General features: G+C 68.2%; 423 protein-coding genes, 6 tRNA genes, 1 other RNA gene and 4 pseudogenes (2 of these 434 cut by a window edge). 279 read left to right on the top strand and 155 right to left on the bottom strand.

The genetic code is table 11. From position 1 onward, the window contains the following. Positions 1-142: the final stretch of a CDP-glycerol glycerophosphotransferase family protein gene (locus tag ACWGO6_RS03255; protein WP_452325829.1), read on the top strand. It extends 1,295 nt beyond the left edge of the window; the window shows 142 of its 1,437 coding nt (coding positions 1,296-1,437); the start codon falls outside the window, past its left edge; its stop codon occupies positions 140-142. A 27-nt stretch (positions 143-169) separates the two neighbouring features. Here ACWGO6_RS03255 and ACWGO6_RS03250 read toward each other — a convergent pair whose 3' ends face one another. Beyond that, a complete protein-coding gene (locus tag ACWGO6_RS03250; protein WP_452326104.1) occupies positions 170-1,195 on the bottom strand; it encodes a glycosyltransferase family 2 protein in 1,026 nt (341 codons plus the stop codon). A 169-nt stretch (positions 1,196-1,364) separates the two neighbouring features. Here ACWGO6_RS03250 and ACWGO6_RS03245 point away from each other — a divergent pair, with 169 nt between their 5' ends. From ACWGO6_RS03245 to ACWGO6_RS03220, 6 genes are all read left to right on the top strand, one after another. Continuing rightward, positions 1,365-2,648: a CDP-glycerol glycerophosphotransferase family protein gene (locus ACWGO6_RS03245; protein ID WP_452325828.1), complete on the top strand. Its 1,284-nt coding sequence runs from the start codon at positions 1,365-1,367 to the stop codon at positions 2,646-2,648. Next, the gene (locus ACWGO6_RS03240) at positions 2,645-3,421 is read left to right on the top strand and encodes a biotin--[acetyl-CoA-carboxylase] ligase (protein ID WP_452325827.1); all 777 of its coding nucleotides are present in this window, start codon (positions 2,645-2,647) and stop codon (positions 3,419-3,421) included. The genes ACWGO6_RS03245 and ACWGO6_RS03240 overlap by 4 nt, the downstream gene beginning before the upstream one ends. Positions 3,422-3,507: 86 nt before the next feature. Next, positions 3,508-4,026 carry a PH domain-containing protein gene (locus ACWGO6_RS03235; protein ID WP_452326103.1) on the top strand — a complete coding sequence of 173 codons (519 nt, stop codon included), beginning with the start codon at positions 3,508-3,510 and terminating at the stop codon, positions 4,024-4,026. Positions 4,027-4,129: 103 nt separating this feature from the next. After that, entirely contained in the window at positions 4,130-5,254 is a 1,125-nt protein-coding gene (locus ACWGO6_RS03230) for a 5-(carboxyamino)imidazole ribonucleotide synthase (RefSeq protein WP_452325826.1), read from the top strand. Positions 5,255-5,398: 144 nt separating this feature from the next. Then, entirely contained in the window at positions 5,399-5,866 is a 468-nt protein-coding gene (gene purE, locus ACWGO6_RS03225) for a 5-(carboxyamino)imidazole ribonucleotide mutase (protein ID WP_136043664.1), read from the top strand. Beyond that, positions 5,863-7,317, top strand: a complete 1,455-nt coding sequence (locus tag ACWGO6_RS03220; protein ID WP_136043607.1) for an LCP family protein — start codon at positions 5,863-5,865, stop codon at positions 7,315-7,317. The genes purE and ACWGO6_RS03220 overlap by 4 nt, the downstream gene beginning before the upstream one ends. Positions 7,318-7,519: 202 nt before the next feature. On the opposite strand, the gene ACWGO6_RS03215 is transcribed toward ACWGO6_RS03220, so the two are convergent. Beyond that, positions 7,520-8,107, bottom strand: a complete 588-nt coding sequence (locus tag ACWGO6_RS03215) for a hypothetical protein (RefSeq protein WP_136043608.1) — start codon at positions 8,105-8,107, stop codon at positions 7,520-7,522. 143 nt (positions 8,108-8,250) lie between these two features. Beyond that, entirely contained in the window at positions 8,251-10,014 is a 1,764-nt protein-coding gene (locus tag ACWGO6_RS03210) for a DUF4012 domain-containing protein (RefSeq protein ID WP_452325825.1), read from the bottom strand. A gap of 121 nt (positions 10,015-10,135) precedes the next feature. Between ACWGO6_RS03210 and ACWGO6_RS03205 the strand changes: the two genes are divergently transcribed. The 5 genes from ACWGO6_RS03205 (at position 10,136) to ACWGO6_RS03185 (ending at position 17,414) form a co-directional block, all read left to right on the top strand. Further along, complete coding sequence (locus ACWGO6_RS03205) at positions 10,136-11,209, top strand: glycosyltransferase (RefSeq protein ID WP_452325824.1); 1,074 nt, start codon at positions 10,136-10,138, stop codon at positions 11,207-11,209. A gap of 100 nt (positions 11,210-11,309) precedes the next feature. Continuing rightward, positions 11,310-13,772, top strand: a complete 2,463-nt coding sequence (locus ACWGO6_RS03200; RefSeq protein WP_452325823.1) for an FG-GAP repeat domain-containing protein — start codon at positions 11,310-11,312, stop codon at positions 13,770-13,772. Positions 13,773-13,855: 83 nt separating this feature from the next. Next, on the top strand, positions 13,856-14,794 hold the full coding sequence (locus tag ACWGO6_RS03195; RefSeq protein WP_240745170.1) for an ABC transporter permease: 939 nt from the start codon (positions 13,856-13,858) through the stop codon (positions 14,792-14,794). Next, positions 14,791-15,528 (top strand): ABC transporter ATP-binding protein, encoded by a 738-nt coding sequence (locus ACWGO6_RS03190; protein ID WP_136043613.1) that lies wholly within the window; start codon positions 14,791-14,793, stop codon positions 15,526-15,528. Before ACWGO6_RS03195 ends, ACWGO6_RS03190 begins: the two co-directional genes overlap by 4 nt. Beyond that, positions 15,528-17,414 carry a DUF6541 family protein gene (locus ACWGO6_RS03185; RefSeq protein ID WP_452325822.1) on the top strand — a complete coding sequence of 629 codons (1,887 nt, stop codon included), beginning with the start codon at positions 15,528-15,530 and terminating at the stop codon, positions 17,412-17,414. Before ACWGO6_RS03190 ends, ACWGO6_RS03185 begins: the two co-directional genes overlap by 1 nt. Here the strand turns inward: ACWGO6_RS03185 and ACWGO6_RS03180 are convergent. Continuing rightward, positions 17,398-17,751, bottom strand: coding sequence for a DUF2304 domain-containing protein (locus ACWGO6_RS03180; protein WP_136043665.1), 354 nt, complete (start codon positions 17,749-17,751; stop codon positions 17,398-17,400). The two genes, ACWGO6_RS03185 and ACWGO6_RS03180, sit on opposite strands and share 17 nt — an antisense overlap. A gap of 2 nt (positions 17,752-17,753) precedes the next feature. Next, the gene (locus ACWGO6_RS03175) at positions 17,754-18,449 is read right to left on the bottom strand and encodes a glycosyltransferase family 2 protein (RefSeq protein ID WP_136043615.1); all 696 of its coding nucleotides are present in this window, start codon (positions 18,447-18,449) and stop codon (positions 17,754-17,756) included. Between the two features lie 117 nt (positions 18,450-18,566). On the opposite strand from ACWGO6_RS03175, the gene ACWGO6_RS03170 reads away from it, so the two are divergent. From ACWGO6_RS03170 to ACWGO6_RS03130, 9 genes are read left to right on the top strand one after another with little or no spacing between them, the layout of a single operon-like run. Then, positions 18,567-19,178: an acyltransferase gene (locus ACWGO6_RS03170; RefSeq protein WP_240745171.1), complete on the top strand. Its 612-nt coding sequence runs from the start codon at positions 18,567-18,569 to the stop codon at positions 19,176-19,178. Further along, on the top strand, positions 19,175-20,272 hold the full coding sequence (locus ACWGO6_RS03165) for a DegT/DnrJ/EryC1/StrS family aminotransferase (protein WP_136043617.1): 1,098 nt from the start codon (positions 19,175-19,177) through the stop codon (positions 20,270-20,272). The genes ACWGO6_RS03170 and ACWGO6_RS03165 overlap by 4 nt, the downstream gene beginning before the upstream one ends. Continuing rightward, positions 20,269-21,255: a Gfo/Idh/MocA family protein gene (locus ACWGO6_RS03160; protein ID WP_205820429.1), complete on the top strand. Its 987-nt coding sequence runs from the start codon at positions 20,269-20,271 to the stop codon at positions 21,253-21,255. Before ACWGO6_RS03165 ends, ACWGO6_RS03160 begins: the two co-directional genes overlap by 4 nt. A 3-nt stretch (positions 21,256-21,258) precedes the next feature. Beyond that, entirely contained in the window at positions 21,259-22,425 is a 1,167-nt protein-coding gene (locus ACWGO6_RS03155) for a glycosyltransferase family 4 protein (RefSeq protein ID WP_452325821.1), read from the top strand. A 48-nt stretch (positions 22,426-22,473) separates the two neighbouring features. Further along, complete coding sequence (locus ACWGO6_RS03150) at positions 22,474-24,255, top strand: ABC transporter ATP-binding protein (protein ID WP_136043620.1); 1,782 nt, start codon at positions 22,474-22,476, stop codon at positions 24,253-24,255. After that, on the top strand, positions 24,252-25,337 hold the full coding sequence (locus ACWGO6_RS03145) for a glycosyltransferase (RefSeq protein ID WP_168429552.1): 1,086 nt from the start codon (positions 24,252-24,254) through the stop codon (positions 25,335-25,337). Before ACWGO6_RS03150 ends, ACWGO6_RS03145 begins: the two co-directional genes overlap by 4 nt. After that, positions 25,330-26,487: a glycosyltransferase gene (locus ACWGO6_RS03140; RefSeq protein WP_452325820.1), complete on the top strand. Its 1,158-nt coding sequence runs from the start codon at positions 25,330-25,332 to the stop codon at positions 26,485-26,487. The genes ACWGO6_RS03145 and ACWGO6_RS03140 overlap by 8 nt, the downstream gene beginning before the upstream one ends. Beyond that, the gene (locus tag ACWGO6_RS03135; RefSeq protein ID WP_136043623.1) at positions 26,484-27,608 is read left to right on the top strand and encodes a glycosyltransferase family 4 protein; all 1,125 of its coding nucleotides are present in this window, start codon (positions 26,484-26,486) and stop codon (positions 27,606-27,608) included. Before ACWGO6_RS03140 ends, ACWGO6_RS03135 begins: the two co-directional genes overlap by 4 nt. A gap of 53 nt (positions 27,609-27,661) precedes the next feature. Then, positions 27,662-29,842 (top strand): glycosyltransferase, encoded by a 2,181-nt coding sequence (locus ACWGO6_RS03130; RefSeq protein WP_168429553.1) that lies wholly within the window; start codon positions 27,662-27,664, stop codon positions 29,840-29,842. 19 nt (positions 29,843-29,861) lie between these two features. Here ACWGO6_RS03130 and ACWGO6_RS03125 read toward each other — a convergent pair whose 3' ends face one another. Beyond that, the gene (locus ACWGO6_RS03125) at positions 29,862-31,370 is read right to left on the bottom strand and encodes a cell wall-binding repeat-containing protein (protein ID WP_168429554.1); all 1,509 of its coding nucleotides are present in this window, start codon (positions 31,368-31,370) and stop codon (positions 29,862-29,864) included. A gap of 126 nt (positions 31,371-31,496) precedes the next feature. Here ACWGO6_RS03125 and ACWGO6_RS03120 point away from each other — a divergent pair, with 126 nt between their 5' ends. From ACWGO6_RS03120 to ACWGO6_RS03095, 6 genes are all read left to right on the top strand, one after another. Further along, positions 31,497-32,723: a glycosyltransferase gene (locus tag ACWGO6_RS03120; protein WP_452325819.1), complete on the top strand. Its 1,227-nt coding sequence runs from the start codon at positions 31,497-31,499 to the stop codon at positions 32,721-32,723. Beyond that, on the top strand, positions 32,720-33,823 hold the full coding sequence (locus ACWGO6_RS03115) for an acyltransferase (protein ID WP_452325818.1): 1,104 nt from the start codon (positions 32,720-32,722) through the stop codon (positions 33,821-33,823). Before ACWGO6_RS03120 ends, ACWGO6_RS03115 begins: the two co-directional genes overlap by 4 nt. Positions 33,824-33,860: 37 nt before the next feature. Continuing rightward, positions 33,861-35,165, top strand: a complete 1,305-nt coding sequence (locus tag ACWGO6_RS03110) for a nucleotide sugar dehydrogenase (protein ID WP_136043628.1) — start codon at positions 33,861-33,863, stop codon at positions 35,163-35,165. Positions 35,166-35,342: 177 nt separating this feature from the next. Next, positions 35,343-36,479: a UDP-galactopyranose mutase gene (gene glf, locus ACWGO6_RS03105; protein WP_136043629.1), complete on the top strand. Its 1,137-nt coding sequence runs from the start codon at positions 35,343-35,345 to the stop codon at positions 36,477-36,479. Positions 36,480-36,489: 10 nt separating this feature from the next. Next, complete coding sequence (locus tag ACWGO6_RS03100; RefSeq protein WP_452325817.1) at positions 36,490-37,308, top strand: ABC transporter permease; 819 nt, start codon at positions 36,490-36,492, stop codon at positions 37,306-37,308. Further along, positions 37,308-38,042: an ABC transporter ATP-binding protein gene (locus ACWGO6_RS03095; RefSeq protein WP_376104702.1), complete on the top strand. Its 735-nt coding sequence runs from the start codon at positions 37,308-37,310 to the stop codon at positions 38,040-38,042. The genes ACWGO6_RS03100 and ACWGO6_RS03095 overlap by 1 nt, the downstream gene beginning before the upstream one ends. Positions 38,043-38,075: 33 nt before the next feature. Here the strand turns inward: ACWGO6_RS03095 and ACWGO6_RS03090 are convergent, their stop codons facing one another. The 3 genes from ACWGO6_RS03090 to ACWGO6_RS03080 are packed head-to-tail and all read right to left on the bottom strand — an operon-like array spanning position 38,076 to position 41,547. Beyond that, positions 38,076-38,681: a hypothetical protein gene (locus ACWGO6_RS03090; RefSeq protein WP_168443202.1), complete on the bottom strand. Its 606-nt coding sequence runs from the start codon at positions 38,679-38,681 to the stop codon at positions 38,076-38,078. Further along, the gene (locus ACWGO6_RS03085) at positions 38,678-39,640 is read right to left on the bottom strand and encodes a glycosyltransferase (protein WP_136043633.1); all 963 of its coding nucleotides are present in this window, start codon (positions 39,638-39,640) and stop codon (positions 38,678-38,680) included. The genes ACWGO6_RS03090 and ACWGO6_RS03085 overlap by 4 nt, the downstream gene beginning before the upstream one ends. Beyond that, positions 39,637-41,547, bottom strand: a complete 1,911-nt coding sequence (locus ACWGO6_RS03080; protein ID WP_136043634.1) for a glycosyltransferase — start codon at positions 41,545-41,547, stop codon at positions 39,637-39,639. The genes ACWGO6_RS03085 and ACWGO6_RS03080 overlap by 4 nt, the downstream gene beginning before the upstream one ends. A 148-nt stretch (positions 41,548-41,695) precedes the next feature. Here ACWGO6_RS03080 and galE point away from each other — a divergent pair, with 148 nt between their 5' ends. Next, entirely contained in the window at positions 41,696-42,685 is a 990-nt protein-coding gene (gene galE / locus ACWGO6_RS03075; RefSeq protein WP_136043635.1) for a UDP-glucose 4-epimerase GalE, read from the top strand. 21 nt (positions 42,686-42,706) lie between these two features. On the opposite strand, the gene ACWGO6_RS03070 is transcribed toward galE, so the two are convergent. Both ACWGO6_RS03070 and ACWGO6_RS03065 read right to left on the bottom strand, forming a co-directional pair. Next, positions 42,707-44,005, bottom strand: coding sequence for an O-antigen ligase family protein (locus ACWGO6_RS03070; protein ID WP_376104715.1), 1,299 nt, complete (start codon positions 44,003-44,005; stop codon positions 42,707-42,709). After that, on the bottom strand, positions 44,002-45,417 hold the full coding sequence (locus tag ACWGO6_RS03065; protein ID WP_136043637.1) for an O-antigen ligase family protein: 1,416 nt from the start codon (positions 45,415-45,417) through the stop codon (positions 44,002-44,004). Before ACWGO6_RS03065 ends, ACWGO6_RS03070 begins: the two co-directional genes overlap by 4 nt. A 68-nt stretch (positions 45,418-45,485) precedes the next feature. On the opposite strand from ACWGO6_RS03065, the gene manA reads away from it, so the two are divergent. The 4 genes from manA to ACWGO6_RS03045 all read left to right on the top strand — a co-directional run bounded on the left by manA (position 45,486) and on the right by ACWGO6_RS03045 (position 51,626). Next, entirely contained in the window at positions 45,486-46,616 is a 1,131-nt protein-coding gene (gene manA / locus ACWGO6_RS03060; protein WP_452325816.1) for a mannose-6-phosphate isomerase, class I, read from the top strand. A 162-nt stretch (positions 46,617-46,778) separates the two neighbouring features. After that, on the top strand, positions 46,779-47,099 hold the full coding sequence (locus tag ACWGO6_RS03055; RefSeq protein WP_136043639.1) for a WhiB family transcriptional regulator: 321 nt from the start codon (positions 46,779-46,781) through the stop codon (positions 47,097-47,099). Positions 47,100-47,205: 106 nt separating this feature from the next. Next, a complete protein-coding gene (locus ACWGO6_RS03050; protein ID WP_452325815.1) occupies positions 47,206-50,247 on the top strand; it encodes a glycosyltransferase in 3,042 nt (1,013 codons plus the stop codon). Further along, positions 50,244-51,626 carry a DUF5719 family protein gene (locus ACWGO6_RS03045; RefSeq protein ID WP_136043641.1) on the top strand — a complete coding sequence of 461 codons (1,383 nt, stop codon included), beginning with the start codon at positions 50,244-50,246 and terminating at the stop codon, positions 51,624-51,626. Before ACWGO6_RS03050 ends, ACWGO6_RS03045 begins: the two co-directional genes overlap by 4 nt. A 30-nt stretch (positions 51,627-51,656) precedes the next feature. Here ACWGO6_RS03045 and ACWGO6_RS03040 read toward each other — a convergent pair whose 3' ends face one another. Continuing rightward, a complete protein-coding gene (locus tag ACWGO6_RS03040) occupies positions 51,657-52,085 on the bottom strand; it encodes a hypothetical protein (RefSeq protein WP_240745172.1) in 429 nt (142 codons plus the stop codon). Between the two features lie 78 nt (positions 52,086-52,163). Between ACWGO6_RS03040 and ACWGO6_RS03035 the strand changes: the two genes are divergently transcribed. The 5 genes from ACWGO6_RS03035 to ahcY all read left to right on the top strand — a co-directional run bounded on the left by ACWGO6_RS03035 (position 52,164) and on the right by ahcY (position 56,896). Beyond that, positions 52,164-52,370, top strand: a complete 207-nt coding sequence (locus ACWGO6_RS03035) for a DUF3499 family protein (protein WP_029261978.1) — start codon at positions 52,164-52,166, stop codon at positions 52,368-52,370. A 99-nt stretch (positions 52,371-52,469) separates the two neighbouring features. Continuing rightward, entirely contained in the window at positions 52,470-53,396 is a 927-nt protein-coding gene (locus ACWGO6_RS03030; RefSeq protein ID WP_136043642.1) for an efflux RND transporter periplasmic adaptor subunit, read from the top strand. Further along, the gene (locus ACWGO6_RS03025) at positions 53,393-54,196 is read left to right on the top strand and encodes an ABC transporter ATP-binding protein (protein WP_136043643.1); all 804 of its coding nucleotides are present in this window, start codon (positions 53,393-53,395) and stop codon (positions 54,194-54,196) included. Before ACWGO6_RS03030 ends, ACWGO6_RS03025 begins: the two co-directional genes overlap by 4 nt. Next, positions 54,193-55,407, top strand: a complete 1,215-nt coding sequence (locus ACWGO6_RS03020) for an ABC transporter permease (protein WP_452325814.1) — start codon at positions 54,193-54,195, stop codon at positions 55,405-55,407. Before ACWGO6_RS03025 ends, ACWGO6_RS03020 begins: the two co-directional genes overlap by 4 nt. A gap of 43 nt (positions 55,408-55,450) precedes the next feature. After that, positions 55,451-56,896: an adenosylhomocysteinase gene (ahcY, locus tag ACWGO6_RS03015; protein ID WP_136043436.1), complete on the top strand. Its 1,446-nt coding sequence runs from the start codon at positions 55,451-55,453 to the stop codon at positions 56,894-56,896. Positions 56,897-56,928: 32 nt separating this feature from the next. On the opposite strand, the gene ACWGO6_RS03010 is transcribed toward ahcY, so the two are convergent. Then, positions 56,929-57,738 carry an RDD family protein gene (locus ACWGO6_RS03010; RefSeq protein WP_452325813.1) on the bottom strand — a complete coding sequence of 270 codons (810 nt, stop codon included), beginning with the start codon at positions 57,736-57,738 and terminating at the stop codon, positions 56,929-56,931. A 16-nt stretch (positions 57,739-57,754) separates the two neighbouring features. Between ACWGO6_RS03010 and ACWGO6_RS03005 the strand changes: the two genes are divergently transcribed. Then, entirely contained in the window at positions 57,755-58,747 is a 993-nt protein-coding gene (locus ACWGO6_RS03005) for a stage II sporulation protein M (protein ID WP_136043450.1), read from the top strand. Between the two features lie 38 nt (positions 58,748-58,785). Here ACWGO6_RS03005 and ACWGO6_RS03000 read toward each other — a convergent pair whose 3' ends face one another. Genes ACWGO6_RS03000 through ACWGO6_RS02980 form a run of 5 tightly spaced genes read right to left on the bottom strand, consistent with a single transcriptional unit; the run spans position 58,786 to position 64,308 of the window. After that, a complete protein-coding gene (locus ACWGO6_RS03000) occupies positions 58,786-60,093 on the bottom strand; it encodes a DUF58 domain-containing protein (RefSeq protein ID WP_136043434.1) in 1,308 nt (435 codons plus the stop codon). Then, positions 60,094-61,017, bottom strand: a complete 924-nt coding sequence (locus ACWGO6_RS02995) for an AAA family ATPase (protein WP_240745165.1) — start codon at positions 61,015-61,017, stop codon at positions 60,094-60,096. Between the two features lie 44 nt (positions 61,018-61,061). Beyond that, positions 61,062-62,270 carry a DUF4350 domain-containing protein gene (locus tag ACWGO6_RS02990; RefSeq protein ID WP_452325812.1) on the bottom strand — a complete coding sequence of 403 codons (1,209 nt, stop codon included), beginning with the start codon at positions 62,268-62,270 and terminating at the stop codon, positions 61,062-61,064. After that, the gene (locus ACWGO6_RS02985) at positions 62,267-62,908 is read right to left on the bottom strand and encodes a DUF4129 domain-containing protein (RefSeq protein ID WP_136043431.1); all 642 of its coding nucleotides are present in this window, start codon (positions 62,906-62,908) and stop codon (positions 62,267-62,269) included. The genes ACWGO6_RS02990 and ACWGO6_RS02985 overlap by 4 nt, the downstream gene beginning before the upstream one ends. Then, positions 62,905-64,308, bottom strand: coding sequence for a hypothetical protein (locus ACWGO6_RS02980; protein WP_136043430.1), 1,404 nt, complete (start codon positions 64,306-64,308; stop codon positions 62,905-62,907). Before ACWGO6_RS02980 ends, ACWGO6_RS02985 begins: the two co-directional genes overlap by 4 nt. 94 nt (positions 64,309-64,402) lie before the next feature. On the opposite strand from ACWGO6_RS02980, the gene mtrA reads away from it, so the two are divergent. The 5 genes from mtrA (at position 64,403) to hpf (ending at position 70,026) form a co-directional block, all read left to right on the top strand. After that, positions 64,403-65,083 (top strand): MtrAB system response regulator MtrA, encoded by a 681-nt coding sequence (gene mtrA, locus ACWGO6_RS02975; RefSeq protein WP_136043429.1) that lies wholly within the window; start codon positions 64,403-64,405, stop codon positions 65,081-65,083. Between the two features lie 7 nt (positions 65,084-65,090). Continuing rightward, positions 65,091-66,773, top strand: coding sequence for an MtrAB system histidine kinase MtrB (gene mtrB / locus ACWGO6_RS02970; RefSeq protein ID WP_452325811.1), 1,683 nt, complete (start codon positions 65,091-65,093; stop codon positions 66,771-66,773). Next, positions 66,770-68,488 carry a GerMN domain-containing protein gene (locus tag ACWGO6_RS02965; RefSeq protein WP_240745163.1) on the top strand — a complete coding sequence of 573 codons (1,719 nt, stop codon included), beginning with the start codon at positions 66,770-66,772 and terminating at the stop codon, positions 68,486-68,488. Before mtrB ends, ACWGO6_RS02965 begins: the two co-directional genes overlap by 4 nt. A 266-nt stretch (positions 68,489-68,754) precedes the next feature. After that, positions 68,755-69,234, top strand: a complete 480-nt coding sequence (locus ACWGO6_RS02960; protein ID WP_452325810.1) for a ComF family protein — start codon at positions 68,755-68,757, stop codon at positions 69,232-69,234. 135 nt (positions 69,235-69,369) lie between these two features. After that, positions 69,370-70,026: a ribosome hibernation-promoting factor, HPF/YfiA family gene (gene hpf, locus ACWGO6_RS02955; RefSeq protein ID WP_136043426.1), complete on the top strand. Its 657-nt coding sequence runs from the start codon at positions 69,370-69,372 to the stop codon at positions 70,024-70,026. Between the two features lie 73 nt (positions 70,027-70,099). Here hpf and ACWGO6_RS02950 read toward each other — a convergent pair whose 3' ends face one another. After that, complete coding sequence (locus tag ACWGO6_RS02950; protein WP_136043425.1) at positions 70,100-71,425, bottom strand: coiled-coil domain-containing protein; 1,326 nt, start codon at positions 71,423-71,425, stop codon at positions 70,100-70,102. A gap of 96 nt (positions 71,426-71,521) precedes the next feature. Then, positions 71,522-72,142, bottom strand: coding sequence for a PadR family transcriptional regulator (locus ACWGO6_RS02945; RefSeq protein WP_136043424.1), 621 nt, complete (start codon positions 72,140-72,142; stop codon positions 71,522-71,524). A gap of 187 nt (positions 72,143-72,329) precedes the next feature. On the opposite strand from ACWGO6_RS02945, the gene secA reads away from it, so the two are divergent. Further along, positions 72,330-75,128 carry a preprotein translocase subunit SecA gene (secA, locus tag ACWGO6_RS02940; protein WP_136043423.1) on the top strand — a complete coding sequence of 933 codons (2,799 nt, stop codon included), beginning with the start codon at positions 72,330-72,332 and terminating at the stop codon, positions 75,126-75,128. A gap of 65 nt (positions 75,129-75,193) precedes the next feature. Next, positions 75,194-76,420 (top strand): pyridoxal phosphate-dependent aminotransferase, encoded by a 1,227-nt coding sequence (locus ACWGO6_RS02935; protein ID WP_136043422.1) that lies wholly within the window; start codon positions 75,194-75,196, stop codon positions 76,418-76,420. On the opposite strand, the gene ACWGO6_RS02930 is transcribed toward ACWGO6_RS02935, so the two are convergent. Then, positions 76,344-77,591, bottom strand: coding sequence for an AAA family ATPase (locus tag ACWGO6_RS02930; protein WP_452325809.1), 1,248 nt, complete (start codon positions 77,589-77,591; stop codon positions 76,344-76,346). The two genes, ACWGO6_RS02935 and ACWGO6_RS02930, sit on opposite strands and share 77 nt — an antisense overlap. After that, entirely contained in the window at positions 77,588-78,211 is a 624-nt protein-coding gene (locus ACWGO6_RS02925; RefSeq protein ID WP_136043420.1) for an SAF domain-containing protein, read from the bottom strand. Before ACWGO6_RS02925 ends, ACWGO6_RS02930 begins: the two co-directional genes overlap by 4 nt. Positions 78,212-78,309: 98 nt before the next feature. On the opposite strand from ACWGO6_RS02925, the gene ACWGO6_RS02920 reads away from it, so the two are divergent. Beyond that, positions 78,310-78,588 (top strand): helix-turn-helix domain-containing protein, encoded by a 279-nt coding sequence (locus ACWGO6_RS02920; protein ID WP_136043419.1) that lies wholly within the window; start codon positions 78,310-78,312, stop codon positions 78,586-78,588. Here the strand turns inward: ACWGO6_RS02920 and ACWGO6_RS02915 are convergent. Next, entirely contained in the window at positions 78,576-79,199 is a 624-nt protein-coding gene (locus ACWGO6_RS02915) for a hypothetical protein (RefSeq protein WP_136043418.1), read from the bottom strand. The two genes, ACWGO6_RS02920 and ACWGO6_RS02915, sit on opposite strands and share 13 nt — an antisense overlap. A gap of 129 nt (positions 79,200-79,328) precedes the next feature. Between ACWGO6_RS02915 and ACWGO6_RS02910 the strand changes: the two genes are divergently transcribed. After that, on the top strand, positions 79,329-79,715 hold the full coding sequence (locus ACWGO6_RS02910) for an Rv3235 family protein (protein WP_136043417.1): 387 nt from the start codon (positions 79,329-79,331) through the stop codon (positions 79,713-79,715). A 24-nt stretch (positions 79,716-79,739) separates the two neighbouring features. Next, positions 79,740-81,224: a sensor histidine kinase gene (locus ACWGO6_RS02905; RefSeq protein ID WP_136043416.1), complete on the top strand. Its 1,485-nt coding sequence runs from the start codon at positions 79,740-79,742 to the stop codon at positions 81,222-81,224. 66 nt (positions 81,225-81,290) lie between these two features. On the opposite strand, the gene ACWGO6_RS02900 is transcribed toward ACWGO6_RS02905, so the two are convergent. Then, a complete protein-coding gene (locus ACWGO6_RS02900; RefSeq protein WP_017203224.1) occupies positions 81,291-81,539 on the bottom strand; it encodes a WhiB family transcriptional regulator in 249 nt (82 codons plus the stop codon). A 228-nt stretch (positions 81,540-81,767) separates the two neighbouring features. Here ACWGO6_RS02900 and ACWGO6_RS02895 point away from each other — a divergent pair, with 228 nt between their 5' ends. Continuing rightward, on the top strand, positions 81,768-82,154 hold the full coding sequence (locus ACWGO6_RS02895) for a hypothetical protein (protein WP_136043415.1): 387 nt from the start codon (positions 81,768-81,770) through the stop codon (positions 82,152-82,154). A 34-nt stretch (positions 82,155-82,188) separates the two neighbouring features. On the opposite strand, the gene bcp is transcribed toward ACWGO6_RS02895, so the two are convergent. From bcp to aroA, 3 genes are read right to left on the bottom strand one after another with little or no spacing between them, the layout of a single operon-like run. Beyond that, a complete protein-coding gene (gene bcp, locus ACWGO6_RS02890) occupies positions 82,189-82,662 on the bottom strand; it encodes a thioredoxin-dependent thiol peroxidase (protein ID WP_452325808.1) in 474 nt (157 codons plus the stop codon). Positions 82,663-82,671: 9 nt separating this feature from the next. Next, a complete protein-coding gene (gene rsgA / locus ACWGO6_RS02885; protein ID WP_136043413.1) occupies positions 82,672-83,742 on the bottom strand; it encodes a ribosome small subunit-dependent GTPase A in 1,071 nt (356 codons plus the stop codon). A 2-nt stretch (positions 83,743-83,744) separates the two neighbouring features. Further along, the gene (gene aroA, locus ACWGO6_RS02880; protein WP_452325807.1) at positions 83,745-85,061 is read right to left on the bottom strand and encodes a 3-phosphoshikimate 1-carboxyvinyltransferase; all 1,317 of its coding nucleotides are present in this window, start codon (positions 85,059-85,061) and stop codon (positions 83,745-83,747) included. A gap of 70 nt (positions 85,062-85,131) precedes the next feature. Here aroA and ACWGO6_RS02875 point away from each other — a divergent pair, with 70 nt between their 5' ends. The 3 genes from ACWGO6_RS02875 to ACWGO6_RS02865 are packed head-to-tail and all read left to right on the top strand — an operon-like array spanning position 85,132 to position 87,373. Beyond that, entirely contained in the window at positions 85,132-85,794 is a 663-nt protein-coding gene (locus ACWGO6_RS02875; RefSeq protein ID WP_136043411.1) for a sigma-70 family RNA polymerase sigma factor, read from the top strand. Beyond that, a complete protein-coding gene (locus ACWGO6_RS02870; RefSeq protein ID WP_136043410.1) occupies positions 85,791-86,036 on the top strand; it encodes a zf-HC2 domain-containing protein in 246 nt (81 codons plus the stop codon). Before ACWGO6_RS02875 ends, ACWGO6_RS02870 begins: the two co-directional genes overlap by 4 nt. A 32-nt stretch (positions 86,037-86,068) precedes the next feature. Beyond that, a complete protein-coding gene (locus ACWGO6_RS02865) occupies positions 86,069-87,373 on the top strand; it encodes a GNAT family N-acetyltransferase (RefSeq protein WP_452325806.1) in 1,305 nt (434 codons plus the stop codon). Positions 87,374-87,430: 57 nt separating this feature from the next. Here the strand turns inward: ACWGO6_RS02865 and ACWGO6_RS02860 are convergent, their stop codons facing one another. Beyond that, entirely contained in the window at positions 87,431-91,105 is a 3,675-nt protein-coding gene (locus ACWGO6_RS02860; protein WP_452325805.1) for a multifunctional oxoglutarate decarboxylase/oxoglutarate dehydrogenase thiamine pyrophosphate-binding subunit/dihydrolipoyllysine-residue succinyltransferase subunit, read from the bottom strand. Between the two features lie 161 nt (positions 91,106-91,266). Between ACWGO6_RS02860 and guaB1 the strand changes: the two genes are divergently transcribed. The 3 genes from guaB1 (at position 91,267) to ACWGO6_RS02845 (ending at position 95,208) form a co-directional block, all read left to right on the top strand. Continuing rightward, on the top strand, positions 91,267-92,721 hold the full coding sequence (gene guaB1, locus ACWGO6_RS02855) for a GMP reductase (protein WP_136043407.1): 1,455 nt from the start codon (positions 91,267-91,269) through the stop codon (positions 92,719-92,721). Positions 92,722-92,833: 112 nt separating this feature from the next. Continuing rightward, positions 92,834-94,150: a hemolysin family protein gene (locus tag ACWGO6_RS02850; RefSeq protein WP_136043406.1), complete on the top strand. Its 1,317-nt coding sequence runs from the start codon at positions 92,834-92,836 to the stop codon at positions 94,148-94,150. Then, entirely contained in the window at positions 94,147-95,208 is a 1,062-nt protein-coding gene (locus tag ACWGO6_RS02845; protein WP_452325804.1) for a hemolysin family protein, read from the top strand. The genes ACWGO6_RS02850 and ACWGO6_RS02845 overlap by 4 nt, the downstream gene beginning before the upstream one ends. 59 nt (positions 95,209-95,267) lie before the next feature. On the opposite strand, the gene ACWGO6_RS02840 is transcribed toward ACWGO6_RS02845, so the two are convergent. After that, on the bottom strand, positions 95,268-96,335 hold the full coding sequence (locus ACWGO6_RS02840; protein ID WP_136043404.1) for an NADH:flavin oxidoreductase/NADH oxidase: 1,068 nt from the start codon (positions 96,333-96,335) through the stop codon (positions 95,268-95,270). A gap of 56 nt (positions 96,336-96,391) precedes the next feature. Between ACWGO6_RS02840 and ACWGO6_RS02835 the strand changes: the two genes are divergently transcribed. The 6 genes from ACWGO6_RS02835 to ACWGO6_RS02810 are packed head-to-tail and all read left to right on the top strand — an operon-like array spanning position 96,392 to position 101,129. Further along, positions 96,392-97,231 carry an NAD(P)H-hydrate dehydratase gene (locus tag ACWGO6_RS02835; protein WP_452325803.1) on the top strand — a complete coding sequence of 280 codons (840 nt, stop codon included), beginning with the start codon at positions 96,392-96,394 and terminating at the stop codon, positions 97,229-97,231. Further along, positions 97,228-98,466: a hypothetical protein gene (locus tag ACWGO6_RS02830; protein ID WP_452325802.1), complete on the top strand. Its 1,239-nt coding sequence runs from the start codon at positions 97,228-97,230 to the stop codon at positions 98,464-98,466. Before ACWGO6_RS02835 ends, ACWGO6_RS02830 begins: the two co-directional genes overlap by 4 nt. 4 nt (positions 98,467-98,470) lie before the next feature. After that, positions 98,471-98,800, top strand: a complete 330-nt coding sequence (locus ACWGO6_RS02825; protein WP_136043402.1) for a thiamine-binding protein — start codon at positions 98,471-98,473, stop codon at positions 98,798-98,800. After that, positions 98,793-99,269, top strand: a complete 477-nt coding sequence (locus ACWGO6_RS02820; RefSeq protein WP_452325801.1) for a GNAT family N-acetyltransferase — start codon at positions 98,793-98,795, stop codon at positions 99,267-99,269. The genes ACWGO6_RS02825 and ACWGO6_RS02820 overlap by 8 nt, the downstream gene beginning before the upstream one ends. A gap of 9 nt (positions 99,270-99,278) precedes the next feature. Further along, the gene (locus ACWGO6_RS02815; RefSeq protein WP_136043400.1) at positions 99,279-100,508 is read left to right on the top strand and encodes an MFS transporter; all 1,230 of its coding nucleotides are present in this window, start codon (positions 99,279-99,281) and stop codon (positions 100,506-100,508) included. 9 nt (positions 100,509-100,517) lie between these two features. After that, positions 100,518-101,129, top strand: coding sequence for an NUDIX domain-containing protein (locus ACWGO6_RS02810; RefSeq protein ID WP_136043399.1), 612 nt, complete (start codon positions 100,518-100,520; stop codon positions 101,127-101,129). 10 nt (positions 101,130-101,139) lie between these two features. Here the strand turns inward: ACWGO6_RS02810 and metX are convergent, their stop codons facing one another. The 3 genes from metX to ACWGO6_RS02795 all read right to left on the bottom strand — a co-directional run bounded on the left by metX (position 101,140) and on the right by ACWGO6_RS02795 (position 104,827). Further along, positions 101,140-102,345: a homoserine O-acetyltransferase MetX gene (gene metX / locus ACWGO6_RS02805; protein WP_452325800.1), complete on the bottom strand. Its 1,206-nt coding sequence runs from the start codon at positions 102,343-102,345 to the stop codon at positions 101,140-101,142. Positions 102,346-102,442: 97 nt separating this feature from the next. Then, complete coding sequence (locus ACWGO6_RS02800; protein ID WP_452325799.1) at positions 102,443-103,375, bottom strand: endonuclease/exonuclease/phosphatase family protein; 933 nt, start codon at positions 103,373-103,375, stop codon at positions 102,443-102,445. Positions 103,376-103,504: 129 nt separating this feature from the next. Continuing rightward, entirely contained in the window at positions 103,505-104,827 is a 1,323-nt protein-coding gene (locus ACWGO6_RS02795; RefSeq protein WP_136043396.1) for a bifunctional o-acetylhomoserine/o-acetylserine sulfhydrylase, read from the bottom strand. Positions 104,828-105,022: 195 nt separating this feature from the next. Here ACWGO6_RS02795 and ACWGO6_RS02790 point away from each other — a divergent pair, with 195 nt between their 5' ends. The 7 genes from ACWGO6_RS02790 (at position 105,023) to ACWGO6_RS02760 (ending at position 110,319) form a co-directional block, all read left to right on the top strand. Beyond that, positions 105,023-105,805 (top strand): SDR family oxidoreductase, encoded by a 783-nt coding sequence (locus ACWGO6_RS02790; RefSeq protein WP_205820403.1) that lies wholly within the window; start codon positions 105,023-105,025, stop codon positions 105,803-105,805. Between the two features lies 1 nt (position 105,806). Next, a complete protein-coding gene (locus ACWGO6_RS02785) occupies positions 105,807-106,526 on the top strand; it encodes a uracil-DNA glycosylase (RefSeq protein WP_452325798.1) in 720 nt (239 codons plus the stop codon). Between the two features lie 73 nt (positions 106,527-106,599). Beyond that, complete coding sequence (locus ACWGO6_RS02780; RefSeq protein WP_452325797.1) at positions 106,600-107,370, top strand: hypothetical protein; 771 nt, start codon at positions 106,600-106,602, stop codon at positions 107,368-107,370. Next, entirely contained in the window at positions 107,360-108,133 is a 774-nt protein-coding gene (locus ACWGO6_RS02775; RefSeq protein WP_136043393.1) for a hypothetical protein, read from the top strand. Before ACWGO6_RS02780 ends, ACWGO6_RS02775 begins: the two co-directional genes overlap by 11 nt. A 57-nt stretch (positions 108,134-108,190) precedes the next feature. After that, a complete protein-coding gene (locus ACWGO6_RS02770) occupies positions 108,191-108,661 on the top strand; it encodes a hypothetical protein (RefSeq protein WP_136057593.1) in 471 nt (156 codons plus the stop codon). A 585-nt stretch (positions 108,662-109,246) separates the two neighbouring features. Then, positions 109,247-109,636, top strand: coding sequence for a hypothetical protein (locus ACWGO6_RS02765; RefSeq protein ID WP_452325796.1), 390 nt, complete (start codon positions 109,247-109,249; stop codon positions 109,634-109,636). A 71-nt stretch (positions 109,637-109,707) separates the two neighbouring features. Then, entirely contained in the window at positions 109,708-110,319 is a 612-nt protein-coding gene (locus tag ACWGO6_RS02760; RefSeq protein WP_136043391.1) for a GNAT family N-acetyltransferase, read from the top strand. A 22-nt stretch (positions 110,320-110,341) separates the two neighbouring features. Here ACWGO6_RS02760 and ACWGO6_RS02755 read toward each other — a convergent pair whose 3' ends face one another. The 6 genes from ACWGO6_RS02755 to ACWGO6_RS02730 form a co-directional block, all read right to left on the bottom strand. Beyond that, positions 110,342-111,151, bottom strand: coding sequence for an ABC transporter ATP-binding protein (locus ACWGO6_RS02755; RefSeq protein ID WP_452325795.1), 810 nt, complete (start codon positions 111,149-111,151; stop codon positions 110,342-110,344). After that, a complete protein-coding gene (locus ACWGO6_RS02750) occupies positions 111,148-111,939 on the bottom strand; it encodes an ATP-binding cassette domain-containing protein (RefSeq protein ID WP_452325794.1) in 792 nt (263 codons plus the stop codon). Before ACWGO6_RS02750 ends, ACWGO6_RS02755 begins: the two co-directional genes overlap by 4 nt. Beyond that, complete coding sequence (locus ACWGO6_RS02745) at positions 111,936-112,805, bottom strand: ABC transporter permease (RefSeq protein WP_452325793.1); 870 nt, start codon at positions 112,803-112,805, stop codon at positions 111,936-111,938. Before ACWGO6_RS02745 ends, ACWGO6_RS02750 begins: the two co-directional genes overlap by 4 nt. Further along, on the bottom strand, positions 112,802-113,752 hold the full coding sequence (locus ACWGO6_RS02740; RefSeq protein WP_452325792.1) for an ABC transporter permease: 951 nt from the start codon (positions 113,750-113,752) through the stop codon (positions 112,802-112,804). The genes ACWGO6_RS02745 and ACWGO6_RS02740 overlap by 4 nt, the downstream gene beginning before the upstream one ends. 17 nt (positions 113,753-113,769) lie before the next feature. Further along, positions 113,770-115,290 (bottom strand): ABC transporter substrate-binding protein, encoded by a 1,521-nt coding sequence (locus tag ACWGO6_RS02735; protein ID WP_452325791.1) that lies wholly within the window; start codon positions 115,288-115,290, stop codon positions 113,770-113,772. A gap of 93 nt (positions 115,291-115,383) precedes the next feature. Beyond that, complete coding sequence (locus tag ACWGO6_RS02730; RefSeq protein WP_452325790.1) at positions 115,384-116,364, bottom strand: alpha/beta fold hydrolase; 981 nt, start codon at positions 116,362-116,364, stop codon at positions 115,384-115,386. Between the two features lie 117 nt (positions 116,365-116,481). Here ACWGO6_RS02730 and ACWGO6_RS02725 point away from each other — a divergent pair, with 117 nt between their 5' ends. The 3 genes from ACWGO6_RS02725 to ACWGO6_RS02715 all read left to right on the top strand — a co-directional run bounded on the left by ACWGO6_RS02725 (position 116,482) and on the right by ACWGO6_RS02715 (position 118,213). Continuing rightward, positions 116,482-116,958, top strand: coding sequence for a carboxymuconolactone decarboxylase family protein (locus ACWGO6_RS02725; protein WP_136043385.1), 477 nt, complete (start codon positions 116,482-116,484; stop codon positions 116,956-116,958). Further along, a complete protein-coding gene (locus ACWGO6_RS02720) occupies positions 116,955-117,668 on the top strand; it encodes a tyrosine-protein phosphatase (RefSeq protein WP_452325789.1) in 714 nt (237 codons plus the stop codon). Before ACWGO6_RS02725 ends, ACWGO6_RS02720 begins: the two co-directional genes overlap by 4 nt. A gap of 74 nt (positions 117,669-117,742) precedes the next feature. Then, positions 117,743-118,213, top strand: coding sequence for an SIP domain-containing protein (locus tag ACWGO6_RS02715; RefSeq protein WP_452325788.1), 471 nt, complete (start codon positions 117,743-117,745; stop codon positions 118,211-118,213). A 16-nt stretch (positions 118,214-118,229) separates the two neighbouring features. Here ACWGO6_RS02715 and ACWGO6_RS02710 read toward each other — a convergent pair whose 3' ends face one another. The 4 genes from ACWGO6_RS02710 to ACWGO6_RS02695 form a co-directional block, all read right to left on the bottom strand. Next, entirely contained in the window at positions 118,230-118,673 is a 444-nt protein-coding gene (locus tag ACWGO6_RS02710) for a Fe-S oxidoreductase (RefSeq protein ID WP_376104875.1), read from the bottom strand. Beyond that, positions 118,670-119,473, bottom strand: a complete 804-nt coding sequence (locus ACWGO6_RS02705; RefSeq protein ID WP_452325787.1) for an arginase family protein — start codon at positions 119,471-119,473, stop codon at positions 118,670-118,672. The genes ACWGO6_RS02710 and ACWGO6_RS02705 overlap by 4 nt, the downstream gene beginning before the upstream one ends. A 65-nt stretch (positions 119,474-119,538) precedes the next feature. Continuing rightward, positions 119,539-120,282 carry a PspA/IM30 family protein gene (locus ACWGO6_RS02700; protein WP_029261911.1) on the bottom strand — a complete coding sequence of 248 codons (744 nt, stop codon included), beginning with the start codon at positions 120,280-120,282 and terminating at the stop codon, positions 119,539-119,541. A 58-nt stretch (positions 120,283-120,340) separates the two neighbouring features. Beyond that, positions 120,341-122,380: a TPM domain-containing protein gene (locus ACWGO6_RS02695; RefSeq protein WP_452325786.1), complete on the bottom strand. Its 2,040-nt coding sequence runs from the start codon at positions 122,378-122,380 to the stop codon at positions 120,341-120,343. Between the two features lie 122 nt (positions 122,381-122,502). Between ACWGO6_RS02695 and ACWGO6_RS02690 the strand changes: the two genes are divergently transcribed. The 5 genes from ACWGO6_RS02690 (at position 122,503) to ACWGO6_RS02670 (ending at position 126,556) form a co-directional block, all read left to right on the top strand. Next, the gene (locus ACWGO6_RS02690) at positions 122,503-123,342 is read left to right on the top strand and encodes a DUF3097 domain-containing protein (protein WP_452325785.1); all 840 of its coding nucleotides are present in this window, start codon (positions 122,503-122,505) and stop codon (positions 123,340-123,342) included. Positions 123,343-123,397: 55 nt separating this feature from the next. Continuing rightward, positions 123,398-124,123, top strand: a complete 726-nt coding sequence (gene trmB / locus ACWGO6_RS02685; protein WP_452325784.1) for a tRNA (guanosine(46)-N7)-methyltransferase TrmB — start codon at positions 123,398-123,400, stop codon at positions 124,121-124,123. Then, positions 124,120-125,010 carry a CPBP family intramembrane glutamic endopeptidase gene (locus tag ACWGO6_RS02680; protein WP_376104890.1) on the top strand — a complete coding sequence of 297 codons (891 nt, stop codon included), beginning with the start codon at positions 124,120-124,122 and terminating at the stop codon, positions 125,008-125,010. Before trmB ends, ACWGO6_RS02680 begins: the two co-directional genes overlap by 4 nt. 12 nt (positions 125,011-125,022) lie before the next feature. Next, the gene (locus ACWGO6_RS02675) at positions 125,023-125,415 is read left to right on the top strand and encodes a DUF1304 domain-containing protein (protein WP_452325783.1); all 393 of its coding nucleotides are present in this window, start codon (positions 125,023-125,025) and stop codon (positions 125,413-125,415) included. A gap of 64 nt (positions 125,416-125,479) precedes the next feature. Next, complete coding sequence (locus ACWGO6_RS02670) at positions 125,480-126,556, top strand: DNA polymerase IV (protein WP_452325782.1); 1,077 nt, start codon at positions 125,480-125,482, stop codon at positions 126,554-126,556. Positions 126,557-126,590: 34 nt separating this feature from the next. On the opposite strand, the gene ACWGO6_RS02665 is transcribed toward ACWGO6_RS02670, so the two are convergent. From ACWGO6_RS02665 to ACWGO6_RS02655, 3 genes are read right to left on the bottom strand one after another with little or no spacing between them, the layout of a single operon-like run. Then, the gene (locus ACWGO6_RS02665; protein WP_452325781.1) at positions 126,591-126,992 is read right to left on the bottom strand and encodes a RidA family protein; all 402 of its coding nucleotides are present in this window, start codon (positions 126,990-126,992) and stop codon (positions 126,591-126,593) included. A gap of 55 nt (positions 126,993-127,047) precedes the next feature. After that, positions 127,048-128,025, bottom strand: coding sequence for a zinc-binding dehydrogenase (locus ACWGO6_RS02660; protein ID WP_452325780.1), 978 nt, complete (start codon positions 128,023-128,025; stop codon positions 127,048-127,050). A gap of 25 nt (positions 128,026-128,050) precedes the next feature. Further along, the gene (locus ACWGO6_RS02655) at positions 128,051-128,518 is read right to left on the bottom strand and encodes a MarR family winged helix-turn-helix transcriptional regulator (protein WP_452325779.1); all 468 of its coding nucleotides are present in this window, start codon (positions 128,516-128,518) and stop codon (positions 128,051-128,053) included. Positions 128,519-128,686: 168 nt separating this feature from the next. On the opposite strand from ACWGO6_RS02655, the gene ACWGO6_RS02650 reads away from it, so the two are divergent. From ACWGO6_RS02650 to ACWGO6_RS02640, 3 genes are all read left to right on the top strand, one after another. Further along, a complete protein-coding gene (locus ACWGO6_RS02650) occupies positions 128,687-130,360 on the top strand; it encodes a SulP family inorganic anion transporter (protein ID WP_452325778.1) in 1,674 nt (557 codons plus the stop codon). 124 nt (positions 130,361-130,484) lie between these two features. Next, a complete protein-coding gene (locus ACWGO6_RS02645) occupies positions 130,485-131,465 on the top strand; it encodes an FUSC family protein (RefSeq protein WP_240745158.1) in 981 nt (326 codons plus the stop codon). Between the two features lie 98 nt (positions 131,466-131,563). Continuing rightward, positions 131,564-134,155, top strand: a complete 2,592-nt coding sequence (locus ACWGO6_RS02640; protein WP_452325777.1) for a LuxR C-terminal-related transcriptional regulator — start codon at positions 131,564-131,566, stop codon at positions 134,153-134,155. A 26-nt stretch (positions 134,156-134,181) separates the two neighbouring features. Here ACWGO6_RS02640 and ACWGO6_RS02635 read toward each other — a convergent pair whose 3' ends face one another. The 6 genes from ACWGO6_RS02635 to ACWGO6_RS02610 all read right to left on the bottom strand — a co-directional run bounded on the left by ACWGO6_RS02635 (position 134,182) and on the right by ACWGO6_RS02610 (position 141,965). Continuing rightward, complete coding sequence (locus ACWGO6_RS02635) at positions 134,182-136,524, bottom strand: arylsulfatase (RefSeq protein WP_452325776.1); 2,343 nt, start codon at positions 136,522-136,524, stop codon at positions 134,182-134,184. A gap of 148 nt (positions 136,525-136,672) precedes the next feature. Further along, positions 136,673-137,389, bottom strand: a complete 717-nt coding sequence (locus tag ACWGO6_RS02630) for a GAP family protein (RefSeq protein WP_136043369.1) — start codon at positions 137,387-137,389, stop codon at positions 136,673-136,675. A gap of 35 nt (positions 137,390-137,424) precedes the next feature. Further along, positions 137,425-138,096, bottom strand: coding sequence for a GAP family protein (locus tag ACWGO6_RS02625; protein WP_136043368.1), 672 nt, complete (start codon positions 138,094-138,096; stop codon positions 137,425-137,427). Then, positions 138,096-139,775, bottom strand: coding sequence for a SulP family inorganic anion transporter (locus tag ACWGO6_RS02620; protein ID WP_136043367.1), 1,680 nt, complete (start codon positions 139,773-139,775; stop codon positions 138,096-138,098). The genes ACWGO6_RS02625 and ACWGO6_RS02620 overlap by 1 nt, the downstream gene beginning before the upstream one ends. Positions 139,776-139,893: 118 nt before the next feature. Next, positions 139,894-141,060, bottom strand: a complete 1,167-nt coding sequence (locus tag ACWGO6_RS02615) for an AI-2E family transporter (protein ID WP_240745157.1) — start codon at positions 141,058-141,060, stop codon at positions 139,894-139,896. Between the two features lie 71 nt (positions 141,061-141,131). After that, positions 141,132-141,965, bottom strand: a complete 834-nt coding sequence (locus ACWGO6_RS02610) for a mechanosensitive ion channel family protein (protein WP_136043366.1) — start codon at positions 141,963-141,965, stop codon at positions 141,132-141,134. A gap of 146 nt (positions 141,966-142,111) precedes the next feature. Between ACWGO6_RS02610 and ACWGO6_RS02605 the strand changes: the two genes are divergently transcribed. From ACWGO6_RS02605 to ACWGO6_RS02595, 3 genes are all read left to right on the top strand, one after another. After that, a complete protein-coding gene (locus tag ACWGO6_RS02605) occupies positions 142,112-142,741 on the top strand; it encodes a hypothetical protein (RefSeq protein WP_136043365.1) in 630 nt (209 codons plus the stop codon). A gap of 72 nt (positions 142,742-142,813) precedes the next feature. Continuing rightward, a complete protein-coding gene (locus tag ACWGO6_RS02600) occupies positions 142,814-143,881 on the top strand; it encodes a DUF998 domain-containing protein (RefSeq protein WP_452325775.1) in 1,068 nt (355 codons plus the stop codon). A gap of 58 nt (positions 143,882-143,939) precedes the next feature. Then, the gene (locus ACWGO6_RS02595) at positions 143,940-146,483 is read left to right on the top strand and encodes a LuxR C-terminal-related transcriptional regulator (protein WP_452325774.1); all 2,544 of its coding nucleotides are present in this window, start codon (positions 143,940-143,942) and stop codon (positions 146,481-146,483) included. A 37-nt stretch (positions 146,484-146,520) separates the two neighbouring features. Here the strand turns inward: ACWGO6_RS02595 and ACWGO6_RS02590 are convergent, their stop codons facing one another. Then, positions 146,521-146,964, bottom strand: a complete 444-nt coding sequence (locus tag ACWGO6_RS02590) for a DUF6325 family protein (RefSeq protein WP_452325773.1) — start codon at positions 146,962-146,964, stop codon at positions 146,521-146,523. 4 nt (positions 146,965-146,968) lie between these two features. Continuing rightward, positions 146,969-147,355, bottom strand: a complete 387-nt coding sequence (locus ACWGO6_RS02585; RefSeq protein ID WP_136043362.1) for a PLDc N-terminal domain-containing protein — start codon at positions 147,353-147,355, stop codon at positions 146,969-146,971. A 175-nt stretch (positions 147,356-147,530) separates the two neighbouring features. Between ACWGO6_RS02585 and ACWGO6_RS02580 the strand changes: the two genes are divergently transcribed. The 5 genes from ACWGO6_RS02580 to ACWGO6_RS02560 all read left to right on the top strand — a co-directional run bounded on the left by ACWGO6_RS02580 (position 147,531) and on the right by ACWGO6_RS02560 (position 153,439). Beyond that, complete coding sequence (locus ACWGO6_RS02580) at positions 147,531-148,673, top strand: AI-2E family transporter (RefSeq protein WP_452325772.1); 1,143 nt, start codon at positions 147,531-147,533, stop codon at positions 148,671-148,673. An 87-nt stretch (positions 148,674-148,760) separates the two neighbouring features. Next, positions 148,761-149,195 (top strand): DUF6325 family protein, encoded by a 435-nt coding sequence (locus tag ACWGO6_RS02575; RefSeq protein WP_136043360.1) that lies wholly within the window; start codon positions 148,761-148,763, stop codon positions 149,193-149,195. Between the two features lies 1 nt (position 149,196). Continuing rightward, positions 149,197-149,544: an SHOCT domain-containing protein gene (locus tag ACWGO6_RS02570; RefSeq protein WP_452325771.1), complete on the top strand. Its 348-nt coding sequence runs from the start codon at positions 149,197-149,199 to the stop codon at positions 149,542-149,544. A gap of 58 nt (positions 149,545-149,602) precedes the next feature. Next, positions 149,603-150,988 (top strand): hypothetical protein, encoded by a 1,386-nt coding sequence (locus ACWGO6_RS02565; protein ID WP_452325770.1) that lies wholly within the window; start codon positions 149,603-149,605, stop codon positions 150,986-150,988. A 117-nt stretch (positions 150,989-151,105) separates the two neighbouring features. Next, positions 151,106-153,439: an arylsulfatase gene (locus tag ACWGO6_RS02560; protein WP_452325769.1), complete on the top strand. Its 2,334-nt coding sequence runs from the start codon at positions 151,106-151,108 to the stop codon at positions 153,437-153,439. A 52-nt stretch (positions 153,440-153,491) separates the two neighbouring features. Here the strand turns inward: ACWGO6_RS02560 and ACWGO6_RS02555 are convergent, their stop codons facing one another. Beyond that, positions 153,492-154,445, bottom strand: a complete 954-nt coding sequence (locus ACWGO6_RS02555; protein ID WP_452325768.1) for an HAD family hydrolase — start codon at positions 154,443-154,445, stop codon at positions 153,492-153,494. A 288-nt stretch (positions 154,446-154,733) separates the two neighbouring features. On the opposite strand from ACWGO6_RS02555, the gene ACWGO6_RS02550 reads away from it, so the two are divergent. Beyond that, on the top strand, positions 154,734-155,078 hold the full coding sequence (locus tag ACWGO6_RS02550) for a hypothetical protein (protein ID WP_136043355.1): 345 nt from the start codon (positions 154,734-154,736) through the stop codon (positions 155,076-155,078). Between the two features lie 218 nt (positions 155,079-155,296). Here the strand turns inward: ACWGO6_RS02550 and ACWGO6_RS02545 are convergent, their stop codons facing one another. After that, positions 155,297-156,232, bottom strand: coding sequence for a hypothetical protein (locus ACWGO6_RS02545; RefSeq protein ID WP_452325767.1), 936 nt, complete (start codon positions 156,230-156,232; stop codon positions 155,297-155,299). Between the two features lie 502 nt (positions 156,233-156,734). On the opposite strand from ACWGO6_RS02545, the gene ACWGO6_RS02540 reads away from it, so the two are divergent. Further along, on the top strand, positions 156,735-157,064 hold the full coding sequence (locus ACWGO6_RS02540) for a hypothetical protein (protein WP_240745155.1): 330 nt from the start codon (positions 156,735-156,737) through the stop codon (positions 157,062-157,064). 236 nt (positions 157,065-157,300) lie between these two features. Here ACWGO6_RS02540 and ACWGO6_RS02535 read toward each other — a convergent pair whose 3' ends face one another. From ACWGO6_RS02535 to ACWGO6_RS02525, 3 genes are read right to left on the bottom strand one after another with little or no spacing between them, the layout of a single operon-like run. Further along, a complete protein-coding gene (locus ACWGO6_RS02535; protein ID WP_452325766.1) occupies positions 157,301-157,639 on the bottom strand; it encodes a MoaF-related domain-containing protein in 339 nt (112 codons plus the stop codon). 27 nt (positions 157,640-157,666) lie between these two features. Next, positions 157,667-158,356 carry an NADPH-dependent F420 reductase gene (locus tag ACWGO6_RS02530; protein WP_452325765.1) on the bottom strand — a complete coding sequence of 230 codons (690 nt, stop codon included), beginning with the start codon at positions 158,354-158,356 and terminating at the stop codon, positions 157,667-157,669. Positions 158,357-158,376: 20 nt separating this feature from the next. Next, positions 158,377-158,757 carry a DUF2255 family protein gene (locus ACWGO6_RS02525; RefSeq protein ID WP_452325764.1) on the bottom strand — a complete coding sequence of 127 codons (381 nt, stop codon included), beginning with the start codon at positions 158,755-158,757 and terminating at the stop codon, positions 158,377-158,379. 186 nt (positions 158,758-158,943) lie between these two features. On the opposite strand from ACWGO6_RS02525, the gene ACWGO6_RS02520 reads away from it, so the two are divergent. Next, the gene (locus ACWGO6_RS02520; RefSeq protein WP_452325763.1) at positions 158,944-159,798 is read left to right on the top strand and encodes a helix-turn-helix transcriptional regulator; all 855 of its coding nucleotides are present in this window, start codon (positions 158,944-158,946) and stop codon (positions 159,796-159,798) included. Positions 159,799-159,841: 43 nt separating this feature from the next. Here the strand turns inward: ACWGO6_RS02520 and ACWGO6_RS02515 are convergent, their stop codons facing one another. The 3 genes from ACWGO6_RS02515 to ACWGO6_RS02505 form a co-directional block, all read right to left on the bottom strand. Then, a complete protein-coding gene (locus tag ACWGO6_RS02515) occupies positions 159,842-160,720 on the bottom strand; it encodes a helix-turn-helix domain-containing protein (RefSeq protein ID WP_452325762.1) in 879 nt (292 codons plus the stop codon). A 66-nt stretch (positions 160,721-160,786) separates the two neighbouring features. Further along, positions 160,787-161,491: an SDR family NAD(P)-dependent oxidoreductase gene (locus ACWGO6_RS02510; protein WP_452325761.1), complete on the bottom strand. Its 705-nt coding sequence runs from the start codon at positions 161,489-161,491 to the stop codon at positions 160,787-160,789. A gap of 1 nt (position 161,492) precedes the next feature. Further along, on the bottom strand, positions 161,493-161,858 hold the full coding sequence (locus ACWGO6_RS02505; protein WP_452325760.1) for a cyclophilin-like fold protein: 366 nt from the start codon (positions 161,856-161,858) through the stop codon (positions 161,493-161,495). Positions 161,859-161,986: 128 nt separating this feature from the next. Here ACWGO6_RS02505 and ACWGO6_RS02500 point away from each other — a divergent pair, with 128 nt between their 5' ends. The 5 genes from ACWGO6_RS02500 to ACWGO6_RS02480 are packed head-to-tail and all read left to right on the top strand — an operon-like array spanning position 161,987 to position 165,600. Beyond that, positions 161,987-163,228 (top strand): multidrug effflux MFS transporter, encoded by a 1,242-nt coding sequence (locus ACWGO6_RS02500; RefSeq protein ID WP_452325759.1) that lies wholly within the window; start codon positions 161,987-161,989, stop codon positions 163,226-163,228. Positions 163,229-163,250: 22 nt separating this feature from the next. Then, positions 163,251-164,276 (top strand): zinc-dependent alcohol dehydrogenase family protein, encoded by a 1,026-nt coding sequence (locus ACWGO6_RS02495; RefSeq protein WP_452325758.1) that lies wholly within the window; start codon positions 163,251-163,253, stop codon positions 164,274-164,276. A gap of 57 nt (positions 164,277-164,333) precedes the next feature. Then, complete coding sequence (locus tag ACWGO6_RS02490) at positions 164,334-164,744, top strand: cupin domain-containing protein (RefSeq protein WP_452325757.1); 411 nt, start codon at positions 164,334-164,336, stop codon at positions 164,742-164,744. After that, positions 164,741-165,064, top strand: coding sequence for a carboxymuconolactone decarboxylase family protein (locus ACWGO6_RS02485; protein WP_194764287.1), 324 nt, complete (start codon positions 164,741-164,743; stop codon positions 165,062-165,064). Before ACWGO6_RS02490 ends, ACWGO6_RS02485 begins: the two co-directional genes overlap by 4 nt. Then, the gene (locus ACWGO6_RS02480; RefSeq protein ID WP_452325756.1) at positions 165,061-165,600 is read left to right on the top strand and encodes a cyclophilin-like fold protein; all 540 of its coding nucleotides are present in this window, start codon (positions 165,061-165,063) and stop codon (positions 165,598-165,600) included. The genes ACWGO6_RS02485 and ACWGO6_RS02480 overlap by 4 nt, the downstream gene beginning before the upstream one ends. A gap of 49 nt (positions 165,601-165,649) precedes the next feature. On the opposite strand, the gene ACWGO6_RS02475 is transcribed toward ACWGO6_RS02480, so the two are convergent. Beyond that, a complete protein-coding gene (locus tag ACWGO6_RS02475) occupies positions 165,650-166,219 on the bottom strand; it encodes a TetR/AcrR family transcriptional regulator (protein ID WP_136043342.1) in 570 nt (189 codons plus the stop codon). Positions 166,220-166,310: 91 nt separating this feature from the next. Between ACWGO6_RS02475 and ACWGO6_RS02470 the strand changes: the two genes are divergently transcribed. The 3 genes from ACWGO6_RS02470 to ACWGO6_RS02460 are packed head-to-tail and all read left to right on the top strand — an operon-like array spanning position 166,311 to position 168,573. Further along, positions 166,311-167,150, top strand: coding sequence for an SDR family NAD(P)-dependent oxidoreductase (locus tag ACWGO6_RS02470; RefSeq protein WP_452325755.1), 840 nt, complete (start codon positions 166,311-166,313; stop codon positions 167,148-167,150). A gap of 27 nt (positions 167,151-167,177) precedes the next feature. Next, the gene (locus tag ACWGO6_RS02465; protein ID WP_452325754.1) at positions 167,178-168,284 is read left to right on the top strand and encodes an SDR family NAD(P)-dependent oxidoreductase; all 1,107 of its coding nucleotides are present in this window, start codon (positions 167,178-167,180) and stop codon (positions 168,282-168,284) included. Then, positions 168,256-168,573: a hypothetical protein gene (locus ACWGO6_RS02460; RefSeq protein WP_452325753.1), complete on the top strand. Its 318-nt coding sequence runs from the start codon at positions 168,256-168,258 to the stop codon at positions 168,571-168,573. The genes ACWGO6_RS02465 and ACWGO6_RS02460 overlap by 29 nt, the downstream gene beginning before the upstream one ends. Positions 168,574-168,809: 236 nt before the next feature. Here ACWGO6_RS02460 and ACWGO6_RS02455 read toward each other — a convergent pair. Both ACWGO6_RS02455 and ACWGO6_RS02450 read right to left on the bottom strand, forming a co-directional pair. Next, positions 168,810-168,882: transfer RNA gene (locus ACWGO6_RS02455), tRNA-Arg, on the bottom strand. Positions 168,883-168,898: 16 nt separating this feature from the next. After that, positions 168,899-169,714, bottom strand: a complete 816-nt coding sequence (locus ACWGO6_RS02450; protein ID WP_452325752.1) for an SGNH/GDSL hydrolase family protein — start codon at positions 169,712-169,714, stop codon at positions 168,899-168,901. Positions 169,715-169,806: 92 nt separating this feature from the next. On the opposite strand from ACWGO6_RS02450, the gene argS reads away from it, so the two are divergent. Both argS and ACWGO6_RS02440 read left to right on the top strand, forming a co-directional pair. Then, positions 169,807-171,471 (top strand): arginine--tRNA ligase, encoded by a 1,665-nt coding sequence (argS, locus tag ACWGO6_RS02445; RefSeq protein ID WP_452325751.1) that lies wholly within the window; start codon positions 169,807-169,809, stop codon positions 171,469-171,471. Between the two features lie 40 nt (positions 171,472-171,511). Further along, positions 171,512-172,360: an LmeA family phospholipid-binding protein gene (locus ACWGO6_RS02440; protein WP_452325750.1), complete on the top strand. Its 849-nt coding sequence runs from the start codon at positions 171,512-171,514 to the stop codon at positions 172,358-172,360. Positions 172,361-172,379: 19 nt separating this feature from the next. Here ACWGO6_RS02440 and ACWGO6_RS02435 read toward each other — a convergent pair whose 3' ends face one another. The 4 genes from ACWGO6_RS02435 to ACWGO6_RS02420 are packed head-to-tail and all read right to left on the bottom strand — an operon-like array spanning position 172,380 to position 175,679. Then, positions 172,380-173,117, bottom strand: coding sequence for an alpha/beta fold hydrolase (locus ACWGO6_RS02435; protein WP_452325749.1), 738 nt, complete (start codon positions 173,115-173,117; stop codon positions 172,380-172,382). Next, entirely contained in the window at positions 173,114-173,698 is a 585-nt protein-coding gene (locus ACWGO6_RS02430) for a TetR/AcrR family transcriptional regulator (protein ID WP_452325748.1), read from the bottom strand. The genes ACWGO6_RS02435 and ACWGO6_RS02430 overlap by 4 nt, the downstream gene beginning before the upstream one ends. After that, positions 173,676-174,575, bottom strand: coding sequence for an alpha/beta fold hydrolase (locus ACWGO6_RS02425; RefSeq protein WP_136043230.1), 900 nt, complete (start codon positions 174,573-174,575; stop codon positions 173,676-173,678). The genes ACWGO6_RS02430 and ACWGO6_RS02425 overlap by 23 nt, the downstream gene beginning before the upstream one ends. A gap of 57 nt (positions 174,576-174,632) precedes the next feature. Continuing rightward, positions 174,633-175,679 (bottom strand): YihY/virulence factor BrkB family protein, encoded by a 1,047-nt coding sequence (locus ACWGO6_RS02420; protein WP_452325747.1) that lies wholly within the window; start codon positions 175,677-175,679, stop codon positions 174,633-174,635. 148 nt (positions 175,680-175,827) lie between these two features. Here ACWGO6_RS02420 and lysA point away from each other — a divergent pair, with 148 nt between their 5' ends. The 6 genes from lysA to ACWGO6_RS02390 all read left to right on the top strand — a co-directional run bounded on the left by lysA (position 175,828) and on the right by ACWGO6_RS02390 (position 183,196). Next, a complete protein-coding gene (gene lysA / locus ACWGO6_RS02415) occupies positions 175,828-177,246 on the top strand; it encodes a diaminopimelate decarboxylase (protein WP_136043232.1) in 1,419 nt (472 codons plus the stop codon). A 21-nt stretch (positions 177,247-177,267) separates the two neighbouring features. Then, positions 177,268-178,572, top strand: coding sequence for a homoserine dehydrogenase (locus ACWGO6_RS02410; RefSeq protein ID WP_136043233.1), 1,305 nt, complete (start codon positions 177,268-177,270; stop codon positions 178,570-178,572). Between the two features lie 2 nt (positions 178,573-178,574). Continuing rightward, a complete protein-coding gene (thrB, locus tag ACWGO6_RS02405) occupies positions 178,575-179,537 on the top strand; it encodes a homoserine kinase (RefSeq protein WP_136043234.1) in 963 nt (320 codons plus the stop codon). Positions 179,538-179,701: 164 nt separating this feature from the next. Next, positions 179,702-181,669 (top strand): transcription termination factor Rho, encoded by a 1,968-nt coding sequence (gene rho / locus ACWGO6_RS02400; RefSeq protein WP_136043235.1) that lies wholly within the window; start codon positions 179,702-179,704, stop codon positions 181,667-181,669. An 11-nt stretch (positions 181,670-181,680) separates the two neighbouring features. After that, positions 181,681-182,760 carry a peptide chain release factor 1 gene (gene prfA / locus ACWGO6_RS02395; protein ID WP_136043236.1) on the top strand — a complete coding sequence of 360 codons (1,080 nt, stop codon included), beginning with the start codon at positions 181,681-181,683 and terminating at the stop codon, positions 182,758-182,760. Positions 182,761-182,788: 28 nt separating this feature from the next. Further along, positions 182,789-183,196, top strand: a complete 408-nt coding sequence (locus tag ACWGO6_RS02390) for a hypothetical protein (protein WP_452325746.1) — start codon at positions 182,789-182,791, stop codon at positions 183,194-183,196. A 21-nt stretch (positions 183,197-183,217) separates the two neighbouring features. Here ACWGO6_RS02390 and epsC read toward each other — a convergent pair whose 3' ends face one another. Together epsC and cysK are read right to left on the bottom strand one after the other, a co-directional pair. Beyond that, positions 183,218-183,787, bottom strand: coding sequence for a serine O-acetyltransferase EpsC (gene epsC, locus ACWGO6_RS02385; protein WP_136043237.1), 570 nt, complete (start codon positions 183,785-183,787; stop codon positions 183,218-183,220). Between the two features lie 8 nt (positions 183,788-183,795). Further along, positions 183,796-184,734, bottom strand: coding sequence for a cysteine synthase A (gene cysK / locus ACWGO6_RS02380; protein WP_136043238.1), 939 nt, complete (start codon positions 184,732-184,734; stop codon positions 183,796-183,798). Positions 184,735-184,834: 100 nt separating this feature from the next. Between cysK and prmC the strand changes: the two genes are divergently transcribed. From prmC to ACWGO6_RS02300, 16 genes are all read left to right on the top strand, one after another. After that, a complete protein-coding gene (gene prmC, locus ACWGO6_RS02375) occupies positions 184,835-185,695 on the top strand; it encodes a peptide chain release factor N(5)-glutamine methyltransferase (RefSeq protein WP_136043239.1) in 861 nt (286 codons plus the stop codon). Positions 185,696-185,747: 52 nt separating this feature from the next. Beyond that, positions 185,748-186,479: an L-threonylcarbamoyladenylate synthase gene (locus ACWGO6_RS02370; RefSeq protein ID WP_136043240.1), complete on the top strand. Its 732-nt coding sequence runs from the start codon at positions 185,748-185,750 to the stop codon at positions 186,477-186,479. Further along, positions 186,476-188,179, top strand: a complete 1,704-nt coding sequence (locus ACWGO6_RS02365; protein ID WP_452325745.1) for an MraY family glycosyltransferase — start codon at positions 186,476-186,478, stop codon at positions 188,177-188,179. Before ACWGO6_RS02370 ends, ACWGO6_RS02365 begins: the two co-directional genes overlap by 4 nt. Before the next feature lie 260 nt (positions 188,180-188,439). After that, positions 188,440-189,108, top strand: a complete 669-nt coding sequence (gene atpB / locus ACWGO6_RS02360; protein ID WP_376105004.1) for a F0F1 ATP synthase subunit A — start codon at positions 188,440-188,442, stop codon at positions 189,106-189,108. A gap of 43 nt (positions 189,109-189,151) precedes the next feature. After that, positions 189,152-189,388: an ATP synthase F0 subunit C gene (gene atpE, locus ACWGO6_RS02355; RefSeq protein ID WP_017830994.1), complete on the top strand. Its 237-nt coding sequence runs from the start codon at positions 189,152-189,154 to the stop codon at positions 189,386-189,388. A 27-nt stretch (positions 189,389-189,415) separates the two neighbouring features. Further along, positions 189,416-189,970, top strand: coding sequence for a F0F1 ATP synthase subunit B (locus tag ACWGO6_RS02350; RefSeq protein WP_136043244.1), 555 nt, complete (start codon positions 189,416-189,418; stop codon positions 189,968-189,970). Beyond that, positions 189,970-190,761 carry a F0F1 ATP synthase subunit delta gene (locus ACWGO6_RS02345; protein ID WP_136043245.1) on the top strand — a complete coding sequence of 264 codons (792 nt, stop codon included), beginning with the start codon at positions 189,970-189,972 and terminating at the stop codon, positions 190,759-190,761. Before ACWGO6_RS02350 ends, ACWGO6_RS02345 begins: the two co-directional genes overlap by 1 nt. 47 nt (positions 190,762-190,808) lie before the next feature. Then, entirely contained in the window at positions 190,809-192,449 is a 1,641-nt protein-coding gene (gene atpA / locus ACWGO6_RS02340) for a F0F1 ATP synthase subunit alpha (RefSeq protein WP_136043246.1), read from the top strand. A 19-nt stretch (positions 192,450-192,468) separates the two neighbouring features. Next, positions 192,469-193,365: a F0F1 ATP synthase subunit gamma gene (locus ACWGO6_RS02335; protein WP_452325744.1), complete on the top strand. Its 897-nt coding sequence runs from the start codon at positions 192,469-192,471 to the stop codon at positions 193,363-193,365. A 21-nt stretch (positions 193,366-193,386) separates the two neighbouring features. Further along, a complete protein-coding gene (gene atpD / locus ACWGO6_RS02330) occupies positions 193,387-194,841 on the top strand; it encodes a F0F1 ATP synthase subunit beta (protein WP_017830989.1) in 1,455 nt (484 codons plus the stop codon). A 2-nt stretch (positions 194,842-194,843) separates the two neighbouring features. Further along, on the top strand, positions 194,844-195,104 hold the full coding sequence (locus tag ACWGO6_RS02325) for a F0F1 ATP synthase subunit epsilon (RefSeq protein WP_136043248.1): 261 nt from the start codon (positions 194,844-194,846) through the stop codon (positions 195,102-195,104). 77 nt (positions 195,105-195,181) lie between these two features. After that, positions 195,182-195,928: a YaaA family protein gene (locus ACWGO6_RS02320; protein WP_452325743.1), complete on the top strand. Its 747-nt coding sequence runs from the start codon at positions 195,182-195,184 to the stop codon at positions 195,926-195,928. A 113-nt stretch (positions 195,929-196,041) separates the two neighbouring features. Further along, a complete protein-coding gene (locus ACWGO6_RS02315) occupies positions 196,042-196,848 on the top strand; it encodes a large exoprotein (RefSeq protein ID WP_452325742.1) in 807 nt (268 codons plus the stop codon). Between the two features lie 89 nt (positions 196,849-196,937). After that, positions 196,938-197,921 carry an aldo/keto reductase gene (locus ACWGO6_RS02310; protein ID WP_452325741.1) on the top strand — a complete coding sequence of 328 codons (984 nt, stop codon included), beginning with the start codon at positions 196,938-196,940 and terminating at the stop codon, positions 197,919-197,921. 81 nt (positions 197,922-198,002) lie between these two features. Beyond that, entirely contained in the window at positions 198,003-198,800 is a 798-nt protein-coding gene (locus ACWGO6_RS02305) for a PP2C family protein-serine/threonine phosphatase (RefSeq protein WP_376105029.1), read from the top strand. A 57-nt stretch (positions 198,801-198,857) separates the two neighbouring features. Further along, positions 198,858-201,608 carry an FtsK/SpoIIIE domain-containing protein gene (locus ACWGO6_RS02300; RefSeq protein WP_452325740.1) on the top strand — a complete coding sequence of 917 codons (2,751 nt, stop codon included), beginning with the start codon at positions 198,858-198,860 and terminating at the stop codon, positions 201,606-201,608. Between the two features lie 38 nt (positions 201,609-201,646). Here ACWGO6_RS02300 and ACWGO6_RS02295 read toward each other — a convergent pair whose 3' ends face one another. Beyond that, a complete protein-coding gene (locus ACWGO6_RS02295) occupies positions 201,647-202,642 on the bottom strand; it encodes an asparaginase (protein WP_452325739.1) in 996 nt (331 codons plus the stop codon). Between the two features lie 67 nt (positions 202,643-202,709). On the opposite strand from ACWGO6_RS02295, the gene ACWGO6_RS02290 reads away from it, so the two are divergent. Next, on the top strand, positions 202,710-203,204 hold the full coding sequence (locus ACWGO6_RS02290; RefSeq protein WP_205820250.1) for an OsmC family protein: 495 nt from the start codon (positions 202,710-202,712) through the stop codon (positions 203,202-203,204). 18 nt (positions 203,205-203,222) lie between these two features. Here ACWGO6_RS02290 and ACWGO6_RS02285 read toward each other — a convergent pair whose 3' ends face one another. Next, on the bottom strand, positions 203,223-204,023 hold the full coding sequence (locus ACWGO6_RS02285; RefSeq protein ID WP_136041189.1) for a lysophospholipid acyltransferase family protein: 801 nt from the start codon (positions 204,021-204,023) through the stop codon (positions 203,223-203,225). Between the two features lie 123 nt (positions 204,024-204,146). Here ACWGO6_RS02285 and ACWGO6_RS02280 point away from each other — a divergent pair, with 123 nt between their 5' ends. Continuing rightward, positions 204,147-205,103 carry an FKBP-type peptidyl-prolyl cis-trans isomerase gene (locus tag ACWGO6_RS02280; protein WP_136041190.1) on the top strand — a complete coding sequence of 319 codons (957 nt, stop codon included), beginning with the start codon at positions 204,147-204,149 and terminating at the stop codon, positions 205,101-205,103. A 37-nt stretch (positions 205,104-205,140) separates the two neighbouring features. Next, positions 205,141-206,223 (top strand): 1-deoxy-D-xylulose-5-phosphate reductoisomerase, encoded by a 1,083-nt coding sequence (dxr, locus tag ACWGO6_RS02275; RefSeq protein ID WP_136041191.1) that lies wholly within the window; start codon positions 205,141-205,143, stop codon positions 206,221-206,223. Between the two features lie 40 nt (positions 206,224-206,263). On the opposite strand, the gene ACWGO6_RS02270 is transcribed toward dxr, so the two are convergent. The 3 genes from ACWGO6_RS02270 to ACWGO6_RS02260 form a co-directional block, all read right to left on the bottom strand. Further along, complete coding sequence (locus ACWGO6_RS02270; protein WP_205820251.1) at positions 206,264-207,886, bottom strand: Mur ligase family protein; 1,623 nt, start codon at positions 207,884-207,886, stop codon at positions 206,264-206,266. 95 nt (positions 207,887-207,981) lie between these two features. Continuing rightward, positions 207,982-208,662 (bottom strand): YcnI family copper-binding membrane protein, encoded by a 681-nt coding sequence (locus ACWGO6_RS02265; protein ID WP_136041192.1) that lies wholly within the window; start codon positions 208,660-208,662, stop codon positions 207,982-207,984. 108 nt (positions 208,663-208,770) lie between these two features. Beyond that, on the bottom strand, positions 208,771-209,355 hold the full coding sequence (locus ACWGO6_RS02260; protein WP_136041193.1) for a hypothetical protein: 585 nt from the start codon (positions 209,353-209,355) through the stop codon (positions 208,771-208,773). A gap of 65 nt (positions 209,356-209,420) precedes the next feature. Here ACWGO6_RS02260 and ACWGO6_RS02255 point away from each other — a divergent pair, with 65 nt between their 5' ends. Then, positions 209,421-210,734, top strand: coding sequence for a M50 family metallopeptidase (locus tag ACWGO6_RS02255; RefSeq protein WP_136041194.1), 1,314 nt, complete (start codon positions 209,421-209,423; stop codon positions 210,732-210,734). 34 nt (positions 210,735-210,768) lie between these two features. On the opposite strand, the gene ACWGO6_RS02250 is transcribed toward ACWGO6_RS02255, so the two are convergent. Both ACWGO6_RS02250 and ACWGO6_RS02245 read right to left on the bottom strand, forming a co-directional pair. Then, positions 210,769-212,652: a chorismate-binding protein gene (locus tag ACWGO6_RS02250; protein ID WP_452325738.1), complete on the bottom strand. Its 1,884-nt coding sequence runs from the start codon at positions 212,650-212,652 to the stop codon at positions 210,769-210,771. A gap of 171 nt (positions 212,653-212,823) precedes the next feature. After that, positions 212,824-213,450, bottom strand: coding sequence for a pyroglutamyl-peptidase I family protein (locus ACWGO6_RS02245; protein ID WP_452325737.1), 627 nt, complete (start codon positions 213,448-213,450; stop codon positions 212,824-212,826). 81 nt (positions 213,451-213,531) lie between these two features. Between ACWGO6_RS02245 and ispG the strand changes: the two genes are divergently transcribed. Both ispG and ACWGO6_RS02235 read left to right on the top strand, forming a co-directional pair. Then, entirely contained in the window at positions 213,532-214,662 is a 1,131-nt protein-coding gene (gene ispG / locus ACWGO6_RS02240; protein WP_136041210.1) for a flavodoxin-dependent (E)-4-hydroxy-3-methylbut-2-enyl-diphosphate synthase, read from the top strand. Positions 214,663-214,766: 104 nt separating this feature from the next. Beyond that, positions 214,767-215,636 carry a hypothetical protein gene (locus tag ACWGO6_RS02235; protein ID WP_452325736.1) on the top strand — a complete coding sequence of 290 codons (870 nt, stop codon included), beginning with the start codon at positions 214,767-214,769 and terminating at the stop codon, positions 215,634-215,636. A gap of 74 nt (positions 215,637-215,710) precedes the next feature. Here ACWGO6_RS02235 and ACWGO6_RS02230 read toward each other — a convergent pair whose 3' ends face one another. Continuing rightward, complete coding sequence (locus ACWGO6_RS02230) at positions 215,711-217,126, bottom strand: RNB domain-containing ribonuclease (protein ID WP_452325735.1); 1,416 nt, start codon at positions 217,124-217,126, stop codon at positions 215,711-215,713. Between the two features lie 104 nt (positions 217,127-217,230). Between ACWGO6_RS02230 and ACWGO6_RS02225 the strand changes: the two genes are divergently transcribed. Genes ACWGO6_RS02225 through ACWGO6_RS02215 form a run of 3 tightly spaced genes read left to right on the top strand, consistent with a single transcriptional unit; the run spans position 217,231 to position 220,908 of the window. Further along, entirely contained in the window at positions 217,231-218,286 is a 1,056-nt protein-coding gene (locus tag ACWGO6_RS02225) for a zinc-dependent alcohol dehydrogenase family protein (RefSeq protein WP_452325734.1), read from the top strand. Between the two features lie 48 nt (positions 218,287-218,334). Continuing rightward, complete coding sequence (locus ACWGO6_RS02220) at positions 218,335-219,105, top strand: isocitrate lyase/PEP mutase family protein (RefSeq protein ID WP_136041200.1); 771 nt, start codon at positions 218,335-218,337, stop codon at positions 219,103-219,105. 42 nt (positions 219,106-219,147) lie between these two features. Continuing rightward, entirely contained in the window at positions 219,148-220,908 is a 1,761-nt protein-coding gene (locus ACWGO6_RS02215; protein ID WP_452325733.1) for a proline--tRNA ligase, read from the top strand. Positions 220,909-220,925: 17 nt separating this feature from the next. Here the strand turns inward: ACWGO6_RS02215 and ACWGO6_RS02210 are convergent, their stop codons facing one another. Further along, positions 220,926-221,429, bottom strand: coding sequence for a pyridoxamine 5'-phosphate oxidase family protein (locus ACWGO6_RS02210; protein ID WP_452325732.1), 504 nt, complete (start codon positions 221,427-221,429; stop codon positions 220,926-220,928). A gap of 135 nt (positions 221,430-221,564) precedes the next feature. On the opposite strand from ACWGO6_RS02210, the gene ACWGO6_RS02205 reads away from it, so the two are divergent. Next, positions 221,565-222,605, top strand: coding sequence for an LOG family protein (locus tag ACWGO6_RS02205; protein ID WP_136041203.1), 1,041 nt, complete (start codon positions 221,565-221,567; stop codon positions 222,603-222,605). On the opposite strand, the gene ACWGO6_RS02200 is transcribed toward ACWGO6_RS02205, so the two are convergent. Then, positions 222,574-223,929, bottom strand: coding sequence for a flavin monoamine oxidase family protein (locus tag ACWGO6_RS02200; RefSeq protein ID WP_452325731.1), 1,356 nt, complete (start codon positions 223,927-223,929; stop codon positions 222,574-222,576). The genes ACWGO6_RS02205 and ACWGO6_RS02200 overlap by 32 nt on opposite strands. Positions 223,930-224,056: 127 nt before the next feature. Here ACWGO6_RS02200 and nusA point away from each other — a divergent pair, with 127 nt between their 5' ends. From nusA to ACWGO6_RS02175, 5 genes are all read left to right on the top strand, one after another. Beyond that, positions 224,057-225,040, top strand: coding sequence for a transcription termination factor NusA (gene nusA / locus ACWGO6_RS02195; RefSeq protein ID WP_136041205.1), 984 nt, complete (start codon positions 224,057-224,059; stop codon positions 225,038-225,040). 62 nt (positions 225,041-225,102) lie between these two features. Further along, on the top strand, positions 225,103-225,357 hold the full coding sequence (locus ACWGO6_RS02190) for a YlxR family protein (RefSeq protein ID WP_136041206.1): 255 nt from the start codon (positions 225,103-225,105) through the stop codon (positions 225,355-225,357). Between the two features lie 94 nt (positions 225,358-225,451). After that, positions 225,452-228,202 (top strand): translation initiation factor IF-2, encoded by a 2,751-nt coding sequence (gene infB, locus ACWGO6_RS02185; RefSeq protein WP_452325730.1) that lies wholly within the window; start codon positions 225,452-225,454, stop codon positions 228,200-228,202. 94 nt (positions 228,203-228,296) lie between these two features. Next, on the top strand, positions 228,297-228,722 hold the full coding sequence (gene rbfA, locus ACWGO6_RS02180) for a 30S ribosome-binding factor RbfA (protein WP_136043668.1): 426 nt from the start codon (positions 228,297-228,299) through the stop codon (positions 228,720-228,722). A 114-nt stretch (positions 228,723-228,836) separates the two neighbouring features. After that, complete coding sequence (locus ACWGO6_RS02175) at positions 228,837-230,960, top strand: response regulator transcription factor (RefSeq protein WP_452325729.1); 2,124 nt, start codon at positions 228,837-228,839, stop codon at positions 230,958-230,960. Positions 230,961-230,965: 5 nt separating this feature from the next. Here ACWGO6_RS02175 and ACWGO6_RS02170 read toward each other — a convergent pair whose 3' ends face one another. Beyond that, the gene (locus tag ACWGO6_RS02170; RefSeq protein WP_452325728.1) at positions 230,966-231,862 is read right to left on the bottom strand and encodes an A/G-specific adenine glycosylase; all 897 of its coding nucleotides are present in this window, start codon (positions 231,860-231,862) and stop codon (positions 230,966-230,968) included. 55 nt (positions 231,863-231,917) lie between these two features. Between ACWGO6_RS02170 and ACWGO6_RS02165 the strand changes: the two genes are divergently transcribed. From ACWGO6_RS02165 to ACWGO6_RS02135, 7 genes are all read left to right on the top strand, one after another. Continuing rightward, a complete protein-coding gene (locus tag ACWGO6_RS02165; protein WP_136043670.1) occupies positions 231,918-232,571 on the top strand; it encodes a hypothetical protein in 654 nt (217 codons plus the stop codon). A gap of 44 nt (positions 232,572-232,615) precedes the next feature. Further along, complete coding sequence (gene truB / locus ACWGO6_RS02160; protein ID WP_136043671.1) at positions 232,616-233,515, top strand: tRNA pseudouridine(55) synthase TruB; 900 nt, start codon at positions 232,616-232,618, stop codon at positions 233,513-233,515. Next, positions 233,512-233,880 carry a hypothetical protein gene (locus ACWGO6_RS02155; protein ID WP_452325727.1) on the top strand — a complete coding sequence of 123 codons (369 nt, stop codon included), beginning with the start codon at positions 233,512-233,514 and terminating at the stop codon, positions 233,878-233,880. Before truB ends, ACWGO6_RS02155 begins: the two co-directional genes overlap by 4 nt. Before the next feature lie 57 nt (positions 233,881-233,937). Beyond that, on the top strand, positions 233,938-234,375 hold the full coding sequence (locus ACWGO6_RS02150; protein ID WP_240745179.1) for a hypothetical protein: 438 nt from the start codon (positions 233,938-233,940) through the stop codon (positions 234,373-234,375). Further along, complete coding sequence (locus ACWGO6_RS02145) at positions 234,372-235,325, top strand: bifunctional riboflavin kinase/FAD synthetase (protein WP_136043674.1); 954 nt, start codon at positions 234,372-234,374, stop codon at positions 235,323-235,325. Before ACWGO6_RS02150 ends, ACWGO6_RS02145 begins: the two co-directional genes overlap by 4 nt. A 232-nt stretch (positions 235,326-235,557) precedes the next feature. After that, a complete protein-coding gene (locus ACWGO6_RS02140; RefSeq protein ID WP_452325726.1) occupies positions 235,558-237,702 on the top strand; it encodes a DEAD/DEAH box helicase in 2,145 nt (714 codons plus the stop codon). Positions 237,703-237,904: 202 nt separating this feature from the next. Then, positions 237,905-238,933 carry a 6-phosphofructokinase gene (locus tag ACWGO6_RS02135; RefSeq protein WP_029263659.1) on the top strand — a complete coding sequence of 343 codons (1,029 nt, stop codon included), beginning with the start codon at positions 237,905-237,907 and terminating at the stop codon, positions 238,931-238,933. Positions 238,934-239,043: 110 nt separating this feature from the next. Here the strand turns inward: ACWGO6_RS02135 and ACWGO6_RS02130 are convergent, their stop codons facing one another. Together ACWGO6_RS02130 and ACWGO6_RS02125 are read right to left on the bottom strand one after the other, a co-directional pair. Further along, entirely contained in the window at positions 239,044-239,895 is an 852-nt protein-coding gene (locus ACWGO6_RS02130; RefSeq protein ID WP_452325725.1) for a DUF559 domain-containing protein, read from the bottom strand. A gap of 199 nt (positions 239,896-240,094) precedes the next feature. Next, the gene (locus ACWGO6_RS02125; protein ID WP_452325724.1) at positions 240,095-242,194 is read right to left on the bottom strand and encodes a S9 family peptidase; all 2,100 of its coding nucleotides are present in this window, start codon (positions 242,192-242,194) and stop codon (positions 240,095-240,097) included. 155 nt (positions 242,195-242,349) lie between these two features. On the opposite strand from ACWGO6_RS02125, the gene ACWGO6_RS02120 reads away from it, so the two are divergent. From ACWGO6_RS02120 to ACWGO6_RS02105, 4 genes are all read left to right on the top strand, one after another. Next, on the top strand, positions 242,350-243,720 hold the full coding sequence (locus tag ACWGO6_RS02120; RefSeq protein WP_136043678.1) for an inorganic phosphate transporter: 1,371 nt from the start codon (positions 242,350-242,352) through the stop codon (positions 243,718-243,720). Next, positions 243,717-244,052 (top strand): peptidase, encoded by a 336-nt coding sequence (locus ACWGO6_RS02115; RefSeq protein ID WP_136043679.1) that lies wholly within the window; start codon positions 243,717-243,719, stop codon positions 244,050-244,052. The genes ACWGO6_RS02120 and ACWGO6_RS02115 overlap by 4 nt, the downstream gene beginning before the upstream one ends. A 54-nt stretch (positions 244,053-244,106) precedes the next feature. Then, on the top strand, positions 244,107-245,027 hold the full coding sequence (locus ACWGO6_RS02110) for a phosphodiesterase (RefSeq protein WP_452325723.1): 921 nt from the start codon (positions 244,107-244,109) through the stop codon (positions 245,025-245,027). Between the two features lie 61 nt (positions 245,028-245,088). Continuing rightward, positions 245,089-246,549, top strand: coding sequence for an aspartate ammonia-lyase (locus ACWGO6_RS02105; RefSeq protein ID WP_452325722.1), 1,461 nt, complete (start codon positions 245,089-245,091; stop codon positions 246,547-246,549). A 69-nt stretch (positions 246,550-246,618) separates the two neighbouring features. Here ACWGO6_RS02105 and ACWGO6_RS02100 read toward each other — a convergent pair whose 3' ends face one another. Further along, a complete protein-coding gene (locus ACWGO6_RS02100) occupies positions 246,619-247,488 on the bottom strand; it encodes a fumarylacetoacetate hydrolase family protein (protein WP_452325721.1) in 870 nt (289 codons plus the stop codon). Positions 247,489-247,577: 89 nt separating this feature from the next. On the opposite strand from ACWGO6_RS02100, the gene ACWGO6_RS02095 reads away from it, so the two are divergent. From ACWGO6_RS02095 to ACWGO6_RS02080, 4 genes are all read left to right on the top strand, one after another. After that, positions 247,578-248,807, top strand: coding sequence for a PrsW family intramembrane metalloprotease (locus ACWGO6_RS02095; protein WP_452325720.1), 1,230 nt, complete (start codon positions 247,578-247,580; stop codon positions 248,805-248,807). Between the two features lie 39 nt (positions 248,808-248,846). Beyond that, a complete protein-coding gene (locus ACWGO6_RS02090) occupies positions 248,847-249,527 on the top strand; it encodes an alpha/beta fold hydrolase (RefSeq protein WP_136043683.1) in 681 nt (226 codons plus the stop codon). A gap of 208 nt (positions 249,528-249,735) precedes the next feature. Further along, a complete protein-coding gene (locus ACWGO6_RS02085; protein WP_452325719.1) occupies positions 249,736-250,104 on the top strand; it encodes an FKBP-type peptidyl-prolyl cis-trans isomerase in 369 nt (122 codons plus the stop codon). Between the two features lie 181 nt (positions 250,105-250,285). Continuing rightward, on the top strand, positions 250,286-250,840 hold the full coding sequence (locus ACWGO6_RS02080; RefSeq protein WP_452325718.1) for a YceI family protein: 555 nt from the start codon (positions 250,286-250,288) through the stop codon (positions 250,838-250,840). Between the two features lie 34 nt (positions 250,841-250,874). Here the strand turns inward: ACWGO6_RS02080 and ACWGO6_RS02075 are convergent, their stop codons facing one another. Continuing rightward, on the bottom strand, positions 250,875-252,167 hold the full coding sequence (locus tag ACWGO6_RS02075) for an MFS transporter (protein ID WP_452325717.1): 1,293 nt from the start codon (positions 252,165-252,167) through the stop codon (positions 250,875-250,877). 186 nt (positions 252,168-252,353) lie between these two features. Between ACWGO6_RS02075 and rpsO the strand changes: the two genes are divergently transcribed. After that, entirely contained in the window at positions 252,354-252,623 is a 270-nt protein-coding gene (rpsO, locus tag ACWGO6_RS02070) for a 30S ribosomal protein S15 (RefSeq protein WP_005048780.1), read from the top strand. Positions 252,624-252,702: 79 nt separating this feature from the next. On the opposite strand, the gene ACWGO6_RS02065 is transcribed toward rpsO, so the two are convergent. The 8 genes and pseudogenes from ACWGO6_RS02065 to ACWGO6_RS02030 all read right to left on the bottom strand — a co-directional run bounded on the left by ACWGO6_RS02065 (position 252,703) and on the right by ACWGO6_RS02030 (position 260,995). Continuing rightward, positions 252,703-253,911 (bottom strand): MFS transporter, encoded by a 1,209-nt coding sequence (locus ACWGO6_RS02065; protein WP_168429594.1) that lies wholly within the window; start codon positions 253,909-253,911, stop codon positions 252,703-252,705. Beyond that, positions 253,895-255,103, bottom strand: a complete 1,209-nt coding sequence (locus tag ACWGO6_RS02060; protein ID WP_452325716.1) for an amidohydrolase — start codon at positions 255,101-255,103, stop codon at positions 253,895-253,897. Before ACWGO6_RS02060 ends, ACWGO6_RS02065 begins: the two co-directional genes overlap by 17 nt. After that, complete coding sequence (locus ACWGO6_RS02055; RefSeq protein ID WP_452325715.1) at positions 255,090-256,121, bottom strand: ABC transporter ATP-binding protein; 1,032 nt, start codon at positions 256,119-256,121, stop codon at positions 255,090-255,092. The genes ACWGO6_RS02060 and ACWGO6_RS02055 overlap by 14 nt, the downstream gene beginning before the upstream one ends. After that, complete coding sequence (locus ACWGO6_RS02050) at positions 256,118-257,140, bottom strand: ABC transporter ATP-binding protein (protein ID WP_452326102.1); 1,023 nt, start codon at positions 257,138-257,140, stop codon at positions 256,118-256,120. Before ACWGO6_RS02050 ends, ACWGO6_RS02055 begins: the two co-directional genes overlap by 4 nt. Further along, positions 257,140-257,472 carry an ABC transporter permease gene (locus ACWGO6_RS02045; RefSeq protein WP_452326101.1) on the bottom strand — a complete coding sequence of 111 codons (333 nt, stop codon included), beginning with the start codon at positions 257,470-257,472 and terminating at the stop codon, positions 257,140-257,142. The genes ACWGO6_RS02050 and ACWGO6_RS02045 overlap by 1 nt, the downstream gene beginning before the upstream one ends. A gap of 376 nt (positions 257,473-257,848) precedes the next feature. Then, positions 257,849-258,139 (bottom strand): annotated as a pseudogene (locus ACWGO6_RS02040) (ABC transporter permease); the annotation flags it as partial. A 69-nt stretch (positions 258,140-258,208) separates the two neighbouring features. Beyond that, positions 258,209-259,933, bottom strand: coding sequence for an ABC transporter substrate-binding protein (locus tag ACWGO6_RS02035; protein WP_452325714.1), 1,725 nt, complete (start codon positions 259,931-259,933; stop codon positions 258,209-258,211). A 48-nt stretch (positions 259,934-259,981) separates the two neighbouring features. Beyond that, positions 259,982-260,995, bottom strand: a complete 1,014-nt coding sequence (locus ACWGO6_RS02030) for an ABC transporter permease (RefSeq protein ID WP_376105168.1) — start codon at positions 260,993-260,995, stop codon at positions 259,982-259,984. A 192-nt stretch (positions 260,996-261,187) separates the two neighbouring features. Between ACWGO6_RS02030 and ACWGO6_RS02025 the strand changes: the two genes are divergently transcribed. Next, positions 261,188-262,654: a chlorohydrolase family protein gene (locus ACWGO6_RS02025; protein WP_452325713.1), complete on the top strand. Its 1,467-nt coding sequence runs from the start codon at positions 261,188-261,190 to the stop codon at positions 262,652-262,654. A gap of 18 nt (positions 262,655-262,672) precedes the next feature. Beyond that, positions 262,673-263,338: a GntR family transcriptional regulator gene (locus ACWGO6_RS02020; RefSeq protein WP_136043695.1), complete on the top strand. Its 666-nt coding sequence runs from the start codon at positions 262,673-262,675 to the stop codon at positions 263,336-263,338. Between the two features lie 15 nt (positions 263,339-263,353). On the opposite strand, the gene ACWGO6_RS02015 is transcribed toward ACWGO6_RS02020, so the two are convergent. Beyond that, complete coding sequence (locus ACWGO6_RS02015) at positions 263,354-264,358, bottom strand: isopenicillin N synthase family dioxygenase (protein WP_136043696.1); 1,005 nt, start codon at positions 264,356-264,358, stop codon at positions 263,354-263,356. 169 nt (positions 264,359-264,527) lie between these two features. Here ACWGO6_RS02015 and efeU point away from each other — a divergent pair, with 169 nt between their 5' ends. The 3 genes from efeU to efeB are packed head-to-tail and all read left to right on the top strand — an operon-like array spanning position 264,528 to position 268,044. After that, the gene (efeU, locus tag ACWGO6_RS02010) at positions 264,528-265,472 is read left to right on the top strand and encodes an iron uptake transporter permease EfeU (RefSeq protein WP_452325712.1); all 945 of its coding nucleotides are present in this window, start codon (positions 264,528-264,530) and stop codon (positions 265,470-265,472) included. Next, positions 265,469-266,701: an iron uptake system protein EfeO gene (gene efeO / locus ACWGO6_RS02005; RefSeq protein ID WP_452325711.1), complete on the top strand. Its 1,233-nt coding sequence runs from the start codon at positions 265,469-265,471 to the stop codon at positions 266,699-266,701. The genes efeU and efeO overlap by 4 nt, the downstream gene beginning before the upstream one ends. A 38-nt stretch (positions 266,702-266,739) precedes the next feature. Beyond that, positions 266,740-268,044 carry an iron uptake transporter deferrochelatase/peroxidase subunit gene (gene efeB, locus ACWGO6_RS02000; protein WP_452325710.1) on the top strand — a complete coding sequence of 435 codons (1,305 nt, stop codon included), beginning with the start codon at positions 266,740-266,742 and terminating at the stop codon, positions 268,042-268,044. A 6-nt stretch (positions 268,045-268,050) separates the two neighbouring features. On the opposite strand, the gene ACWGO6_RS01995 is transcribed toward efeB, so the two are convergent. Both ACWGO6_RS01995 and ACWGO6_RS01990 read right to left on the bottom strand, forming a co-directional pair. Next, entirely contained in the window at positions 268,051-268,929 is an 879-nt protein-coding gene (locus ACWGO6_RS01995) for a serine hydrolase domain-containing protein (protein ID WP_452325709.1), read from the bottom strand. Beyond that, positions 268,926-270,068 (bottom strand): acyltransferase family protein, encoded by a 1,143-nt coding sequence (locus tag ACWGO6_RS01990; protein WP_452325708.1) that lies wholly within the window; start codon positions 270,066-270,068, stop codon positions 268,926-268,928. Before ACWGO6_RS01990 ends, ACWGO6_RS01995 begins: the two co-directional genes overlap by 4 nt. 111 nt (positions 270,069-270,179) lie before the next feature. Here ACWGO6_RS01990 and ACWGO6_RS01985 point away from each other — a divergent pair, with 111 nt between their 5' ends. Then, entirely contained in the window at positions 270,180-271,406 is a 1,227-nt protein-coding gene (locus ACWGO6_RS01985) for an LLM class flavin-dependent oxidoreductase (protein ID WP_136043701.1), read from the top strand. A 1-nt stretch (position 271,407) separates the two neighbouring features. Continuing rightward, positions 271,408-272,052 carry an FMN reductase gene (locus ACWGO6_RS01980; RefSeq protein ID WP_136043702.1) on the top strand — a complete coding sequence of 215 codons (645 nt, stop codon included), beginning with the start codon at positions 271,408-271,410 and terminating at the stop codon, positions 272,050-272,052. Positions 272,053-272,192: 140 nt separating this feature from the next. Here the strand turns inward: ACWGO6_RS01980 and ACWGO6_RS01975 are convergent, their stop codons facing one another. Further along, on the bottom strand, positions 272,193-272,909 hold the full coding sequence (locus tag ACWGO6_RS01975) for a response regulator (protein ID WP_452325707.1): 717 nt from the start codon (positions 272,907-272,909) through the stop codon (positions 272,193-272,195). Continuing rightward, on the bottom strand, positions 272,906-274,195 hold the full coding sequence (locus ACWGO6_RS01970; RefSeq protein ID WP_452325706.1) for an ATP-binding protein: 1,290 nt from the start codon (positions 274,193-274,195) through the stop codon (positions 272,906-272,908). The genes ACWGO6_RS01975 and ACWGO6_RS01970 overlap by 4 nt, the downstream gene beginning before the upstream one ends. A gap of 144 nt (positions 274,196-274,339) precedes the next feature. Between ACWGO6_RS01970 and ACWGO6_RS01965 the strand changes: the two genes are divergently transcribed. Further along, on the top strand, positions 274,340-275,776 hold the full coding sequence (locus ACWGO6_RS01965) for a cation:dicarboxylate symporter family transporter (protein WP_452325705.1): 1,437 nt from the start codon (positions 274,340-274,342) through the stop codon (positions 275,774-275,776). 55 nt (positions 275,777-275,831) lie between these two features. Here the strand turns inward: ACWGO6_RS01965 and ACWGO6_RS01960 are convergent, their stop codons facing one another. Together ACWGO6_RS01960 and ACWGO6_RS01955 are read right to left on the bottom strand one after the other, a co-directional pair. Beyond that, on the bottom strand, positions 275,832-276,008 hold the full coding sequence (locus ACWGO6_RS01960) for a DUF5302 domain-containing protein (protein WP_017830923.1): 177 nt from the start codon (positions 276,006-276,008) through the stop codon (positions 275,832-275,834). 31 nt (positions 276,009-276,039) lie between these two features. Then, a complete protein-coding gene (locus ACWGO6_RS01955) occupies positions 276,040-276,624 on the bottom strand; it encodes a DedA family protein (protein WP_452325704.1) in 585 nt (194 codons plus the stop codon). Between the two features lie 140 nt (positions 276,625-276,764). On the opposite strand from ACWGO6_RS01955, the gene ACWGO6_RS01950 reads away from it, so the two are divergent. Continuing rightward, positions 276,765-278,705, top strand: a complete 1,941-nt coding sequence (locus ACWGO6_RS01950) for a GDSL-type esterase/lipase family protein (protein WP_452325703.1) — start codon at positions 276,765-276,767, stop codon at positions 278,703-278,705. A 16-nt stretch (positions 278,706-278,721) separates the two neighbouring features. On the opposite strand, the gene ACWGO6_RS01945 is transcribed toward ACWGO6_RS01950, so the two are convergent. Next, positions 278,722-280,032 carry a UDP-glucose dehydrogenase family protein gene (locus ACWGO6_RS01945; protein WP_452325702.1) on the bottom strand — a complete coding sequence of 437 codons (1,311 nt, stop codon included), beginning with the start codon at positions 280,030-280,032 and terminating at the stop codon, positions 278,722-278,724. A 360-nt stretch (positions 280,033-280,392) separates the two neighbouring features. Here ACWGO6_RS01945 and ACWGO6_RS01940 point away from each other — a divergent pair, with 360 nt between their 5' ends. From ACWGO6_RS01940 to ACWGO6_RS01920, 5 genes are all read left to right on the top strand, one after another. Further along, entirely contained in the window at positions 280,393-282,669 is a 2,277-nt protein-coding gene (locus ACWGO6_RS01940; protein WP_136043708.1) for a polyribonucleotide nucleotidyltransferase, read from the top strand. A 221-nt stretch (positions 282,670-282,890) separates the two neighbouring features. Next, entirely contained in the window at positions 282,891-283,916 is a 1,026-nt protein-coding gene (locus ACWGO6_RS01935; RefSeq protein ID WP_452325701.1) for an aldo/keto reductase, read from the top strand. 69 nt (positions 283,917-283,985) lie between these two features. Further along, the gene (locus ACWGO6_RS01930; protein WP_136043710.1) at positions 283,986-284,588 is read left to right on the top strand and encodes a histidine phosphatase family protein; all 603 of its coding nucleotides are present in this window, start codon (positions 283,986-283,988) and stop codon (positions 284,586-284,588) included. Between the two features lie 82 nt (positions 284,589-284,670). Next, entirely contained in the window at positions 284,671-285,411 is a 741-nt protein-coding gene (gene dapB, locus ACWGO6_RS01925) for a 4-hydroxy-tetrahydrodipicolinate reductase (RefSeq protein ID WP_452325700.1), read from the top strand. Beyond that, positions 285,411-285,845, top strand: a complete 435-nt coding sequence (locus ACWGO6_RS01920) for a hypothetical protein (protein WP_136044035.1) — start codon at positions 285,411-285,413, stop codon at positions 285,843-285,845. The genes dapB and ACWGO6_RS01920 overlap by 1 nt, the downstream gene beginning before the upstream one ends. A gap of 15 nt (positions 285,846-285,860) precedes the next feature. Here ACWGO6_RS01920 and ACWGO6_RS01915 read toward each other — a convergent pair whose 3' ends face one another. The 3 genes from ACWGO6_RS01915 to ACWGO6_RS01905 all read right to left on the bottom strand — a co-directional run bounded on the left by ACWGO6_RS01915 (position 285,861) and on the right by ACWGO6_RS01905 (position 287,381). Further along, on the bottom strand, positions 285,861-286,286 hold the full coding sequence (locus ACWGO6_RS01915; RefSeq protein ID WP_452325699.1) for an OsmC family peroxiredoxin: 426 nt from the start codon (positions 286,284-286,286) through the stop codon (positions 285,861-285,863). 84 nt (positions 286,287-286,370) lie between these two features. Next, positions 286,371-286,946, bottom strand: a complete 576-nt coding sequence (locus tag ACWGO6_RS01910) for a DUF4395 domain-containing protein (RefSeq protein ID WP_452325698.1) — start codon at positions 286,944-286,946, stop codon at positions 286,371-286,373. A gap of 21 nt (positions 286,947-286,967) precedes the next feature. Then, positions 286,968-287,381, bottom strand: a complete 414-nt coding sequence (locus tag ACWGO6_RS01905) for a thioredoxin family protein (protein WP_452325697.1) — start codon at positions 287,379-287,381, stop codon at positions 286,968-286,970. A gap of 117 nt (positions 287,382-287,498) precedes the next feature. Here ACWGO6_RS01905 and ACWGO6_RS01900 point away from each other — a divergent pair, with 117 nt between their 5' ends. The 18 genes from ACWGO6_RS01900 to dapF all read left to right on the top strand — a co-directional run bounded on the left by ACWGO6_RS01900 (position 287,499) and on the right by dapF (position 304,050). Next, positions 287,499-288,308, top strand: a complete 810-nt coding sequence (locus tag ACWGO6_RS01900) for a thymidylate synthase (protein WP_136043715.1) — start codon at positions 287,499-287,501, stop codon at positions 288,306-288,308. Then, complete coding sequence (locus ACWGO6_RS01895; RefSeq protein WP_452325696.1) at positions 288,305-288,781, top strand: dihydrofolate reductase; 477 nt, start codon at positions 288,305-288,307, stop codon at positions 288,779-288,781. Before ACWGO6_RS01900 ends, ACWGO6_RS01895 begins: the two co-directional genes overlap by 4 nt. Then, positions 288,781-289,542: an SDR family NAD(P)-dependent oxidoreductase gene (locus tag ACWGO6_RS01890; protein WP_136043717.1), complete on the top strand. Its 762-nt coding sequence runs from the start codon at positions 288,781-288,783 to the stop codon at positions 289,540-289,542. The genes ACWGO6_RS01895 and ACWGO6_RS01890 overlap by 1 nt, the downstream gene beginning before the upstream one ends. A 51-nt stretch (positions 289,543-289,593) precedes the next feature. Beyond that, the gene (gene dapA / locus ACWGO6_RS01885) at positions 289,594-290,571 is read left to right on the top strand and encodes a 4-hydroxy-tetrahydrodipicolinate synthase (RefSeq protein ID WP_029263611.1); all 978 of its coding nucleotides are present in this window, start codon (positions 289,594-289,596) and stop codon (positions 290,569-290,571) included. A gap of 53 nt (positions 290,572-290,624) precedes the next feature. Further along, positions 290,625-292,301, top strand: a complete 1,677-nt coding sequence (locus ACWGO6_RS01880; protein WP_452325695.1) for a ribonuclease J — start codon at positions 290,625-290,627, stop codon at positions 292,299-292,301. Positions 292,302-292,365: 64 nt separating this feature from the next. Next, positions 292,366-292,860 carry a GNAT family N-acetyltransferase gene (locus ACWGO6_RS01875; protein ID WP_136043719.1) on the top strand — a complete coding sequence of 165 codons (495 nt, stop codon included), beginning with the start codon at positions 292,366-292,368 and terminating at the stop codon, positions 292,858-292,860. Between the two features lie 74 nt (positions 292,861-292,934). Beyond that, positions 292,935-295,655: a DNA translocase FtsK gene (locus ACWGO6_RS01870; RefSeq protein WP_452325694.1), complete on the top strand. Its 2,721-nt coding sequence runs from the start codon at positions 292,935-292,937 to the stop codon at positions 295,653-295,655. Beyond that, positions 295,655-296,233 carry a CDP-diacylglycerol--glycerol-3-phosphate 3-phosphatidyltransferase gene (pgsA, locus tag ACWGO6_RS01865; protein ID WP_452325693.1) on the top strand — a complete coding sequence of 193 codons (579 nt, stop codon included), beginning with the start codon at positions 295,655-295,657 and terminating at the stop codon, positions 296,231-296,233. The genes ACWGO6_RS01870 and pgsA overlap by 1 nt, the downstream gene beginning before the upstream one ends. Next, complete coding sequence (locus ACWGO6_RS01860) at positions 296,230-296,718, top strand: CinA family protein (protein WP_452325692.1); 489 nt, start codon at positions 296,230-296,232, stop codon at positions 296,716-296,718. Before pgsA ends, ACWGO6_RS01860 begins: the two co-directional genes overlap by 4 nt. Before the next feature lie 141 nt (positions 296,719-296,859). Then, positions 296,860-297,168: a helix-turn-helix domain-containing protein gene (locus tag ACWGO6_RS01855; protein WP_017830901.1), complete on the top strand. Its 309-nt coding sequence runs from the start codon at positions 296,860-296,862 to the stop codon at positions 297,166-297,168. 20 nt (positions 297,169-297,188) lie between these two features. Then, on the top strand, positions 297,189-297,413 hold the full coding sequence (locus ACWGO6_RS01850; RefSeq protein ID WP_452325691.1) for a DUF3046 domain-containing protein: 225 nt from the start codon (positions 297,189-297,191) through the stop codon (positions 297,411-297,413). 269 nt (positions 297,414-297,682) lie between these two features. Continuing rightward, the gene (gene recA / locus ACWGO6_RS01845; RefSeq protein ID WP_105668419.1) at positions 297,683-298,732 is read left to right on the top strand and encodes a recombinase RecA; all 1,050 of its coding nucleotides are present in this window, start codon (positions 297,683-297,685) and stop codon (positions 298,730-298,732) included. A gap of 464 nt (positions 298,733-299,196) precedes the next feature. Beyond that, a complete protein-coding gene (locus ACWGO6_RS01840; RefSeq protein WP_452325690.1) occupies positions 299,197-299,592 on the top strand; it encodes a regulatory protein RecX in 396 nt (131 codons plus the stop codon). A gap of 49 nt (positions 299,593-299,641) precedes the next feature. Continuing rightward, a complete protein-coding gene (miaB, locus tag ACWGO6_RS01835; protein WP_452325689.1) occupies positions 299,642-301,189 on the top strand; it encodes a tRNA (N6-isopentenyl adenosine(37)-C2)-methylthiotransferase MiaB in 1,548 nt (515 codons plus the stop codon). Beyond that, positions 301,186-302,112: a tRNA (adenosine(37)-N6)-dimethylallyltransferase MiaA gene (miaA, locus tag ACWGO6_RS01830; RefSeq protein WP_136043726.1), complete on the top strand. Its 927-nt coding sequence runs from the start codon at positions 301,186-301,188 to the stop codon at positions 302,110-302,112. Before miaB ends, miaA begins: the two co-directional genes overlap by 4 nt. Before the next feature lie 42 nt (positions 302,113-302,154). Further along, positions 302,155-302,694 (top strand): dihydrofolate reductase family protein, encoded by a 540-nt coding sequence (locus tag ACWGO6_RS01825; protein WP_452325688.1) that lies wholly within the window; start codon positions 302,155-302,157, stop codon positions 302,692-302,694. Further along, on the top strand, positions 302,691-303,155 hold the full coding sequence (locus ACWGO6_RS01820; protein ID WP_136043728.1) for a GNAT family acetyltransferase: 465 nt from the start codon (positions 302,691-302,693) through the stop codon (positions 303,153-303,155). The genes ACWGO6_RS01825 and ACWGO6_RS01820 overlap by 4 nt, the downstream gene beginning before the upstream one ends. Positions 303,156-303,177: 22 nt before the next feature. Further along, entirely contained in the window at positions 303,178-304,050 is an 873-nt protein-coding gene (gene dapF, locus ACWGO6_RS01815) for a diaminopimelate epimerase (protein WP_136043729.1), read from the top strand. A 48-nt stretch (positions 304,051-304,098) separates the two neighbouring features. Here dapF and ACWGO6_RS01810 read toward each other — a convergent pair whose 3' ends face one another. Then, positions 304,099-304,746 (bottom strand): class I SAM-dependent methyltransferase, encoded by a 648-nt coding sequence (locus tag ACWGO6_RS01810; RefSeq protein WP_136043730.1) that lies wholly within the window; start codon positions 304,744-304,746, stop codon positions 304,099-304,101. A 69-nt stretch (positions 304,747-304,815) separates the two neighbouring features. Between ACWGO6_RS01810 and hflX the strand changes: the two genes are divergently transcribed. Then, positions 304,816-306,327, top strand: a complete 1,512-nt coding sequence (gene hflX / locus ACWGO6_RS01805) for a GTPase HflX (RefSeq protein WP_452325687.1) — start codon at positions 304,816-304,818, stop codon at positions 306,325-306,327. A gap of 6 nt (positions 306,328-306,333) precedes the next feature. On the opposite strand, the gene ACWGO6_RS01800 is transcribed toward hflX, so the two are convergent. Beyond that, positions 306,334-306,999 carry an SIMPL domain-containing protein gene (locus tag ACWGO6_RS01800; RefSeq protein ID WP_136043732.1) on the bottom strand — a complete coding sequence of 222 codons (666 nt, stop codon included), beginning with the start codon at positions 306,997-306,999 and terminating at the stop codon, positions 306,334-306,336. Between the two features lie 141 nt (positions 307,000-307,140). On the opposite strand from ACWGO6_RS01800, the gene ssrA reads away from it, so the two are divergent. Then, positions 307,141-307,510: a transfer-messenger RNA gene (gene ssrA / locus ACWGO6_RS01795) on the top strand. A 77-nt stretch (positions 307,511-307,587) separates the two neighbouring features. Here the strand turns inward: ssrA and ACWGO6_RS01790 are convergent. After that, on the bottom strand, positions 307,588-308,187 hold the full coding sequence (locus ACWGO6_RS01790; RefSeq protein ID WP_136043733.1) for a hypothetical protein: 600 nt from the start codon (positions 308,185-308,187) through the stop codon (positions 307,588-307,590). Positions 308,188-308,322: 135 nt separating this feature from the next. Here ACWGO6_RS01790 and ACWGO6_RS01785 point away from each other — a divergent pair, with 135 nt between their 5' ends. Next, entirely contained in the window at positions 308,323-311,184 is a 2,862-nt protein-coding gene (locus ACWGO6_RS01785; RefSeq protein ID WP_452325686.1) for an HAD-IC family P-type ATPase, read from the top strand. 24 nt (positions 311,185-311,208) lie between these two features. On the opposite strand, the gene ACWGO6_RS01780 is transcribed toward ACWGO6_RS01785, so the two are convergent. Both ACWGO6_RS01780 and ACWGO6_RS01775 read right to left on the bottom strand, forming a co-directional pair. Further along, complete coding sequence (locus ACWGO6_RS01780; protein WP_452325685.1) at positions 311,209-311,781, bottom strand: hypothetical protein; 573 nt, start codon at positions 311,779-311,781, stop codon at positions 311,209-311,211. A 20-nt stretch (positions 311,782-311,801) separates the two neighbouring features. Continuing rightward, positions 311,802-312,599: an inositol monophosphatase family protein gene (locus ACWGO6_RS01775; RefSeq protein ID WP_452325684.1), complete on the bottom strand. Its 798-nt coding sequence runs from the start codon at positions 312,597-312,599 to the stop codon at positions 311,802-311,804. Between the two features lie 154 nt (positions 312,600-312,753). Between ACWGO6_RS01775 and ACWGO6_RS01770 the strand changes: the two genes are divergently transcribed. Next, positions 312,754-312,826, top strand: a tRNA-Lys gene (locus tag ACWGO6_RS01770). A gap of 319 nt (positions 312,827-313,145) precedes the next feature. Further along, entirely contained in the window at positions 313,146-314,633 is a 1,488-nt protein-coding gene (locus ACWGO6_RS01765) for an Ig-like domain-containing protein (RefSeq protein ID WP_452325683.1), read from the top strand. A 109-nt stretch (positions 314,634-314,742) separates the two neighbouring features. Here the strand turns inward: ACWGO6_RS01765 and ACWGO6_RS01760 are convergent, their stop codons facing one another. The 4 genes from ACWGO6_RS01760 to ACWGO6_RS01745 form a co-directional block, all read right to left on the bottom strand. After that, a complete protein-coding gene (locus ACWGO6_RS01760) occupies positions 314,743-315,225 on the bottom strand; it encodes a YbaK/EbsC family protein (protein ID WP_452325682.1) in 483 nt (160 codons plus the stop codon). A gap of 70 nt (positions 315,226-315,295) precedes the next feature. Then, positions 315,296-316,525 carry an MFS transporter gene (locus ACWGO6_RS01755; RefSeq protein ID WP_452325681.1) on the bottom strand — a complete coding sequence of 410 codons (1,230 nt, stop codon included), beginning with the start codon at positions 316,523-316,525 and terminating at the stop codon, positions 315,296-315,298. Continuing rightward, the gene (locus ACWGO6_RS01750) at positions 316,522-316,959 is read right to left on the bottom strand and encodes a MarR family winged helix-turn-helix transcriptional regulator (protein WP_136043740.1); all 438 of its coding nucleotides are present in this window, start codon (positions 316,957-316,959) and stop codon (positions 316,522-316,524) included. Before ACWGO6_RS01750 ends, ACWGO6_RS01755 begins: the two co-directional genes overlap by 4 nt. A 37-nt stretch (positions 316,960-316,996) precedes the next feature. Further along, positions 316,997-317,785 carry an IclR family transcriptional regulator gene (locus ACWGO6_RS01745; RefSeq protein ID WP_136043741.1) on the bottom strand — a complete coding sequence of 263 codons (789 nt, stop codon included), beginning with the start codon at positions 317,783-317,785 and terminating at the stop codon, positions 316,997-316,999. A gap of 105 nt (positions 317,786-317,890) precedes the next feature. On the opposite strand from ACWGO6_RS01745, the gene ACWGO6_RS01740 reads away from it, so the two are divergent. Genes ACWGO6_RS01740 through ACWGO6_RS01730 form a run of 3 tightly spaced genes read left to right on the top strand, consistent with a single transcriptional unit; the run spans position 317,891 to position 320,511 of the window. Next, positions 317,891-318,664: a CoA transferase subunit A gene (locus ACWGO6_RS01740; protein WP_452325680.1), complete on the top strand. Its 774-nt coding sequence runs from the start codon at positions 317,891-317,893 to the stop codon at positions 318,662-318,664. Between the two features lies 1 nt (position 318,665). Then, entirely contained in the window at positions 318,666-319,334 is a 669-nt protein-coding gene (locus ACWGO6_RS01735) for a CoA transferase subunit B (RefSeq protein ID WP_205820436.1), read from the top strand. Beyond that, entirely contained in the window at positions 319,327-320,511 is a 1,185-nt protein-coding gene (locus ACWGO6_RS01730; RefSeq protein ID WP_136043743.1) for an acetyl-CoA C-acetyltransferase, read from the top strand. The genes ACWGO6_RS01735 and ACWGO6_RS01730 overlap by 8 nt, the downstream gene beginning before the upstream one ends. 24 nt (positions 320,512-320,535) lie before the next feature. On the opposite strand, the gene ACWGO6_RS01725 is transcribed toward ACWGO6_RS01730, so the two are convergent. Both ACWGO6_RS01725 and ACWGO6_RS01720 read right to left on the bottom strand, forming a co-directional pair. After that, positions 320,536-320,835, bottom strand: coding sequence for a hypothetical protein (locus ACWGO6_RS01725; protein ID WP_136043744.1), 300 nt, complete (start codon positions 320,833-320,835; stop codon positions 320,536-320,538). Positions 320,836-320,844: 9 nt separating this feature from the next. Beyond that, the gene (locus ACWGO6_RS01720) at positions 320,845-322,047 is read right to left on the bottom strand and encodes an aminotransferase-like domain-containing protein (RefSeq protein ID WP_452325679.1); all 1,203 of its coding nucleotides are present in this window, start codon (positions 322,045-322,047) and stop codon (positions 320,845-320,847) included. 208 nt (positions 322,048-322,255) lie between these two features. On the opposite strand from ACWGO6_RS01720, the gene ACWGO6_RS01715 reads away from it, so the two are divergent. The 7 genes from ACWGO6_RS01715 (at position 322,256) to ilvC (ending at position 331,043) form a co-directional block, all read left to right on the top strand. Further along, positions 322,256-323,518 (top strand): MFS transporter, encoded by a 1,263-nt coding sequence (locus ACWGO6_RS01715; protein WP_452325678.1) that lies wholly within the window; start codon positions 322,256-322,258, stop codon positions 323,516-323,518. Between the two features lie 66 nt (positions 323,519-323,584). Then, positions 323,585-324,991, top strand: coding sequence for an alpha,alpha-trehalose-phosphate synthase (UDP-forming) (locus ACWGO6_RS01710; RefSeq protein WP_452325677.1), 1,407 nt, complete (start codon positions 323,585-323,587; stop codon positions 324,989-324,991). 52 nt (positions 324,992-325,043) lie between these two features. Then, a complete protein-coding gene (gene otsB, locus ACWGO6_RS01705; protein WP_452325676.1) occupies positions 325,044-325,841 on the top strand; it encodes a trehalose-phosphatase in 798 nt (265 codons plus the stop codon). Positions 325,842-325,850: 9 nt separating this feature from the next. Continuing rightward, the gene (ilvD, locus tag ACWGO6_RS01700) at positions 325,851-327,569 is read left to right on the top strand and encodes a dihydroxy-acid dehydratase (protein WP_091027444.1); all 1,719 of its coding nucleotides are present in this window, start codon (positions 325,851-325,853) and stop codon (positions 327,567-327,569) included. A gap of 50 nt (positions 327,570-327,619) precedes the next feature. Continuing rightward, positions 327,620-329,422: an acetolactate synthase large subunit gene (locus ACWGO6_RS01695; RefSeq protein ID WP_136043748.1), complete on the top strand. Its 1,803-nt coding sequence runs from the start codon at positions 327,620-327,622 to the stop codon at positions 329,420-329,422. Between the two features lie 3 nt (positions 329,423-329,425). Further along, entirely contained in the window at positions 329,426-329,935 is a 510-nt protein-coding gene (gene ilvN, locus ACWGO6_RS01690) for an acetolactate synthase small subunit (RefSeq protein WP_091027442.1), read from the top strand. Next, on the top strand, positions 329,835-331,043 hold the full coding sequence (ilvC, locus tag ACWGO6_RS01685) for a ketol-acid reductoisomerase (RefSeq protein ID WP_452325675.1): 1,209 nt from the start codon (positions 329,835-329,837) through the stop codon (positions 331,041-331,043). Before ilvN ends, ilvC begins: the two co-directional genes overlap by 101 nt. Positions 331,044-331,102: 59 nt before the next feature. Here ilvC and ACWGO6_RS01680 read toward each other — a convergent pair whose 3' ends face one another. Then, the gene (locus tag ACWGO6_RS01680) at positions 331,103-333,937 is read right to left on the bottom strand and encodes an FAD-binding and (Fe-S)-binding domain-containing protein (RefSeq protein WP_452325674.1); all 2,835 of its coding nucleotides are present in this window, start codon (positions 333,935-333,937) and stop codon (positions 331,103-331,105) included. 74 nt (positions 333,938-334,011) lie between these two features. Between ACWGO6_RS01680 and ACWGO6_RS01675 the strand changes: the two genes are divergently transcribed. After that, positions 334,012-334,674 (top strand): GntR family transcriptional regulator, encoded by a 663-nt coding sequence (locus tag ACWGO6_RS01675; RefSeq protein WP_136043750.1) that lies wholly within the window; start codon positions 334,012-334,014, stop codon positions 334,672-334,674. Between the two features lie 13 nt (positions 334,675-334,687). On the opposite strand, the gene ACWGO6_RS01670 is transcribed toward ACWGO6_RS01675, so the two are convergent. Further along, complete coding sequence (locus tag ACWGO6_RS01670) at positions 334,688-335,629, bottom strand: hypothetical protein (protein WP_136043751.1); 942 nt, start codon at positions 335,627-335,629, stop codon at positions 334,688-334,690. An 85-nt stretch (positions 335,630-335,714) separates the two neighbouring features. Here ACWGO6_RS01670 and ACWGO6_RS01665 point away from each other — a divergent pair, with 85 nt between their 5' ends. The 3 genes from ACWGO6_RS01665 (at position 335,715) to serA (ending at position 338,239) form a co-directional block, all read left to right on the top strand. Then, on the top strand, positions 335,715-336,179 hold the full coding sequence (locus ACWGO6_RS01665) for a hypothetical protein (RefSeq protein ID WP_136043752.1): 465 nt from the start codon (positions 335,715-335,717) through the stop codon (positions 336,177-336,179). Then, on the top strand, positions 336,176-336,511 hold the full coding sequence (locus ACWGO6_RS01660) for a hypothetical protein (RefSeq protein WP_136043753.1): 336 nt from the start codon (positions 336,176-336,178) through the stop codon (positions 336,509-336,511). Before ACWGO6_RS01665 ends, ACWGO6_RS01660 begins: the two co-directional genes overlap by 4 nt. Before the next feature lie 123 nt (positions 336,512-336,634). Continuing rightward, positions 336,635-338,239 (top strand): phosphoglycerate dehydrogenase, encoded by a 1,605-nt coding sequence (serA, locus tag ACWGO6_RS01655; RefSeq protein WP_136043754.1) that lies wholly within the window; start codon positions 336,635-336,637, stop codon positions 338,237-338,239. Positions 338,240-338,303: 64 nt separating this feature from the next. On the opposite strand, the gene ACWGO6_RS01650 is transcribed toward serA, so the two are convergent. Further along, positions 338,304-338,846 (bottom strand): TetR/AcrR family transcriptional regulator, encoded by a 543-nt coding sequence (locus ACWGO6_RS01650; RefSeq protein ID WP_452325673.1) that lies wholly within the window; start codon positions 338,844-338,846, stop codon positions 338,304-338,306. Positions 338,847-338,941: 95 nt separating this feature from the next. Between ACWGO6_RS01650 and ACWGO6_RS01645 the strand changes: the two genes are divergently transcribed. The 11 genes and pseudogenes from ACWGO6_RS01645 (at position 338,942) to ACWGO6_RS01595 (ending at position 351,256) form a co-directional block, all read left to right on the top strand. Further along, a complete protein-coding gene (locus tag ACWGO6_RS01645; RefSeq protein ID WP_136043756.1) occupies positions 338,942-340,477 on the top strand; it encodes an MFS transporter in 1,536 nt (511 codons plus the stop codon). A gap of 79 nt (positions 340,478-340,556) precedes the next feature. Further along, entirely contained in the window at positions 340,557-341,600 is a 1,044-nt protein-coding gene (locus tag ACWGO6_RS01640; RefSeq protein ID WP_452325672.1) for a 3-isopropylmalate dehydrogenase, read from the top strand. Between the two features lie 60 nt (positions 341,601-341,660). Continuing rightward, positions 341,661-342,761 (top strand): branched-chain amino acid aminotransferase, encoded by a 1,101-nt coding sequence (locus ACWGO6_RS01635; protein ID WP_136043758.1) that lies wholly within the window; start codon positions 341,661-341,663, stop codon positions 342,759-342,761. Between the two features lie 830 nt (positions 342,762-343,591). Continuing rightward, on the top strand, positions 343,592-343,921 hold the full coding sequence (locus tag ACWGO6_RS01630) for a hypothetical protein (protein ID WP_452325671.1): 330 nt from the start codon (positions 343,592-343,594) through the stop codon (positions 343,919-343,921). 169 nt (positions 343,922-344,090) lie between these two features. Beyond that, positions 344,091-344,867: a fumarylacetoacetate hydrolase family protein gene (locus ACWGO6_RS01625; protein ID WP_452325670.1), complete on the top strand. Its 777-nt coding sequence runs from the start codon at positions 344,091-344,093 to the stop codon at positions 344,865-344,867. Further along, a pseudogene (locus ACWGO6_RS01620) lies at positions 344,864-346,122 on the top strand (MFS transporter). Before ACWGO6_RS01625 ends, ACWGO6_RS01620 begins: the two are co-directional and overlap by 4 nt. Positions 346,123-346,193: 71 nt before the next feature. Continuing rightward, positions 346,194-346,883 (top strand): class I SAM-dependent methyltransferase, encoded by a 690-nt coding sequence (locus ACWGO6_RS01615; RefSeq protein ID WP_240745184.1) that lies wholly within the window; start codon positions 346,194-346,196, stop codon positions 346,881-346,883. A 53-nt stretch (positions 346,884-346,936) separates the two neighbouring features. Then, positions 346,937-348,442 (top strand): glutamate--tRNA ligase, encoded by a 1,506-nt coding sequence (gene gltX / locus ACWGO6_RS01610; protein WP_452325669.1) that lies wholly within the window; start codon positions 346,937-346,939, stop codon positions 348,440-348,442. A 98-nt stretch (positions 348,443-348,540) separates the two neighbouring features. Next, positions 348,541-348,612, top strand: a tRNA-Gln gene (locus tag ACWGO6_RS01605). A gap of 140 nt (positions 348,613-348,752) precedes the next feature. Then, positions 348,753-350,117 (top strand): MFS transporter, encoded by a 1,365-nt coding sequence (locus ACWGO6_RS01600; protein ID WP_136043764.1) that lies wholly within the window; start codon positions 348,753-348,755, stop codon positions 350,115-350,117. 125 nt (positions 350,118-350,242) lie between these two features. Then, the gene (locus tag ACWGO6_RS01595) at positions 350,243-351,256 is read left to right on the top strand and encodes a DNA topoisomerase IB (protein ID WP_136043765.1); all 1,014 of its coding nucleotides are present in this window, start codon (positions 350,243-350,245) and stop codon (positions 351,254-351,256) included. On the opposite strand, the gene ACWGO6_RS01590 is transcribed toward ACWGO6_RS01595, so the two are convergent. Together ACWGO6_RS01590 and ACWGO6_RS01585 are read right to left on the bottom strand one after the other, a co-directional pair. Next, on the bottom strand, positions 351,222-352,208 hold the full coding sequence (locus ACWGO6_RS01590; RefSeq protein WP_452325668.1) for a hypothetical protein: 987 nt from the start codon (positions 352,206-352,208) through the stop codon (positions 351,222-351,224). The two genes, ACWGO6_RS01595 and ACWGO6_RS01590, sit on opposite strands and share 35 nt — an antisense overlap. A gap of 23 nt (positions 352,209-352,231) precedes the next feature. Further along, positions 352,232-352,729: a hypothetical protein gene (locus ACWGO6_RS01585; RefSeq protein ID WP_136043767.1), complete on the bottom strand. Its 498-nt coding sequence runs from the start codon at positions 352,727-352,729 to the stop codon at positions 352,232-352,234. A 144-nt stretch (positions 352,730-352,873) separates the two neighbouring features. Between ACWGO6_RS01585 and ACWGO6_RS01580 the strand changes: the two genes are divergently transcribed. Together ACWGO6_RS01580 and pepN are read left to right on the top strand one after the other, a co-directional pair. Then, positions 352,874-355,330 (top strand): tetratricopeptide repeat protein, encoded by a 2,457-nt coding sequence (locus ACWGO6_RS01580; RefSeq protein WP_452325667.1) that lies wholly within the window; start codon positions 352,874-352,876, stop codon positions 355,328-355,330. A gap of 50 nt (positions 355,331-355,380) precedes the next feature. Beyond that, on the top strand, positions 355,381-357,879 hold the full coding sequence (gene pepN / locus ACWGO6_RS01575) for an aminopeptidase N (RefSeq protein WP_136043769.1): 2,499 nt from the start codon (positions 355,381-355,383) through the stop codon (positions 357,877-357,879). On the opposite strand, the gene ACWGO6_RS01570 is transcribed toward pepN, so the two are convergent. Both ACWGO6_RS01570 and ACWGO6_RS01565 read right to left on the bottom strand, forming a co-directional pair. Further along, positions 357,876-358,406, bottom strand: a complete 531-nt coding sequence (locus ACWGO6_RS01570; protein WP_240745185.1) for a GNAT family N-acetyltransferase — start codon at positions 358,404-358,406, stop codon at positions 357,876-357,878. The genes pepN and ACWGO6_RS01570 overlap by 4 nt on opposite strands. Further along, a complete protein-coding gene (locus tag ACWGO6_RS01565; protein WP_136043770.1) occupies positions 358,403-359,041 on the bottom strand; it encodes an MBL fold metallo-hydrolase in 639 nt (212 codons plus the stop codon). The genes ACWGO6_RS01570 and ACWGO6_RS01565 overlap by 4 nt, the downstream gene beginning before the upstream one ends. Positions 359,042-359,190: 149 nt before the next feature. Between ACWGO6_RS01565 and ACWGO6_RS01560 the strand changes: the two genes are divergently transcribed. Further along, positions 359,191-359,263, top strand: a tRNA-Glu gene (locus ACWGO6_RS01560). 112 nt (positions 359,264-359,375) lie between these two features. On the opposite strand, the gene ACWGO6_RS01555 is transcribed toward ACWGO6_RS01560, so the two are convergent. Both ACWGO6_RS01555 and ACWGO6_RS01550 read right to left on the bottom strand, forming a co-directional pair. Further along, complete coding sequence (locus ACWGO6_RS01555; protein WP_136043771.1) at positions 359,376-360,494, bottom strand: DUF4349 domain-containing protein; 1,119 nt, start codon at positions 360,492-360,494, stop codon at positions 359,376-359,378. Beyond that, a complete protein-coding gene (locus tag ACWGO6_RS01550; protein ID WP_136043772.1) occupies positions 360,491-361,051 on the bottom strand; it encodes an RNA polymerase sigma factor in 561 nt (186 codons plus the stop codon). Before ACWGO6_RS01550 ends, ACWGO6_RS01555 begins: the two co-directional genes overlap by 4 nt. Before the next feature lie 263 nt (positions 361,052-361,314). Here ACWGO6_RS01550 and ACWGO6_RS01545 point away from each other — a divergent pair, with 263 nt between their 5' ends. Continuing rightward, positions 361,315-362,319, top strand: a complete 1,005-nt coding sequence (locus ACWGO6_RS01545) for a TerC/Alx family metal homeostasis membrane protein (RefSeq protein WP_136043773.1) — start codon at positions 361,315-361,317, stop codon at positions 362,317-362,319. Positions 362,320-362,342: 23 nt separating this feature from the next. Here the strand turns inward: ACWGO6_RS01545 and ACWGO6_RS01540 are convergent. Further along, positions 362,343-363,657 (bottom strand): annotated as a pseudogene (locus ACWGO6_RS01540) (LLM class flavin-dependent oxidoreductase). Further along, on the bottom strand, positions 363,654-364,949 hold the full coding sequence (locus ACWGO6_RS01535; RefSeq protein WP_136043775.1) for an O-acetylhomoserine aminocarboxypropyltransferase/cysteine synthase family protein: 1,296 nt from the start codon (positions 364,947-364,949) through the stop codon (positions 363,654-363,656). Before ACWGO6_RS01535 ends, ACWGO6_RS01540 begins: the two are co-directional and overlap by 4 nt. A gap of 189 nt (positions 364,950-365,138) precedes the next feature. On the opposite strand from ACWGO6_RS01535, the gene leuC reads away from it, so the two are divergent. From leuC to ACWGO6_RS01505, 6 genes are all read left to right on the top strand, one after another. After that, a complete protein-coding gene (gene leuC, locus ACWGO6_RS01530) occupies positions 365,139-366,611 on the top strand; it encodes a 3-isopropylmalate dehydratase large subunit (protein ID WP_452325666.1) in 1,473 nt (490 codons plus the stop codon). After that, positions 366,611-367,207, top strand: a complete 597-nt coding sequence (gene leuD, locus ACWGO6_RS01525) for a 3-isopropylmalate dehydratase small subunit (RefSeq protein ID WP_136043778.1) — start codon at positions 366,611-366,613, stop codon at positions 367,205-367,207. Before leuC ends, leuD begins: the two co-directional genes overlap by 1 nt. A 66-nt stretch (positions 367,208-367,273) precedes the next feature. Further along, on the top strand, positions 367,274-368,641 hold the full coding sequence (gene murA / locus ACWGO6_RS01520; RefSeq protein ID WP_136043779.1) for a UDP-N-acetylglucosamine 1-carboxyvinyltransferase: 1,368 nt from the start codon (positions 367,274-367,276) through the stop codon (positions 368,639-368,641). A gap of 5 nt (positions 368,642-368,646) precedes the next feature. Then, on the top strand, positions 368,647-369,402 hold the full coding sequence (locus ACWGO6_RS01515; RefSeq protein ID WP_446724535.1) for a lysophospholipid acyltransferase family protein: 756 nt from the start codon (positions 368,647-368,649) through the stop codon (positions 369,400-369,402). Next, positions 369,368-370,525 carry an NAD(P)H-dependent glycerol-3-phosphate dehydrogenase gene (locus ACWGO6_RS01510; RefSeq protein ID WP_136043782.1) on the top strand — a complete coding sequence of 386 codons (1,158 nt, stop codon included), beginning with the start codon at positions 369,368-369,370 and terminating at the stop codon, positions 370,523-370,525. The genes ACWGO6_RS01515 and ACWGO6_RS01510 overlap by 35 nt, the downstream gene beginning before the upstream one ends. Further along, complete coding sequence (locus tag ACWGO6_RS01505) at positions 370,431-371,513, top strand: D-alanine--D-alanine ligase family protein (protein ID WP_452325665.1); 1,083 nt, start codon at positions 370,431-370,433, stop codon at positions 371,511-371,513. Before ACWGO6_RS01510 ends, ACWGO6_RS01505 begins: the two co-directional genes overlap by 95 nt. Positions 371,514-371,534: 21 nt before the next feature. Here ACWGO6_RS01505 and ACWGO6_RS01500 read toward each other — a convergent pair whose 3' ends face one another. Continuing rightward, a complete protein-coding gene (locus ACWGO6_RS01500) occupies positions 371,535-372,020 on the bottom strand; it encodes a DUF3515 family protein (protein WP_136043786.1) in 486 nt (161 codons plus the stop codon). 23 nt (positions 372,021-372,043) lie between these two features. Here ACWGO6_RS01500 and thiL point away from each other — a divergent pair, with 23 nt between their 5' ends. Continuing rightward, positions 372,044-373,039, top strand: a complete 996-nt coding sequence (thiL, locus tag ACWGO6_RS01495; protein ID WP_452325664.1) for a thiamine-phosphate kinase — start codon at positions 372,044-372,046, stop codon at positions 373,037-373,039. Here the strand turns inward: thiL and rsmD are convergent. Then, a complete protein-coding gene (gene rsmD / locus ACWGO6_RS01490; protein WP_136043789.1) occupies positions 373,009-373,623 on the bottom strand; it encodes a 16S rRNA (guanine(966)-N(2))-methyltransferase RsmD in 615 nt (204 codons plus the stop codon). The genes thiL and rsmD overlap by 31 nt on opposite strands. 62 nt (positions 373,624-373,685) lie before the next feature. Here rsmD and ACWGO6_RS01485 point away from each other — a divergent pair, with 62 nt between their 5' ends. The 6 genes from ACWGO6_RS01485 (at position 373,686) to mutM (ending at position 378,775) form a co-directional block, all read left to right on the top strand. Then, complete coding sequence (locus ACWGO6_RS01485) at positions 373,686-375,860, top strand: ATP-dependent DNA helicase RecG (RefSeq protein WP_452325663.1); 2,175 nt, start codon at positions 373,686-373,688, stop codon at positions 375,858-375,860. A 27-nt stretch (positions 375,861-375,887) separates the two neighbouring features. Next, positions 375,888-376,385, top strand: coding sequence for a pantetheine-phosphate adenylyltransferase (gene coaD, locus ACWGO6_RS01480; protein WP_136043793.1), 498 nt, complete (start codon positions 375,888-375,890; stop codon positions 376,383-376,385). Positions 376,386-376,455: 70 nt separating this feature from the next. After that, the gene (locus tag ACWGO6_RS01475; RefSeq protein ID WP_452326100.1) at positions 376,456-377,004 is read left to right on the top strand and encodes a YceD family protein; all 549 of its coding nucleotides are present in this window, start codon (positions 376,456-376,458) and stop codon (positions 377,002-377,004) included. Positions 377,005-377,006: 2 nt separating this feature from the next. Continuing rightward, positions 377,007-377,216, top strand: coding sequence for a 50S ribosomal protein L32 (gene rpmF, locus ACWGO6_RS01470; protein ID WP_017830754.1), 210 nt, complete (start codon positions 377,007-377,009; stop codon positions 377,214-377,216). A 10-nt stretch (positions 377,217-377,226) separates the two neighbouring features. Then, positions 377,227-377,919 carry a ribonuclease III gene (gene rnc / locus ACWGO6_RS01465; protein WP_136043795.1) on the top strand — a complete coding sequence of 231 codons (693 nt, stop codon included), beginning with the start codon at positions 377,227-377,229 and terminating at the stop codon, positions 377,917-377,919. Then, entirely contained in the window at positions 377,912-378,775 is an 864-nt protein-coding gene (gene mutM, locus ACWGO6_RS01460) for a bifunctional DNA-formamidopyrimidine glycosylase/DNA-(apurinic or apyrimidinic site) lyase (protein WP_136043796.1), read from the top strand. The genes rnc and mutM overlap by 8 nt, the downstream gene beginning before the upstream one ends. A gap of 39 nt (positions 378,776-378,814) precedes the next feature. Here the strand turns inward: mutM and ACWGO6_RS01455 are convergent, their stop codons facing one another. The 4 genes from ACWGO6_RS01455 to ACWGO6_RS01440 all read right to left on the bottom strand — a co-directional run bounded on the left by ACWGO6_RS01455 (position 378,815) and on the right by ACWGO6_RS01440 (position 382,353). Further along, entirely contained in the window at positions 378,815-380,137 is a 1,323-nt protein-coding gene (locus ACWGO6_RS01455; RefSeq protein ID WP_136043797.1) for an ABC transporter permease family protein, read from the bottom strand. After that, entirely contained in the window at positions 380,134-380,829 is a 696-nt protein-coding gene (locus ACWGO6_RS01450; protein ID WP_136043799.1) for an ABC transporter ATP-binding protein, read from the bottom strand. The genes ACWGO6_RS01455 and ACWGO6_RS01450 overlap by 4 nt, the downstream gene beginning before the upstream one ends. Positions 380,830-380,930: 101 nt before the next feature. After that, the gene (locus tag ACWGO6_RS01445; protein WP_136043801.1) at positions 380,931-382,010 is read right to left on the bottom strand and encodes a GNAT family N-acetyltransferase; all 1,080 of its coding nucleotides are present in this window, start codon (positions 382,008-382,010) and stop codon (positions 380,931-380,933) included. Positions 382,011-382,071: 61 nt separating this feature from the next. Beyond that, positions 382,072-382,353, bottom strand: coding sequence for a hypothetical protein (locus tag ACWGO6_RS01440; protein WP_136043803.1), 282 nt, complete (start codon positions 382,351-382,353; stop codon positions 382,072-382,074). A 526-nt stretch (positions 382,354-382,879) separates the two neighbouring features. On the opposite strand from ACWGO6_RS01440, the gene smc reads away from it, so the two are divergent. From smc to ACWGO6_RS01425, 3 genes are read left to right on the top strand one after another with little or no spacing between them, the layout of a single operon-like run. Further along, positions 382,880-386,425 (top strand): chromosome segregation protein SMC, encoded by a 3,546-nt coding sequence (smc, locus tag ACWGO6_RS01435; protein ID WP_452325662.1) that lies wholly within the window; start codon positions 382,880-382,882, stop codon positions 386,423-386,425. 54 nt (positions 386,426-386,479) lie between these two features. Next, a complete protein-coding gene (gene ftsY / locus ACWGO6_RS01430; protein ID WP_136043805.1) occupies positions 386,480-387,352 on the top strand; it encodes a signal recognition particle-docking protein FtsY in 873 nt (290 codons plus the stop codon). Between the two features lie 44 nt (positions 387,353-387,396). Further along, the gene (locus ACWGO6_RS01425; RefSeq protein WP_452325661.1) at positions 387,397-387,897 is read left to right on the top strand and encodes a DUF2004 domain-containing protein; all 501 of its coding nucleotides are present in this window, start codon (positions 387,397-387,399) and stop codon (positions 387,895-387,897) included. Positions 387,898-387,933: 36 nt separating this feature from the next. Here the strand turns inward: ACWGO6_RS01425 and lipA are convergent, their stop codons facing one another. Both lipA and lipB read right to left on the bottom strand, forming a co-directional pair. Further along, on the bottom strand, positions 387,934-388,923 hold the full coding sequence (lipA, locus tag ACWGO6_RS01420; RefSeq protein ID WP_136043809.1) for a lipoyl synthase: 990 nt from the start codon (positions 388,921-388,923) through the stop codon (positions 387,934-387,936). Further along, entirely contained in the window at positions 388,920-389,573 is a 654-nt protein-coding gene (lipB, locus tag ACWGO6_RS01415) for a lipoyl(octanoyl) transferase LipB (RefSeq protein ID WP_136043812.1), read from the bottom strand. The genes lipA and lipB overlap by 4 nt, the downstream gene beginning before the upstream one ends. A gap of 94 nt (positions 389,574-389,667) precedes the next feature. Between lipB and ACWGO6_RS01410 the strand changes: the two genes are divergently transcribed. The 4 genes from ACWGO6_RS01410 (at position 389,668) to ffh (ending at position 393,031) form a co-directional block, all read left to right on the top strand. Beyond that, positions 389,668-390,255 (top strand): TetR/AcrR family transcriptional regulator, encoded by a 588-nt coding sequence (locus ACWGO6_RS01410; RefSeq protein ID WP_452325660.1) that lies wholly within the window; start codon positions 389,668-389,670, stop codon positions 390,253-390,255. A gap of 64 nt (positions 390,256-390,319) precedes the next feature. Beyond that, positions 390,320-390,955, top strand: coding sequence for a hypothetical protein (locus tag ACWGO6_RS01405; RefSeq protein ID WP_452325659.1), 636 nt, complete (start codon positions 390,320-390,322; stop codon positions 390,953-390,955). Further along, on the top strand, positions 390,952-391,458 hold the full coding sequence (locus ACWGO6_RS01400) for an RNA polymerase sigma factor (protein ID WP_136043816.1): 507 nt from the start codon (positions 390,952-390,954) through the stop codon (positions 391,456-391,458). Before ACWGO6_RS01405 ends, ACWGO6_RS01400 begins: the two co-directional genes overlap by 4 nt. A 13-nt stretch (positions 391,459-391,471) precedes the next feature. Continuing rightward, positions 391,472-393,031 carry a signal recognition particle protein gene (gene ffh, locus ACWGO6_RS01395; protein WP_136043817.1) on the top strand — a complete coding sequence of 520 codons (1,560 nt, stop codon included), beginning with the start codon at positions 391,472-391,474 and terminating at the stop codon, positions 393,029-393,031. A 7-nt stretch (positions 393,032-393,038) separates the two neighbouring features. Here ffh and ACWGO6_RS01390 read toward each other — a convergent pair whose 3' ends face one another. Then, the gene (locus tag ACWGO6_RS01390; protein WP_452325658.1) at positions 393,039-393,956 is read right to left on the bottom strand and encodes an EamA family transporter; all 918 of its coding nucleotides are present in this window, start codon (positions 393,954-393,956) and stop codon (positions 393,039-393,041) included. A 78-nt stretch (positions 393,957-394,034) separates the two neighbouring features. Here ACWGO6_RS01390 and ACWGO6_RS01385 point away from each other — a divergent pair, with 78 nt between their 5' ends. Continuing rightward, positions 394,035-394,961: a LysR family transcriptional regulator gene (locus tag ACWGO6_RS01385; protein ID WP_452325657.1), complete on the top strand. Its 927-nt coding sequence runs from the start codon at positions 394,035-394,037 to the stop codon at positions 394,959-394,961. A 7-nt stretch (positions 394,962-394,968) separates the two neighbouring features. Here ACWGO6_RS01385 and glpK read toward each other — a convergent pair whose 3' ends face one another. From glpK to ACWGO6_RS01370, 3 genes and pseudogenes are all read right to left on the bottom strand, one after another. Then, on the bottom strand, positions 394,969-396,483 hold the full coding sequence (glpK, locus tag ACWGO6_RS01380; protein ID WP_136043820.1) for a glycerol kinase GlpK: 1,515 nt from the start codon (positions 396,481-396,483) through the stop codon (positions 394,969-394,971). A 44-nt stretch (positions 396,484-396,527) separates the two neighbouring features. After that, positions 396,528-397,277 (bottom strand): annotated as a pseudogene (locus ACWGO6_RS01375) (MIP/aquaporin family protein); the annotation flags it as partial. Positions 397,278-397,370: 93 nt separating this feature from the next. Next, positions 397,371-399,080 (bottom strand): FAD-dependent oxidoreductase, encoded by a 1,710-nt coding sequence (locus ACWGO6_RS01370; RefSeq protein WP_452325656.1) that lies wholly within the window; start codon positions 399,078-399,080, stop codon positions 397,371-397,373. Positions 399,081-399,183: 103 nt separating this feature from the next. Between ACWGO6_RS01370 and ACWGO6_RS01365 the strand changes: the two genes are divergently transcribed. Next, entirely contained in the window at positions 399,184-400,155 is a 972-nt protein-coding gene (locus tag ACWGO6_RS01365) for a sugar-binding transcriptional regulator (RefSeq protein WP_376105594.1), read from the top strand. 24 nt (positions 400,156-400,179) lie between these two features. Here the strand turns inward: ACWGO6_RS01365 and ACWGO6_RS01360 are convergent, their stop codons facing one another. Continuing rightward, positions 400,180-401,331, bottom strand: a complete 1,152-nt coding sequence (locus ACWGO6_RS01360; RefSeq protein ID WP_452325655.1) for a glutamate--cysteine ligase — start codon at positions 401,329-401,331, stop codon at positions 400,180-400,182. Positions 401,332-401,541: 210 nt separating this feature from the next. Between ACWGO6_RS01360 and rpsP the strand changes: the two genes are divergently transcribed. Genes rpsP through trmD form a run of 4 tightly spaced genes read left to right on the top strand, consistent with a single transcriptional unit; the run spans position 401,542 to position 403,553 of the window. Beyond that, the gene (rpsP, locus tag ACWGO6_RS01355; protein WP_376105600.1) at positions 401,542-401,976 is read left to right on the top strand and encodes a 30S ribosomal protein S16; all 435 of its coding nucleotides are present in this window, start codon (positions 401,542-401,544) and stop codon (positions 401,974-401,976) included. Between the two features lie 6 nt (positions 401,977-401,982). Continuing rightward, positions 401,983-402,213, top strand: coding sequence for an RNA-binding protein (locus tag ACWGO6_RS01350; protein ID WP_136043826.1), 231 nt, complete (start codon positions 401,983-401,985; stop codon positions 402,211-402,213). A gap of 1 nt (position 402,214) precedes the next feature. Then, positions 402,215-402,814 carry a ribosome maturation factor RimM gene (rimM, locus tag ACWGO6_RS01345; RefSeq protein WP_452325654.1) on the top strand — a complete coding sequence of 200 codons (600 nt, stop codon included), beginning with the start codon at positions 402,215-402,217 and terminating at the stop codon, positions 402,812-402,814. A 19-nt stretch (positions 402,815-402,833) separates the two neighbouring features. Then, positions 402,834-403,553: a tRNA (guanosine(37)-N1)-methyltransferase TrmD gene (trmD, locus tag ACWGO6_RS01340; protein WP_452325653.1), complete on the top strand. Its 720-nt coding sequence runs from the start codon at positions 402,834-402,836 to the stop codon at positions 403,551-403,553. Positions 403,554-403,589: 36 nt separating this feature from the next. Here the strand turns inward: trmD and ACWGO6_RS01335 are convergent, their stop codons facing one another. Next, positions 403,590-404,183: a histidine phosphatase family protein gene (locus tag ACWGO6_RS01335; protein WP_452325652.1), complete on the bottom strand. Its 594-nt coding sequence runs from the start codon at positions 404,181-404,183 to the stop codon at positions 403,590-403,592. Positions 404,184-404,229: 46 nt separating this feature from the next. After that, positions 404,230-405,012, bottom strand: a complete 783-nt coding sequence (map, locus tag ACWGO6_RS01330; RefSeq protein ID WP_136043829.1) for a type I methionyl aminopeptidase — start codon at positions 405,010-405,012, stop codon at positions 404,230-404,232. A 109-nt stretch (positions 405,013-405,121) separates the two neighbouring features. On the opposite strand from map, the gene ACWGO6_RS01325 reads away from it, so the two are divergent. The 9 genes from ACWGO6_RS01325 (at position 405,122) to ACWGO6_RS01285 (ending at position 412,191) form a co-directional block, all read left to right on the top strand. Further along, positions 405,122-405,610 (top strand): MFS transporter permease, encoded by a 489-nt coding sequence (locus ACWGO6_RS01325; protein ID WP_452325651.1) that lies wholly within the window; start codon positions 405,122-405,124, stop codon positions 405,608-405,610. A gap of 169 nt (positions 405,611-405,779) precedes the next feature. Further along, positions 405,780-406,127: a 50S ribosomal protein L19 gene (rplS, locus tag ACWGO6_RS01320; protein ID WP_017830722.1), complete on the top strand. Its 348-nt coding sequence runs from the start codon at positions 405,780-405,782 to the stop codon at positions 406,125-406,127. Between the two features lie 118 nt (positions 406,128-406,245). Then, positions 406,246-406,968, top strand: a complete 723-nt coding sequence (lepB, locus tag ACWGO6_RS01315) for a signal peptidase I (protein WP_452325650.1) — start codon at positions 406,246-406,248, stop codon at positions 406,966-406,968. Further along, positions 406,965-407,624 carry a ribonuclease HII gene (locus tag ACWGO6_RS01310; protein ID WP_452325649.1) on the top strand — a complete coding sequence of 220 codons (660 nt, stop codon included), beginning with the start codon at positions 406,965-406,967 and terminating at the stop codon, positions 407,622-407,624. The genes lepB and ACWGO6_RS01310 overlap by 4 nt, the downstream gene beginning before the upstream one ends. Before the next feature lie 62 nt (positions 407,625-407,686). Further along, positions 407,687-408,013, top strand: coding sequence for a DUF2469 family protein (locus ACWGO6_RS01305; protein ID WP_017204525.1), 327 nt, complete (start codon positions 407,687-407,689; stop codon positions 408,011-408,013). Positions 408,014-408,143: 130 nt separating this feature from the next. Then, on the top strand, positions 408,144-408,506 hold the full coding sequence (locus ACWGO6_RS01300) for a YraN family protein (protein ID WP_136043833.1): 363 nt from the start codon (positions 408,144-408,146) through the stop codon (positions 408,504-408,506). Beyond that, positions 408,503-410,029 carry a YifB family Mg chelatase-like AAA ATPase gene (locus ACWGO6_RS01295; protein ID WP_452325648.1) on the top strand — a complete coding sequence of 509 codons (1,527 nt, stop codon included), beginning with the start codon at positions 408,503-408,505 and terminating at the stop codon, positions 410,027-410,029. Before ACWGO6_RS01300 ends, ACWGO6_RS01295 begins: the two co-directional genes overlap by 4 nt. Next, entirely contained in the window at positions 410,026-411,222 is a 1,197-nt protein-coding gene (dprA, locus tag ACWGO6_RS01290) for a DNA-processing protein DprA (RefSeq protein WP_452325647.1), read from the top strand. The genes ACWGO6_RS01295 and dprA overlap by 4 nt, the downstream gene beginning before the upstream one ends. Before the next feature lie 66 nt (positions 411,223-411,288). Continuing rightward, the gene (locus ACWGO6_RS01285) at positions 411,289-412,191 is read left to right on the top strand and encodes a tyrosine recombinase XerC (protein ID WP_452325646.1); all 903 of its coding nucleotides are present in this window, start codon (positions 411,289-411,291) and stop codon (positions 412,189-412,191) included. Positions 412,192-412,238: 47 nt separating this feature from the next. Here the strand turns inward: ACWGO6_RS01285 and ACWGO6_RS01280 are convergent, their stop codons facing one another. Continuing rightward, positions 412,239-412,763, bottom strand: coding sequence for a murein hydrolase activator EnvC family protein (locus ACWGO6_RS01280; RefSeq protein WP_452325645.1), 525 nt, complete (start codon positions 412,761-412,763; stop codon positions 412,239-412,241). 305 nt (positions 412,764-413,068) lie between these two features. Between ACWGO6_RS01280 and rpsB the strand changes: the two genes are divergently transcribed. The 9 genes from rpsB (at position 413,069) to ACWGO6_RS01235 (ending at position 419,809) form a co-directional block, all read left to right on the top strand. After that, positions 413,069-414,019, top strand: coding sequence for a 30S ribosomal protein S2 (rpsB, locus tag ACWGO6_RS01275; RefSeq protein ID WP_136043837.1), 951 nt, complete (start codon positions 413,069-413,071; stop codon positions 414,017-414,019). Positions 414,020-414,061: 42 nt separating this feature from the next. Next, positions 414,062-414,889: a translation elongation factor Ts gene (gene tsf, locus ACWGO6_RS01270; protein ID WP_021200481.1), complete on the top strand. Its 828-nt coding sequence runs from the start codon at positions 414,062-414,064 to the stop codon at positions 414,887-414,889. Between the two features lie 92 nt (positions 414,890-414,981). Then, positions 414,982-415,698: a UMP kinase gene (gene pyrH / locus ACWGO6_RS01265; protein WP_017830711.1), complete on the top strand. Its 717-nt coding sequence runs from the start codon at positions 414,982-414,984 to the stop codon at positions 415,696-415,698. A 68-nt stretch (positions 415,699-415,766) separates the two neighbouring features. Further along, positions 415,767-416,321 (top strand): ribosome recycling factor, encoded by a 555-nt coding sequence (frr, locus tag ACWGO6_RS01260; RefSeq protein ID WP_452325644.1) that lies wholly within the window; start codon positions 415,767-415,769, stop codon positions 416,319-416,321. 5 nt (positions 416,322-416,326) lie between these two features. After that, complete coding sequence (locus tag ACWGO6_RS01255) at positions 416,327-417,475, top strand: phosphatidate cytidylyltransferase (RefSeq protein ID WP_452325643.1); 1,149 nt, start codon at positions 416,327-416,329, stop codon at positions 417,473-417,475. Continuing rightward, the gene (locus ACWGO6_RS01250; protein WP_136043839.1) at positions 417,475-418,053 is read left to right on the top strand and encodes a DivIVA domain-containing protein; all 579 of its coding nucleotides are present in this window, start codon (positions 417,475-417,477) and stop codon (positions 418,051-418,053) included. Before ACWGO6_RS01255 ends, ACWGO6_RS01250 begins: the two co-directional genes overlap by 1 nt. A 95-nt stretch (positions 418,054-418,148) precedes the next feature. Continuing rightward, on the top strand, positions 418,149-418,793 hold the full coding sequence (locus ACWGO6_RS01245) for an aggregation-promoting factor C-terminal-like domain-containing protein (protein ID WP_136043840.1): 645 nt from the start codon (positions 418,149-418,151) through the stop codon (positions 418,791-418,793). A gap of 9 nt (positions 418,794-418,802) precedes the next feature. Further along, entirely contained in the window at positions 418,803-419,090 is a 288-nt protein-coding gene (locus tag ACWGO6_RS01240) for a hypothetical protein (protein WP_136043841.1), read from the top strand. A 2-nt stretch (positions 419,091-419,092) separates the two neighbouring features. Further along, the gene (locus ACWGO6_RS01235) at positions 419,093-419,809 is read left to right on the top strand and encodes an alpha/beta hydrolase (protein ID WP_452326099.1); all 717 of its coding nucleotides are present in this window, start codon (positions 419,093-419,095) and stop codon (positions 419,807-419,809) included. Between the two features lie 15 nt (positions 419,810-419,824). Here the strand turns inward: ACWGO6_RS01235 and ACWGO6_RS01230 are convergent, their stop codons facing one another. Then, on the bottom strand, positions 419,825-420,886 hold the full coding sequence (locus ACWGO6_RS01230) for an AI-2E family transporter (protein WP_136043842.1): 1,062 nt from the start codon (positions 420,884-420,886) through the stop codon (positions 419,825-419,827). Positions 420,887-421,066: 180 nt separating this feature from the next. Here ACWGO6_RS01230 and ACWGO6_RS01225 point away from each other — a divergent pair, with 180 nt between their 5' ends. Beyond that, entirely contained in the window at positions 421,067-422,998 is a 1,932-nt protein-coding gene (locus ACWGO6_RS01225; protein WP_136043843.1) for a glycosyl transferase, read from the top strand. Beyond that, entirely contained in the window at positions 422,995-423,918 is a 924-nt protein-coding gene (locus ACWGO6_RS01220; RefSeq protein ID WP_136043844.1) for a tetratricopeptide repeat protein, read from the top strand. Before ACWGO6_RS01225 ends, ACWGO6_RS01220 begins: the two co-directional genes overlap by 4 nt. A 28-nt stretch (positions 423,919-423,946) precedes the next feature. On the opposite strand, the gene glgB is transcribed toward ACWGO6_RS01220, so the two are convergent. The 3 genes from glgB to glgX form a co-directional block, all read right to left on the bottom strand. Then, complete coding sequence (gene glgB, locus ACWGO6_RS01215; protein WP_452325642.1) at positions 423,947-426,151, bottom strand: 1,4-alpha-glucan branching protein GlgB; 2,205 nt, start codon at positions 426,149-426,151, stop codon at positions 423,947-423,949. Continuing rightward, positions 426,148-428,220, bottom strand: coding sequence for a maltotransferase domain-containing protein (locus tag ACWGO6_RS01210; protein ID WP_452325641.1), 2,073 nt, complete (start codon positions 428,218-428,220; stop codon positions 426,148-426,150). The genes glgB and ACWGO6_RS01210 overlap by 4 nt, the downstream gene beginning before the upstream one ends. 65 nt (positions 428,221-428,285) lie before the next feature. Next, positions 428,286-430,358 (bottom strand): glycogen debranching protein GlgX, encoded by a 2,073-nt coding sequence (gene glgX, locus ACWGO6_RS01205; RefSeq protein WP_452325640.1) that lies wholly within the window; start codon positions 430,356-430,358, stop codon positions 428,286-428,288. Between the two features lie 100 nt (positions 430,359-430,458). Between glgX and ACWGO6_RS01200 the strand changes: the two genes are divergently transcribed. Genes ACWGO6_RS01200 through ACWGO6_RS01185 form a run of 4 tightly spaced genes read left to right on the top strand, consistent with a single transcriptional unit; the run spans position 430,459 to position 435,577 of the window. Beyond that, positions 430,459-431,634, top strand: coding sequence for a cysteine desulfurase family protein (locus tag ACWGO6_RS01200; RefSeq protein ID WP_452325639.1), 1,176 nt, complete (start codon positions 430,459-430,461; stop codon positions 431,632-431,634). 9 nt (positions 431,635-431,643) lie between these two features. Then, positions 431,644-432,741, top strand: coding sequence for a tRNA 2-thiouridine(34) synthase MnmA (gene mnmA, locus ACWGO6_RS01195; RefSeq protein ID WP_376105672.1), 1,098 nt, complete (start codon positions 431,644-431,646; stop codon positions 432,739-432,741). Between the two features lie 38 nt (positions 432,742-432,779). After that, positions 432,780-435,113 (top strand): NAD-dependent DNA ligase LigA, encoded by a 2,334-nt coding sequence (ligA, locus tag ACWGO6_RS01190; protein WP_376105675.1) that lies wholly within the window; start codon positions 432,780-432,782, stop codon positions 435,111-435,113. Further along, positions 435,110-435,577: a hypothetical protein gene (locus tag ACWGO6_RS01185; RefSeq protein ID WP_452325638.1), complete on the top strand. Its 468-nt coding sequence runs from the start codon at positions 435,110-435,112 to the stop codon at positions 435,575-435,577. The genes ligA and ACWGO6_RS01185 overlap by 4 nt, the downstream gene beginning before the upstream one ends. 23 nt (positions 435,578-435,600) lie before the next feature. On the opposite strand, the gene ACWGO6_RS01180 is transcribed toward ACWGO6_RS01185, so the two are convergent. Then, the gene (locus ACWGO6_RS01180; protein WP_446724540.1) at positions 435,601-437,445 is read right to left on the bottom strand and encodes a DEAD/DEAH box helicase; all 1,845 of its coding nucleotides are present in this window, start codon (positions 437,443-437,445) and stop codon (positions 435,601-435,603) included. A gap of 47 nt (positions 437,446-437,492) precedes the next feature. After that, positions 437,493-439,193, bottom strand: a complete 1,701-nt coding sequence (locus tag ACWGO6_RS01175) for a long-chain-fatty-acid--CoA ligase (protein WP_136043851.1) — start codon at positions 439,191-439,193, stop codon at positions 437,493-437,495. Between the two features lie 67 nt (positions 439,194-439,260). Between ACWGO6_RS01175 and gatC the strand changes: the two genes are divergently transcribed. Genes gatC through ACWGO6_RS01145 form a run of 6 tightly spaced genes read left to right on the top strand, consistent with a single transcriptional unit; the run spans position 439,261 to position 444,812 of the window. Beyond that, complete coding sequence (gene gatC, locus ACWGO6_RS01170; RefSeq protein ID WP_029263463.1) at positions 439,261-439,560, top strand: Asp-tRNA(Asn)/Glu-tRNA(Gln) amidotransferase subunit GatC; 300 nt, start codon at positions 439,261-439,263, stop codon at positions 439,558-439,560. Continuing rightward, entirely contained in the window at positions 439,557-441,074 is a 1,518-nt protein-coding gene (gene gatA, locus ACWGO6_RS01165) for an Asp-tRNA(Asn)/Glu-tRNA(Gln) amidotransferase subunit GatA (protein WP_136043852.1), read from the top strand. Before gatC ends, gatA begins: the two co-directional genes overlap by 4 nt. Then, positions 441,074-442,588 carry an Asp-tRNA(Asn)/Glu-tRNA(Gln) amidotransferase subunit GatB gene (gene gatB, locus ACWGO6_RS01160; protein ID WP_136043853.1) on the top strand — a complete coding sequence of 505 codons (1,515 nt, stop codon included), beginning with the start codon at positions 441,074-441,076 and terminating at the stop codon, positions 442,586-442,588. The genes gatA and gatB overlap by 1 nt, the downstream gene beginning before the upstream one ends. 47 nt (positions 442,589-442,635) lie before the next feature. Further along, positions 442,636-443,892 (top strand): DNA polymerase IV, encoded by a 1,257-nt coding sequence (gene dinB, locus ACWGO6_RS01155; RefSeq protein WP_452325637.1) that lies wholly within the window; start codon positions 442,636-442,638, stop codon positions 443,890-443,892. A gap of 37 nt (positions 443,893-443,929) precedes the next feature. Further along, the gene (locus ACWGO6_RS01150; RefSeq protein ID WP_029263459.1) at positions 443,930-444,247 is read left to right on the top strand and encodes a hypothetical protein; all 318 of its coding nucleotides are present in this window, start codon (positions 443,930-443,932) and stop codon (positions 444,245-444,247) included. After that, entirely contained in the window at positions 444,231-444,812 is a 582-nt protein-coding gene (locus ACWGO6_RS01145; protein WP_452325636.1) for a hypothetical protein, read from the top strand. The genes ACWGO6_RS01150 and ACWGO6_RS01145 overlap by 17 nt, the downstream gene beginning before the upstream one ends. A 1-nt stretch (position 444,813) precedes the next feature. Here the strand turns inward: ACWGO6_RS01145 and ACWGO6_RS01140 are convergent, their stop codons facing one another. The 6 genes from ACWGO6_RS01140 to orn all read right to left on the bottom strand — a co-directional run bounded on the left by ACWGO6_RS01140 (position 444,814) and on the right by orn (position 447,448). Further along, a complete protein-coding gene (locus tag ACWGO6_RS01140) occupies positions 444,814-445,317 on the bottom strand; it encodes a DUF2017 family protein (RefSeq protein WP_452325635.1) in 504 nt (167 codons plus the stop codon). Further along, positions 445,314-445,610, bottom strand: a complete 297-nt coding sequence (gene clpS / locus ACWGO6_RS01135; RefSeq protein WP_205820441.1) for an ATP-dependent Clp protease adapter ClpS — start codon at positions 445,608-445,610, stop codon at positions 445,314-445,316. The genes ACWGO6_RS01140 and clpS overlap by 4 nt, the downstream gene beginning before the upstream one ends. Further along, positions 445,607-445,954, bottom strand: coding sequence for a metallopeptidase family protein (locus ACWGO6_RS01130; RefSeq protein WP_091036179.1), 348 nt, complete (start codon positions 445,952-445,954; stop codon positions 445,607-445,609). The genes clpS and ACWGO6_RS01130 overlap by 4 nt, the downstream gene beginning before the upstream one ends. Before the next feature lie 38 nt (positions 445,955-445,992). After that, positions 445,993-446,622: a LysE family transporter gene (locus tag ACWGO6_RS01125; RefSeq protein WP_136043858.1), complete on the bottom strand. Its 630-nt coding sequence runs from the start codon at positions 446,620-446,622 to the stop codon at positions 445,993-445,995. Positions 446,623-446,712: 90 nt separating this feature from the next. Beyond that, positions 446,713-446,785: transfer RNA gene (locus ACWGO6_RS01120), tRNA-His, on the bottom strand. A gap of 36 nt (positions 446,786-446,821) precedes the next feature. Next, complete coding sequence (gene orn / locus ACWGO6_RS01115) at positions 446,822-447,448, bottom strand: oligoribonuclease (RefSeq protein WP_136043859.1); 627 nt, start codon at positions 447,446-447,448, stop codon at positions 446,822-446,824. Positions 447,449-447,535: 87 nt separating this feature from the next. On the opposite strand from orn, the gene ACWGO6_RS01110 reads away from it, so the two are divergent. Next, a tRNA-Arg gene (locus ACWGO6_RS01110) sits at positions 447,536-447,608 on the top strand. An 80-nt stretch (positions 447,609-447,688) separates the two neighbouring features. On the opposite strand, the gene ACWGO6_RS01105 is transcribed toward ACWGO6_RS01110, so the two are convergent. Continuing rightward, a complete protein-coding gene (locus ACWGO6_RS01105; protein WP_136043860.1) occupies positions 447,689-447,958 on the bottom strand; it encodes a hypothetical protein in 270 nt (89 codons plus the stop codon). 209 nt (positions 447,959-448,167) lie between these two features. On the opposite strand from ACWGO6_RS01105, the gene ACWGO6_RS01100 reads away from it, so the two are divergent. The 3 genes from ACWGO6_RS01100 to ettA all read left to right on the top strand — a co-directional run. Beyond that, on the top strand, positions 448,168-448,683 hold the full coding sequence (locus ACWGO6_RS01100; RefSeq protein ID WP_452325634.1) for a single-stranded DNA-binding protein: 516 nt from the start codon (positions 448,168-448,170) through the stop codon (positions 448,681-448,683). Positions 448,684-448,769: 86 nt separating this feature from the next. Next, a complete protein-coding gene (locus ACWGO6_RS01095; protein WP_205820443.1) occupies positions 448,770-449,267 on the top strand; it encodes a DUF6993 domain-containing protein in 498 nt (165 codons plus the stop codon). 63 nt (positions 449,268-449,330) lie between these two features. Then, positions 449,331-450,013: the start of an energy-dependent translational throttle protein EttA gene (gene ettA, locus ACWGO6_RS01090; protein ID WP_136043861.1), read on the top strand. Its footprint extends 997 nt past the window's final position; only the first 683 of its 1,680 coding nucleotides appear in the window; the start codon lies at positions 449,331-449,333; the stop codon falls past the right edge of the window.

Genomic DNA, 450,013 nt, shown 5'->3' with positions numbered 1-450,013 from the left:
CGCCCTCGACGACCGGGGCCACGAGGCTGCCTACGCCGAGCGCTATGAGGCATGGCGCCGGCAGTTCAACTCCCGAGAAGACGGCCATGCTGCTCAGCGCGTGGTCGACCGCATCCTCGATCTCGGCTTCGTCACGCTCTGACGTCGCTGCCCGCGCCGCCGGATCGGTTCAGGGGAGCGGGGTGTTGCGGGTGCCGAGGCGAGACGCGTCGACGGTGTCGCGAGCCCCTCGGAGGACACCGCCGATGAACCCGATACCCCAGGAGAGGTGCATCGTCGGCAGGACGAGCATGGTCCACAGCCGTTGGCGCACACCGCCGCCTCCCGGTGCCAGAGCGACTCCCAGGACCAGGAGCACATACAGCGCGAGGGGTCCGTACAGGATGATCGAGACGATCAGTGAGACTGCGCCGCCGAGCACTCCGGTGAGTTGGAGGATCCCCACCACGAGGGCGAGCAGGACCAGGACCACGAGCGCAGGCGGTGCGAAGTAGCGGATGCCGTTGCGGCGACCGAATCGCCGGACGAGCTCACCGCGCCAGGCGCCGGTCGCGCGGAACTGACGCGCCAGCCGAATCCAGCTCTCGCGGGGCCAGTAGGTCACGGCGAGTTCGGGGTCGAACCAGACGCGGTGCCCCGCCTGGCGGATGCGCAGGTTGAGCTCCCAGTCCTCGCCTCGCCGGATCGACTCGTCGAAATGTCCGACCTCGTCCAGCACTGCGCGGCGCATCACGCCCAGATAGGCGGACTCGGCCTCACCCTCCTGGGAGCTTCCGTGATAGGCGCCACCGCCCAGGCCGACCGGCGAGTTGTACAGGCGGGCGACGGCCTTCTGGAACGGCGTGCGCCCCTCGGCATGCATGACGCCGCCGACGTTGGCCGAATCGGTGCGCTCGAGCGTTCGGAGCGCCCGGGCGGCATAACCGGGGGAGAGCTCCGAGTGCGCGTCGACGCGCACGATCGTCGAGTAGCGGCTCGCGCGGATCGCCGCATTGAGCCCGACGGGGATGTGCGCTGCAGGGTTGTCGACCAGTCGGATGCGCTCGTCGTTCTCCGCCAGCCGCCGAGCGAGCTCCGTCGTGCCGTCGTTGGACGGCCCCAGTGCGAGGACGAGCTCGGTGGGGACATCGACGTCCTGAGCGAGGACGGATTCGACCGCGTGCTCGAGGTACGCCCGCTCGTTGAGCACCGGCATCACGAAGGACACCCCGGATGGGGGAGCGGCGGTTTCGTCGGCTGGCACATGACGATCATGTCACGGTGGCTCTCGGTGATCCTGAGCAGGACGCGGACTATCGGCCTTCCGGCGCCGGATCCGGCCGCAGGCGCCGGATGATGCCGCCTCGACGAACTATTCTGGAGGGATGGGTGCACTGTCTGATGCGAAGAAGGCGTACCGACTGCTGAAGCGGGCGCTCGCATCCCGCACGGCCGTGCAGCGCGTGCGGCGACGGCTCTCCGAACGCGAACCGCTGCCGACCGAGCACTTCCAGGTGGCGGTGTATTTCGCCGACGGCGCCGTGAACATGTACCAGATGCGCCAGTGGTACCGCCCGCTCGCCGAGCTCTCGAAGCGGTGGCCCGTCGTCGTGCTCTCGCGACAGGCGACCGGTACAGAGAGGCTGCTGGACGAGGATTCCCCTCCGGTCGCATTCGTGCCGAAGGTCCGCGACCTGGAACGGTTCATCGCGACGCAGGACATCCGCGTGGTGCTGTACGTGAATCAGAACACCCGCAACTTCCAGATGTTCCGCTACGGCCGGCGGTGGCACGTGTTCATCAACCACGGCGAGTCCGACAAGATGTACATGACCACGAATCAGTACAAGGCGTACGACTACGCCTTCGTGGCCGGTCAGGCTGCCCGCGACCGGCTGTCGCGCACGCTGTGGGACTACGACGTGGATCGCCGCACCATCGAGATCGGCCGGCCCCAGGCGGATCACTACTCGGGAACGCTGCCCTTCGTGCCGGATGAGCGGACCGTCGTGCTCTACGCGCCCACGTGGGAGGGGGATCGGCCCAGTGCCCACTACGGTTCGATCGCGACCCACGGCGAGGCGCTCGTGACACGGCTGCTGGCGACCGGTGCACATCGGGTGATCTACCGTCCGCATCCGCGCAGCGGAGTCGTCGACGAGGCGTACGGCGCCGCCCACCGGCGCATCATCGCGGCGATCAACGCCGCGAACGCCGCCGACCCGACCGCCCAGCACGTGTACGACCACGCGCCGGAACTCGGCTGGCAGCTGACGGCGGCCGACGTCGCCGTCGTCGACATCTCCGCGATGGTCTACGACCGGCTCGCGGCGGGGAAGCCGCTGATGATCACCCGACCGACGGATGAGCGTGCCTCCATCGACACGCAGGGGTACCTGGCTGATTGCGAATGGCTGACGGCCGAGGCCGCGGACGACATCGTCGCAGAGGTCGAACGGGTGCGAGCCGATGAGGCAGCCATCGCTCGTCTGCGGATGTGGGTGCAGCACTACTTCGGTGACACGACGCCGGGCGTGGCCACCGAGAAGTTCCACGCTGCGGTCGACGGACTCATGCAGGAGTGGGAGCGCTGGCAGGCCCACGAGGTGGGGGCGATCCGCGAGGACGAGGACGACGACGACGAGGAAGTCGACGACGAGGAGGCATGACGGTGGAATTCCCGCTGGCGCAGACCACGGTCCCTCGCCTGGAGGCGCTGGCACGCACCGGGTCGACGAACGCTGATCTTCGTGCGCACGCGGGGGACGCTGTCGGGTGGCCGCATCTGTCGACGATCGTGACGCGCGACCAGACCGCAGGTCGCGGCCGTCTCGACCGCAGCTGGGTCGCCCCGGCGGGCAGCGCCTTGGCCGTCTCCGTGCTTCTGCGCACGTTGCCGGTCGATCCGGCAGCCCGAGGCTGGGTTCCGCTCGCCGCAGGTGCGGCGATGACCGAAGCGGTCGCGTCGCAATTGCCCGAGCACGACGTCAGGATGAAATGGCCGAACGACGTGCTGGTCGACGGGCGCAAGATCTGCGGCATCCTCGCTGAGGCGACCGCGGACACCGTGGTCGTCGGCGCCGGCGTGAACACGGCGATGACGACCGAGCAGCTTCCGGTGCCGACGGCCACCTCGTTCGCGGTGCTCGACGCCGACGTCGACGAGGACCGCCTCCTGGCCGACTATCTCTCCGCGCTGGATCGTCTGCTCTCGAGGCTCGTCTCGACGAGTGACGCGGGCAGCAGCGGGCTGCACGCGGCGGTGACCGACCGATGCGCGACGATCGGACAGTCGGTCCGCGTGTCTCTGCCGGCTGGTCGGATGCTGGAGGGCGTGGCCACAGCGCTCGATCCGGAGGGGCGCCTGCTGGTGGCCGTCGACGGTGAACAGCAGACGATCTCGGCGGGCGACGTCGTGCACGTCCGCCCCGCGGGATACTGACACGCCGTCGCCCAGACGACGATGTCGCAGATCACAGGCACAATGGTGGGGTGACCCAGCCTGTGACGCTCGGCGGGCGGCCCCTGATGCCGCCGCCCGGTACACCCTCGGAGGAGTTGCTGATCGCGCGCTTCCGGGGTCACGCGCGTCGGCTGTTCTGGTCGGCTCTGGTCCTCATCGCGACTTTCGGCGCGACAGCGTACTTCTATGGCAACCTGCCCGCCGGTCTCGAGGATTGGATGCTGCTCGCAGCGGCGGCCGTCGTGGTGCTCCTCGCGGTCGTCATCCCGTTCGTGGTCTGGTATTCACGGAGCACCACGGTCACCACCAGGCGCGTCATCGCCCACCACGGCATCGGCGCTCGCGGGCGTCGCGAGATGTCGCACGCGCGCGGCTACACGATCGCGGTTCGCCGTGGTCCGCTGCAGCGGCTGTGGGGTTCGGGGAACATCACTCTCTCGAACGGCGTCGATGCACCGCTCCGACTCGCGAACGTCCCGAACGTGACGCTCGTGCACGAGACGCTCGCCGACCAGATCGAGGTCGGGCAGATCCTGGCGCATCGCGACGCACAGGCCGGCGGAGACGAACAGTCCGCGTCGTGATTTCGTCGCACACTGCGTGCGGGAGCAGCGTCCGCTGACCCGGAGAGTGTCGAATCCGGCTGTCCCGGTGCGCGAGAATGGGACAGACGAATGGAGACGGCACATGGCGTTGCGTGTTGGTGTGATCGGCGGAGGACAGCTGGCCCGGATGATGATCGCGCCCGCGGTGGAGCTCGGTCTCGACCTGCGAGTGCTCGCAGAAGACGAAGGCATGTCCGCCGCGCTCGCGGCGACCGCGATCGGTGACTACCGCGATCTCGACACGGTGCGCGCTTTCGCCGCGGATGTCGATGTCGTCACCTTCGACCACGAGCACGTGCCACAGGAGGTCCTGCGGGCACTCGTCGCCGACGGCGTCGTCGTCCACCCGGGGCCTGACGCCCTGCAGTTCGCCCAGGACAAGCTCGTCATGCGCGCACGTCTCGCCGAACTCGGCGTGCCGCAGCCGGACTGGGCTCCCGTGCGGAGCACCGCCGAGCTGCAGGACTTCCTCGATGCGCATGCCGGCGCGGGCGTCGTGAAGACACCGCGCGGGGGATACGACGGGAAGGGCGTGCGGGTCGTGCGTGCAGCCTCCGAGGCGCGGGACTGGCTCGATGCGCTGGCCGGAGATGACGCGCTCCTCGTCGAAGAGCTCGTGCCCTTCGTGCGCGAACTCGCGCAGCAGGTGGCCCGTCGCCCGAGCGGGCAGATCGTCGCGTACCCCGTGGTGGAGACGGTGCAGCGCGATGGAGTGTGCGCCGAAGTCATCGCCCCTGCCCCCGCCGCCGCCGACCGCCTCGTGGAGGTCGCCGAGGAGATCGGCCGCACGATCGCGGAGGGACTCGGCGTCACGGGCATGCTCGCCGTGGAGCTGTTCGAGACCGACGACGAGCGAATCCTCGTCAACGAACTCGCGATGCGACCGCACAACAGCGGGCACTGGAGCCAGGACGGCGCCGTTACCGGACAGTTCGAGCAGCATCTGCGGGCGGTCGCCGATCTTCCGCTGGGAAGCACCGCGCCCCGCTCTGCCTGGTCCGTCATGGTGAACATCCTCGGCGGTCCCGTGGAGGGCACGCTCGATGAGCGCTTCGCCGCGGCCATGGCCGAGCACCCGCAGGCGAAGATCCACACCTACGGCAAGGCTCCGCGACCCGGCCGGAAGGTCGGTCATGTGAACGTCGTCGACGATGACCTCGACGATGCCGTGTACGTGGCGCGGGCGGCTGCCGCGCACTTCGATTGAGCAGTGCCCGCTGTCGGCGCCATCACACCGGAGACATGCGCACGAAGAGGCGCGGCGTTCGGGGTTTCTCCCAGCGGCAGACCGTAGCCTGATCTGGTGACCGAGCCACTGCACTCCTCCGCCGCTCCTCTCGTCGGCGTCGTCATGGGATCCGACTCCGACTGGCGCGTGATGAGCGATGCGTCCGCCGCTCTGACGGACTTCGGGATCCCGCACGAGGTCGAGGTCGTCTCGGCGCATCGCACCCCCGACAAGCTCATGTCGTACGCTCGTGACGCGCGGTCTCGGGGAGTCCGCGTCATCATCGCGGGCGCCGGGGGAGCTGCGCACCTTCCGGGTATGCTCGCCTCGATGACCCCGCTTCCCGTCGTGGGCGTCCCCGTGCCGCTCGCCTACCTCGACGGCATGGACTCGCTGCTCTCGATCGTGCAGATGCCTGCCGGGATCCCGGTCGCCACGGTGTCCATCGGCGGCGCACGCAACGCGGGTCTCCTCGCCGCGCGGATCCTCGGAACGGCCGACCCCGACCTCGCCGACCGCGTCGAGGCGTACGCGCGCGAACTCGAGGCCCAGGTCGAGCAGAAGAACGAACGGCTGAAGGGGTCGCTGTGACCCTTGCGCCTCCGCGCGCATCAGGGCGCCCGCTGATCGAGACCCGGCCGCTGCGGCACCCGGATGTCTCCGATCAGGGCACCATGGCGAAGCGCGGCTGGTGGCTCGTCGCGATGAATGTCCTGCTGCCGGGCTCGGCTCAGGTGCTCGCCGGCAATCGTCGGCTCGGTCGCTTCGGTCTCGGCGCGACCCTCCTCGCCTGGTTCTTGGCCATCATCGCCGCCGGCCTCGCACTGTTCGCACGCCCTGTCCTGCTGTGGCTCACGATCGGCGGCGGGTTCTTCTCGGCCGCGATCCTGACGCTCGTGCAGGTGCTGCTCGTCGGATACGTCGTGCTCTGGATCGTGTTGACGTTCGATGCGCTCCGCCTCGTGCGCCTCGTGAAGGTTCCCGGGTTGTCGCGCTTGGCCATTCCCGTCGTCGCGCTCGTCCTGCTCGGTCTCGTCGGGGGTGGAGCTGCCTATGCGGCGACCGCGGTGGGCTCGGTGCGAAGCACGATCGGCTCGATCTTCGGGCAGAGCGGCCCGAGCGTGGAGCCGAGCGACGGCTATTACAACATCCTCCTGCTCGGCGCCGACAGCGGTGACGGACGCGACTCGATGCGGTTCGACAGCATCTCGGTCGTGTCGGTCAACGCCGACACCGGCGCCGTCACCATCACCGGCATCCCGCGCGAGCTCCCGAACGCGCCGTTCAGCGAGGGCAGCCCGATGCAGGAGCTGTATCCGAACGGCTTCGAAGGGCACAGCTCATCGTCGTGTGGCTGGAACGGCTGGATGAATCACGTGCGCAACGCGGCCGAGGTCTGCCGCGAAGACGGGGGAGCCGGGCTCTATCCCGACGCCGTCGCCCACGGCTCGGAGCCGGGTATCGAGGCGACCAAGGACGCGGCGGAAGGTGTTCTCGGCATCGAGATCCCGTACTACGTGTTCGTGGACATGCACGGTTTCGCCGAGCTCGTCGACGCCTTGGGTGGTGTCGAGATCGACGTGACCGAGCGCCTGCCGAAGGGCGGACCGCCCGAGGGCTGGTCGGGCACCGATGTGAACGAGTGGGCCATCGGCTGGATCGAGCCCGGGAAGCAGCGGATGGACGGGGACACCGCCCAGTGGTACGCCCGGTCCCGCTACACGACCAGCGACTGGGACCGCATGAAGCGTCAGCGCGAGCTCCAGGAGGCGATCCTCGCCCAGTTCACTCCGCAGACCGTGCTCACCCGATTCAACGAGGTGGCAGCGGCGGGCACGGCACTGATCAGTACCGATCTGCCCTCGGACAAGCTGCCGGAGTTCTTCGATCTGATGCTGAAGGCGAAGGAGCAGCCGGTGACGTCGATCGAGCTCACGCCCGACTTCGGTGTGGACGAGCACCAACCGGACTACGGCTTCATCCACGACCTGATCACACAGTCACTGCATCCGCCGACCCAGACCCCGGCACCCACTCCCTGAGCGCGAGTCCGCGTCGACCGGAAGGTCACGGGCGGTGCGACGTTCGTCCTCGCGGGCGCGTCAATGCCCACGGCCGTCCCCTCCCAGAAGGGGGCGTGCCGTGGGCTTCCGGTGGGTGCCACCGGATGCACCAGACGACGGTGATCGGAGGGGGAGGGATCACCGTCGTCCAGTCGACCACCGCGCGAGGCGGCAGCCGGACCTAGGCGCGCTTGCGGCGAGAAGCGCCGACCGCGACGAGAGCACCGCCGGCGACGAGCGCCGCAGCGCCGCCTCCGAGGACCCACGGCGAGACGCTTCCGCCGGTGAGGGCGAGTTCGAATCCGTCGCCCGTGAGCGGCATCTCGGCACCCGCCGGTGCGACCGCAGGATCGTGGTCGCACGTCGAAGCCGCATCGTGACCGTGCGCGACGGTGACCGTCGCGGTGTACGACCGCGAGCCGCCGAAGGAGACGGCGTAGGAGCCCTCTCCGTCAGACGGTGGGCGGAAGGTGAGCGTCAGGCCGCCGTCGGTCGCGGCGGTGTTGCCCGAGACGGCAGCGTTCCCCGCGTTGAGGCCGGAGACGGAGACGTTCACGTTCTCGGACGGCAGGAAGTAGCCCGGCCCGAACACGATGGTCGAGACTTCGCAGGTGTCGATGACCGGGTCGCCGACCTTGACGCCGGGAGGCGTCGTGTACGAGTCGGAGGACGCGGTCGGAACAGACGAAGGCGCAGCGGTTGCGACGGCGGGCGCCATGAGTACGAGCGCGCCGGCGGTGAGGCTGATGGCAGCCAGTTTTTTCAGCATGATTTCTCCCCAGAATTTCACGCGGAATCGCCTTCGGACACACCCCTGCGTCCGACTGCGTGGAGTCATCTTGCCCCCACGGCAAGATTGCAGACTCCAGATATTCCCCAGTGAGTCGACACTACCCTATCGAGCCCGGAATGTCACGATGCGCAGTTGAGCGGTTCGCGCGTGATCTCCGGAGCCTCGATGAGCGGCGTGTGTCGCACCTCGGTGAAACGTGCGCCGGCACCGATGCCCTCGAACTCGACCGTGATCGTCGTCGATTCCCCGGGCGCGAGGGACACCTCGTGCTGCACCACGGAACGGTCGCCGAGCATGGCAGTCTGCACGCCCTCTTTCTTGCCGTCCCTGTCGACGTGAGCGGGTGTCGCGCCTTCCGGTCCGTAGACCGCGATCAGCGTGCGCACCGTGCCGGCAGGGACGCCGTAGAAGCCGTCGGCCGTGACATAGGCGGGCAGCGACGTGGCCGCGTCCGCCGGGGCCGTGCTCGTCCACGTGATGCGCACCTGCGTGGTCGGGGCACCCTGGCACGTGCCGATCGAGGTCACGATGGATGCGCGGGTGTAGTAGTCCATCTTCCCGCCGGTGGTGTCATTCATCAGCACGCCGACATAGGTCGCGTCGTCGCTGTCCGTGGGGATCGTTCCGCCCAGTTCGGTGGCGGCGAGCACGGCCTCCTCTTCCGGATGTGCGCTCCAGATGCGGATACGACTCTCGTCCGCCGATGTCGCCAGCGCCCCGATGAGAGCCCGGGGATCGCCGCCGGACAGGGCGGCGCTGAACAGGCCGCCCGCCGCCTGGGCGAAGATCGCGTCCTGTGCGGCGGGGTCGGGGACGGCGGCGTAGATCTGCGACAGCAGGATGTCGGTCACGGTGTCCGCTGTGGCCGTGAAGGGGCCGAAGGAGAGATCTCCCGTGGCCTTCATGAGGTGCTCCGCGACGACCGCGTCCACGGCGATGACGCCGTCGACGGTGCCGCCGAACCGACCCGTCCACCGCGCCGCGATGATCTCGCCCGCTTCGGCGAAGTCCGGGATGGCGGTGATGTTCTGGAGGTAGCGCCCTGGGCGGTCCTCGAACAGGGCGATCGTGGACTCGCTGAGCGGCAGCGCGGTGTCCAGCGGCGGGAAGTCCCGCGTCGACGCCTGCCGCTGCAACGTTATCGTGCCGTTCTCGGCGTGGAGGAGAGCGATGGACCCGATGATCCCGCCAGAGGATCGCAACTCGGCGTTGTTCTGCATGGCCAGCACGTAATTGCGCGGGCCTTCGCCGCCGAGCATCGTCGGCAGCAGCACGGAGGCGCCGTGCAGGGCACCGACCGCCGTCGCCGCTCCGGTGACCGCGGATCGCAACTCGCCGACGGCATCGGCGAGGGGCGGGAGCGTCGCGTCCGCGTCGATCCGCTTGGCCTGCAGTTCGGCAGCCGTGAGCGCAGTGCTCGCCGTCTCGAGCGGTTCCTGGATCTCGGCGAAGGGGGCGAGATCGATCGTGCCGCCTGAGACGCCCAGGCCCGCCAGATCGAGTCCGTCGGCCACATCGAGCAGGGGGGTGAGCGCGTCCGTCGAGACGTCGTGCGCTATCTCCGCCATCTCACTCACCGCGCGGAAGTTGGGTCCCAGCCACGGCACAGCGCCGAAGGCCTGCCAGACGAAGTCGGAGGTGAGGTCGTCCGCCGATGCCGCGTTGCGCTCGATGCTCCCCGAGATCCGCTCCGCCTCGTCCAGATCCCCCTCGGCGATCGAAGCCTTCAGCTGCGTGGCGCCCGTGGCCACCTGCTGAAGATCGTTGACCGCGCCGATCCCGCGGACCGCCACCCAGCCGATCGCGATGAGCAGGATCGCCAGCAGAACGCCGACGGTCCACCCGATCCATCGGCGCCGGACGGGAAGACGACCATCGCTCACCCGAGCATTCAAGCATGAACCGCTGGGGCGGCGGTGGGGAAAACTGTGGGAACGCTGACATTCGCGCGGCGCGGTCGGTGCGCTCCACGGGGGAGCGGTGCGGCGAGGATAGCCTGATCACATGGGTGCTCGGCTGCGTGTAGTTCTGGATCAGCTCGTGCATGTCGTCGACCCCGACCAGGCCTCCGCGTCCGTCGATCTCGCCCGCGGCCTGATCGCCACGGCGCCCTCGGGGTGCGCGGTGGACGCCATCGTGCCTGCCGGGGCCGAGGTGCCGATCGCCGGCGTCGGCGAGGTGCGGACCCTCGCGCTCGGGCGTCGCGAACTGGCCGCCTCCTGGCAGCTGGGGATCGCCCCGGGCGTCGGCGGGGGAATGATCCACTCGCCGACGCTGATGGCCCCGCTCGTGCGTCATGATCGCGTGCACGACAACGACCAGACCACCGTCACACTGTGGGACCTGCGCGCGTGGGATGCGCCGGAGGAACTGCCCAAGACCGTCGTCGGCTGGCAGCGTGGGATGCTGCGACGTGCGGTGAAGCACGCCGACGCCGTGATCGTTCCCTCGCATGCGGTTGCCGAGAGACTGTCGGAACTCGCGCGCCTCGGCGACCGCGTCCGCGTGGTCGCGGGCGCTCCGCCGCACGGGTTCGCAGCGCCGGCGGACGCCGCCGAGCGCCGCGCGGCATTGTCGTTGCCCGCGCAGTACGTGGTGTTGGCGGGGTGCGTTGCTGATCTGCAGGAGGGTTTCCGCGGCGCCGTCGCAGCGGGGATCGATGCGGTCGTCGTGGGGGTTGCCGAGGGTGCGGAGCCCCGTTACGCCGAGCTCGCCTCGGCCGCAGGGCTCCCCGAGCGCCGTGCGCACATCAGGGGTGCCCTGGACCCCGCAGACCGCGCAGCGGTGCTGGCGGGGGCGTCGGTGTTCGCCGCAACCGGTGGGTCCGCCGGCTGGCCGTGGCGAGCGGTCGAGGCGATGGCTCTCGGAATCCCCGTCGTCGCGGTCGACAGCGGCTCGCATCGGGACGTGATCGCCGACGGCGGCATGCTGGTCGCCGCCGATGAGGTCGCGGACGCCATGGCTGAGGCGACCGATGCGGCGGCGGAGCGGCTGCGCGTCTTGGCTGCGGATCGATCCCGGGCCTTCTCCTGGGCGAGTTCGGCGGAACGGCTCTGGGGTTTGCACGCCGATCTCTGAGTGCTGGGAGCCACCTGCACATCGATGCGACACGCCGGTGTGGTGTGGCCAAAAAGGCGCAACAGTGGCATCATCCTGCAACTTCCGTCACACTGGTCACATGTCTCGACGTGCCCCACGCTCGCGAAACACCCTGAGGACCGCCCCACTCCTCACCTGTGTCCTCGCTGTCTCCGCCCTCATTCTCGGAACGGTCGTTCCCGCCGCCGCTGCACAGGCGACGGTCGCGTCGCCCGTGGCGACAGCCGCGAACGCCCCCGCCGCGCCCGTCGATTCGGGGGTCGTGAAGACCTCACTCGCGGGCTTCACCCCGGGCAACATCATCAGCGACGCCGTGTTCACCAACAAGAGCACGATGACCGAGGCGCAGATCCAGACGTTCTTCAACGGCAAGGTCGCGCGCTGCCTGGGCGGCCGCGACGAGAACAACGAGCCGATCGTCTGCCTCAAGGACTTCAAGATGACCACGGTCACTCGTCCCGCAGACGCCTATTGCTCCGGCTACAAGGGTGCCGCGAACGAGTCGGCCGCGCGCATCATCTATCGCGTCGCGCAGGCCTGCAACATCAACCCGCAGGTGCTGATCGTGATGCTGCAGAAGGAGCAGGGCCTCATCACGCACACGTGGCCGAGCGCCTGGCGCTATCGGATCGCGCTGGGACAGGGGTGCCCCGACACCGCACCGTGCGACCCGAACTACATCGGCTTCTTCCACCAGATCTACGGCGCCGCCCGCCAGATGCAGATCTACATGGAAGGCAAGTGGTTCCAGTGGTATGCACCGGGGAAGACCTGGAACATCCTGTACAACCCCAAGGCATCCTGCGGCTCCGCGCCGGTGTACGTCGCGAACAAGGCGACCTCGGCTCTCTACTACTACACGCCGTACCAGCCCAACGCGGCAGCTCTGCGCGCCGGCTACGGCGAGGGCGACGGCTGCTCGGCATACGGCAACCGCAACTTCTACAACTACTTCACCGACTGGTTCGGGTCGACGCAGAAGCCGTCGGTGCCGGCAGGGGCGCCGCCGACACTCGCCTCGGCCAACACCTCCCCGTATGTGCTGGCGACATCCGCCGACGGCACCGTCTGGGGCTACCCCTTCGCTCGTGGGGTCTGGGGCAAGGCGGTCTCGCTCTCCACCGGTCTGACGGACGTTTCATCGGTTCACCTCGTGGGCGACATGAACGGCGACGGCAACCGCGACATTCTCGCTGTCGGCAAAGACAAGCGCGCATGGTCTCTGCTGGGCGCGGGAGACAAAACTTTCTCCGCTCGCACCCAGATCGCCGTCGACTGGTCAGGGAGCGTCATGGTGACGCCCGCGGGAGACTTCGACGGTGACGGTGTTCCCGACATGTTCACCACCGACAAAGCCGGAGCCCTGCTGCTCTGGCGTGGCGACGACCGCGGGGGCTTCCGCGCACCGGTGACCGTCGGCTCGGGTTGGAACGGGATGAACATGCTCGTCGGCGGCTTCGACTTCAACGGAGACGGCCGGCCGGATCTCATCGGACGCGACTCCGGGGGACGACTCACGCTTTACACGGGGGACGGCCGCGGAAAATGGGGGGGATCGGTCCGGATCGGAACCGGCTGGCAGAACATGACCGCGATCATGAGTCCAGGCGATTTCGACGGGGACGGGCGTCCCGATCTGCTCGCACGCGACGCCGCCGGCGCATTGTGGCAGTATGCCGGCGACGGCCGAGGAGCCGTGAAGGCCGGCAAGAAGGTCGGGACCGGATGGCAGTCGATGGTCTCGATTCAGGGGCCGGGCGTTCCCGTGACGAAGGCTCGGCCCATGAAGCCCGGAGTCGGCGACGTCGACAACGACGGGAAGACGGACGTCGTCGCCACGGCAGCCGACGGCTCCGCGATTCTGTACACGGGGAGCGGAGCGGGCGGGTGGCTGAGCTCGCGGACGATCGCGAGCGGCTGGGGCGCGAAGGACAGGGTTCTGCCCCTGGGGGACTTCACCGGCGACGGCAAGCGTGACATCGGGCGCATCGACGAGTCCGGGCGGTTCCTCCTTCACAGCCAGGTGGGGGTCAACGGCGATTCGCAGCAGATCGGCCAGGGGTGGGCGGGTCTCGACCTCCTGATCGGGACGGTTGACTTCGACGGCGATCGGCTCCCCGACGTGCTCGCCCGCGACGCCTCGGGAAATCTCATCCTCTATTCCGGCAACGGCAAGGGGAGCTGGCTGGGTTCCCGCGTCGTCGGCAAGGGGTGGTCGAGCATGGATGCTGCCTTCTACGCCGGTGACTTCGACGGCGACGGCAAAGCGGGAGACATCATCGCGCGTCGGACGGATGGGACCCTGTGGCTGTACTCGCTCGCCGGCGACGGGACGTGGGGGGATTCGCGCCAGATCGGAAAGGGCTGGGGCGCCATGGCTCAGATCATCTCTCCCGGCGACTTCGACGGTGACGGAAAGATCGATGTCCTCGCACGCACAACTGCCGGTGAGCTCTTGCTCTACAGCGGCGACGGACGCGGCGGATGGCTGTCTTCGCGGGCCGTGGGCAAGGGCTGGGTATCGGTCGCGCCGATCGGGTGAGCACACAGGACACCGGCGAGGGTGTGGCATAGGATGGGGAAGTTCTGGGCGGCATCCGTCGCCGTCGCTGAATGAGTAGGCCTGTGACCGACACCCGAGATCTTTTCGCCACCGTCCCGCGTTCCGAATTCGACACACCCGGCAAGAGCCGCGGGCTGATCGACGTGGTGCGCTGGCGCTATCTGCTGAACCTGCTCGTGCGCACGGGCGTGACGACGCGCTACCGGAACTCGGTCCTCGGCTGGACATGGTCCTACGTGCGACCGGCGGCGCAGTTCCTCGTGTTCTGGGTCGTCCTGGGGCTGTTCATGAACCTCGACCGCGGCATCCCGAACTACGCGGTCTATCTGTTCTCGGGCATCGTCGTGATCAACCTCTTCTCCGAGGCGTTCAAGAACGCCACGACGTCGATCGTCGGGAACGCCGCCCTGGTGCGGAAGGTCTTCCTCCCGCGTCAACTGTTCGCCGTCTCCGCCGTCATCGTCGCGTTCGTGCATTTCCTTCCTCAGGTCGGTCTCTTGCTCGTGGTGTGCCTGTTCCTGGGCTGGGCTGTGCACATCTCCGTTCTGTCGGTGCTCGCCATCTTCGCCGGCATGATCATCGTGATCGTGTTCGCGCTCGGTCTGGGACTGTTCTTCGGCGCCATCAACGTGCGCTACCGCGACGCGGAGAACATCGTCGAACTGATGCTCCTCCTCGCCACATGGGCATCGCCGGTCCTCTATTCCTGGGTCATGGTGCAAGATGCGGTGGTGAAGACGCTCGGTTGGCCGCAGTGGCTCGTCGAGGTGTATCTCCTGAATCCCATCACGCAAGGCGTCGAGCTCTTCCACTACGCGTTCTGGCGCCCGGCGACCGAGGGAATGATCTCCGCAACCGGTTATGCCGGGCTGCAGATGGATGCGATGCCGCCGGGACTGGCCTGGAACACCCTCTGGACATTTCTCATCGCCGTCGGCACGCTCCTGATCGGTCAGCTGGTGTTCCGCCGCCTCGAAGGAAGATTCGCACAGGACCTATGAGTGCTCCGCAGACGCTCCGACCGAGCATCGTCATCGACGGCGTGAAGAAGCGCTTCACGCTCAACCATGCCTTCTCTCTCAAGGACACCGTCGTGTCCTGGATCAAGCGCCGCAAGCTGACGAGCGAGTTCGAGGCGCTCAAGGGTGTCGACATCGTGATCGGCGAGGGCGAATCGGTCGCCGTCCTCGGACTCAACGGCTCGGGGAAGTCGACTCTCCTCAAGCTCGTCTCCGGTGTGATGGAGCCCGATGAAGGAGAGGTCCTCACCCGAGGGCGGGTGGCCGGTCTGATCGAAGTCGGCGCCGGGTTCCACCCTGAGCTGTCCGGTCGCGAGAACGTGTTCCTCAATGCCGCGATCCTCGGAATGAAGCGGCACGAGATCGAGGCACGTTACGACGAGATCGTGGCCTTCAGTGAGATCGAGCAGTTCATCGACCAGGAGGTCAAGCACTACTCCTCGGGAATGTTCATGCGACTGGCCTTCTCAGTGGCCATCCACGTCGAGCTCGACGTGCTCCTGGTGGATGAGATCCTCTCCGTCGGTGACGCGCCGTTCCGCGAGAAGTGCCGCTTGAAATTCGAGGAGTTGATCGCGCAGGGGAAGACGCTCGTCGTCGTCAGCCACGACATGGAGATGGTGCGCCAGCTCTGCGCCCGAGGAGTGGTCATCAGCAAGGGTGAGGTCATCTACGACGGCGAGGTCGAAGGCGCGATCGCTCTGGTGGACGCGTGATGGCGGGGTGGATCGGGCAGGTGCCTGCCCTGCTCGTCGCGATCGCGATCATCGTGCTCCCCGGCCTTCCCGCTGCCCTCTGTCTCCGTGCGAGCGGACTCCAGCGCCTGGGCGCGGCGATCGCGCTCTCGCTCGCGATCGTCGCCACCGCGAGTGTCGTCGCGCCGGTGCTCGGCCTCGGGTGGTCTCCGCTGCCGGTCGCCATCGTCGCGTCGATCGTCACGGCCGTCGCGGCCGTGTTGCGCTGGACCGGCCGCCGGGTACCGCCGGTCGCACGCTCGCGCCGTCCCCTCGTCTGGGTCGCCCTGGGCGCGGCTTTCCTCGGATGGACCGCCATCCTCACGGTCGGGATCGTCGATCCCTCCCACCCCAGTCAGCTGTATGACGGCCTTTTCCATCTGAACGCCGTCGAGTTCATCATTCAGAACAGCGACGCATCGCCCCTGCACATGACGATGGTGACCCCGGGGGCGAGTACCGCCGTCTACCCCACGCTGTGGCACGCCGTGGTGGCACTCGTGGTCCCGGTTTCAGGCGGCGTCGTGGCGGCGACCAATATCGTCACGGTCGCCGTGATCGCCGTGATCTGGCCGGTCGCACTTGCATGCCTCGCGTCGATCGTGTTCCGGGCGCACCCCGCCGCGGCGTTCTGGGCGCCCCTGGTCGCCTTCGCGTTCAGCGTCTTCCCGCTCGGATTCCTGAACTGGGGCGTGCTGTACCCGAACCTCCTGGGCAACGTGCTGTTGCCCCTCTTCCTCGCTTTCGTGATCCGGGCGTTCTCGTCCGGCGACGGACCCGCGGGACGAACGCTCTGGATACTCACCGCTGCCGCCGCCGCCGGAGCATCCGCCGCTGCGCATCCGTCGTCTCTGCTCGCCGGCGTGGTACTCGTGGTGCCGTTCGTCGTGTGGCAGGCGCTGCGGCCGTGGCCGAACGCGTCACGGACCCGCCGTGTGCTCACCATCTCGGGGCTCCTCGTCGGATTCGCACTCCTCGTGATCATCTGGCTCGCGGCGAACGTCACGACCCACGAGTGGTTGCCCGGAGTGACGATGAGCCAGGCCCTCGGCGAGGTGGCATTCCTCAGCCCGGTCGGCCGCTCCACGGGCCTTCTGATCGGGTTGCTCGCCGCGATCGGAGTATGGCGCGTCGTGAAGGACCGCCAGTGGTGGGTGCTCTTCGCCTATGGCGTGAGCATCGCGTTCTATCTCGCAGCTGCCTGGCTGCCCCTGCTTTCCTTGCGGAGCCTGTTCGTGGGCGTCTGGTATGACGACACCACCCGGGTCGGCGCGCTGCTGGCGATGTGGGGCATCCCTCTCGCCGGACTCGGTGCGGCCGTGGTCGTGGCGTGGCTGCGCGCGCACTGGGCGGCCGGCTCCCGGGCGCTCGTGGTCGTCATCGCGGCGCTCCTCGTGCTCGGCGCGGCGACCCACCTTCGCCCGCTGGCCAATGATGTCTCGTACATGCGGAACTCGAGCTACTTCTTCACGTCGGACTCCCAGGGGCTGTCCTCTGACGAAGCCGCGCTCTTCGAGGACATCGCGGATCGGCTCGACGACGATGACATCGTGCTCGGCGACCCCCTCACCGGGGCGGGGCTGCTGTTCGCCTACACGGGCAACGACGTCGTGTTCCCGCATGTCACAGGTCGATATGGTGCGGATGCGGAACTGCTCGCACGCGACTTCGCAACCGGTGGCGCTGCTGTATGCGACGCGATCACCCGTCTCGGCGTCACGCACGTGCTCGACTTCGGAGACCGTCAGCTCTTCGAGAATCATTGGACGACGTTCGACGGGCTGCACCACCTCGGCGATTCGGACCTGCTGAGCGAAGTCGACCGGGTCGGCGACGCAGTCCTCTACGAAGTCACCGGTTGCGCGTAGGGCGCTGTTCCTCGTTCTCCGCGTCGAGCAGTGCGATCCTCCGTGCCAGCAGCGTGAGCTGGCGCTGGAGGGCCAGGTTCCTGCGGTACTGCGTGTAGACGAATGTCAGGAACATGACGACGAGCGCGTACAGCAGGAGATCCGTGCCGCGTCCCACGCCGATCAGCGAAGCGACCCAGGTGAGCCACTGCGGGAACAGCACGGACAGGATCGCGGCGACGATGAAGAGCATCATCAGAAGACGACGGATCGCGAGGTGGCTGTCCGCACCGGTGCGGCGCATCACGACCAGTCCGAGGACGATGATCGCGGCGATGAGGAGCAGTTGGATCCACATGGTCACCTCACCACCAGATCGACGAGGATGTTGACGGAATTGAGCACGCTCTGCCCCTTGCCCTTGGAATAGTCGGTGTAGAGCAGCTCCACCGGATGCTCGCGCCAGGGGAGACCCGTGCGTCCGAGCTCGAGGACGATCTCGGTGGCGTGCGCCATCCGATCCTGCTTGAGGTCGATCTTCTCCGCGGCATCGCGACGGATCACGCGGAGGCCGTTGTGGGCATCCGTGAGCTTCATGCCCGTGGTGAGATTCGTCACCCGGATCGCGGTCTTCAGCACGACCTTCTTGACCCATCCCGGGTCGGTACGGTCATCGAGGAATCGGGAACCGAAGACGATCGCGACGTCCTCTGAGCGGGCGAGCTCGAGCATCTCCATCGCATCCTCGATGCGGTGCTGCCCGTCGGCATCGAACGTGACGATGTACTCGCACGAACTGTGGGCGAGGGCATACTCGATCCCCGTCTGGAGTGCCGCGCCCTGTCCGAGGTTGACGGGATGCTTGACGAGGTGGGCTCCGGCATGCGCGGCGACGTCGGCGGAGCCATCTGTCGAACCGTCGTCGACGCAGACCACGTTGGGGAAGTGCGGCAGCAGGCTCGTGATGACGTCGCCGATGACGCTGGCCTCGTTGTAGAGCGGTATCACGATCCATGCGGTGCTGTCGGCCACGGAGCCGATCGGTATTTCGCTCATACATCCATTCTGACAGGGCCTGTCTGTGCTCTCGGCCATTCATCAGGTGTCGCGTCGTCTGCCGATAGACTCGATCGTGCGACTGCCATGTCACGGCGGCGCAGGAAGCGTGTGAAAGTGACTCAGTCTCCCCGGGTGCGGATCGTCGATTCCGCAGATGTCTCACCTGACGCCACGATCGGCGACGGCTCGTCCATCTGGCATCTTGCGCAGGTCCGCGAGCAGGCGCACCTCGGCGAGAACTGCATCGTCGGACGTGGCGCGTACATCGGAACCGGTGTCGTCATGGGCGACAACTGCAAGGTCCAGAACTACGCGCTCGTCTACGAGCCGGCCCGCCTGGGCGACGGCGTCTTCATCGGCCCGGCGGTCGTGCTCACGAACGACACCTACCCGCGCGCGATCAACGCCGATGGGACCATCAAGAGCGCACACGACTGGGAGCCTGTCGGCGTGACGATCGAGCGCGGAGCGGCCATCGGCGCACGCGCGACGTGCGTGGCCCCCGTGACCATCGGAGCGTGGGCGACGGTCGCTGCCGGCGCGGTGGTCGTCAAGGACGTTCCTGCTTTCGCGCTGGTCGCCGGCGTTCCCGCTCGACGCATCGGATGGGTGGGGGAGTCCGGTGTTCCTCTGGTCGCCGGCACCGACGACAAGACCTGGGTGTGCCCCTCCACGGGTGCCCACTACCTCGAAACCGACGGAACATTGACCAAGGAGATCGTGTGAGCGAATTCATTCCCCCCGCGAAGCCCATCATCGGAGACGAAGAGCGTGAGGCCGTCGACCGAGTCCTGCGCAGCGGCATGGTCGCTCAGGGACCCGAGGTCGCGGCGTTCGAGCAGGAGTTCTCGGCGCACTTCGTCCCCGGGCGTCCATCCGTCGCGGTGAACTCCGGTACTGCGGGCCTGCACCTCGGCCTGCTGGCGGCGGGCGTCGGCGCCGGCGATGAAGTCATCGTGCCGTCGTTCACCTTTGCTGCCACGGGGAACTCGGTCGCTCTCACCGGCGGTACACCGGTATTCGTCGACATCGAGCCCGAGACGTTCTCGCTCGACCCCGAGGCGGTCGCGGCTGCGATCACGCCGAAGACCAAAGGCATCCTGCCCGTGCACCTGTACGGCCACCCCGCGCGCATGCGGGAGCTGGAGGCACTGGCTGCTGAGCGCGGGGTCGCGCTGTACGAAGATGCGGCTCAGGCCCACGGTGCCTCACTCGACGGGCGACCGGTCGGGTCGTTCGGCGAGTTCGCGATGTTCAGTCTCTACCCGACGAAGAACATGACCAGCGGCGAGGGCGGCATGGTCACCACGGCGACCGACGAGATCGCCCGCCGGGTCAAGCTTCTGCGCAACCAGGGCATGGAGCGTCAGTACGAGAACGAGGTCATCGGCTTCAACGCCCGCATGACGGACATCCACGCCGCGATCGGACGTGTGCAGCTCACCAAGGTCGATGCCTGGACGAAGACCCGGCAGTCCAACGCCGCGTTCCTCGACGCCAACCTCGAGGGCGTCGTGGTTCCGCCGGTCGCAGACGGCGCCGTGCACGTCTACCACCAGTACACGATCCGCGTTCCCGAGGACCGCGACGGTTTCGTCGCCGCTCTCAAGAACGAGTACAACGTGGGCGCCGGAGTGTACTACCCGATCCCGAACCACCGTCTGCCATCACTGACGCATTTCGCACCGGGCCTCGATCTTCCCGAGACCGAGCGCGCCGCACGGGAGGTCGCCTCGCTCCCGGTGCACCCGTCGCTGAGCCGGGACGACCTCGAGCGCATCGTCGCTGCGGTGAACGCTGTCGCGAAGGCCGGCGCCTGATGGCGCTGCGTGCCGGCTTGCTCGGCGTTGGCATGATGGGGCGTCATCACGCCCGCGTGCTTCGTGAGATCGACGGCGTCGAACTCGTCGCGATCGCCGATCCGGGCGGAGACCCGCACGGAGTGGCGGGAGATCTCGACATCCTTCCCGACATCGAGGCGCTGATCGGCGTCGGCATCGATCTCGCCGTCGTCGCCGTGCCGACGCGATTCCATGAGGACGCGGCGCTCAAGCTCGCCGCAGCCGGTGTGCACACGCTGGTCGAGAAGCCGATCGCGCACAGCGTCGATGCGGGCCAGCGTATGGTCGAGGCCTTCGACGCGGCAGGGCTCGTCGGGGCCGTCGGTCACATCGAGCGCTTCAACCCGGCCGTGCAGGAGCTGCGTCGTCGCATCGCCGGGGGAGACCTCGGAGCCGTCTACCAGGTGGTCACCCGTCGCCAGGGCCCCTTCCCGTCGCGCATCGCCGACGTCGGGGTCGCGAAGGACCTGGCGTCGCACGACGTCGACCTCACTGCCTGGATCGTGCAGAGCGACTACGAACGCGTGTTCGCGCAGACCGCATTCAAGAGTGGCCGTGAGCACGAGGACATGATCACGATCACGGGTCGCACCGCTTCCGGCGTGATCGTGAACAACATCGTCAACTGGCTCAGCCCGATGAAGGAGCGGCTGACCGTCGTCACCGGAGAGAAGGGCGCCTTCGTCGCCGACACCTCCACCGGCGACCTCACCTTCTATGCCAACGGCACGATCCCCCTCGAATGGGAATCCGTGTCCTCCTTCCGCGGGGTCTCCGAAGGAGACGTCACGCGCTACGCGTTCGCCAAGCGCGAGCCGCTGCGCGTCGAGCATGAGGCCTTCCGCGATGCTGTGCTCGGGCACGAGACCGACGTCGTCACGATGGCCCAGGGCCTGCGCACACTCGCGGTGGTCGAGGGTGCCCTCGAGTCCGCGCGCACTGGCGCGGCGGTCGCGCTCTAGGTGATGCGTCTCACGATCGTCAGCCGGATCTTCGCGCCGGAGCCCAGCGCGGCGTCCTTCCGTCTGCGGGCGATCGCGGATGCCGCCGCCAGGGCGGGACACGGTGTCGACGTGATCACGTCGACACCGCCTGCGTCCCTGGCGGGGGCACCTGACGGGACCGATCCGCGCGTGCGGATCCGACGTGCCAGGGTGCTGCGCGACCGTGCGGGCTATGTGCGGGGGTACCTGCAGTACCTCAGCTTCGACGTCCCGCTGGTCGTCCGGGTGCTGCGGCGTCCGCGTCCGGGAGTGGTGCTGGTCGAACCGCCTCCGACGACCGGTGCGGTGATGCGCGTCATGTCGGCGATACTCCGACGTCCATACGTCTACTACGCCGCGGACATCTGGTCCGATGCGGCCGCCTTGACAGGCGCCTCGGGCGTCGTCGTCTCGGTCGTCCGCATGATGGAGAAGTTCTGCCTGCGTGGGGCCCGGCGGGTGCTCGCAGTGAGCGACGGAGTCGCGGAGCGGTTGCGCGAGCTCGGGGTGGAGCGCATAGAGACGATCGGCAACGGCACGGATCTCGCGGACTTCGCGGTCGACGGACCGGACATGGGGGTGCAGGCGCCCTACTTCGTGTACACGGGCACCGCATCTGAAGTGCACGGAGCCACGGTGTTCGCAGAGGCTTTCGCCGCCGTGCACCCGGAATATCCCGACGCCCAGCTCTTCTTCATCGGTCAGGGGACCGACTGGCCCGCGATCGCCGAGATCGCCGAGCGGCTGCCGACCGGTGCGATGTCGGTACTTCCCCGCACCGAGCCGAGTGAGGTCGCCCGGTGGCTTCGTGGAGCGCGAGCCGCTCTGGCCTCGGTCATCCCTGGCAAGGGCTACGACTTCGCCTTCCCGACCAAGATGTACGCAGCGCTCGCCTGCGGCACCCCGGTCGTGTATGCCGGTGTGGGACCTGGGCGAGACTTCGTACAGTCGACGGGCGAGGGCATGGCGGTTCCTTACGGGGTGGACGAGGTGGCGGCCGCCCTGCACCGCATCCTGTCCGACGACCACCCGCGCACGCCCGAGGAGCGCCACGCGGCGGCCCGGAAGGCCCGCGATGGCGCGGACATCGACGCGGTGGCGGAGCGCGCGGTCAGAGTGCTCGAATCCGTGGACGCAGGCGAACGTTGAGGTTGATGTGATGAGGTATTCGATGGTTCTGATCTCGGCGGGAGCAGCATGAAGCTCATCTGGAAGACTCTGCGGTCCATCGTTCCCCTGCTTCCGGCGCGGGCACAGCGGTTCCTGTGGATGTACGTGATCTCGACGAGCGCACTCGCGATCCTCGACGTCGCGGCGCTGATGCTGCTCGCGGTATCGGTCACCTCGATGGTGCAGCTGGACGACGTGACGCTCCCGGTGATCGGCACGATCACGAGCGACGGCTACATCTGGATCATCGCGACCGTCGCTATTCTCATCATCACCAAGTCAGCTCTCGCGGTGACGTTGCAGTGGTTCGCCACGCGCCGTTTCGCGACATTCGAGCTCGAAATCGGCGATCGGCTCTTCGACGCGTACATCCGCGCTCCGTGGACCGAGCGCCTCAAGCGCAACACCTCCCAGCTCGTGCGCCTGGCGGACGTCGGCATCGCGAACGTGACGTCGGGCTTCCTGCTCCCGGTGCTGGGGCTCCCGCAACTGCTGTGCACGTCGGCGGCGGTCATCCTCGTGCTCGTGGTGGCGAACCCCGTCACGGCGCTCGTCACGATGGTGTACCTCGGTTTCATCGCCCTCATCCTTTACTTCTGGATGTCGCGAAAGTCCGTCGAGGCCGGCCGTGTGAACCGGGACTACTCGTTCCGCGTGGCATCGCTCATGACCGACATGGTCGCGGCGCTCAAAGAGATCACGCTGCGCAACATGGCACCGGACGTGGCCAAGGTCGTGCACGACAACCGCATCCACACCACCAGGGCGCGCGCGAACCTCGGCTTCCTCGGCGCATTCCCTCGTTTCGTGCTCGACGCGGCCCTCATCGGCGGGTTCCTCCTCGTCGGTGGCGTCGCCTTCGTCATGGGCGGTGCCGCGCAGGCGATCTCCGCCGTCGCGGTCTTCGCCGTCGCGGGCTTCCGGCTCGTGCCTTCGCTCACCGGTTTCCAGGCTGTTCTCACGCAGGCCACCTCGAACGTGCCGCACGTCACGGCCGTGATCAGCGATATCGAGGCGGCAGAGGGCTACCTGGAGCGTGCCGAGCGCATCGGGCACGATCCGCTGTCGTCCGAGCCGCGCAGCCTCGTGCTCACCGATGTCGCCTTCACCTACCCGGGAAGCGAACACCCGGCGCTCAGCGGCGTGAACCTCACGCTCCCCATCGGCAGCACCCTCGCTCTCGTCGGTTCGTCGGGAGCTGGCAAGTCGACGCTCGTCGACCTCATCCTCGGGCTGCTGGAGCCGACCGAAGGCACGGTGCGCCTGGATGACCAGAACCTGCATGACGTCATGGCGGCGTGGCGCTCGAAGGTGGGCTACGTGCCGCAGGATGTCGCGCTGTTCGACGGGACGATCGCTCAGAACGTGGCACTCTCGTGGACGAGCGACTTCGATCGAGACCGTGTCGAGACCGCACTGCGCCGCGCCCAGCTCTGGGACATCATCAGCAAGCGGGCCGGTGGCATGGACGGCAGGGTCGGCGACCGCGGCATGTCCCTCTCCGGCGGGCAGCGTCAGCGTCTCGGCATCGCGCGGGCGCTCTACAGCGACCCGCTGGTGCTGGTTCTCGACGAGGCTACGAGCGCGCTTGACACCAAGACCGAAGCCGACGTGACCTCGGCGATCCAGGAGCTGCGCGGCGATGTGACGCTCATCTCGGTCGCCCACCGCCTCGCGACGATCCGCGACCACGACCAGATCTGCTACATGCGCGACGGCGGGATCGCGGCGACCGGAACTTTCGACGAGGTCATCGAAGCCATGCCCGACTTCGCCGTGCAGGCACGTCTCGCAGGACTCGTGCGGTGACAGCCCCCCTCCTCGACGTCGTGATCGCGGTGCACGCCACCACGCGTCCGATCGGTCGCGCTGTGTCATCGATCCTCAGCGACGGGGTGGACGACGTGCGGGTGACCGTGGTGTGTCACGGCGTCGACGTCGGCGAGATCGCTGCCGCTGCGGGGCGCCCGGAGGGGCCCACGCTCCGGTTCGTCGAGTACCGCGACGGCATTCCGAGCCCGGCGGGACCTTTCAATCACGGCATGCGGCTGGCCGAGGGAGCGTACGTCGCGATCATGGGGTCGGACGATTTCGCCGACCCCGGAGCTGTACGCGCCTGGAGCGACTACGTGCGCACGCAGCGACCCGACGTCGCCCTGATGCGGCTGCGTCGCCAGAACGGTCCCGTGCTGGCGAGCCCGCTGACACGCGTCGGGCGTGCGCGTGCTCTGGATGCCGTTCGCGACCGCCTGTTCTATCGCACGGCACCGCTGGCGCTCATCCGCCGGGACCTGCTGTCGGACCCCGCGCTCCTGCTCACGGAAGGTCTGCGCACCGGCGACGACATGGCGATGTCCGCCCGGTTGTGGGCGGACGGTGCGCGGATCGACGTGATGCACGAGGCCCCCTGTTACGTCATCGGCTCGGATGCGGGCGACCGCATCACCGAATCCAGGATGACCATCGGCGAGCAGCTCCGCGCGGTCGAGCTCCTCATCGAAGGCGATTGGTGGCGGGGTCTCCCTGATCGCGTGCGCACGTCGCTCGCGATCAAGATGCTCCGCGTGCATGTGCTCGACGCCCTCCTCGGACGCGCGACGACCGACGCGTGGACCCCCGAGGGCCGCGCCGACCTCGCGCGGATCGTCGACGCGATCGTCCGCGATGCGCCGCGCGCGCTGGTGCCGCTGTCCCGAGCGGACCACGCCCTGATCGAGGTCGCCCGGCACGCGAGCGCGGACGAACTCGTCGCGGCGATCGCGCGCCGTCGCACGGCGGGGCGACGGGAGACGATCCTGCCGCAACAGTGGTGGAAGGCATTCGACCGGGAGAGCACCCTCGTGCGGTTTCTGCTCTACCGGGTGAGACGAGGAGGAACCGAGCGTGGTTGATTCCACATCAGATGCAGGCGAGACCCCGACGGTCCTCGTGCTGTCGTTCTCGCCCATTCGTCGCGATGCGCGGGTGTTGAAGCAGGTGCGCCTGCTCGAGAACGACTACCGCGTGGTGACGTGCGGCTATGAGGCGGCGCCGAGCGATGACGTCGAGCACATCGAGATCCCCGCTGACGCCCGGGTCGACAACCCCTACGGACGCTTCGTGTCGCTGCGGCAGTATTCGCTCGCGTACTGGCGTCTCGCGGGAGTGCAGTGGGTGCGTGAGGCCCTCGCCGGCCGACGGTTCGACGTGATCATCGCGAACGACGTGCAGGCGGTGCCGATCGCCCTGGCCTTGCGCCCGCGCGACGGCGTGCTGGCCGACCTGCACGAGTACTGGCCGCGTCTGCACGAGGAGAATCGGGCGTGGATGCGCTGGATCTCGCCGTACTACCGCTGGATGTGCCGTAAGTACGTGCGGCGGGCCGACGCCGTCACGACGGTGAGCCCCGGTCTGGCGAAGGAGTACGAGCGCGAGTTCGGATTCGCGCCCGAGGTCGTCACGAACGCCACGCCGTTCGCGGATCTGCAGCCCTCATCGGTCGACGCACCGTTGCGCCTCGTTCACAGCGGAGCGGGCCTGCGCAATCGCGACCTCGGGCTGATGGTCGACGCGGTCAACCGTTCGACGGCAGACGTGACGCTCGACCTGTACCTCACGCCCAACCACCCGGACTACCTCGACGAGCTCCGGCGTCAGGCAGAGGAGTCGGGTCGCGCCCGACTCCGCGATGCGGTGCCCTACGACGAGCTGATCACGACGCTCAACGACTACGACGTGGGAGTGTTCGTGCTCCCGCCCGTCAACTTCAGCTACGCGCATGCGCTGCCGAACAAGTTCTTCGATTTCGTGCAGGCGCGTCTCGGTGTGATCGTCGGTCCGTCGCCGGAGCTCGCTCCCACGGTGGATCAGTACGGACTCGGCAGGGTCACCACAGGGTGGGGTGTGGAGGCGCTCGCGGCGACGATCGACGCGCTGACGCCCGAGGACGTGCGGGCGTTCAAGGTCAACGCCGCCCGCGCGGCCCACGAGCTCTCTGCCGAGGAGGCGGTCGGCCCATGGCTGCGCGCCGTGCAGCGTCTCGTCGCGGGTGATACCCGATGACGCAATCGCTCCTCATCCTGTCGTTCTCGGACATCTCTGCCGACGCCCGCGTTCTGAAGCAGGTCGCGGCGTTCCGCGACCGCTACGAGGTCACGACCTGCGGATACGGACCTGCCCCGGAGGGCGTAACCGATCACGTGCAGCTGCCGTCGGACCAGGAGGTCTGGCGATACTCGCGTGCGCTGCTGATCCTGCGGCAGTATGCGCGGGCATACCGGGAGAACGGTGCGGTGCGCGCCGCATCCGCCGCGCTCGACGGCCGTCGATTCGACATCGTGCTCGCGAACGACGTGGACGCCGTCCCGCTCGCCCTGAGCCTGCGTCCGCGCCAGGGGGTGCACGCCGACCTGCATGAGTTCGCTCCCGCGCAGAAGAGCGAGCTGTTGCGCTGGCGGCTTTTCGTGGCGCCGTTCATGTCGTGGATCTGCCGCACGTCCGTGACCCGAGCGACGAGCGTGACCACGGTCGCGCACGGGATCGCGCGCGAGTACCGTCGGCGGTTCGGCATCGCCGCGGGTGTGGTGACGAACGCCACCCCGTTCGCGGATCAGCCGCCGACCGAGGTGCATTCGCCGCTCGCGCTCGTGCACAGCGGCGCGTGCTTTCGCAACCGTCACCTCGACATCATGCTGGACGCCCTGGAGCTGACGCGAACGCCGGCCACTCTCGACCTGTACCTCACTCCCAACGACCCCGCCTACCTCGCGGAGCTGACCGACCGGGCACGGTCGCTGCCGAGCGTGCGAGTGCACGATCCGGTGCCGTACCGGGAACTGGTGCGTACGCTGCACGGGTACGACGTGGGGGTCTTCGTCCTTCCGCCGGTGAACGTCAACTATCGGTGGGCGCTGCCCAACAAGCTGTTCGACTTCGTACAGGCCCGTCTCGGTGTGGTCGTGGGGCCGAGCCCCGAGATGGCCGACCTGGTGCGCGAAGAGGGTTTCGGGCTGGTTGCGGACGACTTCACGGCTGTAGGGCTGGCGCGGGTGCTGGACACGCTGACCCCGGAGTCGGTTGCGGCGCTGAAGCAGCGCTCTGATGAGGTCGCGGTGCCGTTGTCGAGTGAGACCCAGGTGGCCCTCTGGGTCGCCGCGGTCGACCGCATCGCTTCAGGGGGATGAGCTCGAATCAGCGGGGGCCGGGTCCCGCGGGGGAGGATGCTACCGTCGGGGCCATGAAGGTTCTCGTCGTCACGACCTGGTTCCCCAGCGTGGAGGCACCGCAGACCGGAACCTTCGTCGCCGATGACGTGCAGCTCCTCTCCGCGTCACATGAGGTCGTCGTCCTGCACCTCGCGCCACCCGGACAGGTGCGCGACGCGCGCACGGACAGGGTCGACGGCGTCACCATCGTCCGCGTGCCGATGTCGCCGTCGCGCCCGGATCAGCTCCTGCGCGTCGGTCCTGTCATCCGCCGTCATCTCGCCGACGCCGACGTGCTGCACACGATGGCATTGTCGTCGCTGCTGCCGTTCTCGCCGATACGCGTCCGCATCCCCTGGGTGCATACGGAGCACTGGTCCGGACTGATCGCGCCCGAGACCGTCCCCGCCGCGATGCGCGCCACTCTGCCGCTGACCGAGCGTGGGCTCGCGCGTCCTGATGTCGTCGTCGCGGTGAGCGACCTGCTCGCCGCGCGGATCGCCGCGATCCGTCGAGGGCCGGTCGTCGTCATTCCGAACCACGTCGAGTCGCCGGCCGAACCTGCACCTCCGCGGTCGCGAACAGCCGCGGTGCGGCTCATCGCCGTGGGCGGCCTTGTGCCGCACAAGGGCCCGTTGCTCGCGGTCTCCGCCCTGGCTGAGCTGCGACGTCGCGGCGTCGATGCCTCACTCACCTGGCTCGGCGACGGCCCGCTGCGCGCCGAGGTTTCGGCGGCGGCAGAGCGTGCAGGCGTCGCGGAGCACCTGCGTCTGGCAGGAGCGGTCGCGAAAGCCGAGGTGACGTCCGCGCTGCAGCAGTCGGATGTCTTCCTGCTGCCGACCGAGTCCGAGACGTTCGGCGTCGCCATCGCGGAGGCCCTCGTCGCGGGTGTCCCTGTCGTGGTCGGCGCCCGCGGCGCGCAGAGTGCGTTCGTCGATGAGCCCGACGGTGCCCTGGTTACGGAACGCACTCCCACTGCCTACGCCGATGCGGTGCAGCGCATCGTGGAGCTCAACAGCGACCGGACGCCGGAGCAGATCGGTGCCGACGCCCGTGAACGGTTCTCGCCGTCCACCCGCGCGGACGCTTATCTCACGGCGTACGCGCAGGCGGGGGTGCCCGTACCTGCGGCGCCTCGCGTCGATGTGGTGATCCCCGTGCACGAGGTCTCCCGCCCGATCGAGCGCGCCGTCGCTTCGGTACTGCGCAATGACGTGCCGCTGCGTGTCACCGTGGTGGCGCATGACCTGGATTCGGACTCGGTGCGCACGCGCCTCGGGGCGCTCGCGGACGACCCGCGCGTGCGATTGACCGAGCATCGGGACGGGCTCCGACGACCGGCCGGCCCGTTCAACCACGGTCTCGACCTTGCCACCGCCGCATTCGTGTCGGTGATGGGCTCGGACGACGAGCTCGAGCCACATGCGATCGACTCCTGGCACCGTCGCGCCGTGCGGGACGGCGCCGAGGCGGTGATCCCGGTGCTGGCGCATGCGGGAGGGCGTCCGGTGCCGACCCCGCCCACGCGGCCTCTGCGGGTGCGCAGACTCGCGCTCACGAAGGATCGTCTGTCCTATCGCAGCGCCCCGCTCGGTCTGGTATCGCGCTCGCGGTTCTCCGATCTGCGTTTCGACACGACCGTCGCGACGGGGGAGGACATCGGCTACGTGACGACCGTGTGGTCGCGTGCGACCGGGGTGAGCTTCGACCGTCGCGGCCCCGCGTACCTGGTGCATTCCGACGCCGAGACCCGCACGTCCACGACCACGCGACCCGTCACCGCCGACCTGGGCTTCATCGACCCGCTGCTCGCGTCCGACGACTTCCGTGCGCTTTCGGCGGCGGCGCGGGCGAGCGTCGTCGTCAAGATCCTGCGAATCAACGTGATCGGCGCCGTGCACAACCGCCGTGCCGCGGCGTGGCCGGGCGCCGATCGCGCCTCGCTCGCTCGGGTGGTCGGCGCCCTCCGCGCGGCAGCCCCTGCGGCGGAGCACCCGTTGTCGCTCGTGGATCGCCGCATCCTCGACCTCGCCGCCGACGAGGGCTCCGCGACCGCGAGCCTGCTCGCTCAGACTTCTCGACGCACGAACCGACTCGCGCCCGCATCACTCGTCGCGCGGACCCTCACCGGAACACTGCACCGGGAGGGGCCGTTGCGGATGGCCGCGGCGTCCGTGTTGGCGCTCGTCCGTGTGCGGGGGTGGCGGGCTTAGACGGGGCCCGCCACCGTGCTCATACCTTCGAGGCGCGGTATCCCGCAGCCCGTGCAGCGGCCTCAGTGCGGAAGCACTCCTCCGGGTCGGTCTTCGCATAATCGCGGCCGGTGGGCACGTGGTAGATCCACTCACCCTTGCTGTTCTGGTTGCCCTTGATCGGTGCCCAGGCCGGGCAGGTCGAGAACGACGCAGGCGGCGTGCGGTCAGGGTAGGCGATCCGCGCGGTGGCGGACGAGACCCGGGCGACGGTCGTGTAGCCGGCCTGGGTGCCGGTCACGCGCACGGAGAGCGTCTTGTTCACATACGCGGTCGTGACGGAGAGGGAGGGACCGGTCGCGCCGCTGATCGCCGTGCCGTTCGCGAGCCACTGGTACGCGAATGCCGTGCCGGTCGTCCATGACCCGGGGTTCACGCTCAGCGTGTTTCCGACGCGCGCCGTGCCCGAGATGCTCGGAGCGGCGGACGTGAGGCAGCCGGTGCCCGCGGCCGCGGCCGCGCTCACGGAGGACGTGCCGCCGAGCACGACGCGCGAGGTGAGCCCCAACGCTGCGGCGCCGCTGCGCACGGGCTCGGGCACGCACGCGGGACTCGTCACGTACAGAGGAGCCCCCAGACGCCCGGCGAGTGCCGCGCCCGAGAGCGCGTCGGGGAATGTGAGACCCGTGGCGAAGAAGCCGGTTGTCGTACCGACCTCGAAGTAGGCGGAGTTGATGCCCGCGGCCACGGCGTAACGGTCCGCGCCGCCGTAGCGCTGGACGGTGTAACCCGCGGAGCGGAGCTGAGCCTCGATTCCGGATGACACGGAGGCGGCGCCGCCCGCGATCGAGATGGTCGTCGCCTCAAGGTCCTTCAGCAGGTCGAGGGTGGCCTCCGGGACGCTGCTGCGCGTGCCGTCGACGAGCACGACCGGTGCTTTCGCCTTTCCGGCCGCTCCGGACGCAGCCAGCGCGTCGGCGAACGTACGACCCGTCGCAAGGAACACCTCGGTCGAGGACTCTTCGGAACTCAGGAACGCGGTGCCCGTGATGTTGCGGCTGGCCTCGTATCGGTCGGCGCCGCCGATGCGCTGGGTGGGCGCGATGCGCTGGAGTTCCGCGAAGACGGATGCGGAGACCGATCCCGTGCCGCCGACGACGACGATCCGCTCCGGCTGCAGGTCGCGCAGCGCCGCAGCGACCGACGTGTGCAGCTGGTTGGTCGGGGTGAGCAGCAGCGGGCCGCCCTCGAGGGCCGCGGCCGCTGCGGCGGACAGTGCGTCGGGGAAGTCGGAGCCCTTCGCCACGTAAGCGACCGGAACGCCCGGGGCGTACTTGCGAGCGATCTGCACGGAGACCGCATACCGGTCGGCACCGCTGAGACGCGTCACCCCGTCGGGGAACGGCTCGATGACAGGTCCGGCGGCAGTAGCCACCGATGAGACCGTGGTGGATGCGGAGGCGCTCGCGGGCGCTGCGATCGCGCCGGGCGCGAGCGCGGAGGCTCCCAGCGCCAGGGCAGTGACGAGGGACGTGAGGGTGAATGTCATGACGCTCCAGTGCGCGACGAAGAGGTGGAGGACGCACGGAGTGCTCTGTCCGGCCGAGGGAGGTCGGTTGCGGCCAGCATACGATGGACACGGTGCCTTGCGCACTGTCGGCGAGGAGAGGCAAGGATGACGCGACTGCTGCTGTTCACGAACGAGTATCCGTACCGTACGGGGGATGTCGTCTTCGTGGAGAAGGAGATCGGCGAGCTCGCTGAGGCCTTCGACGATGTCGTGATCTTCTGCCATGCCCGCGACACGTCTGCCGGACTCGTCGAGATGCCCGACAACGTCACGCTCGGCGCCAACCTCTTCCTCCCCGCGCCGGAAGATAGCCCGCGCGCCATCCTCCGCCCGCACGCTCTGCGGATGCTGATCGCGGCCGGGTGGCGGGAACTCATGGCGGGGAGGCTGATGCGCAATGCCCTCGCGTTCGTGCTCGGCTCCCGTGTCGGGTTGACCCAGGCCGACCGCATCGCCGTGCGCTCCGCGATCGAGGGCGCCGACGACGTCGTGGCATACGCATTCTGGGGGATGGGCGGGGGACAGGCTCTGCCGTGGCTGCGCGGGGTGCGTCGCCGTGTCGCCCGCGTGCACGGCTACGACCTGTACGAGGAGCGCGCGGCGTCGGGCTATCTGCCCGCCCGGCCCTATTACTACGCGAGGGCAGACCGCATCCTGACGATTTCCGAGCACGGACGGGACTACCTCCGCGGGAGGTTTCCGTCGCTCGCCCGCACCGACAAGGTCATGGTCAGTCGACTCGGGGTCGACGGGCCCGATGACCTGCAGCGCGGCGAGCAGGAAGACGCCGTCGCCTTGGTCTCGTGCTCGACCCTGAGTGGACTCAAGCGGGTGCCGCTCATCGCGGACTCGGTCGCCGCCTACGCGCGTGCCGCAGGACGCCCGGTCGAATGGATGCACTTCGGCGACGGCCCCGAGCGCGCGGCCGTGGAAGCCCGCGTCGCCGACGCGCCGGAGAACCTCACCGTCACTCTCGCAGGGAGCACCGCCAACGCGGACGTCCTGCGTTACTACGAGACGCACCGCATCGACGCCTTCGTGAACTTGAGTACGACCGAGGGTGTGCCGGTGAGCATCATGGAGGCGATCGCCAGAGATATCCCGATCGTCGCGACGCGCGTCGGCGGAACCCCCGAGATCGTCGGCGAGGAGCATCGAACCGGCCGACTCGTGGAGCGTGACACCACCGCGGAAGACGTCGCGGCCGCGCTCGCCGCCGTGATCGATGCGCCCGCCGGCGCGTTCGCGCCGCGCGCGCGCTGGGAGACGGAGTTCGACGTCCGCTCCACCGGTGCCAGGGCGGCGCGGCTCGTCGCCGGTGCGGACTCGTGACCCCGTCGACGAACAGCGGACCGGCCGCGACCGTTCCCGGGCGCCCGGCAGTCCCGCAGCGTCGATGGGCGCTGGACGTGCTCCGCATCGTCTCGGTGATCGGAGTGGTGGCCATCCATGTGTTCGGGAACATGGTCGGCAACGACGCCGTGCACGGCAGCGCGCGTTGGTGGGGTGCCGTCGTCGTGGACCTCGGCTTCGTGTGGGTTGTCCCCGTCTTCGTGATGATCAGCGGCGCCTTGATCCTGGAACCGCGCCAATACGCCAAGGGACCCGCAGATTTCTATCGCCGCCGCCTGCTGCGCCTCGGGCCGGCGTTCGTCTTCTGGCCGCTCTTCTACGTGTTCGTCGTCAGCAGCGTGATGGCGGGACGCCTCGCGGACTGGCGGGGGTTCCTGCTCGGTGTCGTCGACGGCCGTAGCTACACGCATCTGTACTTCCTCTGGCTGATCGTCGGACTCTACGTCGCGGCACCGGTGTTGGCGGCGTTCCTCCGCGACGGTGGTCGTCGCCGCGCCGCGGTGTTCGCCGGCGTCGTGCTGGCGGTGACCGTCGCGACCCTGGTCTCGGCCACCGTGCTCACGGCTGCCGGGTACGACCGTTCGCTGTCGCAGAGCGCACTCACACAGTGGCTGCCCTATGTCGGTTTCTTCCTGGCGGGATGGGCGCTCCGTGACACCGTTCTGCGGGGATGGAAGCTGATAGGGGTCACCGCGGTGGCGGTCGTCGGCACGGCATCCGTGATCGTGCAGTACGGCCGTCAGGACGACCTGCCGCTGCTCGGCGTGCTCTTCCCGATCAGCTACTACGGCCCGATCGTGGCGATCGTGGCGCTTGCATGGTTCGTCGTGGCGATCAGCGTGCTTCGTGACTGGCAGCCCGGTCGTGCCGCGGGCGTCGTGCGGGTGCTCTCAGACGCCTCATTCGGCGTCTTCCTGGTGCATTTCGCGGTGATCCACCTGGTGCGGACGGTGCCGGCCCTCGCGCCGACCGACGACGACCTGCGCATCACCGTCCTGGTCTGGGTGCTGGTGTGCGTCATCTCGTTCGCGCTCGTCGCCGCGCTACGACGCGTTCCGTGGGTCAACCGTCTCGTGTAGCGGTCGAGGGGTGTGCGGCGGCCATAGACTAGAACCCATGCGCATTGCTGTCGTCGCCCTCGGAAAGATCGGGCTTCCCCTCGCTGTCCAGTTCGCCTCCTCCGGTCATGACGTCATCGGCGTCGACGTCAACCAGCACGCGGTCGACACGATCAACAAGGGGATCGAGCCGTTCCCCGGTGAAGCGGAACTACAGGAGCGCCTCGCCGAGCTGATCCCGTCGGGACGTCTGCGTGCGACCACCGACTACGCCGAGGCGATCCCCGGCGCAGACGCGGTCGTCCTCGTCGCGCCGGTCTTCGTCGACGACGACACCTGGGAGCCCGACTTCCGGTACATGGATGCCGCGACCACCTCGCTCGCCGAGCACCTGACCCCCGGAACCCTCGTCTCGTACGAGACGACGCTGCCCGTCGGCACGACGCGCGAACGCTTCACCCCGATGCTCGAGGCCGGCTCCGGTCTCACCGAGGGCACCGACTTCCACGTCGCCTACTCGCCCGAGCGGGTGCTCACCGGACGCGTGTTCGCCGACCTGCGCAAGTATCCCAAGCTCATCGGCGCACTCTCCGATGAGGGCAACCGTCGCGCACGCGAGTTCTACGAGGCCGTGCTGCAGTTCGACGAGCGCCCCGACCTGCCGCGCCCGAACGGCGTGTGGGATCTCGGTTCGACTGAAGCGTCCGAGATGGCCAAGCTCGCCGAGACGACCTACCGTGACGTCAACATCGGTCTCGCGAACCAGTTCGGCCTCTTCGCGGCCGCGAACGGCATCGACGTCTACAAAGTGATCGAGGCCTGCAATTCGCAGCCGTACAGCCACATCCACCGCCCGGGCATCGCCGTCGGCGGACACTGCATCCCGGTCTACCCGCGTCTGTACCTCTCGACCGACCCCGACGCAGACATCGTTCGCGTCGCGCGTCAGTTGAACGCCTCGATGCCGGACCGCTTGGTGGCACAGGCCGAGGGAATTCTCGGTGATCTGAGCGGTCAGCGTGCCGTCGTGCTTGGTGCCGCATACCGAGGAGGCGTCAAGGAGACGGCGTTCTCCGGAGTCTTCCCCACGGTCAAGGCACTGAAAGACCGAGGAGCGGAGGTCGTCGTGCACGACCCGCTGTACACCGACGAGGAGTTGCGCGGTCTCGGGTTCGAGCCGTACGCCATCGGCGGCGAGGTCGACCTGGCGATCCTGCAGACCGATCACGCCGACTACAAGGAGCTGACTCCGGCGCAGCTTCCGGGTATCAAGCTCATCGTCGACGGCCGTGCGGCCACAGATGCCGCGCGCTGGGCCGGTACGCCGCGCATCGTCGTGGGCGCGGCGCAGGCCGGGGTCTGACGCCGACTCTCCACACGGTTCGCGCCGACGACGTCGCGAACGGGTCTGCGTCCTGCCATCCAGGCGTTGCCGGGCCGTGGCGATCCTCGCGGTCGTGCTCAATCACCTCCGTCCCACCAGGTCACGGGAATCCGCGCTGGCTGAAGCTCACAGCCGGACGCCGATACGATGGAGTACATGGATCTTCTCGTCGTCGGGTCGGGTTTCTTCGGCCTCACCATCGCTGAGCGTGCCGCCGAAGCCGGCCGCAAGGTAACCGTCATCGACCGCCGCCCTCACATCGGCGGCAACGCCTACAGCGAGGCAGAGCCCGAGACGGGTATCGAGGTCCACCGCTACGGTGCGCACCTCTTCCACACGTCGAACGCGACGGTGTGGGAGTACGTCAACCGCTTCACCAGCTTCACGAACTACGTTCACCGCGTGTACACGACGCACAAGGGCACGGTCTTCCCGATGCCGGTGAACCTCGGCACGATCAACCAGTTCTTCCAGTCGGCCTACACCCCCGACCAGGCACGGGCGCTGGTCAAGGAGCAGGCGGGCGAGTTCGATGCCAAGACGGCCGCGAACTTCGAGGAGAAGGGCATCGCCCTCGTCGGGCGCCCCCTCTTCGAGGCGTTCTTCCGCGACTACACCGCGAAGCAGTGGCAGACAGACCCGCAGAAGCTCTCCGGCGACATCATCAGCCGCCTCCCCGTGCGCTACACGTACGACAACCGCTACTTCAACGACACCTGGGAGGGCCTTCCCACCGACGGCTACACGGCGTGGCTGGAGCGGATGGCGGACCACCCGAACATCGAGGTCAAGCTCGGCGTGGACTACTTCGACGACGCGCAGCCGCTCAGCAAGAAGGCCACCGTCGGTCAACTCCCGGTCGTCTACACCGGACCGGTCGACCGCTACTTCGACTACACCGAGGGCGCGCTCAGCTGGCGCACGCTCGACTTCGAGCAGGAAGTGCTGAACGTGGGCGACTTCCAGGGCACGAGCGTCATGAACTACCCGGACATGGATGTGCCGTACACCCGCATCCACGAGTTCAAGCACTTCCACCCGGAGCGCAAGGACGTCTACGAGCAGGACAAGACGGTGATCATGCGCGAGTTCTCGCGTTTCGCCGAGCGGGAGGACGAGCCGTACTACCCGGTCAACACCCCGGCCGACCGCGAAGGCCTGCTGGCGTACCGCGAGCTCGCCAAGGGGGAGAAGGGCGTCCATTTCGGCGGCCGACTCGGCACGTACCAGTACCTCGACATGCACATGGCCATCGGCTCGGCGCTGTCGCTCTGGAACAACTCTCTCTCCTAGACTCGACATCGTGAGTCACGCTGCTGTCGGGGCGCCCGGGACGCCCCGGCGCTATCTGCATTCGCTGTGGCTGCTGTCGGCCCGCGACCTCAAGGTCCGCTATTCGACCAGCTTCCTCGGCTACCTCTGGTCGGTGCTGGATCCGCTCGTGATGAGCGCGATCTACTGGTTCGTCTTCACGCAGATCTTCCAGCGCGACGTCGGTGAAGAGCCGTACATCATCTTCCTGATCAGTGCGCTGCTCCCATGGGTGTGGTTCAACGCCTCCGTGTCCGACTTCACCCGGGCGTTCAAGAAGGATGCCCGTCTCGTGAGATCGACCTCGATCCCGCGGTCGATCTGGGTGAACCGGATCGTGCTCAGCAAGGGCATCGAGTACCTTTTCTCGTTGCCGGTTCTCGTGCTGTTCATCATCGTGAACTTCGTCGTGGAGCTCGACCCGAATCAGACGGTGCAGGTCGGCTGGGGAATCCTCTGGATGCCGGTGGCCGTGCTCCTGCAGACGATCCTGCTGGTCGGGCTGGGGCTCCTGGTGGCGCCCCTGTGCGTGCTCTTCGTCGACCTGGAGCGCACGACCGCGCTGATCCTGCGAGCGATGTTCTATGCGACGCCGATCATCTACAACGTGACCGATCTCCCCGGCATCTTCCAGACGCTCGGAGCATTCAACCCGCTCGCGGGAATCTTCATGCTCTACCGGATGCCCTTCTTCCCCGACCAGTGGAACCCGTTCACGCTGACGATCAGCGTCCTGATGAGTCTGCTGATCCTGGCGCTCGGCATCTGGACCTTCCGCAGCCTGGAGCGACCAGTGCTGAAGGAGCTGTGATGTCCTCGGCGATCGAAGTGCAGAATCTCGGCGTCCATTTTCGTCGGAACAGGCGGGGCAGCCGCAGCTTCAAGGACCTTTTCGCTGGTGCTTCGCGGCGGTCGCGTCCCGGCGAGTTCTGGGCGCTGCGCAACGTGTCGTTCTCGGTGCAGCCGGGCGAGTCGATCGGGGTCGTCGGACGCAACGGGCAAGGAAAGTCCACGCTTCTCCGGCTGGTCGCCAAGGTGTTGCTCCCCGACGAGGGCACGGTCACGGTGAACGGGGGAGTCGCCCCCCTGATCGAGATCACCGGTGGCTTCGTCGGAGACCTCACGGTGCGGGAGAACGTGCGCCTGACTTCGGGACTCCACGGGATGTCGCGCGAGGAGGTCTCGCGCCGCTACGACGGCATCATCGAGTTCGCCGAGCTCGCCGGGTTCGAGGACACGCCCTACAAGCATCTCTCGAACGGCATGAAGGTCCGCCTCGCGTTCGCCGTCGTTTCTCAGCTCGATGAGCCGATCCTGCTGGTCGACGAGGTGCTCGCCGTGGGGGACAAAGCCTTCCGCGACAAGTGCTACAAGCGCATCGACGAACTGCTCGCCGAGGGGCGGACGCTGTTCTTCGTCAGCCACAACGAGCGCGACCTCCGACGTTTCTGCACTCGCGGGCTCTACCTCGACAAGGGCGCGCTCGCGCTCGATGCGCCGATCGCCGAGGTGCTCGACCGCTACAACGCCGACTACGCGGTGTAGCGGTCAGCACTCGAGAGCTGATCGGTGGTCCGCTCAGAGCCCCGCCAGACTCCGCAGCGCGTTGACGGACTGCCGTGCGGCATCGACGGCCCCGGCGACACCGGACTCGTTCGTGATCGCGGTACGGAGTTGCGTGAGACGCTGTGCGTAGTCCGTCACGCCGTCGTACCACTTCGAGGCGATGGAGGAGGGCGCCTGCGCGTCCGACAGCCGCTGCGCATCCTGCTGCAGCGTGTCGACGACGGGGAGCGCGTCCTGCCCGCTCGCGCCCGCGATGATGTCGAGCCCGCGGGGTGCCGAGTTCAGCCAACCGCTCACCTGACCGCGGAACACCTCCATGGTGGGGTCGGTCGCGGGGGGAGGCGTGAGGGCTGGGGTCGGCTCCGGCTCAGGAGCGGTGGTCGCCGTCGGGGTGGGCGTGGGTGTCGGCGTCGACGTGGGAGTCGCGGTCGGCGTCGGTGATGCGGACTCGGATGGGGTGGGAGAGTCGCCCCGCGGCAGGAGGAAGAAGAGCAGCAGGCCCACGGCCACGAGAGCGGCCACCGAGAGACCGACGATGAGCCACACCCGTCCGGTCCGCTTCGGCTGCGGAGGCAGTGGCGCCCAGCGCAGCTCCGGCTGCGATTCGTCCACCGTCATCCCTCCAGAGGCGGCATCGGCTGCCAGCTGCGGTCGCGGCCGGCCTTGCCGCCGTCGCGGATGCCGCGGAAGAGGTTGCTCGTGCCGCGCACGGTCCTCTCGACGAACACGAGCCGGATGAGTTCCTTGAAGAAGGTCGCCGCGGTACCGAGGCCGAAGAGCACCGGGTTGTAGACGCCGTGGACGCGGTAATACTGCTTGATGAATCCGCGGTTGCGCATGATGTAGTAGCGATACGCGTTGCTCGACGCGTTCATGTGGCGGATGCCCATGTCCCACTGCTTGATCTCACGGGTGCGGCGCAGCACGAATTCGTCCACGATCACGGCGGTGGTCAGGCGCGAGGCCAGCCAGCCGTACATCTGGTCGTCCCAGTAGATGAAGAACCGGGGATCGGGCAGGCCGATCTGCTGCACGATCGAGCGATGGATGAACATGCCCTCGAAGCAGCCGCTGTTCATCTCCTTGTAGCCCGTCTCGTCGAAGCCGGACGGAGCGAAGGGGATCGGGATGCCCATGCGCTCGGCGATGCGGTACTGCCAGTAGAACTCGCTGCCGTCGTAGTCGAAGCGGCGGCCCTGGATGCTCTTGAACCTGCTGCTCCAGGCCCCCATCTTCGCGAGCCCTTCGGTGAGGACTTCGACGTCGTCGTCCATCATCCAGATCCACTCGGAGCCGAGCTCGTACGCGGTGCGCATGCCCTCGCTGAAGCCGCCGGAGCCGCCGGTGTTCTTCTCGAGTCGCCGGTACACGATCTCGGTGCCGATGTCCTCGCGGAACGACTCGACGACGTCGGTGGTGTCGTCCGCCGAGGCGTTGTCGATGACCACGACGTGGCCGGGTTTGGGGTCCATCGCGGTGATGCTCGTGAGCAGACCCGAGAGCAGGTGAGAGCGGTTGAAGGTGACGATGACGATCGTCGCGGACGCGGGGTCGAATGCAGCGGGCGCCGCGGTCATGCCTTCTCCTCGAAGATCTGCTGCCAGGATTGGGGTGAGACGAGATCGGGCAGCGCCTCGCGGTACTGCTTCTGCAACTCCGGCCAGCGCCGGCGGAGTTCCGCATGCAGCCGCACCGTGTCTCGCAGCATCCGTCGGTACTTCGCGCGGTCGCGCGTGTAGATGTTCTTCCCGGAGCCGTCGGCGGCGCTCACCAGCGCGCTGTCGAACGCCGGGACACGCCACCAGTGCGCATCCTCCTTGCCGAATTCGACCTCTGGCTGCGCGATGTTCGCCGGGGCCGGGCGGTGGAGGAAGTGCGAGGTCAGGGTGGAGAGGGTGAACAACCGCAGCCGGAGCCCCTTCGGGCTGTCCAGGTCGTTCTTCGGGAGCTGCTTGTACACCTGGCGGCCACGTCGCGAATGCAGCACGGCGGACGGGTCGCGGTGCACGATCGTCTCCGGGAAATCGGCCGCGAGGGAACGCGCGGCGGGCATGGCGGTCGCGAGGTTGCGGCGCATGTGCTCGGGCCCGGACAGGATGTCGCGCAGGGCTTGCGCACGCAGTGCCACGGGGTAGTACTGCATCATCATGAGGTGCTTGAGGTCGACGCGGCGACTGTGGACGAGCAGCCGGCCGCCCCTCGGCGCGTTCGAGTGCAGGAGCCCGGCCACGATGCGGTTTCGGGCATGGAAATACGCCTGCCAGTCGATCGAGTCGTCCTTGTTGACCCACGAGATGTGCCAGAGCGCGACGCCGGGCATCGACACCGTCGGGAAGCCCGCCTCACCCGCACGGAGACAGAATTCGGCATCGTCCCACTTGATGAAAGCGGGAAGCGACAGCCCCACCTTGCGGATCGCGTCGAGAGGGATGAGGCACATCCACCAGCCGTTGTAGTCGGCATCCATGCGCATGTGCAGGAGCGTGGACTGCCGCAGGTTCGAGACGCCGAAGTCGTGCGGCATCTTCTCCTGGTAGAGGTTGCGCCACATGAAGGGGTGATCGTCCACGACCTCGGCCCAGCCGTGGAGCTTCGGGCGGTCGAGCAGGTCGAACATGTGCCCGCCGACCAGCACCGGGGTGGTCGCGTACTGGCCGAAGACGATCGAGCGACGCAGGGACTCCGGTTCGAGGCGCACATCATCGTCGAGCAGCTGCACGAAGTCGCTGTCGGGGCGCTGAAGCGTCTCGTGCATGGCCCGGGCGAATCCTCCGGACCCACCGAGGTTGTCCTGACGGATCACCTGGAGCGTCTCACCGAGGGTCGCGGCGACGTCGTCGTAGCCCTCCTGATCCGCGACGAGCTGGGTCCCCTGATCGATCAGGAAGATACGATCCACGAACTCCAGCGCATCCGGCGACGCCGCCAGTGCGCGAAGAGTCTCCACACAGTAGTCCGGCTTGTTGTAGGTGGTGATGCCGAGCGAGGCCTTGCCGGTGCGCGTCGGTTCCTGCTCTGTCGTCCACTCCGCACCCTCGAGCACGGCCGGCTTCTCATCGGCGACGATGTCGAACCAGATCCAGCCGCCGTCGCTGTACTGCGTGAGCTCGAGATCGAAAGACGTCGTCGCCTCGCCCGTCACCTCACGCGTGGCGACGCGCTGGCGGACGCCAGATCCGTTGGAGCGGTACACCAGGATCGTCGCCGGCCCGGTCGTGCGCACCGTGAGCTGCACCTGTCGGACGCTCGTCCAGTGCTGCCAGTAGGACGCGGGGAAGGCGTTGAAGTACGTCCCCATCGACACGCGCCGCCCGGCCACGATGCGGGCGCGATGCCGACCGAGGATGTTCCCGAGGTGGGCGCGATTCGAGACGCGGACGGGTTCGTCCTCGATCACGGACCAGGTCTCCGGGTCGGCGTAGAGCGGAAGGAGGTCGGGGTCGCGATCAAGTGGGAAGACGACGTTCTGAAGGACGTGGGCCACTGGCAGGTTCTCCGATGTTGGTGCCGCAGACCACTGTCAGAGGACAGTGCGGGACTCGACGAGCAGTGAGTAGCCTACCGTCGATGACCTTCGCATCTGCGGAGAGTCGCCCGGTGACCCCTCGGATGCGCTGGGTAGACTGACCGCGATGAAGGTACTGATCACCGGCGGCGCCGGCTACATTGGCTCAACCGTCGCGACGGCATGCATCGAAGCCGGAATCGAGGTCGTCATCCTCGACGACCTCTCCACGGGGCTTCGATCCTTCGGTGAGGGCCGCAACCTCTACGTCGGCGACATCGCCGACGGAGCCACGGTGGATGCCCTGCTCGCGGATCACCCCGACATCGACGCGGTGATCCACTGCGCTGCCCGCATCGTGGTTCCGGAGTCGGTCGCCGACCCCCTCGGGTATTACGACGCCAACGTGGGCAAGACGATCCTGTTGCTCCAGCGCCTGCGCGACGCCGGGATCCCACGCATCGTGTTCAGCTCTTCGGCATCCGTCTACGCGGGTGAGACGGGCGACGGCGTGGACGAGGGCGGCAGGCTCGCACCGTCGAGTCCGTACGCCAAGACGAAGGCTATGGTCGAGCAGATCCTCGACGACGCCGCGACGGCGGGCGACTTCCGTGCGATCGCGCTCCGCTACTTCAACCCGATCGGCGCTGACCCGCGACTGCGCACCGGTCTGCAGAATCCGACACCCTCGCACGCGCTGGGGAAGATCATGCAGGCGCGCGCGACCGGGGAGCCCTTCACGATCACGGGAACGGACTGGACGACGCGCGACGGCTCCGGTCTCCGCGACTACATCCACGTCTGGGACCTCGCTCTCGCGCATGTCGCAGCCGTGCAGAAGTTCGACGAGGTCGCCACGCCCGACGGCCCGTATCAGGTGATCAACCTCGGTACAGGAGACGGCGTGACCGTGCGCGAGCTCGTCGCGGCGTTCGAGCGGGTGACGGGCGAGCCGCTTCCGGTGACGGAGACCGACCGCCGCCCCGGGGATCAGGCCGGTGCGTTCGCGATCGTGGACCGCGCGGCAGCGGTCCTGCAGTGGCGCGCACAACGCTCGGTCGACGACGGGGTCCGCGACGCGATCGCCTGGGCGGAGAAGCTGCGCGCCACGCTCTGACCGCCGGGGTCCTCCGGCTGGTCACACCTCGGAGCGCAGCGTCGGGATCGTGCCCGTGTGGGCGGCGTCGATGTTCTCCCGCCAGGAGCGCGACTGTCCGGCGCGCAACGCGCACAGCACGAGCATGAACCACCCGGCGCCCACCAGGGTGAAGCTCTCGAACATCGAGTCGACGGCGAGCGTGACCAGGATGATCGGCGTCCATGCATAGACGACCGAGCGTCGCACGCTCGCGACCAGCCAGGACCGGATCAGCGCCACCCCGCCGAGGAGAAGGAAGAGAACCAGCCCGGCGGCCCCGAGTTGGAGCAGCACGTCGAAGAACGCGTTCAACGCGCTCTGGTGATGGTCCTCGAGCTGGAAGTTGATGTACGTGAACGGGTACTCGCCGCGTGCCCAGTCGCCGAACCAGCCCCACCCCTGGATCGGTTTGACGGCGACGAAGTCGAGGATCGTGTTCCAGAGCGACGCGCGCATCGAGAAGTCCGAGCCGGCGTCGAGCAGCGCGATGATCTGATGGCGCAACGCGAACGCGATCGTGAGTGCGAGCGCGACCAGGATGCCGAGCATCCACTGCACCAGATTGCGTCGCGCCGGCGACGTGTGCCGCACGATCGTGAGGGCGAGCGTGACGATTCCGACGGCGACGGCGAGCACGAGCACCGTGGGGGAGGCAGAGAGGAAGGCGAGCGACCCCGCGAGACCGATCGACACCACGGCGAGGGGAGAGTTCACAGACTGCGTCCGCCACTCGATCACGAAAGTGATCAGGGCGATCACGGCGACGAACCCGAGCATGTTGCGGCTGCCGAACAAGCCCTGCACCGGGCCGCCGGCGGCGAGATTGCCCTGGATCGAGAGGAAGGTGAACGGCAGGTCGAGTAGCACCCCGGAGAGGATCTCCACCCCGAGTGAGACGGCCAGGAGCACGCGCAGGGTGTCGCCGATGGCTCGCACGGTCTGCAGCGTGTCGCGGATGTGGCCGATCGTGATCGCGAGGAACGCATAGCCGAACAGCGACATCCACCCGAAGAACGTATCCGAGCGATCCGTGGTCCAGACCATGCTCACCAGCGCCCAACCGAGGAAGGCGAACAGCGACGAGGGAGCGATCCGCAACGGCGAGAGCTCGTCGCGTCGCACCCAGAGGATCGCCGCGCCCAGGACGCACAGCACCGCGATGATGGTGGCCAGAGTGACCGCCGAGGTCATCCGTCCGATCGCGTACGAGCCGAAGATGGCGGTGAGCGCAGCGAGGGCGAAGGCTCGCGCGAGCTCCACCGAACCGAGCAGTCGGACCAGCGGGCGGGCCGACGTCACGGCACCCGCCGTTGCCGCGTGCCGCGTTCGAAGACCAGATCCCGTTCCCCGACGCCCACCAGGGGCACCGACTTCAGCTTGAAGGACAGGAGCACCAGGAGCATCCAGCCCCAGAGCATGATCGGCGTGGACTCCGAGAATCCCTGTACCAGCAGCACCACGGTGAACAGGCTCGGCAGCAGGGTCAGCGGGGAGAACGGCCGCTTGGCGTGGAGATCCCACCGGGGCCGGTCGACGGCGAAGAACCAGGAGCGCCACAGCAGGCTCAGGTACGCGATTCCCATCAGGATCACGCCCAGCACGCCGAGCTGGAACAGCACGTCGAGCCACATGTTGTGCGCGTGGAACACGGTGATGCCGTGGTCGACGATCCAGCGGTCGAACGCCGGGTCCGTCGGGATCCAGGGACTGGAGAACCCGTTGCCGAAGAGGGGGTGCTCTCGCACCCGCTCGAGCACCTTCGCCCAGATCAGGTCGGAGCGCCCGGTGAGGTCGGAGCTGCGCCCGACGAGGCCGAGCAGCGGCTCGCGCAGCAGCCAGACCGCCGCGGCGGCCAGCGCCGTGCCGCCGATCGCCGTCACATAGATGCGCGTGCGTGCCCCCGGAGTGCGGGCACGGCGCATCAGCAGGGCGACCAGGAGCACCAGTGCGGCGGCAGCCGCGCACGCGAGCGCGGTCACCGACGACGTGCGCAGCAGGAAGTACGCCGCGAGCAGCATCCACAGAGCCAGTGTGGTGCGCCAGCGCGCGCGAGCGGCGAACAGCACGCCGAAGGTGATGATCGCGAACAGGGAGATGATCGCCAGGAGGTTGGCGTTGCCGACGATCCCCTGGATCCTCCCGCCGTCGAACAGGTTGTCTCTGACCCAGTACCACTGGGGGTCGATCTCGCCCTCCGGCAGCGTCGCGAAGTTCGGCAGCAGCGGCCCGTGCAGGACGAGGGAGACCCACAGCTCGATCGCCAGCGACAACCCGAGGATCCACTTGAAGGCGGAGGACAGCGCCCGGATGATCTCGTGCCAGGTGAGCACATGGGCGATGAACAGACCGTTCACGGTGACGGCGGCCAGGAGTACCCAGGTGATCAGGGTCGGTCCTCGCCATTGGGACCACGCGACCGAGACGAGGGCCAGGGTGGTGTATCCCATCGCCGTCCACGGCAGGCGGCGCCAGCGGAACGGCTGCGGGCGGTTGCGCGCGAGCATCGGGACGCCGATGCCGAGCGTCGCGAGAGTGAAGAGGACGAGGGTGACCGCGGCGCCCTCCATGCCGACCAGGTTGTACACCGCGGTGTGCGCGAAGGTCACGATGAGAACGAGGATCACGTAGCCGCGCAGCAGAAGGTGCCCCGTCGACTCGCGCTCCGGCGCCGTGGGCGGGGCTGTCACCGGGTGCTTGGTGTACTGGGCCATCGCGTTCAGGCTACCGCGCCGCGCTCGGCACGTGCCTGAACGCCGCAGCGCGGCTCTACGCTGGTGGCATGCTGCTGAGCCTCACGAACGCACCCCGCGACTACGCCTGGGGATCCGACTCCCACCTCGCCGAACTCGAAGGGCGCACGCCGACCGGTGCTCCCGAAGCGGAAGTATGGTTCGGGGATCACCCCGGCGACCCCGCAGACGTCGCGGGCGGCGGCACCCTCGATCAGATCACCGGCGGCACACTCCCGTATCTGCTGAAGCTGCTCGCCGCGGGGAGGCCCCTCTCGATCCAGGTGCACCCGACCATCACGCAGGCGCGCGAGGGATGGGCGAAGGAGAGCGCGCTCGCCGCGGACGATCCGACGCGCAACTACCGCGACGACAACCACAAGCCCGAGCTCATCGTCGCGCTCAGCGAGCGATTCGAATCGCTCAGCGGCCTGCGTCCGGTGGCGGACACGCTCGAGCTGCTGGACCTGCTGGAGGACAACGACGGCCTCGCGCAGCTCCGCGCGCGGCTTGGGGGCGGAGCCGATGCGCTGCGGGACACCATCGGCTGGCTGCTCGGCGGTGACGCTCAGCACGAGGTCGACGAGATCATCGCCGCGGTGGTGCGCGCAGCGGAGAGCACCGACACGGGGAAGTGGGGCGCGACGCTACGGGCGATCGCGGGGGTCGCAGCGACATACCCGGGGGACCCCGGCGTCGTCGTGGCTCTGCTCATGAACCACGTCGTGCTGCGACGGGGGGAGGGCGTGTTCCTGCGCGCCGGGCTTCTGCATGCCTACCTCGCAGGCCTCGGCGTCGAGATCATGGCGGCGAGTGACAACGTGCTCCGCGGCGGACTGACCCCCAAGCGCATCGACGTCCCCGAACTGCTCGCGATCCTCGACCCGACGCCCGGTGAGGTGCCGGTGCTGCGGCCGGAGGGTGCAGACGAGGTCACGGCGTACCCGGTTCCCGTCTCCGACTTCGCGCTCAGCAGGATCGCGGTGGATGGTGCTCCGGTCACGGTGGAGATCTCGGGGCCGACGATGGTGCTCGCGACTGCCGGGACCATCACGGTCAGCTCCTCGTCCGCAGCGGAAGTGCAGGTCCCCGTGGGAACAGTGGCGTTCGCCGGCGGCGACGAGCGCACGCTCACCGTGTCCGGCGAGGGTGAGGCGTTCGTGGCCGGCCCGGGGTTCTGAGCGTGTCGCGTCCGCCACGCCGCGACACGCCGAAGGATCGTCATGAACCTTCAAGAGTCGCTTGAGGGTTTACGATCCGCGACTTGACCGGAGCGAATGACACGGGTGTAATTAGTCATGCGCACGGCCCGCCGGGGGGCGGAGACAGGGTTGGAGATCGAGATGACGGGATACCGTTCCGACGTACCGGAGAACTGGTTCGTCGATCCGATCAACCTCGGTGTTCCCGGGGTGCGGCGCACGGACGCCGCCGATGACGACAACGCCCTCGCCTGGCAGGCGGATGCGCTCTGCTCGCAGACGGATCCCGAGGCCTTCTTCCCGGAGAAGGGCGGATCGACCAGAGACGCCAAGCGGATCTGCACCACCTGCGACGTCCGCAGCGAATGCCTCGAGTACGCGCTCAACAATGATGAGCGGTTCGGCATCTGGGGCGGACTCTCCGAGCGCGAGCGCCGCAAGCTCAAGCGCCGCGCCAGCTGATCGGCCGAGGCGGTCACGCGCGCTGAGGTCGTTGGCGCATCGCTTCGCAGGCGCGCCGCATCCACTGCTCCAGGGCCGGTCCCGACGCGCATAGGCTGACGACGTCATGCCAGCCCGAGTTCACGCCATCATCGTCGCGCGCCCCGGATCCTCATCCCGCGCGCAACTCCTCCGCACTCTCGACGCCGTGCGCTCCCAGACTTCACCCGCAGAGGCCGTGACGCTCGTCATGTGCGGAGATGCTTCCACCCTGCGCGAGAGTGAAGCCGTCGGAGCCGTCGTCGAGGGGATCATCGAAGCCCGCGCGACGACATCGTTCGCGGAGGCGGTCGAGCTCGCACGCCCACGCGTGAGCGAGGGCTCGGCGATCTGGCTGCTCGCACAGGACACGGCTCCGCATCCGCGGGCACTCGAGCGTCTCCGCGGCACGCTGGAGCGGTCGCCGTCCGCGGCGATCGTCGCTCCCAAACTCGTCGCGACCGACAACGATCGGGAGATCGTCTCGCTCGGAGTCAGCATGACGACTTTCGGACGATCGGTCGAACTCGCGGCAGGGGAACTCGACCAGGGACAGCACGATCGCATCGACGACGCGCTCGGCTCCGACGTGCGCGGCATCCTCATCCGCGGCGAGGTCCGCGACGCGCTGCGGCCCGACCCGGCGCTCGCCGGCGCCGACGAGGGGCTCGACCTCGGCGTCCGCGCACGCCTCGGCGGGGGGCGGCTCGTGCTCTCGCCGAGTGCGCGGATATCCGCAGCGCCCGACGGTCCGGCCGCGCTGCCCTCCGGCCGATCCCGACGCGCCTACGTCACCCGGCTGGCTCAACTGCACCGGCGACTGGCATATGCTCCGGCGGCCGCCGTGCCGCTGCACTGGCTCAGCCTGCTCCCGCTCGCGCTGTGGCGCTCCATCACGCACCTGGTCGGCAAGCGGCCGGAAGCGGTTCTCCCCGAGTGGGGGGCCGCCCTCACCGCGATGCTGCGGGTCGGCGCTGTCGCGCGGTCCCGGTCGCGCATCCGTGCCTTCCGCTCATCCACCTGGGCGAGCATCGCACCGTTGCGGGTGACGTCGTCCGATCTGCGGCGGCGTCTCGATGACGGGCACGGCAGCGAAGGCGGCGCCGTCAGCGAACTGCGTTTCTTCTCCGGCGGCGGCGCCTGGGCCGTGCTCGCGGCGCTCGTCGTGAGCATCGCCTCCTTCACGACTCTGCTCGCGTGGCCGGCGCTCGGCGGCGGCGCGCTTCTGCCGCTGCGTCAGACGATCTCGGCGCTCTGGAGCGATGCGGCGTGGGGCGCGCGGGGGACGGGGATCGGCCTTGTCGGCCCTGCCGATCCTTTCGCCGCGGTCGTGGCCGTGCTGGGCTCGCTGTGGCCATCCGGACCATCGTTCGCGATGGTGCTGCTGTGGATTCTCGCGCTTCCGCTCGCGGTGCTCGGCGGGTGGTTCGCGGCGACCCGAGTGACCGACCGGGCGGGGCTGCGCATTTTCGCGGGCGTCGCCTGGGCACTGGCTCCCACCTTCCTGACCGCACTCGTCGGGGGCCGCCCGAGCGCGGTGTTGGTGCACCTCCTGCTGCCGTGGCTCTTCCATTCCGCTGTGGTGGCGCACCGATCCTGGGGCGCGGCCGGAAGCGCCTCCCTCCTGCTCGCCGCCGTGGTCGCCTGTGCTCCGTCACTGGCGCCGGCGCTCGCGCTGCTGTGGGTCGTGGCAGTGGGCATCGTCCTGGGCACCGGGCAGTTCCGTGGCGTCGGCCGTCTGCTCTGGCTGCTCGTGCCGACGGCGGCGCTCTTCGCCCCTCTCGTCTTCTGGCAGTTCGCACACGGGACGCCATTGGCGCTCCTGGGAGACCCCGGTCTCGTGTGGGCGGGCCCGCAGGCGTCCGCCGACGCCGCAGGCCGGCTGGCGCTCGCGATCGGATTCCCCACCACGGATCTCGCTGGTTGGGCGTCGCTCGTTCCCGCAGCGATCGCCGCGTGGGCACCGCTGCTGTGTGCGCCGATGGCTCTGCTCGCCCTCGGGGCGGCCGTCGCCCCGCGGTGGCGCGCGGGGATCACACTGCTCGTCGTCGTTCTCGCCGGTCTCGCGACGGCGTTCTTCGCTGTCGGCATCACGGTGAGCTTCGCCCAGGGTGCGGGCGTGGCGATCTGGCCGGGGGCGGGGCTCAGCCTGGCCTGGGTCGGGGTGGTGGGGGCGGCGCTCGTCACGCTCGACACCGCCATCACGCTTCCGAGGCTCCGGGTCCTCTCCGCGGTCGCTGCAGGGGTCGCGCTGGGGATCTGCGCCGTGCCGGCGCTCACCGCCTTCCACGCACAGCGGTCCGTCCTCACGAACGGCCCCGAATCGACTCTCCCTGCCTATGTCGCCGCGCAGGCGGCCGGGGACCGTCCGCTCGCGACGCTCGTGATGACGCCGCAGAACGACGGAGGACTCGCGGTCGAGGTGGTCTGGGGAGCGAGCGAGACGCTCGGATCCCAGACGACGATGGTCTCGACCGCCGTGGAGCCGCAGGGGGACGACGTCGCGACGCTCGCCGTCGATCTCCTCTCCGCCCGCGATTTCGACGCCCCGGGCGAGCTGGCGGCGAAGGGGATCAGCTACGTGCTGCTCGCCGAGCTGCCCGGAGACGAAGGAGACAAGGCCCGCACGCTCCGTGCGGCGGCCATCGCCTCGATCGATCAACGTGCCGGCCTGGTGCATGCGGGGGAGAGCGATCGCGGGGTGCTCTGGCGTCTGGAAGCCGAGGTCGCTGCGCCGCCGACCCTGACGTCCGCTCAGGAGGGAAGCGCTCGGCTCGTGTTGACGATCCAGCTGCTCGCGGTCTTCGTGGCACTGCTGCTGTCGATCCCGACCCGCGCCTCGCGTCGCGCGGCACGAGCCCAGTCCCGCATCGTCGGGCGCGCGCCGGATGAGCCGATGATCCTGCCCCGGCACGCGGAGGACCGGTCTCCGCTCGATGAGCAGACTCCGGTCGGCGCGATCGAGGAGCCGCAGGACGAGGCCGCTCTGACCGACGAGGCGCTGGTGCCGATCGCCGAGTCCGAGCCGGTCGAGGAGCCGGCTGAGCCGGCTGAGCCGTCCGATCCGGTCGACGCGCCGACAGACGTCGACGATGAGAGACCCGACACGACAGGGGAGAGGGACCGATGAGCGGTTCGCGCGCATTCAAGGTCGCCGCGACGGGCGCTCGCCTCGCCACCGGAGTCGCCGTGATAGCGGCCTGCGTCGTCGGCGTCGTCGCCGCAGTTCATGCACCGTGGCCGGTCATCCGGCATGATGCCGCCCACGTCGACGTCACGCCGCTCCCCGGAGACAGCGTCCTGGTGTGCAACGGCGACCTGCGCGCGCTCGGTCGCGATGCCATGGACCCGCTGGCGCTGAGCTCTGCGGGGTCGCCGACCCTCACCGCAGGCGGCACGTCGGGTGAGCCGTCTTCTGCCGCTCTGGCGGTGCAGGATCTTCCGGACGCGGGCGAGGTGCGCGTGCTCACGGGCGCCGTCGAAGGACGCTCGGCGCCGCTGATCGCCGCCGCCGAGTCGATCGCTCTCACGACGGAGGACCTCTCCGGGTTCGCGGCTGCCCCCTGCGGAGTCCCCCGACTGAACTCCTGGCTCGTCGGCGGGAGCACCGCCACGGGGACCGAGGACATCGTGATCCTGACCAATGCGGCCGAGGTTCCCTCGACCGTGACGCTGACGGTCTACGGCGAGACCAGAAGCGCACGCACGGTCATCGTGCCCGCGCGCACGCAGACTGCACTGCCGCTCACCTCGATCGCCGCCGGCGACACGGCGCCCGTCGTCCGCGTCGATGCGACAGGGGCTCCGGTCCGTGCGGTGCTGCAATCGTCGCTCACGCAGGTGCTGGATCCCGCGGGCCTGGACCTGCAGGACGCGGTGCCCGGCGCGCAGCAGAAGCTGGTGCTCACCGGCGTGGAGGTCTTCGGCTCCGACGGCGACGACGATGAGATGGCGGTGCTGCGGCTGCTCTCACCCGGCGCGGACGCGCGCGTGCAGGTCCGGGTCGTCGCGGAGGGGTCCGGCTCGGCCGCCGACGAGTTCACGGTTCCGCTCGAGCCCGATCTCCCGGCGCAGGTCGCGCTCAGCGGTCTCGAACCCGGTCGCTACACCGTCGAGGTGGAGGCGGACGCTCCTGTCCTGGCCGCACTGCGACAGCAGGACGGCTTCGGGCGTGATGCGGACTTCGCATGGGTCACGCCGGCACCGTCGATCGACGGCGAGGTGGTGTTCGCGGTACCGTCGGGTCCGCCGGGCCGACTCCAGCTGGCGAACTCGTCGGAGGAGGACACCACGGTGACGATCGAGCCGCTCGACGGGGGCACATCCGAGGATGTCGTCGTCGCCGCAGGAGCGACGGTCGGGGTCGATGTGGAGACCGGGACGACCTATCGGATGCAGTCGACGGGCGCGGTGCACGCGGCTGTCGCGCTCACCGCTTCGGGCGCACTCGCGGTGCTGCCGGTGCAGGCGAGTGCCGGCGTCGAGAAGGCCATCACCGTCTACCCCTGATCGCTCCTCCGGATGGGAGGGTCGGCGGGTTCAGTGTTCGTGGCCGAGATCCCACGGTTCGCGGCCGACGTACTCCGCAGCCGCCCGGAACACCGCGCTCTCGATCGCCATGCGGCGGTGCGCGGCATCGTCGTGCCCCGGCGGCAGGAGGCGCTCGATGGGCAGTCGGAACAGCACGATGCGCCGGTTCTCCCGATCGAGATGCCAACGCGGAACCGCATCGGTCGTTTCGAACGCCGGTATCGCGCCGATCTCGAACCGGACGTCCTGGAGTTCCGGCCACGTCCCGCGCAAGAACTCGACGGCGGTTCCGACGGTCAGATCGAAACGATCGAGACGACCGTCGAGCGGCGCGAGAGGCGGTCGGACGACCTCGCTGCGGCCCAGACGCCCGTGGCGGCCGTGCCGCGCACCGCGCCGTGGAGCGGCAGAGGCGTGAGCGGCGCGGCGACGGGGCATGTCGAAAGTCTAGGCGGTGCCGACGTGCGCGGCGCGGCATCCCCGGCTCGGATGCGTGCGAGCCGTACGCTGACGGAGATGGACGGACGACTGTGCTCGAAGGTCGGCTGCGCGCGCGAAGCCGTGGCCACCCTCACCTACGACTATGGGGACAAGATGGCGGCACTCGGTCCGCTCGGCGCCGCGAACGACCCGCAGGCGCATGACCTGTGCTCGCCGCATGCCGATCGACTCTCGGTGCCGGCGGGCTGGCTCGTCGTGAGGCACGAAGCACTTCGAGCCTGAGGGCGCGTCGACACGCGGTCGCCTTCGCGATACCGGGAAAACTGTTTCTGGATACGCTGACTCCAGGCGTGCCAGGGCGGCGCTGCCGGAAAGGCACTCGTGATCGTCTGGCGTCGCTGGATCTTCCCCCTGCTTCTCGTCGTGGTCATCGGCGCGTGCGCTGCAGCACTCGTCAAGATCGCTTTCTTCCCCGACCGGGCCGAGAGCATGGTCAGCCCGGAAGCGGCGATCACCGATCCGGTCGTGGCCGTAGAGCGCGGATCCGTCGTGAACGCGCTGAGCCTGACGGGTAACGTCGCGCGCGATGAGATCTTCGCGGTGCGCAGCGAGATCGACGGCACGGTCACCGCCGTTCACGTGAGTGAGGGTGCCGCGGTATCACCGGGCCAGAAGCTGTTCACCATCCGCCAGGAAGATCCCCGCAAGGACATCGACGTGCTCGCGTCGGAGGCCGGCGACGTGTCCGAGATCGCGCTCGTGAAGGGCCAGCCGACGTCGGTGGGCACCGAGATCTTCAGTCTCACGCCCGCGCGGTACCACCTCCTCGCGACCGTCGACCCCGTGCAGCTGTATCGCCTCGTCAACGCGCCGAGTGAGGCCACGGTCACCATCACCGGTGGTCCGGCGCCGTTCGCCTGCACAGGCGTCCGTGTGCAGGTCACCACAGAGGGCACGGCGAGTGTGCGCTGCGCGATCCCCGCCGGGCAGACCGTCTTCGCCGGGCTCCCCGCGACCATGGATCTGGCCCTCGGTCAGGTCGAGGACGCGCTCGTGATCCCGGTCACCGCGGTGCAGGGCGGCGCGGGCTCAGGGAACGTCTGGGTCGATGCAGCCGACGGTGCGGAGCCCGAGGAGCGCGCGGTGAAGCTCGGCGTGAACGACGGGACGATCGTCGAGGTCACCGAAGGACTGGAGGAGGGGGAGAGCATCCGCCAGTTCGTGCCGGGCTTCGTCGCCCCGGTCGAGGAGTTCTGCTACGAGGTCTCCCCGGGCGTCGAGCAGTGCGACAGCGGGATGAGCTGGTGACTCTGGTCGCTCTGGAGGACGTCACCAAGAGCGTCCTCCTCGCCGACGACTCGCAGCTCGAGATCCTCCGTGGCATCACTCTCGAGGTCGGCGCCGGAGACCACGTCTCGATCGTCGGCCGCTCCGGCTCGGGCAAGTCGACGCTGCTGAACATCCTCGGGATGCTGGACTCGCCGACGTCCGGCTCGGTCTCGTTCGAGGGGCGAGAGGTGCGTCGCATGCGCTCGGGGCGCCTGGATCGGCTGCGCGGCGACAACGTCGGCTTCGTCTTCCAGCAGTTCAACCTGCTCCCGGGTCGAACCGCACTCGACAACGTGATGATGCCCCTCGGCCACGCGAAGGGGAAGACGTTCTGGAACCGACGGCAGATCGCCGCGGACATGCTCGAGCGGGTGGGACTCGGCCACAGGATCGGCCAGATCGCCGACAAGCTCTCCGGCGGGGAGCAGCAGCGTGTTGCGATCGCCAGGGCGCTGGTGCGCAGACCCGTCCTGATCCTCGCGGACGAGCCCACCGGCGCGCTCGACATCGACACGGGCGCATCGGTCATGTCGCTCCTGGACGAGGTCGCCACCGAGACGGATGCCGCCCTGGTCACCATCACGCACGACCTCCACGTAGCGGCCCGCGCTCGTCGGCACTACCGATTGGACGCCGGGCGCCTGGAGACCGCGGACCTCAGCCGTGCCTTCGAGGCCTCGACGCTCGCGGCTCCCGCGCCCGCCGCTCCGCCGCAGCCCGCGGCCCCCGCTCCGGCACCGCCCGTGGCCGTGCCCGCTGCGTCCGAGGTCGTCTCGTGACGGGCTTCCTCGGCGCGCTCTCCGACGCGTGGGCCGAGATCCGCGTCCACAAGCTCCGTGTGCTGCTCAGCCTGATCGGCATCGCCGTGTCGGTCGGAGCGCTCACGGCGGTCGTGGCGATCTCGGAGTATCAGCGTCAGTTCCAGGCCGAGCAGTCCGACCGCTGGGGAGGGCGTGTGGCCACCCTCGTCGTCGCGGCGAGCACTGGCGACGGCTCTCCCGTGGATCCCGATGACTTCGATGCTCGTTTTAGCCGCGTCTCGGAGCGATTCGGCTTCAGCCACACGGCGCGCATCGCGCAGGGGATCATGATGGACGCGCAGCTTCCAGAGGGCATCACCGCGGTCCCGGCGCGCGTGATGGATCCGGCCTTCTCGCAGATCCACCGCGAGCAGCTTCTCGAGGGACGCTGGTTCCTCGACACCGACGTCGAGGCCCTGGCCCCACCGGTGGTCATCACCGAAGCGCTGTGGGACCGTCTGGGGCGGGTGCCGCTGGCGCAGCATCCGACCGTCGTGTTCGGTGGTCCGGCCGGTGGCACCTACCAGGTGATCGGCATCGTCCCGCGCCAGGGGTTCGGCGACGAAGAACTGCGGGTCGACCTGCTCTATGACGCGTATCGCGCTCGTGTGGACGCGTTGCCGCCCGATGCGATGACGCAGTACGAGGTCTGGGTGGGAGCCCAGCAGGCCGACGAGATCGGCCCGGTGCTGGCGATGGACCTGCGCGCCGGGCTGCCGGAGGGGCAGACGGTGTCGGTGAGCCGCACCGACTGGGCGGCGCAATCGGGAGCTATGGACGTCCAGGCCACATTCGAGATGATCACGGGCGGGATCGCCGCGCTCATCCTCGCGCTCGGGGCACTGAGCCTGATCAACATCCAGCTCGTGGCGATGCGTCAGCGCGTCCGCGAGATCGGAGTCCGCCGTGCGTTCGGTGCGAGCTCGGGGCGTGTGTTCTTCGCGGTGTTCCTCGAGAGTCTCGTCGCCACGACGGTCGCGGGTGTGATCGGGATCGCGATCGTCGTCGCGGTGCTGCGCTCCGACTGGGTCGTCACCTCGATGTTCTACGGCATCCAGGACGTCCCGCCGTTCCCGATGCGGGCGGCCCTCGTCGGGCTCGTCGCCTCGGTGATCGTCGGTGCGGTGTCGGGATTCATCCCCGCACTCGTCGCGCTGCGCGTGAAGGTGATCGACGCCATCCGCTTCTGACGCGCACGCTGTGCTGGCTTGATCGTGATGGAAGAATACGAAAATGCCTGAGCTCGAATACCGCGTCGCCGACCTGTCCCTCGCCGAAGCCGGCCGTCACCAGCTGCGGCTCGCCGAGAACGAGATGCCGGGGCTGATGTCGCTCCGGGAGGAGTTCGGTGCCGCGCAGCCGCTGAAGGGAGCGCGGATCGCGGGTTCTCTGCACATGACGGTGCAGACGGCCGTGCTCATCGAGACGCTCGTGGCGCTCGGCGCCCAGGTGCGGTGGGCAAGCTGCAACATCTTCTCCACCCAGGACGAAGCAGCCGCCGCCGTCGTGGTCGGCCCAGGTGGCACGGTCGACGCCCCGGCGGGGGTGCCGGTCTTCGCCTGGAAGGGGGAGACGCTCGACGAGTACTGGGCGTGCACCGAGCGCATCTTCGACTGGTCGTCGAGCGGATTCGACGGGCCGAACCTCATCCTCGACGACGGCGGCGACGCCACGCTGCTCGTGCACAAGGGCGTCGAGTTCGAGAAGGCGGGTGCTGTCCCGGCTGCGACCGACGCCGACTCGCACGAGTACTCGGTCATCCTGGACCTGCTGCGCCGTTCGCTCGCGTCGTCGACCGATCGCTGGACGAAGCTCGCCGCAGGGCTCATCGGGGTGACGGAGGAGACCACCACCGGCGTGCACCGGCTCTACGAGCTCGCCGCCTCAGGGGAGCTGCTCTTCCCGGCCATCAACGTCAACGACTCGGTGACCAAGAGCAAGTTCGACAACAAGTACGGCATCCGGCACTCCCTCCCGGACGGTCTGAACCGTGCGACCGACGTGCTCATGGGCGGCAAGGTCGCCTTCGTGTGCGGGTACGGCGATGTGGGCAAGGGTGCAGCCGAGGCGCTCCGCGGACAGGGCGCCCGGGTGATCGTCAGCGAGGTCGATCCGATCTGCGCACTGCAGGCGGCGATGGACGGGTTCCAGGTGGCACGCCTGATCGACGTCGCGGGTGAGGTCGACATCGTGGTGACCGGCACCGGCAACCGTGATGTCGTGACGACAGAGCATCTTCAGGCCCTCAAGCATCTTGCGATCGTCGCCAATGTCGGCCACTTCGACAACGAGATCGACATGGCGGGCCTCGAAGCCATCGAGGGCGCCGAGAAGATCGAGATCAAGCCGCAGGTGCACGAATGGCGTCTGCCGAGCGGACGCAGCGTCCTCGTGCTCAGCGAGGGGCGCCTGATGAACCTGGGCAACGCCACCGGGCATCCGTCGTTCGTCATGAGCGCCTCGTTCACCAACCAGGTGCTCGCGCAGCTGGAGCTCTACACGAACATCGCCGCCTATCCCACCGGTGTTTACGTCCTCCCGAAGGTGCTCGACGAGAAGGTCGCCCGCCTCCACCTCGACGCACTGGGTGTGCGGCTCACCACCCTCAGCGAAGAGCAGGCGGCGTACATCGGCGTTCCGGTGGACGGACCGTACAAGCTCGACCACTACCGTTACTGATCGCTCCCGCGGCCCGGTCAGCGGGGGACGGATCAGACGCCGACGCGTCGGCCGGTGAGGCGCTCGGCTCGACGGTCGGCATTCTCCAGCGCGCGCCGTTCCCGCTCCCGCCGGAGGACGGTGATGCCCACCAGCACCTGCTCCGGCGGGGCTGACGGCATCGGCGAGACGAAGGGCGTCGCCTCGGCGAGCAGATCGTGCGCCACCCGCGCTCGAGCGGCGGGGACCATCCGCGGCGCGCTCACGAGGAACTGCGAGATCCGGCGCGCGAGGCGGTCGGGCATGCGCGCCACGTCGGCGATCTGCGCCCAGCCGGCCAGAGCAGGGGGCAGTACCGGCACGTGCGAGGGGAGTGCAGGAGTGCGGACGCGCTGACTGTAGGTGCCGGCGACCAGGTCGCCCAGACGCTGCGATCGCGCCGTGAAAGCGCCGGTGAGCACCGCGATGCCGCCGAAGGTCATGTAGATCTCGAGTACTCCGAGAAGCGCCCGGATGAACGCGTGCCGGAATCCGGCTGCGCCACCGTCCACGCGGACGATCCGCCCTCCGACGGCGAGCTTGCCGAGGCTGCGGCCCTTGAGGGCGACCTCCATCGTGATGGGCAGCACCACGAAGCTCACGACGATCGCCGCGACCGTGGCGATGCGGTCGGTGGCATCGTCGAGCACGCTGGCATCGAGCAGCCAGATGCGCAGGAAGAGCCAGAGGATGAACACCGCATATCCCAGGAGCATGTCGATCGCGGCGCCCAGAGCGCGCAGGAGGAAGCCGACCGGCTGCACGTCGATCGCGACGGCTTCGCCGGAGAGCACCTCGTCGGAGACGTCGATCGGGACGGACATGAGTACAGTAAATCAGGTGGATGCCGATGCGCTGACCGATGCTCGCCGTGCGGAATGGGAACGGCTCGAGGAACTCAGCCGAGCCCGGCTCGACGGCACCGGCGTGGACGAACTGATCGTGCGATACCGCGCCGCCTCCGCAGATCTCGCCGAGCTGAAGACGTCGGTCGGCGACTCCCCGCAGGGTGCCTACCTCTCCACGATCCTGGTCCGCGCCCGGCTGCGCCTCACCGGAGCATCCGACAGCATCCTCACCCAGACCGCTCGGTTCTTCCGACTGCAGCTTCCGGCCGCCCTGTACCGGCTGCGGTGGACGACACTGGTGATCGCCCTCGCCTTCATCGCCGTCGCGGTCGGCACAGCGGCGTGGATCGCGAGTGACCCGGCCCTCGTCGCGACCCTCGGTCCGCCGGACATGCTCGAACAGTATGCCGACGAGAGCTTCACGGGCTACTACACCGAGAATCCCGCTGCCGAGTTCATGGGCATGGTCTGGACGAACAACGCCTGGATCGCCATGCAGTGCGTGCTCTTCGGCGTCACAGGAATCTGGCCGGTGTACATGCTCGTGCAGAATGCCATGGGCCTCGGGACGTCCGGCGCGGTCATGGCCGCGTACGACAAGGCCGACCTGATGGTGCTCTACATCCTTCCGCACGGCATGCTCGAGATGACCTGCATCTTCGTCGCGGCCGCCGCCGGTCTGCACGTGTTCTGGGCGTGGGTGGCTCCGGGACACCGCACCCGCGGGGAGGCGCTGGCCGAAGAGGGGCGATCGCTCGCGACGGTCGCACTCGGGCTCGTGTTCGCCCTTTTCCTCGCCGGGCTCGTGGAGGGCTTCGTCACCGGCTGGGGACTGCCGTGGCCGGTGAAGATCGGCATCGGCGCTGCCGCGCTGGCGGTGTTCCTCATCTACATGCTCGTCATCGGCGGGCGGGCGCATCGCCGTGGCGAGACCGGCGACCTCGTCGAGTACGAAGCGGGCACGCCTCGACTCATCGCCGGCTGATGACCGGCTGATCGCGGACCGCCTGAGGGCGACCGCGGTCAGAGCCGGCCGGCCGCCTTCAGCTCGAGGTAGCGGTCGGCGATGCGGGGCGGTAGCTCTTCCGGATCGGCGGCGATCGCCTCGCCACCCGCTCTGCGGATCGCATCCGCGACGTTCTCGGCATCGCGCAGCGTCCGCTCGGCCGCCGCGGCGAGATAGACGTCCTCGCGGGAACCGCGTTCACGCGCGAGCGCAGCGATGCCGTCGTCGGTGACCGACCCGACGAGCACGGTGGTCGCACGCGACGCGGTGGGGAAGGCACCGAGGAAGCCGCGAGCGGACTCGGCGGCGTCCTGCGCTGTGAGCACGACGATCAGGGAAGGCCGTGTGGTGAGCGTGCGTACGGCGGCGAAGGCACCGTGCCAGTCGGTGTCCACCAGGCGCGCGTGCACGGGCGCCATGGCGTCACTCATCGCAGGCAGGAGTGCCGTGCCGTCCACACCGGTGACCCGGCCGCGCACGACGCGGTCGTACAGCAGCAGGTGCACGTGGTCTCCTGCCCGCGAGGCGAGGGCTGCCAGCAGCAGCGCCGCTTCGAGGGCTGCATCGACCCGGGTGCCGTCGCCCACGCGTGCGGCTGCCGTCCGACCGGTGTCGATGATGATGACGACATGCCGGTCGCGTTCGGGTCGCCAGGTGCGCAGCATCGTCGTGCCGGCGCGCGCGGTCGCTCGCCAGTCGATCGAACGCACGTCGTCGCCGCGGACGTACTCGCGCAACGAGTCGAACTCGGTTCCCTGGCCTCGGACCTGGATGCTCGTGTTGCCGTCCAGCTCGCGCAGCCGAGCCAGCCTCGACGGGAGGTGCTTTCGCGAGGTGAAGGCGGGAAGCACACGGATCGCTCCTCGGACCGGATGCCGTGCCTGTCGACCGGCGAGACCGAGGGGCCCGCGCGAGCGGACCATAACGAACTCGCTCACGAGCTCTCCGCGTCGGCGCGGAGTGAGCGGGATGGCCACGCGACCGCGCTCGCCCGGGTCCACCCGCAGCTGCTGTCTCTCGGCGGGGGCGCCGGCCGTGGGCTGCCAGGCGTCGCGGATCACCGCGTGCAGCGATCGGGCACCGTGGTTGTGGACGGCGACGCTCACCGGGACCTGTTCGTCGAGCCGGGCGCGCTTGGGCAACCGGCGGCTGACCGTCACCGACCGGGCGCTCGCGGCGAGGGCGAGATCCACGACGACCAGAAGGATGCAGAGGCCGATCCAGGCGCCCAGCACGGGGTACGGCGGATAGCCCGCGAGCCCGGCGAGGACCAGCGGAACGACGCCGACGGCGAGGGCGACGGCGAGACGACCGGTGATGAACACCTAGATCGGAACCCTGGTCTGCTGCACGACCGAGGTGAGCACGGCGTCGGCGGAGACGCCCTCCATCTGGGCGTCCGGTCGCAGCTGGAGGCGGTGACGCCACACCGGCACGAGCATCGTCTGCACGTGATCGGGTGTCACCGCGGTGGAGGCGTTCAACCACGCCCAGGCCTTGGCGGCGGCGAGGAGGCCGGTCGAGGCGCGGGGGCTCGCGCCGAGTTCGACGGAGGGGGACTGCCGCGTCGCGCGCGCCAGATCGACGACGTATCCCAGCACGTCATCGGTGACGTCGACCGAGGCGGCGGCCTGCTGTGCCGCGCGGATCTCGTCTGCGGAGACGACGGCCTCGACGCCGGTCAGCTCGCGCGGGGAGAAGCCCTCGGCATGCCGGCGGAGCACCGACACCTCGGCGTCGCGCTCCGGCATGCCGACGACGAGCTTCATCAGGAAGCGATCCAGCTGCGCTTCGGGCAGCGAGTACGTGCCCTCGTGCTCGATCGGGTTCTGGGTCGCAGCGACGAGGAAGGGATCGGGCAGCGGGCGGCTGACACCGTCGGCCGACACCTGGCGCTCCTCCATGGCCTCGAGGAGGGCGGCCTGCGTCTTCGGCGGCGTCCGGTTGATCTCATCCGCGAGCAGGATGTTGGTGAAGACCGGGCCGGCGCGAAAGTCGAACTCGCCCGTGCGCGCGTCGTACACGAGGGAACCCGTGACGTCGCCCGGCATCAGGTCCGGCGTGAACTGCACGCGTTTCGTGTCGAGGCCGAGGGCACGTGCGAACGACCGGACGACCAGCGTCTTGGCGACGCCGGGCACTCCTTCCAGGAGCACGTGGCCTCGTGCGAGCAGCGAGACGAGGAGGCCGGTGACGGTGCCGGCCTGGCCGATGACCGCCTTGTCGACCTCGGTGCGCACCCGGTGCATGGCCTGACGAAGCGCGGCGTCGTCGGTGGAGTGGTTCTCAACGGTCACGTGGTTCCCTCGGCTTCTGTGGGATGGATGGTCGGTCGACGGGTGCTGGTCTCCACGGCCGCCTCGAGCTCGTCGAGACGTCGAGCGAGGTCGACCAGGGCCGCGTCGTCGGTGGGGAGAGGCCCCGCCAACAGCGTCTGCAGGGTTCCCCGGGGGATCCGGAGCCGGTCGGACGCGGCGTCGGCGACCTCGTCCGCGCCGGCATGCACGGCCAGACCCAGGCGGCGGGCGAGGCGCCGCTGCGCGCCGTCGCGAAGGGCCTCGGCAGCGTGCGCGGCATCAGCGGCCCTGGCGGTGAGACGTGCGCGGCCGTGCATCGTCTCGGACGCGCGCACCGTCACCGGCAGCGTCTCGGCGACCAGGGGCCCGAAACGTTGACCGCGCCAGATCGACGCGGCGACTCCGGCGAGCAGCAGCAGGAGGATCGCCGGTGTGACCCACGGGGGAGTGAGGGTCCCCAGGGTGTCGACCGACTTGCCCTCGATGTCGGAATCGCCGAGGCTCGGCACGTACCAGACGACCCGTTCGGTCTGCCCGAGCAGTGCCAGCGCGAGCGCGGCGTTGCCGTTCTCCGCCAGGTATGCGTTGCTGAAGAGCCGGGTACCCTCCACGACGACGCGGCGGTCTCCGGCGCGGTCATCGACGAGCACGGCGGCGCCGTCGGCATCCCCGAAGCACCCCTCGACCTCAGCGGCGGGGGAGAAGAGACGATCGGCGCGGATCGTGCCGACCTCCGCGAACTCCGGGACAGCGCACGCCGCCTCCACGGCCGAGCGCGTGCCCGGGGCGTTCTCGCCGATGCGCAGCGTGTTCAGCAGGTGCGAGCTCGTCGAGAGGAGGACGACGCGATCGGCCGGTTCCATCAGGGTCTCGAGGGCGTCATCCGTGAGCGTGTACGGATTCGCCATGACCAGCGTGGTTCCCTCATCGATGGCGGCACGCGCCTCCACCCGCGATCGTCGGACGTCGACCTCGACGCCCTGGTCGCGAAGGATCTCCGCGAGGGCGAGGGCACCGGAGTCATCACGCCCTTCGGGGTCGAGAGCTCCGTGGTCCGCCGGTGGCGAGGCGCTGACGCGGACGGCGACGAACACGGCGACGAGGACGAGGACGACGATGATGCCCCAGCCCAGGACGGTGTTCCTTCTGCGTGGTCGACGCTCGGCCGTCGCCGCGGCGGTCCCGCTCTGCTCGGTCACGGTCATGCCGGCACCGCCTCGAGGCGACGGGTGCGGAGACGTTCGTCCGTTGCCGCGAGGTCCTGGTAGGTCTCCGCCGTCGCCGGGTGCCCGAGGTAACGGACGTCGTCGAACGCCACGGCTGCGCGGCGCAGCGCTGAGGCCTCATCCGGGAAGACAGCGCCGGCATCGCGAGCGATCGACTGCGCGGTGGCGCCGGGGGCGGGATCGATCAGATCGCGTTCGAGGAGGCTGCGGGCGATCGCGCGATAGCGGAGGATCGTCGCGGTGCTCCAGTCGGCCGCGCGGGCGCTGCGCTCGGCATCGGCTCGGAGCTGTGCCGCCGTGCGGTCATCGGACTCGCCGAGGAGGTCGCCCCGTGCACGTCGCACGGCACGCGAGCTGCGCGGCCGACCCCAGATGACGAGGGCTGCGATGAGAGCGGCGACGATGATGACCGACACGATGATGAGGGCGGACGGTCCGATGCTCGCGCCGTTATCGGAACTGAACAGATCGGCGAGGAAGCGGCCGATGTCTCGGGCGACGAGATCGAACCACGTCGGCTTCGCGTCCGCATACCGCGGGTTGGCGAGCTCGTCTTCCGCCCATCGGCGTGCCTCATCCCCGTCGGGGATGAACAGGTCGTCGAACCGGGAGATCATGCCGTGTCGTCGCTGCCGGGTGCAGCCCAGCCTCCGTCAGCCGGTCCGGGTGCGTGAGTCGGATTCGATGCGGCAGCAGCTGCCGCAGCTGCCGCAGGTGGCGGAGGCGGCGGGAACGCCCCGGGAGCGCTCGTGACCGGCGCGGTCGCTGGCGTCGTCGGCGCGCTGCTCTGCTGCGGTGCATACGCCTGTGGCGCGTAGGGCTGCTGCCCGTACGGCTGCGGCTGCTGAGCATACGGCTGTCCGGGGTACGGCTGTCCGGGGTATGGCTGCGGGGAGGCGCCCTGTGTCATCAGCACGTGGTCCGGCACCTGCCGGGGCGGAGGCGCGGAGGTGACGGCTCTCGCCGGATCGACGCGGAACGGATCGCCGAGCTGATCTTCCGTCCCGCCCAGATCACGGTGCTCGACATAGGCGATGAGCGTCTGGTCCAGCCCCTCGTACCGCATCCGGCAGTCGAGGTAGACGAGTGCCGACCCGGTGCTCTGCACCACGAGAGTGATCGCCTGGATGACCAGGAGCAGGATCTGAGGTGCGAGGAAGCTGAGCACGAAGCCGACGACGGCGCTCGGGTCCTGTGCGCCGGTGGGAGCGATGACCGAGCCGAGCAGGCCGCTGAGCAGCGTGGCCGGGATGCTCACCACCTGCGCCGCGATGCCCATGATGGCGCTGATGAGGAAGGTCACGCCGAAAGCGACCCAGAAACGGCCGCGGGTGAGTCGCCAGGAACGCACGAAGGCATCGCGGAACCGTGCGCGCTCGAGGACGAGGATCGACGGCACCAGCAGCAGCTTCGTCGTCAGCCAGACGGACAGGGGGATCGCGGCGAGTGCGAGGAGGACCACGACGAGGACGACGACGCCGATGAGCTCGACGCTTCCGCCCGCACCACCGGCGACGAAGGCAGCGATGATGCTCACCACGATGGCGAGGATGCCGAACAGGGCGATCACCGAGAGCGACGCGAAACCGGCGAGACGCCAGAACGCCGGTGCCATCCGGCGCCAGAGCATCCGCAGCGTGGCCTTGACCCCGACGGCTGCGTAGCCGATCTCTGCGGCGACCACACCCTGCATCATTGCCGTGAAGGCGATCGATGCGAGTCCGACGCCGAGGCCGGCGATGAGGTTGATCCCGATGGTCCCGGCCAGCACCGCCTCGAAGTCGGGGGAGGAGGGGGAGACGGTCTCCAGGCGGGAGAAGGTCGTGAACAGGACGACTCCCATCACGGACGCCGTGACGACGGTCGCGACGAGCTGAATCACGACGGCGAAGCCGAACAGCACCTTCGGGTTGTGTCGCAGGGCCGCGAAGGCCCGGCCCAGCAGCATCCCGAACGTCAGCGGATGGAGGGGGATGACCCCCTTCTTCGGCGCGGGCGTCCACATCTGGCCACTCACAGGCACTCCCTCCATGGTGGCTCCATCGTGTCACACCGCACACGTGGTGCGCAGACCTGGGGTCGGCGGGACTCGGTGCCATAAGGTAACAGTTATGACCTCACGCATTCTCGTGGTCGACGATGACACAGCGCTCGCCGAGATGATCGGCATCGTGCTGCGCACCGAGGGATTCGAGCCGGTGTTCTGCGCGGACGGTGCGCGTGCCGTCGACGAGTGGCGCGCGCAGCGGCCCGATCTCGTGCTGCTCGACCTCATGCTGCCCGGCATGGACGGGATCGAGATCTGCACCCGCATACGCGCGGAATCGGGCGTCCCGATCATCATGCTCACGGCGCGCAGCGACACCGCAGACGTCGTCCGCGGCCTCGAGGTCGGCGCAGACGACTACATGGTCAAGCCCTTCAATCCGAAGGAGCTCGTGGCACGCATCCGCACCCGTCTGCGTCCGACGCCGCAGACCACCAGCGAGCAGCTGCGGGTGGGCGACCTCACCGTCGACGTCGACGCCCATGAGGTGCGTCGGGGCACGGCGCCGATCGCGCTCACCCCGCTGGAGTTCCAACTGCTGGTCGCGCTCGCTTCCAAGCCGCAGCAGGTGTTCTCCCGCGAGATGCTCCTGGAGCAGGTGTGGGGGTACCACTATAAGGCCGACACCCGCCTGGTGAACGTGCACGTGCAGCGCCTCCGCGCCAAGGTCGAGCTCGACCCGGACAACCCGAAGATCGTGATGACGGTGCGTGGCGTCGGCTACCGTGCCGGGAGCGTCGGCTAGGAGCACGATGGCCGCGACGACAGCGACCACCACGACGGTCGCTGTCCTGCGCGACTGGCGCGGCTGGCCGACGATGCTCGGCACCCTGTGGCGACGGTCACTGCGGTTCCGTACGCTCTCGATCACGCTGCTCGCGACCTCGCTGGCGATCTTCATCACCTGCGTGACGATGGCGCTCGTGATCCAGAACGACCTCTTCATCTCGCGCAAGACCGTCGCTCTCGAAGACGCCCGCCGCGCGGTGGACCAGGCCCAGCGCATCCTCGATGTGGCCGAGGTGGGAGACGACCCCGCTGCGCTCTCGAGTCTCTGGGCCGGCATCCAGGACACGCTGGCCCGCACCTCGAGCACCGACCAGCTCGCCGGCTACAAGATCGACACCGGCGCGGATACCGCGCGACTGAACGGTTTCGAGGCGGGGTTGAACGAGAGTCTGCTGAGCCCGAATCTCCGCGCACGCGTGGTCAAGCTCGACGATCGCCAGGCCTGGCAGTCGGTGGCACTTCCGGTGGAGGACGGCCCGGCCGTCCCCGGCATCGTCGTGGGACAGCAGCTGCAGGTACCGGAAGCTGGGCCGTTCGAGATCTACTTCGCCTACGACCTCGGCGATGCCGATCAGACGCTCGTGTTCGTGCAGCGAACCCTGTGGATCGCCGGGATCGGGCTGGTGGCCATCGTCGCGGCCATCTCCTGGATCGTCCTGCGGGCGGTGTCGTCCCCGATCGTGCAGGCCGCCGAGACGAGCGCGCGACTCGCGGCGGGCGAACTCGGAGTGCGCATCGATGTGCACGGAGAAGACGAGCTCGCCGTGCTCGGTCGATCCTTCAATGCGATGGCCGACAGCATCGAGGCGCAGATCAAGGAGCTCGGCGAGCTGTCGATGGTGCAGCAGCGGTTCGTCTCGGATGTCTCGCACGAGCTTCGCACTCCGCTCACGACCATCCGGCTCGCCGCGGACATGCTCAACGACCAGCGCGAGGAGTTCGATCCCACGACCGCCCGCACCGCCGAACTGCTGCACACGCAGGTGCAGCGGTTCGAGACGCTGCTGTCCGACCTCCTGGAGATCAGCCGGTACGACGCGGGGTCGGTGCAGCTCGAGCTGGAGGCGACGAGCCTCGCGCATCTGGCGGAGGACATCATCGACCAGATGCGACCGCTGGCCGACGGGCACGGCACGGAGCTGAGACTGGTCGCCCCCGGGGGATATTCGCCCGTCGACATGGACCCCCGCCGCGTGCGGCGCGTCCTGCGCAATCTGATCGGCAACGCGATCGAACACGGCGAGGGGCGCCCGGTCGTCATCACCATCGACAGCAATCAGCACGCGGTGGCGGCGGGTGTCCGGGACTTCGGTATGGGAATGGAGCCGGAGGACGCGGAGCGGGTGTTCGACCGGTTCTGGCGCGCCGATCCCTCTCGTCAGCGGACGATCGGAGGGACCGGCCTGGGACTGTCCATCGCGCTCGGTGACGCCACGCTGCACGGCGGCACGCTCGCCGTCTGGTCGGAGCTGGGCGTCGGCACGAACTTCGTCCTCACGATTCCCCGTCATGAGGGTGTGCTGGACGGACCGAGCCCGATCCCGATCGAACCGCAGGAGCCGCTCGCGGAACTCGGCGACGCGACGCAGCCGATCTCCCTCACCGATCCTCCCCCCGGACTCTTCGACGAGAGCGACAGGTCATGAATCGAACCGGATGGACGAGGACGCTGCGCGGTGGGGCGGTGGCCCTCGTGGCGCTCCTGCTCACGGCCTGCGCCGGACTTCCGACCAGCGGCGGGGTCTCGGTGGGGCTCGAACTCGGCGAATCCACGCAGGATGTCGACTTCCTTCCCGTGGCCTCCGGGCCGATCAAGGGCGCCGGACCCGAGGAGATCGTCGAGGGTTTCCTCGAAGCGGGGATCACGACGTCTGACAACTGGGCCACGGCGCGGGAGTTCCTCGCTCCCGACCTGCAGCGCACGTGGCGACCGGCGGCAGGGGTGTCCATCGACGTCGGCACCGACACGCGCACGATCACCTCCACCGTTCCGCAGGCGGAGGTCGAGAACGCGGACTCGGCCGACGTCCAGGTTCTGCTCGACCTGGTCGCGAGTGTCGACGACGCGAACACGTACTCGGAAGCACTCGGCGCGTCCACCATGCCGTTCACACTCCAGCGCATGGAGGACGGTGAGTGGCGCATCACGGAGGCGCTCGACGGGATCGTGATCGATGAGCCTCGATTCGAGAACGTCTTCGAGGGCTATCCGCTGCAGTACTTCGACCTCAGCTGGTCGCGCCTTGTGCCTGACATGCGGTGGTTCCCGCGGCGGCAGAGTCCGGCGACGACCGTGACGCAGGCCCTGATCGGTGGTGCTCCCAGCGATTGGCTCGACCCGGCCGTGCAGAACGCCTTCCCGGCCGACGTGCAGCTGGCCCAGGACGCCGTCCTCATCACCGGGCAGGTGGCCGACGTCGCGCTCACCCGCCCGGCGGCCGCACTCGACGAGACGACGCTCTCCCGGATGCGCACGCAGTTGCAGGCCACTCTCCGGGCCGCGGGGGTCGCCGTCACCAGGGTGCAGTTCACCGTCGACGGCCGCAGCGTCGACGCCGGGGTGGTCGACGTCGTGGAGCCGTCGGCGGAGATCGGTACTCTCGTGCTGCAGAACGGCGTGTTCGGTCGGATCGTGGGGGACGAGATCTCCCCGATCGCGGGAATCAGCGACGAGATCGCTGCGATGCCTCAGCCCATCGCGTCGATCGATGTGGCTCTGGACGACTCGATCGCGGCCGTCCAGCTCGGCGACGGGCGGGTGTATCGGGTCGGCGACGGGAGCCGCAACGAGTTCGACGCGCCGCCGGGACTGATCGAGCCGTCCCTCGATCCATACGGGTACACCTGGACCGTCCCCGAAGGAGACCCGGCGGCCCTTCAGGCGTGGGGGAGCGACATCGCCGCGCACGCGATCGGGAATGCGTGGCCGACGGCATCCGCGGTCTCGGACCTGCGCGTCGCCGGCGACGGCAGCCGGGTGGCCGCGGTGGTCACCGTCGGCAAGCAGCGCTGGGTCGTCGTGGCCGCGATCGTCCGCGATTCGACGGGACTTCCGGTCGAGCTCGGCGATGCCAAGCAGCTGGTGCAGATCGATGAGCCCGCAACGGGTCTGGTGTGGTTGGGGCCGGATCGGCTCGGTGTGCTGGTGGATCCGGTGAGTCCCCGGCTCATCACCCAGACGGTGGGCGGCCCCGGCACGTCGGAGGCGGCTCCGGGAGATTCCGTCTCGGCCGCGGGTGCGCGGACCGCTGCCGGTGTCCGCATCCTCGGCGCGGGCGGACAGTTGTTCGCACACGCGGGGTCGGCGTGGCGCGAGGTCGCGTCCGACATCTCGGTGCTCGCCACTCGGGTCGGGGAGTGACTCCTCCTGCACGGCAGGGGTAGTCATCCCCGTTGTCGGTGGCAGCGGCGGTAGCGGCGGCGTCATCGGTGGAGTCGAGCGCACGGCGTCAGAATCGTCAGATGCAGCGATCCTCCCTTCTTCCCGGTGTCGGCGCGGAGCTGGCGGCTTTCCTGCTGGCGGCGACATGCGCAGGGTGCGATGAACCGGGGACGCTGTTGTGTTCCCGGTGCCGCGGCGACCTGACGCCGCGTCCGCGATCGTCGGTGACCCCGGGAGGACTGCCGGTGCACGCAGCTCTCGAGTTCGGCGGAGTCGCGGCCCGCTGCATCCGTCGGCTCAAGGGCGAGGGCGACACCTTTCTCGCCCGTCCGCTCGCCTCGGCGCTCGCGACGGTGCTCTCCCCACTCGTGACGCCGATGACCTGGATCGTTCCGGTCCCCACCACGCGGAGGGCGTTCCGCCGCCGCGGCTATCGAGTGCCCGAGCTGCTGATCCGTCGCGCGCGCGCCGAACCGCGACCGGTGCTGTCGGTCGCCGCCACCGGCATCGATCAGCGTGGCCTGGGCGCGCGTGAGCGTGAGGAGAACGTCCGTGGCACGATGCGTGCGCGGCGCCGGGGGGCGGGCGCCGAGGCCGTGATCGTCGACGACGTGGTCACGACCGGGGCGACGCTCGATGAAGCGTCCCGCGTGCTCGAAGCGGCCGGCTTCCGCACCGTGGCAGCGGTCGCGCTCGCCGCCACGCCGCATCGATCGGGATTCTGAGGAACCTCATCGAGAATGCACCGCCGACACAGGGGCGCAACCCCGTGACATCCGTCGGCGGTCGGACTACGGTGGGGTGACACAAGGCGACCACGGTCCGCCCTTGGCCGGGAGGACCGGGACAAGGAGGCAGCAATGGAAACAAGCATCGTTGGCGTCGGAGTGGGTATCACCGATCGCTTCCGAACCGTTGTCGAAGAGAAGATCGCCAAGGTCCAGATGTTCGCGTCGCGGGCGCAACGACTGGATGTCAAAGTCACCCACCGCGTGTATCGCAACGGCCGCATCCCGGACGAGACCGTCGAGCTGACGCTGGTCGGCAAGGGGCCCGTCGTCCGCGCGGAGGCGACGGACGGTGACAAGTTCGTGGCTCTCGACCTCGCCATCGACAAGATGTCCGAGCAGCTTCGTCGCGCGAAGGAGAAGCGTGTCGACGGCCGACAGCACCCGCGCGGCGCCCACTTCGAGAAGGGCAGCGGGTCGCTGGAGGGCATCGACGTCCAGCCGGCATCTGTCGATGTGCTCCATGCCGTCGCGACGGGCAGCGTCCCCGTGCAGCAGTCGGAGGAAGAGAGCTACTCGCCCGTCGTCATCCGCACGAAGAGCTTCGACGCCGAGTGGATGACCGTGGAAGAGGCGGTCGATCGGATGGAATTGGTCGGGCACGACTTCTTCCTGTTCGTCGACGTCCGCACCGACCACCCGAGCGTCGTCTACCGGCGCAAGGGTTGGGACTACGGTGTGATCGCGTTGAGCACGCAGGCTCCGCCCTCTGAGGCTCTCGCGTCCTGACAGAGTTGCAGAACGGCCCGGTCCCTCGAGGGGCCGGGCCGTTCTGGCGTCGTGGTGCCGCGGGCGTGGTTCGTCAGTCGAAGATTCCGTCGAGGAGGCTTCCGATCACGAGGCCACCGAGGATGCCGGATGCGATGTCGCCGCCCCCACCGCCGCGCCGCGGTCCGCCTCCCCAACCGCCACCGCCGCCCCAGTCCTGATCCCGAGGACGGGAAGAGTCGATGTCGCGCTGGGCGAGCTGGAGCGCCTCGGAGGCGAGATGCGCGACGCGACGAGCCTGCACGAGGGCCGCTTCGCGCGTGTCTTCCGCCGGAAGGAGGTCGGAGACGTCGACACGGAGCCGCTCCGCCTCGGCGAGGCGCGTGCGCGCATCGGCGCCGATCCACCCGCGATGGCCGGCGATGAGACCGCGGGCGACGCCGAGTTGGCGGTCAGCGTCATCGATCGCGTGCTGCACCTGCGCGATGCTCGGGAGCGGGTTCTCGGCGCGGTGGCGGGCTTTGGCGATGGCTTCGTCGAGCGCGGAGTTGGCGTCGCGCAACTGGGAGAGCTCGGCGAACGGGTCGTTGGGCTGGCCGGACGGGGTGAGGGCGGCGAGAGCGGCCTGGAGCGCGGCGACGGCTTCTGCGACGGCGGGTACCGCGGGCGCGTTGCGTGCGGCGATGAGGTCGCCGCGGGAGTCGGCCACGACTTCGGCGAGGGTGGACTCCGCGCGGAGCGCCTCGATCTCGAAGTCCTCGACCGCATCGAGGAGCGCGGATGCGCGCCGCGTGGCCTCGGTGGCCGTCTCGAGGGCGACGTTCGCCTCTTCGTTCTGCTTGGCCGCACGACGGCGCTCGGAGATGTCGGCGCTGTGGGTGGCGAAGCGGATGAGCTGCTCGGCCTCGGCCGCGCTGGCCGTGATCTGGTGCATCGCGGAGTCTGCGTAGCGAGCCGAGAGGCGTGCGACGGCTTCGTTGGTCTGGGGGATGCGTGTGCTGAGCTCGGCAGCGTCCGCCCGAACCTGCGCGATGATCTCGGGTGCGCGGCGCACCTTGGCCACGGATTCTGCGAGGACGGAGGTCTTCTCGTCGAGAAGGTCTTGAGCCCAGTCGCACAGCTGCAGGATGCGCGCGTTCCGGGTGCGCAGCTCCTCGGCCGTGTCGGGGATCTCATCATGGTTCAACTGGTGCAGCTGGAACGCCTCGCGCAGGTGGGTGCGCACCGCGGTGAGAGCCTTGCGCAGATCGGCGGTCAGCGACTCACCGAGCTCGGCTTCGGCGAAGGAGAGCTCGTCCGACGTCGTGCGGATCCGCTCATCCGCGCCGACCAGTGCCTGCTCGGCGCGACGCGCCAGATCGGCGTCCTGTGCGGCGAGCTCTTCCTGTTCGCGTTTGCGTCTGCCCCAAAATCCAGCCATGGCTCGATCCTAGTTTCTTGGGCAGCGGCGGTGGCTGAGCATACGCTTCGGGCCGGCGCTGTTCGCTCAGGGCACGTCACGCGACCGTCTCGTCGCTCACAGCGACGGTGCGGCACCCGCGAGTGCGGTTCCGGTCTTCGCGGGCCGCCCGCGCTTGGGCCGCTCGGTCGCGAGTTCGAGCGCCATCGCGTGTCGCGGGTGCGAGCCGAGACGTTGTTCCGCGTGGTCGAGCCAGCGCACCTCGGCCTCAGCGGCGAAGATCATCGAATCGACGACCAGGGCCCAGGAGAGCTCCTCCGGACCGTCCGCGTCGCCGCCGGCGTACTTCGCGTGCTGCAGCGACTGCAGTTGACGCAGTGAGGCCGTGCGCTGCGATTCGATGACCGCCGCGACGTCGACTCCAGGCATCGTCGCGGCGACCGCGAGCTTGATCGCGAGCTCATCCCGCGTCGCCTGCGTCCGCACCACGGGGGAGGAGAGCCAGTGGGCGACCTCGGCGGAGCCGGCATCGGTGATCTGCCAGTACACGTGACCATGCTCGTCGGCGTCGCCCCGCTCCACGAGAGCGTCACGCTCGAGCCTCTCGAGGGTGTTGTAGATCTGTCCGACGTTCAGTGGCCAGGTGGAGCCGGTGCGTCGGTCGAATTCGTGCCGCAGCTGGTAGCCGTAACAGGGGCCCTGATCGAGGATCGCGAGCAGGCTCTGACGTACCGACATGGTGTGCTCCCTGATTGTCGCTCGAATGCGTTACCGAGTATATGCATACTCGGTAACCATCCGAATCCTCGTGCGGGAGTCTCGTGCAGGCGACGTGCAGGTCACAGACCGGTAACATGGCAAAGTATGCCTGGCGTCGGGTTCACCGATGGCCGGCGATTTACCCACTGACAGGGAGATGACATCCGTGGCCAATCCTCTTGAGAAGCTGCTGCGCGCTGGCGAGGGGCGGGTCATCCGCCGCCTGAATCAGGTCGTCAAGGCAGTGGGAGCGCTGGAAGAGGACATCTCCAAGCTCACCGACGACGAGCTGCGCAACGAGACCGTCGAGCTGCGCGCGCGCTTCGAGAAGGGCGAGACGCTCGACCAGCTCATGCCCGAGGCGTTCGCCGCGGTGCGTGAGGCTGCCAAGCGCACCCTCGGCATGCGTGCCTACGACGTGCAGGTCATGGGCGGCGCCGCCCTCCACCTCGGCAACATCGCCGAGATGAAGACCGGTGAGGGCAAGACCCTCGTCGCGACCCTGCCCGCGTACCTGAACGCGATCGCCGGCAAGGGCGTGCACGTCATCACGGTCAACGACTTCCTCGCGAGCTACCAGGCCGAGCTGATGGGGCGCGTGTTCCGGGCCCTCGGCATGACCACGGGCATCATCGTCTCCGGACAGACCCCCGCGGTGCGTCGCGAGCAGTACGCGGCCGACATCACGTACGGCACGAACAACGAGTTCGGCTTCGACTACCTGCGCGACAACATGGCCTGGCGCAAGGAAGACCTCGTCCAGCGCGAGCACTTCTTCGCGATCGTCGATGAGGTCGACTCGATCCTCATCGACGAGGCGCGCACCCCGCTCATCATCTCGGGCCCCTCCTCGGGGGAGGCCAACCGCTGGTTCGCCGAGTTCGCGAAGATCGCCCGCACCCTCGAGGTCGGCGTGGACTACGAGGTCGACGAGAAGAAGCGCACCGTCGGCGTGCTCGAGCCCGGTATCGAGAAGGTCGAGGACTACCTCGGCATCGACAACCTGTACGAGTCGGCCAACACTCCGCTCATCTCCTTCCTCAACAACTCGATCAAGGCGCTCGCCCTGTTCAAGAAGGACACCGACTACGTCGTCATGAACGACGAGGTCATGATCGTCGACGAGCACACGGGCCGAATCCTGGTCGGACGCCGCTACAACGAGGGCATCCACCAGGCGATCGAGGCCAAGGAGGGTGTGCCGGTCAAGGCCGAGAACCAGACTCTCGCGACGGTCACGCTGCAGAACTACTTCCGTCTCTACGACAAGCTCGCCGGCATGACGGGTACGGCCGAGACCGAGGCCGCGGAGTTCATGTCGACCTACAAGCTCGGTGTCATCCCGATCCCGACGAACCGGCCGATGATCCGCAAGGACCAGTCGGACCTCGTCTACAAGAACGAGACGGCGAAGTTCGAGCAGGTCGTCGAGGACATCGCCGAGCGCCATGCCGCCGGGCAGCCGGTGCTGGTCGGAACCGTGAGCGTCGAGAAGAGCGAGTACCTGTCGCGTCTGCTCGCGAAGAAGGGCGTCAAGCACGAGGTCCTCAACGCGAAGAACCACGCGCGTGAGGCCGAGATCGTCGCCCGTGCCGGCCGCCTGGGGGCGGTCACCGTCGCCACGAACATGGCCGGTCGAGGCACCGACATCATGCTCGGCGGAAACGCCGAGTTCCTCGCGGTCCAGGAACTCAAGGGCAAGGGGCTCGACCCCGTCGAGACGCCCGAGGAGTACGAGGTCGCGTGGGATGAGACCTACGAGGCGATGAAAGCCGTCGTCGCAGAGGAAGCCGAGAAGGTCATCGAGGCCGGGGGTCTCTACGTTCTGGGCACCGAACGTCACGAGTCGCGTCGCATCGACAACCAGCTCCGTGGTCGTTCCGGGCGTCAGGGCGATCCCGGCGAGAGCCGTTTCTACCTGAGCCTCACCGACGACCTGATGCGACTGTTCCAGTCGGGTGCCGCCGAGGCGATCCTCGCCCGCACGAACTTCCCGGACGATGTTCCGATCGAGTCGGGACTCGTATCCCGCGCGATCCGCAGCGCCCAGTCCCAGGTCGAGTCGCGCAACGCCGAGATGCGCAAGAACGTCCTCAAGTACGACGACGTCCTGAACCGTCAGCGCGAGGCCATCTACGCCGACCGTCGCCACATCCTGCAGGGCGATGACATCGCCGACCGCGTCCAGCACTTCATCGAGGATGCGATCAGCGGCGTGGTCCGCGACCACACCGGCGAGGGCCACAACGAGAGCTGGGACTTCGACGCGCTCTGGACCGAGCTCAAGACGCTCTACCCGGTGGGCGTGACGATCGACGAGGTCGTCTCGGAAGCAGCGGGGCGCAAGGGCGGCATCACGGCAGACGGACTCACCCGCGAGTTGCTCTCCGACGCGAAGATCGCGTACGAGGCGCGCGAGGAGGCGCTCGGCGAGGCGGCCACGCGTGAACTGGAGCGTCGCGTGGTGCTTCAGGTGCTCGACCGCCGCTGGCGCGACCACCTCTACGAGATGGACTACCTCAAGGACGGCATCGGGCTGCGCGCGATGGCTCAGCGTGATCCACTCATCGAGTACCAGCGCGAAGGCTACGCGATGTTCCAGTCGATGATGGGCCAGATCAAGGAGGAATCCGTCGGATACCTCTACAACCTCGAGGTCGAGGTGCGGCGTGCCGGCGACTCCCAGACCGCCGAGGTCGAGGCCAAGGGTCTCGCCACGGACGGGGGAGAGCAGCGTCTCGAGTACTCCGCGGCGAACGACGCAGGCGAGGTCGAGGTCCGCAACGATCGTGGTCAGGTCCAGCAGGCGGCGACCGATCGTGTCCGTCAGGCGGCGGCTCGCGCTCAGGCTCCGCAGGCCGAGCCGGAAGAGGCACCGCGAGGCGCCTTCGGCCAGCGCACGGATGCCGAGGCTCCGGCCGGCAACCGTGAGCAGCGTCGCGCCCAGGGCAAGAAGAAGAAGTAGCTCCAGCGCAGAGGAGGGCCAGTCCACGTGGATTGGCCCTCCTTTCGTCGCTGTAGGCTTGGCCGATGACCCCAACGCGCAACTTCGACCAGTCGTCGAAGCTCAAGAACGTCCTGTACGAGATCCGCGGAAACGCCCTCGTCGAGGCGGCGCGTCTGGAGGCCGAGGGCCACAAGATCCTCAAGCTGAACACCGGGAATCCCGCGATCTTCGGCTTCGACGCTCCCCACCAGATCGTGCATGACATGCTCGCGGCTCTTCCATCCGCGCACGGTTACAGCGACAGCAAGGGCATCATCTCTGCTCGCCGTGCGGTCGTGAGCCGCTACGAGCAGATCGAGGGCTTCCCTCGTTTCGACCCGGATGACGTCTATCTCGGCAACGGGGTCTCCGAGCTCATCACCATGACGATGCAGGCGCTGCTCGACGAGGGCGACGAAGTGCTCATCCCTGCACCGGACTATCCGCTGTGGACGGCGATGACCAGCCTCGCAGGCGGTACGCCCGTGCATTATCTGTGCGACGAGGATGACGAGTGGCAGCCCGACCTCGAGGACATCCGCTCGAAGATCACGCCGCGCACCAAAGCTCTCGTGATCATCAACCCGAACAACCCCACCGGCGTCGTGTACTCGCGCAAGATCCTCGAAGGGCTCGTGCAGATCGCTCGGGAACATGAGCTGCTGCTGCTGTCGGATGAGATCTACGATCGCATTCTGTTCGACGGTGCCGTCCACATCCCCACCGCGACGCTCGCCCCCGATCTGCTGTGCCTGACGTTCAACGGGTTGTCCAAGACCTACCGAGTCGCGGGCTATCGATCGGGTTGGATGGTCATCACGGGTCCGCAGGGCCACGCCAAGGGATTCCTCGAGGGGATCACGTTGCTGGCCTCGACACGACTGTGCCCGAACGTGCCCGCCCAGCACGCGGTGCAGGCGGCGCTCTCTGGCGTGCAGTCCATCGACGCGCTGATCGCCCCGACCGGTCGACTGCACGAGCAGCGCGACATCGCGTGGGAGGGGCTCGAGTCGATTCCAGGGGTCTCGTGCGTCAAACCGCAGGGGGCGCTGTACGCCTTCCCTCGGCTCGACCCGAACGTGCACGAGATCAGAGACGATGCTCGCCTGGTCTACGATCTGCTCGTCTCGGAGCACATCCTCCTGGTGCAGGGGACCGGTTTCAACTGGGCGACTCCGGACCACCTCCGGCTCGTCACGCTCCCCGAGCCCCGAGTACTGAGTGAAGCCGTCGAGCGACTCGGGAACTTCCTCGCAAGCTACCGTCAGTAGCGGGCTCCGCATCGGCGGGAGAAAGAGCCGCCGCGAGCCCTCGGATACCCGCCACGAGTGTCGAACGCGGTGTGACATCCGTGATCGGACGGGCGTGCAGCAACGCGGCATCGGCAGCACGCTGGTCGAACGGGAGGAACGTGACCTCCGTGATGCCGGCGAACCGCTCGAGCGTGCGCCGCACCTGCCCGCGCGCGTCGATCCCGAGCGGCCCCGGGCGCACCTGGTTGATCACGACCGACACCGGCGTCGGGGCGGTGAGGCGCCGCACTTCCGCGTAGTCCCGGAGGAAGCGGCTGATCCCCAGTGGGTCCGCTGCTGCCACGGCGACGATCAGATCCGCTTCGCTCAGCGTCGCCGTCGTCGCGGCGTGGCGGCGGGGTCCGGCGATGTCGAAGGTCACCTCGTCGTCCGCATCGAAGGCTGCAGCCACATCGACGACTGTTTCCTCCATCCATTCACGGCAGGCGCTCAACGCCATTCGAAGACGCGCCGAACCCAGCTCGGGCCATCGGCTCGGGCGGTTAATGCCGGCGAGCACTTCCACGGCCTCGCCGCTGCCGCTCTGCAAAGTGGTGGCGAGCCGCGTCAACTCCGTCGAGTCGAGGGCGCCGCGCTCGGCGCGACGGCAGGCAGCCGCGATGCCGGGTGCGTCGTCGCTGAGCCCCAGCCGCAGCGCGAGCGATGGAGCCACGGTGTCGGCATCGACGAGAGCGACGCTGCGCCCGGATCGCGCGAGCTCCACGGCGAGTTCGACGGCGATCGTGGAACGCCCCGGTGCCCCGTGCGACCCCCACACGGCGATGATGCGGTGCGGAGGGAGTGACCGTCGTGCGGGCTCGGGGGAGACGTCGGCACCCAGCGCCGCCGCGACTTCCCAGCCGGCTGCTTCGGGAGGCAAAGCGGCGGATAATCCGAGCCGCCCGAGCAGTCGGCTGTCGGCACCTCCGAGCGGGAGGATGCGGACCCCCGCTCGGTCGCAGGTGGACACCAGCTCGGCCGACAGCACTGCGCGCGCGGCGGTGACGATGATCGCCTCTGCATCGCGTGGGAGGTCGATCTCACCGGTGGGCACCGGGAGGACGGCGAGGACCCGGATCCCCTCGAGCTCCAGTTCCGCGGCCAGCTCACTGGCGCGGGGCTCCGGGATCGCCACGACGACAGCTGTCACGAGCCGGCGCCGACCGGGAGGACGGAGAGCGATGCCCCTCCGGTGATGGCGGCGAGCACATCGGCCGCATCGCTCGTGTCGATCACGAGTTCGAGCCGGGCCGACACGGCGTCGGCAAGCATGCCGTCGGGCTCGATCACGTCGCGGACGGTCACATCGGTGACGAGGATTCGTGGAGTGTCGTAGGAGCGACCGTCGTCGAGCAGAGCCGCGGACCAGACGTCGACGACCGTCCCGGCCTGTACTTCTCCGGGGATCCCGGTGCTGCTCTCGATCACGATGGTGGTGCTGCGGGTCTGATCGGCATCCGCCAGCGCGGTCGCCGGCAGGATCTCACCCTTCGTGAGCGTGCGCGCGGCGATCTGACCGGGCTGCAGATCTTCGGGTCCGAGGTAGTCCTCGGCAGACAGCCCCAGCCCCACCTCGATCACCTGGAAATCGTCGGATGTCAGGGGCTCGCCCTGCACGATCGTGCGGTCGGCTCGGAGCACCGGCCGCGCATGGTCGGATGCGGTGATGATGAGCCAGACCGCGGTGATGGAGAGCGCCACCAGGGCGATGCCGATGAGAAATCGGGTGTCGCCCCAGAACGCGCGCCGAGGGCGGGGATGGGTAGCCATGGCGATATCGTCACAGAAATCCCGGACCAGCACCGCCGGTTATCCACAGGACAGCAGAGCGCCGGATCCCCCGCGATGCCGTCATGGAGAATGGGGGGATGGCACCCCCGACCCGGCCCGCGTCGCGATTCCTCGCCCCTGCGCAGGTGGCTGAACTCCTGAGCATCGGTGTGGACGAGGTGATCGCCCTCCTCCACGAAGGAAGGCTCCGCGGCGCACAGCTCGGGTCGCCTCCCCGCTGGCGGGTGGAGGAGTCGTGTCTCGAGGGCTACCTGGCGGAGGAATCGGAGATCGCCCGCCGTATGGCGTTGTGGAGACAGTCGCAGGTCGCAAGCTTCCCCGAGGTCTGGGGTACCTCCTCCGCTCACCGCAACTGATCTCCGGGTGTGCGTACGGCGACGAGTGTCGAGAACGGGATGATGCGGAAGCCGCGCACAGCTCCGGCGAGACGCGCCTGCCCCGGATCGTGCAGCGCCAGATCGAGGTGATCCGCCGCCGCGCGGTCGATCGTGCCGTGCACATCGTCGCCGACGCGCACGCTGATGTGAACGGGGATCCGCCGTCGAGCGAGATCCCGCAGGACGAATCCGAGCGTCATGCGCTCGCGAAGCGGGTGCGCCCCGGTCGCAGAGTCATCGAGGCTCGCGAGGACCGTGCCGTGATCGGTCGTGATGCCGGCGACGGCGTGCAGGGGGAGGATCAGCGCCGATGCTGTCGGGCCCGACGCGTGTGGGGCGCCGCCGACATCGCGTGAGGCCACGGCGAGCCAGTCCGCTCCGAGTGCCTGGAGCGTGATAGGCAGCCGTCGTCCGTCCACGAGGTCGATCGTCGCGTCGGTGCCGGTGCTGCACAACGTCCGGAGGCGAGCGCGCAGGTCCAGTTTCGCGATCCGCAGGCGCTCGGACTCGGCGTCGAGCACGGCACGCTCCGCCTCCCAGTCCGACGCGAGCTGGCCTTCGAGGTCTTCGAACAGACGGTCCCAGTGCACCCGACAGAGCGTAGGCGACGGCCAGGTGTCACGTACGAGTTATCCGCATACTTCCTCGAAACGGCACCCTCGCCGGGCGCCGCGGTGCTGTACTGACGAACTTCAGACCTCCCCGACCGAGAGTTCGACATGATGCCTCACGAGTACTTCGCCGCCCAGCCCACACCGACCAGCGAGCTTCCCGACCCCGCCCCGCTTCTGCGCAGCCTCACCACCGGCGTCCTCGAGGCGCTCGCCGGGGTCAGGGAGGTCGAGCAGCTCGCGCGGTGGTTCAGCGAGGACGCATATCGGAGTCTGGTCACCAGGGCCAACCTCTCGGCGAGGGCTCGCAGTGCGCGGGGTGTCGCCCCTGCACGACCGACATTCGCGATCAGATCGCTGCGAGTCGCCGAGCCGACCGACGGGGTTATCGAGGCCGTCGTCGTGGTGGCAGGGCCGGGCCGCACGCGTGCGGTCGCGATCCGTCTCGACGGCATCGATCGGCGTTGGCGCGCGACCTCCTTGGCGGTGCTCTGAGGGATCTCACCGTAGGCTGGTCTGGTGTCAACCCTCAGCGACCTCGCCCATGCCCAGGGCCTCCTGACCGACAGCGACGTCGAGTGGCTGCACCGACTCGCCGGTGACGGGCAGCTCCTCGCCGATCTCGCGTCGGCGGACATCGTCATCTGGATCCAGACGGAGGACGGTACCTTCATCGCGGTCGCTCACGCGCGACCGAGCGGTGCGGCGACGCTGTTCTACCGCGACATCGTCGGTGAGCGGGTGCGACCGCAGTGGCGCACGCAGGTCCAGGGCGCCTTCGATTCGGCCGAGATCGTCGACTCGTCGTCCCCGGACTGGTTCGAAGAGACCCCCACCCGGGTGCGCGCCGTGCCGATCGTGAGTGAACGACGCAGCGCCGATGCGGGAGCCACGGTGATCGGCGTGGTGACCAGACACACCAACCTGGGCGAGTTGCGCACTCCGTCTCGCCAGCAGATCACGTTCGACGAGTGTGCGAACGACCTCTTCCGGATGATCGCGGACGGGAGCTTCCCCGACCTCACCGCTCCGACCTCACCGCGCCGTGGAGCTCCGCGCGCGTCGGACGGCCTCATCCGGATCGACGTCGACGGGATCAGCACGTTCGCCAGCCCGAACGCCCTGTCGGCCTTCAACCGCATGGGGTTCGATGACGAGCTCGAGGGGGAGTCCCTCGCCGAGGTCACCACCAGACTCGTGCCGCCCTCCAGACAGGTCGACGAATCCCTGCCTGTCGTGGTGACCGGTCGCGCTCCGTGGCGCACCGACATCGAGGCGCGCGGCGTGACGGTGTCGTTGCGTGCGATCCCGTTGAAGGACCACGGAACGCGAATCGGCGCGATCGTGCTCTGCCGCGACGTATCGGAGCTGCGCCATCAGGAGCAGGAGCTCATCACCAAGGATGCGACGATCCGCGAGATCCACCACCGCGTGAAGAACAACCTCCAGACGGTGGCGTCGCTTCTGCGGATCCAGGCGCGGCGGACGCACTCCGACGAAGCCCGCGATGCCCTCACGCAGGCCATGCGCCGCGTCGATGCGATCGCCGTCGTGCACGACACACTGGCTCAGGGGCTGACGCAGAAGGTCGACTTCGACGAGGTCTTCCATCGCGTGCTCAAGCTGGTCGCCGAGGTCGCCTCGGCACCGAACACGCGCGCTCGCACGCAGTCGACCGGGCGGTTCGGGGTGCTCCCGAGCGAGTATGCGACACCTCTCGCCCTCGCCCTCACCGAGGTCGTCACGAACGCCGTCGAGCACGGCCTCGCGGGCCAGGAGGGCATCGTGACCATCGATGCCGCGCGGACCGAGGAGAACCTCCGCGTGACCGTGCGCGACACCGGGCTCGGTCTCCCCGAGGGGCGGATCGGTCAGGGCCTCGGCACTCAGATCATCCGCACGCTCATCCAGGGGGAGCTGGGCGGCACCATCGAATGGCATGGAAGCGATGGCGAGGGCACCGAGGTGGTCATCGACATCCCCCTGCGCTGGCTCGACCGCTGATCCGGCCGAAGCCGAGGCAGACGAAAGCGGCCTGAGAACGTGATCCCAGGCCGCTTTCGTGCAGGTTCAGGAGGCGCGGCGGGCGCGTGCGGCGCGACGCTTCAGAGCGCGGCGCTCGTCTTCGGAGAGTCCGCCCCAGACGCCGGAGTCCTGACTGGTCTCCAGTGCGTACTGCAGGCAGATCTCCGTGACCGTGCAGGTGGCGCAGACGGTCTTCGCCTTCTCGATCTGATCGACGGCCGGGCCGGTGTTCCCCACGGGGAAGAACAGCTCGGGGTCTACAGTCAGGCAGGCGGCCTTATCGCGCCAGTCCATGGGGGCTCCTCGGTGTGGATTTCAAGAGATGTCGCGATGCGACCTCTCGGATTCGGGTAGCAGTTCGGGTTCGGCTACCCTGGTGATGTGCGGACGGATGCCCGCGATTTGTGATGCGAGCGTGATTGCTCGCCCCACGCCGCTGTGGGAGCACATGACTTTCTCTATTCTGTTACATGAAAACCCCGAAATCAAGGGTTTTCTCCGCTTCAATGCTTAGGAGATGCTGTGCGCGCACCGGGGATCGCACTCGCGGCAGCGGCGGTGCTCGCCGCCGAAGCGGCGGCGCTCATCGTGTTCGCAGTGATCGAACTCGTGGGCCTCGGTGCCGGCGACGCGGCCTCGCTGCCGACCGCCGTGGCGCTGATCGCACTCACGCTCGTCGGAGCAGCCGCCCTCGTGGCCTTCTCCATCGGCACCCGGGTCGGCAAGTCATGGGCGCGATCCGGAGGAGTGGTGTTCCAGGTGCTCGCGATCGCCCTCGCGTTGGCCTCCCTCACGCTGCAGCCGGTGTCGTGGGCTTTCACCGTCGGGGTCGGACTCCCCGGGCTGGTGGGCTTCGTGCTGCTGATCTCGAGCGCACGACGCGAGGGCGAGCAGCGCGCGGCCGAGTGACCTCCGCGCGCCCGCTGCGCTCCGGGCCGACGGGTCAGGCGTCGATGCCGAGCTGCTTGCGCAGCCGTGCCACGTGACCTGTGGCCTTCACGTTGTACTGCGCGAGAGTGATCTTTCCGTCCTCGTCGAGGACGAAGGTGGAGCGGATGACACCCTCGACGAGCTTGCCGTAGTTCATCTTCTCGCCCCACGCGCCGTAGGCGGTGTGGGTCGCGTGGTCGGGGTCGCGCAGCAGCGGGAAGGTGAGGCCGTCGCGTTCGCGGAACTTCGTGAGCGTGTCCGGCTCATCACGCGAGATGCCGATGACCCGGTAGCCGGCGCCCTGGAGCGACGAGATGCTGTCGCGGAAGTCGCAGGCCTCAGTGGTGCAACCGGGAGTCATCGCGGCCGGGTAGAAGTACAGCACCGTCTTCTGGCCGCGCAGGTCGGCGAGGCGAACGGTCTTCCCATCCTGGTCGAGGAGGGAGAAGTCAGGGGCTGCGGTTCCGGGTTCCAGGCGCTGAGTCACCCACCCAGCCTAACGGCCGGGGGCCTGCTCCGCCTTGTCCGCGAACGTCTGGAGCAGTCGCTGCAGGGAATCGAGTCGCGCCCGGCCGGTCTCGCCCAGCTCGCCCCGCTCCGCCGCTTCGATGAGTGCGCAGTCCGGGGCATCCGCGAGGTGCGTGCACCCGCGAGGGCAGTCCTGAGCGATCACGGCGAGTTCGGTGAACGCGGCCAGGATGTTGGCGGGGTCGACGTGACCGAGACCGAACGAACGGACGCCGGGGGTGTCGATCACCCAGCCCGTGCCCGCCGGTCCCTCGTAGCGCAGCGAGACGGTCGAGGAGGAGGTGTGGCGGCCGCGCCCGGTGACCTGGTTCACGTGTCCGGTGGCGCGCAGAGCCGTGGGCACGAGCGCGTTGACGAGCGTGGACTTGCCGACGCCCGAGTGTCCGACGAAGACCGTGGAGTGTCCGACGAGCGCTTCGCCGATCTCCTCGACGGGCATCTCGTCCTGCGCACTGGTGAACACCCGCAGGTCGAGGCCGTCGAAGTGGGTGAGGAACTCCGTCGGATCGGCGATGTCGGTCTTCGTGACGACCAGGAGAGGACGAATGCCCGCATCCAGCGCTGCGACGAGGTATCGGTCGACCAGCCGGGCCCGCGGCTCGGGGTCGGCCGCGGCGACGACGACGAGCATCTGATCGGCGTTGGCGACGATGACGCGCTCGACCTGGTCGGTGTCGTCGGCACTGCGTCGCAGAAGCGAGGTGCGCTCGACGATGCCGACGATGCGGGCGAGCGTTCCCTCGTCGCCCGAGGTGTCGCCGACCACGCGCGCCTGATCGCCCGTGACGATGGGCATGCGTCGCAGCTCTCGCGCCCTGGTGGTCGTGATCATGCGCTCCTCGGCCGTGTCCTCGCCGAGAAGCACCGAATACCGACCGCGGTCGACACCGAGAACCCTGCCCACCTGAGCATCCTCGTGCGCCGGACGGCGCTTGGTGCGCGGGCGGTTCGCCTTGGGGTTCGGTCGCGTCCGGATGCTGCTCTCGTCGAAGTCCTCGAAGTCGTCATCGAGGTCGTCGCTGTCGTCGAGCCAGCTCACCATCAACCTCGCAGCATCCGCTCCCAGAGCATCGTGAACTCCGGGAGGGTCTTCGCGGTGGTTCCGATGTCGTCGATCTCGACACCGGGCACGCGCAGGCCGATCAGCGCACCGGTCGTGGCCATCCGGTGGTCGTGGTGGGCGGCCCAGCTGCCGCCGTGCAGCGGGCGGGGGGTGATGCGAAGCCCGTCCGGAAGCTCCTCGGCTTCCCCGCCGAGTGCGCGGAGGTTGCCGATGAGCGCCGCGATCCGGTCGGTCTCGTGGAGGCGGATGTGGCCGATGCCACGGATGGTCGTCGGGGATTCGGCGAACGCGGCGAGGCCGACGAGAGTCGGAGTCAGCTCGCTCGCCGCCGAGAGATCGAGTTCGAGACCGCGTATTCCGGAGCCGGCGCGCACCGTGAGGGTGCCGCCGTGACGCCCGACATGCGCTCCGGTGGCCTGCAGGATGTCCGGCAGCAGCGCGCCCGGCTGCGTCGAGTGCGCCGGCCAGCCGGTGACAGAGACGGAACCGCCGGCCACGAGAGCTGCGGCGAGGAACGGAGCCGCGTTGGAGAGATCTGGTTCGATCGCGATCTCCTTCGCCCGCGGCACACCGGCTTCGACGAGCCACTCGCCGACGGCCGGACGCTCGATGCGGATACCGCGGCGGCTCAGAGCCTCGATGGTCATGTCGATGTGCGGAAGGCTCGGCAGGTGCTCGCCGACGTGGACGAGGTGGAGTCCCACGTCGAATCGGGGCGCGGCGAGCAGGAGCCCGGAGACGAACTGGCTCGAGGCCGACGCGTCGATCTCGACGCGACCGCCGCGGATGCGCCCGTGACCGCGAATGGTGAAGGGGAGCGCCCAGGTGCCCTCGTCGTCGATGTCGACTCCGAGGTCGCGCAGCGCGCTGATCAGTCCGCCCATGGGGCGATGGAGTGCGGTCTCATGCGCTGTGAGGTGCACATCGTGCTCGGCGAGGCCCGCCAACGGGGCGATGAAGCGCATCACGGTGCCCGCCTGGCCGCAGTCGATCGTCGTACCGCCGCGGAGCTTCGCCGGGGTGACCACGAGGTCGGGGCCGAACTCGTGACCGGCATCCACCTCCTCGATACCCACACCCAGCGCACGCAGCGCGTCGACCATCCGGGCGGAGTCGTCGGAGTGGAGAGGGGCGATCAGTCGGCCGGGGCCGTCGGCGATCGCGGCGATCATCAGCTCTCGATTCGTCAGCGACTTCGAGCCGGGGATCGTGAGCTCGGCGTGCACGGGCACGTCGGTGGTGGGCGCAGGATAGGTGCCCTGCACCCGGGCGGGGGAATACCTGTTGGCGCTCATCGGTTCTCACCTTAGTGAACGCAGGGAGGTTCGTCGTGAAAGACAGGCTCCCTGAAGCGAAGGAGAGAGAATGACGGCGACCTTGGAGCGCGAGGTGATCGACCTCAGCGGCCTAGACTGGCCGGTGATGGATGACACCGCAACCGCAGACATCGTCGGCGACCCTCGACGTGAGTTCGAAGAGCAGGCGATCCCGTTCATGGATCAGCTCTACGCCGCCGCGATGCGCATGACGCGCAACCCCGCTGACGCCGCCGACCTCGTGCAGGAGACGTTCGTCAAAGCGTACGGCTCCTGGTCGACGTTCTCGCAGGGGACCAACCTCAAGGCGTGGCTGTACCGCATCCTCACGAACACGTACATCAACATCTACCGCAAGCGTCAGCGCGAGCCGTTCCAGGGCACGATCGACGAGCTCGAGGACTGGCAGCTGGGTGGTGCGGAGTCCACCACGGCTTCGCACAGCCGCTCCGCCGAGGCGGAGGCCATCGACCGGATGCCGGCTTCGGTGGTCAAGGACGCGCTGCAGGCCGTGCCGGAGGACTTCCGGCTCGCGGTGTACCTCGCGGATGTCGAGGGCTTCGCGTACCAGGAGATCGCCGACATCATGAAGACCCCCATCGGCACCGTCATGAGCCGTCTGCATCGTGGCAGACGGATGCTGCGGGAGCTGCTGGCAGATTACGCCGCCGAGCGGGGCATCGCCGCGGCTGAGACGAGGAGCAAGGAATGAGCGACTGCGGCTGCGACAAAGCGCGTCAGGATCTGGAGGAATACCTCCGCAACGAGGTGTGCAAGACCGAGCACACCGAGATCCGTGAGCATCTCGAGCACTGCCCGTCCTGCCGTGACGAGGCCCTCGTGGCGACGACCCTCACCGAGGTCATCGCCCGTGCCTGCAAGGAGACGGCTCCCGAACAGCTGCGCGACCAGGTGTTCGCCCGGCTGCGGGAAGTCCAGGCCGCCCAGCACTGACCTCCGCCCGAGGCCGTCGGTAGTGTGGATGGATGAGCTCCATCGATGCGCGGGACGTGCCCGCAGACACCACCTCGGCTGAACGGCTGGCGAACGCCGGACTCGAGTACCGCGTCGTCGATCTGACCGACGACGCGAGCGCCGCGGGCTTCCAGCGCGCGGTCGACCGCGGGTTCCTCGGCGCCGAACCGAGCACGGACATGCTCGCCCAGATCACGAAGACCTTCGCCGCACGGCGCAACATCGGCGTGTTCGAGAAGACGGCACCGGAAGCTGCGTTGCCGGTCGCGACCACCAACGCCTGGGTGACCCCGCTCACGCTTCCCGGCGGCGGCGAGATCGACATGTGGGCGATCAGTGTCGTCACGGTCGCCGCGACGCATCGGCGCCGCGGCATCGCCAGAGCCCTTCTGGAGGGCGAGCTCCGAGCCGCAGCATCCGCCGGGGTCGCCGTCGCCGGACTCACGGTGACGGAGGCGACGATCTACGGGCGCTATGGCTTCGGTTCTGCCGTCCCCGTCGCGCGCCTGACCGTCGACACGCGACGTGCGGGATGGGGCGGCGCGACTCCGCCGGGTCGCCTGGAGTACATCGACCGCGAGACGCTGGCTGCCGACCTCGGGGCGGTCCACGAACGCGCGCGGCGACGGGCAGCCGGACAGATCCCCGGTTGGCGCGGCCGCTGGGAAGGTTATGCCGGTGTCGCACCGACTGCCGACCGCGATAAGGCCCGTGGCGTCCGCTATCTCGACGAGGACGGTGTGCTCCGAGGTGTCCTGGCCTACATGGTGTCCGAGGCGGGCGGCCCGCTGCGGTTCCGGATGGACGTCCGACTTCTCGTCGCCGAGACCGCCGACGCCCGCACCGCGCTGTGGCGTTTCGCCTTGCAGCACGACCTCGTCGCGGAGGTCGAGGCCGACCTCCGCCCACTGGACGACCCGCTGCCGTGGCTCGTCGCCGACTCCCGCGGCGTGAAGCAGGAGGTGCATGACCACGGATGGCTGCGCATCCTCGATCTGCCGGCCGCACTGACGGCACGACGTTATTCGGCGTCGCTGGACACGGTGCTGCGCGTCGAGGACTCCCTCGGATTCGCGAACGGCGACTGGCGGCTGAGGGTCGACGGATCCGGCGTCGCGACGGTCGATGTCGCAGCCGAGGGCAGCGAGGCCGACATCGTGCTCGATGTCTCGGCGCTGTCGTCGCTGTACGCCGGGGGAGTCCGCGCGGCGACGCTGCACGGCGCCGGGCGGATCACGGGTGACGCGGCGGCCGTCGAGGCTCTCGACCGGGCGCTGATCGCCTTCCCGGCGCCCTCACTGGACATCTGGTACTGAAGCCGGAAAGAGAAGGGCGCCCCGACCGAGGTCGAGGCGCCCTTCTTCGTCGATCGATTAGCCGAGTGTGACGGCCGAGCGGATCAGAGCGGCCTGCTCGGCGGCGTGCACCTTCGACGATCCGGTCGCCGGCGACGCGGAAGCCGAGCGTGCGACGGGCCGGAAGGAGCGGTCGCCCGGAACGTCGGCGAAGGCAAGCGCGAGGAACGGCCAGGCACCCTGGTTCTCCGGCTCCTCCTGGACCCACACCAGCTCGGCGTTCGGGTAGGAGTCGGTGATCGCCTTGAGCTCTTCGATCGGCGTCGGGTAGAGCTGCTCGAGCCGGACCAGCGCGACCTCGGGGTTGGGGTTCTTCTCGAGTTCGGAGCGCAGGTCCCAGTGCACCTTGCCCGAGTGCACGAGCACGCGCTTGACGGCCGAACGGTCGAGACTGCGGTCGTCGTCGATCACCGGCTCGAACCGACCCTGCGTGAAGGCCTCGACCGGGCTCGTCGCTCCGCGCAGACGCAGCATCGCCTTCGGGGTGAACACGATGAGCGGCTTGCGCGGGCGAGCGTAGGCCTGGCGGCGCAGCAGGTGGAAGTACGACGCCGGGGTCGACGGACGGGAGACGATCATGTTCTCCTGTGCGCACAGCTGCAGGAAACGCTCGATGCGCGCCGACGAGTGGTCGGGTCCCTGGCCCTCGTAGCCGTGGGGAAGGAGCAGCGTCACGCTGGACTGCTGACCCCACTTCTGCTCAGCCGCCGAGATGTACTCGTCGATGACGGACTGGGCGCCGTTGACGAAGTCGCCGAACTGCGCCTCCCAGAGCACGAGAGCTTCGGGAGCCTCGACCGAGTAGCCGTACTCGAACCCGAGTGCGGCGTACTCGCTGAGCAGCGAGTCGTAGACGAAGAAGCGGCCCTGTGCGTCGGACAGATTCGACAGCGGCAGCCACTCCTGGCCGTTCGCGCGATCGTGAAGTGTCGCGTGACGCTGCACGAAGGTGCCGCGGCGGGCGTCTTGCCCTGCGAGGCGCACCGGGGTGCCCTCGACCAGGAGCGAGCCGAATGCGAGCAGCTCACCGAAGCCCCAGTCGATGCCGCCGTTGCGGCTCATGTCGAGACGCTTGTCCAGCAGCTGCTGGATCTTCGGGTGCACCGTGAAGCCCTCGGGCTTGTTGACGAACGCGTCGCCGATGAGCTGGATGACCTCGCCCGGCACGCCGGTTACCTCGGGAGCGCCGACCTGGTCGTCCACCGGAGGCAGCTCCGGCGTGATCGGTGTCGCCCCGGTCTCGGCCGCGTGGGTCTCGGCGAACGCGATCTCGAGACGGTTCTGGAAGTCGGCCTTGGCCTCGTCGTACTCCTGCTCCGTGATGTCGCCGCGGCCGACGAGCGACTCGGTGTACAGGCGGCGTACCGACCGCTTCGCCTGGATCAGGTCGGTCATCAGCGGCTGCGTCATCGAGGGGTCGTCGCCCTCGTTGTGACCGCGTCGGCGGTAGCACACGAGGTCGATCACGACGTCGCGGTGGAAGCGCTCGCGGTACTCGAACGCGAGCTGCGCGACGTGGATGACGGCCTCGGGGTCGTCGCCGTTCACGTGGAACACCGGTGCCTGGATGGTCTTCGCCACGTCGGTGGAGTACACCGAGGTGCGTCCGTCGTTCGGAGTCGTCGTGAAGCCGACCTGGTTGTTCACCACGACGTGGATGGTGCCGCCGGTGCGATAGCCGCGCAGCTGCGACATCTGCAGCGTCTCGACCACGACGCCCTGGCCCGCGAAGGCGGCGTCGCCGTGGACGAGGATCGGCAGCCAGGCGAACGTTCCGATCGGCTTGCGGTCCTGCTTGGCGCGGACGATGCCTTCCAGCACGCCGTCGACCGTCTCGAGGTGCGAGGGGTTGGCGGCGAGGTAGACGGGCAGCTCGGACTTGTCGTCGGCGACGAAGGTTCCCTCAGTGCCGAGGTGGTACTTCACATCGCCGGAGCCGCGCTGGTTTCCGGGGGTCTGGGTGCCCTCGAACTCGCGGAACACCTGGCCGTAGGTCTTCCCTGCGATGTTCGTGAGCACGTTGAGGCGGCCGCGGTGGGCCATGCCGATCGCGGCACCCTCGAGGCCTGCGGTCGCGGCGCCCTGGAGGATCTCGTCGAGCAGCGGGATCAACGATTCGCCGCCCTCGAGCGAGAAGCGCTTCTGGCCGACGAACTTGGTCTGCAGGAAGGTTTCGAACGCCTCAGCCTCGTTGAGCTTGCGGAGGACCCGCAACTGCTCGTCGTGGCCGGGCTTCTGGTACTTGACCTCTACCTTCTCCTGGAACCAGCGGCGCTGCTCCGGGTCCTGGATGTGCATGTACTCGATGCCCAGCGTGCGGCAGTACGAGTCGCGGAGCACCCCGAGGATGTCGCGGAGCTTGGCGATGCGCCGACCGCCGAAGCCGCCGGTGACAAACTCGCGGTCGAGGTCCCAGAACGTGAGGCCGTGGCTCTCGATCTCGAGGTCGGGGTGCGAGCGCTGCTGGTATTCGAGCGGGTCGATGTCGGCCATCAGGTGGCCGCGCACGCGGAAGGAGTTGATGAGCTCCTGCACGCGGGATTGCTTGTCGACGCGCTCCGCGAGGTCGACCGCGATGTCGGGGTTCCACCGGATGGGGGCGTACGGGATGCGGAGCGCCGCGAAGATGTCGTCGTAGAAGCCGCGCTGGCCGATGAGCAGCTCGTGCACCTTCTTGAGGAACTCGCCCGAGCCCGCGCCCTGGATGACGCGGTGGTCGTAGGTGCTGGTGAGCGTGATCGTCTTGCCGATCGCCAGCTCGTTGAGCGTCTTGTCGCTCGCGCCCTGGAACTCTGCGGGGTACTCGAGCGCGCCGGCGCCGATGATGCACCCCTGGCCCTTCATGAGTCGCGGCACGGAGTGCACGGTGCCGATGCCGCCCGGGTTGGTGAGCGAGACGGTGGTGCCCTGGAAGTCGGCAGCGGTGAGCTTGTTGCCGCGAGCACGGGTGACCAGGTCTTCGTACGCGCTGAGGTACTCGGTGAAGGACAGGGTGTCGGCGCGCTTGATGCTCGGAACCATGAGGGCTCGCGTGCCGTCGGGCTTGGGCAGGTCGATCGCGATGCCGAGGTTGACGTGCGCGGGCGCGACGACCGAGGGCTTGCCGTCGATCTCGGCGTAGAACACGTTCTGGCTGCGGAACTCGTCGAGCGTGCGGATGAGCGCCCACCCGATGAGGTGGGTGAAGCTGATCTTGCCGCCGCGGGTGCGCGCCATGTGGTTGTTGATGACGATGCGGTTGTCGATCATCAGCTTCGCGGGCACGGTGCGCACGCTGGTCGCGGTCGGGACGGTCAGCGACTCGTCCATGTTCGCGGCGAGGGTCTTCGGCAGGCCGCGGAGAGGCGTGACCTTGTCTTCCTCGACCGGCTCGGCGGCTTCCTTCGACTCGGGCTTGGGCGCGGGCTTCGGTGCCTGAGCCGGGATCGGCGCGGCGGCCGCCGGCTTCGCGGTCGTGCGGGCGACCGGCTGCGAGCCGATCACCGGGATCGGGGCCGTCACCGGATGTGCGGATGTGTCCGCAGCAGCGGGCGAGGACGAGGCCGTCTCCGAGTGGTACTTCTCGAGGATCGGCCACCACTCCTTGTCGACGGAGTCGCGGTTCACCTTGAACTGCTCGTAGAGCTCTTCGACGAGCCAGGAATTGGCTCCGAACCCCCCGTCGCCGTTGACGCCGGTCACCTGGTTCGACACTCTCGATCGCCCTCTTTCATCGCTGAAGCTCTCTGGTGCGGACGTCGTCGCAGGATGCGTTCGGGCCCGCACACTCTCGACCAACAAGCCTAACGTGTTTCGCTCGGGGAATCGTCGGAAGCCACGCGCCCACGGGGCTGCGATCTGGGTACCGTGGAGACATGGAGTTCTCTGGAGAGCAGCCGACCGTCGACCTGACCTACTCGGACGTCTTCCTGGTGCCGCGGCGATCCGGGGTCACCAGCCGTCTGCAGGTCGATCTGGCGCCGCTGGACGGCACCCCGGCGACCCTTCCGATCGTCGCCGCGAACATGAACTCGGTGACCGGACCGCGCATCGCGGCGGTGCTCGCACGCCGAGGCGCGCTCGGCGTGCTTCCTCAAGACCTGCCGCTGCAGGATCTCGATTCCGCGATCCGCGATGTGAAGGACCAGCCGGTGCTCTGGGACACGCCGATCGTGCTCCCGCCGGAGGCTTCCGTCGCGGACGCGCTCCGCCTGCTTCCGGCCGCCGTGGGTCACGGCATCGTCGTCGCGCAGGGCGCCGCGCCGATCGAGGTCGGCCGGATCCTCGGGGTGCTCCCGGCGACCAGGCTCGCCACCGCGCTGCCGGATGCGCAGCTCGGGGATCTCGTGCATCGCGGGACGCCGTCGATCGACGCCGATGACATCGGCTCGGAGCGGCACGCCTTCGACGTCATCACGGACGCCGACGTCGAGATGGTGACGGTGGTCCACCACGGACATCTCGTGGGTACTCTGAGCGCGCGGAGCGCACTCCGTTCGACCCTCTACCGCCCTGCCGTCGATGGGCACGGGAGACTGGCTGTGGCCGCGGCCGTCGGCATCAACGGCGACGTCGCGGCGAAGGCCAAGGCGCTCGCCGCAGCCGGAGTCGACGTGCTGGTCGTGGATACCGCGCACGGTCATCAGGAGGGCATGCTGCGGGCGCTGCGTGCTGTCGCCGAGCTCGACCTCGGGCTGCCGATCGTCGCCGGCAACATCGTCACCGCCGACGGCGTCGGCGACCTCGTCGATGCGGGCGCCACGATCCTCAAGGTGGGGGTGGGGCCGGGGGCGATGTGTACGACGCGCATGATGACCGCGGTCGGCCGCCCGCAGTTCTCCGCCGTGCTCGAGACCGCTCAGGCCGCCAAGGAGCTCGGCGCGCATGTCTGGGCGGACGGCGGCGTGCGCTACCCGCGCGACGTGGCGCTCGCACTCGCGGCCGGAGCAGCATCCGTCATGGTCGGCTCGTGGTTCGCCGGCACGATCGAAGCGCCGGGGGAGCTGCAGCGCGACAGCGACGGGCGCCTGTTCAAAGAATCCTGGGGCATGGCGTCGACCAAGGCGGTGCAGGCGCGCTTCGGCCGACTCGACGCCTACGAGCGGGCTCGCAAGGAGCTCTTCGCCGAGGGCATCTCCTCTTCCAAGATCTACCTCGACCCGCTGCGACCCGGTGTGGAAGACCTGCTGGACATGATCACCTCGGGCGTGCGCTCGTCGTTCACGTACGCGGGCGCATCGTCCGTGCCGGAGTTCCACGATCGCGCGCTGGTCGGACTCCAGTCGGCGGCCGGGTACGAAGAGGGGAAGGCCCTGCCCGTCAGCTGGTGAGCGCGAGCGCGGGCACAGTCGTCTTCTGTACAATCGTCCGCATAATGGACGACCCTCCCAGTTGCAGAACATCGCCCCACTGTCCGCCTCTCTCGCAGGAGAGGAACCGCTGATGGACTACATCATGTTGGGCGTGGGGCTCCTTCTCACGGTCGGCACCGGCCTCTTCGTCGCCAGCGAGTTCGCGCTGGTCAACCTCGACCGCGCCGAGCTCGAGGCGCGACAGGCTCGAGGTGAATCCCGGCTCTCGCTCACGATCGGCGCCCTCAAGCACACGTCGACGCATCTCTCGGCCGCCCAGCTCGGCATCACGCTGACGACGCTGCTCACCGGTTACACGATGGAGCCGGCGCTGTCGAACCTGCTTCGTCCGACGCTCCTCGCCTGGAGCATCCCGGAGGCGGCGGTCGCCCCCATCGCGACGATCGTGGCCATGCTCGTCGCCACCGTGCTCTCGATGATCCTCGGTGAACTCGTCCCGAAGAACTTCGCGCTCGCCCTGCCACTGGCGACGGCGAAGCTCGTCATCCCCTTCCAGGTCGCCTTCACGACCGTGTTCAAACCGGCTGTGGTCGTGCTCAACGGCAGCGCCAACGGCGTGCTGCGCAGCATGGGGATCGAGCCGAAGGAGGAGCTCTCCGGCGCCCGCAGCGCGGAGGAGCTGTCCTCGCTCGTCCGACGCTCCGCCAGTGCGGGTCTGCTCGAGGCCGACACCGCGACGCTGCTCGACCGCACCCTGATGTTCTCCCGGCTGACCGCCGCCGATGTGATGACGGCGCGGCCGAGCATGCACGCGATCGCCGCGGGCGACTCGGTCGACGACGTCATCCAGCTCGCGCGCCGCACCGGACACAGCCGCTTCCCCGTCTACGACGACGACCTCGACGACATCACGGGCGTCGTGCACCTCAAGGCGGCCATCTCCGTGCCTCGCGACCGTCGGACCGAGGTTCCCGTCGGTGCTCTGGCGACCGAGCCGCTGCGTGTGCCCGAGACCGTGCACGTCGACGCCCTGATCTCCGAGCTCCGTGCCCGCGGGTACCAGCTCGCGGTCGTGGTCGACGAGTACGGCGGGACGGCCGGGCTCGTCACGCTTGAGGACCTCGTCGAGGAGCTGGTCGGCGAGGTGGCCGACGAGCACGACCGCACGAGGGCGGGAGTCATCCGCAACCGGGAGGGCGTGACCTTCCCCGGAGAGCTGCGGCCCGACGAGCTGCGCCGTCGCGCGGGCGTCGAGGTGCCGGAGGGCGATGTGTACGACACCGTCGGCGGCTACGTGATGAGCGTGCTCGAGCGCGTGCCCTCGGTCGGTGACGAGGTGCCGCTGGACAGCGGCATCCTCCAGGTCGTCCGGATGGACGGTCGGCGCGTCGACCGCGTCCGCTACGTGCCGAGTCCGCTCGACGGGGGAGAGGAGGCCACCCGATGAACGATTGGGGAGGACTCGCCTGGCTCGTCGTGCTCCTGGTCGCGAACGCCTTCTTCGTCGGAGGGGAGTTCGCGGTCATCTCGGCCCGACGGTCGCAGATCGAGCCCCGTGCGGAGCAGGGGTCGCGCGCGGCGAAGACGGCACTGTACGCGATGGAGCACGCGACTCTGATGCTCGCGACCTCGCAGCTCGGCATCACGATCTGCTCGCTGCTGATCCTGAACGTCTCCGAACCCGCGATCCACCACCTGCTCGCCGTGCCGTTGCATGCGCTCGGCTGGCCGGACGGGGCTGTGGACGCCGTGTCGTTCGCGATCGCGCTGCTGATCGTCTCGTTCCTGCACGTCGTGTTCGGTGAGATGGTGCCCAAGAACCTCGCGTTCTCGGTGCCGGACCGGGCGGTGCTGATCCTGGCTCCGCCGCTCGTGTGGGTGTCGAAGGTGTTCATGCCGGTGATCTGGCTGCTCAACGCTGCCGCCAACGGTGTGCTGCGCCTGTTCCGGGTGGAGCCGAAGAACGAGGCCGCCTCCACGTTCACGCTCGACGAGGTCGCGACCATCGTGAGCCAGTCGCGACGCGAGGGCGTGCTGATGGATACCGCAGGGACCGTGGCTGCCGCCGTCGAGTTCACCGACAAGAAGGCGCGGGACGTCGCCGTGCCTCTCGGTGATCTGGTGACTCTGCCGCAGTCGACCACGCCGGACGACATCGAGAAGGCCGTCGCCCGCTACGGGTTCTCCCGCTACGTGATCGTGGACGACGAGGCCGTGCCGATCGGGTACGTCCACCTGAAGGACATCCTGCGGGCGTCCGAAGGGCCGGACGCGGAGACGAAGATGATCCAGCCGGTCCCGGCCAAGCGCATCCACCACATGGTGCCGGTTCAGGAGGACACTGATCTGGAGGACGCCCTCGCGGTCATGCGCCGTGCGGGTCGCCACCTCGCAAAGGTGCGCGACGCGCAGGGCAACACGACTGCCGTGCTGTTCCTGGAGGACATCCTGGAGGAGCTGGTCGGCGAGGTGCAGGACGCGACGCGTCGCTTCCGCGGACGCTGATCCCAATGACGCGAAGGCCGCCGACCCGGGAGGATCGGCGGCCTTCGTCGCGTGCGCGGTCAGCGCCAGTGCGCGCGCTCGTACTGCGGCGGCCAGGCGACCTCCGCACCGAGTTCGTGGGCGGCGCGGAGGGCGAAGTGCGGGTCACGCAACCATTCCCGTCCGGCGAAGATCACATCCGCCGCGCCGTCGGCGAGCACCTGCTCGGCCTGGGCCGACGCGGTGATGAGCCCGACCGCGGACACCGGGATGCGGCCGCCCTGGCGCACCGTCTCGGCGAGAGGCACCTGGTAGCCGGGGAACACGTCGATGCGCTGATGCGCCACGAGACCGCCGCTGGAGACGTCGATCAGGTCGGCCCCGTGCTGTTCCGCCCAGTCGCCGACGATCGTCGCCTCCTCTGGGGTGAAACCACCGTCCGCATGGTCGGTGGCCGAGATGCGCACGAGCAGCGGGACCTCGGCACCGGCGGCGGCACGAACAGCATCCACCACGCGCAGCAGCAGTCGGGCACGGTTCTCGAGCGAGCCCCCGTACTCGTCGTCGCGCAGGTTCGACAGCGGCGACAGGAACTGGTGCAGAAGGTACCCGTGCGCCCCATGGATCTCGATGACGTCGAAGCCGACGTCGAGCGCGCGGCGCGTGGCGGATGCGAAGGCCTCGACCACGCGGTCGATGCCCGCCAGGTCCAGAGCCACCGGTTCCTCGAAGCCGTCGAACGCCACCGCCGAGGGTGCCGTGGTGGTCCAGCCGCCGTCTTCCTGCGGGACGGAGCCGCGCAGGGGAGCCCAGGGCCACCAGGTCGAGGCCTTGCGTCCCGCGTGCGCGAGCTGGATGCCGGCATGCGCTCCGCGGTCGTGGATGGCCTGGACGATCGGGGCGAGGGCGTCGCGCTGCTCGTCGTTCCAGAGACCGAGGTCGCGTGGCGAGATCCGGCCCTCGGGGACGACTGCGGTGGCCTCGGCGACGATCAGCCCGGCGCCGCCCGAGGCGAACTGGGCGAGGTGGGCATGGTGCCACTCCTGAGCGACGCCGTCGACGGCGCTGTACATGCACATGGGCGAGACCCAGAGGCGATTGCGGAAGGTGACGGATCGGATGCTCAGCGGGGAGAAGAGAAGACTCACCGTTCGACGCTACCCCCGCGGGCGTGCACCGCGGGCCGTCGCACTAACGTGGAGTCATGATCGAGGTGCGGGAGTGGTCACGCAGCGATACCGCACGGCTTTTCCGTGCGCCGACCGCGGACGACGACAAGTACGCCCGCGGGGTCGTGGCGCTGCGCACCGGATCTCCCGCCTACCCCGGCGCTGCGGTGCTCGGAGTCGAGGCGGCGTGGCGGGCCGGTGCCGGATTCGTGCGGTACGTAGGCGCGGAGCGGGTGGGGCATGCCGTCCTGGCGCGGCGACCCGAGACCGTCGTCGGAGCGGACACCGGTGGTTCGCGCATCGGAGCCTGGGTGATCGGCTCCGGCACGGATCCGACGCACCGCACCGACGCGGAGAGCGTCGCGCTCCGCGAGATCCTCGCCGGTGCGGTTCCCGTGGTCATCGACGCCGGCGCGTTGGACCTCGCGCCAGGTGCGCGGGCGCCGTTCCTCGTCACCCCGCACACGCGCGAGTTCGCACGGCTGCAGGAGCGTCTTCGCGTGCAACCCCAGGACGAAGACCACGATCGGGCGGATGCGGCACGACAGCTGGCCGCGAAGATCGGCGGCACCGTGCTGCTCAAGGGGGCGCGGACGCTGGTCGCCGACCCGGGCGGAGCCGTCATCGCCGTGGAAGCGGGAACGGGGTGGCTGGCGACGGCGGGTACCGGAGACGTGCTCGCCGGCGTTCTCGGCGCGGTGATGGCCGCGAACCCGGGAGCCGCGCTCGCCGAGGTCGCAGCCGCGGGCGCCTGGCTGCATGGTCATGCCGCGCGGATCGCCGCCGGGGCGCTCGCCGACGGACCGGGGCACCCGATCGTCGCGATGGACGTGGCCGAGGCCCTTCCGCACGCGATCCAGGACGTCCTGGGGTGAGCCGCGACTCGACGACGAGGCTGCTCGTCCTGTGGTGCGCATTCCTCCTCGTGCACCTGCTCACCGCTCTGCTGGGCTGGGTGTATCCGAGCCAGCCCATGGGCGATGTCGTGCTCGTGTACGAGCCGTGGGCGTCGGCGGCTCTCGGGGGCGGGCCGATCGTCGGCATCAGCGAGACCTGGGTCTATCCGCAGCTCGCCCTGCTGCCGATGCTGCTGGCGGCCGGACTCGCTGCACCGCTGGTGCCCGTGCTCGGTGTCTCGAGCGCCTACCTCGTCGGCTGGGCGGTGCTGGTGATCGTGCTCGATGCGATCGCGTTCGGCGTGCTCGTCGGTCGCTCGCCCTCGCACGCACGGCGGGTCGCGGCTTGGTTCTGGTGCGGTGCCGTCCTGCTGCTCGGACCGATCGCGCTGTACCGGATCGACGCGATCACGGTGCCCCTCGCCGTGATGGGCGGGCTCTGGCTCGTCAGACGACCGATGGTCGCCGCCGCGCTGCTCACGGCCGGCGCCTGGATCAAGATCTGGCCCGGCGCACTCGTGCTGGCCGCCGTCGTGGCCGTCCGCGCGCGGCTGCGAGTGCTGCTCGGCGCGGTCGTCGTCACGGGCGGCGTGCTGGCGCTGCTGCTCCTGCTCGGCGCGGACACGGAGATCCTCGGTTTCTTGACGGAGCAGACCGGTCGCGGCCTGCAGATCGAGGCGGTGGCGGCGACGCCGTTCCTCTGGCTCGCCGTCGCAGGGGCTGCGCGCATCGAGTACAGCTTCGAGATCCTCACGTTCCAGGTGACGGCGCCGGCGGTGGATGCCGTCGCCGCGGCGCTCACCCCGCTGATGGTGGTCTGCGTGGGGGTGGTCACGGCGATCGGCGTAGTGAAGGCGGTGCGCGGGGCCGCGTTCCCTCGGCTCTTCCCGCCGCTCGCGCTCACGCTCGTGACGCTGCTCATCGTCACCAACAAGGTCGGCTCTCCCCAGTTCCAGACCTGGCTGATCGCGCCGGTGGTCCTGTGGATCGTCCTCGACCGGGCCAGAGCGCGCATTCCCGCGGTCATCGTGCTCGCGCTGTGTCTGCTCACCTGCCTGGTCTATCCGCTCGGCTACGACGCCCTGCTGCGCGCTGAAGCGCTCCCCGTGGCGGTGCTCACCGTGCGGAATGTCCTCCTCATCGTCCTGCTCGTCCTCGGCCTCCGCGCGCTCCTGCGCGTACCCGCCGCCCGTCATCCGAAACCCCGGGAGTGAAACCATGCTGATCGCCTTCTCCGTCGCCCCGAGCGGCACGCCCGCCGAAGGAGCCGAGCGAACCGACGCCTCCGTGCACGACGCGGTGGCCGCGGCCGTTCGCGTGGTGCGCGAGTCCGGCCTGCCGCATCGCACGACGAGCATGTTCACCGAGATCGAGGGACCCGACTGGGACTCGGTGATGGACGTCGTCAAGCGTGCCACCGAGGCGGTCATGCCGTTCGGCTCACGGGTGTCGCTGGTGCTCAAGGCCGACATCCGCCCCGGATACTCGGGCGAGCTCGATGCGAAGATCGAGCGCCTCGAGGCGGCGATCGAGGAGTCGGATGACTGATCGCCGCGCTCTCGCGGTGGTCCATACGCGTCCGGCCCTCGCGGGCGACGTCGAGTGGCTCGCAGAACTGCGGGCGGTGGTGCTCCGGGCGGACCTGACGCGGCTCGGTCGCTACGACGACGCGCGTGTGCGGCAGCGGTTCCGAGACGCGTTCGAGCCGACCCAGACCCGGGTCATCGTCGTGGACGACCAGGAGGTCGGCTCCGTCGCGCTCCGCGACGAAGGGGGGTCGCGCTGGCTGGAGCACTTCTACATCGCTCCCTCGCATCAGGGGGCCGGCGTCGGGGGACGCATCCTGACGATGCTCCTGGACGATGAGGTGACCCATCGGCTCAACGTGCTCCGGGGCAGTCCCGCCCAGGCGCTCTATGAGCGGCACGGCTTCGTCGTCGAGAGGCAGGACGAGGTCGACGTCTTCCTGCTGCGTGAGCGAAGGGGCGGGCGCGACGCCCTGTCGGACGGCCGCTAGGCTGTACCGGTGAATCCCTCGACTGAATCGAGGGGTGCGGCGAAGTGGGCGCTCCTCTCTCTCGCCATCGGCAGCTTCGGCATCGGCATGACCGAATTCGTGGTCATGGGCCTGCTGCCCAACATCGCCGCCGACCTGCTGCCCTCGCTCTGGGCCACGAGCCAGGAGGAGGCGCTCAGCCAGGCCGGCTGGCTGATATCGCTGTACGCGCTGGGCGTCGTGGTCGGTGCGCCGACCATCGCCGGCTTCGTCGCTCGCTTTCCGCGGCACCGAGTCATGATCGTGCTGGCCCTCGCGCTGACGGTCTTCAACGCGCTCACCGTGGTCCTGCCGACGTTCGAACTCGTCGCCGCCTCCCGGTTCCTGGCAGGGCTCCCGCACGGCGCGTACTTCGGCATCGGCGCCCTGGTCGCGGCCGACGTCATGGGTCCGGGCAACCGTGCCAAGGGCGTGGCATTCATCCTCACGGGACTGACGGTCGCCAACGTCGTCGGTGTGCCGCTCGGCACGTTCCTCGGGCAGCAGTGGGGCTGGCGAGCCGCGTTCGCGGTCGTCGCGCTGGTGTTCGCCGTGGCGACGCTGTTCATCGCGCTGTTCGTGCCGCAGCATCCCGGTGACCCCGGACGCACGATGCGTCAGGAGCTCCGGGTCTTCCGCATCCCGCAGGTGTGGTTCACGCTCGGCGTGGGGGCGATCGGTTTCGGCGGCTTCTTCGCCGTCTACAGCTACATCGCGCCGCTGGTGACCGAGGTCGCCGGCTCGCCGGAATGGGCCGTGCCCATCGTGCTGGTGCTCATGGGTCTCGGGATGACCGCAGGAAACCTCGTCGGCGGCCACCTCGCCGACATCGACCTGCGCCGCACGCTGCTCTTCGGGCTCGCCGCGATGGCGGTGGTGTTCGCCCTGCTCGCCGTGCTGTCGTTCTGGATCGTGAGTCTGGGGCTTCTCGTGTTCGTGGTCGGCTTCGTGTCGTCGGTGCTGAGCCCGACGATCCAGACGCGGCTGATGGATGTGGCCGAAGACAACCAGTCGATCGCCGCGGCGATGAACCACTCCGCCCTCAACATCGGGAACAGCCTGGGTGCCTTCCTCGGCGGCCTCGTGATCGCAGCAGGGTGGGGCTTCACGGCGCCCGCGTGGACCGGAGCCGCCCTTGCCGTGGCGGGCCTGCTGATCGCCCTGCTGTCGTACCGCGTGGAAGCGCGTCTTCCCGAAGTCGTGGAGCGCGTCGCGTCGTAGAGTGACGGGGTGAGCACGCCCCCGCATTCCCTGCCCGTCGCCGGCACAGTCGTCCTGCTGCGCGCAGCCGATCCCGGCTTCGAGGTGCTGCTGATGCGTCGTCCCGATCGTGGATCGTTCGCCGGTGCGTGGGTCTTTCCCGGCGGCAAGGTCGAACCGGCCGATCGACGCGGCGGCGACGAGGAGGTCGAGGACGCGCGTCGTGCGGCGATCCGGGAGACCTACGAAGAGGTCGGGGTCGTCGTCGAGGAGCTGGTGGCGTTCTCCGAATGGCATCCGCCGGTCGAGGTGCCCACGCGCATCCATACCTGGTTCTTCCTCGCTGCGGCACCGGCGGCCGACCCCTCACCCTCGGAGGACGAGGTGGCGGAGCTCGCGTGGGTGCGTCCCGCCGAGGCCCTGGCGCGGCACGGTGCAGGGGAGTGGATGCTGTACCCGCCGACCTGGATGACGCTGCATCAGCTGTCGGCCTTCACCGACGCGGCATCCGCTCTCTCTTCGGGCGGTGCCGTGCAGCTGTTCCAGACACGCGTCGTGGGCTCGGGTGCCGCGCAGGCGTTCGCGTGGGAACAGGGGCGTCTCGAGGCGGCCGAGCTGCCGTGGCGATTCCTCCCGGCGTGAGCGGAGCGGATCAACTCGCGAGCAGTCGCCGCAGGTTCGCGCCGACGATGTCGGTCTCGATGAGGAAGCCGTCGTGGCCGAAGTCGCTGGCCACCACCACCGCCTCTCCGTCGATCACGTTCGGGATGCTGCGGGCGATGCGCTGCTGTCCGTCGACGGGGAACAGCCGGTCGCTGTCGATGCCCAGGACGAGGGTGGTGGCGGTGACGGCGTGCAGCGCCTCTTCGACTCCGCCGCGCTCGCGACCGACGTCGTGCGAGTTCATGGCCTCGACGAGCGTGATGTAGCTGTTCGCGTCGAAGCGGCGGGTGAATTTGTTGCCGTGGAAATCGAGGTACGACTCCACGGCGAAGCGTCCGCCGTGGCCGAGAGGTGAGACATCTGACTGCCACGACCGCTGGAAGCGCTGGTTCAGCTCGATCGGGCTGCGGTAGTTCAGCAGAGCCATCCGCCGTGCCAGCGCGAGTCCACGGTGCGGACCGTCGCCGTCTCCGAGGTCGTAGTACTCGCCGCCCTGGAAACGCGGGTCCATGCGGATCGTCTCGAGCTGCACCGTGTTCAGCGCGATCTGGTCGGCGGTGGTCACCGGGGGAGAGGAGAGCACGGCGAGGCGCTCGACGCGCTCCGGATGTGTGACCGCCCATTCGAGGGCGTGCATGCCGCCCATGGATCCGCCGATGACCGCGGCCCAGCTGTCGATGCCCAGCGCATCGGCGAGCCGCACCTGCGCCGCCACCTGGTCGCGGATCGTCAGGTACGGGAAGCGCGATGCCCATTCGTAGCCGTCGGGGGCGACGCTCGCCGGCCCGGTCGACCCCTGGCAGCCGCCCAGCATGTTCGGAGCGATCACGAACCAGCGGTCGGTGTCGAGCGGCGCTCCGGGGCCGGTGATGTCCTCCCACCACCCCACGGTCGGGTGGCCGGATCCTGCGGGCCCCCGCACATGGCTGTCGCCCGTGAGGGCATGCAGCACGAGGATCGCATTGTCGCGAGCGGCATTCAGCTCACCCCACGACTCGTACGCGATGCGGATGCCCGGCAGCTCCTGGCCGCTCTCCGTGGAGAAGGCGCCGAACGCGGCGAAACGCCTGCCGCCGACCGGGTCGCCGTCGCGCCAGGCACCGGTCGCCGGTGGGCGGGCACGGAGCAGCCGGACGTCGGCCTCCGTCACGGGTGCCGACGGCACCGTGTCCTCGGAGGTCGTCTGCCAGTCCATCCCTCCATTGTCGCCTGGTCGAGCACCCGTCGGCGGCAGGTTACGACCCGGTGTCGCGCCATCCGCGGCGCCGCGGCTCGGACCAGGGGCGCAGGACTCAGCGCACGCGCGTCATCGTGGCGAGGTGGTCGCTGTTCCCGGTGCGCAGCGTGCCCGAGGTGACGACGTCCACTCCGCGGACGAACACCTGGTCGATCCGGACGAGCGGGAACGCGGCCGGCCAGGTGAATCCGAGCGTTCCGTCGGTCGGCCGTGCCCAGTCGGCCTCCGCACGCAGCGCGGCGAGGGCCTGGTCCGTCGACGGCGCATTGAAGTCTCCGACGACGACGAGTGCCGTGGCCTCGTCGGAGGCGACCTGCTCGGCGATGCCGTGCAGCATGGTGTCGCGGTCCTGCTGCTGCCCAGGTCGCACGGATGCGGCGTGCAGCACGTAGACGGCGACCGGGCCCGCGGGGCTCTGCACCTCGACCCGGAGCGCGCGCTTCCAGCTGAGCCCGAGCGTGAGCGGTTCGGCACTCGTCAGGGGGTATCGACTCCACAGGGCAACCGTGCCGACCGTGTAGGAGTGCGGGTAGGCGTCGGCGAGCACCTCGCTCGCGGCGGAGAGGCTGTCGCCGTCGAGTTCGGTGAGGGCGATCACATCCGCCTCGCTCCGCGCGAGTTCTGTGGCGGAGGCGGCGGCGCTCCCGGAGTGTGCGCGCACGTTCTGGCTGGCGATCGTGAGCTCCTCCTCCGCGTCGGCCGGTGCCGGGAGGGCGGGGAGCGCAGGAACCATCGCGAGGATCCAGAGGAGTGCCGGCACCAGGAGGAGCACGATCACGCGCCGCGCGAGGAAGAACGCGGTGACGACGAGTGCGAGGATGACGAGCCCGAGCCAGGGGAGTACGGCGGCGACAGCAGTACCGATCACGCCGGGGATCCAGCCGCACGCGACCAGGACCAGCACGATGATGCCGGCGATCGCGAGACGGCGAGCACGGCGCGTCGTGGTTCGGCGGGCGAGCGGTGCTCGGTGTGCGACGTCGATCATGCATTCCTCACGGTGGGGATCCCATTCTCGACGGAGCCGCCTGTGGTTCGGCCGGATGGTGACCCTGCCGCGAACGTGAGGATGCCCCGGACCGCGTGGTCCGGGGCATCCTCACGACTGTGCTGTGCGTCAGGCGCGAGCAGCCTCCGACACGGCGCGTGCCGCAGCGAGAGCCTGGTCGAGGTCGGCCTTCAGGTCCTCGATGTTCTCGATACCCACGGAGAGGCGGACGAGGCCCGGCGTGACGCCCGCGGTGAGCTGCTGCTCGGGGGTGAGCTGCGCGTGGGTCGTCGACGCGGGGTGGATGACGAGCGAGCGCACGTCGCCGATGTTGGCGAGGTGGCTGAACAGCGACAGGCTGTTCACGAACTCGCGTCCGGCCTCGACACCGCCCTTGAGCTCGAACGACAGCACGGCGCCGACGCCCTTGGGGGCGTACTCGTTCGCCTTGGCGTACCAGGGGGAGGAGGGCAGACCCGAGTAGTTGACGGTCGCGACGTCGTCACGGCTGTCGAGCCACTCCGCGATCTCCTGCGCGTTCTGCACGTGACGCTCGATGCGCAGCGACAGGGTCTCGATGCCCTGGATGAGGTTCCAGGCGCTCTGCGGCGCGATGGCCGAACCCAGGTCGCGCAGCAGCTGCACGCGGGCCTTGATGATGTAGGCGAGCGGGTCGCCGACCGCGGCGGTGTAGCTCGCGCCGTGGTACGACGGGTCCGGAACCGTGAGGCCGGGGAACTTGTCGACGTTCTTCGACCACTCGAACGTTCCGCCGTCGATGATGGCGCCGCCGATGGTGGTGCCGTGCCCGCCGAGGAACTTCGTGACGGAGTGAACGACGATGTCGGCGCCGAACTCGAACGGACGGATCAGGTACGGGGTCGCGATCGTGTTGTCGACGATCAGCGGGACGCCGGATTCGTGCGCGATGTCGGCGACGGCGCGGATGTCGAGGATGTTGATCTGCGGATTGCCGATGGTCTCCGCGAAGAACAGCTTCGTGTTCGGGCGGACCGCGCGGCGCCATTCCTCGGCGTCGTCCTGGTTCTCGACGAAGGTGACCTCGATGCCGAGCTTGGCGAGCGTGTACTTGAAGAGGTTGTACGTGCCGCCGTAGATCGAGCTCGAGGCGACGAAGTGGTCGCCGGCCTGCGCGATGTTGAGGATCGCGAAGGTCGAGGCGGCCTGGCCGCTGGCGAGCACGAGTGCTCCGGTGCCGCCCTCGAGAGCGGCGAGGCGCTGCTCGAGCACGTCCTGCGTCGGGTTCTGGATGCGGGTGTAGATGTTGCCGAACTCCGCGAGCGCGAAGAGGTTGGCCGCATGGTCCGCACTGTCGAACACGTAGGAGGTGGTCTGGTAGATCGGCGTGGCACGAGCCTTCGTGACCGGGTCGGGGGCGGCGCCGGAGTGGACCTGCTTGGTCTCGAAGCGCCAGGACTCAGGTGCGGACATGTTTTCCCCCAGGAGTGGTCGGAAGGTCGGATGGCGAATGCCGTTGCAGCGAGAGTACGGAAGATCGGTCCGTGTCAACAACAACCGGGAAATGTGACGTAACACGGTGGAGGCCCGGAATCACGGGGGAGAAGGGTTCCGCGACAGCCCCGTGCGGGTCTGCGCATTCCCGGCGGAACATCGTACGGTGGAGGCATGGTGAACAGACGTGCAGTGGTGACAGGTGCGAGTTCGGGGATCGGCGCGGCAACGGTGCGCGCACTCCGCGCACGAGGATGGGATGTCGTCGGAGTCGCCCGACGCGAGGACCGTCTGTCCGCGCTCGCCGCGGAGACCGGGGCCTCGGCCATCGCCTGTGACCTGACCGACCCAGCTGCCGTCGACGCGCTCGTCTCAGAACTCGAGAAGTCCGGGCCGGTGCACGCGCTGGTGCAGGTGGCCGGCGGGGCTCGGGGGACCGACCGCATCGAAGACGCGTCGGTCGCGGACTGGCAGTGGATGTTCGACGCCAACGTGCTGGCGACGCAGCGCCTCGTCGCCGGATTGCTTCCGCTTCTGCGTCGGGCTGCTGCGGCAGACGGCCACGCCGACACGCTCTTCGTCACCTCGACCGCCGCGCAGTCGGCGTATGCGGGCGGCGCCGGTTACAACGCCGCGAAGGCCGCCGAGAGCATGCTGGTGAAGGTCCTCCGCCAGGAGCTCAACGGCGAGCCGATCCGCGTCGTCGAAGTCGCCCCCGGCATGGTCCACACGGAGGAGTTCACGCTGAACCGTCTGGGGGGCGACGTCGCCGCCGCCGAGGCCGTGTACTCGGGCGTCGAAGCGCCTCTTCTCGCCGAAGACGTCGCCGACGTGATCGCCTATGCGCTGGAGTCGCCGGGACACGTCAACCTTGACCTGATCACGATGCGCCCGGTCGCGCAGTCGGCTCAGCACCTGCTCGCGCGCGGTCCGCTGCGCGTGCGCTCCATCGACTGACGTGGCGCCGTCTCTCGCCGAGCTCGCTGCCGACGGGCGGATCGACGCGGGGTGGGCGGAGGCGCTCGCTCCGGTACAGGACACCATCACGGAGATCGGCGAGCGACTCCGCGCCGAGCAGGCGGCCGGGCACGGGTACCTGCCGTCCGGTGAGAACGTGCTCCGGGCCTTCCAGCGGCCACTCGTCGATGTGCGGGTGCTGATAACCGGACAGGACCCGTATCCGACGCCCGGTCACCCGATCGGTCTGTCGTTCGCGGTCGACCGTGACGTGCGACCGCTGCCGCGCAGCCTCACCAACATCTACAAGGAGCGCGAGAGCGATCTCGGCATCCCGCCGGCACCCCACGGCGACCTGACCGGGTGGAGCGATCAGGGCGTGCTCCTCCTCAACCGCGTGCTCACCGTGCGCCCGGGTGCCGCCGCCTCACACCGCGGTTGGGGGTGGGAGAAGGTCACCGAGCTCGCGATTCGGACGCTCGTCGCGCGCGATCAGCCGCTCGTCGCCGTGCTGTGGGGAAAGGATGCCGCGAATCTGCAGCCGATGCTGGGTTCGACGCCGATCCTCGCCTCGGCCCACCCGTCTCCGCTGTCTGCCAGCCGCGGCTTCTTCGGCTCCCGTCCGTTCTCCCGCGTGAATGCGCTCCTCGCGGAGCAGGGTGCGGAGGCGATCGACTGGCGGGTGGGCGGCGAGCCTGCGGAGGCTGAGCGCCTGATCTAGGCGCTGCAGAGCGAATTCTTCGATTCGATTTGCGGCACGGCACTCAAGTCCGAGTCTTCTCGGGCACACCCTGGTGACCGGTGACGGGGCTGGCCACGGGGCGCTGCAGCTCTACGAACCGTTCGGTCAGCCGTTGGATATGACCACGTTCGCGATCGGCACTATCGCCGCCAATGCCGCCGGTCAGAACGATGGCGCGAGCGGATGGCATCAGGGCGCCCGGAAGCCGGTTGAAGCGGAATCAACTGTCCTGATGATCGAGATGGGGGCGAGGCTCTATGTGCCGGCCCTCGGTCGATTCCTTCAGGTCGACCCCGTCGAGGGCGGCGTCGACAACGACTACGTCTGGCCGACAGATCCCATCGGGAGCAGCGATCTGTCAGGCGAGTTCGACTGGCTACTTGCGCTGGACATAGTCTCAACCGCAATAATGTTCGTGCCCGGCGTCGGTACCGTCGCCGGTGCCGCGATCAAGGTGGCCGTCGTTGCCGCGCGGGTGGTTTACTACGGGGCAAAGTTCACTAGAGGCATGAATGTGGCCAATCGGTTGCGTACGGTCTCGCAAGCGACAAACGTGGTGCGCAAGAGTACTCAGTGGAGAAACGACAATTTCGTGAACAAAACCACGCACTCGCGGCCAACTATGAAGGCAAGCTACCGAGCGACGCAGATCGCGTCGCGAGCATTGTTGAGGAACCCTTCGGTCAAGCGCATCACCTCGCGAGGAAATAGTGGAGTGAATACCTTTAATCGGACTGGCTGGAATTACCACTCGTATACCCACAGGAGATACTCGTTGATTGGGTATCGGGGGCGCGCAGGCGGGATGCATATTGAGCACTGAACTGGACGAAGTATGGCAGAGCATTGGATATATTGAAGAGGGAGAGTTGGCAGGGAGTGTTGTCGCCTTGGATCCGATTGATGTCGGCCCCGATGACTTCGTAGAAATCGCGTGCTGGACGCCGCACCATTACACGCTCAGCATTCTTCGAAACATTGTCCCGCGAGATCACGCGACTCGCATCCACAAGGATCTTGTCGGCCGGGTCGAGACCGACATCTCGGATTCACTCGCCGCGCGATTCTTCAACCAGGACTACGTTCGCGTTGTTCGTGGCCCCGACGAGGGCGTTCTGTTGGACCTGCCGCCGCGACCGGCCACGCTCTCGGCGATCGATGAAGGTGCGGTGCGTCTCGCTGCGCGCGCGCCGCTGCTCCAAGCGCTCGCGAGCCCCGCGTCGCTGAGCGCCGATCTCCTCCGGCTCCTTTCGAACGTTGTCTCAGAGGATATCGATGGGCGGGAGGCCAAGCTTCTAATGAAGACCTGTTCGCAGACTGTCGATCAGGGTGGCGATGCTCTGTCCCCGGAGGCGGCTGTTCGAGCATGGTTCGCGACGCTCTGGTGGAGTTACCGGGATGCGCGGGGGGACGTGCGGCCGACGCGTCTTCGAGACGCGAAACGGATGGCCCGCGCCATTCTCGAGCCTGGCAAGTTCTGGGTGTCCGGCGACTGGGGGGTAGCACTCACGGAGATCGTGGAGAGGACAGTCTCGCGGCTCGCGCGCCACGACCCTGAGTCGCCGTTGCAGTTCGCAGATCACTAGCGCGATCGCGCCCGCGGTACTCAGAGGTCCGGATCTACCGCGGTGGAAGTATGGGAAGTGGATGTAGTGACCATGGCGCGTTCAAACCAAGCTATAGCTTCGCTCCTGGCATCGATGGTTGAGGGGGAGCAGAATGTCGACGCCGTTGTTATGGCGGACGAGTCCGGGGCGAGGCTTTGGCTAAGATCGCGCCTCGGTGGCGACCGTGTCACCTGCATCGCCCGAATTGCGAGCAATCTATATTCCTTGAGTCTTGACGACACTTACTTCCTGGACGAGATCGACGAGGATGTCTTGTTGGCTGATGACGAACATGAGCTTCGACAGTCATTGGCGGATGAGGAGGAGCAACTGCGGCGCCGAGTCGCGATCGGATTGCAGTATGTCCGAGCGGGCGGGCGCGGTGGACGTACTCGTTTTCTGCGGACGCCGTTTGTGGATGTCACAGTGAGAGGCGAACAGATGCGCCTGTATCGCGGATATGGGGCCGGACGCGGGATCGCGCCGCCCTGGCGGCCTAGCTCGTGAGGAATGGGCTGCGCGCTAGGTCGATACGCAAGCAGGCTCTCGCCGAGAGAGCGAGGAGACTCGGGCCGGCCACGTTCTTCTTCGGCCTCCTGCCGCTGCTCGCGCTGATCGATATCGGCTCGACGATTCCGCCCTTCGTCATCAGTCTCCTGGCCGGTTCGGTGCTGATCTGCGCGTGGTGCTGGGGCCGGCTGCCGTTCACGGGGATTCGCGTAGACGGAGATCGCATCGTCGTCACCTCTTGGTGGCGGACGCGCACCTACGAGAAGGCTGAGATCGTTCGGTTTCGCGAGGAGGCGTATATGGGATATCTGTTCGTCGCCGGCTGGACCGTTTACGGCGGGCAACTCGAGAGTGGCCGCGTCGTCGCGGAACTGCGGAACGGAGACACCGCTCGGTTGCACGGAAGTGTCTGCAATCGGCACACAGCGCGACGCACCTCGGAAGCACTGAATCGGTGGCTCGGGGCAGAGTCGGGGGCGGGAACCGGCCCGCGTCGATCAGCCAGAGCCCGTCGTGACGGCCAGGGGACCGGAGGATCAAAATGAACCTCGGGCGCAATGGAGTTCGCTGGAACTTCCACGTGTGGCTGCAATGAGCGGGGTAACGGGTTCGACCGCAGATGCAGTGACGCGCATCCTCGCTGGTGGTGCCATCGGTTTTTCTCGCAGTGCGGACTGGGGGCCGTTCTACCTGAAGTTCGTGACCGAGTCGCGGCCGCAAGACGTCTTGATCGAGGTGACGTTCAACCCGGAGTTCGTCGTGCTCGATCCACCGCATCCGACTGATGTCCTGGTCTTCTGGGGCGATCGAAGCGAAGTGAGCGAGCGGGTATCTGCGCTTCTGGCGGAGTTCGTCGTGGAACTGTGCCCCCTGCCGCAAGAGAAAGAGGCTGATTCGTATCTCTTCCGAACCGGTGCAGATGAGGTGCAAGTCATCGACCCCGAGTCGCCGTGGCGGTTCACTAATCATTAGCGTGATCGCGCCTGCGGCACCCAGAAGTCCGGATCTTCCGCCGCGGAACGTGCTCCCAATAGGCTGAGCGCATGCAGTTCGAACCGGGGGACCGTCGCCGCGTCCTCCCGCGCCACCTCCGGCCCGAGGTCGCCCCCGAGGTCTTCTCGTACACGATCCGTGCGGCGCGTCCGGCGGACCTGCCACACGTCCGCGAGATCTACAACCATTTCGTGAGCAACTCGGCTGTGACGCTCGACGAGCGGCGCAGCAGCATCCCGTACTGGCGTGACAAGTACGCGCTGCTCACTCGCCTGGAACTGCCGTTCCTCGTGGCGGTCTCGCCGGCCGGCGTGGTCATGGGATACGCGCTCGCGCAGCCCTGGGCCGGTAAGAACGCCTACAAGTACACGGTCGAGGACTCGATCTACCTCGGACCGGGCGCGGGCGGGAAGGGGCTCGGCGCGGCCCTGCTCCAGGCGCTGATCGATGCCTGCGAGCAGATCGGCCTGCGCGAGATGGTCGCGGTGATCAGCGACCGCGGTGCGGAGGCGTCGATCCGGCTGCACGAGAAGCTGGGGTTCGTCGAAGCCGGTCGCATGGGCCGGGTCGGCTACAAGTTCGGTCGCGACCTCGGCACGGTGTACATGCGGCGCGTGCTCAAGCCGACCGGACGCCGTCGTAGGCTCTTCGGCGCGCGCTGACGACCTCGCGGGTCGCGGCGGCTCAGTCGCTGGAGGGGCGAGGGGGAGCAGCCGGGATCACCGGGATCGCCGCGAGCAGCGTCTTCGTGTAGTCCTCCGTGGGCTGCAGCAGCACATCCTGCGTCGAACCCCGCTCGACGATGTGGCCGTCCTTCATCACGACGACCGCGTCGCACAGGTTCTGCACCACGCCGATGTCGTGCGACACCAGCAGGAGCGTGAGATCGGTCGTGCGGCGGAGCTCGATCAGCAGCTCGAGGATCTGCGCGCGCACCGTCACGTCGAGGGCGGAGAGCGGCTCGTCGCCGACCAGGATGCGAGGGCGGTGCACGATCGCCCGGGCGAGCGCGATCCGCTGGCGCTGGCCGCCGGAGAACTCGTGCGGATAGCGGTCGCCCATCTCGGGCTCGAGCCCGACCTGCGCCAGCACTTCGCGTACTCGCGCCCGGTGGTCTCCCTCGATGCCGAGCGCCCACAGCGGCTCCCGCACGATCTGACCGGCGGTCATCCGCGGGTCGAGCGACGCGTACGGATCCTGGAAGACCAGCCCCGTCTCCCGCCGCAGCCAATGCAGCGACTTCGCAGATGCCGCAGCGTCGACGGCGCGTCCGTCGATTGACACGGTCCCGGACGTGGGGCGGTCGAGACCGAGCAGCAGCCGCACGAGCGTGGACTTCCCCGATCCCGACTCGCCGATGATCCCCACCGACGAGCCCTCGACGACATCGAGGTCGGTCTCCGCCAGCGCCGTCTGCGTGCGGGTGCGCTCGAACGCGGTCCGCTTCGGGACGACGAAGTCGCGGCGGAGTCCCCGTGCCACGATCAGACTCATGCGGCACCGCCGTTCGGGCGCCAGAGAGTCGCAGTCGCATCCCGCAGCAGGCCCTGGGTGACCGGCGAGGCAGGAGTCGACAGCAGCGTCGAGACGGGGGCGGCCTCGACGACGCGTCCGTGCTCGAGCACCACGCCCTCGGTCGCGACCTGCGCGAGCACGGCGAGGTCGTGCGTGATGAACACGAGCGACATCCCCTCGTCGGCCACGAGCGCGAGCAGCAGGGAGAGGATCTCGGCCTGGATCGTGACGTCGAGCGCGGTGGTCGGCTCGTCGGCGATGAGCAGCCGCGGACGACAGGCGAGTGCCATGGCGATCGCGACGCGCTGGCGCTGACCGCCCGAGAGCTGGTGCGGGTACCGGTCCACGATCGACTCGGGATCGGGGAGCCGTACGCGTGCCGCTTCCGCGATCGCGCGCTCCCGGGCTTCCCGACGGCCGAGCCCCTCGTGGATGCGGATGGATTCGGCGATCTGCCTCCCCACCGTCCGGATGGGGTTGAGTGCCGTGCGGGGCTCCTGGAACACGATGCCGATGTCGTCCCCGCGGAGCTTCGCGAGCTCCCGATCCGGCATCCCGATCAGCTCGATGCCGTTCCAGCGGATGCTGCCGCTCGCGCTCGCGCCGTCAGGGAGCAGCCCGAGGACCGCGAGGGCGGTGAGCGACTTGCCGGATCCGGATTCACCGATCAGCCCGAGTCGCGCGCCGTCGGGTACCTCGAACGAGATCCCGTCGACGACGCGACTTCCGTCGATCTCGATCACGAGGTCCTGCACGGACAGGCTCATGCGACCACTCCCGGGGTGTGGACCTCGGCGGCGCGGTGCCGCAGGGTCGGATCGGTCGCCTCGCGGAGCCCGTCTCCGAGCAGGTTGAGCGCGAGCACGGTGATCGTGATGGCGAGCCCCGGCCAGATCACCGACAGCGGGTGCACGCCGATGTAGCGCTGGAGGTCGGCGAGCAGCAGTCCCCAGCTCGGCTCGACCACCGATGCGCCGAATCCGAGGTAGGACAGGCCGGCCTCGGCGAGCACCGCGACCGCCATCGACCAGGAGAGCTGCACGATGAAGACGGGGGCGACGTTCGGCAGCAGATGCCGCACGAGGCTCTGCGTCGGCGTGAGACCTGCGGCGCGGGCGGCGAGCACGAAGTCGCTCTGCTGCACCCGGCGCAGCTCGGGTCGGGTGACACGGGCGATGTTCACGCCGAAGCCGATCCCCACGGCCCAGATCACGACCCAGAGCGACCCGCCCCAGACGGACGAGATCATCATGGCGATCAGCAGCACGGGGAAGGCGATCAGGATGTCGACGAGCACCGCGACGGTCTCGCGCATCCAGCGCGCGGTGAGGGCGCCGAGGGCTGCCAGGGCGATGCCGACGAGCGTGGCCACGATTCCCGCGCCGACGCTGACGAAGACCGTCGTGCGCGCGCCCGCCATCAGCAGGCTCAGGATGTCGCGGCCGGTGTCGTCGGTGCCGAGCAGGTGCGGCCAGCTCGGCGGCAACCAGCGGTCGCCGATGTCCGACGCCTGCGGGTCGAACGGGGTCCAGAAAAGCGCCACGATCGCGGTCAGAGCGATCACGACGACGACGATGATCCCGAAGCGCCCCGTCGGGGTGCTCCAGAGACGGCCGAGCCAGCGCGGCGTCATGCGGCCTCCCGCTGTCGAGGATCGATGGCGCGGTGCAGCAGGTCGACGACGAAGCCCACGACCAGCACGAAGCCGGTGAGGACGAGCAGTTCACTCTGCACCTTGATCAGGTCGCGGGTGCCGACGTCGGCGACCAGCATCCGTCCGATGCCGGGGAGGGTGAACAGCTGCTCGATGATGACGGATCCGACGATGATCCCGGCGACCTGGAGTCCGAGCACCGTGATGATCGACAGTCCCACCGCAGGGATACCGTGCTGGATGAGCGCGCGCGTGCGGGTCAGCCCTTTCGCCGCTGCCGTGCGGACGAAGTCCTGTCCGGCGGCCTGCAGGGTCGCGCTGCGCACGAAGCGCATGAGCATGGCGCCCTCGACCACTCCGATCGTCAGCGCGGGGAGCAGCAGTGATTCGATCGCGCGCCCGGGCGTGGACCAGCCGGTGCGCGGGAATCCCTGCGGCGGGAACCAGCCGAGCCAGACCGAGAACACGACGATGAGCATCATGCCGGCCCACACGACGGGCACGGCGGCCAGCGTCTGGGCGCCGACGCTGAGGGCGGTGCCGGTGCGGCGGCCGCGCAGGAGGGCGGCGAGGATCCCGAGCGGCACCGCGATGAGCACGGCGATGAGCAGCGACATGATGCCGAGGGGCACGGTGACCTGGGCCTTGAGCAGCAGTTCTTCGCCCACCGAGGCGCCAGAGAGCAGTGAGGTGCCGAGGTCACCCCGGAAGATCCCGCCGATCCAGTCGGTGTACTGCGTAAAGAGCGGCTGGTTCAGCCCGAGCGACTCCCGGAGGGCGTCGACCTCGGCGGGGGACGCCTGGGTGCCGGCGATCAGCTGAGCGACGTCTCCCGGGAAGACTCGGAGGGTGAGGAAGATGAGCACGCTCGACACGAGGAGCCCTGCGATGAGCAGGGCTCCTCGGACGAGCGCGTAGCGGATCACGGAGGGGTGACCGCTTGCTACTTCTCTGCGGAGACGGTCACACCGGCGAGGTTGATCCGGGAGTTGATCGAGTCCTCGGGGAAGCCGGCGACGATCGGTGCCACGGCCGTGATGGTCTCGCCGTTGTACAGCCAGTCGGCAGCGTGGTCCTCCGACACGATGCGCGCGGCCCGCGCCAGCAGCTCAGCGGACTTGTCGGGGTCCACCTCGGCCAGAGCCTTGGAGTACAGGTCCTGCACCTCGGCGTTGTCGTAGCCGAAGTAGTAGTCGGGGTTGGCGAAGTTGCCGAAGTCGCGTGGCTCGACGTGCAGCACGAAGCTGAGGTCGTAGTCCTTGTTCGTGTACACGTCTTCGAGCCAGGTCGGGAACTCGACCGAATTGACGTCGAGGGAGACGCCGACCTTCTTGAAGTCGGAGATCAGCACCTTGGGCACCGTCGTCCCGTAGAACGCGGGGATCGTGAGGGTGAGCTCCAGGTCTTCCTGGCCGGCCTCGGCGAGCAGCTCCTTGGCCTTCTCCGGGTCGTACGAGATCACGTCCGACAGGTCTTCGTAGCCGGGGTCGAGCTCGGGGATCGGACCGAACAGCGTCGTGCCGGCACCGACGGCCTCGATCAGCGCATCGTGGTCGATGGCGAGTCGGAGTGCCTCGCGCACGCGGACGTCGTCGAGCGGCGCCTTCTTGTTGTTGAACGCCAGAGTGGCCTTGTCGGTGGTGCGGCCCTTCGTCAGTGCGAAGTCGCCGGAGTCCTCGAGCTGCGGGGCGAGGTTGGGATCGACGGCGGTGAGCACATCGACGTCGCCGGCGAGGGCGGCGTTGACGCCGGCCGTGAAGTCGGGGATGTACTGGAACTCGACCTGCGCGACGCCGGCCGGGTCTCCCCAGTAGTCGTCATTGCGGGCGAAGGTGATGGTGCTGCCCTTGTTCCAGCGGGTCAGCGTGAACGGCCCGGTGCCGTTCTCGGCCGACATCAGGTCGGTGGTGTCGCCGGTCTTGAAGACCAGCCCCGCCGGACCCGTCAGAGCGAACAGGAAGTTCTGGTTCGGCTCGGTGAGCACGATCTGCACCGTGGTGGCATCCGGAGCCGTGATCGACGAGACCGCCGCGAAGTCGGCGTTCCCCTGCACGGTGGCGTCGGTGCGCACGGTCTCGTAGGAGGACACGACGTCGGCGGAGGTGAGCGGGGTGCCGTCGTGGAAGAGGATTCCCTCACCGAGGGTGAACGTGTACGTCAGGCCGTCGTCGGAGACCTCGTAGTCCGAGGCGAGACGCCCTTCGATCTCGTTGTCCTGCGTGCGGGTGACCAGGCCCTCGTAGATGTTGTCGATGAGGATCTGCTCGAGAGCCGCGCCGCTGGTGTGCCGGATGTCGAGGTTGGTCGGTTCGAGGACCAGTCCCACGTGCAGGGTCGCGTCGGGGTCGGGCTCGCCGGCGCTCTCGGAAGGGCTGGGCGCGGGGGAGCCGGCGCAGGCGCTGAGGATGACGGCGGTGGCCGCGAGCGCGGAGATCAGCGCGAGACGTCGGGTGCGTCGGAACATGGGGCGATTCCTCTCGGTGCGGCAGTTGCTGTGTGCCGTTGGATCGAGCCTAGAGTTGCGTGGCGGGGTGCGGGTCGGGTGTGGAACGGAACGTCATATTCCGCGAGCGGCGGATGCTGTCGCGATGAGGCCGGCCAGCTCGACCGGGGCAGTCTCCTGCACGTTGTGCGTCGCGTCCAGGGTCACGACGCGGGCTGCGGGCACTCGCCGCTGGAAGTCCGCGGCGTCGGCCTCGCTGACGAAACCGCGGGCGGCGCGGACGAGGGTGATCGGGGCGCGGACTCCGGACAGGTCGTCCCATCCGGTCTCGTGGAGGACCGACGGCGCGGTGGCCGACCCGGGGTCGTGCGCGGCGAGGGCGTGTGCGGCGAGGTGTGCGAAGTGGTGCTTCCACTCCACGCGTCCGTCGGGGCGCACGCGGGTGTTGAGGAACACACCGCGTTCGGTCTCGGGACGGCTGCCGCCGAAGCCGAGTGACATCGCCTTGTCGACGAGCACGTCCCGGGAGGCGAAGTCCGTGGGGCCGGCATAGAACTCGCGCAGCGCCGCCGGTCCGGCGGTGACATCGATCCCGGGGGTGATGTCGACGATCACCAGCTCTGCGACCAGATCAGGGCGAGTAGCCGCGAGGGCGGCACCCGTGAGTCCGCCGAGCGATTGCCCGACGACGACCTGCGGCTGCGTCGTCCACGCGTCGAGTGCCTCGGCGACATCGCGTGCGAGGGTGCGCGGGGTGTAGTCGACGTCGTCCCGCCAGGACGAGTCGCCGTGGCCGGCCAGGTCGATCGCGAGCAGCGGCAGCCCGAGCGCGAGAGAGGTCGTGTCCCACGTGTGCGCGTTCAGGCCAGCGCCGTGCAGGAGTGTGACCTGGGGCGCCTCTCCGCCGAACCGCAGAGCGCTCAGGGAGCGTCCGTCGGAGAGGGGGAGGGTGAGACGCTCCACCTCCGGGAGGGGAACGCCGAGCGCTTCGGCCTGTGCGGGAAGATAGCTGAACTCGCTGATGTCGATCGCCACGTGGATATTCTGCTCCTCCGCGATGACGCAGGAGAAATGCGGGAGCAGTGTGCCAAGCATGTTTTGAGTATTGGGTGTCATTCTGGTGAAACTTTGTCATTGGCTCCTGGCATTGTGCATTCCACGCCATCGAAGCTCGCCGAGACCGTGAGCGCGACCGCCGAATATCATGGAGTCATGAGTGAGACGCGTGTGCACCTGTCCAAGACCGAGCCGACCGCGTATCAGGCGCTCGATGCGTTCTCGAAGACCGTCGGGCAGATCTGCGCGGCGAACGGCATCGACGATCGTCTCAAGGAGATCGTCATGATCCACTGCTCCCAGCTCAACGGCTGCGCGTACTGCGCCCGTATCCACGTCGACCGGGCTGTCGCCGCCGGCATCGACACCGACACGCTCACCCAGATCCCGACCTGGCGCGAGAGCGGCGTGTTCAGCGAGCGGGAGCGCGCGGCGCTCGAACTCGCCGAGGCTTTCACCTTCATCTCCGAGGACGGGGTGTCCGACGAGGTGTACGACCTGGTCGGCAGCGTCTTCACCGAGAAGGAGTACGCGGCCCTCAGCTGGGCATGCGTCTCCATCAACGCGTTCAACCGTGTCGTGATCGCCGGACGCTACCCGGTTCCCCCGCGGACGCCACAGGCTCAGGCATGACGATCCTCGAGGTCGACGGCGTCACCAACGTCCGTGATGTCGGCGGTATGCCGGCGGCGGGCGGACGGATCCGCGCGGGTGTCCTGTTGCGGTCAGGCCAGCTCTCCGGGGCCACGACCAGAGGAGCGGCCGCGCTCCGCGCGAAGGTGCAGCACATCGTCGACCTCCGCGACGGCGAGGAGGTGGCAGCCGAGCCCACCGAGATCGAGGGGCCGGACACCACGCATCTCCCGCTGTTCCTGGGGTCGGTCCGTTCGTTCTTCGAAGCCGACACGAGCCTCGACGACCTCTATCTGCATCTGCTCGAGGAGAGTGGAGAGCGGCTGGTCGAGGCCATCCGCATCATCGCCGTGGGGGAGCCCACGCTGGTGCACTGCACGGTCGGAAAGGATCGCACCGGGGTGACAGTGGCGCTCGCGCTCTCCGCCGTCGGAGCTGATCGCGAAGCCGTGATCGCCGACTATGCGCTCACGGAGTCGCAGCTGCCGGCGGAACGCTCGCGGCGCATCGCCGCGTATCTGCGCGCCGAGCACCCCGAAGCGGTGCACGCGGTGGCTCTCGCGACGCAGTCGCCCGCCTCGGTGATGAGGAGTCTGCTGGAGCAGGTCGATGAGCGCTGGGGTTCGGCGGCGGGCTACCTGCGTGCCAACGGGATGACCGAGGCGGAGCTCGCCGCGTTGACGTCCGCGCTCGTCGAGCCGGTGGAGTAGCCCGCGTCACGCCCGCCGGTTCCTCGCGCGACGAAGGTTAGGCAAGCCTTCACTTGGTGTACGATGAGAGCATCATGAACACCTCGCTCGAGACTCGCAGCACGCGCGCAGAACGCCGCGCGGCACGTCAGCGCGCGCATCACCTGGTGACGGCGGACGAACAGTCCCTCACCGAGCTCGAGGTGTTCCTCACGACGCTGCCGCTGTGCGCGTCCGGACGCATCTTCATCGAGGTGCCCTCGGTCGCCGACATCGGCGTGATCGAGGCTCCGGGACGGATGACGGTCACGTGGCTCGCTCGCGAGCAGCGCTCCGGTGCTCCCGGCAGCGGTCGTGCCTGTGCCCCCGGTCAGGCCCTGGCACGTGCGACCTGCGCGTGGGCCGACGAGATGATGTGCGACGACGAGATCGAGACGCGTGTCACGCTGCTCGGCGGCTACCTCGGCACCGCCGACATCGTCGAGCACCTGACGAGCGCGCTGGAGATCTCGCCCGCACTCATCCACGCGCCCGAGCGCTTCGGCCTGCTTCCCGCCGACCGCTGATCACGCGAGCGCGGCGTCAGCGAGACCGGCGCACGTAGTTGCCGTCTTCCAGCCCCGCCTCGATCTCGAAGCGGTTGCGCAGCGGATCCCGGCCGGCGAACAGATACAGCACGGGCATCAGGAAGCCGTAGCGGAGCCACTGCTCCTTGTGCACGGCTTCGTGGCGCAGGACAGCATCGCTCGGGCGGGCGTCACCGGTCAGGAAGCACCCGCCGACGCACACTCCACCGCGATTGAAGGTCCACGTCGGCATGCCCCGGAAGATCCACAGCCCGGCCCGCCGCTCGACGGGTCCGGTGCTCCACAACGAGCCCCAGAGCCAGCCGACGGCCGTACCCCAGGCATAACCGAGGCGACTGATCGGCGAACGCAGGAGGAACGCGGGGATCCGGCGATCGAAGCGCCGCCCGCGGGCCAGCGCTTCGTCGGCGGCAGAGCGCCAGTCCGCAACCGTGCTCATGCGACGGCTCCGACCAACCGGAGCAGCGCCCCGAGGTCGTCGACGGCATCAGCCGGCGTTCGAGGAGCGAAGCCGGCGATCGTCGCACCGGCCAGTGGGATCTCGGCGCGCAGCGCGCGGATCGCGGTGCTCAGGGCCGCGGGGGAGAGCCCGAACGGCACGGAGGAAGACACACCGGCGAAGTCGGAGGGATCGAGCACATCCACGTCGATGTGGACCCAGACCCGTGATGCCCCGGTGGCTCTGACCGCGTCGAGCAGCGCATCGGGCCGTTCGAGGTCGTCGACGGAGAGGTTCGTCAGGCCCTCGAGCGGGGCGACCTCGGCGTCATCGAGATTGCGCACGCCCACGGTGACCACCCGGTCGGCGGAGATCGCGGGGGAGAGGACGAGCTGCTCCTCGCCCTCGCCGAGCAGAGCGCGCAACGCCATTCCGGAGAATGCTCCGGAAGGGGAGGTCTCGGGAGTGTGCAGGTCGGCATGGGCGTCGCACCACACGACGGCGAGGTCATCCGTGCCACCCGGGAGGGCACCGATCGCGGCGACAGTGACGCTGCAGTCACCGCCGATCACGACCGTGTCCGCGTCGATGTGCCCGTGCGTGAGCTCGCGTGTGCGGATGAGCGCGCTCAGGCGGCGGACCCCGGTGCCGAGGGACTCGCCGGCCTCGACCGGAACCTCCAACATGGTCGTCGCCGCCCGGGGGAGGTCTCCGGCGATGGCCGCGGCACCGTCGACGAGGAGCATCGCGCGCGGTGCGGGTGAGCCCTGCCACTGCGGGATGACGAGGAATCGCACCATGGGTGCCTCCCAGAAGACGAGCGCGGATGCCCCGGGCGCACGGCCCGGGACATCCGCTGGTGGTGTCAGTTGCCTTCGATGGCCTGACGGGGAGCGCTGCCGCCGGCCTTGAGCTCAGCCAGACGTGCCTCGACCTCGGTCAGCTCGCCGAGATCTTCCAGGCTCTCGAACTGTGCGTCGAGGCTCGACGCCGCGAGCTCGATCTTGCCCTGGGCGATGGCCTCCTGGCGGCGGACCTTGTCTTCGAACCGACCCAGTTCGCTGGTGGGGTCGAGCACGTTGATCGAGCCCACAGCGTCCTGCACCTTGGTCTGCGCCTCAGCGACCTTGGCGCGCGCGAGAAGCTCGCTGCGCTTGTTCTTCAGCTCGACGAGCTTGTCCTTCATGCCGTTGAGGCCGCTCTTGAGCTTGTCGACGATCTCGGTCTGCGCCGCGATCTGCGGCTCGGCGCCGGTCGCCTCGCGCTCAGCGCTGATCTGGCGCTGCAGGGCGATCTTGGCGAGGTTGTCGAACTTGTCGGCATCCGTGGCGTCGCCGCTCTTGCGCATCTCGTCGGCCTTGCGGCTGGCGGCGAGGGCCTTGTTGCCCCACTCGGTCGCGGCCTGGACGTCTTCCTCGTGGTCACGCTCGAGGAGTCGCAGGTTTCCGATGGTCTCGGCGATCGCGGATTCGGCGTCGGCGATGCTGTTCGTGTAGTCGCGAACGAGCTGGTCGATCATCTTCTGCGGGTCTTCCGCGGAATCCAGGAGGGAGTTGATGTTCGCGCGGACGAGGGTCGAGATACGTCCGAAGATGGACTGCTTGGTCATGCGTGATTCCTTTCAGAGGGCGTCTTCGAGAGCTTGGCGTATGTGTCTGTGTGGGGGATCAGAAGCGTCTACCTCCGGATCGACCGCTGCGGCCGCCGCCGCGGGATCCCCCGCCGCCGAAACCGGAGCTGCGGAAACCCCCGCCCCCGGAGGAGCGCCAGCCGCTGCTGCCGCTCCGGCGCGATGAGCCGCCGCCGCCGCCACCGGCGAGGAGCCCGCCGATGATGCCGCCGAGGATGTCGCCGCCGATTCCGGAGCCGCCGGAAGAAGAGCCGCCGCCGAACGGGCTGCCCCAGCCGCTGTCGTAGCCGGGAGGGTTGTATGCCTGGACATCGGATTGCGCGGCGGACGTGGCCTGGCCGGCGAGAGCGAGTGCGCGGTTGGCCTCGGCCAGAGACGCCTCGGGGTCGGTGGCGCGGAGGTTCAGGGCCTGCGTGAGGCTGGCCTCGGCGTTGGCGAGCCTGGTTCGTGCGGTCGAACCGACCGTGCCGCGGCGGGTCTCGATGAACTCGCGCGCCGCGCGGATCTCGGAATTCGCCTGCGCGAGCGTCTGCTCGAGCATCTGCTGCACGCGGCGGGAGCGCTCGACGCCTTCTCTGCCCTGGGCGATCGCCGCATCGATCTGCGCGTTCGCAGCGCTGAGCGCCTCGAGCACCCGCTGCGGATTGCGCTTCGTGCTCGCGAGGTCGGCCTGCGCCAGCTGCAGCTGCTGCACGGTCGCAGAGGAAGCCGACGCGATCGCGCCGGTCTCGTCGGGCAGCTGCTGTGCCGCGGCGAGGTCGGCCTGCAGCTCGGTGACGAGTGCCTGCGACTGGGTCTCGATGGCGGCCAGCTCGGCGCCCAGGGTCGAGACCGCCTGGGCGAGTTGGGCGGCCTGTGCGACCGACTGCTCGGCGGTGCGGATCGCGAAGGCGGCCTCGCCCGAGCGGCCCGCCGCGATCGCCTGCGCGGCCGCCTCGATCGAGCGGTCGGCAAGGTCGGCACGCTCCTGTGCCTGCGCGGGATTGTCGGCGACCGTGGTGAGGGCTGCCGGATCGTACGTCGCGGACAGAGTGGACAGCGCCGGCGCGGCAGAGGCGAGGACGGGGTTCAGTGCCGCGCGTTCACCGCGGACCCTCTCGAGTTCCTGCGGTGCGTTCTGCTCGAGCTTTCGGAGCGCGTCGAACGCCTCGGTGTTGTCGTCGAGCAGGTCATCGATCTCTTCGGCGATCCGGATGATGCGGATGTGCCAGGCCCGTCGATCGTGGATCGTGTCCTCGATCTCGTCGTCGAGCTTCTGCTTGAGGTCGAACGCCTCGGTGATCTTGGCCTTCGCCGCGTCGACGACGCGAGTGAACTCCTCGGTGGCGCCCTCGCCGAACTGCGCGACCGCGAAGCCGAGCTCCTCTTTGCTCGAGGTGATGGCGTCATCGGCCTGCACGAGTGCGAGTCCTGCCTGCGTCTCGACCTGCTCGTCGGTGAGGGTGGAGAACGGATCAGCGGGGTCGGGTGTCTCCGGCATCGCGCCGCGCTTGCGGATCTCGGCGTTGCGCCGCGCGAGTCGCACCAGCGCGATGACGAGCCAGATGAGGAGAGCGGCGGCGATGACCGCCACGACGATCAGCACGGTGCGCAGCGCGCCCGCGCCGCCGTCTCCCTGGATCTCGTCGGCGGCGAGAGTGATCGCGCCGACCCAGTCGCCGTCGGCGGCGAACGGAACCATCTTGTCTTCGATCGTGTCGAGCTGGTCGAAGCTCACCGGCCCGTCGGGCGCTGCCGAGATGTAGTAGCTGCGGCCGTCCACGGCGATCGCGAGCAGGTACTGCTCGCTGCCGAGGTTGTTGCTGTCGGCGACGGCGTCGGCCCATTTGACGTTGTCGCTCGGGTTGGTGAAGTCGTCGACGAGCACCACGAACAGGTCGGCGTTCGAGTTGGCGGTCAGCTCCTCGAGCCGGGCCTCGACAGTGGCTTCCTCATCGGCGCTGAGCACGTCGGCCTGGTCGGTGACGTATCCGGAATCGAGAGTGAGCGGATCGGTGGCGGATGCGGCGGACGCGGTGAACGCTCCTGCCACGGCGGCCAGCGCGAGTGCGGCCAGCGTGAGCCACCGTTTCGTCATCGTGTTCCCTCCGACCGGCAGCCGAGCCCCATGCCATGAGTCTATGCACAGAGCCCGACACGCGACAGCACCAGCGGCGGGTTCGCCATTCGCCCTCAGCGGAGGCACATACGCTGGAAGGCATGGACGACATGTACGGTTCGGATGTGCTGGCGACGGGCTGGCGCGACCGCGGCGCGAAGAAGGTGCCGCAGGTCGCGGCGGAGGCGGATCTGGTCGTCGAGGTCGCGGATGACGGCTTCTGCGGAGCGGTCACCCGCGTGCAGGGCGGCACCGTCGAGTTGGAGGACCGCCTCGGCCGCCGACGGCTGTTCCCGCTCGGCGGCGGCTTCCTCATCGACGGCGCTCCGGTGCGGCTCGTCGTTCCAGCCGCGAAGGAACAGGGGCCGCGGCGCACAGCATCCGGATCGTTCGTCGTCGCCGACCAGCGGGCGCGTGTCGCCCTGCCCAGCCGCATCCTCGTCGAGGGCCGGCACGATGCCGAGCTGGTGGAGAAGGTCTGGGGCGCCGATCTGCGCGTCGAAGGTGTGGTCGTCGAGTTCCTGCAGGGCGTCGACCTGCTCGACGAGTTGCTGACCGCCGAGCCGCCCAGCGCCACCCGCAGGTACGGCGTGCTCGTCGACCATCTCGTGCCGGGCTCCAAGGAGACCAGGATCGCGCAGGCCATCGCGCGCGGCCCGCACGGTCGACACCTCCGCATCGTCGGACACCCGTTCATCGATGTCTGGCAGTGCGTCACCCCGCGTGCTCTCGGCATCGCGAAATGGCCCGAGATCCCGCGCGGTATCGAATGGAAGGTCGGGATCTGCCGTGCCTTCGGGTGGCCCCACGAGACGCAGGCGGACATCGCTCGCGCGTGGCAGCACATCCTCTCGAGGGTGACCACCTATCGCGACCTGGAGCCTGCATTGCTCGGCCGCGTGGAGGAGCTCATCGACTTCGTCACGGCCCCGGCGGGCTGAACGCCGCCGCCACGGGGCGCAGGGAGCGCGGGGCGCCGACGACTACCCTGGAATCATGCCCGAACCCCGCACCTTCCGAGACGAGCCGGTGTCGTTCGTACGCCGCAGCGGCCGGATGTCCGAGGCGCAGGAGCGCGCCTTCACCGAGCTCGGCCCGCACTATCTGCTCGACGTCCCGCGCGACGTCGCCTGGACCTCGGTGCACCCGGAGGCCCGCCTCGACCCGGCGACCGAGTACGGCCGTGCCTCCGACCTCTACGTGGAGATCGGCTCTGGGCAGGGGCACGCGATCGTCGCGGCGGCCTCCTCCCGTCCGGATGACGACTTCCTCGCCGTCGAGGTGTTCCGCGCCGGCCTCGCCCGGACGATGCTCGATGCCGACAGGGAGGGCGCCCGCAACATCCGCGTCGTCGAGGCGAACGCACCGGAGGTGCTCTCGTCGTACCTCCCCGAGGCCGCGGCGCGCGAGGTCTGGATCTTCTTCCCCGACCCGTGGCACAAGAAGAAGCACACCAAGAGACGCCTGGTGCGGCCCGGATTCGGCGACACCGCGGCGAGGGCTCTGAAGGACGGCGGTCTGCTGCGGCTCGCGACGGACTGGGAGGACTACGCCCTGCAGATGCGTGAGGTGCTCGACGCCGAGCCGCTGTTCGAGCGTGCGTTCGAGGGGGAATGGGCCGAGCGCTTCGACGGCCGGGTGATGACCGCGTTCGAGCGCAAGGGCATCGCGAAGGGACGCGACATCCGCGATCTGGTCTACCGGCGCAGGGCGCGCCCGTGACCGAGGTTCGACGCGAGACCACGCTGGGCCTCGGCATCGTGCCCGCGTTGCTCGTGTGCGCCGCCGCGCCGGCGTTCTTCGTGCTGGAGATCCCCTGGCTGGGCTGGGTGCTGCTCGCGCTGGGAATCGTGATCGCCTGGTTGCTCGAACGCGGCCGTCCGGTGGAGGACCAGGTCGTCAGCATGGGGGCACGGCGAGAGACCGCCAAGGTGATCGGCGTGCACCGACCGCCATCGCTCACGAGGGACCTCTCGCTGATCGCCGTGGGCCTGCTGATCGTCAGCATCATCCCGCTGGCCGCCGAACTCGACAACCTCGCGATGCTGCGATTCACGCTCGCGCTGGGCGGTGCGGTCGCGGTGCCCTACGTCATCTCGCGGTTCGTCTACCGGGACAGGGCCATCAGCTTCCCGTGGCGCACGCACCGGCGTTGGGGTCGCCTGCAGTGGGGGTGGCTCGTGGCGGTGCTGATCCTGGGGTGGCTGATCCTGCCCTTCTACTTCATCACCAGCGGGGTGTACCAGAACTGGCCGGTGGTGGACACTCCCGAGCTCATCGCCCGGCTTTTCGTCGGCGTGGGCGCCGTGGGCATCTGGGACGAGCTGTTCTTCATCTGCACGGTGTTCGCGCTGCTGCGACGCCACTTCCCGAACCTGGTCGCGAACCTGCTGCAGGCGATCGTGTTCGTCTCGTTCCTCTGGGAGCTCGGATACCGCGAGTGGGGTCCGTTGCTGACGATTCCGTTCGCGCTGCTGCAGGGCTACATCTTCCTGCGCACCCACTCGCTCGCCTACGTCGTCACCGTGCACCTGCTGTTCGACGCCGTGGTGTTCGCGGTGCTCGTGCACGCGCACAACCCCGGCCTCCTGCCGATCTTCCTCGTCTGACAGAATCAGCACATGCTCATCGTCGGTCTCGTCCTCGCCGCAGCCGCCGCTGCGTTCCACGGGTTCATCTTCGCGCTCGAGTCGCTGCGGTGGACCGACCCGGAGACGAGGAAGATCTTCGGCGTCGCGAGCGAGGCGGATGCCGTCACCATGAAGCAGCTCGCCTTCAACCAGGGCTTCTACAACCTCTTCCTGGCGCTGACGACCCTGCTCGGCATCGGCCTCGTGATCGTCGGAGCGGGGACCGTCGGTCTGACTCTCGTGTTCGCCGGTACCGCGACGATGCTCGCCGCCGCACTGGTGCTGATCCTCTCGGACCGCACGAAGGCGCGCGCCGCCGTGATGCAGGGGACGCTCCCGCTGCTGGCCGTCGCGGGCACAGCGATCGGTGTCGCGATCAGCTGAGCGCCGACCGACCGGAGGCACGTCGCGGGGTGACAGCCGGGTCCGTAACCGTCACACTCGTTGCATGGCCGACTGGGTGCTGCACATGGACATGGATCAGTTCATCGCCGCGGTAGAGGTGCTGCGCAGACCCGAGCTCGCCGGGCTCCCGGTGATCGTGGGCGGACGCGGTGACCCCACGGAGCGCGCCGTCGTGTCGACCGCCTCCTACGAAGCCCGCGCGTACGGCATCGGCTCTGGTATGCCGCTCAAGATCGCGGCGCGCAAAGCTCCGGAGAATGCCGTCTTCCTGCCCGTGGACCAGGAGGCCTATGCGGTCGCGTCCGGGGAGGTGATGGGCGCGCTCCGGTCACTGCCCGACGTGGTGCTCGAGGTCATCGGGTGGGACGAGTGCTTCCTCGGGGTGACGACGGATGACCCGGAACGGGTTGCGAGCGCGGCACAGGCTGCCGTGCTCGCCGCGACCGAGCTGCACTGCTCGGTGGGCATCGGCGACAACAAGGTGCGCGCGAAGATCGCGACCGAGTTCGGAAAGCCGCGGGGCGTCTTCCGGCTGACGGCGGAGAACTGGTTCGAGGTCATGGGCGACAAGCCGACGCGCGATCTCTGGGGAGTAGGCTCGAAGGTGCAGAAGCGACTGGCTGCGCACGGGGTCGAGACGGTCCGTGAACTCGCGGACGCCGATGAACAGACGCTGATCGCGGAGTTCGGCCCGCGGATGGGCGTCTGGTATCACGGGCTCGGCTCAGGGCTCGGACCGAGCGTCGTCGACGACACTCCGTGGGTCGCCCGCAGCCACAGCCGCGAGACGACCTACCAGCAGAACCTCACGACGAGCGAGCAGGTCGCCTCCGCCGTTCGGGAGCTGGCCGTCCAGGCCTTCGACGACTGCGCCGCCGAAGGCAGGCCCGTCGTGCGGGCGCACCTCAAAGTGCGATACGCCCCCTTCGAGACGAAGACCTTCGGCCGCAAACTCTCCGGGCCGACGAGCGATCGCGAGGAGTTCGTGTCAGCTGCCCTCGCGCTCGCCGAGACGCTCGATACCGAGCGCGAGGTTCGCCTCCTCGGCGTGCGGGCCGAGATGACGATGCCGGACGAGGGCGACGCTGCGGAGCGGACGCCGGTTCGCGGCAGGATCTGAGCCCGGCGGATGCGCCGGAGGCGGCGCGCAGAGATCACTCGCGGATGACGGCAGCTACGGCGCTGACCTCGATGAGCGCTCCGGGAACTCCGAGACCGGCCACGATCGCTGCGGTGACCAGAGGCGGTGCGCTTTCTCGCGCGAGCCTCGAGGCGACGGCTCCGTAGGCCGCGCGCAGGTCGGCGTCCTGATGGATCAAGACCGTCCAGCTGATCACATCGTCGAGTCCTGCGCCGGCGGACTCGAGGGCGATGCGGGCGTTCTCGACGGCGCGCAGCGATTGCTCGCCGGCATCGGCAGAGACGACCGCTCCGGTGGAGTCGACGCCGTTCTGGCCGCCGACGTAGATCGTGGTCGCGCCCGGGGGCACGACGGCGACGTGGCTGAATGCGGGGCTTGCGACGAGGCCCTCAGGGCTGGCGAGTGTGATCTCCATGCCCATACTCTGCACCGGGGCTCCGACGTTCGGAACCCCGGTGTCGAGGAGCGGATCAGAAGCGCAGGAGCACCTTGCCGATGCGACCGGCGGTGTTGCTCGCCTGCACGGCCGCGCCGATGTCGGCGGCGTCGAAGATGCCGGCCACGGGAAGGGTCACGGTGCCGTCGGTGACGCGCTGGACGAGCTCTCCGAACAGCTCGCCCCGCGTGCCGGGGTCGAGGCTGGGCATGACCTTGCTGCCCCAGAAGCCCTTGACCGTGGCCTGCTTGAAGATGACGTCGGACGAGGCGATCTCCATGACGGGGGAGTCCATCGCTCCGAAGGCCACGAGCGTGCCGCCCTCGGCGAGGAGCGAGAGCACGTCGCCCGCCGACGAGCCGCCGACCGAGTCGACGCCCGCCACGATCGGGGCGCCACCGGTGACGCGTGCGACCTGCTCCCGCCAGTCGTCCTGATCCGTGGCGACGACGCCCTCGATGCCCTGCGTGCGGAGCTCGTCGACGCCCGCGGTGCGGCGGACGAGCCCGACGACGTTGATGCCGCGCGCGGCGCCGAGCTGCGCGAGCATCCGGCCCACGGCACCGTTCGCCGCGTTCTGCACGATCCATTCGCCCGGCTTCACGTCGAGGAAGCGCAGCAGGGTGATGGTGCTGAACGGCATCGAGACCAGCTGCGCGGCATCTTCATCGGAGAGCGCGTCGGGCACGGGGATCAGACCGGCGGCGTTCGCGAGGAAGTACTCCGACCACGCGCCGAACGTGCCACCCGTCGCGACGCGCTGACCGACGGTCAGGTGCTCGACGCCCGAGCCGAGGGCGTCGACGATACCGAGCGCCTCGGTGCCCGACGCAGCGGGGAGCTCGGGCTTGAAGCCGTAGGTGCCGCGGACGGTCCACAGATCGTGGTTGTGGATGGGGGAGAGGATCGTCCGTAGACGAACCTGCCCGGCACCGGGCTCCGGCAGGGGGCGGTCTTCGATCCGGAGGACCTGCTCGGGATCGCCGAACGTGGGGTGGATGAGTGCGCGCATGGGTTTCCTTTGCGGGTGGAGGGATTCAGGGGGTGTCGTCCGCGGGTGCAGGCGCGGCGAGGTCGGCTGTGAGGCGCTGGAGCCGTTCGGTGATGTCGTGCAGTTCGCTGATGAGCTCGCGGCGACGCTCGTCGTCGCTCAGCCCGGCGGCTTCGGCGACCGCGCTGTGGATCGGGGCGACTTCGGTGCGAAGCGCCTTCCCGTGCGCCGTGAGATGCACAGTCACGACCCGTTCGTCCGCCTCGCCGCGGACCCGAGTGACGAGGCCGGCCTGTTCCAGTCGGCGGACGAGGGGCGAGAGCGTGCCGGAGTCGAGGTGCATCAGCGCGCCGAGCGAGCCGATCGTCTGATCGCCTTCGATCCACAGTGCTGCCAGCACCAGGTACTGCGGGTAGGTCAGCCCCCAGGGAGCCAACAAGGCGCGGTACGCCTGCGTGGTCGCCCGCGACGCGGAGTACAGCGAGAAGCACACCATCTCATCCGTCATGACCATCCGTCGAGTATCGCACACAATTCAGTTGTGCACAATTTAATCTCGATCACGAGACCAGTCGAGCTCAGGAGCGGTCGACCGGCCACCCCGGCCGGGTGAGATGTGCCGCACGGCGAGACCCGCCCGCAGTACGCTCGGCCAGACGACCATTCGGAAGCGGGGAATGCAATGACCAGACCGACCTGGCTATTCAGCACACTCGCGGGCTACCGGAGCAAGTGGATCGTGCGAGACGTGATCGCCGGGCTCTCCGCCGGTGCCGTGGTGATCCCGCAGGCGATGGCATACGCGACGATCGCCAATCTTCCGGTTCAGGTGGGTCTGTACACATGCATCCTGCCGATGGTGGTCTACGCATTCCTCGGCGGCAGTCGGGCGATGAGTGTCTCGACCACCTCCACCATCGCTACGCTCACGGCGACGACCCTCGTGTCCGCCGGAATCGCCGCCGGCGCGGAGGACGCGATCGGCTCACTGATGATGCTGACGCTGCTGGTCGGGGTGATCCTGCTCCTCGCCCGGCTCTGCCGGCTGGGCTCCCTCGTCGAGAACATCAGCGGCGCCACCGTTCTCGGACTCAAGATCGGGGTCGGTGCGACGGTGGCCGTCGGGCAGCTGCCGAAGCTGCTGGGCGAGACCTACAATTTCTCGGGGCACGGGTTCTTCCGATCGTTGGCCGCCGTCGGGGAGGCGTTCGGCAGTGTCAACTGGCCGACAGTCGCGCTGTCGGCAGGCTCGGTGGTGCTGCTGGTCGTCCTGAAGCGCTGGGCGCCGAAGGCCCCCGGCACCCTCGTCGTCGTGGTCGGGGGCATTCTCCTGGTCTGGCTCGGCGGCATCGACCGACTCGGCGTGGGCCTCATCGCCGCCGTTCCGAGCGGCCTGCCCGTTCCCGGATTGCCCGACCTGACGCAGGCGACGGCGCTCGTTCCCGGCGCCCTCGCGATCGCGGTGATGGCGTTCCTCGAGTCCGCGGCGGTCGCTCGGAGCCTTCGCACCGCGGCCGAACCGCAGATCGACAGTGATCAGGAGCTCCTCGCCACCGGAGCGGCGAACTCGATCGGTGCCTTCTTCGGTACCATGCCAGCGGCGGGAGGATTCTCGCAGAGCGCGGTCAACCAGAGTGCTGGAGCGCGATCGCAGCTGGCAACGGTCGTCACGGTCGCGCTCGCCGTGCTCGTCGCCCTCTTCCTCGGCCCGGTGCTCAGCCTGATGCCGGAGGCCACTCTGGCTGCGATGGTCTTCGTCGCGGTCGCGGGTCTCATCAACATCCCGGAGCTGGTGCGCTGGGCCCGCATCAGTCGGATGGACTTCTGGATCGCGCTCTCGGTCGCGGTCATCGGGCTCACCGCGGGGCTGCTCCCGGCCGTCGCTGTCGGAGTCGTGGTGACGCTGATCCTTGTGTTGCGTGAGGCGAACATCCCGAAGATCCGCGTGGTGGGACGGATCGGCGGGGTGCTCGGCGTCCACCTGGAGCGAGGGCTGTACACCGCGAACGCGCTGGTCAATGAGCGCAGGCTCCTCGAGATCGTCGACGGCGAGGAGGAGACGATCGCCGCCCTCGTGCTCGGGATGAGGCAGCAGGACGTCATGACGATCACCGTGCTCGAGGCGCTCGAGAACCTCGACCGCGAGCTCTCCCAGCGCGGCACGAAACTCCACTTGGCGGCGCTCCCTGCCCCGGCGGCAGAAGTCGCCGGGCGCACGGCGTGGTTCACCGCCCTGCGGTCCGCTGGCCGCGTGCATGACACGGTTCGGGAAGGGATGGATGTGGCCGTCGCCGCCCGCCGCGCAGAAGCGCCGGGAGGTGCCGTTCACCCTGGTGAAGTCGACGAAGCGCGCTGACGGCTGGTCACGGGGTGCCTAGGCTGAGCCGCGAGGGTGCGCGGCGCAGGCCGCCGTCGACATGGGCGAACAGGGGGACGGGCATGCGAACAGGCCTTCGGATGACGTCGGCGAGGCGGTCAGGGTGGACGACCGGGTCGGCCTGACGTGGCGGTGGGCGAGATTCGGTCTCGGCATCGCTTTCGCCCTGCCCGCCATGGCCGTCGCTCCCTTCAGTTCGACGCTCGGTCTCGCCCTCGCCGTCGGTGTGCTTCCCGCGGCGGCGTTCCGGCTTCCGCCGCGGCGACACAGTCGCGCGGTCATCCTCCTCGTCGGCGGTCTCAGCGCGGTCGGGCTGCTCGTGGGTTCACTGCTCGCCACCGTCCCCGCCGTCGCGGTCGTCGCAGTCTTCGGCGCGGCCGTGCTCGCGTGCGTCAATGCGGTCCGCGGGCGACTGGCTCAGCTCGTACTGATCCTCGTCCTGCCGATGGTCGGCATCGGCCTGAGCTTCCCCTGGTCGCCGGCTGCTCTCGGACTCGCGGCGTGCATGGTGGTGGGATCCCTGTACGCGTGGCTCATCTCGCTGTTCTGGCCGGAGCGAGATGACCCGCCGCCGCCCGCAGCACCTGTGCCTCGAGGCCGGGCGATGCTGGTCTACGGGCTCCTGCTCGGCGCTGCGGCCGCGATCGCCGCCGCGGTGGGCTTCCTCCTCGATCTGCAGCACGTCGGCTGGGCGACGGCGGCGGTGCTGCTGGTGATGCGTCCGGCGCGCGGGCAACTCATCTCGCGCAGCATCGGGCGTGCGATCTCGGTGCTCGTCGGTGCCTTCGCCGCTGCCGCTTTCGCGCTCCTCGCGCCGGGAGATCTGCTGATCGGCCTCGTGGTCGGCGTCGTCGTCGGTGCCCTGTGCGCGACCCAGGAGAGCCGCTGGTATGTCGCTCCGGGATTCACGACGTTCATCGCGCTGACTTTCATCCTCGTGAACTCCACGGGGTCGCCGGGAGCACGGTTCCTCGAGCGGGTAGTGGAGACGCTTCTCGGCGTCGGGCTGGCACTCTTCTTCGGCGCTGTGGTGCCGTCTCTGCTTTCGCTGCTCGCCCGGCGACGGAGGTCGACCACGGTCTAGACCTTCGTCCCCTCAGAAGTGCTTGAGGCCCTATCGGCGCGGTGCCATACTGCGGATATCTGCTGACCTGGCGTCGAGCGTTGGACCGGGGGGTTCCCATGACGGAGAGCATCGGCGACGACGATGCACCGAGGACGTTCGTCCCCGAGATCGTCGAAGAGGACGTGGTGCGCCCACGACTGCTCGACCGGCTGACCGCCGCGATGGACGAGCCGTGGACGTTGACGCTCGTCACCGCGTCAGCCGGAGCGGGCAAGACCAGGCTGCTCGCGCAGTGGGCGGAGGCGATCGGGAGCGAACCGGACACCGCGGTGGTGTGGCTTTCGTTCCAGCGGGACGACGTCGATCTCTCGCTTCTTCGTTCCGCTCTCGAACGGATCGATGACGGGCGTCTCGGCGAGACTCTCGCGAAGGTCCCTCGGGCGGAGACGGATGACACGGCTCGGTCGCTCGCTCGTGCGCTGCGAACGACCGTCCGAAGGATCGTGATCGTGTTCGACGATGTTCACCTGATCGGGAGTCCGGAGCTGGCCGACATGCTGTCGGCGTTCGTCCATGCGGTCCCCGGCAACGCGCATGTCGTCCTCTCCGGGCGCGGCACCCGGCTGATCCGCGTGGCGCGGCGTCGTATCGCCGGAATCGCGCTCGAGCTCGACAACGCCGACCTGGCGTTCACCCCCGCAGAGGTGCGGTCTCTCTTCCGTGCCAGCGGGATCACCGTCTCGCAGGGAGAGATCACGACGATTCTTCACCGGACCGAGGGATGGGCCGCGGGACTCCGTCTCGCGGTGCTCGCCGGGCTGGAGCACCGCGACACCACGGACGCCCCGCTCCGCGGGGACGCCCCTGCGCTTGTCGACTACTTCCTCGAGGAGGTCTTCGGCGATCTGGAGGAGGAGTTGACGGAGTTCCTTCTCTTCACCTCTGTCCCGGAGGCGTTCTCGCTCGACCTCGCCTACCGACTGTCGCCCGGTGTTCCCGCCGCCGCCCTCGTCGAGAGACTCATCCAGCTCTGCGTGCTGATGGGCAGGCGTGGCACGGACCCGGTCTGGTACCACTATCACCCGCTGCTGCGGGAGTTCCTCGCCGCACGCCTGCGGGATCGGGGGCGCGCGATCGTCGAGCGTCTCGAGAAGGACGCCGCCGAGTGGTTCGCCGAACAGGAGGCGCATCTCCCAGCCCTGCGACACGCCGCGCAGAGTTCTGATCCGGCGTGCATGGCCGTGATCCTGCGTCGGTGCGGGATGCAGCTGATCCTGACGGGTCATGCGTGCGAGGTGACGGAGGCGATCAGGGTGATGCCCGCTCCGCTGCGAGCGGATCCCGCGGTGCAGATGCTGATCGCGGCAGCGGAGCTCGCGCGGGGCGATGCCTCCGCCGCCGCCACCGTCCTCGCGACGCTGCGCGACGAAGACGGATCGGCCGTGAGTCGTCAGTGGCTGACCGGCCTCGATCTGCACACCGCCGTGCGCCGCGGAGGCATCGCTCAGGCCCTCGACCGACTCGGACGCGCGTTCGACACCGTCACCGGGGAGTCGCAGCTCGACACCTACGCATTCCTGCAAGCGGCGATGGGGGAGCTGTACGTCGGTCACCTCGACCGCGCAGAGCGCTATGCACGGACGGCCGCAGATCAAGCTCGCGCGGTCGGAGCGGTCGCGGCAGAACTCCAGGCGTCCGCCGTCCTGAACACCAGCGCTCTCTTCCGGGGCAGGATGCGCGACGTCCTCGCCGCCGGGTCGCGACTGGACGCGAGGTGGCGCGAACTCGGTGAGCCCGACGACGCCTTCTACGAGGTGACGAGAGTGTGGCGGTGCTGGGTGCCGTATGAACGCCTGCAGGCGATCGACGCGGAGCAGACGATGCGCGCAGCAGCGGCGATCATCGACTCGGGTTCCGAACCCGCGATCTCGAGGGGGCTGAGCGGGCTGGTGGCGCTGCTCGACACCGACGGCGCCGCGGATGCGCGCGCGGCCGCCAGCTTGCTGCTCGAGACGCTCGTCCCTCGCGATGACATGCCGCTTCCTCCGCACTGGTATGCGATGGTGGGCGTGTTCGCCGTGCACGCGTTCGACCGGCTGGGCGAGCCGAATCTCCGGGATCAGTTCATCGCCGACACCGAGCGGGCGCTCGGCACGAGTGGCGAGGTGGTCGTCCTCCGCGCGATCGCGGCCCTGCACGACCATCGGCACGCCGAGGCGCGCGAGACTCTCGCCCCCGTTCTCGACGGCTCGACGACGTGTGCGCTGCCGGCATCCCTGGTGGACGCCTGGCTGGTGGCGGCCGCGCTCGATGTGCACGGCGGTGACTCCGAGAGGGCTCAGGCCTCGCTCTCGCTGGCGCTGTCGCTGGCCGAACCGGAGGAACACGTCCGGCGCATCGCGGCAGCCGATCAGGCTGTGCTCCGGCTCCTGGGCGCACGGGCTACCGCCGGAACCCGGACCCGCTTCGCCGACACCGTCCGGGAGCGACTCGTCGCGGCGGGGCTGCTCGTGGACGAGCAGCTCACGCACCGCGAGCGCATCGTGCTGCTGGCGTTGAGCCGTAACGCGACGCTGCGTCAGATCGCTCAGCAGGAGTTCATCTCCCCGAACACCGTCAAGACGCACGTGCGGAACATCTACCGCAAGCTCGGCGTCTCGGACCGGGACAGCGTGACGGCGGCCGCTCACGCACTCGGGATCGAGTAGCGCTCGCGGCCGCCGTGGGCAGGTGATCAGTCGCGCGCCAGTGCCGCCGCCAGGTGCGCTTCGAGGTCGAGGTAGGCGTCGTCGGCGATGTCGAACACGACCTTCGTGATCTCACCGCCGGCGAAGTCGAACCCGTAGCCGTACAGGGACGAGACGGGGTCGGCACTGTCCCGACCGATCGTCAGTCCCTCGCCACAGAGTGAGAAGTGGCCGAGGACCGTGCGGATGCGCTTTTCGCCGACCACCTGGTCGTCGATGTACAGCTTCACCGGACCGACGCCCTCACGGTGCTCGCCCATGCCCTCCTTTGTGAACTCGACGCCGATGATGTGCGTGCCCGAGGTCGGCACCGGGGCCGAGACGCGGTCTTCGGGCGGGATGCCGAGGAAGTTGTACACGTAATGCACCTGACCGTCCTTCACGACGAGCGCGTGCCCGCCGAACCGGGAACCGTGGGCGAAGATGACGCCCTCCGTCTCGGGGGTGAACTCGACCTCGGCGGCGATCTTGTACGAGACGCCGTGCGTGTTCGCGGCGGACCGCTCGGGTACCTCGCTCGTGCCCGGGTAGTAGACGAACTGTCCCGAAGGCGGTGCGGGCTGGTGGAACTCCATGCCGACGAACGTCTCGAAGTCCTTCGGGTTGCCGATGATCTGCAGGTCGTTCAGCGGAAGCACGTTGTTGGCCTTCGCCTCCTCCATCCAGAGTGCCTTGAGCTCTTCGAGCTTGTCGGGATGCTCCTCGGCGAGGTTCTTCGCTTCAGCTCGGTCGACGTCCGTGTGATAGAGCTCCCACTCGTCCTGGTCGAAGTTGCTGACGCCGCTCATGGGCCCGTGGACGGCGACGGCCTTCCAACCCTCATGCCAGATGCCGCGCTGACCGAGCATCTCGTAGTACTGCGTCTTCTTCTCGGTCGGACCTTCCGGTTCGGCGTCGAAGGAGTACGCCATCGACACACCGGAGAGAGGGGTCTGTGCGACGCCGTTGTAGACGTCGGGGAACTCCACCCCGCAGGCCTCGAGGATCGTCGGAACGATGTCGGTCGAGTGGTGGTACTGGTGACGCACTTCGCCGCGCGCCTTCATCCCCGCGGGCCAGTGGATCACGAGCGGGTCGCAGACGCCGCCCTGATAGGTGTAGCGCTTGAACATCTTGTAGGGCGTGGAGAACGCCGCCGCCCACCCGGTCGGATAGTGGTTGTAGGTGTCGGGCGAGCCGAGCTTGTCGACGAGGCGAAGGTTCTCCGCCTCGTCATCCGGGTAGCCACCGAAGATCTTGCCTTCGTTGACCGAGCCGTTCGGGCTGCCCTCACCCGACGCGCCGTTGTCGGCGCAGTAGAGGATGAGCGTGTTGTCGAGCTGGCCCGATTCCTCGAGGTAGTCGACGATGCGTCCGACCTGCGAATCGGTGTACTCGCTGAAGCCCGCATAGACCTCGGCCATCCGCGAGAACATCGCCTTCTCCTCGGCGTTCAGGCTGTCCCACGGCCGCACCTCGTCGGTGGGGTTGAACGTGCCGTCGGGCATCGGGTTCAGCGCCGTCAGATCGGTGTCCGCCGGGACGATCCCCTTCTCGATCATCCGGCCCAGCACCCAGTCGCGGTATGCCTCGTAGCCGTCGTCGAACTGGCCCTTGTACTTGTCGATGTATTCCTGCGGGGCGTGGTGGGGCGCGTGATTCGCGCCCGGGCAGAACCAGAGGTACCAGGGCTTGTCCGGCTCGGTCTGCTTGACGTCGCGGATCATCGTGAGCGCTTGGTCGGCGAGATCCTTCGACAGGTGATACCCCTGCTCGGGGAGGTACGGCTGATCGATGTAGTGATTGTCCTCGGCCAACGACGGGTACCAGTTGTTGGTCTCGCCGCCGATGAAGCCGTAGAACCGGTCGTAGCCCTGCGCCAGCGGCCAGTGCTTCTTCGAGGCGCCTGCCGTCCACTCGTCGATCGGCACGTTGTGGTTCTTGCCGACCCAGAACGTCGACCATCCGGCGTCGCGCAGCACGTGCGCCATGGTGACGTTCGAATCAGGGATGTGGGAGTTGTATCCCGGGAACCCGGTGGAGGATTCGGAGATCGTGGCGAACCCGTTGAGGTGATGGTTTCGTCCGGTCAGGAATGTCGAGCGCGTCGGCGAACACAGTGCGGTCGTGTGCCACTGCGAGTAGGTGAGGCCGTTCTGCGCAAGCCGATCCATGGTGGGCATGTTGATCCGCCCACCGTACGGGGACCACGCCGCCATGCCGGTGTCGTCGTAGAGCACGACCAGTACGTTCGGTGCCCCGGCCGGTGGCGTCGACGCCCGGTAGGCGTCCCAATCCGCGACCGAGTCACGCACGTCGAGTTCGATCTTGCCCTGGAAGTCGCGAGCCATTGCCGGTTCCCTTCACCTGTCGGAACGATGTCTATCCGCACAGTACTGCGGCGCGATGGCTGCTGTCACCGGGGGAGTGCGACGTTCATCCGGGTGATCCCCGATGCATCGCGGCAAAGGGTCTCGTCGGAGGGGCGACGTCGGTCACTCAGAGCAGACCCGCGAGTGCCTTCTGCAGCTGGAGAGCGCCGATCACGAGGAGCAGGGCCGCATTGAGGACGTGCGTGTTTCCGGCGATCCACGTTCGTACCCGGTCGAGCAGCGGTTCAGCATCGCGGCCGCGCACGACGACGTACACCACCGGAAGCGCGATCGGGAGAGTGCCCACCACGACGAACGCCGCAGCGATCCAGAGCCCCGCCGCCGCATCCACGTCGGACAGGGTGATGTCGAGGGCGGCGAGGATGGCGCACGACGCGTCGACCGGGTTGAGCACGAAGAGCCCGATGCCGAGGAGGAACGTGCGCCCGGGGCGGAACGACTCGACCGAGTGCAGCCAGCCGGGCAGCTGGGGCGACGCGGCGACGACATCGCGCGGGGTCGAAGCGGCAGCCATCCGCAGGACGTGTGCGCGGCCCTTCCGATACACCCAGACGGCAGCGACCACCAGGAAGAGACCGACGAGCAGACGCACGAGGGGGACCCACAGGGGTGGCTCCGCGCGTTGGTGCACCTCCAGCACCGGGAACAGCCAGAGGAACAAGGCCATGAGGCCGGCGAGCCCGAGGAACCACCCGAGCAGATACGCGATCCCGTTGGCGCGGGCATTCTGCGAGAGCAGGACGGCGACGAGCGCCATGATGGCGAGCGGACTCAGCACCACGCCGAGAGCGACGGGAACGAGGTCCAGGATCAGCTCGCCCATATCCTCGTTCCTCCTTCTGGTTCCCCGGTCCGGCCCTAGAAGCTCCCGATGCCCTTGCCGAGCATCGAGACACCGATCACCAGCAGCAGCACGGCCATGATGACGGCGTTCTCGGTGGCGAGCCAGCCGCGGAGGGCGTCGAGCGGACCGCGAAGGCGGTCGGCGGCGAGGAGATATCCGATGACCGGGACCAGCACGGTCGACGCGGCGATGAGCGTGTAGATGACGATCACCACGACGACGGATCCGGCAGGAAGCGACGCCGCGCCGATGTCGGTGCCGGCGCCCGCCGCCATGATCAGGTTCTTCGGGTTCACGGCGGACAGCAGGAAGCCGAGTCCGAGCGCGACCGGGAAGGTGACCGTGTCGATGGCCTTCATCCACTTCGGGAGGGCGGCCTCTTCCCCCGCCTTCGGCCGCTTGCGCCACTGTCCGGACGCGAGGACGAGAAGCAGCAGGCCGAGAACGAGCTGCACCACGCCGCGGATCGGGTGGGAGACATCGGGATCGTCATCCGGCAGGATCGACGACAGCAACGTGAACACCGTGACCGCGGCCACGATCCCGACGACCCAGCCGAGGAGGAAGCCGACGCTCGTCACCCGCGCTTTGGGGGAGAGCAGCATCAGGATCGCGGCGATGATCGGTATCGGGCTGATCGCGACGCCGAGAGCGAGCGGAAGAATGTCTCCGACGACGGGTCCCATCACTGGCCTTCTCTCTCTGAACGCTGTGATCCCGAGGTCGTTCGGGTGAGGTCGCTGATCGCTGCGCGATTGGTCGCATAGACCTGCTCCGACTCGAGCAGACCGAGCCCCGTGAGTCGGTGCAGCGTATTCGGCCGGACTCGACTGAACGCGAGCGAGATAGAGCCGGCGGCGAGCCACTTCTTGAGCGAGTCGAACGACTCCGCCCCGGTGACGTCGACGTCGGTCACGGCCTCCATGTCGACCACGAGGTGCTGGACGGATCCCTCACCGGCCGAACGGATCGCGTCCTTCACCGCCGTCGAGAACACGGCCCCGTTGGCGAAGAACAGCGGAGCGGCCAGGCGGATGACGATCACGCCCGGAGCGGTCACGGTTCCTGCAGGTGCATCCTCCAGCAGCGACTCGCCCGGATCGCCGCTGGATTCGAGGACGTCGATGGCGGGGTTCGAGGCACGGCGCGCGATGTTGATGAGCGCGAGCACGAACGCGACCAGGATGCCGGGGATGGAACCGACGAAGAGGGTGACCAGGAAGCAGGTCGCCCCGATGAGGAACTCGAACCGATCCTTTCGCCACAGATCGATGAAGTCGCGGATACCGAGCAGGGGGATGATCGCCACCCCGACGATCGCGCCGATGGCGGGCGACGGGATGTCTGCCAGCAGCGCGGTGCCGAATAGGAGCAGCAGGAGTGTGCCGGCCGCGAGGATCAGGGCCGGGAACTGCGTGCGCGATCCCGCCTGATCCATCGCCGCCGTTCGCGAGGTCGATGATCCGACGGCGAAGCTGCCCTGGGCTCCCGCGGCGACGTTGGCGATGCCGAACGCGAAGAGATCGCGGTTCGCATGGAACGGGTAGCCGTGCTTCTCGGAGTACGAGCGCGAGACCAGGAGCCCTTCCGCCGTGGTGACCAGCGTCAGTGCGATCGCGGACGGCACCAGCGCGAGCCAGAGCGTCCAGTCGATCATCGGCCAGGTGAGCACGGGCGGACCCGCCGGAACCTCGCCCAGTACGTCGACACCGCGTTGGTCGAGCCCCGTGAGCACGACCACGAGTGTCGTCGCCACGAGCACGATCAGCGCCCAGGGGACGGCGCGGAGGTAGCGGCGCCCCAGCAGCAGGACGGCCACCGAGCAGACCGAGATCAGGACGGCCCAGCCGTTGAGGGTCGTGATGCCTCCGATGAGGTCAGCGACCTTACCCGTGAACTCCTTGCCGGAGTCGATCTTGACGCCGAGCATCTTGGCGACCTGGCTGACCATGATGTCCAGCGCGAGGCCGCCGACGAATCCGACCAGGATCGGCTTGGAGAGGAAGTTCGCCAGGAATCCGAGCTTGAACACGGCCAGGAGCACGAACATGCCGCCGCAGATGATCGCCTGCGCGAGGGCGAGTGTCGCGTAGTCGGCGCTGCCGGCCGCGGCCAGTCCGCCGATCGAGGACGCGACCAGTGCGGCCGCGGCGGCGTCGGGGGAGGCGACCAACTGCCGGGAGGACACGACCAGCGCATACACGATGGTCGGGACGATGAGGGCGTAGAGACCCGCGGTGGGCGGGAGCCCCGCGATCTGCGCGTAGCCGATGTTGAGGGGGATGGCGATGGCGAGCAGAGTGACGCCGGCGGTCAACTCCGTGACGAAGTTGCGCCTGGTCAGCCCCGCGAGCGGACGTTGCACGTCGTCTCCCTTCGGGCGCGCCCCGGCCGAGCGCGTCGACGTCCACGATCCCACCGAGGCGGATCCGGCGACCACGTCTGGATCGCAACCTCCCCCGGGTGATTTACGGTCGCCATGATCAGCCCTGCGCCTCGGGAGCTCGGCTTCCACGACGCCGCAGGAGGCCGCGGCCGCCGGTCACCGGCACAGGATCGGGCTCGGGCTCGGGCTCGGGCGGCACCGCGGTGCGGTCACCCGAGAGCCAGCGCAGCCACGTCGCCTCGGGGTCTCCCTCGAAGACGAGAGCGCGGGCGAGCAGCGTGAGCGGGATGGAGAGGATCGCACCGAGCGGGCCTATGATGAACGTCCAGAAGATCACGGAGAAGAAGCTCAGGGTGAGGCTGAGGTCCACGGCATCGCTGACGAACTTCGGCTGCACGAGCACCTGGAGCACCACGTTCACGATGCTGTAGACGGCGATGACGCCGAGCAGAAGCGGCCAGCCCCCGACCACGAAGGCGAGGATCGCCGGGGGGACGAGTCCGATGACGAAGCCGACGTTCGGGATGAAGTTCGTGACGAAGGCCAGGATCGCCCACACGACCGGAGCCGGGATGCCCATCCACCACAGGGCCAGGCCGTCGATGACGGCGACGATCGCCCCGAAGGTGGCGTTGACGATGTAGTACCGGCGGATGCCCGAGTTGAGATGTGCAATTCTCGCCAGAACCGGTCCCTTTGTCGCGCCGAAGAGGGCGGGGGCCTGACGATAGCGCGCCGCATCGATCGCCATGAAGATGATGTAGGCGCAGACGAAGAACAGGGCGGTCGCGACGCTGAGTACGGTGCCTCCCACGCTTCGCGCGACACCGAGCAGCGTCTCCGGATCGAGGATCGAGGTAGCGGCATCCGAGGCCTCTTCGTCCAGTCCGAGCGTCTGCAGCCATCCCACCAGCTCGGTGGCGGTGTTCTCCAGACCGCCCTGAGACACCAGGTCGCCGATGAGCCGCGCGAACTGCGTGCCGGCGAGCCAGAGCAGAGCGCCCATCGACAGCAGGATCAGATAGGCGACGACGATGACGGCGGTGGTGCTGGCCCACTGCGGCCAGCCGCGGCGATCGAGTGGGCGTCGGAGCGGCTCGCAGATGATCACGATCACGATCGCCAGCGCGATCGGACCGAAGAGATCCCGTGCGAAGTACACGCCGGCCAGCGTCAGCACGCTCGCGGCGAGCACGAGGAGCACCCGCAGGCTGGGGGAGAGCGAGCGGTCGGTGGTGCGCTCGGGCGCAGGCGAGGGGGTCACGCGGCCAGCGTAGCCCTCGGCTGGGCGGGAGTCCGGTCGCCTCGCGGACGGCGTACCGGCGGCCCGGGCGCTCAGAACGGCTCCGGCGGGACGAGGGGAGGTGGCCCCTGCTCGGACACGACCACGGCACGCACTCCTGCCGTCTCGAGTGCCTCCGCGACGCCACGCACGGCGCCGGAGATCACGGCGCTGCCGTGCAGCGGGTGATGCCAGATCTGGAGCGTCAGCGTCCACCGATCGGGCGAGATCGCGCCGATTCGCACGTTCGGGTGCTCGCGCGCGTGCACGCCATCGACACTGCGTGCTGCCGCTGTGATCGCCGTGATCACGTCGTCCAGGTCGAGTTCCGCCGATCGGGCGATGCGGATGTCGACGTCGCTCCGTCGCGCGCCGTGACGCGAGTCGTTCACCAGGACCCCGGTGAGGAGCGCGGCGTTCGGCACGTGCACCGTGAGGCCGTCGACGGTGGTGAGGATCACGGAGCGTCCGTTGAGCTCCTGCACGGTCCCGCGGATCACGCCGTCCGGGCCTTCGATCCCGATCTCCTCGCCGATCTTCACCGATTGGCGGGATTGGATGAGCACGCCGGCGGCGAAATTGTCTGCGACGCCGCGCAGCACCAGGATCAGCACGACCACGGCGATCGCCGTCATCGCCAGCAGAGGCTGCACGTTGGCCCCGAGGAACGCCAGCCCGACGCCGATGCCGACCAGGAGGAGGGCGTACTGCGTGAAACGGGCGGCCAGCTGCGACACCGAGTCGGAGATCCCTGGCGTCCGAGCCGCCAGCTTGAGCACACCCTTGCGGGCGAAGCGCGACAGCAGCCAGCCGATGAGCACCGACACGATCGCGAGCACGATCTGCCACGCAGACAGCCCGTCGGGGAACAGGTCGCCCAGCGTCATGATCCTCGGCCCCTCGGGGGCAGCCTTCGGCTCGTCCGCCTCATAGGACCAGGATGGGCCGCGTGGCTCCCCGGCGCTCCGGAAGGTCACCCCACACGGGTGACCTCCACGCGACAGGCATCGTGTGGCACCTCCAGCATTGCCGCATGGAAGATCGGCCCGCCCCCGCTCACGACCGCAAGTACGGAGTGCTCGAGGTCAGCACGGTGCTCCTGCTCTCCATCACAGCGGTCATCACCGCCTGGTGCGGCTTCGAGGCATCGAAGTGGGGCGGCGAGATGTCGATCGCGTTCAGTCAGGCGTCAAGCGCGCGGGTGCAGGCGGCCTCGGCCGAGTCGACTGCCCAGGCCGCCCGGCAATACGACCTGACGATCTACACCGAGTGGGTGCTCGCCGAGCGGGAGGGGCAGGACGATCTCGTCGAGTTCATCGAGGCCCGCTTCACTCCGGAGTTCGCTGCGGCGTTCGACGCCTGGGACGACGCGGGGCGGGAGGCGGACGGTCCGTTCGCCATGGACGAGTACGTCCCACCAGGTGAGTCGGAGGCGGCTGAGCTGAACACCCGGGCCGACGAGAAGTTCGACGAGGCACTCCGGAACAATCAACGCGGCGACGACTATTCGCTCCTGACCGTCCTCTTCGCACTCGTGCTGTTCTTCGCCGCCCTCTCCCAGAACCAGCGCGCTCGGTGGCGGCGCACCGTCTTCCTCTCCCTCAGCGGTGTGCTCGCCGTCGTGGGCATCGTCGTCCTGGCCACCTTCCCCATCAAGATCTGACCCGCGACCCGCATCGCCCCGCGCGGATGAGCCGCCGAAGCCGACGCCGAAGCGGAGAAGGAGACTGAGAGCATGTCCACGACGCCAGCAGGCCACGATCTCCTCACGGAAGCCCGCTCGCGCGGAGCCACTCGAGAGCGCGCTCGGGAGGCCATCGGGCTTCAGATCTCGATCGTCGCGTTCGTGCTCGCGGCCCTCGTCGCGCTGCCCGTCTTCCGGTTGCAGTCGGCTCCCATCGCCGGCCCGGACTCCCTGGGACAGTTCGCGGCGCTGATGTCCGCGGTCACGGCGATCGTCGTCTTCGTGCTCGGACGCGTCATCGCAGCCGACCCCGCCCGGCAGAAGCGGCTCGGAGCGCTCGACGTCGTCGACATCGCCGCATTCGCCTTCGCCCACGCCATGATCGCTCTGCTCGGGTGGACCCTGGCCGCCACGATCGTCGAGGCAGGGCTGATCGGAGCCGTCGTGTTCCCGCTCCCGGCGCTGATGCTGGCCGGCGCCGCCGCCGCTCTCACCGCCTACGTGACGTACTACTCGGCGACGCACCTCGACCTGCAACTGCTGGCCACCGTGCTCGCGGTGTTCCTCGTGCTGGGAGTACTGGCAAGTATGCTCACAGCGAGCGATCCGCAGTGGTGGAAGGAGAATCTGAGCGCCCTCGGCATGACGGACGACCTCTCCGCCCGGGCCTTCAACCTCACGCTGATCATCGCGGGGATCCTCGTGACGACGTTGGCGCGCTACGCGACGAAGGGGATTCCGACGACCCACCCGCGCGGGGCTGCCTCCGTGCGCACGTGCCTCGTGATCGTCGGCATCTTCCTCGGTCTCGTCGGAGTCTTCCCGGTGGACGAGCACTTCGCCCTGCACACCGGTGTGGCGTCCGGGATGGTGGTCGCCTACGCGGTGCTCGTCGTCGCCGTCCGCTGGTGGGTGCCCGGCGTCTCGCGCACCTTCCTGCTCGTCGGCTACGTGTTCACCCTCCTGATCCTTCTCCTCTCGGTGTTCTTCGCCGTCGGCTACTACACACTGACCGCTGTCGAGCTCGTGGCGGGAACCCTGGTGTTCACGTGGATCATCCTGTTCATCCGCACCGCCGATGCGCTCAAACGCGACGCGGGAACCGGCGCGGCGGATTGAAATATCACCCGGGGGAGGCCCTTGAGGTCGCCTCTGTGCCGCCACTAGCTTTGGTGCCATGTCGCCCCCCGTACGACCGACGACGCCGGGACCCGCAGTGCGCTATCGCCCACCGGGCCCCCAACCCGGTGCGATCCGCCGGGAACGAGTGAGCTCCGCGATCGCCGATGCGGTGGGAGAACACCCGCTCACCGTCGTCAGTGCCCCCAGCGGCTTCGGCAAGACGACGGCCGCCGCGGATTGGGCGTCCGGCCTCGAGCAGGTGGCCTGGCTCGGGCTGAGCTCCTTCGACTCCGACCCGTCGCGTCTGACGCAGGGCGTCGTGCACTCCCTGCTCGTCGGAGCCGAACGTGCGGGTCAGCCGCTCGCGCTGGCGCGTGAGCTCGATGACCCCGAGCACGCTTACCAGGAGATCTGCGGTGCCCTCGAAGACCTCGACACCCGTGTGCACCTGATCGTCGACGACGCCCAGCGCGCGGGAGAAGACTGGCGGCGTGGGCTGCTCGGGATGCTCGCCGAACAGACGCCGGAGAATCTGCGGGTCGTGCTGGTCGGCACGACGCTTCTCGAGGTCACTCTCTCCCGGCATCGCATCACGCATCCGGACTCCTTCATCGGAGTGGAGACCCTCAGCTTCACCGCGCCGGAGGTGAAGCTCCTCCATGCAGGGGCGAAGGGGCTCGCCGCCGAGACGATCTTCGACGAGACGCAGGGCTGGCCGATCGCGGTCCGGCTCATGATGATCGGCGGAGCCCGCCCTGACGCCCGCGCACAGAGCGCATCGAGCTTTCTCGGGAGCTACGTGCGCGAGCACGTGCTCGGGGCGCTGTCGGCGGAGATCGCCGACTTCGTGCTCGACGGAAGCGTCTGCGGCGAGCTGACTCCTGAGCTCGCCGCTGCCGTGACGGGACGCCCGGACGCGGCGGAGCTGCTCGAGACCTGCGTGCGCCTCGGCCTGTTCCTCGATCGGTTCGACGGCCAGCACGGCGTCGTCTACCGCTGGCATGCGTCCTTCGCCAGACAATGCGCGGAGATCGTCGCGCTCGATGCCGCGCGCGCCGCAGCCTGCCATCGTCGTGCAGCCGCCGCGCTGGAGACCACGGATCCCACCGCTTCGATCGCGCACTCGCTTCGTGCGGGAGATTCGGAGACCGCGCGCGGGACTCTGCTTCGCTACTGGCTCGGGCTCGTGGTCGGGGCCGGGGCGGCAGAGGTCGAGCGCACCGCGACGGAGATGCTCCGACGCACGCCGGAAGACCCTCAGGTGCTCCTGGTGCGCGCGTGCGCGAGCGATGTGCTGGGCGACCATCGCGTCGCACGCGAGTTGTTCCGGCGTGCAGAGGGGACGATCTCGCGGTCGGGCGACGGAACCGAGCCCGCCGTGCTGCAGATCGCGCGTCTGTTCATCGCGGACGAGCGCGCGGAGGTCGCGGAGGCGAGCGCCAAGGTACGACGGATGCTGCTCGACGCGGATTCGACCCAGCTCGGGGATCGTGCGGCACTCAATTACCTCCTCGGCTGGACCGAGATCCGGCATCGCGGCAACCCGATGATTCCGCTCGAATACTTCTCGGCCGCGGCGAGGGAGGCGCAGAGCTCCGGCGACCGCGAACTCGCGAAGCGGACGCTGGGACATCTCGCCTTCGGGCAGACCTGGGCCGGACGCCTCATCGATGCGCGGGAGTCGCTGGCCAGGGCGCAGGGCGAGGAGGACGTGAGCCTGCCCTGGAGCACCTATGCCGGAGGGAGCGCTGCGGCTGCCGCCGGGTACGTCGCATATTGGTCGGGAGAGTTCGCCGAGGCGAGCCGGGAGTTCGGGACGGTGATCGCCAACGGCGGTTCCGACCGCTCTTTCACGAGCATCGCGCGGATGATGATCGCGTACACGGCGTCCGAGACCGGTGATGTCGCGGCGTGTCGGCGCGCGGCGATCGGCGTTCAGGACATCCCGCTCGAGGTGGTCCATGGCGTCTCCTGGCCGGCGTTCCGCGAGTCGTCCGTCGCCCTGCTCGAGGAGGCGGTCGGCCGGCATGATCGCGCGATGAGGATCGCCCGGAAGTACATCCATTGCCCGGACCTGCCCGTCGTGAACGTCGCGCTCGCCGGTGTGCTGCGTCGCGCGGGCGATTACCCCGCAGCGTTGGAGATGCTGCGATCGTTGCGTGCGTTCGGCGAGGTGTCGTACGTGAAGACCGCGACTTTGCTCACGGCTGCGGTCCTGCGCCGTCATGCCGGGCACCACGACGAGGCGCACGAGCTGTGCGAAGCGGCGGTCGCGGTCGCCGCGGGCGAGAACATCCGGCTGCCGTTCGGGCCGCGTGAGACGGCGGTGCGCAAGCTGCTGGGAGAGCATGTGCATTTCGGCACCCAGTTCGAGGACTTCATCGGCCGCTGTCTCGCCAATGATGCCGCGGGTTCGCTGGTGGAGACGCTCTCAGAGCGGGAGCGCGATGTGTTCCAGCAGCTGCAGACGGCGCGCACGTTGCACGAGATCGCGCGGGAGTTGGCCGTGTCGATCAACACCGTGAAGACACATCAGCGCGCCATCTACCGCAAGCTCGGGGTGTCCTCTCGCCGCGAGGCGGTGCGGACGACCGTCTGACCGACCGGGACGGACCGAAGCACGCCCGACGGTGGCGTCAGTGTTGGCGCAGCGCCGATGCGAGGACGGTGTTCGCGATCGCCGCGGGAATCGGCTGTGTCGCGAGGATGCGATCACCCCGCCGGTCGACGTCGCGGGAGAAGCGCTCGCTCCAGGTCGGCTCGAGCAGTATGAGCGCCGCGACCGACCCGATCGGGAGCCCCGAGGCGAAGTAGCGGGCGTCGTCTTCGCAGACGAGGCCGGGGGTGTCCAGTCCGAGCCCGGCGAGTGTGAACTCATCGGCGTCGACCTCGACGAGACGCCAGTCCTCCCTGCCGAGCCGGTGGATGAGGAGGAAATCCAGGAGGCGGATGGCGCCGCTCTCCACCTGCCGGAGCAGGGCTTCGAGGATGTCGGGGCTGAGGCGGTCGTCCTCCAGGCGAACGACGACGAACTCGACGTCGCCGAGCGCCTGCAGGGTCATGTCGACCACCTCAGCCACGATGTCAGCTCAGCGCGCGCGTCTTGATGGCGGCGAACTCGTCCGGCGTGATGGTCCCTGCCGCGAGGAGCTTCGATGCCTTGTCGATCTCATCGCTGGGACTGGATCCGGCGACGCTGCGGATATAGGAGTCGGCCGCATGCTGCTGCTCCCGGTACGCCGAGACGCTGCGTTCGCCCATTCCCTTGCCGCGTGCGATGAGGTAGATCAGCGCCGTGAGGAAGGGGACGAAGATGAGGAAGATGATCCACACGGCCTTCCACCACCCGTTGAGGGTGTGATCCCGGAACAGGTCGGCCACGATGTTGAAGAGCACCATCAGGTAGGAGATGAACACGAAGACCCAGAAGAACCACCAGATGATGTCCCAGAAGCTTTCCCAAATGGACACTTCGGACCCCTTTCGTTGAGTTACTGCGTACGGCGATAGTGACAGCGCGACCATGCCCGCGGGAAAGCCGCTCACCCCTAGCGGGCGACCCCGAATCGACCGGCCCTGTGACGGTCACCACGAACGGGTGAGGCGGAGGCGTACTCCGAAGGGCCGCGCGCGTAGCGTGCACCCCGTGGACGCGAATCAGCATGATCAGCACACCGAGGGCGACGGCGGGCGGCGGCGCGCAGGGCTCCTGCGTGTGCTGCCCGCGAAACCACTGCTCTCCGGCTTCTCGGTCGCCGTCGGTGTCCTTCTCGCCATCGCGCTCGCGGCCACGATCGCGGGCATCTCGACGGTGCTCATCTCGATCTTCCTCGGCATGTTCCTCGCGCTCGGCCTTGACCCGGCCGTCCGCGCCTTCGAACGCCGAGGCATGAGCAGAGCGGCGGGCGTCACGATCGTGGCGATCATCTTCCTGGGAGTGGTCGCGGTGATCCTCCTCGTCCTGGTGCCGGCGACGGTCCGCCAGATCGCCGCGGCGATCGAGGCCGCCCCCGAGACGATCGCCGCCGTTCAGCAGAGCGGGTGGTATCGGGATCTGGAGGCCGCTCTCGGTGTCGACCTCTCCGCCGTCGTGGCCGAGAGCATCCGCTCGCTGACATCGCTCTCCTCCTTCCTCGCGATCTCCGGAGGGGTTCTGAAAGCCGGATTCGGGGTCGTCGGCGCGATATCGAGTTTCGTGCTGGTCGTCGTTCTGACCCTCTACTTCGTCTCCTCCCTGCAGAGCATCAAAGGGGCGCTCACGAATCTCCTGCCCTGGTACCGACGGGTACGATTCGCCGGCGTCCTCGACGAGATCACGCAGTCCGTCGGGGGAGTGGTGGCCGGCGGCGTCACGCTGTCGGCGATCAACGCGAGCGTCGTTCTCGTGATCCAGCTGATCGTCGGCTCATCCATTCCCGCGGTCATGGCGATCGTCGCCTTCTTCGTCACGCTGGTACCGATGATCGGATCACTCGTGTTCCTCGTCATCGGCGGTATCGCGACGCTGCTCGTCAGCCCGACGGCCGCCCTGGTCTTCGTGGTCGCCTATCTGGTGTACATCCAGGTCGAGGCCTATGTCGTCACTCCACGGATCATGGGAAAGGCGGCGGCGGTGCCGGGCGTTCTGGTGATCATCGGGGCGATGATCGGGGCCACCCTCCTGGGACTGCTGGGGGCTCTCGTCGCGATCCCGCTGACGGCCTCGATCCTGATCGTCATCCGGCAGGTGTGGATCCCGCGCCAGAATCGCCAGACCCTGCCCCCCGACGACGAGATGCTCACCCCGTAGGGGTGAGCGCGGGCATCACCCCGGACGCCGCGATGCGAGCATGAGCGCACAGTCCCGGTACGTCGGCACAGTGAGAAAGGACAATCCATGAATGACTTCCGATTCGGCCCCGCCGAGTTCTACCTCGTCGGGTTCGAGGGCGAGCGTCCGGACCCGGCGACGTTCCGCGCGCTGACCGACCTCATCGACAGCGGGGTCGTGCGACTGCTCGACTTCGTCCTGCTGGCGAAGTCGGCCGCCGGTGAGGTCGAGATCGTCGAGCTCGATGCCGACGACGGTTCGCTGGGACTCGACGACTTCGCACCGATCGCTGCGGGCCTCGCCGGCGAAGAGGATGTCGAGGCTCTGGCGAGCGCCCTCGCTCCCGGGCAGTCCGCTGCCGTCGTCGTCCTCGAGCTCGCCTTCGCCCGCACTCTCGCGCAGAACCTCGCCGCCTCCGGTGGTCAGGTGCTCCGGAGCGAGCGCGTACCGGCCCCCGTCGTGAACGCCATGATGGACATCCTCGATCAGGAAGGTGAATGACATGCCCTTGAGAAGATTCGGTCGCCCCGGCCTGATCGGACTTGCCGCCAGGACCGCGGTGGTCGCGGGAACGGCTTCGGCTGTCGGCGGTGCGATGTCGCGGAATCAGCAGGAACGTGCGCAGGGTCAGTACGAGCAGCAGCAGTACGAGGCGGCGCAGCAGCAGGCGCAGATCGATGCCGCTGCACAGAACGCGGCAGCCCAGTACGCGGCCCCGTCGGCACCGGCGAGCGCGCCGGCCGCAGGGGATGATCTGATCGCGAAGCTGCAGCAGCTGGCGTCTCTGAAAGACGCGGGCGTGCTCTCCGAGACGGAGTTCGCCGCGGCCAAGCAGAAGCTCCTGAGCTGAGGCCGACCGACTGCCGTCGGCGGAGGCACCTGATGCGGCATTTCGAGGAGGAGAGCGAATGAGCGAACTGGATGATCTGCGAGCCCGGGTAACGCTCCTCGAACAGGAGAACCAGACGCTCAAGAGCGAGACGCGTGAGAAGCCGCGTCGTCGACCGGTGGGCCGAAGCATCGTCGCCGGAATCGTGCTCGCCGTGGCGGTGCTGCTGGCACCGATCGCCGCGATGGGAACGTGGGCGCGCCTGCAACTGGTGGATGCCGATCGGTTCGTCGCGACGTTCGCGCCCTTGGCCGAGGATCCCGCTGTGCAGGACTTCGTCGCCGCTCAGGCGAGTGCCGCGATCCACGAGCAGGTCGACCTCACGGCTGTGGTCGGCGAGGTGTTCGACGGCCTGCGCGAGCTCGACCTCCCGCCGCGTGCGGCGTCGGCCCTCACCCTGCTGGAGGCGCCGGCGGCGAACGGCCTGACGTCCCTCGTGGACGGGGTGATCCACGACGTCGTCGCCTCGGACCAGTTCGCCGATATCTGGGCGCAGTCGCTGCGATTCACCCACGAGCGCGCTGTCGCGATCATGCAGAACAGCCCGGACACCGCTCTGCAGCTCGCGGACGACGGGGTGCTGTCGATCGATCTCGGGCTCGTCGTCGACCGGGTCAAATCGGTGCTGACCGAGCGGGGGGTGGGCTTCGCCGATCTGATCCCGGAGATCGACCGCTCCATCCCGATCGCCCAGGCGGATGCTCTCGTGCTCGTGCGGACCGTCTATCAGATCGCGGTCGCGGCGGGATTCTGGCTGCCCTGGGTCGTTCTCGGTCTCGTGGTCGCCGGCGTCCTGATCGCCCGGAACCGCCCCCGAGCGCTCTTCTGGACCAGTGCCGCGTTCGCGGTCGCCTTCCTCCTGCTCTCCGCAGGGTTGGGCATCGGGAGAACGTTCTTCATCGGGGCCGTGAGTCCGTCGATCATGCCGTCGGCCGCTGCCCAGGCGCTGTTCGACGAGGTCACCACGCTGTTGAGCTCGACGATCGTGGCGCTGGCGATGGTCGGCGTGCTCGTGGCGGTGTGGGCGTGGCTCGCCGGCTCGAGCCGCAGCGCGGTGGCCACGCGAGGCATCCTGGAGAGCGGATTCTCCGGGGCGCGCAGCACCTGGGAGCGACGGGGATTGTCCACCGGGCGATTCGGGCTCGCGGTCGAACGGTTCCACGGTCCGATCGTGATCGTCGGGATGGCACTGGCTCTGCTCATCCTGATCATGACACGACCGGTCTCGTTCGGGAGTGTGATCGGTGTGACGATCGGACTGCTCGTGTTCATGATCCTGGTCGAGCTGCTGCGGCGACCGACTGCGGCGTCTGAACCCCCTGACGCGCAGGCGGACGCCGAAACGGATGACGCCGTCGTCGAGACGGCGGACCCGGAAGCTCCGGTCGTGACCGCCGCGTCGTGAGCGGCTCATCCCCGCAGGTCACCCTGCGGGGATGAGCGGCGTATCGGCTTCCCCGTACGCGAAGGCGATACTCGGGACGGGCAGGCAAACCGGCAACCCGTGATCGAAGGAGAGAAGATGTCGGAATTCAATTCGGACTTCGCAGGGAAGATCTCGCTGGACGTGCGCGACTCGGTCCCGGACTGGTCGCCGTACGAACTGAAATCGGCGCCCGAGGGTGCCCCCAACGTCCTCGTCGTCCTCTATGACGACACCGGGATGGCGTCCTGGTCGCCCTACGGGGGCCGGATCAACATGCCGACGATGGACCGGCTCGCCAAAGACGGGCTCACCTATACGCAGTGGCACACCACATCGCTGTGCTCGCCCACGCGATCGACCATGCTCACCGGGCGCAACCATCACGTCAACCGTGCCGGGGTCATCATGGAGGGCACGAACGGATTCCCCGGACTCGCGGGTCGGCTGCCGGCCGAGTGCGCGACGATCGGGCAGATCCTCCAGGAGAACGGGTACTCGACCTTCTGGGTCGGCAAGAACCACAACGTGCCGGAAGAGGACAACGCCCCCGGTGGCCACCGTTCGATGTGGCCGCTGCAGCTCGGCTTCGACCGCTTCTACGGCTTCCTCGGCGGAGAGACGAACAACTGGTACCCCGACCTCGTCGAGGACAACCACTTCATCGAGGCGCCGGCGACTCCCGAAGAGGGATACCACCTCTCCAAGGACCTCGCCGATCAGGCGCTGAGCATGATCCGCAACCAGCAGGCATCGAACCCCTCCAAGCCCTGGTACATGTGGTTCTGTCCTGGTGCCAACCACGCTCCGCATCACGCGCCGCAGGAGTACATCGACAAGTACAAGGGCGCCTTCGACGACGGTTACGACGCCTATCGCGAATGGGTGCTCGCCCGCATGGTCGAGAAGGGTGTGGTGCCCGAGGGGACCGCGCTGACCCCCGTCAACCCGCTGCCGGAGGACGTCGCGAATCCCGCTGACTTCGTGCGCCCCTGGGACGAGCTGAGCGACGACGAGAAACGGCTGTTCGCGCGGTTCGCCGAGGTGTTCGCCGGCTTCTCCGAGTACACCGACGCGCAGGTCGGGCGGGTCATCGACTATCTCGAGGAGACCGGCCAGCTCGACAACACGCTCGTCTTCTACTGCGCGGACAACGGGGCCTCGGGGGAGGGATCGCCCAACGGATCGGTCAACGAGAACAAATTCTTCAACGGCTACCCGGATGACCTCCAGGAGAACCTGGCGATGCTTGATCGACTGGGCTCGGCTGACACGTACAACCACTATCCGACCGGATGGGCCGTCGCGTTTTCGACGCCGTTCCAGATGTTCAAGCGCTACTCGCAGTACGCGGGCGGAACGTGCGACCCGATGGTGATCCACTGGCCCAAGGGCATCGCCGCCAAGGGTGAGATGCGCCACCAGTACCACCACTCCGTCGACGTGGTCGCGACGGTGCTCGACGTCGTCGGCGTCGAGATGCCCGAGACGTATCGCGGCGTGAAGCAGCAGCCGCTCAACGGTGTGTCGATGAAGTACAGCTTCGATGCCGCGCCCGACGCACCCACTCAGAAGAAGACCCAGTACTACGCGATGCTCGGCACCCGCGGCATCTGGAAGGACGGATGGAAGGCGGCGGCCGTGCATGCGCCGCTCACCGGACGTGGGAACTTCGAGGCGGACGTGTGGGAGCTCTACAACGTCGAGGAGGATCGCTCCGAGTCGAACGACCTCGCCGCGAGCCATCCTGAGAAGCTCCAGGAGCTGATCGACGCGTGGTTCGAGGAGGCGGATGCGAACTTCGTGCTCCCGTTGGACGACCGCTCGGCACGTGACCAGCTCACGGTCGAGCGCCCCCAAGCGGAGCCGCCGCGTGAGCGCTACATCTATTACCCGGGCTCGGCGGCGATCCCGGAGAGCGTGGCCGTGAACGTCCGTGGTCGGTCGTACAAGATCATCGCTGACGTGGTGCTCGACGAGGGCGCCCAGGGCGTGCTCTTCGCCCACGGCTCGCGCTTCGGGGGTCATTCGCTGTTCCTCAAGGACAACCGACTGACCTACGTCTACAACTTCCTCGGGATCCCGCCGGAGCAGAGCTTCACGTCCGAGGAGTTGACGCCGGGGCCGCATACGCTCGGTGTGGAGTTCACCCGCGAGTCGGCGGGTGAGCACGGCGAGTCGCTCGGCACCGCCACGCTGTACGTCGACGACCGCGCGGTGGCGTCCGGTCCCATGCGGGCGCAGATCGGCAAGTTCACCCTGTGCGGCGATGGACTGTGCGTCGGCTGGGACAGTGCGGATCCGGTGAGCAGTCAGTACAGCAACCCGTTCCCGTTCACCGGCGGCAAGCTGCTCGGTGTCGGGGTCGACGTGAGCGCGGAGCAGTATCGCGATCTCGAACTCGAGGCGGCGGCCATGCTCTCGCGAGAGTAGCCGCACGAAAGAAGGCCCGGAGAGTATCGCTCTCCGGGCCTTCTGCGTCGTCTCAGGCTCCGTCGACCTCGGACGATGCCGCGGGGAAGACGGTCGCCCAGTCATCCTTGACGCTCACGACGGTGTACCCGGCGCCCGAGGCGGATGCGAGGGCCTTCTCGGCGCCCGCATCGTAGGGCGCGTCGCCGCGGTCGGCGTCGTCGTGGTGGATCAGCATCGCGAACCCGGGGCGCGGGCCCTTGCGGGCGAAATCGAGCATGGCCGTGTCACCGTTCGAATTCCCGCCGGCGAACAGCGGGCGCCGACCGATGCGGCTCCAGATCCGGATCGGCTTCTCGGGCCCGTCGTCGAAGAAGGCGAGGGAAGACGAGTACCGCACGGTGGCACCCGCGTCGTCCCAGCTGAGGCCGAAAGCGGAGCCCACCACGCGCTCGGGCGGGATGCCGTAGTTGGCCTGCGTCATCGGGCGCATGAAGTCGCGCTCGCCCCCCGACACGATGTAGCAGGTGAACCCGTGGTGCTCGAGATAGCGGAGCAACTCGATCATCGGCTGATAGACCGCGTCGGCGTACGGGCGCTTCAGTAGCGGATGCTGAGCTGTGCGGTAGAACTCGGCGACCGACGCGGCGTAGTCCTCGACGCTCATGCCGTCGGTGAGGCCGACGAGGGCCTGGATGATGGTCTTCAGGTCCGAGTCATCGCCTCCGTAGTGCTTGTCGATCGCTGTGCTCAGCCAGCCGAAGTCGCCGCTCACGGCCGCCAGATACGGCTGTCGCTCGGCGAGCTCCGGGTTGTGCTCTGCTGCGAGACGCCATTGCTCCACGACGTAATGCAGTTGCGTGGGCATCGGCTTCTCCGACCACAGCGTCCCGTCGTTGTCGAACACGGCGATGCGCTCTTCGACGGGCACCGCGTCCGGTCCCTCGGTGACGGAGGCGATGAACGCCTCGATGGCACTGCGCGTGGAGGTGTCGCGCCAGGAGGGAAGGGAGCTGTGATCGGTCATGTCGGGGTCCTCGCTTCTCGATGAGTGGGCGGCGATGGCCTCCAGAGTCGCATCCGCGGTCTCCTCGTGCAGCCCTCCGTCACCCGGTCGGGGCGATGCGGAAGGCCCCGCACGCGCGGCCGCCGTCGGAGCACAGTCACGGATGGGTGGGCCGCCGCGGAGCCCTACTGAATCACCGTGACGGCGAATCCGCAAGGGGGTCACGTGCGGAAATGACTCGACCCTAGTGTGAAAGTGCCGCCCCGGACCCGGTGGCGAGACGCATCCGGACGAGTCCAGGGAGTGAGCATGAAGACACTCGTCACCCAGGTCGGAAGCTATCTGACCGGCGACGCGACGGCCGATGCGGTGGTGCAGTACTGGCTGGCGTTGACCGAGGAGCGGCGGAACGATGTCGTCGAGATCCCCGTCGTCGGATCGGGTGGCGAGCGCGTGAACGTCCGTCTGGCGCTCGGAGCGATGCTCCCCATCGCCGTGGTCGAAGCAGACCTCGCACCGGAGATCGACGATGACGAGGGAGCGGCGAGAAGACTGCTCGCGCGGGCACGTACGCTGACGCCGAAGGCCGTGCCCGCCTTCGAGCCGGGGGAGGAGCCCGAGGGGCTGGCCGGGTTCGAGTCCTCGCTGGTGTGAAGCCGCCTGCCCGATGCGACTGCGTCACTGCCGCGCCCGTCGCCCGGTCGACTGCGCTGGATCCCGCCGTGCTGCTGTTGATCTGATGTGGGTTGTACGCGGAGGATGTCTTGCCGCGTGATTCCGGGGGAGTTTGAGCGGCTATGCCGAGTCGATCCTCCACGGGCTGAGAGGTAATCCTCTATTTTCTCTATATCGCTGCGAGCGGGCATCCACGACTAATTCGTGCTGGCGTGCGTGTGAGTCAGGCGGGACCCGACCGGTGGGTAACGCGAGCGACCCGTGCAGCGAGGGTTTCGGTGGCATGCCGGTACGTCATCATCGAGGCGAGGAGTGCGTTTGTCGTGTGTGCGAGGTTCATAGATGCGACGACATAGAGGGTGCCGTCCTCGTTGTCGACGGTGTCGCCGTGCTTGCTCGTGCTCATCATGCGTAGGGGGGGAGGGATGGGTGAGGCCGGAAATGAGTCGCCAGACGGCGGAGGCATACTTGCCGTTCAGGTCCGGGTAGTCGGTCGCTTGCTCGACAATGACACTGTGCCCGGGCGCGCCGCCGACGTAGTCGTCGACGCTGATGCCTTCAGTTTCGGCGATCTTCGCCATCTGGTGCAGGTGGCGCTTCCGGCGAACAACTCCGCCGCGGATCGCGGCTTGCGAGGCTGACCTTCCTTGGGGCGTGCTCAGGTCAGCGAGCTTCGCCGCGGCCTTGATGAGGGTCAAGTCGTAGTCGATGTCGGTTGTGCGGAGCTGGAGGAGCCGGATGATGCGGTCGCGTTGAATGTCGGGTCGGAGCAGCCATAACGCCGTGGAGGCGGACTCGAGAGCGGCACGCAGTAGAGGGAAGTGCGCGGTGACGCGGTGCTCGAGCTGTGCTCCGTCTGGAAGGAGCAGCTGCTTGGTGGCGGCCAGGTTGTCGGTGGCCATCGACATGCACGACGCGACGAAGTGGCTCAGGTGGAGCCAGCTCGTGCGTCGGTCGTCGTCACCGAGCTCCGAGGTGGGCTTCGCTCGAAGTTGAGCGATGGTCGCGTAGCGCGCAAGGATCGAGTCGATTTGACGCAGCCGGTCGGTTAAGACGCGCGACGCATCGAGTTCGTCGGGCTCAGTGACCGGAACGCGGATAAGGCCCCGCTCAGGCCACGGGGGATGCGCCATGGCTCGACCATATCGGCGCAACGCCTCCGAGCATCGAACGGCGTCAGCAGCCTCAGTTGCGTGTCGAGAGGATGGAGAAGGCGTATATCCGGTAATCGCGCGGTGGATGCAGCTGACGTTCGCCAAGGAGCTACGCCTTGCCGCCATCGACTCCGTAGCGCGTAGCGCTACTGGCTCACCGCGCGAGGGGCGTCACGCCCGCCAGGAATCTGGAGGGCGATCTCAGGTCGCCGCGTCGCGCAAGGTCGTCAGGCCTCGGATGGGGGTTCCGCCTGCCGGTGCAAGTAGTCCAGGAAGGACTCTTGAGTAGTCCGTTCGGTTGCAGGCGGGTCCGACCGACGTTGCAACCGGATCGAGCCGTCAGCACGCGCCTCCTCGACGGAATGTCGTCGACCATCCATAGTGTTGCCGGGAGGTGATCGGTTGTCGGTCGCATGACTTCAGAATAGAACATAGCTTCGAATGTTGCTACCCTGAGGTCAGGCCGGAGAAGGGAGCCGGCATGGGGTCCAGCAAGCGTCTCGCTGCTCACTACGACATGCGCTCCCAGCACCAGGCGATCCTCGCCGCAGCTCGATCCGGCCCCCTCCAATCCCTTACGGACCGCGAACTCCGCCTTCGAGAACAGCCGGTCACGATCTACCCCCAGCCGTACCGTGCGGTCCGGGCGTGGGTGCGCTTCGGCCCGGAAGCCATCCGCGTGGACGCCAAGCTCGCCCGCTCCACGCCATCGGCCGCAGGTATCGAGTTCCGTGCCGGCGACACCACGTTTCGATGCTGGGTCTGGGGTAATGCAGTTGAAGTGGGTGGAGCGTTCGACGATTCGTCATGAAGTTGAGACGGAGTATACGGCTATCGGCGGACGCTACGCTCGGCTCGAGATCACGCGTGATGCGTGAGCACGAGGATTTCATTCTCACGGTCGCGGGTGCTAGCCCGTCGAACAAGATCGCCAGGGCGAAGGAACTGCCCTTTGCCTCGGCTGGACGTACGAAAGGCCGGGAACGCGACAGTAGCGTCGCTATTCCCGGCCTTCTCACGCATGGAAGCGTGGGTCAGCGTCGGCGCTCAGCGCACCTTGGTCCAGGTGCCGTGCAGCTGCACGAATTCTCCACCGACGACGGATGAGGCCATGCAAGTTCCGTTCGTGTAGTCCTCGATGTGGGTGACGTGGTCGAGGGAATCGGGTTCGGTCCACCGCACCACGTAGAGGCCGCCGCGGACCTGGGTGGTGGTGTACTCCATCGTCTCGGTGCGACCCTTGATGGCGCCTCCGGTCACGAGGAACGACACGCGCGTTTCGGTTTCGAAGGCGATCTCAACGGTGAAGTGTCCGAGCGGGGTGTCGGGGCCGAGGTCGGCGAGCCAGGTCTCTCCGACGCTGGGCAGGATTGCAGTGTTGTTCATCATTTCTCTTTCGCTGTTCTTTGGGGTTCAGTTCGCGCGCGTGACGTTGATGTTGAAGTCGAACGTCCCGAACGCGTTGTACAGGGTGAAGAACAGGCGGGCGTACATTTCCACGCCGCGGGCTCCGGTGATGTCGCCCAGGTCGATGATGGACTCGGTCGGCCATCCGAATTCGCCGAGGAGTCCCTCGACGACGTGCTTGGCGTCGGAGTCGTCGCCGGCGACGAAGATGCTGTGCGGGCCTGGTACTCGGGTGGGGTCGATCATCACCTGGTAGTACACCGACGTCAGCGACTTCACGACTCGAGTGTCCGGGAAGGCACGCTGGATCTGCTCGCCCAGGCTGTCAGTATTGGAGACGGTGAGGGTCGGCGGGAATCCCTTCGAGAGGTCGAGGGGGAGCGCGAGATCGAGCAGGACCTTGTCGGCCAACGGGGCGGCACCGACGCCTTCGAGCGCCGCGAGGGCGTTCTGTCCGTTCGAGGCGTTGATGACGACCTCACCGTGCTTACCCGCGTCGGGGAGGGGGAGGAGACGCACCTGGGGGTTGCCCTGCTGCCACTGGGCAAATGGCGGTGTGCCCATCCCGTCGGCCGTGGTCCGGGCGAGAGTGTCGTCGACATCGCGGGTGCCGATGGCGACGTCGTGGCCGAGGCCGGCGAGGCGCGCGGCGAGGCCGCGTCCGACCATCCCAGTGCCGATGATGGCGATCTTCATAGGTGTCTCGTTTCTTTGAATCACGCGGTTGCGCGGGGTGTGATCTCGACGGTCGCCGCCTGGGGGCCGGCGGCGAGCATCGGGGGCAGGTAGCTGCTGCCGTCGTACTTGCGGCGGTATGCAGCGTCGATCTGACCTTCGAGGGCACTGTCTGCGGGCGCGAACGTCACTTCGAACGTGTCGCCTGCTGCGGTGATCCGGCCGCCGCGCTGCGCAATCGCCGACTGGTACCACCGGGAACGCGTGCCGTTCCAGGCGCGGACGAACAGCCGACCATCGACGACGACGGACCAGATCCAGGTGGGCGTGCCGTAGGTCGATCCGTCTGCACGGAACGGGGCGATATGCAGGTCGTCTGTAGCCGCGATGCGGGTGATGTCAGGAGTAGACCAGGCGGTCATTAGCTCGTTCCTTTCGTCGCCGCTCACGTGTGGGCGGCGCAAGTGCAGCACGTCCCACGTGGGCGGGTGATTCCATGCTCCGTCCGAAGACCAGCTCGTGGCAGTCCCTGACAGGGAACCCCACCGCCGGAACACGAGACGTAACCTCTCTGTATGCAGATCGAGCATGAGATCAAGGACTTCCTGATGACCCGCCGGGCACGGATCACCCCGGAGATGGCGGGACTGCCGTTTGCGGGTGGGAGCGACAGGCGCGTAGCGGGCCTGCGCCGGGAGGAAGTCGCGATGCTCGCAGGACTCAGCGTGGAGTACTACACGAGGATGGAACGGGGAAAGATCGGCGGTGCCTCGGAGAGCGTCCTGGACGCGGTAGCGCGCGCACTGCAATTGGATGCCGACGAACGCGCGCACCTGAACGACCTCGCCCGCAACGTCGCGCCGAGTCCGCGCCGAAAATCACCCGCGAAGGCATCGCCCATCTCGTCGTCGGTGCAACAGGTGCTGGACTCCATGACAGTCCCTGCGGTGGTGCAGAACGAGCGACTAGACATTCTCGCCGCCAACGGCCTCGGCCGCGCGCTCTACAGCGCTTTGCTCGATGGTAGTCAGCGCCCGAACTTCGCTCTGTTCGCATTCCTGGACAGCCGTGCAGCGGACTTCTACACGAACCTCGACGATGCGAGAGATCTCTGCGTCGCCGTTCTTCGCGCGACCGCCGGACGCGACCCATTGGACCAGCAGACCACCCAGCTGGTCGGCGAGCTGTCGACCCGTAGCGCTGACTTCCGTCAGCGATGGGCGAAGCACAACGTGCACCGGCACATGCGTGGCCGAAAGGTCATCAATCACCCCGTTGCCGGGCTGCTGGATGTCACCTATAACGACTTCGCTCTACCTGGTGACCGCCACCTCTCCATCACCACGTACACCGCCGACCCGGGTACGCCCTCGGCCGACAACCTCACGCTGCTCGCCACCTGGGTCGACACCCAGAGCGAGGTGGCCCTGGCGGCACCGAAGGAGATCCCGTCGCGCCCATGACGCCGCTGGTAGCTGCTCCGCCCGGGTCGCGTCTCGTCCGCGTTTACGCGGGAGGAGTGGTGCGTACCGAGCTCTCGGCAGCCCAGGAGGCGAGAAGGGCCAAGCGCTCCGCCGACGGCGAGCCCGGTTCCGCAGAGTAGATCAGCATGACCTGCCCGGGTTCCGCGGTGAGAGCGAGTTCCTCGTAGACCAGGGTGAGCTCGCCCACCACCGGGTGCTGGAAGCGCTTGATGCCCGAACCGTGCGTGCGGACGTTGTGCGCCGCCCAGAGCGTCCGGAAGACATCGCTACGAGTCGAGAGCTCCCCGACGAGGTCTTGGATGCCCTTGTCATGCGGGTCTCGTCCTGCCTCGGCGCGGATGACCGCGACGCACATCTCGGCGAACAGGTCCCAGTCGGGATAGAAGTCGTGGGCCGCGGGGTCGAGGAACTGGAACCGAGCGAGGTTGGGCACTCGCCCGCCGTCGCCGATGACCGGGGAGTAGAACGCGCGTCCGAGCGCGTTGGTCGCGATGAGGTTCTGTCGCTGGTCGCGAACGAACGCGACGGCGTCGGTGATGGAGTCCAGGGCCCATTGCAGGCTCGGGCGCGGCGCGGAGGTCCTCACGGCTCGACGGCGGTTGCGGCCGGAAGACGGTATGCCGTCAGCGGCCCGGGCCAGGTCGAGCAGGTGGGAATGCTCGGCGTCGGTGAGCTGCAGAGCACGGGAGACGGCGTCCAGCACGGACGCGGATGCTCCGGCGATGGCTCCGCGCTCGAGTTTGCTGTAGTACTCCACGGAGACACCGGCGAGCATGGCGACCTCGCTGCGACGCAGTCCTGCCACTCTCCGGTTCGTTCCTGCAGGAAGGCCCGCAGACTCCGTAGTCAGGTGCGCGCGGCGCGTCATCAGGAACTCGCGAACCTCTGCTCGATTGTCCATGGGATCAGCGTACGGTTCCTGCCCCGCGGGAGGGATGCCCTGAGAGTGCACCCCTCACGCCGCCATTCATCCGGCGAGTGTCACGCCTGTGGTCTCTGCGAGCGCGGCGAGCAGGTGCTCGTGGAAGATCGAGTCCGCCGCTGCGGCAGCGGGCCGCTGGGTGCTCAGATGGTGCCAGTACCCGCCGGTGCGCGGCGTGATCGACTCGGCGGTCGACAGGTGCACCTGGGTGAGGTGCCCTTCGCGAAGGTCGTCCGGCGCCCCGGAACCGCCCATCCTCGTTGGCACCCATCCGGGGTCCACCGCATGGACGAGGGTGTCTGGCCAACGAGTCGCGAGAGCGAGGGCCATGGCCGTCGCCCAGAGCTTGCTGTCGCTGTACGATCCGGAACCGCTCCGCAAGCCCGTAAGGTCGGTGCCTCCACCGCGATGCATGGAACTGCTCAGGTAGATGAGCCGCTCAGGACGATGCATCGACGCGGTAAGAACGTAGGGTGCGAGGGTGTTGACCCGCACAGCGTCCGGCGAATGCAGCGCCCCGGCATTGTGCACGACGGCGTCGAACCGACCGAACGCGTCAGCTTCTCGGGCAAGCTGCTTCACAGCGTCGACGTCGGTGAGGTCCCCGGTGAGGGTTCCCCGCCACCCGCCGCGAGGCACGCGAGAGAGTGTGCGCGCGTGCACGACGACATCATGCCCGTCGCCAGCGAGGGCCCGCGCGGTGGCGAGGCCGAGACCGGTGGACGCCCCGGTCACCAGGATCAGCGACATCTCAGGCCTCGTCGCTCAGCGACGTGATGCGGATGCTGGTGCCATCCGGCAGTGCCTGGATCTCCTCGACCGGCAGATCGAGTGTCCCCATTCTCACGAGTCCTGACCACTGGCCGACGTGGCCGTAATGGAGCACGATGCCCCGTGTCGGCGCGTAGTATCCGATCTCGCCCGGATGCGGGGAGTCTGCATCCGGGACACCTGTGACGCTCAGGGGTGAATCCAGGGTGGCGACCTTCTCGACGCCGTTGAAGTCCGAGAACGTCAGCGTGACGGGCAGCTGCGACACGAACTCGGCCGCCACAGGGTGCGGGAAGAGCTCCGCGCTGAAATCTGGACCGGCAGCGGCGGACAGTCGTACTCTCATCGGTTGATACTCCTCAGGTGGTCCGAGCCTCTCATTCTGCAAGCGCTATGTCACGCGAAGGGTTCCCTGTCAGTACACCTCTCGCCAGGGACTCCCGACGACCCGTCGGGCGGAGAACACTGGTGTGCATGATGTCCTCCGCCACGCAACCGAAGATGAGTCGGATGCTGCCTGCGCTCTTGCTGGTGCTGACCGTGTTCGGTCCGATCTCCATGGACCTGTACCTGCCCGCGCTTCCGGCGCTCACGCAGCAGTTGGGTGCGGCGACGTCCGTCGCGCAGCTCACTGTCACCGCGTGCCTCATCGGGCTCGCTGCGGGCCAGCTGCTCGCCGGGCCGCTGTCCGACCGGTACGGCCGACGGATCGTCCTCGTGATCGGGATCGTCGCCTACGTGGCGACGTCGCTGCTGTGCGCGTTCAGCCCGACGGTCGAGACACTCATCGCCGCCCGCTTCGTGCAGGGGCTCGCCGGCGGAGTGGGGATCGTCATCGCGAACGCGGCCGGCCGCGACGTCTATGCCGGCTCGCAGCTGATCCGGTTCTACGCACGACTGACCGTCGTGGGCGGCCTCGCGGCCATCGTCGGTCCGCTGCTGGGCGGAGTTCTGACGACGTTCACCGATTGGCGCGGTCTGTTCGTGTTCCTCGCCGTCGCGGGAGCTGCGATCCTCGCGTTCGTTCTCTTCGTGTTCGGGGAGACGCTTCCACGTGACCAGCGCACCTCCGGTGGGTTCGGTCACACCCTCCGCGACTTCGGAACGCTGTTGCGGGACCGCGCGTTCCTCGGAGCGGTACTCAACCAGGGGTTCCTCTACGCCGCATTGTTCGCCTACCTCTCCGGTGCCACCTTCGTCCTGCAGGACATCTACGGGCTCTCCCCGCAGTGGTACGCCGCCGCGTTCGGTCTGAACTCCGCCGGTTTCATGGTGTTCGGTCACTTCGCAGGGCAAGCGGCAGAGAGATGGAGCGTGGGCGGCATGCTCGCCGTCGGCGTGGCCGTGACCGCGGCCGGAGCTCTCGGGCTGCTTCTCGCCGGTGTGGTGGCCGTCCCCCTCTGGGTCGTCGTCCTCTCCCTGTTCACGCTGGCCAGCGGCGTAGCCATCGCCTCCCCGCCCGCGACCGCCATCGCACTCAGCGGATATCCGCAGATGGCGGGCACCGCAGCCTCTCTCCTCGGAATGGCTCGCTTCGGCTTCGGTGGTATCGCGGCACCCTTCGTCGGCGTCGCCGGAGCGCTCAGCATCCTGCCACTCGGCGTCGTCACCACCGTCTCGGCCGTGCTCGCCGCCCTCGCATGCATCCTCATCGCCCGGCCGCGTCATCACGCGCCCGAACCTGCCGTGACCACGGCATCCGCAACCATCCACTGACCCCCAGAGAAAGGACACCACCATGCGTGGAGTCATGATGTACGCCCCCGGCGACGTGCGAGTCGAAGACCGCGCCGACCCCGTGATCCTCGAACCCACCGACGCCATCATCCGGCTCTCGGCCACCTGCATCTGCGGATCCGACCTCTGGCCTTATCGCGGCGCCGAGGATCTGCAGGAGACGCCTCAGCCGATGGGGCACGAGTACGTCGGCGTCGTCACCGAGATCGGTGCAGACGTCAAGAACGTCGCCGTCGGGGACTTCGTCGTCGGCAGCTTCTTCACCTCCGACAACACCTGCGAGATCTGTCAGGGCGGCTACCAGTCCCACTGCGTGCACCGCACGCCCATCGGGGCCGAGGGCACTCAGGCGGAACTCGCCCGGATCCCGAACGCCGATGGCACGCTCGTCGCCACTCCCGGCCAGCCCGACGAGGATCTGATCCCTTCCCTGCTCGCCGCCTCCGACGTGCTCGGCACGGGGTGGTTCGCTGCCGTCGCGGCGAACGCCGGACCGGGTAAGACCGTCGCCGTCGTCGGCGATGGAGCTGTCGGCCTGCTTGGCATCCTCGCAGCCAAGCAGCTCGGTGCCGAGCGCATCATCGCGATGTCGCGCCACGCCGACCGGCAGGAACTCGCGCGTCGGTTCGGCGCCACCGACATCGTCGAAGAGCGCGGCGATGAAGGAGTCGCGAAGGTCAAGGAGCTGACCGACGGACTCGGCGCGCACTCCGTCATCGAAGCGGTCGGCACGCAGGCATCCATGGAACAGGCGATCCGCTCCGCCCGACCCGGCGGCCACGTCGGATACGTCGGCGTCTCGCACGACGTCTCCCTCGACGGATTCGAACTGTTCTTCTCCGGCGTGACCCTGCACGGAGGCCCGGCACCCGTCCGTCGCTTCCTGCCCGAGCTCATCCAGCTCATCTGGGATCGCAAGATCGATCCCGGCGTGGTCTTCGACCTCACGCTCCCGCTCGAGCAGGCTGCCGAGGGGTACACCGCCATGGATCAGCGCACCGCCACCAAGGTGCTGCTGACCGTCTGAACCGCTGTGGGGCGGACGGGCTGCCCGTCCGCCCCACGATGAACAGGAGGACCACAGATGAACGTCGAACCCGCCGCAGCCACCGCCAAGAACCCGCCTGAGCAGTTCGCCGGAGACGTCTGGGTGGACATGATCGCCGTCCCGCACGAGGACGACCAGCGCATGTCGGTCGCAGTCGTCAAGTTCGCTCCCGGCGCCCGCACCGCCTGGCACTCGCACGCCCGCGGACAGTACCTGCGAGTCACGCAGGGAATCGCCCGCTTCGGCACTCGCGACGGCGAGATCATCGAGGTTTACCCCGGACAGACGCTGTACACCCCGCCAGGCCAGGATCACTGGCACGCATCCGCAGGTGACACGTTCATGGAGCACATCGCGATGCTCGAGAACGGCGACGACCCCGCAACCACCACCGTGTGGAAGGAACACATCACCGACGACGAGTACGAAGGGAAGGCAACACGATGACCGGATGGACCGGAGGGCAACGAGCCGTGGGCGACATCGCCCCCGCACTCGCGCACTACACCGACAAGATCCTCTTCGACGAGGTCTGGGCTCGCCCCGAGCTCTCTCCACGCGACCGCAGCCTCGCCACCGTCTCCGCGCTGGTGACGCTCGGCGCCACGGACCAACTGACCTTCCACCTCGGCTACGCACGAGACAACGGCATCACCGAACAGGAACTCATCGAGACCATCACACACCTCGCCTTCTACACCGGGTGGCCCCGCGCCATGGCCGCCATCGGGGCCGCACGAGCCGCGTTCGCCGATGAGGACACATGACGATGAGTCGAAGGCTACGGCTCTCCCTCGCCGCCCTCGCGGTAACCGCGACGTTGGCCGCGGGGTGCGCGCCCGCACCGTCCGAACGCGCCTCCTCGGCTCCGACGCCGCAACCCTCCGCCTCACCGTCCCTTGAGGCGCCGTCGACGGAGGCGCCAGTCCCTGGAGACACTCAAGGCGAGATCATCGTCCGCTTCAGCAACGACGACAACCACGCGGACGTGGTGATGGCGGAGGACAGCCCGGCCGTCAGAGACTTCCTCTCGATGCTTCCCCTGGAACTCTCCCTGGAAGACTTCAACCAGAAGGAGAAGATCTCCTACCTCCCCCGAGAGCTCGCGTGGGAAGGAACGTCCGGCTTCGACCCCGAGGACGGGGACCTCATCTACTACACCCCCTGGGGGAACCTCGGCTTCTACTACGACGCCAGCGGCATCGCCTACTCGGACGCGACGCTCAAACTCGGTACGTTCACCGCCACGCGAAGCGAGCTCGACGCCCTCGACGGGCCCGTGACGGTGGACATCGTCCGGTAGCCGGACCTGGGCGGAACTTCGGTGCGACGGAGGAGAGCTGCGCCGCTAGCTACGTGCCGGCGGCGACTCCGGGAAGCACGAGCTGCACCCATCTCTGGCGGGCATCCGCCGGGAGGTCCACCGGCACCGTGGTCAGAAGCAGGAACAAGTCGCTCACCGTGAAGCCGTCGCGCAGGGCGCCGGATGCCTGTCCGAGGCGCAGGATCTCTTCAAAGGCGGCAGAGATGCGAGCCTCAGCGGCCGAATCGTGGGAGGCGTCGACTCCGAGGTTGCGTGCGGCAGCCTTCACGACGTGATGAGCCGACGCAGACTCTCCCACACGCTCAATGAATCCGGCGACTTCATCGAGGGCTGATGTGTCACGCGCTCGCACGCGAGCGAGTGACTCTTCGGCGTCGATGGCGGTCGCCTCCACGTACTCCGACACGATTCCGGCGACCAGTGCGGCCTTCGTGGGGAAGTGTCGGTAGAGCGTTCCGACCGCAACCCCGGCGGCGCGCGCAATCTCATCCATACCGACGTCGATGCCGCGCTCCGCGATCTCCGCGCGGGCGGCCTGCACGATCTTCGCGCGATTGCGGACGGCATCCGCTCGCAGCGGCCGTTGTTCGCTCGCCATGAGCCTATTCTCCTCGCTTACCGAACATGAACTAGCCGTTCATGTTAAACTGAACTCAGCGTTCAGTTTACCGTTACCTTCAGGAGAGAACATGCCTCAGCGAACCATCGTCATCACCGGAGCCTCAGACGGCATCGGTGCCGCCGCCGCCCATACCTTTGCCGAACAGGGGGACCGTTTGCTGCTCGTGGGCCGCCGCGCGGACAAGCTGACGGCGGTCGCGCGCCCTCTGGGCGCAGAGACCTTCATCGCGGACTTCGAGAAGCTGGACGACGTCCGGCGCCTCGCTGACCAGCTCCGCGCCGCGACCGACCAGATCGACGTTCTCGCGAACAATGCCGGCGGGCTCTTCGCCACTTACGTCATGACCCAGGACGGCAATGAGCGCACGATGCAGGTGAACCACTATGCGCCGTTCCTGTTGACCAACCTGCTGATGGACGTGCTGACAACGAGTAACGCCACCGTCGTGAACACCTCGAGCGTCGGGCATTCCATGGCGAAGCTCGATCTCGAGGATCTCGACTACCAGCACAGCAACTACGCGACCATGCGGGCATACGGCAACTCCAAGCTCGCGAACATCCTCTTCACCAAGGGGCTGCACAAGCGATTCCACGACCAGGGTCTGAACGCGGTCGCCTTCCATCCCGGCAACATCTCTTCCAACTTCGCCAAGGAGGAGGGCAGCGCATGGATGAAGCTCATCTACAACACACCTCTCGCGAAGATGCTGTCGACTCCGCAGTATGGGGCGGACAACCTCGCCTGGCTCGCCAACGGCACCCCCGGAGTGACCTGGACATCGGGCGAGTACTACACCGACAAGCGCACGCCGCTGAAGCGCCCCACCTCCCAGTCCGTCGACGCCGATCTCGCGGACGCGTTCTGGACGGAGAGCGCCCGCCGCGTCGGACTCGCTCAGGCCTGACCGTACCCCCCCCAATGAAAGGACACCATGAGCAAGACATGGTTCATCACCGGCGCCAGCCGCGGCTTCGGTAAGGAGTTCGCGAAGGCCGTCCTCGGACGAGGCGACCAGGTCGCAGCGACCGCCCGCGACACCAACGACCTCGCCGACCTCGTCGAAGAATTCGGCGACCTCATCCTTCCCCTGCAACTCGACGTCACCGACCGCGAGCGCGTCTTCGACGCCGTCGCCGAGGCGCGCAACACCTTCGGACGCCTGGACGTCGTCGTCAACAACGCCGGCTACGGACTCTTCGGCACCGTCGAGGAGATCACCGAAAAGCAACTGCGCGACCAGCTCGAGGTCAACCTGTTCGGTGTGTTCCACGTCACGCAAGCGGTGCTGCCGATCCTGCGTGAACAGGGCGCCGGGCACATCATCCAGATCTCCACCGTCGGTGGAGTCACCGCGTTCCCCGGAACCGCCGGATATCACGCGTCCAAGTGGGCGCTCGAGGGTCTGACCGAGTCTCTCGTTCAGGAAGTCGCGGGCTTCGGGATCAAGGTGACGCTGGTGGAGCCGGGCGGATTCGCCACCGACTGGGCGGGCAGCAGCGCCGTCCACGCGGCGGCGCAGCCCCAGTACGACGAACTGCGCGCCAACCTCGCCGCACAGTACGAGCAGATGGGGGATGCGGCTATCGGCAATCCCGCAGGCACGGGACCGGCAATCCTGGAGGTCGCAGACGCGGAAGAGCCGCCACTGCGCGTCTTCTTCGGCGCGTTCCCCACCCAGGTCGTCCCCGCTGTGTTGGGCTCAGTCTCGCCTGGATCAGTGGCAGAGCGACGTAGCGGCGCGCGCCCCGTATCTCTTCAGCCGCAAAGAGCTGCCGGACGCGAAGGGACGCACCCCCTGGATGTGCCCCGCAGCTGGCAACTCACCGACCGCGTCTTGCCCGCGCAAGCCCACCAATTTGGCATCCGGCAAGGTCCCTCTGACCATCATCAGGCGACCGGTCGAAGGGCCCGCGAAGGTCTGCGACAACAAGACGAGTACCACTTTCCCCGCAGAAGCGGGAGGCAAGTTCGCTCAGGAGTACCAGTACGGTTCCAAGGAGTGGCGCGAGATGTATGGCCATGGCCGCAACAGCGTTGAATCCTTCAACGCCTACCTCAAGGACGGCGGCACTCACGCGCTCGAGGACGGTTCCCGCCGACGCCTACGCGGCTCCGCAGCCCAGTACTTCCTCGCCACGATGACCGTCGTCGCGGCGAACCTCGACAAGATCATCGACTTCGCCGCGCAGAAGACCGAGGACGGCGACGACTACGAGGCGGGCATCGAGGCACCGCGCGCGAAGCAACGCAAGCCGCGTCGTAACTCGGCACTCCAGCGCGTTACCCACCAGCGTGGGCGAGCGCGACGAAACCCTGTCCGTACATAGCTCACGACAGGGTCGATACTTCATACCCCACCGGCTCGAAGGTCGGCGCCAGCATACCCAGAAGCGGGTTTCGGTGCCGGCCATCGAGCCTTTTCTGCGCCTAAATGGTGCAGCGGGGGTACGAACCGCCAACAAACATGAGCAGCAACGAGAAAAGCCGCCTGAAACCAGGCGGCTTTTCTCGTACTTGGGGGTTACGCGTACGTGATCACATACCATCCGCGTACAACCCGATGTGCCCCCGACAGGAGTCGAACCTGCGACCTACGGTACCGGAAACCGGCGCTCTATCCACTGAGCTACGGAGGCGTACCGATCGACAATATCACTCGTCGGGGGTCGTCTCCGACCCACCGGCTTCGGTGACCGGTGCGGCGCGCAGCTCTTCGAGCGCGGAGGCGAGCTTCTCGGCCAGATACCGGTGCCCGTCGGTGGACGGATGCTTGCGCCCGACCTCGACGTCGATCACGTCGAGGTAGTTCTGCTCGGTGATCCAGTTCTGAGCGATGGGGGAGATGTACCACCAGCCGCGGGCTCCGGCGAGCTCCCCGAGGTCAGCGTCGATCCGCGCGGTCGCGGCGCCGACCGGCAGTTCGTGCGGCGCCGGTCCCAGCACGACGATGACGGCATCCGGGTATGTCGCGGACAGGGCGTCCCAGGCGGCGGTCACGGCCTCGCGGTAGCCCTCGACGCCCCGAGCCCGGTCGTTGATCGAGCCCTGGATGATCACGAGGTCAGGTGCGAGTGTGGGGTCGAGTGCTGCGATGCGCTCCCCGAAGGCCGGGCCGTCGAGTCCGGGCTTCAGGTACCCGCTCCCGCGGACGCCGTCGACGATGGTCTCGCCGCCGATCAGGTCGGCCAGGACGTACGCATAGCCGAGCGTCGGATCGGTCGCGGCCGAGCCGTAGGTCCACGAATCTCCGAACACGAGCACGGTTGGGTGATCGGGCAGGGCGAGCGGCGCGGGTGCGACCGCCTCGGAGGCCGCACCGGCCGCCGCGACCGGGGCTCCGACGGGCGCTGCGGAGGGTGCTGCTGTCCACGGCCGCCACATGCCCAAGACGCCTGCCGAGACGGCGAGGACGAGGGCGATGGCGACCCCTGCGGTGCGCAGTCGACGACGGGTGGCGGGGGCCTTCATGGGATGAGAGTAGATCACTGCGCGCCGATTACGAATTCCGCGCGCCCCGCGCCGTCGGATGGCCTGTCCCCGACCCGTAAACTGGGGAGGCTATGAACCCCGAAACCCTCGCTGCCGCCGTCCTCGCCGTCCTCGCTCCGATCGCCGAGGAACGACGTCCCGGCGAGCTTCTCGGAGTCTCCGCGGCCGACATCGTGCTGGAGCGTCCGCGCAACCGCGAGCACGGCGACTGGGCATCGAACATCGCCATGCGGCTCGCGAAGCCCTTCGGCACGAATCCGCGTGAGCTCGCGCAGCAGATCGCCGACGGCCTCGCCGCCGTCGACGGCATCGCGAGCACCGAGGTCGCCGGTCCCGGATTCATCAACATCCGTCTGGATGCCGCCGCAGCGGGTGCGCTGGCGAAGGTCATCGTCGATGCCGGCACCGCCTACGGCACCAACGCGTCGCAGGCCGGCGTCAGCGTGAACGTCGAGTTCGTCTCGGCCAACCCGACCGGGCCGCTGCACATCGCGCACACCCGCTGGGCGGCGCTCGGCGACTCGATCGTGCGACTGCTGCTCGCCAGCGGAGCGCATGCGGTGCGCGAGTACTACATCAACGACGCCGGAGCGCAGATGGACCGCTTCGCCGTCTCCGTGCTCGCGGCCGCGAAGGGTGAGCCGACGCCCGAGAGCGGGTACCCCGGTGCGTACATCGCGACGCTCGCCGGCCGGGTGCTCGAGTCGCGTCCCGACCTGCTGCAGCTTCCCGACGCCCAGCAGCTGACCGTCGCGATGGAGCTCGCCTACGAGTTCCAGCTCGCCGAGATCAAGAGTTCGCTCGAGCGGTTCAACGTGCCGTTCGACGTCTGGTTCTCCGAGCGCACGCTGCATGCGAAGGACGCATCGGGCACGAGCCTGATCGACCAGGCCGTCGACCGCCTGCGCGAGCAGGGACACGTCTTCGACGAGGAGGGCGCCGTCTGGGTGCGCACGACCGATTTCGGGGACGACAAGGACCGCGTGATCCGCCGTTCGAACGGCGAGTACACCTACTTCGCCGCCGATGCCGCGTACTACCTGAACAAGGGCGATCGTGGCTTCCAGAACAAGATCTACCTCCTCGGGGCCGACCACCACGGCTACGTGCACCGCCTGAAGGCGGTCGCCGGTGCCGCGGGTGAAGACCCGGAGAAGAACGTCCAGGTGCTGATCGGGCAGATGGTGTCGATCAACGGCGCACGCCTCAGCAAGCGGGCGGGCAACATCATCGAGATGGACGACCTGCTCGACTGGCTGGGCACCGACGCGCTGCGGTACTCGCTGGAGCGGTCGCCCGCCGATTCGCCGCTCGACCTGGATCCGGAGCTGCTCCAGAAGCGCACGAACGACAACCCCGTCTTCTACGTGCAGTACGCCCACGCCCGCACGCACAACGTCGGGCGGAACGCGGCCGATTCGGGCGTCGACCGCTCGGAGTTCGCCCCGGAGACGCTCACGCATGAGTCCGAGGCCGCTCTGTTGGGAGCGCTGCAGGAGTTCCCCCGCATCGTCGCGTTCGCCGCCGAGGTCCGCGAGCCGCACCGCGTCGCCCGCTACCTCGAGGAGCTCGCGGGGCTCTACCACCGCTGGTACGACAACTGCCGTGTGATCCCCCAGGGTGACGACCCGATCGAGAGTGTGCACCGCACGCGTCTGTGGCTGAACGACGCCGCCGGTCAGGTGTTCCGCAACGGCCTCGATCTGCTCGGAGTGAGTGCGCCCGAGCGCATGTGATGAGCGCTGCCATCCGGTCGGGTACGGCAGGATGGCAGGCATGAGCGACGACAACCACACCCTGCCGTATCCGGACGCCTCGGCCGAGCATCCGACGCTCGTGATCCCGGGGAACGCCGCCGGTCAGCAGGCCGCTCCCGCGCCGCGGAAGCGCCGCCGCTGGCCGTGGGTGCTGCTGATCGTGGTGGTCGTTCTGGCGCTGCTGGTGGTCGCCGCCGAGTTCATCGCCCGCGCGGTCCTCCCCGGGACCGTGCGGTCGATCGTCATCGAGCAGCTGGATCTCCCTGCGGACCAGCAGCTCGAGGTGGAGACGGAGGGACTGCTGCTCCCGCAGCTCATCAGCGGGTCCCTGGACACGCTGCACCTGTCGACGGACTCGGTGACGCTGGAGGAGATCACGGGCGCGGCCGACGTCACTGCGACCGCCGTCCCGCTGCGCGGCGGCGATCTGGGGGGAGCTGCGGGAACCATCCGCATCGATCAGGAGGAATTCACCTCGCTGCTCACCGGCACCGAGCTTCCCGTCGAGTCGGTCGAGTTCGCTGCCCCCAATGCGACGGTGAGCGGCTCGATCACCGTGTTCGGGGCAGCCGTGCCGCTCTCCCTGACGCTCACGCCTGGCGCCGTGGAAGGGGACCTGGAGCTCACGCCGGTCGCCGCGAGCATCGGCGGACTCGACATCGACCTCGACCAGGTCGGCTCGACGCTGGGGTCACTCGGCGAGGGGCTGACGAGGCCGCAGCGGGTGTGCATCGCCGATCAGCTGCCGGCCGGGCTCACCCTCACCGGACTGGAGATCGTCGACGGCGCAGCCGTGATCGACATCGACGTGGACGGGGCGATCGTCACCGACACATCGCTGCAGGACAAGGGCGTCTGCCCGCGCTGATCGGTTCGGATGGGCACTGTCATCCGCGACGCGCTTCCTCGATGCGCTGCGCGAGCCACTCCGGGCGCTGCAGCGGGATGCCGTGTCCGCATCCGTCGACGACCTCGAGCGTGCTGTGGGGGAGTGCGGCGTGCAGCGCTGCGGCCGAGCGCCTCATGAGCTTCTTCTCCGCTGCCCCGACCAGGATCAGTGCCGCTCCGGGGAACGTCGACCATCCGGCGGGTGGCGCGAACCGCAGATTCTCCTCGACCGAGGTGAGCAGCGTCTCGCGGGAGAGGGACGACGACGTCTGGAGGTAGTCGGCCAGATGAGGCTCCGGCACGAAGAGCTCCCGCGCCTGCAGCCGTGCGAACCTCTCGTTCCTCGCGAGCCCGGCGGTCGCGCCGAGCAGAGCCAGTGTCGGTCCGGTCATGCGCAGGCGCAGCGCCTGGGCGCTGATCACCACGGTCCTTTCGACGAGCTCGGGTCGCACAGCGGCGAGCAGCACGGCGAGTTGTGCTCCGAGGGAGAACCCGACGACGGTGGCCGGGCGTCCCTCCTTCTCGAGGATGCGCGCGAGCAGGTCGACCGTCGCGCGATGCGAGGCGTACGACTGCGCCGCGCTGCGGCCGTGACCGGGGAGGTCCGGCACCAGCACCCTCGCGTGAGGAGGCAGGTGCGCGCGAATCGGCTCCCACATCCACCCGGCCACGCCACCGCCGTGCAGGAGCAGCAGCGGGGGTTCGCCCGTGCGCCCGAAGGTTTCCAGGTGCATCATCTCTCCGTCTCGAAGGCCGCGGACATCCGCCCGATGGTGTCGATCGTGCCCTCCAGCAGTGCCGGGTCGAGCGGTCCGAGCAGCCGCGCCGCCGAGAGCAGCCCGATCGTCGTGCTCGACAGCGCCAGAGCGAGCGTGCGCGGATCGACATCCATGACGATCAGGCCGCGCTCCTGCAGCTCGCGGACCCACTCGACGACCCGCTGATGGCGCTCGCGGTAGCGCCCGTCGGTCTCCTCCATCACGTGGGAGCCGAGGATGCCCTGATCGTCGAGGAAGGCAGCGGTCATCAGGGGGTCGTCGAGCAGCGCGCGTGCCGTCGCGCGACAGGCATCGCTGAGACGAGGATGCTCACCGAGTTCGCCTCGGACCCGATCGGCCATGCGCAGGTTGCCCTGCAGCAGCAGCGCGTCGAGGATGTCGCGCTTGCCGGCGAACTCCAGGTACACGGCGCCCTTCGCGATGCCGGCGCCCTCGGCGATCGCGGCGACGCTCATGGCATCGAACCCGTGCGCGAGCACGAGCGCTCGGGCCGCATCGAGGATGCGCTCCCGTCGGTCAGGTATCCGTGGTCGGGGCACCGGCACTCCTCAACTGTTCGAGCATCGCGGGGATGACGAGGTCGGGTCGGTCGCGCTGCACCCAGTGGCCGGCTCCGGGGACGAGCCGGAGCGATCCGGAAGGCAGAAGTGCGGCCGCCGTCTCGATGCGAGCGACGGGAACTCCGGTGTCGCGATCGCCGTGCACCAGCAGCGTGGGAGTGCGTATGCCCGCGAGCTGATCCGTGTAGACCGTTCGCAGCCGATTCCAGAGCACCTGATCGCGCTGCCATTGTCCGAACGACTCGAGACTAGTTCCTCCGGCGGCTTCGGCGAGGACCGCATCGACGAGCTCGGGGGTGCGTGCCTGCGGGTTGCGCACCAGGTCGCGGAGACCGCGCTCCATCGCGGGGCGGTTCCGTGCGTAGGAGCGGGTCATCGCGGCCAGCAGCCCGGAGCGCAGCAGGAGGAATGAGGTCAGTTGAGTGATCCGTCCGCGGAACCCGTCGGCGAGACGGGGCATCAGGCCGTAACAGCCCAGCAGGATGGCGGTCCGAGCCCGGCCGGGTTGATCGAGCAAGTGCCCGACGCTCATCCCGCCGCCGAGGGAGAGTCCCGCGATCGCGTACTCGCCCAGACCGAGCGCGTCGACCAGCTCGCCGACGTGCCGCACGAGTCTCTCCTGGGTGAGGGGCCAGTCGGCCCGGGGGCTGTGCCCGAATCCGGGATGATCCGGCGCGATGACTCGGTGCCCCGCGTCCGCGAGTGCGGGCCCGACCTCGCCCCACGAGAGCTCGGCGCTGTCGGCACCGCCGCCGTGCAGGAGCAGGACGGGAAGCCCGGTCTCCGCAGCCGGCCGCCACTCCAGGGCGGAGACCGCGGCATGCGGAAGGTCGATGACCGTGCGTCGGGCGTCCATGGCGTCCTCTCGTTGTGACCAACATAGCCGGTTCGGTCACAACGAGGCGCGATGCGGCTACGCGGACTTCTCGGCGGACGCCGCCTCCTGTGCGGCGCGCAGCTCCGCGGTGGCGACCTTGACGTCGACCTCGGCGCGTTGCAGACGCCGCTGGACGAAGGTCGTCGCCGCGAAGCGGGCGTGCACCCGATCGGACTTCTCCTCCTCGGCTGTCACGATGTAGGCGCACGCGAACAGCATCACCTGCGCCGAGAAGTTCAACCAGATCAGCAGCGCGAGCAGCGAAGCGAAGGAGGCGAGAAGCGGGTTGCTCGTCGCTCCGCCCACGAACAGTCCGGACAGCTCCTGCAGGATCAGCAGGCCCAGTGCACCCAGCAGTGCTCCCGGCCAGAGCGAACGTGCCGACGGCCGCACCCCGGAGAGCAGGAGGAAGACCCCGATGATGATCGCCGTGTCGAGGGCGAAGACGACGACGAGGGAGAGCAGGCGCACGGTCCAGGCCACGACCGGTGCGTCGGCGGGCAGGCCCAGCAGATCCGCGATCCAGGAGACGCCCAGCTGCCCGGCGAAGGTGACGGCGGCGGAGAGCACGAACGCCAGGCCGATGCCGATGGCCAGCGCGAGGTTGCGGAGGATCACCCAGATCCACAGGATGTCGGCCTGCACCGTGCCCGCGAGCACTCGCACGGCCGTGCGGAGCGATCCGATGGCGCCGAGTGCGGCGCCGACGAGAGCGACGAGCGAGATGATCCCTGCGAGCGACAAGGACGCCGGCGCCTGGAGGTCCGTCGTCTTGATCACGCCGTCCTCGCCGATGAGCCCGGGCACGGCCGACTGCACGGCGTCGATGATCGCCTGCCACGCCACCGGGTTCCCGGCGAGCCACAGAGCCGCGATCGAGAAGCCCAGCAGCACCCCCGCGAACACGCTGAAGAGGGCGCGGTAGGTGACGCTGTCGGCGAGCATCGGCCCGCGGCGCTCGGTGTACAGCAGCGCGGCGCGCACCGGCCGGCGCGCGAGTGCCCACGCGATGATCGGTCCGGTGATGCGCGGGATCAGTCCCGGACGCGCGGGGGAGTCCTTCGTCGTTTCAGTGTTCGCCACGCCCCCACCCTAGGAGGCTGAGACAGGCTGTTGCAGGGGCTTGACGCGGCGCGTCACCATGATCAGGGACACGCGGTCGGTGCCCTAGAATCGGGTCAACCTCGATGTGCGCGACCCCGCCCGAGATCCTTCCCACGATTGGTGATCAGTGCTTCTCCCTGCCGATTCGCTCGCTCCGGAATGGCTCGCTGTGCCCGATGACGCCAACGACCTCGCCGACGGCGTCTGGCCGGCGTCCGCGACCCGTGATGGCGACGGTGTGCTCGACATCGCCGGTGTCAGCGCCACCGCCCTCGCCCGCACCTACGGCACGCCGCTGCTCGTGCTCGATGAAGAAGAGGTACGCGGGCGAGCCCGGCGGTTCCGGCTCGCGTTCGATCGCGCCGCCGCCGACAACGGCACCACGGCTCAGGTGTACTACGCGGGCAAGGCGTTCCTGTGCACGACGGTCGCGCGCTGGGTGGTCGACGAAGGTCTGCGCGTCGACGTCTGCACGGGGGGAGAGCTGGCCGTCGCCCTCGCGGCCGGTGTGGCACCCGGGTCGCTGGGCTTCCACGGCAACAACAAGTCCGTCGCCGAGCTCGAGCGTGCCGTGGAGGTGGGCGTCGGGACGATCATCGTCGACAGTGCCATCGAGATCGAACGGCTCGCGGCGATCACCGCTCGCACCGGCGCGACGCAGCGGGTGCTGGTCCGCGTCATCAGCGGCGTGCACGCCGAGACCCACGACTTCCTCGCCACGGCTCATGAGGACCAGAAGTTCGGGTTCCCGCTCCCGGAGGCCGAGACCGCCGTCGCCCGCATCCGCGAGATCCCGGGTCTGGTCTTCGCCGGACTGCACTGCCACATCGGTTCGCAGATCTTCGGCGTCGCCGGCTTCCGCGAGTCCGCATCCCGCGTGCTCGACCTGCACGCCACCCTGCTCGAAGGCGGTCCGGTGCCGCAGCTCAACCTCGGCGGTGGCTTCGGTATCGCCTACACGCGCGTGGACGACCCGACTCCGATCGAAGGACTCGCCGACGCGATCGTCACCTCGGTCGCGGAGGGCTGCGCTGCACGCGGCATCCCCGTTCCCGCCCTGTCGTTCGAGCCGGGTCGTGCCATCGTCGGCACCGCGGGCGTCACCATCTACGAGGTCGGCACCACCAAGGACGTGACCGTGGCGACGGGCGCCGTGCGCCGATACGTGAGCGTCGACGGCGGCATGAGCGACAACGCGCGCCCCGCGCTGTACGGCGCCCAGTACTCGGCGCGCCTCGCCTCGCGCATCGGGTCCGGTGAGCCTCGACTCAGCCGGGTCGTCGGCAAGCACTGCGAATCCGGCGACATCGTGGTCGACCACGAATACCTGCCCGAAGATCTGGTGCCCGGCGACCTGCTCGCCGTGCCGACCACCGGTGCCTACTGCGTGCCGTTGGCGAGCAACTACAACCATGTACCGCGTCCGCCCGTGGTCGCCGTGCGCGATGGACGATCGACGGTCATCGTCCGAGGCGAGACCGTCGACGACGTGCTCGCCCGTGACGCGGGCATCGACGGGGCGAACGCCCCCGAGGGAGAACAATGACCCACCTCCGAAGGAGCAACCATGACTGAATACCGACGACTTCGTGTGGCACTGCTGGGTGCCGGAGCGGTCGGGTCGCAGGTCGCGGCGCTCCTGCTGCGCCACGGCGACGAACTGGCCGACCGTGCCGGTGCGGAACTGGAGCTCGCCGGCATCGCGGTGCGCGACGTGGATGCGCCGCGTGACGTCGATCTCCCCAAGGAGCTCTTCACCACCGACGCGGAGTCGCTGATCCTGGGCGCCGACATCGTGATCGAGCTGATCGGCGGCATCGAGCCCGCCCGCACCAGCATCCTGCAGGCGATCGGCTCAGGTGCCGACGTCGTCACGGCCAACAAGGCGCTGCTCGCCACGCACGGCCCTGAGCTGTTCGAGGCCGCCGATCGCGTGGGCGCATCCGTCTACTACGAAGCCGCGGCCGCCGGTGCGATCCCGATCATCCGGCCACTGCGCGACTCGCTCGCCGGCGACCGGGTCGTGCGCATCATGGGCATCGTGAACGGCACGACGAACTACATCCTGGACCGGATGGACTCCGAGGGCGCCGACTTCGCCGACGTGCTCGCCGATGCGCAGCGTCTGGGATACGCCGAGGCCGACCCGACCGCCGACGTGGAGGGCTACGACGCCGCGCAGAAGGCCGCCATCCTCGCGAGCCTCGCATTCCACACGGCCGTGCCGCTCGAAGCCGTCTACCGCGAGGGCATCACCTCGATCACGCCGTCCATGATCGAGGAGGCTCGCGCTGCGGGTTTCGTCATCAAGCTGCTCGCGGTGTGCGAGCGCATCGAGGCCAACGGCGCCGAGTCGATCTCGGTGCGCGTCTACCCGGCACTCGTGCCGAACTCGCACCCCCTCGCATCCGTGCACGGCGCCAACAACGCCGTCTTCGTCGAGGCGGAGGCCGCCGGATCCCTGATGTTCTACGGCGCGGGAGCAGGTGGCGTCCAGACCGCCTCGGCCGTGCTGGGTGACGTCGTCTCCGCCGCTCGCCGTCACATCGCCGGGGGCGTCGGAGTGGGAGAGTCGACCAGGGCCAACCTTCCGGTCGTTCCGATCGGACACGTCACCACCCGCTACCAGATCACGCTCGAGGTCGCGGATGCGCCGGGCGTGCTCGCCACGGTCGCCGGAATCCTCAGCGACGGCGGAGTCTCCGTCGCGACGGTCGTGCAGACCGTCGAGGGCGAAGACGAGCCGACCGCCCGTCTGATCATCGGCACGCACCGCGCGACCGAGCAGGCGCTCAGTGCCACCGTCGACGCTCTCGCCGACAGCACGGTCGTCGCCCGGGTCGTCTCGGTGCTCCGGGTGGAAGGCGAGTGACGATGGCGTCAGCCCTCGCCCCCGTCGAGGGCAATCCGGTGGAAGACCGCACCGTCGAGGTTCGGGTGCCGGCCACGAGCGCGAACCTCGGCCCCGGCTTCGACACGCTCGGCCTGGCGCTCAGCATCTACGACACCCTGCAGGTCACGGCGCTGCCGGCCGGTCAGCTCGAGATCGAGGTGACCGGCTCGGGTGCGGCCGAGATTCCGCGCGATGAGTCGAACCTCATCGTCCGCACGATCGCGTACGTCTTCGCCGATGCGGGTCGCCCCGCCCCGGGTCTGCGCATCATCGCGGAGAACGGCGTCCCGCATGGCCGCGGACTGGGCTCATCGGGTGCCGCCGTCGCCGCCGGAGTTCTCGCCGCGAAGGGACTGCTCGCCGGCGACGTCGAGATCGGCGACGCCGACCTCCTTCGTCTCGCCACCGAGCTGGAGGGCCACCCCGACAACGTGGCTCCGGCGCTTTTCGGCGGGCTGACGATCGCCTGGATGGGGGAGCGCGGGCCCCAGCATAAGAAGCTGCTCGTGCACCGCGGCGTCTCGCCCCTCGTGCTCGTCCCCGCGTACACGATGTCGACCTCGCAGGCGCGTTCGCTGCAGCCTCCGCACGTCTCGACTGCGGATGCGGTGTTCAACGTCTCGCGCTCCGCGCTGCTGATCGCGGCCCTGATGCAGAGTCCGGAACTGCTCCTCGACGCGACCGCCGACCGCCTCCATCAGGACTATCGCGCCGAGGCGATGCCCGAGACGCAGCGGCTCGTGCAGGCGCTGCGCAAGGCGGGCTTCGCAGCCGTCGTCTCCGGTGCCGGTCCCAGTGTGCTCGTGCTGGCCGACGGGCCGGGCAGCCGCCAGGACGCGGTGGAGCTGGCTGATCGAGTCACCGACACCCCGTGGGAGGCGCTCCTGCTCGCAGTCGACGTGCGTGGTGGTACAGTGGGGACTCGAGCGGAGGGCTCCACGTAACTACGTGAATCTGGCCCCATTGCAACTCTTGCAAGACCCGCACGCAAATCCCTGTGGCACAAGTGCCGAGGCTGGCTGGCGCCGAGCGTCAGCCCGTGCGATCGCGCGCAGCACCCGTTGTGTGCGTTCAACGCTCATTCCCCATGACATATAAGGGAGTACTCGTGGAGAACCTCTCCGAGACCCAGAACGACCAGTCCGCTTCGGTGTCCGAAGCCCCCGCGACCGAGGCTGCACCGGCGCGCAAGCGCGCACCGCGTCGTGCCAGCACCGCCACGGCGGCGGCGAAGGCCGAGAAGGCCGAGGCGGCGAAGGCCGAGAAGGCGGAAGCCGCGCCGAAGGCAGAGTCCGAGCCGAAGACCGCATCGGCGCCCGCTGAGGCATCGGCGGAGCCCGCGGAGGCCGCGCCCAAGGCGAAGGCACCGCGTCGCAGCCGTGCGAAGAAGGCGGATGCCGAGGCGCCGACCGCGGAAGCCGCTCCGGCAGAGGCACCCGCCGCAGATGCCGCTCCGGCAGAAGCTCCGGCGGAGTCGGCGCCCAAGTCGACCGGCCGCGGACGCCGTGGCGCCCAGAAGACGGCAGCCCCCGAGGCCGAAGCCGCAGATGCGGCCCCCGCGGCGGATGCCGCTTCTGAGACAGCTCCCGCCGAGCCGGCCCAGAACGGCAACGCTCGGGGCCGCAACGCGCAGAACAACAACGCGCAGAACAACAACGCGCAGAACAATAACGCGCAGAACAACGACAACGACGACGACTCCGAGGGCGGCGAGGAGCAGGGCGGCCGTGGTCGCAACCGCAACCGCAGCCGCAACCGTGGCCGTGGCCAGAACGGTGCCGCGCAGGAGCAGCAGGCTCAGCCCGCCGACGATGACCAGTCCGGTGGCAACAACCGCAACCGTCAGCGCAACAAGCGTCGCAGCGGTGTCCCGACCGACGAGTTCGACACCGAGATCGGCGAGGACGACGTCCTCATCCCGATCGCCGGCATCCTCGACGTCCTCGACAACTACGCCTTCGTGCGTACCACCGGCTACCTCGCCGGTCCCAGCGACGTGTACGTCTCGCTCGGCCAGGTGAAGAAGTACAACCTCCGCAAGGGTGACGCCGTCGTCGGCTCGATCAAGCAGCCTCGCGAGGGCGAGCAGCAGGGCCGCCAGAAGTACAACGCGCTGGTCAAGGTCGACTCGATCAACGGCCTGTCGGTGGACGACGCGGCAACCCGCGTGGAGTTCGGCAAGCTCACCCCGCTGTACCCGCAGGAGCGTCTGCGCCTGGAGACGGCCCCCGAGAAGCTGACCCAGCGCATCATCGACCTGGTCGCCCCGGTCGGCAAGGGCCAGCGCGGCCTCATCGTCGCACCGCCCAAGGCCGGCAAGACGATCGTCCTGCAGCAGATCGCGAACGCGATCGCGCAGAACAACCCCGAGGTCCACCTCATGGTCGTGCTCGTCGACGAGCGCCCCGAAGAGGTCACCGACATGGAGCGCTCGGTCAAGGGCGAGGTCATCGCCTCGACGTTCGACCGTCCCGCCGAAGACCACACCACGGTCGCCGAGCTCGCCATCGAGCGTGCGAAGCGCCTGGTCGAGCTCGGTCGCGACGTCGTCGTGCTGCTCGACTCGATCACCCGCCTCGGCCGCGCGTACAACCTGGCTGCCCCGGCGTCCGGTCGCGTGCTCACCGGTGGCGTCGACGCGTCGGCGCTGTACCCGCCCAAGCGGTTCTTCGGTGCGGCGCGCAACATCGAGAACGGCGGATCCCTCACGATCCTCGCCACGGCGCTGGTGGAGACCGGCTCCAAGATGGACGAGGTCATCTTCGAGGAGTTCAAGGGCACCGGCAACAGCGAGCTGCGCCTGTCCCGCGCCCTCGCCGACAAGCGCATCTTCCCGGCGGTCGACGTGAACGCGTCGAGCACCCGTCGCGAAGAGATGCTGCTCTCGGCCGACGAGGTCAAGATCACGTGGAAGCTGCGTCGCGCTCTCGCGGGCCTGGACCAGCAGCAGGCTCTCGAGGTCGTCCTCGGCAAGCTCAAGGAGACCAACTCGAACGTCGAGTTCCTCGTGCAGATGCAGAAGTCGATCCCGACGCTTCCCTCGGGTGCGCACGGGCACGACAACAACATCCGCTGAGCGGCTGAGCCGTGTTCGAGTCCGTCCAGACTCTGATCGACGAGCATCGCCGGGTGCAGGAGGAGCTCTCCGACCCGGCGGTGCACGCCGACGCCGCCCGCGCGAAGCGCGTCAACCGCCGCTACGCCGAGCTGTCCCGCATCGTCGCCGCGTACGAGGCTTGGATCGCCGCGACCGATGATCTGGAGACCGCGCGCGAGTTCGCGCGGGAGGACGAGTCGATCGCGGCCGAGATCCCGGCGATGGAAGAGGAGCTGCAGACCGCACAGGAACGGCTGCGGCGTCTGCTCATCCCGCGCGATCCGGACGATGCTCGCGACGTGATCATGGAGATCAAGGCGGGGGAGGGCGGTGCGGAATCCGCGCTGTTCGCCGCCGACCTGCTGCGCATGTACATCCAGTACGCGGCGTCCAAGGGCTGGAAGACCGAGCTGCTCGAGCGGAACGAGTCCGACCTCGGCGGCTACAAGGATGTTCAGGTCGCCATCAAGGGATCGTCCTCCGACCCCGCCCAGGGCGTGTGGGCGCATCTGAAGTACGAGGGCGGCGTGCACCGCGTGCAGCGCGTTCCGGCGACCGAGTCGCAGGGGCGCATCCACACGTCGACCACCGGCGTGCTGGTCTTCCCCGAGGTCGACGAGCCCGAAGAGATCCACATCGACCAGAACGACCTCAAGATCGACGTGTTCCGCTCCTCCGGTCCCGGCGGTCAGTCCGTGAACACGACCGACTCCGCGGTGCGCATCACCCACGTGCCGACCGGCATCGTCGTGTCGATGCAGAACGAGAAGTCCCAGCTGCAGAACCGTGAGGCCGGCATGCGCGTGCTGCGCGCCCGTCTGCTCGCGCGCCAGCAGGAGGAGCTGGATGCCGCGGCTTCCGATGCCCGTCGGTCGCAGATCCGCGGCATGGACCGTTCGGAGCGCATCCGCACCTACAACTTCCCCGAGAACCGCATCGCGGATCACCGCACCGGCTTCAAGGCGTACAACCTCGATCAGGTCATGGACGGAGCGCTCGACCCGTTGATCGAGAGCGCGATCACGGCGGACGAGGAAGCGCGGCTCGCCGCGGTCGGCTCCGACTCCTGACGCGCCACGCGAACGCTATGATCGGGCCGTGATCACACTTCTGTTCCGCGGTCTGATGTATGTCGTGTCGGCCGGTCTCGGCCTGATCGCCGCCGACCTCGCCCTCGACGGTTTCCAGATCGAGTGGGACAAGTGGTGGGGCTTCGTCGTCTGCATCCTGATCTTCGCGATCCTGCAGAGCGTGCTCGCGCCGTGGGTGGGCAAGATGGCCACGCGATATGCCCCCGTGCTCATGGGCGGCATCGGCATCTTCTCGACGCTGATCTCGCTCATCATCGTGGTGCTGCTGCCCATCGGCGGACTGCGCATCACCGACCTCACCGGCTGGCTTCTCGGCTCGGTGATCGTCTGGCTCATCACCGCGCTCGGCAGCGTGCTGCCTCCTCTGATCTTCCTGCGCAAGAAGGTCGAGGCGGTCAAGACCAAGCGGCGCTGAGCCCCTCGGTCTCGCCGACGCTCAGATCGCGTAGTCCGGCGCGGTGAGCAGCGCTCTGGTGTCCTCGCCGGTGTGGCGCTGACGCGGCTTCGCGGGAACCCCGACGAGGATGCTGTCGGCCGGTGCATCGCGGGTGACGACGGCATTCGCTCCGACGACGGAGTGAGCGCCGATGGTCACGGGGCCCAGGATCTTCGCGCCGGCACCGACCGCGACCCCGTCGCCGAGTGTCGGGTGGCGTTTGCCGGAGGTGCGCGTCCGTCCGCCCAGAGTCACACCGTGGTAGAGCATCACATCGTCGCCGATCACGCTGGTCTCGCCGATCACCACTCCCATCCCGTGATCGATGAAGAACCGGCGACCGATCCGCGCGCCGGGATGGATCTCGATCCCGGTCAGCCAGCGCGACAACTGCGAGCCCGCGCGCGCGAGCAACCGCAGCCGGCGTCGCCAGAGCGCGTGCGACACGCGGTGCGCCCAGATGGCGTGGAGCCCCGGATACAGCAGAGCGACCTCGGCACTGCTGCGCGCGGCGGGGTCACGAAGGCGAGCCGCCGCGACGTCCTCGCGCATCCGCCCGATCATGCCCATCGAAACCCTCAGTCTTCGCGCAGGTCCTCGAACAGCGCGGTGGAGAGGTAGCGCTCACCGGTGTCCGGGATCACGACGACGATCGTCTTTCCGTCGTTCTCCGGGCGAGCGGCCACCTTGAGCGCCGCCGCGACAGCCGCGCCGGAGGACATGCCGACGAGCAGACCCTCCTTGGCGGCGAGGTCGCGGGCGACCCGCAGCGACTCGTCGAACTCGGCGGTCATGATCTCGTCGAGCACATCGCGGTCGAGCACGTCGGGGACGAAGTTCGGGCCGATGCCCTGGATCTTGTGCGGGCCGGGGTGGCCCTCGGTGAGCACGGGCGAGTCCTTGGGCTCGACGGCGATGACCTGCACCCCGGGCTTCGCGGCCTTGAGGGCCTGTCCGGTTCCGGTCACCGTTCCGCCGGTGCCGACACCCGCGATGAAGATGTCGACCGCGCCATCGGTGTCGCGGAGGATCTCCTGCGCCGTGGTCTCGCGGTGGATCTGGGGGTTGGCCGCGTTCTCGAACTGGCGGATCCAGATCGCGCCGGGCGTCTCCGAGACGATGCGCTTGGTCTCCTCGATAGCGCCGCTCATGCCCTTGGTGGGATCGGTGAGCACGATCTCCGCGCCGAACGCCTTGAGCAGCACTCGACGCTCCTTCGACATGGAGGCCGGCATCGTCAGGATGACCCGGTAGCCGCGGGCGGCGCCGACCATGGCGAGAGCGATGCCGGTGTTGCCGCTCGTCGACTCCACGATCGTGCCGCCGGGCTTCAGCTCGCCCGACGACTCCGCGGCGTTGATCATGGCGATGCCGATGCGGTCCTTCACGCTCGATGCCGGGTTGTAGTACTCGAGCTTGGCGAGCACAGTGGCCCCGAGGCCCTCGGTCACGCGGTTCAGACGCACGAGCGGCGTGTTGCCGAACGCGGTCGTGATGTCGGAGTGGATGCCGGGCATGAGGAGCCTTCCTGTGCGGGGGTCGCTGCCGGTCCAGCCTAGGGGAGGGGCCTTGTCGCAGCGGCATTGTGACAGCTCAGCGCGCTCTACGCTGGAAGCCATGTCCGACACCTCTCTTGCGGCGCTCGTCCGTGCCGCCGCTCAGCGCCTGGCCGACGTCGGCGTCCCGGATCCTCTGGTCGACGCGGAGCTGCTCGCCGGGCATGTGCTGGGTCGGCGACGCGGCGAGGTGCAGGCCGCGATCATCCGCGGAGACGATATCGACGACGAGTCGGCGGGTGCCCTGGAAGCCCTGGTGACGCGCCGTGCCGCGCGCGAACCCTTGCAGCACATCACCGGCACGGCCCCGTTCCGTCATCTCGAGCTGGCTGTCGGACCCGGTGTCTTCGTGCCGCGGCCGGAGACCGAGACGGTGGTGCAGTACGCGATCGATGCACTGCTCAACTCCGCGGACCCCGCACCGATCGGCGTCGACCTCGGCACCGGCAGCGGTGCGATCGCCCTCGCGATGGCGACGGAGGTTCCGCACGCCCGCGTCTTCGCCGCCGAGCTCTCCGAGGATGCGCACGCATGGGCGAGCCGGAACGTCGCCGGCGTCGACAATCTGACGCTCGTGCTGTCCGACCTGGGGGAGGCCTTCCCCGAGCTCGACGGCACGGCATCGGTCGTCATCTCGAATCCGCCGTACGTGCCGGACGCCGCGATTCCGCGCGATCCGGAGGTGCGGCTCTTCGACCCGGCGATGGCGCTGTATGGCGGAGAGGACGGCCTCGACATCGTGCGCGTGCTCAGCTCCCGGGCGCTCGCGCTCCTGCATCCCGGAGGCCTGCTCGTGATCGAGCACGGCGAACTGCAGGGCGAATCGATCAGGGACATCCTCGCCGCGGACGGGTGGCGCGCGCCGGCGACGCATCGCGATCTCACCCTGCGGGATCGCACCACCACCGCACTCCGGCCCTGATCAGCCGGCTCGGAGCATCTGCAGCACTCGCGCAACGTAGAATCGAACCGTCATGTCAACCATCTTCGACTGCCGCGATGACTCGCAGCTGCTCGCCGGCATGCGCCATGCGCGCCAGGCGATCGGCCGTGGCGAACTCATCGTGATGCCCACAGACACCGTGTACGGCGTCGCCGCCGACGCCTTCTCCCCGGCCGCCGTCCAGCGGTTGCTCGACGCGAAAGGGCGGGGTCGCGATCAGCCGCCGCCCGTCCTGATCGGGACGAAGGAGACGCTCGCGGCTCTCGCCGAATCGGTCCCGGAGCCGGTCGAACGCCTCGTCGACGCGTTCTGGCCCGGCGGTCTCACGATCGTGCTCCCCGCGCAGCCCTCGCTGGTGTGGGACCTCGGTGAGACACTCGGCACCGTCGCGGTGCGGATGCCGGAGGGACGTGTGGCCCTCGAGCTGCTGGCCGAGACCGGTCCGCTCGCCGTTTCCAGCGCCAATCTCACGGGCCAGCCCGCGGCGATCTCGGCGTCGGACGCGGAGGAGATGCTGGGCGACAGCGTCGCCGTGTACCTCGCCGACGGTCTGAGCAAGGACGGCATCGCCTCCACCATCGTCGACGCGACGTCTCTGGTCCGTCGTGGAACGGATGCCGAACCCGGCACCGTCCGCATCCTCCGAGACGGAGCGGTCACGCGGGAGCAGCTGCAGGAGGTGCTCGGCGATCTGCTCGAACCCGAGGAGCCGCAGGACGCGGAGCACGTGCATGCGGAGGAGCCGCAGGACGCGGATTCGTGAAGCAGTATCTCGCCACGGTCCTCCTCACGGCAGCGATCACCTTCGCGCTGACCTGGGCGGTCTGGCGACTCAGCCTCCGATTCAAGCTTTACCCCGGCATCCGAGAGCGCGACGTGCATACGACGCCGACGCCGCGCCTCGGCGGAGTCGCGATCTTCCTCGGCATCGCCGCCGCCTTCGGATTCTCGGCCGTCAACCCCTTCTTCCAGAGCATCTGGATCCCTCCGCAGACGATGTGGTCGATCCTGGGCGCCTCGCTCCTGATCGCGATCATCGGCGTGGTCGACGATCTCTGGGACATCGACTGGATGATCAAGCTCGGCGCGCAGTTCCTGGCCGCGGGACTCATCACCGTCGGAGGCGGACTGCAGATCCTCTCGCTGCCGTTCGGCGACCTCATCGTGGTCTCCAGCTGGCTGAGCATCACGATCACGATGTTCGCGATCGTGATCGTGATGAACGCGGTGAACTTCATCGACGGACTCGACGGACTCGTCGCCGGGGTGTGCCTCATCTCTAACGGCATATTCTTCGCGTACTCCTACATCTTCACGCGTGACTCCGGCGCCTCGAGCTACTTCAACCTCTCCACGTTCCTCGCCGCAGTCCTGATCGGCGCCTGCCTCGGCTTCCTGCCGCTGAACTGGAGCCCGGCGAAGCTGTTCATGGGGGATTCGGGCGCTCTGGTGATCGGTCTGCTGATGGCGACATCGGCGATCGCGATCACCGGGCAGATGGATCCGTCCGCTCTCGATCCCGAGCGCCTCGGTCGCTCGCAGCTGATCGGTGCCTTCCTGCCGATCCTCCTGCCGCTGCTGGTCGTGCTGCTGCCGCTGCTCGACTTCGGTCTGGCTGTGCTGCGACGCATGAGCGCCGGTCGCTCGCCGTTCTCGCCCGATCGCAAGCACCTCCATCACCGGATGCTGGACCTCGGCCACCGCGACCGCGACGCGGTCCTCATCTTCTATGCATGGACGGCCGTCATCTCACTCGCCGTCCTGCTGATGTACGTCGGTGCGCGGGAGGACTGGCCCGGCCAGTACCTTCCCGGCGTCGGCTTCGGCGTCGTGGGCATCGCCGCGTGCCTCGTCGTCACCCTGAGCCCCACCCGCCGCAGGAAGAGCGCAGGCGGCCGCCGAAACCGACCCGACACCCGTGGAGTCCTGATGAGCCCGAGCCCCGTTTCCAGCACGCCGATCCTGCGTCGCACCCTCATCTGGTCGGCTGTCGCGACCGCCGTGCTGGCCGTCGTCGCCGGCGGTGTCGGCTACGCCGTCGCCGGGGGAGAGGGGCTCATCAGCGGGCTGTTGGGCGTGCTGCTCGCAGCCGTGTTCCTGGCGATCACCGGCATCAGCATCCTCATCGCGAACCGCTGGTACGGGGACCCGATCTACGTGCAGCTGTTCTTCGCGATCGTCCTCGGGGGCTGGCTGCTCAAGCTCGGACTGTTCGTCGTCGCGATGATCCTGCTCGCCGGCCAGCCCTGGCTGGAGCCGATGGTGTTCTTCCTCTCGATCGTGGCCGGCGTCCTGATGTCGCTCGCCATCGATGTGATCGTGCTCACCCGTATGCGGCTGCCCAACGTGAGCGACACCACGCTGCCGACAGAGGTGCCCGAAGATCGTGCGCCCGGAAACGCGAATCGCGTCGACGAGGGACCGGTCGACGAGGGACCGGTCGACGGGGGCCTGCGGTCTTAGGGGACCCTCAGATTCTGATACTGTTGAACCGTGCCCGCCGCTCGCCCGCGAGCGCTTGCGCTGATTGCACACCGACCATCGTCGCCCCGGTTTAGACCGGTGCCCCGAAGCTGGAGCCCGCGCTGTTTAATCTTGCTGCGACCCTGACCCCCCGACTTGCCTCCGACGGCGAGTTCCACGGCCCTTCGATCGACGATTTCTTCCCGGAGATCCTCTTCTACGTAGGCCCGATCCCCGTCAACCGGATCCACCTGGTCCAGTTGCTCGCGGTGATCGCCGTGGTGCTGATCCTCTGGCTCGGCACCCGACGCATGAAGGTCGTACCCGGACGCTTCCAGAGCCTGGTGGAGATGGGGCTCGGCTTCGTCCGCACCAACGTCGCCCACGACATGCTCGGGCGCAAGGACGGCGATCGCTTCCTGCCGATCCTCACCACGATCTTCTTCATGGTGCTGTTCATGAACATCACGGGAATCATCCCGTTCCTGAACATGCCGGGAACCGCGATCGTCGCGGTGCCGCTGACGCTCGCCGTGGTCAGCTACGTGACCTTCATCTACGCGGGTATCAAGCGCCACGGACTCAAGTTCTTCAAGAACTCCCTGTTCCCTCAGGGCGTGCCGGTCGCCGCGATGCCGATCGTCGCGATCATCGAGCTCATCTCGACGTTCATCCTGCGCCCCGTCACGCTGACGCTGCGTCTTCTCATGAACCTCGTCGTGGGGCACATGATCCTGGTGCTCGCGTTCTCCGCGACCCAGTTCTTCTTCTTCACCGCAGGCGGCGGCTGGGCCGCGCTCGGTGTCGGAACCCTCGCCTTCGGCGGCGCCTTCACGATCTTCGAGATCCTGGTCGCCGTCCTCCAGGCATACGTCTTCACCGTCCTCACCGCGGTCTACATCCAGCTCGCGGTCGCAGAAGAGCACTGAGCGGGCAGGCATCAGCCTTCCCACCCAACGAAAGGAAAAACCCGTGGACGCTACTACGGTTCTCGCTGAAATCAACGGTCACCTCGGAGCGGTCGGCTACGGCCTCGCTGCCATCGGCCCGGCCATCGGCGTCGGCATCGTCGTCGGCAAGACCATCGAGGGTGTCGCCCGTCAGCCCGAGCTGGCCGGCCGTCTCCAGGTCCTCATGTGGATCGGTATCGCCTTCACCGAGGCGCTTGCGTTCGTCGGCATCGCCGTCGCATTCATCCCCTTCCCGTAATCCTCACCGACTTCTGAAGGAGACAGGATGCTGAACGCTCTTGTCACGAACCTCGCAGCAGAGGGTGAGCCGAACAACCCGCTCATCCCTGCGTGGTACGACATCATCTGGTCGGGCCTCTGGTTCATCGTCATCCTCGTCGTGGTCTGGAAGGTCGCCCTTCCTCGACTGACGAAGATGCTCGACGAGCGGTCCGCCGCCATCGAGGGCAACATCGCCAAGGCTGACGAGGCGCAGAAGCAGGCGGAGGCGGCACTCGAGGAGTACACGCGTCAGCTCGCTGAGGCGCGTACCGAGGCCGGCGAGATCCGTGAGGCCGCCCGCGAGGACGGCAAGAAGATCGTCGCCGAGGCGAAGGACGCCGCGACCACTGAGGCCGCACGCATCACCGCCACCGCGCACACGCAGATCGAGGCCGAGCGTCAGACCGCTCTCGTCTCGCTGCGCAGCGAGGTCGGAACGCTCGCGATCGACCTCGCCGGCGGCGTCGTCGGCGAGACGCTCTCCGACGATGCACGTGCGACGGCTGTCGTCGACCGCTTCCTCGCCGACCTCGAGGCATCCGAGAAGGCGGCTCAGTAATGGGCAGCGCGACCACTCAGGCACTCGCGGCATCCATCCAGACGCTTGCCGCAGCGAAGGGCGTCACTCTCGACACCGCACGGGAGCTTCTCGCTGCCGCACGTGCCGTGAGCGAATCGTCTCAGCTGAGCGGCGCGCTTGCTGACCCCTCTGCTCCCGCCGCGGCACGACAGAACGTCGTCGCCGCGGTGTTCGGCGGGTTCTCTGCAGACGCTCAGAGCGTTCTGAAGACGGTCGTGGCGGAGCGCTGGTCCAACGCGGGTGAGCTCGTCGACGGTGTCGAGGAGCTCGCGATCCGCGCTGCAGCGATCGCCGAGCCGGATGCGGACATCGAGGGGGAGCTGTTCAGTTTCTCCCGCGTGGTCGCCGCCAACCCGGAGCTCGAACTCGCCCTGGGCGGACGTCTCGGCGGAGAAGACGCCAAGGGAGTGCTCGTCGAGCGCCTCCTGGCCGACGGCTCGACGAGCGCTGCTTCGACGCTGATCATCACGTCGCTCGTGCGTCAGCCGCGCGAACGACGCGTTCGTCGCCTGCTCAACCGCGCGATGAGCATCGTCTCGAGCCAGCGCGGTCGTGTGGTCGCCACGGTGCACACCGCCGCCCCGCTGACCGACGCGCAGCGCGCCCGCCTCAGCGACTCGCTGTCGCGACGCTACGACGGTCAGGTGTCCCTCAACGTCGTCATCGACCCTGCCGTGGTCGGAGGTCTGCGAGTGCAGATCGCCGACGACGTCATCGACGGCAGCATCTCCGCACGACTCGCAGACCTTCGCCAGAAGCTCGCGGGCTAACACGACTTCGCGCGGGGAACCGCGCACCCAGATACAAAGGGAAGACAATGGCAGAACTATCGATCAGCCCCGACGTCATCCGTGACGCGCTGAAGGACTTCGCCGCAGCATACGAGCCCTCCGGGGCCGGGGCGACCGAGGTCGGCACCGTCATCGACGCCGCAGACGGCATCGCGCACGTCGAGGGACTTCCCGGCGTCATGGCGAACGAGCTCGTCATCTTCGCCGACGGCACCAAGGGCCTCGCACAGAGCCTGAACGAGCACGAGATCGGTGTCGTCGTCCTCGGCGAGTTCACCGGCGTCGAGGCCGGTCAGGAAGTCACCCGCACGGGTGAGGTCCTCTCCGTCCCGGTCGGCGACGGCTACCTCGGCCGCGTGGTCGACCCGCTCGGCAACCCGATCGACGGCCTCGGTGCCATCGAGACCGAGAGCGTCCGCGCCCTCGAGCTGCAGGCGCCGGGCGTCATGCAGCGCAAGTCGGTGCACGAGCCGATGCAGACCGGCATCAAGGCCATCGACGCGATGATCCCCGTCGGCCGCGGCCAGCGTCAGCTGATCATCGGTGACCGCCAGACCGGTAAGACGGCCATCGCGATCGACACGATCATCAACCAGAAGGCCAACTGGGAGTCGGGCGACGTCAACAAGCAGGTCCGCTGCATCTACGTCGCCATCGGCCAGAAGGGCTCGACCATCGCTTCGGTGAAGGGCGCGCTCGAAGAGGCCGGCGCTCTGGAGTACACCACGATCGTGGCTGCTCCCGCCTCCGACCCCGCCGGTTTCAAGTACCTGGCTCCCTACACCGGCTCCGCCATCGGGCAGCACTGGATGTACGGCGGCAAGCACGTCCTCATCATCTTCGATGACCTGTCCAAGCAGGCCGAGGCCTACCGTGCCGTGTCCCTCCTCCTCCGCCGCCCGCCGGGCCGCGAGGCTTACCCGGGTGACGTCTTCTACCTGCACTCTCGTCTGCTCGAGCGTTGCGCGAAGCTGTCCGACGAGCTCGGCGCCGGTTCCATGACGGGTCTCCCGATCATCGAGACCAAGGCGAACGACGTCTCGGCGTACATCCCGACCAACGTGATCTCGATCACCGACGGCCAGATCTTCCTCCAGTCCGACCTCTTCAACGCCAACCAGCGTCCGGCGGTCGACGTGGGTATCTCGGTCTCGCGAGTCGGCGGCGACGCGCAGGTCAAGTCGATCAAGAAGGTCTCCGGAACGTTGAAGCTGGAGCTCGCGCAGTACCGCTCCCTCGAGGCGTTCGCCATGTTCGCGTCCGACCTCGATGCGGCTTCGCGTCGTCAGCTCTCCCGCGGTGCGCGTCTGACTGAGCTGCTCAAGCAGCCGCAGTACTCGCCGTACCCCGTCGAGGAGCAGGTCGTCTCGATCTGGGCCGGTACCAACGGCAAGCTCGACACGATCGAGGTCGAGGATGTCCTGCGCTTCGAGCGCGAGCTCCTGGACTACCTGCGTCGCAACACCAAGGTTCTCGAGACGCTCCGCGACACCAACGTCCTCGATGACGCCACGGTCGAAGAGCTCGGGAAGCAGACGGATGCCTTCATCCTGGAGTTCCAGGGCGGCAAGGGTCACGCCATCGGCGCCCCGGGCCACGAGGAGCACGCTGCAGCCGAGGCGGAGGACGTCAACCAGGAGAAGATCGTCAAGGGTCGTCGCGCGTAACCGCGTGAGGTACTGACATATGGGCGCTCAACTCAGGGTCTACAAGCAGAAGATCTCCTCTGCTCAGACGACCAAGAAGATCACGAAGGCGATGGAACTCATCGCGGCTTCGCGCATCCAGAAGGCGATGGCACGCGTCAAGGCGTCCACCCCCTTCGCGCGTGCCGTGACGAGGGCCGTGGCGGCCGTCGCGACGCACTCGAACGTGGATCACCCGCTGACCCGCGAGTCCGAGAACATCACCCGCTCCGCGGTCGTGATCTTCTCCTCGGACCGCGGTCTCGCCGGAGCCTTCAACTCGCAGATCCTCCGTGAGGGTCTCGAGGTGGCCGAGCTCCTGCGCGAACAGGGCAAGGAGCCGGTCTTCTACCTCATCGGTCGCAAGGCTGTCGGATACTTCCAGTTCCGACGTCTTCCGGCCGCTGCGGAGTGGACCGGAGACACCGACACCCCGTCGTTCCACACCGCTGAGGAGATCTCCGCGACTCTGCTCGAAGCGTTCTCCCGTGGGGGAGAGGGCGGCGGCGTCGATGAGATCCACCTCGTGTACAACCGTTTCGTCAGCATGATGACGCAGTCGCCGGAGAACGTGCGGCTGCTTCCGCTGGAGATCACGGAAGCCGATGAGTCGGAAGCCGGTAGCACCGTCTACCCGCTGTACGAGTTCGAGCCGGACGCCGAGACCGTTCTCGATGCGATCCTGCCGGTGTACATCCAGAGCCGTGTCTTCAACGCACTCCTGCAGTCCTCTGCCGCGAAGCAGGCGGCGACGCAGAAGGCGATGAAGTCGGCCAGCGACAACGCCGACAAGCTCATCACCGACTACACCCGTCTGCGCAACAACGCGCGCCAGGCGGAGATCACGCAGCAGATCGCGGAGATCGTCGGCGGCGCCGACGCACTCTCGAGCAAATAGACCATCAGGAAAGAGACGAAAATGACCCTCACCGCTCCGGCTGACCAGCCGGCGACCGCGGTCGTCGGGCGCGTCGCACGCGTCAACGGTCCGGTTGTCGACATCGAGTTCCCGCACGACTCGATCCCCGACATCTACAACGCGCTGAAGACCACGATCGCGATGGGCGAAGAGTCCACCGAGATCACGCTCGAGGTCGCACAGCACCTCGGCGACGACCTCGTCCGCGCCATCGCCCTGAACCCGACCGACGGCATCGTCCGTGGCCAGGAAGTCCGCGACACCGGCGAGGCCATCTCGGTCCCCGTCGGCGACGTGACCAAGGGCAAGGTGTTCAACGTCATCGGCGAGGTGCTCAACCTCGAGCCCGGCGAGACCATCGAGGTCACCGAGCGCTGGCCGATCCACCGCAAGGCGCCGAACTTCGACCAGCTCGAGTCCAAGACTCAGATGTTCGAGACCGGCATCAAGTCGATCGACCTCCTCACCCCGTATGTGCTGGGTGGAAAGATCGGTCTGTTCGGTGGCGCCGGTGTCGGCAAGACCGTCCTCATCCAGGAGATGATCCAGCGCGTCGCGCAGGACCACGGTGGTGTGTCGGTGTTCGCCGGTGTCGGTGAGCGCACCCGTGAGGGTAACGACCTCATCCACGAGATGGAAGAGGCGGGCGTCTTCGACAAGACCGCCCTCGTGTTCGGCCAGATGGACGAGCCGCCGGGAACGCGTCTGCGCGTCGCCCTGTCGGCTCTGACGATGGCGGAGTACTTCCGTGACGTGCAGAAGCAGGACGTGCTGCTCTTCATCGACAACATCTTCCGCTTCACGCAGGCCGGTTCCGAGGTCTCCACGCTGCTGGGCCGCATGCCCTCCGCCGTGGGTTACCAGCCGAACCTCGCCGACGAGATGGGTGTGCTCCAGGAGCGCATCACCTCGACGCGTGGACACTCGATCACCTCGCTGCAGGCGATCTACGTGCCGGCCGATGACTACACCGACCCGGCTCCGGCGACCACGTTCGCCCACCTCGACGCGACGACCGAGCTCTCTCGTGAGATCGCCTCGAAGGGTCTGTACCCGGCCATCGACCCGCTGACCTCGACGTCGCGCATCATGGACCCCCGCTACTTGGGCGAGGACCACTACCGCGTCGCCACGACGGTCAAGCAGATCCTCCAGAAGAACAAGGAGCTGCAGGAGATCATCGCCATCCTCGGTGTCGACGAGCTCTCCGAGGAAGACAAGATCGTCGTGTCGCGTGCACGTCGCATCCAGCAGTTCCTCTCGCAGAACACCTACATGGCGAAGAAGTTCACCGGTGTCGAGGGTTCGACCGTCCCGCTCAAGGAGACCATCGAGTCGTTCGACGCGATCACCCGCGGTGACTTCGACCACGTGGCCGAGCAGGCCTTCTTCAACGTCGGTGGCATCTCCGACGTCGAAGAGCAGTGGGCGAAGATCCAGAAGGAGAACGGCTGACCATGGCTTTGAATGTCAGCCTCGTCTCCGCGGATGCGGAGGTCTGGACGGGAGAGGCGAGCCTCGTGGTCGCCAAGACCGTCGAGGGTGAGATCGGCTTCATGACCGGCCACGAGCCGGTGCTGGCGATCCTCGCTGAGGGCCAGGTCCGCATCACGCAGTCGGATGGCACCAAAGTGCTGGCCAATGCCCAGGACGGGTTCCTCTCCATGGAGGGGAACACCCTGACGATCGTTGCCGGCAACGCGGCTCTCATCGCCTAGCAGTACTCGTTTCGACACGTCCGCCTCGGTACCCGTTCGGGTCCCGGGGCGGACGCGTCTGCTTCCACCGAGGTTCCATGAAGATCCTGCTTCCGCCGTCGGAGACGAAACGTGAGGGCGGCCACGACGCCCCGCTCGACGTCACCTCTCTCGCGCTGCCATCGCTGAGCGCGCATCGATCCGCGGTGCTGGACGCTCTCGTCGGTCTTGCGGCCGACGAGGAGGCGTCGCGCCGCGTGCTCAAGCTCAGCGAACGCCAGAAGGGCGAGATCGCGCACAACCGCGATCTGCGGACGGCGCCCACGATGCCGGCGGTCGATCGCTACACGGGCGTGCTCTTCGATGCCCTGGATGCGGCCAGCCTCTCCGCGGCATCGCGCCGGTGGTTGGGGGAGCACGTCTGGATCCACAGCGCGCCTCTCGGGCCCATCGGTGCTCTGGACGCGGTGCCGACCTATCGGCTTGCCGCGGGGACGTCCCTTCCGGGTGTCCCGGCGTTGCGCAAGCACTGGGCGCACCCCACTTCAGCGGCGATCGCGGAGGCGTCACCCTCGTTCGTGCTCGATCTGCGCAGCGAGGCGTACGTGGCGCTGGGTCCTGTTCCGGACACGGTGTCCTCCGCGTATGTGAGGGTCGTGACCGAGCATGGGCGGGCGCTGAACCACTTCAACAAGAAGTCCAAAGGGCTGCTCGTGCGTGCTCTCGCGGAGGAACGGCCGCGCGTCGGATCGCTCCGTTCCCTTCGCCGCTGGGCGGACGGCCACGGCATCGTGCTGCGTGACGCCCAGCAAGCGGGAGTCCTGGAGCTGGTCGTCCACGAGTGACGGCACAAGTCCGCGCATGAACGGACGCGCGTAGGTCTTTGCTCGCCTGTGGTGTCCCCGCTATGGTTGTCACGCGGCGCGACCTGCGCCGAATATTGGATCCGGAGGGGACCATGTACGACTATTACGACACAGGCTCGTTGGCCGTTTTCGGCATCCTGATCGTCTTCGGCTTCATCTTCGCGATCGCGGGATACGTTCTCTCGTCGCTGTTCCTGATGAAGATCTTCGAGAAGGCCGGGGTCGAAGGCAAGTGGCGGGCGTGGGTTCCCGTGTACAACGCCATGATCCTTGCGAAGCTCGGCGACGTGTCGCCGTGGGTGATGCTCGGCGCCATCGTGATCAACGTCATCCCGATCCTCAACTACATCTCCTGGATCGCCTACGTCGCTGTCATCGTGATCGTCGCGTGGCGTGTGGGTCTCAAGCTGCAGAAGGATGCCGTCTGGATCCTCCTCGGGCTGATCCCCGGCATCGGTGCGCTGATCTGGCTCGGCATCAACGCTTTCGACAAGTCGCGCTGGAACCCGAACATCGTCCCCGCACCGTGGGCGAACAACGGATTCCTCGGCGACAACACGGTCTGGCAGGGCATCCCGGTCCAGCCCCGGCCTGCCGCCGCCGCTCCCGGTTACGGCGCGCCGCAGGGCTATGCGCCTCCGGCGCCGCAGGGCTACGCACCGCCCGCCCAGCCCGGCTACGCGCCGCCCGCACAGCCCGGTTACGCACCGCCGGCGGGTCCCGCTGCTCCGGCCACGGGCGCTCCGGTTCCGCCGGTTCCGCCGACCACTCCGCCGGCACCGCCGGCAGCTCCGCCGACCGCTCCGCCTGCACCGCCCACGGCACCGCCCGCGGCTCCGCCCGCTGCCCCGCCGGCTCCGCCGGCACCGCCGAGCGATCCCACTCAGCCTCCGGCGTGATCTTCTGACACAGAGCCCTCGATTTCGATCGGGGGCTCTGTGCTGTTCTGGCTGGTCGTCGCTCCGACGTGCCCGCTAACGTGGAGGACATGGTCTTGTCTCAGCGCCGAGTGGGCGCGTCCGGTCTTCTGGTGTCATCCACCGGCCTCGGCTGCAACAACTTCGGGCGAGCGGGGACGGTGACAGAGACCCTCTCCGGAACCCGCGAGGTGATCGATGCGGCACTCGCCAACGGCATCACGTTCTTCGACACCGCCGACATGTACGGCGCGGTGGCCGGCGCGAGCGAGACTCTGATGGGCAAGGCTCTCGAGGGGCGACGCGACCGCGTTGTGCTCGCCACGAAGTTCGGCCAGGAACGCGACATGGGCTACGAGTTCCCGGCGGCGCGTGGCTCTCGCCGCTACGTCCGGCGGGCGGTCGAGGAGTCGCTTCGGCGGCTCCGCACCGACTGGATCGACCTCTACCAGCTGCATCTGCCAGACCCGGAGACGCCGATCGCCGAGACGACAGATGCGCTCGACGAGCTCGTGCGCGAAGGCAAGATCCGCTACTACGGGCACTCGAACTTCACCGGATGGCAGATCGCCGAGGCGGAGTTCACATCCCGCGCGCGATCCTCGGGCAGGTTCATCTCCGCACAGAACCATTATTCGCTGCTCGCGCGCGCGGCCGAACGCGAAGTGTTGCCCGCCGTGGAGAGGTATGAACTGGGCTTCTTCCCGTACTTCCCGTTGCACAACGGACTCCTCACGGGCAAGTTCACGCGCGAGGGCGGGCCGGCGTCCAGCCGGATCATGTCCGCTCGTCGCCATGTCTGGGAGAACGCGCCATGGGAGGCCATCGACGCCTTCCGCGGCTTCTGCGACGAGCGTGGCATCACGATGTTGGAGGCGTCGTTCGGCTGGCTTCTCGCCCGGCCGGCCGTCTCCAGCGTGATCGCCGGCGCGACGACGCCGGAGCAGGTCGAAGCGAACGCCGCGGCGGGTGATTCGTGGCGTCCGAGCGCCGCAGACGAGAAGATCATCGACGAACTGTTCCCTCTGCCGGCCGACCCGGGCGCCCGAGTGTGATCGCAGTGTGGGGGAGTTCTACTACGATGTGTGAGTATCCTGCGGACGCCCGACCCGTCGCAGATCCATCGGAGGCAGCACGTGGCTGAGACGAAGACGCATCGCGTCACGGTTGCGCAGCGCCCGCTGCTTCTCTCCTGGGCGGGGGTCACCGATCTCGGTCGTCGCCGGGAGACCAACCAGGATGCGTTCCTGGCCGAGTTCCCGCTGTTCGTCGTCGCAGACGGCATGGGCGGTCACGCCGGTGGAGAGATCGCGAGTCGCAGCACGGTGGAGCGGCTCCAGGCCGTGGTCTCCGCGGGGGACGTCAACGCTCCGGCCATCGAGCAGGCGCTCGAACGTGCGGTGAGCGACATCGCCGATCACCCCGACACGACCGACGAGGGCACCGGAACCACGCTCACCGGTGTCTTCTTCGTCGTCGACGGTGACGAAGCCCGGTGGGTGGCTCTGAACATCGGAGACTCCCGCGTCTACCTTCTTCGCGATGACCGACTCGTCCAGGTCACGACGGATCATTCCGTGGTGCAGGAGCTGATCACCGCGGGCAAGCTCAGCCCGGAAGAGGCCGAGGGGCACCCGTACAGCAACGTCATCACGAGGGCCGTGGGAGCGAGCGAGCTCACGGCGCCCGACTACGTCACGATCGATGTGCGTGCGGGCGACCGGTTCGTCATCTGCTCCGACGGGCTCACCAAAGAGCTCACAGACTATGGGATCCAGCACTTCCTCCGGGAGCACCACGATCCGAGCCGCAGCGTGGAGGCGATGCTCGCCGCCGCGCTGGAGAACGGCGGGCGTGACAACGTGACGCTCATCATCGTGCAGGTCGAAGACGAGGACGACTCGTCCTCCCCAATCGAGGACACCGCAGAGTAGCCACTCGGCGCTGTGGACAGCGCCGTCGCGTCGGGGGAAATGCGATCCACTGGACGTATGGAACCCCTCCCGATCGTGCTCCCGACGGCTTCCGCACCCTCTCGTCGTGCGCCCGTACCGTTCATGGCGGCGATCGTCCCGGTGGCCGGAGGTATGGTGCTGTGGCTGATCACCGGTTCGGTGTTCGCGCTGTGCTTCGCGGCCCTGGGGCCCTTGATGATCGTGGCATCGCTCGTCGACGCTGCTCGAAACCGGCGACGCGAACGTCGGCGTGACGCCGCACAGTCCGAGCAGGACTGGGCGACCGCCGAGGCCGAGCTCGAGCTCCGTCACCAGGAAGAGCGCGAGGGCCGGTGGCTGCGGCACCCTGACACGGCTGCGAGCCTCGCGCAGCCGCCTCTGCGTGGTGCACAGCCGCCGGACTCCCTGACATCGCTCGTGGTCGGCGCCGGGAGCTCGCCGAGCGCAATACGGTGCAGCGGAGGCGAAGACGGTCGCGGTCGGGAGTTCCGCGAGCGATGCGGAGTCCTCGAGGGCGCCCCGATCGTGGTGCCGTTGGGCGGAGGGGTGTGTCTTCGAGGTGCGCGGCCGATGATCATGGCCGCGGCACGCGCGCTCGTGCTGCAGCTGAGCCTTCGGTTCAGCGCAGCGCAGCTCTCCCTCGTCGGCACAGAGGTCCGCGATTGCGGGCTCGACGCCCTGCCGCACGCGCGGCGCGCACGCAGGGGCGGTTTCAGGGTCGGCATCGGTTCGGGCGCAGCGATCCGGATCGACGCAGATGCCCTGATCTGGCTGGCGCCCGCTGACGCCGAGGTCCCGGAGGGGATCACCACGGTGATCGACGTGGTGGAGCCGGGGCGGTCCCGCCTGCGCACTCCAGAGGGCACCGCTGCCATCGCGGTGGAGTGCGTCTCGCTCGAGCAGGCGTCCCTCATCGCCCGTGAGCACGCAGCGGCGGGCGTCGAGCTCGACGTGCTTCCGGACCTCGTCGCTCTGCACGAACTCGAGCAGCCGACGCCCGACCCGCAGCGCCTCGATGGTCTGGCCGCGGCGATCGGCCGGACCGAGCGGGGGCAGATGGTGGTCGACATCGTCGAGGACGGGCCGCATGCCATCGTCACCGGAACGACAGGCACGGGCAAGAGCGAGCTTCTGATCAGTTGGGTCACGGCCATCGCCGCGACCCACGGGCCGGACCGAGTGACATTCGTGCTCGCCGACTTCAAAGGGGGGACCGCATTCGAGCCGTTGCGGGAGCTGAGACAGGTCGCAGCGGTCATCACGGATCTCGATGAAGACGGTGCCCGGCGCGGAGTCTCCAGCCTCACTGCCGAGCTGCGGCGCAGAGAGGGTGTTCTCGCCGACGCAGGCGCGCGGGATGTTCGAGAGGTCGGGATGCCGCGGTTGGTCATCGTCGTCGACGAGTTCGCGGCACTGCTGGCGGAGCATCCCGACCTGGGGGCCGTCTTCACCGACGTCGCCGCCCGGGGCCGCGCGCTGGGCATGCATCTGATCCTCGGCACGCAGCGCGCGGCCGGCGTCGTACGGGACGCGCTGGCGGCCAACTGTCCGCTCCGTGTCAGTCTGCGGGTCGGCGACGCCGCAGACAGCAGGCTCATGATCGGGACGGACGCCGCGGCCGAGCTTCCCGGCGGCGCGCATTCGCGGGGCCTCGCACTCGTCCGTCGTCCCGCGGATTCCGAGCCCTCGGCGATGCGCAGCGCTCTGACGGGGCCCGCCGACCTGCGAGCGGTCGGGCAGCGCTGGGCGGCTGCGGGCGGGCCCCGCAGCCCCTGGCTCCCCGCGCTTCCCCGACGGATCGCCCTCGCCGATCTCGTCACGTCTACCAGCCTGGCTCCGGATGTGATCGTGCTCGGTCGTGCCGACGATCCGGAGCGCCAAGCCCAACCGCTCGAGCTCTTGCACTGCGGGCAGGATCGAGGAATCGTGCTGCTGGGCGCGCCGGGGTCGGGCCGCTCCACCGCGTTACGAGCACTGGCTGCGCAGCGCCCGGATGCGGTGTGCGTGCCGCACGACGCAGAGGCGGCGTGGGACCTCCTCGAGGGGTGGGCGATCGAGACAGGACGGATGCCGTCCCTGGTCCTCGGCGACGACATCGACGGGCTGCTCTCTACTCTGCCGCCGGAGTACGGTCAGCAGTGGGCGCAACGGTGGGAGCTGCTCGTTCGCGCCCGCGCTGACACGACCTTCGTGCTCACGGCGACCAGGGCAGCGGGGCCTCTGGGCCGGATGATCGACGCCCTGCCGCGACGAGCACTGCTCCGCCTGTCGAGCAGAGTGGAGCATCTCGCGGCCGGGGGAGAGGCATCGTCATTCATCCGCGACCGATCTCCCGGACGCGCCCGCATCGGCGATCGCGAGGTGCAGCTGGCATGGGTCCCCGAAGACACGGCAATCACACCTGCGGCCGATACGCATGCTCTCTGGGCACCGTCGTGCGCGACCACCGCCGTCGTGAGTACGGGAGCCGCTTCGGTCGCATCAACCCTGCGGGAGGCGCATCAGGAGTCCGAGGTGATCGTCGCCGGAGCGGAGCCGACACAACCGGGCCGTTCCTGCATCGTCGTGGGGGATGCGGAGGCGTGGCAGCGCAATTGGGCGTTGTGGCAGCGCATCCGCGGGGAGGGCGAAGTGCTGATCCGTGCCGAGCAGCCGTCCGATCTGCGGCAGCTCGCCGGTGTCCGGGAGCTGCCGCCGTATGCGCGCCCTCATGCGGGCAGAGCCTGGTCGCTGCGCGGAGCCGGAGCGCCGCGTCGTGTCATCCTTCGCGGCCTGTCTCCGCGATGAGCATCGAGATCGGCGCAGCGGGGGAAAGAGCGTGTGCGTCAGATTCCGGCGCCGGGCCGGATCGCACCGACGATCGAGCCGCCTCCCGAGATCGTGAGGGGGAGTGCGTCCGTCAGCGTCGCGACCTCCGCGCTGCTCAGGCCTCCTGCGCGCTCGAGGAGCGTCGCCGCCACGATGGTCGACGCACGCGTCGCACCGTCCAGCATCTTCAACGCGACCGTCGTGCCGTTCGGAGCGACCATCACCATGACGCCCTCGGCGCCGTGCTTGGTGAAGACCCCGAGCTTCTCGATCGCGATCGTGTCGGGCCGGCCGGGGCCCTCGATCGTCCAGGGGCTTTCCCGCACTGCCCGCACCAGCGAACCGGCGACGCGATGAAGGGCGAAAGGCGAGCGGTCGGATGCCGTGCCGATGCGGTGGATGCCCCGCGCCAGGGCGGTGAGGGTCATGGCGTGGACCGGCGCTCCGCACCCGTCGATCGCAGTGTGCGCGACCTTCTCGCCCGTGAGGCGCTCGACGACATCGCGGATGTGCACCTGAAGCGGATGCGACGGGTCGAGGTAGCCGTCGGTCGGCCAACCGGTCGCCACGCACGCGCGCAGCATCGCGGCATGCTTCCCGGAGCAGTTCATGCGCACTCGCGCAGGCTCGCCGTGCTCGCGGACGAGTTCATCGCGCGCGGCCGAGTCACTCGGCCATGACGCCGGGCACGCCAGGTCGTCCTCGGTCAGCCCACCTTCGGTGAGGATGTCGCGAACCACGGATGCGTGCCGGTCGGTACCGATATGGCTTGCCGTGGAGATCGCGAGCTGTTCGCCTTCGAGCACCGCACCCGCGGTGATGCAAGCCACTGCCTGCAGGGGCTTGAGGCTCGAGCGGGGCAGGATCAGCGCGTCGGTGTTGCCGTGGCGGGCGACGATGTCGCCGTCGGATGAGAGTACGATCGCTGCGCCGGCGTGACGGGATTCGACGAATCCGCTCCGTTCGACGACGGCGAGTTCCACGGAATCCTCAACGGTGAGAGTCTCCAGCACCCGTCAACTCTAGCGCCGGGCTGGCGATCGCTCACCTCGCGTCGGCGGCCCCTGGCAGACTGAGGACATGGCAGAGTCGACCCCCCGCATCCTCGGCGAACATCACTACGCGCTCACCTCGGTCTGGACCGGAAACACCGGCACGGGCACCTCGGGCTACCGGGACTACCGCCGCGAGGTGACCATCGAAGTCGACGGCAAGCCGGAGCTGCTCGCCTCGGCCGACAAGCCCTTCCGCGGCGATCCCTCGCGTTGGAATCCGGAAGACCTCCTGCTCGCGTCGCTCTCCGAGTGTCATCTGCTCTCGTACCTGCATGCCTGTGTGACAGCCGGTGTGGTCGTCGTCTCCTACCGCGACGAGGCGAGCGGGATGATGCGCGAAGACGGCAAGGGTGGCGGGTCGTTCGTCGAGGTGATGCTGCGCCCCGAGGTCGTCGTCGCGGACGCGTCGATGATCGAGGCGGCCGAGCGCGCCCACGCGCAGGCGAACGAATGGTGCTTCATCGCGAACTCGATGAACTTCCCCGTGCGCCACGAGGCGACGGTCAGCGCTGTCGAATGACTCGGGGCGCCGCAGGCGTCAGCGACGCTCGTGGGGCAGAGCCTGCTTGATCTTCTCGATCGTGCCCTGCGCGGGAGCCTCGTTGTACGCTCCTGCGAGTTCCTGACCGGAGAGGCCGTGGATCGCGGCCATGATCTCGTCGGTCGCGAGGCGACGCGCGCGCCCGCTGGTCGCCGGTCCGTGCGGTGACAGATCCAGCGGTTCGCCGAACCGGACCGTGATGCGCTCCTTGAGCGTCGGCACCTTCGCGCCGACGGGCATCACCTTGTCCGTCCCGATCAGCCCGACCGGCACGACGGGGGCGCCGGTCTGGAGCGCGAGGAACGCGACCCCGGTACGCCCCTTGTACAGGCGACCGTCCGTGGATCGTGTGCCCTCGGGGTAGAGCGCGACGGCGAGTCCCTCGTCGAGGAGCTGCCGCTGCAGGTCGAGAGCATCCAGGGCCGCTTGGCCCGCTCCCCGACGAACGGGGATGGCGCCGATCGACTCGAAGAAGGTCTTGCTCATCCAGCCCTGGAAACCGGTGCCCTCGAAATACGTGGACTTCGCGAGGAAGTGCACGGGTCGAGGAGCGGCGACGGGGATCGCGATCGAGTCGATGAAGGACAGATGGTTGCTGGCGAAGATGACGGGCCCGGTCAGCGGAACGTTCTCGCGACCCTCGATCTTCGGCCGGTACACGAGCCGGGCGAGCGGGGTGATGAGGCTGCGTCCGAGCGTGTAGGCGAACCCGGCGTGACGGGGCTTGGCAGTCTCATCTGACGACGAGGATTCCTCTTCTGACGAGGATTCGGGCTCGACGGACTGCTCAGAGGTCATCAGAGCAGGTTACTCCCGGATCCATGCCTGCGTGGGAATGAAGGGTTGCGCCGCGCCTCTCAGCGGGGGCAAAGGGGTATGCGGCAGGATGGAGGTTCCCACCCGCGATCCCGAGGTCTCACTGTGCGCAAGCGTCCGCTCATCGTTCTGTCCACCGTCGCCGCGGCGACCCTGCTGCTGGCGGGCTGCTCCGGCAGCTCCGCGCCGTCGAGCTCCGGCACGCCGAGCCCGACCGCTTCGAGTGAGTGCTTGCTGGATGCAAAGCCGGGTGAGACGTCCGACGCGGTCGTCGTCGAAGGAGAAGGCGTCGACGCGAAGGTCACCGTGCCTGCGGATGCGCCGTTCGCCGACGTCGAGCGAACGATCATCTCCGAAGGCGATGGTGACGAGGTCGTTGCGAACGACCTCGTGGGTGTGAAGTTCCAGATCGTCGACGCGGCGACGGGTGAGGTCGTGGACTCTTCGGCTCGCAGCGAGGGAGGAGAAGCCTCCGTCCTGCTCGACCAGAACAGTGCATCGCTGTTCATCGCCGCCCTCGAGTGCCAGCCTCTCGGCACGCAGGTGGTCCTCGCGCTTCCCGGAAAGGTCTTCGGCGAGGGTGGTACCGCCAAGGTCGTGTACGCCGAGGCTGTCGAGCAGCTCCCTGAGGTGGCGACCGGCAAGGACGTCGACCCGACCCCGGGCATGCCGACCGTCAAGCTCGATGACAACGGCAAGCCCTCCGTCAAGATCCCGGATGGGGATGCACCGACCGAGACGAAGGTCGCCGTCCTCAAGCAGGGCGATGGGGCCACAGTCGGCGCCGGTGACCTCGTGGTCGTCCAGTACCTCGGCGTCAAGTGGTCCGACGGCGAGGAGTTCGACTCCAGCTGGAGCCGCGACGCCGCGCCCTCCCAGTTCCAGACGACGGGTGTGGTCGCCGGTTTCCAGAAGGCGCTCGAAGGACAGAAGGTCGGCTCTCAGGTCGTCGTCGTCATGCCGCCGTCGGACGGCTACGGCGCCAGCGAGGGACACGAGCTCCAGAAGGAGAGCCTCGTCTTCGTCGTCGACATCCTCGCCACCACGCCCGTCCAGCAGTAGCCGCAGCGGAGTCGAGGACGTGTCCTAGGCTGGCGTCATGCGTCGCATCATCGTCCTCGGCTCCACCGGCTCCATCGGCACCCAGGCACTGGATGTGATCCGTGCCAATCCTCGTCGATTCGAGCTGGTCGGTCTCGCCGCCGGTTCCAATGCCGAGATGCTGGGGGAGCAGGCTGCGCAGTTCCAGGTCGAGGACACGGCGCTCGGCGCCGACGAGGCCGAGCAGCTCGTCCGAGACGTCGACGCCGATGTCGTGCTCAACGCGATCACGGGTTCGATCGGGCTCGGCTCGACGCTCGCGGCGCTGAAGGCAGGACGCACGCTCGCCCTGGCGAACAAAGAGTCTTTGATCGTCGGCGGGGATCTGGTGCTCGCCGCCGCCGCCCCCGGACAGATCGTCCCGGTGGACTCCGAGCATTCGGCGCTGGCGCAGGCCCTGCTCGCCGGCACTCACGCCGAGGTGCGCCGGCTCGTCGTCACGGCATCCGGCGGCCCGTTCCGAGGCCGTACCCGCGCAGAACTGAACGACGTGACCCCCGCCGAGGCCCTCGCGCACCCGACGTGGGACATGGGGCGCATGGTCACCACGAACTCGGCCACGCTCGTCAACAAGGGGCTCGAGGTCATCGAGGCGCACCTGCTGTTCGACGTCGCCTACGACGACATCGAGGTCGTCGTGCATCCGCAGTCCATCGTGCATTCGATGGTCGAGTTCATCGACGGGTCCACCATCGCCCAGGCGTCACCGCCCGACATGCGACTTCCGATCTCACTCGGACTGGACTGGCCGCACCGCGTCGGGGGCGTCGGACGACCGCTCGACTGGACCACGGCGTCGTCGTGGACCTTCGAACCGCTCGACGGCGAGGCCTTTCCATCGGTCGCGCTGGCGAAGGCCGTCGGTCGGGCCGGTGGCACCTTCCCCGCCGTCTACAACGCGGCGAACGAGCAGGCCGTCGATGCCTTCCACGAGGGCCGGCTGTCGTTCCTCGGCATCGTCGACACGATCGCGCGTGTCGTCGATGCTCATGACGCACCCGATGCGCTGACCGTCGAGACGCTCGCCGCGGCCGAAGCCTGGGCGCGCACGACCGCAGATCGGATGATCGCGGGGAGCTGAGCGGAACCCGGAGCAGCGTCTGCCGCCCCGGCTGACCGGATCAGTCCTCGTCGGGGTACGGGACGGGCCAGCGGGGTTCGGGAACCGGCCAGCCTGCGGCGCGGAGAGCCCTGCGGGCCAGCTCGCGCGCCGAGTAGGGCGTACGCACCCCGCGGATGTCGCGGTAGTCCTGGTGGCCGGGCCCCGCCCAGAGGATCGCGTCGCCGTCGCCCACGAGTCCGACCGCGGTGACGATCGCGTTCTCGGGCGGAGAAGCCTCGTGGATCTCGGCATCCGGTCTCGCCGTGCGCGCGCCTTCGATGAGGGTCGCGCGAATGGAGGCCGGATCTTCGAAGCGGGGGTGATGGTCGGTGACGACGAGGATGTCGCTTCCCTCGACGGCAGTGCGCGCCATGTCGAACCGCTTGCTCGCGTCACGGTCGCCGTCGGCGCCGAAGAGCATCAGCACCTTGCCCGGCGTCACGCGGCGCACCGCGGCGAGCGTCTTCTCGAACGCGTCGGGGGAGTGGCCGAAGTCGACGAACACCGCGGGGCCGTGCTCACCGGATACGAGCTGCGTGCGACCGGGAAGGTAGGCGCGGATGCCCTCATCGCGGGCGAGAGCGTCGACGATGCGCTGCCAGTCGTAGCCGCCCTCGAGCAGCATCACGATCGCGAGCGCGGCGTTCGCTGCCATGTGCGGACCGATCACCGGGACGGTGGTCGTGAGGGAGCCGGCGGGGCCGGTCATCGTGAAGGTCGTGCCTGCCGCACGTTCGTCGTCGATGACGACGACCCAGTCCGCGGCGTCCGCGGCCTCCGGGTCTGCGGCGATCGAGGGCGTCCCCACCGTGACGACGGGGATCTCGGCGCGCTCGACCACGACCGCTCCGGACGGCGAGTCGAGGCAGATGACGCCGCGCTTGGCGCGGTCCGGCCGGAAGAGCGGCAGCTTCGCTTCGAAGTACTCCTCCATGTCGGCGTAGTCGTCGAGGTGGTCGTGGCTGAGGTTGGTGAAGCCGGCGACGTCGAATCGGATGCCGTCGACACGGTGACGCGAGAGAGCCTGTGCGCTGACCTCGACGGCGACGGCTTCGACCTCGCGCTCCCGCATCAGCGCCAGCAGCGCGTGCATCTCGGAAGCCTCGGGCGTCGTCAGCCGCGAGACGATGACCTCGCCGGCGATGTGACGTTCAGCGGTCGAGGAGAGCCCGGTGACGACGCCGATCTGGTCGAGGATGCCCTCGAGCAGGTGCGAGACGCTGGTCTTCCCGTTCGTCCCCGTCGTCGCGAAGAGCAGCGGAAGCGGGTCATCCGCGCCGGTGCCGTACACCCAGGCGCTCAGGTCGCCGAGCACGGCGCGCGGATCGTCGACCACGAGGATCGGCAGTCCCGCCGCCTCGGCGATCGCGGCGCCGGGCTCGTCGGTGATGACGGCGACGGCGCCCTTCTCGGCAGCGGCGACGGCGAAGTCCGCCCCGTGCCGATTGACGCCCTGGATCGCGACGAACGCCTCACCCGGGCGGAGATCCGCCGTGGCGAGTGTGATGCCGGAGAGGGCGACCCCGTCGGTGTCACCGCGCACACTGCGGGCGAAACGGGAAGCGAGTTCGGACAGCTCACGCCGGGGCGGGTTCGCGGGGCGGAGCACGGGAGGCAGGCTCGGTTGTTGTTCAATCGACATGTCGGATCCATGATCTCATGGCGGCACGGTGAACACCTCTGCGGCACGACTCCTCGTGCGCCGCGGGGCAGCGCACGAGGAGTCGCACCCCGGCGTCAGGCGCGGCGACGGTAGGCGAGGACCGCGACGATCAGCGCCGCGATGCCGGCGACGAGTCCGCCCGCTCCGAGCGCGATCCCCAGCGGATCGGCCGAGGCCGGCGCCGCCGCGCTCTCCTCGGAGGAGTCGGCGGCGTCATGATCGCCGTGGCCTTCGGCCGCGGCCGCGGCGACGGAGACCACCGGCGCCGGCGCGTCCAGGCTGTGCGGGTCCTCACCGTTCTCGGCGAGCTGCGTCCACTCGGTCTTGCCGTCGACGCACTCCTGCACGACGGGGAACGCCAGCGTTTCGGGCGTGCTCTCGTCGAGGCCGACCGACATGCTCACCGCTCCGCGGAGGTCGTTCGGCACGGGGGTGAGTGCCGTGTAGGTCACGGCGCTCACGAGACCGTCGTCGCCGCGCTCGACCGCGATGCTCCAGTCGCCGTCCATCGTCGGCGCCACGGATGCGAGACCTTCCGGCATGGTGATGCGGAGCGCCGTGGTGGGGGAGTTCTCGCATCCGTGCGAGAACGAGAAGGTGAGCACGCCATGGTCGCCGGCGGCGAGTTCGTCGGGGCTGACCCCGACGTGCGCGCCTGCCATGGTCGGGACGGCCAGGGCGAGGATGACGCCGCCGAGGACGCCGGCGGTGGCGAGGGCGGGTCGGCGGGTGCGGGTACGGGTGGTACGGGACATGAAGGATCTCCTGATGCTCGAGCTGCGGGCGCGCGAAAGACGGCGTTTCCGCGAAGGGATTGTGCCGCGAAGAAGGCGGCGGATTCCGGTGCGACGGATCCGTCTGGATCAGTCGCGGATGAGCGCAGGAGGCCCGCGTCGAGGCACAGCGGCCAGGACGGCCGCATCGAACGATGGCAGGAGAGTCGAACGCAGACGCGGCGGCCGCGGGTGCTCTGCCGGGGCGACGGCAGCGGCACGCTGCAACATCGCCTCGACCCATCGCACGACGCTTCTCGCGAGCGCCTCGCCGTGCCAGACCAGCAGAGTGGTCAACGCGGCGGCGGCGACGTGCGCGAACAGCATCATCGTGGTGAGGGAGGTCTCGGCGGTCACCGGTCCGAGAACATCGAGGTCCAGGTGGTGAGCATGACCGACGTTGCCGACGGTGCCGGCCCCGGTCGGCGATCCCAGTGCCTGGAACAGCAGGTGGAACGCGCCCTGCGCGACGAAGACGGCGGCCGCGACGCGACCGCGGGACTGCCCCGTGCCCACGAGCAGTGCCGAGAGCGGTGTGAGCAGGGTCGCGACCGCGAGGATCAGCAGCGGATGCGGGGCGGCGCCGCCTCCGAACGTGTGCGAGAGCGCCGCGAGCAGCGTCGCGACGGAGGAGACGGCGGCGGCGCGGAGGAGTCGCAGCTGCCGGGCATTCACGCTTCCACCCTAGCCGCGCCCGCGTCGTCGGGCGGATTCCTAGCTGGGGGCAGTACCGTTGGCACGTGGAATTCCTGCTCTATCTGGGCGGCATCCTCTTCATGCTGATCGGCCTCGGTCTCTCGATCGGTCTGCACGAGGTCGGCCATCTCGTCCCCGCGAAGCTCTTCGGCGTGCGCGTCGGCCAGTACATGATCGGCTTCGGTCCGCGGCTGTGGTCAAAGCGGATCGGCGAGACGGAGTACGGATTCAAGATGCTGCCGCTGGGCGGCTTCATCTCGATGTCCGGCATGTACCCGCCCTCGAAGAGCACCGGCCCCGCCTCCGGGATGTTCCGATCGCTCATCCAGGACGCCCGGTCCGCGAACGACGAGACCATCGCCGAAGGTGCGGAGGACCGTGTCTTCTACCGCCTGCCGGTGTGGAAGCGCGTGATCGTGATGCTCGGTGGGCCGGTGATGAACCTGATCCTGGCGACCGTGATCTTCACCGTGCTCGTGTCCGGCATCGGCGTGCAGCAGGGGACCACGACCATCGCATCGGTGATCGAGTGCGTGGTCCCGGCCGGCTCGACCCAGACCGAGTGCACGCCGGAAGATCCGGTGTCGCCGGCGGCCGAGGCCGGCATCGAGCCGGGCGACGTGATCGTGTCGGTCGACGGCCAGCCCGTATCGAACTTCGCCGAGGCGACGGCGATCGTCCAGGCGGCTCCCGGCGAGACGCTCGACATGGTGGTGCTCCGCGACGGCGTCGAGGAGACCCTGAGCATCACGCCGATCGCTGCGGAGCGCACGATCACGGATGCGGCCGGCCAGCCCGTCCTCGACGACTCCGGCGAACCCGTGGTCAAGGAGGTCGGCTACGTCGGCATGGGTTCGCAGATGGGCTACGTGCAGCAGCCCCTGAGCGCAGGACCGCAGATGGCCGCCGAGAACGTCGCCAGAGTCGCCTCGCTGATCGTCACGCTGCCTGTGCGGCTCTGGGACATCGGTGTCTCCCTGGTCACGGGTGGCGAGCGCGACCCGAACGGACCGCTGAGCGTGGTCGGCGTCGGCCGGCTCGCCGGCGAGGTGGCGGCGACCGATGCGCCCATCCTCAACCGGTTCGCGATCCTGCTCGGGCTGCTGGGATCGCTGAACATCGCCCTCTTCGTGTTCAACCTGATCCCGCTGCTGCCGCTCGACGGCGGTCACATCGTCGTCGCCCTCTGGGACGGCATCAAGCGAGCCTGGGCGAAGCTCTTCCGTCGACCGCCGCCGGCACCCGTCGATGCCACGAAACTCGTGCCGCTGACAGTCGTGGTCGCGGTGTTGCTGATCGCGATGGGCGCGCTGCTCCTGATCGCCGATCTTTTCAACCCGGTGAATCTTCTCGGCTGACCCTGTCCGGGTCAGCCTGTGCCGTCGAGCGCGCTCAGGCGAGAGCGTGTGATACGAGGCGCTCGAGCGTCCGGATGCCGTCGCGCGACAGGATGGACTCGAGATGCCCCTGCACCGAAGCGAAGTGCGGGCCACGAAGGGCGTACACGTCGCCCGAGGACATGTCCGCCGAGATCTCAGCTGCTCCGACCGTCGTCGTCTCGGGGTCGACCCGTGCGGTGAACGTGTTGTAGAAGCCGATCGAGGCGTCTTCCCCGAACACCGGGACGGACTTCTGCAGGCCCTGGTGCGGGGCGTCGAGTGGAGTCAGCGCGATCCCGAGTCGATCGGCGAGGATCTGGTGGCTGAGGCACACGGCGAGCAGCGGTGAGCCCGCTTCGAGGCGACGGCCGACCACCTCGCGCATCCTCGCGATCCGGCCGTTCTCCTCGTCCCGGGGGTCCCCGGGGCCGGGACCCGCGACGACGAGGTCGGCGGCATCGAGGTCCGCATCCTGCACGTCGCTCCAGCCGGCGATCGTGACGGCCAGGCCGAGGTGACGGAGCTGATGGGCGAGCATGGTCGTGAACCGATCCTCCGCATCCACCACCAGAGCGGTGCGTCCGACGAACGGGCCGGTGAACTCCTCGCCCTGCGGGTTCAGCCAGAACTCGGCGAGCCGGGCATTGCGCGACGAGAGCAGGGCAGCGACCTGAGGATCGTCACCGAGGGCGCGCTCCTCTGCCGGAGCGTCGGCATCGCTGCGTGCCTCGGCCACCCGGTCGCGCTCGATGGCACCGATCGCGCCCAGCACGCCGGCCGCCTTTCCGTGGGTCTCGGACACCTCGCCCTGCGGATCGGAGTGCCGCACCAGAGTGGCACCGACAGGCACACTGAGCTGCCCGTCCTGCAGATACACGGTGCGGATCAGGATCGGCGCATCGAGGTCGTGGCCGCCATCGGCGTTCGGGGTGAACAGTGCCGCGACTCCCGAGTAGTATCCGCGAGCCTTTCTTTCGTGGCGTCGGATCACGGCGCAGGCGTTCTGCATCGGGGATCCGGTCACGGTCGGAGCGAACATCGTCTCGCGCAGGATGTCGCGCGGGTCGAGGGCGCTGCGTCCGCGCAGCATGTACTCGGTGTGCGTGAGCCGGGACATCTCCTTCAGGTGCGGACCGGTGATGCGTCCCCCGTCGGAGCAGACCGCACTCATCATCTTGAGCTCTTCGTCCACGACCATGAACAGCTCCTCGGTCTCCTTGGTGGAGGCGAGGAAATCGATCAGCGTCTCTTTGGTGGCGCCGCCGGCCGGGTGACGGAACGTCCCGGAGATCGGGTTCATCGTGACGATCCCCTCGCGGGCGACGACATGGGCCTCGGGGCTCGCGCCGACCGCGATGTGGCCGGGGGTGAAGACCGCGAACGTCCAGTAGGCGCCGCGCTCGTGCGTGAGCAGGGCACGGAACCAGGTCAGTGCGGCCGTCCGGTCGTCCACATCGATGTTCGCGGTGAAGTCGCGCCGGATGACGAAGTTCGCGCCCTCGCCTCGACCGATCTCCTCCGCGATGACCTTCTCGACGATCGCCGCATATTCCGCATCCGCGATGTCGAACCCGTCGTCGTGCAGTGGCACCGGATCCGCCGGGAGCCCGGCGAGGAGCTCTGTGGTCGGCAGGTGGAGGTGTTCGTCGACGACCACGCATCGCAGCGGAGCGCCATCGTCTTGGGCGACGAATCCGCGTTCGCGCACCTGACGATAGGGGACCAGCGCGAAGATCTCGCGCGGGGTGCCGTCGATGGCGAGCGGGATGTCGGCGAGCAGCTCGACATCCACCACGTCGCCGCTGAGCAGCTCGACGGTGTCTGCGCCGTCGCGGGCGATCAGCACGAAGGATGCCGCCGGGTCGGCGTTGAGCTCGGCGAGTCGTGAGAGGGTCATCGATGTCTCCTGTGCAAGGCTCCGGCTCGGCGCAACGAAAAAACCGCCCGGGAGGCGGTCTGGATTCGTGGGAACGCGAACACACCGCCTAGAAGGCGGGCCACCAGGTGAAGTTCGCGAGCATGGGGCCGAAACTACCACATCGCCGAGGGCGGGTTCCGCGCGGTGACGTCACCAGATGCTTCCGCCGGGCTCCTCGACCTCGGCGTCGAGGGCGTGGTCGACGACGAGGCGCACCGCACGTGCCAACTCGTCGTCGGGGAGGTGCGGGGCGTCCGCCGGGGCGGCGCTGGTCGACCACGGGACGTGCACGAATCCTGCGACGGTGTTCGCCGAGACAGCCCCCAGCGCGGTGTAGAGGACGTGGTTGCACACGTAGGAACCCGCGGAAAGCGAGAGCTGCGCCGGCAGACCGTGTGAGGAGAGGATCTGGACCAGGCGCTTGACGGGAAGCGTCGCGAAGCGGGCGGCGGGACCATCGGGTTCGCAGGGTGCATCGAGGGGCTGCGCGCCGTCGTTGTCCGGGATGCGCGCGTCCATCAGGTTCACACCGATGCGCTCCACCGCGATCTGTCGACTCCCGCCGGCGAGCCCGGTGGCGACGACGGCGTCGGGGGAGTGCTGCGTGATCAGGGCCCGGAGGCGGCGTGCGGATGAAGCGAACGCGACGGGCAGCGTCGCGGCGATGAGCTCGTGCGGACCGTCGTAGTCGGCTGCGACGGCGTCCACGGCATCGGCCGATGGGTTGCGGGCCGCGCCGCCGAAGGGCTCGAATCCGGTGAGGAGAAGGACCGCCATGAGTTCAGCGTACGGGCCGACTTCCAGCCCTCATGCATCCGGGCGGCGTAGGCTTGGGGCGTGCCAGCAGTGAACCTCGGAATGCCGAAGATCCCCGAAGTCCTCGCCCCGCGTCGCAAGTCCCGCCAGATCAAGGTGGGCAAGGTGCTCGTGGGCGGCGACGCTCCCGTCAGCGTGCAGTCGATGACGACCACCAAGACGACAGACATCAACGGGACGCTGCAGCAGATCGCCGAGCTCACGGCGTCCGGCTGCGAGATCGTGCGTGTCGCGGTTCCTCACCAGGACGATGCCGACGCGCTGAAGATCATCGCGATGAAGAGTCAGATCCCGGTGATCGCCGACATCCACTTCCAGCCGCGCTACATCTACACCGCGATCGATGCCGGGTGCGGCGCGGTTCGCGTCAACCCGGGGAACATCCGCGAGTTCGATGGGAACGTCGGGAAGATCGCCGAGGCCGCGAAGGCCGCCGGCGTCTCGCTCCGCATCGGTGTGAACGCCGGGTCGCTGGATCGTCGCATCCTCGCGAAGCACGGCAAGGCGACTGCAGAAGCGCTCGTGGAGAGCGCCGTCTGGGAAGCGTCGCTGTTCGAGGAGCACGACTTCCACGACTTCAAGATCTCGGTCAAGCACAACGATCCGATCGTCATGGTGAAGGCCTACCGTCAGCTCGCAGAGCGCGGCGACTGGCCCCTGCACCTCGGCGTGACCGAGGCGGGGCCCGCCTTCCAGGGCACCATCAAGAGCGCGACGGCCTTCGGCATCCTGCTCGGCGAAGGCATCGGCGACACCATCCGCGTGTCCCTCTCGGCTCCTCCCGCCGAGGAGGTCAAGGTCGGGCACCAGATCCTGCAGTCGCTCAACCTGCGCGAGCGAAAGCTCGAGATCGTGTCGTGCCCGTCGTGCGGTCGCGCCCAGGTCGACGTGTACACGCTCGCGGAAGACGTCACGGAGGGGCTCAAGGACATGACCGTCCCGCTGCGCGTCGCTGTCATGGGATGCGTCGTCAACGGTCCCGGCGAGGCGCGCGAGGCGGACCTCGGCGTGGCGTCGGGCAACGGCAAGGGACAGATCTTCGTGAAGGGCGAGGTCATCAAGACCGTGCCGGAGGCGGACATCGTCGCGACCCTGATCGAAGAGGCGAACCGGATCGCCGCCGAGATGGGGCCCGAGGCACCGCTCGGCACCGCTCAGGTCGTCACGGTCTGACGGCAGCGGAATCCGCGCCGCGCCCATCGCACCGTCGCGTGGAGAAGTCCGAGCTTTCTCCGCCTCCACGGGCGGACGCACCATCGTCGAATTCGAGGAGAGCCATGTCGACGCCCACCATCGTGTCCTTCGCAGGCGGCACCACCACCGGGGACGGCACGGTCACCCGGGTGGAGAGCGGGCCCGACGGGACGGTCGTGGTCGTCGACGCGACGCCGTTCCACCCGGTCGACCACACCTGGCCCGACCAGCCGGGTGATGCCGGCACGATCGCCGCGGGAGACGAGTCGGTGACGGTCAGCGAGGCGCTGATGGCTGCGGTCTCCGATGAGGGCGAGTTCGCCGTCGGGCGCGACATCCCCGCCAAGCGCGGTGCCGAGGGGTGGACCTGGCTCGTCGCGCACCGCATCGACGGCGCGGCTCCCGCGTGGCTGGCCGAAGGTGCTCGCGTACGGCTGACCGTCGACGGCGCGCGGCGCGAAGGACTCAGCCGCGGCCACACCGCCTGCCACCTCGCCTCGCTCGCTCTGGACCTCGCCGTCGCGGACCTGTGGCGGAAGGATCCGGGCGAGGATGCGCTCGGGAGTCCCGACTTCGAGGGGCGCGCCAATCAGTCCAGCCGTATCCACGAAGGCGGCGCGGTGGATGGGTACCGTCTGGGCAAGAGCCTTCGCCGTGCGGGCTTCGACACCGAGACCTTCGCGGCGACCCTCGCCGACCGGGAGCAGCGGATCAACGCTCAGCTCGCCGAATGGATCGCCGCAGGCGCCACGAGTCGGATCGAGACGGAGGGGCCGACGATCGTGGACCGGCGACGCTGGCACTGTGCGCTCCCTGAAGGCGAGGCCGTCATCCTGTGCGGCGGCACCCATGTCGAATCCCTGACCGAGTTCGCGGCCGTCTCCGTGTCACTCGACCTGAGCGACCCGCAACTGCTCGTGATGACGACGAGCGCAGCCCCGGCAGTGTCATAGGCCCATCATCGAGCCGCCCCCGCGAGCGTGAGCGGTGACGGACCGCGACCTCCTCCGGGGTCGGAAACCACTTCTCAGACCGCGAACTCCACCTCGCCCGCGGCGATGTCAGCGCGCACGATGCTCAATCGCACGACACTTCCAGGCTTCGCGCCCGTCGGCAACGGTGCTGTGGCGGTGACGGCCGGGTCCGCGATCTGGACGAGTGCACGCTCGCCGCGCAGCTCGATCACGGTCGCGTCGATGGCCGTCCCCACCAACGGGGTGAGCAGGGCGGCCTCGACGCTGTTGATCGTCGCCGTGTTCATGCGGGATGCGCGCTGAGCAGACTCCTGCATGAGGGCCGGGAGCTCCGACAGCGACTCCCGCGCCCACTCCGGGACCGCCTCGCCGTTCGACACCGCGAGGCAGATCGTGAGCACCCAACGGTCGACGAGCCGGCGCAGGGGAGCCGTCGCATGAGCATAGGGGGCGGCGATGGCCGCCTGTACGGCGTTCGACGGCGATTCGCCGTCGAACACCAGATACCCCGCACCGCGGAACAGCGACGCCGCGGCCTCGAGCACCGGAAGTGTCAAGGGGTCCGTGCGGTCGAGGGCACGAAGGTACTCGCCGTACGTGCCTGATACCCAGGGGCGCCCGAGCGCCTCGGTCTGAAGGCGGAACGCCGTGAAGGAGGCATCGTCCGGCTCGGGCATCGTGCGCAGGATGCCGACGCCGGCCCGAAGCATCAGGGATGCCGCGGCCATCCCCGTCATGAGGGAGAGCTGGGCGTTCCACTCCTCGACGGGAAGAGGGCTGCGGCGCTCGATCGCGTAGGCCCCGTCCGCGTCGCGGACGACCTCCTCGTCGGGGAGGTTGAGGCTCGCCCCGCCTCGCAGGCGCTCCTGTTCGAGGCGTAGCGACCCGATCTCCGGAAGCAGTGCCGCGGGGCCGTCTTCGCCGAGATCGAGTGATCGTTGTGTCGTCACGTAGTCGAGTTGCGCGCGCGAGCGGATGAGCGCACGTTCCAGCCGGAACTCCGTGACCACGCCGGCGGCGTCCAGTGAGAAGGTCCACACGAGTGCCGGTCTGTCGACGTCGGCGAGCAGGGAAGCCCGATCTTCGCTCAGTGTGGCCGGATGCAACGGGATCCTGCCGTCCGCGGCGTACAGCGTCTGGCCGCGTCGACGGGCCTCGGCATCCACCGCTCCTCCCGGTCTCACGAACGCGGGGACGTCGGCGATCGCGTAGCGGACGATGTAGCCCGATCCGTCCCGCTCCAGGTGGAATGCCTGATCGAGGTCACGCGAGCCCTCGGGGTCGAGAGTCGCGAACGGCACGTGTCGCAGGTCGAGCGCCGGTTCGGACGCTGTGGCGTCCTGGGCCTCGGCGAGCACCGCGGGAGGAAAATCTCCCGGCGTCTCCGCGCTCGCGCGCAGAGTGGCCAGCGCAGCAGCGAGTTCGGTCTGGGCGGCGGAGGGGGCGACGTGTGATCTGCGCTGCGGCATGGCTCCCACCCTAGGTGCGTCGTCAGGGCTCTTCACGGCGCAGAGGGTGGCGCGTAACATGTTACCAAGCCACGATCCCGGGCGTGCCCGGGGAAGGAGGAGTCATGAAGGCGCTCGTTTTCCACGGTCCCGGCCGCAAGAGCTGGGAAGATGTCCCGGATCCGACGATACTGGCTGCGACCGACGCGATCGTCCGCATCGAGAGCACGACGATCTGCGGCACCGATCTCCACATCCTCAAAGGCGACGTTCCCGCTGTCGCTGAAGGCCGCATCCTCGGGCACGAGGGAGTCGGCATCATCACCGAGGTCGGCGACGCCGTGACCGGCCTCGCGGTCGGGGACCGCGTGATCATCTCCTGCATCAGCGCGTGCGGCAAATGCGAGTTCTGCATGGCCGGTCTGCAGTCGCACTGCCTCGCGACGGAGGGCGCGTCGGGGATCGGATGGATCCTCGGACACCTGATCGACGGAACCCAGGCGGAGTTCGTGCGCGTTCCTTTCGCGGAGACCTCCCTGCAAAGGCTCCCCGACGCGATCCCGCCCGAGACGGCGGTGCTCCTCAGCGACATCCTCCCCACCGGACACGAGATCGGCGTGCAGTACGGCGGAGTCAAGGCGGGAGACGTCGTCGCGGTCGTCGGTGCCGGACCGGTCGGTCTCGCCGCGATCATGACGGCTCAGCTCTACGGCCCCAGCAAAGTCATCGCCATCGATCTCGACCCCAATCGTGCCGAACTCGCGCAGCAATTCGGCGCCACCCACTCGGTCGTCTCCTCGGACACCGACTGGCGCGACCAGGTGCTGGCCCTCACGGATGGGCTCGGGGTGGATGTCGCGATCGAGGCGGTGGGCGTCTCGCAGACGTGGGACATGGTGCTGGACATCGTCCGGCCCGGCGGCCACGCGGCGAACGTGGGGGTTCACGGTTCACCGGTGGACTTCCCGCTGGACAGGCTGTGGATTCAGAACCTCACGATCACGACGGGACTCGTCAACACGAATACCGCGCGGATGCTGACGAAGCTCGTCGCGGAGCAGCGCATCGACCCGAGCGGGTTCGTCAGCCATCTGTTCGCTCTCGATGACATCGAGAGTGCGTACGACACGTTCGGTCGTGCGGCGGAGACCAAGGCGCTCAAGGTGGTGCTCAACGCCTGATGCGCCGAACTCGGCCCGGCAGTGCGTATCCCGCGTTAGCGTGTAGTCATGACGACTGCAGCCAAGGCCCAGACCCTTGTCGGACTCTATGACGCTCCGGAGATCCTCCGGGTCGTGAACGTGTGGGATGTCGTGTCCGCGCGGGCGGTCGCCGCCCTCCCGGAGACGAAAGCGCTCGCCACCGCGGGCCACGGCATCGCCGCGTCCTTCGGCTACGAAGATGGTGCGACTCCCCGCGAGGTCATGATCGACATGGTGGGGCGGATCGCCGCCGCCGTCCAGGTTCCCGTCACGGCCGACCTCGACGACGGCTACGGCGACGCGGGGGAGACCACGCGCCTCGCCATCGCGGCCGGAGTCGTGGGCGCGAACGTCGAAGATCGGCTCAAGCCGCTGGGCGAATCCGTCGCCGCGGTCGAGGCGATCGTCAAGGCGGCGGAGGCCGAGGGCGTGCCCTTCGCGCTCAATGCCCGCACCGATGCGTTCGTCCGCGCCGGCGCACGTCCGGTGCCGCAGAGCATCGCCGACGCGATTCAGCGCGGGCGCGCCTACCTCGACGCCGGAGCGACGGCCGTGTTCGTCCCCGGCATCCTCGACATGAACGTCACCCGTCAGCTCGTCGAGGGCATCGGAGAGCGCAAGGTCAGCGTGATCGGCATCCCCGGCGCTCTCGCTGCGTCGGAGTACGAGAAGCTCGGGGTCGCCCGCATCTCCTACGGTCCGCTCCCGCAGCGGGTCGCGCTCACCGCACTCCAGGAGCTTGCGGCTGACCTGTACGCCGGCGGCGTCGTCCCGGCGAACCTTCCGGCGCTCAACTGACGGCGTCGAAGATGAGTGACCGCGGCTCACTAGACTTGCTCCGTGGTCACTCGTCTTTCGAACTTCTTCCTCCGCACGCTTCGTGAAGACCCTGCAGGCGCAGAGGTCGCCAGCCACCGGCTGCTGATCCGGGCGGGATACATCCGCCCGCAGGCCGCCGGCATCTTCGCGTGGCTGCCACTGGGGCTTCGCGTCAAGTCGAAGATCGAGACCGTCGTCCGTGAGGAGATGGCCGCGGCTGGCGCGCAGGAGGTCCATTTCCCCGCACTGATGCCTCGTGAGGCCTATGAGGCGAGCGGTCGTTGGGACGAGTATGGAGACCTGCTCTTCCGCCTGCAGGACCGCAAGGGTGGCGATTACCTCCTCGCCCCCACGCATGAAGAGGCCTTCACGCTGCTGGTGAAAGACCTGTACTCGTCGTACAAGGATCTGCCGCTCTCGATCTACCAGATCCAGGACAAGTACCGCGACGAGGCTCGTCCTCGCGCCGGCCTCCTCCGTGGGCGCGAATTCACGATGAAAGACGCGTACTCGTTCGATTCGTCGGATGAGGGCTTGGACGTCAGTTATCAGGCACAGCGTGACGCATACGAGCGCATCTTCCAGCGACTCGGACTCGAGTACGTCATCGTTCAGGCGGATGCCGGTGCGATGGGCGGGTCCCGCAGCGAGGAGTTCCTGCACCCGACCCCCGTCGGCGAGGACACCTTCGTGCGCAGCGAGGGCGGGTATGCGGCGAACGTCGAGGCGTTCACCACCGCGGTGCCCGATGCCATCCCGTTCGACGAGGGTGCTGCTCCGGTGATCTTCGATTCCCCGGACACCCCCACGATCGAGACGCTGGTCGCGCACAGCAACCGCGAGCTCGAGGGGGAGTACACGGCGGCCGACACGCTCAAGAACGTGGTTCTCGCCCTGACCCACCTGGACGGCACGCGCGAGCTCGTCATCGTCGGCATCCCCGGCGACCGCGACGTCGACGAGAAGCGGGCCGAGGTCGCCTTCGCGCCCGCTGCGGTCGAGACGGCCACGGCCGATGACTTCGAGAACAACCCGCTTCTGGTGAAGGGGTACATCGGGCCCTGGTCGCCGACCGGCGCCGTGCTCGGCGAGGAGTCGGCCACCGGCATCCGCTATCTGGTCGACCCCCGCGTGAGCGAGGGCACGAGCTGGATCACCGGGGCGAACATCGATCAGAAGCATGCGCACTCGGTGGTCGCCGGACGCGACTTCGCTGCCGACGGGATCGTCGAGATCGCGAACGTGCGCGCCGGCGACCCCGCCCCCGACGGCTCCGGTCCGGTCGAGCTCGCACGGGGCATGGAGATCGGTCACGTGTTCCAGCTCGGCCGCAAGTACGCCGAGGCGCTCGGACTGAAGGTGCTGAACGAGAACGGCAAGCTCGTCACGGTGACGATGGGCTCCTACGGCATCGGCATCACCCGCATCCTGGCGATCATCGCTGAGCTCAACAACGACGACAAGGGCCTCATCTGGCCGGCATCGGTCGCGCCGTTCGATGTGCAGGTGGTCGCGGCAGGTCGCGATCAGGTCGCGTTCGATGTGGCCGAGGGGCTCTCGGCGCAGCTGGAAGCCGCGAGTCTCGACGTGCTGTACGACGACCGCCCGAAGGTGTCACCGGGCGTGAAGTTCGGCGATGCCGAGCTCGTCGGCGTGCCCAAGATCGTGATCGTCGGCCGCGGCGCCGCCGAGGGACAGGTCGAACTCTGGGACCGCGCCACGGGCGAGCGCGATGCGGTCTCCGTCGATGAGGTCGTCGCCCGACTCACCGCCGCCGACTGAGAGCCGCGGCCGCGTCGTCAGCAGACGATGCGGCCGTGGTTCATGATGTCGTCATCCGGAGTGTCGCGGGTGACGAGGGATTTGAGGGCGCCGGACGCGGTCGCGAGTCTGCCCTTCGCCGGTTCCCAGAACTCCGTCACCTTCGGCGTGACCCGGAGCAGAGCGATGCCCGGCGTCTCCAATCCGTCCGCGAACCAGATCTCCAACGAGGGCGAGTAGAGCTCCTCCATCTTGGCTCGGTCGTGGACGATCTCTGCGGTGCCGGCGACGGACACGTACCGCATGCCCTTGGCGTCGCAGTAAGCGAGGCCCACATCGTGGTGTCGGCGAGCTTCGGCGACCTTCTCGGTGTCTTCAGCGGTGAAGAACCAGATGTCTCCGGCGTCGTCCATCTGCCGGGTCGACATCGGTCGGCTGACGAGGTTGCCTTCCTCATCGATCGTGGTCAGCATCGTGAAGTCGATGTCTTCGACGAGCTCGGCGATGCGGGCGAGGGCTTCGGGTCCGGTGATCTCAGTCATGATTCCACAGTGCCGCGTGTGCCCGCGGGCGGCATGGGCATTGACATCCAGGCCGGGCGGTGATCAGTCCGGGACGTCGACGGCATGCCCGGCGTTGCGGCCCACGGGGATCCGGCCGCGTGCCACGCTGGTGTCATGATCGACGAACCGCTGCCGGACGCCCTCAACTCCGAGATCGACGCCATCCTCGACGGCGCGGACGCACACGCCGACCGTCGGCTGGTGAGGAGGATGGTGCGGACGGCGATTCTGCTGGGAGAGGATGACGCCGACCGGCTCGACCTCAAGATCGCCTCTGCTGCGCTGGCGGAGATGCGCGACGCCTTCCGACTCTTCGCACCGTTCCGCGGTGTCCCCAAGGTGACCGTCTTCGGTTCCGCGAGAACCCGGCAGGACGACCCGCTCTACCTCACTGCTCGCGACGTCGCCGCCGCGCTGGCGAGTGACGGGTGGATGGTGGTCACGGGGGCGGGGCCCGGCATCATGCAGGCGGCCTCCGAGGGTGCCGGTCCCGCGCTCTCTCTCGGCGTATCGATCCGCCTTCCGTTCGAGGAGAAGGCGCAGGGGCTCATCACGGACAACGACCAGGTCGTCGCGATGAAGTACTTCTTCACCCGCAAGCTGATGCTCATCAAGGAATCGCTCGGGTTCATCTGTCTTCCCGGTGGGTTCGGCACCCTGGACGAGATGTTCGAGCTGCTCACGCTGCAGCAGACGGGGAAAGCGGAGCCCACGCCGATCGTGCTCCTGGATCAGCCGGGAGGCACGTTCTGGCAGGGTCTTCGGAGTTTCATCGACGACCACCTCGCTCCCACGGGAGTGATTTCGGAAGGCGACTTCGATCGGGTGGTCATCACCGATTCCGTCGACGCGGCTCGTGCGGAGATCACCGGTTTCTGGCACAACTACGATTCGCTGCGATGGGTCGGTGGGGCGCTCGTGCTGCGCCTGCGCGCGGAGCCGACGGACGCCGAGATCGACGCGCTGAACGAACAGTTCGCCTCGATGCTCTCCTCCGGGCGGATCGAGAGGACCGCACCGCGGCAACCGGAAGTCGCCGACGACGACCTGCTGGAGCTGCCGCGGCTGATGCTCCACCTCGATCAGCGTCAGGTCGGGAATCTGTTCCGACTGATCGGTGCGATCAACGCACTTCCCTCTGCTCCCGCTCGATGATGCGAGCCGCGAAGTCGTCGAGGTCGATCGCGCGGCCCAGGATCCTTTCCGCGGCACGGTGCCCCGAATAGTAGGCCGCGCCGACGGTGGCAGGCTCATCGCCCCAGGTGGCCTCGCCCGCGAAGTGCAGGACCCCGTCGACGGGGCCGGCCAGGTCGTCGTGGTCGTGATGACTCGACCCCAGGGCCAGATGTGAGTAGGAGCCGTTCGAGAACTCGTCCTGACCCCAGTGCGTGACCCAATGAGCCCGGGGTTCACCGACCGCATCCCCGTAGAGCACCCGGAGGGCACGCACGGCATCGGCGACGACGTCTTCGTCGGGGAGCTCCTGCATCCGTCGTCCGAAGGGGCCTGCGGCGAAGGTCAACAGGGTGGGCAGGCCGCTGACAGCGGAGACGTCGTACCAGGAATGCCAGTGCTCGCCGGCCTCGCCGAGCGCACGCAGCACATAGCTGTCCTCGTTCCAGAACCGCCTGTCGAACTGGATGAAGACCTTGTTGAAGACTCCCATCCCGAGTCGTGTGAGAGGACCGGCCACGGCCTCCGGCAGTGCAGGATCGAACTCGATCGAGCCGGCCTTGAGCACACCCAGGGGGACGGTGACGACGACCTGATCCGCGGTGAAGGCTGTGTCGCCGGCGTGCACCACCACCGCACTGCTCGAGTGATCCACCCTCGTCACGCTCGTCTCGAGGCGGATGTCGAGACCCGCGCCGATGCGCCGGGGAACCTCGTCGTATCCGCGCGGGAAGATCACCTCATCCCCGTCGATCGCGTCCTCGTCGAGGCCGTGTGCGTCGAGGTCTCCGATCCAGGCACCGCACTGCTCCTCGACCCGGTGACGGAAGAACTCGCGGATGTCGTCGATGCGCTCCGGCGCGAGGCCGGACCGGTCGAGAGCTCGTTCCGTCACGTCGAGATATGTGTCGCCGGGGGAGGAGGCGCCGATCTCCTCGACGAGGAGTCGATCGACCGCATCGACATCGGCGATCCACTGAGCGGTGGCGTCGGCACCCATGGGGCGCCCATCCCCGTCGAAGTTCTCGATGGGCCGCCCGCCGACCTGGAAGCTGCCCACTGTGTACTCGATCGTCGGAATCCGAAGTGCCTGGACGAGACCCCACAGTGGCGATCCGTCGATTCCATGGATCCAGGAGGCGCCACGGTCCACCGAGAACCCCGCCTCCCGATCGGTGTGCATCCGCCCGCCGACGCGGTCACGACCTTCCAGGATCACTACTCGATGCCCCGCATCGGCGAGCATGCGCGCGGCCGTGACACCCGACATTCCCGCACCGATCACGATCGTGTCGAACGATCCCATGCGTCCTCCTCGACTTCCGGCGCGGAAAACTGCCGCCGTCGTGGCAGGGGCCGGTTGGCACAGGGTATCGTGGTACGGATGTCGCGCGTGCGAACAGGCGCGACGAGAGCTGAATAGAGAGGCCGTCATGGACATCGAACTGAGTCTTCTGCGAGGGATCGAGAAGGAGAAGGCGATCCCCTTCGACGAACTCGTCGCGATCATCGAGCAGGCGATCCTGACCGCGTACTCCAAGCATGTCTCCGAGGACGGTGTGACGCCCGAGGGCGTCCGCGTGCACCTCGACCGCAAGACCGGGCATGTCGCCATCCTGCAGGTCGTCCGCGACGAGGAAGACGCCATCATCGGCGAAGAGGATGCGACCCCCGACGACTTCGGCCGGATCGCGGCCTTCGCCGCGAAGCAGGTCATCAGCCAGCGACTGCGTGACATCGCCGACGACGTCGTGCTCGGCGACTTCAAGGACAAAGAGGGTGACATCGTCGCCGGCGTGATCCAGCAGGGTCCGAACCCGCGCATGATCCACGTCGACCTCGGTGCCGTCGAGGCGATCCTGCCCCCCGAGGAGCAGGTGCCCGGCGAGGAGTACACCCACGGATCGCGTGTGCGCGTGTACGTCACCAGCGTCGCCAAGGGGCTCAAGGGACCGCAGATCACGGTCTCCCGCACGCACCCGGGGCTCGTCCGCAAGCTCTTCGCGCTCGAGGTTCCGGAGATCGCCGCCGGTCTCGTCGAGATCGTGGCACTGGCCCGCGAGGCCGGTCACCGGACGAAGATCGCCGTCAAGGCGAACGACCCGTCGATCAACGCGAAGGGCGCCTGCATCGGGGAGCTCGGCCGCCGCGTGCGCGCCGTGACCGAGGAGCTTGCGGGGGAGAAGATCGACATCGTCGACTACGACGCCGACCTGCCCACGTTCGTGGCGCACGCGCTGTCGCCGGCCAAGGTCACGAGCGCTTTCGTGCTCGACGCGAGCACCAAGGCCGTTCGGGCCCTGGTGCCCGACTACCAGCTGTCGCTCGCGATCGGCAAGGAGGGTCAGAACGCGCGTCTGGCCGCCAAGCTCACCGGCGCGAAGATCGACATCCAGCCGGACAGCGTCCTCGACTGACCGGCTCCGGCCTTCCGCCTCGCCCGGCGCGCGGGCGAGGCGGGGTGAAACGCAGGTGTAAGATGGAACCCGTACGAACGTGCGTCGGTTGTCGCACGCGTGCTCCCCGCTCCACCCTGCTCAGGGTGGTGTCCCAGAACGACACTCTCATCATCGATGAGCGTGCTGTGCTGCCGGGGCGCGGCGCGTGGGTCCATCCGACTCGGGAATGCATGGATGCCGCTCTGCGACGCCGCGCATTCGGACGAGCACTGCGCGTGGCCACTGAGCTGGACACGCGGACCTTCGAACAGCACCCACCAAGAAACAAAGGCTGAACAGCTATGGAAACAAAGTGAACGGCTCGAAATGAGACCCGTCCGCGACTAGTGGTCTGCCCTGTCTGGGTGGACCGACTCAGACAGGAGAATTGTGGCTGGTAAACCACGCGTACATGAGATCGCCGCCGAACTCGGCGTCGACAGCAAGGTCGCTCTTGCAAAGCTCAAGGAACTCGGCGAGTTCGTGAAGAGCCCCTCTTCGACCATCGAACCGCCGGTGGCGCGCAAGCTGCGCGCGGCGATCGAGGCCGACGGGTCGCTCAAGGGTGCGGCCGAGTCCGCTCCCGCGGCCAAGCCCGCTGCCGCCAAGACGGCGGCGAAGCCGGGCGCCAAGCCCGCGCCGACCCCGGGCCCGAAGCCCGGCCCCAAGCCCGCTCCGGAGGCTCCGGCCCCCGAGGCGCCCGCGCCCGCTGCACCGACTCCTGCCCCCGCGGCAGCGGCCCCCGCAGCATCCGCCGCGGAAGCATCCAAGCCCGCAGAGGGCAATGCACCGACGCCCGGCGCCCCGCGTCCCGGCAACAACCCGTTCTCTTCCGCGCAGGGTATGGGTCAGCGCCCGGCCGGACCCCGTCCGGGCAACAACCCGTTCGCATCCGCGCAGGGCATGGGCCAGCGCCCGACGCCGGGCAACATCCCGCGTCCGCAGGCCCCGCGCCCCGGCGCACCCCGTCCGGGTGCTCCGCGTCCCGGCTCGCCTCGTCCGGGTGCGCCCCGCAGCGGCGGTGGCGGTCGTCCCGGCGCTCCGTTCCAGCAGCGTCCCGGCGGCCCCGGTCGTCCGGGCGGTGCCGGTGGCCCCGGTGGTGCCGGTGGTCCTGGTGCACGTCCCGGCGGTGGCGGCGGCTTCGCCGGTCGTCCCGGTGGCGGCGGTGGTCGTGGTCGTGGTCCCGGCGGTGGTACCGCAGGCGCCTTCGGCAAGGGCGGCGGCAAGAGCAAGCAGCGCAAGTCGCGGCGGGCGAAGCGGCAAGAGTTCGAGATGCGGAGTGCTCCGGTCGTCGGTGGCGTCAACGTCACCCGCGGCAACGGAGAGATCATCCGCATGCGCCGCGGCGCATCCATCGCGGACTTCGCCGACAAGATCGAGACGCTGACCGGCTACACGGTGCAGCCCGGAACCCTCGTCACCATCCTCTTCAACCTCGGCGAGATGGCCACGGCCACCGAGTCGCTGGATGAGGCGACGTTCGAGGTCCTGGGCGCTGAGCTCGGCTACAAGATCCAGATGGTCTCGCCCGAGGACGAGGACAAGGAGCTCCTCGAGGGCTTCGGTCTCGACCTCGAGGCCGAACTGGAAGCCGAGAGCGAAGACGACCTCGAGATCCGTCCTCCGGTCGTGACCGTCATGGGTCACGTCGACCACGGTAAGACGCGACTTCTCGACGCGATCCGCCAGACCAACGTCATCGAGGGTGAAGCCGGTGGCATCACCCAGCACATCGGTGCCTACCAGGTCTGGACCGAGCACGAGGGCATCGAGCGGGCCATCACGTTCATCGACACCCCGGGTCACGAGGCGTTCACCGCCATGCGTGCCCGTGGTGCGCAGGTCACCGACCTCGCGATCCTCGTGGTCGCAGCCGACGACGGCATCATGCCGCAGACGGTCGAGGCGCTGAACCACGCCCAGGCGGCCAATGTGCCGATCGTGGTCGCGGTGAACAAGGTGGACAAGCCCGACGCCAACCCGTCGAAGGTGCGCCAGCAGCTCACCGAGTACGGTCTGGTCGCCGAGGAATTCGGTGGCGACGTCATGTTCGTCGACGTGTCCGCTCGGGCCAACACGGGTATCCAGGAACTCCTGGACGCCGTGCTGCTCACGGCCGATGCCGGTCTCGACCTGACGGCCAACCCGAACAAGGCCGCTCGCGGTGTCGCCATCGAGGCGAAGCTCGACAAGGGTCGCGGTTCGGTCGCCACGGTGCTCATCCAGTCCGGAACGCTTCGGATCGGTGACGCGATCGTCGCGGGTACGGCATACGGCCGTGTGCGTGCGATGGCGGATGAGAACGGCGAGCAGGTCCTCGAGGCCTACCCGTCGCGTCCGGTCCAGGTGCAGGGTCTGAACTCCGTTCCGCGTGCCGGTGACGTCTTCATCGTCACCGAGGAAGACCGCATGGCCCGCCAGATCGCGGAGAAGCGCGAAGCAGTCGAGCGCAACGCCCAGCTGGCCAAGGCCCGCAAGCGCATCTCGCTCGAGGACTTCACCCGCGCTCTCGAAGAGGGCAAGGTCGAGTCGCTCAACCTCATCATCAAGGGTGACGTCTCCGGTGCCGTCGAGGCGCTGGAGGAGTCGCTCCTCAAGATCGAGGTCGACGATTCGGTCCAGCTGCGCATCATCCACCGCGGCGTCGGCGCCATCACCGAGTCCGACGTGAACCTCGCGACGATCGACAACGCGATCATCGTGGGCTTCAACGTCCGTCCTGACACGAAGGCGCGCGAGCGTGCTTCCCGTGAGGGCGTGGACATCCGGTTCTACTCCGTCATCTACAACGCGATCGACGAGATCGAGAGCTCGCTCAAGGGCATGCTCAAGCCGGAGTACGAAGAGGTCCAGTCGGGTGTCGCCGAGATCCGCGAGGTGTTCCGCTCCTCGAAGTTCGGCAACATCGCCGGTGTCATCGTGCGATCGGGAACGATCACTCGAAACGCCAAGGCTCGTGTCATCCGCGACGGTGTCGTGCTGGCCGATGGTCTCGCCATCGAGTCGCTGCGTCGCTTCAAGGACGACGTCACCGAGGTCCGTACCGACTACGAGGCCGGTATCGGTCTCGGCAAGTACAACGACATCCAGATCGGTGATGAGATCGAGACGACCGAGCTCATCGAGAAGCCTCGCGGCTGATCAATTTCGAACACCTTCGGGCGTCCTCCCCTCCCGCTCCTCCGGAGCGCGGAGAGGAAGGGCGCCCTGAGGGTTCCTGGACAGGGAGAGAACAATGGCAGGCGAACGACAGGCCCGGCTCGCGGACCGTATCCGCGTGATCCTCGCAGAGCGGTTGGAGAAGGGGCTGCGCGATCCGCGCCTCGGCTTCGTCACCATCACCGACGTGCGTGTGAGCGGAGACCTTCAGCACGCATCGGTGTTCTACACGGTGCTGGGCACGGAGGAGGAGCGCATCTCCAGCGGCGCGGCCCTCACCTCGGCCACCGGCATGCTGCGCAGCGAGGTCGGACGGCAGCTGAGCACCCGTCTGGTGCCCACGCTGGAGTTCATCCCGGATGCTCTCCCCGAGAACGCGGACCACATCGGTGCGCTGCTTCGCGAGGCGCAGCAGCGCGATGCCGACGTCGCGAAGCTCGCGTCATCCGCATCACACGCCGGCGACGCGGATCCGTACCGCACCGAGGACGAGCCGGAGTGATCACGGTTTGATACGCTCGGCTTCGCGGGACTGCTTCCGTGAAGCTGGGGGAACGGCATCGAGGGTACGGGTACACAGGGGGCTCTCTTCGTCGCGCCTGCCGCGCTGGGCCTGTTGCTCGACGAGCTCCTGGATGTCGATCTCGGCTGTGTGCCCCATGTGCTCGCCCGCCTCGCCGCCGAGCTGGATGCGGACTCCCGGGCTATCCTCGAAGTCGCCGAGCGGTTGTCGGCGGACCAACGCCATGGCTTGCGCCCGCTGCCCAGCCCGCTGCCGCTCGTCCCGTCCATCGCACGCAGATTCGAGGCGACGGAGCTCGGTGCCAGAGACCGCGAGTTGCTCACGGCGCTCGCGCTCTCGCTGGACGGTGGACTCGACGCCCTCCTGGAGTTCGACGGCAGGTCCGCGGCCGCGATCGCCGCGGGCCCGTTGGGGGAGCACATGCGGCTCCATGCCGGTCACGCGCGCTTCGCCGATCCCCGCCTCTCCATCTGGATCAGGGCAACGACCGGCACCGCAGCCGTCGCCGGGGTCCATGCGCGGCTCAGCGTGATCTTCCGCCGTCGAGGAGACCGGGTGAGTGAGGATTGGCACCGCGCTCGTGCCTCCCTCGAGGGCGCTCCCGAGAGCGCAGTCGAGTTGACGACCATCGCGAGGCAGCTCAGCGAGGCCGGCCACCCGGAACGGGCGCTGCTGCTCGCGCGGGAGGCAGCGGAGCATGCGCTCGGCGAAGCCCGGGACGAAGCGCATCTCGTCGCGGGGGCTTCGGCCGTCGGCGCCGGCTTCGCGACGGAAGCGATCGCGTGGTTCAGCGGGCTGTATCCGCACTCCGCGGAGCGCTGGCGACTCATGGGCCTCGGCGGCCTGCTCGTCGCCCAGGCGTTCGAGCAGGGCGCAGTGCCGGAGGTCGAACCGAAAGCCTTGCGCCCGCGCACGGATGACGCCGCGGACTGGTGCCATTGGACGAGGGCTGCGGCGCTGGCCGCCGTGATGTGCGCGGAGCGGGGCGATCGTCGCGCGATGCGGGTATGGCTCGACGCCGTGCGGGAGGGCACCGCACGAATCGGTGGAGAACGCGAGCTCGCAGACCCCGTCATCGCGCTGAGCTGGCTGATCTCCGGAGAGCGCGACATCGACGCGACTGCGGGCTCGGGCCCGGTGGCCGGCGGGATGCTGCGTGCGCTGCAGGCCGCGATGGACGGCGACGTCGATCTGGGGCTGCGGGTGCTGGCACGGGGCGGATCCGGAATGTCCGCCGAGGCGGACCCGTTCGTCCCGGGATTCGAGCACAGTCCCGTCGTCCAGGCGTATCGCGCTGTCATCGAGGTGCTGCTCCTGGTGTGGCGCGGTGACATCGGTCTTGCGCGCGACCGGCTGATCCAGGCCGCACTCGTGTTGCCGGTCTCGTTGCCCCTCGCCGGACTGGGCGTGGTGCTCGCCAGACGTCTCGATCTTGCCGTGCTCGGCGAACTGGGACCGTACGCGCGATCGCTCACCGCCGCGCTGCCGGCCGGTGCGAGGATCGACCGTCTCGTGGATCGGGGTATCCAGTCGTTTCTCGCGGGTTCCTTCGACGATGCTGCAGCGACGATCCGCCTCTGGGCCGATCTCGGGTCGGCGCGGACCACCATGACGGTTCCGGCGCTCGATGAACTCGCGCTCGACCCGGAGGGGGGCTCGACGCCGGCGCCATCCATCGAGCCGCCGGAGATCGCTCTCGCGCAGCGACTGCGGGTCCGGCTCGCGACGGCCGGAGACGGTCGCTGGCGGTCCGAGTGCATCGAGGTGCGAGAGGCGGCACGGACGCTCCGTTCGCCGTTCGCGCGGGCGAGGGTGGAGACGATGCTCGGTACCCAGTACGCCATACGCGATGACCATCGCTCGGCGCGCATCCACCTGCAGCATGCCGAGAGGCTGTTCGAGCTGTGCGGCGCGACGGCATGGGCGCGGACGATCCGCGGACGGTTGGACAGGCTCGACGCCAAGGAAGGGAGCATCGTTCCCGCCGTCGATCCCTTGTCGGCGTGCCGAGCCGCATGGTCGCTTCAGCTGACCGCGCGCGAGTTGGAAGTGGCGATGTGCGCGGTCGGGGGAGCGGCGAACCGCGACATCGCGGAGCACCTCAACTTCTCGGTCCGCACGGTGGAGGTGCACCTCGGTCGCGTCTTCACCAAGCTCGACGTCCGCAGTCGAGTCGAGCTGACGGTGCTCGCGCATCGCACCGACCACCACCTCTGAGCCCGTCAGCGCGGCAGCGAGAGGGTGGCTCCATCGGCTTCGGCGAGGCCGTCGGCGATGAGCGAGTCGATCGCGCGGTCCCGCTGACGGGCGTCCGGCCAGTCAGGGAGAACCAGGTCGAGCGGCACGGCCCCGGGAGATCGATCGCGCAGCAGCCGCAGCACGGCACCCCGCGCCTGCCGGTCCGAACCCTCGTAGGCGGCCTGGCGACGACGTTCGTCCCCGGTGTCCGGCCTGCCGGCTGCCAGCCACGCACAGCCGCCCGCGAGCGGACACAGCTCGCACCGCGGGGAACGCGCCGTGCACACGGTCGCGCCGAGCTCCATCATCGCGGCATTGAACACCGCGGCCTGATCGAGGTCGTCCGGGAGCAGTGAGGCCATCAGATCGAGGTCCCGGCGTGATGCGGCGCCGGGCTGGGCGCGGCCCTCGACAGCGCGCGCGAGCACGCGTCGCGTGTTGGTGTCGACGACGGGGTGCCGGTCGCCGTAGGCGAAGACGGCGACGGCGCGGGCCGTGTAGTCGCCGATGCCGGACAGGGCGAGGAGGGAATCGACGTCGCGGGGCACGACCCCGCCGTGACGCTCGGTGATCACCACGGCTGCCCGGAACAACCAGAGCGCGCGACGCGGGTATCCGAGGTTGGCCCACTGCTGCACGACTTCCGCTGCCGAGGCAGAGGCCATCGCCGTCGGCGTGGGCCATCGGGCAAGCCACGCCTCGAGATGGGGGATGACCCTTGCGACCGGGGTCTGCTGAAGCATGAACTCGCTCACCAGAACACCCCACGCGCCGAACTCGTTATGAAACGTAGACCGGCGCCACGGCAGGTCGCGAGCGGTCGATCGATACCATTCAGGCAGGTGCGACCTCATTTCAGGACGGGCCTGCATTTCGGGCATCCATCCACCCTACGTGAGCGGCCGGACGAGCCTGAGACCGGAGATTGGGGCACACATGATCAACACACGTACGAGCGCGCTCGTCGTCGCCACGACCTTGGCTGTGGGAAGCCTGGTCGGGTGCGCGGGGACATCGACACCCGCGTCGACGCCCAGCGGCGGATCCACGCCGACCGCAACGGCAACGACCACTCCGAGCCCGACGGCGGAGCCCCGGGTCGAGGATCCGGCGGACCCCGCTACCTGGATCATCGACGAGGCGGGAGTCGGACCGATCGACGTCGGAGGTGATTTCACCTCGACGCTCGGTGGCCTTGCCGGGCCATGGGCCAACGACACCGCGAACTGCTCGTGGTCAGCGTGGTGGATGGCAGCGGACTCGGCCTACGGTGTTTCCTTCGTCCGCGGAACAGAGAGCGAGGCGGCGCCCATCCGTGAGATCTCCGTGTACTCCGCAGCCGAGACTCCCGCCGTGGTCCCGGGGCCGGTGACGGAGGTCGGGCTGGGCATCGGAGCGACCAAGGCCGAGGTGCTCGCTGCGTACCCTGACGCGCAGGAGGGAGTGTCGACGATCGGAAGCGACACCTGGATCATGCTTCCGAGCGCGACCGATGCTCATGTCTACTTCGCCTTCCGCGAGAACAGCGACACCGCCTGGGACGTCACGGTGACGACCGGTGCTGAACCCTCGTACGAGGTCTGCGGCTGACCCGAGCGGCCGGTGCGCGGCATCGCTCTCGGTAGGCTGGGGGGATGGTCTCGCCCGGCATCCTTCTCGTCGACAAGCCCGCTGGGATGACCAGCCACGACGTGGTCGCACGCACGCGGCGCGCGTTCGGCACGCGGAAGGTCGGCCATGCGGGCACACTCGATCCGATGGCGACCGGACTCCTCGTCATCGGCATCGAAGGAGCCACCCGACTGCTGACCTACATCGTCGGCGCGGACAAGACCTATGAGGCGACGATCCGTCTCGGACAGACCACCGGGACCGACGATGCCGAGGGCGAGATCCTTGCCACCGCCGAACCCGAGGCGTGGAGCGCGGTCACGGATGCCGCCGTCGAAGATGGCATCCTGGCGTTGACCGGCGAGATCTCACAGGTTCCCAGCTCGGTGTCCGCCATCAAGGTCGACGGCCGGCGTGCATACGATCGGGTCCGGGCGGGCGAAGAGGTCGTGCTCGCGGCGCGGGACGTCGTGGTCTCTCGCTTCGAGGTGGCGGCACGGCGTCAGCGGGACGGTTTCCTCGACCTCGATGTGATCGTCGAATGCTCGTCCGGAACGTACATCCGGTCCCTCGCCCGCGACCTCGGCGCGTCCCTCGGCGTCGGCGGACACCTAACCGCACTGCGGCGCACAAGAGTGGGGCCTTTCGAGGTGAGCGACGCCGTGGGCCTGGATGCGCTGGAGGGGGCCCGCACACTGACTCCGGCGGCCGCCGCCGGCCGCATCCTTCCCGTGCTCGACGTGTCGGCCGAGGAGGCACGCGATCTCCGCCACGGAAAGCGACTCCTGGATCAGGCCGGTCGCCTCGACGGCGCAGGAGCGAACACCGCGGCCGTCGACCCGGACGGCGTCCTGGTGGGCATCGTCGAGAAGCGCGGCGCAGATCTGAAGAGCGCCATGAACATGCCCGAGGGCGACCGATGATCCTGTGGCTGACGATCGCGCAGATCGCTGTCGCCGTCGCCGCCGGGGTCTTCTGCGTCGTCGCCGGCCTGAGTGGGCGTCGACCCAGCGACATCAGCGTCGGCGCGCTCGCCCTCGTCGAGGTGCTGCTCGTCGTCCAGGTGATCGTCGCGATCGTCGCACCGCTCGCGGGAAACCCGCCCACGGGAGACCTGCTCGAGTACTGGGTCTACCTCGTGTCGGCGGTGCTCCTCCCCATCGGAGCCGTGCTGTGGGCGCTCATGGAGCGCAGTCAGTGGAGCACGGTCATCCTCGGAGTCGCGGCACTCGCCATCGCGATCATGCTGTGGCGCATGCAGGTCATCTGGACCGTCCAAATCGCGTGACGCGAGGCGTCGTGGCGGAGTCCGCCTCCCTCTCGCGGCTCTAGGATGGAATGCGCTATGAGCTCCACCGCCCCCTCCACTCGGATGACCGGAATCGGTCGCGTCCTGGTGATCGTCTACGCCGTCATGGCGCTGGCGGCCACCGGCCGCAGCTTCGTGCAGATCGTCCGTCGATTCGACGAGGCGCCGCTGGCGTACTCCCTCTCCGCACTCGCCGCCGTCGTCTACATCCTGGCGACCCTCGCGCTCATCCTGGCCCGTCGTCGCGGGTGGTACACCGTCGCCTGGGTCGCGATCGTCTTCGAGCTCACCGGTGTGCTCGTCGTCGGGCTGCTGAGCATCCTGATGCCGGCGCTGTTCCAGCACGAGACGGTGTGGTCGCTGTTCGGGCGCGGATACCTGTTCATCCCCCTGGTCCTCCCGGTGTTCGGGATCTGGTGGCTGCGCACGCACCGCCCCGTCGACGCCCCGGTTCCCACCGAGGTGCACGCGTGATCGTCTTCCGCAGCCCCGAGGAGGTTCCGGCCGGATTCGGGCCGAGCGCGGTCGCCATCGGCAAATTCGATGGTGTCCATGCCGGTCATCGTGCGGTCATCGAACGGCTGAAGGAAACGGCCGCGTCCACCGGCAGCCGCGCGGTCGCCGTGACCTTCGACCGCAATCCGCTGGCCGTGATCCGCCCGGATCGGTGTCCCGAGAACGTCGTCACCGTCGATCGCAAGCTCGAGCTGCTGGGTGGCCTCGGCCTCGACGCGACCCTCGTGCTCACGTTCGACGAGGAGATGGCCGCCCGCAGCGCCGAGGACTTCGTCGTCGACATCCTCGTCGGTGCCCTGCAGGTGTCGACCGTGCTGGTCGGCCAGGACTTCCGTTTCGGCCACCGCGGCGCGGGCACCCCTGAGCTGCTGCGCGAGCTCGGCCCCCGCTACGGCTTCTCCGTCGAGGTCGTCGACGACGTGTACCTTCCGGGCTCCACCCGACGCGTCTCATCCAGTTGGATCCGTGAGCTGCTAATGGAGGGAGACGTCGCGTCGGCGGCCACGGTTCTCGGGCGCTATCCCGATGTCCGCGGCGAGGTCGTCCACGGCCTCAAGCGCGGGCGGGAGCTGGGGTTCCCGACCGCCAACCTCTCGACCATCGTCGACGCGTTCGTTCCCGCCGACGGCGTCTACGCCGGGTGGCTCGTCGATCACGACACGGGCATCCGTCATCCTTCCGCGATCTCCGTCGGCACGAATCCGACCTTCGATGACGTCCTCGTGCGGCAGGTCGAGGCGCATGTGCTGGGTGAGACCGGCCTCGACCTGTACGGACACGACGTCACGGTCGAGTTCGTGGCGCGGCTGCGGGGCATGGTGGCGTTCGAGGGAATCGAGAAGCTGATGGAGCAGATGGGGGCGGACGTCACGGAAGCTGCTCGGGCTCTCGGCGTCACGTTCGAGTAGTCTCCGCCCGCCGCCGTCCGCGCCCTCCTCGGACGACTCGGCGTGGGCGATCCGCAGGTGTCGCGTCGGATGACATAGAATGGACTCGGCTCCCGCCGATTCTCACGCTTCTCGCGTGCTTCGGCGGGAAGAAGACCCACTGTTCGTACGGTCCTGGCTCACGCCACACGCGGACATCGAGAACGGCCCGCGGCTTCATGGGGAAGCCGGAGCCTTCACGCTCAGGAGGAGCATGCCGACCACGGCAACCGCCACCACACGGCGCAAGAAGACGTCCCGTCGAGATGACGAGGCACCCCTCATCCCGATCCTCGCGCGCAAGGTGCGCGAGATCGAGGCGAAGTCGCAGCGAGGGAAGCTCGGCCCGACCAATCGGGTGAAGTTCCAGGTGATCGCATTCCTGGTGCGCGAGGAGCGCGCCCGAGTGAAGGCGGATGCCGAGATCGGCGAACCCGCCCGCGCTGAGCTGCTGAAGCGGCTCGACGGTGTGGCCACGATCCTCGCCAAGACGGCTGCACGCGACACTTCGCTCATCCAGCTGCTCGAGGCCGACCAGGCGACGTCGCCGGTGGCCAAGCGCATGCGACGCGACTGGCTGCTCGAATCCGGTGCGGAGCTGGCTCCCGAAGAGCTGATCATCGCGGATGCCGCACCGGTCCAGATCTCCACGATCCCCGCGGCCATCGCCGAGCGACAGGTCACGCCGCCCTCGGTCGAGTCCCGGCAGTTGGCGAACCCGTTCCTCGCTCCCGACCTGACGCCGCGACCGGCCGCGACCCCGCGCCGCCGCCTCGACGGCTGGGAGCTCATGGGCCCGCTGTACAAGGCTTTCGAGACCGGCGCCGGCGGATCCGCTGCGTCCATGGATCTGCCACCCGCGCCGGAGTACGACCACATCTCGCCCAAGGGCCTCGAGGTCATGGTGCATCAGTCACGATTCCTCGAGGCCGTGAAGGCGGGCCACCGCAGCTTCCTCCTCGCCGATGAGCCTGGCCTCGGCAAGACGGCGCAGTCGGTGCTGGCCGCGTCGGTGGCCGGTGCCTACCCGCTGCTCGTCGTCGTGCCCAACGTCGTGAAGATGAACTGGGCGCGCGAGGTCGAGCGGTGGACGCCGCAGCGACGGGCCACGGTCATCCAGGGCGATGGCACCGACATCGACGCATTCGCCGACGTGTTCATCGTGAACTACGAGATCCTCGACCGGCACATGTCGTGGTTGGCCTCGATCGGTCTGCGCGGAATGGTCGTCGACGAGGCGCACTTCATCAAGAACCTCTCCTCGCAGCGTTCGCAGAACGTGCTGTCGCTCGCCGCGCAGGTTCGTGAGCGCACCCCGGGACACGATCCGCTCATGCTCGCTCTCACGGGCACCCCGCTGATCAACGACGTCGAGGACTTCGACGCGATCTGGCGCTTCCTGGGGTGGACCACGGGGGAGAAACCGGGTCCCGAGCTGATGGAGAAGCTGGATGCGACCGGGTTCACCCCGGCCGACAAGGCGTTCTACCCCGAAGCCCGCGACGCGGTCATCTCGATGGGCATCGTCCGCCGCAAGAAGAAGGACGTCGCCGCCGACCTGCCGGACAAGCTGATCGCCGATCTGCCCGTGCAGCTGGACGACGAGTTCGGACGCAGCATCCGTCAGGCCGAGCGCGAGCTGGGGGAGCGGCTCGCCGCTCGCTACCGCCGCATCATCGAGGCTCGTGGCGACCGCGGGTTCGCCCCCGGAGAGATCGACGACGACATCGTGCGTCTCGTCGCTCAGAACGAGCTCGAGGAGTCGAAGGCCGCCGGCACCGGGGGAGACAACGTCTTCACCATGGTCCGTCGCATCGGTCAGGCCAAAGCGCCGCTGGCCGCGGACTACGCCGCCCAGCTGCAGCGCTCGGTCGGCAAGGTCGTCTTCTTCGCGAAGCACATCGACGTGATGGATCAGGCCGAGGCGCACTTCGCCGCCGCGGGCATCCGGTCGGTGTCGATCCGAGGCGACCAGACCTCGACGACACGTCAACAGGCGATCGACGATTTCAACAGCGACCCCGCCGTGGGCATCGCCGTCTGCTCGCTCACTGCGGCCGGCGTCGGGCTCAACCTGCAGGCGGCGTCGAACGTCGTGCTCGCCGAACTGTCGTGGACGGCTGCCGAGCAGACGCAGGCGATCGACCGCGTGCACCGCATCGGTCAGGACGAGCCGGTCACCGCGTGGCGGATCATCGCCGCGCATACGATCGACACCAAGATCGCGGAGCTGATCGATCAGAAGCAGGGTCTCGCAGCTCGCGCGCTCGACGGTGAGGCTGTCGAGGAGTCGGCCGCAGAGCCCGTGCAGCTGGCGGCGCTCATGCACCTGCTTCGTCAGGCTCTGGGCTCGGCCTGAGCGTGAAGAACATCCGTTCTTAACGCTGGTTTCCCCTCTCCGACGACCGGAATCGGGAAGTTCGTCGATATCGGCGAATCTCGGTGTCAAGATCGGTGGTTTTCGTCGCCATCGAATGGCGCGGGGGGAGCCGGGACGCTAGTGTCGATCGAAGGCAGCGTCGCCTTTCCCCCATATCTCCCGAACGTCTGAAGGCACCAGCATGAAGATCGGCATCCTGACGAGCGGCGGCGACTGCCCCGGCCTCAACGCGGTCATCCGCGGCATCGTGCTCAAGGGCACCACCACGTACGACCTGGAGTTCGTCGGCATCCGTGACGGATGGCGGGGCCTCGTCGACGGCGACTTCATGCCGCTCACGCGTCACGAGGTGAAGGGCCTGTCCAAGGTCGGCGGCACGATCCTCGGCACCAGCCGCACGAACCCCTACGAGGGCGAGCGCGGAGGGGCGGAGAACATCGCCAAGACGCTCTACGGGCACAAGATCGACGGCATCATCGCGATCGGTGGTGAAGGCACGCTTGCCGCTGCCGACCGTCTCGCAAAGGACGGCATCAAGGTCATCGGCGTCCCGAAGACGATCGACAACGACCTGCAGGCGACGGACTACTCGTTCGGCTTCGACACGGCCGTGAACATCGCCACGGACGCGATGGACCGGCTCCGCACCACCGGCGACTCGCACCAGCGGTGCATGGTCGCCGAGGTCATGGGGCGCCACGTCGGCTGGATCGCCTTGCACGCCGGCATGGCCGCCGGCGCACACGTGATCTGCATCCCCGAGGTGCCGATGTCGATCGACGACATCACCGAACTCGTGACGAGCGCGCACGACCGCGGCCGCGCGCCCCTGGTGGTCGTCTCCGAGGGCTTCAAGCTCCTCGGCATGGACGAGGCTTACAGCGACAAGGGCCTCGACGCCTTCAACCGGCCGCGGCTGGGTGGTATCGGCGATCTGCTCGCTCCCGAGATCGAGCGCATCACGGGCATCGAGACGCGCGCCACGATCCTCGGCCACATCCAGCGGGGCGGGTCGCCTTCCGCGTTCGACCGCGTGCTGGCGACGCGTCTCGGCCTCCACGCCGCGGACGCGCTCGTCGACGGAGCCTGGGGTCAGATGGTGGCGATGCAGGGCACCGACATCGTGCGGGTCCCGTTCGCCGACGCGCTCGGCGAGCTGAACACGGTTCCGCGTTACCGCTACGACGAGGCCGCTGCGCTCTTCGGCTGAGACTTCGGCTCGCGCGGCGCTCTGCTCGCCGGTTCAGGCAATCCCGCGAGAACAGGCAGTTTCGCCGCTCAGATGCCTGAATCCGGCTGATTGCCTGATCTCGCGGGCGTTCAGGCGTGCGCGCGACGGCAATGCAGACCCTGCGCCATCGCGGTCAGCACCGTCTGTTCGACGTAGCGGGCGTTGTTCATCACCTGGTGCACGTCGAATCGGAGGATCGTGTAGCCGCGGAGCACCAGGCGCGCATCGGCGCGGATGTCGCGGCGCCGATCCTTCGGGGAGCTGTGATGTGCGAACCCGTCGATCTGGATGCCGAGTCGGTCACCGATCATCCCGTCCAACGGGTGCCCGTCGACCCAGACCTGCTGGCGCACGACGACGTCGATCCCGCGCATCAGGGAGACGAAGGTGGTCTCCGGCCCCGAGTCCGAGCGATCGCCGACGAGCATGGTGAGACGGGATGCCGCCGCCGAGCGCCACGCGACGCGCTCGAGGACATCGACATCGACCCCGCCTCGGCGCACCGCGGACTCCCAGACCGTCAGGGCATCCGGTTCAGGCAGACACCGGGCGATCTGGAACAGGACGTTGATTACAGGCTCCTCCGTCGAGCGCGGATGCACGGGAACGGGACCCTGGCTGCGGTGGACGAGGATGCCGGATGCATCGAACCGCGATGCGCTGTGCGCGAGTGCGACGTGCACGGCATCCGTCTTCAGCTCCCACCAGCCGCGGAGACTGGCCGCGCTCGCGCAGGTCACGCGTCCGCCGACCTTCGCAGCCGCGACACGCCTCGGGTCGCACTCGGGGGTGAGGAGCCAGGATCGGCGTACACGCCTGAGCCGTCCGTCCTCCACTGCTCGCGACACCGCGTGATCGGTGAAACCCGCACGGCGGAGGGCGGAGGAGTGCGCGGCACCGTTCTGCGCGCGCACCCATTCCGCAGCTGTCAGATCAGGCATGAGGTCAGCTTGCCCGTGCCGGCGGGCGTGGCGGAGCCGCAGTCCCGGCGCTGGGGGAGAGACGCCCTCGCGCGCGAATCTGTGGAGAGGGCGTCGCGCGCGCCGGCGGCAGAGCCGAGACAGGCGATCGCGCCGGAACAGGCAGTTTCGGGCGGGATCTGCCTGATTGGGCGGGATCGCCTGATGCGGCCGCGTCGGATCAGGCCTCGGCGAGTCCGAGCGTGTCGAGCAGCCAGGCGAGCTCGAACGCACGCTCGCGCCACGAGTTGTAACGGCCGCTTACGCCGCCGTGCCCTGCCACCATCTCGCACTTGAGGAGCACATCGGATGCGCCGGCCTCGCGCAGGCGCGCGACCCACTTCGCCGGCTCCACGTACAGCACGCGGGTGTCATTGAGCGATGTCACCGCGAGGATGCGCGGGTAGCGGATGCCGTCGCGCACGTTCTCGTACGGGGAGTACGACTTCATGTACTCGTAGACGTCGGCGTCGTGAAGAGGGTCGCCCCACTCATCCCACTCGATGACGGTCAGCGGCAGCGAGGGATCGAGGATCGTCGTCAGTGCATCCACGAAAGGCACGCCCGCGAGGACGCCCGCGAAGAGCTCGGGCGCGAGGTTGGTCACGGCACCCATCAGCAGTCCGCCGGCGCTGCCGCCCTCGGCCACCATCCGGCTCGGCGAGGTCACGCCGGTCGCGACCAGGTGCTCGCCGCACGACACGAAGTCCGTGAAGGTGTTGCGCTTGTTGAGCAGCTTGCCGTCTTCGTACCACTGGCGGCCCATCTCGCCGCCGCCGCGCACGTGAGCGACCGCGAAGATCACGCCACGATCGAGCTCCGAGAGCCGCGCGACCGAGAACCCGGGGTCGATCGAGTGCTCGTAGGAGCCGTAGCCGTAGAGATGCACGGGACGTGCTTGCGCACCCGGCTCTCCGAATGACCGCTTCCACACGAGAGAGATCGGCACCCGCACCCCGTCGGAGGCCGTCGCCCACTCCCGCCGCTGGCCGTACTCTTCGGGGTCGTAGCCGCCGAGGACGGTGACCTGCTTGCGCAGCAGCAGCTCGCGGCTGGCGAGGTCGAGGTCGTACACCGTGCCGGGCGTGACGAAGGATGTGTATCCGAGCCGCAGGAAGGGGGAGTGCCACTCCGGGTTCCCGCTCACCCCGGCCGAGTACAGCGGCTCGTCGAAGGGGATCTCGTCGACCGTATCCGTGGCGTAGTCGAGCAGTCCGACACGCTCGAGACCTTCGCTGCGGTACTCGATCGTGGCGAAGTCGCGGAACGCATCCATGCCGAGCAGACGCCGGCCGGCTTCGTGGGCGATCACCCGGTGCCGCTCGCCCTGAGGGTCGGACGCCGCCACCGAGACGAGTTCGAAGTCGAGGGCTCCGTCGTTGTGCAGGATGAAGAGCCGGTCCTCGCCGTCCACCACGGCGTGATCGATCGAGTACTCCACTCCTTCCCGGCGCGGCCAGACCAGGCGGGGTGCCGCGGTCAGGTCGCCGGTCAGGTCGACGAGGTACTCCTCGCTCGTGATGCTCGAACCGACCCCGATCACGAGGTAGCGCCGGCTGCGCGTGATCCCTGCGCCGAGCCAGAACTTCTCGTCGGGTTCGTGGAACAGCTGCACGTCGTCGGTGATCGGAGTGCCGAGACGGTGGAGCCAGAGCGTGTCCGGACGCCACGCCTCATCCCGGGTCGTGTAGAGGACGCCGGTGCCGTCCGGGGTGAAGAACGCGCCGCCGGTGTTCGGGATCTCGTCCTCGAGGGTGTCGCCCGAGACGAGGTCGCGCACGTGCACCGTGTACAGCTCGTCCCCCTCGAAGTCGGTCGACCAGAGCAGTTTCGTCGCGTCGTCCGACGTGTCGAACGCCCCGAGCGAGAAGAACTCGTGCCCCTCGGCCTCGACGTTCCCGTCGAGCAGGATCACCTCACCGGGAACCGGCACGCCGGCCTCGAGCGTCGGGGGAGTCCAGTCGTCGTGTTCCGCGGCAGCCCGGCAGTGGATGCCGTACTGGGCGCCTTCCTCGGTGCGGCTGTAGTACCACCAGTCGCCGCGTCGGGTGGGCACCGACAGGTCGGTCTCCTGCACCCGGCTCTTGATCTCCTCGAAGAGGCGCTCGCGGAGATCGGCCAGGTGCGCCGTCTCAGTGTCGGTGTGGGCGTTCTCCGCTTCGAGGTGTGCGATGACCTCTGCGGAGTCCTTCGCGCGCATCCACTCGTACGGGTCGTCGAACGTGTCACCGTGGTGCGTGCGAAGTGCGGAGCGGCGGGCAGCGAGAGGAGCGTCAGTCACCGTCCCACGCTATCCCAGGTCGAGTTGACCGGCACGGGGGAGGGTGGGAGAATTCACCGGGGCCGGTTAACGGAAGTCAAACCCACGGTGAACTCTTCGTTCGTCACGTCGATCACGTCGACATCTCCTTCTTCCTCAACGACCGAAAGCGAACGGTGGAAACCGCAGCCCTCATCGTCGTGCTTGTCATCGCGCTGGCACTCTTCTTCGACTTCACCAACGGCTTTCACGACACGGCGAACGCCATGGCGACGCCGATCGCCACCGGTGCGCTCAAGCCCAAGACCGCCGTCCTCCTCGCCGCCGTCCTGAACCTCGTGGGTGCGTTCCTGTCCACGGAGGTGTCCAAGACGATCTCCGGCGGCATCATCCGCGAGGACGCGATCATCTCTGCGGGAGCGGATCTGTTCCTCTCGCTGATCTTCGCGGGCCTCATCGGCGCCATCACGTGGAACATGCTGACGTGGCTCCTCGGCCTCCCGTCGAGCTCCTCGCACGCACTTTTCGGCGGCCTCATCGGCGCCACCCTGGTGGGCGCAGGTCTCGGCGGCATCGACTTCGGCATGGTGCTCTCGAAGATCGTGCTGCCGGCGCTCATCGCCCCCGTCACCGCGGGTCTCATCGCCTTCGCGGCGACGAAGATCGCCTACTCGGTCACGCGACGCTACGACGGCAAGCCCGACGGTCGCGACGGTTTCCGGTGGGGGCAGATCTTCACGTCCTCCCTGGTCGCCCTCGCGCACGGAACCAACGACGCGCAGAAGACGATGGGTGTGATCACCCTCGCCCTGATCACGATCGGCTGGCAGTCCGGCGTGCACCACGAACCGCAGCTCTGGGTGATCGTCGCGTGTGCCTTCACGATCGCGCTCGGCACGTACCTCGGCGGCTGGCGCATCATCCGCACCCTCGGCAAGGGGCTCACCGACGTCAAGCCCGCCCAGGGCTTCGCAGCGGAGAGCTCGACCGCCGCGACCATCCTGGCCTCCAGCGCGCTCGGCTTCGCCCTCTCGACCACGCAGGTGGCATCGGGATCCGTGATCGGCTCCGGCCTCGGTCGCAGAGGCTCCACGGTCCGCTGGCGGACGGCGGGTCGAATCGGCATCGGATGGCTCCTCACCCTCCCCGCAGCGGGCGCCGTCGGCGCTCTGGCTGCTCTTCTGGTCGTCTGGCTCGGCAACTGGGGTGTGGCGATCGATGCGGTTATCGCCCTCGCCATCATCCTCGGGCTCTTCATGCGCTCGCGCCGCAACGCGGTCACGTCGGCGAATGCCATGAGTGACGTGGCCGAATCGGGCATGGCCATCGAGCTGCCGGACACCCCGCCGCCGACGCGTCGCCAGCAGCGCATCCAGCAGGCCAAGGCGGAGGCGAAGGCCCGGGCCGAGGCCCGTGAGAAGGTCAAGGCTCAGGCGAAGAAGGACGCGCAGGCCAAGGCGAAGAAGAAGGCACAGGCCAAGGCGAGTGCCAAGGTCGACTCTTCCTCGAAGAACACGGACGCGATTCGGAACGGGGACTCGGAATGAACGTCGTCATCGATTGGATCGCGTTCCTCCAGGTGTTCCTCGCGGCGCTCATCGGCGCCGCCGCCATCGTCACCTTCTACGCCCTCGGTCTTCGTCTGCTGGTGCGCAGCGGTCGCGCACCGGTGGTGAGCCCCGCGGAATTCACGGATGCCATCACCGTGATCACCGAGAAAGAACTGAAGCGCGCGGAGAAGCAGGCGGCGAAGGCCGCGCGGAAGAGTCCGCTCACCGAGGGGCAGAAGCGGGTCGCACTCCTCGGCGCGTACGGCTGCTTCGCGCTGTGTGCCGCGGCCGTGGTCGCCGGCATCCTGCTCCTCGTCATCGGACACTGATCCGAGCTCGGCGCCGGCACGTCGAGCGTCGGTGCGGAGGCCTAGGCTGTTGGTATGTCCGCAGGAACGGGGAGAACGTACGCCTTCGGCCGCCATGAGCCCGCAAGCCATGTGCTGATCCACGTCAGTGATCCGCACTTCCTCGCGGAGGGGGCCCGGCTCGGCGGCCGCTACGACGTCGAAGCGAACTTCGCCCGAACGCTGGACGCCATCAGATCCGTGCATCCGCATCCGTCGGCGATCGTCGTCACCGGCGACCTCGCTGATCTGGGCGAGCCCGACGCGTACCGCCGGCTGAGAGCCGCGGTCGAGCCGGTGGCGGATGAGCTGGACGCTCCGCTCATCTGGGTCGCGGGCAACCACGACGAACGCCCGGCACTGCGGGCAGGACTGCTCGATGCGGAGGCGACCGAAGACCCGGTGACGGGCGTCTGGGACCTCGACGGTCTTCGTCTCATCGCCCTCGACACGAGCGTCCCCGGCTGGCATCACGGCGACATCGATCAGGACCAGCTGTCCTGGCTCGCCGATGTGCTCTCGGACCCCGCTCCGCACGGCACCCTGCTCGCGATGCACCATCCACCGCTCCCGAGCCATCTGCCGCTCTTCGACATCCTGGAGCTGCGGCATCAGGACGAGCTCGCCGAGGTCATCCGGGGAACAGATGTCCGCGGCATCCTCGCCGGGCATCTGCACTATTCGTCCCAGGGCACGTTCGCCGGAGTCCCGGTGAGCGTCGCATCGGCCACCTGCTACACGATGAACGTGGCGCGCCCGTCGGCCGACGTGAACGGTATGGACGCGGCGCAGGCGTTCCAGCTCGTGCATGTGTATCCGGAGACGATCACGCACACGGTGGTGCCGGTGACCGAGGCTCCGACGGGAGACTACTTCTCCGAGGCCTGGCTGGAGCGGATGGCCGCCCTCACGCCGGAGGAGCGACTCGAGGCGTTCTCCCGCAAGCCCGGTCGGTGAGCGGCGTAGACTGGCAGCATCCCCCACCCTTCTCACCCGCCACGACCCACGAGGATGTGACATGGCTTCTGCCGCGCCTACCCCGACCCGCACCGAGACCGATTCGCTCGGGAGCATGGAGATTCCCGTCGACGCGTACTGGGGGATCCACACCGCCCGCGCCGACGCGAACTTCCCGATCACGAAACGGCCCATCTCGGTCTACCCCGACCTCGTGGTCGGCCTGGCGATGGTGAAGCAGGCGAGCGCGCGGGCGAACCGCGAGATCGGCGTGTTGGATCACGAGCGTGCCGACCTGATCGACCGTGCGGCGCAGCGCGTGATCGACGGCGAGTTCCACGAGCAGTTCACGGTGGGCGTCATCCAGGGCGGTGCCGGAACCTCGACCAACATGAACGCGAACGAGGTCATCACCAACATCGCGCTCGAGCTCGCAGGCCGCGAGAAGGGCGACTACGCGTTCCTCTCGCCGATCGACCACACCAACCGCAGCCAGTCCACCAACGACGTCTACCCGACCGCCGTGAAGATCGGCCTGTCGCTGACGCTGCGCTCGCTGCTTGAGGAACTGGACCTGCTGCGCCTGTCGTTCCTCGGCAAGTCCCGCGAGTTCCACGATGTGCTGAAGGTCGGACGCACTCAGCTGCAGGACGCCGTGCCGATGACGCTCGGCCAGGAGTTCAACGGCTTCGCCACGACCCTCGGCTACGACCACACGCGGCTGACCGAGAACGCCTCGCTCATGTTCGAGATCAACATGGGCGCCACGGCGATCGGAACTGGCATCACCACGCACCCCGGCTACGCGCCCGCCGTGCTCAAGCACCTGCGGGAGATCACCTCGCTCGACCTCCGCACGGCCGGCGACCTGGTGGAGGCCACCAGCGACACCGGCTCGTTCATGTCGTTCTCCTCGACCCTCAAGCGCAACGCGATGAAGCTGTCGAAGATCTGCAACGACCTCCGTCTGCTCTCTTCCGGCCCGCAGGCGGGCTTCGGCGAGATCAACCTGCCGGCGATGCAGGCGGGCTCCAGCATCATGCCAGGCAAGGTGAACCCGGTCATCCCCGAGGTCGTGAATCAGGTGGCCTTCGCGGTCGCGGGCGCCGACATGACGGTGACGATGGCCGCCGAGGCGGGTCAGCTGCAGCTGAACGCGTTCGAGCCGGTCATCGCACACTCGATCTTCCAGTCGATCACGTGGATGCGCCAGGCGATGTGGACCCTGCGCGTGAACTGCGTCGACGGCATCACCGCCAACCGCGACCGTCTCGGCGCGATGGTCGGAGCATCGGTCGGCGTCATCACCGCCCTGACGCCCTTCATCGGATACGCGGCAGCCGCGGCGCTCGCGAAGACCGCGCTGCTGACGAACCGGAGTGTCGCGGACCTGGTCGTCGAGGCCGGTCTGATGTCGCGCGACGAGGTCGTCAAGCAGCTCTCGCCCGCGCGTCTGTCCGGACTCGAGACGATCACCGCGGCGATCCCGGTGATCTCGCCGGAGGACCGCATCGAGGTCTGACCTGCTGCGAACGCGAGAAGGGGGATGGATGCCGCGGCATCCATCCCCCTTCTTCGTGCGTCGAACTTTTCAGTCGATGATGCGGCAGTGCGTCGTGAGCTCGCCGATGCCGTCGATGCCGACGGTCACGGTGGAGTGATCGCGCAGGAAGATCTGCGGATCCCGCGAATAGCCGGCGCCGCCGGGGCTTCCGGTCGAGATGAGGGTTCCGGGCAGCAGCGTGAGGGACTGCGAGAGGTGCGCGATCAGTTTCGCGACGGAGCGCACCATCTGGTCCGTGCTGGCGTCCTGAACGGTGTGGCCGTCCACGACAGCCCAGATGTGCAGATCCTGCGGGTCGGCGACCTCATCGGCGGTCACTGCGAACGGTCCGGTCGGAGTGAAGCCGTCGAACGACTTGCAGCGCGACCACTGGGCCTCGGAGAACTGGATGTTCCTGGCGGTGATGTCGTTGACCACGGTGTAGCCCCAGACGTACGAGAGCGCATCCGCTTCGCTGACGTCTTTGGCGGGGGTGCCGATGAGCACACCGAGCTCGGCCTCGTAGTCGACCGCCTCGCTGAGGGACCGTGGCCACGACGTGATCTGCTCGTGCCCCGTGAGCGAGTTCGGCCACAGCGTGAACACGGTCGGCGCGGCATCGGTCTTCAGGCCCAGCTCGCTGGAGTGCGCTGCATAGTTGAGCCCGACGGCGAGCACGGCCGGGGGAGCGATCACGGCGGAGGAGAACGTCCAGTCGCCCAGGGGATGGCGCACCGCGTCTCCCGCGGCCAGCGCAGCGCGCAGTCGCTCGAGCAGGGCGTCTCCTCCCTCGATCAGCTGCTGCAGCGTGGCAGGGGGGTCGTTCAGGAGATCAGAGACGAGGATGGCGTCCGAGTCCTGCACCACCGCGAGAACGGCGCGGGGGGAGTCAGGACGGCGCAGGTGAGCGAACCGCATGGTTCTACGCTACCGGCTGGCGCACGGCGAGCGGGTGGAGGACTCAGCCATACCCGGGCCGCCTGGTTTGTTCCCCATAAGCTTTGGCTATGAGTTTCGGAGGACCCCCGCCGCCGCAGCAGCCCTCGCCGTACATGCCGCCGCCCGCGCGGCAGCCGTTGTATGCCTCACCTTTGGCGCAGCCGACGCCGTACACGCCTCCCGCGCCGGTCGCGCCGTCGCCGGCCGAGTCGCTGCCCGCGCTGCCCGTGCCGACACGCAAGGGACGCACGATCTCCCTCTGGCTCTTCGGTTTCCTCGGCTTCCTGCTGCTCGCTCTGGTGGGCTACTTCGGGTGGGCGCTCGGAGTGTTCGCCTCGGTCGTCGGCCTGGTGCTCGCCCTCATCCCGCTCACGGTCGTGTTCCTCGGAGTCCGGATGATCGACCGTTGGGAGCCCGAACCGAAGCGCCTGGTCTTCTTCGCGATCGCCTGGGGTGCCGTGGCGGCTGCGGGACTGACGCTTCTCGTCGACGTGGGGCTGACGATCCTCCTCGGCGTCACGTCCGATGCCTTCACGGCGGTCGTGCAGGCGCCGATCGTCGAAGAGTTCTGGAAGGGGCTCGGGATCTTCCTGATCTTCCTGCTCGCCCGGCGTGCGTTCGACGGCCCGGTGGATGGTGTCGTGTACGGAGCGCTCGTGGGTGCGGGGTTCGCCTTCACCGAGAACATCCAGTACTTCGCGCTCAGTCTGATCGAGGGAGGCGGCGAGCAGCTCACCGTCACCTTCGCCGTGCGCGCGATCCTGTCCCCGTTCGCACACGCCATGTTCACCGCGGTGACCGGTTTCGCCATCGGACTGGTCGCGCGTCGCCACGGGTCCGCGAGTTCCGCGATCGGCGCCGGCCTGCTCGGAATGCTCGGAGCCGTTCTCCTGCACGCACTCTGGAACGGCTCCGCGACCTTCGCGGACTTCTTCGGGCTGTACTTCACCCTGCAGGTGCCGCTCTTCATCGGCTTCATCCTCGGGATCGTCGCCCTCCGCCGCGAGGAAGCGCGCCTCACTCGTGCGCGGCTCGCCGAGTATGCGAATGCCGGTTGGTTCACGCCCGAAGAGGTCACGATGCTTGCCACACCAAGCGGGCGCAAGGCCGGTCTCAACTGGGCACGAGGTCTTCGCGGCGACCGGCGACCGATCATGCAGGAGTTCATCAGGGACGCGACCGCGCTGGCCGCGGTCCGTCAGCGGGCGATCACGGGTCGCGACCCGCTCGCCGTCGAGGATGAGCGCGCGCTGCTGATCCGCACCCGCGCCGCCAGGGCGGCCCTGCTGGCCTACTGACCTCCGCTCCGCGATACTCGTCGTGAGGAGGCGGTCGCGATGAGCACATTCGTCCTGATCCACGGTGGGGGAGACGTCGGGTGGTCCTGGCATCTCGTCGCCGCAGACCTCGTGGCGCGCGGACACGAGGTCGTCGCGCCCGATCTCCCCGCTGATGACGAGTCCCTCACTCTCGAGGACTACGCGGACTCCGTGGTGGCGGCCGTGGGGCAACGCGTCGATGTCGTCGTGGTCGGTCACTCGTTCGGGGCGTTCACGGCGCCCTTGGTCGCCGAGCGGCTGTCCGCCGACCTGCTCGTGCTTGCCGCGGGGATGATCCCTGCTCCGGGTGAACCCCCGGAGCGGTGGTGGTCCGAGTCCGGCTACCTCGCCGCCGCCGAGGCGCAGGCGGCGATCGACGGCGGGCTGACCGGTAACGACGACCCGTACGTGAGCTTCTACGACGACGTGCCGCGGGAGTTGGCGGACGAAGCCCTGCGGCGGGAGCGCGCCCATCCGTCCGCAGCGGCCATGGAAGAGCCGTGGCCGAGGGAGAGATGGCCGGAGGTGCCGACGCGTTTCATCGTGTTCGCGGACGACCGCTTCTTCCCGCCGAGCTTTCTCCGCGACCTCGCCCGCGAGCGTCTCGGGGTCGTCGCCGATGAGGTCCCGGGCGGACACTGCGCGATGCTGAGCAGGCCGATGGAGCTCGCGGAACTGCTCGCCGGCTACGTCGACTGACGCGGAGGAACCCTGTCGTGGCAAGACTCAGCGCCCGGTGCTGCGGCGATGCCTGCGAGTCTCCCGGGCGCTGAGTTGATCTGTAATCAGGGTGCACCCGACCACGGAGGGTGTCAAGAGGCTGTTGTCGGTGCACCCTTTCGAAGTGTTCGCTGTGAGCAGGTGCGATCGCGTTGACCCCTCCTGCGGGCTCGGGTTGGATGGAGGCATGACTGATCGCACAAAGCCTGAGTTCGATGCCCCCAGCACCCCCGCTCCCGCGGAGCTCGTCATCCGCGACATCATCGAGGGTGACGGAGCCGAGGCGAAGCCCGGTGACACCGTGACCGTCCACTACGCCGGTGTCGAGTTCGAATCCGGCGAGGAGTTCGACTCGTCCTGGGGTCGCGGCGAGACGATCCAGTTCCCGCTGCGCGGACTGATCCAGGGCTGGCAGGACGGCATCCCCGGGATGAAGGTCGGCGGACGCCGTGAGCTGATCATCCCGCCGCACCTGGCCTATGGCCCGGTGGGCGGCGGCCACTTCCTCTCCGGCAAGACGCTGATCTTCATCATCGATCTCGTCGCCGTCGGCTGAGTCCGGCCCGCACGCAGAGACGCCCTTCCTCTTCGGAGGAGGGGCGTCTCTGCTGTATATCGGAAGAACATCCGCATTCAGGGGAATATATGCGAATGAATGTAAGTTGTCACAGAGGTCGCGGCGAACGCGGCCCCTGTCCGAAGCCGCATCAGCGGCCGATGTCTCCGGAGGAGAAACCATGACCAGCATCGACATTCCCGGCTACCGTCCCGGCACCTGGGTGCTCGACCCCTCGCACAGCGAGGTGACGTTCAGTGTCCGCCACATGATGATCTCCAAGGTGCGCGGCACCTTCGGCGTCAAGAACGCGACCCTGATCGCGCCCGAGAACCCGCTCGAGGCCAGGGTCGAGGCTTCTGTCGACGTCACCTCGGTCGACACGAACGACGAGGGTCGCGACGCCCACCTGCGCTCCGCGGACTTCTTCGACACCGAGAACTTCCCGACGATGGAGTTCGTCTCCACCGGCGCGCGCGTCAAGGGCGACGACCTGTTCGTGGACGGCGACCTGACGATCCGCGGCATCACCAAGCCGGTCAGCTTCGAGCTCGACTTCGGCGGCTTCGGCACCGACCCGTACGGCAACTACAAGGCGGGCGCTTCCGCCAAGACCGTCATCAACCGCGAGGACTTCGGCCTCACCTGGAACGCCGCGCTCGAGACCGGTGGCGTGCTCGTGGGCAAGGACATCACGATCAACCTCGACCTGCAGGGCGCCCTGCAGCAGGACTGATCCCGTCAGGCAGTTTCCTCGAACCCCGGGCCCGTCAGGGCTCGGGGTTCTCTGCGTCGTAGTCGTGGAAGCGGCGGTTGCGGCGCGAGAGCATCGCGACGAGGGCGATCACCAGGACCCCGCCGAGCACCGGCGGGAACCACAGAGTGGTCAACGTGGCGAGAGTCCCGGCGTACAGGGCTCCGACCCGCGGACCACCGGCCACGACCACGACGAACAGGCCCTGCAGTCGTCCGCGCATCGCATCGGGCACCGCCGCCTGCATCATCGTGTTGCGGTAGATCGAGCTGACATTGTCGGACGCCCCCGAGAGTGCGAGCGCCACGCATGCGGCGACGATCAGGCCGATGTTCGGGGCGTCTTCGCCGGCGGGCGCGGAGAACGCCCCGATCAGCAGCACCACACCGAAGAGGAGGATCGATGCACCGTAGGCCTCGACAGCCCGCGCGATGCCGCGTCCGTGCCACCGGTACTGCACGACGCGGCCGGAGAACAGGCTGGACGCGAAGGTTCCGACCGCGACGGCCGCCGTGAGGATTCCGGTCGTCACGGCACCACCGCCCAGGAGCACGGTGCCGAGGGCGGGGAAGAGCACGAGGGGCTGCCCGAACGTCATCGCGATGATGTCGATGATGTACTGCATCCTGATGTTGCCCGCCCTGCGCAGGAAGCGCCAGCCGTCGACGAGCGACTCCAGCCCGGGGCGCACGATCTCGCCCTCCGGCCGCAGCACCGGGAGCGTCCACAGGCCGAGGAACATCGACAGCATCAGCACGACGTCGATCGTGTAGGTCCAGCCATAGCCGGTGAGGGCCACGAGCAAGCCGGCCAGTGCGGGGCCCGCCATGACCGTGAGGCCGAAGGCGACTCCGTTGAGTGCGGATGCCGCGGCCAGCTGACCCCGGGGGATGAGGCGCGGCACGATCGCCGTACGCGTGGCCATGCCCACAGAGTTCGCGGCGGAGTTGATCATGCTGAGTGCGTACAGCCACCAGATCGTCTCGGTGCCGGTCCAGGTGAGCGCGGCGAGCAGTGCGGTCGATGCAAATGTGATGGTCGCCGCGATCAGGGCCACCCGGCGCCGGTCGAACGCGTCCGCGAGCATCCCGCCGTACAGCCCGGCGAGGATCATCGGGATGAGTCCGGCGACCGCGATCATCGAGACGGCGAACGTGCTCTCGGTGAGCACGAACACATGCAGCATCACGGTGACGATCGTCAACTGGCCACCGATGCCGGCGAGGGTCGATCCGATCCACATCCGCGCGAAGGCGGGACTGGTCTTGAGAGGAGTGAGGTCGATCAGGTGACCGCGTCGGCCGCTCACTCGTCGATCTTCTTCTGCACCGTTCGAGCCTAGTTGACCCCGATCGGGCCGCGGCCTCGGCGTTGTCACGCGGGGGACCCCTCGGCTGGTAGACTCTTCAGGTTGCCGTTCGATCGGCCGCGGATAAAGAGAGCCCTCGCATCAGGCGTCGGGCGCCGCGCAACAAGCAGAGAGGGGATCGAATCTATGGCACTGGAAGCAGACGTCAAGAAGGCGATCATCGAAGAGTACGCGACGCACCCCGGTGACACCGGATCCCCCGAGGTGCAGGTCGCAATGCTGACGCAGCGCATCAAGGACCTCACCGAGCACCTCAAGGAGCACAAGCACGACCACCACTCGCGTCGTGGTCTGTTCCTGCTCGTCGGTCAGCGCCGTCGCCTGCTGGGTTACCTGCAGGACATCGACATCAACCGCTACCGGTCGCTCATCGAGCGTCTCGGCCTGCGTCGATAAAGCAAGGCGATCCTGCGTTCAATCGCGCAGAACATTCTTGAGAAGGCCGCCCCACGGTGTGGGGCGGCCTTCGTCGTGCTCAGGGGCGTGCGGGCACCACAGACGGCACCTGCAGGTCGACCGGGCGGCAGCGGATCACGAACCCCACGACCAGGGCGAGCGCCGCGGCGCACACGATCATGAACACGAGGCTCGCCGTCCAGCCGGCGGTGAGGTCGTGCAGGACCCCGACGAGAAGACTCCCCGCGCCGGCGAAGGCGTAGCCGATGCCCTGCGCCACAGCTGACAGCACGCCCGCCGAGGCCTCGTTCGCGGCGAGCATCACGATGAGCGCGAGCGAGAGCCCGAACGTCGCGCTCTGCACGGCGCCGAGCACGACGGTGATCGCGATGTACGACTCGTCGCCGGAAGCGAGCCAGACGAACGCCGCCAACATCGCTATACCGAGGCCCGGACCGAACCAGAGCAGCACACGGCGGCGTCGGGCGAGGATCGGCGCGACGAGCGTCGGCACCAGGCCCGCGACGCTGGTCAGCGCGAGCAGCCAGCCGGCGGTCTGCGCGTCCACACCGCGATCTCCGAGGATGCGGGGGAGCCACGAGGCCACTGCGAAGAACAGCATGGCCTGCAGGCCGAACATCGCGGTGATCAGTGCGACGGTCGGTCGGGCCGACCGGGGCAACGTCATCCGAGACGAAGAAGGCGGAGGAGCATCCGAGCGCAGTGCCACGCCGACCATGGCGCCCGCGGCGATCAGAGCCGGCACGGCCCAGAGCCCGAGTGCCACGGCGGGCCCGCCGACCGCCTGGCTCAGCGGCACGGCGAGTCCCGCCCCGAGCGCGGCGCCTGCGCTGAACGACATGCTGCTCAGGCCGATCCAGAGTCCGCCCGCCCGAAGGGACTTCAGGTACTGCGGGAGCAGGGTCCCTGCAGCCATGATCGATACCCCGGCGAGGAACGTCCCCGCGAGCATGCCCCCGGGAACGGCGACCCGCAGCGCGAGCGCCCCGGCGAGCGCCACCATGGTCCAGATCAGCGCCCTGGTCACGCCGAGACGGCGGGCGAGCAGCGGCCCGACCGGTGCACTGATCCCGAAGGCGATCACCGGCAGCGTCGCCAGGAGGTTCAGCTGCACCGGTGCGAGGTCGAACGCCACCCTCGTCGGCTCGAGCAGAGCGGCGACCGAGGTGATCGCCGGGCGCAGGTTGAGCCCGATCAGCAGGGCTGCGCCGAGCCCGACCGCGCGATCGCGGAACTCGCTGCCTCGACGCTCAGAGCGCGAGGACACGAAGGCCATCGGCGACCACACGGCCGTCGTGCATGACGAGTCGGTCGACTCCTCGGTCCATCACCGCGCTGGTGGGCGTCTCGCCATCGACCAGGACCAGATCGGCCCGGTCGCCGACAGCCAGGCCGGGTCGGTCGTCGACCCCCTTGAGACGCGGAGACGAGGCGGACATGATGCTCGCGCCACCCATCGTCGCGACGGCGAGAGCCATCTCGATGTGGTCGTCGCGGCGGAAACCGTTCGTGAAGGCCAGCTGCCAGGTGCGGTCGAGCATGTCTGTGTTGCCGTACGGGCTCCAATAGTCGCGCTGGCCATCCTGACCGAGCCCGATCCGCACCCCGGCCTCGACGAGCTGCACCAGCGAGAGCTGGTTGCTGGTCGACGGGGCGACCGTGGCCATCGAGATGTCGAGCTCGGCGAACTCCTCGATCAGACGACGGCTGGTGGCCTCGCTCACCGAACCGAGTTCGTACGCGTGCGACATCGTCACCTTGCCCTGCATGCCGAGCGCACGTGTTCGTTCCATCACGAGCTCGGTGCTGAACACCCCGAGCGCACCGGGTTCGTGCAGGTGGATGTCGACCTCGACCTGATACCTCTCGGCGAGACCGAACACGATGTCCAGGTGCTTGGCGGGGTCACGGTCGAGCTGTGACGGATCGATGCCGCCGATCACGTCCGCGCCCTGCTTGAGGGACTCCTCCAAGTACTCGACCGTCCCTTCTTCGCGAAGGATGCCGGCCTGGGGGAAGGTCATGACCTGGACGTCGGCGTGCGCGGCGAACTTCTCCTTCGCCGCGATCACCGCGTCGAACTTCTCGAGCTTGCAGTCGACGTCGACCTGCGCATAGGAGCGCACGCGGGTCGTGCCCCGCGCGATCATGCGCTCGAGGGTGCCGGCCACCCGCGTGGGAAGGTCGATCTCCGCGTTGCGCCAGTTCTCGCGGTCGTTCATCATCATGCCCCAGACCCCGGGAGCGCCGGTGTGCTCACGGAACGGCAGTCCGATCCGGGTCGAATCCAGGTGCACGTGCACGTCGCTGAAGGAGGGCAGCAGAAGCCGGCCACGTCCGTCGACGTCATCGCCGGACGCGGGCGCCTCTTCATGAGGGAGGATCCGGGTGATGCGCCCGTCCTCGATCAGGACATCGGAGGCGGAGCCGCCCCAGGGGCGCACGTCACGAATCAGCATGGACTTTCCTTTCTTCGGGGGAGCCGAGCCGCGACGCGAGGTCGGCGGCTTCAGCGAGATGATGGCACGCGGCGTCGCCGGTGGGAACCTGATCCACGCACTGCCGGCGCCTGTCTTCGTCGAGAAGGGGCAGCACCGGGCAACGTGTGCGGAACACGCACCCGCTGGGCGGGTTCGACGGATGGGGCAGGTCGCCGACGAGACGGATGCGCCGACTGCGATCGGCTGTGGGATCAGGGCTCGGAACGGAGGACAGCAGCGACTGCGTGTACGGGTGCTGTGGAGTGCCGAACACCGCGTCCCTGGTGCCGTGCTCCATGATGCGCCCGAGGTACATGACGGCGACCTCGTCGGCGAAGTGCTTGACGACCGACAGGTCGTGCGCGATGAACACGTAGGAGATGCCGGTGTCGGCCTGGATGTCCTGCAGCAGGTTGATGACCTGCGCCTGAACCGAGACGTCGAGGGCTGATACCGGCTCGTCGCAGACCACGACGTCGGGCTCCAGAGCGAGCGCCCTGGCGATGCCGACACGCTGCTTCTGTCCACCCGAGAACTCATGCGGGAAGCGGTTGTAGTGCTCCGGGCGCAGACCCACCCTGTCCATCAGAGCCGCGACGCGGTTCTTCATACCCTCCTTGGGGGCGATGCCCTGGGCCTGAAGGGGGGCCGCGATCGCCGCACCGACGCTCTGCCGCGGGTTCAACGACGAGGAGGGGTTCTGGAACACCATCTGCACGCGGCGCCGGAACTGCTGCAGGTCCGCTCCGCGTAACTGCGACACGTCGGCGCCGTCCAGCAGGATCCGCCCCGACGTGGGAGTGAGCAGGCGCATCAGCAGCCGTCCGGTGGTGGACTTGCCGCAGCCGGATTCACCGACCAAGCCCAGTGTCGATCCGCGTTCGAGCGTGAAGGAGAGCCCGTCCACCGCTTTCACCTGCGAGGAACCGCGCAGGAACCCCTTGCTGACGCTGAAATGCTTGGCGAGGTTCTCGACGCTCAGCAGCGGTTCGCTCATCGGGCCACCTCCTGCAGATCGAGCGTGGGAGTCGTGACGTCGATGTCCGTGAGATGGCAGCGGGCACGGTGGTCGGTGCCGACCACCGTGAGGCCGGGGCGCTCGGTGCGGCATCTGTCGTCCGGGACGAGCGCTGCGACGGGGCAGCGATCGGCGAAGAGGCAGCCCTGTGGGAGATCGAGCAGCGAGGGCGGGAAGCCGGGGATGGGCGTGAGGCGCCCTGCTTCGTCGACCATCGAGGGCATGGATGCGAGCAGGCCCTGGGCGTAGGGGTGCGCGGTCCGGAAGAACAGGTCGTGCACGCCGGCCTCTTCGACGCACTGACCGCCGTACATGACGACGACGCGCCGGCAGACCTCGGCGACGACGCCCAGATCGTGCGTGACGAAGATCACGGCGGAACCGGTCTCCGCCTGGAGCGATCCGATCAGATCGAGGATCTGCGCCTGCACCGTGACATCGAGCGCCGTGGTCGGCTCGTCGGCGATCAGGAGCTCCGGTTCGCAGATGAGAGCCATCGCGATCATCGCCCGCTGACGCATACCGCCAGAGAACTCGTGCGGGTACGAGTCGTATCGTGCGACGGGGTCGGGGATGCCGACGCGGTTCAGCATCTCGATCGCCTGGGCCTTCGCGGCTTTCGCGCTCACTCGGTTGTGCACGCGATACGCCTCGGAGATCTGCCGACCCACGGTGTAGAACGGGTGCATGGCCGAGAGCGGATCCTGGAAGATCATCCCGATCTTGCGACCACGATACGGGCGCATCTCGCTCTCGCTGAGCGGCACCAGATCCGTGCCGTCGAAGAGGACCTGTCCGGTGACCCGGGCGCTGGTGCCCTTGAGGAGCCCCATCAGGGTCTGACTGGTCACCGTCTTCCCGGAACCGGACTCGCCGACGATGCCGACGGTCTCTCCGCGCTGCACGACGAGGTCCATGCCGTTCACGGCATTGACCAGACCATCGTCGGTGGGGAAGGTCACCCGCAGATCGCGGATGTCGAGGATCGGCGTGGTCATCAGTTGACTCTCACTCTCGGGTCGACGCTGGCATACACGAGGTCGACGATGACGTTCGCGGTGATGATGAAGAAGGCGGCGAGCATCGTGATCGCCATGGTGACCGGCAGGTCTCCCGAGGTGGCTGCCCGCACCGCGGTGAACCCGAGACCGGGGACGGAGAAGATCTGCTCCGTCAGCACGGCACCGCCGAGCAGGGCGCCGATGTCCAGGCCCAGCATGGTGATGATCGGAGTGATGCCGGCACGGACCCCGTGGGTCGTGATGCGGCCGGGACTCAGACCCTTCGCACGCGCCGTGCGCATGTAGTCCTCGCCGAAGGTCTCGATCATGTTGTTCCGCGTGATGCGGATGTACTGCGCACTGAACAGGATGGCCAGCGCGACCCAGGGGGAGCAGGTAGTTCGTGAACCACGCCCCGGGTCCGGCGGGGCCGAACGGGGAGGAGATCTGATTGCTCGTGAACGGCAGCCAGTGCAGTGCGCTCACGAACACGAGCAGGAGCAGCAGCCCGGTGACAGGGACGGGGAGCGAGACGCCCACGGATGCGGCGCCGACGATGATCTTGTCCGTCGCCCTGCCCTTGCGGAGCGCGGCAAGGAGCCCGAGGCCGACGCCGACCACGGTCCACAGCACGACAGCGCCGACGGCGATGGAGATCGTGTAGGGGAGCGCCCGGACGATGACGTCGGTGACGTTCTCGTTCGTCTGGAACGACTTGCCCAGGCAGGGCCAGGCGCACACCTGCTCGGCGCCGGGGGCTCCGATGAGCCGTTCGCTGAAGAATCCACTGAGGTAGGTGAAGTACTGCACCAGGAACGGCTTGTCCATGCCGAGAGCGACGCGCGCCTGGTCGATGCGGTCAGGGGTGCACTCCTGGCCACAGGCGGCTGCCGCAGGGTCTGCCGGGCCGATCTGGAACAGGGCGAACGTCACGAAGCTCACGACGAGCAGGAGGATGACCAGCGCGGTCACGCGGCGGACGATGAATCCGAACATTGCTGTCCCGTACGGGGCCGACCGACCAAGCGGTCGGCCCCGTCCTTTCCGGAGGTGTCGTGTCGGGCGTTACTGCTCGACGCCGATGGTGGACAGGTCGATGCTTCCGAAGAAGTACCCCACCTGGGCGTTGTGGATCTTCGAGCCCACGACGCTGTTGGTGAAGGTGCGGATCAGCGGAACGAGCGGGTACGACTCCATGGCCTCGTTGTAGAGCTCCGCCCACTGGGTGTTCAGCTCTTCGGAGGTGCCGTTGGTGTTGCGCAGCTCGTACATGTCGCCGGAGAGCTTCTCGTCGTAGAAGCGCGAGATGTTGCTGAAGCCGTATGTCGTTCCGTCGAGGCTCGGCCCGATGTTGGGGTCGACCGTGGTCCGGGTGGATCCGGAGGCCGCACCACCGCACCAGCCGGCGCGGGCGATGTCGGGCATCTCGTCGCTGGCGAGCACGGTGTAGTAGTTCGCCGCCGGGATCGGCACGAGCTGCAGATCGATGCCGAGCTCGGCGAAGTTCTGCTGGAGCACGGTGCCGTGGTTCTTGTACCGGTCGATCGCGTTCGAGTATCCGTACGTGAGCGAGGCCGGAACGTCCTTGCCCTCGAGCAGCTTCTTCGCGGCGTCGAGCTGCGGGGCGCCGTCGATGTCGAGGTCGGTGGTCTCGGCGACGTAGCCGACCTGAGAATCGTTGAGGTACGAGTTGGTGAGCTTGCCGAAGCGCGCACCGCCGTACTGCACCTGGATCGCCGCACGGTCCATCGCCAGGGCGAGCGCGTGGCGCACGTCGGGGTCGGTGATGGTCTCGGTGTTGAAGTTCAGCACGTCGGTGCAGCCGAGCAGTCCGGAAGCCGTGCGGTCGGCGACAGACGACTCGGTCAGGCGTGACGTGTCCGAGGCCTGCAGGGCGCCGTTCGAGTCGAGTGTGATCGCGGTCGGGTCGGCGTCGGAGATCAGCTGCTGGCTGATGGTCGCCTGCGCGGTCGAGAGGGAGAACGTGAAGGTGTCCGGGAGGGCGGTCCGGTTCTCATCGGTCGCGGGGTCCCAGGAGGGATTGCGCACGAGCTTCAGCTCCCGGCCGCGGTCGTAGCTGGCGATCATGTACGGGCCCGAAGAGATCGGGTGGTTCGTGTAGTCGAGCATCGTGTCCTTCGCCTGCGGGACCGGCGCCGTGTTGGAACGCGACACGAGTGCGGCGAAGTCCGGGTTCGGCTGCTTCAGGTGGAAGATCACCGTCTTGTCGTCGGGGGTCTCGACGGCCGTCAGCTCGCCACCGCCCGAGTACGGCCCCTTGTAGTCATCGGCGTCGAGAGCGGAGTTCAACTCCTGCGGCGCCTGGGTGAAGACGTCGCGCGCGAACGTGCGGGCGATGCCGTACTTCACATCGGCGGCGGTGATGGGTGTACCGTCCTCGTACTTCAACCCGTCCTTGAGGGTGTAGGTCCAGGTGAGGCCGTCCTCCGAGGCGGTGCCGGTATCGGTCGCGAGGTCGCCGACGATCGTGGGCGGCTCTCCGGCCGTCTCCTTCGCCATCGTCAACGTGCGGTAGTAGAGCTGGCCGACGTTCGCGGTCTGCACGTAGTTGCTGTTGCCGGGGTCGAGGGTCATGAAGTCGCTCGACATCAGGACGTTGACGTTGCCGCCGGCCTCGTCGAAGCCCGGCTGCACGATGTGCGCGGCGTACGGGTCCTTCGAGCCGGTGGGGGCGGATTGCCCGTTCTGTGCGGTGACGCTCGTGCAACCGGTGACGACCAGGGCGATGGCCACGGTCGCAGCGGCGAGCAGGGGACTGCGGTGTCTCATGACGCGTTCTCTTTCAGTGGGGGTCGGGATGTTCGGGAGCGGGAAAGGTCAGCTGCGGGAGGCCTTGGGATCGAGCGCATCACGCACGGCGTCGCCGAGCAGGTTGAAAGCGAGCACCGTGATGATGAGCGCGGTGCCGGGCACGATCAGGAACCAGGGGTCGCTCAGATACCAGTTGCCCGCCTGTGCGGCGTTGAGCATCTGCCCCCAGGACGGCGTCGGGTCCTTCACGCCGACGCCGAGGAACGACAGTGCGGCTTCGGCGGAGATGTTCGCGGGGATCATCATGGTCGCGTACACGAGCACGACCCCGAGCACGTTCGGGATCACCTGACGGAAGATGATGGTCCGGTGCGAGGCTCCGTAGGACTTCGCCGCCTCGATGTACTCCTGCTCGCGGATGCTCAGCACCTGGCCGCGCACGACTCTGGCCAGGTACGCCCAGCCGAAGAACCCGAGGATCAGCACGAGGGAGGCGATGGGGACGAAGCTGCCCTGACCGAGCGGGGTGTCCCGCAGCCGCGACTGCAGGATCGGGGTGAGCGAGAGCACCAGGAGAAGATGCGGGAACGCGAGGAACAGATCGATGATGCGGCTGATGACCATGTCGACCTTGCCACCGAAGTAGCCGGCAGCGGCGCCGAGCACGGTGCCGAGGACGACCGAGACCACGGTAGACAGAAGGGCGATCAGCAGCGAGACCTGCGCTCCGTAGGCGATGCGCGCGAAGATGTCGCGCCCGAGTCCCGGCTCGACCCCGAGCCAGTGCTCCACGGACGGGTACATGTACGCGGGGAGCGGCAGGCCGGGGGTGTTGAAGTTGTCGAGCACTTCGGGCCCGGTGTTCGTGGTGAACGGATCCTGCCCCTCGATCGCGACCAGCACGGGGGCGAGCAGGGCGAAGAGCACGATCGCCACGACGACCCCGAAGGAGGCGAGTGCGACCGGACTCCGACGGATGCGCAGCCACGCCGTCCCGAGGAGCGAGCGTCCGGTCGCGATCTTCGGCGGCGCGGTGGGCAGCGCCTCCGTCTTCGGGGTCAGCGTCTGGGTGTCCGTCACGATCTTCCTTGATGGCTCGGGGAGCGGGTGCTCAGAATTGTATACCAGCATCGGTCAACTTGGGATACCAAATCTCCAGGACGTCAATACGGCGCCGATTTAGTGGGCGAATTCAGCGGCGGCGGTTGAGGGGAGTAGGCGCGTGAGATAGTTTTTGGATACCAAACCGCATCTCAGATCATCGGGGCTCTCATGCGCACATTGCTCACCGCCGACCACGTCCTGGTGTTCGACGGCACCTCACATGCAGAACTTCGGCAGGGGGCCGTGATCGTCGAGGACGATGTGATCGCCTATGCCGGTCCGGCCGAGGAGGCGCCGTCGAACGTCGATGACCGCATCGACCTCGGGGAGAGCCTGCTGATGCCCGGGCTCATCGACCTGGACGCGCTCACGGACATCGACCACCTGATCCTGGACGCATGGGGTACCCGCGAGCAGTCGGCGCGACTGCAGTGGTCAGAAGACTATTTCGATCGTCGACGGCATGTGTTCGACGAGGAAGAACGCGCGCGAGTGCGGGAGATAGCTCTCGTCCAGCTCGCGCTGCACGGCATCACCTCGTACATGCCCATCGCCTCGGAGGTGCACTCGGCGTGGGCTGAGTCGGCGACCGACCTTCACCGGATGGCGGAGTTCTCGCGGAAGCTCGGGCTGCGCGGCTTCCTCGGTCCGTCCTATCGGTCTGGCGTGAACGTCGTGACGGCGTCGGGTGAACGCGAGGTGCGGTTCGCCCCGGAGGAGGGTGAGGCCGGGTTCGCCGACGCCGTCCGATTCCACGACGAACTGGCTGCACTCGACGATCCGCTGCTGACCCCGGTCTTCCTGCCCTGCCGCATCGAGACCTTGACTCCTGCGCTGCTTGCGGCGACCGCAGCGGCGGCTGCCGAGCGCGGCGCGATCGTCCGGCTGCATGCGCTGCAGGGCGAGGTCGAGCGCGAGCTCGTCCTCCATGCCCACGGCTGCACTCCGCTCGAGTTCATCGAGAAGATGGGGCTGCTGAACGATCGCCTCATCGTGCCGCACGGCGTGTTCCTCGACGTGAACCCGCGGGTGCACGGCGAAGACCGCGGCGACCTCGCCCGACTGGTCGATGCCGGGGTGTCGATCGTGCACTGCCCGCTGACGAACGCCCGCTACGGATCCGAGCTGGAGACGTTCCAGCGCTACCGGCAGGCCGGAGTGAACATCGCGCTCGGTACGGATTCGTTCCCGCCCGACCTCGTCCGGGGCATCGACACCGGGGTGTCGGTCGCGAAGGTGCAGAACGGCAGTCTGGCTGCCGGCGACCTCGCGGGTTATGTCGACGCGGTGACGCTCGGAGGGGCTCAGGCGCTTCATCGGCCGGATCTCGGTCGAATCGCGCTCGGCGCCCAGGCCGATCTGACGGCGTTCCGGCTGGACGACGTGCGGATGGGCGCCGTCGATGACCCGCTGCGCACCCTGGTCCTCAACGGCACGGCGCGCGATGCGTGTCTGACGATGGTCGCCGGTCGGGTCGTCATGCGAGACGGGAGGGTCGACGGGATCGACCTCGACGCGATCCGCGCCGACACGCAGATCCTCTTCGCACGGATGCGGAACGCCTACACTGGGCGCGACCATCTGAGCGGAACGACGGACGAACTCTTCCCTCCGGTCTTCCCCCTTCATGCCTGACACCCGAGAGGTTCCGCGATGAGTTCCGACAGCATGATCACCGACGGATCCGCCCTCGCCGAGCGGGTCTATCGCGGCGTGCTGCGCAGGATCATCATCGGCGAGCTCACGCCGGGATCCTGGCTGAAGGAGCGGGATCTGTCGGAGCGGTTCGAGGTGTCCCGCGTCCCGGTTCGGCAGGCACTCCAGCGGCTGGAGGTGGAGGGTTTCGTCGTCACGACCCGAAACAAAGGGGCGAGTGTGACGCCGGTGACCAGGGCAGACGTCGAGGAGCTGTATGACGCGCGGCTGTGCATCGAGCCCTATGCGACGCGCCATGCCGCGCAGCGTGTCCACTCGGGAGCGGCGAGCGCTGACCGGTTGCGCGAGCTCCTCGAGCGTGCGCTCGCTCCGGGTGAGACGGCGGAGTTGGGGGAATCGAATCTCGGGTTTCACCTCGAGATCGTGCGCCTCTCCGGGAATCGCATCCTCGAACGCAGTCTGCTGCCCATGCTCGGCCGGATGCAGTGGATCTTCGGGATCACGCACGCCACGCGCGAGCAGGAGCACGCGGTGGAGCACCAGCAGCTGCTCGATGCCATCGTCGCCGGGCGCGGTGAGGTGGCGGCTGCGCAGGCCTACGCGCACATCGACCAGGGGCGCGAACCCATCATCGAAGCTCTCGCGAAGGCGCTCGACTGGTAGCGACGGTCGTTCGGGTCAGGCCGTCGCGCCCACGAGGTCGGCGTGGTGGATCGCAGCGACGTCGGGGTGAGCGCGCAGGCGCGACTTGAGGGCGTTCTCCCCATAGAGGGCATGGATCGGGTTGTTCGGATCCTTCGTGACGCCCTTCGCCTCTGCCGCGAGCTCGGGGGGAAGCTCGATCAGCGGGAGGCGCTGGTCGAGTGCGGGGTTGAAGAAGAACGGGATCGAGATCCGGTCGTTCGGGGCCTTCGGTGACACGACGCGGTGGTTCGTCGCCTTGAGGTATCCGCCGGTGGCGTACTCCAGCAGCTCGCCGATGTTCACGACGAAGGCGCCGGGCACCGGGGGAGCGTCGACCCAGGTGCCATCGCGTTCGACCTGCAGGCCGCCCTTGCCGGGTTCGACCCAGAGGAGTGTGAGGACGCCCGAGTCCTTGTGCGCCCCGACGCCCTGCTGCGGCTCGGGTTCGTGGGTTCCCGGGTAGCGGACGATCTTGATAAGCGTCGAGGGCTCACCGAAGTGATCGTCGAAGTAGGTCTCATCGGCTCCGAGCGTCTGTGCCCACTCCCGCAGGAGACGCCGGGCGACGTCGGACAGGGTCGCGTGCCATTCGGCGACGACCTCCTGCAGCTCCGGCTGTGCCGCGGGCCACAGGTTGGGCCCGACGAGACGGTTGAACGCCGGACCGCCCTCGACGGGCTCGCGCTCGGGTCCGATGTCGATCTGCTCGCGCCAGTCGACCTGGCCCTGGGTCCGCTCGCCGCCGATGCGGGTGTAGCCGCGGAAGTGCGGGCTGTTGACGTTCTCGATGGCGAGCTTGTCGGCCTCGGGGAGGGCGAAGAAGTCGAGGGCGGCGCGGTGCAGGCGCGCCTCGAGCTCGGGGGAGATGCCTGTGCCGGTGAGGTAGAAGAAGCCGACGTCGTGCGTCGCCGCCCTGAGGTCGTCGCGGAATCGTGCGGCGGCCTCCGGGCCTTCATCGAGCTGGGACAGGTCGAGGATGGGGAGCGAGAGTTCAGCCATGGACCGAGGGTATGTCGGCTTTCGGGGCGGGAGGGCGACTGTTGCGCCGCGTTACCGTCCGGGGTCACCGGTGGGCGGCATTCGGTGTTCCGGAATGATGCGAACGCGGTGCTAGAGTCCTTTAGGTAAGGGCTGCCTTACCTCAATCGTCGCTATAGAAATCGTCTCCGTGCTCGCCACTTTTCTCATCGGCCTCCGTGAAGGTCTGGAAGCCGCGCTCGTCGTCGGCATCCTCGTCGCCTACCTCCGCCGCCTCGGCCGGAAGGACGCCCTGCCGAAGATGTGGGTCGGTGTCGGCCTCGCCATCGTCCTGGCCCTGGGTATCGGTGCCGTGCTCACCTTCGGCGCCTACGAGCTCACCTTCGAGGCGCAGGAACTGATCGGCGGCGGGCTCTCGCTGCTCGCCGTCGCGATGGTCACGTGGATGATCTTCTGGATGCAGCGTGCCGGACGCACCATGAAGGCGACGTTGGAGGGTGGCATCGATCGTGCGCTCACGGTCGGCGGACTCTGGGCGTTGATCGCGATCGGCTTCGTGTCCGTCGCGCGGGAGGGCATCGAGACGACGCTCCTCCTCTGGTCGATGGTGCAGGCCTTCGGCGACGCGCCGTCCGCTCTCCTCGGCGCTCTGCTCGGGCTCGCGGCCGCCGTCATCATCGGCTGGCTCATCTCGCGCGGGGCCGTGGAGCTCGATCTCCGCCGCTTCTTCGCCTGGACCGGCGGCTTCCTGGTCATCGTCGCCGCGGGGGTGCTCGCCTATGCGCTGATGGATCTCCAGGAGGCCGGCGCCCTCCCCGGCCCGTTCACCAGCGCGGCGCCGCTCGATCCCGCCACCGGGGCGGTCGCGATCGGGTGGGCGGCGTTCCCGTTCGGCTGGGCGTTCGACGTGTCGTCCGCCATCGCACCCAGCGGGGCGCTCGCCGCTGTGCTGCAGGCCACTGTCGGCTTCATGCCGGCGATGACCTGGCTGCAGGTCATCGCCTGGACTCTCTACATCCTCATCGTCGGTTCGTTGTACGTCCGCGGTCTCCGCTCGCGCCGCGCGCCGAAGCCCCGTGCTTCGGACGAGCTCGAATCCGACACGACCCCTCTCTCACCACAAGGAGCAGTATGACCACCTCTCATCGTGTCTTGGGGGCACTCGCCGCCGCGGGCGCTGCCGTCCTCGTCCTGAGCGGCTGCGTCGCGAAGAGCGATGTCGCGGCCGGTGCCTCGTTCGACGTCTCGTCGACCGATGGCGACTGCGCGGTCTCGGCGGCCACGGCGAAGAGCGGAACCCTCACCTTCGACGTGAAGAACGACACGGATCAGGTCTCGGAGTTCTACCTGCTGGCCGAGGACGGTCTGCGCATCGTCGGCGAGGTGGAGAACATCGCGCCGGCCGCCTCGCGCACGCTGACCGTGGTCGCGCAGCCCGGCGACTACTTCACGCTGTGCAAGCCCGGCATGCTCGGCGACGGCGTCGGAAAGGCGGCCTTCACCGTCACCGGTGACCGCGTCGCCGTCGACGGTCCCGATGCCGAGCAGAAGCAGCAGGCCGTCGACCTCTACGCCGCGTTCGTCAAGGACCAGGTCGGCCAGCTCGTCCCGGCCGTCGAGGAGTTCGTCGCGGCGTACGAGTCAGGAGATGATGAGGCCGCCCGCGCGAAGTTCCCGCTGACCCGTGCGTTCTACGAGCGCATCGAGCCGGTCGCCGAGGCGCTCGGAGACCTTGATCCGCGAATCGACTACCGCGAGGTCGACGCGGTTGCCGAGGGCCTGGACTGGACGGGGTTCCACCGCATCGAGAAAGACCTGTGGGTGCCGGCGCAGGACGCGCTCAACGCCGATGGTGAGACCCCGGCCTGGCAGGATTGGGCTCCGTCGACGCCGGCAGAGCGCGCTGACTTCGGCGACCTGCTGCTCGCCGACGTGCAGGAGCTCTACGACTATGTGCATTCCGACGACTTCACGACGGCTCTCGACGATCAGGGGATCGGAGGCATCTCGAACGGCTCCATCGCACTGCTCGACGAGGTCGCCACGGGCAAGATCTCGGGCGAGGAGGACTGGTGGTCGGGCACCGACCTCTACGACTTCGCGGCGAATGTCGAAGGCTCGAAGATGGCGTTCTCGCTGGTGAAGGACTTCGCCGCGGCACAAGGCGACGACGGTGAGGCACTCGTCGCGGAGATCGAGGGCGGCTACGCCGCGCTCGAGGAGTCTCTCGCCGCTCACGGCTCACTGACCGACGGCTTCGTCGGCTACGCCGAACTGACCGAAGACGACAAGCGCGAGTTCACCGACCTGATCAACGCACTGGCCGAGCCGCTCTCGCAGCTCACCAGCACAGTCCTCGACTGAACAGCGTCGAGCGGAATCGAACGGATACCATCACGGACGTGAACGAACCAGCAGCGGAGGCCGCGCCCGACACCTCATCGACGGGTGAGGTCTCCGCTTCCGGCGGGCTGAGCAGGCGCGGACTCCTCGGCCTCGCCATCGGCGGTGGCGTGGCCGGGCTTGCGGTCGGGGCTGGCGCGGGCCTGACCGGGGGAGTGGCGCTGGGCCGGGCGCGCGGCGCGGAGGACGCGCATTCGGCGTACGAGTTCTTCGGGACGCACCAGGCCGGCATCACCACGCCGGTGCAGGATCATCTGCATTTCGCGAGCTTCGACATGATGCCGCGCAGCGACCGCGACGATCTGATCTCGCTGCTGCAGGATTGGTCGTACGCCGCGGCCCGTATGTCGCAGGGACTCGAGGTCAGCGCGAGCGGCGCCGTCGGCGGCCCCGCCGAAGCACCGCCGGACGACACCGGCGAGGCGCAGGGACTCCCGGCCTCCGGCCTCACGATCACGTTCGGGTTCGGGCCCGGCCTCTTCGAGAACGAAGACGGCGACCGCTACGGGATAGCCGCGCGGCGTCCACCGGGCCTCGAACGGCTCCCGCCATTCCTCGGCGACGATCTCGACCCGCAGGCCTCCCACGGAGACCTCTGCATCCAGGCCTGCGCCGACGACCCCCAGGTCGCCGTGCACGCGATCCGCAACCTCAGCCGTATCGCCTTCGGGCGTGCGCGCCTGCGCTGGTCGCAGCTGGGATTCGGCAAGACCTCGCGCACGACCGCCGCGCAGGCCACGCCCCGGAACCTCTTCGGCTTCAAGGACGGCACCGCGAACATCCTCGCCGATGACACCGAGGCCCTCGCCGACCATGTGTGGGTGTCTGAGAAGGACGAACCCGCCTGGCTCGCGGGTGGCTCGTACCTCGTCGCACGCAAGATCGCGATGCTGATCGAGACCTGGGATCGTGTGCGCCTGTCGGAGCAGGACGCGATCATCGGACGTGACAAGGGGGAGGGTGCGCCGCTCTCGGGTGGAGATGAGTTCACCCCGCCCGATTTCCACGGTCGTGCCATCGACCCGAACAGTCACGTGAGCCTGGCGCATCCCGAACAGAACGACGGGGTGCGGATCCTGCGCCGCGGCTACAACTACGTCGACGGCAACAACGAACTCGGACGCCTCGACGCCGGACTCTTCTTCCTGTCATACCAGCGCGACCCCGCGCAGTTCATCTCGCTGCAGAGGCGGCTGTCGACCGATCTGATGAACGAGTACATCCGGCACGTCGGCTCGGGGATCTGGGCCGTGCCGCGAGGAGCGACCACCGGTTCGTACGTGGGCGCGCAGCTGTTCGCCTGACTCTGCTCAGACCCCGTGTCGGGCGGTCTCGAGGATGTCGACCACCGTGGCGGCCATCTCGTCCGCGCCGAAGTGGTCGGCAGCGGTGATGGTCACGACCGCGTCGTCGAGGAAGATCAGCAGTTGGCCGTGTGCGCCGTGGAGCCGCCACCCGCGTCCGGGACCGCCCCAGCCGGCGAGGGCGTAGCGGTCGTAGCCGGGGTTCGGGCCGGCGACGACGCCGTTCTCGTGCATCGCATCGATCCACTGCGGCGAAACCAGCTGCTCGCCGCGCCACCTCCCGCGGTCGCGGATCAGCAGGCCGATCCGCGCCATCTCGCTCGTTCGCAACGGAAGCCCGCCGCCCGCTTCGATGCGTCCGTTCGGGCTCCGCGCCCAGGCCACGCCATCGATTCCGAGCGGGCGGAAGAATCGGGCGTCCAGGTAATCGCCCACATCTCCGACTCGCGCGGCGAGTGCCGTCATCGCGGTGTAGGTGCTGGCGTTCGAGTACTGGAACACCCGCCCGCGCGACGGCCGACTCAGGAACTCGCGGGCGAGGTCCGGCCAGTCCGTCATCAACGTCTCGGACCACGGCAGGTCGATGCCGCTCGACATCGTGAGCAGGTGGCGCAGGGTGACCGCGTCGACGTCGTCACCGAGATCGAAGTTGGGCAGGTACGTGGCCACGGGCACATCGAAGGAGATCGCGCCCTCATCGGCGGCGATCGCGGCCGCCAGCACGCATACGCCCTTGGCGACCGAATGCACGTCCTCGCGCACATCGGGCGTCCAGCGGTGGTCCGCCTCGCCGGCTCCGATGCGCACGTGGAGTCCGTGCGCGTCGAACCCCGACATGGACGCGGCCTCGACGATGCGGTCGCGGACTGCCTCGGCGACGGTCATCGAGACTCGGCCCGCGGTCGTCGCGATCCGGTGGGGTCGTTTCGGCGTCCTTCCCGCGATGTGAGCGCGGGGTCGGCGAAGAGCCAGCGGGGGCGAGGCTCGACGAGTGGCCGGAACACCCAGCGCACCGGCTTCGTGGCCAGCAGCAATGCGACGACCACGGAGAGCGCCGTCACCAGCGGCAGCCAGATCCACGTCGGTTCCAGATCGCGCAGCGCGCCCGTCTCGCGGAACGGATAGAGCACGAACGAGTGGAGGAGATAGACGTACATCGTGTATTGGCCGAACGTGGTCCACCAGTACGAGCCGCGCGGGATCAGGGCGAAGAAGGCGGCGCACAGCAGGACCGCGAGCAGCATCAGGGCGATGCGGATCGCGCCGGCCCACCACTGGTCGCCGACCAGGTCGGAGTACGAGTCCTCGTAGAACAGCCAGTGACGCAGGTCGACGGCCTGCCACAGTGGCAGCCAGCTCCACGCCGCCCAGCCGACCCCCGCGAAGACCGCGACCGCGGCGACCCGGATCCACCAGGGACGGAAATCGAGCAGGCGGAGCCGATCGACGATGTCGTGCTCGCGCAGCCACCAGCCGAGCGCGAAGAACGGCAGGAGACCGAGAGTGCGGGACAGCGAGAACGTGCTGTCGACGTTCGGAAGATAGCCGGAGCCGATCGAGATCACGACCGTCCACAGCAGTGGCCAGCGCAGCAGTGCGAGATAGGGGAGCACCAGCCGGAAGATGCCGAGCGCGAGCAGGAACCACAGGGTCCAGCTCGGCTTCGTGAAGTTCGGTGTCGCCTCGCCCTCGACGAGCCACTTGGTGAGCGTCCACAGGGTCTCGAAGATCACGTACGGGAGGATGATGTCCGTGATCACCCGGGCCATCTGCGTCTTGGTGGGCGTGCCCGACTTGGAGAAGTAGCCGGAGATGATCGCGAACGCCGGCATGTGGAATGCATACAGCGCCAGGTAGAAGGCGAAGGCGATGTCCGAATCGTAGATGAGTCGCTGGATCGCATGCCCGAGCACGACGAGGACGATGCAGATGTATCGCGCGTTGTCCCAGAAGGGCACGCGCCGGCGTTTTCGCGGGATCGATCCTGTGGTGGGCCCTGAGATGTCCGCGCCGGTACTGCTCATCGTTCGAGGCTACAGGCCGGGAATAAAGTTGCGATGAGCGCGTTGACACATATACATTCAAATGAATAGAAACGGATGCGAGTCATCCGGTTCGGAGAACACGGAGCAATCATGAGCGAGCAGTCAGGCGCGCAGGCGATGCAGTTCGGCATCATGTCGGTCAGCGACATCACCCGCGATCCCACCACGGGCATCACCCCCAGCGAGCAGGAGCGCATCAAGGCGACCACGGCCATCGCCGTGCACGCCGAAGAGGTCGGCCTCGACGTCTTCGCGATCGGCGAGCACCACAACCCGCCGTTCTGGTCCTCCAGCCCGACGACCTTCCTGGCGGCCCTGGCCGCGCAGACCGAGCGCCTCATCGTGTCGACCTCGACGACGCTCATCACCACGAACGACCCGGTGCGCATCGCCGAGGAGTACGCGATGCTGCAGCACGTGTCCGACGGGCGCATGGACCTCATGCTCGGGCGCGGCAACACCGGACCGGTCTACCCCTGGTTCGGTCAGGACATCCGTCAGGGACTCCCGCTCGCGATCGAGAACTATGCGCTGCTGCACAAGCTGTGGCGTGAAGACGTCGTCGACTGGGAAGGAAAGTTCCGCACCCCGCTGCAGGGCTTCACCTCGACGCCGCGCCCCCTCGACGGCATCGCGCCCTTCGTGTGGCACGGCTCCATCCGCACTCCGGAGATCGCCGAGCAGGCCGCCTACTACGGCGACGGGTTCTTCGCGAACAACATCTTCTGGCCGAAGGAGCACTACCAGCGGCTCATCGAGCTGTACCGTCAGCGCTTCGAGCACTACGGTCACGGCACTCGCGAGCAGGCGATCGTCGGCCTCGGTGGACAGGTGTTCATGGCAGCCAAGTCGCAGGACGCGGTGAACCAGTTCCGTCCGTACTTCGACAATGCGCCGGTGTACGGTCACGGGCCGAGCATGGAGGACTTCACCGAGATGACGCCGCTGACGGTCGGTTCGCCGCAGCAGGTCATCGATCGCTACGCCGGGATGCGCGAGCACTACGGCGACTACCAGCGTCAGCTCTTCCTCATCGACCACGCCGGTCTCCCGCTGAAGACGGTTCTGGAACAGCTCGACATCCTCGGGTCCGAGGTCGTGCCGGTGCTGCGCAAGGAGCTTGCGAAGGACCGCCCGTCCTCCGTGCCGGACGCACCGACCCACGCCGCCCGGGTCAAGGCCGAGTTCGGTGACGGTCCGACGCGCCAGGCTCGCCCCGGCGCCAACCGCGGTGACAACCTCACCGGCGACTCGCCTTACCAGGACAGCCCGGCACCCGCCGGGGCAGCGTTCGGGCTCGGCCGGAAGGAGGCGTGAGATGACCTCGCGTCGTATCGCCGTCGTGGCGGCGGGGCTCTCGAACCCGTCTTCCACCAGGATGCTCGCCGATCGGCTGGCCGCGGAGACGGTGAAGGCCCTCGCGGAGCGCGACATCGAAGCCACCGTCGACGTGATCGAACTGCGCGACTATGCGCACGACATCACGAACAACATGCTCACGGGGTTCGCGCCCCAGGCGCTGGAGACCGCGATCAACACGGTGGTCTCCGCCGACGCGCTCATCGCCGTCACGCCGATCTTCTCGACGAGCTATTCGGGGCTGTTCAAGTCGTTCATCGACGTGCTCGACCCCGATGCGCTCACCGGGAAGCCGGTTCTGATCGGCGCGAACGCAGGTACGGCTCGGCATTCGCTGGCGATCGACTATGCGATCCGTCCGCTGTTCGCCTATCTGCACGCCGAGGCCGTCTCGACGGGCGTGTTCGCGGCATCGAGCGACTGGGGCGACTCGGGTGACGACGTCGCTCCGCTCGCCAAGCGCGTGGAGAAGGGTGCGCGGGAACTCGCTGATGCGATCGCACGGAAGGAAGCGACGACGGTCGTGGACCCCTACGATCCCGCGACGTACCTGGGCGAAGGGCGCTCTTTCGGGCACATGCTGGGCGGTCTCGCCGGAGAGTGATCCGCCTTCCTCCGATCAGAAACGCGCCGAACGCCCGAAGAGGGCGTGCGGCGCGTTTCATCGTTCGGGGAGATCACATCACGGCCCGCAGATCGGCCAGGCGTCGCCCTGCATCGGAGCGGTCCGCGAAGATCAGTCGGTCACCGGGCCGCGAGTCCACCGTCGCCCACCCCGTCCGCTTCCTGTCGCCAGGCATACTCCGTCTCGGGGCGGCCTCGTGCGCCACGACGGGCGGTTCGGAGAACGACCCCTTCGGCGGTCAGGTGCTCGAGGTACCGGCGGGTCGCCACCCGGGAGAGCCCGAGCCGATCAGCGGCTTCGCGTGCCGACAGCGGCCCGTGCGCGCGCAGCTCCACCGTGACGCTCTCCAGAGACGAGGACGACAGTCCTTTGGGGAGCGGGATCGCTCCGGTCGCACGGCCGAGCAGCGCATCGATCTCCGCCTGCGTGGCCTGGCCTCTGGTCGATCGCGCTTGCTCCCGATGAGCGCGGTACTGCTCCATCCGCTCCCGGAACACCGCGAACGGAAACGGCTTGACGAGGTACTGGTGCACGCCCAGCGCCGCCATCTGTCGGACGCTCTCCGCATCGCGGACGCCGGTGATCGCGATCACGTCGGTGGCGGCGGCACGGGCGCGCAGTGCGCGCAGGACGTCGATCCCGGAGCCGTCGGGCATGGTGATGTCGAGGAGAACGAGGTCGAACGCGTCGGCACCGAGGTTCCTCAGCACGGCATGCATCGCTGCGCGGGCACTGCTGCATTCTCCGGCAACGATGAATCCGTCGAGCCGGGCCACGTAGTCCCGGTGCAGTTCGAGGGTCAGGGCATCGTCGTCGACGATCAGTGTGCGGATCATGCTTGCGACCTCCGGGATTGCGCGCCGGGGAGCACGACGCGGAACATCGTGGGGTCGTCGCTCACCGTGACCGAACCGCCGAAACCCGTGACCACGGAGCGCACGAGTGCCAGCCCCACGCCGCGTCCCTGCGCATCGGCGGGCTTCGTGGAATAACCCTGGTCGAAGATCCGCTCGCGGAGGGACTCCGGTATGCCGGGGCCGCTGTCAGATACTTCCAGCACGATGCCCCCGTCGCCGCTCGGACGCAGCAGCACCTGCACCCACCTGTCGTCGGACTCCACTGCCGCATCCATCGCATTGTCCACGAGGTTGCCGAGCACCGAGACGGCGTCCACGGGTGACAGCGGGGTGCGCGGTGTGTCCGGCTCGATGCGGACACGCCAATCGATGCCGCGCTCCTTCGCCTGGGACGCCTTGCCGAGCAGGAGAGCGCCCACGGCGGGGTCCCCGTGGCGGCGGGCGGTCACCTGATCGACGAGCGACTGACTCTGGCGCGACGTCTCCGTGAGGATCTCGATCGCCTCCGCTGTGCGCCCGAGCTCCAGCAGCGCGACCGCGGCGTGCATCCGGTTGCCGTGTTCGTGGGTCTGCGCGCGCAGCGCCTCGCCGAGCGTCCGGATGGATTCGTACGACGACACGGCATCCCGCAGCTGCCCCGGCGGAAGGTCGCCGGCGATGCGCCGGGTCAGCCGCCGAGCGATCACGGCCCCGCCGGCACCGAGCGCGACCAGCCCCACGGTGATGCCGAGTGAGAGGGGCAGTCGTCGGAGCAGGGTGTCGCTGATCGATTCGGTCGTGACGCCGGCGGCCACCCACCCGATGAGCTCTCCGCGGGATGTGGTCACCGGCGCGATCGTGCGAACCGATCGTCCGAGCGTGCCGGTGAACTCTTCCGTCAACGTGCGAGCTTTCGTCGGGATGGTGCCGAGGTACTGTTCACCGATCCGGGTGAGGTCGGGGTGCGTGATCCGGATGCCGTCCGGCGTCATGATCGTGATGAAGTCCAGTTCTGCGTCCTCGACGACGACGTTGGCATACGGTTCGAGCGCAGCGGTGACCGCCTCATCCTCGTCATCGACCTCCGCCTGCAGACCGGCGACGACGGCGGGGGAGTGCGCGAGTGCGACAGCTGTGGCTGCGGTCACGCGCTCGGCTTCGGCCCGGATGGCACGCTGCGCCTCGACCACGAGGAACACCGCCACCAGGGCACCGACGACCACTGCCGCGCCGAGCACGACGAGGAACACACGCGAGGCGATGCTGCGTCCGGAGGTGTGCGGCATCGCTTCCTCCGCTCGTCGATGGTCGGTGTCGAGACCAATACGACCACAAATCGCATCGGGGTGGGCGGTGGACCACCGTGAGAACCGATCGGCGGCGCAGAAGCCGCCATTCCGACGAAGCCGTCGACGATCGAGGAGGAAGCCATGGCGCTCACAACAGGATTCGCACTGCCGAAGTTCAACTGGCGACGAGGTAAGCACGCGTGGGACCGGCACACCTGGCTGTACGTGTCGGTGCTGATCGCCGTCGTGCTCGGCGCGGTGGTGGGGCTCATCTGGCCGGAGGTGGGTCGTGGGTTCGAGGCGCTGGGCACGGGGTTCGTCGCACTGATCAAGATGATGATCGCCCCGATCATCTTCTGCACGATCGTGGTGGGCGTCGGATCCATCGCCAAGGCGGCGACGGTCGGCAAGATCGGTGGCCTCGCGCTCCTCTACTTCATGGTGATGTCGACGTTCGCCCTGGCGATCGGACTCGTCGTCGGTAACCTCATCCATCCGGGTGCGGGGCTCGACATGGCGTCTTCGTCTTATGACGCGGTCGAGGCGGAGGCCAAGACGACGCAGGAGTTCATCCTCGGCATCATCCCGACCACGTTCTTCTCCGCCTTCACGGGAGAGAGCGTGCTGCAGGTGCTGTTCATCGCCTTGCTCGTCGGGTTCGCCCTGCAGGGACTCGGCGAGCGCGGCGCGCCGATCATGGAGGCGGTCAAGCAACTCCAGAAGCTCGTCTTCCGCATCCTCGGGATGATCCTCTGGCTCGCACCCATCGGCGCCTTCGGGGCGATCGCCGCCGTGGTGGGCAAGACCGGCGTGGCGGCGATCTGGAGTCTCGGGACGCTGATGGTCGCGTTCTACATCACCTGCATCCTGTTCATCGTCGTGATCCTCGGCGTGATGCTGTGGGCGGTGACGCGGGTGAACATCTTCGCCCTCATGAAATACCTCGCGCGGGAGTACCTGCTGATCGTCGGCACATCGTCTTCGGAGTCGGCCCTGCCTCGCCTCATCGCGAAGATGGAGTTCGTCGGTGTGTCCAAGCCCGTCGTCGGCATCACGGTGCCGACCGGATACTCGTTCAACCTCGACGGGACCGCGATCTACCTGACGATGGCCTCGCTCTTCATCGCCACGGGGATGGGGCAGCCGATGTCGATCGGCGAACAGATCGGACTGCTCGTGTTCATGATCATCGCGAGCAAGGGAGCGGCCGGCGTGACCGGTGCGGGACTGGCGACACTCGCCGGAGGTCTGCAGGCGTATCGCCCCGATCTGGTCGACGGGGTGGGCGTGATCGTCGGCATCGACCGCTTCATGTCGGAGGGACGCGCGCTGACGAACTTCACCGGCAATGCCGTGGCGACGCTCCTGATCGGCACGTGGACCCAGCAGATCGACCGCGACCGCGTGCGTCGGGTGCTGAGCGGTGAGCTTCCCTTCGATGAGTCGCTGCTCGACGGCGTCGACGCGCACGGGCATCCGGATGCGCCTCAGGGCGCGGACGTGCAGGAGCTGCGGGAGGCAGCCGTGACGGAGATGGCGGCGAAGGAGGAGCGGGCAAGGGCGCGCGCAGAACGCTGACGAGAGGAGTGAGGGATGCGGGAGCCGCGGTGAACGGGCTCCCGCATCCGCGCGGTCAACCGCTCTTGCGTCGGAACTCGCGCCGGGTCTGCGGAGCGTTCGCACTGTGCACGGCGGAGTCGCCATCCAGGTGCGCCTCGCCCTGCCGGTGGTGCGCGTTCTTCTTCTCGAGCGCTTCCTTGAACTTGCGCTTCATCTCCTCAGACGAGGAGGCGCCTTCTTCGGTGCTCATGACCCGAGCCTAGAGCACCTGCCGCGGCGGGTCACCCTCTCGTGCCGCGCAGGATGCGATCCAGCAGCACGCCCAGACCGAGCGCGATGACGATCGACACCGGGACGGCGACCAACGGCCCGCCGGGAAGGACGGCGGCGACCAGGGCGCCCACCGCTGCCTGGTACAGCGCCCATCCGGTCGCGGCCACGGCGACCAGCGCGAGGTACCGCGGTGGGTGGATGCGCGAAGCCCCGGCGACCAGGTTGACCGCCAGCCGTGCGAAAGGAACGAACCGCGCCGTGAAGAGCACAGTGGCCGTCCCGTCGTCCAGGCGCCGCCGTGCCCATCCCAGTGCCTGCTGCACACGAGGCGCCCTCATCCACCGCCAGCGATCGGTCCCGACGATCCGGCCGACCAGGTAGCAGCAGGCGTCTCCGACGGTCGCGGCCGCCGCGGCGCAGACGATGACACCCCACAGCGGCGGGGTTCCGGTCGTCACAGCCAGCGCCCCGAGCGCGGTCACCGCGATCTCGCCCGGCACGACGACGAAGAAGGCGTCCCCGACCACGAGCAGGCTCATCAGCACCAGGCTCCATGGGCCGGTGAGGGTTTCGGCGAGCAGATCCGTCGACACGTCGCCCACTGTGCCCTCGCACGGTGAACGGCAACCAAAGAGCACATAGCCGGTGACCCGTCGCCCAGCATCCGGTGAACATCCGGTGCCTCAGGCCGTTTACGACAGGTGCGCTCTCGGAGCTCGGTCATCCTGAGGCTGTGAGAGTAGCGATCGTCACGGAGTCCTTCCTTCCGCACATGAACGGCGTCACCGGGTCTGTGCTGCAGATCCTGCGACACCTCGAGCAACAGGGGCACGACGCCCACGTGATCGCGCCCGCCGCCGCGGGAATGCCCGAGGAGGTGCACGGTGTGCCGATCGAGGCGATCCCGAGTCTCGCGCTTCCGGGGTATCACAGCGTCAGGGTCGGCACGTCGGGCGTCTCGCGCATCGCCTCCTCCCTGCGCCGGTTCCAGCCCGACGTCGTGCATCTCGCCTCGCCGTTCGCACTCGGTTGGCGCGGGGTGCTCGCCGCCGAGCGGATCGGTGTCGCCCGCGTCGCCGCGTACCAGACCGACGTCGCAGCCTACACGGAGCGCTATCGGGTCGCCGCGGCTACCGGAATCGCTCAGACACACATCGCGCGACTGCACCGACGAGCCACGTTGACGCTCGCGCCCTCTGCGGATTCCGCCCGGCAGCTGGCCGGACTGGGCGTCGATCGTGTGCGCCGCTGGGGGAGGGGCGTCGACGCGGAACGCTTCCAACCGAGTCGCCGGGATGCTGCGCTGCGTGCCGGGTGGGACGCCGAGACCGTGATCGGCTACGTCGGCCGCCTCGCTCCGGAGAAGCAGGTCGAGGACCTCGCCGTGCTCCACGACATCCCGGGCACTCGACTGGTGATCGTCGGAGACGGCCCGAGCAGGGCGCGATTGGAGGCGCTGCTCCCGAACGCGCTGTTCCTCGGCCACCTCGCCGGCGCTGCGCTCGCCGCGGCCACGGCCTCGTTCGACGTCTTCGTGCACCCCGGCGAGAGCGAGACGTTCGGGCAGACCCTGCAGGAGGCGCACGCCAGCGGGGTTCCGGTGGTCGCGACCGGTCGCGGCGGACCCCTCGATCTCGTCCGCATGGGGGTCGACGGGTGGCTGTACCGTCCCGGTGACCTCGGTGACCTGCGCATGCGCGTGGCCGATCTGGCAGGGGATGCCCGCAAACGGCGTGCATTCGGCGAAGCCGGCCGAGAAGCGGTGCAGAGTCGCAGCTGGGCGAGTGTGTGCGAGCAGCTGCTCGGCCACTTCGAGGAGGCTCAGCTGCTGCAGCGGGTGGATGCGTCTTCGCGCGCTCGCCGCGTCGCCAGGCCCGAGTCGCCGCCGCCTGTCCCCACACGCCGTTGGCGCCGCTTCGTCGCCCTGGGCGATTCGCTCACCGAGGGCCTGTGTGATCCCGCGCCGGACGGAGCTCTGCGCGGATGGGCCGATCGGCTCGCGCTGCTGCTCGCCGCACAGGGCGGGCTGCACTATGCGAATCTCGCGATCCGATCCAAGCGCGTGAGCGATGTGTCGGGTCGACAGCTGGAGCGTGCGCTCGAGTTGCATCCTGACCTCGTGTCGATCCTGATCGGTGCGAACGACCTGGTAAAGTGTCATGTCGACGTCGCAGCGCTCGCCGCGGAGCTGGAGCACACCGTCGTGCGGCTCCGGGCGGTCGGTGCGGATGTGCTGCTGGTCACTCCCTTCCTGCCGGATCGTCGAGCGGCTGCCATCTACGCACGGCGGTTCGCGGCATTCGCGACCGCGATGACGGGGATCGCGGCGCGCACCGGAGCGATCCTGATCGACACGGATCTGCATCCCTCACTGGGCGAGCGGCCGAACTGGGGTGAGGATCTGGTGCATCTGAGCAGTGGGGGGCACCGTTTCCTGGCTTATCGTGCGGCAGAGATGCTGGGGGTTCCCGATGCGGATGCGCTGGGCGTCCTCGACGCCGCCCTGCACGAGCACGAGCCGATCGGCGCGGGCGTGTGGTGGCGCCGGCATGCGCTGCCGTGGGTCTGGCGTCGCCTGCATGGCCGTGCGGCAGGTGATGGTCGAACCGCGAAGCACGACGACTATGTGTATCTCGGGCGTTCGTCCGCGACGCGATGGGCGAACGTCGGCTGATCCTCTCGGCCGGTGGTCAGCGGCGGCCCATCCCGTGATACTGCCAGCCGGCTGCGCGCCAGGCTGCGGCGTCGAGGCAGTTGCGCCCGTCGATGATGACCCTGCCACGGACCAGACCGCCGGCGTGCGCGGGGGAGAGGTCGCGTCGGTACTCGTCCCACTCGGTGACGACGACGACCGCATCGGCTTCCCGAAGAGCATCGTCGCGATCCCGCGCATAGCCCAGCTGCGGATGCGCGGCGGCGGCGTTCTCCATCGCGGCGGGATCGGTCACCACGACATCTGCTCCGAGGCCGCGCAGGCGAACAGCGACGTCAAGGGCCGGGGAGTCGCGGATGTCGTCGCTGAACGGTTTGAACGCGGCGCCGAGCACAGCGATCCGACGTCCGAACACGAGCCCGCCCAGCGCGTCGACGACGAGTCGGACCGCCCGCTCGCGCCGTCGGAGGTTGATCGCGTCCACCTCGTGGAGGAAGCCGACCGCTTCGCCGCGACCCAGCTCCTCCGCACGCGCGGCGAACGCACGGATGTCCTTCGGCAGGCACCCGCCGCCGAAGCCGATGCCGGCGCCGAGATAGCGTCGACCGATCCGCGAGTCGTGGCCGAGAGCGTCCGCAAGCAACGCCACGTCGGCGCCGGAGGCCTCGGCGATCTCCGCCATCGCGTTGATGAACGAGATCTTGGTCGCGAGAAACGCGTTCGCGGCCCCCTTGACGAGTTCGGCCGTGGCGAGGTCGGTGACCAGGAACGGCGTCCCCGTCTCCACGGCCGCCCCGTATACCTCGCGGAGCACTTCGACGGCGCGTGCACCGGCCGCGTCCGGTTCGGCGCCGACGACGAGTCGGTCCGGTGTCAGAGTGTCGTGCACGGCCCAGCCCTCTCGGAGGAATTCGGGGTTCCACACGAGGGTCGCACCGGAGTCGACGATGCGGGTCGCGAGTCGTGTGGCAGTGCCGACCGGAACGGTCGATTTACCTGCGACAACGTCGCCGGCACGCAGATGGGGGAGAAGCCCGTCCACCGCCGCGTCGACGTATCGGAGGTCGGCGGCGTGACCGCCCGGGATCTGCGGCGTCCCGACCGCGAGGAAGTGCACCTTCGCGCCCGCGGCGTCCGCCATCCGATCGCTGAACCGGAGCCGTCCGGACTCCCGCCCTTTGGCGAGCAGCTCGGTCAGCTGTGGTTCGAAGAAGGGCGCGGAGCCTGCATCGAGCGCCGCCACCTTCCGCTCGTCGACGTCGATGCCGACGACGTCGTGTCCGATGGAGGCCATGGCTGCGGCGTGCACGGCACCGAGGTACCCGCAGCCGATCACTGACATGCGCATGGACACAGCACAACCGACTCCCGCCACGGCGTGGCATCCGCCCGGTGAACGTTCCGTGGCCGGCGCATGTCCGCTGCGCGATCGGGGACGACGTGGGTTTTGCGGCACGCGCTGGTAGGGTGGAGGCGGTTGGCGTGTGTCAACCGCACAATCGAATATCGACTCATGGAGCGAGCGGCGGAGAAGCTGGTCCCCTGTGGTGGGTTCCTCGGCAGGACGTGTCGGGTGGCTTTCTACTGGTGGCCAGCGCAGGCGACATTCGCGGGAATGCCCGCGCGCCCGAACCCTTCCGTTCCGCTCCTTTGAACATGCTCGCGCGTCACATGGACTCGCGAGTCTAAACAAAGAAGGAGAGACCTCTTGGAAGGTCCTGAAATCACCGCCACCGAGGCCGTTCTCGACAACGGCCGCTTCGGCACCCGCACCATCCGCTTCGAGACCGGCCGCCTCGCGCAGCAGGCTCAGGGCGCAGTCGCCGCGTACCTCGACGGCGAGACCATGCTCCTCTCGGCCACCAGCGCAGGCAAGCACCCGCGTGAAGGCTTCGACTTCTTCCCGCTGACGGTCGACGTCGAGGAGCGCTCCTACGCCGCCGGCAAGATCCCCGGCTCGTTCTTCCGTCGTGAGGGCCGCCCCTCCACCGAGGCGATCCTCGTCTGCCGTCTGATCGACCGCCCGCTGCGCCCGTCGTTCGTCGACGGCCTGCGCAACGAGGTCCAGGTCGTCATCACCGTCATGTCGATCGCTCCCGGCGAGTTCTACGACGCTCTCGCGATCAACGCCGCGTCGGCGTCCACGCAGATCTCGGGTCTCCCGTTCTCGGGCCCCGTCGCCGGTGTGCGCCTCGCGTTCATCCCGGGCAACGGCCAGAACGAAGACCAGTGGGTCGCGTTCCCGACCGCCGAGCAGGTCTCGGAGGCCGTGTTCGACCTGATCGTCGCCGGTCGCGTCGTCACCAAGGCCGATGGCACGGAAGACGTCGCCATCATGATGGTCGAGGCCGAGGCGACCGAGGGCAGCTGGAACCTGATCAAGGCCGGCGCCACCAAGCCGAACGAGGAGATCGTGGCCCAGGGCCTCGAGGCCTCGAAGCCCTTCATCGCCCAGCTCGTCAAGGCTCAGGCCGAGCTCGCTGCGACCGCGTCGAAGGAGCCGGGCGTCTACCCGGTGTTCCCGGCGTACAGCCAGGAGGTCTACGACTTCGTCGCCGGCCGCTCCTACGACGAACTCGTCGGCGTCTACCAGATCGCCGACAAGGTCGAGCGTCAGACCGCTGATGACGCGATCAAGGACCGCGTCAGGGCCGAGCTCATCGAGGCCACCGAGGCGGGCTCGCTCCCGGCTGCGGCTCCGCTCGAGTTCTCCGCGGCGTACAAGTCGGTCACCAAGAAGATCGTCCGTGGTCGCATCCTCACCGAGGGCGCTCGCATCGACGGCCGTGGGCTTGCGGACATCCGCCCGCTCGACGCCGAGGTGCAGGTCATCCCGCGCGTGCACGGCTCCGCGGTCTTCCAGCGCGGCGAGACCCAGATCCTGGGTGTCACCACGCTGAACATGCTCAAGATGGAGCAGCAGATCGACTCGCTGTCGCCGGTCACGAGCAAGCGCTACATGCACCACTACAACTTCCCGCCCTACTCGACCGGTGAGACCGGCCGTGTCGGTTCGCCGAAGCGTCGCGAGATCGGGCACGGCTTCCTCGCCGAGCGCGCACTCGTGCCTGTGCTGCCGAGCCGCGAGGAGTTCCCGTACGCGATCCGTCAGGTGTCCGAGGCGCTGAGCTCCAACGGCTCGACGTCCATGGGCTCCGTGTGCGCGTCGACCCTGTCCCTGCTGAACGCGGGTGTGCCGCTGCGCGCCCCCGTCGCCGGTATCGCGATGGGCCTCGTCTCCGACGAGGTCGACGGTGAGACCCGCTACGCGGCGCTGACCGACATCCTCGGTGCGGAAGACGCTCTCGGCGACATGGACTTCAAGGTGGCGGGTACGAGCGACTTCGTCACGGCGATCCAGCTCGACACGAAGCTCGACGGCATCCCGACGTCGGTGCTCACGGGCGCGCTGACGCAGGCTCGCGAGGCTCGCCTCACGATCCTCAACGTCCTGAACGCCGCGATCGACGCACCTGACGAGATGGCGCCCACCGCGCCGCGCGTCATCAGCGTGCAGATCCCGGTCGACAAGATCGGTGAACTGATCGGGCCGAAGGGCAAGACGATCAACGCGATCCAGGATGAGACCGGCGCGCAGATCTCCATCGAGGAGGACGGCACCGTCTACATCGGCGCGACCGACGGCCCCTCGGCCGAGGCCGCCCGCGCCCAGGTCAACGCGATCGCCAACCCCACCAACCCGGAGGTCGGGGAGCAGTTCCTCGGCACCGTCGTGAAGATCGCCACCTTCGGTGCGTTCATCTCGCTGCTCCCGGGCAAGGATGGTCTGCTGCACGTCACCGAGGTGCGCAAGCTCGCCGGTGGCAAGCGTGTGGAGAACGTCGACGACGTGCTGTCGGTCGGTCAGAAGATCCTCGTCAAGATCACGAAGATCGACGACCGCGGCAAGCTCTCGCTCGAGCCGGTTCTCGACGATGCCGCCGCCGCAGAGGCAGCTCCTGCAGAGGACGCGGCCGCCGAGTAAGCGCGAATTGCGAAAACCGGAACCCGGGTCCGTCCGTCGAGGACGGGCCCGGGTTCCGTCGTATCCGGTGTGACCAAATCGTTATCGACCGTTTCCGCGCCGTTCCCCGGATTGGTCAGGGCGTTCGATGAATTCGCTTACCCTCGAAGTACGCACCGGGGGGTGCAGATCCAGCAGGTACGCAGGTCGGCACGCACCGATCGACGCGGGGGTGAGAGAGTATGCGGTTGTTCAGCGTAGGCGCAGGAGCGTCGACTGATCGCGCCCAGCAGCACGCCGAGCACCCGTCCGCCCCGATCCCCATCGTCGGACCGGGGATAGGGGAGACCATCCGCGTCCCGCTCGGCGAGACCGGCTACGAGACCTTCCCTCTGATGCTGGGCGCCGCCGAGTTCGGTTGGAACGTCGACCTCGAGACCAGCCACGGCATCCTCGATCGCTACCTGGAGTTCGGCGGCAACGCCATCCACACGGCCGACGGCTTCTCCGGCGGACGCAGCGAGCACATCATCGGCCAGTGGCTGCGGTCTCGCGGGCGACGTGATCGTGCCGTGCTGAGCGTGCGCATCGGCGCCCACGCCGACAATCCCGGGCTGGGCTCCGTCAACCTCGTGCGGGCTGTCGAGGGCTCGCTCACACGGCTCGGCGTCGAGCGCATCGACGTCCTCTACCTCGACGCGACGCTCGACGCGACCACCAATCTGGAAGACACCCTGGCGACCGTCGAATGGCTGTCGGACGCGGGGAAGGTGGGTGCGCTCGGAGCCTTCGGCCTGTCACCGGAGCGCCTGGTCGAGGCGCGGATCCTCGCCTCGGCCGGTTACCCGCGCATCCAGGTGATCGATGCGCCGTACAACCTCATCCGTCGTCAGCCGTTCGAGGGAGACCTGCGCCTCGTCGCCGGCGCTCAGAACCTCGCGGTCACTCCGTCGCATGCCCTCGAGCACGGCTTCCTCTCAGGGCGCCACCGCAACAAGGCGCTCACCTCGCGTGGTGTGCGCGGCGAGCAGCTGCGTGGGCACCTGAATCGGCGGGGAATCAAGATCTTGCGCGCGCTCGACCAGGTGGCCGAAGAGCTGGCCGTTCCCGTCGCAGCGGTCTCGATCGCCTGGTTGCTCGCTCAGCGCACGATCGCGGCACCGATCGTGAACACCTTCGCGACCGATCACGTCGACGAGCTCATGCAGGGTGCGGGAGTCTCGCTCTCGCGGAGCCACGTCGCCGAGTTGACCCGGGCCGGCAACTGAGCATCGTCCCACCCGTGACATAGGGTGGGAGGGAGGCCCGGCGGATGCTGGCGATGAAGCGAGCGAGTTGTGACGCACTACATATATCTGGTCAGACATGGTGAACATCAGGATGCGGAGCATGGTCTCGCCGACGGACCCCTCTCTCCTCGAGGGCAGCGTCAAGCCGAGTTGATCGCCGACCGGCTGTCCGGGCTTCCGCTCGACGCAGTGTGGCATTCGCCGTTGCTCCGCGCCAACGAGACGGCTCGAGCGATCGCGGCTCGTCTGCCGTCGGTCGACCCGGAGCCCACCGCGCTGCTGTTCGATTGCGTGCCCACCGGGATGACCGAAGAGACTCCCGCCGTGTTCGAACCGTTCTTCGGCTCGGTCACCGAAGCGGAGATCGAAGCGGGGCGCGCACAGATGTCGGATGCGGTCGAGGAGTTCCTCGTGCGCAAGACCGGGGATGTGCACGAGGTCCTCATCACGCACAACTTCGTGATCTCCTGGTTCGTCCGCGAGGTGCTCGCCGCACCCGAATGGCGGTGGATGACGCTGAACCAGTCGCATTGCGGCCTGACGGTGATCGCGCAGAAGCAGGGGCGGCCGTGGACCCTGCTCACCCACAACGACACCGGCCACCTTCCGGTGGAGCTGCGCACGGGCATTCCCGACGCGTTGCTCGTCTGAGATCTCTCAGGTCCGGGATGGGGTGTGATCCACCCCGCGCGCCCCCGGCCGGAGGGAGTCGCCGCCGAAATAGACTGGACGCATGACCACGCAGGTAGCCCTCGTCGGCGGAACCGGGAAGCTCGGCACGATCATCGGTGCGGTGATCGATGAGCTCGAGGGCTTCGAGGTGAGCCGTGTGCTGACCTCGTCGAGCGATCTCTCCGAGCTGGATGGCGCCGACCTGGTCGTCGATGCCTCGACACCGCAGGTCAGCATCGAGGTCGTCCGAGCCGCCGTCGAACGAGGCATCAACGTTCTCGTCGCGACGTCCGGGTGGTCCTCGGAACGGATCGCTCTCGTGCGCCCGCTCGTCGAAGCCGCCGGCACCGGCGTGGTCTTCATCCCGAACTTCTCGCTCGGCTCGGTGCTCGGATCGGCACTGGCCGCCGCCGCCGCCCCGTTCTTCGGCTCCGCCGAGATCATCGAAGCGCACCGCGAGACCAAGATCGATTCGCCGAGCGGCACCGCTGTGCGCACGGCCGAGCTCATCGCAGCGGCACGGGCGGAGCAGGGGCCGGTCAGCGCTCCGCACGCCGATCAGCGTGCGCGGGGGCAGCAGGTGGGCAGCGTGCCGATCCATTCGCTGCGGCGCCCCGGAGTCGTCGCCAAGCAGGAGGTCATCCTCTCGGGACCCGGCGAGTCGCTGACCTTCACGCACGACACCACGGACTCTGCGCTCGCGTACGCGCCGGGGATCCGTCTCGCCGTCCCCTTCGCCGCTCGGGCCAGCGGCGTGATCGTCGGCCTCGAGCACATGATCGATATCGGCATCCGCTCGTGATGTCACGGATCGGCGTCGGGCTGATGGCCGCGGCGCTCCTGGTCTACCTCGCCGTCGCGATCTGGCTTGCCGTGATGTTCATCTCGGTCGGCTCTCCGGTCTCGATCGGCATGGGCATCACGCTGCTGGTGCTGGCACCGATCGGGGCCTGGGCGCTGGTCCGGGAGATGATGTTCGGCTTCGGAGCGGATCGCCTCGGACGGCTCCTCGACAGCGAAGGCGGGATGCCTCCGGTGGAGACGGAGCTGACGCCGAGCGGTCGCATCGCACGGGCCGACGCGGATCCGCTCATCGCGCGATACGCCGCAGAGGCCGATGCGGCCGGCGACGACTGGCGCGCACGCTACCGACTGGGGGTCGTGCAGGACGCCGCCGGGCGTCGGAAGGATGCCAGGGCCAGCATCCGCGAGGCCATCCGCCTCTCGCGTCGCTGACCCCAGCCTCGTCCCTCAGGCGAGGGTGGCCTCGAGCGTGATCTCGATCCCTGCAAGCGCCTGAGACACCGGGCAGCCGGTCTTGGCGCCGGCCGCGATCTCCCGGAACGCCTCGGGCGTGAGGTTCGGCACCGTCGCGTTGACGTTCAAGTGACTGCCCGTGATGCCGACACCCGGCTTGAACGTGACCGACGCGGTCGTGTTGACGCGCTCCGGCGGGGTGCCGTTCTCAGCGAGCGCGTGAGAGAGCGCCATGCTGAAGCACGCGGAATGGGCTGCCGCGATGAGTTCCTCGGGCGTGGTCGTGGTGTCGCTGCCTTCGCTGCGGGCCTTCCAGTTGATCGGGAAGGTGCCGAGGTTCGACGAGGAGAACGCGACCGTGCCCGATCCTTCCATGAGCGATCCGGTCCAGGTGCTGGCGGCTTCGCTGGTGACGGGCATGATTCCTCCGCTTCTCGTCCCCGCTCGGTGTGCGGGTCACGTAGCGGCCAGCCTACCGACGGGCCGGGTGGGACGGAACAGGAATCAGGTGGCCGCGGCGCGACCGACGATGCCCGCGCGCTGAAGCAGGAGGTAGAGCTGGCATCCCAGGCAGAAGGCGAACGCCGCGTTCAGAAACGCGGCGATGAAAGCCGCAGCGGTGGCGATCGGAAGCGCCCACGGGACGCCGGCGAGATGCAGCAGGAGGCCGATGCCGACGACGAACAGCCCCACCCCCTGCGAGAACCGGGGCGGGCGCGGGTCTTCGAGCTCTGCCGGCGGCGAGAGTCGCGGGCGGACCAGCGTGCGGAAGACGACGCTCCACGGCGCCGTGCGCGGCGAGACGACACCCCACAGGAACAGGAGGGCGATCACGACCGTGAGTAGGAAGCCCGGGTCGAGCGCGCGCTGAGCGGGTGTCGACGATGAGATCACCAAACCACCGGGGACGAACGTCGAATCCGCGAGCGGCTGATAGGCGAACCAGCCGAATGAGCCTGTACTGGCGGATTCCGTCGATATCCCGATCAGCGCCAGGAACGTCGCCACGAGCAGCAGCAACGCGGTGATCGTCGCGGCGAAGCGCGGACCACGGGGATCGATGCCTGCGGGTGTGCTCATGTGTGCTCCGGTCTTCGCACGTCAGACGGTGGCGAGGGCTTCTGCGAGGGCGTGCCGGTGGGGCACGCCATGGAATCGTGCGCGGACCGCGCCGGTGCCGTCGACGAGGAAGGTCGTCGGCGTCTGCAGGACTCGGTAGCGCGTCGAGAGATCGGGACGGTGGGTCAGGTCGACCTCGACGTGGGCGAGCCCGGCGTGATCGGAGGCGTAGTCGCGCAGCAGTCGGCGCACCTGCGGGCACCGTGCGCACATCTCGGTGCTGAACTGCACGAGGGTGGCACGATCACCGAGCCCGTTCGATGGTGCGTCGGCGGGATCGAACCGCAGGGTCCCGCCGTCGAGGCGTCTACCGTCGCGACGCCGCAGCACGATGCCCACGACCGTCGCGAGCGCGAGGAGCGCAGCGGCGACGGCGAGAGCGAGGGCGGGCGACATGTGTCGAGATTACGTGCTCGGTCGGGGTGCGAGGCCGATGTTTCCGAGCATGACGAACCCTGATCCGGCCGGGGCGGTTCCGCCCGTGGCCCGGGGTGGGACGGTATCGTGGCTGTCATGAGCGCAGCCGTCCCGACTCCCTACGAAGACCTGCTCCGCGACGTCCTGGAGACGGGCACGCACAAGTCGGATCGGACGGGAACCGGGACCACGAGCGTCTTCGGCCGACAGATCCGCTTCGACCTGTCGAAGGGGTTCCCGCTCATCACCACGAAACGCGTGCACTTCAAGTCCATCGCCTACGAGTTGCTCTGGTTCCTCCAGGGCGACTCCAACGTCGGATGGCTGCGGGAGAACGGCGTCACGATCTGGGACGAGTGGGCGGATGAGTCGGGCGATCTGGGTCCCGTCTACGGTGTGCAGTGGCGGTCGTGGCCGACGCCCGACGGCGGCAGCATCGACCAGCTGTCCGAGGTGATCGAGCAGATCCGCCGCTCGCCCGATTCGCGCAGGCTGATCGTGTCGGCGTGGAACCCGGCCGACATCCCCGACATGGCCCTCGCGCCGTGCCATGCGCTCTTCCAGTTCTACGTGGCCGACGGCAAGCTCTCGTGCCAGCTGTATCAGCGCAGCGCCGACATGTTCCTCGGGGTGCCGTTCAACATCGCCTCCTACGCACTGCTCACGATGATGATCGCCCAGCAGGTCGGGCTCGAGCCCGGTGACTTCGTGTGGACCGGCGGCGACTGCCACGTCTACGACAACCATGTCGACCAGGTGCGCGAGCAGCTGAGCCGCGAGCCTTTCGAGTACCCGACGCTGCGCTTCGCTCGGAAGCCGGAGTCGATCTCGGACTACCGCTACGAGGACTTCGTCGTGGAGGACTATCAGCACCACGCCCCCATCCGCGCGGCGGTGGCGGTATGACCTGGGTCGGGCTCATCTGGGCCGAGGCTCACGGCGGCGTGATCGGCGCCGAGGGCGGCATGCCCTGGCACGTGCCCGAAGACCTGGCGCATTTCAAGGACATCACCCTCGGAGCGCCGGTGGTGATGGGCCGCAAGACCTGGGACTCGCTGCCTGAACGGTTCCGGCCGCTCGCGGGGCGCGACAACATCGTGGTGACCCGACAGCAGGACTGGTCGGAGGATGGTGCTCGCCGTGCCGCCACCGTCGCCGAAGCCGTCCGCGGCCTGGACCGGGTGTGGATCATCGGCGGTGCGGAGATCTTCCGCCAGGTGATCGGGGACGCCGACCGACTCGAGGTGACCGAGCTCGATCTCGCTGTCGACGGTGACGCCTACGCGCCCGCCAAGACCGCGTGGCGACTCGTCGACGAGGGGGAGTGGCGGACTTCGCGCACCGGCATCCGCTATCGCTTCCTCGGATACGAGCGCTGATGCCCACCGCTCTGATCACGGGAGCCAGCGCCGGACTGGGGGCGGAGTTCGCCCGCCAACTCGCCAGGCGCCGAGCCGACCTCATCCTCGTCGCGCGATCCGAGGACGCGCTGCAGCAGCTGGCAGCCGAGTTGCGCAGTGAGTACGGGGTGGCGGTCGAGGTGCTCCCCGCAGATCTGGCCGATGAAGCCGGGGTCGAGGGCATCGCCGCACGGCTGCGCGACACTTCCGACCCGGTCGACCTGCTCGTGAACAATGCCGGGTTCGGGTTGCCGCTCCAGTTCGCCGACAACGACATCGACGACGAGGTCCGGCACCTCCGGGTGCACGTCGAGGCGTCGATGCGTCTCATGCATGCTGCTCTGCAGTCGATGCGCGGACGCGGAGGCCGCATCATCAACGTGGCCTCCGTCGCCGGCTTCATCTCCCGCTCCACCTATTCCGCATGCAAGTCCTGGCTGATCGGCTTCAGCCGCTGGGCGAACGCGGAGTACGCGCGCGACGGAGTGAGCGTCACCGCCCTCTGCCCGGGGTTCACACACACCTCATTCCACGAGCGGATGGGCTTGGCGGTGGGCGAGGAGGGCGTGCCGGGGTTCATGTGGTTGAACGCGCGCGACGTCGTCCGCACGGGGTTGCGTGATGCGGCCCGCGGCAAGTCCGTGTCCATCCCGTCGCTGCGATACAAGGCGATCGTGGGGTTGACGCGTGTGCTGCCCAGTTCGCTGACGTCGGGCGTCGCCCGTCGTGGTCGCGTCTGACGAGCGTCACCGCGTCCGCATGACGGTGACCCGAACCGATACGCTGGGTCTATGACGCACTCGGGCAACCCTTTCGGACAGGTTCTCGTCGCGCTCGTCACTCCGATGACGGCCGACGGAGAAGTCGATTGGCCCGCCGTCGAGAAGCACATCGATGACGTGATCACCGCAGGTGCGGACGGCATCGTCGTGACGGGAACGACCGGCGAGACCTCGACTCTGACGGACCCCGAGAAGCTCAAGCTCGTCGAGGTCGGCAAGTCGGTCTCGGCAGGCCGCGCCAAGATCATCACCGGTGGTGGCTCGAACGAGACGGCACACGCGATCGAGCTCTACAAGGCCAGCGAGAAGGCCGGCGCCGACGGCATCATGATCGTCACGCCGTACTACAACAAGCCCACGCAGGCCGGAATCCTCACGCACTTCCGCCTCGTCGCCGACGCCACCGACCTGCCCGTCATCCTGTACGACATTCCTGGCCGAACCGGTGTGCCGATCAAGTACGAGACGATCCTGCGCCTCGCGAAGCACCCGAACATCCTCGCGGTGAAAGACGCCAAGGGCGACTTCTCCGAGGTGAGTCGCGTGCTCAACCAGACCGATCTGATGTACTTCTCCGGCGACGATGCGAACGTGCTGCCGCACCTCGCGATCGGGGCCACCGGCCTCATCGGCGTCACGGCGAACGTCGCCGCCGCGCCGTACCGCACGATCATCGACGCGGTGAACGCCGGCGATCTGGCCACGGCGACAGCCGAACACAAGCGCCTCGAGCCGCTCGTACGCGCTGTCATGACGCATGTCCCGGGAACCGTCGCGGCGAAGTACATCCTGCACGGGCTGGGACGCATCTCGAGCCCGCGCGTCCGCCTTCCCCTGGTCGGTCCCGAGGAATGGGAGGCTGCGCTCATCGAGGATGAGCTCGACCTCGTCAAGAACGTTCCCGGAGCCGATTTCTCGAACTTCCGACCCGACCGCAACGCGGCTGCGGGTGGTGCCCTGCCGAAGGTGCACGGCACGACGCGCTGAGTCGCGTCCCCATGAACGAACGGACGCGCGGAGTGTCCGACTGAGGAGACAGCATGTCCATTCCCCTGGTAGAACCGGCCCCTCTCGCTGAAGGGACGCTGCGGGTCATCCCGATCGGCGGGCTCGGCGAGATCGGTCGCAACATGACCGCCTTCGAGTACGACGGCAAGATACTGATCGTCGATTGCGGTGTGCTCTTCCCCGAGGAGCATCAGCCGGGCGTCGATCTGATCCTTCCGGACTTCGAGCCCATTCGTGACCGGCTCGACGACATCGTCGGTGTCGTGCTGACGCACGGCCACGAGGACCACATCGGCGCCGTTCCGTACCTGCTGCGCCTGAAGAGCGACATCCCGCTGATCGGTTCGGGCCTGACTCTCGCGCTGGTCGAGGCGAAGCTCAAGGAGCACCGGATCAAGGCCTTCACCCTCACGGTGAAGGAAGGGCAGCAGGAGCGGGTCGGGCCGTTCGATCTCGAGTTCGTCGCCGTCAACCACTCGATCCCCGACGCTCTGGCTGTCGCCATCCGCACCCCCGCCGGCATGGTGCTCGCCACGGGTGACTTCAAGATGGACCAGCTGCCATTGGACGGCCGCATCACCGACCTGCGGGCTTTCGCACGCCTCGGTGAGGAGGGCGTGGACCTGTTCCTCGTCGACTCGACCAACGCCGACGTCCCCGGCTTCACGCCGACCGAGCGCTCGATCGGTCCCGTTCTCGATCAGGTCATCGCCAAGGCGCCTCGCCGCGTCATCGTCGCGAGCTTCTCCAGCCACGTCCACCGTGTGCAGCAGGTCATCGACGCCGCGTACGCCAATGGTCGCCGCGTCGCGTTCCTCGGTCGGAGCATGGTGCGCAACATGACGATCGCCGAGCAACTCGGCTACCTGAAGGTCCCCGACGGGGTCCTCATCGACTTCAAGAAGGCGCGCGACCTCCCCGACGAGCAGATCGTCTACATGTCGACCGGTTCCCAGGGTGAGCCCATGGCGGTGCTGAGCCGCATGGCGAACATGGACCACGCGATCGAGATCAGCGAGGGCGACACCGTCATCCTCGCCTCCAGCCTCATCCCGGGCAACGAGAACGCTGTCTACCGCGTGATCGACGGTCTGACCAAGCTCGGCGCGAACGTCGTGCACAAGGCGAACGCGAAGGTGCACGTCTCCGGGCACGCTGCCGCCGGCGAGCTGATCTACTGCTACAACATCCTGAAGCCGAAGAACGTCCTTCCGGTGCACGGCGAATACCGGCATCTGATCGCGAACGCCAAGCTCGCGCAGGACACGGGTGTCCCGGAGGCGAACACGATCATCGCCTCCAACGGCACGGTGATCGACCTGAAGGACGGCGTCGCGAACGTCGTCGGGCAGCTGGATCTCGGGTTCGTCTACGTGGACGGCTCCTCGGTCGGAGCTATCACCGATGCGGACCTGAAGGACCGACGCATCCTCGCCGAAGAGGGCTTCATCTCCGTGATCGTCGTCGTGGATGCCGCGACGGGCCGCATCATCTCCGGGCCCGAGATCCACGCGCGTGGTGTGGCCGAAGACGACTCCGTCTTCGACGATGTCGCGCCGAAGATCGTCGCGGCGCTCAAGGAGGCGGCGGGCAACGGAGTGCGCGACACGCACTCGCTGTCGCAGGTCGTGCGACGCACGATCGGTCGCTGGGTCAACCAGCGACTCCGCCGTCGGCCGATGATCGTCCCGCTCGTCATCGAGGCGTGACGACCGAGGGAGATTCACTGTCGGCCGTCATCCCGGCGTAACACCCCGGCCCTATGCTCGCGTCATGGACAGGGGCATTGCCCTTCGCAGGGCGGCGCAGACGGATGCGAAGTTCCTCGGCGACATGCTCGTCGAGGCCGCCAACTGGCGCGCCGGTGGAGTGCGCCCGCGCCACGAGGTGCTGACGTCCCCGGAGCATCGACGGTATCTCGCGGGCTGGAAGCGGATGTCCGACGACGGTCTGGTCGCCACCGACGGCGATGACGTCCCCGTCGGTGCTGCCTGGTATCGGTTGCTGCCGCAGAATGCCCCGGGATTCGGCTTCGTCGGTGCCGCTGTCCCTGAGCTGATCATCGGAGTGCACCCGCTCTGGCGTGCTCGTGGGGTCGGACGCTCTCTCCTGCGCGGCGTCGTGCAGCTCGCGGGCGCGGAGGGGCATCTGCGGATCAGCCTGAGCGTCGAACGGGACAACTTCGCGCGCAACCTGTACCGCGCCGAAGGATTCACGGTCGTGGGGGAGGGGCCGATCCGCGACACGATGGCACGTCGCACCCGATAGCTGGCGTTGCCCGGATCGGTGGAAAGCCGCGTCATTACGCGGAGATGTCGGCTGTTGGACGTAACGTGAGAATCATGGCCAGGAGTACCACGAAGACAGAGCGCGCGTCGACCAGCGCACCGTCGCGCCCCAAGCGGCAGACGGCTCCCAAGGCCCAGCCCGCTCCCAAGAAGTACATCGACGAGGCAGACAAGCCTCCGGTTGCAGTCCGGGCCTGGATCGGACTGGCGCACGGTGTCGGCGGCCTCTTCCGCGCCTTCGGACCGGAGGCTCTCGAGAAGGATGACCGTCGAGACGGCTTCCCGTTCCTCCTGGTGCTGCTCGCTGCCCTGGGGGCCGTGAACGAGTGGGTCTTCATCGGCAACGAGGTGGCCGAGAACATCAGCGCCTACTCGGTGGGGCTGCTCGTCGGCAGAGTGGCGTTCATCATGCCCCTGCTCCTGCTCGTGCTGGCAGGATGGCTGTTCCGTCACCCGGCCTCCGTTCACGACAACGGACGCATCGGCTTCGGTTTCGGCCTGTTCGTGATCTCGCTCGCGGGTTTCTGCCACGTCGCCGGTGGACAGCCCCAACCCCAGCCGGACATCACCGCATTGAGTGCGGGGGGCGGCCTATTCGGTTGGCTCGTGGGTCAGCCGCTGACGTACCTGACCGTCATCCCCGCCTATATCGTGCTTGCTCTGCTGACCGCACTCAGCATCCTGATCCTCACCAAGACCCCGCCGAACCGCATCGGTCGGCGCCTCGGCGACCTCTACGCCTGGATGTTCGACGCCGAGCGCCCGGAGAAGCCTGCGAAGGACGTCGCTGCGATCGACGACGCCGACAAGGTCGACGACCCCGACGTGCTGCCATGGTGGCGACGCAACAAGACCGGGCGTGAAGAAGACCCCGACGAGGGCACTCTCGGCTCCGATGACATCACGGCTCTCCTCACGACCTCCGACCCGACTCCGGCCTACGACCAGGCTGTCGTCGTCGAGAATCCCTACGACGCCGCCACCGAGGTGCTGTCCGATGTCCGGTCGGTCGCCGATTCGCTCGCCGGGCAGCAGACCACGGCTCTGCTCGATGATGCCTCCGACACCGGAGGGGTGCCGGAGCTTCCCGGCCTCGACGGTTTCGGCACGGAGGGTCCGGGCGACCGGGGGCCGCAGGCTCCCGTCACGCCGTACATCCTGCCCTCTCCCGGCCTCCTGGTCGAGGGGCCGCCGCCCGTGATGCGCTCCGAGGCCACCGACAAGGTGATCGAGCAGATCACGAGCGTGTTGTCCCAGTTCAAGGTCGATGCGAAGGTCACCGGCTTCTCGCGCGGGCCGACGGTCACGCAGTACGAGGTCGAGGTCGGTCACGGCGTCAAGGTCGAGAAGATCCTGCAGCTGAGCAACAACTTCGCCTACGCCGTGGCGTCGAACGACGTCCGCATCCTCTCGCCGATCCCGGGCAAGAGCGCGATCGGCATCGAGATCCCCAACGCCGACAAGGAGATGGTCGCGCTCGGCGATGTGCTGCGCTCGCCTGCCGCCCAGAAGAGCACGCACCCGATGACGATCGGTGTCGGCAAGGATGTCGGCGGCAACATCGTCATCGCGAACCTCGCCAAGATGCCGCACCTTCTGGTCGCCGGTTCCACGGGTTCCGGTAAGTCGAGCTTCGTGAACTCCATGATCACGAGCCTGCTGATGCGGGCGCGCCCCGCTGACGTACGTATGGTCCTGATCGACCCGAAGCGCGTGGAGCTCACCAGCTACGCCGGCGTCCCGCACCTCATCACGCCCATCATCACGAACCCGAAGAAGGCAGCCGAGGCGCTGCAGTGGGTCGTGAAGGAGATGGACATGCGGTACGACGACCTCGCATCGTTCGGCTTCCGCCACATCGACGACTTCAACCGGGCCGTGCGTGCGGGCGAGGTCGAGGTGCCGGTGGGCAGCGAACGGGTGCTCAAGCCGTACCCGTACCTCCTTGTCGTGGTCGACGAGCTGGCCGACCTCATGATGGTCGCCCCGCGCGACGTCGAGGATTCGATCGTTCGCATCACCCAGCTTGCTCGTGCTTCGGGCATCCACCTGGTCCTCGCGACGCAGCGCCCGAGCGTCGACGTGGTCACCGGTCTCATCAAGGCCAACGTCCCGTCGCGGCTCGCGTTCGCCGTCACCAGCGTCACAGACAGCCGCGTCATCCTCGACAGCCCCGGTGCCGACAAGCTGATCGGGCAAGGTGACGCGCTGTTCTCGCCGATGGGCTCCTCGAAGCCGTTCCGTCTGCAGGGTGCATGGGTCGATGAGAAGGAGATCGACGCGGTCGTCAAGCACGTCACCCGCCAGGCTCGTCCGGACTACCGTCCCGACGTCCAGGAGGCGATGGAGCCGACGAAGAAGAAGGAAGTCGACGAAGACATCGGCGACGACCTGGAGCTGCTGCTCGCGGCTGCCGAGCTCATCGTCTCCTCGCAGTTCGGATCGACGTCGATGCTCCAGCGAAAGCTGCGTGTCGGCTTCGCCAAGGCGGGTCGCCTCATGGACCTTCTGGAATCGCGCGAGATCGTCGGACCCTCCGAGGGGTCCAAGGCCCGCGATGTGCTGGCCACGGCTGAGCAGCTCCCGCAGGTGATGGCGAAGCTGCGCGGAGAGGATGCTCCCGCGTCGTCCCCGGCTCCGTCTGCTCCGGCGGCCCCTCCGGTGCCGCCAATGCCTCAGACGCACGATCCGATCGCCGCCCAGTACGAAGGTCTCCCCGAGGTGGAGGCCGAGGGCGGCGATGAAGACGCCTGGGGTCTGACGGGGCGCGACTGATGGCGATTCCTCGGCAGCTACCCAACGCCATCACCGTCGCGCGCATCCCGCTGGCGGTCATCTTCTTCGTGCTTCTGCTGCTGGGTGGCACCTATGGCGTCCCCGAGCCCGGCCTCCGCTGGGCGGCCGCCATCATCTTCATCGTCGGGATCTCCACCGATTGGGTCGACGGTTACCTCGCACGCAAGTACGACATCGTCAGTGACTTCGGAAAACTCTGGGACCCGATCGCCGACAAGATGCTCACCGGAGCGGGCTTCATCGGTCTTGCCATCCTCGGCGAGGTCAGCTGGTGGATCGTCGCGGTCATCCTCGTCCGTGAATGGGGAATCACGATCCACCGCTTGATGGTCGCGAGCGAGCATGTCGTGGCGGCAGCCTGGATGGGCAAGATCAAGACGGCCTTCCAGGGCGTCGCCCTCGGCTGGGCGCTGCTGCCGCTGCATGTCCTCATCGGCCTCGAGGCCTGGACGATCATCATGTTCGTCCTGATGCTCATCGTGCTGGTCCTCACGGTGGCCAGCGGTATCGACTACGTCGTCGCGCAGATGCGTGGATCGCGCCAGAAGCGAGCATGAGCGAAGCGGTCACCGTCGCACTGCTGTCGGCACTGACTCGCCGCGGCTGGACTCTGGGAGTCGCGGAGTCACTCACGGGTGGTGCGCTGTGCGCCGAGTTCGTATCCGTTCCGGGAGCCTCCAAGGTCCTGCTCGGCGGCGTTGTGGCCTATGCGACCCCGGTCAAGGCAACGGTCCTCGGCGTGGACACCGAGCTTCTCGCCGCACACGGACCGGTCCATCCGCAGGTCGCCCTGCAGATGGCCGACGGCGTGCGCCGTGTCGTGAGTGTGGACGGTCTCGCGGCCGATGTCGGGCTGTCGACGACCGGTATCGCCGGCCCGGATTCTCCCGACGGCCAGCCGGTGGGAACGGTTCACATCGGGATCGTGACGCCGGAAGGCTCCTCGACGAAGGCACTGCACCTGAGCGGTGACCGTGATGCAATCCGTACGCACACGGTGACGGCGGCTCTGGCGGCGTTGCTCGAGATGGTCTCGGAATAGCGACGGCCCGATGACGGTTATTACCGATGTGCTCACATTCAAACCACAGAGTGCAGGGGTAGATTTCGTGCAGACCAGGAGTACTAGACTGGCTGTCTCATCGGGGGAGACCTCGAACGATCACACGGGGAGGAGGTTCCGATGATTCTTGTACGGCAGGAAATCGGCGATGTGCTGAGGGACTTCCGCCTGCAGAAGGGGCGCACGCTCCGGCAGGTCGCAAGCAAGGCGTCGGTGGCCCTCGGCTACCTCAGTGAGGTCGAGCGGGGCCAGAAGGAGGCGTCGAGCGAGATCCTCGCATCCGTCGCCGATGCCCTCGACGTCCCCATCTCGACGATCATGCGCGAGGTCGGAGATCGCATCTCCGTTCTCGAGGGCATCCAGGTGTTCCCGGATGTCGTTCCCGACGACCTCGTGGCGTCGATCGAGCCCCAGCTCTCGCTGCACTGAGCGCAGCGTGCGTGTGAGCAATGCGTCGTAGCGAGTTCCTTCGCGCCGTCGACACCGAGTTCCAAGCCCGAGCTTCTTCGCTGGTGAACGATCTCGGGTTGTCGGCCTTGCATGGCCGTACGGCACTCGAAGCTCTGGAAGACGGTACGCCGCCGCGGGAGATCTGGCTGGCGCTGTGCGCCGAGATGGACGTTCCCGAGAGCCGGCGACACGGTGTCGGACGGCAGGAGCCGCGCGGGCGCTGAACCCCGGCGGAATGTCCGCAGGTTACGGGACATGGCGCGCGATCTTCGGCGTGTCGTCGAAGATGTGTTCGAAACGGGCGTAGTCTTCTGCACAAGTGGTTCAGAGCTTCTGCTCTCCACCGAATGCGGGTTCACCGAGACGATGTCGGTGGCCTCTCGTACGGTGGAAAACAAGCCGAAGAGCCATACGCCTTGTCGGAGAGTTCTTCCCAACCGGGACGAGCCGCGACAGCCTACAGGCGGCACCACGCGCGCAGAAGGAGCACATCATGCCATCACCCGCCGACCGCGAGAAGTCCCTCGAGACCGCCCTCGCTCAGATCGATCGCCAGTTCGGAAAGGGCTCGGTCATGCGGCTGGGCAGCGATGAGCGCGCCCCCGTGGCCGTCATCCCCACCGGCTCCATCGCCCTCGACGTCGCCCTCGGCGTCGGAGGTCTCCCGCGTGGCCGTATCGTCGAGATCTACGGACCCGAGTCCTCGGGTAAGACGACCCTCACGCTGCACGCGATCGCCAACGCCCAGCGCGCCGGCGGCATCGCGGCTTTCATCGACGCGGAACACGCGCTCGACCCCGACTACGCGGCGAAGCTCGGCGTCGACATCGATGCACTTCTGGTGTCGCAGCCCGACACCGGTGAGCAGGCGCTGGAGATCGCCGACATGCTCGTGCGCTCGGGCGCCATCGACCTCATCGTCATCGACTCCGTCGCAGCGCTCGTGCCTCGCGCCGAGATCGAGGGAGAGATGGGTGATTCCCACGTGGGTCTGCAGGCGCGACTCATGTCGCAGGCGCTGCGCAAGCTGACCGGTGGTCTCAACCAGACCAACACCACCATGATCTTCATCAACCAGCTCCGTGAGAAGATCGGCGTCTTCTTCGGCTCGCCCGAGACCACAGCCGGTGGTAAGGCGCTGAAGTTCTACGCGTCGGTCCGCATGGACATCCGTCGTATCGAGACGCTGAAAGACGGAACCGATGCGGTCGGAAACCGCACCAGGGTCAAGGTCGTGAAGAACAAGATGGCCCCGCCCTTCAAGCAGGCGGAGTTCGACATCCTCTACGGTGTCGGCATCTCGCGCGAGGGCAGCCTGATCGACTTCGGCGTCGAGCACGCCATCGTGAAGAAGTCGGGTTCGTGGTACACCTACGACGGCGACCAGCTGGGTCAGGGCAAGGAGAACGCACGCACGTTCTTGCTCAACAACCCCGACATCGCGCTCGCGATCGAGACGCAGATCAAGCAGAAGCTCGGCATTGGCGGACCGGCGGCCGTGCCTGCTGCGGCAGACGAGCTCGCTGAGCGTCGTCCGGCCTGATGAATGACACTCGTGGGGGCGATCCTGACCGGATCGCCCCCATCATTCCCCTTTTCGGGCGGGCCACGAAGAATGTCGACCCGGTTTCGATAGCCGCGAGCGTTGGTGACGACAACTCTGGTGACTCTCCCGAGCGCGCAGCCGATGCAGGCCTGTGGCGGTCGACGTGGCATTCGCCCGACGGTGCCGCTCCCGCGGCGAACCGGGCCGAATCCGGTAGTCCGAGCGATCGTCATCCCGCGCGAGGGGCATCCGCCAGATCGGGTTCGCCGACATCGAGTTCCACGCCCCGACTTCATGCCCTCGGGGCTCTGACCGCGTCTCAGGACGGTATCGAGGAGTCGGTCGATTCCGACGAGATTCGAACCGCAGCCGAGGAATCCCTCGTGCGAAAGCTGCGGACCCGGTCCCTCTCGGTCTCCGAAGCCCGTCAGGCTCTCCGAGGGCACGGTCTGGAGAACGGCGTGATCGATGACGTGATCGAGGATTTCTGTCGTCGTGCCTACCTCGACGATGCTGCACTCGCCAGCTCTCTGGTCACGTCCGGTGTTGAGCGGAAGGGGCAGGGGAGGGTTGCGCTCGCGCGTGCGCTCGCTCAACGAGGTATTCCGCGGGACGTGATCGACGGTGCACTCGACGAGCTGCCGGATGACGACGATGAGCGCGCTCTGGAATTCGCGCGCACCAAGGCGCGCTCTTTGAGCCGACTCGACAATGACACTGCTCTCCGGCGTCTGGTGGGGCAGCTCTCACGGCGCGGATACAACGGGTCCGTGGCGATGAAGGCGGCCAAGCAGGCGCTGCGGGAGACAGGCTCAAATGCGTCGAGCTCCGGCGTCCGGTTCGTCGATTCGGAGTGAGTAGGCGACGCAGCAACCGCACCCGCACGGCTCGTAGAATGGGTCGATCATGACTATTCCGCGCAGTGAACCGACGATCATCAGCGCTTCGTCGGCAGCCGTCGACGAAGACGGCCGCCAGCGCTCGTACGAGGTGCGCACTTTCGGGTGCCAGATGAACGTGCACGACTCCGAACGGCTGTCCGGCTCGCTGGAGAGCGCCGGTTACGTCCGTGCTCTGGACGGCGCCGAAGCGGACGTCGTGATCATCAACACGTGCGCAGTTCGCGACAATGCCGCAGGAAAGCTCTACGGCACGCTCGGGCATCTCGCCTCCGTCAAGCGTCGCAAGGAGGGAATGCAGATCGCGGTCGGCGGCTGCCTTGCCCAGATGGACAAGCAGGCGGTCCTCGACAAGGCGCCCTGGGTCGACGTCGTGTTCGGCACGCACAACATGGGGTCGCTGCCCGGGCTGCTGGAGCGCGCGCGCCACAACGGCGATGCAGAGCTGGAGATCCTCGAGTCGCTCGAGGTCTTCCCGTCGACTCTTCCGACGAAGCGCGATTCGGCGCATAGCGGATGGGTGTCGATCTCGGTCGGCTGCAACAACACGTGCACGTTCTGCATCGTCCCGAGCCTGCGTGGCAAGGAGAAGGATCGGCGCCCCGGTGACATCCTGAACGAGATCCGGCTTTTGGTCGAAGACGGCGCCATCGAGGTCACGCTCCTCGGGCAGAACGTGAATTCCTACGGTGTGGAATTCGGCGACCGGCAGGCGTTCGGAAAGCTGCTGCGTGCGGCCGGCGAGATCGAGGGGCTCGAGCGCATCCGCTTCACGAGCCCTCACCCCGCTGCGTTCACCGACGACGTGATCGACGCCATGGCTGAGACTCCGAGTGTGATGCCGCAACTGCACATGCCGCTGCAGTCCGGCAGCGATCGAATCCTCAAAGCGATGCGACGGTCGTACCGCAGCGAGCGCTTCCTCGGGATTCTCGATCGTGTTCGCGCGCGCATCCCGAACGCCTCGATCACGACCGATATCATCGTCGGTTTCCCTGGTGAGACGGATGAGGACTTCGAAGACACGATGCGCGTCGTCGAACAGTCCCGCTTCGCGTCGGCCTTCACCTTCCAGTACTCGATCCGAGAGGGCACTCCCGCCGCGACGATGGAGGACCAGGTGCCCAAGGAGGTCGTCCAGGAACGGTACAACCGCCTGATCGCACTCCAGGAGCGAATCTCCCTGGAAGAGAACCAGAAGCAGGTCGGGCGCCAGGTCGAGGTGCTCGTCTCGACCGGCGAAGGTAAGAAGGACGCCGAGACGCACCGCCTCACCGGCCGCGCCGAAGACAATCGCCTGGTCCACTTCGAGGTCACGGCCGGCTCAGACCTGCCGCGCCCCGGCGACATCGTGACCGTGACCGTCACGCGTGCGGCCCCCTTCCACCTGCTCGCGGATGACTCGACCGGAGCACGGTTGCAGATCCGTCGGACGCGCGGGGGCGACGCATGGGATCGCTCGCAGGCGGAGTCGTGTGCGGTTCCGACGCCGGCGTCGGATGGCGGCCCTCGTGCCGTGTCGCTCGGCTTGCCCACACTTCGCGTCGGGGTGTGAGCGAACCGCGCCTCTGGGCGATCGTCGGAGCAACCGGGACAGGGAAGAGCGACCTCGCGCTCGACCTGGCGGAAGCGCTCCGTGCTCGCGGCAATCCGGCCGAGGTGGTGAACGCCGACGCGATGCAGCTGTATCGCGGGATGGACATCGGCACTGCGAAGCTGCCCCTGGCTGAGCGACGCGGAATCCCGCACCATCTCTTCGACGTGCGCGAGGTCTACGAGGAGGCCGCAGTCGCGTGGTATCAGCCGGTGGCTCGAGAAGCGATCGACGCGATCCATCGGCGAGGCGGCGACGCGATCCTCGTCGGGGGCTCCGGTCTGTACGTGTCGAGCGTCGTGTACGAGTTCCACTTCCCGCCGCGCGACGCCGCGATCCGGGAACGTCTCGAGCGCGAGTTGGAATCCGAGGGTCTCGAGGGCCTGCTCGAACGTCTCCGCGCGCAAGACCCTGCGGCTGCGGCGAAGGTCGACCCGCGCAACAGCCGGCGCGTCATCAGAGCGCTCGAGGTTCTCGAGCAGGGAAGCAGCACGCACGGCGCCGCGCTCCCCGAACGCCCCGTCCTGTGGCATCCTCGGACACGCGTGATCGGCCTGCACGTCGAACGGCAGGACCTGGTGGCGCGCCTCGATGCCCGTGTAGAGCGGATGTGGGAGGCAGGTCTCGTCGCGGAGGTCGCCGATCTGCGCGCGCAGGGCCTCGAACGCGGTATCACGGCTCCGCGGGCCATCGGCTACGCCCAGGCGCTGGGGCAGCTCGACGGCGCCCTCACCGAAGCCGACGCCATCGCACAGACACAGGCACTCACCCGCCGTTACGCGCGGCGGCAGGTGTCGTGGTTCAAGCGGTATCCGGAGCTGGAGTGGTGGTCCGCACCCGCCGATGCGGAGGCGCTGCTTCGCACCGGAACCGCCTCGGACTGACCGAACTTCCGCGATGTCGGTGAGGGCTGCGAGGCTGGGTGCATGACCACCCACTTCTTCACTGCCTCCAGCCTCGACGGCTTCATCGCGACGGACGAGCACTCGCTCGACTGGCTGCTGACGCAAGACGTCGATCCCGATGGCCCGATGGGCTACAACGCGTTCGAGAAGAACATCGGCGCGCTGGCGATGGGGTCGTCCACGTACGAATGGGTGATGAAGCACGAAGAAGGGCGATGGGGCTATACCCAGCCCACCTGGGTGTTCACGCACCGTGAGATCCCGCTCCCTGGTGGTGCCGATGTGCGGCTGACACGCGACGACGTGAGAAGTGTGCACGCCGAGATGCTCGCTGCTGCCGCGGATAAAGACATCTGGGTCGTCGGTGGGGGAGACCTCGCTGGGCAGTTCGCCGACGCGGGACTGCTGGATGAAATCTGGGTGCAGTATGCGCCCGTGACGCTGGGGTCCGGCGCGCCGCTGCTCCCGCGCAGGCTCGATCTGGAGCTCCTGGAGGTCGCACGCAACCGGAATTTCCTCTGTGGACGCTACGCCGTCGTCTCGACGGGAGCTACGGCGTGAGCGGGTCGGCCGAGCCGCGGGAAGACGCGGCCGCCGAGTGGACGGTTCGTGCTTTCGAGGAGGCTGACACGGAGGCTGTCGTCGTGCTCTGGGAAGAAGCAGGACTCACGCGGCCGTGGAACGATCCGCACCTCGACATCGAACGCAAGCTCGCGGTGCAGCCGGACGGCTTCCTCGTCGCCACGACGCAGGACGCTGAAGTGGTCGGATCGGTGATGGCCGGATACGACGGTCATCGCGGGTGGCTGTACTATCTCGCCACGGCAAGTTCGCACCGTGGCCTCGGAATCGCACGGGCACTCGTGGGGGAGGCCGAGCGTGTGCTTGAGGCGATGGGATGCCCGAAGGTGCAGCTCATGGTCAGGGAGGGAAATGAGGGTGTTCTCGGCTTCTACGACTCGCTCGGCTACGAGCGCTTCACTGTATTGAACACGGGCAAGCGCCTCGTCTCCGACCAGTAGTCGCCTTCTCTAGACTGGGGGGATGGTCGCATTCACCAAGGGTCACGGCACGGGCAACGACTTCATCATCATCGCCGATCCCGACGGGGCGCTCGATCTGACGGTGGAGCAGGTCGCGGTGCTGTGCGATCGCCACTTCGGAATCGGCGCCGATGGCATCCTTCGGGTCGTCCGCTCTGCGGCCATCCCCGACGGCGCGGCTGCGCTCGCGGAGGAACCCGCGGCCGAGTGGTTCATGGACTACCGCAACGCCGACGGCTCGATCGCAGAGATGTGCGGCAACGGCATCCGGGTGTTCGCGCACTACCTCGTGCGTGCAGGACTCGCGACCATCGAACCGGGATCGACGTTGCCGATCGGTACTCGAGCCGGTGTGCGCGACGTGACCCGTGGCGCCGCGGGATATCAGGTCGACCTCGGCCTGTGGAAGCTCTCCGGAGACGATCCGCTGGTGCGCGTCGACGGACTGCCGGTCACCCGCCCCGGTCTCGGAATCAACGTCGGCAACCCTCACGTGATCGTGGCGATCGCGTCCGAACACGAACTCGCGTCGCTCGAGTTGCATCGCACGCCGGACCTCGACCCCGTTCTGCCTGCTGGCTCCAACGTCGAGTTCGTCGTTCCGGGCGAGCCGTTGGTGCGCGACGGAGTCGGGCACGTCCGCATGCGTGTGTTCGAGCGTGGCGTCGGTGAGACCTTGAGCTGTGGCACCGGTGTGGCCGCCACCGCACTCGCCGTGCGGTACTGGGCGGGGGAGAATGCGCCGAACAACTGGCAGGTCGAGGTGCCAGGCGGAACTCTCGGAGTGCGCATGTTCCCGGCAGAAGACGGAGAGCACGTCGCCCTGTCGGGTCCGGCGCAACTCGTCTACAGCGGAGAGATCGACCTGCTCTGACGGGAGCCTGACGCGGCCGACGCCAATAGCGAGCCGCCGACGAAGCGGTCAGAGTCCGGATAGCGCGATCGGCTCGGTCGGCGGTGTCCCATGCTTGCGTACCTTGAGGATGCGGTAGCCCTTGCCGGTGGCAGTGCGGAAGACGCTGTAGCCGGGGTGGAAGGTCGAGCCGATCCAGCGCTGCAGCGAATCGGCACCGAGATTGCGCTGGACCACGAGCCAGGCATCGCTGCGCTCGTCGAGCCTCGGTATCCACCGTTCAAGCAGGCCGTGCAGCTCGTTCTTGCCGACGCGGATGGGCGGGTTCGAGCGGATCGTGCGGAACGTGATGTGCTCGGGAACATCGTCGGGCAGAGATGCGTTGATATTGGTGAGCCCGAGGGAGGCGGCATTGCGCCGAACCAGATCGAGGGCACGCTCGTTCACATCGACGGCCCAGATCGTCGCATGCGGTGCGGCGAGGGCCATCGAGATGCTGACGGGGCCCCAACCGCTGCCGAGGTCGAGAAGGTTGCCTCCCGGGGGAACCGGGGGCATGTTGGCGAGGAGCACTGCAGTGCCGGCATCCAGCCGATCCGGGCTGAAGACGCCACCCGCGGTGGTGACTTCCAGCTCTCGGCCTGCGAGCGATACACGGATCCTGCGCAGATTCTCGGGGCTTGCCGGGGCCGCAGTGAAGTAGTGGTCAGACCCCATACGGTGAGCGTACCGGACAGCGCGGGCTAAGGTTAAGGCTCGCTACAAAACCCCAGAGACAAGGAACGGATGACGGATACCACGACACCCTCCAACGGCGACAACACCGTCGATCGCGTGCTCGCGAACGCAGAGAAGCGCTCGGACCTCCACGTGTTCGGAGCAGCACAGGCGCTGCAGGACGAGTCGACCGCCGCGCACGCCAGCACGGACGGGGCGCAATGGGACCTCGAGGACCGTCACGCGCTCCGTCGCGTGGGCGGACTCTCGACCGAGCTCGAAGACGTCACCGAGGTCGAGTACCGCCAGCTGCGCCTGGAGAACGTCGTGCTCGTCGGCGTGTACCCGCAGGGTGCTCAGGAGGATGCCGAGAATTCGTTGCGCGAGCTCGCCGCGTTGGCGGAGACCGCGGGTGCTGTCGTTCTCGACGGTGTCCTGCAGCGCCGCCCGCACCCCGATGCGGCCACGTATCTCGGGCGTGGCAAGGCTCAGGAGCTCAAGGACATCGTCGCCGCGGTCGGGGCCGACACCGTCATCGCCGACACAGAACTGGCACCGAGCCAACGACGCGCGCTCGAGGATGTCGTCAAAGTGAAGGTCATCGACCGCACGACCGTGATCCTCGACATCTTCAGCCAACATGCGAAGAGCCGCGAGGGCAAGGCCCAGGTCGAACTCGCTCAGCTCGAGTATCTGCTCCCTCGTCTTCGCGGCTGGGGTGACTCCATGAGCCGCCAGGCCGGTGGCCAGGTCGGTGCCGGCGGTGCGGGCATGGGCTCCCGCGGCCCCGGTGAGACCAAGATCGAGCTCGACCGGCGACGGATCCGCACCAAGATGGCTCTCCTGCGTCGACAGATCCGTGACTTCGGGCCGGCTCGGGAGGCGAAGCGTGCTGAGCGCAAGCGCAACACGATCCCTTCGGTGGCGATCGCGGGTTACACCAACGCGGGCAAGTCGAGTCTGCTCAACGCGCTCACCAGCGCCGGCGTCCTGGTCGAGAACGCCCTGTTCGCGACGCTGGACGCGACCGTGCGCCGTTCGGAGACCGAAGACGGCCGTGTCTACACGCTGACCGACACCGTCGGTTTCGTCCGCAACCTCCCGCATCAGCTCGTCGAGGCCTTCCGGTCGACGCTGGAGGAGGTCGGAGAGGCTGACGTCGTGCTGCACGTCGTCGATGCGTCGCACCCCGACCCGGCCGGTCAACTGCAGACGGTGCGCGATGTGCTGGGCGATGTCGGTGTGCGGGACCTCCCGGAAATCGTCGTCTTCAACAAGGCCGACCTGATCGACGACGACGAGCGACTGGTGCTCCGCGGTCTGCAACCGCATGCGCACTTCGTGTCGTCACGGTCCGGAGAGGGCATCGCAGAACTGCGGGCCGTCATCGAGGAAGCCCTCCCGAAGCCGGCGATCGAGGTTCACGCGGTGATCCCCTACGATCGCGGCGACCTCGTGGCGGCCATCCATGAGACAGGGATGCTCCTCGGGGTGGAGCATCAGGAGGCCGGCACGGCTGTGCACGCACGAGTGTCCGAACGCCTCGCGGCAGAACTCGCCCCCTTCACTGTCGGCAGCTGACGCGCCTCAGCGGGCGAGGAAGCGCGCCTCGACCGTCGCGGAGATGACGATCTCCTCCGGCTCGTATTCCATGGCAGGGGCTGCGTCGGCGGCGAATCCCACCCCTCCACGGGCTTTCATCATGGGTGCACCCGGCATCGGCTGCCCGCTCGAGATGAGGCCGACGTCGGCGATCTCGAGCGGCGTGACCTCGTCGAGGCCGAGAGCCCCCGCATAGGCTTTGGCGCGAGTCACGGCGGCGCTGACGGCCTCGGCGGCCACCTCCCGCTCGACCTGAGTTCGCGTCACGGGGGTGAGGTGCCAATCCACCCACCCCACATCGACGCCGTCCCACGGAGAGATGTCGGACACCCAGATCGAGAGCTCGGATGCTTCGGCGAACGTCGCGGTGAAGTCGATGCTCGCGTAATAGACGGGTGCGAGGCGCTTGCCGTCGTTGTTCCACGGGCGCTCGGCTCGCACGGAGAGTCGCTTGCTGGTCCAATCGACGATGCTGCCCGCGTCTGCCCGTTCGGTGATGCTGCCGCGCACGGGCTCGGCCAGCCGCATCACGTGTTCGACGACGGTCGTTCGCTCGGAACCCTCCGCCCGCACGCTCACACGGATGGTGGCGCGCTCGGGGGCGATACGCGCCTCGTGCTCGCCGCGGACGGTGACGGTGACTTCGCTCATGGGCCGACTCTACGCCAGCAGTTCCGACCTCCACGGAATGGCGGAGAGCCGGGGAACGTTGTAGTCTGTGATGCTCGGGTGTTCGTCGCTCGAGATGGTAATTCCACAGTGTGACAGCGGCTCCTTCGAGAGAAGGACCACGGGGCTGATCGGTTTCGACAGCGCCTGTGAATCCACGAGAAGCGGGCCGAGGATGCAGAGTTATCTCGTTAACGCTCTCTGCAAAAAAATAGTTGCCGAAACCAAGCGCAACGACTTCGCCCTCGCTGCATAAGCGAGCCCGATAGTCCGTCAGGCCGTATGTGATTCCGATACGGATCCTGGCGTCATTTAGGAATCTTGCTGCGTGATGGCGTCTGGACGTCACGTGGGACTCTTCCCAGGCTGGGCTCGTCGACTTAGGTGTCTGTGACAAAGGTCGGAGCCGAGTAGAACGTCTTCACAGACTGCGCCCGGAGAAGGCGTGGAGACTCAGCGTTGGACGGGGGTTCGATTCCCCCCAGCTCCACCAAGCCGTTGTCACAGAAGAAGCCCCGTGCTCTCCTTTTCAAGGAGGTCACGGGGCTTCTTCGTGTGCGGGAAAGGGGGTCATTCCACCGTCTGCGTGTAGGGCACCGTGAGAACGGCGTCCGCATAGCCCGCCGCGGAGAAGCGGATCGTGATGATGCCGTCCCAGAAGGCGCTCCCGCCGTTCGGCGTCTCCGCGCCATACATGATGGGTTTCGATGTGTCACCGTCGTAGATCGACACAGTCGGAATCGACGTCGTCCCTGCCGCCGCGGAATTGCCGAGGACGACGGTGGGGTGGAGCTGGTTGTCGGGTGCTCCCTGCAGGTAGGTCCAGCCGGTGACACCGGCGTCGATGGGCGGGGTGCCTCCACCATAGACATACATACCCTGTGCACCCGCGTTGTCTCCCGTGCCCTGCCAGGTGATCGTCGCCGTCACATCGGTCGGGGCCGGAGCAGCGGGGGAGAGCACGAGCTGACCGGACAGGGTGAATTCCGAACTCCACTGCGGACCGGTGAAAGTGAGGACGACACCGGTCGCGTCGAGCGCGCCGCCACTCGCCGCGTGGGCCGGCGTGGCGACGGTGAGGGCGACAACGGGAACCGACCACGCTGCGGCACCGATCACGGTGCGGCGAGAGATTGCGGGACGGGCCGGGAGAGAAGGTTCGTCGAGCACGGAGCATCCTTGGGGAGAGATGAAACGTCCGACAGCAGAGGGCCTCGGTGCGTGCAAGAGAGTAGCAGAGACGAGCGGATGGGGAAGCGCGAGGGGCCTCCGCTGGTTTCGACGGGGGGACCTATATTGAGGTCTGTGGAATCGACCCCCGAAACCGTCTCGACCGGTCTCACCCGAGCCGAGGTCGTCGAGCGCGTCGCGTCCGGGAGGACGAACGCCTTCGTGGCGGACACGAGCCGAAGCGCGTGGAGCATCGTGCGCGCGAACGTGTTCACGCTCTTCAACGGCATCGTCTTCGCGTGCTTCTTCGTCCTCTTCCTGGTCGGGCGTTGGCAGGATGCGCTCTTCGGGCTCGCGGCCTTCGCAAACGCGATCATCGGCTGTGTTCAGGAGTTCCGAGCGAAGTCGGCCCTCGATCGCCTCGCGCTGATGAACGCACCGCGTGCGCTGGTGCTCAGGGACGGTGCCGAGGAGCAGATCGCCCCCACCGAGGTGGTGCTCGACGACGTGCTCGTCTTCCGCGCCGGTGAGCAGGTGCCCGCCGACGCTCGGATCTTGACGGCGCGTGGGCTGCAGATCGATGAGTCGATGCTGACCGGCGAGTCGGACCCGGTGGAGAAACAGCCGGGCGACGAGGCGCTATCGGGCGCGGTGGTCGTCGCCGGCGAGGGCACCGCGCAGGCGACCCGCGTGGGCGCCGACTCTTATGCCAACCACTTCGCGGGTGAAGCGAAGCGCTTCTCGCTCGTCTCCAGCGAGCTCCGTTCGTCGGTCAACCGGGTCCTGAAGTGGGTTAGCTGGGTGATCGGACCGGTGGGGCTGCTCGTCCTGAACGCGCAGATCATCGTCACCGGCGGATACGCCACCGTCTTCTCCAGCGGCGCCTGGGTGCAGGCCGTCGTGAACACCATCGCCGCACTGACAGCCATGATCCCGCTCGGGCTGGTGCTCATGACGAGCATCGCCTTCGCCGTCGGCGCATCGAAGCTGGCGCGGAGGCAGGTTCTCGTGAATGAACTGCCCGCGGTCGAGGGGCTCGCGCGGGTCGACGTCGTCTGCCTCGACAAGACGGGAACCCTGACTGTCGGGGAGATCGGGTTCGACGAAGCTCACCGACTCACCGGCGTCACGTCCGAGCGTGCGGAGGCTGCAGCAGCGGCGCTGGGCTGGTATGCCGCGTCTCCGGATGCGAATGCCACGGCGCGATCGATGCGATCGGCATATCCGGCCGGGTCTCCGCTCACGGTCGCGGAGTACATCCCGTTCTCCTCCGCGCGCAAGTGGAGCGCGGTCTCCTTCGAGGAGGTTGCAGGGACCTGGGTGATGGGTGCACCGGAGATGGTGTTCGGCGATGCCGCGACCTCGAACGGGACCGAGCTCGGGCGCACTGTCACCGCCCTCGCAGAGACCGGACGTCGCACGCTGGTCCTCGGACACGCGGAAACGGCGCTGTCCGAGGCGGATGTCGATGCCGAGCGGCTTCCGGATGCTGTGACCGCTTCCATCGTCCTGACCTTCCGCGAGCAGGTCCGTCCCGACGCCGCCCAGACGCTCGAGTACTTCGCGCGGCAGGATGTGGGCATCCGGATCATCTCGGGCGATAACCCGCGCACTGTCGCGGCGATCGCGCGCGAGGTGGGGTTGGACGTCGCCGAGGGCTTCGATGCACGTCGCCTTCCCGACGACGACGTCGAACTCGCAGACGTGCTCGACACGCACATGGTGTTCGGACGCGTCTCGCCCGAGCAGAAGAAGCGCATGGTCTCGGCCTTGCAGAGCCGCGGGCACACCGTGGCGATGACCGGAGACGGTGTCAACGATGCTCTCGCGATCAAAGCCGCCGACATCGGCATCGCGATGAACTCGGGGTCGCCCGCCACGAAGGCCGTGGCGCGGCTGGTGCTGCTCGACGGTCAGTTCTCGCACCTGCCCGATGTCGTCGCGGAAGGGCGCCAGGTCATCGCGAACATCGAACGCGTCTCGATGCTCTTCCTGAACAAGACCGTGTACGCCACGCTGCTCGCGATCATCTTCGGGGTGTTCGTGCTCGAGTTCCCGTTCCTCCCGCGTCAGCTCTCCATCACCGACGGCCTCACGATCGGCATCCCGGCGTTCTTCCTCGCGCTCATGCCCAACGCGGCGCGCTATGTGCCCGGGTTCCTCCGGCGGTCGTTGAGCTTCGCCATCCCCTCGGGGATCGTCGTGGCGCTCGGCCTCACGTGGTTCACCTTCGTCGCGCGCGGGCTCGGGGCAGACGAAGAGCAGCTGCGCACCGGAGCGACCGTCATCCTCGCCGTCGTCGGCATCTGGGTGCTGGCTGTGCTCGCCCGCCCCCTCAACCGTTTCAAGGTGCTCGTCGTGGGAGCGATGTTCGTCCTGCTCATCGCCGTGTTCTCGCTTCCCCTCGCGCGACGGTTCTTCGTCCTCGTCGATCCGGGGGAAGACGTCGCGATCGCGCTCACCGGGATCACGATCGTGATGGTTGCTGCGATCGAGCTGGTGCGCATCGTGCATCGCCGGCTCGTCCTGAGGGAGGAGCCGACAACGGTGCCTGCACCGGCGGCCGAGCCGGGCGTCGGTGCCGATCGTGGGCTGGCGACGGTCATCACGACGACGGTCGCGGTGCTCTCCTACGTGTTCGGGATCCTCGCGACGGGCTTCGGCATCGTGGTCTTCCTCGGACGCTACGATCCGGACGTGAGCGCCTCCGCGTTCTCGCTCGCGGGCGCGGCCATCGCGCTGTTCGGCCTGCTGGTGTTCGCGGTCGCCGCCGGTGTCCGCCGGGGAAGTGGGCTCTCGCGGCTGCTGCTCACGATCTTCCTCGGGGTCGTGATCGCGCTCAGTGCGGTCGTCCTCGTCTTCGGAGATCGGTGGGACTGGGGAGCAGCCGTCACCGCCGTGGTCGCTGCCCTCATCGTCGTCCTGCTGTGGACGCCACCGGTCGCCCGGGGGTTCCGGCCCGTCCTCGAGAGCTCGATGGGGAGGGCAGCGCCGTAGCGACGTCGCGAGCTCGAGTGGAGCTCAGCCGGTCCACTCGATGAGGATCAAGCCTTGACGCGTGTCCGCGAACCGGACCCATCCGTCTCCGAACAGATAGGTCATCCCGTAACCGTCTTCATCGAGTCCCATCGCGTATCGCGGATCCTCTGTGAAGTAGACGCCGTCGGAGCCGTCTTCCCGTTTCCAGCCCTCGGCGAGGAGACCGGCCTGAGCCTGTGCGGCATCCTCCGTGCTCAGGGCCGACCAACCATAGAGCTGCCCGTGGTCGGACGCGACGCTGTAGTCGGCCCAGAAGCACAGCAGCCCGTCGGTCAACTCCTCGCCCCCGACGACGAACTCCTTCGGTTGTGCCGTCCATCCCATATCGGTGAACGCCGAGACCGTTCCCTCCGAGATCATGGATTCGCACGTGAGCTCTGCGGGACGCTCCGGCGCGCTCGAGCTCGCGGGCTCGGGCGTCGCAACGGGGCTGGGGGCGACGGCCTCTGCCGTGGGTGTGGGTGTGGCCGGCGGCTCCGCAGGTGCTCCGCACGCCGTCAGTGCCACCAGAAGCAACAGGACGCCGGCAGCGGCGGACATGTTGCGGGGGGTCATGGTGCGTCTCGTGATTCGGGTCAGTCGTGCAAGAGGTTCAGGAACTCTTCGTGAAGGGTGCCGTTGGTGGCGAGTGTCGAGCGCGCCGATATCGTCTCGGCGCCGTCGATAGCCGTCATGCGTCCTCCGGCCTCCCGGACGATCGGCACCGCTGCGGCGATGTCGTACTCCTTGACGTCGAATTCGGCGACCATATCGATGCGCCCCTCGGCGAGAAGCATGTAGGAGTACACATCGCCATATGCGCGGTCGCGCCAGACGCGCGCCGCGACTCTGAGGAGAGTGTCGAGTCGTCCCGCGTCGGACCACTGCGCGATGCTCTGGAAGCTCACGCTGGCATCGTCGAGTGATGACACGGCGGAGACCTGGAGTCGGCGGGGCTCGCCGTCGGCGGCCGTCCAGGAGCCTTGGCCGTCGGCTGCCCACCAGCGTCTGCCGAGTGCCGGCATGCTGACGACACCGACCTGGGGGACACCATCGATAGCGAGAGCGATCATCGTGCCCCACAGCGGAACGCCGCGGAGGAAGTTCGCCGTGCCGTCGATGGGGTCGATGATCCACTGCCGGTGGGTCCCGCCCTGCGCGCCGAACTCCTCGCCGAAGATTCCGTCGTCGGGTCGTTCGGTCTCGAGGATGGCGCGGATCGCACGCTCCGTGGCGAGGTCGGCGTCGGTCACATGCGACTTGTCGGCCTTGGTCGAGACCTCGAGGTCGGCGGCGTCGAACCGCGGGAGCGACTGGGCGTCGGCGGCGTCGGCGAGGCGGAGAGCGAGGAGGAGATCGCTGCGCAGGTCATCGGCGTGAGGGGAGGCGGTCACGCTCCCAGGATAGTCGGCGGGACAACGGGCGCTGAGGGCCGAACGGCCATGTTTCCGAGTGCGACGGGGACCGGCACGCCCGGGCCCGGCTCGATTTCGCATGGGGCCGGTCGGCTGGTAATGTAATTCCTCGGTCGGGGTTATCCCGGGCCACGCACCTCTAGCTCAATCGGCAGAGCAACTGACTCTTAATCAGTGGGTTCTCGGTTCAAGTCCGAGGGGGTGCACGGATAAGCCTCGGAAACTCTCGCCAGTTTCCGGGGCTTTTCTGCTTTCTTGTGGATGTGGGTGCGTTCGCCGATCCGGTCGGCCCCGACTCCGCGATTCTGGGGACTCGCAGAGAATGCCGTTATATCGCGTAATGGGTCCTCTTCAGGGCCGTCTCTCACACGGGGACAACCGCGTCGCCGTCATCGAATGGGCCGCTGTGAAGTAGCGCATCCGAGGCGGTGGGGCTTCGACAAGAAACTGGGGAACACCGTGTACAGAAGAGACCGACGCGCTCGCGCGCGACGCGCATCCATCACATTCGTCGCTGCCGCTGCGGTGGCACTCATCGCTTCGATGGCGATCGGGGGAGCGGGAACGGCTGTCGCTGCCGAATATGACCATCCTGCAGCGATAGATCCGGCATCGATCACGGTCACCACCGTGGACGGCGATGAAACCTTGGCGCAGTACGACCAGGTCCGCGTCGACGCCGACTGGTCGGTGCCGGACGGTTCGCTCGGCGGCGAAACGTTCGGGTTCACGCTCCCGAGCCAATTCGCCCGAGCCGGCCTGACGTTCTCGGTGCCCTCCACCGAGGACCCGAGCAAGATCGTCGCCGAATGCGCCGTCAGCAGCGACGCGGCACCGGTCGTCACCTGCACGCTCACGGACTATGTGAACGGGCGCACCGACGTCAACGGTTCGCTGTGGTTCCTCGCCAGCGCGGACGAGCAGACCACGCAGACGACGCTGGAGTTCGTCGTCAACGGCCAGATCACCCGCGTCGAGACTCCCGGCGGCGGGATCGAGCCCCCGGCGTCGCCGCCGACGGACCCACGGAAAGTCTCCTGGCAGACGGACGACGGCAACATCGCGTGGCAGCTCGATCTCCCGGGCGCGAAGTTCCCGGGAGCAGAGTCGATCATCATCGACGACGTGTTGACCGCACCTGGCGGCGGGTTCGCCGAACACCACAACGAAGACGGCAAGCTCGTGGTGTGGAGCACGGACGCCGACAACGGTGACTACCGGACGATCACGAACTGGACCGGCTCCTGGAACGAGGCTGGCACCGCGTTCCACCTGGAGATCCCCGGCGCGATCGACACCGCGCGGACGTACTCCGTCAGTTACCTCACGGTACCGAGCTCGCAGGCCGACGGTACCTCGTTCAGCAACGTCGCCAACGTCAACGGAATCGTCCTGCAGGACCGCGAGGTCTGGCAGGTCACCGGTGGCGGTGACGGAGACGGAACCGCGACCGGCGCATTCACCCTGACCAAGGCCGTCGCCGGCTCCGGAGCGACGGACGTGCCTGCTGGCACCGAGTACACGGTCCGCTACAGCTACGGTGACCCGGCGGTGGAGAACACCGTCGCCGTGACCACAGGAGCGGCGACCGCTCCTGTGCGCCTCCCCGCCGGCACCGTCGTCACGCTCGAAGAGCTGACCCCGCCGGCCATCGACGGCATCGACTGGGGCACCCCGGCGTTCTCGGGCACGGGAGTACGTGTGACTGAGGATGGCGGTGCACAGGTCACCGTCGGCGAGGGCTCGACGCTCGCGATCACTCTCACCAACACCGCGACCGAGAAGCCGCCGGTAGTCCCGCCGACCGTGCCTCCCACACCGGAGACTCCCGTGACACCGCCGACGGACGTGACGCCGCCGACGGAGCTGCCGCTGACCGGCGATTCCCTCGCCACGACGGGTGGCGACGTGCCCGCCGTCATGCTCTGGAGTGCCGGTGCCGCGCTCGTTCTCGGTGTCGCACTCACCACCCTGGCCGCCGTGCGCGCCCGGCGTCGGGCGACGCAGGGCTGATCCACGCATCGGGGTCGACGCCGTCAGAGAATTCGCTTCGCGGTGTCGGCCCCGCAGCGTGCGCGGGGCTCCCTGCGCACGCTGAACGCGCTCAGGTCCGGAGAAACCCTCACGCCACGGCGATGACCGTGCCCTTGGTGAGGAGGCGCAGCTGGTCGAACGTGAGCGGCATGACGGTGTGCGGGTGGCCGGCTGCGGCCCACAGCTCGTCATGGTGCTGGAGGGTGTCGTCGAGGAAGGTGCGCAGGGGCGCCGGGTGCCCGACCGGTGCGACCCCGCCGATGGCCTGACCTGTCGCCGAACGGACGACGGCCGCCGGTGCCATCGCCACATCGCGTGCGCCGATGCTCGCGGTGAGAACCGCGAGTTCCGCGCGGTGGCCGCCGCTTGTCATGACGAGGACGGGCTCGCCGTCTGCAACGAACACGAGGCTGTTCGCGATCGCGGCGACGTCGCACCCGATCGCTGCCGCCGCCTCCGCTGCGGTGCGAGCCGAGTCCGGCAGGACCCGGATGGAGGTATCGACGCCCGCGGCCTCGAGGTGCCGTTGCACGGCTCGGCTGCGTTCGGGAAGGGGCGTCTCTTCACTCATCGCCCCACGATATCCGAGCGTGGTGGTGCCGGATCGGGCGTCGATGACCGATCCGGCACGGAAGGGGTGCTCAGGCGGCGTCACCTACGAGGATCGCTGCGGCGTCCTCGGTCGCGGCATCCTCCGGCTCGTCGTCGATGTGTGCGAGCACGCGACGCCCGAGGAACACCGTCAGTGCCGCGAGGAGGACCGATGCCGCCGCGAACAGGTACGGGACGGTCGCGTTGAACGCGTGCCAGAGCAGCGCCGCGATGGGAGGCGCCATCGCGCCACCGAGGAATCGCACCGCGGAGTACGCGGACGATGCCACGGACCGGGGGAGATCCGTCGCCTCCATGACGGCCTCGGTGAGCACGGTGTTCATCACCCCGAGCAACAGCCCGCCGATGACGATGCAGACCACGAGGGCGGCTGCGCTCTCGACCACGAGCCCCGCGGCGACGAGATCGAGCGCGAGCAGCGGCAGCACCACGAGGATGATCCGCGTGCGCGGCATGCGCCGCATCAGCACCGGCGCCACCCAGACACTCGTGACCGCGAGAGCGACGCCCCAGCCGAAGAACGTGAATCCGATGCCCATGGCGCCGAAACCCAGCGGGAACGGCGAGAAGGCCAGCAGCACGAAGAACCCGATGTTGTAGAACAGGGCGGCGATCGCGAGGATCGCGAGGGCGGGGCGGCGAAGGGCCGTGAACGGGGCGGAGAAGGGCACGGGGACCCGTTTCTCGCCCGGCCCGCGCAGGAGCACGAGCACGGCGACGAACGCGATCGCCATCAGCACGACGACGCCGAAGAAGGGGCCGCGCCAGCTCTGCTCGCCGAGGAGGCCGCCGAGCAGTGGCCCCACCGCGATGCCGAGGCCGAGCGCTGCTTCGTACAGGATGATCGCGGCACTGCTCCCACCGGACGCGGCACCGACGATCGTCGCGAGCGCGGTCGAGATGAACAGCGCGTTGCCGAGTCCCCAGCCTGCTCGGAAGCCGATGACGGCATCGACGCTGCCGCTGAGCGCGCACAGGAGAGCGAACACGACGATGAGTGCGAGGCCGATGAGCAATGTGGCCTTGGCGCCGATACGGCTGGAGATCCAGCTTGTCACCAGCATCGCGAGGCCGGTCACCAGGAGGTAACTGGTGAAGAGCAGTTCCGTCTCCACCGGCGAGGCCTGAAGCGACTCAGCGATCGCGGGGAGGATCGGATCGACGAGTCCGATTCCCATGAAGGCGACGACGCATGCGAAGGCGACGGCCCAGACCTGCGCCGGCTGTTTCCACACCGAGGGGGTGGCGGTGGTGTTCACCGAGATTCTCCTGTTCGTTCCGTAGTGGTGTGCGCGGCGAGGATCTCGGCCGCGCGGGTGAGCGTGGACCAGTCGTCGTCGCTCAGCGCGGCGAACCGGGGCGCGAGGGTCTCTCGGAACTCGGCGCGCCAGGCCGCGACGGCGGTGGCCCCCTTCGGGGTGATGTCGACGACGGTCGCTCGCGAGTCGTCCGGGTCGGGGGAGCGCCGCACGAGCCCGTCCTTCTCCAGCATGCCGAGGAGGCGGGTCATGCCGGGTTGGGTGGTGCGCGCAGCGGCGGCCAGTTCTCCTACGCGCCTGGCGCCTTCCTGCTCGAGGAGGCTCAGCACCCGCCATTGCGCGGCGGGTGCGTCGTTGCCGGCATCCTGCGCCGCGATGCGGCCCAGCGCGTAGCCGGATAGCACCAGCGACGCGATAACGTCCGAACGATTCATACCAAAGAGTATATACCTCGCGGTATGTAATTGTCGGTTAGCGTCGCGCGTTCGCTATCCGTGCAGAGAGTTGATGGGCGTGTGCGAGCAGAGTGCGACCGAGCTCGGCCATGCGATCCGGACCGAAGCGGAACTCGACACCGGTCAGACTCAACGCCCACTCCGGGCGACCGGAGCGATCGAAGACCGCGGCGCCGATGCCCCAGCTGCCCTCGACGATCAAGCCGGGATTGACGGCGTATCCGCGCTCCTTGGTCTCGGTCAGTCGGGCGCGCAGTGCGCGCGGGCGGTGCGTCGGCCCCCACGCGCTCTCGAGGTCGGGATGCCGCTCCAGATAAGCGTCCACATCATGGTCAGGCAGGAAAGCCAGGATCGCGAGCCCCGCACTCGCGACACCGAGGGGGAACCTCACCCCCTCGCTCAGGACGAAGGAGCGGATCGGGAAGGAGCCTTCCTCCCGAAGCAGGCACACCGTCTCGTCGCCCCGACGCACGGAGAAGAATGCGCTCTCCTCGGTCTTGACCGCCAGTGACCGGACGATGTCCCGTGCGAGCGCGGTCACGTCGTAGCGCGCGGCGGCGACCGAACCCATCAGAAACAGCTCGGGGCCGGGCATCCACCGGGTGCTGTCCTCGTCGCGGTCGACCAGCCCCTCGAACTTGAGCGCGCTGAGCAGGCGATGAGTGGTCGAGCGCGACAGCTCGGCTGCCCGGGCGAGGTCCTGGAGGCTGGCGCCCTCCGCGCCGGCGGCGGTCACCAATCGGAGCAGGCGAGCCGCGCGAGCGATGGCCTGCGCGCCGGGGATGGAGCGGGCCGTGGATTCCATATCGTGGACGCTACCTCCGGATCTGACCACATCGCAAGACTTGATCGTTGCGCCGAGGGCCGAAGAGCGGATGCTGGAGGGAGGCACGAATTCGAAGGAGCAGACGTGATCGACAAGCAATGGGACTCGGCAGCGCACGCCGTGTCCGACATTCCGGACGGAGCCTCGTTGGCGGTCGGCGGGTTCGGGCTGTCAGGCAACCCGATCGCGCTCATCGAAGCCCTGCTGGCCCAGGGCACGACAGACCTCAGTGTCGTGAGCAACAACTGCGGCGTGGACGACTGGGGGCTCGGCGTCCTGCTCGCGGCGCAGCGCATCCGCAAGATGACATCGTCGTACGTGGGGGAGAACAAGGAGTTCGAGCGCCAGTTCCTGAGCGGCGAGCTCGAGCTCGAGCTCACTCCCCAGGGGACTCTGGCCGAGAAGCTCCGGGCAGGAGGATCGGGGATCGCGGCCTTCTACACGCAGACGGGTGTGGGCACCCAGGTCGCAGAAGGCGGGCTGCCCCGCCGTTACAACGCGGACGGTACGATCGCCGTCGCCTCCTCGGTGAAAGACGTCCGTTCCTTCGATGTCGACGGCAACTCTGCGGACTTCGTGCTCGAGGAGGCGATCACCACGGACTTCTCGCTCGTGCACGCCGCTCGCGGCGATCGCCACGGGAACCTCGTCTTCAACAAGGCGGCGCGCAACTTCAACCCGCTCGCCGCGATGGCCGGACGCATCTGCATCGCTCAGGTCGAACAGCTCGTGGAGCCGGGGGAGCTCGACCCGGACAGCATCCATCTTCCCGGTGTCTTCGTGCACCGCATCGTCGAGTTGGGCACCGACATCCCCAAGCGCATCGAGCGACGCACCGTCGCCGTGGAAGGAGCCTGAGATGGCACTCACGCGAGACCAGATGGCGGCCCGCGCGGCAGCCGAGCTGCAGGACGGCTCCTACGTCAACCTCGGAATCGGATTGCCGACGCTCGTGCCCAACCACGTGCCCGGCGACGTCACGGTGGTCCTCCAGTCCGAGAACGGGATCCTCGGCGTCGGGCCCTACCCGCGCGAAGACGCCGTGGACCCCGACCTCATCAACGCGGGCAAGGAGACGGTCACGACCCTGCCCGGCGCGGCGTTCTTCGACTCCGCCACCAGTTTCGGGATGATCCGCGGCGGCAAGATCGATGCCGCGATCCTCGGCGCGATGCAGGTCTCGACGAGCGGGGATCTCGCGAACTGGATGATCCCGGGCAAGATGGTGAAGGGCCCCGGCGGTGCCATGGATCTCGTGCACGGCGCCGCTCGGGTGATCGTCCTGATGGAGCACGTGGCCAGGGACGGGTCGGCCAAGATCGTGGGCGAGTGCTCGCTCCCTCTGACCGGTCGCGGAGTGGTCGACCGGATCATCACCGACCTGGCCGTGATCGACGTCACGCCAGAGGGGCTGACACTCGTCGAGACGGCCCCGGGAGTGAGCGTGGACGAGGTCATCGCCGCGACCGAGTCGCCGCTCACCATCCACCCGGATCTCCTGCACGAAAGGACCTCGCACCATGAATGACAACGACATCGTCATCGTCGCCGCCGCCCGTACACCGCAGGGGCGGCTGAAGGGCCAGCTGGCGGCCTTCACTGCGCCTCAGCTCGGATCCTTCGCGATCCGGGGCGCACTGGAGCAGGGCGCCGTCGATCCGGGGGACGTCGACGCGGTGATCGTCGGACAGGTGCTGGCCGCCGGCTCCGGTCAGAACGCCGCGCGGCAGGCGGCCATCGGGGCCGGCATCGGCTGGGACGTCCCGGCCCACTCCGTGAACAAGGTCTGCCTGTCGGGTTTGACTGCGATCATCGACGCCGCCCGGATGATCCGCACCGGCGACGCGGACGTCGTCGTCGCCGCGGGGATGGAGTCGATGACGCGGGCCCCGCACATGCTGATGGGATCCCGCGACGGCTGGGCGTACGGAAGCGTCGAGGTGCTCGACCACATGGCGTACGACGGTCTGACCGACGCCTACGACCGGGAGAGCATGGGCGCGTCGACGGAGCGCCACAACGCGCGTTACGAGCTCACGCGGGAGGCGCAGGACCACGTCGCCGCGCTGTCGCACCAACGAGCGGCCGCCGCGCAGGAAGCAGGTGTGTTCGAGGCCGAGATCGTCGCCGTCGACGTGCCCCAGCGTCGGGGTGAACCGGTTCGCGTGACGAAGGACGAGGGTGTGCGCCCCGACACGACGGTCGAGACTCTCGGCGGCCTGCGCGCGGCCTTCGCGGAGGGTGGATCGATCACCGCGGGGAACTCGTCCCAGATCTCCGACGGCGCATCGGCCGTGGTCGTCACCACGCGGCGCACGGCCGAGACCAAGGGCTGGTCGGTGCTCGCGTCGGTCGGAGCCAGCGGCCAGACGGCCGGCCCGGACAACTCCCTGCAGGCGCAGCCGGCACGCGCGATCGAGCGCGCGTGCGAGAAGCAGGGGATCGCACCCTCGGAGCTCGATCTCGTGGAGATTAACGAAGCATTCGGCGCGGTCGTCGCCCGCTCGCAGGTCGAGCTCGGGCTGGACGAGGGCATCGTGAACATCCACGGCGGAGGGATCGCGATCGGACACCCGATCGGTGCATCCGGCAACAGACTCGTGGTGCACGCCGTTCACGAGCTCGTGCGTCGCGGCGGCGGAACGGCTGCCGTCGGCCTGTGCGGCGGTGGCGGTCAGGGCGAAGCGCTGATCCTCACTCGGTGAACGATGCGCTCGGGGCGCGCGGCGTCAGCGCCGTGCGTCCTTGGCGTGATCCTGCGTGTCGGCGAGGGCCTTTTGCGAACGGAACTGGAGTCGCTGGGCCTTCTTCGCCTTCTTGACCGACTGCGGCGAGTCGGCATCGACGAGCACACCGCGTCGTTCGCGGTTCATGTCGATCACCGCGCCGACAGCGAGCGCCATCGTGATGCCCCAGCTCAGCCAGGACAGCAGGGAGCGCCAGGTGATCGGCTGCTCGCGGGTGCCGCGGAGCAGCGAGACCCCTGCAGAGATCGCAGCGACGAGTCCGGTGCTGAAGAGGTAGCGCATGCCCCCACGCTACCTTCCCGTGCCCCAGGTCGTCCCGAGCCTTGACAACCCCTCCCTGATCCTGTCAGGGGAGTACGTCGTGAACGACAGGCGGAGCGTCCGTCGATCGGGCGTCCCGGAGTAGAACGAGACGCCGGGCACGTAGGCGACATCGTTGGTCAGCGCGCGCCCGAGCGACTCGGCGGCATCCATCCCCTCAGGCAGCCGTGCCCAGACGAACATGCCGCCGTCGGGCCGATTCCACGTACTGCCGCTCGGCAGCGCGGCAGGCAGGGCTTCGAGCATCGCGTCGCGCCGGGCGGCGTAGGCGTCGCGGATGCGCGTAAGCGCGGGCTCGCCGCGACCTGAGAGGAGGTAGTGGGCGGCCGCGGCCTGGTCGATGGTGGAGGTGTGGAGGTCGGCGGCCTGCTTCGCGATCGTGACGGTGGGGCGGATATCCGCAGTCGTGCGTATCCATCCGATGCGCAGCCCGGGTGCGATCACCTTCGAGAAGCTGCCGAGACTGATGACGTGCTCCGGTGCCAGCTCGGCCAGCGAGGGGAGGGCCTCACCCGAGTACCGGAGCTGGCGGTAGGGCTCGTCCTCGATGATGCGGAATCCCCGCCGCTGTGCCACGGCGGCGATGTCGTGGCGCGCCTCGAGTCCGTGGGTGCGGCCGGTGGGGTTCTGGAAGGTGGGCACCGTGTAGAAGAACTTCGGGCTGTGCTCGGCGGCCAGCCGGTCCAGCGCTTCGAGATCCAGCTCGTCCCCGTCGTAAGGGACGCCGATGACGCGCGCCCCGGCCAGCGCGAAGGTCTGCAGCGCCGCGAGGTAGCACGGCTCTTCGACCAGGATCGTGTCGCCCGGGTCGAGGAGCGTCGTCGAGATCAGACCGAGCCCCTGCTGCGAACCCGTCGTGATGATGAGCTCGGACGCGGTGGTCGACAACCCGTCCTCCGAGTACCGTCGGGCGACTTCCTCACGGAGTCGAGCGTCGCCCTCGGATGTCGAGTACTGCAGCACACCGGGGAAGTCGAGCACGGCGTCGAATGCTGCGCGGATGCCGTCGACGTCGAAGAGCTCGGGTGCGGGAAGGCCGCCCGCGAACGAGATGACCTCTGGGCGCGCGGTCAGCGCGAGAAGGTCGCGCACCGGGGAGGTCTTCGCGGTGCCCGCGCGTTGCGAGCGCGGAGGCAGGGAGAGTGCGGTGGCGGCATGCGGGGCAGTGGGCAACGTAGGTCCTCTCGGCGAACGAGGTGCGGGGTGTCGCCCAGAATAGACCCGTCGCGAACCGCTCATCTCTCGGCAGATCCCCGGACGCATCCGCTATCCTGGGCTCGTCGCGGCTCGCCGCGGCCGCAAGAACCGTGTATCTACCGGCCGTCGGCATCCCGGCGGACAGCGGCGGCACCCGACATCGCGTCTTCGACGCGCGAGAGCCATGACACGCGAATCAGCACCCCCACAGATCATCGAGCCGAGCCCGAGCCTTCTGCGTCTCGCCGGACTTCCCTACTTCCTCATCGCCTTCATCGCGCGGCTTCCGTTCGCCATGATGGTCGTCGGCGTCCTGACGGTCGTCGTCTCGGCCCGAGGGTCGCTCTCGCTGGGCGGGCTCACGTCGGCGGCCGTCGGCCTCGGGACGGCGTGCTTCGGTCCCCTTCTCGGTGCCGCCGCCGACCGGTTCGGCCAGCGGGTGGTCCTGGCCGTGCTCGCACTGGCGAACGGCGCCATGCTCCTGCTCTTCACCTTCGTGGTCTACGGGGATGCCGCAGACGGCTTCGTGCTGCTGGCGGCGGTCGGCATCGGCGCCACGGCGCCGCAGGTCGCTCCGCTCTCGCGTTCGCGTCTGGTGACCATCATCGCCGATCGGATGCCGGAGGCGCGTCGCGCCAAGACGGTGTCCGGGACGATGGCGTACGAGTCCGCGGCCGATGAGACCGTGTTCGTCTTCGGGCCCTTCCTGGTCGGCATCCTGGCGTCCGCGTTCGCACCCTGGGCTCCGCTGGTGGGCGCTGCCGTGCTCACCGTCGTCTTCGTCGGCGCTTTCGCGTTGCACCCCAGCGGACGTCACGTCTCGCAGGACCGCGACGCGGATGGGCGGGCGCCGTCCGCGGTCTCGGAACTGTTCCGGCCACAGCTGCTCATCGTCGTCCTCGGCATCCTCGGCGTGGGAATCTTCTTCGGGACGATGCTCACGTCGCTGACGTCGTTCATGGCCGACCGCGGTGCGCCCGAGCAGGCCGGTCTGCTCTACGGGGTGATGGGTGTCGGTTCGGCGGTGCTCGCGCTGGGTGTCGCCTGGCTTCCTCCGTCGTTCTCGATGCGCGCACGGTGGCTCGTCTTCGCCGGCATCCTGCTCGCCGGAACGCTCCTGCTCGGATTCGTCGACTCGCCGGGAACGATGATGCTCGCGCTGGCGATCATGGGAATCGGCATCGGACCCACCCTGGTCACCCAGTACAGTTTCGGGGCCGCCCGCAGTCCGCGTGGACGCTCCGCGACGGTCATGACGATGCTGGGCTCCGGCGTCGTGGTCGGGCAGTCGATCGGCGCCGCCGTGGCCGGCGAGATCGCCGAGAACGTCGGAACGTCCGCTGCGCTCCTGCTGCCGATGATCGCGGCATTCATCGCCTTCGGTGCGGGCGTGGCGAACTGGGCTCTCAGCAGTGAGAGGCGCCCCCGTTCGTCGGTGACGGTCTGACCTCCGGCAACGGTATTCCGCGATCCTGGGTAGGTTTGATTCCATCGCTGATGTGAGGAGTCCCCCTTGACCGCCGCAGATTTCGTCGTCGTCGCCAATCGCCTCCCGGTCGACCGGGTGGAGGGCCCTGACGGCGAGGAGGTCTGGCGCACGTCTCCCGGTGGGCTCGTAGCCGCTCTCGAGCCGATGATGCGCAACGTGCACGGTGCGTGGGTGGGCTGGGCGGGGCAGGCGGATGTCGAGCTGGAGCCGTTCGAAGCCGGTGGCATCGAATTGGTTCCCGTCGCGCTGAGCGCGCAAGAGGTTGCGGAGTACTACGAGGGCTTCGCGAACGACACGATCTGGCCGCTGTACCACGACGTGATCGCGCCGCCGCAGTACCACCGCGAATGGTGGGATGCGTACGTCCGGGTCAACCGCCGGTTCGCCGAGTCCGCCGCTGCGTCCGTCGCGAAGGAGGGCACCGTCTGGGTTCACGACTACCAGCTGCAGCTCGTCCCGCAGATGCTGCGCGAACTGCGGCCGGATGTGACCATCGGCTACTTCCACCACATCCCGTTCCCGGCTCACGGCCTCTACGCCCAGCTGCCATGGCGCGATCAGGTGCTGCGCGGACTGCTCGGTGCCGATGTCATCGGCTTCCAGCGGGCTCAGGACGCCACTTACTTCCTGACGGCAGTGCGCCGCAGACTTCGCTACGAGGTCAAGGGGCCCCACGTGTCTGTCCCAGACGGCGAGGGGTCACGCACCGCGCTGGCACGGGCGTTCCCGATCTCCATCGACACGACGCCGTACATCGAGCTCGCAGCGCGCGAGGATGTCCGCGCGCGCGCCGCCGAGATCCGCGCGAGCCTCGGCAACCCGAAGCGCATCCTGCTCGGCGTCGACCGACTCGACTACACCAAGGGCATCCGCCACCGCATCAAGGCCTACGGGGAGCTGCTCGCGGAGGGACGACTCAACGTCGAAGACGTCACGCTCGTCCAGGTCGCGAGCCCCAGCCGGGAGCGCGTCGACGCCTACGTGCACCTGCGTGACGAGATCGAGCTCGCGGTCAGCCGCATCAACGGCGACACCGACACGATGGGCCACTCCGCCATCCGATATCTGCACCAGGGCTATCCGCGCGAGGAGATGGTCGCGCTCTACCTGGCAGCCGACGTGATGCTGGTCACTGCGCTGCGCGACGGCATGAACCTCGTCGCCAAGGAGTACGTCGCCACGCGCGTCGACGATCGCGGCGTCCTCGTGCTCAGCGAGTTCACCGGTGCGGCGGACGAGCTGCGGCAGGCGGTGCGGGTCAACCCGCACGACATCGAAGGGCTCAAGGACGCGATCATGACCGCGGTGGAGATGCCCCCGGCCGAGCAGGGGCGGCGCATGAGGTCGCTGCGTCGTCGCGTGCTGGACAACGATGTGAACGCCTGGTCCTCCTCGTTCCTCACCGCCCTGTCCGAGGTGCGCGGACGCTGAGCATCCGCGGGGCCGCGATACTGGGAACGAACCCCCTGCGATTGGAGAACCTGTGACGCGCCCCTGGATCCCCGGAACCGCCGACGACGACCTGAGCGCCCTGGCGGCGACGCCGCGCCTGGTCGTGGCACTCGACTTCGACGGCACCGCCTCACCGCTGGTGCCCGACCCGATGGCTGCGCGCGCGCTTCCGGAGGTCGCCATCCAGGTGGAGCGCCTCGCGTCGCTTCCCGACACTGTCGTGGCCTACGTCTCCGGACGCAGCATGCACGACCTGCGTGTGATCACCGAACACACCGACGACTCCGCGATCGCGCTGGCCGGCTCGCACGGCGCGCAGTACTGGTTCCCCGGCGAGGGGGACGCCGACATCGCGGGCGACGTCACCGAGGACGGCTCGCGCGAAGAGCTGTGGGCGGCCGCGAAGCCGATCATCGAGCGCTACGAGGGTGCCGAGTTCGAGCCGAAGACCTTCGGCATGGGCGTGCACACCCGCCGCGCGGACCCTGCGACCGAGGAGCGCGTCTTCGCCGAGATCGACGCTCTCGTCGCCGAACGGTTCCCGCACTGGCGCCGTCGAGCCGGACACCGCGTGCTGGAGTTCTCCTCGCGCGCGGAGGGCAAGGACGCGGCGATGGCCGCGCTCCGGGAGCGCTTCGACGCCACCGGAATCCTGTTCGCCGGCGACGATGTCACGGACGAGGACGCGATGCGCGTGCTCGGGCCCGGTGACCTCGGAGTGCGTGTCGGCCCGGGGGAGAGCGCTGCGGCGCTTCGTGTGGACACTCCACAACAGATCGCCGCGCTTCTGGAGGCGCTGGCGGACGAACGCACCTCCGCGCAGCAATAGACTTCCGTCATGTCCTCGCATGATCCCTCCAATAGCGCGCCCATCGACATCAAGCCCCGTAGCCGCGTCGTCACCGACGGCATCGAGGCCACGACCTCCCGAGGCATGCTCCGTGCCGTCGGGATGGGAGACGCCGACTGGGACAAACCGCAGATCGGCATCGCGTCCAGCTGGAACGAGATCACGCCCTGCAACCTGAGCCTCGACCGGCTCGCGCAGGGCGCCAAGGAGGGCGTGCACTCGGGCGGCGGCTATCCGCTGCAGTTCGGCACGATCTCCGTCTCCGACGGCATCTCCATGGGCCACGAGGGCATGCACTTCTCGCTGGTGTCGCGTGAGGTCATCGCGGACTCCGTCGAGACCGTGATGATGGCCGAGCGCCTCGACGGCTCTGTCCTGCTCGCCGGCTGCGACAAGTCGATCCCGGGCATGCTCATGGCGAGCGCCCGCCTCGACCTCTCGAGCGTGTTCCTGTACGCCGGCTCGATCGCACCGGGGTGGGTCAAGCTCTCCGACGGCACCGAGAAGGACGTCACCATCATCGACTCGTTCGAGGCGGTCGGCGCCTGCCGTGCCGGTCTCATGAGCGAAGAGGACCTCAAGCGCATCGAGTGCGCGATCGCCCCGGGGGAGGGTGCCTGTGGCGGTATGTACACCGCGAACACGATGGCATCCGTGGCCGAGGCACTCGGTCTCAGCCTCCCGGGCTCGGCCGCGCCGCCCGCTGCAGACCGTCGCCGCGACTACTTCGCGCACCGCTCGGGCGAGGCGGTCGTGAACCTGCTCCGTCAGGGGATCACGACGCGCGACATCCTCACCAAGGAGGCGTTCGAGAATGCGATCGCCCTGGCGATGGCCCTCGGCGGCTCCACCAATGTCGTGCTGCACCTGCTGGCGATCGCCCGCGAGGCCGACGTCGAGCTGAGCCTGCACGACTTCAACCGCATCGGCGACAAGGTTCCCCACGTCGCCGACATGAAGCCGTTCGGCAAGTACGTCATGAACGACGTCGACCGGCACGGCGGCATCCCCGTGATCATGAAGGCGATGCTCGACGAGGGCCTCCTGCACGGTGATGCACTCACCGTCACGGGCAAGACGCTCGCCGAGAACCTCGCCGACCTCGACCCGCAGCCGATCGACGGCGAGGTCATCCACACGTTCGACAACCCCATCCACGCGACGGGCGGACTCACGATCCTGCACGGCTCGCTGGCTCCCGAGGGCGCCGTCGTGAAGACGGCCGGCTTCGACGCCGCCGTCTTCGAGGGCCCTGCCCGGGTGTTCGAGCGCGAGCGTGCCGCCATGGACGCCGTCGCCGAGGGCGAGATCGAGCCCGGCACCGTCATCGTCATCCGCTACGAAGGCCCCAAGGGCGGACCGGGTATGCGCGAGATGCTCGCCATCACGGCGGCCATCAAGGGCGCGGGGCTCGGAAAAGATGTACTACTCTTGACTGACGGACGATTCTCAGGCGGCACAACCGGCCTGTGCATCGGCCACATAGCACCCGAAGCGGTGGACGCAGGTCCCATCGCCTTCGTGCGCGATGGTGATCTGATACGGGTCGATATCGCAGCTCGCTCTCTCGATCTACTCGTCGACGACGCAGAGCTCGCCTCCCGCCGTTCCGGCTGGGAGCCGCTTCCCCCGCGCTACACCCGAGGCGTTCTTGCCAAGTACTCGCGCCTCGTGCGGTCCGCCGCCGAGGGAGCGACCACCGGCTGACCCGGCCGCCCGGCGTCCGGTGTCCTCCACAGATCATCAGAAGGAAAGTCATGACTGCTGACTCCGCCCCGGCTGTGCCGAGGCCGCCCGCCCGTCAATCCTCTGCTCCGGAGATCACCGGTGCCGAGGCCGTCGTCCGCTCGCTCGAGCTGCTCGGTGTCACCGATGTCTTCGGTCTTCCCGGCGGCGCGATCCTCCCGGTGTACGACCCGCTGATGGATGCCGAGGATCTGCGGCACATCCTGGTGCGGCACGAGCAGGGGGCCGGGCACGCGGCCGAGGGCTACGCCTCGGCTTCGGGCAAGGTGGGCGTGTGCATCGCGACCTCCGGTCCCGGTGCCACGAACCTCGTCACCGCGATCGCCGACGCCTACATGGACTCGGTGCCGATGCTGGCCATCACCGGCCAGGTGTTCTCGACGCTGATGGGAACCGATGCGTTCCAGGAAGCCGACATCGTGGGCATCACGATGCCGATCACCAAGCACTCGTTCCTGGTGAAGGACGCTGCCGACATCCCGGGCGCGATCGCCGCGGCCTACGAGATCGCCGGCACCGGTCGTCCCGGTCCCGTGCTGGTCGACATCACGAAGGATGCGCAGCAGGCCACCGCGCCGTTCGTGTGGCCGCCCAAGATCGATCTCCCCGGCTACCGACCGGTGACCAAGGCGCACGGCAAGCAGATCCAGGCCGCCGCGACCCTGCTCGCCGAGGCCAAGAAACCGGTGCTGTACGTCGGCGGCGGCGTGATCCGCGGCAAGGCGTCGGCGGAGCTCCTCGAACTCGCGGAGTCCACTGGTGCGCCCGTGGTCACCACGCTGATGGCTCGCGGCGCGTTCCCGGACTCCCACCCGCAGCACCTCGGGATGCCCGGCATGCACGGCACCGTTCCCGCCGTGCTGGCGCTCCAGGAGGCCGACCTCCTCGTCTCCCTCGGTGCACGGTTCGATGACCGCGTGACAGGCAAGGCGGCGCTCTTCGCCCCGAACGCCAAGGTGGTGCACGTCGACATCGACCCCGCGGAGATCTCGAAGATCCGCACCGCGGATGTGCCGATCGTGGGGGATGTCCGCGACGTGCTGACCGACCTGGATGCCGCGTTCCGCGGTGCGACGGCCAGCGCGAAGCCCGACATCGAGGAGTGGTGGTCGTACCTCGATGGCCTCCGCACCGAGTTCCCCCTCGGCTATGCGCCGACGACCGACGGGCTCCTCGCCCCGCAGTACGTGATCCAGCGCATCGGCGAGCTCACGGGCCCCGAGGGCATCTATGCCTCGGGCGTCGGCCAGCACCAGATGTGGGCGGCGCAGTTCATCAAGTACGAGCGCCCCAACGCCTGGCTGAACTCCGGCGGCGCCGGCACCATGGGCTACTCGGTCCCTGCGGCGATGGGTGCGAAGGTCGCAGAGCCCGGGCGGCACGTCTGGGCGATCGACGGCGACGGCTGCTTCCAGATGACCAATCAGGAGCTCGCGACCTGCGCGATCAACAACATCCCGATCAAGGTCGCGATCATCAACAACTCCTCGCTGGGCATGGTGCGCCAGTGGCAGACGCTGTTCTACGACGGCCGCCACTCGAACACCGACCTCAACACCGGGCACGGCACTGTTCGCATCCCCGACTTCGTGAAGCTCGCCGAGGCCTACGGGTGCCTGGCGATCCGCGTGGAGAAGGAGGAAGAGGTGGATGCCGCCATCCAGCTCGCGCTCGAGACGAACGACCGCCCCGTGGTGATCGACTTCGTCGTCAGCGCCGATTCCATGGTGTGGCCGATGGTCCCGCAGGGAGTCAGCAACAGCTATGTCCAGTACGCCCGCGAGCACGCGCCCGCCTTCGACGAGGAGGACTGATCCATGTCGACCCACGTGCTGAGCCTGCTGGTGGAGAACACCCCCGGTCTCCTCACCCGCGTCGCCGGGCTGTTCGCCCGTCGCGGCTTCAACATCGATTCCCTCGCCGTCGGCGTGACCGAGGTGCCCGGGATCTCCCGGATCACGGTCGTCGTCGACGTCGATGAGCTGCCGCTCGAGCAGGTCACGAAGCAGCTCAACAAGCTGATCAACGTGATCAAGATCGTCGAGCTCGACTTCTCGACCTCGGTCCAGCGCGAGCACATGCTCGTGAAGGTCCGCACCGACAACGCCACGCGCTCGAACGTGATCGAGGTGGTGAACCTCTTCCGCGCATCCGTGGTGGACTACGCCTCGGACGCGCTCGTGATCGAGGTGACCGGCGACAAGGGCAAGGTCGACGCGATGCTCCGTGCGCTGGAGCCCTTCGGCATCAAGGAGATCGCGCAGTCGGGTCTCCTCGCCATCGGGCGCGGCGGCAAGAGCATCACCGAGCGCGTCCTGCGCGGCTGACCGACCCGAGTACCCACTTTTCGCCGCTCATCGAGCACGCGAAGCCAGACGAAACGCAAAGAACAAGGAGAAACACACCGTGAGCACCGAGATCTTCTACGACGCCGACGCAGACCTGTCCCTGATCCAGGGCAAGAAGGTCGCGATCGTCGGCTACGGCTCGCAGGGCCACGCCCACGCGCAGAACCTGCGCGACTCGGGCGTCGAGGTCGCCATCGCGCTGAAGGAGGGCTCCAAGTCCGCCGCGAAGGCCGAAGAAGCCGGCTTCCCCGTGAAGACCGTCGCCGAGGCCACCGAGTGGGCCGACGTGATCATGATCCTCGCGCCGGACCAGCACCAGCGCATCATCTACAGCGAGTCCATCGCGCCGAACCTCACGGCCGGCAAGACGCTCGCCTTCGCGCACGGCTTCAACATCCGCTTCGGCTACATCGACGCACCCGAGGGTGTCGACGTGATCCTGGTCGCCCCGAAGGCGCCGGGCCACACCGTCCGCCGCGAGTTCGTCGCCGGCCGCGGCATCCCCGACATCATCGCCGTGGAGCGCGACGCATCGGGCCACGCCTGGGACCTCGCCCTCTCCTACGCGAAGGCCATCGGCGGCACCCGCGCCGGCGTCATCAAGACGACCTTCACGGAAGAGACCGAGACCGACCTGTTCGGCGAGCAGGCCGTGCTGTGCGGTGGCGTGAGCCACCTGGTGCAGGCCGGCTTCGAGACGCTGACCGAGGCGGGCTACCAGCCGCAGATCGCGTACTTCGAGGTGCTGCACGAGCTCAAGCTCATCGTCGACTTGATGTGGGAGGGCGGCATCGCCAAGCAGCGCTGGTCGATCTCGGACACCGCCGAGTTCGGCGACTACGTCTCGGGCCCGCGCGTCATCGACGAGCGCGTCAAGGAGAGCATGCAGGGCGTGCTGGCCGACATCCAGTCGGGCGCCTTCGCGAAGCGCTTCATCGACGACCAGGACAACGGCGCGGAGGAGTTCCTCGCGCTGCGCGCCAAGGAGGAGCAGCACCCGATCGAGGTCACCGGCAAGGAGCTGCGTTCGCTCTTCGCCTGGAAGCAGCAGGACGAGGACTACGTCGACGGCAGTGCTGCGCGCTGATTCGATTCTCGAAAGAACGGGCGTCCCCTCGGGGGCGCCCGTTCTTCGTCTGCCGGGGGTCAGGGCCGTGTGAGCTCCGCGAGGATCTCGATCACGTGCCGGTATGGGCGGCCGGTGGCCCTGGTCATCCCGATCTCGCACGTCCGGTTCGCCGAAACGAAGGCATCGAATCCGCCGCGCTCGCCCTCCGCCGCCGCGATCTCGGCCGATTCCTGCGCCGTCGCACTGGCGGTGAGTTCCGGATGCAGCATCCCGCGGTCGCCGGCGAAGGCGCAGCATCCCCAGCCCTCGGGGATGAACACGTCGTCCGCGACGGCGGCCGCGATCGCGGTCAGAGCTCCGGTCGCGCCGAGGGCGGTCGTCGAGCACGTCGGGTGCACGGCAACCGTCGGGAGCTTCGCGCGCACGGTCAGCCGCGGCAGCACCTCACGGGCGACGTAGGTCGTGGCATCCTCGATCCGGAGCCCTGCGTACTTCGGGTTGTTCGCCACGGACTGCGCGAGCATCACATCGAGGCCCTCGGTGCAGGACGCGGCGTCGCACACGACGGGCAGCTCGCCCTGGCGGCTCGCCTCCCAGAGGGAGTCCAGCACGCGGTCCGACATGAGGCGGTAGCCGTCCAGGTGGCCCTTCGACTTCCAGGGCGTGCCGCAGCAGAGGCCGCCGTTCTCCTCCGGGATCACGACGGGGATCCCGGCGCGGTCCAGCAGCTCTCGCAGCGCGTCCCTCGATCCCTGACCTTCGGCCTCCCCGCCGAACATCGTGCCGATGCACGCTCCGAAGAACACGGCCTGCGCGTCGCTCGGGGCTTCGGGGCGCGGAGGTTTCGACCCGCCGCGGGGGAGCCCACCGTCGTAGAGAGGGAGTGTGTCGGCGCCCAGCACCGCCCGTCCCACCTGGGTCACACCGCGGACCAGCGGCGCCGGGAGCGCGTCGGCGACCGTGAGGGCGACGCCACCGGCTCGGGTGACCGTGCTCCAGTGCTTCGCCGCCGTGCCCCACAGGGCGCCCTCGATCGCGTTGGACTGCTCCGCCCGCAGTCGGCGCACGAGGTCACCGGTGTTGATGTCCACGGGGCACGCCACGCCGCACATGCCGTCGACGGCGCAGGTCTGCACTCCGTCGTAGTCGTAGTCCTTCTGCAGGTCGCGTAGCAGCTCGGTATCGCCTTGCTCTTCCGCCCAGGCCATGTCGCGGCGGATCACGATGCGCTGACGCGGGGTGAGCGTGATGCTCTTGCTCGGACACGTCGGCTCGCAGTATCCGCACTCCACGCAGCGGTCGACCTCGTTCTCGACCGTGGGGACGCGCTTGAGGTCGTGCAGGTACGAGTCGGGATCATCCGAGAGCACGACGCCCGGGTTGAGGATGCCGTCGGGATCGAGCAGCCGCTTGATCTCCCACATCATGTCCGTCAGCTCGTCGCCGTACTGGCGGCGCACGAACGGCGTCATGATGCGACCGGTTCCGTGCTCGGCCTTCAGCGAACCCTGCTGGGACAGCACCAGGTCGACCAGGTCGTCCGTGAACCGGCGGTAGCGGGCCACGCTGTCGGCGTCGTCGAAGCGCTCGTTGAGCAGGAAGTGGACGTTCCCGTCCTTCGCATGACCGAAGATGACCGAGCCCTCGTAGCCGTGCTCGGCGAACAGCTCGATCAGACGTTCACAGGTCGCGAGCAGGCGGGGGACAGGGACGACGATGTCTTCGAGCAGAGCGGTCGTGCCGGAGGGACGCGCTCCGGCCACCGCGGTGTAGAGGCCCTTGCGCACGTGCCACAGGGCGGCACGTTCGCCCGCATCCGTCGTGAGCCGGGGCGCCACGGCCAGCGGCAGCTCCTCGAAATGCACCTGGGCGGCGGCACTCGCCTCCGCGAGGGACGCGGCATCGGACGCGTGGACTTCGACGAGGAGGGCCGCATGCCCCTGCACGTCGATCTCCGCGATGGCCGCCGGGACATCGCTCAGCCCCTGTGCGACGCGGAGCGATGCCGCATCCATCAGTTCGATCGTCGCGAGGCCGAGACGTGTCAGATCGGGGAGCGCGGTCATGGCCGCGGACAGGGTCTCGAACACCAACAGCCCGGTCGCGATCGCCGGACGCACCTCGATCGTGCGGAACCGTGCCTCGGCGACGAACGCGAGGGTGCCTTCGGAGCCGATGATGAGGTGTTCGAGGATGCGCACCGGATCATCGAAGTCGAGTAGGGCGTTGAGGCCGTAGCCCATGGTGTTCTTCATCGAGAACTGCTGCCGGAGGAAGGCGACCTGCTCGGGTGAGGCCAGCAGGCGCGCCCGCAGGCTCAGGAGCCCGTCGGCGATCTCCGGTTCCGCGGCGCGGAGCAGCTCGTTCGCGTCCGGGCGTCCGGTGTCGAGGATGGTTCCGCTGGGGAGCACGATCGTCATCGATTCGATGGTCTGGTACGAGTTCTCGGTGATGCCGCAGGCCATGCCGCTGGAGTTGTTGGCCACGACCCCGCCGATCGTGCAGGCGATCTCACTCGCCGGGTCCGGGCCGAGTTTGCGGCGGTGGCGTGTCAGACGGGTGTTGACCTGGCGGACCGTGGCTCCGGGACCGACGCGGACGAGTGCGCCGTCGTCCTCCACGCGGATGTCGCGGAAGTGACTGCGCGTATCGACGAGGATGTCGCCGCTGACGCTCTGACCGGAGAGGCTCGTCCCGCCGGAGCGGAAGGTCATCGTGCGCCCCGCGGCCCGCACCGCGCCGAATGCGCGGGCGACGCCCTCGGCATCCGCGGGGGAGAGCACCGCATCGGGGATGAGCAGGTAGTGGGAGGCGTCGTGTGCGCGGGCGAACCGATCGATGGACCGAGAGTGCACCTCGGTCGCGGGGCCCAGCAGCGCGGGGTCCAGCGGTTCGGCGAGTGTGGTCGGCACGATGCTCCTCTGCTTCGTCGAAAGATTGTCAGACAAGTGTACCGAGGGGCGGAGCGTTTCGTTAGACTGACCGGATGACCACGACCTCGGACGCGCCGCTCGGCATCGTCGGCGTGGTCGATGCCGTCACCGTTCAGCTGCGCGGACGCATCCTCAGCGGCGAGATCCGCTCCGGTGAGCCGCTCACGGAGGCGGCGGTCTCGCAGACGTTCGGTGTGGCCAGGCCGAGCGCGAAAGCGGCGATCGAACAGCTCGTCGCCACCGGCCTCCTGGTGCGCACCGCGCATCGAAGTGCGCGCGTCGTCGGGATCGACGCCGATACCGTGCGCGACGTCTATCGCACGAGGGTGAGGCTGGAGAGTGCGGCGCTGCGAGAACTCGCTGCGACCGGGACGGTTCCCGATGCCGCCCGCGACGCCAACGCCGAGATCCTCGCGATGCCGGGCGGCCCCGACCCGGCGACCGTCGACCCCGATCTGCGCTTCCACACCGCGCTCATCGACGCGCTCCAGAGCGAGCGGACCGGTCGCATGTACCGCAGCGTCCTCGACGAGGTGCGGCTGTGCATGGCGCAGGTGCAGGGACGCCGGCTGCTCGACGCTACGGTGATCGCCGCGCAGCACGCCGACATCCTCGACGCGGTCGAGTCAGGGGAGGGCGAGCGTGCGGCCGCCCTCCTCAACGCGCATCTCTCGTCGGCCGAGGAGAGGCTCGTCGAAACGCTCGACGCCGACTAGCGCCGACCGGCCGTCACTCGGCCGGGGCCTCCTCGACCACGATGGGTGCTTCGGTGGAATCCGCCCACTCCGGTGCGGGCAGGACGGTGTCGACCTGCCCCGCCTGGATCGCCCGCAGCGCCTCGGTGATCTCCTCGTCGTTCTCGGGAACGGGAAGGTCGCACGCGCGTAGCTCGGAGGCGAACTGCAGCGTCAGTCGGTTCTTGCCCGCTTCCACGGCCTCCGCCGTCGTGCCGGTGATGATCTCGCTGCCGGTCTGGATCGCCGAAACCTCGTCGCAGACGTGATAGACCTTGCCGCCCTCGACCCAGACGACCTCGTCCTTGCCGAGCAGCTGGATCACGGCGGACTGGTCGGCCGTGTACTGCTCGACCGACGGCGGAGCGAAGTCCACGCCGAGGACGACGGCGAGAGCCGCGAGGGCCACTCCGACGATGCCGGCCGTCGTCTTCTGTCCCTTGTCCATGTCCTTGTTGAGGAAGATCAGGATGACGAGCGGGAGGAAGGCGACGATCGCGATGATCGCACCGAGCTGGTTCTGCACGAAGAACCGAGTCTTGTCGGACTTGCGCGCTGGGTCGAGGCGGTTGGCCTTCTTCCAGAGCACCGATCCGGTGATCGAGAGTGCGGCGATCACGACCAGCAGCACGAGGAGGGCGATGAACGCCCACTGCGGGAACGTCGCGGTGACGCCTTGCTCTTCCAACAGGCCGGTATCGGGGTCACGGACGAGCTTCCCGTCCTCACCGACGAACTCCCGCTGACGCAGCAGCCAGAAGATGCCGACGGCTTCGCCGACGATCGCGATGGCCCACAGCACGGCGGCGATCCAGCGGAAACGGGTCGCCTTCGCCTTGCTCTCAGGAGTGGGGACCCATCCGGCGGGCGGCTCGGTATTCGTGCTGCTCGCCGCAGGCTGCTCGACGTCGGCGTTCTTCTTGTCGCTGTCGGCCACGGTGCTCCCCTTTTCCCTCCGATGCCCGCCATACCGGCTCGAGGCAACCCCGAGCATAGTGGACCGGGTGTCCTACTCTGGGGAGATGACTTCCGATTCCGACGACGCCCTCAACTGGGAGGGCGACGAGGCCGCAGCGCCGAAGGATCGCGCGCTTCCGCACGGCTGGAACGCCGTGGGCAGGGGCAGCGAAGACGTGGGGAGGGTCGAGGAAGACGGCACCGTCACCGCCGCTGCGCCTGACGAGCCCGCCGGCCTGAGCACGCCGATGCTCCTGATCCTCGGGATCGTCGGCGGCGTCTATCTCCTGTACACGATCGGCTGGATCGTCGGCGGGCTACGTCTGAAGCCGCTGGCCTCCTTCCTCGTCGACGACGCGATGTTCCTGCCGTGGTTCATGTTGGCGATCGCCGCGCCGGCGCTGTGGTTCCTCGCGACCTGGGTCCTGACCCGGGGGAGGGCCGCGTGGGTCCGCGTCGCCGTGCTGCTCGCGGGCGTGGTCCTCCTCGTTCCCTGGCCCTTCGTCACCGTGGGGGTGATCGGATCGTGAGTGCGTCTTCCGCTCCTCAGCAGGTCTCGGCGGGTTCGCCTCGCTGGCTCGTCGGACTCGTCATCGGTCTGGCCGGGCTCTTCTACGCCTACGCGGTGTGGAACGCCGTCGCGCACCTGATCACGATGGCGCAGACCGGATTGACCGGAGGGGGATGGGCGACACTTCTGTTCGGCGTCGCGTTTCCCGCCATCGTCTTCGCCTTCGCCTACGTGATCGGCCGACGACGTGGTGTGGGAGAGCTCGCGCTGGTGTTCCTCGCGGGACTCGGCGTCGTCGCGGTCTTCTGGATGAGCCTCATCGCGCTCAGCCTGACGATGCCGAGCGCCTGAGTCGCTCACGGTCACACGGCACGGAGGCCCTCGAGCGCTCGGGTAGAGTTGACGCGATCGCGCCCCCATGGTGTGCGGCGCATCGGCCACTCCCGCCTGCCGCGCTGCCCCGAAGGATCCACTGTGCCGAAGCCCGTCGTGCTCATCGCCGAAGTACTCTCTCCCGCCACCATCGAGGCCCTGGGCCCCGACTTCGACGTCCGTGACGTCGATGGCACCGACCGCGAGGCGCTGTTCGCGGCGCTGGCGGATGCCGATGCCGTGCTCGTCCGCTCGGCGACCCGCATCGACGAGGAAGCGCTCACGCACGCGCCGAAGCTCAAGGTCGTCGCCCGTGCCGGAGTCGGCCTCGACAACGTCGACATCAAGGCGGCCACGGCTGCCGGCGTCATGGTCGTCAACGCGCCGACCTCCAACATCGTCTCCGCCGCCGAGCTCACGGTCGGCCACATCCTGAGCCTCGCCCGCCGCATCCCGGCCGCGCACGCCTCGCTCTCCGCAGGCGCCTGGAAGCGCAGCTCCTTCACCGGAGCCGAGCTCTTCGAGAAGACGGTCGGCATCGTGGGTCTCGGCCGCATCGGCGCACTCGTCGCGGCGCGCCTCGCGGCGTTCGACATGCGCGTCGTCGCATACGACCCCTACGTCACCTCGGCGCGCGCCCAGCAGCTGGGCGTGCAGCTCCTCTCGCTCGATGAGCTCGTCGCCGAGTCCGACTTCCTCACGATCCACATGCCCAAGACGCCGGAGACCACCGGCATGATCGGCGCCGAGCAGTTCAAGGCCATGAAGCCGACCGCCTTCGTCGTCAACGTCGCGCGCGGCGGCCTCATCGACGAAGAGGCGCTGCACGCCGCCCTCGTCGCGGGGGAGATCGCCGGTGCGGGTCTCGACGTCTTCACCTCCGAGCCCCCGGCTGAGGGCGGTACCGCTCGTCCGCTGCTCGAGCTTCCCAACGTGGTCGTCACGCCTCACCTCGGCGCGAGCACCGAGGAGGCGCAGGAGAAGGCCGGCGTCTCGGTCGCCCGTTCCGTGCGTCTCGCGCTCGGCGGAGACCTGGTGCCCGACGCGGTCAACGTGGCCGGCGGCGTCATCGATCCGTACGTGCGCCCTGGCATCTCGCTGGTCGAGAAGCTCGGTCAGATCTTCGCCTCGCTGGCGACCTCGCCGCTCACGAGCCTCGACGTCGAGGTGCACGGCGAGCTCAACGACTACGACGTGAGCGTGCTCAAGCTCGCCGCGCTCAAGGGCGTCTTCACGAACATCGTCAGCGAGACGGTGTCGTATGTGAACGCCCCGCTCCTCGCCGATCAGCGCGGCATCGCCGTGCGTCTGCTCAAGGACGACGTGAGCGACGAGTACCGCAACGTCATCACGCTCACCGGTGCCCTGTCCGACGGCTCGCAGCTCTCGGTCTCCGGCACGCTCACCGGGCCGAAGCAGACGGAGAAGCTGGTCGGCATCAACGACCACACGCTCGAACTGCCGATCGAGAAGCACCACGTCGTGATGCTCTACACCGACCGCCCCGGCATCGTCGCGGTCTACGGTCAGAAGTTCGGCGAGGCGGGCATCAACATCGCCGGTATGCAGATCGCCCGCAAGGCGGCCGGTGCACAGGCGCTCAGCGTGCTGACGCTGGACTCCCCGGTGTCCGACGAACTGCTCGACGATGTGCGCGACGCGATCGACGCCGACCTGTTCCGTCAGATCGAGATCACCGAGGTCTGATCGGCGGCCGCAGACAAGAGGGCGGGAGCGCGATGCTCCCGCCCTCTCGCGCGTTCCGGTGGGGTCAGGCGGTCGCCTTCAGGACCAGCGCGATCAGCTCGGCGAGCTCGTCGCTGCGGGGGACCAGTCGATCGGGCCCGTGCACGTCGAGCGAGTTGTTGAAGTAGAGGCCGTCGCTGACCAGCATCACGAGGTCGAGGCTCGCCGTGTCCCGCACGTGCGGGCGGATCGTCTCCGCCCACCGTTGTCGGGTGTCGCGGAGCATGTCGGCTGCCGGCACGGATCCGCCCTGCGCGAGCCGGGTCGCGGCGATGAGCGCCCGGTCGAGCGCATCGTCCTCCATGACCGATGTGCGCACGTAGTAGGCGACGGGCCCTTCCTCGGCGGCAGACATCCGTTCCAGATCCAGAGTCGTCAGGCGGTCGAGGCGCTCCATCAGCCCGGCTTCGAGTTCATCCTTCGAGCCGAAGTGATAGAGCAGGCCCCCCTTGGAGACCCCCGCCGCCTTGGCCGTCGCGTCGAGCGTCGCGGCGCGTTCGCCGTCTTCGATGAGGATCGCTTCGAAGGCGTCGAGCACCTTCTCGCGGGCGAGGGGAGGTCGGGGCATCGTGGATCCTCTGCACAGGGAAGGGGCCGGAACTCTGTTACTATACCATCCGGACGGTTCACTAACCGTGCGATCAAGATTCTGAGAGGTGCTCCATGACCCGTACTGCGTCGATCCCGACGACAGAGACGGATGCTCCCCGCGTCGGAGCCCGAGGCTGGGCGGCGCTCATCGTCCTCATGCTGCCGGTGCTTCTGGTGTCGGTGGACAACACGGTGCTGAGCTTCGCGCTCCCCGAGATCTCCATCGCGCTCGCTCCCACCGGGGCCGAGCAGCTGTGGATCATCGACGTGTACCCGCTGGTGCTCGCCGGCCTCCTGGTGACGATGGGCACGTTGGGCGACCGCTTCGGCCGCCGGAAGATGCTGTTGATCGGCGCCACCGGGTTCGCCGCGGTCTCGGCCCTCGCCGCCTTCGCGCCGACGGCGGGGCTGCTCATCGCCGCCCGCGCGCTCCTCGGTTTCTTCGGCGCCATGCTGATGCCATCGACCCTCTCGCTGCTGCGCTCGATCTTCCAGAACCGCGACCAGCGCCGCATGGCGATCGCGGTGTGGGCGTCGGCATTCTCCGCCGGGTCCGCGCTCGGCCCGATCGTGGGCGGATTCCTCCTCGAGCACTTCGCCTGGGGATCGGTGTTCCTCATCGCCGTCCCGGTGCTCATCCCGCTCCTGATCGCGGCCCCCCTGCTCGTCCCGGAGAGCCGCGACCCGAACCCGGGCCGTATCGACCTGATCAGCATCGCGCTGTCGATGGCGACCATGATCCCCGTCGTCTACGCGATCAAGTCGCTGGCCGTCGACGGACCGAGTCTCACGGCCGGCGCCTGGGCTCTGCTCGGCTTCGGGATGGGGTACCTGTTCGTCCGTCGCCAGTTGCGCTCCCGGACGCCGATGCTCGACATGGCGCTGTTCCGGCGCGGTTCGTTCTCCGGGGCGATCCTGGTGAACCTGCTCAGCGTCGTCGCGCTCGTCGGCTTCCTCTACTTCGTGTCGCAGCATCTGCAGCTGGTCCTCGGGCTGTCGCCGATGATGGCGGGCTTGGCGCTCGTGCCCGGCATGCTCGCGATGATCGTCGCCGGCCTCTCGGTCGTGCCTGTCTCGCGCCGTGTCCCGCCGCACATCGTGATCCCGGTCGGACTCGCGTTCTCGGTGGCGGGCTACCTGATCGTGGCGTTCACGACCCATGAGCATGGCGTGCTCCCGCTCGTGGTCGCCTTCGTCGTGCTCGGCATCGGCATCGGCGCGGCCGAGACGATCTCCAACGAGCTGATCCTCTCCAGCGCCCCCGCCGCAAAGGCGGGTGCGGCGAGTGCCGTCTCCGAGACGGCCTACGAACTCGGCGCCGTGCTCGGCACCGCGGTGCTGGGCGGCATCATCACGGCGTTCTACCGTGGTGCACTCGTGCTTCCGGAGGGGCTGCCGGCCGACGTTGCGCACGCGGCGGGGGAGACCCTGGCCGGGGCCTACACCGCGGCCCAGGAGCTTCCGGCTGCTCTCGGCACGGCTCTCTGGGACGCCGCGGCCGCCGCGTTCGGCTCGGGCGTCATGGTGACGTCGCTGATCGGCGCCGGCCTCGTGGTCGTCGCCGGCGTCATCGCGGCCGTCACACTGCGCAAGGCCCCCTCGCACTGACCAGTACGCTGGGAGGACCGGCCCGCTCGACCTCGTCGGGCCCGGCCGGTCCATCCCCGTGCAGTGCGCAAGGAGTGTCATGTCGCGTGTCGTGAAGCTGGCCGTCATCCCCGGTGACGGCATCGGTCCCGAGGTCATCGCCGAGGCGGAGAAGGTGCTCGACGCCGTCACCGCCTCCAGCGGCGTGGTCTTCGACAAGACCCGTTTCTCGCTGGGCGCCGGACGCTTCCTCGAGACCGGCGACACCCTCACGGACGAAGACCTCGCGTCGATCTCGGCGAACGACGCGATCCTCCTCGGCGCGGTCGGCGGCACTCCGGGCGACCCGCGTCTGAAGGATGCGAACATCGAGCGGGGACTGCTGCTGAAGCTGCGCTTCACGCTCGACCACTACGTGAACCTGCGGCCGTCGAAGCTCTTCACCGGTGCCCCCGGCCCGCTGGCAGCTCCCGGAAAGATCGACTTCGTCGTGGTCCGCGAGGGCACGGAGGGTCCGTACGTCGGCAACGGGGGCGCGATCCGCAAGGGCACGCCGCAGGAGGTCGCGAACGAGACTTCGGTGAACACGGCCTTCGGTGTGGAGCGTGTCGTGCGCTACGCGTTCGAGCTCGCCGAGCGCCGTCGCAAGAAGCTGACGCTCGTGCACAAGACGAATGTCCTCGTGCACGCCGGCGCGATCTGGCAGCGCGTCGTGAACGAGGTCGCCGCCGCGCACCCCGACGTGACCGTCGACTACCTGCACGTCGACGCAGCCACGATCTTCCTTGTCACCGATCCCGCGCGCTTCGACGTGATCGTCACCGACAACCTGTTCGGCGACATCCTCACCGACCTCGCCGGAGCCGTGACCGGCGGCATCGGCCTCGCCGCCTCGGGGAACATCAACCCCGACGGCGCGTTCCCCTCGATGTTCGAGCCGGTGCACGGTTCGGCGCCCGACATCGCTGGCCAGCAGAAGGCCGACCCGACCGCCGCGATCCTCTCGATCGCCCTGCTGCTCGACCACCTCGGCCTCGCCGAGGAATCTGCTCGCGTGAGCGCCGCGGTCGAGGCCGACATCGCCGCCCGCTCCGGCGCGCGCACCACTGCGGAGATCGGCTCCGCGATCACTGCACGCCTCTGACTGCAGGCGTAGGCTGAACGGGCGCGAAGATGCGCCCACCCACGAGGAATGGATGATGAGATGACGACCATCGATGCCGAGGCGACCGTGGCTCCACTGGAGTTCCTCGTCATGAAGAACCTGAACGCTGTGTCACCCGACCGTCTCGCCGAGGCGCTGGAGAATCCGGGCTTCGGCGTGGTCTTCACCGATCACATGGTCGACATCTGCTGGTCCGCCAAGGGCGGGTGGCACCGTCCGCGCGTGCAGCCGTACGGTCCGATCCCGCTCGACCCCGCGGCATCCGTCCTGCACTACGCGCAGGAGATCTTCGAGGGCATCAAGGCCTACCGCCACGCCGACGGCTCGATCCACACGTTCCGCCCCGACCGCAACGCGGCGCGCCTGCAGGCCAGCGCCCGCCGACTCGCGCTGCCGGAACTCCCGACCGAGTACTTCATCCAGTCGCTGCGTGAGCTGATCGCCGTCGACGGCCGCTGGGTGCCGTCCGGCGCCGACCAGAGCCTCTACCTGCGGCCGTTCATGTTCGCCAAGGAGGCCTTCCTCGGAGTCCGTGCCGCGCAGAAGGTCGCCTACTACGTCATCGCCAGCCCCGCGGGCGCCTACTTCACCGGTGGTGTGAAGCCGGTGCGCATCTGGCTTTCCGAGGAGTACGCGCGCGCAGGCAAGGGCGGCACGGGCAAGGCGAAGACCGGCGGTAACTACGCGTCGAGCCTCCTCGCGCAGAGCGAGGCCAGCGCGAAGGGCTGCGACCAGGTCGTGTTCCTGAACGAGAAGCGCGACGTCGAGGAGCTCGGCGGCATGAACGTCGTCTTCGTCTTCAAGGACGGACGCGTGGTCACCCCCGAGTCCGACAGCATCCTCGAGGGCATCACCCGCGACTCGCTGCTGCAGCTCGCAGAGGACCGCGGCTACACGGTCGAGAAGCGGCCGATCTCGATCGACGAGTGGCGCGAGGGTGTGGCCTCCGGCGACATCGTCGAGGTGTTCGCGTGCGGGACGGCCGCGGTCGTCACCCCGATCGGCGCACTCGTCGGCGACGGGTTCGACGAGCCGCAGCCGCTGGGCGAGCTCGCGCTCTCGCTGCGCGAAGAGCTGACCGACATCCAGTACGGCCGCCGGGAAGACAAGCACGGCTGGCTCCTGCGCCTCGACGCCTGAGCTCCTCCGCCGAGACCCCGCCTTTCCGTCGAGACCCCGCCTTCTCAACTCCAGGAAGGCGGGGTCTCGGCGTTTACTCGGGGCCTCGGCGGCCGCCAGTCTTCCTGCACATCGGTGATCTGCGTCGACGAGCCTGTGGACCGCGGGTTGTCCCGCATTCCGTGCGGCCAGAATGGTGGATGCCACGAAAAATCGACCTCGATCGCGCCGAGTGCCTGCTGCAGTCCCGGGAGGATCTACTGCTTCGAGGATTCTCGGAGAGGACGCTGCGGGACGCGGTCGATCGCGGTGCCCTGCGCCGTGTCCACCGAGGGCATTACATCGAGAGTGCCGCCTGGGAGGACCTGTGGCCGGAGGGACGGCAGCTGGTTCACCTTGTCGCCGTCCGGCGGGCGAGCCCAGGTGACGGTCCGGTGTTCTCGCACGCCTCCGCCGCGGCACTGTGGGGTCTGCCATTGGTGGGACCGGTCAGTGACGTCGTCCACACAGTCATCCGGGGTCGTCGCCACAGCCGCACCGAGTCGGGGGTCGCGCGTCACGCCATATCGCTCGACACCGGGGACATCGTGCGGCACCACGGAATGTTCTGCACGTCGCTTGCGCGCACGGTCTTCGACGTCGCCCGAGTGCTTCGACCTGAGGCCGCGGTCGCCGCGGCGGATGCTGCTCTTCGGCTCGTCTCGATACGGGGGCATGACATCGACCTCGAGGCCGACGCCGCCTGGCGAGATGATTTCCGAGGGAGGTGCGCCGCGGGGTTGCGTGGTGTTCGGCGCGCCAGATGGGTGGGGGACTTCGCGGACGGTCGAGCACAATTGCCGGGCGAGAGCGTGAGCAGACTTCAACTCCACCGGCTCGGGTTCCGAGACATCGAGCTTCAGGTGCCGATCGTGGGCGCAGCGGGAGCGGATTATTTCGCAGACTTCGGATTCCGCCGCTCCCGGGCATTCGGCGAGTTCGACGGTGAGGGCAAATACCTCGAGTCGGACCTGCGGCTCGCGCCCACGCCCGTGGACGCCGTCCTCGCGGAGAAGCGTCGTGAGGACGACATCCGCGGGGTCACCGGGTGGCGGGTCGTTCGCTGGGGCGGGGCGCACATCCGGACGGCGGAGGCTCTCGGCGCGCGGCTTGCCGCGTTCGGCATCCGTCCGCCGGGGTGAGTGCGCGCCGACACCCCGGGTTCGCGTCGAAGCCCCGACCTACCGTCGTCTGAAACACGGGGCCTCGGCGTCAACACGGGGTCTCGACAGAAGAAGCGGGAGGGGGCGGGGAGCGCGAGGGGGAGCGGGACCGCGAGGGGAAGCGGGAGCGCTCGCTAGGCTGGATGCCATGAAGATCGCCCGGTTCAGCCACGACGAAGCCATCATGTACGGGATCATCGACGAGCGCGAGCTCGTGGTGCTCGCCGGAGACCCGATGTTCACCGGGTACGAGACCACCGGCGCCCGCGTACCGCTCGCGGATGCTGCTCTGCTCGCCCCGGTGATCCCGCGGTCGAAGGTGGTCTGCGTCGGAAAGAACTATCACGATCACGCGGCGGAGATGGGGGGAGTCGCTCCCGAGGAGCCGCTGCTCTTCCTGAAGCCCAACACCTCCGTGATCGGTCCCGGCGACGCGATCGTGCGCCCGACCCTTTCGGAGCGTACCGAGTACGAGGGCGAGCTCGTCGTCGTGATCGGGAAGATCGCGAAGAACGTGAAAGCCGAGAACGCGCTCGACTACGTGCTGGGCTACACGATCGGAAACGATGTGACTGCTCGTGACCTGCAGCGCAAGGACGGACAGTGGTCCCGCGCGAAGGGCTTCGACACGTTCTGTCCCCTCGGCCCCGTGATCGAGACCGACTTCGACCCGGCGAACGCCACGATCGAGACGCGGGTGAACGGCGAGGTGCGACAGCACGCGCCGCTCACCGACATGATCCACTCGGTGCCGGCGATCATCGAGTACGCCTCCGCCGTCTTCACGCTGCTGCCCGGTGACGTCATCATGACCGGCACCCCGGCCGGAGTCGGCACGTTCGAGGCGGGCGATGTGGTCGAGGTCGAGATCTCCGGGCTGGGCATCCTGCGCAACACCGCACGCGACGCCGTCCCCGCGCCATGAGTGATGTCGCCCTGACGGCGGCGCAGCAGACGGCGGTCCAGCGACGCACCGTGCTGGTGCTGTCGTTCGGGCAGGTTCTCGGCGGCATCGCCTTCGGGGCCACGGTCTCACTCGGCGCGCTCCTGGCCGCGGACATCTCGGGTAACGATGCCCTCTCCGGCCTGGCGACGGCGTCGGTCACGCTGGGGGCGGCGGCGTGCGCGATCCCGCTCGCACGGCTCGCCGCGCGCGTCGGACGTCGGCGCGCGCTCACCCTCGGCAATCTCTTCGCGCTGGTCGGCATCGCCGTCGTCATCCTCGCCGCTTCCCTGCGCGTCTTCCCCCTGCTGCTCGCCGGCATTCTGATGATCGGCGCCGGAAATGCTGGCAACCTGCAGTCCCGGTTCGCGGCGACCGACCTGGCAGCCCCGCAGCATCGGGGCCGTGATCTCTCGATCGTCGTCTGGTCGACGACCATCGGCGGCGTCGCCGGGCCTCTGCTCCTCGGACCCGGAGAGATCGTGGGGCAGGCGGTGGGCATGCCGCCGCAGACCGGCTCCTATCTCTCTCGTTCGTCGCGCAGTGCGCGGCTCTGGTGCTGTACATCGTCGCGCTCCGACCGGATCCGCTGCTGGCAGCGCAGCGCCTCGCCAAGGTGGCCGCGGCGACGACCGGAGCGGTGGTGCTCGACCGTCCTCGCGTGGCCCGCTACGCGATCTTCGCGGTCGCCGGATCCCACGTGGTGATGGCATCCGTGATGGCGATGACGCCGGTGCACCTGTCGCACATGGCGCACGGTGCGCACGGCATGGCGGCCACCCCGGCGGATGTGTCCGCGCTCGTGGGGATCACGATCGCCCTGCATGTCGGAGGCATGTATGCCCTGTCGCCGGTGTTCGGCGTGCTGGCCGACCGCTGGGGGCGGCTGCGCGTGGTGCTGCTGGGGCAGGCGCTGCTCGCCGGCGCACTGGCTTTCGCGGTGTTCACCGGCACGGAGGCATGGGGCGTCATAGTCGCGCTCATCCTGCTGGGGCTGGGATGGAGTGCGGCGACGGTCGCCGGCGCCGCACTGCTCACCGAGGCTTCGGCGCCCGAGCTGCGCACCCGTCGGCAGGGGCGCAGTGACTCGCTGATGAGCCTGTCCGCGGCAGCAGGATCAGTGCTGGCAGGGGTCGTGCTGGCGAACTTCCAATATGCGGGGCTCGGCGTGGCGGCGTCCATTCTGGTCATCGCGATCGTCGCGCTTTCTCCGCTGGCCCGCTCCGGCACCCGATGAAGGACTGGGTCGGAGTCGGCGAGGCCTTCTCCGCCTCGTACGCGGACCTCTGCGCGGGGACCTTCTCGACGATGCAACGCGCACTCGGCGCGCCCGCCGGCCGCAGCCTGCTCGATGTCGGTGCGGGCGACGGCAGGCTCGCTGCTGCCTGGGCAGATGCGGGCTGGATCGTCCGGTCGTGCGAGCCCGAGGCATCGATGCGTGCAGTGTCGCGGCGCCGCCATCCGCAGGTCGACACGGTCAGCGGGGCACTCCCGGATCTGCCGTTCGAGGACGGCGCGTTCGACGTGGTCGTCGCGAACTTCGTCCTGAATCACGTCGCATCTCCGCGGAGATCGGCAGCCGGGCTGCGGCGCGTGAGCCGTGGCGCCGTGGTCGCGACGACGTGGACGCTCTCGCCGTCGTGGTTCTGGGCCGAGATCACGGAACGCGCCGGGGTGGAGCCGTTCGCCGGCGCGAAGCTCTCCGGCGCTGAGGACTTCGAGCGGACGGCAGACGGATTCGCGCGGATGCTGCGGGAGGCGGGCCTGGAGCGCGTCACCGTCGCCGAGCATGTTTGGACCTGGAACGCGGAGCCCGATGCGCTCTGGCTCTCGGTCGAAGGCGGAGTGGCCGGTGCGGGCGCTCTATACACCGGACTGAATGCGGGGGATCGTCGACGATTCCGCGCGGCGTTCGACCTCGTCATCGAGGAGCGGCGCACGGGTGGTGTTCTGCCCCTCGAGCACCGGGCAGCGATAGCCGTGGCGACGGCCGGCTGAGCGCCCACCACCCGCCAGCGGAGACGACCCCGCCCCCGTAGAATCGAAGGGCTATGGCTACCCCTCACCCCCTCACCACGACTGTCAGTGGTGCCGACGTCCGCGTCCGCTTCTGCCCATCGCCGACCGGACTGCCGCACGTCGGCATGGTCCGCACGGCGCTCTACAACTGGGCGTACGCACGCCACAACGGCGGGAAGATGGTGTTCCGCATCGAGGACACCGATGCCGCCCGCGACAGCGAGGAGAGCTTCCGTCAGCTCGTCGACGCGCTCACCTGGCTCAAGATCGACTGGGATGAGGGTGTCGAGGTGGGAGGGCCGCATGCTCCCTACCGGCAGTCCGAGCGCCACGACATCTACCGCGGCGTGATCGACAAGCTCATCGCCACCGGAGCGCTGTACGAGAGCTACTCCACCGCGGAGGAGATCGACGCCCGCAACGAGGCCGCCGGCCGTGCCAAGCAGCTCGGTTACGACAACTTCGATCGCGACCTCACCGACGAGCAGAAGGCGGCGTTCCGCGCCGAGGGGCGTCAGCCCGCGCTGCGACTGCGCGTGCCGGACGAGGACCTCACCTACGTCGACCTCATCCGCGGCGAGGTCACCTTCCCCGCCGGTTCGTTCCCCGACTTCGTGGTCGTGCGACCGAACGGCGTGCCGCTGTACACGTTCGTGAACCCCGTCGACGACGCGCTCATGGGCATCACCCACGTGCTGCGCGGCGAGGATCTCATGCCCTCCACCGCACGCCAGCTCTCGCTGTATGCGGCGCTGATCGAGGCCGGTGTCACGACGTTCGTGCCGCGCTTCGCCCACATGCCGCTCGTGCTCGGTGAGACCGGAAACAAGAAGCTCTCCAAGCGCGACCCGCAGGCCGACCTGTTCCTGCACCGCGACCGCGGTTTCATTCCGGAGGGGCTGCTCAACTACCTCGCGCTGCTCGGCTGGTCGATCGGCCCCGACCGCGACGTCTTCTCGCTGGACGAGTTCACGGCGGCATTCGACATCGTGAACGTGAACCCGAACCCGGCCCGCTTCGACCAGAAGAAGGCCGAGTCGATCAACGGCGACCACATCCGGATGCTCGGGGAGAAGGACTTCGCCGAGCGCACGATCCCGTACCTCGCCGCAGCCGGCCTCTTCGACGAGCCCACGCACGAGCAGCTGGTGATGGCCTTCCGTGTGGCACCGCTCGTGCAGGAGCGCGTGCAACTGCTGGGCGAGGTCCCCGGCATGGTCGGCTTCCTGTTCGAGGACGAGGTGTCCTACGCCGAAGACGCCCTCAAGGGTCTGCCGGCGAATGCCGCCGAGGTTCTCGATGCGTGTGTCACCGCTCTCGAGCCGGTGGAGGAGTTCACGCCCGAGAAGATCCAGGAGGCGTTGGCGACCGCGCTCGTCGAGCAGCTCGAGCTCAAGCCGCGCGTCGCGTACGGTCCGCCCCGCGTCGCCATCACCGGCCGTCGGATCTCGCCGCCGCTGTTCGAATCGATGGAGCTGCTCGGCAAGGAGGAGTCGCTGCGTCGTCTGCGCTCTCTGTCGGCGTTCCTCGGAAGCTGAGCGCGACGCGCCCGAGCGGCAGCAGACGCCGGTGGTTTTGGTGTTCGGCCGCCGCTCGGGTAGGCTTGATTCTCGGTGCGAGGCTCCGGTTTCGCCCTTGGGGTATGGTGTAATTGGCAACACGACGGTTTCTGGTTCCGTTATTCTTGGTTCGAGTCCAGGTACCCCAGCAAGACGAAAACCCCCGCTCAGGCGGGGGTTTCGTCGTTTCCGGAGGACGGTTCTCTTGGCGCGGGGCGGCGTCACATGAGCAGCTGCAGCGGTTCTTCGATCATGCGGGCGCAGGAACTGGGCGCCGAGGGCTCCGTCGATGCCGTGGCGAGCAGCCGTTTCGGCGGAGGACGTTGACGCCCTGGTCGGCGATGTCCCCGGCATCCGGAAGAATGTCGAGGTGATCGGAATGAAGAGCTTCTGGAGCGCCTTGCCCACCGAGGGGCGGTGGCTGCTGTCGACCGCGGCGATCCAGACGCTCGGACGCGGGATGACGCTGCCGTTCACCATCATCTACTTCCACGAGGTACGCGGCTTCGATCTCGGAGTCTCGGGTGCGCTGATGAGTCTCATCGCGATCACCGGCCTCATCGTGACGGGCCCCGGTGGAACACTCATCGACCGGTTCGGTGCACGTCGCGTCTTGGTCGTGGGCCTCCTGTCGATGATCGCCGGCTGCACGCTGCTGGCGTATGCGACCCATCCGGTCGTCGCCGCCGTCGCGGTGATGCTCATCGGAGTGAATTTCGGGGTCTCATGGCCCGGATTCAATGCCCTCATCGCCTCCGTGGTCGACGGAGAGGTGCGCCAACAATACTTCGGAGTCAACTTCGCGCTCGTCAATCTGGGTATCGGCGTGGGCGGGATCATCGGCGGCTTCTTCGTCGACGTCACCGACCCTTCGACGTTCACGACGATCTTCCTGGTCGATGCCGCGACCAGCTTGATCCCCCTCGCGCTGCTGCTAGGACCGCTGCGGCGCGTGCGGACACAGCATGAGGCCGAGGTCGGCGCGCCCCCGGTCGGCGGCTATCGCGAGATCCTGCGCCGACCTGCTGTCCTGTGGCTCACGCTTCTCACGTTCCTCGCGATCTTCATCGGCTACGGGCAGATGGAGGCCGGGCTGCCCGCGTTCGCCCGACAGGTCTCGGAAGTCTCGACCCAGGTCGTGGGGCTGGCCTTCGCCGTGAACACCGCGGTGATCGTGCTGTTGCAGTTCGCCGTTCTCGCACTCATCTCCGGCAAGAGACGCACCAGGGTCATGCAGTTCATGGCGCTCGTCTGGGCGCTGTCTTGGGTGGTGCTGGGCGCCACGGGGTTTCTCCCCGGCTCACTCGCGGCGGCGATCGGTGTGATCGCCTTCATGGGCATCTTCGCGTTCGTCGAGACGATGATGCAGCCCACGATCCCCGCCATCTACAACGATCTCGCCTCGGACCGCACGCGGGGCCGGTACAACGCCATCAACTCCGCTGCCTTCCAAGCGGGTGCCATCTCGGGTCCGCTCGTCGCCGGTGTGATGCTCGGCGGCGGCCTGGACGAGTGGTTCATCGGCGTGATGATCGCGGGGAGCCTCGCGATCGGAGTGCTGGCGCTCGTGCTCGAGCGATCCGTCACTCCTGCGGCGAACGGTGTATCCGTCACCGACGCCGCGGCCGAAGATTCATCGTCAGTTCGCTCCTGACGATGCCGATCGCCGCGTTCAGCCCCGATATCGGATAGCACGGCGGGGCGTGCGACGCCACTCCCTACCGCTGTCTTGCCGGGACCTGCATCCTCGACGGAGACGAGATCAGGGGAGGAACACGGATGGCCAGACTGGTTCGAGTCGCACCGGATGAGGATCCGGGGTTCCGGCGGGTTCGCTCGGGGTCGGGCTTCCGCTATGTCGACCCCGCAGGCGAGACCGCACCCGAGGCGGACCGCGAACGCATCAGCGATCTGGTCATCCCGCCCGCGTGGCACGACGTGTGGATCGCGGCGGACCCGCTCGCGCACATCCAGGCGGTGGGGATCGACGGCGCGGGGCGCAAGCAGTACCTGTATCACCCGCTGTGGCGCGTGAGTCGTGACCGTCGCAAGTTCGTGCGGGCGCTCGACCTCGCCGCCGCGCTTCCCAGCGCCAGAGCTCAGGTTACGAGGGCGCTCAAGGAGGAGGGACAGACCAAGGAGCGCGCTCTGGCGATCGCCTTCCGCCTGCTCGACGACGCGGCGCTCCGCATCGGCTCCGAGCGATACCTCGTGCGGCACGGCAGCCGTGGGCTCACGACGCTCCGCCGGCGCGACGTGCGCGTGTCCGGCAGCGACGTGGCGTTGTCCTTCCCCGCGAAGAGCGGCCGAACCGCCTCGATCGAGATCACCGACGAATCCCTCGCCGATGCGCTGACCGATTTCGCGGCGGGGAAGTCGGCGGCTTTCCTACTGGCCTATCGACGCGGTCGCCGCCGCGTGCGCATCACTCCGGCCGAGGTCAACTCGTATCTTCGCGAGGTGACGGGGGCGTCTTTCACCGCCAAGGACTTCCGGACCCTGCACGGAACCGTCATCGCGGCCGATGCACTGGCGCGGATCGGCGAGCTCGACCGGCGCAAGGATCGGGACCAGGCTGAGCGGCTCGCCGTGCAGGCAGCTGCGACCGCGCTCGGGAACACGACCGCCGTCGCGCGCGGCAGCTATATCGATCCACGGGTCTTCCGCCAGTACGCACGCGGACGCACGCTGGACCTCTCGGTGACGCCGGAGACGGCCATCCGACGGCTCCTGGGTGGACCGGAAATCTCGAAGAAGGTCACCCGGCGAGCTGCAGCCAGACGACCGCGATGAGCATCGGGATGAGTGGCGTGACCACCGCGGCGATCACCGGCCACCACCGCACGCGGGTGTCCACGGTCCGGGCGCGCTCGGTGAGGGTGTCGCCTTCGCGGCGGTAGGACTGCGGATCGAGAGGTTCAGCGGCCTCATCGCGGTACAGCAGCGTCCGCCGTCCGAACCGATCGTGCAGCGCGGCGATCACGGTGAGGAACCTGCGGAGCTCGATCTCATCCGTGAGATCGACCGCGGGAAGGTACAGGTGCAGCGTGCGGTCGACGATCTCCAGATCGAGGTCGGCGCTCTCATCGAGGAGGATCGCCATCAGGTCGGGGGTGAGCACATAAAGCGCGTCGGTCTCATAGCCGTGCGGGACGGACACCTCGAACACGTCGCTGAAGTCGCCCTCCAGCCGCAGCTGCGAGCGGCCGGTCGGACGCCGCGGAAGCACGCTGAGCGCTCCGCCTCCCCGTCGCGAACGGAGCGTGATCCTCGGCGCTTCCGCGGGGAGGGGGATGCGCACCGCTCGCGCGGTGTGTGTCGTCGCTCCCTCTCGATCGCCGACGACGAAGATGCGCTCGACGCTGTCGAACGGGAGATCGGTGTGGAGAGCATCGAGATGATCCTGGGCGGTCCTGCTCCCGCGGTCTATCTGCTCATCGATGGATCCGCCCCAGATTCGGTCGCCGACGTCTGCGCGGTATGTCCACCCGAGCGTGTGCGCGATGGCTTCGAGGTTGGCGCGTCGCCGCCGATGCTGCACGATCGTGAAGGCCGAGGTGGCGACGAGTGCGGCGCCCGCGATGATCGTCCCCAGCTGAGCGAGCAGCAGGGCGGCGCCGTCGAGCCCGAACCCGACCGGCAGCAGATAGAAGGCGACGCTGCCGGCGATCGCCAGGTAGGCCGCCGACGCGGTGATCAGTCGGACGCCGCCCCGCACGCGGGTTCCTGCGTGCGGGGCGGGCATCGGGTCCGAGTGCGCGAGCACCGTCAGGGCTTGTAGACGATGGCGATGTTCAGTTGGCCCTTCTCGCGTGCCCAGGCGAGCCAGCGGGGTTCGTTCAGCCCGTTGAGACGCTGGATCGGGACGACGTAGATGCCCTGATCGATGCGGCTCAATGCGCGGAACTCCGGCTTCTTCGAGATCCAGATGGTGCCCCCGCCGTCCCACGGCTCGAGGCACGTGTACACATACCCGTGCTCGCGGAGATTGATCCGGTCGGTGAGACTCTCCGCCTCCTGCCGGAGCTCGGCGACGACGTCGGCGGGTACCGTTCCGTCGAGGGTGAACGCGGCGACGTCGTACACGTTGCCCTCGCCGAAGTCCCGCGTGGTGAGGATGGTCAACTCCGTGACCCCCTTGTCGGAGGTTCGGGTCCAGAGCGCGTGCGAGTTCTTCGCGCGCTTGTTCATCAGGAACCCGCCGAAGTTCACCTTCTGGAACGCGAAGTCGTCGAGCTTCGCGGCGATCTCTGCGCGTGTCGTCATGAGGGAGTCTCTCCTTGTCCGGGAGGTCGGGCGGCCTCTCCGTCGAGCGAGCCTAGGCGCCGGCGTTGAGGCGCCGTCGGACCCCGAACGAGTCCGAACGAAGCTCCGCGCAGACGCCGCCGCAGCCTGCCATAGGCTCGACTCATGCCCGCCCCGCGCACCCTCGATGAGCTCTGCGCCGGGCTGGGGCGGATGCGTACGGATGCCGGATCCCCCTCGTACGCGGAGATCGCCCGGCGTATCGGACGGCTGCGCGGGGGAGCGGAACCGGCGAAGGTCACGGTCTACGACTGTTTCCGTCCTGGCAGGAGACGGGTCGACGATCGGCTCGTCGGAGACATCGTCCGAGCCCTCGGCGGCGAGGAGACCGATTCCGAGCTCTGGCGCGAGACGGCGCGCGTGCTCAACGGCGAGCGGTCGGGAGTGCACATCGAGGTCGCGCACGCTGCGCGGAACTCTCCCGGTGCGGAGATCGGTCGGGAAGCGCTGCTCGCCTCCGTGCCCGCGGCGGACGTGCTCGTTCTCACCGGGCTGCCCGGCTCGGGGAAGAGCACCTTCGCCTCCGCGCTGGTCGGCACGGAATCCGTGCTCACGGTGCAGCTGCGCGAATCCGAACCCGATCGTCCGCACGCCGACCCCATCGACATCATGAGACGCATGCTGGGTGCGCTCGGCGTCCGTTCGCTGCCCTACGAGTTGCCCCGGCTGCGCGAGACTCTCCAGCTCGTCGCTCGCGGCACGACCGTGATCGTCGAGGATGCGGGTGACGCACGGCGCCTTGCGGCCCTGATCGTCCCGGGGGTGCGGTTCCTCGTCACCTCCCGGGTCGACCTCGCCGAGCTCGAGCAGCGCCTGCGCCCACTGACCCTGACCGTCGCTCGTGTCGTCGTTCCGCCGATGACGGATGCCGACGCGCAACGGCTCCTCTCGCATCTCATCCCGGTAGAGGGGACGGAGCCGCTCGCCGGCTCGGACGTCGACGTCCGTGCAGGCGCGCTCCGACGCATCGTGGCCGTCGGGGGTGGTCTCCCGCTCGACCTCGTGATGCTCGCGGGGATCGTCCGGGAGCACGAGGGGTGGTCGTTCCAGGATCTCGCGTCGCGCTTCGAGCACGAGCCGCGTGATGCGCGGATCCGTCCTGTGCTCGAAGCCGCCACCCGCTCGTTGTCGCAGAGCGAGGCTGATCTGCTCGCAGACGCCGCGCTGTTGGACAGAGACATCGACGCCGAGGTGCTGCTCGCGGCCGGCGGTCCGTCGGCCGAGGCGGATCTGCGTCGCCTGCATGCCCGCCATCTCGTGGAGCTCCGCGACGGGCATCTGTACATCCATGCCACCGTCTTGGCATTCGCCGCGGAGAGATCGCGCTCGCTTCGTCCGTCCTCGGAGCGCCAGGCGTTCGTGCGGAAGGCGGCGGCTGCGGCGGTGGCGAAGATCCGCTCGGATCCGGACTATGCGGCGCGGGAGGTCGTGACCGTGCTGGCAGTCGCGGCGGCAGCGCGAGAGCATGCCGCCGATTCCGCGGTGGAACAGCTCGCCATCGAGGCGCACCCCGGGCTCTCGCGGTGGTCGTTGTGGAACGAGTCGCTGCGTCTGCATGACCTCGCAGCGCGCGGGGAGGGGCTCGACCTCGTGCCGGAGATCGCACTGGGCGTCGCGCACTGCGCCGAGAAGCTGGGGCGTCTGGATGAGGCGCTGATCACTCTGCATCGGGTGCGACGCATCGCGACCGGGGCGTCACTCGCACGCACCTGGAATCAGATCGGCAACGTCCAGCGGTGGATGAGCCATCTCGACGAGGCGCTGCGCTCGTACGAGGTCGCTATCGGTCATGCGCGGGCCGCGGGGGATCGGATCGTGGAGGGGCGGGCGACCGGCAACCATGCCGACACGCTGCGCATACTCGCCCGCTACCCGGAGGCACGCGACCGTTACGCGGTGGCCTTGAGGATGGCTCAGGAGGAGGGCGATGACCTCAACGTCGCGGTCGTCCGCGGCAACCTGCCGCTGCTCCTCCTGGCCACGGGGCAGCTCGATGACGCGGCCGACGAGCTGCAGGAGCTGCTCGACGAGTCGAGCGTCGACTCGCTGCCGTTCGTGCGGAGGACACTGGCCCTGGTGGCCGAGGCGACGGGCGACGACGAGCGTGCCCGCGAGCTGTGCGCGACAGCGAGACAGGCGCTGCAGACGGCGGGGGAGTTCGCGACCTCGGCGGACCTCGACCTGCTGGAAGCACGGATGGACGGCCGCGCCGGCGACTTCGTGAGCGCGCGATCCATCGCCGAACGGACGCTGCGCGAGGCCGAACGCGCCGGCTCGCCGTTGATCGCGACCGAGGCGGCGAACTCGCTGGCTGAGATCCTGGCGCGCGCTGCGGCGAGCGACTCGACGGCCGCCCACCACCTGCTGGACGACGCGGAGCGGCACGCCGCGGAGGCGCGGAGCATCGCTGAGGCGACCGGCGATCGGGCGGAGGTGGCACGCAGCGACGCCGTCCTCTCGTCGATCGCGGCTCTGCGGGGCGATCACGCGACGGCTGAGATCCTCGCGGCGGCTTCGACGCGGCTCTACGCGGAGATCCGCCATCGCCTGCGCGGTGCCTGAGGTGTGAAGGTGGGGCGGTCCGCGTCTCGTCCGGATGCCAGGATGGAGGAATGGACACCGCCAACCTCACCCGGGAGGAGACCGCCGCGCGATCCGCCGCGGTCACCCTGCATCGCATCCGCGTCGAACTCGACCTGACGGGGGCGCCCGAGCGGGCTCGCACCGGGTTCCCGACGGTGACGACGCTCGAGTTCGACGCCACGGCGGAGTCGACCTGGCTCGACTTCATCGGCGAAGAGGTCCGCCGTGTCGAGGTGAACGGCGTCGACCAGGATGTCCTGTGGGACGGAGCACGGATCTCGCTCGCCGGCCTCGCCGCCTCCAACGTCGTCCGCGTCGAGGCGATCGGGGCGTACAGCCGTTCCGGCGAGGGACTGCACCGCTTCCACGACCCGGCCGACGACGAGACGTACCTGTACACGCAGTATGAACCGGCGGATTCACGTCGCGTCATGGCGTGCTTCGAGCAGCCCGACATGAAGGCCGAATACACCTTCGTCGTCGATTCCCCCTCCGAGTGGGAGGTGCTCTCCAACCAGTCGCCCGCGCACGTCGACCTCGGCGTCGGCGTGCAGCGGGTGGAGTTCGCGCCCACCCTGCCGATCTCGAGCTACATCACCGCGGTCGCCGCCGGCCCTTACACGCGTGTCGACGGCGAGTGGCGGCGCGACGAGCAGCAGATCCGCCTGGGGGTCTTCGTCCGCCGGTCCCTGGCGCCGTACCTGGAGGCCGACGAGATCCTCGACGTCACCCGGCAGGGGCTCGACTTCTTCACTGACGCCTTCGCGTACCCCTATCCGTGGGGCAAGTACGACCAGATCTTCGTTCCCGAGTACAACCTCGGGGCGATGGAGAACCCCGGCCTCGTGACGTTCACGGAGTCGTATCTCTCCCGCGGCGCGGCGACGGAAGCGCAGCGCGCCGCACGGGCGAACACGATCCTGCACGAGATGGCCCACATGTGGTTCGGCGACCTCGTCACGATGACCTGGTGGGACGACCTCTGGCTCAAGGAGTCGTTCGCCGACTACATGGGGGCGCACGCCTCCGCCGTCGCCACCCGTTTCCATGACGCCTGGGTGAAGTTCGCCGCGAGCCGGAAGGCCTGGGCGTATCAACAGGATCAGCTGCCCACGACACACCCGATCGTGGCGGACATCACCGACCTCGAGGCCGCGAAGCTGAACTTCGACGGGATCACGTATGCCAAGGGCGCTGCGGTCCTCAAGCAGCTGGTCGCCTTCGTCGGCGATGACGCGTTCTTCGAGGGCGCTCGGCGCTACTTCGCGGCGAATGCGTTCGGGAACACCACGCTCGACGACTTCCTGGTGCAGCTCAGTGCCGTCTCCGGCCGCGACATGAGCGACTGGTCGGCGGCATGGCTGCAGACCTCCGGTGTGTCGACGCTGTGGACCGAGACGGATGACGAGGGCCGCAGCGTCCTCGTGCAGACCGATCCGCGCCCGCACCGACTGCGCATCGGCCTGTACGAGCACCAGGACGGACGCGTCGTCCGGCGCGAGCAGCGGGAACTCGACGTGATCGGCGAGCGGACCCCGCTGGACCTGCCCGAAGCCGATCTGGTGCTCCTCAACGACGACGACCTCACCTACGCCAAGGCGCGGCTCGACGAGCGGTCTCTGCGTACGGTCGAGGCGTCGCTCTCGGAGATCGAGGAGCCCCTCGCGCGGGCGCTGGTGTGGTCGTCGCTGTGGAACGCCACGAGAGACGGAGAGCTCGATGCAGCGCGGTACGTGGCGATCGTGCGCACGCACGGCCCCGCCGAGTCCAACATCGGGCTCTTGACGGGTGTCCTCGCGAACGCCGCGTACGCCATCCGGCACTTCGTCGCGGACGACGACCGTGCTGCAGAACAGCGCAGCTGGACGGACGCCGTGTGGGATGCGCTGCAGGCCGCGGACGCCGGCAGCGACGCGCAGCTGTCGTGGGCGCGGGCACTCGCGACCGCATCCGCATACGACGACGCGCACCACGAGCAGGTGCGCGCCCTCCTCGACGGAGACGTGCCCACAGGACTCGTGGTCGACCCCGACCTGCGCTGGCAGTTGCTGACGGCGCTCGTCACGACGGGACACGCCGACCTCGCGGACATCAGCGCCGAGCAGGAGCGCGACGACACGGGCAGCGGACGGACGGCAGCGCGGCGCGCACGGTCGTCGCGGCCCGATGCCGCCGTCCGGCGCGAGGCCTGGGACTCCGCGTGGAACGACCTCTCGCTCAGCAACGATCACCTCGACGCCGAGATCGAAGGATTCCGGGCCGGTGGCCGCCGCGATCTGACCGAGGCGTTCGACGCCGAGTACTTCGCCCGTATCGCGGGAGTCTGGGGGGATCGCAGCATCGAGATCGCTCGGCGACTGGTGCTCGGTCTGTTCCCGGCGACCGAGTCGTTGCAGGCCGTCGACACCTGGCTCGCCGAGAATACGGAGGCGCCTGCGGCTCTGCGGCGGCTCATCGTTGAGCAGCGCGATCACCTGGAGCGCGACCTCAGGGTACGCGCCGCGCAGGGTGCCACCGCACGCGATTAGGCGGGAGAGACCTGCATCCCCATCACGGTGCGCACGATCCACGGGTGGGCGTGGTCGTCGTCGATGTGCGTCATGCCGATGTTCTCCGCGACGCCCCGCGAGGCGTCGTTGGCGGGGTGGATGATCGCGGTCAGCAGTGTCGGCGCGAACTCACGGGCGACGAGTTCGACGCAGGCGCGAGCCGCCTCGGTCGCATACCCCTGGCGCTGCATGGACCGGCTCACGTGATAGCCGACCTCCAGCACCGGATCGCCGTTGACGGACTGCCAGGTCAACCCGCAGTCGCCCACGAACGCGCCCGCATGCGTCTCGATGATCCACAATCCGTGGCCGTGCTCCCGGTACCGCTTCTGCATGCCCGCGAGCCACTCGGCTGTCTCGGTGCGGCTCTTCGGCGCCGGATAGAACGCCATCACTTCCGGATCGCCGAGGAGGTCGGCCATCCGGTCCAGGTCGTCCTCCGTCATCTCCCGGAAGACGAGTCGCTCGGTCGGTGGGGGGAGGAGCCGTCGCGTCGTGCCGCTCACAGATCGAGCGATTCGCCGGGCTCCAGCACGAAGAACTCGCCGCCGCCCTGCTCGGTGGCCCACTGCAGCCGCTGACGGTGCATGTTCTTCCCGATGACCGAGAGCGTCATGTCGTGGGTGCCGAAGGCGCGACGCGGCGCAACGGCGAGCACGTAGTCCATCGCCTCGCCGATCTTCAGCCAGGGCGCTCCGAGCGGCGCGGCGAGCGTGCCGACCGCGATCCCTTCCGGTACCGCATAGGAATCGCCGGGGTAGTAGAGCTCGTCGTTCACCAGCACGCCGACGTTCTCGACGACGGGCAGCGACGAGTGGATGACCTCGTGCGTGCCGCCGAAGAACCGGAGTGAGAAGTCGCCGACCTCGACCGAGTCCCCGGGGGAGACCACGGTGATGTCGTATCCCTCGGCCGCGCGAGCCACCCCCGACGGCGCGAAGATGGGCGTGCCCGGCGCGGCGCGCAGGAGGCGGTCGAAGTGATCGGACGTCCAGTGGTCGGGGTGCTCGTGAGTGATCACGATCCCGACCAGGCTGTCGAGATCCACCAGCGGTGCGGTGAAGGAGCCCGGGTCGATCAGGAGGGTCTTCCCGCCGACATCGAGGCGGAGGGCGGCATGTTCGAACTTGGTGACGCGCATGAGACGAGTCAACTCCTTCATCCGGCGCACGGCAAACGGATTCTGCGCGCCACGCCCGGGAGTCAGGTCGGGGTGGCGTCGATTTGGCGGACCGAGAAATGCCATGGCATACTTGAACGGTTGTCGCGCGACGGAAACGTCCGCCAGACGGCCCCATCGTATAGCGGCCTAGTACGCTGCCCTCTCACGGCGGTAACGCGGGTTCGAATCCCGCTGGGGTCACACAACATGAGAAAGCCTCCGGTTCGCCGGGGGCTTTCTTGTTTTCCGCACATGCGAAGAGGCCGCTTCCTGTTATCGGAAGCGGCCTCCGCGGGGTTTTCGCCCGACGACGTCAAGCGTCCTCGGCGCCCGCCTGCTCCGCATTCGTCGGGGGAGCGGAACGACGGTTCCGGCGCGCTCGACGGATCAGCCACACGATCAGCACCACGACGCCCACGACCGCGAGCCACGGGAGGACGAAGCCCACCGCGATCACGAGGGCGTTGAGCGAGACGACGAGGCCATTCCATCCGGCGAGCAGACCGTCGGCGAATCCCGCGGGGTCGGCGGTGGTGGCCGTCGTCTCCCGGGTGAGTTGCACCTGAAGCGATGACATGGCGACCTGATCCTGCAGAGCCTCGAGCTGCTGCTCATACGACTCGAGCTGCGCCTGCCGGTCGGTCAGTGCGACCTCCGCCTCGATCAGCTCGGAGACGCTGCCCGACTGCGACATCAGCTCGGTGAGACGATCGACGGAGGCCCGCGTGGAGTCGACGCGCGCCTGGAGATCGATGGAAACCGACGTCACGTCCTGCTTCGACGTGGACGACGAGAGGACCTCACCGGTTTCGCCGAGCGCGGCGATCACCTCCGGCAGATCCGCGGAGGGTACGCGGATGCTGATCCAGCCGTACGCCGAGTCGGCGGGCGCAGGTTCCGACGTGGTGTCGAGGGCGACCGATTTCCCAACCTCGGTGCTCTCGACGTAGCCGTCGTGCTCCTCCGCGAGCGCGGCGATCGCCGACGCAGCGTCCGCGATGCTCTTCACCTGGACGGTCGCCTGCGCGGTCGCGATGATCTCGCGGTCGGCCTCGGCACTGTCGTTGCCGGCGACGGCGGAGTCGGAGACATTCCCGGGAAGCGATTCGGGTGCCGACTCGGACATCTGATCCGGGGATGACGACGAGGAGTCCATCGAGACGCCGCCGGGGAGGCTTCCCCCATCGGCCGTCGACGATGCACTGCCGCCGACGGCGCCCAGTATCGGGGGAGTGACGAGGACGCCGACGACGAAGGCGGCGGCGATGCCGGCGCCGGTGAGCCAGCGCCGGCGGCGCTTCCTGGCGCGCTCGGCCCTCGGATGCGCAGGGGAGCGTTCTGCGGCGATCTCGGTGAACACGGCGGTCTCCATGCGGGCGATGGTCTCGTCCGACAGCACGGGCAGATCGCTGCGGGGAATCTGGTCGTTCATGCGTCTCTCACTTCCTTCACGGCGCCGCGCAACCGGGTGCGCACTCGGGAGAGACGATTGCGGACGACCGCGTGCGTGATGCCCAGTTCTTCGGCCGCGGCCTGGTAGGCGTATCCCTCGGATGCGCACAGGCGGAAGATCTCACGGTCGAGATCGTTCAGGTTGCCCACCTCAGCGGCGATCCGCGCGGCGAGCTCGGCCGTGATGACCTGTTCTTCCACGCTGACGATGTCGGGGAGCAGGGTCTCATCGACGGCATCGGCGGTGTGCGCCTGGTCACGGCGTCGCTGGCGCAGCCGATTCGCGGCCTGGAAGCGGCAGATCGTGGCCAGCCAGGGCAGGATCGACTCGCCCTGGAGCTCGAGGGCGGGGAGTTTGCGCCATGCGACGACGAACGTCTCCTGCGTGACGTCCTCCGCATCGGCGGGCGACGCGAGGATGCCCTGGGCGATCCAGTAGACCGGCCGCACGTGTGCGCGGTACAGCTCGCGGAAGGCGTTCTCGTCGCCGGCCGCGGCCTGCGCCGCCCATTTCTGATCACTCGTCTGCACGGGCATCCTGATTCCGTTCGGTGTCTCTCACCAGGGAAGTGTCGATCGCTGCCTCATCGTCTCAGATTCGGTCGTCGCGTTCGCGTGTTCGCTGTTCCCCGAGATGCCGCGGCTCCGGTAGCATTGCCCGGCGAGAGGGAGTATCCCGGATCCGCGCGTAACGTCATCACGAGCACCGTCATCGCTGCTCCGGGCGCGCGACGCACATCTGTGCGGGGGAGAGACTTTCGACGTATTCCCGACCCCTCCGCGAAAGGCCCAGTGCGCCCTTGGAAATCCCTGTCTGGTTCGAGATCACCTCGATGGTCGTCCTCACGATCATCCTGATCGGCGACCTGCTCCTCATCCGGCTGCGGCCGCACATCCCCTCGACGAAGGAGTCCACCCTGTGGGTGGTCTTCTATGTGGGCCTCGCACTGCTGTTCGCGGTGCTCCTGGGCAACGTCGGCGGCTGGCAGAACGCCGGCGACTTCATCACCGGCTGGGCCCTCGAATACAGCCTGTCGATCGACAACCTCTTCGTCTTCGTCCTGATCATGGCTCAGTTCGCGGTGCCACGGCGCCTGCAGCAGCAGGTCCTCATGGTCGGCATCATCATCGCGCTGGTGCTGCGTGGCCTCTTCATCCTCGCCGGTGTGGCGATCGTCGAGAACTTCTCGCCGATCTTCTACATCTTCGGTGCGTTCCTCATCTGGACGGCGATCCGTCAGGCCATGCCCGACGGCGACCACGAGGGCGAGGTCAAGCGTGAGAACTTCATCGTGCGGTTGCTGCGGCGCCGCGTCGACATCAGCGAGGAGTACGACGGATCGAAGATCCGCACCACGGTCAACGGCAAGCGCATGTGGACGCCGATGGTGATCGTCTTCATCACGATCGGTGTCACCGACCTGATCTTCGCGATCGACTCGATCCCCGCGATCTTCGAGATCACCACGAACGGCTTCCTCGTCTTCGCGGCCAACATCTTCGCGCTCATGGGTCTGCGCCAGCTCTACTTCCTGCTCGGCGACCTGCTCGATCGTCTCCGCTACCTGCACTACGGCATCGCGGTGATCCTCGGCTTCATCGGCATCAAGCTGATCCTGCACGCGCTGCACGTGAACGAGCTTCCGTTCATCAACGGCGGAGAGCACGTCGAGTGGGTTCCCGACATCAGCAACATGGTCTCGCTCGGCGTGATCCTGGCCTCGATGACCATCGCGACGGTCGCGAGCCTCATCGCCTCCTCGCGCGACAAGCGCGCGGAGAAGAAGGCCGCGCTCAGCGAGTAGTCCTTGCGGCGGACCTGCGCGCTTCAGAACGCGCGCAGGTTCGTCTGCAGGCCGCCGTCCGCGTACTCGCGACGGAGGATGCCACGGCGCCGCAGGACGGGCACGAGCTCGTCGAGCGTGCGGTGCAGGGTGACCGGGTGGAAGTCACCCCAGAGCAGCACGCCGTCATTGCCCCACTCGCCGAGTTCCTCGATCAGGTCGGCGAACTCCTCGGCCGTTCCCACGAACCCGGAGCGGTCCGTGATCCGGCCCGTGCGTGCCAGCGCCGTCAGATGAGCGCGCAGCGGGGCCTCCTCGCCGCGGTCTCCGATCAGACGCTGGATGCTTCCGCGGGAGACGTGGGCGCCGAAGATCGAGAGGTCGAGCGCGGTGTCGAGGTCGAGGGACGTCAGGTCGGTCTCGAGGTCGCTGGACTGCTTGCGGGCGATCTGCACCAGTGCTGCGTCGTCGGGGTGGGCGGAGGCGGCGACGATGCGATCCGCCTCCTCGCGCGATGAGGTGATCACGGGCTGGATGGCGAAGAGGATCTTGATGTCCTCGGGCCGCCGCCCCTTCGCGATCGCCGCCTCGTGCACTCTGGCGCGGTAGTCGCGGACGGACTTCTCGTTCAACGGGGCCAGAGCGAGCTGGACATCGGAGTTCGCGCCCGCGAAGCCGAGTCCACGCCCGGAGCCGCCGGGGGAGACGATCGCGGGATCCCCGTCCGTGAACGGGAGGGCGTTGAGCGGGCCGTCGAAGGCGAAGTGCTCGCCTCGGTGGTGGACCGGCTGCAGCTTCGCGCCGTCGGCGTAGACGCCGGTCGCTCGGTCGGCCACGAGTGCACCGTCGTCCCAGCTGCGCCACAGGGCGCGGATACCGGCGAGCCATTCCTCCGCCCGGTCGTACGCCTCGTCGTGACCGAGCTGCGGCGCGTCGGAGAAGTGTCGCGCGCTTCCGGTGTCCGTGACCACGTTGAGACCGAGCCGATGCCCGCTCAGGTGCTGCAGCGTCGCGAACTGGCGCGCCGCGGTGTATGGCAGGTACGCGGCGGGATTGACGGTCGGCACCACGCCCAGGTGCCTCGTCGCCTGGAACAGGTACGGGGCGAGGAGGAGCGGATCGTGCTTGGGGCCGCCGAAAGCATGGCGGACCCGCCAGGTCGATCGTGGACGGCGACCCCAACGACGGCGCGTCCTCGATGATGACCAGGTCGAAACCCGCCTGCTCGAGGGTGCGAGCAGCGTCCTGGTACACCTCCGGACGCGTCCAGTCGTAGTCCCAGTCGAGCGAGGGATAGCCCCAGCCCTGCGGACCGAAACCGCGCGCGAGGAACCAGCCGAAGTGCTGGGGGCGGCTCATGCCACCGTCTCCCGCACGCCCTGGAGCACGTGCGACAGGTCGGCGATGAGATCGTCGACATCCTCGATGCCGATCGACAGACGCAGGGTTCCCGGTCGTACGCCGAGAACCTCGCGCTCCTCATCGGTGCGCTGCGCATGACTCGTCGTCCCTGGATGCAGCACCAGGGAGCGGACGTCGCCGATATGGGTCATGTGCGTGAAGACCTGCACGTTCTCGACGAATCGGCGTGCCGCGGGGAGCCCGCCGCGCAGGGTGAACGTGAAGATCGACCCCGATCCACCGTCGAGGTACCGCTTCCCGAGCTCATGGTCGGGATGAGAGGGAAGCCCGACGTAGTCGACGCTCTCGACAGCGTCGTGCTGTTCCAACCACTGGGCGATCTGGAGGGCGTTGCGGGACTGCCGCTCGACGCGGAGGCCGAGCGTCTCCACACCCTGGCCGATCAGGAAGGCGTTCAGCGGAGACGGCGACGCTCCGAAACGCGGTGCCACCGACTCCCGGGCATAGGCGATGCGAGCGCGACCGCCGTGACGAGCGAAGACGCTGGGCGCGTCGCCGCGTCCGGGAAGGACGAGGTGCGGCGCGTTGTGTCCCGCGAGCTCGGCGTCGAAGCGACCGTCGTCGATGATCACGCCGCCGAGGACGGATCCGTGGCCGGCCAGGAACTTCGACGCGGAGTGGACGACGATCGCCGCGCCGTGCTCGATCGGTCGCAGCAGGGCCGGGGTCGCCAGGGTGTTGTCCACGACCAGCGGGATCGCGAGATCATCGGCGATGTCGCTGATGGCACGCACGTCGAGCACATCGTTGCGCGCGTTCGCGAGTGACTCGGCGAACAGCGCGCGCGTATTCGGACGGATCGCCGCACGCCAGGCATCCGGGTCCGAGATGTCTTCGACGAACGTCACGTCGATGTCGAGACGCGCCAGGTTGTCGAGGAAGAGGCCCCTGGTGCCCTCATAGATGTGCGTGGAGGAGACGATGTGATCGCCGGCGCCCACGACGGTGAGCAGGGCGGTCGCTACCGCCGCCTGTCCGCTCGCGACCAGCACCGCGTCCGCGCCCGACTCCAGAGCCGCGAGCTGGCGCTCCACGGCCCGAACCGTCGGGTTGCCCGTGCGGGTGTATCCGAAGCCGGTGCCGGTGCTGAAGTGGTCCGCTGCGTGATCGAAGTCATCGAACTCGAAGCCTGCCGTGAGGTAGATCGGGGTCGCGCGAGAGGACGCCGTCTCACGGCTTCTCGCCGCGTGGACCGCACGGGTGGCGAAGCGGGCGGTGTCGACGGTCATGCGGTGCCTCTCAGTCGTTCGGGTGTCAACAGAGTGTCATGACGGGTCGGAGCGCGTCCGAGCGGTGGTAATCTGACGTCATGCGGACCGTGCTCCTTCTTCTTAGCGGCCGCGACGAGACCTCGATCTGAGCCCCTCCTCGTCGCGGAGTCCATCGTGGGCCGAACCGCCAGCCACAGGAGACACGCAATGACCACCCCCGCAAACGGTGCCGATTCCGCACGCCGCCGGACCCTCGCCGAGAAGGTCTGGGACGACCACCTGGTCGTCAAGGGCGAGAACGGCGAGCCCGACCTCATCTACATCGATCTGCACCTCGTGCACGAGGTCACCAGCCCGCAGGCGTTCGACGGCCTCCGCAGCGAGGGGCGGCCGCTGCGTCGCCTGGACCTGACCATCGCGACCGAGGACCACAACACCCCGACGCTGGAGATCCACAAGCCGATCGCCGATCTGACCAGCCGCACGCAGATCGAGACACTGCGCCGCAACGCCGCCGAGTTCGGGGTGCGTCTGCACTCTCTCGGTGACGCGGAGCAGGGCATCGTGCACGTCGTGGGACCCCAGCTCGGACTGACGATGCCCGGCATCACGGTGGTCTGCGGCGACTCGCACACCTCGACGCACGGCGCGTTCGGAGCCATGGCCTTCGGCATCGGGACCAGCGAGGTCGAGCACGTCATGGCCACGCAGACGCTGCCGCTGAAGCCGTTCAAGACGATGGCGATCAACGTCGAAGGCACACTGCGCGAAGGCGTCACCGCGAAGGACATCATCCTCGCCGTGATCGCGAAGATCGGCACCGGCGGCGGTCAGGGCTACGTGCTCGAGTATCGCGGCAGCGCCATCCGCGCCCTCTCCATGGAGGGCCGCATGACGATCTGCAACATGTCGATCGAGGCGGGAGCGCGGGCCGGGATGGTCGCGCCCGACGAGACCACCTTCGCCTACCTCGAAGGTCGTCCGCACGCCCCGAATGGCGCGGACTGGGACGACGCCGTCGCCTACTGGCGCACCCTGCCGACCGACGAGGGCGCGACGTTCGATGCGGAGGTCTTCATCGACGCCGACGAGCTCGAGCCGTTCGTGACCTGGGGGACGAATCCGGGTCAGGGAAGCTCGCTGTCGTCGTCGGTGCCGAATCCCGCCGAGATCGCAGACCCGAACGAGCGGGCTGCGGCCGAGCGGGCGCTGGAGTACATGGACCTCACGCCGGGAACGCCTCTCAAGGAGGTCCCGGTGGACGCGGTCTTCATGGGCTCGTGCACCAACAGTCGCATCGAGGACCTGCGCGCCTTCGCCTCGATCATCCAGGGCAAGAAGAAGGCCGACGGCGTGCGCGTCATGGTCGTCCCCGGGTCCGCGCGCGTGCGCCTCGAGGCCGAGGCCGAGGGCCTCGACAAGGTCATCACCGACTTCGGAGCGGAATGGCGCTTCGCCGGCTGTTCGATGTGTCTGGGCATGAATCCCGACCAGCTCGCACCGGGGGAGCGCTGTGCTTCCACGTCGAACCGCAACTTCGAAGGACGACAGGGCAAGGGAGGGCGCACACACCTCGTATCGCCGCTCGTCGCCGCCGCGACCGCGATCCGCGGCACGCTTTCGAGCCCGAGCGACCTGACGGATGCTTCGACAGGCTCAGCAACCCAGGAGGGAAACTGATGGAGAAGTTCATCACGCACACGGGCATCGCGGCACCTCTGAAGCGCTCGAACGTCGACACCGACCAGATCATCCCGGCTGTGTTCCTGAAGCGCGTCACGAAGACGGGCTTCGAAGACGCGCTGTTCCACGGCTGGCGGCAGGACCCCGATTTCGTGCTCAACCAGGCGCCGTTCCAGGGTGCATCCGTGCTGCTCGCCGGACCCGATTTCGGCACGGGGTCCAGCCGAGAGCACGCGGTCTGGGCGCTGCGGGACTTCGGCTTCAAGGTCGTGCTCAGCCCTCGGTTCGCCGACATCTTCCGCGGGAACTCCGGCAAGCAGGGGCTGCTCGCGGCGACGATCTCAGAAGAGGATCTCGAGCGTTTCTGGGCCGAGATCGACCGGAATCCCGGGGTTCGGATGACCGTCGACCTCGAGGCGCGCAGCGCGTCGATCGGTGACGTCCAGGCCGACATCGGGATCGACGATTACACTAGATGGCGGCTCCTCGAAGGGCTCGATGACATCGGGCTCACGCTGCGCAACGAAGACAAGATCGCGCAGTTCGAGGCCCGTCGCGAGTCGTGGCGGCCCCGAACCCTTCCCGTTCAGTAGACGGCGGGGGCGGGGGAGCCCAGGGGCAACCCGCCCCCGAAATCCGTAGATGAAGTGAGGCTCCGAATGACGACACCTGTGCGCGACGCTCTCCCGGACGGAGTCCCTGCACTCACCGGAGACGTCCTCGCCATTCGAGGCGGACGCCCGCTTCGCGGTCGCGTCGACGTCAAGGGGGCGAAGAACCTGGCGACCAAGGCCATGGTCGCCTCGCTCCTCGGCGAGACCGTGAGCACCCTGCGCGACGTGCCGGCGATCAGCGACGTCGCCGTCGTGCGCTCCCTGCTCGAGGTGCACGGTGTGCGAGTGACTGAGGGCGATGAGCCCGGCTCCCTCATCTTCGACCCGAGCGACGTCGAATCCGCCCACTTCGAGGAGATCGACGCGCACGCGGGTGCATCGCGCATTCCGATCCTGTTCTGCGGCCCGCTCCTGCACCGCCTCGGTCAGGCGTTCATCCCCGACCTCGGCGGATGCCGCATCGGCGACCGCCCGATCGACTTCCACCTGGATGCGCTCCGCAAGTTCGGTGCCATCGTCGAGAAGCTCCCCAGCGGCATCCGCCTCTCCAGGGGCGGAAACCGCCTGCACGGGGCGAACATCCACCTCCCGTACCCGAGCGTCGGTGCGACCGAGCAGGTGCTGCTCACCGCCGTCCGAGCCGAGGGCGTCACGGAGCTGCGCAACGCCGCCATCGAGCCCGAGATCATGGACCTGATCGCGGTCCTCCAGAAGATGGGCGCGATCATCTCCTACGAGCCGAATCGCGTCATCGTCATCGAGGGCGTCGAGAAGCTCCGCGGGTACGACCACCGGTCGATCTTCGACCGCAACGAGGCGGCGTCCTGGGCATCTGCAGCTCTGGCGACCGACGGCGAGATCTTCGTCGGCGGAGCCAAGCAGCAGGAGATGCTGACGTTCCTCAACGTCTTCCGCAAGGCGGGCGGCTGGTTCGACATCCAGGAGGACGGCATCCTCTTCCGCCGCGACGGCGAGATCAAGCCCGTCGTCGTCGAGACCGACGTGCACCCCGGCTTCATGACCGACTGGCAGCAGCCGCTCGTGGTGGCGCTGACGCAGGCCCACGGGCGTTCGGTGGTGCACGAGACGGTGTACGAGAACCGGATGGGTTTCACCGACGCGCTGGTCAAGATGGGCGCCGACATCGTCGTGCACCCGCACGGTCTGCAGGCGGGACCGCGTCGCGTTCCGCGCCGTGAGCTCGAGCAGGCCGCTGTCATCACCGGTCCGACGCCGCTGCACGGAGCCGAGATCGTGGTTCCCGACCTTCGTGGCGGTTACAGCCACGTGATCGCGGCCCTCACGGCCACCGGCGAGTCGCAGGTGTCGGGAGTAGACATCCTCAGCCGCGGCTACGAGAAGTTCCTCGCCAAGCTCGACGCGCTCGGCGCCGACTTCGACGTCATCCGGTGAGCCGGATGGCACGGCGGTCGGCGGAGACGACGCGACCGAGCGTCTTCTGGCCGCTCGCCGCACTGGTGATCCCGCCGGTCGCGCTGATCGCGAAGATCCGCGTCTCCGGCGGCGAGAAGCTCCCGCAGGAGGGGTCGTTCATCCTCGCGCCGAACCACTATTCGGAGTTCGATCCGCTCATCGTGGCGGTCGCCGTGTGGCGGATCGGTCGTGCGCCGCGGTTCATGGCGAAGGAGAGCCTTTTCAAGGTCCCCGTCCTCGGGTGGTTCCTGCGTCGTACGGGCATGATCCCGGTGGCACGCACCTCTTCCGCGGCATCTGCGCGGCAGACGATGAAGCAGTCCGAGGAGCTGGTGGAGCACGGTCGCGGAGTCATCGTCTATCCCGAGGGAACCCTCACACGTGACCCCGACCTGTGGCCGATGCGCGGCAAGTCCGGTGCGGTGCGTCTGGCCCTCGCCGACGGCATCCCCCTGATCCCGATGGCGCAGTGGGGTACCCAGGAGATCATGGGGCGCTACCAGAAGGGCCTGAGCCTCTGGCCGCTGCGCAAGCCCGTGCGAGTGCTCGTCGGCGATCCTGTCGACGTGTCGGACCTGCGCGGACGCGCGGGCGAACCGGCGGCGCTCACCGAGGCGACGAACCGGCTGATGAACGCGATCACGGCGCTCCTGGAAGAGCTGCGTGACGAGAAGGCGCCGGCCGAGCGCTGGAACCCGGCAAGCCATGGGCAGAAGGAGACCGGACGCCTTGACTCCTAAGAGAACAGCGCCTGTCGGGCCGCGCGTCACCGTCATCGGAGCCGGCAGCTGGGGGACGACTTTCGGCAAGATCCTCGCCGACGGCGGCGCCCAGGTGACGATGTGGGCCCGCCGCGCCGAGCTCGCGCAGGAGATCAACGAGGCCAAGCGCAACTCCCGCTACCTGCCCGGCATCAATCTTCCCCGCACGATGGCCGCCACTCATGAGCTCGCGACATCGCTCGACGGCGTCGAACAGGTTTACCTGTCGGTGCCCAGCCAGTCACTGCGCGAGAACCTGAAGGCGCTGCGTCCGCTGCTCGCCGACAGCGACACCAAGGTCATCAGTCTCATGAAGGGTGTCGAGCGCGGCACCGGATTGCGCATGAGCCAGGTGATCCAGCAGGAGCTCCGCTGCGACCCCGACCGCATCGCCGTGGCGTCCGGCCCGAACCTCGCGCTGGAGATCGCCCGCGAGCAGCCGACCGCCGCCGTGATCTCCTCGCGCAGCCAGGAGACGGCCGAGATCGTCGCGCGTGCCGCTCGCAACAGCTATTTCCGCACGTTCGTGAACACCGACGTGATCGGCACCGAGTTCGGTGGAGTGCTCAAGAACCTGATCGCGGTCGCCATCGGCATCGTCGATGGCGTGGGCTACGGCGAGAACACCAAGGCGTCGATCATCACGAGAGGTCTCGTCGAGATGACGGACTTCGCCGTGGCGAACGGCGCGCATCCGGAGACGCTGCAGGGGCTCGCCGGCCTCGGTGACCTGATCGCCACCTGCCAGTCGCCCCTGAGCCGCAACAACACGGCCGGGCGCCTGCTCGGGCAGGGATACAGCTTCCAGGACGTCGTGAAGCAGATGCAGCAGACGGCGGAGGGGCTGGCATCGGTCGCGCCGATCCTGCAGCTCGCACGCGAGGCCGAGGTCGACATGCCCATCGTCGAGCAGGTGAAGATGGTGCTCGACGGCAAGATGGATCCGCGAGACATCGCACCCCACCTGACGACGGACGACGACACCCCGCAGGGTGAGAGGACCAACCATGGACAAGCAGACGGTGGTGGTGCTCTTCGGCGGGCGCTCCAGCGAGCATTCGATCAGTTCCGCAACGGCGGGGGGCGTGCTGGGCGCGATTGATCGCGACCGCTACACGGTGATCCCGGTGGGGATCACCCGCGAGGGAGCCTTCGTCCTGGAAGACGACGATCCCGCGAAGTTCCCGCTGGACGCCGCACACCTTCCCGAGGTCGTCGACAACGGCACCCGCGTGTTGTGGCCCGAGCCCGGTGGCGACCGCACACTGCGCGTCGTGCAGGTCGACGGCTCCGTCGAGGGCTTCGGCGCCGTCGATGTCGTGCTCCCGATCCTGCACGGGCAGCACGGCGAGGACGGCACCATCCAGGGGTATTTCGACACACTTGAGGTGCCGTACGCCGGTGGCGGTGTCCTCGACTCCGCCCTGTGCATGGACAAGCACTTCATGAAGATCGCCCTCCAGGCCGCGGGCATCTCGGTGGCGCCCTGGGTGACCGTGCGCCGCGCGGACTGGGATCGCGATTCAGTGGACATCCGCGCGCGTGCCGCCGCCCTCGGCCTGCCGCTGTTCGTGAAGCCGGCTCGTGCAGGCTCGAGCGTCGGCGTGTCCAAGGTCGACGTCGCCGAGGAACTCGATGCGGCACTGGCTGTGGCGTTCGCCGAAGACGACAAGGTGCTCATCGAGACCGGTGTGAGCGGCCGCGAGATCGAGGTCGCCGTGCTGGAGACCGCCGAAGGCGTGCGTGCCTCTCTTCCGGGGGAGGTCGTGCTCACCTCGCGCGGGTTCTACGACTTCGAGGGCAAGTACCTCGGCGGTGACGGCGTCGACGTCGTCTGCCCGGCCGAGGTGAGTCCAGACGAGACCGCGGCCATCCAGGAGGCGGGCCTGCGCGCGTTCGAGGCTGTCGACGGCCGGGGACTCGCCCGCGTCGACATGTTCCTGACCCCCGAGGGCGAGCTGGTCGTCAACGAGCTCAACACGATGCCGGGCTTCACGCCGATCTCGATGTTCCCGAAGTGTTGGGTGGCATCCGGCCTGAGCTACGGCGAACTGATCACCGAGCTCATCGAGGCGGGTCTGCGCCGCTGACGTCGGCGCCTCCGCCCGCGGTCAGCTCGCGGGGAACTCGACGCGGTCGGTGCACTTCGCCGTCGCCGGCGCCAGTCCGGACTGGATGCTCGTGGAGATGGAGTCCACGATGGACTGGAAGTCGACCTGCTCGCCGCGACGGATGTTGACCTCGACGGCGGGCTCGCGCCCGTAGGTGACCAGGCGCTGCCGCTCCTCCTCCTGCTCGAGGACCAGCCAGTCCACACCCCCGAGTGTCGTGCAGACGAGTGCGGAGGGGGCGGGCGGCTCGACGCCGCAGCGCAGCGCGACCGTGGTGGGCTCTCCCCACGCTCCGGTGGCCTGAGCATCCGTCCAGACCCGGTCGAAGCCGCCGACGCTGTCCGGCAGCAGCACCGAGACCGAGGCGCAGGCCGGATCGTTCGCATCATCGGCCGGCTCGAGGTGCACGGTCGTGGAGCATCCGGCGAGGGCGGCGGAGAGGATCACCGCGCCTGCGAGGGCAGCGAGGCGACGGGAACGGAGCATGCTTCCAGGCTACCTTTGACAGCATGCCCTCCCGACCCGATGCCGATGATCCGCGCCTGGGCGATGTCTCCGAAGGACGCATCCTGCAGGCGATCCTGACCCGCACCGCGCCGGCCGCGCACACCCTGATCGGGCCGGGGGATGATGCGGCCGTGATCGCGACGCCGTCGGGCAGCGTGGTGGCGACGACCGACACCCTCGTGCACGGACCCGACTTCCGCCTCGCGTGGGCCAGCGGGTACGACCTCGGCTGGAAGGCCGCGGCCGTGAACCTGGCGGATGTCGCGGCGATGGGGGCCCGGCCGACGGCACTCCTGGTCGCGCTTGCCGTTCCGCGGGATCTGCGTCTCTCGTTCGTCGAGCGTCTCGCCGACGGCTTCCGTGACGCGTGTGACGCTTTGGCGCCGGGCTGTGCCGTGGTCGGCGGAGACCTCACGGTGTCCGATGTGCTGACCATCGCGGTGACGGCACTCGGGGATCTCGAGGGTCGCGCTCCGGTCACCCGCAGCGGTGCTCGTCCCGGTGACGTCGTCGCCGTCGCCGGCGAGCTGGGCCACGCTGCACACGGGCTCGCCGTGCTGTTCGGACGTTTCCGCGACGGCGACGTCCCGGTGCCGGTCGATGTCGCGCAGTTGGCCGCGGGGGAGTCCGCTGCTGTGGCCGCGCAGCTGCGCCCCTCGCCCCCGATCGGTCTCGGCACGGTGGCGGCGACGGTCGGCGCCACGGCGATGATGGACATCTCCGACGGGCTCGCTCTCGATGCGCGCCGGATGGCGGCGGCATCCGGAGTCACGATCGCTCTCGACCGGGCGGCGCTGGGCACAGATCCGGAGCGGGCGATCGCCGGGGGAGAAGACCATGCACTGCTCGCGACGTTCCCCGAGGGACTGCTCCCGCCCGGGTTCCGCGTGATCGGACGGGTCATCCCGAGCGGCGACGACGATCTGCTGTGCGACGGACTTCCCGTCGACCTCAGCGGATGGGATCCCTATCGGGACTGGGACTCTGTCTCCGGCTGACCATCCGATGACGAGCTCTCGTCCGCCGCGGGCTCCGCCCACCAGAGCGTGGTGTCGCCGTAGGACTTCTCCCGGAACAGCTCCAGACCCGCGGCGCCGAAGTCCGGAGGCGTCGAGCGGCGTGCTCGTTCCACGACGACGACCGCGTCCGCGGACAGCAGCGGGGCGAGGGCGACGAGGTCGGCCGTCATGGTCGCGTCGTCGAGGTCGTATGGCGGGTCGGTGAAGACCAGATCGAAGGGGCCGGTCGCGCGCTGCAGGAACGCATGGACCGTGCCCTCATGCACCCGACCGGCCGACACGCCACCGGCCTTGGCGACGACGGCGGCGTTGCGGCGGACGATGGCCGCAGCCGGGCGGCCGCGCTCGACGAGGTCCGCGCTGACCGCACCCCTGCTGAGCGCCTCGAGGCCCAGGGCGCCGGAGCCGGCATACAGGTCGAGGACGCGTGCGCCGCTGATGGCGCTCAGCGCCTCCAGCGCCCCGAAGAGCGACTCCCGGACGCGGTCGCTGGTCGGTCGTGTGCCGGCCCCCGGCACTTCCAGCCGGGCGCCCCTGGCAGCCCCTGCGATGATCCTCGTCACCACTTCACGATACGACAGCGCGAGTGCCCGGCGGTGTCGGTCGCGTTCCCTAGACTCGGAGCATGTCGCTCACGCTCGATTCCTCGTTGGAGGATGCGCTCGGTGCGGCGTCTGCCAAGACGCTCGGACGCGCTTTCGGCATGCAGAACGTGGGCGACCTGCTCTCGCACTACCCGCGGCGCTACGCCGATCCGGGTGAGCTCACCCCGATCCGCGACCTTCCCCTCGGCGAGACGGTGACCATCGTCGCCGAGGTCCTGTCGTCGAGCTTCCGACGCATGCGCAATCGGCCGGGGGCGATGGTCGACGTGGTCATCGGCGATGGCATCGGGCGGATGTCCCTCACGTTCTTCGCGAAGAACGTCGGGGCGGCGGAGTGGCGTTCCAAAGACCTCGCCGTCGGGCGCCGCGGCGTGTTCTCCGGCAAGGTGGGGGAGTTCAACGGCGTCACCCAGTTCGCGCACCCCGAGTACGAGCTGTTCGACGATGAGGATTCCGCCCGACGGAGCGCTGATGCGCGTGCGGCGGTTCCGATTCCGATCTATCCCGCGACCTCGGCGATCCAGACATGGCAGATCGCTCGACTCATCGGTCGGGTGCTGGACGATCTCGAGAGGGTGCCCGACCCGCTCACGGCCGAGATCAGGGAACAGGAAGAGCTGCTCACCGCCGACGAGGCACTCGAGCGGATCCATCGCCCACGCACGCGCAATGACATCGATCCGGCGGTTCGCACCCTCCGCATGCACGAGGCGCTCACGCTGCAGACCGCGCTCCTGCAGCAGCGCGATGCGGTGCGCGCGCTCTCCGCGACGTCGAGGCCCGCTCGGCCGGGCGGCCTTCTCGAGCGGTTCGACGCCGCGATGCCCTACACGCTCACGCCGGATCAGGAGACCGTCGGGGCGCAGATCGCCGCAGATCTCGTCGGCTCATGGCCGATGAACCGGCTGGTTCAGGGTGAGGTCGGTTCCGGCAAGACGCTGGTCGCGCTGCGAGCGATGCTGCAGGTGGCCGAGAGCGGCGGACAGGCGGCGCTGATCGCTCCGACAGAGGTGCTGGCCGGCCAGCACCTGCGCTCGATCGCGAAGATGCTCGGTCCCGACCTCGCCCCACAGCTGATGCCGACACTGCTCACGGGCCAGCTTCCGGCCGCGGAGCGACGCAAGGCTGCGCTCCGGGTCGCGTCGGGTCAATCGCTCATCGTCGTCGGCACGCACGCGCTGCTCGGCGAGAAGACGACCTTCGCCGACCTCGGCCTCGTCGTGGTCGACGAGCAGCACCGGTTCGGCGTCGAGCAGCGGGAGGCCCTCCGCGCGAAGGGGTCGAGTCCCCACGCGCTGGTGCTCACGGCGACCCCCATCCCGCGGACGGTGGCGATGACCGTGTTCGGCGACCTCGACACCTCCGTCATCCGCACGATGCCGGCAGGTCGCGCGGGCATCGAGTCGTTCGTCGCCCCGCTGGCCGAGCACCCCGGATGGTTCAACCGCGTTTGGGAACGCGCTGCCGAGGAGATCGCCCAGGGGCGGCAGGTGTTCGCCGTGTGTGCGGCGATCGACACGACGAAGAAGACCGCGGAGCCGGCTGATCCCTCCGCTCTGGTGCCGGAGGGTGCATCCGGTCCCCGTTGGGGTGTGGTGCAGCTCGACGAGGCGCTCGCGACCCATCCCACTCTCGGCGGCATCCGTCGCGCGGTGCTCCACGGCCGGATGCCGTCCGATGAGAAGGATGCCGTGATGCAGGCCTTCGCCCGGGGAGACATCGACCTGCTGCTGGCCACCACGGTGATCGAGGTCGGCGTCGATGTCCCGAACGCGTCCACGATGATCGTGCTCGACGCCGACCGATTCGGCGTCTCCCAGCTGCACCAGCTGCGGGGGCGCGTGGGTCGCGGCGGTGTCCCCGGGCTCTGCCTGCTGGTCACCGAGGCCGAGTCGGGCTCGCTCGCTCGAGACCGTGTCGACGCCGTCGCGGCGACGCTCGACGGTTTCGCTCTCGCCGAGGTCGATCTCGAGCTGCGGGGCGAGGGCGACGTGCTCGGTGCGGCGCAGGCCGGCGTCCGCTCGTCGCTCAAGCTGCTGCGCGTGGTCAAGGATGCGGGTCTCATCACCCGCGCCCGTGAGGTGGCCGAGACGATCCTCGCGGCCGACCCGACGCTCCAGCAGCACCCGGGTCTTCATGACGCCATCGCGCGGCGGGTGACCGATGAAGATCGTGCGGCGCTCGCGAAGAACTGACTTCCGTTCCTGCCCTAGGCTGGTGGCATGAGCAGCCGGATCGCCGTCGTCCCGGGTTCCTTCGATCCGCCGACCCTGGGTCATCTCGATGTGATCCGCCGGGCAGCAGCCCTGTATGACGAACTGCACGTACTGGTGGTGCACAACCCCGGCAAAGAGGCGATGCTCCCGATCGCGCAGCGGCTTTCTCTCCTCGAGCGGTCGATCGCCGAAGACGGCATGCCGGGCAACATCGTGATCGGTTCGTGGAGCATGGGACTCCTCGTCGACTACGCGCGCGATGTCGACGCTGGCGTTCTCGTGAAGGGCATCCGCTCGCAGATCGACGTCGCCTACGAATCGCCGATGGCGATCGTCAACCGCCATCTCGCCGACATCGAGACCGTGTTCCTCCTGCCGGATCCGTCTCACGCGATGGTCTCGAGCTCACTGGTGCGTCAGGTCGCCTCGCTCGGCGGCGACGTGACACCGTTCGTTCCTCCCGCGGTTGCAGACTTCCTCGACACCGGTGGGCGCGGCATCTGAGTCCTCCTCGAGGACGACGGTCAGCCCGGCCGCAGGTGCAGCCGAGTAGCATGGAACAGTGCGCTCTCGAATGAACGGCCCTTTCGTACTCCCCGTCCGTGACATCGTCCGACGTCCGGGAGAGATGCGGGAACACGAGTTCACCGTGGCTCTCAAAGAGACGTGGGGGGAGGGAATCGTCACCTTCGAAGCGGGCTCGGACATCGATCTCGATGTGCGCCTTGAGTCGGTCCACGAGGGCATCCTGGTGTCCGGAACCGCCGATGCGGAGTACGTCGGAGTGTGCGGCAGATGCCTGATCGACATCGCCCGGCCCGTCGAAGTCGAGTTCCAGGAGCTTTTCGCGTATCCTGGTGAGGAAGAAACTGACTTCGAGGTTCAAGACGACCGCGTGGATCTTGAAACTCTCGTCAGGGATGCGGCCGTATTGTCGCTTCCTTTTCAGCCGGTGTGTCAGCCGGATTGCCCGGGTCTCGACCCGAAAACGGGTGAACGACTGGCCATGAGCACCGGAACGGAGCAGGTGGCTCCCATCGATCCTCGGTGGAGCGCGCTCCAGAACATCACAGACCAAGACGGCACGGAAGAATCTCGTGCCGCCGAGAAAGAAGAGAGCTAGTCATGGCTGGTAACCCCCCGAAGCGCAAGGTTTCCCGTTCGAACACCCGCTCGCGCCGCGCGCAGTGGAAGGCGGCTCCCGTCGCCCTTGTGAAGACCATCGAGAACGGCCAGGTCGTCTACAGCCGTCCCCACCAGGCGAAGGTCGTCACCGACTCGCAGGGCACCGAGCTCTTCCTCGAGTACAAGGGCCGCAAGGTCGCCGACGTCTGAGTCGCGTACCGTGACGGAGGTCCCCGGGGGGACGAGACCTCTCCCAGATAAGCTCCGCGTCGATATCGACGCGGAGCTTCTGGAGTTGGCCCTCACCCACCGCTCCTACGCGTACGAGCACGGCGGGATCCCGCACAACGAGCGCCTGGAGTTCCTCGGCGACTCGGTGCTGGGTCAGGCCGTGACGGTGATGCTCTTCACCACGCACCCCGACCTCGACGAGGGGGAACTGGCGAAGCGGCGCGCGAGCGTCGTCTCCACCGTCGCTCTCGCGGAGGTCGCTCGCGGCATCGATCTCGGCAGTCATCTGCTGCTGGGACGCGGCGAGGAGCAGACCGGCGGTCGGGATAAGGATTCGATCTTGGCCGACACGATGGAAGCCGTGATCGGCGCCACGTATCTGTCGGCCGGCCCCGAGGCCGCCACAGCGCTCGTGCTGCGGTTGACCAAGCCTCTGCTCGCAGATCCGGAACGCTACGGCGCGGCCATGGACCCGAAGACCAGCCTGCAAGAGCTCGCCGCTCGCGTCGGCGCGACGCCTCCGCAGTACTCGGTGGAGGCGAGCGGCCCGGATCACGACCGCCGCTTCACCGCCACGGTGTCTGTCGGCGACGTCAGCATGACCGGCCGCGGCAGCAGCAAGAAGACGGCTGAGATGGCGGCGGCCCTCAGCGCCTGGCGCACGCTCAGCGAGCGTGCCTGAGCTTCCCGAGGTCGAGGTCGTCCGGGCCGGCCTCGAGCCGGCCGCCGTCGGTTCCCTGATCACCTCGGTCAGCGTCTTCGATGAGCGTGCGCTCACCCGCCACACGGCCGGTGCCGCCGATTTCGTCGGCAGGTTGGAGGGGAGGAGCTTCACCGCGGCTTCCCGCCGCGGAAAGTTCCTCTGGCTCCCGCTCGACGATTCCCGGTCGGCATTGATCGCACATCTCGGCATGAGTGGACAGATGCTGCTTCGGGCCCCGACCGCCGGTGCGGAACGGCACGAACGCGTGCGCATCGGCATCGAGCACCCCGCGCACGGCGAACTGGCCATCGTTTTCGCCGACCAACGCACCTTCGGTTCTCTCGCCGTCGACGCTCTGATCGACGACGGGGAGTCGCCGATCCCGACGCAGGTCGCGCACATCGCGCGTGATCCCCTGGACGAGAAGTTCGACGACGCGGCGTTCCGCGCGGCTCTCGCCCGACGCGGCAGCGCGATCAAGCGGGTCCTCCTGGATCAGGGTGTCGTGAGTGGGATCGGGAACATCTATGCGGACGAGTCCCTCTGGGCGGCCCGCATCCATCCGGAGACACCGGCGAATCACCTATCCTCCCGGGCGGTCCATCGCCTGTTGGCGGAGGTGCGGATCGTGCTCGCGAAGGCACTGGCCGAGGGCGGGACGAGCTTCGACGCGCAGTACGTCAACGTCAACGGGCAGGCGGGTTACTTCGCGCATTCTTTGAATGCCTACGGCCAACAGGGCAAACCCTGCCCGCGCTGCGGAACGGCTATCGTGCGCGAGAGCTTCATGAACCGGGGCTCGCACTTCTGCCCGTCCTGCCAACGACGCCGCTGACCTGCTTCCGACGGAGCGGGTCGACGGCGTCGAGGTCGGTCACGCCGGCTGGAACGCTCCACGGAGCAGCGGACGGGTCGCCCAGGTGCTCGCCCAGACGGTGCCGATCCCCACAGCGACCACGGCGGCGATCGTGAGGAGCGAGAGCGGTGCCGTGATCAGGGCGATCCCGATCAGGGGGATCACGAGGACGGCCGCGACCAGCGCCGAGCCGATCGCCGTCACCAGTAGCGGTGACATGATCGCACGCCTCCGTGCGCGGTCCACGGTGTCCAGCGGCATGCCCAGATGGTGGAGGCTGCGGTGCAGCTCGCGCTGATCGAGCACGTCGGACGCCTGGTTGACTCCGACGGATGCCGCCACCATGAGGAACGAGCCGATCAGGGTGATGATGAGCCCGGTGCGGATGTCGCCGGCGAGGGCGAAGTCGGACTCCGACGCCTCCGGCCCCGTCATCACGTTCATCAGTGCCACGCCCGTGCCGGCGAAGACAGCCATGAAGCTCGCCATCGCGATGCCGCCCACCTGCCGCCACGCGGCTTTCGGGGAGTCGAGGACAAGGCGTGCGGCGAGCAGCCGTTCCGGCTGTTCGGCGCGGCGAAGCTGGCGTGTCGCCGTCACCTTGAGGACCCACGGACCGACGACGTTGAGTACGGCGAGCGCGGCGGCGAAGAGCCCGGCCAGGACGACGATGGTCGTGACCAACCCGCCGATGGAGGGGAAGACCTTGATGAGCACCACGGCGATCGCGATGGCGCCGGCCGCGATCAGTGCGCGGATCCAGTGCACGTTGCTGGTCGTGGCACGGGTGCGGACTCCGAGCGGGGAGATCACCACACGACGAAGGCCGACGACCGCACTCGCCGAGGCGAGGAGGAGCACACTCGCGAGAACCATCGCGATCTGAGCCGGGGGCAGCACGACCGCGCCGAAGCCGAGTGCCTCACCGCGGAACGGGATCAGCCCGATGAGCGGACTCAGCGCGAGGTGGCCGACGACACCGGCGAGGGCTCCGACTGCGGCCACCAGAACGGACTCGGCGACGGTGGCGACCGTGACCCCTGCGGGGGAGACCCCGAGCAGACGCAGGGTCGAGAGGCGCTCATCTCGTCGCCGGGCAGAGAGTCGGGCGGCTGCGCCGCCGAGCGACATCAGCGGAACGACCAGGAGGACGAGCGCGATCGCAGCTAGCGCCTGGTAGACGGGGGCCTCAGGATCGGTCCAGCCCCAGAACGACTGGGCGCCGCCGATCACCGTCAACACCAGGGTGGTCACCACGCCGAACGCGACGACGGGAAGGGCGAGAACGCTGTTCTGCCCGGGGGCGGGGCGCAGCAGCAGCACGAGGACGTTGCGGTTCACGCGGCCACCGCCGAGGAGACGATGCGTCCGTCGCGGACGGCGATCGTGCGAGTGCAGCGACTGGCGACCTCGGGGTCGTGGGTGACCACGACGAGGGTCCGACCCTGGCTCGTGGTCGACCACAGCAGGGCGTCCATGACCTCGGACGACGTGCGCGAGTCGAGTGCGCCGGTCGGTTCATCGGCGAAGACGAGCTCCGCGCCGGTCGCCTGCGCGCGGGCGATCGCGACGCGCTGTGCCTGACCGCCGGAGAGCTCGCCGATCCGGCGGTCCTCCATGCCCGCGAGTCCGAGCGCGGCCAGCCAGGACGCCGCGTGCTGGATGGCATCCTGCCTACGGATGCCGTTGATCATCGAAGCGAGGGCGACGTTCTCCACTGCCGTCAACTCCGGGATGAGCAGTCCCTGCTGGAACACGAATCCGAACCGCTCACGGCGCAGACGGGAACGCGCGGACTCGTTGAGCGCGGTGATCTCGATCGGAGCGCCCTCTGCGGGGCGGAAGAGGACGCTGCCCGCATCGGGTGCGGTGATTCCGGCCAGTACGTGCAAGAGGGTCGTCTTGCCCGAACCCGAGGCGCCCATGATCGCGACGGACTCGCCGCGGTGGATCGCGAGATCGACTCCGGCGAGAGCGCGCGTCATCCCGAAGGTCTTGGTCAGGGCATGGGCTTCGATCACGGGGATGTTCATATCTCCACTTTCGTCACCGCGCCGGCGAGTGTCGTCGCTCCGGCGGATGAGGATGCGGACCCGGCCTCATCCTCCAGAATGAGATCGGGTCCGCACGCCCATCAGAGCTTCTTCTGCCACGCTCCGGCGTACGAGACCGGACGGAAGCCGATCTTCTCGTTGATGCTGAGCATGGGGCGGTTCTCCTCCGCATTGAACGTGGAGACGACGGGCGATTCCGGCATCAACTCCTGCCACCGGAGAAGGTTGACGCACTTCACGACCGTCCCGAGCCGATGGCCTCGGTGGTCTTTCGACACCAGGGTGCCGTACTGATGGGTGACGCCGGTGCGGTCGGTCCCGATCAGCAGCTCGTTGTAGGCGACGATGTCCCCGGTGGGGACGTGCTGCACGGCCACGACCGAGACGACGCGCCCGGACTCCATGATCCGTGCATCTCGCCGCGCCACGCGATCCGCATCCCACACCTCAGCGACGAAGTCCATCTCGCCGCTCGGGGCGTCCGTCGACAGCCGCGCGAGAATGTCGGCGTATCCCGCGCGCAGTTCCGGAGGCGTCGGAAGCATCCATTCAAGGGTGCGGTACTCCGAACCGGCGTGAGCGTTCGCCTCCGCCAACGCCGTGCGCAGAAGCGTCGGGTCGGAATGCAGGTCGAACTCGCTGTTCCGTTCGACCTGCTCGAGCGTGTACCCGGCGGATTCGGCGAGATCGCTCAGGGGTGTGGCCGGAATCCGGCCCCACCCCGTCCGCGGCTCGAGCATGCGCTCGGCTTCCTCCGGCCGGTGCAGGCTCCACAGCTGCACGACGCTGCGACCGCGCGCCCGGGCCTCGTCCTCGGCGTGCGCCAGCAGCGCATTCTCGATTCCGCGGCCCCAGTTCGCCTCGGGCACCAGCATGTCGATCTCGCCGGCGTTCGCCTCCTCCTCCTGCGCGAAGGAGATGGTCACCATGCCGACGATCTCGCCGTCGACGCGGGCGACGAAGCCGCGGTCCAGCGAATCGGTGTCGTCCTGCCAACCAGGCAGGACCTGTGCGGCCTCCAGAGCGAGTCCGGGAAGTCCGACCTGCTCATCACAGATCTGACGGTTGAGCTCGCCGTATGCGCGGAACTCCGCTGCCGTGTCGTCGTCGATCGAGGCCGGCACGATCAGGGGAGTGATCGTCGGTTCAACGATGGTCATGTCAGTCCTTACTGTGGGGGTTCAACGGGAAGGGGGGATCGTCGTCCGCTGGTTCCGAGAATCAGCGGATCCCGCGCTGCAGGGCGAATGCCGTGAGGACGCCCAGTTCATGCTCGGCGCGGCGACGCTGTTCGGTGATCAGCAGTTCCGCCGACTCGATGTGCACGGTGCGACGTTGCCGCCGCGGGCGCTGCGATCGCTGGAGCAGCCAGAGGCCGATCCGGAGGGAGATGCGATCTGAGAGCGCCAACCGGCGGAGCTCGTCGTCGCGGGGGATCTGGAAGACCTCGCGGTCCTCGGTATCGGGCGGGTGGGTGATGTTGCGGCGCAACGTGGTGTTCACGAGAGAGTCCTTTGAAAGAGGTGAGGGAGTGCAAGAGCGGGAGGCGTCGCGCGCCGGTGGGGCGCGTGACGCGTGGGTGCGAGAGTCGGCAGCATTCGGGCCACGGGACGTGGACGCCGAAGGCGGCGAGATCCGTGATCCGGACGCGGATCAGAGGGTGGGGCGCGGGTGCACCGACCGGAGAAGGCCCACTACGGGCCGAGATTCTCGGGGTGCGCTGCTACGAGAGCGCGCTGAAGCGGACGCCGGCGGTCACCGAGAACGCAGGGCGCGGCGCGAAGTGCGCTGGCGCTTTGAGGCCAGTGGCCTGTGCGTTGAGCTGAATCATCATCATCGGTAACCTCCTTTCGTGCGTCGATCCGGAGGACACGGTAGCGAACTCCGTCGGGCAGCGTCAAGCATTTTCCTCTCCCACGGCGTGTCGCCGAGCGGTACCGGTTCGATGAACGCCCGCGCGGGATGACGGCTGAGGCCCGGGATTCCGGTAGCGTAGCGGCGTGATTCTCCCCGGACGAGCGGTGCCCGCATGCATCTGAAGAGCCTGACGCTCAAAGGGTTCAAGTCGTTCGCGCAGCCGACGAGCTTCGTCTTCGAACCCGGCGTGACCTGCATCGTCGGTCCGAACGGATCCGGCAAGTCGAACGTCGTCGACGCCCTCGCCTGGGTGATGGGTGAGCAGGGCGCGAAGACGCTCCGCGGCGGCAAGATGGAGGACGTCATCTTCGCGGGTACCTCGACGCGGGGCCCTCTGGGGCGCGCCGAAGTGCAGCTGACGATCGACAACGCCGACGGCGCCCTCCCGATCGAGTTCGCCGAGGTGACGATCAGTCGCACGCTGTTCCGCAACGGGTCGAGCGAGTACGCGATCAACGGCGAAGGATGCCGACTCCTCGACGTCCAGGAGCTGCTCAGCGACTCCGGACTGGGTCGGGAGATGCACGTGATTGTCGGCCAGGGGCGCCTCGACACGGTGCTCCAGGCTTCTCCGGAAGACCGACGAGGCTTCATCGAAGAGGCGGCGGGAATTCTCAAGCACCGCCGCCGCAAGGAGAAGACCCTTCGCAAGCTCGACGCGATGGAGGCGAACCTCACGCGTCTCAGCGACCTGGCGGGGGAGATCCGCCGTCAGCTCAAGCCACTCGGTCGCCAGGCCGAGATCGCCCGGGAGGCGCAGACGATCGCTGCCGTCGTGCGAGATGCGAAGGCGCGGATCTTCGCGGACGACGTCGTCGCGTTGCGCACCGCCCTCGCCGACCACACCCGCACAGAGCACGAACGCCACACGGAGCGGCTCGTCCTCTCCGACCAGGCAGAGACGGTGCGAGCGAGCATCGCGCGGCTCGAACAGGATCAGAACTCGGTCGCCGTCGATCAGGCTCGGAGCGTGGCCTTCGGTCTGGAGCAGGTTCAGGAGCGTATGCGCGGGTTGTACACGCTCGCGAACCAGCGCCTGGCACTGCTCGGTTCCGAAGACGACGACGCCGCCGTCACCGCCGTCACGGTGACCCAGGCCGCGATCGACGAGGCGAAGGAGGAGATAGACGTGATCTCCGCCGGCCTCGGCGACGCGCAGGACGCCGCCGCGTCAGCGAGCCGGGACGTCGTCCATGCCCGGGCCGAGCTCGACACGCTCGATGTGGACATCGCCGAGCAAAGTGCGCTCGTGTCGGAGTACGACATGCGTCTCTCGGCGCTGCGCGGTACGGCCGACGCCGCGGCATCGGCTCTCGCCGCCGTGCGCGGCGCGGTGCTTCGCCAGGAGAACGCACTGGAGGCGGCGAACGCGCGCAGGCGCGAGGAGGCCGAGGCGCTCGAGGCGATCGACGATGCCGAAGCGCCCGAGGGCACCGCCGTCGAACACGCAGCGGCCTACGACAGTGCGCAGCGGGCGGCGACGGCCGCGGAGGCCGAGCGGGAGACCCTGCGGGAACGGCTGCACGCGGCTGAGCGCGAGGTCGACTCACTGACCGCGAAGGCCGCAGCCCTGAGCAGTGCTCTGGCGCTGTCGGGCGGCGCCGCCGAGATCGTCAAGGCCGGCGGTAAGGGCGTTCGCGGACTCGTCGGAGACGCCGTTCAAGTCCGCGCCGGCTTCGAAGCGGCCATCGCCGCTGTGCTCGGCCCGCTCACCGAGGGCGTACTGATCGACACCGCCGCCGATGCGTTCGCCCAGGCGGCGGAGGCGGCCGAGAACCGCCGGGGAGTCGTCGACTTCGTCGTCGCCGACGCACTGCGTCCGGAGTCGGTGGCTGCTCCCATCGAGGGGGTCACACCCGCGGTCGAGACCGTGACGGCCCCCGATGGTGTGCTGGGCATCCTGTCGCACGTGCTGATCGCGGACGATCTGGATTCCGCCCGTGCCGCGCGCACCGCGCTCGACGATGCAGGGGATACATCGACGACGATCGTGACGGTCGGCGGAGACGTGATCACCGCCCAGACGCTGCGCACCGGATCCGGGGGCGAGCGATCTCGTCTGGAGCTCGCGGCCGAGCGGGATGCGGCGGCCGAGCGGCTGGCAGAGATCCAGATCGTGGTGGACTCGCTGCGCGAGGCGCGTGAGGACGCGAACGAAGCGGTCGAGACGACCAGACGACAGGCCAAGGACGCGCTCCGCGCACTGCGCGAGCACGACGCGGCCCTCGCCACCCACGCCGAGCAGGTGAACCGGGTCACCGTCCGCCACGAATCAGCGGTGGCCGAGTGCGAGCGACTGGAGACCGGACTCGCACAGGCGCAGGCCGCGGTATCCGATGCCGAGGCGAAGGCGGAGACGGCCAAGGCAGCGCTGGACGAGGCGATCGCGGCTCCGCGTCCCGTCCTCGACGCCTCTGCGCGAGACGGGCTGCTCGAAACACTGGAGCTGGCGCGCGAGGGCGAGGTGCGGGCGAGGCTGGAGATCGAGACGCTGCGTGAACGCGTGCGTGCGGCTCAGGCGCGGGTCACGAGCCTCGAACGGCAGCGCGAGCAGGAGCGCGACGCCGCGGCCGAAGCGGCGCGGCGAGCGGTCATCCGTCGTGCCCAGCGCGAAGCGGCGTCGGGCGTCGCGGAGGAACTGCCGCGAATCCTCGATTCCCTCGACCGATCGGTCACCGAGGCCCGTGTAGCCCTGGCAGAGGCGGAGGCCGCGCGTTCGGCCCAGAACGAGGAGCTCGTCGGGCTCCGCGCTCAGGAGTCGTCGCTGCGGGAGCGCCTCGCGGGTCTGACCGAAAGCGTGCACGGCCTCGAGCTGCAGATCCACGAGAAGAAGCTGCACCTCAACAGTCTGCTCGAGCGCGTGTCGTCGGAACTCTCCCTCGACGAAGATATTCTCGTTGCGGAATATGGCCCGGATCAGCTGGTACCTCGTGATCCGGGAGTCGAACCCCCGGCGGGTGAGCTGCTCGACGACACGGCGATCCCGTTCGATCGTCGCATCCAGCAGCGCCGGCTGGCCGACGCCGAGCGCAAGCTCGCCCAGCTCGGACGCGTCAATCCGCTGGCGCTCGAGGAGTTCGCGGCGCTCGAGCAGCGCCACGCCTTCCTCACCGAGCAGCTGGCCGACCTCACGCAGACGCGCCAGGACCTGCTGACGATCATCGCCGACCTCGATGAGCGCATGCAGACCATCTTCGCGAGTGCCTTCGAAGACACGAAGGAGGCTTTCGGCCAGGTCTTCCCGCTGCTGTTCCCTGGCGGCACGGGGAGCATCTCCCTGACCGATCCCGAGAACATGCTGACCACCGGCATCGAGGTGTCGGTGCGCCCCGTCGGGAAGAAGATCGAACGGCTGTCGTTGCTCTCCGGTGGGGAGCGTTCACTCGCCGCGGTCGCCCTGCTCGTGGCGATCTTCAAGGCGCGGCCGAGCCCGTTCTACATCCTCGACGAGGTCGAGGCCGCGCTCGATGATGCGAACCTGGGTCGCCTGCTCACGGTGTTCGAGCAGCTGCGCGAGAGCTCGCAGCTCCTGATCATCACGCACCAGAAGCGCACGATGGAGATCGCTGACGCCCTCTACGGTGTCTCGATGCGCCAGGACGGCGTGTCCGCGGTCGTGGGACAGCGTGTGGGGGATCGCGCCGCAGCTGCCGTCTGACCCGCCTCGCTCGGGGAGGCGTTGTTCGGCCCGCGCTACCCGTAGGCTGGAGGGATGGCGGAGAAGTCCTGGTCTCTCGGTCGCGCACTGCGCGGCATGTTCGTCAAGCCCACCATCGATGAGACGACGTGGGAGGACCTCGAGACCGCCCTCATCACCGCGGACTTCGGCCCCGACATCAGTGAGCGCGTCGTCGACGAACTTCGGGCCAAGGTCGACAAGTACCGCACGACCGATCCTCGCGACCTCCAGCGCATGCTCCGCGAGACTCTCGAGGAGCACTTCGCGAAGTTCGACACGACGCTCAAGCTCACGGAGCGTCCGGCAGTCGTGCTGGTCGTCGGCGTCAACGGCGTCGGCAAGACGACGACCATCGGAAAGTTCACGAAGTTCCTGCGTGGGTACCAGCGCAGCGTGGTCGTCGGCGCCGCGGACACATTCCGTGCGGCAGCTGTCGATCAGCTCGCCACCTGGGCGCAGCGCGGGGGAGCGGCGATCGTGCGCCCGCAGCAAGAAGGGCAGGATCCCGCATCCGTGGCCTTCCAGACCGTCGAGTACGCCAAGCGCGAAGGCATCGAGATCGCGATCATCGACACCGCCGGGCGTCTGCACACCAAGGGCGGGCTCATGGACGAGCTCTCCAAGGTCAGGCGCGTCATCGAGAAGCAGGCTCCCATCAGCGAGGTGCTGCTCGTCCTCGATGCCACGACGGGCCAGAACGGCGTGATGCAGGCCGAGGCTTTCCTCGAGCACGCGGGCGTCACGGGCCTCGTCCTCACGAAGCTCGACGGGTCGGCCAAGGGCGGGTTCGTGCTCGCTGTCCAGGAGCGCACGGGCATCCCGGTCAAGCTGCTCGGCCAGGGCGAGGGAATCGATGATCTCACCGGATTCACCCCCCATGTGTTCGTCCAATCGCTGGTCGGTTGATGACGGGACTACCGCAGTGAGCACGAGGCTGGTTTCATAGCGTTATGGCGATCGAACACGACTACTTCGGACTCCTGTCCTCGGGCCCCGACGGCTCGATCTTCTGGTCGGAGACCGTCGAGCTCGGAGACCAGAGCGTCACCGTCGATCTGACCGCTCCGGACCAGGACGACGTGTCGTCGGACGCACTGGACATCGCCGCGGGTCTGATCGCCGGACTGGAGAACGTCGACGACACCGCACGTCGCGGCATGCTCGCCGAGGTCGATGACCGCACGAGCGAGGTGACCGAGTACATCCTCCAGCAGCAGGAGGCATACGGCGATGATCTCCCCGAGGTCCTCGTCGATGTGTCGGGGGATGCGGCCGTGGACATCATCCGCTCGCTGCGACTGATGAGCATGACGATCCTCGCCGACGAGCACGGCGGCTCGGAGCCGTTCGCCGTCCTCGAATATGCCCTGGACGACAGCTCATCCGATGATGTCCTGCTCGTGAACCTCGGCTCGGACGGCACCGTGCAGTCGGTGATGAGCGCCGACTGAGCCGCCGCCCCGGGGCGCACCCGGGACGGCGGTCGATCAGACGGCCTGCGCGAACCCGAGGTCGGCGCTCTCCGCGATGTGCGACAAGTGCTCGGGGATCTCTCGTCCCTTGGACACCATCGACTGCGCCCACAGGCGTCCCGCGCGGTACGACGACCGCACCAGGGGGCCTGCCAGCACGCCGAGGAAGCCGATTCGCTCCGCCTCCTCCTTGAACTCGACGAATTCCGCCGGCTTCACCCATCGCGCGACCGGGAGGTGGCGCGGCGTGGGTCGGAGGTACTGCGTGATCGTGATGATGTCGCACCCGGCCTCGTGCAGATCGTTGAGGGCCTGGACGACTTCCTCCGGCTCCTCGCCCATGCCGAGGATCAGGTTCGACTTCGTGATCAGTCCGGCGTCACGTGCCTGGGTGAGGACGTTCAGGGAGCGCTCATAGCGGAACGCGGGCCGGATTCGCTTGAAGATGCGGGGCACCGTCTCCACGTTGTGGGCGAACACCTCGGGGCGGGCGTCGAAGATCTGGCCGAGGAAGGCAGGGTCGGCGTTGTGCTCGTTCGCCAGCAGCTCGACTCCGGTGTTCGGGTTGAGTTCGTGGATCTTCCGCACGGTCTCCGCATTGAGCCAGGCGCCGGTGTCGGGCAGGTCGTCGCGGGCGACGCTTGTCACGGTGGCATAGCGCAGGTTCATGCGGGCCACGCTTTCGGCGACGCGGCGAGGCTCGTCGGTGTCGTAGGCGTCGGGCTTGCCCGTGTCGATCTGGCAGAAGTCGCACCGACGGGTGCACTGCGAGCCGCCGATGAGGAACGTCGCCTCGCGATCCTCCCAGCACTCGTAGATGTTCGGACAGCCGGCCTCCTGGCAGACCGTGTGCAGGTCCTCGCTCTTCACGAGGGAATGCAGTGCCGTGTACTCCGGGCCCATCTTCGCCTTGGTCTTGATCCACTCCGGCTTGCGTTCGATCGGCGTCTCGGCATTCCGGATCTCGAGACGGAGGAGCTTGCGCCCCTCGGGGGCGGCGGTCATGCGCGTGCTCCCGCCAGTGTCGTTCCAGCGTACTCGACGATGAACGCCTCCCGCACGGCATCGACGATGTCGACCGGGGAGACGCTCGACCCCGTCACCTCGCTCACCGTCGTGACCCCGGCGTCAGTGATGCCGCACGGGATGATGCCGCGGAATCCGGCGAGGGAGTTGTCGCAGTTGATCGCGAAGCCGTGCATGGTCACGCCCTGTTGGACGCGCACGCCGATCGCCGCGACCTTGTCCTCCGACAGCGGGCGGCGCACCCACACGCCGCTCCGGCCGTCGACCTGGTACCCCTCGACGCCGAAGGGTCGCAGCACATCGATCAGAATCCGCTCGAGTCGGCGCACATGCGCGACGACGTCGATGGGCTCGACGAGTCGGACGATGGGGTATCCCACCAGCTGGCCGGGGCCGTGCCAGGTGATCTTGCCCCCGCGGTCCACGTCGATCACGGGGGTGCCGTCCTGCGGCCGCTCTTGAGGCTCGGTCCGCTTGCCCGCGGTGTAGACGGCCTCGTGTTCGAGGAGGATCAGCGTGTCCGGACGGCTGCCCGCGACCACGTCGGCATGGACGCGTCTCTGCAGCTCCCACCCTTCGACGTACGGCACGGGTGTCGGAGCGAACCCCGGAGTGAGGATGTCGAGCATCACGCTCTCCTTCTCTATAAATGGACTGAGGGCAACAATACTCCTCGGTTGGTCACCGAGGGGCCTTCGGGCCGCGCCGCGGTAGCGTGAGGGCATGAATTCCACCGGCAGGGCGGGGCGCCCGAAGGCGTCGTCGCGAGAGACGCTCGCTGAGGCGGCGTGCGAGCTCTTCCTGGAGCGCGGGTACGAGGCGACCTCGGTGGCGGACATCACCCAGCGCGCCGGGGTGAGCCGGTCGAGCTTCTTCAACTACTTCACATCGAAGAGCGACGTGCTCTGGTCCGGCATGGACGAGCGCATCGGCGAGGCGATCCGGTCGCTCGGCGCGCTGGGGGGTGGGGCATCCGGCGATACGGTGCGCCGGATCCTGCTGCTCGTCGTGCACGGCTTCGAGCCGGACCCGCTCGCCCTCGCGCTCCGCAACGCCACGGCGATGGGATTGCAGGATGAGCTCGTGCGGGACACGGGGCTCCGCCTGGCGAGGCTGTCCGATGCCGTGGCCGCCGCGGCGCGAACTGCGGGGATCGACGTCATCCGTGCCGACATCCTCGGCGCGGCCTATGCCGCAGCGGTGTTGTCGGCCCTGCGTGTCTGGGCCGAGCAGGGTGCGGGGCGAGGAACGCCGGAGGCGGTGTTGCACGACGCGCTCCAGGTGATCAACGACCTTCCCTGGCGAGAGTGACTCCGCGGACGAAACGTCGCGAACCGGACAGGTCATGAGTGAACCCACCCCTGAGGAGGAACTCATGATGCGAGACCATCTGGACGAACTGCTGGCGTCGTCGGCCCCGGCGCCCCACGCGGCGATCGAACCGGCGGACCTGCGCGCGATGCTCGCCGAAGCGAAGACCGTCGTGCGTCCGCCACGGAAGAAGCGTCGCACCGCGGTGCTGAGCGGAGCGCTGGGGCTCCTCCTCGCCGGCGGTGCGGGTATCGCGACCGCGTCGTCGGATTGGCTCTGGAATGCGGGGCTGGAAAACCCTGACCGCAGCTACTCCTACACGTCACCCACCTGGGGCGAGTGCGAGATCCGTTACAGCGGTTGGGATACACACGACCCGCTCACGCAGTCCCAGGTCGATCGGATCATCGACGAGTGGTTCGCGAACACGGACGTCGAGGCGGCCGCAGCACCCTACGTGGCGGAGTATCTCGCCGCCGTCGAGGCGGACATGGCCGGCTCGGAGGAGGCGACCTCGGATCCTCGGGCGGCCGACCTGAATGCGTGGCGGGCGCACGATCAGGCCCTCTCCATGGCGCTCTACGAGGAGCTGAAGGCGAACGGCTTCGACACCGGACGCGGTGACCTGGAAGGCTCGGACGCGCACAGTCAGCTGCACTGCGAGGGTGAGGACTGGGGCGGCGAGGGTGGTGCGCTATGAGCCGGCACCCGGAGGACGCGGCGCTCATCGCTGTCTTCGAGGCGAACGCGTCGGACCTGCTCGCGTACCTGTCTCGACGAGTCGGCCCTGACGACGCCGCAGACCTCCTGGGGGAGACCATGGTCGTCGCGTGGCGGCGAGTCCGCCAGCTTCCGACCGACTCGGAGCGTGCACGCATGTGGCTCTTCGGCGTCGCGCGCGGAACGCTGCTCAACCACGCACGGGGGGAGCGGAGGCGGTGGGCACTGGCTGACCGCATCCGCTCCCACACCGCGGAGGAGCTGTCAGCGGCACCGGCCGATACCGGTAGCGAGGTGCGCGACGCCATCGCTCGACTCGACCCCGACCTGTCCGAACTCGTCCGTCTGGTGCACTGGGACGGCTTCTCGCTGACGGATGCGGCGGAGCTGATGGGTATTCCTGCCTCGACGGCGCGAGGGCGCTACCAGAGGGCGAAGGCGGAACTCCGTGCCGCGCTGAGTGTGGAGGCTCCACTCGCGTAGAATCGACAGCACCATGGCTACCTTTGGCACGCTCTCCGATCGACTCACCGAGACCTTCCGCAACCTGCGCACGAAGGGAAAGCTCACTGCTGCCGACGTCGACGGCACCGTGCGCGAGATCCGTCGCGCTCTGCTCGACGCCGACGTCGCGCTCGTCGTCGTCAAGGAGTTCACCGCGAAGGTGCGCGAACGCGCCCTCGGTGACGAGGTCAACAAGGCGCTGAACCCCGCGCAGCAGGTCGTGCAGATCGTCAACGAGGAACTCGTGCAGATCCTCGGCGGCGAGCAGCGGCGTCTCCAGTTCGCGAAGACCGCGCCGACCGTCATCATGCTCGCGGGTCTGCAGGGTTCGGGTAAGACGACTTTCGCGGGCAAGCTCGCTAAGCAGCTCGAGGGGGAGGGGCACACTCCCCTCCTGGTCGCGGCCGACCTCCAGCGCCCGAACGCCGTCAACCAGCTGCAGGTGGTGGCCGAGCAGGCGGGTGCCGCGGTCTACGCGCCCGAGCCCGGCAACGGCGTCGGCGACCCCGTGAAGGTCTCGCGCGAGGGCGTCGAGTACGCGCGCCGTCAGCAGCACGACGTCGTGATCATCGACACGGCGGGTCGTCTCGGCGTCGATGCCGAGCTCATGAAGCAGGCCGCCGACATCCGCAAGGCCGTCGACCCCGATGAGGTCCTGTTCGTCATCGACGCGATGATCGGTCAGGATGCCGTGAACACGGCGAAGGCCTTCCAGGAGGGCGTCGACTTCACCGGCGTCGTCCTCTCGAAGCTCGACGGCGACGCCCGCGGTGGTGCGGCGCTGTCGGTGGCTTCGGTCACCGGCCGCCCGATCATCTTCGCTTCGACGGGTGAGCGTCTCGAAGACCTCGAACCCTTCCACCCGGACCGCATGGCGAGTCGCATCCTCGACCTCGGCGACATCCTGACCCTCATCGAGCAGGCCCAGCAGGCCTTCGACGAGGAAGAGGCCATGAAGATGGCCGAGAAGCTCGCCACCGAGGCCTTCACCCTCGAGGACTTCCTCGACCAGCTTCAGCAGATGAAGAAGATGGGTTCGATGAAGAAGATGCTCGGGATGCTCCCGGGCATGGGGCAGATGAAGCAGCAGCTCGAGGACTTCGACGAGCGCGAGATCGACCGCACCGAGGCCATCATCCGTTCGATGACGCCGGGGGAGCGTCGCAACCCCAAGGTGCTTAACGGCTCGCGTCGTCTGCGCATCGCGCGCGGTTCCGGCATGACCGTCACCGACGTCAACCAGCTCGTCCAGCGTTTCGAGCAGGCCGCGAAGATGATGAAGACGGTTGCGCGCGGTGGCACCCCGAACATTCCCGGCATGGGCGCGGTACCCGGGATGGGCCGCCCAGGAGCCTCCTCGAAGCGTGGCAAGAAGGGCAAGGCATCGAAGGGCTCCCGTTCGGGCAACCCGGCAAAGCGTGCGGCGGAGAACGCGGGGATCACCGCGACCTCGACGCCGACCGGCTCCGGCTTCGGCCTCGGCGGAGGCGCGGGTCAGGCGCCGAGCGAAGCGGACCTGGCCGAGATCCAGAAGCTGTTCGGCAAGGGCTGAGTCGCTCTCAGCGCGGAGCAGCCAGGGCGGCTGCGGACGAGGTCTTCCGCGATCTCCTGGCGTCTGCGGACGACGGCCGCGCGACGATCTGTCCGAGGATGAGCGCGCCGATCGTCAGCGCGAGGCCGATCGCCTGGACGCCGGTGAAGCGCTCGCCCGCCACCAGCACACCCAGGGTGGTCGCGACGATGGGGGAGAGCAGCGCGAGCAGGCCCGGTGCGATCACGGGGAGCTGTTGGACACCGCGGAACCACAGCGTGTAGGCGACGATCCCACCGGCGGTGCCGAGCCACAGATACCCGAGCGCGGCGCCACCATCGATCTCAGCGGGCACGCCTTCGACAGCGAGCGTGAGCGGGAGGAGCAGCAGCCCCCCGGCCGACAACTGCCATCCGGCGTATGCGACCGGACCGACCCCGTCAGGCCGTCCCCAGCGCTTGGTGAGGATCATGCCCGCCCCCGTGGCCGTGACGCCGCCGATGGCGGCCAGCACCCCCCAGAAGTCGAGCTCTGCAGCCGGCCCCAGGACGACGAGTGCTACCCCGCCAGCTCCGATGACGGCGGCCGCTGCGGTGAGGGGTCTGATCTTCTCGTGCAGGACGAGGGCACCGAGCGCCAGCACGATAAGGGGCTGAGCCCCCGCGACCGCGGCCGCGACTCCGCCGGGAAGCCGCTCGGCCGCGAGGAAGAGGAGGGGGAAGAACGCGCCGATGTTGAGAGCTCCGAGCACGAAGGACTTCCACCACCATGAGCCGTGCGGCAGGCGGCGGCTGATGAGCACGGCGAGCAGCCCGGCGGGGAGGGCGCGGAGCAGACCGGCGAAGAGCGGGTGCCCCGGCGGAAGCAGCTCGGTGGTGACGAGGTACGTCGTTCCCCACGCGATGGGGGCGAGTGCGGTGAGCAGCACGAGCATCAGGCGATTCATGTCTCCAGCGTGCGCCGCCCGCTCGCATGAGTCCAACGCATCCTTGTCACCGTATTCATGAAGTGAGATCATCGGCGAATGGAACTCCAACAGCTCCGATATGTCGTCGAGGTAGCCGACACATCCAGCTTCACCCGGGCAGCCCAACGCTGCTTCGTCACGCAGTCGGCGTTGAGCCATCAGATCGCCGCTCTCGAACGAGAGCTCGGTCAGCGGCTGTTCGTGAGATCGAGTCGCAGCGTCCGCCTGAGCGAGGCAGGGGAGGCGTTTCTCGGCCACGCACGAACCGCGCTCCGGGCGGCGGAACAAGCGCGGGAGGGAGCGGCCGCGGCCGCGGGCGTGGTGACCGGCACGCTCCGTATCGGAGTCATCCCGACGGTCACCGCTGTTGACATCCCGGAGGTGCTGGTCGCATACCGTGCCGCGCACCCGCTCGCACGAGTGGAGCTGCAGGTGGGCAACAGCGACGTGCTGATGGCGCGCCTCCGTCATGGTGAGCTCGATGTCGCCCTGCTCGGCCTGCGCGAAGGGGTGGAGCCGAGCGGCGTGGCTTCGCGGGTCCTCTCGCGAGATCGACTGGTGGCGGCGTTTCCGCATGGAGACGAGCGGTCGGAGAGGGACGTCGTGGCTCTCCAAGATCTCGCCGGTGCGACGTTCGCCGATTTCCCGGCAGGCACATCGGGGCGCGCGCAGAGTGATGCCGCCTTCGCCGCCGCTGGACTGACGCGGGATGTCGCCTTCGAGGCCGACTCCGCGACCCTTCTCCTCGGCCTGGTCGCTGCCGGTCTGGCGGTGACTCTGCTCGCGCCGGGGACGATCGCACGGTCAGCGGCGGATGTGGCGACCGCGGAGGTCCGTGACGGCCCCGTACGCGTGGAGTATCTGGCATGGGACGGCGCGGCACCGCGGAATGTGGCGAGAGCCTTCCTCGCCGTCATCGACCACTTCGTTCCCGGGAGCGCGAAAGCGGGCCCGGAGAAGAACTCCGGACCCGCTTCCGACTGACGTCAGATCACTTGACGTCGTCGTCGACCCAGTCCATCGACTTGGTGACGGCCTTGCGCCACAGGCGCAGCTGGCGGTCGCGCTCATCCCCGTCCATCGACGGCTCCCAGCGCTTGTCCTCCTGCCAGTTCGCCGACAGGTCGTCCAGACCGTTCCAGAATCCGACAGCGAGACCGGCCGCGTAGGCAGCACCGAGCGCCGTGGTCTCCGCGACGACCGGACGTACGACCGGAACCCCGAGGACGTCGGCCTGGAACTGCATGAGCGCGTCGTTCGCGACCATGCCGCCATCGACCTTGAGCTCGGTCAGATCCACTCCGGCGTCGGCGTTGACCGCATCGAGCACGTCACGGGTCTGGAAGGCCACGGCCTCCAGCGCGGCGCGCGCGATGTGGTTCTTGTTCGCGTATCGGGTGAGGCCGACGATCGCGCCACGGGCGTCGGAGCGCCAGTACGGTGCGAACAGACCGGAGAACGCCGGGACGATGTACACGCCGCCGTTGTCGTCGACCTGCTCGGCCAGCTTTTCCACCTCGGGAGCCGAGGAGATGATGCCGAGCTGGTCGCGCAGCCACTGGATGAGCGATCCGGTGACGGCGATCGATCCCTCCAGCGCGTAGTGCGTGGGCTGGTCGCCGAGCTTGTAGCCGACGGTGGTCAGCAGCCCGTTCTTCGAGTGGACGATCTCCTCGCCCGTGTTGAAGATCAGGAAGCAGCCCGTGCCGTAGGTGTTCTTGCTCTCGCCGGTCTGGAACGCTGCCTGTCCGAACGTCGCCGCCTGCTGGTCACCCAGGATTCCGGCGATCGGCGTCTCGCGCAGCAGCGACGAACTCTCGGCGGTGCCGTACACCTCGGAGGAGGAGCGGATCTCCGGCATCATCGAGCGAGGCACGCCGAACGCCTCGAGGATGTCGTCGCGCCACTCGAGCGTCTCGAGGTCCATGAACATCGTTCGCGAGGCGTTGGTGACGTCCGTGACGTGCACTCCGCCGTCGACGCCACCGGTGAGGTTCCAGAGCACCCAGCTGTCGGTGGTGCCGAAGATCAGGTCGCCAGCCTCCGCTTTCTCGCGCGCACCTTCGACGTTCTCGAGGATCCACGCGATCTTGGTGCCCGAGAAATACGTCGCCAGCGGCAGGCCCACGACCGGCTTGAACCGCTCGACGCCGCCGTCGGCTGCCAGGCGGTCGACGATGTCCTGAGTGCGGGTGTCCTGCCAGACGATCGCGTTGTATGCCGGCTTGCCGGTCTTCTTGTCCCACACGACAGCCGTCTCGCGCTGGTTCGTGATGCCGACGGCGGCGATGTCGTGGCGGGTCAGATCGGCGCGACCGAGGGCCAGACCGATGACCTCCTGCACGTTGCGCCAGATCTCGGCAGCGTCGTGCTCGACCCAACCGGCCTTCGGAAGGATCTGTTCGTGCTCCTTCTGGCCGGTCGCGACGATGCTGCCCTTCTTGTCGAAGATGATCGCTCGGCTCGACGTCGTTCCCTGGTCGATGGCGATGATGTAGTCAGCCACTTGTGCTCTCCTTTGAATTCAGTGCGATGAGATGTGCGGCAGGCGGCGAGGCCGAGCAGCACGGGTGCGGCGAGGGCGGCGATCACACCACCGATGAGGGGACCGACGACGGGAACCCACGAGTAGGACCAATCGCTGGTGCCCTTGCCCTTGATCGGCAGGATCGCGTGCGCGATGCGCGGACCGAGGTCACGGGCGGGGTTGATGGCGTAGCCGGTCGGTCCACCGAGCGAGGCGCCGATGCCGACGACGAGCAGGGCCACCGGGAGCGCGGTGAGCGGGCCGAGGCCGCCGGGAACACCGATCTCGATGTCGCCGTAGTCCGCGAACGCGAAGATGCCGAAGACCAGCACGAAGGTGCCGACGATCTCGGTCACCAGGTTCCACCCGTAGGAGCGGATGGCGGGGCCGGTGGAGAAGACCCCGAGCTTGTTGGCGGCGTCCGGCTCCTCGTCGAAGTGCTGCTTGTAGGCGAGCCAGACGATGATCGCACCGAGGATCGCACCGACGAGTTCGGCAGCCGTCGCGGTGAGGAACATCACGAAGCTGATCTTGCCGGCCACCAGGAGGCCGATGCCGACGGCGGGGTTGAGGATCGCACCGGAGTACGCGGAGACGAGCACACCGGCGAAGACCGCGAGGCCCCATCCCCAGTTGACCATCAGGAAGCCGCCGCCGAAGCCCTTGGTCTTCGCAAGAGCCACGTTGGCGACGACACCACATCCGAGGATGATCAGCATCGCCGTGCCGACCAGCTCCGAGAGGAAATAGAGACCGAGATTCACATCAGCCATGTCTTCTTTGACCTTTCTTGTGTGTCGGGGCCCCTCTGCCCCGACACGTTATGAGGGATTGCACCGCGAGGAGGGCGGCAGTTCGAAGTCCTGTCAGCCGCGGGTGCGGGAGCGGATATCGAGTCCGTGTCGTTCGTTCAGCAACTGGCGGGTCTGGTCGAGTTCGGCGTCGTGGCGCGCGCGATCCCAGCCGAGCATCGGTGCGAGCGCGTCGGCGATCTCATCGAGCACCTCGGCGTCCGCGTTGCCGGTGAAGGCGATGCTGGTGCGGCGGAGCACGATGTCTTCGAGGCGCGCCACCATCTCGTTCTGCACCATCCACTCGAGCTCGCGCGTGGAGAGGTCGCCGCCGGCGAGGGACGCGTCAGGTCCCTGCTCGACGTACGCCCACACATCTGCCGCGCGGGTTCCGTATCGGGCCAGCAGCTGGTCGGCCCGCGCTCCGGCGCCCGGGAGGTTCTCCTGGATCCAGATCCGGCGTGCCTTCTCGGTGCGCGGGAACTCACGGCCGCCGCCGATCGCTCGTCCGGTCGTCGAGACGGTCCTGGTGCGACCGATGAGGCCGAGCACGACGTCGGAGAGCGATTCGCCGAGCGCGCGGAACGTCGTCCATTTGCCGCCGACGAGGCTGACCAGGGGGACGGCACCCTTCTCGTCGACCTCGATGCGGTAATCGCGGGACACGAACCCGGGGGCGGTGTCCTCGTGGCGCGGCAGGGGGCGGATTCCGGAGAACTTGTAGACGATCTGATCGCGGGTGACCGGGATCGTCGGGAACACGTGGTGGATCAGGTCGAAGAAGTAGTCGACCTCCTCATCGGTGCACACCGGGACCTCGCGCGGGTCGGCGTCGATGTCGGTGGTGCCGACGAGCACTCGCCCCTTGAGCGGGTAGATGAGGACGATGCGGCCGTCGGAGTGCTCGAAGAAGATCTCCCTGCCCTGCGTCGCCTCGAGCAGCTCGGGGTGGTCGAGCACGATGTGCGAGCCCTTGGTGCCGCCCATGAAGCGGGTGTCCTCGCCGAGCGCGTCGTTCGTGAGATCCGTCCAGGGGCCGGAGGCGTTCACGACCACATCCGCGTGAACGCGGAATTCGGTGCCGCTCTCCCGATCGCGGAGGACGACCTCGTCACCGTCGCGTGCGATCGCTTCGACGTAGTTGAGAGCATGCGCTTCGGGGTGAGCGGCGCGACCGTCCTGGAGCACGTCCAGCGCGAGGCGCTCCGGGTCGTGCATCGAGGCGTCGTAGTAGGTCGCGGTGTACTTGATGTGCGGGTCGAGCGAGGGCAGCTCGGCGAGCGACTTCTTCCGACCGAGGAAGCGGTGTCGGGGAACCATGCCGCCGTCGCGCGAGAACGTGTCGTAGATCGTCAGGCCGACCTTGATGAGGAACGCGCCGCGCTCCTGCGGTTTGCCGCTCTTGTGCGTCAGGAATCGCAGGGGAGCGGAGAGGATGCCGGAGAAGGTGGAGTAGATCGGGATGGTCGTCTGCAGCGGCTTCACGTAGTGAGGGGCGATCTTGAGCAGTCCGTTGCGCTCCTCGACGGACTCCCGCACGAGTCGGAACTCGCCGTTCTCGAGATAGCGGATACCACCGTGGATCATGTGGCTCGATGCCGCGGATGCGCCGGAGGCGAAGTCGTCGCGCTCGACGAGCACCACATCGACGCCCTGCAGTGCCAGGTCGCGGAATGTGGAGATGCCGTTGATACCGCCACCGATGACGAGCACGCCGGTGCGTCCGGATTCGCGGACGGCGCGAACCTCTGCGCGCTCCGCTGACGAGTGTGTGGAATCGATCATCGTCGACCCTCTCTTCCTTACTTGCCAACCAGCATCGACCTGTGTGGCATCCCGCGCAAGCTCACTGCACATATGTGCAAGGATCGAGGTCGAGGAGGTCACGATGGTCGGTCAGAGCGCGGAAACCCGCGACAGCAAGCTGATCGCGGCGCTCACAGCCGCGCAGCTCTACTACATGCAGGACAAGACGATGGAGGTGATCGCACAGGAGCTCGGCACATCCCGCTCCTCGGTCTCTCGCCTCCTGAGCTTCGCGCGGGAGAGCGGTCTGGTCGATATCCGCATCAACTCGCCGCTGGAGCGGCTGGGCATGCTCGAGCAGCGCATCCGCGATCGGCACCGGGTGGCGGCACACGTCGTGCCGATGCCCGAGATCCTCAGCGAGGTGGAACGTCTCGAGCGCGTCGCGCTCACAGCCGGCCGTCTGCTGTCGCAGTTCGTCGACTCCAACATGATCATCGGTGTGGCGTGGGGATCGACGATCAGCGCCGTCAGCCGTGGCCTCACGCAGAAGGAGACGCACAACACGACGTTCGTGCAGCTCAACGGGGCGGGCAACACCCAGACCACCGGTGTGGAGTACTCGAGCGACATCCTGCAGCGATTCGGCAGTGCCTTCGGCGCGCAGGTGCAGCAGTTCCCCGTGCCCGCGTTCTTCGACGACCCGGCGACCCGCGAGGCGATGTGGCGCGAGCGCAGCACCCGCCGCGTTCTCGACCTGCAGGCGAAGATGGACGTGGCCGTCTTCAGCCTCGGTTCCCCCGCTGCCGAGGTCCCGAGCCGCGTGTACGTCGGCGGCTATCTCGGACGCGACGATTACCGCAGCCTGCGCGAGGATCACGCGATCGGCGACGTCGCCACCGTGTTCTTCCGTTCCGACGGCTCGTGGCGGGACATCCGCGTCAACGCCCGGGCGACCGGCCCCGGGCTCGATCGCCTGCGCCGTGTCCCGCGACGGATCTGCGTCGTGTCGGGTATCCCGAAGCTGGTGAGCCTGCGGGCCGCACTCTCGGCGGGTCTCATCACCGACGTCGTCCTGGACGAGGGACTCGCGCGGCGTCTCGTCGACGATTGACCCGCAGCCCCCGACGTCCTCGGGCTAGTCGCCCTCCGTCGAGGACTCCGGCCCGGAGCGGAACTCGCGGATGAGGTGCTGCACGACGGCGGTGAGATCCCCGGCGGTCGCGTTGGCGATGACGAGCTGGCGCTCGTAGCTTGCCCCGTTCTCGAGAGTGAGGGCGTTGCTGCCGAACTCCCGGACGCAGCCGAGCTCCACCGCGACGGGGGCCAGCTCATCGAGGACTTCGGCGAGATGCTCACGCACCGGACGCTGCGTGCCGGCGGCATCGACGATCACGCGTGCGTCGAGTCCGTATCGCGCCGCTCGCCACTTGTTCTCCCGATGGAACCAGGCGGGGAGCTCCGGGAGGGTCCGACCTTCGTCGAGCTGACGCGAGAAGTGTTCGACGAGCACCTGCACGAGCGCCGCGACCGATGCCAGCTCCGGCAGCGTCGAGAGACCGTCGCAGGCGCGCACTTCGATGGTTCCCCAGCGCGGAGCGGGACGGATGTCCCAGCGCACCTCTGTGGCGTCGGCCATCACGCCGGTGCGGACCATGTCATCGAGGTAGGACTCGTATTGGGACCAGTTGCGCAACGGCCAGGGGAGCCCGGCCGTCGGAAGCTGCTGGAACACCAGGGCGCGGTTCGAGGCGTACCCGGTGCGCTCGCCCGCCCAGAACGGGCTCGATGCCGACAGAGCCTGCAGGTGGGGGAGGTATGCCGAGAGCGCGTTGATGATGGGGAAGACCTTGCGGTGGTCCTCCACGCCGATGTGCACGTGGATTCCCCAGATCATCATGTTGCGACCCCACCACTGGGTGCGCTCGATCAGTGTGTGGTACCGGGACTTGTCGGTGATCTCCTGGTCGAACCATTGCGCGAACGGATGGCTGCCCGCCGACAGCAGCTCGATGCCCGCCGGATCCGTCGCGGTGCGCACGGCCGTGATGGCGTTCGCGATGTCATCCACCGCGTGGGCCACCGAATCGCCGATGCCGCTGGTCACCTCGATCGTGTTCGTCAGCAGCTCGCCGGTGACGGTGTGGCGCTCGTCCTCACTCTGGGCTTCGAGCGCGGCGAGCAGCTCCGGGGCGCGTCCGACGAGGTCACCGCTCGCGGGATCCGCGAGCATGATCTCCCATTCGAGGCCGACGGTGGAACGGGCGGAAGAGGCGAACTCGAGCTTCACCCGCACAGTCTGACATGCGGGCGGGGCGACACGACAACGGCGGTTTCGCCACGTTTCGCGCCGGGCGCGAGGATCTGGCAGAATAGAGGGTCGGACCACCTGCTCGACCCTCTATCCAGCAGATGTCCACACTCATTTGAGCTTCCGCCGGGTGTGCACCCCACTCTCCAGGCGATCAGTTCGTTTCCTTCCACACAATTCAGGAGAATCGTGGCTGTCAAGATTCGTCTCAAGCGCCTGGGCAAGATCCGTGCGCCGTACTACCGCATCGTCGTCGCCGACTCGAAGACCAAGCGCGATGGTCGCGTGATCGAGGAGATCGGCAAGTACCACCCCACCGAGGAGCCCTCGTTCATCGAGGTCGACTCCGAGCGTGCGCAGTACTGGCTCTCCGTCGGCGCGCAGCCGACCGAGCAGGTCGCCGCCATCCTCAAGATCACCGGTGACTGGGGCAAGTTCAAGGGCGACAAGGACGCGAAGTCCACGCTCAAGGTCGCCGAGCCGAAGGTCCCCTTCGAGATCGACGCATCCAAGAAGTCCGTCGTGAAGCCCAAGGCCGAGAAGAAGGTGGAGGCCCCCGCTGAGGAGGCTCCCGCCGCGGCCGACGCGGAGGCCGCTGAGGCTCCCGCCGCCGACGCAGAGTAATTCGCCGTGCTCGCCGCCGCGCTCGAACACATCGTCAAGGGGATCGTCGATCACCCGGAAGATGTCCGCATCAGTGAATCCACGTCGCCGCGAGGCGACCTCCTCGAGGTGCGTGTGCACCCCGATGACCGTGGACGCGTGATCGGGCGCGGCGGCCGCACAGCCAAGGCCCTTCGCACCCTCGTCAGCGCTCTCGCTGACGGGCGTCGGGTCCGCGTCGACGTCGCGGACGACTGACGTGGTGCCGAAGGACCGCAACCAGGGCAAGAATCAGCTGCGTGTCGGGCGTCTCGTGAAGGCGCACGGCCTCAAGGGCGGGCTCAAGCTCGAGCTGTACACCGACAATCCCGCGGGTCGTTTCACCCCCGGCGCCGGATTCACGGTGCAGGTGCCCGAGGCATCGCCGTGGCATGGCAAGGACATCACCGTTCGCGAGTATCGCTTGATGAACGGGAATCCGGTCGTCTTCTTCCAGGACGTCGATGATCGTGAGGCCGCCGAGAGTCTCGTCAAGGCGATCCTCTGGATCGATCAGGATGTCGACGAGGTCGAGGACGACGCGTGGTTCGATCACCAGCTGGTCGGTCTCGATGTCGTCCGTGACGACGCGGTCATCGGTCGCGTCATCCGCGTCGAGCACTTCCCGGCGCAGGATCTGCTCATCGTGAAGTCCGGCGAGCAGGAGGTGATGGTGCCCTTCGTGGCCGCTATCGTCCCCACCGTCGACGTCCCCGGCGGGCGCGTGATCGTGACGCCGCCGCCCGGACTCTTCGAAGAACTCCCTGACGCCGCGGATGTCGAGCAGCCGTCGGGCTCGGACGCCGAAGCGCCTGAGTGACCGCTGATACGGTTCCCCCGTGCGCATCGACGTCCTCTCCATCTTCCCGTCCTACTTCGACGGGCTGACGCTCTCCCTCCTGGGGAAGGCACAGGCCGCCGGCATCATCGACCTTCGCGTCCATGATCTCCGTGCCTGGACGTCCGATCGCCACAACACTGTCGATGACACCCCGTACGGCGGCGGCGCCGGCATGGTCATGAAGCCGGACCCCTGGGGCCTCGCCCTCGATGATGTCGCCCGCCCTTCCGAGTCGTCCGGTGCCGAGCGGCCGACCATCATCTTCCCTTCGCCCGCCGGCGAGGTCTTCACGCAGAAGACGGCGCGTGCGCTGGCGACCCGCGAGCACCTCGTCTTCGGGTGCGGACGGTATGAGGGCATCGACGAACGCGTGTTCGAGTACGCCGCCGAGCTCGGCGAGGTGCGCCTCATCAGCCTCGGGGACTACGTCCTCAACGGGGGAGAGGTGGCCACGATGGCGATGATCGAGGCCATCGGGAGGCTCATCCCGGGCGTCGTCGGCAACCCGGAGAGCCTCGTCGAGGAATCGCATGAGGACGGACTTCTCGAGTACCCGTCGTACACGAAGCCCGCTTCGTGGCGCGACCGTCCGGTGCCGGACGTCCTGCTCAGCGGAAACCACGGGGCGATCGCCGCGTGGCGCCGTGAGCAGCAGATCGAACGCACCAGGGCGCGTCGCCCTGATCTGCTCCCGGGCGACGAGACCTCCCGGTCCTGACCGAGGTCGGGATCGGTACGAGATCCGGCGCACGCGTCAGAGCATCCGCTCCGAGGTGCCGTCGATCTCGAACACCACTCCGTGCGGATGCCGGAGACCGAGAGCGTTGGACGCATCGAGTCCACGGAGCTCGGCGCGCAGCATCCGCCCGATCATCTCGTGGCTCACGACCAGCGGTGTCCCCTCGGACGCCCACCCGCAGCTGCTGAGGGCCTTTCGCGCCCGGGACCTGGCCTGCGCATAGCTCTCACCGCCGGGGAACGCCCAGCCGTAGCGATTGGCGGCGCGCTCCTCTCTGGCCGTGGGAAACTCCGCGTCGATCTCGTCCCAGGTCATCCCGGCCAGTGCACCGTGGTGGAGATCGGCGAGCTCCGGCACCTCGATCACCTCGGCTCCGAGCCGGTCGGCGATAATGACGGCGGTGCGCAGCGCCCTGCCGAGCGGGCTGGAGCACACGGTGAGCACGCCGACATGACCGATACGGTCGGCGATCGCATGGGCTTGGGCGATGCCCTCGTCGGTGAGGGGGGAGTCGAGCTGCCCCTGCAGCCGGTGTTCGACGTTCCAGACCGTCTGCCCATGCCGAGCGAGGAGGAGACGCTCCGGCACGTGACGGTCCTGCGGAATCATGGACTCAGAATGGCATAAGCCGTCGCGTTTCGGCTCGTGGCAGCGGTCAGTCGACGCCGAGGAAGGACCGGTCGGTCAGGATGATCGGGCCGTCCTCCGTGATCGCGATGGTGTGCTCCGAGTGGGCACCGCGGGAACCGTCGGCGCTGCGCAGCGTCCATCCGTCGGGGTCGGTGACCAGCTCATCGGTCGTGGCGAGGAACCAGGGCTCGAGTGCGAGCACCAGTCCCGCCCTCAGGGGAAAGCCTCGGCCGGCGCGGCCGTCGTTCGGTACGTGCGGGTCGCCGTGCATCGTACGTCCGACCCCGTGACCGCCGAAGTCGGTGTTGATCGAATAGCCGTCACCGTGCGCGACGGCGGCGACAGCCGCGGAGATGTCGCCGATGCGGTTTCCGATCGTCGCAGAGTCGATCGCCGCGGTCAGCGCGCGCTCGGTCGTGTCGATGAGTCGGAGATCCTCGTCACGCGCTGCGCCGACGACGAACGACACCGCCGAGTCGGCGACCCAGCCGTCGACCGATACCGCGAAGTCGAGGGTGACGAGGTCGCCGTCGCGCAGCGTGTAGTCGTGGGGGAGGCCGTGCAGCACGGCATCGTTGACGGAGGTGCAGATCACCTTGCCGAAGGGACTCGCTCCGAACGAGGGGTGATAGTCGATGTAGCAGGACTCTGCCCCGGCCTTGCGGATCATGTCGTGTGCGCGGCGATCGATCGAGAGGAGATTGGTCCCGACCTTCGTCTCGTCGCGCAGGGTCGCCAGCGTCTCGGCCACGAAACGTCCTGCGGCGCGCATCTCGTCGATCTCGGCAGGGGTGCGCAGTTCGATCATCGGGTGTCCTCTCGTCGTCTCCATTCTCCCTGATCCTGCGCGGCAGGGTGCCCGACCGCTCTCAGCGAACACCGGGCCATGGCGGCGCATGTCGTCGTACGATCTGAGCATGTGGTTGCGACAGGCCTTCTTCCGCTGGCTCCTTCCGGCGGCCTTCCTCCTGCCGCTCTGGCTGCTGATCGGCTGGGGAGTCTTCCAGGGCGGCTGGTCCATCCTCTGGGTACTGCTCATCGCGATGCCGTCCGTCTTCGTCGGTCAGCTCCTGCTCACTCTTCTCACGCGCTCGCGCCCATCCGTTCGCATCGAACGTGCCGTGTCGTGGTGGGATGTCGTCGGCTTCACGATCTGGAACGGACTCACGATCGCCGTCGGCTTCTTCATCGACGGTGCGTTCCCGTGGTTGCTGACCGGTGCGATCGTCGCCGGCATCGCCCTGATCTGGTTGCAGCTGTGGCAGCTGTGGAACGAGGCGAAGGGGAGCGGGACCCGACTTCGCGAGACCATCACGTGGTCCACGATCCCGAGCGTCGACGAACCGGCGCCACCTACACGAGCGCACGAGGTCATCGTGGTGCGGGAGACCGATACCCGCGACTGACGTCAGCGTTTTGGCCGGGCGCGGCATCCATGGCAGAATGGGTGTTTGTGCTGTGACCGGCTCTGCCACAGGGGAGCCCGCGGACGTTCACCGTTTCGTACAGCTCACTCCCTTCTTGTTCCTTTGAAAACATGCATGCGACCTGTGGCGGGTGCAGAGAGAGATGATCATGCAGATCCTCGACGCCGTCGACGCGGCTTCCCTTCGTTCGGACATCCCGGACTTCTTCCCCGGTGACACCGTCAAGGTTCACGTCAACATCACCGAGGGCAGCCGCTCTCGTATCCAGGTCTTCCAGGGCGTCGTCATCGGCCGCCAGGGCGACAGCGTGCGCGAGACCTTCACGGTCCGCAAGATCAGCTTCCAGGTGGGCGTCGAGCGCACCTTCCCGGTGCACTCCCCGGTGATCGACCACATCGAGGTCGTCACCCGCGGTGACGTGCGTCGCGCGAAGCTCTACTACCTCCGCCAGCTGCGTGGCAAGAAGGCGAAGATCAAGGAGAAGCGCGACCGCTGAGTCGCAGGTTCTCCACAGCACCCCAGGACACGATGTCCTGGGGTGCTGTGTTCTGTCCCCGGTGTGCGAACCTTGATACCGTCGCGCCAGAGCGGTGTATGACTCGAGAAGGAACCTGATGACTGATTCGCCGGCCACGCGCACTTCCAGACGACGCGGGTTCCTGGTCTTCCTTCGCGACGTGCTGGTGATCATCGTGATCGCCGCCCTCGTGTCCTTCGTGGTCAAGAGCTTCGTCGTGAGGTCTTTCTACATTCCGTCGGCGTCGATGGAGCGCACGCTTCTCGTGAAGGATCGGATTCTCGTCGACGAGCTGACCCCTCGGTGGACCGACTACGAACGCGGCGATGTCGTCGTCTTCAAGGACCCGGGCGGCTGGCTCGACCCACAGCCGCAGACGCCCGCACAGCCCCCGCTCGTGCAGGCGGTCGACTGGGTGCTGAACTTCGTGGGTATCTCGGCGACGGACTCGCAGGACCACCTCGTGAAGCGCGTGATCGGGTTGCCGGGTGATCATGTCGTGTGCTGCAACGCTCTCGGCCAGATCACGATCAACGGCGCCCCGATCGACGAACTCAGCTACCTGAATCTCCCGGAGGGCGACACCGCCGCCTCGAACGAGCCGTTCGACGTCGTCGTGCCGGAGGACTCGGTCTGGCTGCTGGGCGACAACCGCGATCGCTCACGTGATGCGCGCGCGCATCAGGATCTTCCGAGCGGCGGCTTCGTCCCGATGGAGAACATCGTCGGGAAGGCGTTCCTGACGACGTGGCCTCTGGATCGGATGGGTCCGATCGACGGGCATCACGACACCTTCAACGGAGTTCCGGACCCCGAATGACCGTGATCACTCCGAAGCTGACCTTGGAACGCAAGCTCCTGGGGGAGTGCGGCGTGATCATCGCGCTGGATGAGGTCGGCCGAGGAGCGCTTGCCGGACCGGTCGCCGTCGGCGCGGCGTTGATGGATGCCGCAGGCGCGCGACGTCGCGTGCCGGAAGGTCTGCGCGACTCCAAGCTCGTGACGGAGAAGCGTCGCCCCGAGGTCGCCGCTCGCGCAGCGGCCTGGGTGCAGGCCTCCGCCGTCGGGTGGGCGAGTGCCGAAGAAGTCGACCAGGTCGGCATCATGCGAGCCCTCGGACTCGCCGCATCGCGGGCGGTTTCGGCGATCGCTGCCCAGGGTGCGGCGATGGACGAGGCACTCATCCTGCTCGACGGCAACCACGACTATGTGTCGCGGGTGCATTCGTCGCCGTTGCGCGTACGACCGGTGATCAAGGCCGACCGCGATTGCGCCTCCGTGTCGGCAGCCTCGGTGATCGCGAAGGTCGCCCGCGACGGGTACATGGCCGAACTCCACGAGAGCCATCCTGCGTATCAGTGGAACCGCAACAAGGGCTACGCGAGCCCCGAGCACCGAGATGCCATCCGGAGCAACGGACTGTCTCCTTTCCACCGTGCATCGTGGGCCATCGCCGACGCCCCGACCCTGTTCTGACGAGGCCAGCTCCGGTCGGCGATGCCGCGCCCGGTGCGCCGCGACTCTAGGATGGAGTCATCATGGATGAGGAAGCCTTCGACGACTACGACCGCGAGCTCGAGCTGGCACTGTTCCGGGAGTACCGGGATGTGGTGTCGCAGTTCCAATACGTCGTCGAGACCGAGCGCCGCTTCTACCTCGCGAACGAGGTCAACGTCGTTCGCCGCGATACCGAGCACGATTTCTACTTCGAGATCTCGATGAGCGATGTGTGGGTGTGGGACATCTACCGTGCGGACCGCTTCGTGAAGGCCGTGCGCGTGCTCACGTTCAAGGACGTGAACGTCGAGGAGCTCCAGCGTCGAGAGTTCGAGCTCCCGCAGGAACTGTCGCTCGACGGGGAGTGAGCCGCTTCGTCGAACCTCGGTCGCGGTGCTGCTCCTGCACCATGATGCGGCGTCCCTGAATAGTCCCCAGTCCAGCGCGAGTGCGTGAAGGCACCTCACAGGCCGCGAAGGGGATCGCGATGCTGAGGGCATGGCAGCAAAAGATGACCTCGGCCGAGCGGGAGAAGAGCGCGCAGCGCAGTACCTGACGGGCAACGGTTACACCGTGCTCGACAGGAACTGGCGGTGTGCGCAGGGAGAGATCGACATCGTCGCCGCAATGGGCGATCAGCTGGCGATGATCGAGGTGAAGACGAGGCGCACAGCAGCATTCGGTCACCCGTTCGAAGCCGTCGATCGACGAAAGCGCCGCCGGCTCTGGCAGCTTGCGCAGGCGTGGGTCGCCGCACATCCCGACGTGGCTCGCGCCCGCGCCGTGCGTCTCGAGGTCATCGGGATCATCGGCCCGGACCCTTTTCTGGGCTCGCTCGAGCATCTCGTGGACATCGCATGAGCACAGCGCGAACATGGGCCGTCGCGCTCACCGGTGTAGACGGACATCTCGTCGAAGTCGAGGCCGACCTTTCGAACCAGACGCCCGAGTTCCGGATCATCGGACTACCCGACAAGTCGCTCGCCGAGGCGGTCCAGCGGGTGCACAACGCGTGCAAGAACGCCGGACTCGACCTGCCTCGTCGACGGCTCACGGTCAACCTGTCTCCGGCGAGCCTCCCCAAGCACGGAGCGGGTTTCGACCTCGGGATCGCCGTGGCAGCTCTGGCTGCCGGTGGATCGATCGAACCGCGCTCGATCGCAGCCACGGTGCATGTCGGGGAACTCGGACTCGACGGGCGGATCCGCCCCGTACCGGGTGTGCTCCCGGCCGTGTTCGCCGCCGCGCGTGCGGGGTTCGAAACGGTGATCGTTCCTCATGCCAATGAAGCGGAGGCGAGGCTGGTACCCGGGATCGACGTGCGCGCTGCCGCCTCCCTCGCCGAGGTCGCGGTGTGGCACGGGGCCGATGTCGAAACACCGGAGGTCGAGGCCGTCGACATGGCCTCGCCGGTGGTCGAGGAACCGACCGTCCTGGATCTGTCCGACGTCGTCGGACAGGAAGAGGCGATCGAAGCGCTCGTCGTCGCGGCCGCAGGTGGGCATCACATGCTCCTGAGCGGCCCTCCTGGTGCGGGAAAGACGATGCTGGCCCGACGGCTCCCCGGAATCATGCCGCCATTGGCGGAGCAGGAGGCACTCGAGGTCGCCTCGATACGCTCGCTCAGTGGCGACCTCATCCCGGCGCTCGACCGGACTCCACCGCTGGAGGCCCCGCACTACAGTGCATCCGTTGCAGCGCTGATCGGAGGCGGGTCGCGCGCCGCGCGTCCGGGGGCCATCGCGCGGGCGCACTGCGGCGTGCTCTTCCTCGACGAGGCTGCGGAGTTCTCTCGTGTCGCCCTTGATGCACTGCGCCAGCCGCTCGAAGCGGGGGTCATCGAGGTGCACCGCGCGGGGTTCACGGCCCGATTCCCCGCGAAGTTCCGGCTGCTGCTCGCGATGAATCCCTGTCCGTGCGGGAATCACGGAGTACGGGGAGCCGAGTGCGTGTGTCCCCCCATGGCGATCCGGCGGTACTCGACACGTTTGTCCGGACCGCTCCGCGATCGGATCGACATCGACCTGCACGTCGCCCGGGTGGCTTCGTCCTACGCGACGGACGAGCGGAGGGTGAGGACCACGACTGCTCAGGCGCGGGCTCGTGTCCTCGCGGCAAGCGAGCGTGCGGCCCAGCGGTGGGAAGGCGCGCCCTGGCAGCGCAACGCCGATGTGCCGGGAACGTGGCTCCGTCAGGGGGCTCAGCGACTCTCGCCAGCGACCCGCTCGCCGCTCGATCGTGCGTTGGAACGCGGAGCACTGACCTTGCGGGGCTACGACCGCGTGCTCAGAGTCGCGTGGACCATGGCCGACCTGGGAGGGATCGACCGACCCGGATCAGACGAGATCGGCCGTGCGCTGCATCTGCGGAGAGGACTTTCATGATGATGGACGAACTGTTGGACGACCCTGAGACCGTCGCAGCGGTCCGCCGCATCCACCCGGGCGATGCCGTCGCGGAGTGCGTGGCTCGCGCTGCATGGAGTGTCATCGCCGAGCCCGGCGATGCGGTCGCGGGTGCGCTGATCGAAGCACTGGGCGCCGGCGAGGCGCTGTCGGCCGCTCTGGGAGATGGCTCTGCGCTGATCCCCTCAGGCGCGGGGAGTGGGCAGGCGTCTCGGGCGTTGGCGGAGGCCAGGACCCGGTGGCGCCCGCGAGCAGATCCTCGAACGGTGCGGCAGGCCCTTCACAGCGCCCGCGATGTCGGAGCGCGGCTGGTCATACCCGGCGATGTGCAGTGGCCGGTGAGCCTCGATGACCTCGGGCCCCATGCGCCGAGCGCGCTGTGGGTGCGCGGGCACGTCGATCTGCTCGTGAGGGAGCCGCGCGTGTCCATGGTCGGGGCGCGGGCTGCCAGCAGCTACGGCGAACATGTCGCGGCGGAACTCAGCGGAGATCTCGCGGCCTCGGGAGCGGTGATCGTCTCGGGGGGCGCGTATGGAATCGATGGTGCCGTGCACCGCGCTGCCCTCGGTGCGGGCGGAGCAACCGTGGCCTTCCTGGCCGGCGGGGTCGACCGCGCCTACCCGATCGGTCATCAGACCCTCCTGCAGCAGATTGCGGTCGAGGGCGCTGTGGTGAGCGAACCCCCGTGCGGAGCGGCCCCCACTAAGTGGCGCTTCCTCGCGCGGAACCGACTGATCGCGGCGCTCGGGCAGGCGACTGTGGTGGTCGAGGCCGGGTGGCGCAGCGGTTCGTTGAACACCGCGGGGCACGCAGCCGCCCTCGGCCGCCCGCTCGGAGCGGTTCCCGGACCGGTGACATCGGCCTCATCTGCGGGGTGCCACCGGCTGCTCAGAGAGTACGACGCACAGTGCGTCACCTCGGCGCGAGAGGTGCGAGAGCTGTGGGGGCCGATCGAGCAGCCGCGCGCCGAGCGCGAAGAGCACGACCCGAATCGCACGCGAGTCCTCGACGCGATGAGTACGAGGTCTCGGCTCTCGGTCGAGGAGATCGCCCGAAGGTCGGGTCTGTCTCCGGACCGGGTGCGGTCTTGCCTCGGGCTGCTGCACCTGGAAGGGGATGTTGTACTCGATGAAAAGGGGTGGCACCGAGCGCAGTCGTCGCAGAGCACGTGAGCGGCATCCGCGGAGAGCTCGGCGAGGCTCAAGAGGGGATACCCTGCACAGCGGCATGCTGAAGTCATGGATCTCGCGGTCGCCACCGAGGCGTTCGTCGACCACCTGGAGCGGGTGCGTCGGCTCTCGCCGGCGACCGTGAAGGCGTATCGATCGGACCTCAGAGACCTCCAGACGTCGGCGGGTGGCGTCGACCTCGAGGACGTCGACCTCGAGGTGCTCAGAGACTGGCTCTGGCGTGCGACGCAGCGCGGGGATGCGAGATCGACGCTCGCCCGGCGAGCCGCTGCTGCCCGGTCGTTCTTCGGTTGGGCGCACGAGCGTGAGCTCATAGCCCATGATCCGAGCCTCCGGCTGATCGCACCGAAGAAGGGTCGTACGCTGCCGACGGTCGCGTCCAGGGACGCGATGACTGGGCTGCTCGATTCGCATCGGGCGGCGGCCGAGGCGGGAGATCTGATCGCGTTGCGCGATCACGCGATCCTCGAGCTGCTCTACGGCTCCGGCATCCGCGTCTCCGAACTGTGCGGGCTGGACGTCGACGACCTCGACCTCGACAGAGGCACAGCCCGTGTGCTCGGGAAGGGAGCCAAGGAGCGGGTCGTGCCATACGGTGCTCCGGCAAGGGACGCGCTTGAGGCGTATCTCCGTCGCGGCAGGCCCGTCCTGGTGGCCAGGGGGCGAACCTTCACACCGGCGGTGATGCTGGGGAGCCGAGGCGCCCGCATCGGACCGCGCGCGGTCTACGAGCTGGTGGCCAGGGTGCTGGCACCCATCGTCGGTGCGGAGACGATCGGCCCGCACGCACTACGGCACACGGCCGCCACGCACCTTCTCGACGGGGGCGCCGACCTGCGGGCGGTCCAGGAGATACTGGGTCATGCCAGCCTCGGCACGACCCAGATATACACACACGTCTCGGCCGAACGCCTGACCACTACCTATCGGCTGGCGCATCCCCGCGCCTGATGCCCCGGCATGCTTGAACTCGGTCGGTCCTGGGCTCAAGGAATCGGTCACAGGCTGTCGCAACAGGGGAGCAGGACGGCCCGAGGGACGCTGCCGAACAGGAGCATCGGGTTGATGTAGTTGCCATTTCGTCGCACGCCGAGGTGCAGCGCTCCCGCCGGGCTGTGACCGCCCAGGTCGACGAATCCGATCTCCTGCCCGGCCGACACGGCATCGCCCGGATCCAGTGTCGTTCGGACTGGCTCGAAGGTGCTGACGAGGCCGTCCGCGTGCTGGATCGTCAGGAGCGGGCGGTCGACGACGGTCCCGCGGAATGCCACCGTGCCATCCGCAGGAGCTGTCACGGGCGCATCTATCGACGAGCCTAGGTCGACGCCGCGATGACCGGCACCGTATTCGTGCGCGGGCGCGCGAAAAGGTTCGACGGCCGCCCTCACGCCGGTCAGCGGCCATCGCCAGCGCGGCAACTCGGCGGCGTCGCCCGATGGCGCCGAGGCATCGGCTGTGTACAGGGCGAGCAAGATGAGCAGGGCCGTGGTCGTTTCGGAAACCACTCGGAGCAGAGTGCGCATGAGCAGAGTGTCTCCTCTCGACCGAACGGCCGTCGCGAGGTCTCGGCAGGTTCAGCGGCAGGCGTGCACGACTCCGCCGAAGCGCTACCGGTGCAGGGTGGGTGTCGTCGCGGCATCCTGTATGCTGGAGGAGCACCTCGATATCGGGGTGACTACGCGTGCCCAGAGCGGTTCATCCGCGGCATCCACATCCACAGGTCCTTCTCACCAGAGGGCGGGTGTGCGCCGGGCACCAGGAAGTCCGATCATCCGATCGGCTTGACAACCTCAACGGCGCAGAAACGCGTCAGAACCAGGAGACGACCATGGCTGTGGTCACCATCCGCCAGCTGCTCGACAGCGGCGTGCACTTCGGACACCAGACCCGTCGGTGGAACCCGAAGGTCAAGCGCTTCATCCTCACCGAGCGCAGCGGCATCCACATCATCGACCTCCAGCAGTCGCTGGGCTACATCGACAAGGCCTACGACTTCGTCAAGGAGACCGTCGCCCACGGTGGCACGATCCTCTTCGTCGGCACCAAGAAGCAGGCGCAGGAGATCCTCGCCGAGCAGGCGACGCGCGTCGGCCAGCCCTTCGTGAACCAGCGCTGGCTCGGTGGACTCCTCACCAACTTCCAGACGATCTCCAAGCGTCTCGCCCGCATGAAGGAGCTCGAGGAACTCGACTACGAGACCCCGGCGAACAGCGGTTTCACGAAGAAGGAGCTCCTGCTCAAGAAGCGTGAGCTCGACAAGCTGCACAAGTCCCTCGGCGGTATCCGCAACCTCACCAAGACGCCGTCGGCCATCTGGGTCGTCGACGCCAAGCGCGAGCACCTCGCGATCGATGAGGCCAAGAAGCTCGGCATCCCGGTGATCGGCATCCTCGACACCAACGCCGACCCCGACGACTTCCAGTACCCGATCCCCGGCAACGACGACGCGATCCGCTCCGTCTCGCTGCTGACCCGCATCATCGCCGACGCCGCGGCCGAGGGCCTGCAGCAGAAGCACAACCCGGAGACGGGTGACGCCGAGCCGCTCGCCGACTGGGAGAAGGAGCTCCTCGAGACTCCCGCCCAGGAGGTCCAGGAGTCCGCTGACGCCGCTGAGGTCGCCGACGCAGGCGACGCTGCTGCGGTCGTCGAGACGCCCGCTGCCGACGAGACCGCTGCCGACGAGGCCGGTGCTGAGGCTCACGACGAGGCGATCGCCGCCGCTTCCGGTGAGGAGACCGCTGAGGTCGCCGCCGCCGAGGCAGCTGACGCCAAGTAATCCCCTCGTACACACACCTAACGAAGCAAGGAGCCACCACACATGGCCAACTTCACCATCGCTGACCTCAAGGCCCTGCGTGAGCAGCTCGGCACGGGAATGGTCGACACCAAGAAGGCGCTCGAGGAGGCTGACGGAGACGTCGCGAAGGCCACCGAGATCCTGCGTCTCAAGGGTGCGAAGGGCAACGCGAAGCGCGCCGACCGTTCGACCAGCGAGGGACTGATCGTCGCTCGCGAGCAGGACGGCGCTGTGACGCTCATCGAGCTCGCATGCGAGACCGACTTCGTCGCGAAGAACGAGCGCTTCATCGCGCTGGCCGACAAGGTCGCCGACGCCGCGGCAGCCGTCAAGGCCGACTCGGTCGACGCTGCCCTCGCCGCATCCGCCGGTGACAAGAGCGTCGAGCAGGTCATCTCCGAAGAGGCCGCGATCATCGGCGAGAAGGTCGAACTGCGCCGCGTGCGCACGATCGCCGGCGACAAGGTCGAGGTCTACCTGCACCGCACGAGCAAGGATCTGCCGCCGCAGATCGGCGTCGTCGTCGCCTACTCGGGTGATGACGCCGAGACCGCGCGCAGCATCGCCCAGCACATCTCGTTCGCGAACCCGTCGTACCTGTCCCGCGAGGACGTGCCGGCGGACGCTGTCGAGAAGGAGCGCGAGATCGTCACCGAGATCTCTCGCAACGAGGGCAAGCCGGAAGCGGCGCTCCCGAAGATCGTCGAAGGTCGCGTCTCTGCGTTCATCAAGCAGGTCGCCCTGCTCGAGCAGGACTACGCCAAGGACAACAAGCTCTCTGTCGCCCAGGTGGCGAAGGACGCCGGTATCACCGTGACGGACTTCGCGCGCTTCAAGGTCGGCGCGTAGCAAGGTCGAAGGGGTTCGGATCGCCATGATCCGAACCCCTTCTTCATGCCCACGAGGCACTATCTTGAATCGGGACGAGAGGACACCCACCCATGACTGAACGCACCGGACGCCGACGCGTCCTTCTCAAGCTCTCCGGAGAGGCCTTCGGGGCGGGGCAGCTGGGTGTCAGCCCCGATGTCGTCTCGCAGATCGCCCGCGACATCGCCGCGGCCGTCGATCGGGTCGAGGTCGCGATCGTCGTCGGCGGTGGCAACTTCTTCCGTGGCGCGGAACTCAGCCAGCGCGGCATGGATCGAGGCCGTGCCGATTACATGGGCATGCTGGGCACGGTCATGAACGCCCTCGCTCTCCAGGACTTCCTCGAGCAGGCCGGCGCAGCCACCCGCGTGCAGTCGGCGATCTCGATGACACAGGTCGCCGAGCCGTACATCCCGCGTCGCGCCGAGCGTCACCTGGAGAAGGGGCGGGTCGTCATCTTCGGCGCCGGCGCAGGACTCCCTTACTTCTCCACCGACACCGTGGCTGCGCAGCGCGCGCTCGAGATCGGGGCGGACGAGGTCCTCGTCGCCAAGAACGGCGTCGATGCGATCTACACCGCCGACCCGAACAAGCACGCCGATGCCGAGCGCATCGAGCGCGTGACATATCGCGATGCGTTGCAGCGCGGCCTCAAGGTCGTCGACTCGACCGCCTTCAGCCTCTGCATGGACAACAGCATGGACATGCGCGTCTTCGGCATGGAGCCGGCGGGGAATGTGACCAGGGCCCTGCTCGGAGAGCCCATCGGAACCCTCGTCACCGCCTGAGTGTGTGACACGGCGGAGACTGCTTCGCCCGATAGAATTTGCAGAACACCCCGACGATAGGAGCCACCGTGATCGCGGACGTCCTCGCTGAAACCACCACTCGTATGAACCGGGCGGTCGAAGCTGCCAAGGAGGACTTCTCCACGGTGCGCACCGGGCGTGCGAACCCGCAGATGTTCCAGAAGGTCCTCGTGGACTACTACGGCACGCCGACCCCGATCGCGCAGCTGGCCTCGCTCGCGAATCAGGAGGCACGCACGCTCATCATCACGCCGTACGACAAGTCGGCGCTGAAGGCGATCGAGCAGGCCATCCGCGACATGCCGAACCTCGGTGTCAACCCGACGAACGACGGCAACCTCGTCCGTGTGACGATGCCCGAGCTCACGGCGGAGCGTCGCAAGGAGTACGTCAAGCTCGTCAAGACCAAGGCCGAGGACGCGAAGGTTCATGTCCGTGGCATCCGCCGCAAGGCGAAGGACGAGCTGGATGCGCTCAAGAGCGAACTCGGCGAGGACGAGATCACCCGCGGCGAGAAGGAGCTGGACGGCCTGACGCGTCAGCACGTCGACCTCATCGACGACGCGCTGAAGCGCAAAGAGGCCGAACTCCTCGAGGTGTAGTCGGGATGTCTGACGAAACGCGTGACGCCGAGGAGGACAGGCAGCCGCTGACGCGCCGAGACGCGCGTGACGGCACGCCTGCTGACGGCGTCCCGCTCGCAGACGCGGCCTTCCCGACGTTCGATGCGGAAGCCATCCCGCCTCGTCCACCCCTTCCGGCGTCGGCGGGCGGCGGGACATCCGTCGTCGGTGGTCCGCTGGATACGGCGGACCACAATGCGATCCGCGAGCAATGGCGGGCGGCGAGGGACGAGCTCGAGAACCACGTATCCCATGCACGGGATCAGATCGATCAGGCGAATGAACGGATCAAGCAGCGCACGGGACGTGATCTCGTCCTCGCGATCCTGATCGGCCTGGCGTTCGGAGCGGCGCTGCTCGCATCCTTGCTCTTCGTCAAGGCGCTGTTCGTGCCGTTCGCTCTCGCTGCGGCGCTGCCGGGCGTGTACGAACTCTCCCGAGCGCTTCGGGCGTCCGGCCGCCGGATCGACGTCATTCCTCAGCTCGTTGCCGGCGCCTTCCTGGTGCTCTCGGCCTACTTCGCCGAGCCGTGGCTGTCCTGGGTCATGCTCTTCGTCGCCGTCGCGTTCGTCATCGTCTGGCGACTCATCGCGCAGATGGTCGCGAAAGACGGCCGCACCTACGGAGACGTTCTCGCGGATGCGGTCATCAGCGGATTCGTCCAGGTCTACGTTCCCTTCCTCGCCGGCGTCGCCCTCATCCTCCTCGAACAGGAGGGCGGCCAATGGTGGGTTCTGAGCTTCATCGCCATCGCGGTCGCCGCCGACACGGGTGCGTATGCGGCGGGTCTCGCGTTCGGGCGGCACCCGATGGCCCCGAAGATCAGTCCCAAGAAGACGTGGGAGGGGTTCGGCGGTGCCGTGCTCGCCTCCCTGGTCGCCGGCGTGCTGCTGGCCATCTTCCTTCTCGAGCTGCCGTGGTGGGCCGGCGTGGTCTTCGGCGTCTCGATCCTGCTGTCGGCGACACTGGGCGATCTCGGTGAGTCCATGCTCAAGCGTGACCTCGGCATCAAGGACATGAGTTCCTGGCTTCCCGGGCACGGCGGTCTTCTCGATCGGCTCGACAGCATCCTGCCCTCGACGATCCCGGCGCTCGGCCTCTACTTCCTCCTCTCTCCCTGGGTGGTGCTGTGATGAACGAAGAGCAGATCGCGGAACGGACGGCGGATGCTCCGCCGGCGTTCGCACTGACATCCGGGCGCGAGCGCGGATATCACCGTGCTGCCGTCGACGCGTTCCTCGCGTCCGCTCGACGAGCGTTCGAGTCCGGTACCGACGAGCTGGGCGCCGATGATGTGCGCGCGGCGTCTTTTCCGCTTGTCAAGGGCGGCTATGTCGTGGCCGACGTCGACGCGGCGCTCGGTCGCGTGGAAGACGCCTTCGCCGCGCGTGAGCGCGAGCGTGTGGTGCGCGCGCAGGGAGCCGAGGTGTGGGTCGAGAAGGCGCGAGCCGACGCGCAGATCATCCTGGACCACCTGGCGCGACCTCGACGCCGGCGCTTCGCCCGCACCGGGGTGCTCACGTTCGGCTACCGCATCGACGAGGTCGACCATGTCTCGACCAGGATCGTCCGCTATCTCCGGGATGGCGACCCGCTCTCCGCCGAGCAGCTGCGATCGGCAGCGTTCCGGATGCAGCGGGGCGGCTACCGCGAGGAGCAGGTCGATGCGCTCCTCGACGCCACGATCGACGTGATTCTGGCCGTTCGCTGAGTTCCTGATGGTCGTCCCAGGCGGCTTTGCGTAGACTGTCCTTCATCGTGAACTCCCGAAACGACATGAACCCCCAACGACGCGACCTTTCGCTGATGCCCGCAGCGAGGGTCGGATCCGCGCGCACGGGCTCTCGTCGAGGGGCCCGCCGACGCGGCGTGGTCAGCGTGGTCAGCGCTCTCGCCGTGGTCGGATTCGCGGGAGCACTCGTGGCACCGACCGGGGTCGCTCTGGCCGAACCCGTGCAGTCCGACACCCCGGATTCGGCTTATTCGCTGGCTCTCGCCGACACGCAGAACCTCACGGTCACCGTCAGCGGTGCTGCCATCACGCCGGTGGAGCGCGGCACGTTCGAGGTGTACGTGAAGCCGAAGCCCAAGCCGAAACCCAAGCCGGCAGCCACTGTCTCCACGGGCTCGCAGGGCGGATCCTCCGGAGGCTCTCTGCCTCCGTATTCGGGAGGTGGCGCTCCCGCGGACTGGATGGCCGCCGCCGGGATCGCGCAGAGCGATTGGCAGTACGTCGACTACATCGTGTCGCGCGAGAGCGGGTGGAACCCGAACGCGACGAACTCGTCCTCGGGCGCGTGCGGCCTGGTTCAAGCCCTTCCCTGCAGCAAGGTGCCCGGTAACGGCTACGACCCGGTGGACAACCTGCGCTGGGCAACCGGCTACGCCACGGGTCGTTACGGCAGCTGGGCCGGGGCCTACAGCTTCTGGACGAACAACCACTGGTGGTGAGCAGGAGCGATGCCTCGCTCACGCAGACGCCCTCCAGCGCGCCCGGAAGCCGACGACTCGTTCGAGCGGCTGCTCGCCGGATGGAAGCGCTCCGAGATCCGTCGCGGCAACGAATGGACCGTGCAGCCGGTTTCGTCCGCACAGGCCCAGAAGGACTACGTCTGCCCTGGTTGTGCGCAGCCGATCGTGGCGGGAACCGCACACCTGGTCGCTTGGCGGGCTGACGGCGTCCTCGGCGATGCCGCTGATCTCGCCGCGCGCCGACACTGGCACACACACTGTTGGAGGATCGCGTGAGCATGGAGATTCGAGGGCCGCTGGAGCTTCCCGCCGAGCGGGAGGACATCGAGCTGAAGACGGCGGACGGTCTCACGCTGGTCGGAGAGCTCGCCCTCCCGGAGAGCATGCCGCCCGTCGCGACGCTCGTCACCCTGCATCCGCTGCCGACAGCCGGCGGCTTCATGGACTCCCACATCATCCGCAAGGCGGCAGCCAGGCTTCCCGCACTGGCTGACCTGGCGGTCCTGAGGTTCAACACGCGAGGAACCACATCGCCCCGCGGCACGAGTGACGGCGCGTTCGACGGCGGTGCGGCCGAGCAGTTCGATGTCGCGGCGGCCATGGACTTCGTCCGTGCACGGGCGCTCCCGCGACCGTGGCTCCTCGGATGGTCTTTCGGCACCGAACTCGCGCTCAAGTACGGGCGCGACCATGACATCGCCGGTGTGATCCTCCTGTCTCCGCCGCTGCATCGGGCGACGGAAGCAGAGGTCGCCGCCTGGGCTGCCACCGATGTCCCCCTCGTCGTGCTGGTGCCGGAGCTGGACGACTACCTGCGGCCCGACGAGGCACGGGAACGCTTCGCTTCGATACCGCACGCGCAGCTGATCGCTGTCGAGGGCGGGAAGCATCTGTGGGTCGGTGAGACGCAGACGCGGCGCGTGCTCACCGAGATCGTGGCCGCGGTGAACCCGTCGGCGCTGCCCCTCGCCACGCACTGGCCGCCGGCGGACTGATCGAGGGCCGGACGCTCAGAGTTCGTTCATCCGCGGGATGAGCACCTGTCGATAGATGATCAGGATGCTCGCCGCCACCGGAATCGCGATGAGCGCACCCAGCAGACCGAGCAGGCTGCCACCTGCGAGGGCTGCGACGACGACCACTGCCCCGGGGACGGCGACTGCACGGCTCATGATGCGCGGCGAGATCACATACGCCTCGATCTGCATGTAGATGAGGTAGTAGATCGCCGCGGCGATCGCGATCCCTGGCGACCCGAGCCCGGGGATCAGACATACCAGGACGATGATCGTCGAGCCAGTCAGGGTCCCGACGAGCGGGATCAGCGAGAAGAAGAAGGCGATGATCGCGAGAACCGCCGGGAACGGCGCATCGATGATCGAGAGGTAGATCGCGCTGAGGACGCCGTTGATCACGCCCTGAGACACCTGCCCCATGACGTAATACCCCACCGAGTCGGTGATCTGTTCCGAAAGGTCGATGAAGCGGTCGCGTTTCGAGGACGGGGCGAGCTGGTACACGGCGCGCTTGAGCGACGGCGTCGAGGCGGTGAGATAGATCGTCAGGATGAGGATGATGAACGCGCCGAACAGCCCGCTGACAACGGCGCCGCTGGCGACGAGGACGCCCTGGCCGATGGACCCGCCGATCTCGGCGAGGTTCGTCGTCAGCCAGTCGGTGACGTAGGTGAAGACGACATCGACCTGCAGATTCGGGAAGGTGTCCTGCATCCACTCCTTGAGATCCGGGATCAGGTCCCCTCGCGAAAGGATGGCAGTGATCTGGGCGATCAGCTGGGAGATCTGATCCACGAGCACGGGAAGAATGATCAGCACGATCCCGCTGAAGATCGCGAGGACGGCGAGGATCGTCACCAGCACGGCCAGCCAGCGGGGGAGTCGACGGCGCTCGAGGAAGGACACGAGCGGATCGAGCCCCAGGCTCAGGAACAGCGCCGTGCCGACGTAGAGCAGGACGCTGGAGAGAGTCTCCACGCTGTTGATCAGGAGGATCCCCAGTCCCACGCCGAGCGTCGCCACGAGGGCGGTGCGGAACGGATTGTGGATCTTCATGCGACGACTCCTCGAAACGGCTGCAGCAAGGGTATCCAGACGCCGCGCAACGCCGCGCGCGACGTGCCGGTCCAGCCTGCACTGCACGTGTACGTGGGCAACACACAGCTGATTTCGCTAGTCTGAAATGTCGAGTGTTGCGTCGCGGGCAGATGCCGGTGATGCGTGAGGAGACTATTCGTGCGTTTCGTATGGGCCGTGGTGGCCTTCGTTCTTGCCGCCGTGCTGATCGGGGCGGGGATCGCCCAGCGCACCTTCGTGGGCCCCGACTCGCAGCAGACGCCCGTCGAGATCGAGGAGCCAGCGCCGTTCGTCCTCCTGGATGGAGACGTGCTCCGGACGAACCCGGGCGTTCAGACCCTGATCGTCCGCGGGCAGGGCGACATCTTCGGCAGCTACGGCAGGACCGCCGACATGGAGGCCTGGCTCGCAGACTCCGACTACAACCACGTCACGGTGGACGACGACGGCGGCTTCGCGGTCGAGCACGTGTCGGCGGCCGAGGATGCGGACGAGGCGGACGGCGGCGCAGGTGAGGAGGGCGAGGCGGCTACGGGCCGCGACCCCCGGGGATCCGACCTGTGGCTGGACTCCTTCGAGAAAGAGAACCGCCTCGTCGCCGACAACATGCAGCTCCCCGAGGGAACGAGCATGCTGGTCGCCTACGACGGCACGAAGGATGCTCCCGACGACATCGTCGTCTCCTGGCCGCTCGACACCTCGACCCCCCTGGCGGGGCCCCTCATGGTCGCCGGTGGCGTCGTCCTGCTGATCGGACTCGTCCTGTACGTGCTCGGGATCCGCCACCAGCGTCGTGGCCGTGGGCCGCGCCGCAAGGGCCCCGGCCCGCTTCCTGCGACCGAGCCGATCGACATCGCGGTGCTTCCTCCGGAGGAGCGCGCGGCGATCGAAGGCTCGGCGGAAACACCGACCTCCGCCGACCCGACGCCCTCCGCAGACACCGCGGATACCGAGATCGAAGAGGGGGAGATCGTGGACCCCAAGGAGAACGACTCGAAGACGTCGATGCGCGCGAAGACCCCCGCTCGTCGTCGCCGGTTGCTTGCGATTCCCGCGCTCGGGCTCACTGCTCTTCTCGCTGCCGGGTGTTCCGCAGACTCCTGGCCGCAGTTCGGCGATGCCTCTGCGTCGCCCTCCCCGAGCCCGACCGTCATCGCTCCGGACAACCAGAAGCCGCCGGCCGTGACCGAGTCCCAGGCGAAGCGAATCCTGAAGTCCGTATCCGACACGGTGGTGGAGGCAGACACCGCACTCGACCTCGACCTGGCGTCCACCCGTCTGGCCGGACCGGCTCTCGCTGCTCGCACGACCGAGTACGCGCTGCGGACCAAGCTCACGGACATGGCAGTTCCTGCGGCGATCCCGACTGACGATGTCGAGGTCGTGCTTCCGGAGGCGACCGACGCGTGGCCGAGGACCGTGCTCATGCTTGCGAAGACCAAGGGCGACGACACCGAGCCGCCCGTCGTGCTCACGATGACCCAGGCCGACCCGTGGTCGAACTACAAGGTCAGCAATATGGCCGAGATGTCCGCGGATGCGGTGTTCCCCGACGTCGCGGCCGCCTGGCTCGGTACGTCGCTCGTCCCATCGGACTCCGCGTTCCTCACGCTCCCTCCCGCCGAACTCGCCCCGGCGTTCGCCGATGTCGTCGACTCGGGGGAGAAGAGCGAGTTCTACGGCCTGTTCGATGATCTGGCGCTGAACCTCGCGACGTCGATCACCGACAGTCGGCAGGCCGTGGTCAAGGGCCTCGCCGACAAGGGCGCCTCCAAGACATCGAAGGCGGCATTCGACATGGCGCCGACGACGGACGAGCCCATCTCGATGACCACGCTCGACAGCGGTGCGATCGTCGCGGTCTCCTTGACCGATACCGAGACGGTGACGCCCGTGTCTTCCGACGTGGTGATCCGGTTCGGGGACAACGCTCAGGCGAAGGCGCTCACCGGTGCGACCGAGTCCGCGAAGGGCGTCGAGACGACTTATGAGTTCCAGCTGTTCTTCTCGGTCCCCGCTCAGGGGTCGACGGAGCAGATCAGGCTCCTGGCAGTCCACCAGGACCTCCTTTCCGTGAAGGTGATCAAGTGAGTGAAATCTCTCCGTCCGCGCTGCGCGGCGCGGTGGACCTGTCGACCCTCCGCAACCGCCCGGCGTCGCCGCCCGAGGGCGCTCCTGCTCCCGGTGTGGTCGATGTCGTCGTCGATGCGACCGACGAGACGTTCGGGCAGATCCTCGAACTCTCACGCACGGTTCCCGTCGTCGTGGACCTGTGGGCCGAGTGGTGTGGACCGTGCAAGCAGCTGAGCCCGATCATCGAGAAGGTGACTCGTGAGCTCGGGGGCCGGGTGCTACTCGCCAAGGTCGATGTCGACGCGAACCCGCAGCTGGCGCAGAGCTTCCGCGCGCAGTCGATCCCGATGGTGGTCGCGTTGATCGCCGGCCAGCCGGTACCGATGTTCACAGGCGCGGTGCCGGAGCAGCAGGTGCGCGAGGTCTTCGCCCAGCTTCTGCAGGTGGCCGCACAGAACGGCGTCACCGGATCGCTCTCGGTCGATGCGGATGCCGAAGCACCGGCGACCCCGGAGGAGCCGGAGCTGCCGCCGCTGCACGCCGAAGCGTTCGCTGCGATCGAGGCAGGCGACTACACAGCCGCGATCCGCGCGTACGAGAAGGCCCTCGCCGAGAACCCTCGCGATGAGGAGGCGATCGCGGGCCTCGGCCAGGTGCGTCTGCTCGACCGCGTGCAGGGACTCGATCTGCAGACGGCGCGCGCAGCGGCCGCGGAGGGACCGCTCGATGTTCAGGCGCAGTTCGATGTGGCCGACCTCGATCTTGCCGGCGGGCATGTCGAAGACGCTTTCGCGCGACTGCTCGACCTGTTCGCGCAGCTGCCGTCCGACCAGCGCACCCCTGTGCGGGAGCGCCTGATCGAATTGTTCGGCCTCATCGGGACGGGCGACCCGCGAGTCGTGGCCGCCCGGAACAGGCTTTCGTCGCTGCTGTTCTAGCCCTTGGAGGGTTCGGGGCGGGTCACCGTCATCCGTGACTGACGGTGGGTACGTGCGGGTCGGACTGGTGGCGTAGCCACAGCGTCGAAAGCGCGGGAAGCGTCATCGTCGCGGTGGGGGCGCCACCATCCTCGCCCGACGCGAAGACCATGCCCAGGTTTCCTGACCCTCGTCCGCCGTATTCGGCGGCATCGGTGTTGAGCACCTCCTGCCAGACGCCGTCCTGCGGAAGTGCGAGTCGATATCCCGCGCGCTCCACGCCGGCGAAGTTGCTCACGACGACCAGACGGCCTCCATGGGAATCCCGCCGCTCGAAGGCGATCACGTTCGGGTCCCAGCTGGGTGCACCGAGGCGGTGGAACGACGACCCATCGTTGTCGCGCGCCCAGAGAGGGGACTGGGACCTGTAGGCACGGTTCATCGCTCCGACGAAGTCCTGCAGCTGCGCGTGCGACGGCTGTTCGAGGAGCCACCAGTCCAGCTCACGCCCTTCCGACCACTCGGCGAGCTGACCGAATTCCTGCCCCATGAACAGGAGCTTCTTGCCGGGGTGTCCCCACATGTAGGCGAGGTAGGCGCGGACGTTGGCGAGCTTGTGCCAATGGTCGCCGGGCATCTTCGCCATCAGGCTGCCCTTCCCGTGCACGACTTCGTCGTGGCTGATCGGCAGCAGATAGTTCTCCCCGAATGCGTACACGAACGAGAACGTCATCTCGCCCTCGTGGTGCGCCCGGTACATCGGGTCGCGGGAGATGTACTGGAGCGAGTCGTTCATCCAACCCATGTTCCACTTGAACCCGAATCCCAGCCCCGCGTGATCCGTGGGTGCCGTCACCCCGGGGAAGCTGGTCGACTCTTCGGCGATCATCATGATGCCGGGGTGCAGGCGGTACGCCGTGGCGTTCACCTCCTGCAGGAACCGGATCGCCTCGAGGTTCTCGCGACCGCCGTGGATGTTCGGTTCCCATTCGCCGGCTTCGCGGGAGTAGTCGAGGTAGAGCATCGAGGCGACGGCGTCGACGCGCAGGCCGTCCACGTGGAACTCCCTGAACCAGTACAGCGCGTTGGCGACGAGGAATCCCCGCACCTCAGGACGGCCGTAATCGAAGATGAGCGTGCCCCAGTCCTGGTGCTCGCCGCGACGCGGGTCCGGGTGCTCGTAGAGCGGCTGGCCGTCGAAGCGGGCGAGTGCGAAGGCGTCCTTGGGGAAGTGCCCGGGAACCCAGTCCATGATCACGCCGATACCGGCCTGGTGCAGCTTGTCGATCAGGTACCGCAGATCATCCGGGGTGCCGAACCGGCTCGTGGGCGCGTAGTACCCGCTGACCTGGTAGCCCCAGGAGCCTCCGAACGGGTGCTCCGCCAGGGGCATGAACTCCACATGGGTGAATCCGGCATCCGTGACGTGCTGGATCAGCGGCTCGGCGATGTCCCGGTATCCGAGTCCCTCGCGCCAGGAGCCGACGTGGATCTCGTAGACCGACAGCGGCTGCGCGACAGCGTGTGTCGCGGCGCGCCGGGTCATCCATGCGCCGTCCGCCCACTCGTACGAGGATGAGGTCACGACCGATGCCGTGTCCGGCGGCACCTCGGCGGCGAGAGCCATCGGGTCGGCCTTGAGGATCCAGGCGCCCTCGCGGGTGCGGAGCTGATACTTGTACCGCGTGCCCAGCGGGAGATCGGGGATGAAGAGCTCCCAGACCCCGCTCACGCCCATCGAGCGCATGGCATGGGCTTCGCCGTTCCAGTCGTTGTGATCTCCCACGACGCGCACGGAGGTGGCGTTGGGCGCCCAGACGGCGAACGAGACGCCCTGTTCGCCCCCCAGGGTGCGCGGGTGCGCCCCGAGCACCTCCCAGAGGCGTTCGTGGCGGCCCTCTGCGATCAGATGGAGATCGAGGTCTCCGAGGGTCGGGTGGTGTCGGTACGGATCTCCGGACAGCGTCTCGTCGTGGTCCGCGTATCGCGTGGCGACGCGATAGGGGAGCGGGGGACCGACATGCTGCGCCTCCCAGATGCCGTGCGCGACATGGACGAGCTCGAGCCGACTGCCGTCGCCGAAGACCGCGGCCACGCTGCTGGCCAGGGGCCGTCGGACGCGGATGACCGTCACCGTGCGATCGGCCGCATCCTTGCGGGGATGCGCGCCGAGAACGGCATGCGGATCGTGGTGCGTGGCCGAAGAGATGGCCTCCCACTCGGTGGACGCCGTGACATCTTCTGCGTAGCTCATGCTCGCTCCCTCACCTTCAGGATGTGCACCGGCTCGGCGAAGGCGTCGAGTCGCACGTAGTTGTGGTCGCTCCAGGTCCAGACGGCGCCGGTGAGCAGGTCTTCGACCTCGAACGACTCGCCGAGCGGAACGCCCCACTGGGTGCTGTCGAGATGCACGGTCGTCTCGCGGACCGAGTGCGGGTCCACGTTCGCGACCACGATGATGGTGTCCGCGTGGCCCGTGCCGGTGAACGGGGCGGCCAGGTGCTTGCTGTAGACGAGGACGGCATCGTCATCGCTCCAGTGCGCCCGGAAGTTCCTGAGCTGACGGAGTGCCGGGTGGGCGGTGCGGATCTCGTTGAGCCGTCGAAGCAGGGGAGCGAGGGATTCTCCGCGAGCCTCGGCGCCCGACCAATCTCGGAACTTGTACTCGTACTTCTCGTTGTCGATGTTCTCCTCGGAGCCGGGCCGCGCCACGTTCTCGAAGAGCTCGTAACCGGCGTACACCCCGTACACCGGACCAGCGGTGGCGGCGATGCAGGCACGGATGCGGTAAGCCGCACGACCGCCGAACTGCAGGTACTCGGTCAGGATGTCGTGCGTGTTCACGAAGAGATTGGGCCGCATGTAGTCGGACGTCTCCTGCGACACGGAGGTGAGGAACTCCTCCAGTTCGCTCTTGGTGTTCCGCCAGGTGAAGTAGCTGTAGCTCTGCTGGAACCCGACGGCGGCCAGGGCACGCATGACTGCCGGACGGGTGAAAGCCTCGGCGAGGAAGATCACATCCGGGTCCACGGTGTTGACCTCACGGATCAACCACTCCCAGAACTGCAGCGGCTTGGTGTGGGGGTTGTCGACCCGGAAGATCTTCACCCCCTGGGCCACCCAGTGCTGCACGACGCGCAGCATCTCGGCCGCGATGCCGTCGGGGTCGTTGTCGAAGTTGAGGGGGTAGATGTCCTGGTACTTCTTCGGCGGGTTCTCCGCGTACGCGATCGTCCCGTCGGGGAGGGTCGTGAACCACTCCGGGTGCGCGCTCACCCAGGGATGATCCGGGGAGGCTTGGAGTGCGAGGTCGAGGGCGACCTCGAGGCCCGCCCCGTGCGCCGCCCGGACGAAGGAGCGGAAGTCGGCGGCCGAACCCAGGTCGGGGTGGATGGCATCGTGGCCGCCCTCGGCGGAGCCGATCGCATACGGCGAGCCGGGGTCACCCGACTCGGCGGTGAGGGTGTTGTTGCGTCCCTTGCGGTTGGTGGTTCCGATCGGATGGATCGGAACCAGGTAGACCACGTCGAAACCCATCGCGGCGACCTCCGGCAGGCGTTTGGCCGCCGTGCGGAACGTCCCACTCTTCACCGTGCCGTCCTTGAGCCGCTTCGCCCCCTCCGATCGGGGGAAGAACTCGTACCAGGCACCGACGCCCGCAGCATGCCGTTCGACGTTGAGTGTGTGTCTCTCGGTCGCGGAACACAGGGTCACCAGGGGGCGGGCGCGGAAGAGGTCGGCCAATCCGGGATCCGTGGAAAGCGCGAGCGCCGTCGCACCGTCCCCGCCCTCCAGCGACTCCGCATCCGAAAGCAGACGCTTTCGCTGCGCGGCGGGACGCTCCTTCTCGGCAGCGGCTCTCGCGAGCAGCTCTGCTCCGAGCGCAGCCATCACCGGCACGTCGACCCCGGCCGCGACCTTCAGCTCCGTGGCATGGGCCCAGGTCGCGAAGTCGTCCGAGAAGGCCTCGAACCGGTAGCGCCATGCGCCCTGCTCATCGAGCGCGATCTCGGCCGACCATCGGTCCGTGCCGTCGTTCCGGGCGGTCAACCGGTGGAGGGTCTCCTCGCCGGACGGCGACGTGAGGCGGACGTGCACGCCGATGATGTCGTGCCCCTCGCGGAACGAGACCACGCTGAACGGGACGACCTCGCCCACGAATGCCTTGGGCGCGAAGCCGCCGGGAACCGCCGGACTGGGATCGAGCAGGGGGATCCGCGTGGTGCGGAGGGAGCCCGGAACATCTGCGCCAACGAAGACGCGCGTCGGGATCTGAGCGGGGCTTCGGAGAGCCGAGGACCGGGTACCAGCGCGTGCAGCCACATCCCGAATGTACCGCGCGGACGTGGTCGCGGGTAGCGCGCCGCGTGGTGCGTCGGGAGCGGGGCTCATTCGACGCGGAACAGCCTCATGGACGTTCCGGACACCGGCAGCACATCGCCGGGTGCGAAGACCTCCTCCTCATCGGAGGGCCGCTCCTGAGCGCTCGACCACAGGGACACGAAGCGGGTCGCGCCTTCGATCTCCTCGGGGAGACGCACGTCGATCGGCGCCTCCGTCCCGTGCACGATGAGCAGGATGCGGTTGTACGCCTCGGTGTCGGGTGTGGACGCGGCGACGTACTGCAGCGTCCTGTTCCCGGGATCTGCCCACTGCCCCTGCTCCATCGTCTCGCCGTTCTGGTCGTACCAGTCCATGACCGAGGCGTTGGGGATGTGCTCGCCGAGCCGTGCATAGCGACTCGGGCGGAGCGCGGGGTTCTCCTGCCGCAACCGGATCAGCTGGGAGACATGCGCACGCAGGTCCTCCTGCCAGGGCTCGAACTCCCAGGCGAGCCAGGTGAGAGCGGAGTCCTGAGCGTAGGCGTTGTTGTTGCCGCGCTGGGTGCGGCCGACCTCGTCGCCGGCGGTGAGCATCGGGATGCCGGCGGAGAGCAGCAGAGTCCCGAGCAGGTTGCGCATGGCCTTGCGACGTGCGGCGAGAATCGTCGGGTCGTCCGTCGGCCCCTCGATACCGTGGTTGAACGCACGGTTGGTGTCAGCGCCGTCGCGGTTCTGCTCGCCGTTGGCCTCGTTGTGCTTGACGTCGTACGAGACGAGGTCATGCAGGGTGAAGCCGTCGTGGGCGGTCACGAAGTTCACGCTGGCGAGCGGACCCCGATCCTCGCTGAAGGTGTTCGAGGAGCCGGCGAGACGCGTCGCGAACCCCCCGATGCCCACCGGTGCCGACGCACGGCGTGCATAGTCGATGTCGCTCAGCCAGAAGTTGCGCACGCGGTCGCGGTAGCGATCGTTCCACTCGTGCCACCCCGAGGGGAAGTTCCCCGTCTGCCACCCGCCGAGGCCCACATCCCACGGCTCGGCAATGAGCTTCGTGTCCGCGAGGATCGGATCGTCGGCGATAGCGGTCAGAAGCGGATGCTCCGGTGTGTACGCGTGGGACTCGTCGCGTGCGATCGCGGTGGCGAGGTCGAAGCGGAAACCGTCGATCTGCATCTCCTGCGCCCAGTAGCGGAGCGAGTCGAGCACGAGTCTGGCCCCGGCGTCGGTCGCGGTGTTCAGCGTGTTGCCGCACCCAGTGGTGTCGACGTAGACGCCCGCCTCGTCCTGACGGTAGTAGACGGCGTTGTCGATGCCGCGCAGGCTCGAACGGGGTCCGCCGATGCCCTCTTCCGAGGTGTGGTTGTAGACGACGTCGAGGATCACTTCGAGGCCGGCCTCGTGCAGCAGCCGCACCATCCCCTTGAACTCCGCGAGCACGGCCTCCGGGCCTTCCTTGCGCGCGTCCTCCGTCGCATAAGCGGTGTGCGGAGTGAAGAAGTTCAGGGTGTTGTAGCCCCAGTAATTGGTGAGCCCGCGTTCGAGCAACCGCGGCTCCGGCACGAAGGCGTGCACGGGGAGGAGCTCGATGGAGGTGATGCCCAGCGAGTGGAAGTACTCGATCATCGCGGGATGCGCCAGGCCGGCATACGTGCCGTGCAGTGCAGGAGGGACATCGGGGTGCCGCTTGGTGAGTCCCTTGAGATGTCCCTCGTAGATCACGGTGCGGTCGAGGGGGATACGCGGCTTCTGGGAGTCGCCCCAGTCGAATCCGTCGACGATCACGACGGAACGCCACTCCTCGTACCCGTCGCCCTGGGCGAGACCGCGCGCATACGGGTCGAGCAGGAGCGTCTCCGGGTTGAAGGTGTTTCCGGGGCCGTGAGGGCCGCCGACACGGATGGCGTAGCGGACGCCCGGCTGCAGGAGTTCCGTGGTGACCTCCCAGACACCTCCGGCCAGTCGCTCGAGCGGGACCTCGTCGGTCGCCCAGTCCAGGTCGGTGGCATCGAACACGACCAGCTCGATCGACGAGGCGTTCTGGGACCAGACGCGCAGGGTGCCGACGCCGTCGTGCAGACGGACGCCGAGGTTGTCGAGGGTGGTGCCGCCGGGCACAGTGAGGTCTCGGGACGCGGGCATGAGTACACACTAGGCGCGATGTGTTGCAGTCTCATGTCAGGGCGTACCGGGTTCCATGGCTGCAGACCCGGCAGGGCGCGTTTCGCGAGAGAATCGAAGGATGCGGCACTATCTCGATCATGCGGCGACCACGCCTCTGCGCCCCGAAGCGCGCGACGCCTGGCTGGCCGCCACGGAGACCGTCGGCAACGCGTCGTCCACGCACGGCGCCGGCCAGGACGCCCGCCGACTGCTCGAGGAATCCCGCGAGCGCGTCGCCGCGAGCCTCGATGCCGACCCGATCGAGATCGTGTTCACCTCGGGGGGCACCGAGTCGATCAATCTTGCGCTGCAGGGCCTGTGGCGGTCCCGCCCCGAGGGCACATCGGCGATCGTGATGCCCGAAGCCGAGCACCACGCCACGATGGACACCGTGGCCGCACTCGTGGAGGACGGGGCCGAACTGCGCCGGGTGCCGGTGACCGACCGCGCGCGCATCGAGCCGGAGCAGTTCGCGTTGCAGCTTCCGGAGGCGGCTCTCGCCACCGCGCTCGTCGCCAACAATGAGGCCGGTACGATCAACGACGCCGCAGCGCTGTCCGCCGCTGCCGCCACGGCCGAAGTGGCGCTCCACCTCGATGCGGTCGCTGCGCTCGGACATGTACCGCTGTCGTTCCGTGGTCTGCGTGGGGGTGCGGCCGGGGGAGTCGGCCTCGTGGCCATGAGCCTCGCCGGGCACAAGATCGCGGCTCCCGTCGGCGTCGGGGTGCTCGTCACGGCCCGTACCGCGCGCATGACGGCCCTCCTGCGCGGCGGCGCGCAGCAACGAGGCCTCCGCGCCGGAACCCAGGACGTCGCCGGGGCCGCAGCGTTCGCCACCGCGCTCGAGCTCGCCGAAGCCGAGCGGGTCGAGGAGGCCGCACGACTCCGCGCACTGCGCGACCGTCTGGTCTCCGGGATCCGCGCCGCAGTACCAGCTGCGGAACTCCTGGGTGACCCGGTCGATCGTCTGCCAGGCAACGCGCATCTGCTCTTCCCCGGCGCGGTGGGGGAGAGCCTGCTGTTCCTCCTCGACGTCGCCGGGGTCGCGGCGTCGACCGGATCGGCGTGTCAGGCGGGCGTCGCCGAACCGTCCCACGTGGTGATGGCGATGGGGCGGAGCGAACGCGATGCGCGCAGTGTTCTCCGGTTCTCGCTCGGCCGCACGTCGACCGACTCCGATGTCGACGCAGTGCTGGCGGCGATCGCTGACGCGTACACGCGGGCATCCGGCGCCGGCACAGGCGCACGCTCGTAGACTGTTCCCATGCGGATACTTGCGGCGATGAGCGGCGGCGTCGACTCCGCCGTCGCGGCAGCCAGAGCCGTGGAGGCGGGGCACGACGTCGTCGGTGTGCACCTGGCACTCTCCAGAGCCGGCGGAACGCTCCGCACGGGCAGTCGCGGATGCTGCACCATCGAAGATGCCCTCGACGCGCGGCGAGCTGCCGACCTGCTCGGCATCCCGTTCTATGTGTGGGACTTCTCGGAGCGATTCCGCGATGACGTGATCGACGACTTCATCGCCGAGTATCAGGCGGGGCGCACCCCCAACCCCTGCATGCGGTGCAACGAGAAGATCAAGTTCGCGGCCCTCCTGGAACGCGCGATCGAGCTCGGCTTCGACGCCGTGTGCACCGGCCATTACGCCACGCTCGTGGACGGTGCCGACGGACTGGAGCTGCATCGTGCCTCCGACAACGCCAAGGATCAGTCCTACGTCCTGGGCGTGCTGACCGCGGAGCAACTCGCGCACACGTACTTCCCGCTCGGGTCCACCCCCTCGAAGGCGATCGTTCGCGCCGAGGCGGCAGCACGCGGCCTGACCGTCGCCCAGAAGCCGGACAGCCACGACATCTGCTTCATCCCCGACGGCGACACCCGGGGGTGGCTCGCCGAGAAGGTCGGCACCGCCACGGGCGAGATCGTCGATCGCAGCGGGGAGGTCGTCGGATCCCACGAGGGGGCGCATGCGTTCACGGTGGGTCAGCGACGCGGCCTCAAGCTGGGTGTCCCCGCAGCGGACGGCAAGCCTCGCTTCGTGCTCGAGGTCCGTCCGGTGTCGAACACCGTCGTGGTCGGGCCCAAGGAAGCCCTGGCGATCGCGCAGATCGCGGGGGAGCGGTTCAGCTGGGCCGGTGCCGCACCGACGGAGTCCTCGTTCGATTGTCACGTGCAGATCCGTGCGCACTCCGAGCCGGTCGCCGCGCGTGCCGTGGTCTCGGACGACGGGGTCCGGGTGACGCCGGAGACGCCGCTCGACGGCGTCGCGCCGGGACAGACCGCCGTGCTCTACGTCGGCACACGGGTACTCGGGCAGTTCACCATCGACACCACGGTCTCGGCGGTTCCCGTCGGCGCGTAGGCGCTTCCGGTGTCGGTGCCCGCTCGTAGACTGGCGGGGTGCCGGAGAACATCTCGCTGGAAGACGCCCGAACCGAAGCCGACGAGCTGACGGCTCGCATCCTCGAGGCCAAGGAGGCCTACTACGGTCGCGACACCTCGGTCGTCGACGACTTCACCTACGACGGATGGATGCATCGGCTCGAGGAGCTGGAGCGGCTGCACCCCGAGTTGCAGGGGCAGGACTCGCCCACGCAGATGGTCGGGGCCGCCGAGGCGACCGGTCTCGCGACGATCGAGCACGCCGAGCGCATGCTCAGCCTCGACAACGTCTTCTCCGTCGACGAGCTGCGGGAGTGGGCCGCGAAGACCAGGGCCGCCGCCGGGCGCGAGGTCGCGTGGCTCACCGAGCTGAAGATCGACGGGCTCGCGATAAACCTCCGCTATGAGAACGGCGTCCTCACCTCTGCGGCGACTCGCGGCGACGGTCGTGTCGGCGAGATCGTGACGGAGAACGCGCTCCGGCTGCCCGAGATCCCGCAGCGTCTGAGCGGCGAGGGCCATCCGTCGATCGTTGAGGTGCGCGGCGAGGTGTTCATCCCCGTCGCGGCGTTCGAGCGCCTCAACGCCGCGCAGGCCGCCTTCCGCGACCGCGCATACGCCGATGCTCTCGCGCGCTGGGAGGCCCGAGGCGGGGCCAAGAAGGCGTTCGACGAGGAGAAGGCGCAGACGGCGGCCGCCAGGCGCTTCCCGTCGTTCGCGAATCCGCGCAATGCCGCCAGCGGGGGGCTCCGTCAGCAGATCGACAAGAAGAACGGTCTCGAACTCGAGGCCGGGCTCCTGCGCATCGAGTCGCTCGCGCTCTACGTGCACGGCATCGGCGCGTGGACGAACCCTCCCGTCGCCGCGCAGAGCGAGGTGTACGACCTGCTCTCCGAGTGGGGCCTGCCCACGAGTCCGCACACGAAGGTCTGCCACACCGTCGACGAGGTCGTCGCGTTCGTCGAGTACTTCGGTGAGCACCGTCACGACATCGAGCATGAGCTCGACGGCATCGTGGTCAAGGTCGACGAGCTCGAGCTGCACGACGAGCTCGGCGCGACGAGTCGAGCGCCGCGCTGGGCCATCGCCTACAAGTACCCGCCGGAAGAGGTCCAGACCAAGCTCCTCGACATCGTCGTGTCGGTCGGACGCACCGGGCGCGCCACGCCGTTCGCCGTCATGGCGCCCGCGCACGTCGCCGGTTCCGTGGTCCGGCAGGCCACGCTGCACAACAAGGACGTCGTCAAGGCCAAGGGCGTTCTGATCGGCGACACCGTCGTACTGCGCAAGGCTGGCGACGTGATCCCCGAGGTTCTCGGCCCTGTCGTCGAGAAGCGTGACGGCAGCGAGCGGGAGTTCGTGATGCCCGTGGAATGCCCGGAGTGCGGCACCCCGCTGCGCGCGATGAAAGAGGGCGACATCGACCTCCGGTGCCCGAACGCGCGTTCGTGCCCTGCTCAGGTCCGCGGCCGCGTCGAGCACATCGGCTCCCGCGGTGCCCTCGACGTGGAAGCGCTGGGCGAGGTCACCGCGGCCGCGCTCACGCAGCCGACCTCACCTGCCGTTCCCCCGCTCGAGACCGAGGCAGGGCTGTTCGCGCTGACGCTCGAAGAGCTCGTACCCATCGAGCTCTTCGTGAGAGATTCCGAGACCGGGCTCCCGAAGGAGGATGAGGACGGGATCGTCAAGACGCGCGCACCCTTCCGACGCAACCCCACCGCTGCCGAGAAGAAGTCAGGACTTGAGGGTCCCCAGCCGTCGTCTCAGGCGCTCACGCTGCTCGCCGAGCTCGAGAAGGCGAAGACCAAAGACCTGTGGCGGCTGCTGGTGTCGCTGAACATCCGCCACGTCGGCCCCGTTGCCGCGCGGGCGCTCGCGCAGTGGTTCGGCTCCCTCGACGCGATCCGTGCGGCATCGCGCGACGAGCTCGCCGCCGTCGAGGGCGTGGGCGGCATCATCGCCGACTCGCTGCTCGCCTGGTTCGAGGTCGACTGGCACCAGGAGATCGTGCGGCAGTGGGCCGACGCAGGGGTGCAGTGGTCGACTCCGGGCCACCCCGGGCCGGGTGCGGCAGTCGCGGCGGGGGGCGTGCTCGAAGGACTCACGGTGGTCGCCACCGGATCGCTTGATGGCTACACCCGCGACGGTGCGCAGGAGGCGATCATCAACGCGGGCGGAAAGGCTGCGTCCAGTGTGTCGAAGAAGACCGACTTCGTCGCCGCCGGGCCGGGAGCGGGATCGAAGCTCGCGAAGGCCGAGGACCTCGGCATCCGCATCCTCGACGCGGCACAGTTCCACATCCTCGTGACGGAAGGCCCGGCGGGGCTTCCGCCCGTGGGCGACGGGTCGTGAAGCGGTATGGGCCTCTGATCGTCGTCCCGGATGCGCTGGCCGTCGGCGACCCCGGGCGACACCACCTTCGACTCACTCCGCAGGCGGTGATCATCCGCCAAGGCGCGGAAGGCCTCGGCATCGTGCCATGGGATGGTATAGAGGAGATCGCTTTCGACGTGCCGACGACACGGTTCCGGTTGCCCGGTCTGGTGAGCACTCTGCTGCTCGGTGCGCTGACGGCGTCGATGCTCAGCGATCCCGGCATCGATCCCGACGATGGGGCGGTGACACTCACGGTGGATGGGGAGGCCACCACGCTCCCGCTGAGCCGCCATCACGTCGGCGGATACTGGCGGCCGACGGTGGCGGGGGCGCATCGACTGATCGCTCACCTCATCGCGAACCCGGAACAACGAGCGTTGTTGGTTCACCCCGAGCCCCTGATAGACGTCGCGGCGCAACTCGCGCGCGGAACGGAATAGTCCGAACCGCGCGCGATGCGGCGTCAGCTCTTGTGGCGGGGCTTGCGGAACGGCTTTTCGTCGCGGCTGTCGCGAGCCGGACGGTCGTCGCGGTCGCGACGCTCGAACCGGTCTCCCGCATCGCGGCCACCCTCACGAGGGCCGTTGCGGCGGGCACCGGCGGGGCCGCGGTCGGGCTTGATCTCAATCAGTCGGCCCGAGATCCGAGTGTCGCGGAGCTTCTCCAGGACGGCCGGGCTCATGTTCGCCGGAAGTTCGACGACCGAGAAATCGGGACGGATGTTGATCGCACCGAAGTCGTCACGGCCGAGGCCGCCTTCGTTCGCGAGGGCACCGACGATCTGGCGGGGCTCGACGCGGTGCCGGCGACCCACCTCGATCCGGTAGGCCGTGTAGTCGCCACGACCCCGACGCTCGCGCGGCTCGCGGGACTCACGCGTGTCCCGGCCCGTGCGCTCGCGCGGGGGACGATTGTCGGCTTCGACAGCCTTCGTCAGCGGGTCGTTGGCCGGATCGAGGAGCAGAGGCTTGTCGCCCTGAGCCACCACGGCGAGAGCTGCTGCCACGTCGGCCTCGGGAACGTCGTGGTGACGGACGTAGTGGGCGACGATGTCGCGGAAGGCATCGATGCGGCCGGTCTCGGACAGCGCGGTGGTGATCGCGTCGTCGAAGCGGTTCAGACGCGTGGTGTTCACGTCTTCGGTGCTGGGCAGCTGCATCTGAGCGGGCTGCTGACGCGTGGCCTTCTCGATGTGCTTCAGCAGGTAGCGCTCGCGCGGGGTGATGAAGCTGATCGCGTCGCCCGAACGTCCGGCGCGTCCGGTGCGTCCGATGCGGTGCACGTACGACTCGGTGTCGGTGGGGATGTCGAAGTTGACGACGTGGCTGATGCGCTCGACGTCCAGACCGCGGGCGGCCACATCGGTCGCGACGAGGATGTCCAGCTTGCCGTCCTTGAGCTGGTTGACACTGCGCTCACGCTGCACCTGGGGCACGTCGCCGTTGATGGCAGCTGCGGAGTATCCGCGGGCGCGCAGCTTCTCGGCCAGCGTCTCGGTCTCGTTCTTGGTGCGGACGAACACGATCATCCCGTCGAAGTTCTCGACTTCGAGGATGCGGGTGAGGGCGTCGACCTTCTGCGCATACGACACCACGAGGTAGCGCTGCGTGATGTTCGTGCCGGTCGCGGTCTTGGACTTGATGCTGATCTCTTCCGGGTCGCGCAGGTACTTCTGCGCGAGGCGGCGGATCTGCGGCGGCATGGTCGCCGAGAACAGAGCGACCTGCTTCTCCTCGGGGGTCTGCGCGAGGATCTGCTCCACGTCCTCCGCGAAGCCCATCTTCAGCATCTCGTCGGCTTCGTCGAGCACGAGGTACTGAAGCTGCGACAGGTCGAGCGTGCCCTTGGCGAGGTGGTCCATGATGCGCCCGGGAGTTCCGACGATGACGTGGACGCCGCGGCGCAGAGCCGACAGCTGCACGCCGTAGCCCTGTCCGCCGTAGACGGGGAGGACGTGGACGCCCTTCATCTTGGAGGCGTACGACTCGAATGCCTCGCACACCTGGAGCGCGAGCTCACGGGTGGGAGCGAGCACGAGAGCCTGCGGGGTCTTCTGCGAGACGTCGAGGCGCTCGAGCACGGGGAGTGCGAACGCCGCGGTCTTGCCGGTCCCGGTCTGCGCCATGCCGACGACGTCGCGGCCGGCGAGGAGCGTGGGGATGGTCGCCGCCTGGATGGGCGATGGGGTCTCGTAGCCGAGGTCTTTGATGGCTTTGAGGACGGGCCCGGTGATGCCGAGCTCCTCGAATCCGGGGGTCGCGGGGGAGTCCTCGGGGGCGTCGGTCAGCACTGCATCTTCAGGGGTCACTTCCCAAGGGTAGCGCGCCGCGGCGCCGGGTGCCTGTGAAGGCGGCCTCAGGCGCCCGTGTTCAGCGCGACCAGCTTCTCCTTCACTTGGCGTCGGAGCACCTTGCCGATCAGTGACTTCGGAAGCTCGTCGACCACGAACACGCGTCGCGGGACCTTGTACGGAGTGAGGATGCTGCGGGCGAAGTCACGGATCGCCTCCACGTCGACATCGGTGTCGGCATCGACCACGATGGCCGCGACGACCTCTTCGCCGGAGTGCTCGCTCGGCAGGCCGACCACAGCGGCGTCGGCGACCTGCGGGTGCTGACGCAGCGCGTTCTCGACCTCGGTGGGGGCCACGTTGAAGCCGCCGGTGATGATGAGCTCCTTGATGCGATCGACGATGCGCACGAAACCGGCGTCGTCGATCGTGACGATGTCGCCCGTGCGGTACCACCCGTCGACGAAGGCGGCTTCGGTCTCCTCGGGCTTGCCGTAGTATCCCGAGAACACCTGCGGCCCGCGGACGACGAGCTCTCCGGCTGAGCCCGCCGGCACGTCTTCGCTCGGGTTCTCCGGATCCACCACGCGGCATTCGGTCCCGGGCAGGGGGAGCCCGACGGTCCCGGGTACGCGGTTGTCCGCGACCGGATTCGCCATCAGCACCGGCGAGCACTCGCTGAGCCCGTAGCCCTCGACGAGGTAGCCGTGGGTGGCTTCCTCGAACGGCACGACCAGCTCGTGCGGCAGTGCCATGGCTCCGGAGATCGCGACCTCGATGCCGTCGAGGGACACACCCTTGTTCTTCGCCGCGGCGAGGAGGCGGTCCGCGATGGGCGGCACGAGCGGCAGGAACGTCGCGGGGTGCTTCTTGACGACGTCGAGCACCAGGTCCGGGTCGAACTTGGGGAACAGCACGAGTCTGGCGCCCATCGACATCGCGAAGGTCAAGCACAGCGTGAGCCCGTATGCGTGGAACATGGGCAGGACCGCATAGACGACGCATCCGTTGCCGCGTCGGATCGAGGGCACCCAGGCCTGCGCCTGTGCGGCGTTGGCCAGCAGGTTGCGGTGCGTGAGCGCGGCACCCTTCGGCGTTCCCGTGGTGCCGGAGGTGTACTGGATGATCGCGAGATCGTCGGTGCGCGGCGCTGGATGCGAGGCGGGAATCGGCTCCGAGGTCAGGAGGGAATCCCACGCGACGGTGCCGCGCACCTTCTCGGTGAGCGCCGCACGCGATTCGCGGGCCTTGGCGACGGGGAGCCGGAGGGCGAACCGGGTGAGGAACGGCATGGCACGCGTCACGTCGACGGAGACGAGGTTGGTGACGGCCAGATCCGCCGGGAACTCCTGCACTGTCGAGACGACCTTGTTCCACACGATCGCGTGCTTCGCGCCGTGGTCCTCGAACTGCTTCCGCAGCTCGCGCGGCGTGTAGAGCGGATTGTGCTCGACGACGACGGCACCGAGACGGAGCACGGCGTAGAACGCGACGATGTGCTGAGGGCAGTTCGGCAGCACGATGGCGACCGGGTCGCCGGCGCGGACCCCGAGGTCGCGAAGGCCTGCTGCGGCGCGGTCGATCGCCGCCTGGAGCTCGGCATAGGTCGTCTCGCGGCCGAAGAACTGGAGGGCGGGTGCCTCCGGATAGTCGCGCGCGGAAGCTGCGACGATGTCGACGAGCGATCCGTCGACGGGAGACAAGTCTTCCGGGACACCTGCTGCATAGCTGGCGGTCCACGGGCGAGGGGGCAGGAACGTGCTCACCCGCCCAGCATATGTCGCGTGGCTCGCGGGGCGGAGGAGTTCGGAGCGCGCCAACTAGACTGGGGGAGTGTCTGAAATCACCCCTGAACTCGTGCGCCATCTCGGTGTGCTCGCACGCATCCAGCTGAACGACGACGAGGTGTCGCGGCTCACGGGCCAGCTCGACGCGATCGTCGACAACATCGCGAAGGTCTCGGAGGTCGCGACCGACGATGTCGTCGCGACGAGCCACCCGATCCCGCTGAGCAATGTCTTCCGGCCCGACGTGGTCGGGCAGACGCTCACGCACGAGCAGGTGCTCCAGAACGCCCCGGATGCCGCCGACGGCCGCTTCCGCGTCACCGCGATCCTGGGAGAAGAGCAGTGAGCGACATCATCCGGCTGAACGCGGCGGATCTCGCCGCCAAGCTCGCTTCCCTCGAGGTGTCGAGTGTCGAGGCGACGCAGGCTCACCTCGATCGCATCGCCGCCGTCGATGGCGACGTGCACGCCTTCCTGCACGTCAACGCGGCGGCCCTCGAGGCTGCTGCCGCGATCGATGCCCGACGCGCCGCAGGGGAGGACCTCGGCCCGCTCGCCGGCGTGCCGCTCGCGATCAAGGACGTGCTCGTCACGACCGACCAGCCGACCACCAGCGGCTCGCGCATCCTGGAGGGCTACCGTTCTCCGTACGACGCCACGGTCGTCGCGCGTTCGCGTGCCGCGGGACTCATCCCGCTCGGCAAGACCAACATGGACGAGTTCGCCATGGGTTCGTCAACCGAGCACTCGGCGTACGGCCCCACTCGCAACCCCTGGGACCTCGACCGGATCCCCGGCGGCTCCGGCGGCGGTTCGGCTGCGGCCGTCGCGGCCTTCGAAGCGCCCCTCGCGCTCGGCTCCGACACCGGCGGCTCGATCCGTCAGCCTGCCCACGTCACCGGCACGGTGGGTGTGAAGCCGACCTACGGCGGCGTGAGCCGCTACGGCGCGATCGCTCTCGCCTCCAGCCTCGACCAGGTCGGACCCGTCTCCCGGACGGTCCTCGACTCCGGTCTGTTGCACGACGCCATCGGCGGCCACGACCCGAAGGACTCCACGTCCTTGCGTGATGCCTGGCCGTCGTTCGCCGAAGCCGCCCGTGAGGGCGCACGGGGCGACGTGCTCAAGGGACTCAAGGTCGGCGTGATCCGTGAGCTGCCGGACAGTGGCTTCCAGCCTGGTGTCGCGGCCTCGTTCCGCAGCGCTCTCGCTCTCATGGAAGCGCAGGGGGCCGAGATCGTCGAGATCGGCGCTCCGCACTTCGAGTACGGAGTTGCCGCCTACTACCTGATCCTTCCCGCCGAGGCATCGAGCAACCTGGCGAAGTTCGACTCGGTGCGGTTCGGTCTGCGGGTGACGCCCGACGGCAACCCCACGGTCGAGGACGTCATGTCCGCGACCCGCGACGCCGGCTTCGGCGACGAGGTCAAGCGCCGCATCATCCTCGGCACCTACGCGCTGTCGGCCGGTTACTACGACGCGTACTACGGCAGCGCGCAGAAGGTCCGCACGCTCATCCAGCAGGACTTCGCGAACGCGTTCGCCGAGGTCGACGTGATCGCCACGCCCTCGGCCCCGACCACGGCGTTCAAGCTCGGTGAGAAGATCGACGACCCGCTGCAGATGTACCTCAACGACATCACGACGATCCCGGTGAACCTCGCCGGCGTCCCGGGTATCTCCATCCCGAGCGGTCTGGCGGACGACGACGGCCTGCCCGTCGGCATCCAGTTCATCGCTCCGGCACGCGAGGACGCCCGCCTCTACAAGGTCGGTGCCGCGCTCGAGACGCTGCTCGTCGACTCGTGGGGTGCGCCGCTGCTCACCCGCGCACCCCAGCTCGCAGGAGGGAACCGCTGATGGCCGCTGCCAAGCTCATGGACTTCGACAAGGCACTCGATCTGTTCGAGCCGGTCCTCGGATTCGAGGTGCACGTCGAGCTCAACACGAACACGAAGATGTTCTCCGACGCGCCGAACCCGGCCAACGAGGCATATCATGCCGCCGAGCCGAACACGCTGATCGCGCCGGTCGACCTCGGCCTGCCCGGATCGCTGCCGGTCGTCAACGAGACCGCGATCCGCTCGTCGATCAGCCTGGGCCTCGCTCTCGGTTGCTCGATCGCGGAGTCGAGCCGGTTCGCCCGGAAGAACTACTTCTACCCCGACCTGGGCAAGAACTACCAGATCTCGCAGTACGACGAGCCGATCGCGTACGACGGGTCGGTCGAGGTCGAGCTCGAGGACGGGACGCTCATCACCATCCCGATCGAACGCGCGCACATGGAGGAGGACGCCGGCAAACTCACCCACATGGGTGGAGCGACCGGACGCATCCAGGGCGCCGAGTACTCGCTGGTCGACTACAACCGCGCGGGAGTGCCGCTCGTCGAGATCGTGACGAACATCATCTACGGCACCGAGCACCGCGCACCCGAGGTCGCCAAGGCGTACGTGCAGGCGATCCGCGACATCGTCCGCGGACTGGGCATCTCCGAGGCTCGGCTCGAGCGCGGCAACCTGCGCTGCGACGCGAACGTCTCGCTGCGTCCGCGGGGTACGGACAAGCTCGGCACCCGCACCGAGACGAAGAACGTCAACTCGATGCGCTCCGTCGAGCGGGCCGTGAAGTACGAGATCCAGCGGCAGGCGCAGATCCTCGCCGACGGTGGAACGATCACGCAGGAGACGCGGCACTGGCACGAGGACACCGGCACCACCTCGCCGGGTCGTCCGAAGTCGGATGCGGACGACTACCGGTACTTCCCCGAGCCGGACCTGCTGCCCGTCGAGCCGGCCGCCGAACTGATCGAGGAACTGCGCGCGGCTCTCCCTGAGCAGCCGGTCGCCCGTCGTCGCCGTCTGATGACCGAGTGGGGCTTCACCGACTTGGAGTTTCAGGACGTCCGCAACGGCGGACTGCTCGAGGTCGTCGAGGCGACGATCGCGGCCGGCGCGACGCCGGCCACCGCACGCAAGTGGTGGACGGGGGAGATCTCTCGGCTCGCGAACGCGCAGGAGAAGGACGCCACCGAGCTGATCAGCCCGGAGAACGTCGCCGCTCTGCAGCAGCTCGTCGACGCGGGGACGCTCACCGACAAGCTTGCGCGTCAGGTTCTCGAGGGTGTCATCGCCGGCGAGGGCACGCCGCAGGAGGTCGTCGACGCTCGCGGGCTCGCCGTGGTGTCGGACGATGGCGCATTGATCGCGGCGATCGACGAGGCACTGGCGGCGCAGCCTGACGTGATGGCGAAGATCAAGGACGGCAAGGTGCAGGCGGCCGGCGCCGTGATCGGAGCCGTCATGAAGGCGATGAAGGGTCAGGCGGACGCCGCCCGCGTCCGCGAACTCATCCTCGAGCGCGCTGCCCAGTAGCGCGTGCCCCCGGGCCTTCTGTCGGAGGCCCGGGGGAGAATGGTCGTATGGGACACGGTGACGGCAGGGGGCGGATCGTCTCCGCAGCCGACGCTGACGACACCGGAACGCGTATTCTCCACGTCGACATGGACGCGTTCTACGCGGCCGTCGAGGTTCTCGACGACCCCGGCCTGCGTGGGCTTCCTCTGATCATCGGTGCACCGGACGGCCGCTCGGTCGTCTCGAGCGCCTCGTACGAGGCCCGCCGTTACGGCGTCCGTGCGGCGATGCCCGTATCGCAGGCACTCCGACTGTGCCCATCGGCCCGTATCGTGCCTCCTCATTTCCACCGTTATCAGGAGGTCTCGAGGCAGGTGATGGCGATCTTCGAGTCGTTCACACCGCTCGTGGAGCCGCTGTCGGTCGACGAGGCTTTCCTCGACGTGCAGGGCGTGCGCCGACTCTGGGGGAGTCCCGCTCGAATCGCTGAACTCATCCGGGAACGGGTCCTCGACGAGGTCGGAATCACCTGCAGCGTGGGTGTCGCTGCCACCAAGCACGTCGCCAAGATGGCCTCGACGATCTCCAAGCCCGACGGCATGCTCGTCGTCGCGGCGCACGACACGCTCGACTTCCTCGCGCCGCGACCGGTCCGTGCGATGTGGGGCGTCGGCCCGAAGGCCGCAGAGGCGCTGGAGGCGCGAGGCATTCGGACGGTACAGGATGTCCGTGATGCTCCACGCGAGATGATCGAACGCGCTGTGGGTCCAGCCCTGAGTGACCGACTCGCGCAGCTCGCGATGGGACAGGACGCCCGAGCCGTCGACACCGAGCGCGTGGAGAAGAGCATCGGTCATGAAGAGACGTTCGAGACGGACATCCTCGACCGCGCGTTCCTCCGTGCCGAGCTGCTCCGCCTCGCAGACCGGGTGGCGGCCCGGCTCCGTCGCGCACAGTGGGAGACGTCGACTGTAGCCATCAAGATCCGGTTCGACGACTTCCGAACGCTGAGCCGATCCCAGACACTGAGCGAGCCCACGGCCGTCGGCCAGCGGATCGGCGAGGCCGCCCAGACGCTGTTCGAGCAGATCGATCGCCGGGATCCGGTGCGACTCGTCGGCGTCCGTGCCGAGAACCTGCGCCCGGCCGGTGGCGGTGGTTTGGGACTCTGGGACGACGACGAGGATTGGCGCAAGGTCGAAGGTGCCGTCGACGAGGCCGTCGCGCGCTTCGGCACGGCGACGATCAGCCGTGCACGACACATCGGTCGCGCAGGCGGCCGAGGTGCCGCGCAGCATCCGAAGGCGCACGGCCTGGATTGATCTCACGCGGGCCGCGTTCCTCGGCTACCGTGGAGGTATGCCGAACATCGCACTGGAACTCGGAAAGCAAGCAGCGTCCTTCGGCGTGAAGAGCGCGTACGGAGAGCCGCAGGACGTTGACGGAGTCAGCATCACTCCCGTCGCCTTCACCTACTCCGGATTCGGCGGGGGCAGCGGAGACGGCGCCGAGGGTGGCGGCGGTGGTGGCGTCTCCGTTCCTGTGGGGGTCTACGTCCGGCGAGAAGAGGGTCTCCGGTTCGAGCCCAACATCGTCACGCTGCTCCTCGTGGCGGTGCCGTTCGTCTGGGTGACCGGGCGGGCTCTCGTACGTATCATCCGTGCCCTCAAGAAGTGACGATCCCGTCGCGACGGCTCTGGAGCGCGCCGCGTCCCTGATCGAACACGACGTTCGTGCCGTTGCGGCAGCAAACCCTGTCGTGCTGATCGACGGAGGCAGCGGCGCAGGGAAGTCCTCCCTCGCCGCACGACTCGTCCGGCACTGGCCTGTGCTCGGTCACGTGCAGCTCATCGGCCTCGACTCGATCTACCCCGGGTGGGACGGGCTCGACGACGGGGCCGCACGTGCGCTCGAGTGGATCCTGCGGCCGCACGGTCGCGGCTACCTGGGCACCTGGCGGCGTTGGGATTGGGAGGCGGAGACCGAGGCGGAGAGCCACGCGGTCGATCCGGCACTCGGCGTCATCATCGAGGGCAGCGGAATCCTGCGGCCGTCGACAGCCGCTCTCGCCGACGTCCGGGTCTGGGTCGAGTCTGCAGAGGAATCGCGCAAGGCTCGGGCGCTGAACCGGGACGGCGACACGTACCGCCCGCATTGGGATCGTTGGGCAGCTCAGGAACGCCGTCACATCGATCGGGACGACCCTCGCGCACTGGCCACTCGGATCGTCGAAATTCCGTAGGTCAGGCGTTGGAGGCGGACTCTGCCTCGTCGGCGGCCTGGATGATCAGCTCGAGTCGATAGCCGACCCACTCGTAGACGTCGTGACGGCCGTCTTCGCCGCTCTGGTCGTCAGAGGTGATTCCGAGTCTGCTGGCGATGACGAGCCGGATCGCCGTGAGGGTTCGGAGCCAGGCGTCGAGACTCTCCATCGCGATGAGTATCTCTCGCCCGTCGAGCGCCTCTTCTTGGGAGAGGGAGTCGACGTCGGTCGAATACTCGGCCAGTGCAGCGCGGACGAGGCGCGCGTCGGCGAGACGACGATCGAGGAGGTCGTCTCGCGTGGCATCGGTGAACTCGGCGGCGGCGTCGGAGTCTTCGGGGTAGGGATTCGGGGTCAGTCGGGCGATGGCCGGGTCGTCGGTGCCTCGTGATTCGCCGACGAGTTCGATGAAGTCCTCGACGAGCCGGGCGAGGTGGAACTCCTCGATCACGGTGATGGGCACGACGATGATGTCGGCGCTCACAGCGGGGCCTTCCTGACGGTGGCCCAGAGACCGTAATCGTGCATCGCCTGCGCATGCACCTCCATGGTCTCGCGCGGACCGGTGGCGACGATCGCGTGTCCGTCGTTGTGGACGGCGAGCATCAGGGCGGTGGCGTGGTCGAGCGAGTACCCGAAGTACGTCCGGAACACGCGGACCACATAGCTCATGAGGTTGACAGGGTCGTTCCACACCACGACCTGCCACGGTTCGAGCGGTGCAGCGCTGAGGTCGGCGATCTCATCGAGCTCGGGATGTGCCGCAGATGGCATCATGCCCAGCCCATCTCGTGCAGCTGCTCATCGTCGATGCCGTAGAAGTGAGCGATCTCGTGGACCAGGGTGGTGTGAATCTCGTCACGAAGCTCGTGCTCGGTCTCGCATTGGGCGAGATGCGGCTCGCGATAGAGCACGATCCGGTCGGGAAGCTCACCCATCCCGTATTGCGTGCGTTCGGTGAGCGCCAGACCGTCGTAGAGGCCCAGCAGGTCCAGGCTTCCGTCCTCGGGCCGGTCTTCGACGACGAACACGACGTTCTCCAGTCCCTCGACCATGTCGTCGGGCAGGAGGTCGAGCTCGTCGATCACCAGTTCTTCGAAGGCCGCGGCATCCATGTCCATCCTGTCCAGCCTAGAGGCGCGCGGGCTCTCGCGTCGGATCAGTGCAGCAGGACGAGCACGCCGGCCACGGCGATGAACAGCACGCCGAACACCAGGTTGAGGATGCGTTGGCCGCGCAGGGACCGTGTGAACCGCCGGAACGGGCGGGCCGCAGCTGCGAAGAACCCCCACATCACGATCACGTCGACCACGATCACCGTGGCGATCAGGGTCAGGTACTGCGGGACCGGAGGCTCGTCGAGACGGATGAACTGAGGGATGAATGCCAGGAAGAACACGATCGCCTTCGGGTTCAAGAGGTTGACCCAGAATCCTCGGCGGATCATCGACCAGTGACTCTCTCGGTCGGCGATCGGCACCGGCGCATCATCGAGGGCGGCAGCGGGTTTCGCGAGGATCAGGCGGATGCCGAGGAACACGAGATAGGCCGCCCCGGCGTATCGGATGGCGTTGAACAGGAACTCCGAGCGCGAGACGAGAAGACCGACCCCCGCGGCGACGATCGCCACATGCACGACCAAAGCGATCTGCTGCCCGATGATTCCCCAGATCGAGCGCTTCCAGCCCTGGTTCAGCGCATTCGACATCGTGTTGATGGCGCCGGCTCCTGGGGTGAAGCTGATGACCACCGACGCGGTGAGGAGGGAGAACCAGACCGCGAGCGACACCACGCAAGTCTACGGCGTCGGCGTGAATGGGCCGTCCGCCGTGGGACGCGAAGAAGGCCCGAACCATACGGTTCGGGCCTTCTTCCTGAGGGTGAGTAACGGGACTCGAACCCGCGACATCCGGCACCACAAGCCAGCGCTCTACCAGCTGAGCTATACCCACCATGTGCCCGCCGGAGCAGGCAACCATACGAGTCTATTACATGTTCGGAGTGAACTCGGACACCGTGCGGGTGGCGATCTCGCGAGCGTCGTCGCTCGACGGCCCGGGCTCGTCGACGAAGACGGCTTCGCGGTAGTAACGGAGTTCGCGGATCGACTCCAGGATGTCGGCGAGCGCTCGGTGTCCGCCGTCTTTGAGAGGTGCCTGGAAGAAGACGCGCGGGTACCAGCGGCGCGAGAGCTCCTTGATGCTGGAGACGTCGACGTTCCTGTAATGCAGCCACTGGTCGACCTGAGGCATGTACTTCGCAAGGAACATCCGGTCGGTGCCGATCGTGTTGCCCGCGAGGGGAGCCTTGCGTTCGAGCGGTACGAACCGCTTGATATATGCCAGAGTCTGCGCCTCTGCCTCTTCGAGGGAGACGCCGTGCGGTATCTCCTGGATCAGGCCGGAGGTCTCGTGCATCTTCGTCACGAAGTCGTTCATGTGCTCGAGTGCCGCGGTGCCGGGACGGATCACCACCTGGAAACCCGGGTCGATGGGATTGAGCTCGAAATCGGTGATGACGACAGCGATCTCCACGAGCTCATCGACCGAGAGATCGAGTCCCGTCATCTCGCAGTCGATCCATACGAGACGATCGTTCTCGGACGCAGATACCATGCCGCCATCCTATCGACGGGTTGGACATCGTCCGCCGTGACGCCGTTCCGCGAGCATCGTCGGGTCCGCGATACTCTAGAAGAGTGCGCCTCCGTAGCTCAGGGGATAGAGCAGGAGCCTTCTAATCTCTTGGTCGCAGGTTCGAATCCTGCCGGGGGCACCCTTACCGGATCTGCGCCGGACGGGACGCGAGTACGTCGCTCCTGAGTCACCCCGTCGGCGGGGCGAAGTGCGCCCAACTCAGGAGTAGCGAAGGGCAGCGACCGCGTCGTCCACGCGCCAGAACTCGCCGACGACGCGGAAGACCCCGGTGGCGAGGTGCAGACGCTCGGCGCGATAGCGGAGCCCGAGCGGATCGGCGACGACGCGCAGGTGGCCCAGGACATGCTCCCGCCGATCCTGCACCCGCCAGAGGTGATCGGCTGCGCGGACCAGGTGCTCGCGGGGAGAAGAGAGCCGAGGCGTCGCGTACGGGACGTCGGGGAGAGAGGTGGTCAAGCTTTCGGACATCGGAACTCCTTTCATGATTCGAAGCTATGACCGACCACCGACATTCGAGTGGCCGTCGCAACACGCGCTGTGATCTGCCCTTTCTGCACAGGACGGCGACAACGAGGGCTGTCCACGTTTCGTGGTTTTCCTGTGGGTGGCCGGGTGCGGCGAGAGACAGGCTGGAGCGATCCGGACGAGTACCGCTCCGGTCGACGAAAGGACAGCACATGATCGACATGGTCACCATCGTGGGAAGAGTCGCCACGGATCCGACCCAGGGTCAGACCGGGGGAGGAGTGCCGGTCACGAACTTCCGTCTCGCGAGCACCCATCGCCGTTTCGACGCCGCCACGCAGGAGTGGACGGACGCCGGGACCAACTGGTTCTCGGTGGCCGCGTTCCGAAGCCTCGGCGAGAACGCGAAGGCATCGTTGCGAACCGGCGACAGCGTGATCGTCACCGGCCGGCTGAAGATCCGCAACTGGGAGAGCAACGGCAAGCACGGCACGAGCGTCGACATCGATGCGGATGCCATCGGACATGACCTTCGGTGGGGCACGACGGCTTATCGACCGCAGTCACGTCCGGCTGCGGCGGGCCTCGATGCGACGTCGACTGCCGAGGGGAACAGCCCGGAGGAAGCGGTGGATGACGATGCCGGGTCGGAGCAGGCGATGCAGGATTCTGAGCCGCTGGACCTGTCATGGGCCGCACCGGGCCCGGCCGCGGGTGCCATGTCCTGACGGTGGTCCGGCTCCGCGCCCGATCGGGGTGTGCGGGGCGCCGGCGGCGCGCAGGGACCGATTGCGCGGCGACGTAGACTCGGCGTGTGCTTCGTCGTTCGGTCTTCTCGTCGCCGCGCGCGGGCGGTGCCCTCGCGGCTTCGATCGCCGCGCTCCTGCTGCTCTCCGCCTGCGCGCCGACTCCCGGCCCCTCTGCCTCTCCTACGGCTGTTGCGTCGCCGACGCCCGAGACGACGACTCCTGCGGAACCGACGCTCGTGCCCGACGGCACTGCGGAGGAGAACCTCCCGGTCTTCACCGCGGTCGCGGAGCGCGTCTGGGCAACTGATCAGCGCGGGGCCGGGCGTGCGTACATCGACGCTCTGGTCACAGCGGGATTCGATCGGAAAGCCATGCAGGTGACACAAGACCAGTCGACAGTGGGCAACCCGGCTGAGAGCCTGCAGTTCTCCGTGCGATGGGGCGACGACGAGTGCCTCGTCGGTCAAGTGGGCCCGTCCACCGGACGTGTCGTCACGGTCGTGATGCCGCAACTCGCCGAGGGGCGCTGCCTGGTCGGCACCACACGTCCGATCGACTGGTGACGCACCTAAGGGCCGGTAGGCTGGAGTGTCGATCTTCGGCGACAACAGAAGGAGCGGTTTTCGGTGGCTGAGTACATCTACTCGATGGTTCGTGCGCGTAAGGCAGTGGGCGAGAAGCTCATCCTCGACGACGTCACCATGGCGTTCCTCCCCGGCGCGAAGATCGGCATGGTCGGCCCGAACGGCGCTGGAAAGTCGACGATCCTCAAGATCATGGCCGGTCTCGACACTCCGTCGAACGGCGAGGCGAAGCTCTCACCGGGCTACACGGTCGGCATCCTGATGCAGGAGCCGGAGCTCGACGAGTCCAAGACGGTGATCGAGAACATCCAGGACGGCATCGCGATCAAGCCGAAGGTCGACCGTTTCAACGAGATCTCGCTGCTGATGGCCGAGCCGGACGCCGACTTCGACGCCCTGCTCGCCGAGATGGGCACGCTGCAGGAGGAGATCGATGCCGCCGACGGCTGGGACCTCGACTCGCAGCTCGATCAGGCCATGGACGCGCTGCGCACACCTCCGGCCGACGCCGCGATCGCCCCGCTCTCCGGTGGTGAGAAGCGTCGTGTCGCGCTCGCGAAGCTGCTTCTGCAGAAGCCCGACCTCCTGCTCCTCGACGAGCCCACCAACCACCTCGACGCCGAGAGCGTGCTCTGGCTCGAGCAGCACCTGCAGGCGTACAAGGGTGCCGTGATCGCTATCACCCACGACCGGTACTTCCTCGACCACGTCGCCGAGTGGATCGC

The sequence above is a fragment of the Microbacterium sp. NPDC055665 genome (assembly GCF_053618035.1).
Note: the sequence above shows the minus strand (reverse complement) of the source record. Positions and strands in the feature narration are given on the sequence as shown.

What these genes read in the sequence shown, in the direction of transcription:
- ACWGO6_RS02660 (WP_452325780.1), bottom strand. Translation starts at nt 128,025, where the DNA reads ATGCGCGCACTCATCCACCCCACGTTCGGCGATCCCGAGCAGGTCCTC.
- ACWGO6_RS02525 (WP_452325764.1), bottom strand. Translation starts at nt 158,757, where the DNA reads ATGACCGCCTGGTCTACTCCTGACATCACCCGCATCGCGGCTACAGAC.
- ACWGO6_RS01880 (WP_452325695.1), top strand. Translation starts at nt 290,625, where the DNA reads ATGTCCATTCCCCTGGTAGAACCGGCCCCTCTCGCTGAAGGGACGCTG.
- ACWGO6_RS01915 (WP_452325699.1), bottom strand. Translation starts at nt 286,286, where the DNA reads ATGCCCGTCACCAGCGAAGCCGCCAGCACCTGGACCGGATCGCTCATG.
- ACWGO6_RS02705 (WP_452325787.1), bottom strand. Translation starts at nt 119,473, where the DNA reads ATGGTGCGATTCCTCGTCATCCCGCAGTGGCAGGGCTCACCCGCACCG.
- ACWGO6_RS01515 (WP_446724535.1), top strand. Translation starts at nt 368,647, where the DNA reads ATGGCACGGCGGTCGGCGGAGACGACGCGACCGAGCGTCTTCTGGCCG.
- ACWGO6_RS02560 (WP_452325769.1), top strand. Translation starts at nt 151,106, where the DNA reads ATGTCGGAATTCAATTCGGACTTCGCAGGGAAGATCTCGCTGGACGTG.
- dapA (WP_029263611.1), top strand. Translation starts at nt 289,594, where the DNA reads ATGACGCACTCGGGCAACCCTTTCGGACAGGTTCTCGTCGCGCTCGTC.
- ACWGO6_RS01855 (WP_017830901.1), top strand. Translation starts at nt 296,860, where the DNA reads ATGATTCTTGTACGGCAGGAAATCGGCGATGTGCTGAGGGACTTCCGC.
- ACWGO6_RS02945 (WP_136043424.1), bottom strand. Translation starts at nt 72,142, where the DNA reads ATGTCGGTACGTCAGAGCCTGCTCGCGATCCTCGATCAGGGCCCCTGT.
- ACWGO6_RS02170 (WP_452325728.1), bottom strand. Translation starts at nt 231,862, where the DNA reads ATGCCCGAAATGCAGGCCCGTCCTGAAATGAGGTCGCACCTGCCTGAA.
- ACWGO6_RS02920 (WP_136043419.1), top strand. Translation starts at nt 78,310, where the DNA reads ATGGCACCCCCGACCCGGCCCGCGTCGCGATTCCTCGCCCCTGCGCAG.
- ACWGO6_RS02695 (WP_452325786.1), bottom strand. Translation starts at nt 122,380, where the DNA reads ATGACGAAACGGTGGCTCACGCTGGCCGCACTCGCGCTGGCCGCCGTG.
- ACWGO6_RS02495 (WP_452325758.1), top strand. Translation starts at nt 163,251, where the DNA reads ATGCGTGGAGTCATGATGTACGCCCCCGGCGACGTGCGAGTCGAAGAC.
- ACWGO6_RS03050 (WP_452325815.1), top strand. Translation starts at nt 47,206, where the DNA reads ATGCCAGCCCGAGTTCACGCCATCATCGTCGCGCGCCCCGGATCCTCA.
- ACWGO6_RS01640 (WP_452325672.1), top strand. Translation starts at nt 340,557, where the DNA reads ATGTCGCGTGTCGTGAAGCTGGCCGTCATCCCCGGTGACGGCATCGGT.
- ACWGO6_RS02845 (WP_452325804.1), top strand. Translation starts at nt 94,147, where the DNA reads ATGAACGATTGGGGAGGACTCGCCTGGCTCGTCGTGCTCCTGGTCGCG.
- ACWGO6_RS01645 (WP_136043756.1), top strand. Translation starts at nt 338,942, where the DNA reads ATGACCCGTACTGCGTCGATCCCGACGACAGAGACGGATGCTCCCCGC.
- ACWGO6_RS02135 (WP_029263659.1), top strand. Translation starts at nt 237,905, where the DNA reads ATGAAGATCGGCATCCTGACGAGCGGCGGCGACTGCCCCGGCCTCAAC.
- ACWGO6_RS02025 (WP_452325713.1), top strand. Translation starts at nt 261,188, where the DNA reads ATGCGCACATTGCTCACCGCCGACCACGTCCTGGTGTTCGACGGCACC.
- ACWGO6_RS02235 (WP_452325736.1), top strand. Translation starts at nt 214,767, where the DNA reads ATGTCGACGCCCACCATCGTGTCCTTCGCAGGCGGCACCACCACCGGG.
- efeO (WP_452325711.1), top strand. Translation starts at nt 265,469, where the DNA reads ATGACCACCTCTCATCGTGTCTTGGGGGCACTCGCCGCCGCGGGCGCT.
- ACWGO6_RS01735 (WP_205820436.1), top strand. Translation starts at nt 318,666, where the DNA reads ATGGCACTCACGCGAGACCAGATGGCGGCCCGCGCGGCAGCCGAGCTG.
- hpf (WP_136043426.1), top strand. Translation starts at nt 69,370, where the DNA reads ATGGAAACAAGCATCGTTGGCGTCGGAGTGGGTATCACCGATCGCTTC.
- orn (WP_136043859.1), bottom strand. Translation starts at nt 447,448, where the DNA reads ATGGTATCTGCGTCCGAGAACGATCGTCTCGTATGGATCGACTGCGAG.
- ACWGO6_RS01130 (WP_091036179.1), bottom strand. Translation starts at nt 445,954, where the DNA reads ATGGACATGGATGCCGCGGCCTTCGAAGAACTGGTGATCGACGAGCTC.
- tsf (WP_021200481.1), top strand. Translation starts at nt 414,062, where the DNA reads ATGGCCAACTTCACCATCGCTGACCTCAAGGCCCTGCGTGAGCAGCTC.
- ACWGO6_RS01450 (WP_136043799.1), bottom strand. Translation starts at nt 380,829, where the DNA reads ATGAACATCCCCGTGATCGAAGCCCATGCCCTGACCAAGACCTTCGGG.
- rpmF (WP_017830754.1), top strand. Translation starts at nt 377,007, where the DNA reads ATGGCTGGTAACCCCCCGAAGCGCAAGGTTTCCCGTTCGAACACCCGC.
- ACWGO6_RS02085 (WP_452325719.1), top strand. Translation starts at nt 249,736, where the DNA reads ATGACTGATCGCACAAAGCCTGAGTTCGATGCCCCCAGCACCCCCGCT.
- ACWGO6_RS02700 (WP_029261911.1), bottom strand. Translation starts at nt 120,282, where the DNA reads ATGACCAAGCAGTCCATCTTCGGACGTATCTCGACCCTCGTCCGCGCG.
- ACWGO6_RS01405 (WP_452325659.1), top strand. Translation starts at nt 390,320, where the DNA reads ATGATGCGAGACCATCTGGACGAACTGCTGGCGTCGTCGGCCCCGGCG.
- murA (WP_136043779.1), top strand. Translation starts at nt 367,274, where the DNA reads ATGACGACACCTGTGCGCGACGCTCTCCCGGACGGAGTCCCTGCACTC.
- ACWGO6_RS01505 (WP_452325665.1), top strand. Translation starts at nt 370,431, where the DNA reads ATGGACAAGCAGACGGTGGTGGTGCTCTTCGGCGGGCGCTCCAGCGAG.
- ACWGO6_RS02060 (WP_452325716.1), bottom strand. Translation starts at nt 255,103, where the DNA reads ATGCTGATTCGTGACGTGCGCCCCTGGGGCGGCTCCGCCTCCGATGTC.
- ACWGO6_RS03095 (WP_376104702.1), top strand. Translation starts at nt 37,308, where the DNA reads ATGTCCTCGGCGATCGAAGTGCAGAATCTCGGCGTCCATTTTCGTCGG.
- ACWGO6_RS02870 (WP_136043410.1), top strand. Translation starts at nt 85,791, where the DNA reads ATGAGCGACTGCGGCTGCGACAAAGCGCGTCAGGATCTGGAGGAATAC.
- ahcY (WP_136043436.1), top strand. Translation starts at nt 55,451, where the DNA reads ATGCCTGAGCTCGAATACCGCGTCGCCGACCTGTCCCTCGCCGAAGCC.
- ACWGO6_RS02440 (WP_452325750.1), top strand. Translation starts at nt 171,512, where the DNA reads ATGAGCGACGACAACCACACCCTGCCGTATCCGGACGCCTCGGCCGAG.
- ACWGO6_RS02345 (WP_136043245.1), top strand. Translation starts at nt 189,970, where the DNA reads ATGGGCAGCGCGACCACTCAGGCACTCGCGGCATCCATCCAGACGCTT.
- ACWGO6_RS02220 (WP_136041200.1), top strand. Translation starts at nt 218,335, where the DNA reads ATGACGACTGCAGCCAAGGCCCAGACCCTTGTCGGACTCTATGACGCT.
- ACWGO6_RS01960 (WP_017830923.1), bottom strand. Translation starts at nt 276,008, where the DNA reads ATGAGCACCGAAGAAGGCGCCTCCTCGTCTGAGGAGATGAAGCGCAAG.
- lipA (WP_136043809.1), bottom strand. Translation starts at nt 388,923, where the DNA reads ATGACCGCCGCCCCCGAGGGGCGCAAGCTCCTCCGTCTCGAGATCCGG.
- ACWGO6_RS02720 (WP_452325789.1), top strand. Translation starts at nt 116,955, where the DNA reads ATGACGATCCTCGAGGTCGACGGCGTCACCAACGTCCGTGATGTCGGC.
- ACWGO6_RS01250 (WP_136043839.1), top strand. Translation starts at nt 417,475, where the DNA reads ATGAACGAAGAGCAGATCGCGGAACGGACGGCGGATGCTCCGCCGGCG.
- ACWGO6_RS02320 (WP_452325743.1), top strand. Translation starts at nt 195,182, where the DNA reads ATGAAGATCCTGCTTCCGCCGTCGGAGACGAAACGTGAGGGCGGCCAC.
- ACWGO6_RS02035 (WP_452325714.1), bottom strand. Translation starts at nt 259,933, where the DNA reads ATGAGACACCGCAGTCCCCTGCTCGCCGCTGCGACCGTGGCCATCGCC.
- lepB (WP_452325650.1), top strand. Translation starts at nt 406,246, where the DNA reads ATGACTGATTCGCCGGCCACGCGCACTTCCAGACGACGCGGGTTCCTG.
- ACWGO6_RS02310 (WP_452325741.1), top strand. Translation starts at nt 196,938, where the DNA reads ATGGTCTTGTCTCAGCGCCGAGTGGGCGCGTCCGGTCTTCTGGTGTCA.
- ACWGO6_RS02015 (WP_136043696.1), bottom strand. Translation starts at nt 264,358, where the DNA reads ATGGCTGAACTCTCGCTCCCCATCCTCGACCTGTCCCAGCTCGATGAA.
- ACWGO6_RS02200 (WP_452325731.1), bottom strand. Translation starts at nt 223,929, where the DNA reads ATGGGATCGTTCGACACGATCGTGATCGGTGCGGGAATGTCGGGTGTC.
- ACWGO6_RS01245 (WP_136043840.1), top strand. Translation starts at nt 418,149, where the DNA reads ATGCCCGCAGCGAGGGTCGGATCCGCGCGCACGGGCTCTCGTCGAGGG.
- hflX (WP_452325687.1), top strand. Translation starts at nt 304,816, where the DNA reads ATGACGGATACCACGACACCCTCCAACGGCGACAACACCGTCGATCGC.
- ACWGO6_RS02250 (WP_452325738.1), bottom strand. Translation starts at nt 212,652, where the DNA reads ATGACCCTCTCACGACTCGCCGAGCTCAACGCCGACCCGGCGGCATCC.
- smc (WP_452325662.1), top strand. Translation starts at nt 382,880, where the DNA reads ATGCATCTGAAGAGCCTGACGCTCAAAGGGTTCAAGTCGTTCGCGCAG.
- ACWGO6_RS02550 (WP_136043355.1), top strand. Translation starts at nt 154,734, where the DNA reads ATGAAGACACTCGTCACCCAGGTCGGAAGCTATCTGACCGGCGACGCG.
- ACWGO6_RS02735 (WP_452325791.1), bottom strand. Translation starts at nt 115,290, where the DNA reads ATGTTCCGACGCACCCGACGTCTCGCGCTGATCTCCGCGCTCGCGGCC.
- ACWGO6_RS02725 (WP_136043385.1), top strand. Translation starts at nt 116,482, where the DNA reads ATGAGTGAGACGCGTGTGCACCTGTCCAAGACCGAGCCGACCGCGTAT.
- ACWGO6_RS02750 (WP_452325794.1), bottom strand. Translation starts at nt 111,939, where the DNA reads ATGAGCCTGTCCGTGCAGGACCTCGTGATCGAGATCGACGGAAGTCGC.
- ACWGO6_RS02150 (WP_240745179.1), top strand. Translation starts at nt 233,938, where the DNA reads ATGAGCTCCACCGCCCCCTCCACTCGGATGACCGGAATCGGTCGCGTC.
- thrB (WP_136043234.1), top strand. Translation starts at nt 178,575, where the DNA reads ATGGCGTCAGCCCTCGCCCCCGTCGAGGGCAATCCGGTGGAAGACCGC.
- ACWGO6_RS01900 (WP_136043715.1), top strand. Translation starts at nt 287,499, where the DNA reads ATGAGCGCAGCCGTCCCGACTCCCTACGAAGACCTGCTCCGCGACGTC.
- ACWGO6_RS02690 (WP_452325785.1), top strand. Translation starts at nt 122,503, where the DNA reads ATGGACGACATGTACGGTTCGGATGTGCTGGCGACGGGCTGGCGCGAC.
- ACWGO6_RS01370 (WP_452325656.1), bottom strand. Translation starts at nt 399,080, where the DNA reads ATGATCGATTCCACACACTCGTCAGCGGAGCGCGCAGAGGTTCGCGCC.
- ACWGO6_RS01300 (WP_136043833.1), top strand. Translation starts at nt 408,144, where the DNA reads ATGGCAGCAAAAGATGACCTCGGCCGAGCGGGAGAAGAGCGCGCAGCG.
- ACWGO6_RS03045 (WP_136043641.1), top strand. Translation starts at nt 50,244, where the DNA reads ATGAGCGGTTCGCGCGCATTCAAGGTCGCCGCGACGGGCGCTCGCCTC.
- glgB (WP_452325642.1), bottom strand. Translation starts at nt 426,151, where the DNA reads ATGAGCTACGCAGAAGATGTCACGGCGTCCACCGAGTGGGAGGCCATC.
- nusA (WP_136041205.1), top strand. Translation starts at nt 224,057, where the DNA reads ATGGACATCGAACTGAGTCTTCTGCGAGGGATCGAGAAGGAGAAGGCG.
- ACWGO6_RS02245 (WP_452325737.1), bottom strand. Translation starts at nt 213,450, where the DNA reads ATGGCGGTCCTTCTCCTCACCGGATTCGAGCCCTTCGGCGGCGCGGCC.
- ACWGO6_RS01905 (WP_452325697.1), bottom strand. Translation starts at nt 287,381, where the DNA reads ATGTCGCCCGCCCTCGCTCTCGCCGTCGCCGCTGCGCTCCTCGCGCTC.
- ACWGO6_RS01485 (WP_452325663.1), top strand. Translation starts at nt 373,686, where the DNA reads ATGTCGCTCACGCTCGATTCCTCGTTGGAGGATGCGCTCGGTGCGGCG.
- ACWGO6_RS01100 (WP_452325634.1), top strand. Translation starts at nt 448,168, where the DNA reads ATGATCGACATGGTCACCATCGTGGGAAGAGTCGCCACGGATCCGACC.
- ACWGO6_RS03065 (WP_136043637.1), bottom strand. Translation starts at nt 45,417, where the DNA reads ATGGCCCAGTACACCAAGCACCCGGTGACAGCCCCGCCCACGGCGCCG.
- ACWGO6_RS02820 (WP_452325801.1), top strand. Translation starts at nt 98,793, where the DNA reads ATGACTGATCGCCGCGCTCTCGCGGTGGTCCATACGCGTCCGGCCCTC.
- gltX (WP_452325669.1), top strand. Translation starts at nt 346,937, where the DNA reads ATGGCTACCCCTCACCCCCTCACCACGACTGTCAGTGGTGCCGACGTC.
- ACWGO6_RS01920 (WP_136044035.1), top strand. Translation starts at nt 285,411, where the DNA reads ATGTCACGGATCGGCGTCGGGCTGATGGCCGCGGCGCTCCTGGTCTAC.
- rbfA (WP_136043668.1), top strand. Translation starts at nt 228,297, where the DNA reads ATGGCAGGCGAACGACAGGCCCGGCTCGCGGACCGTATCCGCGTGATC.
- ACWGO6_RS03185 (WP_452325822.1), top strand. Translation starts at nt 15,528, where the DNA reads ATGGCGGGGTGGATCGGGCAGGTGCCTGCCCTGCTCGTCGCGATCGCG.
- metX (WP_452325800.1), bottom strand. Translation starts at nt 102,345, where the DNA reads ATGGACTGGCAGACGACCTCCGAGGACACGGTGCCGTCGGCACCCGTG.
- ACWGO6_RS01665 (WP_136043752.1), top strand. Translation starts at nt 335,715, where the DNA reads ATGACTTCCGATTCCGACGACGCCCTCAACTGGGAGGGCGACGAGGCC.
- ACWGO6_RS02605 (WP_136043365.1), top strand. Translation starts at nt 142,112, where the DNA reads ATGGAAGATCGGCCCGCCCCCGCTCACGACCGCAAGTACGGAGTGCTC.
- ACWGO6_RS03040 (WP_240745172.1), bottom strand. Translation starts at nt 52,085, where the DNA reads ATGCCCCGTCGCCGCGCCGCTCACGCCTCTGCCGCTCCACGGCGCGGT.
- ispG (WP_136041210.1), top strand. Translation starts at nt 213,532, where the DNA reads ATGCCGAAGATCCCCGAAGTCCTCGCCCCGCGTCGCAAGTCCCGCCAG.
- ACWGO6_RS02630 (WP_136043369.1), bottom strand. Translation starts at nt 137,389, where the DNA reads ATGGGCGAGCTGATCCTGGACCTCGTTCCCGTCGCTCTCGGCGTGGTG.
- ACWGO6_RS02520 (WP_452325763.1), top strand. Translation starts at nt 158,944, where the DNA reads ATGACCCGCCGGGCACGGATCACCCCGGAGATGGCGGGACTGCCGTTT.
- ACWGO6_RS02225 (WP_452325734.1), top strand. Translation starts at nt 217,231, where the DNA reads ATGAAGGCGCTCGTTTTCCACGGTCCCGGCCGCAAGAGCTGGGAAGAT.
- clpS (WP_205820441.1), bottom strand. Translation starts at nt 445,610, where the DNA reads ATGATGCCATCTGCGGCACATCCCGAGCTCGATGAGATCGCCGACCTC.
- ACWGO6_RS03205 (WP_452325824.1), top strand. Translation starts at nt 10,136, where the DNA reads ATGGGTGCTCGGCTGCGTGTAGTTCTGGATCAGCTCGTGCATGTCGTC.
- ACWGO6_RS03190 (WP_136043613.1), top strand. Translation starts at nt 14,791, where the DNA reads ATGAGTGCTCCGCAGACGCTCCGACCGAGCATCGTCATCGACGGCGTG.
- ACWGO6_RS02450 (WP_452325752.1), bottom strand. Translation starts at nt 169,714, where the DNA reads ATGAAGGCCCCCGCCACCCGTCGTCGACTGCGCACCGCAGGGGTCGCC.
- ACWGO6_RS02635 (WP_452325776.1), bottom strand. Translation starts at nt 136,524, where the DNA reads ATGGCTCGCGACTTCCAGGGCAAGATCGAACTCGACGTGCGTGACTCG.
- ACWGO6_RS03215 (WP_136043608.1), bottom strand. Translation starts at nt 8,107, where the DNA reads ATGCTGAAAAAACTGGCTGCCATCAGCCTCACCGCCGGCGCGCTCGTA.
- truB (WP_136043671.1), top strand. Translation starts at nt 232,616, where the DNA reads ATGGTCTCGCCCGGCATCCTTCTCGTCGACAAGCCCGCTGGGATGACC.
- ACWGO6_RS02155 (WP_452325727.1), top strand. Translation starts at nt 233,512, where the DNA reads ATGATCCTGTGGCTGACGATCGCGCAGATCGCTGTCGCCGTCGCCGCC.
- glgX (WP_452325640.1), bottom strand. Translation starts at nt 430,358, where the DNA reads ATGCCCGCGTCCCGAGACCTCACTGTGCCCGGCGGCACCACCCTCGAC.
- ACWGO6_RS02090 (WP_136043683.1), top strand. Translation starts at nt 248,847, where the DNA reads ATGAGCACATTCGTCCTGATCCACGGTGGGGGAGACGTCGGGTGGTCC.
- ACWGO6_RS01105 (WP_136043860.1), bottom strand. Translation starts at nt 447,958, where the DNA reads ATGTCCGAAAGCTTGACCACCTCTCTCCCCGACGTCCCGTACGCGACG.
- ACWGO6_RS01535 (WP_136043775.1), bottom strand. Translation starts at nt 364,949, where the DNA reads ATGACCGTCGACACCGCCCGCTTCGCCACCCGTGCGGTCCACGCGGCG.
- ACWGO6_RS01890 (WP_136043717.1), top strand. Translation starts at nt 288,781, where the DNA reads ATGCCCACCGCTCTGATCACGGGAGCCAGCGCCGGACTGGGGGCGGAG.
- ACWGO6_RS02990 (WP_452325812.1), bottom strand. Translation starts at nt 62,270, where the DNA reads ATGACCGTGACCGAGCAGAGCGGGACCGCCGCGGCGACGGCCGAGCGT.
- ACWGO6_RS02370 (WP_136043240.1), top strand. Translation starts at nt 185,748, where the DNA reads ATGTCAACCATCTTCGACTGCCGCGATGACTCGCAGCTGCTCGCCGGC.
- ACWGO6_RS02715 (WP_452325788.1), top strand. Translation starts at nt 117,743, where the DNA reads ATGAACACCTCGCTCGAGACTCGCAGCACGCGCGCAGAACGCCGCGCG.
- galE (WP_136043635.1), top strand. Translation starts at nt 41,696, where the DNA reads ATGAAGGTACTGATCACCGGCGGCGCCGGCTACATTGGCTCAACCGTC.
- rplS (WP_017830722.1), top strand. Translation starts at nt 405,780, where the DNA reads ATGCAGATCCTCGACGCCGTCGACGCGGCTTCCCTTCGTTCGGACATC.
- ACWGO6_RS03235 (WP_452326103.1), top strand. Translation starts at nt 3,508, where the DNA reads ATGCCGCCGCCCGGTACACCCTCGGAGGAGTTGCTGATCGCGCGCTTC.
- ACWGO6_RS02095 (WP_452325720.1), top strand. Translation starts at nt 247,578, where the DNA reads ATGAGTTTCGGAGGACCCCCGCCGCCGCAGCAGCCCTCGCCGTACATG.
- ACWGO6_RS02540 (WP_240745155.1), top strand. Translation starts at nt 156,735, where the DNA reads ATGGGGTCCAGCAAGCGTCTCGCTGCTCACTACGACATGCGCTCCCAG.
- ACWGO6_RS02470 (WP_452325755.1), top strand. Translation starts at nt 166,311, where the DNA reads ATGCCTCAGCGAACCATCGTCATCACCGGAGCCTCAGACGGCATCGGT.
- ACWGO6_RS02515 (WP_452325762.1), bottom strand. Translation starts at nt 160,720, where the DNA reads ATGGACAATCGAGCAGAGGTTCGCGAGTTCCTGATGACGCGCCGCGCG.
- ACWGO6_RS01390 (WP_452325658.1), bottom strand. Translation starts at nt 393,956, where the DNA reads ATGAATCGCCTGATGCTCGTGCTGCTCACCGCACTCGCCCCCATCGCG.
- ACWGO6_RS01825 (WP_452325688.1), top strand. Translation starts at nt 302,155, where the DNA reads ATGACCACCCACTTCTTCACTGCCTCCAGCCTCGACGGCTTCATCGCG.
- ACWGO6_RS03110 (WP_136043628.1), top strand. Translation starts at nt 33,861, where the DNA reads ATGCGCATTGCTGTCGTCGCCCTCGGAAAGATCGGGCTTCCCCTCGCT.
- ACWGO6_RS02565 (WP_452325770.1), top strand. Translation starts at nt 149,603, where the DNA reads ATGAGCGAACTGGATGATCTGCGAGCCCGGGTAACGCTCCTCGAACAG.
- mtrA (WP_136043429.1), top strand. Translation starts at nt 64,403, where the DNA reads ATGACCTCACGCATTCTCGTGGTCGACGATGACACAGCGCTCGCCGAG.
- ACWGO6_RS02165 (WP_136043670.1), top strand. Translation starts at nt 231,918, where the DNA reads ATGATCAACACACGTACGAGCGCGCTCGTCGTCGCCACGACCTTGGCT.
- rpsB (WP_136043837.1), top strand. Translation starts at nt 413,069, where the DNA reads ATGGCTGTGGTCACCATCCGCCAGCTGCTCGACAGCGGCGTGCACTTC.
- ACWGO6_RS02640 (WP_452325777.1), top strand. Translation starts at nt 131,564, where the DNA reads ATGACGGAGAGCATCGGCGACGACGATGCACCGAGGACGTTCGTCCCC.
- pyrH (WP_017830711.1), top strand. Translation starts at nt 414,982, where the DNA reads ATGACTGAACGCACCGGACGCCGACGCGTCCTTCTCAAGCTCTCCGGA.
- ACWGO6_RS01580 (WP_452325667.1), top strand. Translation starts at nt 352,874, where the DNA reads ATGCCCGCCCCGCGCACCCTCGATGAGCTCTGCGCCGGGCTGGGGCGG.
- ACWGO6_RS02850 (WP_136043406.1), top strand. Translation starts at nt 92,834, where the DNA reads ATGGACTACATCATGTTGGGCGTGGGGCTCCTTCTCACGGTCGGCACC.
- ACWGO6_RS02045 (WP_452326101.1), bottom strand. Translation starts at nt 257,472, where the DNA reads ATGATCGAGACCTTCGGCGAGGACTACATGCGCACGGCGCGTGCGAAG.
- ACWGO6_RS02650 (WP_452325778.1), top strand. Translation starts at nt 128,687, where the DNA reads ATGACCAGACCGACCTGGCTATTCAGCACACTCGCGGGCTACCGGAGC.
- ACWGO6_RS02910 (WP_136043417.1), top strand. Translation starts at nt 79,329, where the DNA reads ATGATGCCTCACGAGTACTTCGCCGCCCAGCCCACACCGACCAGCGAG.
- ACWGO6_RS02115 (WP_136043679.1), top strand. Translation starts at nt 243,717, where the DNA reads ATGAACGTCGTCATCGATTGGATCGCGTTCCTCCAGGTGTTCCTCGCG.
- ACWGO6_RS01305 (WP_017204525.1), top strand. Translation starts at nt 407,687, where the DNA reads ATGGATGAGGAAGCCTTCGACGACTACGACCGCGAGCTCGAGCTGGCA.
- ACWGO6_RS01585 (WP_136043767.1), bottom strand. Translation starts at nt 352,729, where the DNA reads ATGACGACACGCGCAGAGATCGCCGCGAAGCTCGACGACTTCGCGTTC.
- ACWGO6_RS02925 (WP_136043420.1), bottom strand. Translation starts at nt 78,211, where the DNA reads ATGGCTACCCATCCCCGCCCTCGGCGCGCGTTCTGGGGCGACACCCGA.
- ACWGO6_RS02950 (WP_136043425.1), bottom strand. Translation starts at nt 71,425, where the DNA reads ATGGCTGGATTTTGGGGCAGACGCAAACGCGAACAGGAAGAGCTCGCC.
- ACWGO6_RS01750 (WP_136043740.1), bottom strand. Translation starts at nt 316,959, where the DNA reads ATGAATCGTTCGGACGTTATCGCGTCGCTGGTGCTATCCGGCTACGCG.
- dapF (WP_136043729.1), top strand. Translation starts at nt 303,178, where the DNA reads ATGGTCGCATTCACCAAGGGTCACGGCACGGGCAACGACTTCATCATC.
- ACWGO6_RS02665 (WP_452325781.1), bottom strand. Translation starts at nt 126,992, where the DNA reads ATGGAGATCACACTCGCCAGCCCTGAGGGCCTCGTCGCAAGCCCCGCA.
- trmB (WP_452325784.1), top strand. Translation starts at nt 123,398, where the DNA reads ATGCCCGAACCCCGCACCTTCCGAGACGAGCCGGTGTCGTTCGTACGC.
- ACWGO6_RS02710 (WP_376104875.1), bottom strand. Translation starts at nt 118,673, where the DNA reads ATGAGCACGGTTGCGGACTGGCGCTCTGCCGCCGACGAAGCGCTGGCC.
- ACWGO6_RS03135 (WP_136043623.1), top strand. Translation starts at nt 26,484, where the DNA reads ATGACGCAATCGCTCCTCATCCTGTCGTTCTCGGACATCTCTGCCGAC.
- ACWGO6_RS01565 (WP_136043770.1), bottom strand. Translation starts at nt 359,041, where the DNA reads ATGCGCGTCACCAAGTTCGAACATGCCGCCCTCCGCCTCGATGTCGGC.
- ACWGO6_RS02460 (WP_452325753.1), top strand. Translation starts at nt 168,256, where the DNA reads ATGTATGGCCATGGCCGCAACAGCGTTGAATCCTTCAACGCCTACCTC.
- ACWGO6_RS01945 (WP_452325702.1), bottom strand. Translation starts at nt 280,032, where the DNA reads ATGCGCATGTCAGTGATCGGCTGCGGGTACCTCGGTGCCGTGCACGCC.
- glf (WP_136043629.1), top strand. Translation starts at nt 35,343, where the DNA reads ATGGATCTTCTCGTCGTCGGGTCGGGTTTCTTCGGCCTCACCATCGCT.
- leuC (WP_452325666.1), top strand. Translation starts at nt 365,139, where the DNA reads ATGACCACCCCCGCAAACGGTGCCGATTCCGCACGCCGCCGGACCCTC.
- ACWGO6_RS02570 (WP_452325771.1), top strand. Translation starts at nt 149,197, where the DNA reads ATGCCCTTGAGAAGATTCGGTCGCCCCGGCCTGATCGGACTTGCCGCC.
- ilvN (WP_091027442.1), top strand. Translation starts at nt 329,426, where the DNA reads ATGTCGACCCACGTGCTGAGCCTGCTGGTGGAGAACACCCCCGGTCTC.
- ACWGO6_RS02315 (WP_452325742.1), top strand. Translation starts at nt 196,042, where the DNA reads ATGTACGACTATTACGACACAGGCTCGTTGGCCGTTTTCGGCATCCTG.
- ACWGO6_RS02900 (WP_017203224.1), bottom strand. Translation starts at nt 81,539, where the DNA reads ATGGACTGGCGCGATAAGGCCGCCTGCCTGACTGTAGACCCCGAGCTG.
- ACWGO6_RS02485 (WP_194764287.1), top strand. Translation starts at nt 164,741, where the DNA reads ATGACCGGATGGACCGGAGGGCAACGAGCCGTGGGCGACATCGCCCCC.
- ACWGO6_RS02790 (WP_205820403.1), top strand. Translation starts at nt 105,023, where the DNA reads ATGGTGAACAGACGTGCAGTGGTGACAGGTGCGAGTTCGGGGATCGGC.
- ACWGO6_RS03240 (WP_452325827.1), top strand. Translation starts at nt 2,645, where the DNA reads ATGACGGTGGAATTCCCGCTGGCGCAGACCACGGTCCCTCGCCTGGAG.
- ACWGO6_RS01650 (WP_452325673.1), bottom strand. Translation starts at nt 338,846, where the DNA reads ATGCCCCGACCTCCCCTCGCCCGCGAGAAGGTGCTCGACGCCTTCGAA.
- mnmA (WP_376105672.1), top strand. Translation starts at nt 431,644, where the DNA reads ATGCGGATACTTGCGGCGATGAGCGGCGGCGTCGACTCCGCCGTCGCG.
- ACWGO6_RS01980 (WP_136043702.1), top strand. Translation starts at nt 271,408, where the DNA reads ATGACCTCGCGTCGTATCGCCGTCGTGGCGGCGGGGCTCTCGAACCCG.
- ACWGO6_RS01850 (WP_452325691.1), top strand. Translation starts at nt 297,189, where the DNA reads ATGCGTCGTAGCGAGTTCCTTCGCGCCGTCGACACCGAGTTCCAAGCC.
- ACWGO6_RS01600 (WP_136043764.1), top strand. Translation starts at nt 348,753, where the DNA reads ATGCCGTGGCGAGCAGCCGTTTCGGCGGAGGACGTTGACGCCCTGGTC.
- ACWGO6_RS03155 (WP_452325821.1), top strand. Translation starts at nt 21,259, where the DNA reads ATGCGTCTCACGATCGTCAGCCGGATCTTCGCGCCGGAGCCCAGCGCG.
- pgsA (WP_452325693.1), top strand. Translation starts at nt 295,655, where the DNA reads ATGGCGATTCCTCGGCAGCTACCCAACGCCATCACCGTCGCGCGCATC.
- ACWGO6_RS02110 (WP_452325723.1), top strand. Translation starts at nt 244,107, where the DNA reads ATGTCCGCAGGAACGGGGAGAACGTACGCCTTCGGCCGCCATGAGCCC.
- epsC (WP_136043237.1), bottom strand. Translation starts at nt 183,787, where the DNA reads ATGGGCATGATCGGGCGGATGCGCGAGGACGTCGCGGCGGCTCGCCTT.
- ACWGO6_RS01870 (WP_452325694.1), top strand. Translation starts at nt 292,935, where the DNA reads ATGGCCAGGAGTACCACGAAGACAGAGCGCGCGTCGACCAGCGCACCG.
- ACWGO6_RS01975 (WP_452325707.1), bottom strand. Translation starts at nt 272,909, where the DNA reads ATGATCCGCACACTGATCGTCGACGACGATGCCCTGACCCTCGAACTG.
- ACWGO6_RS03230 (WP_452325826.1), top strand. Translation starts at nt 4,130, where the DNA reads ATGGCGTTGCGTGTTGGTGTGATCGGCGGAGGACAGCTGGCCCGGATG.
- recA (WP_105668419.1), top strand. Translation starts at nt 297,683, where the DNA reads ATGCCATCACCCGCCGACCGCGAGAAGTCCCTCGAGACCGCCCTCGCT.
- ACWGO6_RS01780 (WP_452325685.1), bottom strand. Translation starts at nt 311,781, where the DNA reads ATGACCCCCCGCAACATGTCCGCCGCTGCCGGCGTCCTGTTGCTTCTG.
- ACWGO6_RS02530 (WP_452325765.1), bottom strand. Translation starts at nt 158,356, where the DNA reads ATGAAGATCGCCATCATCGGCACTGGGATGGTCGGACGCGGCCTCGCC.
- ACWGO6_RS02670 (WP_452325782.1), top strand. Translation starts at nt 125,480, where the DNA reads ATGGCCGACTGGGTGCTGCACATGGACATGGATCAGTTCATCGCCGCG.
- ACWGO6_RS01425 (WP_452325661.1), top strand. Translation starts at nt 387,397, where the DNA reads ATGGCGATCGAACACGACTACTTCGGACTCCTGTCCTCGGGCCCCGAC.
- ACWGO6_RS01255 (WP_452325643.1), top strand. Translation starts at nt 416,327, where the DNA reads ATGTCTGACGAAACGCGTGACGCCGAGGAGGACAGGCAGCCGCTGACG.
- ACWGO6_RS03035 (WP_029261978.1), top strand. Translation starts at nt 52,164, where the DNA reads ATGGACGGACGACTGTGCTCGAAGGTCGGCTGCGCGCGCGAAGCCGTG.
- ACWGO6_RS03130 (WP_168429553.1), top strand. Translation starts at nt 27,662, where the DNA reads ATGAAGGTTCTCGTCGTCACGACCTGGTTCCCCAGCGTGGAGGCACCG.
- ACWGO6_RS01810 (WP_136043730.1), bottom strand. Translation starts at nt 304,746, where the DNA reads ATGGGGTCTGACCACTACTTCACTGCGGCCCCGGCAAGCCCCGAGAAT.
- ACWGO6_RS02510 (WP_452325761.1), bottom strand. Translation starts at nt 161,491, where the DNA reads ATGTCGCTGATCCTGGTGACCGGGGCGTCCACCGGTCTCGGCCTCGCC.
- ACWGO6_RS01230 (WP_136043842.1), bottom strand. Translation starts at nt 420,886, where the DNA reads ATGAAGATCCACAATCCGTTCCGCACCGCCCTCGTGGCGACGCTCGGC.
- ACWGO6_RS01800 (WP_136043732.1), bottom strand. Translation starts at nt 306,999, where the DNA reads ATGAGCGAAGTCACCGTCACCGTCCGCGGCGAGCACGAGGCGCGTATC.
- ACWGO6_RS02490 (WP_452325757.1), top strand. Translation starts at nt 164,334, where the DNA reads ATGAACGTCGAACCCGCCGCAGCCACCGCCAAGAACCCGCCTGAGCAG.
- ACWGO6_RS02410 (WP_136043233.1), top strand. Translation starts at nt 177,268, where the DNA reads ATGACTGAATACCGACGACTTCGTGTGGCACTGCTGGGTGCCGGAGCG.
- ACWGO6_RS03180 (WP_136043665.1), bottom strand. Translation starts at nt 17,751, where the DNA reads ATGTGGATCCAACTGCTCCTCATCGCCGCGATCATCGTCCTCGGACTG.
- ACWGO6_RS02130 (WP_452325725.1), bottom strand. Translation starts at nt 239,895, where the DNA reads ATGCCTGATCTGACAGCTGCGGAATGGGTGCGCGCGCAGAACGGTGCC.
- lipB (WP_136043812.1), bottom strand. Translation starts at nt 389,573, where the DNA reads ATGCTCGACATCCTCACTCCGGGGTTCGCTCCGACACCCGTGCCGTAC.
- ACWGO6_RS02535 (WP_452325766.1), bottom strand. Translation starts at nt 157,639, where the DNA reads ATGAACAACACTGCAATCCTGCCCAGCGTCGGAGAGACCTGGCTCGCC.
- ACWGO6_RS01970 (WP_452325706.1), bottom strand. Translation starts at nt 274,195, where the DNA reads ATGCCGCACACCTCCGGACGCAGCATCGCCTCGCGTGTGTTCCTCGTC.
- ACWGO6_RS01280 (WP_452325645.1), bottom strand. Translation starts at nt 412,763, where the DNA reads ATGCGCACTCTGCTCCGAGTGGTTTCCGAAACGACCACGGCCCTGCTC.
- ACWGO6_RS01995 (WP_452325709.1), bottom strand. Translation starts at nt 268,929, where the DNA reads ATGACCGTCGCCGAGGCAGTCCGCGACCGCATCGTCGAGGCCGCGTCC.
- ACWGO6_RS02285 (WP_136041189.1), bottom strand. Translation starts at nt 204,023, where the DNA reads ATGACCTCTGAGCAGTCCGTCGAGCCCGAATCCTCGTCAGAAGAGGAA.
- ACWGO6_RS02730 (WP_452325790.1), bottom strand. Translation starts at nt 116,364, where the DNA reads ATGCTTGGCACACTGCTCCCGCATTTCTCCTGCGTCATCGCGGAGGAG.
- ACWGO6_RS02800 (WP_452325799.1), bottom strand. Translation starts at nt 103,375, where the DNA reads ATGATCGACGTCGCACACCGAGCACCGCTCGCCCGCCGAACCACGACG.
- ACWGO6_RS03085 (WP_136043633.1), bottom strand. Translation starts at nt 39,640, where the DNA reads ATGACCGCGGCGCCCGCTGCATTCGACCCCGCGTCCGCGACGATCGTC.
- ACWGO6_RS02965 (WP_240745163.1), top strand. Translation starts at nt 66,770, where the DNA reads ATGAATCGAACCGGATGGACGAGGACGCTGCGCGGTGGGGCGGTGGCC.
- ACWGO6_RS03150 (WP_136043620.1), top strand. Translation starts at nt 22,474, where the DNA reads ATGAAGCTCATCTGGAAGACTCTGCGGTCCATCGTTCCCCTGCTTCCG.
- ACWGO6_RS02795 (WP_136043396.1), bottom strand. Translation starts at nt 104,827, where the DNA reads ATGTCCGCACCTGAGTCCTGGCGCTTCGAGACCAAGCAGGTCCACTCC.
- dxr (WP_136041191.1), top strand. Translation starts at nt 205,141, where the DNA reads ATGCGTCGCATCATCGTCCTCGGCTCCACCGGCTCCATCGGCACCCAG.
- ACWGO6_RS02600 (WP_452325775.1), top strand. Translation starts at nt 142,814, where the DNA reads ATGTCCACGACGCCAGCAGGCCACGATCTCCTCACGGAAGCCCGCTCG.
- ACWGO6_RS01675 (WP_136043750.1), top strand. Translation starts at nt 334,012, where the DNA reads ATGACCACGACCTCGGACGCGCCGCTCGGCATCGTCGGCGTGGTCGAT.
- ACWGO6_RS03245 (WP_452325828.1), top strand. Translation starts at nt 1,365, where the DNA reads ATGGGTGCACTGTCTGATGCGAAGAAGGCGTACCGACTGCTGAAGCGG.
- ACWGO6_RS02935 (WP_136043422.1), top strand. Translation starts at nt 75,194, where the DNA reads ATGACCCCAACGCGCAACTTCGACCAGTCGTCGAAGCTCAAGAACGTC.
- ACWGO6_RS03090 (WP_168443202.1), bottom strand. Translation starts at nt 38,681, where the DNA reads ATGACGGTGGACGAATCGCAGCCGGAGCTGCGCTGGGCGCCACTGCCT.
- ACWGO6_RS03055 (WP_136043639.1), top strand. Translation starts at nt 46,779, where the DNA reads ATGACGGGATACCGTTCCGACGTACCGGAGAACTGGTTCGTCGATCCG.
- aroA (WP_452325807.1), bottom strand. Translation starts at nt 85,061, where the DNA reads ATGAGCGCCAACAGGTATTCCCCCGCCCGGGTGCAGGGCACCTATCCT.
- ACWGO6_RS01875 (WP_136043719.1), top strand. Translation starts at nt 292,366, where the DNA reads ATGGACAGGGGCATTGCCCTTCGCAGGGCGGCGCAGACGGATGCGAAG.
- ACWGO6_RS01295 (WP_452325648.1), top strand. Translation starts at nt 408,503, where the DNA reads ATGAGCACAGCGCGAACATGGGCCGTCGCGCTCACCGGTGTAGACGGA.
- ACWGO6_RS01475 (WP_452326100.1), top strand. Translation starts at nt 376,456, where the DNA reads ATGAACGGCCCTTTCGTACTCCCCGTCCGTGACATCGTCCGACGTCCG.
- ACWGO6_RS01150 (WP_029263459.1), top strand. Translation starts at nt 443,930, where the DNA reads ATGCCGAACATCGCACTGGAACTCGGAAAGCAAGCAGCGTCCTTCGGC.
- ACWGO6_RS01860 (WP_452325692.1), top strand. Translation starts at nt 296,230, where the DNA reads ATGAGCGAAGCGGTCACCGTCGCACTGCTGTCGGCACTGACTCGCCGC.
- argS (WP_452325751.1), top strand. Translation starts at nt 169,807, where the DNA reads ATGAACCCCGAAACCCTCGCTGCCGCCGTCCTCGCCGTCCTCGCTCCG.
- ACWGO6_RS02655 (WP_452325779.1), bottom strand. Translation starts at nt 128,518, where the DNA reads ATGGTCATGACGGATGAGATGGTGTGCTTCTCGCTGTACTCCGCGTCG.
- ACWGO6_RS02825 (WP_136043402.1), top strand. Translation starts at nt 98,471, where the DNA reads ATGCTGATCGCCTTCTCCGTCGCCCCGAGCGGCACGCCCGCCGAAGGA.
- cysK (WP_136043238.1), bottom strand. Translation starts at nt 184,734, where the DNA reads ATGCCCGGCATCCACTCCGACATCACGACCGCGTTCGGCAACACGCCG.
- ACWGO6_RS01725 (WP_136043744.1), bottom strand. Translation starts at nt 320,835, where the DNA reads ATGCGCTACCTCTTCAGCACCGGACTCGTCGCTGCGATCTCTGCAGGG.
- ACWGO6_RS01745 (WP_136043741.1), bottom strand. Translation starts at nt 317,785, where the DNA reads ATGGAATCCACGGCCCGCTCCATCCCCGGCGCGCAGGCCATCGCTCGC.
- ACWGO6_RS01335 (WP_452325652.1), bottom strand. Translation starts at nt 404,183, where the DNA reads ATGATTCCGCAGGACCGTCACGTGCCGGAGCGTCTCCTCCTCGCTCGG.
- ACWGO6_RS02265 (WP_136041192.1), bottom strand. Translation starts at nt 208,662, where the DNA reads ATGTCCCGTACCACCCGTACCCGCACCCGCCGACCCGCCCTCGCCACC.
- ACWGO6_RS02475 (WP_136043342.1), bottom strand. Translation starts at nt 166,219, where the DNA reads ATGGCGAGCGAACAACGGCCGCTGCGAGCGGATGCCGTCCGCAATCGC.
- ACWGO6_RS02755 (WP_452325795.1), bottom strand. Translation starts at nt 111,151, where the DNA reads ATGAGTCTGATCGTGGCACGGGGACTCCGCCGCGACTTCGTCGTCCCG.
- pepN (WP_136043769.1), top strand. Translation starts at nt 355,381, where the DNA reads ATGGACACCGCCAACCTCACCCGGGAGGAGACCGCCGCGCGATCCGCC.
- ACWGO6_RS02290 (WP_205820250.1), top strand. Translation starts at nt 202,710, where the DNA reads ATGGCAGAGTCGACCCCCCGCATCCTCGGCGAACATCACTACGCGCTC.
- atpD (WP_017830989.1), top strand. Translation starts at nt 193,387, where the DNA reads ATGACCCTCACCGCTCCGGCTGACCAGCCGGCGACCGCGGTCGTCGGG.
- ACWGO6_RS02875 (WP_136043411.1), top strand. Translation starts at nt 85,132, where the DNA reads ATGACGGCGACCTTGGAGCGCGAGGTGATCGACCTCAGCGGCCTAGAC.
- ACWGO6_RS02210 (WP_452325732.1), bottom strand. Translation starts at nt 221,429, where the DNA reads ATGACTGAGATCACCGGACCCGAAGCCCTCGCCCGCATCGCCGAGCTC.
- ACWGO6_RS01695 (WP_136043748.1), top strand. Translation starts at nt 327,620, where the DNA reads ATGACTGCTGACTCCGCCCCGGCTGTGCCGAGGCCGCCCGCCCGTCAA.
- ACWGO6_RS02625 (WP_136043368.1), bottom strand. Translation starts at nt 138,096, where the DNA reads ATGGGACCCGTCGTCGGAGACATTCTTCCGCTCGCTCTCGGCGTCGCG.
- guaB1 (WP_136043407.1), top strand. Translation starts at nt 91,267, where the DNA reads ATGGAGTTCTCTGGAGAGCAGCCGACCGTCGACCTGACCTACTCGGAC.
- ACWGO6_RS02505 (WP_452325760.1), bottom strand. Translation starts at nt 161,858, where the DNA reads ATGAGAGTACGACTGTCCGCCGCTGCCGGTCCAGATTTCAGCGCGGAG.
- ACWGO6_RS02465 (WP_452325754.1), top strand. Translation starts at nt 167,178, where the DNA reads ATGAGCAAGACATGGTTCATCACCGGCGCCAGCCGCGGCTTCGGTAAG.
- ACWGO6_RS01715 (WP_452325678.1), top strand. Translation starts at nt 322,256, where the DNA reads ATGACACGCGAATCAGCACCCCCACAGATCATCGAGCCGAGCCCGAGC.
- ACWGO6_RS03120 (WP_452325819.1), top strand. Translation starts at nt 31,497, where the DNA reads ATGACGCGACTGCTGCTGTTCACGAACGAGTATCCGTACCGTACGGGG.
- ACWGO6_RS01445 (WP_136043801.1), bottom strand. Translation starts at nt 382,010, where the DNA reads ATGACCATCGTTGAACCGACGATCACTCCCCTGATCGTGCCGGCCTCG.
- miaB (WP_452325689.1), top strand. Translation starts at nt 299,642, where the DNA reads ATGACTATTCCGCGCAGTGAACCGACGATCATCAGCGCTTCGTCGGCA.
- ACWGO6_RS02300 (WP_452325740.1), top strand. Translation starts at nt 198,858, where the DNA reads ATGGAACCCCTCCCGATCGTGCTCCCGACGGCTTCCGCACCCTCTCGT.
- ACWGO6_RS02865 (WP_452325806.1), top strand. Translation starts at nt 86,069, where the DNA reads ATGAGCTCCATCGATGCGCGGGACGTGCCCGCAGACACCACCTCGGCT.
- ACWGO6_RS02020 (WP_136043695.1), top strand. Translation starts at nt 262,673, where the DNA reads ATGAGTTCCGACAGCATGATCACCGACGGATCCGCCCTCGCCGAGCGG.
- thiL (WP_452325664.1), top strand. Translation starts at nt 372,044, where the DNA reads ATGCCCTCCCGACCCGATGCCGATGATCCGCGCCTGGGCGATGTCTCC.
- ACWGO6_RS02545 (WP_452325767.1), bottom strand. Translation starts at nt 156,232, where the DNA reads ATGGCGCATCCCCCGTGGCCTGAGCGGGGCCTTATCCGCGTTCCGGTC.
- ACWGO6_RS01385 (WP_452325657.1), top strand. Translation starts at nt 394,035, where the DNA reads ATGGAACTCCAACAGCTCCGATATGTCGTCGAGGTAGCCGACACATCC.
- ACWGO6_RS02205 (WP_136041203.1), top strand. Translation starts at nt 221,565, where the DNA reads ATGATCGACGAACCGCTGCCGGACGCCCTCAACTCCGAGATCGACGCC.
- ACWGO6_RS02595 (WP_452325774.1), top strand. Translation starts at nt 143,940, where the DNA reads ATGTCGCCCCCCGTACGACCGACGACGCCGGGACCCGCAGTGCGCTAT.
- map (WP_136043829.1), bottom strand. Translation starts at nt 405,012, where the DNA reads ATGATCGAACTGCGCACCCCTGCCGAGATCGACGAGATGCGCGCCGCA.
- ACWGO6_RS01985 (WP_136043701.1), top strand. Translation starts at nt 270,180, where the DNA reads ATGAGCGAGCAGTCAGGCGCGCAGGCGATGCAGTTCGGCATCATGTCG.
- ffh (WP_136043817.1), top strand. Translation starts at nt 391,472, where the DNA reads ATGGCTACCTTTGGCACGCTCTCCGATCGACTCACCGAGACCTTCCGC.
- ACWGO6_RS01895 (WP_452325696.1), top strand. Translation starts at nt 288,305, where the DNA reads ATGACCTGGGTCGGGCTCATCTGGGCCGAGGCTCACGGCGGCGTGATC.
- ACWGO6_RS01990 (WP_452325708.1), bottom strand. Translation starts at nt 270,068, where the DNA reads ATGAGCAGTACCGGCGCGGACATCTCAGGGCCCACCACAGGATCGATC.
- ACWGO6_RS01935 (WP_452325701.1), top strand. Translation starts at nt 282,891, where the DNA reads ATGCGGTTGTTCAGCGTAGGCGCAGGAGCGTCGACTGATCGCGCCCAG.
- ACWGO6_RS02425 (WP_136043230.1), bottom strand. Translation starts at nt 174,575, where the DNA reads ATGGACGCCCGACGCACGGTCATCGACCTTCCGCATGCCGCGGTCTCC.
- dinB (WP_452325637.1), top strand. Translation starts at nt 442,636, where the DNA reads ATGGGACACGGTGACGGCAGGGGGCGGATCGTCTCCGCAGCCGACGCT.
- ACWGO6_RS01200 (WP_452325639.1), top strand. Translation starts at nt 430,459, where the DNA reads ATGCGGCACTATCTCGATCATGCGGCGACCACGCCTCTGCGCCCCGAA.
- ACWGO6_RS02745 (WP_452325793.1), bottom strand. Translation starts at nt 112,805, where the DNA reads ATGACGCCGCGCTGGCTCGGCCGTCTCTGGAGCACCCCGACGGGGCGC.
- gatB (WP_136043853.1), top strand. Translation starts at nt 441,074, where the DNA reads ATGGCCGCTGCCAAGCTCATGGACTTCGACAAGGCACTCGATCTGTTC.
- ACWGO6_RS02610 (WP_136043366.1), bottom strand. Translation starts at nt 141,965, where the DNA reads ATGACGCTGGGCGACCTGTTCCCCGACGGGCTGTCTGCGTGGCAGATC.
- ACWGO6_RS02985 (WP_136043431.1), bottom strand. Translation starts at nt 62,908, where the DNA reads ATGATCTCCCGGTTCGACGACCTGTTCATCCCCGACGGGGATGAGGCA.
- ACWGO6_RS01325 (WP_452325651.1), top strand. Translation starts at nt 405,122, where the DNA reads ATGTGGTTGCGACAGGCCTTCTTCCGCTGGCTCCTTCCGGCGGCCTTC.
- ACWGO6_RS01410 (WP_452325660.1), top strand. Translation starts at nt 389,668, where the DNA reads ATGAATTCCACCGGCAGGGCGGGGCGCCCGAAGGCGTCGTCGCGAGAG.
- ACWGO6_RS01625 (WP_452325670.1), top strand. Translation starts at nt 344,091, where the DNA reads ATGAAGATCGCCCGGTTCAGCCACGACGAAGCCATCATGTACGGGATC.
- ACWGO6_RS02055 (WP_452325715.1), bottom strand. Translation starts at nt 256,121, where the DNA reads ATGAGCGAACCGCTGCTGAGCGTCGAGAACCTCGCCAAGCATTTCAGC.
- ACWGO6_RS01400 (WP_136043816.1), top strand. Translation starts at nt 390,952, where the DNA reads ATGAGCCGGCACCCGGAGGACGCGGCGCTCATCGCTGTCTTCGAGGCG.
- ACWGO6_RS01635 (WP_136043758.1), top strand. Translation starts at nt 341,661, where the DNA reads ATGACGACCATCGATGCCGAGGCGACCGTGGCTCCACTGGAGTTCCTC.
- ACWGO6_RS01910 (WP_452325698.1), bottom strand. Translation starts at nt 286,946, where the DNA reads ATGAGCACACCCGCAGGCATCGATCCCCGTGGTCCGCGCTTCGCCGCG.
- ACWGO6_RS01550 (WP_136043772.1), bottom strand. Translation starts at nt 361,051, where the DNA reads ATGCCCGTGCAGACGAGTGATCAGAAATGGGCGGCGCAGGCCGCGGCC.
- ACWGO6_RS01595 (WP_136043765.1), top strand. Translation starts at nt 350,243, where the DNA reads ATGGCCAGACTGGTTCGAGTCGCACCGGATGAGGATCCGGGGTTCCGG.
- ACWGO6_RS02835 (WP_452325803.1), top strand. Translation starts at nt 96,392, where the DNA reads ATGATCGAGGTGCGGGAGTGGTCACGCAGCGATACCGCACGGCTTTTC.
- ilvD (WP_091027444.1), top strand. Translation starts at nt 325,851, where the DNA reads ATGTCCTCGCATGATCCCTCCAATAGCGCGCCCATCGACATCAAGCCC.
- ACWGO6_RS02435 (WP_452325749.1), bottom strand. Translation starts at nt 173,117, where the DNA reads ATGATGCACCTGGAAACCTTCGGGCGCACGGGCGAACCCCCGCTGCTG.
- ftsY (WP_136043805.1), top strand. Translation starts at nt 386,480, where the DNA reads ATGGCGGAGAAGTCCTGGTCTCTCGGTCGCGCACTGCGCGGCATGTTC.
- ACWGO6_RS01500 (WP_136043786.1), bottom strand. Translation starts at nt 372,020, where the DNA reads ATGCTCCGTTCCCGTCGCCTCGCTGCCCTCGCAGGCGCGGTGATCCTC.
- ACWGO6_RS01240 (WP_136043841.1), top strand. Translation starts at nt 418,803, where the DNA reads ATGCCTCGCTCACGCAGACGCCCTCCAGCGCGCCCGGAAGCCGACGAC.
- ACWGO6_RS01310 (WP_452325649.1), top strand. Translation starts at nt 406,965, where the DNA reads ATGACCGTGATCACTCCGAAGCTGACCTTGGAACGCAAGCTCCTGGGG.
- ACWGO6_RS02575 (WP_136043360.1), top strand. Translation starts at nt 148,761, where the DNA reads ATGAATGACTTCCGATTCGGCCCCGCCGAGTTCTACCTCGTCGGGTTC.
- ACWGO6_RS03010 (WP_452325813.1), bottom strand. Translation starts at nt 57,738, where the DNA reads ATGTCCGTCCCGATCGACGTCTCCGACGAGGTGCTCTCCGGCGAAGCC.
- atpA (WP_136043246.1), top strand. Translation starts at nt 190,809, where the DNA reads ATGGCAGAACTATCGATCAGCCCCGACGTCATCCGTGACGCGCTGAAG.
- ACWGO6_RS01730 (WP_136043743.1), top strand. Translation starts at nt 319,327, where the DNA reads ATGAATGACAACGACATCGTCATCGTCGCCGCCGCCCGTACACCGCAG.
- ACWGO6_RS01510 (WP_136043782.1), top strand. Translation starts at nt 369,368, where the DNA reads ATGGGCAGAAGGAGACCGGACGCCTTGACTCCTAAGAGAACAGCGCCT.
- ACWGO6_RS02080 (WP_452325718.1), top strand. Translation starts at nt 250,286, where the DNA reads ATGACCAGCATCGACATTCCCGGCTACCGTCCCGGCACCTGGGTGCTC.
- ACWGO6_RS02100 (WP_452325721.1), bottom strand. Translation starts at nt 247,488, where the DNA reads ATGCGGTTCGCTCACCTGCGCCGTCCTGACTCCCCCCGCGCCGTTCTC.
- ACWGO6_RS02270 (WP_205820251.1), bottom strand. Translation starts at nt 207,886, where the DNA reads ATGTCGATTGAACAACAACCGAGCCTGCCTCCCGTGCTCCGCCCCGCG.
- ACWGO6_RS02050 (WP_452326102.1), bottom strand. Translation starts at nt 257,140, where the DNA reads ATGACCACGCCGATCCTCGACATCCGCGATCTGCGGGTGACCTTCCCC.
- ACWGO6_RS02105 (WP_452325722.1), top strand. Translation starts at nt 245,089, where the DNA reads ATGGCTTCTGCCGCGCCTACCCCGACCCGCACCGAGACCGATTCGCTC.
- ACWGO6_RS02325 (WP_136043248.1), top strand. Translation starts at nt 194,844, where the DNA reads ATGGCTTTGAATGTCAGCCTCGTCTCCGCGGATGCGGAGGTCTGGACG.
- ACWGO6_RS03125 (WP_168429554.1), bottom strand. Translation starts at nt 31,370, where the DNA reads ATGACATTCACCCTCACGTCCCTCGTCACTGCCCTGGCGCTGGGAGCC.
- ACWGO6_RS01590 (WP_452325668.1), bottom strand. Translation starts at nt 352,208, where the DNA reads ATGCCCGCCCCGCACGCAGGAACCCGCGTGCGGGGCGGCGTCCGACTG.
- mtrB (WP_452325811.1), top strand. Translation starts at nt 65,091, where the DNA reads ATGGCCGCGACGACAGCGACCACCACGACGGTCGCTGTCCTGCGCGAC.
- coaD (WP_136043793.1), top strand. Translation starts at nt 375,888, where the DNA reads ATGAGCAGCCGGATCGCCGTCGTCCCGGGTTCCTTCGATCCGCCGACC.
- ACWGO6_RS02995 (WP_240745165.1), bottom strand. Translation starts at nt 61,017, where the DNA reads ATGCACCGGGTGCGCACCGAGGTCGACAAGGCGGTCATCGGCCAGGCC.
- ACWGO6_RS01365 (WP_376105594.1), top strand. Translation starts at nt 399,184, where the DNA reads ATGGTCGGTCAGAGCGCGGAAACCCGCGACAGCAAGCTGATCGCGGCG.
- ACWGO6_RS03175 (WP_136043615.1), bottom strand. Translation starts at nt 18,449, where the DNA reads ATGAGCGAAATACCGATCGGCTCCGTGGCCGACAGCACCGCATGGATC.
- ACWGO6_RS01760 (WP_452325682.1), bottom strand. Translation starts at nt 315,225, where the DNA reads ATGAGTGAAGAGACGCCCCTTCCCGAACGCAGCCGAGCCGTGCAACGG.
- ACWGO6_RS02555 (WP_452325768.1), bottom strand. Translation starts at nt 154,445, where the DNA reads ATGACCGATCACAGCTCCCTTCCCTCCTGGCGCGACACCTCCACGCGC.
- ACWGO6_RS02500 (WP_452325759.1), top strand. Translation starts at nt 161,987, where the DNA reads ATGATGTCCTCCGCCACGCAACCGAAGATGAGTCGGATGCTGCCTGCG.
- ACWGO6_RS02230 (WP_452325735.1), bottom strand. Translation starts at nt 217,126, where the DNA reads ATGCCGCAGCGCAGATCACACGTCGCCCCCTCCGCCGCCCAGACCGAA.
- ACWGO6_RS02480 (WP_452325756.1), top strand. Translation starts at nt 165,061, where the DNA reads ATGACGATGAGTCGAAGGCTACGGCTCTCCCTCGCCGCCCTCGCGGTA.
- ACWGO6_RS01555 (WP_136043771.1), bottom strand. Translation starts at nt 360,494, where the DNA reads ATGAACGACCAGATTCCCCGCAGCGATCTGCCCGTGCTGTCGGACGAG.
- ACWGO6_RS02140 (WP_452325726.1), top strand. Translation starts at nt 235,558, where the DNA reads ATGCCGACCACGGCAACCGCCACCACACGGCGCAAGAAGACGTCCCGT.
- dprA (WP_452325647.1), top strand. Translation starts at nt 410,026, where the DNA reads ATGATGATGGACGAACTGTTGGACGACCCTGAGACCGTCGCAGCGGTC.
- manA (WP_452325816.1), top strand. Translation starts at nt 45,486, where the DNA reads ATGCTGCTGAGCCTCACGAACGCACCCCGCGACTACGCCTGGGGATCC.
- dapB (WP_452325700.1), top strand. Translation starts at nt 284,671, where the DNA reads ATGACCACGCAGGTAGCCCTCGTCGGCGGAACCGGGAAGCTCGGCACG.
- ACWGO6_RS03250 (WP_452326104.1), bottom strand. Translation starts at nt 1,195, where the DNA reads ATGCCGGTGCTCAACGAGCGGGCGTACCTCGAGCACGCGGTCGAATCC.
- ACWGO6_RS02190 (WP_136041206.1), top strand. Translation starts at nt 225,103, where the DNA reads ATGGAACCCGTACGAACGTGCGTCGGTTGTCGCACGCGTGCTCCCCGC.
- ACWGO6_RS02675 (WP_452325783.1), top strand. Translation starts at nt 125,023, where the DNA reads ATGCTCATCGTCGGTCTCGTCCTCGCCGCAGCCGCCGCTGCGTTCCAC.
- ACWGO6_RS01615 (WP_240745184.1), top strand. Translation starts at nt 346,194, where the DNA reads ATGCAACGCGCACTCGGCGCGCCCGCCGGCCGCAGCCTGCTCGATGTC.
- ACWGO6_RS01965 (WP_452325705.1), top strand. Translation starts at nt 274,340, where the DNA reads ATGGCGCTCACAACAGGATTCGCACTGCCGAAGTTCAACTGGCGACGA.
- ACWGO6_RS01235 (WP_452326099.1), top strand. Translation starts at nt 419,093, where the DNA reads ATGGAGATTCGAGGGCCGCTGGAGCTTCCCGCCGAGCGGGAGGACATC.
- ACWGO6_RS02760 (WP_136043391.1), top strand. Translation starts at nt 109,708, where the DNA reads ATGCAGTTCGAACCGGGGGACCGTCGCCGCGTCCTCCCGCGCCACCTC.
- prmC (WP_136043239.1), top strand. Translation starts at nt 184,835, where the DNA reads ATGTCCGACACCTCTCTTGCGGCGCTCGTCCGTGCCGCCGCTCAGCGC.
- ACWGO6_RS01285 (WP_452325646.1), top strand. Translation starts at nt 411,289, where the DNA reads ATGGATCTCGCGGTCGCCACCGAGGCGTTCGTCGACCACCTGGAGCGG.
- ACWGO6_RS02335 (WP_452325744.1), top strand. Translation starts at nt 192,469, where the DNA reads ATGGGCGCTCAACTCAGGGTCTACAAGCAGAAGATCTCCTCTGCTCAG.
- purE (WP_136043664.1), top strand. Translation starts at nt 5,399, where the DNA reads ATGGGATCCGACTCCGACTGGCGCGTGATGAGCGATGCGTCCGCCGCT.
- ACWGO6_RS02350 (WP_136043244.1), top strand. Translation starts at nt 189,416, where the DNA reads ATGCTGAACGCTCTTGTCACGAACCTCGCAGCAGAGGGTGAGCCGAAC.
- ACWGO6_RS03200 (WP_452325823.1), top strand. Translation starts at nt 11,310, where the DNA reads ATGTCTCGACGTGCCCCACGCTCGCGAAACACCCTGAGGACCGCCCCA.
- leuD (WP_136043778.1), top strand. Translation starts at nt 366,611, where the DNA reads ATGGAGAAGTTCATCACGCACACGGGCATCGCGGCACCTCTGAAGCGC.
- rpsO (WP_005048780.1), top strand. Translation starts at nt 252,354, where the DNA reads ATGGCACTGGAAGCAGACGTCAAGAAGGCGATCATCGAAGAGTACGCG.